General features: G+C 72.3%; 428 protein-coding genes, 2 pseudogenes and 1 riboswitch (2 of these 431 running past the window's edge). Of the genes and pseudogenes, 175 read left to right on the plus strand and 255 right to left on the minus strand.

Going from position 1 to position 456,413, the window contains the following annotated elements; genetic code table 11:
• The 3 genes in view from F9C41_RS13470 to F9C41_RS13480 are tightly spaced (at most 56 nt apart) and all read right to left on the minus strand, a layout consistent with a single transcriptional unit that may run on beyond the window.
• A protein-coding gene (locus F9C41_RS13470; protein ID WP_155387124.1) for an ABC transporter substrate-binding protein crosses the window boundary here: on the minus strand, nt 1-311 show its 5' end (the start). It extends 1,324 nt beyond the left edge of the window; only the first 311 of its 1,635 coding nucleotides appear in the window; it begins with the start codon at nt 309-311; its stop codon lies off the left edge, out of view.
• 56 nt (nt 312-367) lie between these two features.
• Entirely contained in the window at nt 368-1,300 is a 933-nt protein-coding gene (locus F9C41_RS13475) for a carbohydrate ABC transporter permease (protein WP_230689563.1), read from the minus strand.
• Nucleotides 1,297-2,289 (minus strand): ABC transporter permease, encoded by a 993-nt coding sequence (locus F9C41_RS13480; RefSeq protein ID WP_155387126.1) that lies wholly within the window; start codon nt 2,287-2,289, stop codon nt 1,297-1,299. The genes F9C41_RS13475 and F9C41_RS13480 overlap by 4 nt, the downstream gene beginning before the upstream one ends.
• A gap of 313 nt (nt 2,290-2,602) precedes the next feature.
• Between F9C41_RS13480 and F9C41_RS13485 the strand changes: the two genes are divergently transcribed.
• A complete protein-coding gene (locus F9C41_RS13485; protein WP_155387127.1) occupies nt 2,603-3,652 on the plus strand; it encodes a LacI family DNA-binding transcriptional regulator in 1,050 nt (349 codons plus the stop codon).
• Between the two features lie 6 nt (nt 3,653-3,658).
• Complete coding sequence (locus F9C41_RS13490) at nt 3,659-4,675, plus strand: acetylxylan esterase (protein WP_155387128.1); 1,017 nt, start codon at nt 3,659-3,661, stop codon at nt 4,673-4,675.
• 125 nt (nt 4,676-4,800) lie between these two features.
• On the opposite strand, the gene F9C41_RS13495 is transcribed toward F9C41_RS13490, so the two are convergent.
• From F9C41_RS13495 to F9C41_RS13510, 4 genes are all read right to left on the minus strand, one after another.
• Entirely contained in the window at nt 4,801-5,250 is a 450-nt protein-coding gene (locus F9C41_RS13495; RefSeq protein WP_230689564.1) for a hypothetical protein, read from the minus strand.
• Nucleotides 5,247-5,768 carry an RNA polymerase sigma factor gene (locus F9C41_RS13500; protein WP_155387129.1) on the minus strand — a complete coding sequence of 174 codons (522 nt, stop codon included), beginning with the start codon at nt 5,766-5,768 and terminating at the stop codon, nt 5,247-5,249. The genes F9C41_RS13495 and F9C41_RS13500 overlap by 4 nt, the downstream gene beginning before the upstream one ends.
• 163 nt (nt 5,769-5,931) lie before the next feature.
• Nucleotides 5,932-6,513 carry a DUF305 domain-containing protein gene (locus F9C41_RS13505; RefSeq protein ID WP_230689565.1) on the minus strand — a complete coding sequence of 194 codons (582 nt, stop codon included), beginning with the start codon at nt 6,511-6,513 and terminating at the stop codon, nt 5,932-5,934.
• A 158-nt stretch (nt 6,514-6,671) separates the two neighbouring features.
• The gene (locus F9C41_RS13510) at nt 6,672-7,466 is read right to left on the minus strand and encodes a lytic polysaccharide monooxygenase (RefSeq protein ID WP_155387130.1); all 795 of its coding nucleotides are present in this window, start codon (nt 7,464-7,466) and stop codon (nt 6,672-6,674) included.
• Between the two features lie 269 nt (nt 7,467-7,735).
• On the opposite strand from F9C41_RS13510, the gene F9C41_RS13515 reads away from it, so the two are divergent.
• Nucleotides 7,736-9,151 carry a serine/threonine-protein kinase gene (locus tag F9C41_RS13515; RefSeq protein WP_155387131.1) on the plus strand — a complete coding sequence of 472 codons (1,416 nt, stop codon included), beginning with the start codon at nt 7,736-7,738 and terminating at the stop codon, nt 9,149-9,151.
• Between the two features lie 115 nt (nt 9,152-9,266).
• Here F9C41_RS13515 and F9C41_RS13520 read toward each other — a convergent pair whose 3' ends face one another.
• Nucleotides 9,267-10,184: a LysR family transcriptional regulator gene (locus tag F9C41_RS13520; protein WP_155387132.1), complete on the minus strand. Its 918-nt coding sequence runs from the start codon at nt 10,182-10,184 to the stop codon at nt 9,267-9,269.
• A 72-nt stretch (nt 10,185-10,256) separates the two neighbouring features.
• Here F9C41_RS13520 and F9C41_RS13525 point away from each other — a divergent pair, with 72 nt between their 5' ends.
• Nucleotides 10,257-11,165 carry a cyclase family protein gene (locus F9C41_RS13525; protein WP_155387133.1) on the plus strand — a complete coding sequence of 303 codons (909 nt, stop codon included), beginning with the start codon at nt 10,257-10,259 and terminating at the stop codon, nt 11,163-11,165.
• A 22-nt stretch (nt 11,166-11,187) separates the two neighbouring features.
• The gene (locus tag F9C41_RS13530; protein WP_196279750.1) at nt 11,188-11,487 is read left to right on the plus strand and encodes a CBU_0592 family membrane protein; all 300 of its coding nucleotides are present in this window, start codon (nt 11,188-11,190) and stop codon (nt 11,485-11,487) included.
• A gap of 30 nt (nt 11,488-11,517) precedes the next feature.
• On the opposite strand, the gene F9C41_RS13535 is transcribed toward F9C41_RS13530, so the two are convergent.
• The 4 genes from F9C41_RS13535 to F9C41_RS40650 form a co-directional block, all read right to left on the minus strand.
• A complete protein-coding gene (locus tag F9C41_RS13535) occupies nt 11,518-12,768 on the minus strand; it encodes an RNA polymerase sigma factor (RefSeq protein WP_155387134.1) in 1,251 nt (416 codons plus the stop codon).
• Nucleotides 12,765-13,130 (minus strand): YciI family protein, encoded by a 366-nt coding sequence (locus tag F9C41_RS13540; RefSeq protein WP_155387135.1) that lies wholly within the window; start codon nt 13,128-13,130, stop codon nt 12,765-12,767. The genes F9C41_RS13535 and F9C41_RS13540 overlap by 4 nt, the downstream gene beginning before the upstream one ends.
• Before the next feature lie 124 nt (nt 13,131-13,254).
• Nucleotides 13,255-13,758: a GNAT family N-acetyltransferase gene (locus tag F9C41_RS13545; protein WP_155387136.1), complete on the minus strand. Its 504-nt coding sequence runs from the start codon at nt 13,756-13,758 to the stop codon at nt 13,255-13,257.
• A gap of 33 nt (nt 13,759-13,791) precedes the next feature.
• Entirely contained in the window at nt 13,792-14,520 is a 729-nt protein-coding gene (locus F9C41_RS40650) for a sulfite exporter TauE/SafE family protein (RefSeq protein WP_196279751.1), read from the minus strand.
• A 138-nt stretch (nt 14,521-14,658) separates the two neighbouring features.
• Between F9C41_RS40650 and F9C41_RS40655 the strand changes: the two genes are divergently transcribed.
• The gene (locus tag F9C41_RS40655; protein ID WP_196279752.1) at nt 14,659-14,877 is read left to right on the plus strand and encodes a hypothetical protein; all 219 of its coding nucleotides are present in this window, start codon (nt 14,659-14,661) and stop codon (nt 14,875-14,877) included.
• 128 nt (nt 14,878-15,005) lie between these two features.
• Here F9C41_RS40655 and F9C41_RS13555 read toward each other — a convergent pair whose 3' ends face one another.
• From F9C41_RS13555 to F9C41_RS13580, 6 genes are all read right to left on the minus strand, one after another.
• Nucleotides 15,006-16,127, minus strand: coding sequence for a hypothetical protein (locus F9C41_RS13555; RefSeq protein WP_155387138.1), 1,122 nt, complete (start codon nt 16,125-16,127; stop codon nt 15,006-15,008).
• 242 nt (nt 16,128-16,369) lie between these two features.
• Nucleotides 16,370-18,133, minus strand: a complete 1,764-nt coding sequence (locus F9C41_RS13560; protein WP_155387139.1) for an aldehyde ferredoxin oxidoreductase C-terminal domain-containing protein — start codon at nt 18,131-18,133, stop codon at nt 16,370-16,372.
• Nucleotides 18,130-19,125 carry an aldo/keto reductase gene (locus F9C41_RS13565; RefSeq protein WP_155387140.1) on the minus strand — a complete coding sequence of 332 codons (996 nt, stop codon included), beginning with the start codon at nt 19,123-19,125 and terminating at the stop codon, nt 18,130-18,132. The genes F9C41_RS13560 and F9C41_RS13565 overlap by 4 nt, the downstream gene beginning before the upstream one ends.
• A gap of 23 nt (nt 19,126-19,148) precedes the next feature.
• Nucleotides 19,149-19,667: a LutC/YkgG family protein gene (locus tag F9C41_RS13570; protein ID WP_155387141.1), complete on the minus strand. Its 519-nt coding sequence runs from the start codon at nt 19,665-19,667 to the stop codon at nt 19,149-19,151.
• Nucleotides 19,654-21,087 (minus strand): lactate utilization protein B, encoded by a 1,434-nt coding sequence (locus F9C41_RS13575; protein WP_155387142.1) that lies wholly within the window; start codon nt 21,085-21,087, stop codon nt 19,654-19,656. Before F9C41_RS13575 ends, F9C41_RS13570 begins: the two co-directional genes overlap by 14 nt.
• Nucleotides 21,084-21,764: a (Fe-S)-binding protein gene (locus F9C41_RS13580; RefSeq protein ID WP_155387143.1), complete on the minus strand. Its 681-nt coding sequence runs from the start codon at nt 21,762-21,764 to the stop codon at nt 21,084-21,086. Before F9C41_RS13580 ends, F9C41_RS13575 begins: the two co-directional genes overlap by 4 nt.
• A 124-nt stretch (nt 21,765-21,888) precedes the next feature.
• On the opposite strand from F9C41_RS13580, the gene F9C41_RS13585 reads away from it, so the two are divergent.
• Entirely contained in the window at nt 21,889-23,199 is a 1,311-nt protein-coding gene (locus F9C41_RS13585) for an enolase C-terminal domain-like protein (protein WP_155387144.1), read from the plus strand.
• Complete coding sequence (locus tag F9C41_RS13590; RefSeq protein WP_155387145.1) at nt 23,192-23,926, plus strand: SDR family NAD(P)-dependent oxidoreductase; 735 nt, start codon at nt 23,192-23,194, stop codon at nt 23,924-23,926. Before F9C41_RS13585 ends, F9C41_RS13590 begins: the two co-directional genes overlap by 8 nt.
• 135 nt (nt 23,927-24,061) lie before the next feature.
• On the opposite strand, the gene F9C41_RS13595 is transcribed toward F9C41_RS13590, so the two are convergent.
• Together F9C41_RS13595 and F9C41_RS13600 are read right to left on the minus strand one after the other, a co-directional pair.
• The gene (locus F9C41_RS13595) at nt 24,062-24,895 is read right to left on the minus strand and encodes a fumarylacetoacetate hydrolase family protein (RefSeq protein WP_456236815.1); all 834 of its coding nucleotides are present in this window, start codon (nt 24,893-24,895) and stop codon (nt 24,062-24,064) included.
• A 5-nt stretch (nt 24,896-24,900) separates the two neighbouring features.
• Nucleotides 24,901-25,761, minus strand: coding sequence for an amidohydrolase family protein (locus F9C41_RS13600; protein ID WP_230689566.1), 861 nt, complete (start codon nt 25,759-25,761; stop codon nt 24,901-24,903).
• A gap of 83 nt (nt 25,762-25,844) precedes the next feature.
• Between F9C41_RS13600 and F9C41_RS13605 the strand changes: the two genes are divergently transcribed.
• Entirely contained in the window at nt 25,845-26,528 is a 684-nt protein-coding gene (locus tag F9C41_RS13605) for a GntR family transcriptional regulator (protein WP_230689567.1), read from the plus strand.
• A gap of 12 nt (nt 26,529-26,540) precedes the next feature.
• On the opposite strand, the gene F9C41_RS13610 is transcribed toward F9C41_RS13605, so the two are convergent.
• Together F9C41_RS13610 and F9C41_RS13615 are read right to left on the minus strand one after the other, a co-directional pair.
• On the minus strand, nt 26,541-27,404 hold the full coding sequence (locus F9C41_RS13610; protein ID WP_155387148.1) for a hypothetical protein: 864 nt from the start codon (nt 27,402-27,404) through the stop codon (nt 26,541-26,543).
• A 62-nt stretch (nt 27,405-27,466) separates the two neighbouring features.
• On the minus strand, nt 27,467-28,021 hold the full coding sequence (locus tag F9C41_RS13615; protein WP_155387149.1) for an NADAR family protein: 555 nt from the start codon (nt 28,019-28,021) through the stop codon (nt 27,467-27,469).
• An 85-nt stretch (nt 28,022-28,106) separates the two neighbouring features.
• Here F9C41_RS13615 and F9C41_RS13620 point away from each other — a divergent pair, with 85 nt between their 5' ends.
• A complete protein-coding gene (locus F9C41_RS13620; protein WP_155387150.1) occupies nt 28,107-28,580 on the plus strand; it encodes a macro domain-containing protein in 474 nt (157 codons plus the stop codon).
• Here F9C41_RS13620 and F9C41_RS13625 read toward each other — a convergent pair.
• On the minus strand, nt 28,577-28,855 hold the full coding sequence (locus tag F9C41_RS13625) for a hypothetical protein (RefSeq protein WP_155387151.1): 279 nt from the start codon (nt 28,853-28,855) through the stop codon (nt 28,577-28,579). The two genes, F9C41_RS13620 and F9C41_RS13625, sit on opposite strands and share 4 nt — an antisense overlap.
• Before the next feature lie 38 nt (nt 28,856-28,893).
• The gene (locus F9C41_RS13630; protein ID WP_155387152.1) at nt 28,894-29,469 is read right to left on the minus strand and encodes a DUF4291 domain-containing protein; all 576 of its coding nucleotides are present in this window, start codon (nt 29,467-29,469) and stop codon (nt 28,894-28,896) included.
• 211 nt (nt 29,470-29,680) lie between these two features.
• Between F9C41_RS13630 and F9C41_RS13635 the strand changes: the two genes are divergently transcribed.
• Nucleotides 29,681-30,373, plus strand: a complete 693-nt coding sequence (locus F9C41_RS13635; protein ID WP_230689568.1) for a nucleotidyltransferase domain-containing protein — start codon at nt 29,681-29,683, stop codon at nt 30,371-30,373.
• A 123-nt stretch (nt 30,374-30,496) separates the two neighbouring features.
• On the opposite strand, the gene ssuE is transcribed toward F9C41_RS13635, so the two are convergent.
• Nucleotides 30,497-31,030 carry an NADPH-dependent FMN reductase gene (ssuE, locus tag F9C41_RS13640; protein WP_155387154.1) on the minus strand — a complete coding sequence of 178 codons (534 nt, stop codon included), beginning with the start codon at nt 31,028-31,030 and terminating at the stop codon, nt 30,497-30,499.
• 124 nt (nt 31,031-31,154) lie between these two features.
• Here ssuE and F9C41_RS13645 point away from each other — a divergent pair, with 124 nt between their 5' ends.
• From F9C41_RS13645 to F9C41_RS13660, 4 genes are read left to right on the plus strand one after another with little or no spacing between them, the layout of a single operon-like run.
• On the plus strand, nt 31,155-31,733 hold the full coding sequence (locus F9C41_RS13645) for a helix-turn-helix domain-containing protein (protein ID WP_155387155.1): 579 nt from the start codon (nt 31,155-31,157) through the stop codon (nt 31,731-31,733).
• Nucleotides 31,730-33,067, plus strand: coding sequence for an MFS transporter (locus F9C41_RS13650; protein ID WP_230689569.1), 1,338 nt, complete (start codon nt 31,730-31,732; stop codon nt 33,065-33,067). Before F9C41_RS13645 ends, F9C41_RS13650 begins: the two co-directional genes overlap by 4 nt.
• Nucleotides 33,006-33,737, plus strand: a complete 732-nt coding sequence (locus F9C41_RS13655) for a lysophospholipid acyltransferase family protein (protein ID WP_155387156.1) — start codon at nt 33,006-33,008, stop codon at nt 33,735-33,737. The genes F9C41_RS13650 and F9C41_RS13655 overlap by 62 nt, the downstream gene beginning before the upstream one ends.
• Nucleotides 33,738-33,793: 56 nt before the next feature.
• Nucleotides 33,794-34,735 (plus strand): acyl-ACP desaturase, encoded by a 942-nt coding sequence (locus tag F9C41_RS13660; protein ID WP_230689570.1) that lies wholly within the window; start codon nt 33,794-33,796, stop codon nt 34,733-34,735.
• A gap of 169 nt (nt 34,736-34,904) precedes the next feature.
• On the opposite strand, the gene F9C41_RS13665 is transcribed toward F9C41_RS13660, so the two are convergent.
• Nucleotides 34,905-35,864 carry a DMT family transporter gene (locus F9C41_RS13665; RefSeq protein WP_155387157.1) on the minus strand — a complete coding sequence of 320 codons (960 nt, stop codon included), beginning with the start codon at nt 35,862-35,864 and terminating at the stop codon, nt 34,905-34,907.
• A gap of 70 nt (nt 35,865-35,934) precedes the next feature.
• On the opposite strand from F9C41_RS13665, the gene F9C41_RS13670 reads away from it, so the two are divergent.
• Nucleotides 35,935-36,846: a LysR family transcriptional regulator gene (locus tag F9C41_RS13670; RefSeq protein WP_155387158.1), complete on the plus strand. Its 912-nt coding sequence runs from the start codon at nt 35,935-35,937 to the stop codon at nt 36,844-36,846.
• 126 nt (nt 36,847-36,972) lie between these two features.
• Here F9C41_RS13670 and F9C41_RS13675 read toward each other — a convergent pair whose 3' ends face one another.
• From F9C41_RS13675 to F9C41_RS41230, 4 genes and pseudogenes are all read right to left on the minus strand, one after another.
• Entirely contained in the window at nt 36,973-39,693 is a 2,721-nt protein-coding gene (locus F9C41_RS13675; protein ID WP_196279754.1) for a PQQ-dependent sugar dehydrogenase, read from the minus strand.
• 245 nt (nt 39,694-39,938) lie between these two features.
• Nucleotides 39,939-41,825 carry a cellulase family glycosylhydrolase gene (locus F9C41_RS13680; RefSeq protein ID WP_155387160.1) on the minus strand — a complete coding sequence of 629 codons (1,887 nt, stop codon included), beginning with the start codon at nt 41,823-41,825 and terminating at the stop codon, nt 39,939-39,941.
• 194 nt (nt 41,826-42,019) lie between these two features.
• A complete protein-coding gene (locus F9C41_RS41225; RefSeq protein WP_230689629.1) occupies nt 42,020-43,180 on the minus strand; it encodes a saccharopine dehydrogenase family protein in 1,161 nt (386 codons plus the stop codon).
• Between the two features lie 501 nt (nt 43,181-43,681).
• Nucleotides 43,682-44,068: pseudogene (locus tag F9C41_RS41230) on the minus strand (metallophosphoesterase); the annotation flags it as partial.
• A gap of 162 nt (nt 44,069-44,230) precedes the next feature.
• On the opposite strand from F9C41_RS41230, the gene F9C41_RS13690 reads away from it, so the two are divergent.
• Nucleotides 44,231-47,068 carry an ATP-binding protein gene (locus F9C41_RS13690; RefSeq protein ID WP_196279755.1) on the plus strand — a complete coding sequence of 946 codons (2,838 nt, stop codon included), beginning with the start codon at nt 44,231-44,233 and terminating at the stop codon, nt 47,066-47,068.
• Nucleotides 47,069-47,556: 488 nt separating this feature from the next.
• On the opposite strand, the gene F9C41_RS13695 is transcribed toward F9C41_RS13690, so the two are convergent.
• From F9C41_RS13695 to F9C41_RS13710, 4 genes are all read right to left on the minus strand, one after another.
• The gene (locus F9C41_RS13695) at nt 47,557-48,414 is read right to left on the minus strand and encodes an AbfB domain-containing protein (protein ID WP_230689571.1); all 858 of its coding nucleotides are present in this window, start codon (nt 48,412-48,414) and stop codon (nt 47,557-47,559) included.
• A 53-nt stretch (nt 48,415-48,467) separates the two neighbouring features.
• Entirely contained in the window at nt 48,468-49,205 is a 738-nt protein-coding gene (gene yidC / locus F9C41_RS13700; RefSeq protein WP_155387163.1) for a membrane protein insertase YidC, read from the minus strand.
• A gap of 95 nt (nt 49,206-49,300) precedes the next feature.
• Entirely contained in the window at nt 49,301-49,603 is a 303-nt protein-coding gene (locus F9C41_RS13705) for a DUF6412 domain-containing protein (protein ID WP_230689572.1), read from the minus strand.
• A gap of 167 nt (nt 49,604-49,770) precedes the next feature.
• On the minus strand, nt 49,771-49,911 hold the full coding sequence (locus tag F9C41_RS13710) for a hypothetical protein (protein WP_155387164.1): 141 nt from the start codon (nt 49,909-49,911) through the stop codon (nt 49,771-49,773).
• 195 nt (nt 49,912-50,106) lie between these two features.
• Here F9C41_RS13710 and F9C41_RS13715 point away from each other — a divergent pair, with 195 nt between their 5' ends.
• Complete coding sequence (locus tag F9C41_RS13715) at nt 50,107-50,322, plus strand: GntR family transcriptional regulator (RefSeq protein ID WP_230689573.1); 216 nt, start codon at nt 50,107-50,109, stop codon at nt 50,320-50,322.
• 46 nt (nt 50,323-50,368) lie between these two features.
• On the opposite strand, the gene F9C41_RS13720 is transcribed toward F9C41_RS13715, so the two are convergent.
• From F9C41_RS13720 to F9C41_RS13790, 15 genes are read right to left on the minus strand one after another with little or no spacing between them, the layout of a single operon-like run.
• Nucleotides 50,369-51,136, minus strand: a complete 768-nt coding sequence (locus F9C41_RS13720) for a putative protein N(5)-glutamine methyltransferase (RefSeq protein ID WP_407924698.1) — start codon at nt 51,134-51,136, stop codon at nt 50,369-50,371.
• Between the two features lie 54 nt (nt 51,137-51,190).
• Entirely contained in the window at nt 51,191-51,520 is a 330-nt protein-coding gene (locus F9C41_RS13725) for an SET domain-containing protein (protein WP_155387167.1), read from the minus strand.
• Between the two features lie 2 nt (nt 51,521-51,522).
• A complete protein-coding gene (locus F9C41_RS13730) occupies nt 51,523-52,473 on the minus strand; it encodes a S41 family peptidase (RefSeq protein WP_269058914.1) in 951 nt (316 codons plus the stop codon).
• 33 nt (nt 52,474-52,506) lie between these two features.
• Nucleotides 52,507-54,648 (minus strand): LysM peptidoglycan-binding domain-containing protein, encoded by a 2,142-nt coding sequence (locus F9C41_RS13735; protein WP_155387169.1) that lies wholly within the window; start codon nt 54,646-54,648, stop codon nt 52,507-52,509.
• Between the two features lie 41 nt (nt 54,649-54,689).
• Nucleotides 54,690-55,100, minus strand: coding sequence for a hypothetical protein (locus F9C41_RS13740; RefSeq protein ID WP_155387170.1), 411 nt, complete (start codon nt 55,098-55,100; stop codon nt 54,690-54,692).
• Entirely contained in the window at nt 55,097-55,534 is a 438-nt protein-coding gene (locus tag F9C41_RS13745; RefSeq protein ID WP_155387171.1) for a TadE family protein, read from the minus strand. The genes F9C41_RS13740 and F9C41_RS13745 overlap by 4 nt, the downstream gene beginning before the upstream one ends.
• Entirely contained in the window at nt 55,531-55,956 is a 426-nt protein-coding gene (locus tag F9C41_RS13750; protein ID WP_196279756.1) for a TadE/TadG family type IV pilus assembly protein, read from the minus strand. The genes F9C41_RS13745 and F9C41_RS13750 overlap by 4 nt, the downstream gene beginning before the upstream one ends.
• Nucleotides 55,956-56,189, minus strand: a complete 234-nt coding sequence (locus tag F9C41_RS13755) for a hypothetical protein (protein WP_155387173.1) — start codon at nt 56,187-56,189, stop codon at nt 55,956-55,958. The genes F9C41_RS13750 and F9C41_RS13755 overlap by 1 nt, the downstream gene beginning before the upstream one ends.
• 14 nt (nt 56,190-56,203) lie before the next feature.
• Entirely contained in the window at nt 56,204-57,082 is an 879-nt protein-coding gene (locus F9C41_RS13760) for a type II secretion system F family protein (protein WP_155387174.1), read from the minus strand.
• Nucleotides 57,079-57,984 (minus strand): type II secretion system F family protein, encoded by a 906-nt coding sequence (locus tag F9C41_RS13765; RefSeq protein WP_155387175.1) that lies wholly within the window; start codon nt 57,982-57,984, stop codon nt 57,079-57,081. The genes F9C41_RS13760 and F9C41_RS13765 overlap by 4 nt, the downstream gene beginning before the upstream one ends.
• Nucleotides 57,981-59,480: a CpaF family protein gene (locus F9C41_RS13770; protein ID WP_230689574.1), complete on the minus strand. Its 1,500-nt coding sequence runs from the start codon at nt 59,478-59,480 to the stop codon at nt 57,981-57,983. Before F9C41_RS13770 ends, F9C41_RS13765 begins: the two co-directional genes overlap by 4 nt.
• Nucleotides 59,477-60,274: a ParA family protein gene (locus tag F9C41_RS13775; RefSeq protein WP_155387176.1), complete on the minus strand. Its 798-nt coding sequence runs from the start codon at nt 60,272-60,274 to the stop codon at nt 59,477-59,479. The genes F9C41_RS13770 and F9C41_RS13775 overlap by 4 nt, the downstream gene beginning before the upstream one ends.
• Nucleotides 60,275-60,284: 10 nt before the next feature.
• Complete coding sequence (locus tag F9C41_RS13780; protein WP_155387177.1) at nt 60,285-60,950, minus strand: SAF domain-containing protein; 666 nt, start codon at nt 60,948-60,950, stop codon at nt 60,285-60,287.
• A gap of 34 nt (nt 60,951-60,984) precedes the next feature.
• Nucleotides 60,985-61,956, minus strand: a complete 972-nt coding sequence (locus F9C41_RS13785) for a hypothetical protein (RefSeq protein WP_155387178.1) — start codon at nt 61,954-61,956, stop codon at nt 60,985-60,987.
• Nucleotides 61,950-62,543 carry a hypothetical protein gene (locus F9C41_RS13790; protein WP_155387179.1) on the minus strand — a complete coding sequence of 198 codons (594 nt, stop codon included), beginning with the start codon at nt 62,541-62,543 and terminating at the stop codon, nt 61,950-61,952. The genes F9C41_RS13785 and F9C41_RS13790 overlap by 7 nt, the downstream gene beginning before the upstream one ends.
• 427 nt (nt 62,544-62,970) lie before the next feature.
• On the opposite strand from F9C41_RS13790, the gene F9C41_RS13795 reads away from it, so the two are divergent.
• Nucleotides 62,971-64,182 carry a cytochrome P450 gene (locus F9C41_RS13795; RefSeq protein WP_155387180.1) on the plus strand — a complete coding sequence of 404 codons (1,212 nt, stop codon included), beginning with the start codon at nt 62,971-62,973 and terminating at the stop codon, nt 64,180-64,182.
• Between the two features lie 5 nt (nt 64,183-64,187).
• Here F9C41_RS13795 and F9C41_RS13800 read toward each other — a convergent pair whose 3' ends face one another.
• The 3 genes from F9C41_RS13800 to F9C41_RS13810 form a co-directional block, all read right to left on the minus strand.
• Nucleotides 64,188-66,998 carry a helix-turn-helix transcriptional regulator gene (locus F9C41_RS13800; protein WP_155387181.1) on the minus strand — a complete coding sequence of 937 codons (2,811 nt, stop codon included), beginning with the start codon at nt 66,996-66,998 and terminating at the stop codon, nt 64,188-64,190.
• Nucleotides 66,999-67,130: 132 nt separating this feature from the next.
• Nucleotides 67,131-67,334: a hypothetical protein gene (locus F9C41_RS13805; RefSeq protein WP_155387182.1), complete on the minus strand. Its 204-nt coding sequence runs from the start codon at nt 67,332-67,334 to the stop codon at nt 67,131-67,133.
• 242 nt (nt 67,335-67,576) lie between these two features.
• Nucleotides 67,577-67,837, minus strand: a complete 261-nt coding sequence (locus F9C41_RS13810; RefSeq protein WP_120318848.1) for a Prokaryotic metallothionein — start codon at nt 67,835-67,837, stop codon at nt 67,577-67,579.
• 168 nt (nt 67,838-68,005) lie between these two features.
• Here F9C41_RS13810 and F9C41_RS13815 point away from each other — a divergent pair, with 168 nt between their 5' ends.
• The 4 genes from F9C41_RS13815 to F9C41_RS13830 all read left to right on the plus strand — a co-directional run bounded on the left by F9C41_RS13815 (nt 68,006) and on the right by F9C41_RS13830 (nt 72,461).
• The gene (locus F9C41_RS13815) at nt 68,006-69,313 is read left to right on the plus strand and encodes a sensor histidine kinase (RefSeq protein ID WP_155387183.1); all 1,308 of its coding nucleotides are present in this window, start codon (nt 68,006-68,008) and stop codon (nt 69,311-69,313) included.
• On the plus strand, nt 69,310-69,963 hold the full coding sequence (locus F9C41_RS13820) for a response regulator (protein ID WP_155387184.1): 654 nt from the start codon (nt 69,310-69,312) through the stop codon (nt 69,961-69,963). Before F9C41_RS13815 ends, F9C41_RS13820 begins: the two co-directional genes overlap by 4 nt.
• Before the next feature lie 123 nt (nt 69,964-70,086).
• On the plus strand, nt 70,087-72,141 hold the full coding sequence (locus F9C41_RS13825; protein WP_155387185.1) for an MMPL family transporter: 2,055 nt from the start codon (nt 70,087-70,089) through the stop codon (nt 72,139-72,141).
• Nucleotides 72,142-72,224: 83 nt separating this feature from the next.
• Nucleotides 72,225-72,461, plus strand: a complete 237-nt coding sequence (locus tag F9C41_RS13830) for a PIN domain-containing protein (RefSeq protein WP_330164762.1) — start codon at nt 72,225-72,227, stop codon at nt 72,459-72,461.
• Here F9C41_RS13830 and F9C41_RS13835 read toward each other — a convergent pair.
• The gene (locus tag F9C41_RS13835) at nt 72,458-73,564 is read right to left on the minus strand and encodes a sulfite oxidase (protein ID WP_155387187.1); all 1,107 of its coding nucleotides are present in this window, start codon (nt 73,562-73,564) and stop codon (nt 72,458-72,460) included. The two genes, F9C41_RS13830 and F9C41_RS13835, sit on opposite strands and share 4 nt — an antisense overlap.
• A gap of 144 nt (nt 73,565-73,708) precedes the next feature.
• Here F9C41_RS13835 and F9C41_RS13840 point away from each other — a divergent pair, with 144 nt between their 5' ends.
• Both F9C41_RS13840 and F9C41_RS13845 read left to right on the plus strand, forming a co-directional pair.
• Nucleotides 73,709-75,085 carry a hypothetical protein gene (locus F9C41_RS13840; protein WP_155387188.1) on the plus strand — a complete coding sequence of 459 codons (1,377 nt, stop codon included), beginning with the start codon at nt 73,709-73,711 and terminating at the stop codon, nt 75,083-75,085.
• Between the two features lie 51 nt (nt 75,086-75,136).
• Nucleotides 75,137-76,033: an ADP-ribosylglycohydrolase family protein gene (locus tag F9C41_RS13845; protein ID WP_155387189.1), complete on the plus strand. Its 897-nt coding sequence runs from the start codon at nt 75,137-75,139 to the stop codon at nt 76,031-76,033.
• 31 nt (nt 76,034-76,064) lie between these two features.
• Here the strand turns inward: F9C41_RS13845 and F9C41_RS13850 are convergent, their stop codons facing one another.
• Nucleotides 76,065-76,856: a hypothetical protein gene (locus F9C41_RS13850; RefSeq protein WP_155387190.1), complete on the minus strand. Its 792-nt coding sequence runs from the start codon at nt 76,854-76,856 to the stop codon at nt 76,065-76,067.
• A gap of 199 nt (nt 76,857-77,055) precedes the next feature.
• Between F9C41_RS13850 and F9C41_RS13855 the strand changes: the two genes are divergently transcribed.
• The 5 genes from F9C41_RS13855 (at nt 77,056) to F9C41_RS13875 (ending at nt 84,865) form a co-directional block, all read left to right on the plus strand.
• Nucleotides 77,056-78,798 (plus strand): VWA domain-containing protein, encoded by a 1,743-nt coding sequence (locus F9C41_RS13855; protein WP_196279757.1) that lies wholly within the window; start codon nt 77,056-77,058, stop codon nt 78,796-78,798.
• A gap of 214 nt (nt 78,799-79,012) precedes the next feature.
• Nucleotides 79,013-79,501: a hypothetical protein gene (locus F9C41_RS13860; RefSeq protein WP_155387191.1), complete on the plus strand. Its 489-nt coding sequence runs from the start codon at nt 79,013-79,015 to the stop codon at nt 79,499-79,501.
• A gap of 52 nt (nt 79,502-79,553) precedes the next feature.
• Nucleotides 79,554-81,239: an aspartate-alanine antiporter gene (gene aspT / locus F9C41_RS13865; protein ID WP_230689575.1), complete on the plus strand. Its 1,686-nt coding sequence runs from the start codon at nt 79,554-79,556 to the stop codon at nt 81,237-81,239.
• A gap of 102 nt (nt 81,240-81,341) precedes the next feature.
• The gene (locus F9C41_RS13870; protein WP_155387192.1) at nt 81,342-82,574 is read left to right on the plus strand and encodes an FIST signal transduction protein; all 1,233 of its coding nucleotides are present in this window, start codon (nt 81,342-81,344) and stop codon (nt 82,572-82,574) included.
• Nucleotides 82,571-84,865, plus strand: a complete 2,295-nt coding sequence (locus F9C41_RS13875; protein ID WP_155387193.1) for a putative bifunctional diguanylate cyclase/phosphodiesterase — start codon at nt 82,571-82,573, stop codon at nt 84,863-84,865. Before F9C41_RS13870 ends, F9C41_RS13875 begins: the two co-directional genes overlap by 4 nt.
• A 7-nt stretch (nt 84,866-84,872) precedes the next feature.
• On the opposite strand, the gene F9C41_RS13880 is transcribed toward F9C41_RS13875, so the two are convergent.
• The gene (locus tag F9C41_RS13880) at nt 84,873-85,223 is read right to left on the minus strand and encodes a DUF2203 domain-containing protein (protein WP_155387194.1); all 351 of its coding nucleotides are present in this window, start codon (nt 85,221-85,223) and stop codon (nt 84,873-84,875) included.
• 237 nt (nt 85,224-85,460) lie between these two features.
• Between F9C41_RS13880 and F9C41_RS13885 the strand changes: the two genes are divergently transcribed.
• Complete coding sequence (locus tag F9C41_RS13885; protein ID WP_155387195.1) at nt 85,461-85,958, plus strand: DUF6232 family protein; 498 nt, start codon at nt 85,461-85,463, stop codon at nt 85,956-85,958.
• A gap of 92 nt (nt 85,959-86,050) precedes the next feature.
• Here the strand turns inward: F9C41_RS13885 and F9C41_RS13890 are convergent, their stop codons facing one another.
• From F9C41_RS13890 to F9C41_RS13925, 8 genes are all read right to left on the minus strand, one after another.
• Nucleotides 86,051-88,747, minus strand: a complete 2,697-nt coding sequence (locus F9C41_RS13890; protein ID WP_155387196.1) for a PEP/pyruvate-binding domain-containing protein — start codon at nt 88,745-88,747, stop codon at nt 86,051-86,053.
• 81 nt (nt 88,748-88,828) lie between these two features.
• Nucleotides 88,829-89,305: a MarR family winged helix-turn-helix transcriptional regulator gene (locus F9C41_RS13895; protein WP_155387197.1), complete on the minus strand. Its 477-nt coding sequence runs from the start codon at nt 89,303-89,305 to the stop codon at nt 88,829-88,831.
• 106 nt (nt 89,306-89,411) lie between these two features.
• Nucleotides 89,412-90,053 carry a response regulator gene (locus tag F9C41_RS13900; protein WP_230689576.1) on the minus strand — a complete coding sequence of 214 codons (642 nt, stop codon included), beginning with the start codon at nt 90,051-90,053 and terminating at the stop codon, nt 89,412-89,414.
• Nucleotides 90,054-90,061: 8 nt separating this feature from the next.
• Nucleotides 90,062-91,303, minus strand: a complete 1,242-nt coding sequence (locus F9C41_RS13905) for a sensor histidine kinase (protein ID WP_196279758.1) — start codon at nt 91,301-91,303, stop codon at nt 90,062-90,064.
• 45 nt (nt 91,304-91,348) lie between these two features.
• A complete protein-coding gene (gene egtD, locus F9C41_RS13910; protein ID WP_155387200.1) occupies nt 91,349-92,314 on the minus strand; it encodes an L-histidine N(alpha)-methyltransferase in 966 nt (321 codons plus the stop codon).
• A complete protein-coding gene (egtC, locus tag F9C41_RS13915) occupies nt 92,311-93,045 on the minus strand; it encodes an ergothioneine biosynthesis protein EgtC (RefSeq protein WP_155387201.1) in 735 nt (244 codons plus the stop codon). Before egtC ends, egtD begins: the two co-directional genes overlap by 4 nt.
• Nucleotides 93,045-94,346, minus strand: coding sequence for an ergothioneine biosynthesis protein EgtB (gene egtB, locus F9C41_RS13920; protein WP_155387202.1), 1,302 nt, complete (start codon nt 94,344-94,346; stop codon nt 93,045-93,047). Before egtB ends, egtC begins: the two co-directional genes overlap by 1 nt.
• A complete protein-coding gene (locus F9C41_RS13925; protein ID WP_407924700.1) occupies nt 94,343-95,545 on the minus strand; it encodes a glutamate-cysteine ligase family protein in 1,203 nt (400 codons plus the stop codon). Before F9C41_RS13925 ends, egtB begins: the two co-directional genes overlap by 4 nt.
• Before the next feature lie 264 nt (nt 95,546-95,809).
• Between F9C41_RS13925 and F9C41_RS13930 the strand changes: the two genes are divergently transcribed.
• On the plus strand, nt 95,810-95,998 hold the full coding sequence (locus F9C41_RS13930) for a hypothetical protein (RefSeq protein ID WP_155387203.1): 189 nt from the start codon (nt 95,810-95,812) through the stop codon (nt 95,996-95,998).
• 170 nt (nt 95,999-96,168) lie between these two features.
• Here F9C41_RS13930 and F9C41_RS13935 read toward each other — a convergent pair whose 3' ends face one another.
• Together F9C41_RS13935 and F9C41_RS13940 are read right to left on the minus strand one after the other, a co-directional pair.
• Nucleotides 96,169-98,469: a glycoside hydrolase family 18 protein gene (locus tag F9C41_RS13935; RefSeq protein ID WP_230689578.1), complete on the minus strand. Its 2,301-nt coding sequence runs from the start codon at nt 98,467-98,469 to the stop codon at nt 96,169-96,171.
• Between the two features lie 87 nt (nt 98,470-98,556).
• Nucleotides 98,557-99,534, minus strand: coding sequence for a nickel/cobalt transporter (locus F9C41_RS13940; protein ID WP_155387204.1), 978 nt, complete (start codon nt 99,532-99,534; stop codon nt 98,557-98,559).
• A 207-nt stretch (nt 99,535-99,741) separates the two neighbouring features.
• Here F9C41_RS13940 and F9C41_RS40660 point away from each other — a divergent pair, with 207 nt between their 5' ends.
• Together F9C41_RS40660 and arfA are read left to right on the plus strand one after the other, a co-directional pair.
• Complete coding sequence (locus tag F9C41_RS40660) at nt 99,742-100,278, plus strand: hypothetical protein (RefSeq protein WP_196279759.1); 537 nt, start codon at nt 99,742-99,744, stop codon at nt 100,276-100,278.
• 186 nt (nt 100,279-100,464) lie between these two features.
• On the plus strand, nt 100,465-101,982 hold the full coding sequence (arfA, locus tag F9C41_RS13950) for an arabinosylfuranosidase ArfA (RefSeq protein WP_155387205.1): 1,518 nt from the start codon (nt 100,465-100,467) through the stop codon (nt 101,980-101,982).
• Nucleotides 101,983-102,084: 102 nt separating this feature from the next.
• Here the strand turns inward: arfA and F9C41_RS13955 are convergent, their stop codons facing one another.
• From F9C41_RS13955 to F9C41_RS13970, 4 genes are read right to left on the minus strand one after another with little or no spacing between them, the layout of a single operon-like run.
• A complete protein-coding gene (locus F9C41_RS13955) occupies nt 102,085-103,071 on the minus strand; it encodes an aldo/keto reductase (protein ID WP_155387206.1) in 987 nt (328 codons plus the stop codon).
• 59 nt (nt 103,072-103,130) lie between these two features.
• Nucleotides 103,131-103,691 (minus strand): GNAT family N-acetyltransferase, encoded by a 561-nt coding sequence (locus F9C41_RS13960; RefSeq protein WP_155387207.1) that lies wholly within the window; start codon nt 103,689-103,691, stop codon nt 103,131-103,133.
• A 25-nt stretch (nt 103,692-103,716) separates the two neighbouring features.
• Nucleotides 103,717-103,902, minus strand: a complete 186-nt coding sequence (locus F9C41_RS13965; protein WP_155387208.1) for a hypothetical protein — start codon at nt 103,900-103,902, stop codon at nt 103,717-103,719.
• A 26-nt stretch (nt 103,903-103,928) separates the two neighbouring features.
• The gene (locus F9C41_RS13970; RefSeq protein ID WP_230689579.1) at nt 103,929-104,666 is read right to left on the minus strand and encodes a CBS domain-containing protein; all 738 of its coding nucleotides are present in this window, start codon (nt 104,664-104,666) and stop codon (nt 103,929-103,931) included.
• 148 nt (nt 104,667-104,814) lie between these two features.
• On the opposite strand from F9C41_RS13970, the gene F9C41_RS13975 reads away from it, so the two are divergent.
• Complete coding sequence (locus F9C41_RS13975; protein ID WP_230689580.1) at nt 104,815-105,045, plus strand: DUF6158 family protein; 231 nt, start codon at nt 104,815-104,817, stop codon at nt 105,043-105,045.
• Nucleotides 105,046-105,128: 83 nt separating this feature from the next.
• Here F9C41_RS13975 and F9C41_RS13980 read toward each other — a convergent pair whose 3' ends face one another.
• Nucleotides 105,129-105,320 carry a hypothetical protein gene (locus F9C41_RS13980; protein WP_155387209.1) on the minus strand — a complete coding sequence of 64 codons (192 nt, stop codon included), beginning with the start codon at nt 105,318-105,320 and terminating at the stop codon, nt 105,129-105,131.
• A gap of 165 nt (nt 105,321-105,485) precedes the next feature.
• Between F9C41_RS13980 and F9C41_RS13985 the strand changes: the two genes are divergently transcribed.
• Entirely contained in the window at nt 105,486-106,274 is a 789-nt protein-coding gene (locus F9C41_RS13985) for a hypothetical protein (RefSeq protein ID WP_155387210.1), read from the plus strand.
• Between the two features lie 241 nt (nt 106,275-106,515).
• Here F9C41_RS13985 and F9C41_RS41235 read toward each other — a convergent pair whose 3' ends face one another.
• The 4 genes from F9C41_RS41235 to F9C41_RS14000 form a co-directional block, all read right to left on the minus strand.
• Nucleotides 106,516-106,710 (minus strand): GNAT family N-acetyltransferase, encoded by a 195-nt coding sequence (locus F9C41_RS41235; protein ID WP_230689581.1) that lies wholly within the window; start codon nt 106,708-106,710, stop codon nt 106,516-106,518.
• A 3-nt stretch (nt 106,711-106,713) separates the two neighbouring features.
• Complete coding sequence (locus F9C41_RS41240; protein ID WP_230689582.1) at nt 106,714-106,995, minus strand: hypothetical protein; 282 nt, start codon at nt 106,993-106,995, stop codon at nt 106,714-106,716.
• 65 nt (nt 106,996-107,060) lie between these two features.
• The gene (locus tag F9C41_RS13995; RefSeq protein ID WP_155387211.1) at nt 107,061-107,306 is read right to left on the minus strand and encodes a DUF5522 domain-containing protein; all 246 of its coding nucleotides are present in this window, start codon (nt 107,304-107,306) and stop codon (nt 107,061-107,063) included.
• A 167-nt stretch (nt 107,307-107,473) separates the two neighbouring features.
• Nucleotides 107,474-108,040, minus strand: coding sequence for a GNAT family N-acetyltransferase (locus tag F9C41_RS14000; protein ID WP_155387212.1), 567 nt, complete (start codon nt 108,038-108,040; stop codon nt 107,474-107,476).
• 143 nt (nt 108,041-108,183) lie between these two features.
• Between F9C41_RS14000 and F9C41_RS14005 the strand changes: the two genes are divergently transcribed.
• On the plus strand, nt 108,184-108,675 hold the full coding sequence (locus tag F9C41_RS14005) for a helix-turn-helix domain-containing protein (RefSeq protein WP_155387213.1): 492 nt from the start codon (nt 108,184-108,186) through the stop codon (nt 108,673-108,675).
• A 9-nt stretch (nt 108,676-108,684) separates the two neighbouring features.
• Nucleotides 108,685-109,125, plus strand: coding sequence for a VOC family protein (locus F9C41_RS14010; RefSeq protein ID WP_155387214.1), 441 nt, complete (start codon nt 108,685-108,687; stop codon nt 109,123-109,125).
• 76 nt (nt 109,126-109,201) lie between these two features.
• Here F9C41_RS14010 and F9C41_RS14015 read toward each other — a convergent pair whose 3' ends face one another.
• The gene (locus F9C41_RS14015) at nt 109,202-109,525 is read right to left on the minus strand and encodes a hypothetical protein (RefSeq protein ID WP_155387215.1); all 324 of its coding nucleotides are present in this window, start codon (nt 109,523-109,525) and stop codon (nt 109,202-109,204) included.
• Nucleotides 109,526-109,753: 228 nt separating this feature from the next.
• Between F9C41_RS14015 and F9C41_RS14020 the strand changes: the two genes are divergently transcribed.
• On the plus strand, nt 109,754-110,512 hold the full coding sequence (locus F9C41_RS14020; protein WP_155387216.1) for an AfsR/SARP family transcriptional regulator: 759 nt from the start codon (nt 109,754-109,756) through the stop codon (nt 110,510-110,512).
• Between the two features lie 128 nt (nt 110,513-110,640).
• Here the strand turns inward: F9C41_RS14020 and F9C41_RS14025 are convergent, their stop codons facing one another.
• The 3 genes from F9C41_RS14025 to F9C41_RS14035 form a co-directional block, all read right to left on the minus strand.
• Nucleotides 110,641-111,252 carry a histidine phosphatase family protein gene (locus F9C41_RS14025; RefSeq protein ID WP_155387217.1) on the minus strand — a complete coding sequence of 204 codons (612 nt, stop codon included), beginning with the start codon at nt 111,250-111,252 and terminating at the stop codon, nt 110,641-110,643.
• Between the two features lie 78 nt (nt 111,253-111,330).
• Entirely contained in the window at nt 111,331-112,602 is a 1,272-nt protein-coding gene (locus tag F9C41_RS14030) for an NAD(P)/FAD-dependent oxidoreductase (RefSeq protein ID WP_155387218.1), read from the minus strand.
• A 144-nt stretch (nt 112,603-112,746) separates the two neighbouring features.
• Nucleotides 112,747-113,997: a chymotrypsin family serine protease gene (locus tag F9C41_RS14035; protein WP_155387219.1), complete on the minus strand. Its 1,251-nt coding sequence runs from the start codon at nt 113,995-113,997 to the stop codon at nt 112,747-112,749.
• A gap of 260 nt (nt 113,998-114,257) precedes the next feature.
• Between F9C41_RS14035 and F9C41_RS14040 the strand changes: the two genes are divergently transcribed.
• From F9C41_RS14040 to F9C41_RS14065, 6 genes are all read left to right on the plus strand, one after another.
• Entirely contained in the window at nt 114,258-114,842 is a 585-nt protein-coding gene (locus F9C41_RS14040; protein ID WP_155387220.1) for a hypothetical protein, read from the plus strand.
• Entirely contained in the window at nt 114,839-116,017 is a 1,179-nt protein-coding gene (locus F9C41_RS14045; RefSeq protein ID WP_155387221.1) for a sensor histidine kinase, read from the plus strand. Before F9C41_RS14040 ends, F9C41_RS14045 begins: the two co-directional genes overlap by 4 nt.
• A 37-nt stretch (nt 116,018-116,054) precedes the next feature.
• Nucleotides 116,055-116,744: a response regulator gene (locus F9C41_RS14050; protein WP_155387222.1), complete on the plus strand. Its 690-nt coding sequence runs from the start codon at nt 116,055-116,057 to the stop codon at nt 116,742-116,744.
• Between the two features lie 95 nt (nt 116,745-116,839).
• Nucleotides 116,840-117,415: an RNA polymerase sigma factor gene (locus F9C41_RS14055; protein ID WP_155387223.1), complete on the plus strand. Its 576-nt coding sequence runs from the start codon at nt 116,840-116,842 to the stop codon at nt 117,413-117,415.
• Nucleotides 117,412-118,485: a hypothetical protein gene (locus F9C41_RS14060; protein ID WP_155387224.1), complete on the plus strand. Its 1,074-nt coding sequence runs from the start codon at nt 117,412-117,414 to the stop codon at nt 118,483-118,485. Before F9C41_RS14055 ends, F9C41_RS14060 begins: the two co-directional genes overlap by 4 nt.
• Before the next feature lie 221 nt (nt 118,486-118,706).
• Entirely contained in the window at nt 118,707-119,606 is a 900-nt protein-coding gene (locus F9C41_RS14065; RefSeq protein ID WP_155387225.1) for a dienelactone hydrolase family protein, read from the plus strand.
• 13 nt (nt 119,607-119,619) lie between these two features.
• Here F9C41_RS14065 and polX read toward each other — a convergent pair whose 3' ends face one another.
• Nucleotides 119,620-121,347 carry a DNA polymerase/3'-5' exonuclease PolX gene (gene polX, locus F9C41_RS14070; RefSeq protein WP_155387226.1) on the minus strand — a complete coding sequence of 576 codons (1,728 nt, stop codon included), beginning with the start codon at nt 121,345-121,347 and terminating at the stop codon, nt 119,620-119,622.
• Nucleotides 121,348-121,370: 23 nt separating this feature from the next.
• Here polX and F9C41_RS14075 point away from each other — a divergent pair, with 23 nt between their 5' ends.
• From F9C41_RS14075 to F9C41_RS14090, 4 genes are all read left to right on the plus strand, one after another.
• Nucleotides 121,371-121,646: an acylphosphatase gene (locus tag F9C41_RS14075; protein WP_196279760.1), complete on the plus strand. Its 276-nt coding sequence runs from the start codon at nt 121,371-121,373 to the stop codon at nt 121,644-121,646.
• Between the two features lie 172 nt (nt 121,647-121,818).
• On the plus strand, nt 121,819-122,484 hold the full coding sequence (locus F9C41_RS14080; RefSeq protein ID WP_155387227.1) for a DUF3105 domain-containing protein: 666 nt from the start codon (nt 121,819-121,821) through the stop codon (nt 122,482-122,484).
• Nucleotides 122,481-123,017 carry a peptide deformylase gene (gene def / locus F9C41_RS14085; RefSeq protein ID WP_155387228.1) on the plus strand — a complete coding sequence of 179 codons (537 nt, stop codon included), beginning with the start codon at nt 122,481-122,483 and terminating at the stop codon, nt 123,015-123,017. The genes F9C41_RS14080 and def overlap by 4 nt, the downstream gene beginning before the upstream one ends.
• A gap of 122 nt (nt 123,018-123,139) precedes the next feature.
• Nucleotides 123,140-124,003 carry a sulfotransferase family protein gene (locus tag F9C41_RS14090; protein ID WP_155387229.1) on the plus strand — a complete coding sequence of 288 codons (864 nt, stop codon included), beginning with the start codon at nt 123,140-123,142 and terminating at the stop codon, nt 124,001-124,003.
• A 74-nt stretch (nt 124,004-124,077) separates the two neighbouring features.
• On the opposite strand, the gene F9C41_RS14095 is transcribed toward F9C41_RS14090, so the two are convergent.
• Nucleotides 124,078-125,328 (minus strand): ATP-grasp domain-containing protein, encoded by a 1,251-nt coding sequence (locus F9C41_RS14095; protein ID WP_155387230.1) that lies wholly within the window; start codon nt 125,326-125,328, stop codon nt 124,078-124,080.
• Nucleotides 125,329-125,571: 243 nt separating this feature from the next.
• Here F9C41_RS14095 and F9C41_RS14100 point away from each other — a divergent pair, with 243 nt between their 5' ends.
• Nucleotides 125,572-126,147 carry a TIGR03086 family metal-binding protein gene (locus tag F9C41_RS14100; protein ID WP_196279761.1) on the plus strand — a complete coding sequence of 192 codons (576 nt, stop codon included), beginning with the start codon at nt 125,572-125,574 and terminating at the stop codon, nt 126,145-126,147.
• Here the strand turns inward: F9C41_RS14100 and F9C41_RS14105 are convergent.
• Nucleotides 126,108-127,709 carry an MFS transporter gene (locus tag F9C41_RS14105; protein ID WP_196279762.1) on the minus strand — a complete coding sequence of 534 codons (1,602 nt, stop codon included), beginning with the start codon at nt 127,707-127,709 and terminating at the stop codon, nt 126,108-126,110. The two genes, F9C41_RS14100 and F9C41_RS14105, sit on opposite strands and share 40 nt — an antisense overlap.
• A 171-nt stretch (nt 127,710-127,880) precedes the next feature.
• Between F9C41_RS14105 and F9C41_RS14110 the strand changes: the two genes are divergently transcribed.
• Nucleotides 127,881-128,840 carry a LysR family transcriptional regulator gene (locus tag F9C41_RS14110; RefSeq protein ID WP_155387233.1) on the plus strand — a complete coding sequence of 320 codons (960 nt, stop codon included), beginning with the start codon at nt 127,881-127,883 and terminating at the stop codon, nt 128,838-128,840.
• Nucleotides 128,841-128,975: 135 nt separating this feature from the next.
• Entirely contained in the window at nt 128,976-129,503 is a 528-nt protein-coding gene (locus tag F9C41_RS14115; protein WP_155387234.1) for a hypothetical protein, read from the plus strand.
• A gap of 61 nt (nt 129,504-129,564) precedes the next feature.
• Here the strand turns inward: F9C41_RS14115 and F9C41_RS14120 are convergent, their stop codons facing one another.
• Together F9C41_RS14120 and F9C41_RS14125 are read right to left on the minus strand one after the other, a co-directional pair.
• Nucleotides 129,565-130,374: an ATP-grasp domain-containing protein gene (locus tag F9C41_RS14120; protein WP_230689583.1), complete on the minus strand. Its 810-nt coding sequence runs from the start codon at nt 130,372-130,374 to the stop codon at nt 129,565-129,567.
• Nucleotides 130,375-130,587: 213 nt separating this feature from the next.
• Nucleotides 130,588-131,073 (minus strand): winged helix-turn-helix transcriptional regulator, encoded by a 486-nt coding sequence (locus tag F9C41_RS14125; RefSeq protein ID WP_155387235.1) that lies wholly within the window; start codon nt 131,071-131,073, stop codon nt 130,588-130,590.
• Nucleotides 131,074-131,128: 55 nt separating this feature from the next.
• On the opposite strand from F9C41_RS14125, the gene F9C41_RS14130 reads away from it, so the two are divergent.
• Nucleotides 131,129-131,656, plus strand: a complete 528-nt coding sequence (locus tag F9C41_RS14130; protein ID WP_155387236.1) for a PaaI family thioesterase — start codon at nt 131,129-131,131, stop codon at nt 131,654-131,656.
• 93 nt (nt 131,657-131,749) lie between these two features.
• Here F9C41_RS14130 and F9C41_RS14135 read toward each other — a convergent pair whose 3' ends face one another.
• The 4 genes from F9C41_RS14135 to F9C41_RS14150 form a co-directional block, all read right to left on the minus strand.
• Nucleotides 131,750-133,141, minus strand: coding sequence for a GH1 family beta-glucosidase (locus tag F9C41_RS14135; protein WP_196279763.1), 1,392 nt, complete (start codon nt 133,139-133,141; stop codon nt 131,750-131,752).
• On the minus strand, nt 133,138-133,950 hold the full coding sequence (locus tag F9C41_RS14140) for a carbohydrate ABC transporter permease (RefSeq protein WP_155387237.1): 813 nt from the start codon (nt 133,948-133,950) through the stop codon (nt 133,138-133,140). Before F9C41_RS14140 ends, F9C41_RS14135 begins: the two co-directional genes overlap by 4 nt.
• On the minus strand, nt 133,947-134,858 hold the full coding sequence (locus F9C41_RS14145; RefSeq protein ID WP_230689584.1) for a carbohydrate ABC transporter permease: 912 nt from the start codon (nt 134,856-134,858) through the stop codon (nt 133,947-133,949). Before F9C41_RS14145 ends, F9C41_RS14140 begins: the two co-directional genes overlap by 4 nt.
• Nucleotides 134,859-134,979: 121 nt before the next feature.
• Nucleotides 134,980-136,248 carry an ABC transporter substrate-binding protein gene (locus F9C41_RS14150; RefSeq protein ID WP_155387238.1) on the minus strand — a complete coding sequence of 423 codons (1,269 nt, stop codon included), beginning with the start codon at nt 136,246-136,248 and terminating at the stop codon, nt 134,980-134,982.
• 285 nt (nt 136,249-136,533) lie between these two features.
• Between F9C41_RS14150 and F9C41_RS14155 the strand changes: the two genes are divergently transcribed.
• The 3 genes from F9C41_RS14155 (at nt 136,534) to F9C41_RS14165 (ending at nt 139,406) form a co-directional block, all read left to right on the plus strand.
• Nucleotides 136,534-137,544 carry a LacI family DNA-binding transcriptional regulator gene (locus F9C41_RS14155; protein ID WP_155387239.1) on the plus strand — a complete coding sequence of 337 codons (1,011 nt, stop codon included), beginning with the start codon at nt 136,534-136,536 and terminating at the stop codon, nt 137,542-137,544.
• Between the two features lie 23 nt (nt 137,545-137,567).
• Nucleotides 137,568-138,917, plus strand: coding sequence for a dihydrolipoyl dehydrogenase family protein (locus tag F9C41_RS14160; protein WP_155387240.1), 1,350 nt, complete (start codon nt 137,568-137,570; stop codon nt 138,915-138,917).
• 84 nt (nt 138,918-139,001) lie between these two features.
• Nucleotides 139,002-139,406 carry a hypothetical protein gene (locus tag F9C41_RS14165; RefSeq protein ID WP_155387241.1) on the plus strand — a complete coding sequence of 135 codons (405 nt, stop codon included), beginning with the start codon at nt 139,002-139,004 and terminating at the stop codon, nt 139,404-139,406.
• Nucleotides 139,407-139,412: 6 nt separating this feature from the next.
• Here F9C41_RS14165 and F9C41_RS14170 read toward each other — a convergent pair whose 3' ends face one another.
• From F9C41_RS14170 to F9C41_RS14190, 5 genes are all read right to left on the minus strand, one after another.
• Nucleotides 139,413-141,179 carry an ABC transporter ATP-binding protein gene (locus F9C41_RS14170; RefSeq protein ID WP_155387242.1) on the minus strand — a complete coding sequence of 589 codons (1,767 nt, stop codon included), beginning with the start codon at nt 141,177-141,179 and terminating at the stop codon, nt 139,413-139,415.
• A 235-nt stretch (nt 141,180-141,414) separates the two neighbouring features.
• Nucleotides 141,415-141,888: a peroxiredoxin gene (locus tag F9C41_RS14175; protein ID WP_155387243.1), complete on the minus strand. Its 474-nt coding sequence runs from the start codon at nt 141,886-141,888 to the stop codon at nt 141,415-141,417.
• A 174-nt stretch (nt 141,889-142,062) separates the two neighbouring features.
• Nucleotides 142,063-143,550, minus strand: a complete 1,488-nt coding sequence (locus F9C41_RS42010) for a glycoside hydrolase family 6 protein (protein ID WP_330164763.1) — start codon at nt 143,548-143,550, stop codon at nt 142,063-142,065.
• Nucleotides 143,551-143,829: 279 nt separating this feature from the next.
• On the minus strand, nt 143,830-144,813 hold the full coding sequence (locus tag F9C41_RS14185; protein ID WP_155387244.1) for an AEC family transporter: 984 nt from the start codon (nt 144,811-144,813) through the stop codon (nt 143,830-143,832).
• 222 nt (nt 144,814-145,035) lie between these two features.
• Nucleotides 145,036-146,589, minus strand: a complete 1,554-nt coding sequence (locus tag F9C41_RS14190; RefSeq protein ID WP_230689585.1) for an AMP-binding protein — start codon at nt 146,587-146,589, stop codon at nt 145,036-145,038.
• A gap of 231 nt (nt 146,590-146,820) precedes the next feature.
• Between F9C41_RS14190 and F9C41_RS14195 the strand changes: the two genes are divergently transcribed.
• Nucleotides 146,821-148,086, plus strand: coding sequence for an RCC1 domain-containing protein (locus F9C41_RS14195; protein ID WP_196279764.1), 1,266 nt, complete (start codon nt 146,821-146,823; stop codon nt 148,084-148,086).
• 70 nt (nt 148,087-148,156) lie between these two features.
• Here the strand turns inward: F9C41_RS14195 and F9C41_RS14200 are convergent, their stop codons facing one another.
• From F9C41_RS14200 to F9C41_RS14210, 3 genes are all read right to left on the minus strand, one after another.
• Complete coding sequence (locus F9C41_RS14200; protein WP_155387246.1) at nt 148,157-149,692, minus strand: hypothetical protein; 1,536 nt, start codon at nt 149,690-149,692, stop codon at nt 148,157-148,159.
• A 63-nt stretch (nt 149,693-149,755) separates the two neighbouring features.
• Complete coding sequence (locus F9C41_RS14205) at nt 149,756-150,667, minus strand: proteasome assembly chaperone family protein (protein WP_155387247.1); 912 nt, start codon at nt 150,665-150,667, stop codon at nt 149,756-149,758.
• Nucleotides 150,668-150,831: 164 nt separating this feature from the next.
• Nucleotides 150,832-151,851: a hypothetical protein gene (locus F9C41_RS14210; protein ID WP_155387248.1), complete on the minus strand. Its 1,020-nt coding sequence runs from the start codon at nt 151,849-151,851 to the stop codon at nt 150,832-150,834.
• Between the two features lie 98 nt (nt 151,852-151,949).
• Between F9C41_RS14210 and F9C41_RS14215 the strand changes: the two genes are divergently transcribed.
• The 4 genes from F9C41_RS14215 to F9C41_RS14230 all read left to right on the plus strand — a co-directional run bounded on the left by F9C41_RS14215 (nt 151,950) and on the right by F9C41_RS14230 (nt 156,813).
• Nucleotides 151,950-152,552 carry a TetR/AcrR family transcriptional regulator gene (locus tag F9C41_RS14215; RefSeq protein WP_155387249.1) on the plus strand — a complete coding sequence of 201 codons (603 nt, stop codon included), beginning with the start codon at nt 151,950-151,952 and terminating at the stop codon, nt 152,550-152,552.
• Between the two features lie 111 nt (nt 152,553-152,663).
• On the plus strand, nt 152,664-154,634 hold the full coding sequence (locus F9C41_RS14220) for a CocE/NonD family hydrolase (protein WP_155387250.1): 1,971 nt from the start codon (nt 152,664-152,666) through the stop codon (nt 154,632-154,634).
• Between the two features lie 58 nt (nt 154,635-154,692).
• Nucleotides 154,693-156,012 (plus strand): MFS transporter, encoded by a 1,320-nt coding sequence (locus F9C41_RS14225; RefSeq protein WP_155387251.1) that lies wholly within the window; start codon nt 154,693-154,695, stop codon nt 156,010-156,012.
• 198 nt (nt 156,013-156,210) lie between these two features.
• Nucleotides 156,211-156,813 carry a TetR/AcrR family transcriptional regulator gene (locus tag F9C41_RS14230; protein WP_120318766.1) on the plus strand — a complete coding sequence of 201 codons (603 nt, stop codon included), beginning with the start codon at nt 156,211-156,213 and terminating at the stop codon, nt 156,811-156,813.
• A gap of 18 nt (nt 156,814-156,831) precedes the next feature.
• Here the strand turns inward: F9C41_RS14230 and F9C41_RS14235 are convergent, their stop codons facing one another.
• Complete coding sequence (locus tag F9C41_RS14235; RefSeq protein WP_230689586.1) at nt 156,832-157,641, minus strand: DUF6807 domain-containing protein; 810 nt, start codon at nt 157,639-157,641, stop codon at nt 156,832-156,834.
• Nucleotides 157,642-157,685: 44 nt separating this feature from the next.
• Nucleotides 157,686-158,750, minus strand: a complete 1,065-nt coding sequence (locus F9C41_RS14240; RefSeq protein ID WP_155387252.1) for a histone deacetylase family protein — start codon at nt 158,748-158,750, stop codon at nt 157,686-157,688.
• A 74-nt stretch (nt 158,751-158,824) separates the two neighbouring features.
• Between F9C41_RS14240 and F9C41_RS14245 the strand changes: the two genes are divergently transcribed.
• The 6 genes from F9C41_RS14245 (at nt 158,825) to F9C41_RS14270 (ending at nt 165,410) form a co-directional block, all read left to right on the plus strand.
• A complete protein-coding gene (locus F9C41_RS14245; RefSeq protein WP_155387253.1) occupies nt 158,825-159,928 on the plus strand; it encodes a P1 family peptidase in 1,104 nt (367 codons plus the stop codon).
• Nucleotides 159,929-160,128: 200 nt separating this feature from the next.
• Entirely contained in the window at nt 160,129-161,748 is a 1,620-nt protein-coding gene (locus tag F9C41_RS14250; RefSeq protein WP_155387254.1) for a glycoside hydrolase family 13 protein, read from the plus strand.
• 87 nt (nt 161,749-161,835) lie between these two features.
• Nucleotides 161,836-162,789, plus strand: coding sequence for an alkaline phosphatase family protein (locus tag F9C41_RS14255; RefSeq protein WP_155387255.1), 954 nt, complete (start codon nt 161,836-161,838; stop codon nt 162,787-162,789).
• 1 nt (nt 162,790) lies between these two features.
• A complete protein-coding gene (locus F9C41_RS14260; RefSeq protein WP_155387256.1) occupies nt 162,791-163,654 on the plus strand; it encodes a DMT family transporter in 864 nt (287 codons plus the stop codon).
• A gap of 133 nt (nt 163,655-163,787) precedes the next feature.
• Nucleotides 163,788-164,813, plus strand: a complete 1,026-nt coding sequence (locus F9C41_RS14265) for an aspartate-semialdehyde dehydrogenase (protein ID WP_155387257.1) — start codon at nt 163,788-163,790, stop codon at nt 164,811-164,813.
• Nucleotides 164,814-164,960: 147 nt separating this feature from the next.
• Nucleotides 164,961-165,410, plus strand: a complete 450-nt coding sequence (locus tag F9C41_RS14270; RefSeq protein ID WP_155387258.1) for a hypothetical protein — start codon at nt 164,961-164,963, stop codon at nt 165,408-165,410.
• Nucleotides 165,411-165,436: 26 nt separating this feature from the next.
• Here F9C41_RS14270 and F9C41_RS14275 read toward each other — a convergent pair whose 3' ends face one another.
• The 7 genes from F9C41_RS14275 to F9C41_RS14305 form a co-directional block, all read right to left on the minus strand.
• Nucleotides 165,437-165,889: an HAD domain-containing protein gene (locus F9C41_RS14275; RefSeq protein ID WP_155387259.1), complete on the minus strand. Its 453-nt coding sequence runs from the start codon at nt 165,887-165,889 to the stop codon at nt 165,437-165,439.
• Nucleotides 165,886-166,374, minus strand: coding sequence for a GNAT family N-acetyltransferase (locus tag F9C41_RS14280; protein ID WP_155387260.1), 489 nt, complete (start codon nt 166,372-166,374; stop codon nt 165,886-165,888). Before F9C41_RS14280 ends, F9C41_RS14275 begins: the two co-directional genes overlap by 4 nt.
• Before the next feature lie 157 nt (nt 166,375-166,531).
• Entirely contained in the window at nt 166,532-167,572 is a 1,041-nt protein-coding gene (locus F9C41_RS14285) for an ABC transporter ATP-binding protein (protein ID WP_155387261.1), read from the minus strand.
• Complete coding sequence (locus F9C41_RS14290; protein WP_155387262.1) at nt 167,569-168,579, minus strand: ABC transporter ATP-binding protein; 1,011 nt, start codon at nt 168,577-168,579, stop codon at nt 167,569-167,571. Before F9C41_RS14290 ends, F9C41_RS14285 begins: the two co-directional genes overlap by 4 nt.
• The gene (locus tag F9C41_RS14295) at nt 168,576-169,493 is read right to left on the minus strand and encodes an ABC transporter permease (protein ID WP_155387263.1); all 918 of its coding nucleotides are present in this window, start codon (nt 169,491-169,493) and stop codon (nt 168,576-168,578) included. Before F9C41_RS14295 ends, F9C41_RS14290 begins: the two co-directional genes overlap by 4 nt.
• Nucleotides 169,490-170,443, minus strand: coding sequence for an ABC transporter permease (locus tag F9C41_RS14300; protein ID WP_230689587.1), 954 nt, complete (start codon nt 170,441-170,443; stop codon nt 169,490-169,492). The genes F9C41_RS14295 and F9C41_RS14300 overlap by 4 nt, the downstream gene beginning before the upstream one ends.
• Before the next feature lie 65 nt (nt 170,444-170,508).
• Entirely contained in the window at nt 170,509-172,380 is a 1,872-nt protein-coding gene (locus tag F9C41_RS14305) for an ABC transporter substrate-binding protein (protein WP_230689630.1), read from the minus strand.
• Nucleotides 172,381-172,497: 117 nt separating this feature from the next.
• On the opposite strand from F9C41_RS14305, the gene F9C41_RS14310 reads away from it, so the two are divergent.
• Entirely contained in the window at nt 172,498-174,561 is a 2,064-nt protein-coding gene (locus F9C41_RS14310; RefSeq protein WP_155387266.1) for a S9 family peptidase, read from the plus strand.
• Between the two features lie 192 nt (nt 174,562-174,753).
• Here F9C41_RS14310 and F9C41_RS14315 read toward each other — a convergent pair whose 3' ends face one another.
• A complete protein-coding gene (locus tag F9C41_RS14315) occupies nt 174,754-175,758 on the minus strand; it encodes a hydroxyacid dehydrogenase (protein WP_230689588.1) in 1,005 nt (334 codons plus the stop codon).
• Between the two features lie 271 nt (nt 175,759-176,029).
• On the opposite strand from F9C41_RS14315, the gene F9C41_RS14320 reads away from it, so the two are divergent.
• The 3 genes from F9C41_RS14320 (at nt 176,030) to F9C41_RS14330 (ending at nt 179,239) form a co-directional block, all read left to right on the plus strand.
• Nucleotides 176,030-177,334 (plus strand): ABC transporter substrate-binding protein, encoded by a 1,305-nt coding sequence (locus tag F9C41_RS14320; protein WP_155387267.1) that lies wholly within the window; start codon nt 176,030-176,032, stop codon nt 177,332-177,334.
• A 76-nt stretch (nt 177,335-177,410) separates the two neighbouring features.
• A complete protein-coding gene (locus tag F9C41_RS14325; protein ID WP_155387268.1) occupies nt 177,411-178,316 on the plus strand; it encodes a carbohydrate ABC transporter permease in 906 nt (301 codons plus the stop codon).
• The gene (locus F9C41_RS14330; protein WP_155387269.1) at nt 178,313-179,239 is read left to right on the plus strand and encodes a carbohydrate ABC transporter permease; all 927 of its coding nucleotides are present in this window, start codon (nt 178,313-178,315) and stop codon (nt 179,237-179,239) included. The genes F9C41_RS14325 and F9C41_RS14330 overlap by 4 nt, the downstream gene beginning before the upstream one ends.
• Before the next feature lie 178 nt (nt 179,240-179,417).
• On the opposite strand, the gene F9C41_RS14335 is transcribed toward F9C41_RS14330, so the two are convergent.
• Together F9C41_RS14335 and F9C41_RS14340 are read right to left on the minus strand one after the other, a co-directional pair.
• Nucleotides 179,418-180,452 carry a LacI family DNA-binding transcriptional regulator gene (locus F9C41_RS14335; protein ID WP_155387270.1) on the minus strand — a complete coding sequence of 345 codons (1,035 nt, stop codon included), beginning with the start codon at nt 180,450-180,452 and terminating at the stop codon, nt 179,418-179,420.
• Nucleotides 180,453-180,573: 121 nt separating this feature from the next.
• Nucleotides 180,574-183,456, minus strand: coding sequence for a polysaccharide lyase family 8 super-sandwich domain-containing protein (locus F9C41_RS14340; protein ID WP_155387271.1), 2,883 nt, complete (start codon nt 183,454-183,456; stop codon nt 180,574-180,576).
• Nucleotides 183,457-183,723: 267 nt separating this feature from the next.
• On the opposite strand from F9C41_RS14340, the gene F9C41_RS14345 reads away from it, so the two are divergent.
• The 5 genes from F9C41_RS14345 to F9C41_RS14365 all read left to right on the plus strand — a co-directional run bounded on the left by F9C41_RS14345 (nt 183,724) and on the right by F9C41_RS14365 (nt 189,602).
• Nucleotides 183,724-185,244 (plus strand): beta-N-acetylhexosaminidase, encoded by a 1,521-nt coding sequence (locus F9C41_RS14345; protein ID WP_196279766.1) that lies wholly within the window; start codon nt 183,724-183,726, stop codon nt 185,242-185,244.
• A 150-nt stretch (nt 185,245-185,394) separates the two neighbouring features.
• Complete coding sequence (locus tag F9C41_RS14350; RefSeq protein WP_155387273.1) at nt 185,395-186,435, plus strand: zinc-dependent alcohol dehydrogenase family protein; 1,041 nt, start codon at nt 185,395-185,397, stop codon at nt 186,433-186,435.
• A gap of 33 nt (nt 186,436-186,468) precedes the next feature.
• On the plus strand, nt 186,469-187,647 hold the full coding sequence (locus tag F9C41_RS14355; protein ID WP_155387274.1) for a cytochrome P450: 1,179 nt from the start codon (nt 186,469-186,471) through the stop codon (nt 187,645-187,647).
• 157 nt (nt 187,648-187,804) lie between these two features.
• On the plus strand, nt 187,805-188,209 hold the full coding sequence (locus F9C41_RS14360) for a hypothetical protein (protein ID WP_155387275.1): 405 nt from the start codon (nt 187,805-187,807) through the stop codon (nt 188,207-188,209).
• Nucleotides 188,210-188,417: 208 nt separating this feature from the next.
• A complete protein-coding gene (locus tag F9C41_RS14365; RefSeq protein WP_155387276.1) occupies nt 188,418-189,602 on the plus strand; it encodes an alpha/beta hydrolase in 1,185 nt (394 codons plus the stop codon).
• 108 nt (nt 189,603-189,710) lie between these two features.
• Here the strand turns inward: F9C41_RS14365 and bioD are convergent, their stop codons facing one another.
• Together bioD and F9C41_RS14375 are read right to left on the minus strand one after the other, a co-directional pair.
• Nucleotides 189,711-190,424, minus strand: coding sequence for a dethiobiotin synthase (gene bioD / locus F9C41_RS14370; protein ID WP_155387510.1), 714 nt, complete (start codon nt 190,422-190,424; stop codon nt 189,711-189,713).
• Nucleotides 190,425-190,441: 17 nt separating this feature from the next.
• On the minus strand, nt 190,442-191,578 hold the full coding sequence (locus tag F9C41_RS14375) for an 8-amino-7-oxononanoate synthase (protein WP_155387277.1): 1,137 nt from the start codon (nt 191,576-191,578) through the stop codon (nt 190,442-190,444).
• Between the two features lie 72 nt (nt 191,579-191,650).
• On the opposite strand from F9C41_RS14375, the gene bioB reads away from it, so the two are divergent.
• Both bioB and bsaP read left to right on the plus strand, forming a co-directional pair.
• Nucleotides 191,651-192,658 carry a biotin synthase BioB gene (gene bioB, locus F9C41_RS14380; RefSeq protein ID WP_155387278.1) on the plus strand — a complete coding sequence of 336 codons (1,008 nt, stop codon included), beginning with the start codon at nt 191,651-191,653 and terminating at the stop codon, nt 192,656-192,658.
• A gap of 8 nt (nt 192,659-192,666) precedes the next feature.
• On the plus strand, nt 192,667-192,855 hold the full coding sequence (bsaP, locus tag F9C41_RS14385) for a biotin synthase auxiliary protein BsaP (protein ID WP_155387279.1): 189 nt from the start codon (nt 192,667-192,669) through the stop codon (nt 192,853-192,855).
• Nucleotides 192,856-192,890: 35 nt separating this feature from the next.
• On the opposite strand, the gene F9C41_RS14390 is transcribed toward bsaP, so the two are convergent.
• The 9 genes from F9C41_RS14390 to F9C41_RS14430 form a co-directional block, all read right to left on the minus strand.
• On the minus strand, nt 192,891-193,829 hold the full coding sequence (locus F9C41_RS14390) for a polysaccharide deacetylase family protein (protein WP_230689589.1): 939 nt from the start codon (nt 193,827-193,829) through the stop codon (nt 192,891-192,893).
• 205 nt (nt 193,830-194,034) lie between these two features.
• Nucleotides 194,035-195,501, minus strand: a complete 1,467-nt coding sequence (locus tag F9C41_RS14395; protein ID WP_230689590.1) for a nitric oxide synthase oxygenase — start codon at nt 195,499-195,501, stop codon at nt 194,035-194,037.
• A gap of 132 nt (nt 195,502-195,633) precedes the next feature.
• On the minus strand, nt 195,634-196,578 hold the full coding sequence (locus tag F9C41_RS14400; protein ID WP_330164765.1) for a GNAT family N-acetyltransferase: 945 nt from the start codon (nt 196,576-196,578) through the stop codon (nt 195,634-195,636).
• A gap of 273 nt (nt 196,579-196,851) precedes the next feature.
• Nucleotides 196,852-197,643 (minus strand): ACT domain-containing protein, encoded by a 792-nt coding sequence (locus tag F9C41_RS14405; RefSeq protein ID WP_155387281.1) that lies wholly within the window; start codon nt 197,641-197,643, stop codon nt 196,852-196,854.
• Nucleotides 197,644-198,190: 547 nt separating this feature from the next.
• The gene (locus tag F9C41_RS14410) at nt 198,191-199,213 is read right to left on the minus strand and encodes a LacI family DNA-binding transcriptional regulator (protein WP_120318735.1); all 1,023 of its coding nucleotides are present in this window, start codon (nt 199,211-199,213) and stop codon (nt 198,191-198,193) included.
• A gap of 63 nt (nt 199,214-199,276) precedes the next feature.
• Nucleotides 199,277-200,695: a GH1 family beta-glucosidase gene (locus F9C41_RS14415; protein ID WP_155387282.1), complete on the minus strand. Its 1,419-nt coding sequence runs from the start codon at nt 200,693-200,695 to the stop codon at nt 199,277-199,279.
• Nucleotides 200,692-201,603 carry a carbohydrate ABC transporter permease gene (locus F9C41_RS14420; RefSeq protein WP_155387283.1) on the minus strand — a complete coding sequence of 304 codons (912 nt, stop codon included), beginning with the start codon at nt 201,601-201,603 and terminating at the stop codon, nt 200,692-200,694. Before F9C41_RS14420 ends, F9C41_RS14415 begins: the two co-directional genes overlap by 4 nt.
• Entirely contained in the window at nt 201,600-202,625 is a 1,026-nt protein-coding gene (locus tag F9C41_RS14425) for a carbohydrate ABC transporter permease (protein ID WP_155387284.1), read from the minus strand. Before F9C41_RS14425 ends, F9C41_RS14420 begins: the two co-directional genes overlap by 4 nt.
• 309 nt (nt 202,626-202,934) lie before the next feature.
• Entirely contained in the window at nt 202,935-204,239 is a 1,305-nt protein-coding gene (locus F9C41_RS14430; RefSeq protein WP_155387285.1) for an ABC transporter substrate-binding protein, read from the minus strand.
• Between the two features lie 280 nt (nt 204,240-204,519).
• Between F9C41_RS14430 and F9C41_RS14435 the strand changes: the two genes are divergently transcribed.
• The 10 genes from F9C41_RS14435 (at nt 204,520) to F9C41_RS14480 (ending at nt 216,795) form a co-directional block, all read left to right on the plus strand.
• Nucleotides 204,520-205,590 carry a potassium channel family protein gene (locus F9C41_RS14435; RefSeq protein ID WP_155387286.1) on the plus strand — a complete coding sequence of 357 codons (1,071 nt, stop codon included), beginning with the start codon at nt 204,520-204,522 and terminating at the stop codon, nt 205,588-205,590.
• A gap of 147 nt (nt 205,591-205,737) precedes the next feature.
• Nucleotides 205,738-206,457: a pyrimidine reductase family protein gene (locus F9C41_RS14440; protein ID WP_407924701.1), complete on the plus strand. Its 720-nt coding sequence runs from the start codon at nt 205,738-205,740 to the stop codon at nt 206,455-206,457.
• Between the two features lie 168 nt (nt 206,458-206,625).
• On the plus strand, nt 206,626-207,120 hold the full coding sequence (locus F9C41_RS14445; RefSeq protein ID WP_155387288.1) for a SigE family RNA polymerase sigma factor: 495 nt from the start codon (nt 206,626-206,628) through the stop codon (nt 207,118-207,120).
• On the plus strand, nt 207,117-208,187 hold the full coding sequence (locus F9C41_RS14450) for a hypothetical protein (RefSeq protein ID WP_155387289.1): 1,071 nt from the start codon (nt 207,117-207,119) through the stop codon (nt 208,185-208,187). The genes F9C41_RS14445 and F9C41_RS14450 overlap by 4 nt, the downstream gene beginning before the upstream one ends.
• A gap of 186 nt (nt 208,188-208,373) precedes the next feature.
• The gene (locus F9C41_RS14455) at nt 208,374-210,131 is read left to right on the plus strand and encodes an ATP-binding protein (protein WP_230689633.1); all 1,758 of its coding nucleotides are present in this window, start codon (nt 208,374-208,376) and stop codon (nt 210,129-210,131) included.
• 31 nt (nt 210,132-210,162) lie between these two features.
• Complete coding sequence (locus F9C41_RS14460) at nt 210,163-211,326, plus strand: exonuclease SbcCD subunit D (protein ID WP_155387291.1); 1,164 nt, start codon at nt 210,163-210,165, stop codon at nt 211,324-211,326.
• Nucleotides 211,327-211,393: 67 nt separating this feature from the next.
• Nucleotides 211,394-213,871 (plus strand): AAA family ATPase, encoded by a 2,478-nt coding sequence (locus F9C41_RS14465; RefSeq protein ID WP_155387292.1) that lies wholly within the window; start codon nt 211,394-211,396, stop codon nt 213,869-213,871.
• Nucleotides 213,872-213,894: 23 nt separating this feature from the next.
• On the plus strand, nt 213,895-214,854 hold the full coding sequence (locus F9C41_RS14470; protein ID WP_155387293.1) for a hypothetical protein: 960 nt from the start codon (nt 213,895-213,897) through the stop codon (nt 214,852-214,854).
• 98 nt (nt 214,855-214,952) lie between these two features.
• Nucleotides 214,953-215,876, plus strand: a complete 924-nt coding sequence (locus F9C41_RS14475; RefSeq protein WP_230689592.1) for a lytic polysaccharide monooxygenase auxiliary activity family 9 protein — start codon at nt 214,953-214,955, stop codon at nt 215,874-215,876.
• Between the two features lie 19 nt (nt 215,877-215,895).
• Complete coding sequence (locus tag F9C41_RS14480) at nt 215,896-216,795, plus strand: DNA-3-methyladenine glycosylase family protein (protein WP_155387294.1); 900 nt, start codon at nt 215,896-215,898, stop codon at nt 216,793-216,795.
• A gap of 115 nt (nt 216,796-216,910) precedes the next feature.
• On the opposite strand, the gene F9C41_RS14485 is transcribed toward F9C41_RS14480, so the two are convergent.
• Nucleotides 216,911-218,704, minus strand: a complete 1,794-nt coding sequence (locus F9C41_RS14485; protein ID WP_230689593.1) for an MOSC and FAD-binding oxidoreductase domain-containing protein — start codon at nt 218,702-218,704, stop codon at nt 216,911-216,913.
• 100 nt (nt 218,705-218,804) lie between these two features.
• Here F9C41_RS14485 and F9C41_RS14490 point away from each other — a divergent pair, with 100 nt between their 5' ends.
• The gene (locus tag F9C41_RS14490) at nt 218,805-219,431 is read left to right on the plus strand and encodes a CG0192-related protein (protein ID WP_155387296.1); all 627 of its coding nucleotides are present in this window, start codon (nt 218,805-218,807) and stop codon (nt 219,429-219,431) included.
• A gap of 67 nt (nt 219,432-219,498) precedes the next feature.
• Complete coding sequence (locus tag F9C41_RS14495; RefSeq protein WP_155387297.1) at nt 219,499-220,050, plus strand: hypothetical protein; 552 nt, start codon at nt 219,499-219,501, stop codon at nt 220,048-220,050.
• Nucleotides 220,051-220,178: 128 nt separating this feature from the next.
• On the opposite strand, the gene F9C41_RS14500 is transcribed toward F9C41_RS14495, so the two are convergent.
• Both F9C41_RS14500 and F9C41_RS14505 read right to left on the minus strand, forming a co-directional pair.
• Nucleotides 220,179-221,837, minus strand: coding sequence for a pectate lyase family protein (locus F9C41_RS14500; RefSeq protein WP_155387298.1), 1,659 nt, complete (start codon nt 221,835-221,837; stop codon nt 220,179-220,181).
• 11 nt (nt 221,838-221,848) lie between these two features.
• Nucleotides 221,849-223,537 (minus strand): pectate lyase family protein, encoded by a 1,689-nt coding sequence (locus tag F9C41_RS14505; protein WP_155387299.1) that lies wholly within the window; start codon nt 223,535-223,537, stop codon nt 221,849-221,851.
• Between the two features lie 269 nt (nt 223,538-223,806).
• Here F9C41_RS14505 and F9C41_RS14510 point away from each other — a divergent pair, with 269 nt between their 5' ends.
• Nucleotides 223,807-224,535, plus strand: a complete 729-nt coding sequence (locus tag F9C41_RS14510; RefSeq protein WP_155387300.1) for an SDR family oxidoreductase — start codon at nt 223,807-223,809, stop codon at nt 224,533-224,535.
• A gap of 97 nt (nt 224,536-224,632) precedes the next feature.
• On the opposite strand, the gene F9C41_RS14515 is transcribed toward F9C41_RS14510, so the two are convergent.
• On the minus strand, nt 224,633-225,319 hold the full coding sequence (locus F9C41_RS14515; RefSeq protein WP_155387301.1) for a hypothetical protein: 687 nt from the start codon (nt 225,317-225,319) through the stop codon (nt 224,633-224,635).
• On the minus strand, nt 225,316-225,825 hold the full coding sequence (locus F9C41_RS14520) for a SigE family RNA polymerase sigma factor (protein WP_155387302.1): 510 nt from the start codon (nt 225,823-225,825) through the stop codon (nt 225,316-225,318). The genes F9C41_RS14515 and F9C41_RS14520 overlap by 4 nt, the downstream gene beginning before the upstream one ends.
• Before the next feature lie 264 nt (nt 225,826-226,089).
• Here F9C41_RS14520 and F9C41_RS14525 point away from each other — a divergent pair, with 264 nt between their 5' ends.
• Both F9C41_RS14525 and F9C41_RS14530 read left to right on the plus strand, forming a co-directional pair.
• Nucleotides 226,090-227,154 carry an ATP-dependent DNA ligase gene (locus tag F9C41_RS14525; RefSeq protein WP_155387303.1) on the plus strand — a complete coding sequence of 355 codons (1,065 nt, stop codon included), beginning with the start codon at nt 226,090-226,092 and terminating at the stop codon, nt 227,152-227,154.
• A 38-nt stretch (nt 227,155-227,192) separates the two neighbouring features.
• The gene (locus F9C41_RS14530) at nt 227,193-228,728 is read left to right on the plus strand and encodes an alpha/beta hydrolase (RefSeq protein WP_155387304.1); all 1,536 of its coding nucleotides are present in this window, start codon (nt 227,193-227,195) and stop codon (nt 228,726-228,728) included.
• Between the two features lie 91 nt (nt 228,729-228,819).
• On the opposite strand, the gene F9C41_RS14535 is transcribed toward F9C41_RS14530, so the two are convergent.
• On the minus strand, nt 228,820-229,662 hold the full coding sequence (locus tag F9C41_RS14535; RefSeq protein ID WP_155387305.1) for an aldo/keto reductase: 843 nt from the start codon (nt 229,660-229,662) through the stop codon (nt 228,820-228,822).
• 66 nt (nt 229,663-229,728) lie between these two features.
• On the opposite strand from F9C41_RS14535, the gene F9C41_RS14540 reads away from it, so the two are divergent.
• Complete coding sequence (locus tag F9C41_RS14540) at nt 229,729-230,394, plus strand: helix-turn-helix domain-containing protein (RefSeq protein WP_155387306.1); 666 nt, start codon at nt 229,729-229,731, stop codon at nt 230,392-230,394.
• A gap of 13 nt (nt 230,395-230,407) precedes the next feature.
• Here F9C41_RS14540 and ligD read toward each other — a convergent pair whose 3' ends face one another.
• Entirely contained in the window at nt 230,408-231,442 is a 1,035-nt protein-coding gene (gene ligD, locus F9C41_RS14545) for a non-homologous end-joining DNA ligase (protein WP_155387307.1), read from the minus strand.
• Between the two features lie 29 nt (nt 231,443-231,471).
• On the opposite strand from ligD, the gene msrB reads away from it, so the two are divergent.
• The 8 genes from msrB (at nt 231,472) to F9C41_RS14585 (ending at nt 237,963) form a co-directional block, all read left to right on the plus strand.
• A complete protein-coding gene (gene msrB / locus F9C41_RS14550; protein ID WP_155387308.1) occupies nt 231,472-231,876 on the plus strand; it encodes a peptide-methionine (R)-S-oxide reductase MsrB in 405 nt (134 codons plus the stop codon).
• Between the two features lie 139 nt (nt 231,877-232,015).
• Entirely contained in the window at nt 232,016-232,447 is a 432-nt protein-coding gene (locus F9C41_RS14555) for a response regulator transcription factor (RefSeq protein ID WP_155387309.1), read from the plus strand.
• A 53-nt stretch (nt 232,448-232,500) separates the two neighbouring features.
• A complete protein-coding gene (locus tag F9C41_RS14560) occupies nt 232,501-233,601 on the plus strand; it encodes a sensor histidine kinase (RefSeq protein ID WP_230689594.1) in 1,101 nt (366 codons plus the stop codon).
• 213 nt (nt 233,602-233,814) lie between these two features.
• The gene (locus F9C41_RS14565; RefSeq protein WP_155387311.1) at nt 233,815-234,396 is read left to right on the plus strand and encodes a hypothetical protein; all 582 of its coding nucleotides are present in this window, start codon (nt 233,815-233,817) and stop codon (nt 234,394-234,396) included.
• A complete protein-coding gene (locus tag F9C41_RS14570) occupies nt 234,393-235,445 on the plus strand; it encodes a peptidoglycan-binding protein (RefSeq protein ID WP_155387312.1) in 1,053 nt (350 codons plus the stop codon). Before F9C41_RS14565 ends, F9C41_RS14570 begins: the two co-directional genes overlap by 4 nt.
• A 2-nt stretch (nt 235,446-235,447) precedes the next feature.
• On the plus strand, nt 235,448-236,155 hold the full coding sequence (locus tag F9C41_RS14575; protein ID WP_155387513.1) for an ABC transporter ATP-binding protein: 708 nt from the start codon (nt 235,448-235,450) through the stop codon (nt 236,153-236,155).
• Nucleotides 236,152-237,354 (plus strand): ABC transporter permease, encoded by a 1,203-nt coding sequence (locus F9C41_RS14580; protein ID WP_230689595.1) that lies wholly within the window; start codon nt 236,152-236,154, stop codon nt 237,352-237,354. The genes F9C41_RS14575 and F9C41_RS14580 overlap by 4 nt, the downstream gene beginning before the upstream one ends.
• Before the next feature lie 129 nt (nt 237,355-237,483).
• Nucleotides 237,484-237,963 carry a DUF4231 domain-containing protein gene (locus F9C41_RS14585; RefSeq protein WP_155387313.1) on the plus strand — a complete coding sequence of 160 codons (480 nt, stop codon included), beginning with the start codon at nt 237,484-237,486 and terminating at the stop codon, nt 237,961-237,963.
• Here F9C41_RS14585 and F9C41_RS14590 read toward each other — a convergent pair.
• Together F9C41_RS14590 and F9C41_RS14595 are read right to left on the minus strand one after the other, a co-directional pair.
• Entirely contained in the window at nt 237,956-238,309 is a 354-nt protein-coding gene (locus F9C41_RS14590; protein ID WP_155387314.1) for a hypothetical protein, read from the minus strand. The genes F9C41_RS14585 and F9C41_RS14590 overlap by 8 nt on opposite strands.
• Before the next feature lie 49 nt (nt 238,310-238,358).
• Nucleotides 238,359-239,723, minus strand: a complete 1,365-nt coding sequence (locus F9C41_RS14595) for a DNA-3-methyladenine glycosylase 2 family protein (protein ID WP_155387315.1) — start codon at nt 239,721-239,723, stop codon at nt 238,359-238,361.
• A 121-nt stretch (nt 239,724-239,844) separates the two neighbouring features.
• On the opposite strand from F9C41_RS14595, the gene F9C41_RS14600 reads away from it, so the two are divergent.
• The gene (locus F9C41_RS14600) at nt 239,845-240,642 is read left to right on the plus strand and encodes an isocitrate lyase/PEP mutase family protein (RefSeq protein ID WP_155387316.1); all 798 of its coding nucleotides are present in this window, start codon (nt 239,845-239,847) and stop codon (nt 240,640-240,642) included.
• A 1-nt stretch (nt 240,643) separates the two neighbouring features.
• Here F9C41_RS14600 and F9C41_RS14605 read toward each other — a convergent pair whose 3' ends face one another.
• Both F9C41_RS14605 and F9C41_RS14610 read right to left on the minus strand, forming a co-directional pair.
• Complete coding sequence (locus tag F9C41_RS14605; RefSeq protein WP_155387317.1) at nt 240,644-241,867, minus strand: ArsB/NhaD family transporter; 1,224 nt, start codon at nt 241,865-241,867, stop codon at nt 240,644-240,646.
• A 1-nt stretch (nt 241,868) separates the two neighbouring features.
• Nucleotides 241,869-242,258, minus strand: a complete 390-nt coding sequence (locus F9C41_RS14610) for an ArsC/Spx/MgsR family protein (protein WP_230689596.1) — start codon at nt 242,256-242,258, stop codon at nt 241,869-241,871.
• Nucleotides 242,259-242,345: 87 nt separating this feature from the next.
• On the opposite strand from F9C41_RS14610, the gene F9C41_RS14615 reads away from it, so the two are divergent.
• The 5 genes from F9C41_RS14615 to F9C41_RS14635 all read left to right on the plus strand — a co-directional run bounded on the left by F9C41_RS14615 (nt 242,346) and on the right by F9C41_RS14635 (nt 248,947).
• Complete coding sequence (locus F9C41_RS14615) at nt 242,346-243,827, plus strand: SigE family RNA polymerase sigma factor (RefSeq protein WP_155387318.1); 1,482 nt, start codon at nt 242,346-242,348, stop codon at nt 243,825-243,827.
• 96 nt (nt 243,828-243,923) lie between these two features.
• Nucleotides 243,924-245,327, plus strand: coding sequence for a SigE family RNA polymerase sigma factor (locus F9C41_RS41245; RefSeq protein WP_230689597.1), 1,404 nt, complete (start codon nt 243,924-243,926; stop codon nt 245,325-245,327).
• A gap of 95 nt (nt 245,328-245,422) precedes the next feature.
• The gene (locus F9C41_RS14625; RefSeq protein WP_155387319.1) at nt 245,423-246,862 is read left to right on the plus strand and encodes a SigE family RNA polymerase sigma factor; all 1,440 of its coding nucleotides are present in this window, start codon (nt 245,423-245,425) and stop codon (nt 246,860-246,862) included.
• Nucleotides 246,863-246,954: 92 nt separating this feature from the next.
• Nucleotides 246,955-248,397, plus strand: a complete 1,443-nt coding sequence (locus tag F9C41_RS14630; RefSeq protein ID WP_155387320.1) for a SigE family RNA polymerase sigma factor — start codon at nt 246,955-246,957, stop codon at nt 248,395-248,397.
• Nucleotides 248,398-248,518: 121 nt separating this feature from the next.
• Nucleotides 248,519-248,947 carry a hypothetical protein gene (locus F9C41_RS14635; protein WP_155387321.1) on the plus strand — a complete coding sequence of 143 codons (429 nt, stop codon included), beginning with the start codon at nt 248,519-248,521 and terminating at the stop codon, nt 248,945-248,947.
• Here F9C41_RS14635 and F9C41_RS14640 read toward each other — a convergent pair.
• Entirely contained in the window at nt 248,944-249,714 is a 771-nt protein-coding gene (locus F9C41_RS14640) for a hypothetical protein (RefSeq protein ID WP_155387322.1), read from the minus strand. The genes F9C41_RS14635 and F9C41_RS14640 overlap by 4 nt on opposite strands.
• Before the next feature lie 122 nt (nt 249,715-249,836).
• Between F9C41_RS14640 and F9C41_RS14645 the strand changes: the two genes are divergently transcribed.
• A complete protein-coding gene (locus F9C41_RS14645; RefSeq protein ID WP_155387323.1) occupies nt 249,837-250,610 on the plus strand; it encodes a class I SAM-dependent methyltransferase in 774 nt (257 codons plus the stop codon).
• Between the two features lie 14 nt (nt 250,611-250,624).
• Here F9C41_RS14645 and F9C41_RS14650 read toward each other — a convergent pair whose 3' ends face one another.
• The 6 genes from F9C41_RS14650 to F9C41_RS14675 form a co-directional block, all read right to left on the minus strand.
• Nucleotides 250,625-250,888 (minus strand): hypothetical protein, encoded by a 264-nt coding sequence (locus F9C41_RS14650; protein WP_155387324.1) that lies wholly within the window; start codon nt 250,886-250,888, stop codon nt 250,625-250,627.
• A gap of 234 nt (nt 250,889-251,122) precedes the next feature.
• The gene (locus F9C41_RS14655; protein ID WP_196279767.1) at nt 251,123-252,532 is read right to left on the minus strand and encodes a DEAD/DEAH box helicase; all 1,410 of its coding nucleotides are present in this window, start codon (nt 252,530-252,532) and stop codon (nt 251,123-251,125) included.
• A gap of 177 nt (nt 252,533-252,709) precedes the next feature.
• A complete protein-coding gene (locus tag F9C41_RS14660) occupies nt 252,710-252,913 on the minus strand; it encodes a cold-shock protein (RefSeq protein ID WP_120318694.1) in 204 nt (67 codons plus the stop codon).
• 212 nt (nt 252,914-253,125) lie between these two features.
• Nucleotides 253,126-253,398, minus strand: a complete 273-nt coding sequence (locus tag F9C41_RS14665) for a hypothetical protein (protein WP_155387325.1) — start codon at nt 253,396-253,398, stop codon at nt 253,126-253,128.
• Between the two features lie 49 nt (nt 253,399-253,447).
• Entirely contained in the window at nt 253,448-254,020 is a 573-nt protein-coding gene (locus tag F9C41_RS14670) for a dihydrofolate reductase family protein (RefSeq protein ID WP_155387326.1), read from the minus strand.
• A gap of 89 nt (nt 254,021-254,109) precedes the next feature.
• Nucleotides 254,110-254,628 (minus strand): PadR family transcriptional regulator, encoded by a 519-nt coding sequence (locus tag F9C41_RS14675; protein ID WP_155387327.1) that lies wholly within the window; start codon nt 254,626-254,628, stop codon nt 254,110-254,112.
• A gap of 93 nt (nt 254,629-254,721) precedes the next feature.
• Here F9C41_RS14675 and F9C41_RS14680 point away from each other — a divergent pair, with 93 nt between their 5' ends.
• Nucleotides 254,722-255,477, plus strand: coding sequence for an ABC transporter ATP-binding protein (locus F9C41_RS14680; RefSeq protein WP_155387328.1), 756 nt, complete (start codon nt 254,722-254,724; stop codon nt 255,475-255,477).
• A 5-nt stretch (nt 255,478-255,482) separates the two neighbouring features.
• Nucleotides 255,483-258,257, plus strand: coding sequence for an FtsX-like permease family protein (locus F9C41_RS14685; RefSeq protein ID WP_330164768.1), 2,775 nt, complete (start codon nt 255,483-255,485; stop codon nt 258,255-258,257).
• Between the two features lie 3 nt (nt 258,258-258,260).
• On the opposite strand, the gene F9C41_RS14690 is transcribed toward F9C41_RS14685, so the two are convergent.
• On the minus strand, nt 258,261-258,467 hold the full coding sequence (locus F9C41_RS14690; protein ID WP_155387330.1) for a hypothetical protein: 207 nt from the start codon (nt 258,465-258,467) through the stop codon (nt 258,261-258,263).
• A gap of 191 nt (nt 258,468-258,658) precedes the next feature.
• On the opposite strand from F9C41_RS14690, the gene F9C41_RS14695 reads away from it, so the two are divergent.
• The 3 genes from F9C41_RS14695 to F9C41_RS14705 all read left to right on the plus strand — a co-directional run bounded on the left by F9C41_RS14695 (nt 258,659) and on the right by F9C41_RS14705 (nt 261,176).
• Nucleotides 258,659-259,006: a YciI family protein gene (locus tag F9C41_RS14695; RefSeq protein WP_155387331.1), complete on the plus strand. Its 348-nt coding sequence runs from the start codon at nt 258,659-258,661 to the stop codon at nt 259,004-259,006.
• A gap of 1 nt (nt 259,007) precedes the next feature.
• Entirely contained in the window at nt 259,008-260,213 is a 1,206-nt protein-coding gene (locus F9C41_RS14700) for an RNA polymerase sigma factor (RefSeq protein WP_155387332.1), read from the plus strand.
• Nucleotides 260,214-260,351: 138 nt separating this feature from the next.
• Nucleotides 260,352-261,176 carry a hypothetical protein gene (locus tag F9C41_RS14705; RefSeq protein WP_155387333.1) on the plus strand — a complete coding sequence of 275 codons (825 nt, stop codon included), beginning with the start codon at nt 260,352-260,354 and terminating at the stop codon, nt 261,174-261,176.
• A gap of 18 nt (nt 261,177-261,194) precedes the next feature.
• Here the strand turns inward: F9C41_RS14705 and F9C41_RS14710 are convergent, their stop codons facing one another.
• Nucleotides 261,195-261,848, minus strand: coding sequence for an MBL fold metallo-hydrolase (locus tag F9C41_RS14710; RefSeq protein ID WP_155387334.1), 654 nt, complete (start codon nt 261,846-261,848; stop codon nt 261,195-261,197).
• A gap of 46 nt (nt 261,849-261,894) precedes the next feature.
• Entirely contained in the window at nt 261,895-262,557 is a 663-nt protein-coding gene (locus tag F9C41_RS14715) for a GntR family transcriptional regulator (protein WP_196279768.1), read from the minus strand.
• Nucleotides 262,558-262,935: 378 nt separating this feature from the next.
• Between F9C41_RS14715 and F9C41_RS14720 the strand changes: the two genes are divergently transcribed.
• Both F9C41_RS14720 and F9C41_RS14725 read left to right on the plus strand, forming a co-directional pair.
• Nucleotides 262,936-263,994: a 3-deoxy-7-phosphoheptulonate synthase gene (locus F9C41_RS14720; protein ID WP_155387336.1), complete on the plus strand. Its 1,059-nt coding sequence runs from the start codon at nt 262,936-262,938 to the stop codon at nt 263,992-263,994.
• Between the two features lie 161 nt (nt 263,995-264,155).
• Nucleotides 264,156-264,524, plus strand: coding sequence for a VOC family protein (locus F9C41_RS14725; protein ID WP_155387337.1), 369 nt, complete (start codon nt 264,156-264,158; stop codon nt 264,522-264,524).
• Here F9C41_RS14725 and F9C41_RS14730 read toward each other — a convergent pair whose 3' ends face one another.
• A complete protein-coding gene (locus F9C41_RS14730) occupies nt 264,525-264,773 on the minus strand; it encodes an SCO4848 family membrane protein (protein WP_155387338.1) in 249 nt (82 codons plus the stop codon).
• 18 nt (nt 264,774-264,791) lie between these two features.
• Entirely contained in the window at nt 264,792-265,250 is a 459-nt protein-coding gene (locus F9C41_RS14735) for an Lrp/AsnC family transcriptional regulator (RefSeq protein WP_155387339.1), read from the minus strand.
• A 93-nt stretch (nt 265,251-265,343) separates the two neighbouring features.
• Between F9C41_RS14735 and F9C41_RS14740 the strand changes: the two genes are divergently transcribed.
• Complete coding sequence (locus F9C41_RS14740; RefSeq protein ID WP_230689635.1) at nt 265,344-266,255, plus strand: SMP-30/gluconolactonase/LRE family protein; 912 nt, start codon at nt 265,344-265,346, stop codon at nt 266,253-266,255.
• Nucleotides 266,256-266,261: 6 nt separating this feature from the next.
• On the opposite strand, the gene F9C41_RS14745 is transcribed toward F9C41_RS14740, so the two are convergent.
• From F9C41_RS14745 to F9C41_RS14755, 3 genes are all read right to left on the minus strand, one after another.
• Entirely contained in the window at nt 266,262-266,864 is a 603-nt protein-coding gene (locus F9C41_RS14745; protein WP_155387341.1) for a TetR/AcrR family transcriptional regulator, read from the minus strand.
• 155 nt (nt 266,865-267,019) lie between these two features.
• On the minus strand, nt 267,020-269,167 hold the full coding sequence (locus F9C41_RS14750; RefSeq protein WP_230689598.1) for a YhgE/Pip family protein: 2,148 nt from the start codon (nt 269,165-269,167) through the stop codon (nt 267,020-267,022).
• Nucleotides 269,164-269,727, minus strand: coding sequence for an ATP-binding cassette domain-containing protein (locus tag F9C41_RS14755; protein ID WP_196279769.1), 564 nt, complete (start codon nt 269,725-269,727; stop codon nt 269,164-269,166). The genes F9C41_RS14750 and F9C41_RS14755 overlap by 4 nt, the downstream gene beginning before the upstream one ends.
• Nucleotides 269,728-269,850: 123 nt before the next feature.
• On the opposite strand from F9C41_RS14755, the gene F9C41_RS14760 reads away from it, so the two are divergent.
• Nucleotides 269,851-270,288, plus strand: coding sequence for a GNAT family N-acetyltransferase (locus tag F9C41_RS14760; protein WP_155387518.1), 438 nt, complete (start codon nt 269,851-269,853; stop codon nt 270,286-270,288).
• A 19-nt stretch (nt 270,289-270,307) separates the two neighbouring features.
• Here F9C41_RS14760 and F9C41_RS14765 read toward each other — a convergent pair whose 3' ends face one another.
• The 10 genes from F9C41_RS14765 to hemE form a co-directional block, all read right to left on the minus strand.
• Nucleotides 270,308-271,306, minus strand: coding sequence for a LacI family DNA-binding transcriptional regulator (locus F9C41_RS14765; RefSeq protein ID WP_155387343.1), 999 nt, complete (start codon nt 271,304-271,306; stop codon nt 270,308-270,310).
• A gap of 196 nt (nt 271,307-271,502) precedes the next feature.
• Nucleotides 271,503-274,964 (minus strand): galactose-binding domain-containing protein, encoded by a 3,462-nt coding sequence (locus F9C41_RS14770; protein WP_230689599.1) that lies wholly within the window; start codon nt 274,962-274,964, stop codon nt 271,503-271,505.
• Between the two features lie 129 nt (nt 274,965-275,093).
• Nucleotides 275,094-276,743, minus strand: coding sequence for a glycoside hydrolase family 13 protein (locus F9C41_RS14775; protein WP_230689600.1), 1,650 nt, complete (start codon nt 276,741-276,743; stop codon nt 275,094-275,096).
• A 103-nt stretch (nt 276,744-276,846) separates the two neighbouring features.
• On the minus strand, nt 276,847-277,734 hold the full coding sequence (locus F9C41_RS14780; RefSeq protein WP_155387344.1) for a carbohydrate ABC transporter permease: 888 nt from the start codon (nt 277,732-277,734) through the stop codon (nt 276,847-276,849).
• An 11-nt stretch (nt 277,735-277,745) separates the two neighbouring features.
• A complete protein-coding gene (locus F9C41_RS14785) occupies nt 277,746-278,699 on the minus strand; it encodes a carbohydrate ABC transporter permease (RefSeq protein WP_155387345.1) in 954 nt (317 codons plus the stop codon).
• A gap of 83 nt (nt 278,700-278,782) precedes the next feature.
• Nucleotides 278,783-280,162 carry an ABC transporter substrate-binding protein gene (locus F9C41_RS14790; protein ID WP_155387346.1) on the minus strand — a complete coding sequence of 460 codons (1,380 nt, stop codon included), beginning with the start codon at nt 280,160-280,162 and terminating at the stop codon, nt 278,783-278,785.
• Between the two features lie 702 nt (nt 280,163-280,864).
• A complete protein-coding gene (locus F9C41_RS14795; protein WP_155387347.1) occupies nt 280,865-281,884 on the minus strand; it encodes a LacI family DNA-binding transcriptional regulator in 1,020 nt (339 codons plus the stop codon).
• 122 nt (nt 281,885-282,006) lie between these two features.
• Entirely contained in the window at nt 282,007-282,708 is a 702-nt protein-coding gene (gene hemQ / locus F9C41_RS14800) for a hydrogen peroxide-dependent heme synthase (protein ID WP_155387348.1), read from the minus strand.
• Nucleotides 282,709-282,712: 4 nt separating this feature from the next.
• Nucleotides 282,713-284,116: a protoporphyrinogen oxidase gene (gene hemG / locus F9C41_RS14805; RefSeq protein ID WP_230689601.1), complete on the minus strand. Its 1,404-nt coding sequence runs from the start codon at nt 284,114-284,116 to the stop codon at nt 282,713-282,715.
• Nucleotides 284,113-285,183, minus strand: a complete 1,071-nt coding sequence (gene hemE, locus F9C41_RS14810; protein WP_155387349.1) for a uroporphyrinogen decarboxylase — start codon at nt 285,181-285,183, stop codon at nt 284,113-284,115. The genes hemG and hemE overlap by 4 nt, the downstream gene beginning before the upstream one ends.
• 104 nt (nt 285,184-285,287) lie before the next feature.
• On the opposite strand from hemE, the gene F9C41_RS14815 reads away from it, so the two are divergent.
• Nucleotides 285,288-285,860 carry a DUF3000 domain-containing protein gene (locus tag F9C41_RS14815; protein ID WP_120318666.1) on the plus strand — a complete coding sequence of 191 codons (573 nt, stop codon included), beginning with the start codon at nt 285,288-285,290 and terminating at the stop codon, nt 285,858-285,860.
• A 148-nt stretch (nt 285,861-286,008) separates the two neighbouring features.
• Here the strand turns inward: F9C41_RS14815 and F9C41_RS14820 are convergent, their stop codons facing one another.
• Together F9C41_RS14820 and F9C41_RS14825 are read right to left on the minus strand one after the other, a co-directional pair.
• Entirely contained in the window at nt 286,009-286,881 is an 873-nt protein-coding gene (locus F9C41_RS14820) for a hypothetical protein (RefSeq protein ID WP_155387350.1), read from the minus strand.
• Between the two features lie 49 nt (nt 286,882-286,930).
• Entirely contained in the window at nt 286,931-288,214 is a 1,284-nt protein-coding gene (locus tag F9C41_RS14825; protein ID WP_230689603.1) for a S1C family serine protease, read from the minus strand.
• A gap of 195 nt (nt 288,215-288,409) precedes the next feature.
• Between F9C41_RS14825 and F9C41_RS14830 the strand changes: the two genes are divergently transcribed.
• The 3 genes from F9C41_RS14830 (at nt 288,410) to F9C41_RS14840 (ending at nt 293,217) form a co-directional block, all read left to right on the plus strand.
• Nucleotides 288,410-289,771, plus strand: a complete 1,362-nt coding sequence (locus F9C41_RS14830; protein WP_155387351.1) for a ribonuclease D — start codon at nt 288,410-288,412, stop codon at nt 289,769-289,771.
• A 225-nt stretch (nt 289,772-289,996) separates the two neighbouring features.
• The gene (locus F9C41_RS14835) at nt 289,997-291,193 is read left to right on the plus strand and encodes a thiolase family protein (RefSeq protein ID WP_155387352.1); all 1,197 of its coding nucleotides are present in this window, start codon (nt 289,997-289,999) and stop codon (nt 291,191-291,193) included.
• Nucleotides 291,190-293,217 carry a 3-hydroxyacyl-CoA dehydrogenase NAD-binding domain-containing protein gene (locus tag F9C41_RS14840; protein ID WP_155387353.1) on the plus strand — a complete coding sequence of 676 codons (2,028 nt, stop codon included), beginning with the start codon at nt 291,190-291,192 and terminating at the stop codon, nt 293,215-293,217. Before F9C41_RS14835 ends, F9C41_RS14840 begins: the two co-directional genes overlap by 4 nt.
• A gap of 101 nt (nt 293,218-293,318) precedes the next feature.
• On the opposite strand, the gene F9C41_RS40665 is transcribed toward F9C41_RS14840, so the two are convergent.
• The 3 genes from F9C41_RS40665 to F9C41_RS14855 are packed head-to-tail and all read right to left on the minus strand — an operon-like array spanning nt 293,319 to nt 295,542.
• Nucleotides 293,319-293,708 carry a VOC family protein gene (locus F9C41_RS40665; protein WP_186315533.1) on the minus strand — a complete coding sequence of 130 codons (390 nt, stop codon included), beginning with the start codon at nt 293,706-293,708 and terminating at the stop codon, nt 293,319-293,321.
• Nucleotides 293,705-294,865, minus strand: coding sequence for a sensor histidine kinase (locus tag F9C41_RS14850; RefSeq protein WP_230689604.1), 1,161 nt, complete (start codon nt 294,863-294,865; stop codon nt 293,705-293,707). The genes F9C41_RS40665 and F9C41_RS14850 overlap by 4 nt, the downstream gene beginning before the upstream one ends.
• Nucleotides 294,862-295,542 carry a response regulator transcription factor gene (locus F9C41_RS14855; protein WP_120318659.1) on the minus strand — a complete coding sequence of 227 codons (681 nt, stop codon included), beginning with the start codon at nt 295,540-295,542 and terminating at the stop codon, nt 294,862-294,864. The genes F9C41_RS14850 and F9C41_RS14855 overlap by 4 nt, the downstream gene beginning before the upstream one ends.
• Nucleotides 295,543-295,703: 161 nt before the next feature.
• Between F9C41_RS14855 and F9C41_RS14860 the strand changes: the two genes are divergently transcribed.
• Nucleotides 295,704-296,948 carry a C39 family peptidase gene (locus F9C41_RS14860; protein WP_155387355.1) on the plus strand — a complete coding sequence of 415 codons (1,245 nt, stop codon included), beginning with the start codon at nt 295,704-295,706 and terminating at the stop codon, nt 296,946-296,948.
• Between the two features lie 52 nt (nt 296,949-297,000).
• On the opposite strand, the gene F9C41_RS14865 is transcribed toward F9C41_RS14860, so the two are convergent.
• From F9C41_RS14865 to F9C41_RS14895, 8 genes are all read right to left on the minus strand, one after another.
• On the minus strand, nt 297,001-298,275 hold the full coding sequence (locus F9C41_RS14865; RefSeq protein ID WP_196279770.1) for an outer membrane protein assembly factor BamB family protein: 1,275 nt from the start codon (nt 298,273-298,275) through the stop codon (nt 297,001-297,003).
• A gap of 22 nt (nt 298,276-298,297) precedes the next feature.
• Nucleotides 298,298-299,584: an outer membrane protein assembly factor BamB family protein gene (locus tag F9C41_RS40670; RefSeq protein WP_196279771.1), complete on the minus strand. Its 1,287-nt coding sequence runs from the start codon at nt 299,582-299,584 to the stop codon at nt 298,298-298,300.
• Complete coding sequence (locus tag F9C41_RS40675) at nt 299,581-300,855, minus strand: PQQ-binding-like beta-propeller repeat protein (RefSeq protein ID WP_196279772.1); 1,275 nt, start codon at nt 300,853-300,855, stop codon at nt 299,581-299,583. The genes F9C41_RS40670 and F9C41_RS40675 overlap by 4 nt, the downstream gene beginning before the upstream one ends.
• Nucleotides 300,856-300,895: 40 nt before the next feature.
• Nucleotides 300,896-302,194, minus strand: a complete 1,299-nt coding sequence (locus F9C41_RS14875; RefSeq protein WP_155387358.1) for a hypothetical protein — start codon at nt 302,192-302,194, stop codon at nt 300,896-300,898.
• Nucleotides 302,195-302,338: 144 nt separating this feature from the next.
• Nucleotides 302,339-304,276 carry a 1-deoxy-D-xylulose-5-phosphate synthase gene (gene dxs, locus F9C41_RS14880; protein WP_155387359.1) on the minus strand — a complete coding sequence of 646 codons (1,938 nt, stop codon included), beginning with the start codon at nt 304,274-304,276 and terminating at the stop codon, nt 302,339-302,341.
• Nucleotides 304,273-304,419: a hypothetical protein gene (locus F9C41_RS14885; protein ID WP_155387360.1), complete on the minus strand. Its 147-nt coding sequence runs from the start codon at nt 304,417-304,419 to the stop codon at nt 304,273-304,275. Before F9C41_RS14885 ends, dxs begins: the two co-directional genes overlap by 4 nt.
• Nucleotides 304,420-304,484: 65 nt before the next feature.
• On the minus strand, nt 304,485-305,693 hold the full coding sequence (locus F9C41_RS14890) for a class I SAM-dependent RNA methyltransferase (protein WP_155387361.1): 1,209 nt from the start codon (nt 305,691-305,693) through the stop codon (nt 304,485-304,487).
• Nucleotides 305,693-307,699 carry an APC family permease gene (locus tag F9C41_RS14895; RefSeq protein WP_155387362.1) on the minus strand — a complete coding sequence of 669 codons (2,007 nt, stop codon included), beginning with the start codon at nt 307,697-307,699 and terminating at the stop codon, nt 305,693-305,695. Before F9C41_RS14895 ends, F9C41_RS14890 begins: the two co-directional genes overlap by 1 nt.
• A gap of 182 nt (nt 307,700-307,881) precedes the next feature.
• Between F9C41_RS14895 and F9C41_RS14900 the strand changes: the two genes are divergently transcribed.
• Together F9C41_RS14900 and F9C41_RS14905 are read left to right on the plus strand one after the other, a co-directional pair.
• Nucleotides 307,882-308,544 carry a potassium channel family protein gene (locus F9C41_RS14900; protein WP_155387363.1) on the plus strand — a complete coding sequence of 221 codons (663 nt, stop codon included), beginning with the start codon at nt 307,882-307,884 and terminating at the stop codon, nt 308,542-308,544.
• 11 nt (nt 308,545-308,555) lie between these two features.
• The gene (locus F9C41_RS14905; RefSeq protein ID WP_155387364.1) at nt 308,556-309,248 is read left to right on the plus strand and encodes a potassium channel family protein; all 693 of its coding nucleotides are present in this window, start codon (nt 308,556-308,558) and stop codon (nt 309,246-309,248) included.
• Nucleotides 309,249-309,315: 67 nt separating this feature from the next.
• Here the strand turns inward: F9C41_RS14905 and F9C41_RS14910 are convergent, their stop codons facing one another.
• The 4 genes and pseudogenes from F9C41_RS14910 to dut form a co-directional block, all read right to left on the minus strand.
• Entirely contained in the window at nt 309,316-310,017 is a 702-nt protein-coding gene (locus F9C41_RS14910) for a DUF3159 domain-containing protein (RefSeq protein WP_155387365.1), read from the minus strand.
• Between the two features lie 31 nt (nt 310,018-310,048).
• On the minus strand, nt 310,049-310,438 hold the full coding sequence (locus F9C41_RS14915) for an OB-fold nucleic acid binding domain-containing protein (protein WP_155387366.1): 390 nt from the start codon (nt 310,436-310,438) through the stop codon (nt 310,049-310,051).
• A 375-nt stretch (nt 310,439-310,813) separates the two neighbouring features.
• Nucleotides 310,814-311,575: pseudogene (locus F9C41_RS14920) on the minus strand (DUF3710 domain-containing protein); the annotation flags it as partial.
• Between the two features lie 9 nt (nt 311,576-311,584).
• A complete protein-coding gene (gene dut / locus F9C41_RS14925) occupies nt 311,585-312,040 on the minus strand; it encodes a dUTP diphosphatase (RefSeq protein ID WP_155387367.1) in 456 nt (151 codons plus the stop codon).
• A 180-nt stretch (nt 312,041-312,220) separates the two neighbouring features.
• On the opposite strand from dut, the gene F9C41_RS41250 reads away from it, so the two are divergent.
• Nucleotides 312,221-312,664 (plus strand): DUF3093 domain-containing protein, encoded by a 444-nt coding sequence (locus tag F9C41_RS41250; RefSeq protein ID WP_230689605.1) that lies wholly within the window; start codon nt 312,221-312,223, stop codon nt 312,662-312,664.
• Here F9C41_RS41250 and F9C41_RS14935 read toward each other — a convergent pair.
• Nucleotides 312,647-313,489 (minus strand): hypothetical protein, encoded by an 843-nt coding sequence (locus F9C41_RS14935; RefSeq protein WP_230689606.1) that lies wholly within the window; start codon nt 313,487-313,489, stop codon nt 312,647-312,649. The two genes, F9C41_RS41250 and F9C41_RS14935, sit on opposite strands and share 18 nt — an antisense overlap.
• A 182-nt stretch (nt 313,490-313,671) precedes the next feature.
• Complete coding sequence (locus F9C41_RS14940; protein ID WP_144118843.1) at nt 313,672-313,968, minus strand: DUF4193 domain-containing protein; 297 nt, start codon at nt 313,966-313,968, stop codon at nt 313,672-313,674.
• 299 nt (nt 313,969-314,267) lie between these two features.
• Here F9C41_RS14940 and F9C41_RS14945 point away from each other — a divergent pair, with 299 nt between their 5' ends.
• The gene (locus F9C41_RS14945; RefSeq protein ID WP_230689607.1) at nt 314,268-314,840 is read left to right on the plus strand and encodes a LytR C-terminal domain-containing protein; all 573 of its coding nucleotides are present in this window, start codon (nt 314,268-314,270) and stop codon (nt 314,838-314,840) included.
• Between the two features lie 90 nt (nt 314,841-314,930).
• Here F9C41_RS14945 and F9C41_RS14950 read toward each other — a convergent pair whose 3' ends face one another.
• Nucleotides 314,931-315,731 (minus strand): inositol monophosphatase family protein, encoded by an 801-nt coding sequence (locus tag F9C41_RS14950; protein WP_230689608.1) that lies wholly within the window; start codon nt 315,729-315,731, stop codon nt 314,931-314,933.
• Nucleotides 315,732-315,967: 236 nt separating this feature from the next.
• Here F9C41_RS14950 and F9C41_RS14955 point away from each other — a divergent pair, with 236 nt between their 5' ends.
• Nucleotides 315,968-317,665, plus strand: coding sequence for an RNA polymerase sigma factor (locus F9C41_RS14955; RefSeq protein ID WP_155387369.1), 1,698 nt, complete (start codon nt 315,968-315,970; stop codon nt 317,663-317,665).
• Nucleotides 317,666-318,046: 381 nt separating this feature from the next.
• Nucleotides 318,047-318,280 (plus strand): DUF7455 domain-containing protein, encoded by a 234-nt coding sequence (locus F9C41_RS14960; protein WP_120321755.1) that lies wholly within the window; start codon nt 318,047-318,049, stop codon nt 318,278-318,280.
• A 203-nt stretch (nt 318,281-318,483) separates the two neighbouring features.
• Here the strand turns inward: F9C41_RS14960 and F9C41_RS14965 are convergent, their stop codons facing one another.
• The 4 genes from F9C41_RS14965 to F9C41_RS14980 form a co-directional block, all read right to left on the minus strand.
• Complete coding sequence (locus F9C41_RS14965; protein ID WP_230689636.1) at nt 318,484-320,139, minus strand: DEAD/DEAH box helicase; 1,656 nt, start codon at nt 320,137-320,139, stop codon at nt 318,484-318,486.
• A 296-nt stretch (nt 320,140-320,435) separates the two neighbouring features.
• Nucleotides 320,436-321,077 (minus strand): trimeric intracellular cation channel family protein, encoded by a 642-nt coding sequence (locus F9C41_RS14970; protein ID WP_155387370.1) that lies wholly within the window; start codon nt 321,075-321,077, stop codon nt 320,436-320,438.
• Nucleotides 321,078-321,161: 84 nt separating this feature from the next.
• Complete coding sequence (locus F9C41_RS14975; RefSeq protein WP_155387371.1) at nt 321,162-322,103, minus strand: ribokinase; 942 nt, start codon at nt 322,101-322,103, stop codon at nt 321,162-321,164.
• An 85-nt stretch (nt 322,104-322,188) separates the two neighbouring features.
• Nucleotides 322,189-322,434, minus strand: coding sequence for a DUF3039 domain-containing protein (locus F9C41_RS14980; RefSeq protein ID WP_120318641.1), 246 nt, complete (start codon nt 322,432-322,434; stop codon nt 322,189-322,191).
• Nucleotides 322,435-322,556: 122 nt separating this feature from the next.
• Here F9C41_RS14980 and F9C41_RS14985 point away from each other — a divergent pair, with 122 nt between their 5' ends.
• From F9C41_RS14985 to F9C41_RS14995, 3 genes are all read left to right on the plus strand, one after another.
• Entirely contained in the window at nt 322,557-323,480 is a 924-nt protein-coding gene (locus tag F9C41_RS14985) for a pseudouridine-5'-phosphate glycosidase (protein ID WP_155387372.1), read from the plus strand.
• Nucleotides 323,477-324,391 (plus strand): carbohydrate kinase family protein, encoded by a 915-nt coding sequence (locus tag F9C41_RS14990; RefSeq protein WP_155387373.1) that lies wholly within the window; start codon nt 323,477-323,479, stop codon nt 324,389-324,391. The genes F9C41_RS14985 and F9C41_RS14990 overlap by 4 nt, the downstream gene beginning before the upstream one ends.
• A gap of 227 nt (nt 324,392-324,618) precedes the next feature.
• Nucleotides 324,619-324,993 carry a DUF3099 domain-containing protein gene (locus F9C41_RS14995; RefSeq protein ID WP_155387374.1) on the plus strand — a complete coding sequence of 125 codons (375 nt, stop codon included), beginning with the start codon at nt 324,619-324,621 and terminating at the stop codon, nt 324,991-324,993.
• Nucleotides 324,994-325,183: 190 nt separating this feature from the next.
• On the opposite strand, the gene F9C41_RS15000 is transcribed toward F9C41_RS14995, so the two are convergent.
• The 3 genes from F9C41_RS15000 to F9C41_RS15010 all read right to left on the minus strand — a co-directional run bounded on the left by F9C41_RS15000 (nt 325,184) and on the right by F9C41_RS15010 (nt 332,669).
• Entirely contained in the window at nt 325,184-325,918 is a 735-nt protein-coding gene (locus F9C41_RS15000) for an alanyl-tRNA editing protein (protein ID WP_155387375.1), read from the minus strand.
• 123 nt (nt 325,919-326,041) lie between these two features.
• Entirely contained in the window at nt 326,042-331,084 is a 5,043-nt protein-coding gene (locus tag F9C41_RS15005; RefSeq protein WP_155387376.1) for a Pls/PosA family non-ribosomal peptide synthetase, read from the minus strand.
• 163 nt (nt 331,085-331,247) lie between these two features.
• Nucleotides 331,248-332,669: an aspartate aminotransferase family protein gene (locus tag F9C41_RS15010; RefSeq protein ID WP_155387377.1), complete on the minus strand. Its 1,422-nt coding sequence runs from the start codon at nt 332,667-332,669 to the stop codon at nt 331,248-331,250.
• A 321-nt stretch (nt 332,670-332,990) separates the two neighbouring features.
• Between F9C41_RS15010 and F9C41_RS15015 the strand changes: the two genes are divergently transcribed.
• Together F9C41_RS15015 and F9C41_RS15020 are read left to right on the plus strand one after the other, a co-directional pair.
• The gene (locus F9C41_RS15015; RefSeq protein WP_155387378.1) at nt 332,991-333,689 is read left to right on the plus strand and encodes an LppX_LprAFG lipoprotein; all 699 of its coding nucleotides are present in this window, start codon (nt 332,991-332,993) and stop codon (nt 333,687-333,689) included.
• Nucleotides 333,679-335,268: an MFS transporter gene (locus F9C41_RS15020; RefSeq protein ID WP_230689609.1), complete on the plus strand. Its 1,590-nt coding sequence runs from the start codon at nt 333,679-333,681 to the stop codon at nt 335,266-335,268. Before F9C41_RS15015 ends, F9C41_RS15020 begins: the two co-directional genes overlap by 11 nt.
• A 247-nt stretch (nt 335,269-335,515) precedes the next feature.
• Here the strand turns inward: F9C41_RS15020 and F9C41_RS15025 are convergent, their stop codons facing one another.
• Nucleotides 335,516-336,097 (minus strand): HhH-GPD-type base excision DNA repair protein, encoded by a 582-nt coding sequence (locus tag F9C41_RS15025; protein ID WP_155387379.1) that lies wholly within the window; start codon nt 336,095-336,097, stop codon nt 335,516-335,518.
• 166 nt (nt 336,098-336,263) lie between these two features.
• On the opposite strand from F9C41_RS15025, the gene F9C41_RS15030 reads away from it, so the two are divergent.
• The gene (locus F9C41_RS15030) at nt 336,264-336,494 is read left to right on the plus strand and encodes a ribbon-helix-helix domain-containing protein (protein ID WP_155387380.1); all 231 of its coding nucleotides are present in this window, start codon (nt 336,264-336,266) and stop codon (nt 336,492-336,494) included.
• Nucleotides 336,469-336,828 (plus strand): type II toxin-antitoxin system PemK/MazF family toxin, encoded by a 360-nt coding sequence (locus F9C41_RS15035; RefSeq protein ID WP_230689610.1) that lies wholly within the window; start codon nt 336,469-336,471, stop codon nt 336,826-336,828. The genes F9C41_RS15030 and F9C41_RS15035 overlap by 26 nt, the downstream gene beginning before the upstream one ends.
• A 3-nt stretch (nt 336,829-336,831) precedes the next feature.
• Here the strand turns inward: F9C41_RS15035 and F9C41_RS15040 are convergent, their stop codons facing one another.
• The gene (locus F9C41_RS15040) at nt 336,832-337,383 is read right to left on the minus strand and encodes a VanZ family protein (RefSeq protein ID WP_155387381.1); all 552 of its coding nucleotides are present in this window, start codon (nt 337,381-337,383) and stop codon (nt 336,832-336,834) included.
• A 28-nt stretch (nt 337,384-337,411) separates the two neighbouring features.
• On the opposite strand from F9C41_RS15040, the gene F9C41_RS15045 reads away from it, so the two are divergent.
• Together F9C41_RS15045 and dtd are read left to right on the plus strand one after the other, a co-directional pair.
• A complete protein-coding gene (locus F9C41_RS15045; RefSeq protein ID WP_230689611.1) occupies nt 337,412-338,875 on the plus strand; it encodes a DUF7782 domain-containing protein in 1,464 nt (487 codons plus the stop codon).
• 84 nt (nt 338,876-338,959) lie between these two features.
• Complete coding sequence (gene dtd, locus F9C41_RS15050; protein WP_155387383.1) at nt 338,960-339,382, plus strand: D-aminoacyl-tRNA deacylase; 423 nt, start codon at nt 338,960-338,962, stop codon at nt 339,380-339,382.
• 106 nt (nt 339,383-339,488) lie between these two features.
• Here dtd and F9C41_RS15055 read toward each other — a convergent pair whose 3' ends face one another.
• Nucleotides 339,489-340,274: a sporulation protein gene (locus F9C41_RS15055; protein WP_155387384.1), complete on the minus strand. Its 786-nt coding sequence runs from the start codon at nt 340,272-340,274 to the stop codon at nt 339,489-339,491.
• A gap of 113 nt (nt 340,275-340,387) precedes the next feature.
• On the opposite strand from F9C41_RS15055, the gene sigB reads away from it, so the two are divergent.
• The 3 genes from sigB to F9C41_RS15070 all read left to right on the plus strand — a co-directional run bounded on the left by sigB (nt 340,388) and on the right by F9C41_RS15070 (nt 343,431).
• Complete coding sequence (gene sigB / locus F9C41_RS15060; RefSeq protein WP_230689612.1) at nt 340,388-341,368, plus strand: RNA polymerase sigma factor SigB; 981 nt, start codon at nt 340,388-340,390, stop codon at nt 341,366-341,368.
• A 130-nt stretch (nt 341,369-341,498) separates the two neighbouring features.
• Nucleotides 341,499-341,999 carry a SigE family RNA polymerase sigma factor gene (locus F9C41_RS15065; RefSeq protein WP_155387385.1) on the plus strand — a complete coding sequence of 167 codons (501 nt, stop codon included), beginning with the start codon at nt 341,499-341,501 and terminating at the stop codon, nt 341,997-341,999.
• A gap of 1 nt (nt 342,000) precedes the next feature.
• A complete protein-coding gene (locus F9C41_RS15070; protein WP_155387386.1) occupies nt 342,001-343,431 on the plus strand; it encodes a hypothetical protein in 1,431 nt (476 codons plus the stop codon).
• Between the two features lie 80 nt (nt 343,432-343,511).
• Here the strand turns inward: F9C41_RS15070 and F9C41_RS15075 are convergent, their stop codons facing one another.
• The 3 genes from F9C41_RS15075 to F9C41_RS15085 all read right to left on the minus strand — a co-directional run bounded on the left by F9C41_RS15075 (nt 343,512) and on the right by F9C41_RS15085 (nt 348,206).
• On the minus strand, nt 343,512-346,085 hold the full coding sequence (locus tag F9C41_RS15075) for a GNAT family N-acetyltransferase (protein ID WP_230689613.1): 2,574 nt from the start codon (nt 346,083-346,085) through the stop codon (nt 343,512-343,514).
• A 3-nt stretch (nt 346,086-346,088) separates the two neighbouring features.
• Nucleotides 346,089-347,219, minus strand: coding sequence for an acetoin utilization protein AcuC (locus F9C41_RS15080; RefSeq protein WP_155387533.1), 1,131 nt, complete (start codon nt 347,217-347,219; stop codon nt 346,089-346,091).
• Between the two features lie 162 nt (nt 347,220-347,381).
• Nucleotides 347,382-348,206 (minus strand): sulfurtransferase, encoded by an 825-nt coding sequence (locus F9C41_RS15085; RefSeq protein WP_155387387.1) that lies wholly within the window; start codon nt 348,204-348,206, stop codon nt 347,382-347,384.
• 63 nt (nt 348,207-348,269) lie between these two features.
• On the opposite strand from F9C41_RS15085, the gene F9C41_RS15090 reads away from it, so the two are divergent.
• Both F9C41_RS15090 and F9C41_RS15095 read left to right on the plus strand, forming a co-directional pair.
• Nucleotides 348,270-348,701, plus strand: coding sequence for a VOC family protein (locus F9C41_RS15090; protein ID WP_155387388.1), 432 nt, complete (start codon nt 348,270-348,272; stop codon nt 348,699-348,701).
• A gap of 99 nt (nt 348,702-348,800) precedes the next feature.
• Nucleotides 348,801-349,517, plus strand: a complete 717-nt coding sequence (locus tag F9C41_RS15095; protein ID WP_155387389.1) for a metal-dependent transcriptional regulator — start codon at nt 348,801-348,803, stop codon at nt 349,515-349,517.
• An 83-nt stretch (nt 349,518-349,600) separates the two neighbouring features.
• Here F9C41_RS15095 and F9C41_RS15100 read toward each other — a convergent pair whose 3' ends face one another.
• Entirely contained in the window at nt 349,601-350,146 is a 546-nt protein-coding gene (locus F9C41_RS15100) for a hypothetical protein (RefSeq protein WP_155387390.1), read from the minus strand.
• 73 nt (nt 350,147-350,219) lie between these two features.
• Here F9C41_RS15100 and F9C41_RS15105 point away from each other — a divergent pair, with 73 nt between their 5' ends.
• Complete coding sequence (locus F9C41_RS15105) at nt 350,220-350,597, plus strand: VOC family protein (protein WP_155387391.1); 378 nt, start codon at nt 350,220-350,222, stop codon at nt 350,595-350,597.
• Nucleotides 350,598-350,634: 37 nt separating this feature from the next.
• Here F9C41_RS15105 and F9C41_RS15110 read toward each other — a convergent pair whose 3' ends face one another.
• Nucleotides 350,635-351,396 (minus strand): hypothetical protein, encoded by a 762-nt coding sequence (locus F9C41_RS15110; RefSeq protein WP_155387392.1) that lies wholly within the window; start codon nt 351,394-351,396, stop codon nt 350,635-350,637.
• A gap of 162 nt (nt 351,397-351,558) precedes the next feature.
• Here F9C41_RS15110 and F9C41_RS15115 point away from each other — a divergent pair, with 162 nt between their 5' ends.
• The gene (locus F9C41_RS15115; RefSeq protein WP_196279773.1) at nt 351,559-352,560 is read left to right on the plus strand and encodes an aldo/keto reductase; all 1,002 of its coding nucleotides are present in this window, start codon (nt 351,559-351,561) and stop codon (nt 352,558-352,560) included.
• Between the two features lie 128 nt (nt 352,561-352,688).
• Here the strand turns inward: F9C41_RS15115 and F9C41_RS15120 are convergent, their stop codons facing one another.
• Nucleotides 352,689-353,615, minus strand: coding sequence for a DMT family transporter (locus tag F9C41_RS15120; protein ID WP_155387393.1), 927 nt, complete (start codon nt 353,613-353,615; stop codon nt 352,689-352,691).
• 192 nt (nt 353,616-353,807) lie between these two features.
• On the opposite strand from F9C41_RS15120, the gene F9C41_RS15125 reads away from it, so the two are divergent.
• Nucleotides 353,808-354,116, plus strand: a complete 309-nt coding sequence (locus F9C41_RS15125) for a tetratricopeptide repeat protein (protein ID WP_120318619.1) — start codon at nt 353,808-353,810, stop codon at nt 354,114-354,116.
• A gap of 79 nt (nt 354,117-354,195) precedes the next feature.
• Here F9C41_RS15125 and F9C41_RS15130 read toward each other — a convergent pair whose 3' ends face one another.
• Complete coding sequence (locus F9C41_RS15130; RefSeq protein ID WP_155387394.1) at nt 354,196-354,693, minus strand: hypothetical protein; 498 nt, start codon at nt 354,691-354,693, stop codon at nt 354,196-354,198.
• Nucleotides 354,690-355,052 (minus strand): DUF6915 family protein, encoded by a 363-nt coding sequence (locus F9C41_RS15135; RefSeq protein WP_155387395.1) that lies wholly within the window; start codon nt 355,050-355,052, stop codon nt 354,690-354,692. The genes F9C41_RS15130 and F9C41_RS15135 overlap by 4 nt, the downstream gene beginning before the upstream one ends.
• A 56-nt stretch (nt 355,053-355,108) precedes the next feature.
• On the opposite strand from F9C41_RS15135, the gene F9C41_RS15140 reads away from it, so the two are divergent.
• Nucleotides 355,109-355,807 (plus strand): N-acyl homoserine lactonase family protein, encoded by a 699-nt coding sequence (locus tag F9C41_RS15140; RefSeq protein WP_155387396.1) that lies wholly within the window; start codon nt 355,109-355,111, stop codon nt 355,805-355,807.
• A 2-nt stretch (nt 355,808-355,809) separates the two neighbouring features.
• Here the strand turns inward: F9C41_RS15140 and F9C41_RS15145 are convergent, their stop codons facing one another.
• The 5 genes from F9C41_RS15145 to nrdR form a co-directional block, all read right to left on the minus strand.
• Nucleotides 355,810-356,235 (minus strand): cytotoxic translational repressor of toxin-antitoxin stability system, encoded by a 426-nt coding sequence (locus F9C41_RS15145; RefSeq protein WP_155387397.1) that lies wholly within the window; start codon nt 356,233-356,235, stop codon nt 355,810-355,812.
• A complete protein-coding gene (locus F9C41_RS15150; protein ID WP_155387398.1) occupies nt 356,232-356,648 on the minus strand; it encodes a type II toxin-antitoxin system HicB family antitoxin in 417 nt (138 codons plus the stop codon). The genes F9C41_RS15145 and F9C41_RS15150 overlap by 4 nt, the downstream gene beginning before the upstream one ends.
• 81 nt (nt 356,649-356,729) lie before the next feature.
• On the minus strand, nt 356,730-357,653 hold the full coding sequence (locus F9C41_RS15155) for a serine hydrolase domain-containing protein (RefSeq protein ID WP_155387399.1): 924 nt from the start codon (nt 357,651-357,653) through the stop codon (nt 356,730-356,732).
• 121 nt (nt 357,654-357,774) lie between these two features.
• On the minus strand, nt 357,775-360,582 hold the full coding sequence (locus F9C41_RS15160; RefSeq protein WP_155387400.1) for a vitamin B12-dependent ribonucleotide reductase: 2,808 nt from the start codon (nt 360,580-360,582) through the stop codon (nt 357,775-357,777).
• Nucleotides 360,583-360,643: 61 nt separating this feature from the next.
• Nucleotides 360,644-361,174: a transcriptional regulator NrdR gene (gene nrdR, locus F9C41_RS15165; protein ID WP_196279774.1), complete on the minus strand. Its 531-nt coding sequence runs from the start codon at nt 361,172-361,174 to the stop codon at nt 360,644-360,646.
• Between the two features lie 402 nt (nt 361,175-361,576).
• On the opposite strand from nrdR, the gene lexA reads away from it, so the two are divergent.
• Complete coding sequence (gene lexA, locus F9C41_RS15170) at nt 361,577-362,317, plus strand: transcriptional repressor LexA (protein WP_155387401.1); 741 nt, start codon at nt 361,577-361,579, stop codon at nt 362,315-362,317.
• Nucleotides 362,318-362,371: 54 nt separating this feature from the next.
• On the opposite strand, the gene F9C41_RS15175 is transcribed toward lexA, so the two are convergent.
• The gene (locus F9C41_RS15175) at nt 362,372-363,940 is read right to left on the minus strand and encodes a hypothetical protein (protein WP_196279775.1); all 1,569 of its coding nucleotides are present in this window, start codon (nt 363,938-363,940) and stop codon (nt 362,372-362,374) included.
• A 72-nt stretch (nt 363,941-364,012) separates the two neighbouring features.
• The gene (gene hflX / locus F9C41_RS15180) at nt 364,013-365,449 is read right to left on the minus strand and encodes a GTPase HflX (RefSeq protein WP_155387403.1); all 1,437 of its coding nucleotides are present in this window, start codon (nt 365,447-365,449) and stop codon (nt 364,013-364,015) included.
• Nucleotides 365,450-365,635: 186 nt separating this feature from the next.
• Here hflX and F9C41_RS15185 point away from each other — a divergent pair, with 186 nt between their 5' ends.
• Nucleotides 365,636-367,078, plus strand: a complete 1,443-nt coding sequence (locus tag F9C41_RS15185; protein ID WP_155387404.1) for an NAD-dependent malic enzyme — start codon at nt 365,636-365,638, stop codon at nt 367,076-367,078.
• 107 nt (nt 367,079-367,185) lie between these two features.
• Here F9C41_RS15185 and dapF read toward each other — a convergent pair whose 3' ends face one another.
• Both dapF and miaA read right to left on the minus strand, forming a co-directional pair.
• Entirely contained in the window at nt 367,186-367,986 is an 801-nt protein-coding gene (gene dapF / locus F9C41_RS15190) for a diaminopimelate epimerase (RefSeq protein WP_155387405.1), read from the minus strand.
• Nucleotides 367,983-368,912 (minus strand): tRNA (adenosine(37)-N6)-dimethylallyltransferase MiaA, encoded by a 930-nt coding sequence (gene miaA / locus F9C41_RS15195; RefSeq protein ID WP_230689614.1) that lies wholly within the window; start codon nt 368,910-368,912, stop codon nt 367,983-367,985. The genes dapF and miaA overlap by 4 nt, the downstream gene beginning before the upstream one ends.
• 234 nt (nt 368,913-369,146) lie before the next feature.
• On the opposite strand from miaA, the gene F9C41_RS15200 reads away from it, so the two are divergent.
• Complete coding sequence (locus tag F9C41_RS15200) at nt 369,147-370,355, plus strand: DUF349 domain-containing protein (RefSeq protein ID WP_155387407.1); 1,209 nt, start codon at nt 369,147-369,149, stop codon at nt 370,353-370,355.
• Nucleotides 370,356-370,497: 142 nt separating this feature from the next.
• Nucleotides 370,498-372,207 carry a cellulase family glycosylhydrolase gene (locus F9C41_RS15205; RefSeq protein WP_155387408.1) on the plus strand — a complete coding sequence of 570 codons (1,710 nt, stop codon included), beginning with the start codon at nt 370,498-370,500 and terminating at the stop codon, nt 372,205-372,207.
• 240 nt (nt 372,208-372,447) lie between these two features.
• On the opposite strand, the gene F9C41_RS15210 is transcribed toward F9C41_RS15205, so the two are convergent.
• The 7 genes from F9C41_RS15210 to miaB form a co-directional block, all read right to left on the minus strand.
• Nucleotides 372,448-373,827, minus strand: coding sequence for an alkaline phosphatase family protein (locus F9C41_RS15210; protein ID WP_155387535.1), 1,380 nt, complete (start codon nt 373,825-373,827; stop codon nt 372,448-372,450).
• Complete coding sequence (gene eboE / locus F9C41_RS15215) at nt 373,824-375,041, minus strand: metabolite traffic protein EboE (RefSeq protein WP_155387409.1); 1,218 nt, start codon at nt 375,039-375,041, stop codon at nt 373,824-373,826. The genes F9C41_RS15210 and eboE overlap by 4 nt, the downstream gene beginning before the upstream one ends.
• Nucleotides 375,041-375,889 (minus strand): TatD family hydrolase, encoded by an 849-nt coding sequence (locus tag F9C41_RS15220; protein WP_155387410.1) that lies wholly within the window; start codon nt 375,887-375,889, stop codon nt 375,041-375,043. The genes eboE and F9C41_RS15220 overlap by 1 nt, the downstream gene beginning before the upstream one ends.
• Nucleotides 375,889-377,397, minus strand: a complete 1,509-nt coding sequence (locus tag F9C41_RS42015; protein WP_155387411.1) for an EboA domain-containing protein — start codon at nt 377,395-377,397, stop codon at nt 375,889-375,891. Before F9C41_RS42015 ends, F9C41_RS15220 begins: the two co-directional genes overlap by 1 nt.
• Nucleotides 377,394-378,248, minus strand: coding sequence for an SCO3242 family prenyltransferase (locus F9C41_RS15230; RefSeq protein WP_155387536.1), 855 nt, complete (start codon nt 378,246-378,248; stop codon nt 377,394-377,396). The genes F9C41_RS42015 and F9C41_RS15230 overlap by 4 nt, the downstream gene beginning before the upstream one ends.
• 161 nt (nt 378,249-378,409) lie before the next feature.
• Nucleotides 378,410-379,543: an inositol-3-phosphate synthase gene (locus tag F9C41_RS15235; protein WP_155387412.1), complete on the minus strand. Its 1,134-nt coding sequence runs from the start codon at nt 379,541-379,543 to the stop codon at nt 378,410-378,412.
• 323 nt (nt 379,544-379,866) lie between these two features.
• Complete coding sequence (gene miaB, locus F9C41_RS15240) at nt 379,867-381,396, minus strand: tRNA (N6-isopentenyl adenosine(37)-C2)-methylthiotransferase MiaB (protein ID WP_155387413.1); 1,530 nt, start codon at nt 381,394-381,396, stop codon at nt 379,867-379,869.
• Nucleotides 381,397-381,542: 146 nt separating this feature from the next.
• On the opposite strand from miaB, the gene F9C41_RS15245 reads away from it, so the two are divergent.
• From F9C41_RS15245 to F9C41_RS15260, 4 genes are all read left to right on the plus strand, one after another.
• Complete coding sequence (locus F9C41_RS15245) at nt 381,543-382,286, plus strand: amino acid ABC transporter ATP-binding protein (RefSeq protein WP_155387414.1); 744 nt, start codon at nt 381,543-381,545, stop codon at nt 382,284-382,286.
• A gap of 84 nt (nt 382,287-382,370) precedes the next feature.
• Nucleotides 382,371-383,231 carry a glutamate ABC transporter substrate-binding protein gene (locus tag F9C41_RS15250; protein WP_155387415.1) on the plus strand — a complete coding sequence of 287 codons (861 nt, stop codon included), beginning with the start codon at nt 382,371-382,373 and terminating at the stop codon, nt 383,229-383,231.
• 71 nt (nt 383,232-383,302) lie between these two features.
• Nucleotides 383,303-383,977, plus strand: coding sequence for an amino acid ABC transporter permease (locus F9C41_RS15255; protein ID WP_155387416.1), 675 nt, complete (start codon nt 383,303-383,305; stop codon nt 383,975-383,977).
• A gap of 37 nt (nt 383,978-384,014) precedes the next feature.
• Nucleotides 384,015-384,926 (plus strand): amino acid ABC transporter permease, encoded by a 912-nt coding sequence (locus F9C41_RS15260; protein WP_155387417.1) that lies wholly within the window; start codon nt 384,015-384,017, stop codon nt 384,924-384,926.
• A 131-nt stretch (nt 384,927-385,057) separates the two neighbouring features.
• Here the strand turns inward: F9C41_RS15260 and rny are convergent, their stop codons facing one another.
• The 6 genes from rny to F9C41_RS15290 all read right to left on the minus strand — a co-directional run bounded on the left by rny (nt 385,058) and on the right by F9C41_RS15290 (nt 391,591).
• The gene (gene rny / locus F9C41_RS15265; protein WP_155387418.1) at nt 385,058-386,914 is read right to left on the minus strand and encodes a ribonuclease Y; all 1,857 of its coding nucleotides are present in this window, start codon (nt 386,912-386,914) and stop codon (nt 385,058-385,060) included.
• 502 nt (nt 386,915-387,416) lie between these two features.
• Nucleotides 387,417-388,112, minus strand: coding sequence for a regulatory protein RecX (locus F9C41_RS15270; protein WP_155387419.1), 696 nt, complete (start codon nt 388,110-388,112; stop codon nt 387,417-387,419).
• Nucleotides 388,113-388,140: 28 nt separating this feature from the next.
• The gene (recA, locus tag F9C41_RS15275; RefSeq protein WP_155387537.1) at nt 388,141-389,190 is read right to left on the minus strand and encodes a recombinase RecA; all 1,050 of its coding nucleotides are present in this window, start codon (nt 389,188-389,190) and stop codon (nt 388,141-388,143) included.
• A gap of 216 nt (nt 389,191-389,406) precedes the next feature.
• Complete coding sequence (locus F9C41_RS15280) at nt 389,407-389,607, minus strand: DUF3046 domain-containing protein (RefSeq protein ID WP_120318595.1); 201 nt, start codon at nt 389,605-389,607, stop codon at nt 389,407-389,409.
• Between the two features lie 4 nt (nt 389,608-389,611).
• Nucleotides 389,612-390,889 carry an MFS transporter gene (locus F9C41_RS15285; RefSeq protein WP_230689616.1) on the minus strand — a complete coding sequence of 426 codons (1,278 nt, stop codon included), beginning with the start codon at nt 390,887-390,889 and terminating at the stop codon, nt 389,612-389,614.
• Nucleotides 390,890-391,084: 195 nt separating this feature from the next.
• On the minus strand, nt 391,085-391,591 hold the full coding sequence (locus tag F9C41_RS15290) for a GNAT family N-acetyltransferase (protein WP_155387420.1): 507 nt from the start codon (nt 391,589-391,591) through the stop codon (nt 391,085-391,087).
• 84 nt (nt 391,592-391,675) lie between these two features.
• Between F9C41_RS15290 and F9C41_RS15295 the strand changes: the two genes are divergently transcribed.
• Complete coding sequence (locus F9C41_RS15295) at nt 391,676-391,981, plus strand: TFIIB-type zinc ribbon-containing protein (protein ID WP_155387421.1); 306 nt, start codon at nt 391,676-391,678, stop codon at nt 391,979-391,981.
• Between the two features lie 85 nt (nt 391,982-392,066).
• On the opposite strand, the gene F9C41_RS15300 is transcribed toward F9C41_RS15295, so the two are convergent.
• Entirely contained in the window at nt 392,067-393,398 is a 1,332-nt protein-coding gene (locus F9C41_RS15300) for an aminotransferase class I/II-fold pyridoxal phosphate-dependent enzyme (RefSeq protein ID WP_155387422.1), read from the minus strand.
• Between the two features lie 88 nt (nt 393,399-393,486).
• Here F9C41_RS15300 and F9C41_RS15305 point away from each other — a divergent pair, with 88 nt between their 5' ends.
• Nucleotides 393,487-394,725: a bifunctional pyridoxamine 5'-phosphate oxidase family protein/GNAT family N-acetyltransferase gene (locus tag F9C41_RS15305; RefSeq protein WP_155387539.1), complete on the plus strand. Its 1,239-nt coding sequence runs from the start codon at nt 393,487-393,489 to the stop codon at nt 394,723-394,725.
• Between the two features lie 117 nt (nt 394,726-394,842).
• On the plus strand, nt 394,843-395,499 hold the full coding sequence (gene leuE, locus F9C41_RS15310) for a leucine efflux protein LeuE (RefSeq protein ID WP_155387423.1): 657 nt from the start codon (nt 394,843-394,845) through the stop codon (nt 395,497-395,499).
• Nucleotides 395,500-395,736: 237 nt separating this feature from the next.
• On the opposite strand, the gene F9C41_RS15315 is transcribed toward leuE, so the two are convergent.
• Nucleotides 395,737-396,111, minus strand: coding sequence for a hypothetical protein (locus F9C41_RS15315; protein WP_120318590.1), 375 nt, complete (start codon nt 396,109-396,111; stop codon nt 395,737-395,739).
• Between the two features lie 217 nt (nt 396,112-396,328).
• On the opposite strand from F9C41_RS15315, the gene F9C41_RS15320 reads away from it, so the two are divergent.
• The 4 genes from F9C41_RS15320 to F9C41_RS15335 all read left to right on the plus strand — a co-directional run bounded on the left by F9C41_RS15320 (nt 396,329) and on the right by F9C41_RS15335 (nt 404,063).
• A complete protein-coding gene (locus F9C41_RS15320) occupies nt 396,329-400,774 on the plus strand; it encodes an ATP-dependent helicase (RefSeq protein WP_155387424.1) in 4,446 nt (1,481 codons plus the stop codon).
• A 96-nt stretch (nt 400,775-400,870) separates the two neighbouring features.
• Nucleotides 400,871-402,154: an acyltransferase family protein gene (locus F9C41_RS15325; protein ID WP_155387425.1), complete on the plus strand. Its 1,284-nt coding sequence runs from the start codon at nt 400,871-400,873 to the stop codon at nt 402,152-402,154.
• A gap of 35 nt (nt 402,155-402,189) precedes the next feature.
• Complete coding sequence (locus F9C41_RS15330) at nt 402,190-402,969, plus strand: SAM hydrolase/SAM-dependent halogenase family protein (RefSeq protein ID WP_155387426.1); 780 nt, start codon at nt 402,190-402,192, stop codon at nt 402,967-402,969.
• A 218-nt stretch (nt 402,970-403,187) separates the two neighbouring features.
• Nucleotides 403,188-404,063: an SCO6745 family protein gene (locus tag F9C41_RS15335; protein WP_155387427.1), complete on the plus strand. Its 876-nt coding sequence runs from the start codon at nt 403,188-403,190 to the stop codon at nt 404,061-404,063.
• 84 nt (nt 404,064-404,147) lie between these two features.
• Here F9C41_RS15335 and F9C41_RS15340 read toward each other — a convergent pair whose 3' ends face one another.
• From F9C41_RS15340 to rimO, 5 genes are all read right to left on the minus strand, one after another.
• Nucleotides 404,148-404,591, minus strand: coding sequence for a helix-turn-helix domain-containing protein (locus tag F9C41_RS15340; protein WP_155387428.1), 444 nt, complete (start codon nt 404,589-404,591; stop codon nt 404,148-404,150).
• A 222-nt stretch (nt 404,592-404,813) separates the two neighbouring features.
• Nucleotides 404,814-405,287: a CinA family protein gene (locus F9C41_RS15345; protein ID WP_155387429.1), complete on the minus strand. Its 474-nt coding sequence runs from the start codon at nt 405,285-405,287 to the stop codon at nt 404,814-404,816.
• Complete coding sequence (locus F9C41_RS15350) at nt 405,284-406,141, minus strand: arylamine N-acetyltransferase family protein (protein ID WP_230689617.1); 858 nt, start codon at nt 406,139-406,141, stop codon at nt 405,284-405,286. Before F9C41_RS15350 ends, F9C41_RS15345 begins: the two co-directional genes overlap by 4 nt.
• Complete coding sequence (gene pgsA, locus F9C41_RS15355) at nt 406,138-406,716, minus strand: CDP-diacylglycerol--glycerol-3-phosphate 3-phosphatidyltransferase (RefSeq protein WP_196279778.1); 579 nt, start codon at nt 406,714-406,716, stop codon at nt 406,138-406,140. Before pgsA ends, F9C41_RS15350 begins: the two co-directional genes overlap by 4 nt.
• A 10-nt stretch (nt 406,717-406,726) precedes the next feature.
• A complete protein-coding gene (gene rimO / locus F9C41_RS15360; RefSeq protein ID WP_155387431.1) occupies nt 406,727-408,208 on the minus strand; it encodes a 30S ribosomal protein S12 methylthiotransferase RimO in 1,482 nt (493 codons plus the stop codon).
• Nucleotides 408,209-408,362: 154 nt separating this feature from the next.
• A riboswitch (guanidine-III (ykkC-III) riboswitch) is annotated at nt 408,363-408,430 on the plus strand.
• 12 nt (nt 408,431-408,442) lie between these two features.
• Between rimO and F9C41_RS15365 the strand changes: the two genes are divergently transcribed.
• Complete coding sequence (locus F9C41_RS15365) at nt 408,443-408,703, plus strand: CBU_0592 family membrane protein (RefSeq protein WP_155387432.1); 261 nt, start codon at nt 408,443-408,445, stop codon at nt 408,701-408,703.
• A gap of 88 nt (nt 408,704-408,791) precedes the next feature.
• Here F9C41_RS15365 and F9C41_RS15370 read toward each other — a convergent pair whose 3' ends face one another.
• The 4 genes from F9C41_RS15370 to thyX all read right to left on the minus strand — a co-directional run bounded on the left by F9C41_RS15370 (nt 408,792) and on the right by thyX (nt 414,954).
• Entirely contained in the window at nt 408,792-411,287 is a 2,496-nt protein-coding gene (locus tag F9C41_RS15370; RefSeq protein ID WP_155387433.1) for a DNA translocase FtsK, read from the minus strand.
• Between the two features lie 176 nt (nt 411,288-411,463).
• Nucleotides 411,464-413,134: a ribonuclease J gene (locus F9C41_RS15375; RefSeq protein WP_155387541.1), complete on the minus strand. Its 1,671-nt coding sequence runs from the start codon at nt 413,132-413,134 to the stop codon at nt 411,464-411,466.
• Between the two features lie 138 nt (nt 413,135-413,272).
• Complete coding sequence (gene dapA / locus F9C41_RS15380; protein WP_155387434.1) at nt 413,273-414,169, minus strand: 4-hydroxy-tetrahydrodipicolinate synthase; 897 nt, start codon at nt 414,167-414,169, stop codon at nt 413,273-413,275.
• Between the two features lie 41 nt (nt 414,170-414,210).
• Nucleotides 414,211-414,954: an FAD-dependent thymidylate synthase gene (thyX, locus tag F9C41_RS15385; protein ID WP_155387542.1), complete on the minus strand. Its 744-nt coding sequence runs from the start codon at nt 414,952-414,954 to the stop codon at nt 414,211-414,213.
• A gap of 259 nt (nt 414,955-415,213) precedes the next feature.
• On the opposite strand from thyX, the gene F9C41_RS15390 reads away from it, so the two are divergent.
• From F9C41_RS15390 to F9C41_RS15400, 3 genes are all read left to right on the plus strand, one after another.
• Nucleotides 415,214-415,699 (plus strand): toxin-antitoxin system HicB family antitoxin, encoded by a 486-nt coding sequence (locus F9C41_RS15390; protein WP_155387435.1) that lies wholly within the window; start codon nt 415,214-415,216, stop codon nt 415,697-415,699.
• Nucleotides 415,700-415,711: 12 nt separating this feature from the next.
• Nucleotides 415,712-416,524, plus strand: a complete 813-nt coding sequence (locus F9C41_RS15395) for a DUF4097 family beta strand repeat-containing protein (protein ID WP_155387436.1) — start codon at nt 415,712-415,714, stop codon at nt 416,522-416,524.
• 142 nt (nt 416,525-416,666) lie between these two features.
• Nucleotides 416,667-417,137: a hypothetical protein gene (locus tag F9C41_RS15400; RefSeq protein WP_155387437.1), complete on the plus strand. Its 471-nt coding sequence runs from the start codon at nt 416,667-416,669 to the stop codon at nt 417,135-417,137.
• Nucleotides 417,138-417,164: 27 nt separating this feature from the next.
• Here the strand turns inward: F9C41_RS15400 and F9C41_RS15405 are convergent, their stop codons facing one another.
• Nucleotides 417,165-417,683, minus strand: a complete 519-nt coding sequence (locus F9C41_RS15405) for a DUF2752 domain-containing protein (protein ID WP_155387438.1) — start codon at nt 417,681-417,683, stop codon at nt 417,165-417,167.
• Complete coding sequence (locus F9C41_RS15410) at nt 417,680-418,870, minus strand: winged helix-turn-helix domain-containing protein (protein ID WP_155387543.1); 1,191 nt, start codon at nt 418,868-418,870, stop codon at nt 417,680-417,682. The genes F9C41_RS15405 and F9C41_RS15410 overlap by 4 nt, the downstream gene beginning before the upstream one ends.
• Before the next feature lie 196 nt (nt 418,871-419,066).
• Between F9C41_RS15410 and F9C41_RS15415 the strand changes: the two genes are divergently transcribed.
• A complete protein-coding gene (locus F9C41_RS15415) occupies nt 419,067-419,597 on the plus strand; it encodes a GNAT family N-acetyltransferase (RefSeq protein WP_155387439.1) in 531 nt (176 codons plus the stop codon).
• Here F9C41_RS15415 and F9C41_RS15420 read toward each other — a convergent pair.
• Nucleotides 419,508-420,764 carry a glycosyltransferase 87 family protein gene (locus F9C41_RS15420; protein ID WP_155387544.1) on the minus strand — a complete coding sequence of 419 codons (1,257 nt, stop codon included), beginning with the start codon at nt 420,762-420,764 and terminating at the stop codon, nt 419,508-419,510. The two genes, F9C41_RS15415 and F9C41_RS15420, sit on opposite strands and share 90 nt — an antisense overlap.
• Nucleotides 420,765-420,796: 32 nt before the next feature.
• Here F9C41_RS15420 and F9C41_RS15425 point away from each other — a divergent pair, with 32 nt between their 5' ends.
• On the plus strand, nt 420,797-421,369 hold the full coding sequence (locus F9C41_RS15425) for a GNAT family N-acetyltransferase (RefSeq protein ID WP_155387440.1): 573 nt from the start codon (nt 420,797-420,799) through the stop codon (nt 421,367-421,369).
• Between the two features lie 217 nt (nt 421,370-421,586).
• On the opposite strand, the gene dapB is transcribed toward F9C41_RS15425, so the two are convergent.
• From dapB to rimP, 18 genes are all read right to left on the minus strand, one after another.
• Nucleotides 421,587-422,342, minus strand: coding sequence for a 4-hydroxy-tetrahydrodipicolinate reductase (dapB, locus tag F9C41_RS15430; RefSeq protein WP_155387441.1), 756 nt, complete (start codon nt 422,340-422,342; stop codon nt 421,587-421,589).
• 158 nt (nt 422,343-422,500) lie between these two features.
• A complete protein-coding gene (locus F9C41_RS15435; protein WP_155387545.1) occupies nt 422,501-423,937 on the minus strand; it encodes a M16 family metallopeptidase in 1,437 nt (478 codons plus the stop codon).
• 147 nt (nt 423,938-424,084) lie between these two features.
• Nucleotides 424,085-426,415: a polyribonucleotide nucleotidyltransferase gene (locus F9C41_RS15440; protein WP_155387442.1), complete on the minus strand. Its 2,331-nt coding sequence runs from the start codon at nt 426,413-426,415 to the stop codon at nt 424,085-424,087.
• Nucleotides 426,416-426,649: 234 nt separating this feature from the next.
• Nucleotides 426,650-426,919, minus strand: coding sequence for a 30S ribosomal protein S15 (gene rpsO / locus F9C41_RS15445; protein ID WP_155387443.1), 270 nt, complete (start codon nt 426,917-426,919; stop codon nt 426,650-426,652).
• Between the two features lie 242 nt (nt 426,920-427,161).
• Nucleotides 427,162-428,097, minus strand: coding sequence for a bifunctional riboflavin kinase/FAD synthetase (locus F9C41_RS15450; RefSeq protein WP_155387444.1), 936 nt, complete (start codon nt 428,095-428,097; stop codon nt 427,162-427,164).
• A complete protein-coding gene (truB, locus tag F9C41_RS15455) occupies nt 428,097-429,026 on the minus strand; it encodes a tRNA pseudouridine(55) synthase TruB (RefSeq protein ID WP_407924699.1) in 930 nt (309 codons plus the stop codon). Before truB ends, F9C41_RS15450 begins: the two co-directional genes overlap by 1 nt.
• A 104-nt stretch (nt 429,027-429,130) precedes the next feature.
• Nucleotides 429,131-430,474, minus strand: coding sequence for an MATE family efflux transporter (locus F9C41_RS15460; protein ID WP_155387445.1), 1,344 nt, complete (start codon nt 430,472-430,474; stop codon nt 429,131-429,133).
• Nucleotides 430,471-431,394, minus strand: coding sequence for a PH domain-containing protein (locus F9C41_RS15465; protein WP_155387446.1), 924 nt, complete (start codon nt 431,392-431,394; stop codon nt 430,471-430,473). Before F9C41_RS15465 ends, F9C41_RS15460 begins: the two co-directional genes overlap by 4 nt.
• Nucleotides 431,395-432,112: 718 nt before the next feature.
• A complete protein-coding gene (locus F9C41_RS15470) occupies nt 432,113-432,331 on the minus strand; it encodes a DUF6186 family protein (RefSeq protein ID WP_196279780.1) in 219 nt (72 codons plus the stop codon).
• Complete coding sequence (locus tag F9C41_RS15475; RefSeq protein WP_155387447.1) at nt 432,328-432,735, minus strand: hypothetical protein; 408 nt, start codon at nt 432,733-432,735, stop codon at nt 432,328-432,330. Before F9C41_RS15475 ends, F9C41_RS15470 begins: the two co-directional genes overlap by 4 nt.
• Before the next feature lie 161 nt (nt 432,736-432,896).
• Nucleotides 432,897-433,931 carry a DHH family phosphoesterase gene (locus F9C41_RS15480; RefSeq protein ID WP_230689619.1) on the minus strand — a complete coding sequence of 345 codons (1,035 nt, stop codon included), beginning with the start codon at nt 433,929-433,931 and terminating at the stop codon, nt 432,897-432,899.
• Nucleotides 433,928-434,416: a 30S ribosome-binding factor RbfA gene (gene rbfA, locus F9C41_RS15485; protein ID WP_155387448.1), complete on the minus strand. Its 489-nt coding sequence runs from the start codon at nt 434,414-434,416 to the stop codon at nt 433,928-433,930. Before rbfA ends, F9C41_RS15480 begins: the two co-directional genes overlap by 4 nt.
• A gap of 310 nt (nt 434,417-434,726) precedes the next feature.
• Nucleotides 434,727-435,020, minus strand: a complete 294-nt coding sequence (locus F9C41_RS15490; protein WP_155387449.1) for a DUF503 domain-containing protein — start codon at nt 435,018-435,020, stop codon at nt 434,727-434,729.
• Between the two features lie 21 nt (nt 435,021-435,041).
• Nucleotides 435,042-436,058 (minus strand): TRM11 family SAM-dependent methyltransferase, encoded by a 1,017-nt coding sequence (locus F9C41_RS15495; RefSeq protein WP_155387450.1) that lies wholly within the window; start codon nt 436,056-436,058, stop codon nt 435,042-435,044.
• Nucleotides 436,059-436,215: 157 nt separating this feature from the next.
• A complete protein-coding gene (gene infB, locus F9C41_RS15500; protein WP_155387451.1) occupies nt 436,216-439,305 on the minus strand; it encodes a translation initiation factor IF-2 in 3,090 nt (1,029 codons plus the stop codon).
• Nucleotides 439,306-439,526: 221 nt separating this feature from the next.
• Nucleotides 439,527-439,793 carry a YlxR family protein gene (locus F9C41_RS15505; protein ID WP_330164767.1) on the minus strand — a complete coding sequence of 89 codons (267 nt, stop codon included), beginning with the start codon at nt 439,791-439,793 and terminating at the stop codon, nt 439,527-439,529.
• Nucleotides 439,794-439,862: 69 nt separating this feature from the next.
• A complete protein-coding gene (nusA, locus tag F9C41_RS15510; RefSeq protein WP_144118932.1) occupies nt 439,863-440,918 on the minus strand; it encodes a transcription termination factor NusA in 1,056 nt (351 codons plus the stop codon).
• Nucleotides 440,915-441,583, minus strand: coding sequence for a ribosome maturation factor RimP (rimP, locus tag F9C41_RS15515; RefSeq protein WP_155387453.1), 669 nt, complete (start codon nt 441,581-441,583; stop codon nt 440,915-440,917). Before rimP ends, nusA begins: the two co-directional genes overlap by 4 nt.
• A 230-nt stretch (nt 441,584-441,813) precedes the next feature.
• Between rimP and F9C41_RS15520 the strand changes: the two genes are divergently transcribed.
• From F9C41_RS15520 to F9C41_RS15545, 6 genes are all read left to right on the plus strand, one after another.
• On the plus strand, nt 441,814-442,254 hold the full coding sequence (locus tag F9C41_RS15520; RefSeq protein WP_155387454.1) for a hypothetical protein: 441 nt from the start codon (nt 441,814-441,816) through the stop codon (nt 442,252-442,254).
• Nucleotides 442,251-442,688 carry a ferritin-like domain-containing protein gene (locus F9C41_RS15525; protein ID WP_155387455.1) on the plus strand — a complete coding sequence of 146 codons (438 nt, stop codon included), beginning with the start codon at nt 442,251-442,253 and terminating at the stop codon, nt 442,686-442,688. Before F9C41_RS15520 ends, F9C41_RS15525 begins: the two co-directional genes overlap by 4 nt.
• Nucleotides 442,689-442,757: 69 nt before the next feature.
• Complete coding sequence (locus F9C41_RS15530) at nt 442,758-443,321, plus strand: PadR family transcriptional regulator (protein WP_155387456.1); 564 nt, start codon at nt 442,758-442,760, stop codon at nt 443,319-443,321.
• Nucleotides 443,318-444,037, plus strand: coding sequence for an ABC transporter ATP-binding protein (locus F9C41_RS15535; protein ID WP_155387457.1), 720 nt, complete (start codon nt 443,318-443,320; stop codon nt 444,035-444,037). Before F9C41_RS15530 ends, F9C41_RS15535 begins: the two co-directional genes overlap by 4 nt.
• On the plus strand, nt 444,034-446,718 hold the full coding sequence (locus F9C41_RS15540; RefSeq protein WP_155387458.1) for an FtsX-like permease family protein: 2,685 nt from the start codon (nt 444,034-444,036) through the stop codon (nt 446,716-446,718). Before F9C41_RS15535 ends, F9C41_RS15540 begins: the two co-directional genes overlap by 4 nt.
• Before the next feature lie 295 nt (nt 446,719-447,013).
• On the plus strand, nt 447,014-447,478 hold the full coding sequence (locus tag F9C41_RS15545; protein WP_155387549.1) for a nitroreductase/quinone reductase family protein: 465 nt from the start codon (nt 447,014-447,016) through the stop codon (nt 447,476-447,478).
• 85 nt (nt 447,479-447,563) lie between these two features.
• On the opposite strand, the gene F9C41_RS15550 is transcribed toward F9C41_RS15545, so the two are convergent.
• From F9C41_RS15550 to F9C41_RS15580, 7 genes are all read right to left on the minus strand, one after another.
• Nucleotides 447,564-448,259 (minus strand): VIT1/CCC1 transporter family protein, encoded by a 696-nt coding sequence (locus F9C41_RS15550; protein WP_155387550.1) that lies wholly within the window; start codon nt 448,257-448,259, stop codon nt 447,564-447,566.
• 95 nt (nt 448,260-448,354) lie between these two features.
• On the minus strand, nt 448,355-449,212 hold the full coding sequence (gene map / locus F9C41_RS15555; protein WP_155387459.1) for a type I methionyl aminopeptidase: 858 nt from the start codon (nt 449,210-449,212) through the stop codon (nt 448,355-448,357).
• Between the two features lie 10 nt (nt 449,213-449,222).
• Nucleotides 449,223-449,780, minus strand: coding sequence for a pyridoxamine 5'-phosphate oxidase family protein (locus tag F9C41_RS15560; protein WP_155387460.1), 558 nt, complete (start codon nt 449,778-449,780; stop codon nt 449,223-449,225).
• A 196-nt stretch (nt 449,781-449,976) separates the two neighbouring features.
• Entirely contained in the window at nt 449,977-450,729 is a 753-nt protein-coding gene (locus F9C41_RS15565) for a gamma-glutamyl-gamma-aminobutyrate hydrolase family protein (RefSeq protein ID WP_155387461.1), read from the minus strand.
• On the minus strand, nt 450,726-451,490 hold the full coding sequence (locus tag F9C41_RS15570) for a 3-oxoacyl-ACP reductase (RefSeq protein ID WP_155387462.1): 765 nt from the start codon (nt 451,488-451,490) through the stop codon (nt 450,726-450,728). Before F9C41_RS15570 ends, F9C41_RS15565 begins: the two co-directional genes overlap by 4 nt.
• A 97-nt stretch (nt 451,491-451,587) precedes the next feature.
• Nucleotides 451,588-452,931, minus strand: a complete 1,344-nt coding sequence (locus tag F9C41_RS15575) for an aldehyde dehydrogenase family protein (RefSeq protein ID WP_407924702.1) — start codon at nt 452,929-452,931, stop codon at nt 451,588-451,590.
• Nucleotides 452,932-452,933: 2 nt separating this feature from the next.
• Nucleotides 452,934-454,277 carry a glutamine synthetase family protein gene (locus F9C41_RS15580; RefSeq protein WP_155387464.1) on the minus strand — a complete coding sequence of 448 codons (1,344 nt, stop codon included), beginning with the start codon at nt 454,275-454,277 and terminating at the stop codon, nt 452,934-452,936.
• A gap of 227 nt (nt 454,278-454,504) precedes the next feature.
• Here F9C41_RS15580 and F9C41_RS15585 point away from each other — a divergent pair, with 227 nt between their 5' ends.
• The gene (locus F9C41_RS15585) at nt 454,505-455,725 is read left to right on the plus strand and encodes an NAD(P)/FAD-dependent oxidoreductase (RefSeq protein ID WP_155387465.1); all 1,221 of its coding nucleotides are present in this window, start codon (nt 454,505-454,507) and stop codon (nt 455,723-455,725) included.
• A 10-nt stretch (nt 455,726-455,735) separates the two neighbouring features.
• Here the strand turns inward: F9C41_RS15585 and F9C41_RS15590 are convergent, their stop codons facing one another.
• Complete coding sequence (locus F9C41_RS15590; RefSeq protein ID WP_155387466.1) at nt 455,736-456,260, minus strand: hypothetical protein; 525 nt, start codon at nt 456,258-456,260, stop codon at nt 455,736-455,738.
• 126 nt (nt 456,261-456,386) lie between these two features.
• Nucleotides 456,387-456,413, minus strand: the end of a protein-coding gene (locus F9C41_RS15595) for a GNAT family N-acetyltransferase (RefSeq protein ID WP_155387467.1). The gene runs 810 nt beyond the window's last position; the window shows 27 of its 837 coding nt (coding positions 811-837); its start codon lies off the right edge, out of view; the stop codon is at nt 456,387-456,389.

Genomic DNA, 456,413 nt, shown 5'->3' on the forward strand with positions numbered 1-456,413 from the left:
CTGCGCTTCTGCTCGTAGTCCGACAGCGGCACCGCGGTCGGCTGCAGCGTGACGCCGGTGCGCTTGGTCAGCTCGGACCAGAACAGCCACTCGTTCTTGATCGGGTAGTTCGGATGGTTGTTGTACAGGATCGAGAAGTTCAGCGCCTCGGTGGCTTTGAACTGGGCGTTCACGCCGTAGTCGGTCATCGCGCCGACGCGGTTGCCCGACAGGTCGTCGGAGACGGGTTCCTCGCCGGTGCACGCGGACAGGGATACGGCCAGCAGCGCGGCGGCGAACGCCGCGACGCGTCTGCGGGAGCGGATTGCCATATGTTTGCGCCTTTCAGGATGAGGAGTGGGAGGTGCGACTTGCGAACAGCGCCGGTTCACCCCTTGACCGCCCCGAGCATCACGCCGGACACGAAGTACCTCTGGACGAAGGGGTAGACCAGCAGGATCGGCACGACGGTGAGCACGATCGTCACGGCCTGGATGTTGGCCGCCGTTTGCAGATCGGCGTCGGCTGCGCCGACGGAGCCCGCCCCCGTCGCCCCGGCGATGAGATTGCGCAGGTAGACGGTGACCGGAAAGAGGTCGGACTGGTCCATGTAGAGGAAGGCCGAGAACCACGAGTTCCAGAAGGCCACCGCGTAGAACAGCACCATCGTCGCGATCATGGCCTTGGACAGCGGCAGCACGATGCGCCACAGGATGCGGTAGGTGTCCAGGCCGTCGACGGCGGCGGCCTCCTCCAGCTCGACCGGCATGCTCTCGAAGAACGCCTTCATGACCAGCAGGTTGAACACGCTGATCGCGTTGGGCAGCGCGATCGCCCACACCGAGTTCTTCAGGCCCAGGCTGGTGATCAGGATGTAGTTCGGGATCAGGCCGCCGGAGAAGAACATGGTGAACACGGCGATGCCGACCAGCGCCGACCGGCCGCGCAGGTGCTTCTTGGACAGCACGTACGCGTAGCAGGTGGTCAGCACGATGGCGACGGCGGTCGCGACGACGGTGTAGAACACGGTGTTGCGGTAGTTGGCCCAGAACATGTCGTCGGCCATGACCAGCTTGTACGTGCTGAGGTTGAACCCGCGCGGCACCAGGTTGACCTGCCCGGCCCGGATGTAGGCCTCCTGGCTGAACGAGCGCGCCACCACGTTGACGAACGGGTACAACGTCACGATCACCACGATGGTCAGCACGACCGCGTTGACGGCCTGGAACACCCGGTAGCCCCGGGTGACCTTCAGCCCGCGCCGCCGCCGCCGCACCGCCGGCAGGGCCGGGGCCGGGGCCGGCTTGTGTTCGACGGTCACCACAGGCTCGTCCCTACTGCGCGGCGGGCGATGAGATTGGCCGACAGCACCAGCGTCAGGCCGATGACGGCCTCGAACAGGCCGATCGCGGCGGCGTAGCTGAAGCTGTTGGACAGCACGCCCATCCGGAACAGGTACGTGGAGATCACGTCGCCGGTGGGGTACGTCAGCGGGTTGTACAGCAGCAGGATCTTCTCGAACCCGACCGCCATGAACGTGCCGATGTTGAGGATCAGCAGGGTCACCATGGTCGGCCGGATGCCGGGCAGGGTGACGTGCCAGGTCTGGCGCCACCGGCTCGCCCCGTCGATGCGGGCCGCCTCGTACAGGTCGGAGTCGATGGTGGTCAGCGCGGCCAGGTAGAGGATCGTGCCCCAGCCGACGGTCTGCCACGCCTCCGAGGAGACGTAGATGGTGCGGAACCACTCCGGCTGCTGCAGGAAAGGGATCGGCTCACCGCCGAACACCCGTACCAGCTGGTTGACCGTGCCGTCGACGCTCAGCAGCTGCATCACCATCGCCGCGATGATCACGACCGACAGGAAGTGCGGCAGGTAGGACACCGACTGCACGAAGCGCTTGAGCCGGCGGCTGCTCAGCTCGTTGAACAGCAGCGCCAGCACGATCGGCAGCGGGAAGCAGACCACCAGCGTCAGCACGCCCAGCACCAGGGTGTTGGTGAAGACGTTCCAGAACGTGGAGTCGTTGAGGAACATCTCCACGTAGCGCAGCCCGACCCAGTACTCCCCGAGCGGGTTGCCGCCGGGCTGGAACTTACGGAACGCGATGACGTTGCCGATCATCGGCAGGTACCGGAAGACCGCGAAGAACAGCAGCGGCAGCAGCGCCAGCGAGTACAGCTGCCAGTCCCGGCGCAACGCCCGCCGCCAGGTCAACCGCCGGGCGCGGACGACCGGCGGGCGCGCGGGCGCCGGCGGGCCCGCCGCCGGTGTGGACCGCGGCGGGTCCAGCGTTCCGGGCACGCTCATCGGAGGACCTCCCCTGTTCAAGCCGAAGCGCATTCCGTACGACCACGGCGCGGTCCGTTACGGACAGCGAGAGCCGACCTCCGCGTTTCACCGAAAGTTTCGGAAATATTGCGTTACCTGTGCCGGGCAACTTAAGCGTCGCATCGGGACGTGTCAAGGGGCGTTGAACTGCTGACGCAAACGATTGCAGTGCGTGACCATCCGGAGAGGACCGTCGATCTCGTCGATCCTGCGAAACATCGCTCTGGCCGAGAATGCCGATCGTGGTGTTAGAGTTCCGTCCGAAACTTCCGAGGCAGCTGGCGAGGCAAATATGACGAAGTCCCGGCCGAGCACCGCGTCCGGCGCGGTGACGATCGCGGCCATCGCCGACGAGGTCGGCGTCTCCACCGCCACCGTCTCCAAAGTCCTCAACGGCCGCCTCGACGTCTCCGCCCTGACCAGAGCCCGCGTCGAGGCCAGCCTCGAACGCAACCGCTACCGCCGCCGCTCCCGGCGGCTGCCCACCGGCCAGATCGACCTCGTCTTCCACGAATACGACTCCGCCTGGGCGATGGAGATCATCCGCGGGATCGAGACGGTGACCGCCCCCGCCAAGGTCGACGTGGTGCTGTCCCAGCTCCACGGCCGCCACCGGCCGCCGCAGGAATGGCTCGACGGGGTGCTCGCCCGCCGGCCCCGCGGCGTCCTGTTCGTCCAGTGCCACCTCACCGAACCCCAGCGGCAGCAACTGCACCGCCGCGCGATCCCGTTCGTCGTCATCGACACCGACAGCGCCACCTCCGCCTCGGTGCCCACCGTCGGCGCCAACAACTGGAGCGGCGGCCTGCTCGCCACCCGCCACCTGCTCGAACTCGGCCACCGCCGGATCGCGGTCATCTCCGGCCCGACCGACGTGCTGTGCAGCCGCGCCCGCACCGCCGGGTTCCGGGCCGCGCACGAGGAGGCCGGCCTGCCCGTCGACCCCGACCTGATCCGGCACGGCCCCTTCTACGTCGCCACCGGCCACGAGCACGCCATGGACCTGCTCACCCGGCCCGACCGGCCCACCGCCATCTTCGCCGGCTCGGACATGCAGGCCATGGGCGTGCTGCGCGCCGCCCGCCAGCTCGGCCTGCACGTGCCCGACGACCTGTCCGTCATCGGCTACGACAACCTGCCCGTCGCCGCCTGGACCGACCCCGCCCTCACCACCATCCACCAGCCGCTGCGCGACATGGCCGGCGCCGCCGCCCAGATGCTGCTCGACCTGGCCAACAAGATCGACCTGGCGACCAGCCGCATCGACCTGGTGACCGAGCTCATCGTCCGCGAGACGACCGCGCCGCCCGCGCACCCGCGCCCGACCCCGAACACCCGGTGAGGACCCATGCCCCTGTTCGACCTACCGCTCGACCAGCTCCGGCACTACGCACCCGACGTCGCCGAACCCGCCGACTTCGACGAGTTCTGGTCCGCGACGCTCAAGGACGCCGCCGCCCGCCCCGTGCTCGGCGACGTCCGGCCGGTGCAGACCGGCCTGCCCCTGCTGCACACCTGGGACGTCACCTTCGCCGGCTTCGGCGGCGACCCCGTCCGCGCCTGGTACACCCGCCCCGCCGGCGTCGACACCCCGCTGCCCGTGGTCGTGGAGTACGTCGGCTACGGCCGCGGCCGAGGACTCCCCCACGAACGCCTGACCTGGCCCGTCGCCGGATACGCGCACCTGCTGATGGACGCCCGCGGCCAGGGCGGCCAGTACGGCAGCGGCGGTGACACCCCCGACCCCCACGGCAGCGCGCTCGGCGGGCCATGGCCGGCGACCCGCGGCATCCTGGACCCGCGCGACTACTACTACCGGCGGCTGATCACCGACGCCGTCCGGGCCGTTGACGCCGCCCGCGCCCTGCCCGGCGTCGACGCCGACCGGATCGTCGCCACCGGCAACAGCCAGGGCGGCGGCCTGGCGCTGGATGTCGCGGGACTCGTGCCCGACCTCGCCGCGCTGATCACCACCGCACCGCTGCTGTGCCACCTGCAACGCGCCATCGAGATCACCGACGCCCCGCCGTACGGCGAAATCGTCAACTTCCTGGCCGTGCACCGCGAGGCCGAGAACGCCGTCCGGCACACCCTGTCCTACGTCGACGGCGTCAACTTCGCCCGCCGCGCCGTCGCACCCGCCCACTTCGGCACCGGCCTACGCGACAACGTCTGCCCGCCCAGCGGCGTGTTCGCCGCCCACAACCACTACGGCGCCGCCAACGGCCGCCCGCAGCGCCCCGCCCGGGAGATCCACGCCTACCCGTTCAACCACCATGAGGGCGGCGAGGCCTACCAGGTGCAGCGGCAGCTGGCCTGGTTGTCCTCGGTGCTGCACGCCGACCGGGGTTCCGCCGTCTACTGATACCGGGCCGACGCTTCTGCGATCCCGCCACCCGACCCGAACGCGATGACCAGGCACTGCCCACACATGACCGAAGCTCCGTTCATGCCGTCGACCCGGCATGAAAGGAGCTTCGGCCCGGAAACTCAGCCGCCCAGCTCGCGCTTACGGCGCAGCAGCGCGCCACGCAGCGCACGGGCCCGGACCAGGATGCCAGCCGCAACCACGACCAGCACCACAACCACGGCGTACGCCACCGGATGCACCCCGCCCCGGGTCACCGCCACCAGCACGGTCAACCCCGCGAGCAGGCCCGTGGCGGCCAGCGCGAGCCAGCCGGCGATCACGCGGTCGAGCGCGAACAGCGGCGTACGCCGCGACAGCACCCAACCGCCGTAACCGGCCCAGCCCAGCCCGATCAGCACCAGCACCCCGAAGGCGAGCTGCGTACGGCCCGGCAGCGCCGGCTCGGTCAGCCACAGCAGCAAGACGAACGCGGCCCCCAGCAGCCCGCCCAGCAGCGCGACCACGGTGAGCACCCGGCGGCGCAACGACAGCGGGCCGGACAGTCGGGAGATCAGTTCATCGGCGTTCACGGGCGGCCTTCCTTCCGGTTCAGTTCCTCGCGCAGCAGCCGCCGCGCACGGGACAGGCGTGACTTGACCGTGCCGACGGGGACGTCGCAGATCACCGCACACGTCTCCAGCGGCAGGTCCTCGAGATGGAAGAGGATCAGCACCTCCCGCTCCCGGGCCGGCAGCGCCGCCAGCCCGGCCAGCAGCTCTGCCCGGTCCACCAGCGCGTCGGCGGGATCGGGAGACACCGCCTCGGCGTCGGTCGCCACCTCGGGGCGGGCGTACTCGGCGCGCAGCCGGTTGGTCACCGCGCGTCGCGCGATGGTGAACAGCCACGGCGTGAACCGCTCCGGCTGCCGCAGCCCCGGCAGGCCGCGCACCACGGCCAGCCACACCTCCTGCGTCACGTCGTCGGCCTCGGCCGGGCCGATCATGCGCCGCACATAACCCCACACCCGCGGATGCCAGACCCGCACCAGCTCCGCGAGCGCGTCCCGCTCACCGAGCCGGCAGCGGACCACCAGCAGCTCATCGCTCATACCTGCCTCCTCGCCCAGCACAGTCGCCGGACAGGCCGTCCAGGTTCACGCCGTCGCCGCGAGAATCGGCCGAGGCTCCGCCCATGCTGTCAGAGCAGCGCGGACGGAGCCTCGGAAACGGCGCCCGGGGACCTTCGGACGCGGGGTCGGCCAGGGCGCGGGGTCAGGCCGCGACGAGGCCCAGCATCTGCTTGATCTGCTCGTTGCGGGACAGCGTGATCCGGTTCGCGAGGTCCTTGACCTGCGGGTTGACGCCGCCGTCGGTCTCCATGCGGGCCATCTCGACGGCGTTGTGCTGGTGACCGATCAGCAGGTTCAGGAACGTCGTCTGGAACTGGGCGGCGCTCGCCTTGCGCAGCGCCGCCATCTCGTCCGCGCCGGTGATCGGCAGGCCGCCGTGCGAGGCGTGCGCGTTCGGGTCGTGGCCGGCCGTGGTCGGCTCGCCCCAGGTGTTCAGCCAGCCCTGCATGACCTCCAGCTCCGTGGTCTGGGTGACCTCGATCGCGCCCGCGAGCATCGCCACCTCCTCGCTGGTCTGGCGCGTGCGGGCGAGCTTGACCATCTCCAGGCCCTGCGTGTGGTGGGTGACCATCATCTGCAGGAACATCACGTCGGTCGTGTTGAACGTCGCGTCCGCCCGGGGCGCGGCGGGCGGCTGGTAGGCCGCCGGCTCGGGCGCGGCGGTGCCACAGCCGGCCAGCAGGGCGAGCGCGGCGGCGGCCAGCGCGATCCGGATCTCTCTCATCGGCATGGTCCTGTTCGGGGACGGCGGTGCGAGCGCCGGGGTGGGGTCTGCGGGAAGGGCGAGGTCACCGCCACGGGCAGGGAGCGCGCGGCGAACAGTGCGTGCCGGGTCGGGTGACGACCGGCGGGCCGCACGGGGGACGGCCCGCCGGAGACTGGTCAGATCGGCAGCCAGAGCGCCAGCGTGTAGTACGAGGGCTCCCAGGTGACGATCGAGGTGTGCGACTGCCGGCAGCGGTAGCGCACGCCCTGGTAGGTCACCTCGTCGCCGGTCCGGTAGGTCGTCCCCGGGGCCCACTGCGCGCCGCCGGGCACGGTGCCCGTCGGGCGGGTCGTCGGCGAGGCGGCCGGGCTCGACGGCCGCACCGTCGGGCGGGCGGTGGGCGACGCGGTGGGCCGGGCCGTCGGGGACGGGGCGGCGGTCGGCGACGGGGCCGGGCCGCCCCCGCCGATCTGCAGGTCGATGCAGTTGTAGAACGCCATCGGGGTGTCGCCGATGTTCCAGATCGCCAGCAGGGTCTGGCGGCCGCTGAACCCGGCCAGGCTCACCTGGTGCGACACGGTCGCGTTCGGCTGGCGGCCCCCGTCCTCGAAGAAGGCGATCCGCCTGCCGCCGAGGTAGTACTCCCAGCTGCTGGTCGAGTGCCGGGCGGTGAGCACCCAGCTGAAGGTGACCGAGGAGCCGACCGAGGTCGCGGGCCAGTTGCGGCTGTTGTCGTTCAGCACGGCGAACTGCGCCAGGCCGCCATGGCAGTTGCGCTGGCCCTTCGGGCCCTCCACGCTCTGCGGCTCGAACTGGATCGGGCCGCAGTCGGCGACCCGGCCGGACGCGCACAGCGCCTGGCGGCTCGGCGGCGACGAGACGTAACCGTGGGCGGACGCGGGCGAGGCGACCGCCAGCGACGCGGTCACGAGACCCAGCGCCACCAGCGGGTAGGCGACCAGTCTTCGCATGGGATGAACTCCGTTCCTGCCGGGGGCGCACGCGGCCGGCAACCCGGCTCGCGGGGCGGCGGCGTGCGGCGGCGACCGCGGTGCACGGCCGATGCCCCGAACGCTACGGAGAAGTCCCTTGTGGAGACCTTAAACGCCCCACAAGATCCGCATAAACCTCGGCCGGGCCGGGTCGCCTTCCCGACCAGCACCGCACTGCGGAGGGCGCGCGGACGGGTGACATCGGCCGCATGCGGTTTGCGGACCGCCGGGGCGGGTAGGTCTGAGTGATGGGCAGACTGCTGGGCGCCCGGTACCGGGTCGACGAGGAGATCGGGCACGGTGGCATGGCCACCGTCTGGAGTGGACGCGACCTGCGCCTGCGCCGCCCGGTCGCAGTCAAGATCCTGGACCCCGCGCGATTCGCCGACACCGCGACACGGCAGCGCTTCTGGCGTGAGGCGCAGGCCGTCGCCGCGCTGCCGCATCCGCACATCGTCGCGGTGTACGACGTCGCCGTCGAAACCGAAGACGCCTACGTGGTGATGGAGCTGGTCGACGGGCCCAGCGTGCACACCCTGCTGCAGGACGGCCCGCTGCACCGCGACCAGGCCGTCGGCATCGCCGTGCAGACGTGCGCCGCGCTGGCCGCCGCGCACTCCGCCGGCATCGTGCACCGGGACGTGACCGCCGCCAACCTGCTGGTCAACTCGGCGGGCGTGGTGAAGGTCTGCGACTTCGGCATCGCGGCTTGGCAGGAGGCGGCCTACCCGTCACTGGTCGCCGGGACCCGCGGCTACACCGCGCCCGAGCAGGCCGCGGGCGGCCCCGTCGACGCGCGCACCGACGTGTTCGGGCTGGGCTGCTCGCTGTACGCGATGCTCACCGGCGCCCCGCCGCCGACCGGACGCGACGGCGACGGCGTGCGCGATGACCTGCTGCGCGCCGGGGTGCCCGCGCCGCTCGCGGAACTCACCGGCCGGCTGACCGCGGCCGACCCCGGGCACCGGCCGGCCAGCGCCGAGCAGGTCGCCGCGCAGCTGCTGACGATCGGCGAGGCGATCGTGCCCGACCCGTACACGACGGCCCAGCTGTCGGACACCCTGCTCGCCGCGCCGGTGTCGCCGTCCGGCGCCCGGCCCGGCACCCTGGTCGGGGTGGCCTCCGTGCCGCCTCCCCTGCCCGTGCGACCCGGTCCCGCGGCCAGGTCCGCCGCCCGCCGCCCCGCGCGGCCCGACCGCTGGCTGCGGCCGGTGCTGTGGGGCACGGCGGCCGTGGTCGCCATCGTGACCGGGCTCATGCTGATCGTGCTCGCCTCGGCCGGATCGCCGCCCGGCAACGCCGCCGTGGCCGGACCGTCGAACGCGACCGTCCCGTCGAACGCGGCGAGCACGACCCGGCCGCCCGCGCCCAAGCCGTCGGCTGCCCGCCCCGCCGATCCGCTGGCGCAGCTGCGGCAGGAGATCGACCGGCTGGCACGGGCGGGCGGTATCGGCGGCAAGGACGCCGCCGAGCTGCGCAAACAGGTCCAGGACATCGAGAAGCGACTGCGCCGCGACGGTGACGGCGAGGCCGCCGGCCAGGCCCGCGAGCTGCTCGCCAAGCTGCGCGACATGCGCGGAGACGGCGACCTCACGGACGGCGCGTTCCAGGTGCTGGAACCGATCGTGGACCGGCTGGCCGGGACCCTGTCCGACGACGCATGACGGCGGCTCGATTTCCGCAGCCAGCAGGGGTCCTGAGGTTGGGAAAGGCACCTTCTGCAACGCATAGCGTCAAGAAGGTGCCTTTCCTTTGCACCGTGCCTGTGCCTAGGGCGTCCTAGGAGGATGGGGCGGTGTCGTGGGCTCGGGTGGTGAGGGCGGCGGCGACGAGGCGGGCGGCGGGGCTGGGTTCGTGGCGGCCGCGGCGGTGCATGAGGTCGAGGCGGCGGGCGCCGACCAGCGGGGTGGTGATGGCGCGGACCCCGGGATGCTCCTCGGGCCGGGCCATCGCGGGGACGACCGCGGCGGCCAGGCCCGCGGCGACCACGGCGAGGGCGGCGGGGAAATCAAGGCACTCATGCCGGCGGTCCAGGGTCAGGCCGTGCTGGGCGCAGACCCGGTCGAGCACGCGGCGCACGGCGGTGTCCGGCGGGCCGTCCACCCAGGGCCGGTCACGCAGCACGTCGAGATCACTGACCGGGCCCCAGCGGCGCGGCACCACGATCCGGTACGGGTCGTCGAACAGGTTCACCATGCGCAACCCCGCCGGGTCGCGGGCGGGGGCGGCCGCGTCGGACTCCGTGATCAGCAGGTCCAACTCGCCCGTCCGCAGCGCGGCGCGCCCCGGCTCGGGCTCGTACTGCCGGATGCGCAGCGCCACCGCGGGCGCGCTGTCCCCCAGCTCGGCGGCCACCGGCACGACCAGGTGCCGGATCGCGGTCGGGAACGCGCCCACGTTGACCGGCCCGGCGACCTGCCCGGTGAACGCGGCCAGCTCGTGTTCCGCGGCGGCGAGCACCTGCCCGAGCTTCGCGGCGTGCCCGGCCAGCATCCGCCCGGCCGCGGTCAGCCCGGCCGCTCGCCGCCCGCCCAGCTGCGAGCGGTCCAGCAGCGTCACCCCGGTCTCCGCCTCCAGCCGCGCGATGTGCTGCGACACCGCCGACGGGGTCAGGTGCAGCACGGATGCCGCGGCGAGCACGCCGCCCGCGTCGGCGACGGCGCGCAGCACGGCGAGGCGGCGCGGGTCGATCTGCATTCAGTCAGGCTACATGCTGCATGAAGAGATCGTCGCTTGTGCTGTATGCCGAGAGCGGCGGATCATGGGACCATGACCGAATACCGGGCGTCGTTCGACGCGGACGTGACCTTCCTCAACGGCGGCGGCATGCAGGCCCAGGGCTTCCGGCTCGACGTGCCCGGCCCGGACGTCACCGCCGACGACCTGGCCGCCCTGTTGGTCCGCCACCTCGGCCTGCTGATGGTCGACCAGGTGCGACTGTCGGGCGTCGAGGTCATCGCCGAGGCGCACAAGGGCTCCCGCGGGGGGCCGTCCGCCGACGCCGCGACCGGGCCGGAGACCCAGCTGGTCGACCTGAGCCACGTCATCGAGGCCGGGATGACCACCTACCCCGGGCTGCCGGGGCCGGAGATCCTGCCGCACCTGACCCGCGCCGACTCGCGCGGCGTCTACGCCGAGGGCACCGAGTTCACCATCGACCGGATCAGCATGGTGAGCAACACCGGCACCTACGTGGACAGCCCGTTCCACCGGTACGCGGGCGGCGTCGACCTGGCGGGCCTGCCCCTGGAGTCGCTGGCCGACCTGCCCGTCGTCGTGGTCCGGGTGACCGGCGCGGCCGAGCGGGCGATCACCGCGCAGACGCTCGCGCCCTACGAAGTCGCCGGCCGGGCGGTGCTGCTGCACACCGGCTGGGACCGGCACTGGCGCACCGACGCGTACGGCGTCGCCGCCCCGTACCTGGCCGAGGATGGCGCGCGGCACCTGGTCGCCGCGGGCGCGCGGCTGGTCGGCATCGACAGCGTCAACATCGACTGCACCGACGGCAAGACCCGGCCCGCGCACTCGATCCTGCTGGGCGCGGGCATCCCGGTGCTGGAACACCTGACCGGCCTCGGCGAGCTGCCCGTGCACGGCGCCCGCCTGCACGCGGTGCCGGCCCCGGTGCGCGACTTCGGCACCTTCCCGGTGCGGGCGTACGCGCTGGTGCCGCGATGAGCGTCGTCGCCGGGACACGGCCGTGAGCAGCGAGCTGCTCGTGGAGGTGGCCGGCTGGCTGGGCGCGACCGCGCTGCTGCTGGCGTACGGGCTGCTGTCCAGCGGGCGGATCGCCGCCGGGACGACGTACCAGCTGCTCAACCTCGTCGGGGCGGTCGCCCTCGCGGTCAACGGCGTCGTGCACCGCGCGCTGCCGTCGGTGGCCGTCAACGTCGTCTGGCTGATCATCGGCCTCGCCGCCCTGCGCGGTCTCGCCGGCCGCCGCCGACACGCCCGACACCGCGCCGAGACGCACGACGAGCGTGCTCAGCCGGGCAGGTGAGATGGAAAGGGCCTTCTATGACGCGGAGCGTCAAGAAGGTGCCCTTCCTTCGTTCTGGGTGGCGCGGGTGGTGAGGTGGCGGCGTTCGGGGAGGTTGGTGGCGAGGGTCGCGGCGGCTCGGTAGGCGGTCGCGGCACCGGCGTGGTTGCCGGCTTGTTCGAGCAGGTGGGCTCGGGTGGCCAGGAGGCGGTGGTGGTTGGCCATGCGGGGGTCGTCGGCGAGGGTGGCCAGGAGGTCCAGGCCGGCCTGGGGGCCGTGGACGTGGCCGACGGCGACAGCGCGGTTGAGGGTCACGGCGGGGCTGGGGGCGACCTGTTCGAGCAGCGTGTACAGGGCGAGGATCTGGGGCCAGTCGGTGTCGGCCATGGTGGGGGCCTCGTCGTGGACCGCGGCGATGGCGGCCTGGAGCTGGTACGGGCCGACCGGGCCGCGCGGCAGGGCCTCACTGATCAGGGCCACGCCCTCCGCGATGCGCGCGGCGTCCCACCGGGTCCGGTCCTGGTCGGCCAGGGGCACCAGGCTGCCGTCGGGCGTGGTGCGGGCCGGGCGGCGGGCGTCGGTGAGCAGCATCAGGGCGAGCAGGCCGCCGCCCTCGGCGTCGTCGGGCAGCAGCCGCCGCAGCCAGCGGGTCAGGCGGATCGCCTCGTCGGACAGCTGCGGGGCGGTGAGGTCGGGGCCGGCAGTGGCGGCGTACCCCTCGTTGAAGATCAGGTAGAGCACCTGGAGCACGGCGCGCAGCCGGACGTCGCGGTCGGCGGTCGCGGGCATCGCGAACGACGCGCCCGCCGCCTTCACACTCGCCTTGGCCCGGCTGATGCGCTGCGCCATGGTCGCCGTCGGCACCAGGAACGCCGTGGCGATCTGCTCGGTGCTCAGGCCGCCGACCGCACGCAGGGTCAGCGCGACCTGGCTCGGCGCGGCCAGGGCCGGGTGGCAGCACAGGAACAGCAGCGTCAGCGAGTCGTCGCGGTCGGGCTCGGCGTCGGCGGGCGCGCCGAGCAGCGCCGACTGCGGCGTGGCCAGGGTGACCGTCTCCTCGCGGCGGCGGCGCGCGGACTCGCTGCGCACCTCGTCCAGCAGCCGGTGCGAGCCGACGGTGATCAGCCAGCCGCGCGGGTTGTCCGGCACCCCGTCGACCGGCCACTTGGCCGCCGCGACCAGCAGCGCCTCCTGCACCGCGTCCTCGCAGGCGTCGAACATGCCGTAGCGGCGCACCAGCGCGCCGAGGACCTGCGGCGCGAGTTCGCGCAGCAGCCCCTCGACGCGCCGGTCGACGATCACAGGTCGTTGCCCGGAGCCTCGTGCAGCACCGGCCACAGCTCGACCGGGTCCTGGTCGGCCCACGGCATGTCCGCCGCGATCTCCTCCGCCCGCTCCTGGCTGGCACAGTCGAGCAGGTAGAAGCTCGCGATGTACTCCTTGGTCTCCAGGTAGGGCCCGTCGGTCACCGCGGGCAGCCCGTCCGCGCGGCGGACCAGCTTCGCCACCGCGGCGTCGGCCAGCCCGTACGCGCCCAGCAGCTCGCCGGTCTCCTTGTACTTCACGTTCCAGGCGTCCTGCTTGGCGATCTCCGCCGGGAAGATCTCGGCCGGGATCGACGCCCACTTCTCCTGGTTGCCGTAGATCAAGAGCAGGTACTTCATCGCGGTCTTCCCTCCGGTCCGGCGGGCCCTGTCGGCCCGCCCTCACCCCATGGACGGAGCCGGCACACCGGTCTCTACATCCGCCGGGAAATTCTTCCAAGATTTTTTGCCAGGCCCCGGCCGATCAGCGTTTCCGCAGGTCGTAGCGCCAGTCGTTGCTGCGCATGAGGCTGCCGGGCGGGTACTCGAAGTCGTACGGCCCGACCAGCTCGAACCCGGCCTTGCGGCAGATCGCGTTCGACGGCAGGTTGTCCACCCCCGGGTACGCGTGCAGCCAGCGGTGCCGCCCGTCGGCCTGCGCGGCCTCGATCAGGGCCCCGGCCGCCCCGACGGCGATGCCCCGGCCCTGGAACTCCGGCAGCACGCTCCAGCCGGTCTCGTAGACCTGCTCGCCCTGCCATTCCCGGTCCCAGTGGCCGATGGTGCCGACCGGCTCCCCGGTCGCCGCCAGCGCGACCCGGAACATGCGGCCATGCGGCAGCGCCAGGTAGCGCTGGTGGCGCGACAGCACCTTCTCCTCGGTCTCCGGGCCGCCGAGGTGCCGCTTCATCTCCGGAGTGTTGATCCGGCGCAGCAGCTCGAGATCGTCGTCGGACCACGGGACGAGACGTACGAGTCGATCAGTCACGCCGTCCACCCTGCCTCAGCCCCGCGACATCGGCTACAGGGCCCCGGACCCCACCTTCACCAGCGCCGCCGCCGAGCTGACCACGAGCGCGCCCAGCACCATCCGGCGGAACGTGCCCGCGTCGAACCGGGCGAACATCCGCTCGCCCACCCAGCCGCCCAGCGCCGCCGCCGGCAGGCCGACCGTGGCGACCAGCACGGCGCGCGTGCTGAGCAGGCCCGCGAGCAGGAAACCGGCCACCGCGACCGGGGACACCGCGGCGAACAGCACCGCCAGTGTGGCCCGGAACACGCGCGGTTCCAGCCGCATCGCCTGCAGCGCCGCCACCAGCGGCGGTCCGTTCGTGGCGGTGGCCGTGGTGAGCACCCCCGACAGCAGGCCCGCGCCGCGCAGGGTCCAGCCGCCCGGCGCGATGTGCCAGCCCCGCCAGACCACGACCGTGCAGCCCAGCGTCACCAGCGCGATCGTGGCGACGAGCGCGCCCGACGGCAGCAGCCGCAGCGCCAGCACGCCCAGCGGCATCCCCGCCAGCACCCACAGCAGCAGCCGCCGCGCCGCGCCGGCGTCGATGTGGCGGCGGTGGCCGTACGCGTTGACGGCGTTGAGGCCGAAGCTCACCATCGTGGCGGCGACCACCGCGGGCTGCGGGTCGACGATCATCGCCAGCAGCGGCACGGCGACCAGGGAGAAGCCGAAGCCCGAGATGGCCTGGGCGAAGGCCGCCACGGTGATCACCAGGAAGGCGAGCAGGTACAGGGTCACGGGCGGCACCGTACCCGCAGCGTCACCCCGCGCCTGCATCCCGTGAACAGAATGTGAACCAGTCCCCACCCGGGCGGCAGCCGGGCGGGCGGCGAAAATCGCGGGACGTCGACCGTGCTCGCTGTTAGCGTCGCCGCCATGACAACGCTGGTTCAGGTCGACCTGAGATCCGGAAACCGGATGCTGACGTGCTGGGTGGAGCCCAAGGTCAGAGTCGGTGACCGGATCACGCTGAAGAGCTCCGAGGAGCCGCGCCGCCACTGGGACGTGCTGCGGGTCGGAGCGCCGCATGCCGCCACCGACATCAGGCGCGGCTGGAACGGCGACCTCAAGCGCGGCTGGCGCGAAGCCCGCTGACCGTTTGATCGCCACTCGCCGCCGCGGGTAGGCGTGGAAGTGATGATCACTGTCCGGTGTCATGATCTGCGGTCTGACCGCAGATCATGACACCGGACGACGATCTCCGCCCGCTCGCGACGGTGTGTTCAGCGGCGCTTGGCGGGCAGGGTGTCCGCGGGGTCAGGGGAGGTGGCGGGCTGCGGGTTGGCCGGGTTGGCGCGCTGGTTGCGGGCGCGCTTGCGGCGGGACTTGTTCGAACCGTTGTGGAACCGCTCCACCGGCTCCTCGATCACCGGGTACTCGTCCTCCAGCACCTCCGGCACCGCATGAGCCGCGGCCTCCAGGTCGTCACGCTGGGCCCCGACCACGATCGGTTCATGATCCGAAGCCGCGACGTCCATCGGTGCGACGCCGGCGGCCCGACCGTCGATCGGCATCGGGCCGGCAGGCCGGGCCATCCCCGGCGCGGGACCCTCGACCCGAGCGCGCACCGGTGCCGGTTCAGTCGTGCGGGCGGCCGCTGGCGCGGGAACAGGTGGCGGCTCGGCCGTGCGGGCGTCAGCCGACGCGGGAACGGATGCCGGTTCGGCCGTGCGGGTGTCCGCCCGCGCGGCAGCAGGCGCGACGGGCTCGATGTCGCGTTCGGCCTCGAGATCCGGCGCGACGTCCAAGTCCGATCCGGCCTCGACCGGCGCTGGAGTCTGCTCGGCGGCGGCTGCGCCGACTGCCGGGCGGCCCTTCTTTGCCGACGCGAACAGCTCGCGCATCCCGACGGTCTCGCGCGGCTCGGCCTCCGGCTCGGGGCTCGCCGCTACTTCGGCCAGGACGGTCGCAAGGAGTTCGTCCTTGTCGTGCTTGCGGCGGTGGGCCAGGGCCAGCTCGTAGTCCCGTTTGGCCTGGTAGGCCTCGTCCTCGGCCTTCTGGCGGACCTCACGCGCCTCCTCGTAGGCGTTTCGCAGCGTCTCGAACGCGGTCCGGCGCAGCGTTTCGGCCTCCCGTTCGGCCATCCGCAGGATCGCCTGCACCCGGGGGCCGACGCCGGCCAGCGGGCGCGCCTCGGCGAGTTCGGAGGTCAGTTTGGAGATCTCGATCCGGGCGGCGCCGAGCTGGTTCTCCGCCACGGACAGCCGCTGGATCTCCGCGGCGAGCCGGCGCATGCGCCTGGCGGTGTCCTCGACGTAGGCGTCCACCTCGTCCATGGAGTATCCCCACAGCGCGGTGGTGAACAAGTCCTCACTGCGCACCTGGTCAGCGGCGGTACGAGCCATGACGTAAGCCTAGGCAACGACCCCCGCTCCCCCGAGCCGAATCCGTTGATTCGCGCATTCCGGTCAGGACCGGTCCAGCTCCGCACCCGACCGTCCCGAAGATCGCCCGACTTGCCTGGCAGACGTGCGTATCTTGGGCTCGCTTTCGCACAGGTGCCAGGCAAGTCGGGCGATCTTGATGGGGTCCCCGCGGCGCGGCGCGGCGCGGCGCGCGGTGGGGTCGCGGTGCGGTGGGTGGTGGGTCAGGGTGTGCGCCATTGGTGGTGGATGGCGTTCACCGCGGCGGTGAAGGCCGTGCGGTCCAGGACCGCGGCGCGGTGCGCGCCAGTGGCCACGGGTTCGTCGAAGAACCGGGCGGGCAGGGTCCCGGCGGGCACGCCCAGCCGGTCGTTGACCTCCTGCTGGGCGCGTAGCCGGTCCCGGCCGAGGGCGAACACCTGCTCCGGCGTGATCGGGCGGCCGGAGGTGGCCCGCACCAGCTCGCAGACGCGGTCGAGGGTGAGCGGGCGGGTGGGCGTGCTGGCGAACGGGCAGATCAGCAGCGCGTCCAGGCCGCTCCACAGGTCCGCCAGGCGCAGCGTGCGGGCGACGTCCAGGGTGGACGCGGGCGCGGGCACGGACAGGCCGATCCGCTCGGCCTCGTCGAAGCAGTGCGGCAGGCCGTACACCGGGTCGAAGTCGAGGTCGTGCTCGACGGCGTCGTAGCGCGGGCCGATCGGCGCGGCCGCGTACATCAGACCCAGGCCGGGCTGGATGCGCGGGTCGAACGGCGGCAGCTCGACGCCGCGGCTGGTCATGGCCAGCTCGGGTGCGCCGATCCGGGCGGCCAGCGCGGCCGCGCCCTCGCCCAGCGGGTGCCCGGGGAGGGCGGCTCGTTCGACCAACTCGACCAGCAGCTCGGCGGCCCCGAACCCGGCTCCCGCAGGCAGCTCGGCGGCCAGCCACGGCGGCAGCACGCCCCGCTCGGCGGCCTCGAACACGCAGGCCAGGGTGCCGCCGAGGGACACCGGATCGAGGCCCAGATCCTGGCAGCGGGCGTTGGCGGCGAGGATCGGGCCGAGGTCGCCGATGCCGAGGTTCGGGCCGAGCATCGCCACGGCCTCCTGGTGCAGCCCGGCGCCCGCGTACCCCTTGACGCAGTCGTTGGGGCAGCCCGGGCAGCCGCCGCCGGACCAGGTCAGGAACTCCGCGTAGCGGTCGGGGTGCAGGCCGAGCCAGGACGCGGGGGCGGTGGCGGTGTCGGCGAAGTTGCGCACCGCGGCCGCGCCGGGTTCGGTCGACGTGCCCGGCCAGGCCCCGAAGCCCGGGGCGGCGAGTTGCCAGCCCGCGAGCGGGTGGTCCGGCATCTCCCTGCGGTACGCGGTGAACAGCGCCTGCGCCGCGAGCACATCGTGCGGCCACGGGGCGCGGCCCTCGCCGCTGCCGGACGGCACGCAGACCACGGCCTTGATCCGGCGTGCCCCGAGCACCGCCCCGAACCCGAGCCGGGACAGCGGGAACGACCGGCAGGTGACCACATCGGCGTATCGCGCCCCGGCCTCCCCGGCGGGCCCGATCACGGCGACGGCGGTGTCGCGCCCGTGCCGGGCCAGCAGCGCGTCGGTGGCCGGCCCGGTCTCCGGGCCCCACAGCTCGCCCGCCGGGAGCACGGTGGCGCGGCCGGCTTCGACGACCACGTAGGACGGCTGATCGGCGGCCCCGGTCAGGCTGAGGCCGGTGATCCCCGCCGCGCGCATGCCCGCCGCGTACGGGCCCTCGGCTCGGGTCTCGGCGACCGCGCCGGACAGCGGCGATACGCCGACGGCGGCGCAGCGGGCAGTGCCGACCGCGCCCAGCCCCGCGACGGTGCTGGTGACCAGCGCGACCGGCAGCCGCGGATCGGCCGGGTCGGCGGGCCCGTCCAGCGCCTTGCGCAACACCGACAGGGCCTGCAACGGCCCGCCCCAGCCGACCGCGGGCTCGCCGTACTGGCCGCCGCTGCCCAGGTCGAGGTGCAGGTAGGTCATGCCGGCGTCGGGGCGTCGGGGCGCAGCAGGCCCTCGTCGACCAGGTCGGCCCACAGCTGGGCGGGCGGGGCCTGCCGAGCGAACCACTCGGCGCTGCGCTCGACGTGCTCGGGTTTGCCCGCGCCGACCACGATCGACGCGACGGCGGGGTGCGCGGCGGCGAACGCGAGCGCCGCCTGCGGCAGGGTCACGCCGTGGCGGCGGCAGGCGGTGGCGATGCCCTGCGCGCGGGCCAGGATGTCGGCCGGGGCGGTGCCGTACTCGTACGGCCGGGTCTCGTCGGGCCACTCCACCGCCAGCAGGCCGCTGTTGAACACGCCGACGTTGAGCACCGAGATGCCGCGCTCGACGCAGGCGGGCAGGATGTCGTCGAGTGCGGGCTGCTCCAGCAGTGTGTACCGCCCGGCGACCATCAGGGCGTCCACATCGGTCTCGGTGGCGAACCGGGCCAGGATCGCGGGGTCCTTGGAGCCGACGCCGATCGCGCCGACGATCCCCTCCCGGCGCAGCCCGTCCAGCATCGGGTATGCCTCCCGCAGCGCCTGCTCCGGCTCCGGGCTCTCGTCCGGGTCGTGCATCAGCACGATGTCGATGCGGTCCTGGCCGAGCCGGGCCAGGCTCTCCTCGATGCTGCGGCGCACCCCGGCGGCGCTGAAGTCCCACACCCGGCGCCGGGTCGCGGGCACCGCGAAGCCGTTGGCCAGGTCGTCGCCCGCGCCGCCGGGTTCGTCGACGAGGATCCGGCCGACCTTGGTCGAGATGACGTACTCCGCGCGCGGGTGCTCGGCCAGGGCCCGGCCCAGCCGCCGCTCGGACAGGCCCAGCCCGTAGTGCGGGGCGGTGTCGAAGTAGCGGATACCCGCCTGCCAGGCCGCGTCGACGGTGGCCGCGGCCTGCTCGTCCGGGACGGCCCGGTAGAGGTTGCCGATGGAGGCCGCGCCGAAGCCGAGCGCGCTGACCGCGACCGTGGAGCTGCCGAGCGGTTTGGTCATGGTGGATCGCCTTTCAGGTGTTCTCAGGGGTGTACGCAGACGATGTCGAGGCGGCGCGGCCCGTGCACGCCCTCGACCCGGTTGAGCTCGATGTCGCTGGTCGCCGACGGCCCGGAGATCATCGTCAGGGGACGGGTCGGATCGGGCAGTGCGGAGATCATGTCGGGCACGTCGGCGACGATCTGCTCGTCGCGTACCACGCAGACGTGGTGGTCCGGGACCAGTGTCAGCAGCCGCCGGCCCTGTCCCGGCCCGGCGTCGAGCACGATCGTGCCGGTCTCCGCGATCGCCACCGCACACCCGGTGAGCACGGACAGCCCGGCTTCGTCGAGTTCGCCCGCGGTCAGCGGCGCCGTGCCGTCCGGCAGGGTCGGGACGCTGAGGCCGGTGAGCCAGGGTTCGGCGATGCCTGCCGGCAGCACCACTCTCGAGGCGCCGGCCAGCAGTCCGGCGAGGACGGCAGGCAGTTCGGCCTCGGTGCAGTGGTGCATCCCGGCCCGGTAGTCGCCGGCCCGCTCGGCGAACAGTTCAGGAAGATTCATGGGTGCGCCTCCACCAGTCACGGAACGACTCGGCCGCGGGCAGCGGCGCGTCGCGGTGCGCGGTCCACGCCGACAGCGGCCATGGCACGCGCCGCAGCGTGCCCCCGTGCCGCCGGGCGATCAGGCGCAGCGGCGCGCTGCCCGAGCGGGCCGCCCGCAGCGCGGCACGCCACCGCCGCCGGTCGCGCATCAGCCAGCTCAGCGTCGACATCGCCGCCCGCTCGGCAGCCGGTTTCGGGCCGGTCTGGCGCAGGTGCACCAGGATCTCCGGGATGTTGATCTTCACCGGGCAGACGTCGTAACAGGCCCCGCACAGCGTCGAGGCATACGGCAGGGTCTTGTTGAAACCCGCGTCCTGCCCCGTGAGCTGCGGCGACAGGATCGCGCCGATCGGCCCGGGGTAGACGGAGCCGTAGGCGTGGCCGCCCGCGCGCTCGTACACCGGGCACACGTTGAGGCAGGCGGAGCAGCGGATGCAGCGCAGCGCCGCCCGGCCGACCGGATCCTGCGCGACCTGCGTGCGGCCGTTGTCCAGCAGCACGATGTGCAACCGCTGCGGCCCGTCGCCGGGCGTCACCCCGGTGAAGATCGAGGTGTACGGGTTCATCCGCTCGCCGGTCGACGAGCGCGGCAGCAGCCGCAGGAAGTCGCCCAGGTCGGCGAAGCGGGGCAGCAGCTTCTCCACGCCGACGACCGCGATCAGCGTCTCGGGCAGGGTCAGGCACATCCGCCCGTTGCCCTCCGACTCGACGATGACCAGCGACCCGGTCTCCGCGATCGCGAAGTTGGCCCCGCACACGGCGACCTTCGCCGCGAGGAACGTACGCCGCAGATACTCCCGCGCCGCCCCGGCCAGCACCGCCGGCTCGTCGGACGTCGCGGTGAACCCCGGCATGCGCCGCGCGAACAGCTCGCGGATCTGGCTGCGGTTGTAGTGGATCGCCGGGACCAGGATGTGCGACGGGGTGTCGTCGGCGAGCTGCACGATCAGCTCGGCGAGGTCGGTCTCGATCGGTGTGACGCCCGCGGCCTCCAGGGCCTCGTTGAGCCCGATCTCCTGCGTCGCCATCGACTTGATCTTCACGACGCTCTCGGCCCGCTGCGCCTTCACCAGCTCGGTCACGATCGCGTTGGCGTGAGCCGCGTCGGTCGCGTGGTGCACCGTCGCCCCGGCCGCCACCGCCGCCGCCTCGAACCGCGCGAGCAGCTCGGCCAGGTTGTCCAGCACCTCGTCCTTGACGGCGGCCGCCCGGTCCCGCATGGGTTCCCAGTCGGCGACCTCGGCCACCACCCGCGCCCGCTTGTCGCGAATGGTGCGCGTGGCCCGGCCCAGATTCGCCCGCAACTGCGCGTCGCCCAGCTCGTGCGCCGCCGCCACCGGGAACGGCGTGATCGCCACGATCGGCAGGTTCCTGCTCATGACGGCGCTCCGGTCGCGGCGAGGATCTCGGCGTAGTGGATCGGTTTGGGGGCGCCGCGGTGGCGGGCCAGGCCGCCGCCGATGTGGGCCAGGCAGGAGTTGTCGGCGGCCGCCAGGTATTCGGCGCCGGTGGCGGCCGCGTTGGCGCACTTGTCGGCGAGCATGGCGCCGGAGACGGCGGCGTTCTTGAGGGCGAAGGTGCCGCCGAAGCCGCAGCACTGCTCCGGCTCGGGCAGGTCGATCAGCTCCAGGCCCTTGACCGCGCGCAGCAGGGTCGCGGGCCGGTCGCCCAGGCGCAGCATCCGCAGGCCGTGGCAGGTCGGGTGATAGGTGACCCGGTGCGGGAAGGTCGCCCCCACGTCGGTCACCCCGAGCACGTCCACCAGCAGTTCGGAGAGTTCGTACGCGGGCAGCCCGGTGTGCGCGCGCAGGTGCGCCACGCAGGAACCCGACGGCGACACGATGACGTCGTGCCCGGCGAACGCGGCCTCGGTGAGGCGCTCCAGCTGCCGGGCGGGCGCGGCGTAGCCGGTGTTGGCGTGCATTTGACCACAGCAGGACTGCGCGGCCGGGAACGCGACCGTGTGGCCGAGCCGTTCCAGCAGCGTCACCGTCGCGATCCCGGCCTGCGGGAACAGCGCGTCGTTAAGACATGTGACGAACAGTGCGATCCGCACGGGGCGGGTCCTCCTTCCTTGACGGTGTCTTGCTCTTGAGGCTAGATCCTATAGGATCCAGGATGTAGCCGGAAGGAGCCAACCACATGCCGACCCACCACTCCCCACCCCGGGGCGCCGCGCGATGAAGCTCATTGATCTGCGCGTTCGCGACATCCGCTTCCCCACCTCCCGCCACCTCGACGGCTCCGATGCGATGAACCCGGACCCGGACTATTCGGCCGCCTACGTCGAGCTGATCACCGACGGCGACGCCGTCGGCCACGGTTTCACCTTCACCATCGGGCGGGGCAACGACATCTGCGCCGCAGCGATCGAAGCGCTTCGACCGTACGTGGTGGGCCAGGATCTGGACACCCTCGACCTCGGCGAGTTCGGCCGCCGGCTCACCCACGACTCGCAGCTGCGCTGGCTCGGCCCGGAGAAGGGCGTCATGCACCTGGCCGCCGGCGCCGTCATCAACGCCGCCTGGGACCTGGCTTCCCGCCGGGCCGGGCTGCCGCTGTGGCGCTACCTGACGGACCTGTCCCCCGACGCGATCGTGGACTGTGTGGACTGGCGCTACCTCACCGACGCGCTGACCCCCGGAGCCGCCCGCGACCTGCTCGCCGAGCGCGCGCCGGGCCGCGCGGCCCGGTCCGAGCAGATCGCCGCCTCCGGCTTTCCGGCGTACACCACCTCGGCGGGCTGGCTCGGCTACGACGACGCGAAGGTGACCCGGCGCGCGCTGCGCGCGGTGGCCGACGGGTTCGCCATGGTGAAGCTGAAGGTCGGCGCGGACCTGCACGACGACCTGCGCCGGTTCACCGCCGCCCGCGAGGCGCTGGGACCGGACTTCCCGATCGGCATCGACGCCAATCAGCGGTGGGGCGTCGGCGAGGCGATCGGCTGGGTGAGCGCCCTGGGCCACCTGAACCCGTACTGGATCGAGGAGCCGACCAGCCCCGACGAGATCCTCGGCCACGCCGCGATCCGCGCCGGGCTGTCCCAGGCCGGCCGCGACGGCACGCCGATCCGGGTGGCCACCGGCGAGCACGTGCACAACCGCATCATGTTCAAGCAGCTGCTGCAGGCCGACGCGGTGGACGTGGTGCAGCTCGACTCCGCCCGGGTCGCCGGTGTCAACGAGAACCTGGCGATCCTGCTGCTGGCCGCGGCGTACGACAAGCCGGTCTGCCCGCACGCGGGCGGCGTCGGCCTGTGTGAGCTGGTGCAGCACCTGTCCTTCTTCGACTACACCTCGGTGGCCGCCTCCCTGGACGGCCGGATGATCGAATATGTGGACCACCTCCACGAGCACTTCGCCGACCCGGTCCGCATCGTGAACGGCAGGTACGCCGCTCCCGAGGCACCCGGCTTCTCGGCCAGAATGCACGAGGAGTCCCTGGTCCGCTACAGCTTCCCCGACGGTCCGGAGTGGAAAGAAGATGTCTGAGTTCGCAGGCCTGGTCGCCGCGGTCACCGGCGGTGCGTCCGGCATCGGTGCGGCGGTCGCCGATCTGCTCGCCGACCGCGGTGCGACGGTGGCCGTGCTTGACCGCACGCCAGCCGAGGGCCGCCATCTGGCCGTCACCGCCGACGTCACCGCGCCGATGGACGAGGCGATGGCCCGGGTGGTGGGCACCCTGGGCAGCCTCGACATCCTCGTCAACTGCGCCGGGATCAGCGCCGTCGGCACGGTCGAGGACGCCGCCGACGACGAATGGCAACGTTGCCTAGACGTCAACGTCGTCGGCATCGCCCGCGCCAGCCGCGCGGCGCTGCCGTTCCTGCGCGGCTCGAAGAGCGGCGTGATCGTCAACATCTCCTCGATCGCCGCCACGGCCGGCCTGGTGAACCGGGCCGTCTACTCGGCGACCAAGGGTGCGGTGCACGCGCTGACCCTGGCCATGGCCGCCGACCTGGTCCGCGAGGGCATCCGGGTGGTCAGTGTCGCCCCCGGCACGGTCGACACGCCCTGGGTGGCCCGGCTGCTGGCCGGCGCCGACGACCCCGCCGAGGAGAAGCGCAAGCTCGCCGCCCGCCAGCCCACCGGCCGCCTGGTCACCGCCGACCAGGTCGCCGAGGCAGTGGCCTACCTCGCCTCCCCGCGCTCCGGCGCGACCACGGGCACCTCCCTCGCCGTCGACGGCGGCATGAGCGGCCTCCGCCTGGTCCGCTGACCAGCCCACCCCAACCCGAACGCGCCCATCCCCACCCCGAATAGACGTTGGCCTATCCAGATGAGAAATTCGCGATCATTCTCATCTTGATAGGCCAACGTCTATGTGAAGCGGGGTGCGGAGGGACGGGCCGGGTCAGGCCTGGCCCATGGTCACGCGCTGGCGGCCCAGGCCGTCGATCTCGACCTCGACAACGTCGCCCTCGGCCAGGTAGGGGAAGCGGCCGGACAGCGCCACGCCCTGCGGGGTGCCCGTGTTCACGACGTCTCCCGGATCCAGCACCGTGTACTGCGACAGGTGCCAGATCAGATACGCCACGTCGAAGATCATGTCCTTGGTGTTCGAGTCCTGCCGGACCTCGCCGTTGACCCACGACCGCAGCCCGAGCCCCTGCACGTCGGCGATCTCGTCGGGCGTGACCAGCCACGGGCCCAGCGGCTGGAACGTCTCGCAGGACTTGCCCTTGGACCACTGCCCGCCCGACTGCTGCAACTGGAAGTCGCGCTCGGACACGTCGTTGGACAGCAGATACCCGGCCACGTGGTCGAGCGCCTGCCCCGGCGACTCCAGGTAGCGGGCCCGCTTCCCGACCACGACGGCCAGCTCCACCTCCCAGTCGGTGGTGGTCGAGCCGCGCGGGATCAGCACCTCGTCGTACGGGCCGACCACGCTGTTCGGGGCCTTGTAGAAGACGATCGGCGTGGTCGGCGGCGTCGCGCCGGACTCGGCGGCGTGCGCCGCATAGTTCTGCCCCACGCACAGCACCACGCCCGGCCGGGCCAGCGGCGCACCGACCCGCAGCCCGGTGACGTCGATCTCGGGCAGGTCCGCCGCGGCCGCGCGGACCCGGTCGACGCCGCCCCCGGCCAGGAACGCGCCGTCGATGTCGGGCGTGATGCCGGACAGGTCGTAGTGCCGGCCGCCGGACAGCAGCACGGGCTTCTCCGCGCCGGGGGCGCCGACCCGCATGAACTTCACTGGTTGATCTCCAAACCGTAGGTGCGAATCGCGGTGCCGCCCGCCACGGCGGCCCGCTCCGAGGGCGACAGCCCCGACAGGCAGGAACCGACCGCGGCCAGCGCGTCGGCGTACGAGGCGACCAGCTCGCAGACGGGCCAGTCCGAGCCGATCAGCAGCCGGTCGGGGCCGAACAACTCCAGCGCGGCCTCCACGAACGGCGCGATCGCCTCGACCGTCCAGTCCGGACCGGCCTCGGTGAGCAGCCCGGACAGTTTGGCGGCGGCGTTGTCACACGCTGCCAGCGGCTCGACCGCGTCCCGCCATTCGCGCAACCCGTCCGGCGTGATCCGGGGTTTGCCCAGGTGGTCCAGCACGAACATGGTGTTCGGCACGGCCGCGACGGCCGCGGCGCAGGCGGGCAGCTGGTCGGCGCGGACCACGAGGTCGAAGGTGAGCCCGGCGGAGCCGATCGCGCGCAGCGCGCCGCGTACGTCGGGACGGGCCAGGTAACCGGGGTCGGTCACCCCCTGAATCTGGTCACGCAGGCCGACGAGCAGGTCGCCGCCGCGCCCGGACAGCAGCGCGGCGATGGTGCCGGGCAGGTCGGGATCGGTCAGCGAGGCCCAGCCCACCACTCCGGCGATCTCGGGCGCGTCCTCGGCGAGCGAAAGAAAGCGCACGGTCTCGTCGAGGTGGCACAGCCCGGCCTCGACCAGCACGGTAGCGTCCACCTTGCCGGTCGGCAGCTCGCGGCGCAGGTCCTCGACGGTGTAGTCGCGGCGCAGCGGCTCCAGGCCGGGTTCGGCCAGCCAGGCGTAGTCGGCGGTCCACAGGTGGTGGTGCGCGTCGATCCGCACGTGTCTGCCCCCTGTCACGTCCTGTTGAATCATAGATCCTATATCATCGTGGTATCGGTAAGGTGTACTCGCTCACGACGGTGACAGTCAAGGGGTGTCCGATGGCCACAACGCCCATGCACGGCCGGGTCCGACCCGCGCAGCGGCTCACGCTGACCGACGACGTCTACGAGTCGTTGAAGACACTCATCATGGAGCATGCCATCGCTCCTGGCGAGCGGGTGAGCATCGACGGGCTTGCCCGTACCCTCGAAGTCTCCCCCACTCCCGTGCGGGAGGCGCTCGCCCGGCTGGAGTCCGACGGTCTGGTGCGCAAGCGGGCCATGTCCGGCTACACCACCACGCCGCTGCTCACCCGCACCGAGTTCGACGAACTGTTCGAGATGCGGCTGCTGCTGGAGACCGCGGCCGCCCGCCGCGCCGCCGCGCACGCCGACGCCGACCAGCGCCGCCGGGTGCGCGAGGAGGCGGCCGCCACCGTCGCCGTCGAGGCCGGTGACGGCTACCGGCGCCACGCCGCGTTCACCGCGCTCGACGCCCGCTTCCACGACCTCGTCGCCGAGGTGTCCGGCAGCGGCCTGCTGCGCGAGTCCATCATCCGGCTGCACTCCCACCTGCACCTGCACCGGCTCTACTTCCCCTCGGCGGGCACCGGCGACACCGTCGGCGAGCACAAGCGCATCGCCGCCGCCGTCGCCAAGGGCGACTCCGACGCCGCCGCCGACGCCATGCACCAGCACCTCACCTCCGCCCGCGACCGCCACCTGCCCGCCTTCCCGGCCTGACCGGGCCGCGGTTCAAGGCCCGACCAGGCGCAGGCTGTCCAACCTGGTCAGGCCCCGGTCGGCGAGGAGGTCGGCGACGTCGATGCCGAAGTCGCCGTTGACCAGCAGGTCCGGGCGGTCGAGTCCGGGCACCGCGCCGACGACGACCCGATCGGGCAGGAACTCGCGCAGCCGGTGCCGAAGGTCGCCCGGCCACTCCACGACCGCGCTGTACGCATGGTCCGGGCTGCGCCCCCAGCCGTCGGCGACGTCCGTCTCGTCCACCCCGAAGATCACCACGTGGTCGCGTTCCACCGGGCTGCCGAACAGCGGCACGCCGCCGGTGTGGCAGTCGATCGCCGGCACCACGATGCGGTCCGGGTCGATCGGCTCGTACCACAGCAGGAGCGGCTTGGCCCGCAGCGTGTCGCGATTGTCGAAGCAGCACAGCACGATCGCGTGGGACGGGAAGGCCAGCGCGTAGAACTCGAACAGCTCCGGGCTCACCGCCGGCCGCCGGTGCGGCGGCACCCGCTCCAGCGCCGCGTACACCGCCATCGGGTCCTCGGCCAGGACCACCGTGTAGACGTCGTGCTCGAAGACGTGCGCCTGCGGGACCGGGCCGTCCATCCACGCCATGCCGTCCGCGGCGGCGGCGCCCTCGACCGCGTCCACCATCCGGTCCAGCACGTCGCGGTGGCGACCGACGTCGATGAAGTTGTCCGGCGTGAGGTTGCGGCCAGGCAGGTGCAGCAGCATCGCATTCGGGCCGGACGCCAGGTTCACCGCGGTGTTCTGGTAGCCGAACACCTCGATCCGCCCGTGCACCGGATGGTGGCGACGTCCCGCATAGACGGTCGTGCCACGGAACTGCGCGTGGGCAGCCGAAACGCACATCGCGCGAGGATACGCCGCCGGCGAGCGTTCCTGGGAGAACCCGCACCCGGCCGCCTGACGTCTCAGCCGGACGCGAGCTGCTCGCGTGCCTCCATCAGCGCGAATCCGAGCAGGTTCAGGCCTCGCCAGCGCTGCGGATACCAGGCGTCGCCGTCGCGGGCCGACAGGCCGATCCCCCAGATCGCGTCGACCGGGCTCGCCTCCACCAGCACCCGCTCACCCGTCGACAGCAGGTATGCCCCCAGCGCCTCGTCCTGGCCGAACTTCGCGACACTGCCCGCCAGCACGATGGCGTACCGCTCGCGCTCCCAGACGGCCTGGCTGAAGCCGCGTACCTCGCGGCCCAGGCCCTTGGCCTGCTGCGGGTGGTCCACCGCGAGAATGCGCTGCGCCACCTCGGCGTCGCCGAACAGCGTCGCCTTGCGCCACATCATGTAGTGCTCGGCGGTCGCGAATTCCACCCCGTCCACCGTGAACGGGGCCTGCCACCACTGGCTCAGGCAGCTCGGGCCGATGCTCCCGTCCGCGGACGGCTGGTGCCCCCAGAACATCAGGTACTTCACCCGCCGCCCGCGCTCGGCGAGGGTGACGAGTTCGGCGACGCTGCGAGGTGACATGCCCGCCAGTGTCGCGCAGGACGGCCCCGCCGCGCGTCACGATTTGGGTCGACCGGCGTCACACCGTGGCGGCACAATGCCCACCGTGACCACGCTGACGATCATCAAGGGCGACGCGACCAGCCCGCAGGCCAAAGGCCCCAAGGTGATCGCGCACGTCTGCAACGACATCGGCGGCTGGGGCAAGGGCTTCGTGCTGGCGATCGCCCGTCGCTGGCCGGAGCCGGAACGCGATTACCGGCGCTGGCACCGCGAGCGGGCCCGCAACGACTTCGGCCTCGGCGCGGTCCGCCTGGTGCAGGTGCTGCCCGACACCTGGGTCGCGAACATGGTCGCCCAGCGCGGCACGAAGACCGGCAGTTCCGGACCGCCGATCCGGTATGAGGCGGTCGAGGCGTGCCTGAGGACGCTGGCCGGGCACGCCACCCGGCTCCGTGCCTCCGTGCACATGCCGCGCATCGGTTGCGGGCTGGCGGGCGGCCGCTGGGAGCGCATCGGCCCGATCGTGCAGGACACGCTGCTCGCCGCGGGCGTGCCCACCACCGTGTACGACTTCTAGAGGCCGCTGCCGCCCGCGGCGTCGCCGTACACGGAGTTCTCCAGGATCGCGCCGCTGTAGCGGTCGCCGGGCCGGTCCCCGTCCTGAAAATGGCCGCGGTCGGGACGGCGCGACGACGATTCCCGGCGCAGGCCTTGCGTGGCCCGCCGGGCCGCGGCGAGCCGCTGCGCTGCGGTCGCCGGCCCCGCCCGCCGCCCGCGCCGCCACAGCAGCAGCGCGGCGACCGCCACGGCCGCGTTGACCAGGACCGCCAGCACCCCGAGATATGGCGGCATGGGCCCACGGTACGACTGGGGATCAACGCGCGTCGGGGCTACGACTCCGGCCCGAGGGCGTACGGCTGCTCGTCGGGCAGCAGGCGTCGTGCCCCGTCCGGGTCACGGGCGATGACGAGCGCGTGGATCTCGTGGGCGAGCGCGGTCACGTCGGCGATGCCGACGGTCCAGTCGTCGACGTATCCGTCGACCGCGGTCCCGGACAGCCCGACCTGGATCGCGCGGTGCGCCAGCGGCCGCAGGTGCAGGTCGCGCTCGGGGTCCCACTGCACGCGCACCGGGGAACGCTTCAGGGCCCGCTGCCATTGCGCCTGGTCGGCGTACACGTCGCGGTCGTGGTGGCTCGGCACGGCCTGGCGCACCGCGGCGTCGAACCCGGCGCGGCGCAGGCGGATCGCGAGCACCCGCTCCTGGCCTTCCTTCGTGGCCCAGCCGCAGCGGTACATCATCCACAGGAAGGACGGCTTGATCCAGGTCATCCGATCGCGGCGGTACCAGTCCGGGAAACGTCCCAGCGCGGCCGCGGCCTCGCCGATCTCCGGCCGGTACGCCTGGTAGACGGTGATCGTCTCGTCGTCGTGCAGCGCCCGGATCTGTCGTGTCGGCACTGTCATGCCCTGGATGATCCATCCTCGGCCCGCGCAGGTCGACCTGGTTTACCGCCGGCCCACGTCAGGTCACGCGTCGCCCGGACCTGCACCGGCTTGGCCGCGTCCAGCGTCGGGCAGGTGGCTGCCGACAGGAGACGTGGCGCGCACCCGCGCGGTAATCCGCTTGTCCGGCCGCGGCGCCACGGGAACCCTGGCAGGGGTGCACGATGATCCCGTGGCCGCCGCGCGGCGCCTCGTCGAGGACCGGTTTCCTGACGCTCGGTGGGCGATGCTCACCGGCAGTGTGCTGACGTCGGCGCGTACGCCCGGATCCGATCTCGACATCCTGGTCTTCTTCGGCGAGGGTGACGGGCTGCCCTTCCGCGAGTGGCAGCGGTGGGACGGGTTCAACGTGGACCTGTTCGCCTACGACCAGGCCGGGCTGGACCACTACCTGGAGCTGGACCTGCGCGACGGGCGGCCCGCGCTGCACCGCATGCTGAGCGGCGGACACCTGCTCACCGGCCCGGACGAGCAGGCGATGCGCTTGCAGGCGCACTGCGCGGGCGTGCTCGCGGCCGGGCCGCGGCCGCTCACCGCCGACCAGCTGAACATGCTGCGCTACGGCCTCGCGGACCTGTCTGACGACCTCGCGCACGCGGCCGAGCCGGTCGAGGCGGCCGCCACCGCGGCGACGCTGTGGCAGGTGATCGCCGACGCGGCCTGCGCGACCGCCCGACCACCGCACTGGCGCGGCACCGGGAAGTGGCGGGCCCGGGAATTACTCGACCTGGACCCGGCGTACGCGTCGCGCTGGCTGGCCGCGCGACACGACCCGCAGGCGTTGCTGGCCATGGCGGCGGAGCAGATCGCGGCGACCGGCGGCCCGCTCGTCGACCGCTTCCGCGTCGGCGGCGAGCGCGGGTGAGGCTGCGGACGCTCATCGACGAGGTGCGGCTCGGGCTGGCGGTCTACCGGGTGCTGCGGCCCTACCGGCCGCTGCCCCGGGCGGCCCTGTTCCCGCCGGGCGGTGAGCCCGGCCGCACATGCGTTACGCGCGCACCTTGGGGGTGAGCGCGGCGGCGAAGGCGGCGACGACGCCGTCGAGCAGGGTGCGGGCCGGTTCGGCGATGACGATGTCGCCGTCGGGGGCGTCGCTGATCAGCTGGTCGTGCACGAAGTAGCCGGGCAGCACGTGGGTCGCGCCCATGGTCGTGAGCACGGGTCGCAGCGCGTAGTCGATGGCCAGCACGTGCGCCACGGTGCCGCCGGTGGCCAGGGGCAGCACCGTCTTGCCCGCGAGGGCGTACTGCGGCAGCAGGTCGAGCAGCGCCTTGAGGATGCCGCTGTAGGCGGCCTTGTAGACCGGCGTCGCGACGATCACGCCGTCGGCGGCCTGGAGGCGCGCGGCGATGTCGAGGATCACCGGATGCGACGGGTCACAGCCGAGGAGCACGTCGGCGGGCAGGTCGCGCACGGCGATGGTGTCGATCTCGGCGTCGAGCGCGCCGGCCACGTTGGCCAGCACGCGCGCGGTGCGCGAGGTCGGTGACGGCGAGCCGCTGATCGCGACCACAACAGCCACGTCCACCTCCCCTGTTCTCACCGGCGCCGCAGCCACCGTATCGCGCCGCTTCCCGTACCGCACCGATGCAGGCGATGCAGAATTTTGTTTGCAAAGAGAATTCTGTATGGGTAGCGTGCGGGTCATGAGTCAGGGTGAGGGTGTACGGCGGGTCGGCGAGGTCGAGGAGTTCAAGGCGCTCGCGCATCCGTTGCGGGCGCGGCTGCTGGGGGCGCTGCGCGAGCACGGGCCGGCCACGGCCACCGAGCTGGCGCGCAGGTTCGCCACCGATACCGGGTCGACCAGCTACCACCTGCGCAAACTCGCGCAGGCCGGGTTCATCGCGGAGGCCGGCGACCCGGGGCACCCGCGCGCCCGGCGCTGGCAGGCCGTCCACCGGGTCAACGAGTGGAGCGCCGTCGACATGGCCGCCACGGCGGAGGGCCGCGAGGCGTCCGCGATCATGCGTCGCCAGCAGGTCGACATCCTGATCAGGGACGTCGAGGCGTACGAGGCCGCGCTGGGCTCATTGCCCGCCGACTGGGTCGACGCGTCCGGCGTCGGCGACCTGCTGGTGAGGCTCACGCCCGAGTCGGTGAACACGCTCTGGGCGCGGTTCTACGCGCACGTCGACGAGCTGGTCGCGCAGGACGCCGCCGACCCGGCCGTCCGCCCGGTCAGCATCGTGGTGGCGGGCCTGCCCCGCCTCGGCGAAGCCTCGTGATCACCGCGGTGTCGGCACGCCGCCGCTACGTGCTGATCATGTTCCTGACCTGGCTGCCTGCCGGGCTCTACACCGCTCCCCTGGTGCTGCTGCTACTTGAGCGCGGGCTCAGCCTGGGCGAGATCGCGGCGATCGGCGCGGTGTACGGGATCTCCGTGATGGCGCTGGAGCTGCCGACCGGCGGGCTGTCCGATGTGCTCGGCCGCCGTCCCGTGCTCGTCGCTTCAGCCGCGGCGGGGCTGGCCGGGCTGGCCGTGCTCGGCCTGGCCGGGGCGGTGTGGCTGCTGGTCGTGTCCGCGGTGCTGCGCGGGGTGGCCCGCGCGCTGTCCTCCGGCCCGGCCGAGGCCTGGTACGTCGACGCGGTGCACACGGCCGAAGGCCGCGACGCCGACCTGGGACCGGGCCTCGCCCGCGGTGGGGTGGCCGCGTCGGCAGCGCTCGGCGTCGGTGTGCTCGCCGGCGGCGTCATCCCGTTCCTGTGGCCCGGCGCGGCGTCGGATGGCGCCGGGCTGGCGGTGCCGGTGCTGCTGGCGGCGGTCGGTGAGCTGGTGCTGCTGCTGGTCGTCGTGTTCGCGATGCCGGAGGCGCGGGGACCGCGGCCGGAGTTCGGGGCGGTGCTGCGCGGCGTGCCGGCGACCGTCACGGCCGGACTGCGGCTGGCCGGACGCGACCAGGTGCTGGTGCGGGTGCTGGGAGTGGCCGCCGCGACGGGCACCGGCCTGGCGGTGATCGAGCTGCTCACGCCTGCCTGGATGGCGGTGCTGTCGGGCGGGCCGGGCCGCGGGGTGCTGGCGTACGCGCTCGTCGCGGCGGTCGGTTTCGCGGCGGACGCGGCCGGCAGCGCACTCGGGGTGCCGCTGACCCGCCTGCTCGGCTCGCCGGGGCGGGCCGCATGTGCGGGCACGGTGCTCGCGGCGCTGGGGCTGGCCGGACTCGCCGGCACGGCCGCGCTTTCCGGGTGGCCTGGCCTGGTCGCGGCCGGTGCGGCGTACCTGCTGATGTTCCTGGGGTTGGGCGCGGCGGTGGCACCGGTGGGCCGGCTGCTGCACGACCGTGTCGAGGCGGCGGAGCGGGCCACCGTGCTGTCGGTGCAGTCGCTGCTGCTGCAGCTCGGCGCGGCCGCGGGCTCCGTCACGCTGGGGGCGCTGGCCGCGGCGTACGGGCCGGGACCTGCGTTCGCGGGATCCGGGTTGCTGCTCGCGGCGGCGGCGCTGACGCTGTGGGGCCTGCCGCGCCGTCGGGACGTCCAGGCGCGGGCTCTACTGTTACGCCATGTCGGACCGCGTATACCCGCCCGTGATCGCCCTCGCGAAGACCGCGTTCCGCGTTCTTGACCTGCGTATCGACGTGCAGGGAGCCGAGCACGTGCCCACCACCGGGGGCGCGGTCATCGCCTGCAACCACATCAGCTACCTGGACTTCATCCTGTGCGGGTTCGCGGCGCACCCCGCCAAGCGGCTGGTCCGGTTCATGGCGAAGCAGGAGATCTTCGCCAACCGGATCGCGGGTCCGCTGATGCGTGGGATGCATCACATCCCGGTGGACCGGGAGGCGGGGCTGTCGTCGTACAAGGCCGCGCTGGAGGCGCTGAAGCGGGGCGAGGTCATCGGCGTCTTCCCGGAGGCGACCATCAGCAGGTCGTTCACGGTCAAGGAGCTCAAGGGCGGCTCGGGGCGGATGGCCGCAGCGGCGGGGGTGCCACTGATCCCGATGGCCCTGTGGGGCCCGCAGCGCCTGTGGACGAAGGGGCGCCCGCGCAGGCTGACCCAGCGGCACGTGGCGGTAACGATCTTGGTCGGCGAGCCGATGTATCCTAGTAAGCGGGATAAGTCGGACGTCGTCACAGTGGAATTGCACCGCCGGATGACGGAGCTGCTGGACCGGGCACAGCAGGAGTATCCGGACAAACCCCAAGGCCCGGAGGACTCCTGGTGGTTGCCCGCCCACCTCGGCGGCACCGCTCCCGCTCCGGACCAGGTCACAGACTCCTCCGACGAGGACTAGTTACGGTGCCGTAGGTTACGGTACCGTAGTTACCAGCCCATCTCAGGAGGACTGCGTTGACGACCGAAACCACCGACACCCTGGTGCTGCTGCGCGAGCTTGAGCCGGTGGTGGAGACCAACCTCAACCGCCACCTGGCCACCGCGAAGGAGTGGTTCCCGCACGAGTACGTGCCGTGGAGCCAGGGCAGCGACTTCGACGGCCCGCTCGGCGGCCAGGCCTGGGAGCCCAGCCAGTCGAAGCTGTCGGAGGTCGCCCGGACCTCGCTGATCGTCAACCTCCTCACCGAGGACAACCTGCCCAGCTACCACCACGAGATCGCGACGCTGTACGGCCGCGACGGCGCGTGGGGCACCTGGGTGCACCGCTGGACCGCGGAAGAGGGCCGGCACGGCGTCGCGATCCGCGACTACCTGCTGACCACGCGCGCCGTCGACCCGATCGCGCTGGAGCGGGCCCGCATGGTGCACATGGAGACCGGCTTCACCGCCGACCACCCCGACGTGCTCGGCTCCCTGTCATACGTCTCCATGCAGGAGCTCGCCACCCGCGTGGCGCACCGCAACACCGGGCGCATCAGCGGCGACCCGATCTGCGACGCGCTGCTGGCCAAGGTCGCCGCGGACGAGAACCTGCACATGCTCTTCTACCGCAACCTGCTGATGGCCTCGTTCGAGCTGGTCCCGAACGCCACCATGGAAGCGATCCTGCGCGTGGTGAAGGCGTTCCAGATGCCCGGCCACACCATCGAGAACTTCGGCCGCAAGTCCGTGCAGATCGCCATGGCCGGCATCTACGACCTGCGCATCCACCACGACGAGGTGGTCATGCCGGTGCTGCGCCAGCTCAAGGTGCTCGAGCGCACCGGCCTGTCCGCCGAGGGCGAGCGCGCCCGCGAGGAGCTGGTCGAGGTCCTGGGCAAGCTGGACGCCGCCGCCACCCGCTTCGAGGACAAGCGCGCCGCCCACCAGGCCCGCGCCGCCGCCCGCGCCGCCTGACCCACCCGCCCCGCGCCGCGTTGATCATGAACTTATGGCACGGTTCGACGGCGTTTCCCCGGCACAACTTCATGATCGATCAGGCCCCTCACCCAACACGGGTGGGGGGCCTGATCGATCATGAGGTTAGGGGCACGCCACGCCGCTCAGCCGTGCCATAAGTTCATGATCAACGCGTCAGGGCGGGCGGGCGCGGAGCCGGGACGGGTTGCGGGGTCGGTGCTGGGGCGGGGGTGGCCGGGTCGGCGGTAGTGGGCTGGGGCTTGGGGGCGGATTTGCGGGTGGAGAGCCAGGAGCCGAGGAGGATCAGGGCGAAGCCGAGGACGGTGGCCGGGGTGAGGGGTTCGGCGAGCAGGAGCACGCCGAGAGCGACGGCGACCGCAGGGCTCGTGTAGGAGACCAGCGCGGCGGAGCCGGCTCCGGCCAGGGCGATGAGCTTGTAGTAGACGAGGAACGCCAGGGCGGTGCTGAGCAGTCCGAGCGCGAGCACCGCGGCGGAGGCGTCCAGACCGGGCAGGGCCGCGGGGGCGGCCAGCAGACCCGCGGGCAGCAGCAGCACGCTGGCGATGCCGGTGGTGCCGACGACCACGCCCAGCGGCGGCACGTCCGACAGCTTCTTCTTCACCAGCGTGGTGGCCCCGGCGTACGACGCGCCGGCCAGCAGGACCAGACCCGCGCCGACCAGTTCCAGGCGGTCGCCGCCGCCCAGGTCGAACCCGACCACCGCGGCCACGCCGATCAGCCCGACGAACAGTCCGAGCAGCTTGCGGCCGCCGGCCCGCTCGGAGGCATCGAAGCGCAGCGCCAGCACCGCGATCAGCAGCGGCTGCGAGGCGAGCAGCAGCGCGGTCAGCGACGAGCTGATGTGCACCTCGCCGTACGTGATGAGCAGTTGCGGCGCGACGACGTGCAGCAGCGACAGCGCCCCGATCGCGGTCCACCTGCCGCGCAGCGCGGCCAGCGCGCCCTTGCGGTAGGCCAGCGGGAGCAGCACCGCCACGGCGATGAGGGTGCGGCCGAGTACGACGACCGGCGGCGACAGCTCCGTCAGCGCGATCTTGATGAACAGGTACGGGATGCCCCAGAGCACCGACATCGCGGCCAGCAGGACCCAGGCTTGACGCTTCATGTGTTCAGCCTCGCGCGCTAGAGTTGTTAGCGGTAGTGATGACTTACTTACGCGGCTTGCAGAGGTTCTAATGATCGACGTACAGCGGCTGCGCATCCTGCGCGAGGTGGCCGAGCACGGCAGTTTCAGCGGCGCGGCGGCGGCGCTGCTGCTCACGCCATCGGCGGTGTCCCAGCAGATCGCCGCGCTGGAGCGCAGCCTCGGCACGCCGGTGGTGGAGCGGACCACCCGCGGCACCACCCTCACCGACCCGGGCCGGGTGCTGGTCGAGTCCGCCGACGTGGTGCTGGCCGAGCTGGTGCACGCGCAGGAGCGCATCAGCCGGCTGGCGCAGGGCCGGGCCGAGCGGCTGGCCGTCGCGACCTTCATCAGCGGCGGGCAGCTGCTGCTCCCACCGGCGCTGACCGGGTTCGCCGCGGCGCACCCGCGGGCCGAGCTGACCGTGCTGGAGAGCGAGACCGACGAGAGCCTGGCGCTGGTCCGCGAGGGCCGCGCGGAGCTGGCGCTGGTGTACCACTTCGACGGCCCGCCGCCAGTGCGGCCGGGCGACCGGTCCGGCCTGGCCTGGACGCCGCTGCTCGACGATCCGATGCGGATCGTGGTGCCCGCCGCGCATCCGATGGCCGGGCGCGGCGAGGTCGACCTCGCGGAGCTGTCGGGGCAGCGGTGGGTGCAGGGCTGCGTCAGCGTCGGCGAGTTGCTCGACGGGTACGCGGCGATCGCCGGGTTCGAGGTCAACGTCTCCTGCAGCACCACCGACTACGGGTTCGCGGTGTCGCTGATCGCCGCCGGGGTCGGCATCGGCCTGATCCCGTCGGTGGCGCTGGCCGGGTCACCGCCCGGGGTGTCGGTGCTGACGCTGCGCGCCCCCGCGCCGACCCGCTACATCGGCCTGGTCACCCGCCGCGGCAAGCAGTCGCCCCTGGTCGAGGAGCTGACCCGCAACCTCCTGGCCGCCCCGGAGGCACTCGGCCTGCACTAACCCCCGCACCACCACCGCCAGCGCCAGCGCCAGCGCCAGCGACTCTTAAAGACTTGTGGCCTCCGCAGGTGCAGGAGGCCACAAGTCTTTAAGAGTTGCCGCAGGAGGGCGGGCGGGTCGGTCAGGTTACTTGGCGATCGCCACCAGGGAGATGTCGTCGTTGAGGTCGGCGCCGACGTACTTGTGGTCGCCCGCGACGTACAGGCGGCACGGATTGATGTCGGCCTCGCCCTTGGCGCTGTCGTGGCGGCACACCACGGCCTCGTGGTCGGCGGACACCTTCAGCGAACTGATCTTGTCGTTGCCGACCGGACCGATCTCCGCCGACTCGTAGATGCCGATGCCGTACTTGTTGGAGACGCCCTTGAAGTCGCGGTCGCGGTAGACCGTCATCCGCGCGCCGTTGCTCGGCCCGGCCAGCACCGCCATCAGGGAGATCTTGTTGTCAAGCAGGCTGCCCTGCAGCGTGTGGTCGCCCGCGCCGAAGGTGCGGCAGGGGCCGAGGTCGCCCTTGTTCGAGAAGTTCTTGCCGTCGTTGCTGCACGCCACGAAGCGGTAGCCCGGCTCCACCCGGAACGACGTGATCGCGTCGTTGCCGACGACGCCCAGCTGCCCCTGCCAGGCCTGGTGGATACCGGGCGCGAACAGCTGGGACTTGCCGGTCAGACCGGTCTCGCTGAAGGCGGTCACCGCCGGGCCGCCCACCGCGATCAGGTGGACGTTGTCCTCGAAGTTCACGCCGAGCGCCGGGTGGTCGCCGGCGGTGAAGAACCGGCACGGGCCGACCTGGCCGCTGTTCACGCCCGCGTCGCGGTCGTGCTGGCAGACGAGCGCCTCGTGGCCGGCGGCCACCTTCATCGAGCTGGTCGCCGTGTCGACGTCGTTCAGCTCGCCCACGCTGGCCTCGAAGCCGCCGACGCCGAGTCCCTGCGAGTCGCCGGAGAAGTTCGTCCCGGTGTACGCGGTGACGCCCTTGCCCTTGGCCGGGCCGGACAGGACGGCGATCAGCGACGCCTGGTCGTTGAGGTCCGCGCCGACGAACGCGTGCTGGCCGGGGCCGTAGTAGCGGCACAGGCCCAGGTTCAGCGCGTTGGTGCGGCCCTTCGAGCTGTCGTCCTGGCACACCACGACGCGGTAGCCGGGGCCGACCTTCAGCGAGCTCATCTTGTCGTTGCCGACCGAGCCCAGTTCAGCCGTGGCGTTGTCGTGCACGCCCGCGCCGAGCGCCTGGAAGGAGCCCTTGAAGTCGCGGTCGCCGTAGATCATGACCGGCGACGCGGCCTGCCCCGGCGCGTACCGCACCCGGTAGATCTTCGCGCCGGCCTTGGTGGGGTCGCCGCTGTCCGGGTACAGGCCGGTGAAGTAGAGCCCGTCCTGGCCGACGGCGAGGCCGGCGATCGAGGTCTTGCCGCCGCCGTTGTACTCCACCAGCGTCTTCGGGGCGGTGACGGAGCCGTCGCCGTTGAATCCGAACTCGACGATCCGCTTGCCCTTCTCCTGCGGGCCGGTGGCATAGGTCGGGCCGCTCTCGGAGACGAACGCGTGGCCCCACTTGTCCTCGGGGAACCCGCCCGCGTGGTGGTCGCTCTGCTCGGTGAAGGCGATGTTCACCGGCGCGTGCGTGTGCTCCCAGGAGTAGAGGGCGTTCTTCTTCATGTCGGTGACGCTGCCGCCCCAGCCGTAATCGGTGCCCTTGGTGATGCGGGCGAGCCGGTCGTTGGCGCCGGGGCCGTTCTCGACGGAGTAGTGCTGGCCGTCCGTGGCGCGCCAGCCGCCGCCGAACGGGTTGCGCAGGCCGTACGCGAAGATCATGTCGCGGGCGCTGATGCCGTCGTCGTCGTTGTAGAACGGGTTGTCGCTGGGCACCGACCCGTCCAGGTTCAGCCGCAGCACCTTGCCCCGGGCCGAGTCCTTGTCCTGCGCGGTGTCGGGCTCGAAGCCGTCGCCCAGGTGCACGTAGAGCTTGCCGTCCGGGCCGATGCTCAGGTTGGAGATCTGGTGCGAGGCGCTCTGCGGCTCGTCGTCGAGGTCCAGGATCGTCTTCTTCGACGCGGCCGTCTTGCCGCCGTCGGTGCTGTGGAACCGGACGACCTTCGGGTAGTAGTTGTTGCCGTCCTTGTAGACCATGGACGCGAACAGGTCGCCGGACGCCGGGTCCATCACCAGACCGGCCAGGCCCATCTCACCGCTGCCGGGGAAGACCTTGGACGGGTCGTAGTTGAGCAGGTCGTCGGCGTAGGTGGCCACCGAGTAGTCGGCCTTGACCACCTTGATCTTGCCGTACAGCTCCGTCACGTAGAACATCGGCTTGGCCGGGTCGGCGACGTGGCCGGGCACCATGGCGATGTTGACCGGCAGCGAGAAACCGCCGGCCACCTCCTCGACCTTGTAGCCCTCCTGCTTGACCACCCACTCCGGCGCGTCGGGCCGCGGCTTGAGCTCCTTGGCGGTGCGGAACGGGCGCTCGGTCCAGACGCTCCACTCGGTGCCCGGGTCGCCGCTGTTGTCCTTGAACCGGACCCGCAGCTCGTAGTCCTTGTCGGGGATGAGGTCGGAACGACCGGCGTGCGAGTTCTCGAACACGCCGTCGCCCATGTGGATGTGGTTGCGCAGCACGCCGCCGGTGCAGCCGCTGGCCCAGACCCGCTCGCTCCCGGTGCTGATCTCCCACTCGCTGCACAGGTGCGCGTCGCCGTCCGGGTCGCTGAACGGGGCGGCCTCCATGTGCACGTCGGCGGCGCTGACCAGCGAGTTGTCGGCACCAGGCTCGGTGATGGTGGGCGCGACCGGCGGCGACGCGGCGTGCGCGGCCGGGCCTGGCATGGCGATCGACAGGATTCCTGACATCAGCGCCGCACCGACGGGCAGCGATCTCCGATGACCCATAGCGTGAAAGCCCTCCATCTCGTGTGGTGTCCGCTGACAGTGCGCCAGGCTAACGAGCGGAATGCATAATTCAGCCTCTTACACGCTGGTGAATCCAAATAAGCCCTAATTTCCCCAATACGCTTGTACAAGATATTTTTCGGCAACAACACCGCCGCCCCCGCCCGGGGGGTCGGGGGCGGGCGCGACTGTTCGCAAAGCGGGTGTCAGCTACGCGCGCAGGTCAACGCGGGCACCGCGTTGACCGAGTTGTTCCAGGTCGCGTTGAACCCGAACGACGTGGACGCGTTCGGGCCCAGGTTGCCGTTATAGCTCATGTTCCGCGCCGTGTGGCTCGCGCCGCTGGCGGTGTCCTGCGCGCTCCAGATCTGCGTGATGGTCTGCCCGTTGGCGAACGTCCAGGTCACGGCCCAGCTGGTGCTGGCGGTGGAGCCGTTGGTCACGGTCACGTTTGCCCCGAAGCCGCCGGGCCACTGATTGGTGATCGTGTACGTCGCAGTGCAGCCGCCCGTGCCGCCGCCCGTCTGCGTGGTCACGCTGACCGTGGACGAGCGCGACGAGCGGTTGCCCGCGGCGTCCTTGGCGTACACGGCGAGGGTGTACTGGGTGGCGGCGGTCAGGCCGGTCAGCGACGCCGAGTTGCCGCTCGGCGAGGCGAGCACCGTCTCGGTCGAGCCGGACACCCGCACCACGTCGTAGCCGGTCACGCCGACGTTGTCGGTCGAGGCGGTCCACGACAGGCTCAGCGACGACGAGGTCACGTTCGACGCCGACGGGGTGCCCGGCGTGGACGGGGCCTGCGTGTCGCCGCCGGTGCCCGACGTGGTCACGTTCACCGTGGCCGAACGGGTCGAGCGGTTGCCCGCCGCGTCCTTGGCATACACGGCCAGGGTGTACTGCGTGCCCGCGGACAGGCCGGTCAGCGACGCCGAGTTGCCGCTCGGCGAGGCGAGCACCGTCTCGGTCGAACCCGACACCCGCACCACGTCATACCCGGTCACGCCGACGTTGTCCGTCGACGCGGTCCACGACAGGCTCAACGACGACGAGGTCACGTTCGACGCCGACGGGGTGCCCGGGGTCGTCGGGGCCTGCGTGTCGCCGCCGGTGTTGTAGATGGTCGCCTGGGTCGAGGTGGTGGACAGGCCGTTCGCGCCGGTGATGTAGCGGTTGCCCCAACTGCTGCGCTGGGCGGGGTTGAAGCTCGTCACCATGTCGAGGTATTCGACGCCGCCGCCGTTGCCGCTCCACGACCAGCCCATGTTGCCGATACCGGCAGTCTGGGTCTTGGCCATGATGGTTGCCTCGTCGGGGTTGCCGTCGGAGTGGTTGTCACCGAACTCGCACACGCACAGCGCCAGGTTGCGGCTGGTGAACGAGTCGACATACGCGTTCACCTCGGCGGCGGTGTCGAACACGCCGTACATGTGCACGCTGAAGATGGTGTTGCCGGTGGTGTCGGCGGCCAGCACGCTCGGCGCGTTGTCGCGCATCGTGAACGACCAGTCCTGGCCCCAGTTCGGCGCGTCCACCATGATGGTGTGCTGGAACCCGGCGCTGCGCAGCCGCTGGATGGCGCTCCTGGTGGCGTCGGTCCAGTTCGGGGTGACCGCGTTGTTGCCGAACGGCTCGTTGCCGATGTTGAGGATGACGTAGTTCTCCTGGCCGGTCAGGGCGCTCTGGATGCTGATCCAGTAGTTCACCGCCGCGTCGAGGCTGACCGAGCCGCTCTGCTCACCGAAGCCGGTGGTGTCGTGGTTCTCCAGCACGCAGATCAGCTTGTTGGTCTTGCACAGCGAGATGACGTTGGCGACGTCGCTGGCGGTGTTGGTGGTCCAGCGCCCGCCGGACAGCACCACCCGCACGGAGTTGGCCCCGGCCGCCTTGATGTCGGCGAAGGAGCTGGTCTGGGTGGCATACCAGGCGTGCGGGTGGTTGATGCCGCGCAGTTTCAGGGCGGTGCCGTTGGCCTCGACGAGCCGGCCGTTGGAGACGCGGATGCCGGTGGCGGCCTGGGCCGGCTGGCTGAAGGCAACCACGGCGGCGGCCAGCGTCAGTATGGACGCAGCCGCGAGCGCGATCTTTCTTTTCATGTTCACCTCGGAGGGAGCAGCCCCGCCGGCAGCGCCGACACGGGGGGACGGACACGAGGACTCGGGTTGACGCAGCCCGACGGCTCCCTACAAGCGTCGGCATCAGCATAGGTTGATGCCCCGATGCGCGCAACCGGTTAAGGTGCCTTCCCCGGCTCCCCCAGCACCGGCAGTGGTCCCGACACTGAACCGGTTCAGACCGACTCGACCTCGAACCGCAGGCCCGCCGCGACCAGCCGCGCCGTCAGCGCGTCACCCATCGCCACAGCGGTGGTGACCTGGCCCGACGTCTGCGGCAACGAATCGAAGGCCAGGCACAGCGCCGACTCGGCGAGCATCTTCGCGGTCTCGCCGTAGCCGGGGTCGCCGCCCGCCACCTCGGTGACCACCCGCCGCCCGCCGCCCTCGCCGACGAACCGGACGCTGAACCAGTTCCGCTCCCGCTGCTGCGGGCTCGGGCCCTGTCCGCCGGGCAGCCGCCGCATCAGCCACCGCCGCACCGGACCGAACTGGGCCAGCACGAACAGCACCGCCGCACCGGCGAGCGCGGCCAGCGCGACCGGCAGCCGCCGCACCACCGCGCTGTGGGTGTAGGCGAAGTCCGGGCCGTAGCGCGCCAGCGCCGCCGCGGACCGCCCCACGATCTGCGGATCGACCGTCGGCAGCGGCACCGCCCAGCCCCGCAGACCGCTCTCCGGGCGCACCCGGCGCAGGCCGCCGAGCGGGGTCCGGATGCGCCGGTCCGCCGGTCGGGGATCGAGCGCGCGGCGCTCACCGGCGGCGCGGGCGGTCTGCCGCCGCCGGGAGAACGCCAGCAGCGCCGAGGCGAGCGTGCCGCCGGACACCGAGCCCTGCGCCCGCACGTGGCCGTCGACCCGGATGGGCCCGTCGGACGGCAGCCGCCCGACCGTCGAGTACACGCCGAGGTCGTGCGGCACCGAGTCGAACCCGCACGCGTGGACCAGCCGGGCCCCGCTGGCCACCGCGGCGACGTGGTGGCGCACGTACATGTCGTCGACGAACTCGGGCTCGCCGGTCAGGTCCACGTAGTCGGTGCCGGCCGCCGCGCACGCGGCCACCAGCGGCTCGCCGTGCAGCACGTACGGGCCCACCGTGCTGATCACCACGCGGGCCGCGGCGGCCAGCGCGGCCAGCGACGCCGGGTCGGCGCTGTCGGCGTGCAGCAGCGGCAGGTCCGCGCAGCCGGGCGCCGATGCGGCCAGCCGGTCCCGCACCGCCGCCAGCCGGTCCGCGTCACGCCCGGCGAGCGCCCACCGGCACCCGGCCGGCACGTGCCGCGCGAGATGTTCGGCGGTCAGCCCACCGGTGAACCCGGTCGCTCCGAACAGCACGATGTCGTACGGCCGGTCCGCACCACGCCCTGCCTGCGACCCGGTGCCCGGTCGAGTAGAGCCGTCGGGGAGGTGGCCGGCGGAGAGCACCGTGGCGCCGTCGAGTTCGAGGGGCCGCCACGAGGGCGCGCCGCTGCGGCCGTGCTTGGGGTCGACGCCGATGAACACCCGGCCGCCCGCGCGCAGCCGCACGTGCCGGGCCGCCCAGTCGACGGTGGCCCGCTGCCGGATCCGGCCGGTGACGCGCCAGCTGCGGTCGCGGAAGCCCACGATCTGCGAGTGCCCGTGGATCTGCCCGAACGGCACGAAGCCGCCGGTGGCGTGGAAACTCAGCCATTCGCCGTACAGCTCGGACCCGGCTTCGGCCCACAGTGGCCCGGACTTGCCGTCGGCGTCGGTGTAGAAACCGCGCCACAGCAGCGGCTCGGGGCGCTCGTCCAGCAGCCGGGCGGCGGCCGCGGCGGTCGCCGGCTCACCCAGTTCCTGCCAGCACGCGACCGTCAGCCCGGCATGGCTGAGCAGGTAGTCGTCGTCCGCGGTGCGCACCGCCGCGGCGACGCGCAGCCGGCCGTCGTCCCACCAGTCGCGCAGCAGGCGCGCGTCGGCTTTGGACAGGCGCTCCGGGAAGAAGTGGTCGCCGCCGGGCAGGTACTGCGACTCGTGGTTGCCCAGCAGCTGGATCCACTGCTCCGGCTGGTCGTCGAGGCGGCCGGCGACGATGCGCAGCACGCCGGAGCTGTCCGGGCCGCGGTCGACCAGGTCCCCGACCTGGATCACGGTCAGATCGGCGGGCAGCCGCAGGTCCTTCTTGCGCGCCCCGGCCGCGATCAGCGCCGCGCGGAGCTGATCAGGGAAGCCGCCGACGTCCCCGATGACGATGACCCGGCCCATCCGCCCTCCTCCGTCTCGCGCCGCAACACTACCCACGGCCGGCCCGGGGCGGTTCGGCCGACCGGACGTCGGCCGCCCGCACGAAGCCTGCCCGGCAGTCGTGTTCCGTTCACGGCGCGGGATGACTTGGCGTCGATGCCCGACAACGGCGAAGATACGGACGTGCAGACAGACCGCGTGTTCGTCGGGCGCAACGAGACTCTGCAACGCTTCCTGCACGCTGTGGCGCCGCCGCCCGCGGTGCTGTTCGTCGCGGGCGAGGCGGGCAGCGGCAAGACCAGGCTGATCAACGAGTGGCGACGGCAGGCGGCCGGAACGGTGCTCGCCGCCGCCTGCCCGCCCATCCGGCCGCCGCTGCCGCTGGCCGCGGCGACCGGGCTGCTGCTGTCCGCCGAACCGCACCTGCCCCCGGCGTCCACGTTGAACCCCCTGCTCGGCGTCCTGCGCCCGCTGCTGCCCGAACTCGCCGACCGGATGCCGCCGGGCCTGCCGGGCCTGGCCGACCCCGCCGAGGACCGGCACCGGATGCTGCGGGCGATCCGCGTGCTGCTGGGCTCGCTGGGGCGGGTCACGCTGGTCGTCGAAGATCTGCAGTGGATCGACCCCGACTCGCGGGACCTGCTGTCGCTGCTGCTGTCCGCCCCGCTGCCCGAGGTCTGCCTGGTGCTGTCGTACCGGCCCGAGGAGCTGGCGGTCCCCGGGTTGCCGCTCGGCGTCGCCGCCGCGTACGCGCCGCAGATGCGCTCGGCCACCGTGCGCGTGCACCCGCTGCAGGCCGACGACGTGCGCCGCCTGGTCCGCCAGGTCCGTCGGCAGGACCCCCCGGCCGACTTCACCGCCCGGCTGACCGCGGTCACCGGCGGCGTGCCCCGCGTCATCGAGGACGTGCTCGAACAGCTGCGCCAGCCCGGCGAGGAGAACGACGGCTTCGGCTTCGGCCGCTTCGCCCCGCCCGCGCGGCTGCGCGAGCTGACCAACGCCCGCGTCGCCGCGCTGTCCACGGCCGGGCGGCGCATCGCCGAGGCCGCCGCCGTGCTCGACGAGCCCGTCGCCGAGGAGCTGCTCACCGAGGTGTCCGGGATGGACGCCGGAGAGGGCCGCGACGCCCTCGTGGAGGTGCTGGCCGGGGCGGTGCTCGCCGAGGCCGAGGACGGCCGCTACGGGTACCGGATCCCGCTGGCCGCGCGCGCCGTGTACGAGGTGATGCCCGGCCCGTGGCGGCGCGAGCTGCACAGCCGCGCCGCCCTCGCCCTCGCGCACGGCAACGCGGCCCCGCAGCTGGCCAGGCTGGCCCACCACCACCGCCGCTCGGGCCAGCACAAGGCCTGGATGCGCCACGCCGAGGCGGCCGCCGAGCGCTACATCGCCGACGGCGACAACGAATCCGCGATCGCCACCCTGGAGGAGGTGCTGGCCGACCAGACCGTGCCGCGCAACGTGCGCACCCGGCTGACCATCCGGCTGGCGCAGACCGCCGAGGTCGGCCGCCGCTCGGACCAGACCGTCGCCCTGCTGCGGCGCATCATCGCCGACGACCGGCTGCCCGTCGCCGCGCGCGGGGAGCTGCGGCTCAAGCTCGGCCTGGTGCTGATGAACCAGGCCGGCGAGTACGTCGAGGGCGCCGCCGAGGTGGAACAGGCCGTCGACGAGCTGCACGAGCGCCCGGCGCTGGCGGCGCGCGCCATGGCCGTGCTCTCCTGGCCGGTGCTGCACTTCTCCTCCTTCAGCAACGACCTCGGCTGGCTGGAGCGCGCCGAGGAGGCCGCCGCCGCATGCGACGACGACGCCATCAAGATGGCCGTGCTCGCCAACCGGGCCACCCTGCTGATGAACTGCGGCGACCCGGCCGCCTGGACGGTCGCGCAGCGGCTGATCACCGTGAGCGACTCGAACCTGGCCGTACGCCAGCAGGTCGCCCGCGGCCTGCAGAACCTGGCCGACGCGACGATCCTGCTGGGCCGCCACCGCGCCGCCGGGGACTTCCTGCGCCAGGCCACGGACCTCGCCGACCAGGTCGGCGCGTCGGTCACCAGCACCACCGCCCGGTGCACCATGCTGCGCCTGGACTGGGCGATGGGCCGGTGGCCGGGGCTGGCCGACCGGGCCGCCGAGTTCACCGGGCCGGACGGACCCACCACCGAGGTCGAGGGGCATCTGGTGACCGGGCAGCTGGCGATGGCCCGCGGCGACTGGGACACCGCGGAGTCCTCCCTGGCCGCCGCGGGCGTCGCCGCCCCGCACACGAGCACGGTGCCGGTGGTCGCCGCGGCGTCCGGAGCCCACATCCGGGTGCTGGCCGCCCGCGGGCAGCTCGACGAGGCCGTCGCCGAGACCCGCCGGGCCGTGGCCCGGGTGCGTGCCAAGGCCATCTGGAACTGGGCCGCCGAGCTGGCCCCGTACGCGGTGCACGTGCTGGGCCAGGCCGGGCTGACCGGGGAGGCGCGCGACCTGGCCGAGGAGTTCGCCGACGGCATGCGCGGGCTGGAGTCGCCGCTGGCCGAAGCGGCCCTGGAGCTGTGCCGGGGACACCTGCTCGCCGCCGAGGACAGCCACGCCGAAGCGGTGGCCCACTTCGCCGGGGCGGCCAAGGGCTTCGCGGCGCAGCCACGCCCGTACGAGGCGGCGCAGGCCGAGGAGGGCCGGGCCCGCAGCGAGCTGGCGCTACGACCGGGCGACGCCGACGCGCTGGCCACGCTGGCCGCGGCGGGCACCGCGTTCACCGCGCTGGGCGCGGGCTGGGACGCGGCCCGCTGCCAGCACACGCTGCGCGAACACGGAGTGGTGGCACGCGGCGGGCGGCCGGGCTACGGCGGCGGCCTCACCCCCCGGGAACGGGAGGTGGCCCGGCTGGCCGCGCAGGGGCGCACCAACCGCGAGATCGCCCAGATGCTGTTCCTGTCACCGCGCACCGTCGAGCAGCACGTGGCCCGCTCGCTGCACAAGCTGGGCGTCCACTCCCGAGCCGAGCTGGCCGGGGTGGAGCTGGACCTGCCTGGTTGAGCCGGCCCGACCAGGTCAGAACGTGAGCGGCCCCCGGAGCCGTTGCCGGCGCCGGAGGCCACCTCCTCCCCAGGCCCCGTCGGCGGCCCTGGCACTGGCCGGACGACGGTGGATCGAGCCTGTCGTTCGTGCTGGTGGTGAGGGAGCGACGATCGGCCGCTCCCCCACCTCAGGGTCGTACGCCGTCAGCTCTGGATGACGACGCATCTCCCTGCCACACCGCTCAGCGAGCGCACTGGTTCCGACCGGCGGTGACCGGTCGTCACCCCAAACCGTTCGGGAACCCCCGACGGGGGTGCGAATCCACCCAGCGGCACGGAGACGAAGTCACGTGCCGCTGGGGAGTCGCTCGGCGGTTCCCAGGTGGTCCACCCATGTCCTCAACGATCGCCGAGCGGCCCTGTGGCGACAATCCGTAGAGCGCTACGTAGCCATACGCAAGTAACCGTGAATACCTACGGATGGCCGCGGAACATGCAAATTGCAGGTCAGCCCCAGGGCGCGGTGACCGTGAAGGCGCACTCGCGCCCGAAGCGGTCGTCCCACCCGCGCCACCGGTCGATCCACAGCTCGTCGCCGCGCAGGTGGATGTAGTAGCCGCGGTAGTTGTGGGATTCCAGGTAGACCGTGTCGGGCTTGGCACCCGGCCGGACGCAGAACGTCGCATCGGCCCGGAACAGCGCGGACCCGTCGTTCTTCTCGTGACGGATGCGCGAGTCGCGGTGGCGCAGGTAGCTGCCGTCGACGCCCACGAACGAGAAGCAGTTCACGTCGGCCAGCCCTTTCGCCACCGTGAACGTGACCGCCTGCCGCACCCCGCCGGGGCTGGCCGGCGTGACACTGACCAGCGAGGCGAGGCCGCCGCTCTGCCGCACGAACCGGTCGGGCCGCTCGGCCGCCCGCAGCGACCGCTGGCTGTCGGCGACCAGCTCCGACGCGGCCAGCGGCTGGCCCGGCGACGCCGGCGCGGCCGACGGCGACCCGGTTGCCGACGGCCGCGCCGACGGCTGCGCCGAGGGCCGTGCCGCAGGGCTGCGCGGCCACGACCGCGACGGCGCCTCCGCCGACGCGCTGACCTCACCGAAACCGTCGACGAACCCGCGCGATCCCGCGGTGGCCAGCGCAGCCGGCGGCGACAGCGGCTGGTCCGCGGGTTGGGCCAGCGCCCAGCCCGTCGCCGCGGTGGTGAGCACGGTCGTGACCGCGGCGACGATCACGACCGGCCGCCGGGACCGCCTCGCCTCGGGCTCGCGCTCCTGCGCCGCGAGCTCCTCGACGGTCGCCGGCAGGCTCAACCTGGGCATGATCGTGGTCGCGTCGTCCTCGTTGAGCCGATGCTTGGTCACGCCAGGACGCTACCCACGCCCCGCGATGACCGCGATCGGCTGTCCGACCGAAGTCAGGCCACCGCACCACCCGAGGTCGGCAGCACCGTTGCGGCACGAGCCGGGTAGCCGCGCCGCAGCAGCGCGTTCTCGGCGACCGTCCACGCGGTCGAGGTCGCCAGGTAGAGCACCGCTGCCAGCGGCAACACCACGGCACTGACCAAGATGGCGTACGGCAGCAGTCGCGGCAGCGCCGCCAGCAGACCCGTCGGCGGCGTCTCCTGCAGCGCCGCCAGCCGCACGGCCCGCTGTGACGAGACCCACGCCAGCGCCGTCAGCACCGCCACCACGCCGCCGAACACGGCCAGATGCGGCAGCCACGCGGCCGCCGGGGCGAGAAGGTGCGCGCTCAGCGGCACCCCGAACAGCGTGCTGTCGAGCAGCACGTTGGCCTGACCGGCCACGGTGGCGCTGGCGAACAGCTGGTAGAGCACGATGAAGACCGGCGCCTGGAGCAGCATCGGCGCGAACCCGGCCAGCGGCGACACGCCCGCCTCGCGGTGCAGGTCGGTCATGGCCTGGGCGAGGGCGGCGGTGTCCTTGCCGTGCTTCTTGCGCAGGGCGGCCAGCTGCGGCGCGAGCGCGGCACGCGCCCGCTCCCCGCGTACGGCGGCCCGGGTCAGCGGGTGCACCAGCAGGCGGACCAGCATCGTCACGGCGACGACGGCCGCGGCCGTGCCGCCGACGGGCGCGAGCACCGTGGACAGGTGGATGACGGCGGTGTGGGCGGCGTGGAACAGCGAATCGAACATGGAAGAAGAACCCCTCTGCGGGTACGGTCGCCCGGCCGGGCATGGGCCGGCGGGCATGGACGAGGACCGTGCGGCCGCGACCGGCGGATGCCGGATCAGCAGGCCAGAGGGGTGAATCCCGGTGCTCGGGGGCGGGGACGGCCCGCCGCGTCAGGGTCGCGCTGGCGCATTACGCCCGTGTGCCGGGACAGCTCGCGCAGCGCGAGGTCGATCGCGGCCCGGCCGGCAGGGCGACAAGCCAGGCCGTGCGCTGCGGCCGCGGCCAGGGCGGTGACGAGCAGCAGGGCCGCCGCACCGGCGAGCATCGCGCCCAAGCTGGGCTGATCCGCCGCGGCCCCGGTGCACAGCACGGCCACCCACAGGGTCAAAGCCCAGCTGGAAGCGGCGGCGATCGGCACGCGGCCACGCTACTCCGCCCGCGCAACACCCCGCGCCAGCCCGGTCGGATTGCACGACACGCGCACCCGCGAAGGGTCGAGCTATTCCGTGACACGGCGACAGGACAGTTCGGTGGGAATGGCAGGAAGCCCCCCGTCATCGCTGATGATCGGGTTGTTTCCTGGCGTCAGTCGCGGTGCGCGGCTTCGACCAGGAGGTCAGAGAGCCTCGCCATCAGGAGAAGGATCTCTTCAAGTGGCCCTACGACGTTGGGTGCCGCTTCGGTGATCGTGTCGTACACCTTGTCGAACGCTTCTTGCGGCGTCATCGTCTCCTCCTGGACTGCCGAAGTTGCGCACCTCGCCGCACGGAGGCGGTCTCTCGTACGGCGAGGGCACTGACGGGCGACCGGTGCGGGGGCCGCCTGCCATTCGCAGGCTATATCAGCTATATCAGCGATATCAACACTACCTGGTAGAGCGACACCTGATCATGGTTCAGTGATGGGGCTATGCCTATTCCGATGACTGCCGCCCAGATCACGGCGGACCTCACCGACCGGATCGCCCGCAACGAGCAGGGCTACCAGGTCGACGACCAGCTGCCCTCGTACCAGGAGTTGGCGTCGATCTACTCGACCTCGGTAGCCACCGCGTCCAGGGTCGTCCGCACATTGCGCGAGGCCGGGCTTGTCGTCGGCGTACCCGGCAAAGGAACGTACGTCGCACGCCGCAACTGATGAGCGACCACGGAACAATGTGAGGCCTACCCGCGTTGCCGCGCTCTCAGTCGCGCCGACCGACGACCGCGACCGCGCCGCGGTCGTCGCAACGGGCGACGCGGGGGCTCAGTCCGGCGACGACGAACAGTTCGCCGGTCCTGGCGAGCTGTTCGTCGCTGGTCTCCAGCAGCAGGTGGCCGTACGGGGCAAGCCAGTCCCCCGCGCCTGCCAGCATCCGCCGGGCGATGTCCAGCCCGTCGGGGCCACCGTCCAGGGCGACCGCAGGCTCAAAGAGGCGTGCCTCCGGCGGCATCAGCGCGATCGCATCGGTCGGCACGTACGGCACGTTCACCACGAGCACGTCGACCCGGCCACGTAGGGATTCCGGCAGGGGCTCGTAGAGGTCGCCCTCGTAGACGTGGCCGCCGAGCGGTTCCAGGTTGCGCCGTGCGCAGGCCACGGCGGCGGGCTCGATGTCGGCGGCGTGCACCTCGTAGTCGCCGTACCCGGCCAGCACGGTCGCGGCCGCACCGGACCCGCAGCACAGGTCCAGCACCACGGCCCCCGGCCGCAGCAGCTTCGCGGCCTCCTCGACCAGCAGCTCGGTACGCCGACGCGGCACGAACACACCAGGGTCGACGGCGATGCGCCGCCCGCAGAACTCGGCGAACCCGAGGATGTGCTCCAGCGGCAGCCCGGCGACCCGGCGCGCGACCATCTCGTCCAGCTCGTCCGGACCGGCCGCCGCCGAGATCAGCAGATCGGCCTCGTCCTCGGCGAACACGCAGCCCGCCGCCCGCAATGTGGTGATCACGTCTGCCCGCACAGGCAACCCTCCCCCGACCTGGGCCAGGCTACGCGGCGGCAGCCGACGCGGTCCATTCCACTACGGGATCTGCACCAACCCGTATTCACAGACGTCTTCGAGGATCCTGCCGCCGTACCGGCGGAACACCTCCGCCGCCGGCAGCGAGACCCCTCCGGTTCCCGAGTCCCTGAGCCGGAGGTATCCGTCACTGAGCCACAGGACGAGGCTGCTGGCTTCCAGCACATGCGCACATGCCTCGTCCGGAAGCTCCTGATCGAGCTGGTCGCGCGTCAGCTCAGCCGCCCGTCGAGCCCAGTCCAGGTGGACGGCCCACTCGGCGCGGTCACCGAGACGGTCGACGATGTACGGTTCCGAGCGGCAGACCGAGACCAGTTCCCAGAGCTTCATGTTCAGCTCAGCCCGGCCATGGCCTCGCGGGCCTCGTCGCGTACCGCCGGGGAGGTCGAGGTGGTCAGCACGTGCTCCAGCGCCAGCCGGTATGCCGCCGTGTGCGCCTGCTCCGCCGGAACGGCGATGTCCGGCACGACGCCGGTGCCCTCCCAGTTGGTGCCGGTCACCGGGTTGATGGAGCGGGCCACCGGGACGGTGATCTCCAGGGTGGGGGTGATCGGGAAGCGGTCGGTGGGGTGTGCGCCGCCGCGGGTGGTCTCGCCGATCAGGGTGGCCCGGCCCTGCGTCTGCAGGTTGTACGAGAGCTCCTCGCCCGCGGAGAAGGTGAACCCGCTGGTCAGCACGTACACGGGACGGTCGAGGTAGCGCTCGCCGGGCAGGTAGGCGATGCTCCAGTACTGGCGGAGCGAGCTGCCCGCGCCGGATTCGATGCTGTTGAGGTGGGTCTCGCCGTCGGGGAAGAAGTAGCTGGTCCAGAAGATCGCGCCGTCGGGTGAGCCGCCGCGGTTGCGGCGCAGGTCGATGATCAGCGCGTCGGTCTGCGAGACCAGCTCCATCGCCGCCGCGATCGCACGGCCACCGAGTCCCGCCGCGGTGACGCCGCGCAGATCGAGGCAGCCCACGTTGCCGTCGAGGCGTTCCACCCGGGCGATGCCGTGGTTGGTGACCCGCAGGTGCTCCCGGTAGACCGCGTCGGCCTCGGCGGGGTCGACGGTGGCGTGCAGGCGGGCGTCGCGGGCGCGTACGCGCAGATGCTTGTCGGCGCAGTGCTCGGCCAGCGTCAGGGTGAGGGCGTCGGCGAGCGCCGCCTCGTCCATGCCGTCGTACTCCCCCTCGGTCAGGCGGCGGCGCACGTCGGCGGCGGCCGGGACGGCGCGCTCGGGGAACACGTAGTTGGCGCACATGAGTTCCATGGCGCGTTCGACCAGAATCTTCGGCATGGCCGACACCGTAGCGACCTCGGCTGACAGGTCGCCACGGTGTCAGCGCAGGCGGTGGCGCGGCCCGCTCGTCGCCTGCACCGGCACCCTGGCCACCTGGGCCAGCCCGGCCACGTGCGCGGCCAGCCGGGCGCTGGTCAGCTCGCAGGCGGTGATGTCGGTGACGGCGAGCCAGGACATGTGCACGCCGCCGTCGGCGGAGATGCTCGCCGACCAGCGGGTGCCGGTGGGGTGTGTGGCGATGACGGCGACGCCGACCCGGCCCAGGTCGGCCAGCAGCGCGTCCAGGTCGCGGAGCTGCTCGGTGTGCTCGCCCCACGGGTCGGCGACGAACAGCAGCTGGATGCCCCAGGCGTCGCCGGTGACGTTGTTGACGCGGGCGGTGGGCATGTCCGCGGTCTGCGAGTCGTGCAGCACGGCGGCGTTGGCCGCGGCCCGGCGGCCGATGCGCGCGATGGCGTCGCTGACCGACGAGCTGGTGCGCACCCGGTCGCTGAGCGCGCCGAGCGCGCGCATGTCGGAGCTGCTCAGCCCGGCGACGGTGACCGCCGCGCCGTCGGCCCAGGTCGCCGTGGCGGCCTCGGCGACCAGGTAGCGCAGCAGGTCGTCGCAGCGCTGCGGGTCGCCGAGCAGCGTCAGCAGGCCGGTGCGCTCGCCGTCGACGAACAGTTCGCCGCCCTGCGGCCAGGAGCCGATCTTCAGCAGGCCGGGCAGCAGCGACGGCGTGTCGACGCGGTCGGGCAACCAGGACGACGCCGACAGCGACCACGTGTTGGGCCACTGCACGTCGAACGGCTCCGGCGCGTCCGCGCACGGGGCGGCGAGGATGATGGCGAGGTCGCCGCCGTGTTCCCAGGCCGCGGCGATGTCCGGCATCTCCCACGGTGCGCGGCCGCGCAGCCCGGCGGTGAGCTGGCGCAGCCCGGCGTCGAGGCGCGCGGTGGCGAGGTGCCGCGGCGGCATCTCGCGCGCCCGGTAGCCCAGCGGGCTGCGCACGCCGCCGACGCCGCGGCGGCGGCCGACCCGCATCCGGTGCAGGCGGCGGATCCGGCGGCGCACCACGACGTGCCCGGCGAGCACCCCGGCCAGCGCCAGCCCGGCGCCGGCGGCGAGCACCCTGGTGCGGCCGGTGCCGGGGTCGGTCTCGTCCAGCGGGGCGTGCGGCCGGGTGGCCGGGGCGGGCACCGCGGACGTGGACGGGGCCGCGGCCGACGGCGTCGCGGCAGGTGTCGCGGCGGTCGACGGCGCGGGTGACGCCGGGGGCGGGCTTGCCGGAGTTGACGGCGTGACCGGGGCCGGGGTGGCGGGCGGTGGCGGGGTGGCGGGCTGCTGCGGGGCGGGCGTCTCGACGGCGGGCAGCAGCAGGCGGCCGGTCGCGTGGCGGATCGCGCCGCGGTCGTGCGCATCGGCGGGCAGCACGATCCGCCAGCCCGGCTCGATGTGGTTCGGGTTGCGGATCAGCTGCGGGTTCAGTGCCGCGAGCTGCTGGTAGCGGTCGAAGTCGCCGGTGAAGCGCTGCGCGATACAGCCGAGGTAGTCGCCCTTCTTGACGACGTACACCGGGCGCTCGACGCGCTGGCGCGGCGGTGGGGCCTGGTGCTGCACCATCGACGCGGCCGCGGGCGCGGCGGCGGCGACCGGTGCGGCCTGGACCGGGGCCGGTGCGGCGTACGCCAGGGCGGGTGCGGCACGGGGCAGCGCCTGCGCGGCCATGGGCCTCCCGGCGTACGGCGCCGCCGCGACGGAGGCCGTCACGCGGGCGGCGCTGGGCACGGGCAGGGCGGGCAGCGCCGCGGTCGCCACGCTCGCGCCGGCGAACACCGCGATGAGCGCGCCCACCAGCACTGCCGCGACCCGCTGCTGCAGGCCGAGGCCGGGCAGCCGGGTCGCGCGGCGGCCGGTGATCCGCGCCCCGAGTTCCACCAGGATGCCGAGTGTGAAGGTGGCCCAGGCGATCCAGCCGGCCAGCGTGAGCACGCGCAGGAACAGGTCGCCGTTGTCGGCGGTGGTCAGCAGGGCGGTGATCTCGTCGAGCGAGGGCACGTGCCGGGGCAGCGGGTTGCCCGCGAGCTCCACCAGCAGCACGGGCACGCCCGCGGCGATCGCCACGATCCCGGACAGCGCTGCCAGGCCGGCGAGCAGGCGCAGCGTCCAGTGGGGCCGGTTACGCCGGACTGGTGCCATGATTGCGCCCTTTCGTGTGGCTGCTCGACCGGCGAGCAGATCTATCCGATGAGGAGTGTCGCGGTGGCTTCGCCGGTGGCGGTCCAGGTCGCCCCGCCGAGGAAGGCCAGGCCGGAGGGGTTCTGGTAGGTGATCGTGGCGCGTACGGTGACCGAGGCGCCGTCGGGCGCGACGGTGACCGTGCCTTCGGCGCCGACGCTGTCCAGGTAGGCCAGCGCGGCCGCGCTCGCCAGCGTCCCGTCGATGACCCTGGCGTCGCCCTGGATGGCCTGGGCCGGGTCTAGGGCCTGTCCGGCGCTGCGTGCGGCCTCGGCGGCGACGTTGTCGGCGCGCTGGTAGGCACGCAGCCGCCCGCCGCCGACGACGACCAGGCCGAACATGAAGACCCAGGCCTGCGCCATGATCACCACGAACACGGTCGCCTTGCCCGCGTCACCGCGCCACCTGGTCATCCGCGGCTCCGGTAGGTGTCGAGCGGGCTGGTGAACGTCGACTCGATCCGGAAGCTGCCCGGCACGCCCGGCATCGAGATGTCCTCGAATTGGACCTCGCAGACGACCAGCACGGTGACCGTGGCGGCCACGCCCACGGGCTCCTGGAAACCGGTGGGGTCGACGAGCCGCGCGTCCAGCGGGTCGCAGGTCAGGCCCGCGGCCTGGTAGGCGTTGAGCGCGGCGGTGCGCGCCTCGGTGCGGGCGGTGGCCTCGGTGCGGGCCAGGCTGGCGGTGCGCGCCGCGTCGTAGGCGGCCGCCTCGCCGGCCTGGCGGGCCAGGCTGTACCGGCCGGCGACCATGACGGCGGCGAAGAACAGCAGCACCGAGGGCACCAGGATGGCCAGCTCGACGGCGGCCGAGCCGCGGTCCCCGCGCCGCATCGCCGTTCTCACGGCACCCACCTCTCCACCGGTCCGTGCGCCTGCTGCGAGATCTCGAACGGGTTCAGGAACGGGATCAGGCTGACCGCCCGCCCGGTGACGACCACGGTGACCTCGGTGTTGGTCGCGTTGCGGTCCACGGTGACCGCGGGGCTCTGCAGACCCGGCCCGATCACGCCCAGGAAGTCGTTCGCGTTGGCCCTCGCCGTGGCGTCGGTGCTGCCCTGCTGGCGTCCCGCGTTGGCGCCCTGGGTCGCCGCGGCGAGCGCGATCGAGCGGGCGTAGAAGACCAGGGCAGTCTGCAGGACCATCATGGACACCAGCAGCAGCGGCGCGGCGATGATGGCGAACTCGACGGCGCCGCCGCCGCGATCCGGGCACGCCCGTGACCGGCTCCGTCGCCGGAGCCGGTCACGGATCAGGTGCCAGCGCACTAGTCGCCTCCGTCGCCACCGTCGCCGCCCGGGCCGGCCGGAGCGTCCGTCGGGACCTGCTGCATCCAGCCGTCGGCGATCTCCCACACCGCGGCGGCGATGGCGGCCGCGGCGAGCGCCATGATGGCGACCAGCACGATGTGCGGCACCGGGCCCTCGCCACGGTCACGGACCGCCGGGGACAGCAGGGTGCGCAAGCGGACCTCGATCGCCGCGCATAACGTCGTGAACATGTCGCTCCTACTCCTCATCGTTGGTTGAACAGACTCACCATCAGCGGATATCCGACCAGGATCAGCAAGATCATGATCATCATCGTGGATGGAATGTCCAGCTTGGAGGTGCGTGTCTTGGCTGTTTCCAGAGCGCGGACCCGGATCTGGTCCCGCAGTGATGCCGCCTGGGCGCGCAGCGTCTGGTACACCTGAGCGCCGTCGTTGCCGGCGCTGCGCATGATGTCGGCGAAGCTGGTCAGCTCGACCACGCCGATGGTGGTGGCGAGCCCCTTCAGCTCGTCCCAGGGCGCGCGCATCTGCAGTTGGGCACTGAGCAGGGCGGTCCGCAGCCGCACGTACGGCCAGCCGTCGCAGATGCGCGCCGAGCGCTCCATCGCCTCGACCGCGCCGTGCCCCGAGCGCACCTGGTGCGCGGTCAGCGTCGCGTAGGTGCACAGGGCCCGGACGAACTCGGCCCGCGCGGACTTCGCCTTGGCCAGCATGTCGTAGTGCGCGAGCGCGCTCATGGCCAGCGCCAGCACCAGGGTCAGCGCCACCGGCACGACCACCGGCAGCGAGCGGCCCGTCGCGACCAGCACCACCGTCACCACCACCGGCAGCGCCAGGCCGAGCAGGCCCGACACCATCACGCTGGTCACGTGCCGCTCCGGCGTCTTGTCGAGGATCGCCAGGTCGGCCATGGGCAACCGCAACCTCGACAGCCAGTCGCCGGCGACGGGAAGGTCGGCCGGCGGGGCGTAGTGCGGGTCCACGCCCGGGTGCAGCCGCCGCAGCGCCGGTCCGAGCGCGGGCGTGGCCGGAACGAACTGCCTGATCAGCAGGTACACCCCGAACCCGGTCAGCGCGCCGCCGGTGATGCCCAGCGCCAGCCACAGGTTGCCGCCGATCATGACACCACCTCCGCCGGAGCCGGGGCTCCGGACTCCGAGCGCAGCAGCCGTGGCAGGCGCTCCGGCAGCGACAGCCCGCGGATCCACATCATCAGCCCCACGTACAGGGCCGCCAGCAGGGCGAGGATCAGCTGACCCAGGCCGGTGCGATACGGCGCGGCGTAGCCGGGGTTCAGCGCGCCGAACAGCACCATGACCACGGTCACCCCGGTCAGGAAGCGCACCGTGAACCGGGCCGACGAGCGTTCGCTGTCCACCGTGGCCCTGGCCACGATCTCCTCGCCCAGCCCACCGGCGATGTCCAGCAGGGCCAGGTGCAGGCCCTCGCCGCCGTCCGCCGACTGCAGGATGAGCGGGGCCACCACCTCGTCACAGCTGGGGTCGTCGAGTTCGTCGGCGAACGCGCGCAGCGCGGTGGGCAGGTCGGTGCCCGCCTGCAGGCGCGCGGCCAGCGTGCGCACCTCGGTCGCGAGCAGCGGCGGGGCGGTACGCGCCGTGGCCACGATGGCGGCATGCAGGCCGATGCCGTTGCGCACGTAGTCGCTGACCCGCCGGGTCCACGCCTCCAGCGCGGCCAGCCGGGTCAACGCCTTCTTCTCGGCGGTGGCCGCGGAGAACAGCCACGGCACCCCCGGCACCGCCAGCGCGACGATGATCCCGCCCACCGGCCAGCCGGTGACCAGCCAGGCCGCCGCCCCCGCGCACACCGCGAAGATCAACACACCCTGGTGCGTACGGCGCTGGACGGCGGTGCGCCCCGGCCCGCGCCAGAACCCGCGCAGCCACAGCCGGGTCGGCGAGGCGGGGCCGGGCGGGCGGCGTGTGCCGATCATGAACAGCACCGCCAGCACGATGCCGGTGCCGGCCGTGAGCACGGACAGCGCCGCGAGAATCTGGATCATTGCCGCACCCGCTTGATGTGCAGCTCCCTGGTCCAGGAGCCCCGGTTGTGCGGGCCGGCCTCGATGTAGGGCACCAGCTCGCGCGGGTCGTAGCCGACGTCCATCAGGTCGTCGCGGATGCGCTCCGGCAGGTGCCGCGGCACCGCCCGGCCGTCCGGGCCCGGCCCGAACACGGTCGTGGTGACCACGCGGTCCTCGCGCATGCCGCCGACCTCGATGACGTGCGAGACGAAGCGGTGCTCGCCGCCGCCGATGGCGCGCTCGTCGACCACCGCGGTGTACACGATCAGGTCGATGCCCTGCGCGGCCATGCGCAGCGCCTGCTCCGCGCCGATGTCGTTGCCGTACGAGCAGGCCAGCTGGACGATCGAGTCCATCACCTCGCGGGCCTGCCGGGCGTGGATGGTGCACATCGCGCCCCGGCTGACCGTCATCGCGCGCAGCATCGGCACGATCTCGCGGCCGCGGGTCTCGCCGACGATCACCCGCCGCACGCCGAGCCGCTGGGTGATCGGCATCATGTCGTGCAGGGTCTTCTCGCCACGGCGCTTGCCGTTGTTGTCGTACTCGCCGTGGCCCTGCAGGGCTTCGAGGCTGATCACCCAGTTCTCGTCCGACGGGTACAGGGACTCGTGCAGGCCCAGCTCCCGCGACTCCTCCAGGGTGATGTAGGGCTCCCCCGACGGGATGGTGCGGCCCAGCGCCCGCAGCAGGGTGGTCTTCCCGGACGCGGCCAGCCCCGCGATCATGATGTTGGCGCCGGACTCCAGCGCCTTGATCAGGAACCGGTACAGCAGCAGGTCGATCATGCCCCAGCGGTCGCGCAGCTCCTCCAGCGTCGCCGTGAACAGGCTGTGCTTGCGGATGTAGACGATCGGCCGCGGCGACACCTTGTACAGCACCGTCATCCGGGAGCCGTCGGGCAGCTGCATGTCCAGCTCGGGATTGGACTCCGACAGCTGGCGCTCGGTGGCCGCCACCCGCATCGCCAGCACCTGCAGCATGCCGATGAGCTCGTCGTCGGTGTCGGCGACCGGCTCCCCCCGGCTGCGGCTGCCGTCGGCGTGGTGCAGCAGCACCTGGTCGCAGCCCATGATGTGCACGTTGGTGATCTTCGGGTCGTCCAGCAGCCGCTGCAGCCGGCCGGCCCCGAACATGCCCGCCACCACCGCGTCGAGCAGCGCCTGCTCGTAGGCGGGGCTCACCGGCTGGCCGGCGTGTGCCATCGCCACCCCGTAGTCGGCGATCACCTCGCGGCCGATCCGCGACGCCGTCTCCCGCCGGTATGCCGCGGTGACATTGGCCGAGTCGGCGAGCAGCCGGGTCAGCGTCTCGGTGACCCTGCCCTGCAGCTGGCGCACCACCGCGTAGTCCACCGGCGTCGGGGGTGCGGCGTGCGCGCCGGGAGGCTGCGCGGTGGGCACGCGGGCGTGGCCGTTGACCCTGGGCGCGGCCGTCGCCTCCGGCGGGATCGGGATGAAGCGCGGGGTCGTCACGGCAGCACCGGCGTCAGCGGCTCGGTGTCGCGCCGGGACAGCGCGCTGTCCATGCGGCGCGCGGCGATCAGCGCGGTGATGCTCTCGTACGCCGCGGCGGACTTGCGCATCAGCGGGGCCCGGCGGCGGCCCCGGCCGTCACCGCACAGCGCGCCCGCGGTCGAGGTGTCCCAGGGCAGCGACGCCACCACGGGCACGCCCAGGTGCCGGGAGACCTCCCGCCCCCCGATCCCGCCCCCGATGAGTAGCAGGCCGAGGCTGTTCTCCACGAAACCGGCCGGCAGCTGGCGGCGCATCGCGGTCACCGCCGACACCGCCGGCGACACCGTGCGCAGCGAGTGCGGCCGCAGCGCCAGCAGCACCAGGTCGGCCTTCGCCAGCAGCGCCCACGGCGGGTGCGCCACCGACAGCCGCCCGCAGTCGGCGATCACCACCTGCGCCGCCATCCGGGCGAAGAACTCACCGAGGCTGGTCCAGGCCAGGTCCAGGGTGGCGCTCTGGGCGGGCTCGGTCAGGCCCGGCAGCGCCATCCGCTGCTGGCGCGGCGCGTCCAGGTCGATGAGGTTGCCGGCGAGCTCGGCCTCGGCCGTGCCGCGCAGCGCCGCCGAGGCCAGCGGCAGCACCCCGCGGTTGGCGGGCAGCTCGTAGCGGGCCAGGTAGCCGGCCAGCAGGTCGCCGCCGGCCGGGTCGCACTCGGCCAGCAGCACCGGCGACGGCCAGGTCAGCGTGAACGCCAGCGCGGCGGTGGAGGCCCCCGGGGAGCCCTTGGCGGAGACGATCGCGATCAGAGTCATCGGCGGCCGCTCACGATCCGTCGAGGACGAGCACGATGCGGTCGCCGGCGGCGAGCGCGGCCACCGTGGGCGCGTCGACCGTGGCCACCTCCACGTTGATCACCCACTGGCCGGACCTGCTGCCGGCGGCCAGCTGGACGATCGTGGCGGTGATGGTGCGCGGCGGGACCAGGTCCGGGCCGTCCGTGTTGCTGCGTACGGGCACGACCACGAGCAGCACCTGCGCCCCGACGGCCAGCCGGGACGCCGAGGGCATCTTGTCCTCGCCGAGGGCGATGCCGATCAGCTGGTGGCCGGGGGCCGGCACGGGCGTCTCGGTGACCTGGTCCAGGGTCAGCAGTGTGCCCGGGACCAGCGCCATGACGGCGCGCTTGCCGATCACCTGCGCGGCGTTCGCGGCGGGGATCGGGCGCAGGCCGACCGCCTGGTTGACCCGGACCACGACGAGGTCGTCGTGCTTGATCTGCGCGCCCTTGCCGACCGGCCGGGCCATCGCCAGGTAGTCGTGCGTGCCGCCGATGCGCTGCGCGACGTACCCCGCGGTCAGCGCACCGACGATGATCAGGAGCACGGCGAGCGCGCCCTGTGCCACCGACCGCCGTCGGGGAGCGGTGCGGGGCACCGGGATCGGCGCCGCGGGCAGCGCCCGCGCCGGTGCACTGGTGTTGACGGTCATACGGCCTTGCCTCGTTTCTCGACGCTCCGACCGGTCAGCTGACGGCCGGTGAGTTCACTACCTGCATCTCGTCGATCCGGACCTCGGTGTTGGACGACCGCTCGATGTCGATCACGCCGGACTCGCCGCCGCCGGACCACACCACATGCCAGGTCGTGACGCCCTCGATGTCGTAGGTGCCGTCCCGCTGGCCACGGGAGGGTGCGGTGTAGCGGTGTCCGCAGTTCGGTGACGGCGCGTTGCCCACCGCGGCCGTGTACGGCGTGCCGACGAAGTGGTCGGGCCCCCTCGCGACGACTTGCGAGCAGGGGACCGGGGTCGTGCCGTCGCCCATGTTCCAGCGGATCACCATGGCGGTGGCGGTGGCCGTGACCGTCAGCCCCGGCACGGACGCCTGCCGGGTGACCGAGCCCCAGGTGCTCTCGGTCACCGGGGTCCACATCCAGACCGGCAGGCCGACCAGGCCCGCGCCGTTCGGACGCGGCGCCATGTGGATGTCCGGCCCGGCGATGGGCATGAGCCTGATCGCCCGCACGGCCAGCGCCATCGGCGAGGGCATCGCCCCGTATCCCGGCGGCGGGTCGGTCAGGTACTCGTCGGTGCCCTGCTGCCAGCCGGCCGACAGGCCGCCCCAGCACCAGACGGCGTACATGAAGCCGTCGTCCGGGTCGTTGCCGCCCCAGAGCGGGTCGTCGGCCGTCAGCTCCAGGCGGTTGTAGTAGCAGGTGTCGGTGTGGTTGAACCAGCCCATGCTCAGGTCGTGGCAGGGGATGGGGTCGACGAAGTCCTCGTGCTCGCAGTCGATGCCGTCGCCGCCCCCGCCGCCACTGCCGCCTCCGCCGCTGCCTCCCCCGCCGCCACCGGTGACGATGAGGACGCAGGGGCCGTTGTTGGGCGGGCAGTGGATGTAGTCGGCATACGCCGGGCTCTGCGTCACGACCAGGGTCAGCGCTACCGTGAGCGCGGTCGTGGCGAGCGCGGCCAGCGCGCGGACCCGGGTCAGCACGACGACGCCCGGTCGGTGTGCGAGTCCACCCAGCGCCAGAGGTTGTCCGGGTAGAGCCCGGCGCGCAGGGTCACCGGGTAGCGCTTGTTCTGCCCGGGCGCGGCGACGGATTTGCGGGTCTTCTTGTTGACGGTGTCCGTGCCGGCGTCGTCCACGCAGGCCTCCACGACGATCGAGGTGGCGCTGACCGAGACGACCCGGCGCAGCGTGACTGTGGGTTTTCCGGTGCGCACCAGCCCCTGCTCGGACAGCAGCCCGAGGTCGCGTTCGAGCTGGGCCATGTAGCGGCCGCCCGCGTACTTGTAGAGGGGGCGCCGGGTGGGGTCCTTGGTCCAGTCGTACTTGCCGGTCTGGCCGGCCGTGAGGTAGATGCCGTTCAACTGCTGGAAGGCCGTCCACGCCGCGTCGACCGTGCGCTGCTGGTCGTCGCTGAGCGCCGGGCCGGGCGACTGCCGCACCGCGGCGGTCGTCGGCAGCGCCGCGGTGTCCGGCACCTCGGCCGAGCACCCGGCGAACACCAGACAAGAGGCAGCGGCGAGCAGGGTCGCGGCAGCGACCGACCGTCCTCTTCGGCTGTACGGAATCATGCGCCCCCCTCGTCCCCGACGAGCCTCGCTGAGTCCTTCACCTGCCAGAAGTTGTTGCCGTGTAAGCGGATCCCCCCGCATCAGACGGCCGATCGTACGATGAACTCCGCCGATATAACAAGGGGTGAGGAATAGCCACACGGACAGTGTTTGGCATCGGATCTTCCATTTACGACTCACGATCATTCTGTTCTGGAACGCACGGCCGGCACAGACAATCTCCCTGACGGCAGGCCGCCATCCATCGATCATGACAAATGGTAAGCGGGGCGCCCCGAGTCATGAATGCGACGGCTCAGGGCGAGTGGCGCACCGGTCCGCCGCCACCGGAAACCGTGATCAGACAGGACCAACTGGCACGGTTCGCCGATTCCGGCAAATCACCTCTGATCCCCCGCTAAGATGACAAAGTTATCGACGGGGAGTGATGGCTGTGGTGACGGTCGACAAGAGCACAGGCTTCGCCGCGGTGCCCGCGCAGTTGGACGACGTGCTGGGCTGGTTTGCGCGGATGCGGGAGGGCGACCCGGTCAGCTGGGACGAGCACTACGGCGCGTACCACATCTTCCGGTATGCCGACATCGAGAAGGTGCTCTCCGATCCGGCGACCTTCTCCTCCGACCTGACCGGGCTGGTCCCGCCGCAGGAGGAGATCGAGCTGTTCAGCCGGGGCAACTTCGTGCGCATGGACCCGCCCCGGCACACCAAGATGCGCCGCATCGTGAGCAAGGCGTTCACCCCGCGGGTCGTCGCCGGGCTGGCCCCGCGCATCGAGACGATCACGAACGAGCTGCTCGACCAGGTGGCCGGGCGCGAGCGCGTCGACCTGGTGCAGGCGCTGGCATACCCGTTGCCGGTGACCGTGATCGCCGAACTCATCGGGGTGCCCGGCAGTGACCGTGAAACCTTCCGGCGCTGGGCCGACGAGCTGCTCAACGCGCAGGTGCCGGACACCGTGATCCCGGACGAGAAGACGATGCAGCAGGCCGGCGCCCGGCTGCGCGGCATGATCGACTACCTGCTGGCGCACATCCGGCACCGGCGCGCAAACCCCGCCGACGACCTCACCAACGCCCTGATCGACGCCGAGGTCGACGGCGAACGCCTCACCGACGAGGAGATCGTCGGTTTCCTCGGCGTGCTGCTGATCGCCGGGCACATCACCACCACGACGCTGCTCACCAACACCGTGCTGTCCCTGGACGCGAACCCCGACGCCGCCGCCGCGCTGCGCGCCGACCCGTTACGCATCCCGGCCGCGCTGGAGGAGGTGCTGCGCTACCGCTCGCCGTTCCCGCGGCTGGCCCGGCTCACCACCGCCGCCGCCACGGTCGGCGACCGCCAGGTGCCCGCGGGCAAGGTGCTGATGCTGTGGGTGGCCTCGGCCAACCGGGACGCCGCACAGTTCGTCGAGCCGGACACCTTCGACATCACGCGTACGCCGAACCCGCACCTGAGCTTCGGCCACGGCATCCACTTCTGCATCGGCGCGCCGCTGGCCCGCCTGGAGGGCCGGATCGCCATGGAGGTGCTGCTGCGGCGCTGCGCCGACCTGGCCGTCGACGACGGCGTGCAGCTCTACGACCCGCGCATGATGACCGGCGCCCGGGTGCTGCCGCTACGTGTGCGCTGGTCCTGACCCGGTCAGGCCGAGGCCGCGCGCTGGTGGGCACTGACCGCCAGCTCCACGCGGGAATGCACGCCCAGCTTGGCGAGGATGCTCGACACGTGTGACTGGACGGTGCGCCGGGACAGGAACAGCTGCGCCGCGATCTCGGGATTGGACATGCCCGCGGCGACCAGCGCCGCGACCCGGTGCTCGGTCTGCGTGAGCGCCTCCCAGCCGTGCTTGGGGCGTTTGCGCGGGCCCTGCCGGCCGCGGCGCACCCCGAGCCGGCGCAACCGCGCGTCGGCGCGGAAGATGTCCCGGCTGGCGTCCATCGCGGTGTAGAGGTCCAGCGCCCGGGCCAGCGCGGCCCGCGCCGGGTCGAGGTCGCCCCGCGCCGCCAGCGCCACCGCGGCGTCCTCGGCGGCCTGCGCCTCGTACAGCCGCCAGCCGCAGGCGCGGTAGGACTCCACGGCGGCCAGCAGCAGGTCCGCGTCGCCCTCGGCGAGGCCCCGGCACAGCAGCGCGGTCGCGGTCAGGCTCACCGCGGGCTGCGCGCCGGCCAGCTCCTCCGTCTTGGCGACCAGCGCGGCGGCCCGGTCCCGGTCGCCCGCCGCGGCCGCCAGCCGGGCCAGGTCGGGGCAGATGTGGTACATCACCCGGTGCGGCAGGTGCTCCAGCGCGGAGGCGTGCTCCCAGAACGGGTAGAACAGGTCGAGGCAGTGCGCCGCCCGCGCGGGCTCCTCCAGCAGCACCCGCGCCCAGGTGTCCAGGTAGACGTACTGCGCCTCGGCCGCGCCGCCCTGGCTCTGCGCCACGATCGTGGCCTCGGGCACCGGCTCGCCGCGGTGGATCGCGATGAGCCTGCCCAGACCGCGCAGCCACGGCTCGTCGCCCAGCGGATCCGGATACTCCAGCCCCGCCTCGATCTCGACGAGCGCGTCGTCCCAGGCCCCGGTGAGGAAGCGCGCCTGCGCCCGGAGCGCGTGGATCAGCGTCAGGTAGGGCCCGCCGTAGCGCTGGTTGCTCTCCAGCGCGTCGGCCAGCACCTGCTCCGCCTCGTCCAGCCGGTCCAGTTCCAGCAGGCAGTAGCCGCGCAGCACGCTCTGGCCCGCGGGCATGTCGGGCAGCACGCCCTGGCCGATGTCGGCGACGGCCTGCTCGCTCAGGGCCAGGCCCTGCCCGACGTCGCCCTCGATGAACCGCAGCCCCGCCTGCACCAGCCTGCCCAGCCCCACCGCGTACCCGTCGCCGGCCCGCGCGCCGTGCTCGATCGCCAGCGCGGCGGCGGACGCGGCGGCCTCGTGCTGGCGCAGGAAGAACCGGCACTTGGCGCAGAACCCGTGGAAGCGGCCGGCGTCGGCCGCGGGCAGGTCGTCGGCCGCCAGCGCGACCGTCGCGACCTGCACCGCCTCGGCCTGCCGGCCCTGCCGGAACAGCGCGTCCATCAGCAGCCAGTAGAGCGCGCTGCGCCGGTGCGGGTCCGGGTCGCGGGCGATCGCCTCCCGGGCCTCCTGCTCGGCCTCGCGCAGGCTGCTCTCCCAGATCAGCGCCCGCACCAGGTGGAAACGCAGCTCGCCGGCACGTTCCTCGGACACCTCGGCCAGCGCCCGGCGCAGCAGCCGCACCGCCGCGCCGGGCGCTTTGGTGATCAGCTCGTCGGCGGAGGCCACCATCCAGTCCAGCGTCGCGGCGTCGAGGGCGGTCCCGGCGACCAGGTGTTCGGCGACCCGCTCCACGGAAGCCCCGGACGAGGTCAGCACCTGCCCGGCCCGCAGGTGCAGCGCGGTGCGCATCTGCTCGGGGACACGCTCGCCGAGCGCCTCGCGGATCAGCGCGTGCCGGAACTCCAGGTACGGCCCGGCGTCGACGACCACGCCGGCGTCCAGCGCCGCGAACATGATCTCCGACAGCGCCATCACCGGCATCTCCAGCACCGCCGCCAGCTCCGCCACGTCGATGGCGCGGCCCAGCACGGCGGCCTGCTGCAGCGTCTCGCGCTCCTTGCGAGGCAGGAAGGCCAGCCGACGCAGGATCATGTCGACCAGCGAGCGCGGCATACCCGCCTCGGCGGCGTCGGCGGTCAGCTCGGCGCTGCCGTGGTCCACCCGGATCCAGCCCTCACGCGTCAGCGCGGCCAGCAGCTCGGTGAGGTAGAACGGGTGGCCGCCCGCGCCGGCGACCAGGCGGGCCAGCCGCGGGCCGGGCGGCGCGCCCAGCCGGTCGGTGACCAGGGCGGTCACTGCGGCGTCCGGCAGCGCGGCCAGCTCGACCAGGTCCGCGCCGCGTGCCTGCAGGCTGCGCACCAGTGCCGCGGCCTCGGCGCGGGTGGCGGCCCGGGCGGCGACGACGACCAGCAGCGGGTACTCCTCGATGCCGCGGCCCATCCGGTGCAGCACCACCAAGCTGGCCGGGTCGGCCCACTGCACGTCGTCGACGAGCACCGCCATCGGGCCGGCCGCACACCAGGTGTCGACCAGATCGAGGATCGCCTCGGTGACCGCGAGCTGGTGGTTGGCCGCCGCCGTGCTCAACGCCAGCGCGTCCTCGCCACGCAACAGGCGCGCCACCCGGGCCTGGGCCGGGTCGTCGGTGACGACCAGCAGGCCGAGGCACGCGCCGATGGCGGAGAAGGGCAGCTGCTGTTCGAGGTCCTCGGCCGCGCCGCGCCGCACCCGCATGCCCAGCCGCTCGCATTCCGCGGCGGCCGTATCGAGCAGGGTGGTCTTGCCGATGCCGGGTTCGCCCTCGACGAGGACGGCGGCACCGGTTCCCGCGGCCGCCGCCCGGGCCAGCGCGCGCAGGCGCTCGACCTCGGGATCGCGGCCCACGAACACAGGCGCCGCCATGGAACAAGCCTAGTCGTCAGGCATGTCCCAGGCGGCGCCATGGGGCCGAACGTGGGGTGTCCCTGAGTTCCCGCGGGGGCGGGCCGAGGGACACACCGTGTCCGGGGTGGGGTGGGATGGGTGCGAGGAACGTCAGTGGTCCGCGCGTCCGGCGTACATCTCGTTGACGACGGCGAGCACGTCATGGATGGAGGTGCGGGCACGGGTGGCGATGTGCTCGACGGGCGCGTTGCTGGCGAACGCCTCCCGGATCGCCGAGCGCAGCGAGCCGGCGTCGTGGCCGATGGCGACGGCCTGGTCGATCAGGCACAGCGCGTGATCCGCGGTGACGTACATGCTCATCTCCCAGCTGCCGGCTCGTCGTCATGATCGGGTGCGGGGCACCGCCTGCTTCCGCTCGACCCGCTGACGCGGCCGTAGAGGCGCCGGTGCTTCCGTGACATCCACGATCCGGCACCCGGCAGAACGAAACATCCGCCACCCGGCGGTACTGCATGCCCGACTCATCACCTTTTTATAGGAAAAGCTCCGTTCATGACGTTGGTTCGGCAGGAACGGAGCCCCGATCACGAGCCGGCTCAGCCCGGATGCACTCCCACCGCGTCCCGGATCTTGAAGCCCTCCCGCGCGTCGGCCGAGCGGGCGCAGTGCGCGCAGCAGTAGAAGTGGCCGGACACCTCGACCCCATGTCCGATGATCTTGCAGGCGCAGTGCTCGCACACCGGCGCCAGCATGTGCACCGCACACTCGAACGAGTCGAAGACGTGCACCGCGCCACCCGCGGTGTGCACCTCGAACGACAGCCAGTAGTCGTTCTTGCAGACCTCACACGTGCCCACAGACAATCCCTCCCATCGGCGTATCCATGAACAGTGTCGGGTGCGTCACCGCCGAGCAGCGGCAAAACGACCCATTTGCCCAGGCCCGGGCGTGATCAGCGCGTACGCAGCCCGACGTACGCCCCCGCGCGGATGCGCCCGGGCGGGCGGACTCCGTAACCTCGCCCTGTGCACCTGCTCCATCGCCTGGCCGCCCGCCCCCAGCGCTACGACGCCATGTTCGCGCTGGTCATCGGCGTGCTGGTGATCGGCTGCTCGTGGCCGACGCAGAGCGAGCAGCCCGATCGGATCCGCCTGGACGCCGCGGCGTTCGCGCTGCTGTCCCTCGGCGCCCTCGCCCTGGTCGTACGCCGCCGCTGGGCGGTGCCTGCCTGCCTGACCACGTTCGCGGTGGTCACCGTGTTCATCGGCGCCGGCTACCCCTACGGACCGGTCTTCGCCTACGTCATGATCGCCGTGTACTCGCTGGCGGCCTGGCGGGACCCGCGCTGGTCCGTCCCCGTGACGACGGTGCTCATCGTGCTCTACCTCTGGCTGAGCGGATGGGTGGAGAAGGAGCCCGACGGGCTGCTGTTCAACCTGGTCACCACGACGTTCTGGCTGGCGACGCCGCTGGTCACCGGCATCGCGGTGCGCATGCGGCGGGTGTCGATGGAGCAGTCGGCGGTCGAGGAGCGGCGGCGGCACGCGTACGAGGAGCGGCTGCGCATGGCCCAGGAGGTGCACGACGTCGTCGGGCACAGCCTCGCCGTGATCAGCATGAACGCCGGCGCGGCGCTGCACGTGCTCAGCCGCCGCCCGGACACCGCCCCGCAGGTCGAGGAGTCGCTGCGGGCCATCCGCCAGACGAGCACCGCCGCACTGGACGAGCTGCGGGTCACCCTGTCCGCGTTCACCGGCGCGTGCCCCGCCCCCGACCGCCCCGCGGCCGGGCTGGGCCTGCTGCCCGAACTGGTCGCCGCGACCACGTCCGAGCGGCTCACGGTCCGGCTGACCGTGCACGGCCCGACCCGGCCCGTCCGGCACTCGGTCGACCTGGCCGGATACCGCATCGTGCAGGAGGCGCTCACCAACGTGCTGCGCCACGCCGCGGCCCGGCAGGCGACGGTCGAGGTGGCGTACGGCCCGCACGGGGTGGCGCTGACCGTCGCCGACGACGGCCGCGGCGGCGCCCCGCAGCCCGGCGGCTCCGGGCTGGACAGCATGCGCGAGCGCGCCCGCGCCCTGCACGGCGTCCTCGACGCGGGCCCGCTGCCCGGCGGCGGCTTCCGCGTGCACGCCGCCCTCCCCTACGGCGACTCCACCGACCCGGACCCGCTGCCCGCCGACCCCCGGTCGCGCATCGTGCCCGCTCCCGCAGGACCCGCAGACGCTGCACCGCTGTCCGGCGTGGCCGCTCCCGCCGGACCCGCGGACGCCGAACCGCCGTCCGGCGAGCGTCCGACCACCCGCCCGGTCGTGGGCGGGGTCGCATGATCCGGGTCGCGCTCGCCGACGACCAGGCGCTGTTGCGGCTGGCCATGCGCACCCTGCTCAGCTGCGAACCCGACCTCGAACTCGTCGGCGAGGCCGAGGACGGGATCGGCGCGCTGGACCTCGTCGCCGCCCACCGGCCGGACGTGCTGCTGCTCGACATCCGCATGCCGCGGATGGACGGGCTGGAGGTGCTGCGCCGCCTCGACGGGCCGACCCGCGTGATCATGTTGACCACGTTCGAGCTGGACGAGTACGTCTTCGAAGCGCTGCGGGCCGGGGCGTCGGGCTTCCTCACCAAGGACGCCGAGCCGGCCGAGCTGCTGCGCGCGGTGCGGGTGGTCGCCGCCGGGGACTCGCTGCTGTCGCCCACGGTGACCCGCCGGGTCATCGAGCGGTTCGGCGCGACGCCGGGCGCGGCCCCGCCGAAACGCGTACACCCTGGCCTGCATCTGCTCACCGAGCGGGAGCGGGAGATCGTGGGCTGGGTGGCGACCGGACTGTCCAACGACGAGATCGCGGCCGGCCTCGTGGTCAGCCCCGCCACCGTGCGCACCCACGTCAGCCGCGCCCTGATCAAACTCCACGCCCGCGACCGCGCCCAACTCGTCGTCATCGCCTACCAGTCGGGCCTCCCGATCCCCCACCCCTGACCCTCCTGGCGCCGCGGGCCGCGCGGGGACGTAGGCGGGGATACGTGCTCGGGCTGATGTGCGCGACGGGGGCGGGCGGGGAGCCTGGCCGGGTTCTTGTGACCCGAACAGGAAGGCCCGCCCATGTCCTCCGCCTGGCAGCGGATCGCCACCGCCCCCGCCGGCCGCCGCACCGCGTGGTCCGTGCTGACCGCCTGGCTGCTCATCGCCGTCGCCGCCACCATGTTCGCCAAGACCGGCGACGTGGAGACCAACGACCTCAGTTCCTGGCTGCCCGCCTCGGCCGAGTCGACCCGAGCGCTCGAACTGTCCGCCCGCGAGTTCCCCGCCGCCGAGCCGGAGCAGCTGCTGCTGGTGTATGCCCGCGACGGCGGCCTGACCACCGCCGACCGCGAGGCGGCCGCGGCCGACGCCACCGCGCTGGCGGCGCTGGCCGCGGGCCCGGTGCCCCCGCCGATCCCGTCTCAGGACGGGGCGGCCCTGCTGGTCACCGTGCCGCTCAGCCCGGCGCAGACCGCCGAGGAGGCCGTCGGACCGGTGCTGGACCAGGCCAGATCGGTGCTGGCCGAGGGCCTGCCCGCGGGCCTGGGCGCGTGGATGACCGGCGGACCGGCGGCCGGGGCCGACTTCGACGCCGCATTCGACTCCCTGGACACCACGCTGCTCGGGGTCACCGTCGGCGTCGTCGCGCTGCTGCTCCTGCTCACCTACCGCAGCCCGGTGCTGCTGCTGGTGCCGCTGTTCACCGTCGGCGTCGCCAGCCAGCTCGCGAGCGCGCTGGTCTACCTCGGCGCGAAGTATCTCGGCCTGGTCGTCAACGGGGCCAGCGCGGGCATCCTCACCGTGCTGGTGTTCGGCGCGGGCACCGACTACGCGCTGCTGCTGATCTCCCGGTACCGCGAGGAGCTGACCCGCCACGCCGACCACCGGCAGGCGATGCGCCTGGCGCTGCGGCACAGCCTGCCCGCGATCATCGCGTCCGCCGGCACCGTGATCCTGGCGCTGCTCACCCTGCTCGCCGCGGGCCTGAACTCCACCCGCGGGCTGGGCCCGGTCGCCGCGCTCGGCATCGTCTCGGCGCTGCTGGCGATGACCACTCTGCTGCCCGCCCTGCTGGTGATGTGCGGGCGGCGGGTGTTCTGGCCGCTGGTCCCCGCGGTGCGCGACGCCGCCGAGCCCGCCCGCGGACCGGGCCTGTGGGCGCGCACCGCCGGATTCGTGTCCCGGCATGCCCGCCCGATCTGGATCGTCACCGCGCTCGGGCTGGCCGCGCTGAGCCTCGGCGCGACCACCCTCGACACCGGGCTGCGCCAGTCGGAGGCCTTCGTGACCAAACCCGACTCGGTACGCGGCTTCGAGGTGCTCGCGACGCACTTCCCCGCCGGTTCCGGCGACCCCACGGAGGTGTACCTCGACACCACCGCCGCGGACCGGGTCACCGGCACGCTGCGCGCCCTGCCCGGCGTCGCCGAGGTCGGCGCGGCGGAGCCGTCGCTCGCGGGCGGCTGGACCCGGCTGCGCATCGTGCTCGCCGACGCGCCCTCCAGCGACCGCGCGGAGCAGACCGTGCTGCGGCTGCGCGACGCCGTGCACGCCGTCGACTCGTCAGCCCTGGTCGGCGGCGCGACCGCGCAGGAACTCGACGAGAACACCACCATGGACGCCGACCTGCGCCTGCTCATCCCGCTGATCCTGGCGGTGGTGCTGGGCGTGCTGATCGTGCTGCTGCGCTCGCTGGTCGCGCCGCTGCTCCTGCTGGGCAGCGTGCTGCTGTCCTTCGGCGCGGCGCTGGGCGCGGCCGCGCTGGTCTACCACGCGATCGGCTTCCCCGCGATCGACCGCTCCGTGCTGCTGCACGGCTTCCTGTTCCTGGTCGCGCTGGGGGTCGACTACACCATCTTCCTGATGACCCGGGCCCGCGAGGAGGTCGCGACACATGGCCACGCCGAAGGAGTCACCCGCGCGCTGGCCGTCACCGGCAGCGTCATCACCAGCGCCGGCGTGGTGCTGGCCGCGACGTTCTCGGTGCTCTCCCTCATGCCCGTCGTCTTCATGATGCAGGTCGGCATCCTCGTCGGCATCGGCGTCCTGCTGGACACCTTCGTCGTCCGCACCCTCCTCGTGCCCGCCCTCGTCCACCACGTAGGCCCCCGCACCTGGTGGCCGCGCCACCCGTGAAAGGAAGGGCACCTTCACATCGCTATGCGTTGTAGAAGGTGCCCTTCTTAACCGTCGATCGCATACCGGGTCCTGCCGAGGCCATGCTGAGCCAGCGCTGGTTCGACGTGACCACCGCGGCGATGGACCGGGCCATGGAGGTCCACCTGAGCCTGGCCGCGAGCAGCCAGCACCGGCACTTCCGGCTCCCCGACCTGATCATCGCCGCCACGGCCGAGCAGCACGGGGCGACCGTGCTGCACTACGACGCCGACTACGACCGCATCGCGGCCGTCACGGGGCAACCCGTCGAGTGGATCGCCCCGCGCGGGAGCCTCTAGTCCAAGCAGGCCACCGGGACCTGCTGCACCGCGTTGTTGGCGAAGCCGCCGCGGTTCCAGGCTTGCTCGACCGGCTGCACCCCGCCCAGCGCGTCGACGGCGCGGGCGGTCAGCAGATGCCGGCCCGGCACCGCGTCCCACGCGTACGTGAAGCGACGCCATGCCCACCGGTGACCGTTCTCCGGTTCCAGTTCGGCCGCCGACCAGGTCTCGCCACCGTCGATGCTGACCTCCACCGAGGTCACCGGTGCCCGACCGGACCAGGCCCGCCCCTGCACCGACACCGGTCCCGGACGCACCACCCGGGTGCGGGACATGAAATCGGGGAAGCCGGGCGGGGCCAGCAGCGCCCGCGGCGCGATCCGGGTCACCGGCACGCCCGGGTCGGCGGCGTCGCGGCGCACCCGGTATGCCACGGCCTGCTGGAAACCCTCGAACGGCCGGTCGACCAGCGTGATCTCGCGCAGCCACTTCACGTGCGCCATGCCGTACCAGCCGGGCACCACCAGCCGCACCGGGAAACCGTGCTGCGGCAGCAGCGGCGAGCCGTTCATCTCGTACGCCAGCAGCACGTCCTCACCGAGCGCCTCCGCCACCGGCAGGCTGCGCTGGTAGTCCTGCTCGATCCCGCGCTCCACCCCGTGATCCGCACCGGTGAACACCACCTCGACCGCGGACGGGTCCACCCCGGCCGCCGCCAGCACGTCGCGCAGCGGCACACCGGTCCACTCCGCGGTGCCGACCGCCTCCACCAGCCATGGCTGGCTGACCGGGCGGGGCAGCAAACGGGCCCGCCCGTTGCCCGCGCACTCCATGGTCACCCGCACCGTGCGCGCCGGCATCGCCCGCAGCGCCGCCAGATCCAGCGTCGCCGGCCGCCCGACCAGCCCACCCACGCTGATCTGCCAGGACGCCTCCTCGGCGTACGGGATGTCGTAGTGGATCAGCAGGTAGTGCAGCCCGGCCGGAGTCACGTCGTAGCGCAGCGCCTCCAGCGGCATGCCGTGGTTGCGGGCGGCCAGCGCGAGCTCCTCGGCGCTGATGCCCTCGTCCGGCTCGGCCAGGCGGCCGGGGCGGCTGACGTCGTTCAGGGTCGTGTCCACCCCACCAGCATCACCCCTCACCCCGGCGACACGGAACCCGGCCCGCCCGGCTACTGCCGATCAACCGACGCACGGGGCGGCGCGGCGCGGCGGGCTGTGGCACGATCACCCGTCATGAACGGGGAATCAGATCGTCGTACGTCTATGTTGACCGTCGCCGTGGCCGCGCTGGCCGCCTGCGCCGCCGGGATCGTGCTGGCCCGCTGGGGCCTGATCGCGGTCCCGCGGCGGCTGTTCGCCGGCTATCCGAACGCGGAGCTCGCCGTCGGCGCGTTCGAGCCGGGCGTGACCGCGCTGGCGGCGGCGCTGACCGTGCTCGCCGCCGGGTTGGCCCCCGCGCTCTCCCGGCTCAGCGGCTGGGCGGTCAGCGCGGCCGGGGTGCTGCTGACCTTGGCGGGCCTCCAGTTCGCCACCGCCGGCGTGCCGGACCAGGGAATCGTCTCGGCGGCTCTCGTCGCCGCGGGGCTCGGCGTCATGTGCGGCGGGCTGCTGGTCGCGGCCGGACAGCAGCAGCTCGCGGGCCGGCTCGCCACAGCGGGCGGGTTCGCCGCCGGGCTCGGGCTGGCCTCGCCGATCCTCCTGCTGCTCGCCCCGCGGGACTACGATCCCGACGCGCTGGGCCCGGACGTCTATCTGCCCGGGATCGCGCTCGCGCTCGTGGTGGCCGCGGCGGTCGCCGCGATGACCCGCCCCGTTCCCGCCACGCCGAAGACCGCGAGAGTGTGGGGGCCCGCGGTCGCGACCGCCGTCGCCGCCGCTGTGCTGTACGCGGGCGACGCCGCGCTCGCCGCCACCGTCGACGCGCTGCGGCTCAGCCGCGACGGTCTCGCCTCCCAGCAGCGCATCGACTTCGTGCAGGACCTCGCCCGCTACGGCATGCTCACCATCGCGGTGGCGGTCGGCCTCGTGCTGACCGGGTACGCCTACCGCCGCGGCCGCGCGGACCTGGCCCGCTGGACGCTGCTCTGCCTCGCGCTCGCCGCGCCCCTGCACATGGGCCTGGTCCGGGCGCTGTACCTGCCGTCGGCGCCGTACGTGATGGTGCTGGCGGCAGCCGCCGCGGCGGCTCTCGGCGTCGCCGCGACGGCCTACGCCGACCGCTGGCTGCCCGCGGACGCGCTGGGCGTCTGCCTGGCCGGCGTGGGGATCGCGGTCAGCGCCGCCGCCTACCGGATGGGCCCGTCCTGGGGTTACGCGGCGGGGGTGCTCGTCGCGACCGGCACCGGGTTCGCGCTCGCCGCCGGGCTGGCGCGGGTGCTGCGCACCGCCCATGGCACTCCGGTCGACGTCGCCGGTTCAGCGGTGCTCGGCCTCGCCACGGTGCTGCTCGCCGGGCAGGCCCTCGGACCGCTGATCGTGGAGGCCGCGACCTCCACCGGCTACGGCGGCGACCTCCCGCTGACCCTGCCCGGCCTGGCCGGCGCGTCGGCCGTGGCGTTGCTGCTGCTGTTCGGGATGTCCCGCGCCGTCGACCGGATCCGCCGCGACATCCAGGACGAGGCCCGCCGCGCGGTGTCCTGACGGGACCGCCGGTCGGCGCAATCCGGTTGCGGCGCACGAGATCATCGAAGGATGACCCCGAACCGCGCCGCGGCGCTGCGCTCGCTGCGCGGGCTGGCCCTGGGCGACGCCTTCGGCGAGACCTGGTTCTTCCAGCCTGCCGACAAGTTCGAGTGGCTGGTGTCCGAGCGGCAGGCCCGCTCCGGACCCTGGCCGTGGACCGATGACACCGCGATGGCGCTGTCCCTGCTCCGCGTGCTGACCGAGCACGGCGAGGTGGACCAGGACGCGCTGGCCGCGGCGTTCGCGAACGCGTACGACGCCGACCCGTACCGCAACTACGGGCCGTCGATGCACGGCGTGCTGCGCGCGGTGTACGAGGGCGAGCACTGGCGCGAGGCCACCGGGCGCCAGTTCGGCGGCCAGGGGTCGTGGGGCAACGGCGCGGCGATGCGGGTCGCGCCGCTCGGCGCCTGGTTCTCCGGCGACCTCGACCGGGTCGTCGCGCAGGCCCACGCCTCGGCCGAGGTCACCCACGCCCACCCGGAGGCGGCGGCGGGCGCGGTGGCGGTCGCCGTGGCCGCGGCCCTGGCGACCGCCGGAATCGCCGCCGACGAGCTGATCGGGGGCGTGCTCGCCCGCACCCCGGACGGCGAGGTGGCCGCCGGGCTGCGCCGGGTGGCCCGGCTGCCGTTCGACCGGCATCCGACCTGGGTGGCCGGCGAGGTCGGCTGCGGTGCGCGCATCTCCGCGCCGGACACGGTGCCGTACGCCGTGTGGTGCGCCGCGCGGCACCTCGACGACCTGCCCGAGGCGCTCTGGGCGACCGCCTCGGCGGGCGGCGACATCGACACGACGTGCGCCATCGTGGGCGGCATCGTGGCCGCCCGCACCGGCCTCGACGCGGTCCCCGCCACCTGGCTCGACGCCTGCGAGCCGCTACCCGCCTGGGTCGCCGCGGCCACCTGACCGCCACGCGCCACAGCCGGGCCGGGCGGTGTCAGGGGCGCAGGGTGCCGGTGGGTGGGAGGCCGGCGGAGGCGGTGACGTGGACGGCGGTGGTCCACCAGCCGCTGTCGAGGCGGCCCGCGGACGTCCAGTCGATGACCCAGTCGAGCATGCACAGCGGCGGCTCGTCGTAGGCCTCGGGCATCGGTAGCAGGGTGATGCCACCGTCGGGTTCGACGTAGCCGTCCAGCGGCAGTTGCCGGGGCATCGCCAGCCGGGAGGGCAGCAGCTTCCACGCCCGGTGGGACGGATAGCTGTGGTCGGTGGCCCAGGTGTCGATGATCCCCGCCCGGACCAGCGGCCGCAGCAGCGACGCGGTGTCGGTGCACAACCGGTCCCGCTTGGGCTGGTACGGCGTGAAGCTGAGCAGCCGCGCCCGGGTCAGCTCGACGCCCGCCGGCCGCCCTGCCTCGTCCCGCGACCGCCCGTCCCACCCTTCGGCGTCGGGTTCGGCGTGCGGCCAGGACCCGCCGTCCGACCGCCCGTCGAAGGCCCCGGCGCCCGGGTGCTCGACCGCGCCGACGCGGTCGTCCCACTGCTCGGCGGCGTCGGGTTCGATGTCGTCCGGTTCGGCGTACGCGCGCCGCCGCCGTCCACTGCGCACCTGCCGGTCGTAGGACTCGGCGAGTGCCGTCTCCTCCTCCGGGCCGAGGTCAGTCCCGTGCCGGGCGCGGTGCGTCGCGTCCCCGGCGTACGGGAGCTCCTCGACGGCGAGCCCGCCCGACCCGGGCACGGGGTCGTCCTCGCGCCGCGCGGTCGAAGCTCGCTGTCGTGACGCCCACATCGGCGCACCTCCTGGGGTCCCGGGGAATGGGACGGGACGGGATGAGTTCCTGTCCGCCAGAAGGAGTAACGGGTGATCTTTCCGCCGGGTTAGCGGTGATCAGGCAGTACAGAAGGCCGGTGTGACATGTTTCTCTCCGGTAACATTCGTCCGAACGTATGTGGCGAGACGCCTTCATGTTGACGAAACATAGCTTCTTGTGCCGGGCCGCCATCGCAACGTACGCCGTTTCCACCCCGTCACCAGCGCCATTGCCGCGGTCTTCGCGGTCGCGCTGGTCGTCTCGGGTGCCTTTCTCGTCTATCGACAGCTCGCCGAGCCGGGCTGCTCCGGGGAGGCGCCGCTGACCGTGGCCGCGCCCGCGGAGATAGCGCCGGCACTGCAGGAGACCGCCGCCGCGCTCACCGCGCAGAAGGCCGAGGTCGACGGTGCCTGCATCGCCGTGCAGGTGAAGGCGGCCGACCCCGCCGACGTCGCGGCCGCGGTCGCCGCGCTGCGCGGGCTCTCACTGACCGGCGTCGGCCAGCCCAGCGGCAGCACCGAGGTGCCCGACGTGTGGATCCCGGACTCCGCGACCTGGCTGGCCCGGGTGAGCGCCGCCGCGCCCAACACCGCGGTCCAGGAGTCGCCATCGATCGCGCGCAGCCCGATCGTGGTGGCCATGCCGGAGCCGATCGCCACCGGCCTCGGCTGGCCGGCGGCGAAGCTGACCTGGCCGGCGCTGCTCCAGCAGATGACCGCCGGCACCAAGCTGCACGTCGGCATCGTCGAGCCGACCCGCGACTCCGCCGGCCTGTCCGGCCTGCTGGCCATGGCATCGGCGGCGAGCACCTCGCCCAACGCCCAGGCCGCCACGACCGGCGCGCTGCGCTCCCTGGCCGCGGGCCGCTCCGCGCTGCGCCAGGACGTGCTGGCGCGCTTCCCGCGCGCCGGCGACCCCGCCGCGATCGCCTCCGGGCTGAGCGCGGCCCCGCTGTCCGAGCAGGCCGTCATCGCGTACAACGCGGCGAAGCCGCCGGTGCCGCTGGCCGGGCTCTACCTGGAGCCCGCGCCGATCGCCCTGGACTACCCGTACGCCGTCATGCCCGGCATCGAGCCGGAGCGCCAGGCCACCGCCTCCCGCCTGCTGGAGGCACTGCAGACGCCCTCGTTCCGCGACCGGCTCGCCAAGATCGGCCTGCGCGGGCCGGACGGCGGCTTCGGCGCGGGCGCGACGACCCCGCGCGGCGCGCCGGAGGTGATGGGCGCCCCGGCGCCCGCCGCCTCGCCCACCGCGGCCACCACCACGGCCGCCGTCGAGCGGATCCTGTCCACCTGGGTGGCCGTGACACTGCCGGCGCGCATGCTCGCCGTGATCGACGTGTCCGGCTCGATGCTCCAGCAGGTCGCCACCGCAGGCGGCGCGACCCGTGCCCAGGTGACCCTGGAGGCGGCACGGCGCGGGCTGGGCCTGTTCGACGATTCGTGGGCGGTCGGCCTGTGGACCTTCTCCACCGAGCTGGACGGCAGCAAGGATTACAAGCAGCTGATGCCGATCGGGCCGCTGTCGTCGAACCGGACGAAGATGCTGTCGACCCTGGCCGCCATCCAGCCCAAGCCGACCGGTGACACCGGCCTCTACGACACGATCCTGGCCGCGTACCAGACCGTGCAGAAGGACTGGGATCCCGGCCGCGTCAATTCCGTGGTGCTGATGACCGACGGCGACAACGACGACAACAACGGCATCTCGCACGACGCGCTGCTGAACAAGCTGAAGGAGATCGCCGACCCGGCTCGGCCGATCCAGGTCGTCATCCTCACCATCGGCGACGTCAGCACCGACCCGCTCAACAAGATCACCAAGGTGACCGGCGGCGGCGTCTTCTCCGCCAAGGACCCCGCCAAGATCGGCGAGATCTTCCTCAAGGCCATCTCCCTGCGCTCCACCCAGCCCAGCTGACCCGCCACGGGCAGCTCGGCCGGGCGGGCCGGGCGGCCCCCGGCTTTCCATAGACGTTGGCCTATCTAGATGAGTTCGATCGTCGATTTCTCATCTGGATAGGCCAACGTCTATCTGAAGCACGGCACAGCGCGGGGCGCGGGGGTGGGGTGCGGGTCGGCGAGGGCGGGCGGGGTGGTCGGAGCGAGTCGGTGGGGCGTGGGAGTATCCGGGGATGCTGAGTCAGGAGCTGCGGCGGTTGCCGGGGGTGGCACGGGGGATCGCCGAGGGGGCGGTCGACGCGGTGGACGCGGCGCGGGCGCGCGACGCCGAGGGGCTGCGCGAGGCGGCGGACCGGCTGGCGGCGGCCGACTCGGAGCACGTCGGGCTGGTGCTCGGCAGCGTCGTCCGCTCGCTGCTGGAGGACCTGCACCCGGACGGGCTGGCCGGCGAGGACATCCAGGACGTGCTGGAGCAGTGCGTGCGCGAGACCCTGGCGTGGACCGCCGAGCTGGACGTCGACACCCTGGTCGTGGTGCTGACCGGGGCGCTGGGCGTGCACCAGCAGGAGGACGGGGCACCCCGGCCCGACCCCCGGCTGCTGGCCTGGCATGCGCCGGTGCTGCTGGCATACCTGCTGACGGTCTCGGGCCGGCGGCTGGACCCCTACCTGTCGGCCGCCTTCGCGGAGATCATGCGGGCCGAGACGGTGGAGATGCCGTAGCCCTCATCACCCTTTGTCCTAATATGAGGGAACTCATGGGCGGGGGTGCGGGGTGCTCGACTGGCTGGGCGACCTGCTGCGCAGCATCCCCGGGCTGGCCCTGTTCGGCTGCCTGGCGGCCGGTTTCACGCTCGGCCGGGTGCACTTCTGGAAGATCACGCTCGGCGGGGTGGCCGGCACGCTGCTGGTCGCGCTCGCCGTCGGCATGCTGGACGTCACCCTGAGCCCGGAGCTGCGCAACGTCGCGTTCGCCCTGTTCATCTTCACGCTGGGTTACCTGGCCGGACCGTCGTTCTTCGCGAGCCTCAACCGCAAGGCGCTGCGGTATGCCGTCTTCACCGTGATCCAGGTGGTGACGCTGGTCGCGCTGGTCTGCGCGGCGACCGTGGCGCTGCGGCTGGACCAGGGCACCGCGGCCGGGCTGCTGGCCGGCGGGACGACGTCGTCGTCGGTGCTCGGCACCGCCGGGGAGGCGATCGGCGCGCTGCCCGTCGGCCCCGCGCGGGTCCACGAGCTGCAGTCCAACCTGGCCACGGCGTACTCGATCGCGTACATCTTCAGCCTGGTCACGCTCATTCTGTTCACCAGCCAGTTCGTGCCCATGCTGATGCGCGTCGACCTGCGCGAGCAGGCCGGCGTGCTGTGGCGCGCACTCGGCGGCGAGCCCGAGCGGTCGGACAGCACGACCCGGGCGGTGCCCGGCATCGTGGGGCGGGTGTACGAGGTCACGGCAGCGCACGGGCGCACTCTCACCCAGTTGGCGGAGGCGCTGGGCCCGGACGCGGCGGTGGAGCGGCTGCGTCGCGGTGGCGAGATCACGCCGGTCGAGCCCGGCATGGTGCTGCGGACCGGCGACCGGCTCGTGGTGGTCGGCAGGCGGGAGGCGCTGCTGCAGGCGGAGCAGCTGATCGGGCCGGAGACGCTCGGCACCGGAGGCGACCCGCTGAGCCTGGACGTGGCGGAGGTCGTCATCACCGATCCGCGCTTTCGCGGCTGGACGCTGGAACGGCTGCACCAGCAGGTCCCACCGCGCGGCGTGTTCGTCACCGGCCTGTCCCGGATGGAGCACGAACTGCCGATCAAGCCGTACACCGACATCACCACCGGCGACACGGTGCGACTCACCGGCGCGGCGCACGACCTCGACGCGTACACGCCGCTGCTGGGGGTGCGGATCGACCCGGCGGTCAAGGCGGATCTGAGCTTCATCGCGCTCGGCGTCGTGGTGGGCATGCTGGTCGGACAGCTGTCCGTGCCGATGGGCGGGGTGCCGCTGTCGCTCGGCATCGGCGGGGGCTGCCTGTTCAGCGGCCTGTTCTTCGGCTGGCTGCGGGCCCGGCACCCCACCTACGGGCAGTACCATCCCGCCGCCGCCCAGGTGATCCAGCAGTTCGGGCTGGCCACGTTCGTCTGCGCGGTCGGGCTCAGCGCGGGCCCGGCCGCGATCACGCTGCTCGAGCGGTACGGGGTGCTGCTGCCGGTGATCGCGGTGCTGGTCACCGTGATCCCGGCGCTGTTGAGCCTGTGGGTGGGCGGCCGGTTGATGAAGCTGCCCGCGCCGCTGGTCGCCGGGGCCATCGCGGGCCAGCAGTGCAGCACGCCCGCGGTCGACGCGGTGCGCAAGGCCGCGGGCAACACCACACCCCTGCTGGCGTACACCATCGTCTATGCCTTCTCCGCGGTGCTGCTGCCGCTGCTCGGACCGTTGATCGTGGCACTGGCGGGGGCGCTGCGATGAGCGTGATCTTTGGCAGCCTGCCCGGTTAGCGCGTTATGGTCGCTTTGTGAAGTACCAGGTCAGGCGACCCGTCCAGGTCCGCGCCGCGTTTCGGGAGGGATCATGACTGTCGACGATCCCGCGGGCCGGACCGAGCGGAGCGCGGCCACCACGGCCACGGCCGAGAAGCTGCGCGTCGGGGTGGGCTACAGCGACGCCGCCGACGCGGTCGAGGCCGGGCGCGCCGCCTCCGCCGACGCCCTGGCCGGCCTGCACGGCGCCACCCCGGCACTGATCGTCATGTACGCCTCCGTCTCCTACGACCTGATCGCGCTGCTGCACGCGGTGCGCCGGGCCACCGGCAAGGCGCCCCTGGTCGGCGCCACGACCAGCGGGCAGTTCCACGACGGCCGGCTGATCAACCCCGGCCTCGGGGTGTCCGTGCTCGCGCTGTCGGCGGGTCCGTACCGCTTCGGCGTCGCCTCGGTCACCGGCGTCACCGAGGACGGCGACGCCGCCGGGCAGCGCCTGGCCCGGGCCGCCCGCGCCGCCGCCGGACCCGAACCGGCCGCGCACGCCGCCCTGCTCCTGCTCACCACCGGACTGGCCGGGCACCAGCAGGAGCTGCTCAACGGGGTGCACAAGGTGCTCGGCGCACCGGTGCCCGTGGTCGGCGGCAGCGCCGGCGACGACCGCCTGCTCATCCGCACCTGCGTGTTCGAGAACGACAACGTGCTCACCGACGGCGGGGCCACCGGCGTCTGGATCGCCGCGCCGACGCCGCTGTCGGTCGTCGCCGAGCACGGCTGGCACGACGTCGGCCTGCCGCTGCTGGTCACCAAGTCCGACGGCCTGGAGATCCAGGAGATCGCCGGCCGCCCCGCCGTCGAGGTGTTCCAGGAGCACTTCCACGACGACGTCAACTTCGAACGACCCGGCCTGGTCAAACCCGCGCCCGGTTACCTGTCGGCGTACGCCTTCGGGCTCATCCAGCCCGACGGAAGCAAGCTGATCCGCGGCGCGTACATCGACGACGAGGGCCTGCTCAAGACGTTCAGCCCGCTGCCGCTGTACGCCCCGGTCCAGATCGTGTCCTGCCGCGCCGAGGACCTGCTGCGGGTCACCGGCGACGTGGTCCGCCGGAGCCTGGCCGGCCGCGACGCGGCGGTGCTGCTGGCGTTCAGCTGTGTCGCCCGCCTCGACGTGCTGGCCGAGCAGGGAGCCGAGGAGGCGGCCCTGATCCAGGACGCCGCGGGCGACGTGGCGACCTTCGGCTTCTACACCTACGGCGAGTTCGCCCGGACCACCCGCGTCGCCGGATACCACAACGCGACCCTGACCGCGATCGCGCTGTGACCGCCGCCGTGCCTGCCGACAGCGAGATCGAGCAGCTCAGACAGCAGCTTGCCGAGGCCGTCGACGCTGCCCGGGACGCCTACCGCGACACCACCCGGCTCATCCAGCTGCTGGATCTGCTCGGTCGCCCGGCCGGCTCGGCGGAGCTGATGGGCGACATGCTGAACGTGCTCTCCGACGCCTTCTTCGCCGACGTCGTCTGCATGGCCCGGGTGACCGGCGACCGGCTCATCGTGTCCGGGTCGTGCGGGCTTCCCGAGGACGACCCGGCATACACCGAGGGCTGGCCGGTGGGCGAGGCCGCGCGCCGCACCCTGGCCACCACCGAGCCGACCGCCCTGCACGGCGACGTGCCCGGCGAGGACGCCCCGGGTTCGGTGGCGGGCCTGGGCATCCGGTCCGCCGCCTGGATCCCGCTGTCGGCCGAGCCGTACGCCGACACCCTGCTCGTCCTGTTCCGCAGCCTCGACCAGCCGTTCGCGGTCGCCGACCTGCGCATGCTGACCTCGGTCGCGGCGCGCCTGCACATGGCGCTGGAGGAGCGCGAGCGCCACGCGATCATCGAGCAGCTGGCCCACTACGGCCACCTGCTGGCCCGCCACCTGGAGGTGGAACCACTGCTCGATGAGGCCGCCGACCTGCTGCGCCGGCTCACCGGCGCGGACCGGGCCTGGGTGGTCACCGTCGAGGGCGGCGAGGGCCGGCTGCGCGCGCACCGCGGCATGCCGCCCGAGCTCACCGCGGCCTGGCCCGTCTCCGCGAAGAGCCTCGACGACCTGCCCGCCTGCGACGCCGGGCTGCCCGAGACGCTCAAGGTCGCCGTCGCCCGGGAGAACGGCGCGACCACGCTGCTGTGCGCCGGACGCGAGCGCCGCCGGCCGTTCGCCCAGGGCACCCTCGAGATCATGACGATCTTCGCGAACTACCTCGGCGTCGCGCTCACCAACGCCGAGCTGTATCGCGCGCTCGCCGACCGGGCGACCCGCGACCCGCTCACCGGACTGGCCAACCGCAGCGCGCTGGTGTCGCACCTGGACACGCTGCTGGCCGCCGACGAAGCGACCCGGGTCGGCGTGCTCTTCTGCGACCTCGACGGGTTCAAGGCCGTCAACGACCTGCTCGGCCACGAGGCCGGCGACGAGCTGCTGATGCAGGTCGCCGACCGGCTGCGCAGCAGCGTACGCCCCGACGACCTGCTCGCCCGGTTCGGCGGCGACGAGTTCGTCATCGTGCTCGACGGGGTCAAGCAGCTGTCCGAGGTGGCCGAGATCGGGGCCCGGGTCTGCGCCGACCTGGACGACCGGCTCGTGGTCAGCGGCGAGCAGGTGCACGTGTCCGCCAGCATCGGCGGCGTGCTCGGCATCCGCGGCCAGGCCACCCCGAGCACCATGCTGCGCGACGCCGACGCGGCCATGTACGTGGCCAAGGCCCGCGGCAGCGGCCAGGTCGAGGTGTTCGACGAGGACGCCTCGCACCGCTCCCGCGACCGGCTGGACCTGCGTTCCGAGCTGCTGCTCGCGCTCACCCGCGGCCAGCTGCACCTGGCGTACCAGCCGATCTTCGCGCTGGACACCCGCGCCATCGTCGCCTTCGAGGCGCTGCTGCGCTGGACCCACCCGCACCATGGCACGGTGCCGCCGGACGTGTTCATCCCGCTGGCCGAGGAGACCGGGGCCATCGTCGAGATCGGCCAGTGGGTGCTGGCCCAGGCCTGCCGCCAGCTCGCCCAGTGGCACCGCCTGCCCGAGGGCCGCGGCCTGGGCATGAGCGTCAACCTCTCCCCCGTGCAGCTGCACCAGGCCCGCGCCGCCGAGCGCACGCTGGACGTCATCCGGGCCGCCGGGCTGCACCCCGCCGACATCTGGCTGGAGATCACCGAACACAGCTACCTGCGCCACGAGGTCACCGAGTACGCCGGCGCGCTCGGCGCGGCGGGGGTGCACCTGGTGCTCGACGACTTCGGCACGGCGTACTCGAACCTGAGCTACCTCAAGCGGCTGCCGGTCGAGATCCTGAAGATCGACAAGTCCTTCGTCAGCGGGGTGACCGGCGCGGGCGGCGGCCACCTCGACCTGAGCATCGTGCGGGCCATCCTGGCCATCGCCGACTCGCTCGGGCTGGTCGCCATCGCCGAGGGCATCGAGACCGAGGACCAGCGCGCGGCACTGCGGGCCCTGGGCTGCCGCCTCGGGCAGGGCTACCTGCTGTCCCGGCCACTGCCGGCCGCCCAGGCGGGGCTGCTGCTGCGCCCCCAGGAGCAGCTGCCCGCCCGCGTCCAGCGCGGCGCCTGACCCGCCTTCAGCAGGGGCGGCGGCCCGCGAAGCCGGTGTCGCTGCGGTGGTACCAGTCGATGCCGTCGTCGCCTTCCAGCCAGCACCAGCGCACCGCACGGCCGTCGAGCTCGCCGGGGAAGTCCAGCAGCAGTGGGGCGAAGCCCTTGACCTCGATGTCGGCGTCGGCGATCTCCTCCAGCCCGGCATAGAGCCGTGCTTCGAGGGCCTTGGCCTCGGCCAGCCCGCCCAGCTCGCTGTGCCCGCCGGTGTCCAGATCGGCGCGCAGTTCGGCGAGGTCGGCGCGTACGCCGATGAGCTCTTCGAGCTGCGGCATCAGCGCGGCGAGCCGGGTGCGCGCTTCGTCCAGGGTGAACATCATCCCAGTATGTCGACCCCGCGCCAGCTCACCGCGCCAGGGGCGAACCCCACCCCGCCGCCGCGCCCCGCCCCGCCGGGCAAGATCGCTCGACTTGCCAGGCAGGTGGGCGGAAGCGTGACCAAGATACGCACAGGGGCCAGGCAAGTCCGGTGATCGAGGCCGGGGCGGATTCACTCACGGTCGACTTGGTCACTCTGCGCGATCCTAAGACAACGCTGAAGCGTCGGAGGGGTCGTGATCACCTACTATCGTGATGAGACGGTGGCGGTGACCTCGACGTACATACAGGTCGAGGACCGCCGGTTCCGCCTCTCCGAGCTGCGCTACGTCTGGCACCGCCAGGAGCGCCCGGACTGGCAGGTGCGCCGCCGCACGGCCGGGCGCGGGATCCTCAACCTGTTGATGATCCTGTCCGCCTTCGCCGGGTTCGTCGCGCTGGTCGGGCTGATCGCATCCGCCTACGGCGAGTCCCGCGTCGCCGCCGCCCTCGGCAGGCTGCCGTTCCCGCGCGACACCCTGTTGCTGGTGGCGGTGCTGCTGCTGGTGCTCGGCCTGGTGCCGCTGCTCTGGGAGTGGGCCCTGCACCGTGTCGACGACAGCTACGACCGCGGCAACGCCATCTACGAGGCCTGGGCCGAGACCCAGGGCACCCAGGTCCTCCTGCTGCGCATCGACGACGCCGCCCGCTTCGGCAAGATCTACCGAGCCCTGCAACGCGCCCTCGGCCAGTGACCGACCCCGCCCACCGGGCGGCCCGGCGACGGGGGGTTGTACGGGGCGGGCGGCCCGTGGGGGTGGCGGGCCGCCCGGGTGGGGATGGGTGGTCAGGTGAGGGTGACGGTGCCGGCGGCGCCGTCGACGGTGATCTGCTGGCCGGTGGTGATGCGGGCGGTGGCGTCGGGGACACCGACGACCGCGGGGATGCCGTACTCGCGGGCGACCACTGCCCCGTGCGAGTTCGCCCCGCCCATCTCCATGACCAGGCCGCCCGCGGTGAGGAACAGCGGGGTCCAGCCGGGGTCGGTGGACGGCGCGACGAGGATCTCGCCGGGCTCCAGGTGCGCGCCGACCGGGTCGAGGATCACCCTGGCGGTGCCAGTCACCACCCCGGCCGAGGCGGGCGTGCCCGTCAGCGCCCCGTCGGCGCTGCCCGCGGCCGCCTTCGCCGCGGGTTCGGTGCCGTCGGACAGCAGCACCCGCGGGATGTGGCGGCGGCGCAGCTCCTCGTCGTACGCCCGGCGGCGCGCCTCGACCAGCTCCCGCTGGTCCGTTCCGGACAGTGCCGCACGGGCCTCCGCGAGATCGAGGAAGAACACGTCGTCGGCCTCGGTGAGCCGCCCCTGCTTGGCCAGCTCGGCCCCGATCAGGGCGACCTGCTGCCGGCAGGCCGCGATGATCCGCACCATGTAGTACTTGGGCAGCTCGCGTACCCCGGCCAGCTGCCGGGCCCGGCCGAGCATGGCGCGCACCAGCCTGCCGCGCAGGCGGCTGCGCCTGGCGGCCCGGCCGGCGAGTGTGTCCACCATCGCCTCGGCCGCGGCCGCGCCCTGCGCGAACAGCCGGTCGGGCGTCAGCGCGGAGCCGTCGGCCGGGTCCGTCCGCAGGTAGTTGGCCAGCACGCCGAGGAGGTAGCGCGGGTCGTCGGACCAGCGCGGCATGCCCATGTCGATCTCCGCGACGGCGCGGTGGCCGTACCGCGCGAGGAACTCGGCGATCCCGGCCTGGGCCGCCGCGGGCATGGTGCCGGCGGTGTACCGGTGCGCGAGCTCGTCCACCTTCGCCGTGCCGAACAGCCGGGCCGTGGCGTCCTCGGCGCGCAGCCGGACCGCCAGGTGCCACAGCTCCAGGTCCATGTCGGTGGTGACGTTGTGCGGGATGCCGCGCAGCACGGCCTGCACGTCGCCGACCGCGGCGTCGGCCCCGAGCAGCCGGTCGGCGATGCCGAGGGCGGCGAAGCCCGCCGCGGCCACCGGCATGACCCGTGGCAGCAGCGGGATGACCTCTTCGCCGAGCACGTGCTCGACGAAGTCCAGCCGCTCGGCGGCGGTGGCCCCCTCCGGCACGGTGAGCCGGCTCTCCAGCTCGGCCCCGACCCGGTCCACCGCGGCCAGCCCGCGCTGCGGTTTGGCCAGCGCCTGCACCAGCCGGACCGGCACCCGGTGCCGCACGGCCGTCCGGCCGACCCGGCGCACGAAGGGCAGGCGCGAGCGGCGGGTCACCGTGAACCGCGGGTCCTCGAACAGCTCCAGGAAGATCGCCGCAGAGCGGGCCTCCATGACCCCGAGGATCTTCGGGATCAGGGTGCGGCCCATGGTGCTGCGCACGGCGGTGGTGACGTCGATGAACAGGCGCTGCCCGGCGGGGGCGAATACGGCGGGACCGGCGAGCGGGTCGGCGACGCCGAAGCCGAACAGCCGCGCGGCCGACGAGGCCAGCACCCGGAACGCGGCCATGCCCATCGGCGTGATCGGACGGTACAGGCCCTGGGCCACGCTGAAACAGAAGTAGGCCCGGGTGTCCGCACCGGCCGGCGGGGCGTGCTCCGGCAGCGGGAACAGTGTCGTGACGGGACGGGCCTGGGTCAGCCACAGCGCGCCGTCGCCGTCGATGGCCCACTCGGTGTCCTGCGGCGCGCCGTAGTGCGCCTCGACCCGGTCGCCGAGCGCGGCCAGCGCGAGCACCTGCGCGTCGGTGACGCAGGCGGTGTCGCCGCCCGCGGGCAGCGTGACGTGCTCGGTGCCGCCGCCGGGCAGCGACCGGATGGCCAGCCGCTTGTCGCCCAGCCGCCGGTCGAGGATCACCCCGGCTGCGGTGTCCACCACGAAGTGGTCGGGGTTGACCGCCCCGGAGACGACGGCCTCGCCGAGCCCGGGGCTGGCGTCGACGACGGCCTGGCGGCGACGCCCGGTCACCGGGTTCGCGGTGAACAGCACCCCGGCCACGGCGGAGTCGACCATCCGCTGAACGACCACGGCCAGGCGCACCGTGCGGTTGTCGATGGCGTGCGTGGCCCGGTAGACCACCGCCCGGTCGGTCCACAGCGACGCCCAGCAGCGGCGTACGGCGTCGACCACGGCGTCCTCGCCGACGATGTTGAGGTAGGTGTCCTGCTGCCCGGCGAAGCTGGCGAACGGCAGGTCCTCGGCGGTGGCCGAGGAGCGCACCGCCACCGGCACGCCGTCGCCGAGCCGGGCGTATCCGGCGGCGACCGCGGCGGCGATGTCCGCCGGGATCGGGGCGGCCAGCAGCGCCGCCCGCGCCCGTCCGGCCAGCGCGGTGAGCGCGGGCACGTCGGTCGGCGCGGTGCGCGCCAGCTCCTCGTGGATCTCGTCGAGCTGCGCGGTGTCGGCGACCACCCGGTATGCCTCGGTGGTCAGGCACAGCCCGGGCGGCACCGGCAGCCCGGCCCGGGTCAGCACGCCCAGGTTGCCGGCCTTGCCGCCGACCACGGGCAGCATCCCGGCGTCGATGTCGGCGAAGTCGAGGACGAGGTCGGTGGCGGGGGTCAAGGTGGCGCTCATGCCCTCGCCTCGCCGCGCTCGGCTCCGACATGAGTCACCGTGGTCATGATTCGCTCGCTGCGCTCGCCCGCGACCCGGGTCTCAGGCCACATGATCCGCTCCCTGCGCTCGCTCATCGAGATGTCTCCTTGAGGCCTTGCCGAGCAGCGCCATGGCCTCGCTCACCTGGCGCTGCTCGTCGTCGGTCAGGTACGCCATCAGCTGCCGTTGCGCCTGCGCCCGTACGCGCTCGAAGGCGCGCAGGTAGTCGCGCCCGGCCGGGGTGATCCGCAGCCGCTTGGCCCGCCGGTCGGCGGGGTCCTCCGCGCGCTCGACCCAGCCGCGCCGCACCAGCTGGTCGATCAGCCTGCTGGTCACCGACATCGACCGGCCGACCTGCTCAGCGAGGTCCCGGACCGTGGGGTGCGGTCCGGCGTCCAGGGCGTAGAGGCTGGCCATCTGCAGCAGGTTGGGCTCCTCGTCGCCCATCCGGCGGAGCAGGCCGAGCAGGAAGTCCGGGATGAGCGCGCGCCGGAACAGCCCGATGTCCTCGGCGAGCTGGTCGCGCTGCGTCTCCACGGCACCTGCCTTTGCTTGCGACTTCGCAACTAATGCGTTAACACAAGCTTAACGCGATGCCATGGCATCAAGTCAACACCTGATGAAATATTCGCGGCCGCCCGTCTCACCGGCTGTCCAGGCCCGCCCGGTAGGCCACCCGGGCGGCCTGGACCCGGTTGTCCGCGGCCAGCTTGGCGAGGATCGCGCTGACGTAGCCCTTCACCGTGCCCTCGGTCATGAACAGCTCCGCGCCGATGTCGGCGTTGGACAGTCCCCGCCCGATCAGCCGCAGCACGTCGACCTCCCGCGGGGTCAGCGACTCCAGCTGCGCCTTCTCCTGCGGGGTGAGCCGCGGCGCCTGCTCGACGATGGCGTCGATGACCTGCCGGGTGACCACCGGGTCGAGCATCGCGTGGCCCTCGTGCACCGCCCGCAGCGCCCGCAGCAGTTCCTCGGGCGGCGAGTCCTTCAGCAGGAAACCCGCCGCCCCCGACCGGATCGCCTCGTCGACGTACTCGTCGGTGTTGAACGTCGTCAGGATGATCACGTGGGGCGGTGTGTCCAGCTCCAGCAGTTGGCGGGTGGCGGTCAGCCCGTCCATGCCCGGCATGCGGATGTCCACCAGCGCGATGTCCGGCCTGGCCCGCCGGGCCGCCTCGATCGCGCTGCGCCCGTCGCCCGCATCGGCCACCACCTGCAGGTCGTCCGCGGCGTCGATGATGGTGCGCAGGCCGCGCCGGATGATGTCGTTGTCGTCGACGATCATTATCTTGATCATGAGTTGCCCTCTCCCGCGCTGACCTGCGGCTGCGCCGCAGCACCGCCGTCCGGCGGGACGGCCCTGGGCTGCCCGGCGGGTGGGATGAGCGCGGTCACCCGGAACCCGCCACCGGGCAGCGGCAACGCTGCGAACTGCCCGCCGAGCAGGTCGACCCGCTCGCTCAACCCGATCAGCCCGTGGCCGGAGCTGGGCAGACCCGCCCCGCGCCCGCCGGGCGGCCGGTCGTTCTCCACCGTGACGTGCACCCCGTCGGCGGCGCAGCGCACCCCGACCCGCACCGGCGCGCCCGGCGCGTGCTTGACGACGTTGGTCAGCGACTCCTGGACCAGCCGGTACACCGCCCGCTGGGTCTGGTCGGCCAGCAGCTCGGGGAAGCCGGTGACGTCCAGCTCGACCGGCATCCGACCCACCCCGCGCATGCGCTCCACGAGAGCGGGCAGGTCACGCGCGGTGGGCTGCGGGGCCAGCGGGGCCCGGTCACCGGCTGCGCCGCGCGCGTTCAGCAGACCGAGCAGGCCGCGCAGTTCGGTCAGCGCCTCGCGGCCCTCGGCGCGGATGCGGTCCACCTCCGGGCGCACCGCGGGCGCCTGCGCCTCCGGGACGCTCTGCAGCGCGGTGGCCGTGACGACCATGTTGCTGACCCGGTGCGCCACCACGTCGTGCATCTCCCGGGCGATCCGGGCGCGCTCGGCCCGGCGCGCGGTCTGCGCCATCATGTCCCGTTCCCGCTCCAGGTCACCGGCGCGGGCGCGCAGGCTCACCACCAGGTCCTGGCGCACCCCGGCGGCATAACCCAGCAGCAGTGGACCGAGGGCGAAGGACAGGGTGTACGCCCACGCGCGCACGTCGGGGGCCAGCCCTTCGGCGGCCGACAGCGCCTGCACGCCTACCCCGAACACGGACAGCACGCCCAGTTGCCACCACTGCCGGGTGAGGACACCCATCGTGTACATCATCACCGCGAACGCGAACGGGGTGAACGCCAGCAGATGGCAGACCGCCACGAACAGCGTGGTGAGCAGCGGCCAGCGCCGCCGGGCCAGCAGCGACAGCCCGCCGGCGATGGTGAGCAGCTCGGCCGGGACGGTGTGCCCGAGCAGCCTCGGCGCGCTGGCACCGACCAGCTCGTCGACCTGTCCGACGATCAGCGCGATGGCAGTGACGACGAAGTCGAACCAGGTCAGCCGGGGCTTCTCGGCGGCGTCGCCGGGCAGGCGCGGCCGCAGATCCCCCATACCCGACATCTCACCACCAACGCCGTGGCGCAGGAGCCGAACCGGCTACTCCACGGCCCGCGCCAGCGTCACCGCGAAGCGGCCCTGCGGGTCGGTCCACCAGCGCGCCGCCTTGAACCCGGCCCGGGCCAGCTCGGCCTCCACCCGCACCCGGTCGAACTTCGCCGAGACCTCGGTGCGCAGCTCCTCGCCGGCCTTGAAGTCCACGTCCAGGTCGAGCGCGGGCACCTCCACCCGCATGTCGCGGGTCGCCCGCAGCCGCATCTCGATCCAGTTGTGCTTCGGGTCCCACAGCGCCACATGCTCGAACGCGGTGAGGTCGAAGTCGGCGCCCAGGTTGCGGTTGAGCACCCGCAGCACGTTCAGGTTGAACTCCGCGGTCACCCCCGCCGCGTCGTCGTACGCCGCGACCAGCGTCTGCGGGTCCTTGACCAGGTCCGTGCCGAGCAGCAGCCACTCGCCCTCGTGCAGCACGTCGCGCAGCTCCTCCAGGAACGCGGCCCGCTCCACCGGGGGCAGGTTGCCGATCGTGCCGCCCAGGAACACCACCATCCGGCGCCCGCCCTCCGGGATGCGGTGCAGGTCGTGGCTGAAGTCGCCGACGATGCCGTGCACCTCCAGGTCCGGGTAGTCGCCGTCGATCGCCTTCGCGGCCGAGCGCAGCGCCGTCTCCGACACGTCCAGCGGCACGAACTGGGCCAGCGTGCCCGTGTCGTGCATGGCGTCGAGCAGCAGCCGGGTCTTGTCCGACGACCCGGAACCCAGCTCCACCAGCGTCTTCACGCCGGTCTCCTGGGCGATGTCGGCGGCGTGCTCGGCCAGCACGGCGCGCTCGGCCCGGGTCGGGTAGTACTCGGGCAGTTGCGTGATGCGTTCGAACAGGTCGCTGCCGTACGCGTCGTAGAACCACTTCGGCGGCAGCCACTTCGGAGAGGAGGTCAGGCCCTCACGGGCGTCCTCGCGCAGCTGCTCACTCAGGTCGTCGGGTGTGAGGTACACGTCGAGCTTCATAATTCCTCCACGGTGTACGTGGCCGGGTGCGCCACCACCAGTCGGCGGTCGGGCACCTGCACCCAGCCGGGGTCGTCGTCGAAGGGCTCGGAGGCGACCACCACCCGCCCGGGCGAGTGGTGCACCGCCAGCGCGTGCCCGTAGGTAGTCGCGTACGCCTTGTCGCCGTCGGTGAGCAGCAGGTTCAGCCGGGAGCCGTGCGCGGTGGCGCTCACCTCCGCCACCGTCGCGTGCAGCGCCTCGGCCGGGCCGTAGCCGGCGCGCAGCCGGTTGCGCACCAGCGTCCACACGAACGCCGCGTCCGTGGGCGCGTCCATCGTCAGCAGATCCGTCACCGGCAGCCGCTCGGCCAGCTTCGCGACCGTGTCCGGCCAGCCCGCGACGAACCCGTTGTGGCTGAAGAACCAGCCGTCCCCGCTGAACGGGGCACACGCGTCGTCGGTCACGGTCAGGCCCGGCGTCGCCGAGCGCACCGCCGCCAGCAGCGCGCCGGTGACCGTGACCCGGGCCAGCGCGGCGAAGTTGCGGTCCGTCCAGATCGGCACCGCCCGCCGGTAGCGCACCGGGCCGGCCGGGGTGTACCAGCCCGCCCCGAAACCGTCCACGTTGATCGTCCCGCCGCCGCGCATGTCGCGGGGCGCCCAGGACTGGTGCTGCAGCCCGTAGGGCGGCTCCACCAGCAGCGCCGCCAGCGGCACCGGCGGACCGAGATAGACCAGGTGGCGGCACATCAGTCGGCCAGCTCCCCCGGACGCGGGTCGCGGGCGCAGCGGAAGCCGCTGAAGATCTGCCGCCGGATCGGGTAGTCCCAGTTGCGGAACGTGCCCCGGCAGGCCGCCGCGTCGGTGCCGAACGAGCCGCCGCGCAGGACGCGGTAGTCGTCACCGAAGAAGACCTCGGAGTACTCGCGGTACGGGAACGCCCGGAAGCCCGGGTAGCCGTACAACGGCGAGCTGGTCCACTCCCACACGTCGCCGATCAGCTGGTGCACACCCGCGGGTGAGGTGCCCGCGGGGTAGGCGCCGACCGGCGCCGGCGACAGGTGCCGCTGGCCCAGATTGGCGTGCTCGGGCGTCGGATCCTCGTCGCCCCACGGGTAACGCCGCGAGCGCCCGGTCGCCGGGTCGAAGCGGGCCGCCTTCTCCCACTCGGCCTCGGTGGGCAGCCGCCGCCCGGCCCAGGCCGCGTAGGCGGCGGCCTCGTGCCAGCTCACGTGCACCACGGGCTCGTCGCCGACGATCGGCTCTCGCCGCCCGAACCGGGTGTACGTGCCGTCGCCGTGCCAGTGCCCCGGGCCGGTCAGCCCGGCCTCCTGCCGGTGCGCCCAGCCCTGCGGGCTCCACCAGCGCGGATCGTCGTACCCGCCCGCGTCGACGAACGCCTGGTACATAACATTGGTGACCGGCGCGCGGTCGATGAAGAACGGCGGCACGTCGACCAGGTGCGCGGGCCGCTCGTTGTCCAGCGCCCACGCCTCCAGCGAGGTGCCCATCTCGAAGGGGCCGCCGGGGATCAGCGCCTCGCCCGCCACGATCGCCTGCGACGGCGGGGGTGGCACGGCGACCAGCACCGGGTCACCGGTGCGCAGCTGGTGGGTGGCCAGCATGGTCTCGTCGTGCTGCTGCTCGTGCTGGATGATCATGCCGAACGCGAAACCCTGCTCCACCAGCGGCCGGCCCTCCAGCTGCACCGTGTCGAGCAGGTCCAGCACCTTCTCGCGCACGGTGCGCACGTACGCCCGCGCCTGCGCCGGCCCCAGCAGCGGCAGTTGCGGCCGGGCGCCGCGCGGGTGCTTGAACGCGTCGTAGAGCTGGTCGATGTCGGCTCGGACCGGCTCGCCGCCGCCCACGTCGCGCACCAGCCACAGCTCCTCCTGGTTGCCGATGTGCGCCAGGTCCCACACCAGCGGCGACATCAGCCGGGAGTGCTGGCGGACCAGATCGTCGTCGTCCACCGCGTCGGTCAGCCCGACGCTGCGCTGCCGGGTCCGGGCCAGTTCCGCGGCGGCCCGCTCCCGCAGTCCGGTGCTCATCTGACGCCTCCCTCGCGTAGTCGCCGTCCCACCACGTCCCTCACCGCCTTGGCAGTCGCGGCGGGCAGGTCGGTGTGGTCCAGCGCGGCGCAGGCCAGGTCGAGCAGAGGCGGGGTCACCGCGGCGATCGCCGGGTCGGCCAGGCCGTGCCGGGCCGCCTGCACCCAGCGCCCCGCCGCAGGAGCGGCCAGCGCCGCCGCCGCGTCGACGGTCTCCTCCCGGGCGAACAGCGCGACCAGCACCGCGACCGGGGCCACCCAGTCCATCCCCGACTGCATGTCCAGGTAGCGCACCTCGAAGTAGCCGCGCGCCCGTACCGGCGGGAACAGCGTGCTCAGGTGGTAGTCGAGGTCCGCATAGGTCGGGCCCGGGGGGATCGCGCCGTCGATCCAGTCCGCGAACGTGACTCCCGACGGCGCCTCCCATGAGCCGTCCCGGCGTACGCACAGCAGCGGTGTGTCCAGCACCCGCCGCGCCCAGCCGGCCACCGGATCGGCGTCGTCGGCGGGCGGCCCGTTGCGCATCGGGTCGGCGGCCAGGCAGGCCCGCATCCGCGCCGACGCCCAGCCGGTGTCCACACCGGCGTGCCGGGACGAGTTGGCGAACGCGGCGACCAGCGCCGGGCCCACCGCGTGCAGGGCCCGCCAGCGCGGCGCGACCCGCTCGGGCAGCCCCACGTCGAGGCACACCTGCACGCTGGCCGTCCCGCACATCCACTGCCTGCCGTACGGGCCGAAGCGGTCGAAGACGCGCTCCATCGTCGCGTACCGCGGAGTGTCCAGGATGCGGCCCGGCCGGCGGTGGGCGTCGCAGCCCCGCCCATCCAGTGCCAGGCCCGCGTGTTCGAGGAGGCCGGTCAGCTGCCGAAGGTCCGCCGTGGTGGCGTCGAGCAGCTCGGCGAGAGAGTCGCTGGTTTCGGTGGAGATCTCCACCTGCCCGCCCGGTTCGAGGGTGACCCGGCCGCCGTACGGCAGCGGGGTCTGCGGGCTGTCCGGCACCAGGCTGCGGGGGGCATGCTCGCCCAGCGCCGAGCCGAGTGCTCCCGGATCGACCGGCCGCGCCGGATCGTCCAGGTGGTGCGTGGTCCACTCGAGTTCGATGCCCACCCGCCCGGGCGGCCCGGTCTTGAAGCACACCTTGGCCACATAACCTTCGGCCTCGGCCCGGTCCGCGATCCGCACCCCCGCGTCCCGCACCATCTCCCGCTGCACCACCACATTCACCCCCGCCCATCACCACCGGTACGTGAGACCGCCCAACATACTCCCCCAACTCCACCCCCACCCCATGATTCCCCCTCACTCACCCACCCCCCTTCCCCGTTGATCATGAACTTATGGCACGGCTCGACGGCGTGTCGTGGCCCTAACTTCATGATCGATGCTGGGTGGGTTCGATGGGGCTGCCCGTGGGATTCCCCGATCAGGCGATCTCGAACCATCGGGCGGGCGGACAATGGCCACATGCAGCCCGAACCCCGCGAATCGCCGAGCTTGGACGAGGTGCTCGCCGAGGAGGCCGACTTCGCCAGCGAGCATTCGCGCACCAGTACCAGCGAGGCCGTCAGCGCCGGCGAGGACCTGCACTCAGGCTCGGACATACCACACGGCCTGGGCGGCATGGACATGAAACGCCTCCGCCTCCTCGACTGACCACCGCCCACCGCCCACCGCCCACCGCCCACCGCCCACCGCCCACCGGGTTGATCATGAAGTTATGGCAGTGACACGCCGTCGAGCCGTGCCATAAGTTCATGATCAACGCGGAGAACCGGTGAGCCCCGCCAGGCCGAGGGCCGGGCGGGGCTCGGTGGTGCGGGGGGTTACGGGAGGGCGTTGAGGAAGGGTTCGTGGGAGTTGCTGAACTCCCAGTTGTAGTAGCGGTCCCAGTTGATGGACCAGGTCATCAGGCCGCGGAAGTCGGGGCTGGTGCCGCCGCGCAGGGTGTAGCCGCCGCAGTTCTGGTTTTTGACCAGGCAGTTGACGGCCTGTTGGACCTGGGCGGGGGTGGTGTATCCGCCGCCCGCGCTGACCGCGGCCGGCACGCCGAACGCGATCTGGTCCTCCCGCAGCGCGGGGAACGTGACGCCCGTGTTGGCCACGGTGAAGCCTGCGGCCAGCATGTCGGTCATGGCGATGTGGAAGTCCGCCGCGCCCATGTTGTGGTACTGGTTGTCCAGCCCCATGATCGGGCCGGAGTTGTAGTCCTGCACGTGCAGCACCGTGATGTCGTTGCGCAGCGCGTAGATCACCGGCAGGTACGAACCGGCCCGGTTGTCGCAGCCGCTGCAGGTGCCGCCGTAGAACTGGTACCCGAGCTGCACGAAGAACGTCTCCGGCGCCATGGTCAGGATGAAGCCCGAGCCGTAGCGCGCCTTCAGCGTGCGCAGCGCGGAGATCAGGTTGACGATGACCGGGGTGGTGGGGTTCCGGATGTCGCCGTCACCGGCGTTCAGGAACAGCGAGTGGCCCTCGAAGTCGATGTCGAGGCCGTTCAGGCCGTACTTGTCGATGATGGCGCTGACCGAGTTGACGAACGTGTCCCGCGCCGCCGTGCTGGTGAGCTGGACCTGCCCGTTCGCGCCGCCGATGGAGATCAGCACCTTCTTGCCCTGGGCCTGCTTGGCCCGGATGGCGGCGATGAAGTCGGCCTCGCTCTCCACATTGGGGCACTCGGCGACCGGGCACTGCCGGAACCGGATGTCACCCGAGGTCACCGAGGTCGGCTCACCGAAGGCCAGGTTGATGATGTCCCACGAGGACGGCACGTCGGCCATCCGCAGGTACCCGGACCCGTTGGCGAAGCTGGCGTGCAGGTAGCCGATGAGCGCATGCTTGGGCAGCCCGGTGTTGACGCAGCCCGTGGTGGTCGCGCTGACCGCCCCGCTCTTGGCCGACTCGCCGGAGGCGTTGTACGCGGCGACGGTGTAGGCGTGCGCCGAGCAGGTGGCCAGGCCGCTGACCGTCGTCGAGGTGCCGGTCACGGTGGCCCGCACCGTCGTGCCCTCGTACACCCGGTAGCCGGTCGCGCCCGAGGACGCGGACCAGGACAGCGACACCGAGGTGTTGGTCGTGCCGGTGACCGTCAGGCCGGTCGGCGTCGGCGGCACCGTGGTGCAGCCCGTGGTGGTGGCACTGACGCCACCGCTCTTGGCGGACTCGCCGGAGGCGTTGTACGCGGCGACCGTGTAGGTGTGCGCCGAGCACGCCGCCAGACCGGTGATCGTCGTCGAGGTGCCGGTCACGGTGGCCCGCACCGTCGTGCCCTCGTACACCCGGTAGCCGGTCGCGCCGGAGGAGGCGTTCCAGGACAGCGCGATCGACGTGTTCGTGATCGTGCCGACGGTCAGGCCGCCCGGGGTCGGCGGCACCGAGGTGCAGCCGGTGGTGGTGGCGCTCGCCGCGGAGGTCTTGGCCGACTCACCGGTCGAGTTGTACGCCGCGACCGTGTAGCTGTGCGCCGAGCACGTCGCCAGGCCGGTGATCGTCGTCGAGGTGCCGGTCACGGTGGCCCGCACCGTCGTGCCCTCGTACACCCGGTAGCCGGTGACCGTGCCGCTCGACGCGCCCCACGACAGGGCGATCGAGGTGTTGGTGACGGTGCCGACGGACGGGTTGCCCGGCACGCCGGGCACGCCGGTGCCGCCGGGGCCGTCGAGGCTGATGTCGTCGGCGAAGTAGGTGCCCTGGCCGTACCAGCCGTGCGTGTACACGACCACGCTGGTCTGCGACGCGCCGGTGGTGAAGTTGACGGTGAGCTGCGTGAACGCGGCCGCACCGGGGGTCCAGGTGGACGCGCCGCCGTCGATGCCGAGGTACACGTAGTTGCCGCGCACCCAGCCGGTCAGCGAGTACGCCGTGTTCGGCTGCACCGCGACGGTCTGCGAGCACTTGGCGTTGTCCGATGCCGACGCCGCACCCTGCAGCGCCTTGGTGCCGGTGCGCACCGGGCTGCTCACTACAGAGCCGAGGCCGCCGGTGCAGCTCCACGGGGACAGTGTGCCGGTCTCGAAACCGGGGTTGGCCAGCAGGTTGGCCGCCGACGCCGGGGTGGCGACGGCGAGGACGCCGACCGCGACCAGCAGCGACAGGGCGGCGGCGAGTGAGAGTGGTCTTCTGGTCACGGGCCCTCCTCTTAATGGATGGCCCTGATTATTAACTCTCTTAACTGTTAATGTCCATGCCAGATTGATGAAGCTCCATTGTGGATCTCAGGCCAGCAGCGCCGTGGTCGCCACCCCGACCCCGACCACGATCACCGCGGACGAGGTGACCAGCGGCAGCAGCCGCCAGGCGCGGTGCGACATCCAGGCGCGCGGCGCCCGTTCCAGCCGGTCGCGCATCCGGGTCAGCAGCAGGCCGATCCCCAGCAACGACGCCGCCATCCCCGCCCCGTACGCCGCCACCAGCAGCACGCCGTACCAGGCCCGGCCCAGCGCCACCGCGCCCAGCAGCACCACCACGGCCGACGGGCTCGGCATCAGACCACCCGCGAGCCCCATCGCCACGACCCCCCGGCCACCGGGCCGCCGCGCGCCGTGCCCGGCGCAGCCGTCGTGCCCGGCGACACCGTGCGTGCCATGTCCGCCGTGCGCCTCATGCGCGCCGTGTCCGCCGTAGCCGCCCGCGGGTGCGTGGGCACCTTGCCCGTGCCCGCCGGCCCGGTCCCGCCAGGCCCGGCGGAGCAGCGACAGCCCCACGGTGACCACCAGGGCTCCACTCAGCACGGTGAGCAGCGTGTACACCCGGTGCGGCACGAAATGCAGCCCGCCGGCCAACACCACTCCCAGGACCAGCACCCCGGCGGTATGGGTGAGCGCGACCGTGCCCGCCACCGAGACCGCCTGCCGCAGCGAACCGCGCTCGTTCACCAGGTACGTCGCCATCAGCAGCTTGCCGTGCCCGGGGGCCAGCGCGTGGCCCGCGCCGAGCGCCAGCGCCACCCCCATCGCCAGCAGGGCGAACCCCGGCGTCAGCTCCTGCCGGCCGACCAGCCCCGCGAACTCGGCCGTCAGCCGCCCCAGCAGCAGACCGTGCTCGTGGCCGTCCTCGGCCAGGCCCGCGGACCCGCCGCCGGTGTCCCCGGTCGCCCACCACACGGCCAGCCCCACGCCGACCAGCCCGGCGACAGCCGCCAGGACCGGCGCGGCACGCAGGCTCCGCCCCGCCGACCGCACTGCATCCGCCATCGCCCGCCCCCTCGCTCTGCGGGCTCAACTCGGGACATATCGGGATAGAAACGGCTACCGATCGGTGGTATCACGCGCGCCCGTTTTATGGAGTCTCATCCGTGATAGCACGTATCCAGGGCAGAAGATCCGCGTTGACCAGGTGTGCAGCAGCCCGGCCAGCCCTCCTACCCGCCGTCCGCCCGGACGGCCAGAGAAGGACGACCCATGCGTATGACCCGAGAGCAGTCCCGTCTGGCCTGCCTCGCCGCTCTCGCGACCGCGCTCACCGCGATGGTGGTCGCCTCCGTGATGTTCCTGTTCGTCGCGCCCGGCACCGCCGGCCCCGACGACCGGACCAAGCACCGCGGCTACGGCTCGCACAGCCCCTCCGCCCGCCCGAGCGACAGCCCGTCCGAGTGGCCCTCGGAAGGCCCCTCCGAGTCGGCGACGCCGTCGACCGGAGTCTCCGGCACCCACCACGACGACGGCGGGGATGACGACGACGATGACGATGGCGACGGTGGCGACCACAACGGCGATGGCGGTGGCGGCGGCGATGACGAGCTGCCGCGGACCGGCGTCTCGGGTCCGTCGACGTCGACCATCCTGCTCACCGGACTGACCGTGCTGCTGCTCGGCGCGGGCGCGCTGTGGCTGGCCGCCGCGATGTCCCGCCGCCTGGAGGGGACCCGCCTGAAGGCGCAGGCCGCCGGGGCCGTCGCCGCCCTGCGCCGTCGCCCGAGCCCCCGCCCTCGCGACTGAGCCCGACCCACACCGACCGTTTTTTATAGACGGTGGCCTATCCAGATGACTTCGATCGCCGAGGATTCATCTGGATAGGCCACCGTCTATCAGAGGACGGGTGTGCCCGCGCTGTTCCCGGGGTTCGGTGGAGCGATATTTTCGCGGCTGTGGACGGGGCGCGCCGGGTGCGCGAAGCTGGCCGTCATGCCCGCACCCCGTACCGCCGAGATCTTCCTCGACCCGCACTTCACCACCGGTGAGGTGGACCCGCTGCTGTTCGGCTCGTTCGTCGAGCACCTCGGCCGGTGCGTGTACACCGGACTGTTCGAACCCGGCCACCCCGCCGCCGACGCCGCCGGCCTGCGCACCGACGTGCTGGCGCTGATCCGCGAGCTGGGCGTGACCATGGTCCGCTACCCGGGCGGCAACTTCGTGTCCGCATACCGCTGGGAGGACGGGGTCGGTCCGGCGGACCTGCGGCCGCGGCGGCTGGACCCGGCCTGGCGCACGATCGAGACCAACCGGTTCGGCCTCGGCGAGTTCACGGCCTTCACCCGCGCCGCCGGGCTGGAGCCGATGATGGCGGTCAACCTCGGCACCCGGGGCATCACCGAGGCCGGCGACCTGCTGGAGTACTGCAACCATCCGAGCGGCACCACCCTGTCTGACCTGCGGGGCGCGCACGGCGCGCCGGAGCCCTACGGCATCCGGCTGTGGTGCCTGGGCAACGAGATGGACGGGCCGTGGCAGGTCGGGCACAAGACCGCCGACGAGTACGGCCGCCTGGCCGCCGAGACCGCCCGGCTCATGCGGATGGTCGACCCGTCGGTGCGGCTGATCGCCTGCGGCAGCTCCGGATCGGGCATGCCGACGTTCGGCGACTGGGAGTCGACCGTGCTCTCGCACGCGTACGACCAGGTCGACTACCTGTCCCTGCACGCCTACTACGACCCCGACGCCACCGACCAGGGCTCCTACCTGGCCAGCGCGCAGGACATGGAACGGTTCATCACCGACGTGATCGCGCTGTGCGACGCGGCCCGCGCCCGCCACCGCTCGACCAAGCGGCTGTCACTGGCGTTCGACGAGTGGAACATCTGGTACATGTCCCGGCAGCGGCCCGGCCAGGGCGAGTGGCCGCGCGCGCCGCGGCTGCTGGAGGACGTGTACACGGTCGCCGACGCGGTGGTGCTGGGCAGCCTGCTGATCACGCTGCTGCGCCACTGCGACCGGGTCACCGCCGCATGTCTGGCGCAGCTGGTCAACGTCATCGCGCCGATCATGACCGAGCCGGGCGGGCCCGCCTGGCGGCAGACCACGTTCCACCCGTTCGCCCAGGCCGCCCGGTATGCCCGCGGCCAGGTGCTGCGACTGCACATCACGTCGCCGACTTACGAGACCCCGAAGTACGGCGACGTACCGCTGCTGCACGCCACGGCGGTGCACGGCGAGGACGGCGTGCTGACCGTCTTCGCGGTCAACCGCGACCCGGCCGCGAGCCTGCCGCTGACCGTGCACCTCGGCGGATTCCGCACCGCCGGGCCGGTGAGCCACTCCGTGCTGGCCGACGCCGACCCCACCGCCGTGAACACGATGGCCGAGCCGGACCGGGTGACCCCGCGGGACGAGCCCGCACCCGCGGTCGAGAAGGGACGCCTCACCCTCGCGCTGCCCCCGCTGTCCTGGAACGTGATCCGCCTGCCGCTTACGGCGGCGCACTGACGCCGCCCGAGCGCCGCCCCGTCACCGCAGGCAGCCGCCGTCGGAGGTTAGGAAGGGCACCTTCTTATACGCGGAGCGATAAGAAGGTGCCCTTCCTTCGAGCTACCAGCGGTGGTGGATCTGGGGGCGGATCAGGTCGTCGTAGACCTCGGTGACGACGCGGAGCTGGTCGGGCAGGAGTGCGGGCAGGTCGGCGGCGGCGGCGTTGGCGCGGGCCTGCTCCGGGTTGCGGGCGCCGGGGATGACCACGCTGACGCCGGGCTGGTCGATGATCCAGCGCAGCGCGAACTGGGCCATGGTCGCGCCGGCGGGCACCGCCGGAGCCAGGCGGCGCACCGCGGCCAGGCCGGTGGCGAAGTCGACGCCGGAGAAGGTCTCGCCGACGTCGAACGCCTCGCCGTGGCGGTTGTAGGTGCGGTGGTCGTCGGCCGAGAACGTGGTGTGCTCGTCGTAGCGCCCCGACAGCAGGCCGCTGGCCAGCGGGACCCGGGCGATGATGCCCACGCCGGCGGCCGCGGCGGCGGGCAGCACCCGCTCCAGCGGCTTGAGCCGCAGCGCATTGAAGATGATCTGGACGGACGCCACGTTCGGCCGGGCGATCGCGGTCAGCGCCTGGTCGCAGGTCTCCACGCTGACGCCGTACGCCGCGATGCGCTTCTCCTGCACCAGCGTGTCCAGCGCGTCGTAGACGGCCTCGTCGGAGTAGACCTCGGTCGGCGGGCAGTGCAGCTGGACCAGGTCCAGCGTGTCCACGCCCAGGTTGGCCCGGGACCGGTCGTTCCAGGCCCGGAAGTTGTCCATGCGGTAGTTGGCCGGTTCCTGGGCGACCCGGCGACCCATCTTGGTGGCCACGGTGATGCCGTGGCCGGGGCCGCGCTCGCGCAGGAACCTGCCGATCAGGGTCTCGCTACGGCCGTCGCCGTACACGTCGGCGGTGTCGATGAAGTTCACGCCCGCGTCGACCGCGGTCGCGAGCACGGCCAGGGCATCGTCCTCACTGACGCTGCCCCAGTCCGCGCCGAGCTGCCATGCGCCGAGCCCGACCACGCTCACGTTCCGGCCTGTCCGGCCGAGGATTCGCTGCTGCACCTCGACAGCCTACGGCGACCGGCGGCGGCCGCCCCCGGCGCGCCACCGCGGCGGCCGCGTCACAGGTCCCGGTGCATCACGATGCAGTCGCGCCCGGCCTGGAGGTCCGGGCGGCGGTCGATCTCGGTGTAGCCGAGCCGGGTCCAGAACGCGAGCGCGGCCGGGTTGTTCACCAGCACGGCCAGCCGCACCCCGCGCCGGCCCGCCCGGCGCAGCCGGTCGTGGACCTCCTCCGCCACCGCGCGGCCCAGCCCGCGACCCGTGCGCCGGGCGTCGACCATCAGCAGCCCGATCCACGGAAACCCGTCGACCGGGTGCGCGTCCAACAGCGCCACCACACCGGCGAGCGGCGCGCCCGCGTCACCTCCGGCGGCATCCGCCTCGTCCCGGCGGGTCGGACCGCCGGAGCCGGGCACGCGGGCGAGGAACACCCCGACGCCGGGCATCGCCAGTTCCTCGGTCAACGCGCCGGCGACCTCGGTCGGGCTCACCGACTCCGGTTCCGGGCCGAAATCGCCGCTGAGGCGGTGGAAGGCGGCATTGCCGGCGTAGAGCTCCGCGAGCTCGGCCAGCACGGGCGAGCCCGGAGCGATGTCGCCGGGCAGCAGCGGGATCAACACCGACCGAGGGTACGCCCGTGGCTGGTCAGCCCTGGTCGTGGCGGTTGCGCCGCGCCGGGTTGTTCGCCTTCTCGATGGCGCGCACCAGCTCGACCTTGGTCATCTGCCAGCGCCCGGTGATGTTCAGCTTCTTCGCCATGCCGAGCAGCTGGTCCTTGGTCTGGTTCGACTGGTATCGCAGCTTGCTGCGCATCTCCCGTTGGATCGGCATCGGGCCTCCCGCTAGTTCGATCCTGCCTACTCGATCCCCAGCGTGCCGTCGCGGGGACGCTCGGGTCCGTCCACCTCGGCGTTGAACTCGTAGCGCCGGTTGAGGTGGCCGGTGTCGTCGTACTCGAAGGTCAGCGAGTTGACCACGTCGATCACGCCCGGCACGCCGCGCACCAGGCGCTCGGCGATCTGGGCCGAGCTGCGCCGGCCGGTGCCGCCGGTCAGCGTGACCACGCCCTCGTCGACGGTCGCGTCGATCTCGGGCGGTTGCACGAAGAGCATGCCCTGGATGATGTCGTGCACCACGTCGTGCCGGATGGCCTCGTCCGAGCGGCGGTACGTGCGCAGCAGGTCGCGCCGCGACACGATGCCCACCAGCATGCCCTCGGCGTCCACCACCGGCAGCCGCTTGAGGTGCTCGTCCTCCATGATCCGGGCGGCCGCGACGACGGAGGCGCCGGGCGCGACGGTGATCACCGGGCTGGTCATCAGATCCTCGGCCTGGTCGCCCTCGGCCTTGGCCCGCACCACGGCGCGCCGCCGGCGCTCGAACAGGTGCCGCTGCGGCTCCTCGCCGGACAGGGCCAGCTTGTGCAGCAGGTCGGCCTCGGAGACGATGCCGACCACCACGCCGCCGGGGTCGAGCACGGGCACGGAGCTGATCCCGTGCTCGGCCAGCCGGTCGATGATCTCCTTGTACGGCGTCGCGGTGCCCACACTGATCACCGGTGCGGACATCACCTCCCGCACGGTCCGCACCGTCATCGGCGTACCCCCTCGTTCGGCCGGTGTGACCCACCCGCGCAGGCCAGACTGGAGAGGTAGCCACCGCGGCCGGTGGGTATGTGCCCACTGTGATCGTACCGAGCCGGACGTGCCCGTCCGGCCCGGTTGACCCACCCGGAGGTGCATGATGAGGTCCGACGTGGCCGACCGCAGCGGCATACCGGCCGCCGCGCTGAGCAACCACGAGCTGTCCCGCGAGCTGGCGTCGCTGCACCGTACGCGGCACGACACGTTCGTGCACGGTTCGGACAGCGCGCTGGCCAACCATGATCAGCGCAGCCGCGAGCTGGAGCTGGAGTACCTGCGGCGGTTCCCCGAACGCGATCCCGATCCGCGGCGGCTGCGCCCCGTCGGCTGACGACGGCGGGCCCGGCCGGCCACGCTCATCACCGAAACGGACGAATCCGTCTCTTTCGGATGACGGATGAGTGTCCGATCAGGTCAGTGGCCGGTGAAGAGCACCTTCACCCGGTGCTGGCCGTGCTGCACCCCGGCCCCGGCGGTCAGCCGACCGGCGAGGGTGTCGGCGGCGTCACGCGAATCGGCGGTGTGCTCGGCATCGCGCTGCTCCGGCCAGCGCAGCTCGTCGCGTCCACCACCATTCGGGTCAAGCGGACGAACGCGGCTGACCACGACAATCCACTTGCCTGCGGCCGCCTTTCGCCTCCTCCACCAGAACATCTCTGCCTCCGTATCCCGCGTGCGCCGAGTGCCCACCGTACCGTGGCGCGTTTAACGGAACAGCCCTCGGTTGCGGGGTACGTTTGAAGAACGACCGACCTCACTGGGGAGGGCAAGGTGACAGGCCTTTTCGCTTCGATAGGCGTCGACCTCGCCCGGGAAGACCTGCGGCAGTTCACGATGTCGATCGTCACCGCGGGCGTCGCGGTGACCCTGTCCCGCCGTTTCTGCGACCACATATGGACCGACGCCTCCGGAGCCCGGGTGGTCGCCCGTGCCCGCTGGGGCCGCATCCACCACATGCAGCCCTCACTGGCCGGCGGCGCAGTGGCGGTGGCCTGCGAGAACATCCGGCTCATCGACGACCGCACCGCGGTCATGGACCTGCTCGACGAGACCGACGGCGGCCTCGTCTGCCCGGTGGCCGTGCACCTGGAGGACCACACCGCGCTGCACGTCGCCGGCGGCGGGCTCGCCCGTGGCCAGGTAACCCTGTCCGCCCTGGCCGAGACCGTCGAGCTGCCGCCCGGTGACGAAGCCGCCCCGGCCGCCACCTGCGGCCTGGTCTGCGACGACCTGGTCCGCCCCGGCCTGGCCGAACCCGGCTGGACGCCCACCGCCCGGGCCCGCCTGCACGGCACGGTCCGCCTGGCCGAACTGCGCACCAACACCCTCACCGGCGAGCCGTTCCACTGGCTGCGCCTGCGCGTGCACCCCCACATCGACATCGACGTCGCGGCCCCCGCCTCGACCCTGCCCGCCAGCCCCTCCCCCGGCGCCCCCCTCCGCGCCACCGCCACCCTCACCGGCCGCCTTGACCTGCAACCCGACACCTTGAAGAAAGGAAGGGCCTCATCGGCTCGTGGCAGCGAGACGAGCGACAGCTCCACACATCGCTCCGCGTAGCGGAAAAACGCCTTCCACCGGCTGACCCTCCGGGGCCCCGGCGTACACAGTCCGGGACCTGTCTCACCATGCAGAGACAGGTCCCGCCTGACGCCTGAAGGTCGTGCCCAGCGTGGTTGCGCACGTCCGGGGACCTCGTGGGACCCGGGCGCGGCGCGGCTGAGATCTGGCGCCATCATCACACCCGGCGGTTACCGGCGCGTCCCCCGTCCGACCATGTGCGGACCGGCTTCGGGCCAGGTCACCGCCGCCCGGCGGCCCATCGCAGCGCGGTGTGCGAGACCGGCGCGAAGCCCAGCTCCCGGTAGAGCGGCTCGCCGTCGGCCGTCGCCCGCAGATCGACCGTCGACACCCCGCGCTCGGCGAACCAGTCCAGCACCGCGGTCATGCAGGCCCGGGAGAAACCCCTGCGGCGGTACGCCGCGTCCGTCACCACGTTCTACACGTACCCGGTCCGCCCCGACGGGTTCGCCGGACCGCCCAGCCGCAGGTCGACGGCGCCCACCGCACACGCGGCCAGGCCCACCCCGTCCGGCGCGTCCACCACGTACGCCGCCATCGTCGGCTCCGGCTCCGCCAGCCGCGCCCGCAACATCGCCAGCGCCTCCTGCTGCCAAGGCCCCGGCTCGACCGGTTGCCCCGCCATCGCGCCGAGCATCACCGCCCGCAGCCTGACCAGCTCCGCCGCGTCCCCCGCCACCGCTCGCCGCGTCTCGATCACGACCCGCAGGCTAGCCGAGATGTCGTACCGTGTCCGTCCCCGCCCATTCGGCCCTGCCCGCCGGATCAGGTCACGTACGGGCAGTGGCGGCAGCCCCGGGTGCAGCAGAACCCACGCTTGGCGAGGAACCCGGCGCTGAGCACGAACAGGCCGGAGGACGGGTCGAGGTAGCCCGGGGTGCCGTCGCGCAGCGCCTCGGCGTGCCGGGCCAGGATCTCGGCACGGTCCGGGTGGTCCTCGCCGAGCCGGGACGGATGCGGTTCGTCCAGCTCACGCGGTGCCAGCGGCCATCGTTGCCGGGGTTCGGACATCCGGCGACGATATCGTGCGGCACGCGGCGCATCGACGCTTGGTGACGTCGCCGACACCATGACCGTCATCGGCGCTCGCGGCCAGGCTCAGCGCGCAGGCGACGAACCCGCGGTCAGGCACGGGCCGCCGGTCAGGCACGGGCCGCCGGTCAGGCACGGGCCGCCGGTCAGGGCGCGGCCGGGCCCGGTTCGTCGGCGGCCAGGCGGGCGAACAGCAGCATGTCGCGGCGAATCCCGCCCAGCTCCATCCAGCTGCGCAGCAGGCCCTCCCGCCGGAACCCGGCGCGCTCGGCGGTGCGCACCGAGGCGGTGTTCCACGGCTCGATGTGCAGGTGCACCCGCGGAATCGCGAGGTCGGTCAGCGCAAAGCAGGCCACTGCCGCCAGCGCGTGCCCGGCCGCGCCGCGTCCGCGGCCCGAGGGCGCGATCCAGTAGCCCGTTGCGGCCCGGCCCTCGGCCAGCTCGGTGACCCACAGCCCGATCTGGCCGACTGCCCGGTCCTCGGCACGGTCGACGATCGCCAGGGAGTATCCGACGCCCTCCCGCGCCCGGTCGTGCTGGCGCTGCACGAACGCCAGCCCGTCGGCCTCGCTGTACGGCACCGGCACCGAGCTGATCACCGGGATGTACGGATCCGCGGCGGCCTCCTCGATGAGCGGCAGGTCGCCGGCCCCGAACGGGCGCAGCAGGAACGGTCCCGCGTCGAGTTCGGGGATCACCAGTCCGTCGGTCATCGCGCGAGTCTGCCACTTTCACCGGTCCGCCGCGGAGCACCCGGACCGCGCCCTGCGACCGCCGGCTGTTCGGCGGAGGGACCGGTCGGCCGGCCGGGTGATCGGACCCGGATTCGTCGGTGGGCGGGCCTAGGCTCGGATGCATGGCGAGGGTGTCCCGGCCGGTGGCGGTGGAGCTGCTGCCCCACCTGCGGCGGGCGCGCGATCACATCGACCGCCACTACGCCGAGGCGGTCGACCTGGACCGGCTGGCCCGGGTGGCAGGTGTGTCCAAGTTCCACTTCGTGCGCAGCTTCGAGGCGACGTACGGGGAGACGCCGATCCGCTACCTCACCCGGCGACGCATCGAGCGGGCCCAGGACCTGTTGCGCCTGGCCAACCTGACCGTGACCGAAGTGTGCATGATCGTCGGCTTCGCCAGCCTCGGCTCGTTCTCCACCCGGTTCAGGGCGCTGACCGGCGAGACGCCGACGGCATACCGCGATCGCTGGGCGGCCCGGGGCGGCCCGCACGTGCCCGGCTGCTTCCTGTTCATGCGCGGCGTGCTCGACCTCGGCGGCACCACCGGGCACCCCAAGGCGGGTGCCGCAGAGCGCGCAATCTCGGAGAAGCCGCAGCTCAGCACCGAGTCCTAGGCTGGAGACATGATCACAAACATCTCGCTGGTCACCGTGTACTGCCTCGACCAGGACAAGGCCCGCGACTTCTACGTGGACGGGCTCGGCTTCGAGGCCGGGGCCGACATCACCATGGGCGAGGGTTTCCGCTGGGTGACCGTCCGGCACCCGAGCCAGCCCGAACTGCAGGTCACCCTGATGACGCCCGGCCCGCCGCTGGACGCCGACGCCGCCGACTTCATCCGCCGCCAGCTGGAGAAGGGTGCGATGGGCGGCCTCGGTCTGAGCGTCGACGACTGCCGCAAGACGTTCGAGGAGCTCAGCGCCAAGGGCGTGGTGTTCCTGCAGGAGCCGGCCGACCGCCCGTACGGCGTCGAGGCGGTCATGCGCGACAACTCCGGCAACTGGCTGGTCCTCGTCGAGGAGAAGCAGTGGACCCCGGAGGACTTCGACTACCCCCGCGACTGACCCTCGGTCCGCCGGACACGAAGGATGCCCTGCCCACCCGGGAGGGCATCCTTCCACTTTCTCGACAGGCCCGGTCCTAGCAGTACCGGGCCACGCCGGCCTCCCACCCCTCACCGAAGCCCGCCTCATAACCCTGGGCGAACTTCCAATTGTCGAACTGGCGGCTGGCGTAGGAGCGCTGGCAGTCTTCCTTCGCGTCCTTGAAGCCGTCGCGGTAGCCCTGCCGGTAGCCGTCGCGCCACGGATCGGCGACCGGCTGGTCCTGCGTCGCCACCGTGGTAGACGGTGCCGCGGACACCGGTCCGGAGGACGCCTGCGCGGCGGTGGCCGGCGCGGACACCGCCAGGGCGGCCACTATCGCGGCGGTGCCGAACAGAACTGACACCTTTCGGGTACGCATGGGGTCTTCCTCCCTCGGTCGGTGATCATCTGTGCGATCGATTCATTCTGTGGCGGGCACCGTCACCCGGACGTGACGCCGGCGTGACGAGCCGCCCGGACAGATCGGGCATCCGGCCTGCACCGGCATGGTCCGGACCGTAGGCTGCTCGTGGGTGATAACGACACCCCGTTCCTTTCCCGAGGCTGTGCGGTGGGCGCCGCAGCCGGGCCGGCGAGACGAGTGGTGATGTCCCTTCCTCGGGCGCAGGATCGCGGTGCGGCACCCGCGGCACATCTCTCGCTGCTCGGTGGTTTCGAGCTGACCGTGCACGGCGACCCCGTGCCGGTGTCGGGCGGGTCGGCGCGCCTGCTGGCGTTCGTGGCGATGCGCTGCCGTGCCGCGGTGCCGCGTGCCCTGGTGGCGCAGACCCTGTGGCCCGCCGCGCCGGAACGGTGCGCCTACGCGAACCTGCGTTCGGCGCTGTCCCGGCTGCCCCGGGCCTCCCGGGACGCGCTCGACGTCCATCCCGACGAGATCCACCTGGCCAGGCACGTCAGCGTGGATCTGCACCGCGCCCGGCGGACGGCATACCGCGCGCTCGACCCGGCCGTGGCCGTGCACGACGTCGGGCTGGATCCGGAGACCATGAAGGACCTCTCGACCGATCTCCTGCCCGGCTGGTACGACGACTGGGTCCTGCTGGAGGCCGACAACTGGCGGCAACTGCGGCTGGGCGCGCTGGAGGCGGTGGCGGTCGGGCTCATCGAGGTGGGACGGTTCGCCGAGGCGCAGGTGGCCGCACTGACCGCGGTCCGCGACGACCCGCTCCGGGAGACGGGCCACTCCATCCTGATCCGAGCCCACCTGGCCGCGGGCAACCGCGGCGAGGCACTGCGCGATCTGGACCGGTACGAGCGGCACCTGCACAACGATCTCGGGCTGGAGCCGACGCCCGAGCTCCGACGGCTCGTCGCCGAGCTGGTGCGCGCCGTCACGCCGCGGTGAACCGCCACCGCGAGGACGCCGGCACCGGCAGGGGTTAAAGACTTGCGGCCTCGACTGCCCTGGACGGCCGCAACTCTTTAAGAGTTGCGAACAGGGGTGGGGCGCGGCGGCCGGACCCTCGCCGTGGGTCAGGCGCTGAAGCGGTGCAGGGTCCAGCGGGTGGGTGGCGAGGTGGCCGGGTCTCCGTCAGCGGTCCACTCGGTGACCGAACCCGGGGCGACCACCGTGTCGAAGGCCCGCAGCAGCGGCTGCATCCCCAGCACGTGGAACGAGCTGTTGACGGTCTCACTGTGGCCGACCAGCACCACCGTCTGGCCCGCGTGCCGGTACGCGATGTCCATGATCGCCCGCCCGGTCCGCACCACCAGCTCCGCCCAGCTCTCGTTCTCCCGCTGGAACGGCCGGTGCACACCCCCGCCGGGCAGCTCCGCGGTCTTGAGCACGGCGAGCGGCCGCCCATCGGCGTACGCCGGATAGTGCCAGGTGCACAGCCCGCAGTCGGTTTCCGCGTCGACGCCCAGCGCCGTCGCGATCGGAGCCGCCGTCTGGATCGCCCGCCGCAGCACCGACGAGTACACCGCGACCGGCCCCGACACCTCCGCCGCCAGCCGCCACGCGACCGCCGCCGCCTGCTCCTGTCCCAGCGCCGTGAGCCCCCGGCACCCCGCCCGCCCGCCGACGAACCTCTCGACCGAGTGCACCGACTCCCCATGCCGCACGAAGATCAGCCGCGTCCGCATCGGACCGATGCTACGTCCACCCATCGATCATGAAGTTGTGCCCACGACACGCCGCCCACCCGTGCCATAAGTTCATGATCAACCAGCGAGGGTCTCGGACAGGGGGACGGCGGGGTCGGTGAGGCGGGCGGGGTCGGCGGGGGTGCCGGCGAAGCCGGCTTTGACCAGGGCGTTGAGGTCGTCCTGGACGTCCCAGATGTTGATGTTCATCGCGGCCACGACGCGGTCGTCGTCGGTTAGCCAGAAGGCGATGACCTCGGGGGCCTTGCCGTCGCGGACGGTGGGGTCGCCACGGAAGACGACGCGGGCGTAGTCGCCCGGACCCGCCCAGCCGCAGTACTCCATGCCCAGGTCGTACTGGTCGGTGAAGAAGTACGGCACCTGCGCGTACGACACCTCCTGCCCGAGCATCGCCTTGCCCGCCGCCTTGCCGCCGGCCCGCGCGTTGGCCCAGTGCTCGGTGCGCAGGTGCTTGCCTACCAGCGGGTTCATGGTCGAGGCCACGTCCCCGCAGGCGTAGATGTGCGGATCCGAGGTGCGCAGGCCCGCGTCGGTGACGACGCCGTCGTCGACGTCCAGTCCCGCCTGCTCGGCCAGCTCGGTGGCGGGCCGGATGCCGACCCCGACCGCCACCAGGTCGGCGGCCAGCTCGGTGCCGTCGTCCAGCAGCGCGCTGCGCACCGCCCCGTCCAGATCGCCGAACGAGCGCACCCCGGACTCGAACCGGAACTCGACCCCGTTCGCCTCGTGCAGCGCCCGGAACAGCGCGGCCAGCTCGTCGCCGAGCACATGCCGCAGCGGGGCACGCTCGTTCGACACGACGGTGACGGAGCAGCCGTAGCCCCGGGCCGCGGCCGCGATCTCCAGACCGATCCACCCCGAGCCGACGACCAGGACCTGGGGCCGCGAATCGGTGGTCAGCGCCTGCCGCAGCGCCGCCGAGTCGGGGTAGGCGCGCAGGTAGCGGATCCCGCTCGCGTCGGCGCCGGGCACGTCGAGGGTACGCACGACCGAACCCGTGGCCAGGAGCAGTTTGTCGTACGCGAACTGCTCGTCTCCGTCCAGCGTCACCGTGCGGGCCTCCGGGTGCACCGCCACCACGCGGCGGCCGAGCATCAGCTCGATGTCCTGCTCGGCATACCACTCGCGCGGGTGCACGTACGCCTTCTCGCGCGGGTCCTTGCCCTGCAGGAAGCCCTTGGACAGCGGAGGGCGCTCGTAGGGCACCTCGTCCTCCTGCCCGATCAGCAGCACGCGGCCGGTGAAGCCCTCGGCCCGCAGCGCCTCGGCGGCCCTGGCCCCGGCCAGCGACGCACCGACGATGACGAATACCTGCTCGTCCGCACTCATGCCGTCCAGCCTTGCGCATCGAGGCCTGCCGGTCCACGGAAACGCCGCAGTCGTCCGGAAAACGCCCGGCGGGCGGGCGCACCAGCCGCCCGCCCGTTGGTGAAGCCCGGCGCCGCACGGGGGTGGCGGCGCCGGGCGGTCAGGTCACGACGTGACCAGGCTCGCCTGCTGGGCGATGAGCACCCAGCTGATGTCCACCCAGGCCACCACGTTGCCGCAGCCCGTGCCGAACGAGCCGCAGGGCACCGGAGTCGTGCCGCCCACGATCTGACCCGCGGCGCGGACCTTGGAGAAATCGGCCGTGAGCGTGAACACCGGGCCGCCGCTGTCACCGGGGCCGGCCGCGGCCCGCCCGGAGACCTCGTTGCCCAGCGAGACCACGTCCACGAAGGCGAACCCGGCCAGCACCAGCTGGTTGATCCGGTTGGTGCGGATGTTGCAGTGCACGCCGGTGAACCCGCCCGAGGTGCAGACGAACTGCCCCGGGAAGTTGCTGACCGCGCCGACCACCGGCTTGGAGAACTCCCCCACACCGACACCGCCGTCGTAGATGCGCGCACCGGATCTGGTGCGGATGAACAGCGAGTCGCTGAGCCGCCGCGCGGGCGCGGGCTCCGAGAGGCCGATGAGCTCCCCGGTCGGGTCCGTGAAGTTCAGCCCGCCGCCGGGCATGCAGTGCTCGGCGGTGAGGATGCCGCGGGCCGTCTCCCACCACAGGAAGTAGCGCGCCACCGCGAAGCCGGTGCTGCACCCGCCCGCGCCGGCGAACTGCCCGCGCAGCTGCGCCCCACCCCACCACGGCGCGAAGTCGTTCGCCCGGCTGTACGGCTGGATCTGCTCCTCGTCCTTGACGACGGTGGCCGCCACGGCGAACTCGTACTTGCCGGCCGCCTCGGGGTTGCTGGTCGCCACCTCCAGACCGCTGCCGTCGGGCAGCGGCCCGACCCGGGTCAGCCCCGGGTACGCCTCCGCCCGCTCTATCACCGCCGCGGCGGACTCGACGAGCTCGCGCTGCGTGTACTTCGACTCGCCGAGGGCGATCCGGATGCCGAGTTCGGACTCCGCGCGGGCGATCTCCTCGCGGACCTCGGCCGGCGCCTCGCCCTTCCACCACAGCTCCAGGGTCCGCTCCTCGACCTGCAGCCGCACCCCGCCCAGACCCGGGAACTTCGCGTCCAGGTCGGTGAAGCGCTGCGCCGCCTCGACCAGCGGCAGCTGCGCAGCCATGATCTCGGCGGCGGCGTTCGACCCGTCCTTCGGGTCCTCGCTGGTCCAGGCCGGCTTGTCCTCCTCGTACGCGGCCGCGGCGGGTGTTGCCGCGACCACCCCCCACACCGCCACCAGTGCCAGCACACCCAGTGCCGTGCGGCGTCTCCGCTGCCCGCTGCTGCGCATCGTTTCCTCCCTCGTGTCCGCCGCCGGTGCTCGGCGACTCACTCAGGCTGCGGTAATCCGGGTCGCACGGCGTCGGCCGAGGATCGGAACCAGGTCGTACGCCTACAGTCGTACCCGGACGGTCCGATCCCACCCGAGGTGGACCCGCGCCGCCCGCCGGAACGCGGAAAGGCGACAGCCGAACCGATCGACCTGCGCAGACACCGGGGCTACTCTGCTGACACCCTTCCGCAGGCACCCTCCCTCCCCAGGAGCAGACCATGTGCATCGGCACCTCCGTCCACGCCGACATCCGGGTGTCCGTCCAGGACAGATCCGCGCCCGACCGGGTCTCCGGCCACCTCGCCGCGGGCATCCTGGTCGACGCGGACGCCGTGCTCGTGCCCCGCCCATCCCCCGAACTGCTCGACCCGTCGCGCGACCTGGAGATCGTCGTGTTCCCGACGGACCTCGCCGAGCACACCCCGGTCGACGTGCTGACCGGCTGGAAGTGGAGCCGCTTCGCCCTGCGCGGGCAGGAGAAGCAGCCCACCGCCGCCGTCGCCAAGCTGGCCCACCACGCCACCTACGGCGCGCAGATCGGCGAGGTGGACAGTGGCGAGCTGGCCCGGCTCACCGCCGAGCTGGACGGCGACCTGTGGGCGGCGCTGACCCGGCTGGAGGCGGTGCCGCCCGGCATCGGCGAGATCGACCCGGCGCTGCTGGCCCGGCTCGGCGAGGTCGAGCGCGCGCAGCGGGTGCCACGCCGGGCCGAGCACACGTTCGACTCGTACGAGGCGATGACCGACGGGTTCTGCATCTTCTTCTGCTTCTGCCACCCCCACCACCCGCGGAGCAAGCCGTGACGTGGTGGCGACGGGCGCAGGACACGGCGCTGGCCCTGGCCGTGTGGCTGCTCGACACGGCCCTGTTCTCCACGGCCGGGGCCGATCTCGGCGCGGCCCGCGGCGGCCGGTCCGCGCTGCTCATCGCCGGATACGTCGCGCTGGGCGCGGTGGCGCTGATCTGGCGGCGGCGCGCCCCGGTCGCGGTGTTCGCCTGGCTCTGGCTGCACGCCGTGGTCGGCAGCGTGTTCGTCGCCGGTTACCTGCCGACGCTGCCGCTGATGGTGGCCGTGTACACGGTCGGGGCCCACCTGTCCCGCCGCCAGGCCTGGCTGATCGCCCCGGCGCTGGTGCCGTACGGCGTGCTCGCCGCCAACGGCGCGTGGCTCGAACCGCCGTCGCGCCAGGCGGCCACCTTCGTCGGGCTGCTGCTGGCGTTCAGCCTGCTGGTGGGCGGCGTGTGGGCGCTGGGCCGGTGGGCCGGCGCCAGCCGGCGGCGGCTGGCCGCGGCCGAGCAGCAGCGGGTCGCCTCAGCCCACGCGGCGGTCGCCGCCGAGCGGGCGCGCATCTCGCGCGAGCTGCACGACATCGTCGCGCACACGGTGACGGTGATGATGCTGCAGGCGAGCGGGGCCGGCCGGATCATGGCCACCCGTCCCGAGCAGGCCCGCACCGCGCTCAGCCAGATCGAGGAGCTGGGCGGGCAGGCGATGGCGGAACTGCGCCGGATGCTGGCCGTGCTGGCGGCGGACGGCGCCGCCGAGCCCGCCGCGCAGCCCGGCCTCGGCGACCTGGACGAGCTGCTGGTGCGGATGCGGTCCGCCGGCATGCCGGTGGACCTGGTGGTGGAGGGCGAGCCGCGGCAGCTGGATCCGTCCGTGGGACTGGCCGCCTACCGCACCGTGCAGGAGGCGCTGACGAACATCGCCAAGCACAAGGGCGGCGACGTGCCCGCCGTGGTGCGCCTGGTCTGGGCCGACGAACTGCTGGTCAAGGTCACCGACACGGGCGCGGCCGAGCTGCCGCGTTCCCCGCTGTCCACCGGGCACGGCCTGCTGGGCCTGCGGGAACGGGTCGCCGTCGCGGGCGGCAGGCTGGACGCCGGGCCCACCGGCGACGGTGGCTTCGAGGTCTCGGCGGCGCTGCCGGCCCAGGCGACCCGGGGCGGCCGACTTCCGGTCGGCGGGGCGCGATGAGCACGTCGGGCCGGCGACCGCGGACGGGTGGGCGGCGATGACCTTGCGAGTGCTGCTCGTCGACGACCAGCCGCTGGTCCGTGCCGGGATCGCGATGCTGCTGGCGGCCGAGCCGGACGTGGAGGTCGTCGGCGAGTGCGGCGACGGCGCCGACGCGGTGGCCCAGGCCTTGGCGCTGCGGCCGGACGTGGTGCTGATGGACGTGCGCATGGCCGGCATGGACGGGGTGGAGGCGACCCGGCGCATCACCGCCGACGGCTTCACGGGCGACCCGGACCGGCCGGTCAAGGTCGTCATCCTGACCACCTACCACGTCGACGAGACGGTGTACGCGGCCCTGCGCGCGGGCGCGTCCGGCTTCCTGCTCAAGGACGCGGTGCCCGCCGAGCTGACGCTCGCGGTGCGGGCGGTGGCGGCCGGGGAGGCCTGGCTCGACCCGGCGGTGGCCCGGGCCCTGCTGGACGAGTTCACCGCCCGGCCCGGACAGCAGGCACCCACCCCGGCCCGGATGCGCGGGCTGACCGACCGCGAGCGCGAGGTCCTGGTGCTCGCGGCGTACGGGCTGTCCAACACGGAGATCGCGGCGTCGCTGGTCATCGGCGAGGCCACGGTGAAGACGCACCTGGGCAGGGTGCTGATGAAACTCGGCGTGCGCGACCGCACCCAGGCCGTGGTCGCCGCCTACCAGCACGGTCTGGTCGAACCCGGCTCCCGCACCCGCTCCTGAATCGGGCCCGGGACGGCGCGGATCCGTACTCTCGGCGTACCCGCCACCGCGAGAGGAGCCGGGAACATGGGCGGTGCCTGCGGGCAAGTACTGGCATGACCGTGACGACCCAGCACGACCCACCGGCCGGAGCCGACCCACCGGCTGCCGAGCCGCCGCCGGACCCAGCCGACCTCGGCGCGATGTTCGACGCGTACGCCCGCGACCTGCTGCGCTACGCCGGTCAGCGGGTCGGCGAGCAGGTCGCCGAGGACGTCGTGGCGCAGACCTTCCTGATCGCGTACGAGCAGCGCCACCGCTACGACGGCACCCGCGGCGCGATGCTGCCCTGGCTGTACGGCATCTGCGGCAACCTGCTGCGCCGCCACCACCGCACCGAGGTCCGGGCGCTGCGCGCCGTGGCCGCGACCCACGCCGCTGACGAGGTCGCGCCGGACGCCCGCTCCGCGGAGCGCGTCGACGCGCAGCGCGCCGTGGCCCGCGTCGCGACCGCGCTGGCCAAGCTGCCCCGCCGCCAGCGCGAGGTGCTGCTGCTGTTCGCCGTCGCCGAGCTGGAGTACGCCGAGATCGCGCTGGCGCTCGGGATCCCACTGGGCTCCGTGCAGTCGGCTCTGCACCGCGCCCGTACGAAGATCAAATCTGCGCTCTCCGCCACCGGAGGTTCCCGATGACCCGCACCGACCCCGACCTCACCGCGGTACGTGACCTGCCCGCCGGCTCACCCGGCCCGTCCGACGAGTCCGTCGCCCGCACCTGGTACCTGCTCAACGCCCGCCAAGCCGCGGCGCGGGGCCGCGCTCCCCGCAGGCTGGCCCGCTGGCTCGTCCCGGTCGCCGCGAGTCTGACGGTGACGGTCGTCGCGCTCGGCGCGGTGACGGTCGGCGGCGTCGGCGGCCACCGGTTCGCCACCCCGAGCATCGCCCTGGTGAAGGCCTCCCACCAGCCACTGCCCGCCGTACGCGGCACGGACCCCGCACTGTCACGGACGACTCCGGAGGCGGTCGCGGCGCTGGACGAGCTCGCCCGCACCGCCGCGCACGCCCGGGCCGTCGACCTGCGTCCCGGCCAGCTGGTGCACGTGCTCACCGAGGGCTGGGCCGCCGACCTCACCGGCGGCTGGACCGGGACGCTGGAGTTCCAGCCCCGTGAGTCGTGGCTGGACCCGCAGGGCATGATCCCGCTGAAGCTGCTCAACGGTGACGAGAACATGTTCGAGAGCATGTTCGCCGACCACGAGGGCAACCTGGAGCACGCCCGCGCCTTCCTGCGCGACAACGGTCCGAGCATCGTGTCGCCGACCCCGCAATGGCTGGCCCAGCTGCCGACCGACCCGCCGGCACTGCTGGCCCTGCTGCGCGCCGACCTGGACGACGGCGGGGCGTGGACTGCGGACCACCAGCTCTGGGACGCCATGGCCCAGCTCTACATGAGCTGCGACATCCTGCTCAGCCCGCAGCTGCGGGCCGCGCTGCTGCGCTCGTTCCAGGGCATGGACGGGCTGACCGCCGGCACGGTCATGATCGACGACATCGAGCTGGTGGCGATCCGCCAGACCGACGGCGTCTCGGCGGACGAGATCCTGTTCGATCCGGTCACGGCTTGGGCCGTCGGCCGGCGCAGCGTGAACCTCGACGACCGGCTGCGGCTGACCCCGCCCAAGGTCGGGCCGAAGTTCGATCCGCTGGTCAGCTACCACGCCACCTGGCGGCAGAGCATCGTCGGCAGCGTCGACGAACGCTGATCCTTCGACACGGCGAGGCCCGGTCCCGAGGCGCGACACCGCCCGGACCGGGCCTCTCGCCGCACTCGGCGGCCCCGGTCCTGGATGCCGCCGGGGCCGGGCCTGTCCCGTCATGGCAACGCCCCGGCCGCTGGTCGGCGACCACCGTCGCCGGCCGGTGGGCATGTACCGGTCGTGCCCGGCTCCCGCGCCCTCGCCGGTCGAGGGAGTATGAATGAGACATGTCTGAGTTGGGCGAGTACCTGTCGAGTGAGGTCGTCGTCGACTACGCCGACGGCCTGATCTCCCGCCGCGAGGCGTTGCGCCGCCTGGGCCTGCTCGGCGTCGGCGCGGCGGTGGCGGCTCCCTTGCTGGCCGCGTGCGACGCGCAGCGCGACACCGCCACGCCCCCGCAGGCCGCGCCGACCCCCGCGATCACCGGCCCGGCGGGCCCGAGCCCGCTGCCCACCGAGCCGATCACGTTCCCCGGCCCCAGCGGGCAGCTGCAGGGCCGCTGGGCCGCCGCGGCCACACCGAAAGGCTCCGTGCTCGTCGTCCACGAGAACAAGGGCCTGACCGACCACATCGCCTCGATCGCCGGGCGGCTGGCCGCCGCGGGCTGGTCCGCACTCGCGATCGACCTGCTCTCCGAGGAGGGCGGCACGGCGAAGTTCACCGACCCCGCCCAGGCCACCGCCGCGCTGAACGCCGCTCCGCCCGCGCGGTTCATCGCCGACATGAAGGCCGGCATCGACGAGCTGCTGCGGCGCAACCCCGGGCACACCGTCGGCGCGATGGGCTTCTGCTTCGGCGGCGGCATGGTCTGGTCCCTGCTGGCCGCGGGCGAACCACGCCTGCACGCCGCGGCGCCGTTCTACGGACCGTTCCCCGCGAACGCGTCGCTGGCGGGCTCTCCCGACGCCGCGGTGCTGGGCGTGTACGCCCAACTCGACGACCGGGTCAACGCCACGCGCGACGCCGCCCGCGAGGCCCTGAGCAAGGCCGGCCTGACCTTCGAGATCGTCACCTACCCCGATGTCAACCACGCGTTCTTCAACGACACCGGCGCCCGCTACAACGCCCCCGCCGCCGCCCAGGCCTGGACCAAACTCACCACCTGGTTCACCCAACACCTGACCTGACCCCGCCAGGCGGTCACGCCGCGCGGCGCTTGGCGGCGACGAACGCCTTCAGCCTGGTCAGCGTCCAGGTGTTGATCACGTCGGCCGGGGTCAGCCAGCCGCGCTGGGCGATCGCGATGCCGAAGCGCAGCATGTCCAGGTGCACCGTGGAGTGCGAGTCCGTGTTGATCGCGAACTTCACCCCCCGCTCGCGCGCCCGCATGATCAGCTCGTCCGGCAGGTCGAGCCGGTCCGGGAACGCGTTCACCTCCATCGCGGTGCCGGTCCCGGCAGCCGCGTCGAACACCGCGTCCCAGTCCGGCTCGACCGGCTTGCGCCGCCCGATCAGCCGCGTCGTCGGATGCCCGATGATGTTGACGTACGGGTTCTCGCACGCCTTCACGAACCGGTTCGTCAACTCCGCCGGAGTCTGCGTGAAGTGCGAGTGGACCGACGCGACGCAGATGTCGAACCCGGCCAGGAAGTCGGCGTCCCAGTCCACCCCGCCGTCGGGGTCGATGTTCAGCTCGCTGCCGTGCAGCAGCGCCATCTTCCCGTCACCGGCCAGTGCCCGCAGCTTCTTGCGCTGGGCGAGCATCTTCGCGTCGGTCATCCGCTGCATCGGCATGTCCTTGGCGTGGTCGGTGACCGCGTAGTAGCGGTAGCCGCGGGCCCGCGCGGCGGCCAGCATCTCCTCCAGCGTGGACACGCCGTCGGTGAGGTTGGTGTGGGTGTGCAGGTCACCGCGGATGTCGGCCTCGGTGACGAGCTGCGGCAGGGTCCCGTTGCGGGCGGCGGCCACCTCGCCCCGGTCCTCGCGCAGGGTCGGCGCGATCCAGGGCAGGCCGAGCCGCTCGTACACCTCCTCCTCGGTCTCCGACACCAGCAACGTGTCGTCCTCGGCGCGGAACAGCCCGTACTCGGAAAGCTTGAGGCCCTTGCGCACGGCGATCTCGCGGACCCGGATGTTGTGCTCCTTGGAGCCGGTGAAGTACTGCAGCGCCGCGCCCCACGACTCCGGCGGCACCACCCGCAGGTCGACCTGGAGCCCGCCGGTGGTGCGGATCGAAGTCTTCGCCGGGCCGCCCGCGATGACCTCGCCGACCAGCGGCAGCTCCGCGAACGCCGCCATGATCGGCTTGGACTCGCGGGAGGCGACCAGGATGTCCACGTCGCCGACGCTGTCCCGGCCGCGCCGCAGCGACCCGGCGTACGTGCACTTCTCGGAGCCGGGCAGCGCCGACAGGGCCGCGATCACCTCGTCGGCGACCTCCAGCGCCGTGGAGACCAGCACCCGGCCGCCGCTGTGCCGCAGCACCTCGATGCCGTGCAGGATGTTCGCCGCGGTCTTCGCGCCGAACCCGCGCAGCCCCGCCAGCCGCCCCGCCTCGATCGCGTGGACCAGCTCGTCCATCGAGGAGATGCCCAGCTCGCGGTGCAGGGTCATGGCCTTGGCCGGGCCCAGGCCGGGGATCGCGATCAGCTCGCGCACCCCGGCGGGCACCTTGGCCCGCAGCTGCTCCAGCGCCTCCATCCGGCCGGAGGACAGGAACTCGACGATCTTCTCGGCGGTGGACTTGCCGACACCGGGGATCTGCTCCAGACCCTTCAGGTCGAGCGTCGCCACGTCGGTGGCGTGACCGGCCACGCCGCGGGCCGCCTTCTCGTAGGTGCGGGCCCGGAAGGCGTCACCGCCGGTGATCGAGATGAGATCGGCGTACTCCTGCAGTGCCGCCGCGACGACCTCGTTTGGCCGGGCCATGCCGTCCAGTCTACGGTTGTCGCATGATCCGCAGGCGCGTTGTGGTCTCCGGCGAGGTGCAGGGCGTCTATTACCGCGACTCGTGCCGGCAGCAGGCACAGGCCGCCGGTGTCGCCGGGTGGGTGCGCAACCGGCCCGACCGCACGGTCGAGGCTGTCTTCGAGGGCACGCCCGACGGCGTGGACCGCCTCGTCTCCTGGACCAAGCACGGCCCCGAGCTCGCCATCGTCGACGGCGTCGCGGTCTTCGAGGAGACCCCCGAGGGCCTGTCCGGCTTCGACATCCGCTCCACCGCCTGACCTGCACAACCCGCACCGCGAGGTGAGGAAGGTGCCCTTCCGCTACCTATGGCGACAAGAAGGTGCCCTTCCCATCGCACAGGGCGGTGACGGCATGCGTACGGGCTGTCGGCGGGCTGTCGGGCGTCGATAGGATCACCCCGGCGAATCGAGTTCCTGGGGAGGCCACGCCATGGTGGATTACACGAGCACGCCGCCGCGCAAGCCGGGCGTGCCGGTCTGGGTGTGGATCGCGGGTGGCCTGGCGCTGCTGCTCTGCTGCTGCCTGGGGCTGGGCGGCGCGCTGTACTACTACCTGCACCCCGGCGCCGCGGAACCGGTCGCGGTCGCGCCGACGGGGACCTGGCAGCAGCAGCTCGCGGGGATCGACGGCGTGCGCAACTACCTGGCCGACGGCCCGCTGAGCCAGGACCACGCCCAGGGCGGGGTGGCCTACCCGCAGCAGCCCCCGATCGGCGGGCAGCACAACGGCACCTGGCAGAACTGCTCCGGCGCCGTGTACGACGAGCCGATCGCCAGCGAGCGGGCCGTGCACAGCCTCGAACACGGCGCGGTGTGGATCACCTACCGCCCCGGCATCGCCGACGACGAGGTCCGGGCGCTGGCGGCGAAGGTGTCCGGACGTGACTACCTGATGCTGAGCCCGTTCACCGGCCAGGATGCGCCGATCTCGCTGCAGGCCTGGGGATACCAGCTCAAGGTCGAGAGCGCCGACGACCCGCGCATCGACTTCTTCGTCAACGCCGCTCGCCAGAACGCCGGGCCCGAGATCGGCGCACCCTGCTCGGGCGGCACCCGCCAGACCGGAGAGCTGCCCCCCGCGGGAACCGCGGCATGAGCGAGCGGGCCGTCCGGGCCGGGGTCGCCCGGGACATCACGCTGTACGGCACACCGGTGCTGCACCGGCCGACGGCTCCGGTCACCGATTTCGGGCCGGACCTGCACAAGCTGGTCGCCGACATGTTCGCCAGCATGTACGCCGCCAACGGGGTGGGCCTGGCCGCCAACCAGATCGGCGTAGGCCTGCGCGTGTTCGTGATGGACTGCCCCGATCCGGGCAACGGCGCCAACGTGGTGGCCCACGTGGTCAACCCGGTCCTGGAACTCCCTGCGCCGCCGCGCGAGCTGGAGGTCTCCGGTGAGGGCTGCCTGTCCGTGCCAGGACAGCGCGGCGACGTGGCGCGCACCGCGGTCGCCGTGGTGACCGGGGTGGACATGCACGGCGAGCCGGTGCGTATCGAGGGCGCCGGGCTGGTCGCGCGCTGCCTGCAGCACGAGACCGACCACCTGGACGGCATGGTCTACGTGGACCGGCTCACCGCCAAGGAGCGCAAGAGGATCCTGAACGCCGCCGGGCTGCCGCTCGACTGATCGACGGCGCATCCACGTTCTTGACAGTGCTGGCCCTTCCTGAATAGATGTATTTATTGTTAACGCAGCGATCAAGCCGCGTCGACACAACGTCTCATCAGGACTTTGTCAGGAGTGAACCGGTGCTTCGTGCGTATTTCGCGCGCCACAAATCAGCGTCGACCTGGGCCAGATCCATCCTGCACGAGGCGGCGTTCGCGCTGGACCTCAAGGTCGCCACGATCCACGTGCCGGAGCAGTGGGCGCCGCACGACACCCTCGGCGACTATGTGCGCGCCACCCGCCCCGACCTCCTGATCATGACGAACGCGAAGCCGGAATGGGTGGACACGCTGCCCGAGCACCGGGGGTTCCACCTCATCCGCGACCCCCGCGACATCGTGGTCTCCGGCTACTTCAGCCACCTCAACAGCCACCCCGAGGTGGTCGGCGGGGTGCCCTGGCCCGAGCTGGTCGCGCACCGGCGCAACCTGCGCACCCTCGACGAGGCCGGCGGGCTGCTGGCCGAGGTCGAGTTCAGCGCCATGTTCCTGGACCCGATGGCGCAGTGGGACTACACCCGGCCCGGCGTGCTCGAGGTGCGCATGGAGGACGCCATCACCGACCCGGTGAAGTCCTGGACCGCCATCCTCGGCCACCTGGACCTGCTCACCCCCGACGGCTCCGGGCCGGAGCAGGCGCGTATGGCCGCGGTGCGCTGGAACGTCGCCGCCCGCCGGGGCACCCCGCGCTGGCTGGCCTATCCGCGCCATGTGCTGCCCCGGCTGCCGCTGCGCCGGCTGCCCGGCGCGTACGTGACCAGCGCCTGCGAGCGGTTCTCGTTCAGCCGCCTGGCCAAGGGCCGCGAGCGCGGGCAGGAGGACGTGCACAGCCACTACCGTCGCGGGGTCGCCGGCGACTGGCGCAACCACTTCACCGACGCGCACCTCACGGCGTTCCGGACCCGCTACGGCGACCTCGTGGAGCGCCTCGGCTACGAATGGTGACGCTCGTGTCCCGGGCCGGGCGTCTGCTGCCCGCCCCGGGGCGGTGAGCTTGCCGCACTGCGTCCGCGGCGACGTCAGCCGTGGTCGGCCGGCGGGAGGCCGTTGATGCGCAGGGCGGCGCCCGCGGCGTCGAGCGCCCGCTCGCACTCGCGCGGCGTCGCGGCCACCGCGGTGGCGTACGCGACCCGGCCGTTGACCGTGCCCGCCGGCGGCGGCGAGCGCCGGTCGCCGGGCTCGGCCAGCAGGGCCAGCTCGTCCACGGCCGACGGCAACCCGGCCCGGTCGAAGTCCAGCGTCTCGACGACGGTGTCGGGCTGCGCCGGGTAGAAGAAGCGCACCGCCGCCACCAGCTTGCGGTCCGGCGCGACGACCGGCGGGCGACCGCAGGCCACCGCGGCGGCGGCCAGCGCGACGTCGACGCCGGTGGCACGCAGCCCCAGGTAGGGGATCATGTCGCCGCCGAGCCGCCCGTTCACCTCGATGATCCGTGGCCCGCGCGAGGACAGCTTGATCTCGGTATGGGTGACCCCGTCCCGGAAGCCGAGCGCCGTGTGCGCGTCCTGCAGCAGCCGCACCAGCTGCGGATCATGCAGCAGCGGGTCGTCGCCGTGCACGTAGTGCCCGATCTCGATGCAGTACGGCGGGTGCCCGATCTCCTTGCGGGCCAGGCACAGCGGGGTGACCTCGCCGTGGTGCACCGCCGCGTCGACGCTGATCTCCTCGCCGTCGACGTACTCCTCGAGCAGCACCTGGGGCCGCCACTCGGGCAGCGCGCCGTGGCGCACCGCGCTGGTGAACTCGTATGCCGCGGCCAGCTCCTCGGGCCCCGCCACCTTGATCACGCCGACGCTGAGCGCCAGGTCGCTGGGCTTGAGGATCACCGGGTAGCCGATCCGGGCGGCCTCGGCGAACGCCTGCGACAGCGAGCCCACCGGCACCGACGCGGGCTGGGCCACCTGGGCAGCGGCCAGCGCCCGGCGGGTCAGCAGCTTGTCCCGGCAGCGGGCGGTCACGGCGGGGTCGCCGGGCAGCCCCAGCGCCACGGCCAGCTCCGCGGTCTGCGGCGTGCGCGCCTCGTCCCAGGTGAACACGCCCGCGACCGGCCCGTCGGGCAGCCGCAGCGCGGCCTCGGTCATCGCCTTCACATCGAGCAGGCCACCGAGCTCGGTGGCGCCCGCGACGTACGCCAGCTCCCAGGTGGGCGCGACCCCGGTGAACAGGTGCACCCGGTAGGCCGGAGCCAGCGAACGCAGCAGGTATTCCCGGAACTCGCGCTTGCCGGTGCGGACCATCAGCAGCAGCGGCCGGTCGTCGTGGACGGTCATGCTCTCCCTCTCGACCCCGTTGCCATGTGTCCGACATGCGGGATCGGCACGAACAGCCTCACGCGCCGATCCCGCCATGTCAACACCCGTGCATATGTCTATCTGATCGGCGGTTCAGGACACCAGCCACAGCGGGACGGAGTCGGCCATGGCCTGATATCCGGTTTGGACTGTCCGGACAGGTTTCCCACCTGGCGGCGTCACCGGTGGAGCACACCGAGCTGCGGCACTATGGTGCGAGACATGGACCTTCGTGACCTCGACCGGCGTGCGCTCGCCGCGGCCGCAGCGGCCGTGAACCGCGTCAAGCGCGCCGATCTCGCCCGGCCCTCACCGTGCGGCGACTGGACCCTCGGCCAGTTGCTCGGGCACATGATCGGGCACAACCGCGGTTTCGCCGCCGCGGCGGCGGGCAAGCCGACCGACCCGTCCGTGTGGGACGACCTGACCCCGCCGACCGACCCCCGCCGGGCGTTCGCCGACTCCGTCACCCTGGTCACCAAGGCGTTCAGCGCGAAGACGCTGCTGGACCGCAAGATCGAGGTGTACGGCTACGGCACCTTCACCGCGCCGACGGTGCTCGGCATGCACTTCGTCGACTTCCTGGTGCACGCCTGGGACGTGGCGAAGTCGACCGGCGCGGACGCCACGCTCGACCCTGACCTGAGCGCGTCGGCCATGAAGATCGCACTGCGCTGGCCCACCGGCCGGCCCAGCAAGGCTTTCGGCGTCATGGTCGAGCCGGCCGACGACGCCCCGCCCGGCGACCGGCTGGTCGCCTACCTCGGCCGCTCGCCCGGCTGGCCGGACGGCCACTGAGCGGACGCCGCCCGCAGCTCGGTCAGCGTCGACTCGAGCGCTCGCAGGTTGGCCCGCACCGCCGCCGCCTGCTGCTCGGCGGCCCGGCGGCGGGCCAGGTGCACCTGCTCCACCGTGTCGTACACGTCGGGCAGCTCCAGGGCGGCGACCTGCTGGAGTGCCGCGGCGGACGAGACGGCGTACGGCCGTGCCAGCCGCCGCCTGCCGTGCCGCGCCGTCACCGTCCAGCCGCCCTCGGCATAGGCCAGCGTGACCGACACCGGCACGGCCGGACCGGTGTCCACCAGGCCCATCCGGCGGCCCAGCTCGGACACGTACTCCTGCCACAGCGGGGCGGCCGGGGCGGCCTTGCCCTTGATGTCGTTGATCTGCTGCCACAGCCGCCACCCGAACACGGGTGTCAGCGTGGCCGCGAAGTACGCCGCCCCGGCCAGCCACAGCCCACCGGACAGGCCGAGCGTCTCCACCAACCACGCGCCGACCATGCCGCCGAGCGGGATGCCGCCGAACGTGATCGCCCCGGTCAGCCCGAACACCCGGGTCTGCATGGCCCGCGGCACCCGCTCGAACATCAGCAGGCCGTACGTGGGGTTCACCGAGGACATGGCAACCCCGGACACGAACGACACGGCCAGCGCCACCCGCAGGTCGTCGCTCAGGGCCAGCACCAGGAACCGGGGGGCGCCGCCGATGAAGTATCCGATGACGAGGGTCGCGTACCGCGGCAGTCGGGTCACCAGGGCGGCGAAGGCGGCCCCGCCCGCGATCGCGCCGAGCGCGAAGGCGCCGCCGATCCAGCCCAGGGCCACCGGCGAGCCGAGGTGCTCGCGTACCCACATCGGGATGAAGACGACCGCGCTGGCCTGGTTGAACAGGTTCGTCACGAACATCATGCCGACCAGGCTGCGCAGCAGCCGCTCGCGCCGCACGAAGCCGAACCCGGTACGCAGCCCCTGCCAGTAGGACTCCTGCACGCCGCGGGCCGGGTGGTTCTGCTCGCGGGTGATGCGCACCAGCACCACCACCACGCCCGCGCAGGCCGCGAAGGTCGCCGCGTCGGCCCAGATCGCGCCGACCGGTCCGAGCCAGGCGATCAGCACGCCGGCCACCGCGGCGCCGATCACCATCGCCATCCGGTTGAGCGCGGAGAAGACCGCGGTGACCCGCGCCATCGGCGTGCCCGACGCCTCGACCACCGGCGGCAGCAGCACCCGCTTCGACTTGTCGCCGACCCCGCGCAGCGCGCCCAGCGTCGCGATGAGCACGACCAGCACCGTGAAGTCGCCGCTGCCGAAGGCCGCGATCGCGCCCACCACCAGCGCGCTGCCCAGGTCGGTGCCGATGGAGACCTCGCGCACGCCGAACCGGTCCGCCAGCGGCGTGCCGAAGATCCCGGCCAGGATGTACGGCAGCGCCTCGGCGAACGCGACCACGCCGACCTTCGTCGGGTCATCGGTGGTGACCAGGACCAGCCACGGGATGGCCAGGAACGACATCCGCGAGCCGACGGTCGAGACCAGCTCGGCGCCGAGCAGCCCGATCAGCGCCGCTCTGCGCTGCATCGCCACCTCCTGGTACACGTCACCGCGCCGCGAACCCGCCGCCGCCCCGCGTTGCCGTCGCGTCGGGTCCACCGACCCTACCGACGGATTTCGATCTCCGTCCATACCGTCCGGCGGGGTGATCGGACGCGACACCTTCACGCGCCGCCGGTGCGGCCATAACATCAGCGGGTGAGGTTGGAGCTGCGGCACCTGCGGGTGGTCTGCGCGATAGCCGACGCCGGCAGCGTCACCAAGGCGGCGGCCGTGCTCGGCCTGGCCGCGCCCGCCCTCACCACCCAGCTGCAGCGCATCGAGCGCGCCTTCGGCGGGCAGCTGTTCGTGCGCGACCGGCGCGGCGCCCGCGCCACCCCGCTGGGCGAGTTGGTGCTGGCCCGGGCCCGGGTGCTGCTGCCCGCGGTGCAGGGCCTGGAGGACGAGGCGACCCGGTTCGCCGGGCTGGCCCGGGACTCCGGCGGTGACGGGCTGCCCGGCTACCGCATCGGGGCGGTGAACGGCCCGCTCATCGGCGGGGTGGTGCACCGGCTCGCCGCCGCGCAGCCCAGCGCCCAGCTGAGCACGTACCCGTCGTGGTCGTCGGCGGAGCTGGCGGCGATGCTGCTGGACGCCCGGCTCGACTTCGCGCTCATCGGCACCTGCGGTGAGGCCACCCCGCCCGATGACGGCCGGCTGGTCTGGCACACCGTGGCGACCGCGCCGGTCTTCGTGCTGCTGCCCGCCTCCCACCCGTACGCCGCCGCCGACGAGGTGGAGCTGGCCGACCTGGCCGGCTCCCGGTGGGCGGCCACCCCCGGCGACGGCTGCTTCGCCGACTGCTTCGCCGCCGCGTGCGCGCGGGCCGGGTTCACCCCCAGCCCGATCCACGAGAGCGACCTCGGCGGCTGTGCCGACCTGGTCCGCGGCGGCAGCGTGGTGGCCCTGTGCCAGCCCACCTTCCGGGAGATCACCGGCGTACGCGCCGTCCCCCTGGCCGCCACCCCCCTGCGCTGGCGCCACCTCATCGGCTGGCACCCCGACTCCCCCGCCGCCCGCGTCGCCCCCCGCCTCGTCGACTACGCCGAACAGTCCTATGCCGACGCCATCCGCCTCAGCCCCAACTACACCCGCTGGCTGACCCGCCACCCCACCTGACCAGTTGATCATGAACTTATGGACCTGTTCGACGGCGTGTCGCCACCATAACTTCATGATCGACTAGTTGTTGCGGCGCGAGATGAGTCGACGTGCCGATCCCACGAACGCCGTTAGCCTGACTAAGCTCTGACGGTGATCAGATTCCGTGCGTCGGCGACGGCGGTAGTCGCGGTGGTGACCATGCTCAGCCTGCAGGGCTGCATCGGGGTGGGCGACTCGTGGACCCGCGACCAGGCTGCGCCGACCGTCGCCACCTCGCCGGCGGCCGCCCGGCCCAGCACGAGCGCCCCGGCCGGCTCGACGAGTGCCGCCCTCGCCACCATCAGCCGCGTCGAGTCCAATGTGGCCGCCGTCGGCAACCCGACCTGCGGCGGCAGCGCGCCCCAGACCGTCACGGTGACGGCGGAGATCGACGACGGCGGCACGCCGGTGACCGCCAAGGCGCGCTACGCGATGACCGGAGGCAACTACACCGGCGAGGTCACCCTGACCCGTGACGCCACCATGGCCCGCTACACGGCGACCCTGCCCAAGCTGGAGAAGAAGCACTTCACCAGCGCCGCGACGAACATCTTCGTCACCGTGACCGTCCCGGGCTCCACCGCCGGCCAGCAGGGCTTCACCTCCGTCACCGTCTCCCCGTGCGGCGGCAGGGCCTGAACCGGACCGGCGGGCCACCGCGTCGAGCCCCGCGAGCCGCACGGGTTCCGGCCGGAGCGGGTCAGCGCGACACGGTCGGCAGCCCGCGCAGGAAACGCCGGTCCGCCGGCGCGACCTCGGCCACCGGACGGCTCGCCGACAGCACCACGTCGAGCGCCTCGTCCGGGTCGGCCGCGTAGTGGCCGCTCGCCCAGGCCGCGTTCGCCTCGATCACCGCCCACTCCGGACGGCCGGTCGCGGCATCTGCGAGCAGGCCGACGTCGACCACCACCGCGCTCGGCAGCGCCGGCAGCCCCGGGCCGAGCAGCCCCGCCGCGAAGGCGGCCGCGTCCGCGCACCGTGCGTCCTCCGCGGGACCGGCTAGATCCAGCTCGCCGTCCACGGCATACCGGCTCACGGCCCGGACCCGGCCCGCGCCGAGGAAGAGCCGGAACTCCACCCGAAACGTCACCACGTCGCTGACCAGCACCGGGGTGTCGTCCGCCAGGACCTCCGGCCCGGGCAGGGCCGCCCCGGACGGGTACACCCGGGCGGGGAAGCTCTTGTCGTCCGGTGGCTTCACGAACGCGGGCCGGTCCAGCGCCCGCGCTTGCGCCAGCGTGGTGAAGGCGACATCGCGACGCGTCCACTCGCGCGGCAACCGGGCGAGCCAGTCCTGGTCGGGCTCCAGCAGCCCGACACCGAGTTCCGCGCCGACCGCGTCGGCGAACAGCGGCCCGGCGTACAGGTGCGCTCCGGCGTGCCCGGCCAGGTGCTCCGGCAGCCGCCAGGTGCGCATCGTCTCGACCCGCATGCCGCGCCGCCGCGCGGCGTCGGCGAAGGCCAGCCCGGTCTCGGTCACCCGCGGCGGCAGTATCAGCACTCGGTCCACGCCGCGCCATGCTGCCAGCCCGCGCGGCACGGAACCACTCCCTTTTCCCCGACGGCCCGCTCACTCCCCAGGCAGCCGACTCACCGCGGGCTCGCCGCCCCCCGCGGTGATCATGAAGTTATGGCAGCGACACGCCGCCGAACCTGCCCATAAGTTCATGATCACCGCGGGAGAGAGGGGCCGCGGTGCGGTGGTTCGCTGCAGGGTCGCGGCTCAGGCGGCGGCGGGCGTACGCCGGACCGCCCCCGCCCCCGGCCGCGTGGCCACCTCCCGGGGCGAGCCCACCTCGTGCCCCTCGTCGCAGCTCAGGTGCGTGCGCACGGGCGACCCGCAGTCGCGGTGGACCATGTCGACGGGCGGCCCGGCCGGGTCCGCCAGATACCGGTCGCCCCACTCGCGTACGGCGACCAGCACCGGATACAGGTCGAAGCCCTTCTCGGTGAGCCGGTACTCGTGGCGTTCGCGCTCGCCGGGCTCCCGGTAGGGCACCCGGTGCAGCACGCCCTGCGCGACGAGCATGTTCAGCCGGTTGGTCAGCACCTGCCGGGGTATGCCGCTGTGCTCGCGCATGTCCTCGAAGCGGCGGATGCCGTTGAAGACCTCGCGCAGCACCACCAGCGTCCAGCGTTCGCCGAGCACGGCCATGGCGCGGGCGACGGTGCAGTTCTCTGCCGACCAGTCGAGTGCGGTAGGTCTCACTCCCCCAGGCTAAGTCTCGTTGACAGACTCAGCAACCGCCTGCCAGGCTGAGTCCATGACGCAGACCCAGACCGAGCCGACCGCCGGCCTCGCGACCCCGGAGCGCACCCGCACCTTCTCCTGGTCCGACCCCCGCCGCAACGCCGCCGAGCTGGGTCGGCTCAGCGGCCTGGAGCTGCTGCACGCGATGGCCCGCGGCGAGCTGCCCGCCCCACCCGTGATGCACCTGCTCGGCATGGACAGCGTGCAGGCCGAGGAGGGCCGCGTCGTGGTGACCATGCGCGCCCAGGAGTTCCACTACAACCCGCTCGGCGGCGTGCACGGCGGCATCCTGGCCACCCTGCTCGACACCGCCGCCGCCTGCGCCGTGCACAGCACCCTGCCCGCCGGCGTCGGCTACACCTCCCTGGACCTGACCACCAAGTTCCTGCGCCCGGTCAGCGTCGACTCCGGCCTGCTCCGCTGCGAAGGCACCGTCCTCTCCCGCGGCCGCCGCACCGCCCTCGCCCAGGCCCAACTCACCGACGACCGCGGCCGCCTCCTAGCCCACGCCACCTCGTCCTGCCTCATCTTCGACCTGTAACCGCCACCCAAGATCGTGACGATCTTGCGTGAACTGTTGCCGATATGCCTGTTTAAGGCGTGTCGTACCCACAGTCCACGCAAGATCGTCGCGTTAGAGGGCGTTGGCGCGGGTCACGTCGCGGAACCACAGGGCCGAGTCCTTGGGGTAGCGGCGTTGGGTTTCGTAGTCGACGTAGACGAGGCCGAAGCGCTTGTCGTAGCCGAAGGCCCACTCGAAGTTGTCCAGTAGGGACCAGGCCAGGTAGCCGCGGACGTCGGCGCCGCCGGACAGGGCCGCGTGCACGGCGCGCAGGTGGCCGTCGAGGTAGGCGATCCGGTCCGGGTCGGCCACCCGGTCGCCGGCCAGCGCGTCGGCGTACGCCGCACCGTTCTCGGTCACCATCAGCGGCGTGTCCGGATACTCCCGGGACAGCCGTAGCAGCAGGTCGGACAGGCCGCTCGGGTCGACCGTCCAGCCCATGTCGGTGACCGGGCCTGGCTGCGGCAGGAACGCGACCCCCTCGCTGCCCGGGTACATCGGGTGCGCCGCCGCGCCGACCTGCGCCCGTACCAGGGCGGGTTGGTAGTAGTTGATGCCCAGCAGGTCGATCGGGGCGGAGATCACCGTCAGGTCCCCGTCGACGATCGCGTCCGCCGCGCCGAACCGCTCGAAGAGCCCCAGCATGTCCAGCGGATACCGGCCGCGCAGCACCGGGTCCAGGAAGATCCGGTTGAGCACGCCGTCGACGCGCCACGCCGCCGCCACGTCGTGCGGGTCGCCCGGGTCGTCGGGGCTGACCCGGGCCAGGTTCAGGGTGAGCGACAGCTCGCGTACGCCCGCCGCGCGCAGCGCCTGCGCCGCCAGCCCGTGCCCGAGCAGCAGGTGGTGCGCGGCCCGGAAGGCAGCCCGGTTGTCGGTGTGCCCCGGCGCGTGGTCTCCGCTGGCGTAGCCGAGAAACGCCGCGACCCACGGCTCGTTGAGCGTGGTCCAGGTGCCGACGCGGTCCGCGAGCCGGGACGCGGTCACCGCGGCGTACTCGGCGAAGCACGCCGCGGTGTCCCGGTCCCCCCAGCCGCCCCGCCCGTGGGACTGCAGCGCGAGCGGCAGGTCCCAGTGGTAGAGCGTCACCATCGGCTCGATCCCGTGCGCCAGCAGCTCGTCCACCAGCCGGTCGTAGAAGTCCAGGCCGCGCACGTTGACCGGCCCGGTCCCGTCGGGCTTGACCCGCGGCCAGGCGATGGAGAAGCGGTACGTGCCGACGCCCAGCTCGGCCATCAGCGCGACGTCCTCGCGGTAGCGCCGATAGTGGTCGCACGCGACGTCCCCGGTGTGTCCGGCGAAGACTCGGCCGTCCTTGCGCGCGAACGTGTCCCAGATGGACGGTCCCCGCCCGTCCTCGGCCGCGGCCCCCTCGATCTGGTACGCCGCCGTGGCGGCCCCCCACCGGAACCCCTCCGGGAACCGCAACATCTCCGCCGATGCCTCTACCTGCACTGTGCTCATCCCTTCACCGCTCCCTGCATGATGCCGCCGATCAGCTGCTTGCCGAGCAGGCCGAACACGATGAGCAGCGGCAGTGTGGCCAGCATCGTCCCGGTCAGCGCCAGCGAGTAGTCCTGCACGTAGCCGGCCCGCAGCTGGGACAGCGCGACCTGGACCGTCTGGTTCTCCGGCGAGGCCAGCACGACCAGCGGCCAGAGGTAGTCGTTCCAGACGTTGAGGAAGGTCAGCATGCCGAGCACGGCCGCGGCCGGACGGGCGACCGGCAGCACCACGTGCCAGAACAGCCGATGGGTGCCCGCGCCGTCGATGCGCCCGGCCTCCAGCAGCTCGGTGGGCAGCGCCTCGGACAGGTACTGCGTCATGAAGAACACCCCGAACGCGTTGACCAGGGCCGGCACCGTCACCGCCAGCAGCGTGTCGTGCCACTCCAGCTTGGTGATCAGCATGAACAGCGGGATGATGCCCAGCTGCATCGGCACCATCATGGTGCCGACGACGGCCAGCAGCAGCGCGGTGCGCCCCTTGAACCTCAGTTTGGCGAAGGCGAACCCGGCCAGCGTCGAGAACAGCACCACGGACGCGGTGTTGATGCCCGACACGATCAGCGAGTTGAGCAGCGCCTGGTCGAACGGCACGGTGTCGAAGACCCGCTTGATGTTCTCGATCAGGTTCGCGCCCGGCAGCACCGGCGGCGGCACGTGCGAGAGCGCGGAGTTGTCCTGGCTGGCCACCACCACGCTGAAGTACAGCGGGAACGCGGTCAGCATCAGCACCCCGGTCAGCGTCAGGTAGACGAGTCTGCGTGTCATCGGGAGCTCCGGATCCGGCGCGTGATCAGGTAGTTGACGGCGGCGGCGAGCACGATCAGCCCGAACATCACCCAGGCGGTGGCCGAGGCGTAGCCGAACTCGAAGCCGCGGTTGAAGCCGTGCTCGTACATGTAGAGGGTCAGGGTCTGGAACTGCCGGTCCGGGCCGCCGATGATGCCGTTGGGCCCGCCCCCGGCGAACAGCTGCGGCTCGGCGAAGACCTGCAGGCCGTAGATGGTCGACACGATGACCACGAAGATGACGGTGGGCCGGATCGACGGGATGGTGATCTTCCGGAGCTGCTGGCCCGCGGTGGCGCCGTCGAGCGTCGCCGACTCGTACAGCTCTTTCGGCACCGCCTGCATCGCGGCCAGGAAGATCAGCGCGTTGTAGCCGGTCCAGCGCCAGGTGATCATCGCGGCGATGGCGACGTGCGAGGACGCGACACCAGCCTGCCAGTCGATACGGCCCAGGCCGAAGCTCTCCAGCAGCCAGTTGATCAGGCCGAAGTCGCGCCCGAACAGCTGGCTGAAGATGACCACGACCGCGACCACGCTGGTGACGTTCGGCAGCAGCAAACCCAGCCGCCACAGCGTCTTGGCCCGCAGCGGCCGGTTCACCAGGTGCGCCAGGATCAGCGCCAGGATCAGCTGCGGGATGGTGGACAGCGCCAGGATGGACAGGGTGTTGCGCAGGGCGTTCCAGAAGTACGGGTCGGCCAGCAGTGCGGAGTAGTTGCCCAGGCCGACGAAGCTGTGCTCGTCGGCCAGCAGGCTCCAGTCGTGCAGCGACACCCAGGCGGTGTAGCCGAGCGGGAACAGGCCGAAGACCGCGAAGAGGATGAAGAACGGCGAGATGTAGACGTACGGGGACAGAGACGTGTCCGCCTTGTAGAGCCAGGTGCGCACGGAGCGCTCCCCTTCCCTGAAGGGCCCGGTGACCGGGCGGGCAACGGTGTGCGCCGCCCGGCCTCCGGAAGTCGGTGGAACACCGGGCCGACCGATCGCGCCGGCCGGCCCGGTGGGAGCGTCAGCCGAGTTTGGCCACGTCGGACAGGACCTGCTTCCAGGCGTCGTCCGGGGACTGCTTGTTCTGCTCGATGCGGCCCAGCCCGGCGCCGATCGTGTTGAACACGTCGCCCTGCTTCGGGCCCTGGTGCTGCGGCTGGACCGCCTGCGCCGAGGCCGTGAAGATCTTGCCGAGCGGCGCGTTGTTGAAGAACGGCTTGCTGAACCCGGTCAGGTCCGGGTCGGTGTACAGCGACGGGGCCGACGGGAAGTTCCCGGTCGCCTTGAAGATCTTCTTCTGCTGCTCCGGCGCGGTCAGCCACTTGATCAGGTCGTACGCCGCCTGCGCGTTCTTGCCCTGCTTGGGCAGCGCGAGGTGCGAGCCGCCCATGCTGCCCGCGCCACCGGGCACCGCGGCGATGTCCCACTTGCCGGCCGCGTCCTTGGCGTTGGTCTCGATGTACGCCGTCATCCACGCCGGGCACACGATGGTCGCGAAGGTGCCCTTGCCGAACGCCGCGCTCCACTCCGGCGTCCAGGCCGCCAGCTTCGCGGACTGGCCGGAGGCGATCGCGTCGACGGTGAGGTCCCAGGCCTTCCTCACGGACGCGTTGCTGTCCACGATGAGCTTGTCCGCGTCGTCGTACACGCCGGTCGGGGCCTGCTCGACCATGGCCCGGAACATGTTGCCCGAGGCCTCCATGAAGTACGACTTCGGCGCGGCGGCCTTGTACTTCTTGCCGGTGGCGACGTACTCGTCCCAGGTCGGCCACAGCTTGGACACCACGTCACGGTCGGTGGGCAGGCCCGCCGCCTTGAACAGGTCGGTGCGGTAGCACATGGCCATGCCGCCGACGTCGGTGCCGAGGCCGATCAGCGTCTTCTTGTCGGTCGACAGGCCCTGCTGCCATTTCCACGGCAGCCACTGGCTCTCCAGCGACCCGGCGCCCAGGTCGAGCAGGTTGTGGAAGCGGTTCGGGGTGGCCGTGAAGCTGGACAGGTAGCCGATCTCCACGGCCTCGATGTCGGCCGCGCCGCTGCCGGTGGCCAGGTGCGAGATCAGGCTCTGGTGGTGCGCGGCGTAGTCGGAGATCCGCTCCTTGACGGTGATGTTCGGGTGCGCCTTGGAGTACTCCTCGTAGAGCGGCTTGAAGCCGAAGTCGCCGAAGAGCGCGACGTTCAAAGTGATCTTCTCGTTGCCGGTGGGCTGTTCGTCCGAACCGCATGCAGCGGTCGCCAGCAGTCCGGTCACCATGATCGGGACCAGCAGGCGGCGCGTCCAGGCACGCATGACGACCCTCCTTGGGGGTGTCAGTAGGAACCCGGCCGCTCATCAGGGCAATTCGCGGCCGGGTTGAGAGAGCGCTCTCACAGCAGAGAATGAAGTCGGACCCCTGCGCTGTCAAGGGTCTATGACCGGCTCGTTTCTGAGCTGTGCAAACGCTCTCATCCTGAAAGCGCTCTCACGTGCGGCTTCGTGCCGTAACGCGAAAGGGGTAAGGTCACCTTCGCCGGAGTGTGGTCCGGCACAGGTCGGCGGCACCTACGCCGGCGAGGCGCGCAGCGAGGAGTCCGCATGAGCCAGGCACACGAGCGGCCGACGCTGGAGGCCGTGGCGCGCCTTGCCGGAGTCTCCCGCGCCACCGTGTCGCGGGTGGTCAACGGCTCGCCCAAGGTCGCCGAGCCGATCCGCAGCGCGGTGCGCCGCGCCGTCGAGGAGCTGGGCTACATCCCCAACGCCGCCGCCCGCAGCCTGGTCACCCAGCGCACCGACTCGATCGCGCTGGTCCTGCCGGAGAGCGCCAGCCGCGTCTTCTCCGACGACCCGTTCTTCCCGAGCATCATCCACGGCGTCAGCCAGGAACTCGACGCGGCCGACAAACAGCTCGTGCTGATGATGACCAACACCGTCGCGGGGTACGAGCGCGTCGAGCGCTACACCACCGCCCGCCACGTGGACGGGGTGCTGTTCGCCTCGACGCACGGCGTCGACCCGCTGCCCGGCCAGCTCGCCCGGCTCGGCGTCCCGGTCGTGGTCACCGGCCGCCCGCTGGGCCGCTCCGCGGTCCCCTACGTCGACGTCGACCACGTCGGCGGGGTGCGCGCCGCGGTGCGGCACCTGCTGGAGACCGGCCACTCCCGCATCGCCACCATCGCCGGGCCGCAGGACATGGTCGCCGGCATCGACCGGCTCGCCGGATACCGGGCCGAGCTGCGCGGGTCGGACCGGCGCTCGATCGTGGCGGTCGGCGACTTCACCCGCGAGTCCGGCGCGACCGCGATGCGCCAGCTGCTGGAGGACGATCCGCTGCTCGACGCGGTCTTCGTGGCCTCGGACCTGATGGCGCACGGGGCCATCACCACGCTGCGCGAGCTGGGCCGGCGCATCCCCGAGGACGTCGCCGTGGTCGGCTTCGACGACTTCGACATCTCCCGCTACACCGACCCGCCGCTGACCACCGTCCGGCAGCCGATCCTGGAGCTGGGCCGGGAGCTGGCCCGCCAGCTGCTGCGGGTCATCGCGGGCGAGGAGGTCCCGGCGGCCGTGGTCCTGCCGACCGAACTCGTGGTACGCGCATCAGCCTGACCGGATTCGGATATACAGGACTCATGGCTGAAGAAGTGGACGTCATCGTTCTCGGCATGGGCGTCGGCGGCGAGGAGGTCGGCGGCCGGCTGGCCGACGCCGGGCTGAGCGTGGTCGGCATCGAGAACCGGCTCGTCGGCGGCGAGTGCCCGTACTGGGGCTGCGTCCCGAGCAAGATGATGATCCGGGGGGCCGACCTGCTCGCCGAGGGCCGCCGGATCAACGGCATGGCGGGCTCCGCCGAGGTCTTCCCCGACTGGGCGCCCATCGCCAAGCGCATCCGCGAGGAGGCCACCGACTTCTGGGACGACAAGGTCGCCGTCGACCGGTTCGTCAAGCGCGGCGGCCGGTTCGTCCGCGGCACCGGCCGGCTGGCCGGCCCGAAGACGGTCGAGGTCGACGGGCAGACGTACACCGCGCGCAAGGGTGTGGTGCTCGGGACCGGGACCAAGGCCGCGATCCCGCCGATCCCCGGGCTGGCCGAGACCGACTTCTGGACCAACAAGGAGGCCATCGAGGTCGAGGAGCTGCCCGCGTCGCTGACCGTGCTCGGCGGCGGCGCGATCGGCCTGGAACTGGCCCAGATGTTCCAGCGCTTCGGGGTGCGGGTCACCGTCGTGGAGGCGATGGACCGGCTGATGTCGTTCGAGGAACCCGAGTCGTCCGAGCTGATCACCGAGGTGTTCCGGCGCGAGGGCGTCACCGTGCACACCGGGTGCCGGGCCGACCGGATCGACGGCATGACCGTACACCTCGCCGACGGCCGGGAGTTCACCTCGGAGAAGCTGCTCGTCGCCACCGGGCGCACCGCCGACCTGCACAAGCTCGGCCTGGACACGGTCGGCCTGGACCCGGCCGCGAAGGCGATCGCCGTGGACGGCCGCATGCGGGCCGCCGACGGGCTGTGGGCCGTCGGCGACTGCACCGGCCACGGCGCGTTCACGCACATCGCGATGTACCAGGCGGCCATCGCGATCCGCGACATCCTCGGGCAGGAGGGGCCGCCCGCCGACTACCGGGCGCACCCCCGGGTCACCTTCACCGACCCCGAGATCGGCTCGGTCGGCCTGACCGAGGAGGCTGCCCGGCACCAGGGCATCCACGTGCAGACGGCGTACACGAAGCTGCCCGAGGCGACCCGCGGCTGGATCCACAAGGCGGGCAACGACGGGTTCATCAAACTCGTCGCCGACCGGGACCGGGACGTGCTGGTCGGCGCGACCTCGGCCGGGCCGACCGGCGGCGAGGTGCTCAGCGCACTGGTCGTCGCGGTGCACGCGCAGGTCCCGGTGCACATGCTGCAGCACATGATCTACGCGTACCCGACCTTCCACCGCGCCATCGAGGCGGCCGTGCAGCAGCTCGAGGTCTAGGGCAGACTGCGGCACGAGCGAGCGCCGGCGAGCGAATCATGGACCCAGCGGACATGACTGCGACGAGCGAAGCGAGGAGCAGGCATGCGACAGCTGGTCGTCCGGATCGGACTGGCGGGCGCGGCGGTGGTGCACCTGTGGTGGGGCCTGTGGGCGTACGCCGCCCCGCTGAACTTCTTCAGCACGTTCCCCGGCTTCGGGCAGCGCTGGACGGCCGGCTACCCGCCGTACAACGAGCACCTCGTGGTGGACCTCGGGGCGACCTTCCTCACCCTCGGCGTGCTGCTGGCGGTGCCCGCGGTGCGCTACCGCAGGGCCGTCGCCCGGCTGGCGCTGGCCGGCGCGACCATCTTCGGCACGCTGCACCTGGCGTTCCACGCCGGCCACCGCGGCGTCCTCAGCGGCCCGGACTGGACCGCCGGCCTCGTCCCGCTCGTGGTGGGCGTGCTGCTGCCGGTGGCGCTGTGGGTCGCCGCCCCGCCGGACTGAGCCGGTTCAGGCGAGCTGGGCGGACTGCAGGCGGGCGTACGCGCCGCGGCGGTCGAGCAGCTCGTCGTGCGGACCGATCTCCTCGATGCGGCCGTCGCGCATCACGATGATGCGGTCGGCGTTGCGGATCGTGGAGAGCCGGTGCGCGACGACGAAGACGGTGCGCCCGGTGACCAGCCGCTCCATCGCCTGCTGGATCAGCGCCTCGGAGTGGGTGTCCAGCGCGGAGGTGGCCTCGTCGAGGATCAGCACGCGCGGGTCGCGGATCAGCGCCCGCGCGATGGCCAGCCGCTGGCGCTGACCGCCGGACAGCCGCGCGCCCCGCTCCCCCACCACCGTGTCCAGGCCGTCGGTGAGCTGGTCCACGAAGTCCAGCGCGTTCGCGTCGGCCAGCGCCCGGCGCACCCGCTCCAGCGGCACGTCGGCCATGCCGTACGTGACGTTGTCGAAGATGCTGCCCTCGAACAGGATCGGCTCCTGCGGCACCACCGACACGAAGCGCCGGAAGGTGCGCAGGTCCAGCGTCTCCATGTCGCGGCCGTCGAGCAGGATGCGGCCCGAGGTCGGCCGCAGGAAGCCGATGACCAGGTTCAGGATGGTGGACTTGCCCGCGCCCGACGGGCCGACCAGCGCGATGCGCTCACCCGGCGCGACGTCGAGGTCGAAGTCGCGCACGGCGCTGCCTGCCGCGCCGTCGTACGCGAAACCCACGCCCTCGAACCGCACCCCGCCGCGCACCTCGTCGACCCGCTGCTTGCCCGCGTTGACCTCCAGGTCGGGGGCCTGCAGCAGTTCGCCCGCGGAGCGCACCGACTCCAGCCCCTTGACGAAGATCGGCCCGAGGCTCATCAGCGTCATCACCGAACCGGTCAGCGTGGTGAAGTACGCGCTGAGCATCACCACGTCGCCCTCGGTGATCGGGACCCAGCCGTAGTACGCGACCAGCGCCGAACCGGCCAGGCAGGCCACGCTCAGCACCTGCATCTGGGTCCACGCCAGCGCGCCGAAGCGGCCGTTGAGCAGGTCCAGTCGCAGGCCCGCGCGCAGTACGCGGTCCAGCGAGCCGTCGACGCGGCGCAGCGCGTCGCGCTCCAGGCCGTGTGCCCGGGTGATCGGGATCAGCGTGGTCATCTCGGCGACCCGCGACGACAGCCGCTCGACCTCGCGGCGGAACGACTCGTTGTCGGTGCGCATCCGGTTGCGCAGCTTCATCACCAGGAACGCCGCGCAGGGCACCAGCACCAGGAACACCGGCAGGAACAGCGGGACCCGCAGCGCGATCACGACGGCCCCGCCGAGCAGCATCATCAGCGCGCCCACGCCGACGTCGCCGGCCTGCTGCACCATCTGCTCGATGGCCTCGACGTCGCGGATCACCTTCGACTGCAGCACCGCGGCCGACGAGCGGGAGTGGTAGCCGATGGACAGCTCCTGCATGCGGCGGCACAGGGCCGAACGCAGGCGGGTGCCCATGCGGCGGACGGAGCCGCTGTGGTTGCGTACGAACAGGACGTGGAACGGGTAGTTGAGGCTCAGGCAGGCGACCATCAGGCCCGCGTTCCACCACAGCTGCTCGACGGGCTTGTGCCGCACCACGACGTCGATGACGTTCGCGGTGACCAGGGGCAGCAGCCAGGTCGGGCTGTGCTTGACGGCGAACGCCAGCACCCCGACCAGCAGCCGCCATCGGTCCTCGCGCAGCAGGTAGGCGACGGTGCGCACCGGGTGCTCGCCGTGGTAGCGGTGGTCAAGGGGGTGCTGCGCCAGCGCCATGTCGTTTCCTGCCTCGCCGGGCGGCCCGCGTGCGAGGGGGTCCGTCGGCACGGCGCGCAGCCCTTCGCCGTCGAAGTCCAGGCCCGAGCCTAGGCGAGATCACCCGGCCGGGCCAAGACGGCCTGCGTCACGCCGCCCGCCGCCCGCCGCGCGCCTGCCCTGCTGAGCCACCATGGCGCGTCAATAAGGGCACCTTCTACAACGCATAGCGATGTGAAGGTGCCCTTCCTTGTGTTCAGGCGGTGGCGAGGGACTGGACTACCTCGAGGGCGCCGGAGACGTGCTTGCCGATGTTGGCCTGGGAGGAGAAGACGTGGCGGACCACGCCCTCACGGTCGATGACGTAGGTGACCCGGCCGGGCAGGATGCCGAAGGTGGCGGGCACGTCGTACGCCTTGCGGACCTCGCCGCCGGCGTCGGCCAGCAGGACGAACGGCAGCTTGTAGCGCTGGGCGAAGCCGTCGTGCGACTCGACGGAGTCCGAGCTGACGCCGATGACCTGCGCGCCGGCCTCGGTGAAGACCTCGTAGCTGTCCCGGAAGGAGCACGCCTCCGCGGTGCAGCCGGAGGTGTTGTCCTTGGGGTAGAAGTACAGGACCACCGTCTGCTTGCCCCGGAAGTCGCTGAGCCGCACCGTCTCGCCGCCCTGCGACGGCAGCTCGAAGTCGGGCGCCACCTCGCCCACCTGCGGTCCACGTGCCTTCGCCATGCCTGCCTCCACTGTCACCGGATCATCCGCCGTCGGACCCGAATCGTATTCGTGTCCGTTCGGCCGAACGCACACCCGGTGCCGGTTGTTCCGCCTTGTCGACCTTAAGCCCGACGGCCCGTGCCGGTACGCGGAAAGGCCGGCGCGAGTTCCGCGCCGGCCTTTCCGCAGCCGTCAGCTGCAGGTGACGTTGTTCAGCTTGAACGCGGTCGGGTTGGTGTTGGTCCCGCTGTACGACGCCTGGAAGCCGAAGCTCGCCGTGCCGCCGGTGCCGATGCTGCCGTTGTGCCCGGCGTTGCGGGCCGTGACGTTCGCCCCGCTGGCCGTGACCGTGGCGTTCCAGGCGTTGGTGACCGCCTGGTTGCCGGCATAGGTCCAGGTCAGCGTCCACGAACTGAGGGCCGGGCCGCGGTTGGTGATGACCACCGAGGCGACGAAGCCGTTGCCCCACTGGCTGTCCACCCGGTAGCTCACCGAGCAGGAACCCGTGCCCTGACTGGGCGACGGCGACGGCGACGGCGGGGCGGACGGCGAGGCCGAGGGGGACGGCGAGGCCGAGGGGGACGGCGGCGTCGACGGCGAAGCCGAGGGCGACGGCGGACGCGACGGGGACACCGACGGCGACGGCACCGTGGACGGGCTCGGCGGCGGGCTGGTCACGATGCCGTTCTGCGCCAGCGAGTACGCCAGGTCCGGCACGAACTGCCCGGCACCCGCGGCGCAGCCGTCCGCCTCGCCCGGCGGCTTGATCCAGACGAAGGCGTCGACGGTCGCCTCGTTGGTGGCGGTCGTCGGCGCCTGGCCCGTGCCCCGGCCCGCCGGATCGCACCACTCGCTGCCCAGCGGGCCCTTGCCGTTGCGGGCGGTGTCGACGACCTGGTGCAGGTTGCTGTTGCCCAGGGCATTGAGCACGTTGCGGCCGAAGTTGACCTCGTCGGCGGTCCAGCGGAAGTTGGACGCGTTGGAGTAGAAGCCGGCCGCGTTGGACACGCCCGCCGCCTGCAGCCGCGACGCGGTGTCGGCGGCGCTGTTCCAGGCCGAGTGCCCCGCGTCGAGGTACACCTTCACGCTCGGGTTGACCTGCTTGAACTTCGTCACCGCGTAGCTGATCGCGGAGTTGCGGTCGGCCTTCTCGGTCGCGGACAGGCAGGTCTGCAGGGCCAGCGAGTCCGGCTCCAGGATGATCACGGCGGTGCGCGTGCCGAGGCCCGCCGCGAAGCTGTCGATCCAGGTCCGATAGGCGGTGATGGTCGGCGCGCCGCCCGCGCTCGCCCCGCCGCAGTCGCGGTTGGGCAGCGCGTACGGCACCAGCACCGGGATCTGGTTCACGCTGTTCGCGGCGTTCACGTACGCCGTGACCTGGGACTGGATGGTGCTCTGGTTGTACGACGAGAACCAGCGCGCCTGCGGCTGGCTGCCGATGCGCTGGCTGATCAGCGACGCTCGGGAGTCGTTCGGGTTGGCCGCGAGCCACTGGTTCACGCTGGACGTGGGATCGCGGTAAAAGCTGCCGGTCAGCGTGCCGGCCGAGGCTTCGGTGGTGGCCAGCAGCACGCCGGCCAGCGCGGTGGCGGCGGTCATCGCGGCGGCCGCGCCGAGCGCGACCAGGCGGCTGTCACGGCGGCGACGATGGCGCGGCGATGACGTGGGATCGGGGGTCAACGCGTCTCCTCAGGGACGTCTGTGCATGGTCAACGTGCAGCTATCTGCCCGGACCCGGCTACGACAGACGTCACGGCCTGCGCTACCCGTACGAACCGAATGGTTCTGCCCTTCGCACGGCAACGCCTCGACTCCGCCCCCATCATCGCCCGCCCCCGCGAGGAAAGGAAGGGCATCGTCGGCTCGCGTCAGCGAGACGAGCAGCAGCTCTGCACATCGCTATATGCAGGGGAAGGGCACCTTCTTGACGCCGGACCGCGCGTGAGCAGGCAGGACGCGTCAGGCAGGGCCGAGCAGCCAGAGGATCAGCGTGAGGGTGCCCATCGACAGCAGGCTGGAGAACAGGATCGCGTCGCGGCTCAGCGCGGTCGACGCGCGGAACTCCGACGCGTACACGAAGGTGTTCTGCGCCGTCGGCAGGCCCGCGACCAGGGTGACCGCGAGCAGCGCCGCACCGTCGAGGTCGAGCAGGTAGCGCCCGATCAGGTACGCCGCCACCGGCTGCGCGACCACCTTCAGCAGCACCGCCACGGTCACCTCCCGACCCGGCAGCCGCCACGACGACGCGTCGGTCTGGTGCAGCGACATGCCCAGCGCGAACAGCGCCGCCGGCACCGCCGCCCCGCCCAGCAGCTCCAGCGGCCGCATCAGCCACTCCGGCGGCAGCCACCCGGCCGCGCTCGCGGTCACCCCGGCCATCGATCCCAGGATCACGGGGGTACGCAGCGGCAGCATCGCCAGCCGCCGCCAGCGCGACGACGCGGCGGGCCTCGCCGGGTCCTCCGCGTCGTCGGCGGTCTCAGCCGCGAGCCGGTCCACGTCGGCGCGGTGCGCCGAGGCGTCCAGGCGGCCGACGATCAGCGGGGTCAGCAGCATGGTCTGGAAGACCAGCACCGCCATGATCAGCGAAACGTCGTCGAGGACGTACACCGCGACCGGCACGCCCAGGTTGCCGGCGTTGAGGTAGGCCGCCGCCATCGCCGCGATGACCCGGTTGCCGTCGGGGCCGGGCATCAGGCGACGCGCCACGAAGTACACCGACAGCCCGATCAGCAGCGTGCTCGCCGCGATCGCCGCCAGCGGACGCAGTGGCAGGTCCCCGAGCGGCACCTTGACCAGCGAGGTGAACAGCACGCACGGGATGGCGATGACGAAGGTGAAGTTCGCCAGCGCCTGCTGGGTGGCCCGGGTCAGCACCCCGAACCGCATGGTGCCCCAGCCCAGGGCGGTGATCATCCAGATCGGAGCGAACGCGGCGAACACCTGGTCACGCTAGTCCCACACCTCGGGTGGCCGCGCAGCCGGGATACCCCTGTGTCCGATAGATGAAGATCTGGTGGTGCACCGTCGGTGAATTCCACCCGAACCGATCCGCCCTGGTCATGCCCCATGCCGCGCCAAGAAGGGCACCTTCGACGACGCGGAGCGTACTGAACTACTGCTCGTCACGCTCCGCGTGCCGACGAAGGTGCCCTTCCTTTGTTCTCAGAGCTGGGCGCGGAGGTCCTTGCGGAGGATTTTGCCGGAGGCGCTCTTGGGGATGGCGTCGACGAAGGTGACGGCACGGACCCGCTTGTAGGGGGCGACGCGTTCGGCGACGTAGTCCTTGACATCCTGGGCCGTCAGGTCGGCGCCGGGGGCAGCGGCGACGAAGGCGTGCGGGATCTCCTCGCCGTCGGCGTCGTGGCCGGCGACCACCGCCGCGTCGGCGATCTGCGGGTGGCCCAGCAGCACCGCCTCCAGCTCGGCCGGCGGCACCTGGTAACCCTTGTACTTGATCAGCTCCTTGACCCGGTCGACGATGAACCAGTCGCCCTCGGCGTCGACGAGGCCGACGTCGCCGGTGTGCAGCCAGCCGTCGGCGTCGACGGTGGCGTCGGTGTCGGCGCGGCGGCCCAGGTAGCCCTGCATCACCTGGGGGCCCTTGATCCACAGTTCGCCGGGTTCGCCGACACCGAGGTCGTCGCCGGTGGCCACGTCCACCACCCGGGCCAGCGTGTTCGGGATCAGCGGGCCGACCGTGCCGGGCTTGACCCGGGTGTCGCCGTGCGCCTGCGCATGCGAGACCGGCGACAGCTCGGTCATGCCGTAGCCCTGCTGCACCAGGCAGCCCAGCCGGGCCGCGCAGGCCTGCGCCAGGTCGCCGTCGAGCGGGGCCGCGCCGGAGAACACGACCTGCAGCGCGGACAGGTCGTACTGGTCGACCAGCGGGTGCTTGGCCAGCGCCAGCACGATCGGCGGCGCGACGAACGCCCGGCTGACCCGCTGGTCAGCCATCGCGGTCAGGAACTCGACCAGGTCGAAGCGCGGCAGCACGACCAGGGTCGCGCCCTCGGACAGCGCCATGTTCATCAGCACGGTCAGGCCGTAGATGTGGAAGAACGGTAGCACCGCCAGCACCCGGTCGGCCGGGTCGTACTTGACCACCTGCTGGGTCTGCGCGATGTTGGCGACCAGGTTGCGGTGGGTGAGCATGACGCCCTTGGCCACACCGGTGGTGCCGCTGGAGTACGGCAGCACGGCCAGCGCCGTGGCCGGGTCGAGCTCGACCGCCGGCGCGGGCTCGCTCGTCGCCATCAACTCCTGGACCGAGCGGTATCCCTCCGCGGTGTCGCAGACGAAGATCTCCTGCACCAGCGCAGCCGCGGTCGTGGCACGGTCGAGGAACGGCGACACGGTGACGAGCAGTTTCGCGCCGGAGTCGCTGAGCTGGGTGGTCAGGTCCTTCGGGGTGGCCAGCGCGTTGACGGTGGTGACCGTGGCTCCCGCGGCCAGCGCGGCGTGGAAGACCACCGGGTAGAGCAGCGTGTTGGGGCTGAACAGGGCCAGCACGTCACCGGGTCGCAACCCCGCTCCGGCCAGCCCGGCGGCGAGCCGGTCCACCATGTGCGCCAGCTGCGCGTACGTCAGCGTCTGCCCGGTGCGGCCGTCGATCAGCGCGGGATGGTCGCCCCGCGCCGCCGCCGGTCCGATGACGAGCTGGGGGACGGAGACCTCGGGGATCTCGACGTCGGCCAGGGGGCTGGAAAAGGGCATCATCGCCTCACTCTCGTACGCGGTGCACGTCGAAGTTCCGTCATCATGCGTGCACGTTCACGGTTCGGCAATACCCCGGCAACCTCCGGCGGCGATCCGGTCGCCGACGGCCGCTGCGCGTCGCGACGGTCGCCGGTCCACCCTGCGATACAACTAGCACGAGGCCGTGAGCTGCGCATTCATCGCGCGCTCGGACAGGGCCGACTCATGTCGCAACCATGCGGGGGAACGTACATGCGACCTATCACGACAGGACTGCGCGCCCTTGGGGTCGTCGCGGTCACCACCATGATCGCCCTGGCGGCGCCACACGCCGCCGGAGCGGTCGAGGGCAAGGGCGGTGGCAACCACGGCGGTGGCGGCCACGGCAAGCCGAAGCCGAAGCCCCAGCCGGAGGTGCCCGTCGCGGGCGTCGAGTCCTGGGGTTACAACGACTCCGGCCAGCTCGGCGACGGCACGCTGATCACCCGGCCGAGCGCGGTCAGCGCCAACGTTCCGGACGAGGTCCGCGACGTCGAGGGCGGCGGCCGGTTCAGCCTGGCGCTGCTGCACAACGGCTCCGTGAAGGCCTGGGGCGACAACAGCGACGGCCAGCTCGGCGACGGCACCACCATCGACCGGCCGATCCCCGGCTCCGTGCCCGGCGTGACCGGCGTCAAGGCGCTCGCGGCCGGCGGGTCGCACAGCCTCGCCCTGCTCACCAACGGCACCGTGCTCGCCTGGGGCGACAACGCGCGCGGCCAGCTCGGCGACGGCACCGTCGACGACAGCGCCACTCCGGTCGCGGTCACCGGGCTGACCGGCCGGGTCGTGGCCATCGCGGCCGGCTCGCAGTTCAGCCTCGCGCTGCTGGCCGACGGCACGCTGCGGGCCTGGGGCGACAACCGCTCCGGTCAGCTGGGCACCGGTGCCGAGAGCCCCGACCCGCAGACCACCCCGGTGGCCGTCACCGGCCTGACGGGCGTCCGGGTCAAGCACGTCGACGCGGGTGACAGCCACGCGCTGGCCGTGCTCGGCAACGGGACCGTGCGCGGCTGGGGCGAGAACTCGCGCGGTCAGGTCGGCAACGGCGTGGCCAGCCTCACCCCGGTGCCGACCCCGACGCCGGTGGTCGGCCTCACCGGCGCGAAGATCGTCAACGCGGGCGGCTTCGCCAGCCTCGCGATCCTGACCAGCGGCCGGGTGAAGGGCTGGGGCGCCAACGGCGACGGCCAGCTCGGCGACGGCACGACGGTGACGCCGCGGCTGAGCCCCGTCGACGCGGTCGGCCTCACCGGCGTCATCGACATCTCCACCGCGGGCTCCGGCGCGACCCTCGACGGCGGCTTCACCGTCGCCATCAGCAACGGCGTCATCAAGGCTTGGGGCGACAACAGCTCCGGGCAGGTCGGCATCGGGTTCACCGGCTTCGACCCGGTCCTCACCCCGGCCACCGTGGTGACCGGGCTCGACAAGCCGAAGGACGTGTCGACCGGCTTCCAGTTCGCGCTGGCCACCTGAGCAGGCACAGCGAGAGGGGCGGCACGCGTGACGTGCCGCCCCTCTCGTCATCCCTCGACCCGTCCCGCGTTCACGGCACGAACGGTTCACCCCGCGGCAGCCGGGCCCGCCCGGCGGCGACGCCCAGCCCGGCCGCGACCAGCGCCACCAGGCACACCACCAGCCCGGCCCAGTACTGCGTCAGCCCGTACCGGCCGAGCACGATGCCGTCCCCGAGGATCGCGGCCCGCGACAACTCCGCCACCAGGGCGCCGACGGCACCGACCGCTGACACCGCGGCGACCTGGCGGCCGGACAGGTGCCCGGCGCGCCGCAACCGGGCGGTCAACCCGCCCAGTGCCACCGCCGCCAGCGCGCCGCAGACCAGCGCCGACAGCGCCCAGCCGGAGCCGAGCGAGATGCCCGCGGCCACCGCGGCCACCATGCAGGTGATGGTGGCCGCAGCGGCGACCAGTCCGGCAAGGACCAGCTGAACCGTCGCCGTCACCCGCCGGCCGGCCGCGGCGGCGATCGCGCCGGCCGTCAGCACCAGCAGCAGCACGCCGAACGCGGTGAACCCCGCACTCCGGGCCCGGTCGGCCGGGGCGGGCCGCCAGACCTCGGCAAGCGCCGGAGCGGGTCTCATCGTGCCGTGCCACCACGTGCCGAGCCGGGTCCAGCTGCCGTCGACGGCGCGCCGCAGCAGCCCGTCCCGCCCGTTGGCGACCAGCACCACGTGCCCGCCGTCGCGCTCGAGCACGACCAGCGATCGCGAGGACAGGTCCCCGGCGGGCGTGCCCAGGATCCCGAACACACCGTCGTCCTCGTACTCGTCCGTCAGCACGGCGAGCTGCTCACCGCTGACCTCCCAGGCGGTGTGCCAGGTCGCGCCTCCGTCCTGGCTGGACTCGACGAGCAGCCGCCCGGCCACCGCCCGGTAGCAGACGTCGCCTGCGCAGTTCCGCGACGTTTCGGTGAGGGGCGGCGGTTGTTCGACGGGGCGCCAGGTCCGACCGTCGTCGGCACTGACCGCGTACTCCTGCCCGTTCTGATCCAGGACCACCAGGACGGCCTGCCCGTCCACCTCACCGACGACGCCCATCTCCGGCCAATCCGGCGGGGAGGTGGCCACGGTGGCGAACAGAGCGACCGGCACCAGCACCGCCCCACGGACGAGCCGCGCGATGCCCCGGCCCGGGGCGGGACGCCTGAGCGAGCGCCGCCACGCCCACCAGCACACGCCCAGTGCGGGCAGCGCCAGCAGGTCGGTCGGATCGGCCCGCAGCACGGACGGCCCGAAGACGGCCGACCATGCCTGGGCGGCGAGTGACGCGCCATCCGCCGTGGCTTTCGCGAACGCGAACCCGGCGCCGGTGACGGCCAGCGCCGCCGGTGCGAGCACGCGGACCGGCACCCGCGGGGCCACCAGCGCGACGAGCACCGCCAGCAGTGGCGGGAACATCAGCATCCCGGCGGCGTCGCTCAGCTTCCCGGTGACCGGGCCGGGCTGCCACGCCTTCAGCACATGATCGTTGACCAGTAGCAGGAGCAGGCCGGCCACGCTGACCGGGTGGCCGAGCCACCCGAGCGCACGCCGCAACGCGTCCCGCTGTTCCCCGTTCTCCATGCGGCACAGGGTGACAGCGGCGCATCACGATCAGGCGACGCGGACGGCTCGGCCGTGCGGCTTTCAGCCCTCGCTCTTGTCGCCCTTGCTGTGCTCGGCCAGGAAGCGCTCCAGCTCGGCGCCCAGCTCCTCGGCGGTGGGCAGCGGCGCGGGCTCGGTCAGCAGGTTGCTGCCACGGCCGCGCATGAACGCGTCGTACTGCTCCTCCAGCGCCTTGACCACGGCCGCGGCCTGGTGGTTGTCGGTCAGCTGGCGCTCGATCTCGGCGCGCACCCGGTCTCCGGCCTCGCGCAGGTCCTCGGTGGGCAGCAGCAGGCCGGTGGCCCGCGACACCGAGGTCAGCAGCAGCTCCGCGGCCTGCGGGTACTCGCTGTCGGCGAGGTAGTGCGGCACGTGCGCGGCGAAGCCCATGGCGTCGTGGCCGGACTGGCCCAGCCGGTACTCCAGCAGGTTGGTCATGCTCGCCGGGACCTGCACGTCGGCGATCCACGGCTCGTGCCCCACCACCAGCTCGGGCCGGGTGCCGTGGGCGGTGACGCCGGCGGGGCGGGTGTGCGGCACGGACATCGGGATCGCGTGGATGCCGATGGTCAGCCGGACCTGGAGCTGCTCGATCAGCCCGGTCGTCGCGGCGACGAACCGCTCCCACTGGAAGTCCGGCTCGGGGCCGGTCATCAGCAGGAACGGGGTGTCGTCGTGGTCGCGCAGAGCGTGCAACTCCAGCTTGGGCTGGTCGTACGCCTCCCAGTGGTCGGCCGAGAAGTGCATCAGCGGCCGGCGGGAGCGGTAGTCGTAGAGCTGGTCGAGGTCGAACTCGGCCACCACGGTCGAGTCGAGCGAGTCGAGCAGGTGCTCGCGGGCGAGCTTGCCGGCCGACCCGGCGTCGACGAACCCCGAGAGCGCGTGCAGCAGGACCGGACGGCCCAGCTCGGGCAGTTCGTCGCTCAGCTGGTAGAGCTTCTGTGGGTCGAGCACGTCGTTCGCCTCCTGCAGATGGTCGTTCCACCGGAGCCAACAACGCGTGCGGGGAGCGCATTCCTGTTCCGGAACACGATCGTCTCGGATTCCCGCACCGCGCCGTACGGGCCCGCAGGGGAATACGCCGGGCGCGCAGGCGGGCGCGCCCGGCGTACGTCAGCTCAGGCAGCCACCGTAGCGCCGAGGCGGCGGGCCGCCTCATGGGCCTCCGCGTCGTCCGGTGCGGCCTGCTCCTTGCGCCCTAGTCGGCCGACCCCGACCAGGGCCAGGCCGAGCAGCGCCCACGAGGCCAGCACCCAGGCCGCCGTGCCGCCGCCCGCGCCGCCGAACCAGGCGGCCGAGCGCAGCAGGGTCGCCCCGGCGCCGATGGGCAGCCACTGGCCGACCTCGCCCCACGGCTGCGGCAGCAGCTCCGGGGCCGCGCCGACCGCGCCCAGCGCGTTGCCGACCAGCAGGATGAGCACCACGCCCACGGCGATGCCGCGCGGGCCAGCGACACTGGCCAGGCCGTGCACGGTGGCGCTGATGGCCAGGGTGATCAACGCGATGGCACCGGCCACCGGCAGCCAGTCACCGCCGACCACGCCGAGCCAGCTCTGCAGCACGGTCGCGCCGGACACCCCGGCCAGCGCGGCGAAGGTGAACAAACCGACCACCCGGGCGGCGAAGCCCGGCACGGCGAAGTACAGCGCGATCGCGGCCAGCAGCGCGGTGATCACCAGGGGGAAGAAGCCCGCCGCGAAGCCGCCGCCGTGCGCGTCGTCCGCGCTCAGCGGAGCCAGGTCCGCGACCGTCACCTGCATCCCGGTGCCCGCGCCGAGCTGCGCGGCGGCGGCGCTGAACAGGTTCGCGACCGGCGGCGCGGCGGCCGTCGCGGTGTGCAGGGTGACCCCGGTGGGGCTGAGGATGAAGGCGGCGTACGCCTGGCGGTCGAGCACCGCCGCGTCGGCCGCGGCGGCGTCGGCGACCGCGGTGACCTCGAACGCCCCCGGACTCATCGACTCGATCTTGGAGGTGAACGCCGCGACGGCCGGAGCCGGGCCGGCGACGACCACCGGCAGGTCACGGGGTGCCACGTTGGCGGCGGGACCGGCGAACAGGGGCAGGAGCAGGGCCTGCAGGGTCATCACCGCAACGGCGACGACCACCGCCAGGACCGCTGGAGGCGGGGTGCGGCGCATGGGGGATCTCCTTAAAACGAATGTTCGTTCTCTTAGGTAAACGATGGCCTCGTCACCTCCACCTGTCAAGAACGATCGTTCGTTTTACGATGAGAGCCATGCCACGCGTCTCGGAAGCCCACCTCGCCGCCCGCCGCCAGCAGATCCTCGACGCCGCCCGGGCCTGCTTCGCGCGCAACGGCTTCCACGCCACCTCGATGCAGGACGTGATCTCCGAGGCCGGGCTGTCGGTCGGCGCGTTCTACCGCTACTTCAAGAGCAAGGAGGAACTCGTCACCGCCATCGCCGAGCAGGTGATCGGCGGGGTCAGCAACCTGCTCGACGAGGTCCGCGCGATGGATCCCCCGCCGCCGATCGAGGACGTGATGCGCCGCCTGCTGCGAACCGTCGACCCGCAGTTCGGCCCGGACGGGGTCTTCCCGATGGCGCTGCAGGTCTGGGCGGAGTCGCTGCGCAATCCGCAGCTGGCCGAGTTCGTGCGCGAGGTCTACGGCAGGATCCGCGGCCATTTCGACGACATCGCCCGCGACCAGCAGGCAGCCGGGCGCCTGCCGGCCGACGCCGATCCCGAGGCGGTCGGCGCGGTGCTGTTCAGCATGGTGCCGGGATACGCGTTGCAGCGGGTGCTGCTGGGACGGCCCGATCCGGACACCTTCCTCGCCGGCATCAAGGCACTGCTGCACACTCCTGACCAGAGCTGAGGCCCGGCCATACGGCTGTGACCTGGGTGACCGCTGCGGTTCATGCGAGCTTTGTTGACTGACGACTCAGTCAGCAAGTAGCCTTGCTGGGGAACCGGGAGGGGTGTCGGGATGGCCACGCGGGCCGCAGGGCGCAGCGAGCAGGTCTGGATCACCATGGACGACGGTGTCCGCCTTGCCGCGACGCTCCAGCTGCCCGCCACGGACACCCCGCAGCCCTGCCTGCTGGAGGCGCTGCCCTACCGCAAGGACGACGTCACCTCCTCGTACACCGAGGAGTACGAGCGCCTGCGCGACGACTTCTCATACGCCGTATGCCGGGTCGACCTGCGCGGCACCGGCTCCAGCGAGGGCATCGCCGTGGACGAGTACCCGCTGCGCGAGCAGGACGACCTCGTCGCCGTCATCGCCTGGCTGGCCGCACAGTCCTGGTGCGACGGCAGCATCGGCATGTACGGCACGTCCTACTCCGGGTTCAACGCGATCCAGGTCGCCATGCGCCGCCCGCTGGCGCTGAAGGCGATCGCGCCGATCTACGCGACCGACGACCGGTACACCGACGACGTGCACTACATGGGCGGCTCGCTGCGGCTGCTCGACGTCGTCGACTACCCGACCTACATGATCGCGATGAACGCGCTCCCGCCGGTGCCGTCGATCGCGGGGCCGGACTGGCGCGAGCGGTGGCAGGACCGGCTCGACCGCACCGAGCCGTGGCTGCTGCGCTGGCTGGAGGAGGCCGTCGACGGGCCGTACTGGCGGCACGGCTCGCTGCGTGATCCCTCACTGGACACCGACGCGGACTACGGCAACGACTACGCCCGCATCGCCGTGCCCACGATGGTCGTCGCGGGCTGGGCCGACGGCTACCGCAACAACAGCTTCCGCACGGTCGCGCAACTGCGCGACGCGGGCACCCCGGCGCGGCTGCTGGCCGGGCCGTGGAGCCACATGTCCGCCGAGTCGGCGCTGCCCGGCCCGCACGTCGACCTCGTCGCCGAACTGGCCCGCTGGTTCGACCGCTGGCTGCGCGGAGTCGACAACGGCGTGGACGCCGAACCGCCGTACACCTTCTTCCTGCGCGAATCCGGCGGCACCCCGGAGCCGGACGCGGCGCAGGTGGCCGGGTCCTGGCGCAGCATGCCGGACTGGCCGAACACGACCTGGCGATGCCCGCTGTCCTGGGTGATCGGCGGGGGCACCCGGGTGCTCGCGGTGCGCCCCGACACCGGCACCGCCGCCTGGAACAGCTGTGCCGGACGGCTGCCCTGGGGCCAGCCCACCGACCAGCGTTTCGACGATGCCGCCTCACTGACCTGGGACTTCCCCGTCGAGCAGGACATGACGCTCATCGGGCCGGGCCGGGTACGCCTGCGCGTCGCGGCCGACCAGCCGGTGGCGAGCGTGTCCGTGAAGCTGTGCGACGTCGCCGACGACGGCACCTCGACACTGATCACCCGCGGATTCCTCAACCTGACCCACCGCGACGGGCACACCGATCCCGTGCCGCTGGTGCCCGGCGAGTTCGTCGACGCCGAGGTCGAGCTGGAGACCTGCGCCTACACGCTGCTGCCCGGACGGCGGCTGCGGCTGTCGGTGACCGGGGCGGACTGGCCCAACACCATCGCGCCGCCGCGCCCGGTGACGCTCGCCGTGGACGGCGACCGGAGCACGATGCACCTGCCCGCGCCGCAGCACACCGACCCCGCGCCCCGCTACGACCAGGGGCAGCGCGCGGTCGAGGGCGACCCGGTGGGGTGGCGGATCAGCGACGACGTGGTCGACCGGGTCACCACGGCGACCGTGGAGCACGGCTCCACCTGGGACATCACCGGCGGCACCTGCACCGACCGGTACACCGGGTCGGTCAGCGTCGACCGGCGCACCTGGCGGCAGACGTCGACGTCGACCGCCCGTTTCACGCTCACCTGGGGCGATACCAGCGTGAGCACCGAATGCGCGGTCGAGCTGACCGCCGACGCCGACCACCTGACGGTCGCGATCACGCTGCAGGCGTATGACGGCGACGCCGTCGTGAGCAAGCGCTGCTGGAACCACCAGGCGGCCCGCCGCTTCGGTTGACGTCGCCCACCGCGCCGACGTCGACCATCCTTTACTTCCTCCTTGGGGAGACCTTTCCATGTCCGGCCTCGCGGTCGTCACCGCTGCCCGCCGTTACCGTGCCCTCATCGCCAGCCCGGGTGTCGCCCGGGTGGCGGTGCCGTCCCTGATCGGCCGCCTGCCCTACGGCATGGCGACCCTCGTGTTCATCCTCGCCGTCCAGCACGGCACCGGCTCGTACGCCGTGGCCGGCATCGCCACCGGCGCGCACTCGGCGATCACCGCGTTCACCTCGCCCTGGCTGGGCCGGCTGTGCGACCGCGGGCACGCCGTCGCGGTGCTGCGGGTCACCGGCGTGCTCTACGCGCTGCTGCTGTCCGGCATGGTGGCCGCGCTGTGGACGCACCAGCCCGTGGCGCTGATCATCGGCCTGGCCGCGCTGGCCGGGGCCGCGAACCCGCCCGTCGGCGCGGTCACCCGGGTGGTGCTGCCCGGCCTCGCCCCGGCGCACGTGCAGACGGCGTACGCCTTCGACGCCATCACCGTCGAGCTCACCTACGTGCTCGGCCCGATGCTCATCGCGCTGGTCACCGCGGCCACCAACCCGTACATCGCGGTGATCGTCACCGCCCTGCTGGCCACCGCCGGCTCGCTGGGCCTGGCCGCCGCACCCGGGCTGACCGCCCGCTACCGCGAGGTGCGCACCTCCGCGCTCGCCCGCGCGGCGTCCGCCTCGAACGGTGTCACCGTCAGCGCAGCAGCCCTGAAGCGCGCGCTGCGGGCCAACCGGTTGATGCGGCTGAGCATGGTCGTCGTGCTGGTCGTCGGCGCGCTGGAGGCCGCCGCGTACGGCGTGATGGAGGTGGCGATCCCGAAGTACGCCGCCGACCTGGGCGCGCCGCAGGCCGCCGGTGCGGTGGTGGCCGCCTGGAGCGCGGGCTCGATCGTCGGCGGCGTCTGGTTCTCCGGCCTGAACCCCAAGCTGAGCCAGGCGAAGCTGTTCGCGCTGCTGCTCTGCCTGAACACGGTCGGCTTCGGCGCGATGCTGCTGGCCTTCGGCCTGCCCAGCCTGGCGCTGATCCTGTTCCTGGGCGGCATGGTCATCTCCCCGACCACCGCGGTCGAATGCGCGCTGGTCACCCGGATCGCCCCCGCCGGGCGCAGCACCGAGGCGTTCACCTGGGTCGGCACCGGCATCTACGTCGGCTTCGCGGCCGGCTCGTCCATCTCCGGCCTGATCATCAACCAGGGCACCAGCCTCAGCGTCGTCATCCTGATCGCCACCGCCATGGTCGCCACCGGCGCCCTGCTCGCCCTCACCGCCAGTCGCCGCATCGCCGCCGACGCCGCCGCCAACCCCGACCCCGCCGCCCTGCCCGCTCCCGCCGCCGCCCACTGACCCAGGCCGGACCCACGCCGGCCGCCCCGGCCCGAGCGGGGTCGGTTGATCGTCCGACTTGCCTGGCACCTGTGCGTATCTTGACCCCGCATTCGCCCATCTGCCAGGCAAGTCGGACGGTCTCGCGCCCCGGCGGCGGGCTTGATCGGCGAGTTGGCGGATGGTGGGGCATGGACAGGCGTGCGTTAGGGTTCATCCGTGGCTCGACGAACTGCTGAAGTGCGCCTGGACTCGCTGCTGCGCACCGCGGTGGACGTGATCGTCGAACGTGGCTTCGCCAACACCCGCACCGCCGATGTCGCCAAGGCGGCCGGGGTCAGCCAGGCCCTGGTCTTCTACCACTTCACCAGCAAGGACGCGCTGCTCGCGCAGGCGTTCGCGTACGCCGCCGAGCAGGACATGGCCCGGCTGCACGCGGTGATCGACTCCAACGCGTCGTCCGTCGAGAAGCTGAAGAAGCTGGTGAAGCTGCTCGCCCCGACCGGCCGGTCCAAGTCTTGGATGATGTGGATCGACGGCTGGTCGGAGGCGCTGCGCACGCCGGAGCTGGAGAAGGTCTCGCGCCGCATGGACCTGCGCTGGAAGGAGGGCCTCACCGAGGTCATCGCCAACGGGGTCGCCGACGGCTCGTTCACCTGCGACGACCCGGCCGGGGCGGCGTGGCGCATCAACGCCATCATCGACGGGCTCGCGGTGCAGCTCACCGTGCACGAGAAGGCGATCTCCCGCAAGCAGGCCTTCGACTGGATGCGCATGGTCGCCGCCCGCGAGGTCGGCCTGGACCCGTCCGACCTGGCCTGACCGGCACCCTGGCGCGGTTCAGTCGCTGATCACCACGCGCAGCCTGCCGTGCCAGGTCTCGTGCGCCTCGATCAGCCGCGGATGGTCGTAGGCCCATGCGGCGCAGACTCCCGGATAACCGGTCGATCCTTCGCTGGTACGCACGAACCACCGGTCGCCGCTGCCCAGCCCCGAGAACCGCAGGGTGTACGCCGCGCCGCCCGACTCGCCCCGCCAGACCAGCTCGGCCTCCGCGCTCCCGTTGACCTGCTCCTCGCCGACCAGCTCACCCGCGGTCAGGGCGAGGTTCGCCCCCGGCGCGATCCGCCAGAAGCACCCGCCGTACCCCGCCCCGCCTGGCCGCCCGTTGGTCGCCGGGCTGCCCAGCACGACGGTCTGCGTCGCGGTCAGCCACCATCCCAGCTCGAGCATCCACGACCGTTCGTCGAGGTACGTCGCCGTCATCGTGCGCCGCTCCGCCAGCAGCACCTTGCCGTCCGCGCCCCGCCATGCCAGCCGCTGCGCGAACCCGCCCGAGCCCACCTCGTCGAACCCCTCACCGGTGATCGACCCGTGGTCGTCGAGCCAGGTGTAGCCCTGGTCCCGCACGTAGGTCCGGCCGCCCCACAGGTTGTTCCGGTTGACGTCCTGCATGGCCAGCGACAGCCCCAGGTGCCAGCGGTGGTCGTCGGGCATCGCATCCGTGACGAGCGTGCCCGCGAGCGTCCGGATCGGATGCAGGTATGGCCGCGGCCCCAGCGTCGGTTCGACCTCCGCCCCCGAGCGGTACTCCGCCACCACCCGACCCGCCACCATGAACTCCACGCGACCCGCCGCCTCTCCAGCCATGCCCGCCGCGGGGATGATGCGGAAAGCGCTTACCGCCGTTGAGGTTAGCGGGTTCCGGTGATCCCCGCCAGGGTTGCGACGGTGAGGGGGCCGAGGGTGGGCAGGTGGTAGCCGCCCTCATGCACGGCGACTACGGGCAGCCCCAGCTCGCGAACCAGTTCGCCGGTGCGGGCGTAGCCGTCCTCGGTGACCTGCAGCGGACTCTCCGGGTCGTCCTTGGCCGCGTCGACGCCCAGGGAGAGCACCACCGCGTCGGCGCGGTCGCCGATGAACTCGACCAGCTGCCGCACACCGGCCAGCCAGCCCTCGTCACCGGTGCCCGGCGCCAGGGGCACGTTGCGGTTCGCCCCTTCGCCCGCGCCGGTGCCCGTCTCGTCGGCGAAGCCCGCGTAGTGCGGGAACCAGCCCTCGCCCGGGTCCACGTGCACCGAGGTGTAGAGCACCTCCGCGCGGTCGTAGAAGATCGACTGGGTGCCGTTGCCGTGGTGGGCGTCCACATCGACCACCGCGACCCGGCCCACCCCCGCGCGCTGCAACGCGAGCACCGCGACCGCGGCGTTGTTGAGGTAGCACGAGCCGCCGAAGCCGCCGCGGGTCGCGTGGTGGCCGGGCGGGCGGCAGATGGCGTACGCGGCCCGCTCCCCCGCGGCGACCAGGTCGGCCGCGGTCGCGGCGGCATGTGCGGCCGCCCGCGCCGCGGGCCAGGTGCCCGGCCCGACCAGGGTCATCGTGTCGTAGCAGAACTGCCCCGCCCGCGCGTGCGTCGCCGTGGGCCGGCGCATCGGCAGCCCTTCCAGCATCGCCGCGGTCGGGAACACGTACGGCACCACCCGGTCCTGGTACTCCAGGTAGCCGCCGTCGACCCACTGGCCGTATACGCCCTCCAGGTGTGCCAGCAGCTCAGGCGTGTGGGCCTGGGCGAGCAGCTCGTCACCCAGCGGACGGGCCTCGACCAGGCGGGCTCCGGCGCGCACCAGCGCCGAGCGCAGCACGGTGGCCCGCTCGGGCAGCTCGGTGCCGGGCGTGCGCACACCGATCCAGATCTCGGCTTCCGGCACGTGCCGCAGCACGTCGTCGCTCCACACCACGGGCAGGTCCAGCTTCGCCATCCCGGCATGATGCCAGCACGGAGGGCCGGGCGGCAGGGATCGTTACTGAGTCGAGACTCAGTTAGGCTGCGCCCATGCCTCGTGTGACCGAACTCGGCATCACCATCGGTGAGCTGCCCAGCGGCCCCAGCCGCTCCATCCTCGACGTGCCCGGCGTGGGCGTCGGGCACGTCACCGTGTGGCGCGACGAGGACCAGCCGCCGGTCGGCCGTGGCGTCGCCCGCACCGGCGTCACCGTCGTCGACCCGGGAGGCAACGCGTTCCGCGAGCCGATCCCCGCGGGCGGGGCGATCCTCAACGGCGCGGGCGAGTGCACCGGCTTCATGTCCGCGCAGGAGTGGGGCCTGGCCGAGACGCCGATCTTCCTGACCTCGACGATGCAGCTGGGCCGGGTCTACGACGCCGCCTGCGAGCTGCTGATGGAGTCCGAGCCCGGCATCGGCGACGACGACGTGGTCATCCCGGTGGTGGCCGAGTGCGACGACAGCTTCCTGTCCGAGTCCCGCCGGATGCAGGTGACCCGCGACGACGTGGCTGCCGCGCTGGACGCCGCGCGGGCGAGCGCCGGCGCGGCCGCCGCCGACCGCGCGGCCGACCGTCCCGTCACGCCGCCCGCCGAGGGCGCGGTCGGTTCCGGAACCGGCATGAGCTGCCTGGGCTTCAAGGGCGGCATCGGCACCGCGTCGCGGGTGGTGCCGTCCGGCCATACCGTCGGCGTGCTCGTCATGACGAACTTCGGCGAGCGCGGTCGCCTGACGGTGGCCGGCGTCCCGGTGGGACAGCTGCTGCCGCCCGCGCCCGCGCCGACCGCGCCCCCGGCGGGCTCCTGCATCGTCGTCGTGATCACCGACGCGCCGATCGACCCTGCGGGCTGCCAGCGGCTGGCCCGCCGCGCCGGGCTGGGCCTGGCCCGCACCGGCTCGACCGCGCACCACGCGAGCGGCGAGATCTTCCTGGCCCTGGCCACCGGCCTGCGCGCGCCCCGCGGCACGGTCTCGCCGGTCACCCCGCTGCAGGGCCGCCAGCTGGACCCGTTCTTCGCCGCGGTGGTCGAGGCGACCGAGGAGAGCGTGCTCAACAGCCTGCTCAACGCCCCGACCGTGGTCGGCCGCAACGGCAACTCCTCGGAAGGCCTGCCCGTCGACCGCGTCGCCGCCCTGCTCGCCCTGCACTCGTAGACCGGTCTTCATGATCCGTTTTTGTGGACACTGGACGCTGCTGTAGCAACGTCGGGCGTCCGCAAAAACGGATCATCGGCCGGAAGACCGGCCGTTGACCGTGAGAGAAACACCCCGGTAGGGTGGGCGACCGCGATGGAAAGCGTTTTCCATCTTGTTACTATCGGACTACCCCACCCCACTCCCCCACGGAGCCGGACATGTCCTCACGACACGAACACCCCTGGTGGCGTGACGCCGTCATCTACCAGGTGTACCCGCGCAGCTTCGCCGACGGGAACGGCGACGGTCTCGGCGACCTCGCCGGCCTGCGGGAGCGCCTGCCCTACCTGCGCGACCTCGGTGTCGACGCGATCTGGCTGAGCCCCTGGTACGTCTCCCCGATGGCCGACGCCGGCTACGACGTGGCCGACTACCGCGACATCGACCCGGTCTTCGGCACCCTGGCCGAGGCCGAGCTGTTCATCACCGAGGCGCACCAGCACCGGCTGCGCGTGATCGTCGACATCGTGCCCAACCACTGCTCCGACCGGCACCCGCGGTTCCAGGCGGCGCTCGCGGCGGGCCCCGGCTCGCCCGAGCGGGAGCTGTTCTGGTTCCGTCCCGGCCGGGGCGAGCACGGCGAGCTGCCGCCCACCGACTGGGGCTCGCACTTCGGCGGCCCGGCCTGGACGCGGGTCCCCGACGGCGAGTGGTACCTGCACATGTTCGCCCCCGAGCAGCCCGACTGGAACTGGGACCACCCTGCCGTACGCGAGGACTTCCAGACCACGCTGCGCTTCTGGCTGGACCGCGGCGTCGACGGGTTCCGCATCGACGTCGCCGACCACCTGGTCAAGGACCCGACGCTGCCCGACCTGGCCGGGCTCGGCCCGGACGTCATCCGGCCCTGGCGCGATCAGGAGGGCGTGCACGAGATCTACCGCGACTGGCGCAAGATCGCCGACTCGTACCCGCAGCGCGGGGTGTTCGTCGGTGAGCTGTGGGACGACGACCCCGACCGGTTCACCCGCTACCTGCGCCCGGACGAGCTGCACACCGGCTTCAACTTCCCGTTCCTGTCCTGCCCCTGGGACGCCGCCGCGTTCCGCGACGTCATCGACACGACGCTGGCCACCCACGCCATGGTCGGCGCGCCCGCGACGTGGGTGCTGTCCAACCACGACGTGGTACGGCACGCCACCCGCTACGGCCGGGCGCACACCGCGCACTCGTTCGACGACGCGAAGCACGTCGAGCCCAGCGACCTGGTGCTCGGCACCCGCCGCGCCCGCGCCGCCGCGCTGCTCACCCTGGCCCTGCCCGGCTCCGCCTACGTCTACCAGGGCGAGGAGCTGGGCTTGCCCGAGGTCGAGGACATCCCCGCCGAGCTGCTGCAGGACCCGCGCTGGCCGCGGTCCGGGTTCACCGACCGGGGCCGCGACGGCTGCCGGGTGCCGCTGCCCTGGTCGGGACAGACGAAGCCGTACGGCTTCAGCCCCGACCAGGCGGTCGCCGACCCGTGGCTGCCGCAGCCCGCGAGCTGGGCCGCGCTGTCCGCCGCCGCGCAGACCGGCGATCGGCGCTCCATGCTCGAGCTGTACCGCCGCGCCCTGCACGTGCGCCGCACCGAACCGGACCTCGGCGACGGACCGCTGAAGTGGCTGCCCGCACCCGACGGCGTGCTGCACTTCCAGCGCGGCAACGGCTTCGCCTGCCTGGTCAACCTCGGCGACACGCCCGCCGACCTGCCGCCCTACGAGTACCTGCTGCTCACCAGCGATCCGTTGGAGGAGCTGAAGGTCGCCCCGAACAGCGCCGTCTGGCTGCGCACCGCATGAACATCGTCGGAGTCTTCGCATGAGCGAGCGCAGCGAGCGAATCACGAGCGGTCACGATGCCGCCGACGAGCGCAGCTAGGAGAAGGCATGAGCGCACACATCCTGGTCGTCGGCATCGACGGCGTCCGGCTGGACACCGCCCGCGCCGCGCACACGCCGCACCTGGACGCCGTCGAGCGCGAGGGGTGGCTGGCCGAGTTCGAGCTGAGCACCGACGCGCCCACCCTGTCCGGGCCGACCTGGGCGTCGGTGGCGACCGGGCTGTGGCCGCGGGTGCACGGCATCTACGGCAACGTGTTCTCCGGCCACCGCCTCGACGCGTTCCCCGACGTGTTCACCACGGCCAAGCGCCGCGGCTTCACCACGTTCGTCGGAGCGAGTTGGGCGCCGCTGGTCACCACGGCGTACGGCGGCCCGATGTTCACCTCGCCCAGCCTGCTCACCTTCGCCGACGGGCACACCCTCGGCCACGACGTCGCCGACCAGCACGTCGCCGACGCCGCGGCACACGCCCTGGGTGGGGGCGCCTTCCACGCCTCCTTCGTCTACCTGGGCGAACCCGACGAGGTCGCGCACGAGCTGGGCACGGGGTCGGAGTACACGGCGGCGATCGAGCGCGCCGACCGCCGTCTAGGTCAGGTCCTCGACGCCGTGCAGGCCCGCCCCCGGTACGCGCAGGAGAGCTGGACGGTGCTCGTCGTCACCGACCACGGGCACCGCGATGAGGGCGGCCACGGCGGCCGCAGCCGCTGGGAGCGCACCGCCTGGCTGGCCGCCTGTGGTGCGGGCATCGGCACGACACCGCCCGCCGACGTCAGCCACGTCTCGGTCGCCCCGACCGTGCTCGCCGTGCTGGGGCAGCCACTGATCGGCGAGAGCCACCTCGCCGGGACCTCGCTGATCCCCGAGCGGTCGAGCAACCGACCGGCCGCCGATCGGGACCCCACCGCCACTGGGCCGGCTCACGAAGCCGCGGCGGCCGCCGCGCAGAGTCCGGCCGCCGCAGCCGCGCCCGCCGTCGAGTCCGCCGTGACGGCCTGACGTGTCGCTCACGGCGTTCGCGCTGGTCGGCGCTTCGGTGCTGTGCCACGCGACCTGGAACCTGCTGTCCAAGCGGGCCGCGGTCGCGGGCACGGCGTTCGTCGCCGTCTGGTCGGTGGTCGCCGCGCTGATCTGGGCCCCGTTCGGCATCTGGGCGCTGGTCACCGGCTGGGACGCGCTCGGCTGGGGCAGCCTGGTGCTGCTCGGCGGCGCGGCGCTGCTGCACACCGGCTACTACCTGCTGCTGCAACGCGGCTACGCGGTCGGCGACCTGTCGGTCGTCTACCCCGTCGCCCGAGGGCTGGGCCCGGTGCTGATCTGCGCGGTCGCGGTGCCGTTCTTCGACGAGGACCCCGGCCTGCTCGGCTGGGCCGGCACCCTGGCGCTGTCGGTCAGCGTCGCCCTCATCGGCAAGCCCTCCCCCGACGCCCTCAAACGCAGGGCCCCCATCCTGTACGCGCTCGCGACGGGCGTGTTCATCGCCGCGTACACCCTCTGGGACCGCAACGCGGTCGCGGTCGCGGCACTGTCGCCGATCCTGGTCAACTGGGGCGGTGACACCGGCCGGGCGCTGCTGCTGGCCCCGTGGCTGATCCGGCACCGGGCGAGGGCGAAGCAGGTGTGGTGCGAGCACCGTCGCGAGGTGTTCGGCACCGCGATCTGCTCGCCCGGGGCGTACATGCTGGCCCTGACCGCCATGACGATGGCCCCGGTGACCGTGGTCGCCCCGCTGCGCGAGGTCAGCGTGCTGCTGGTGGTGTTCCTCGGCGCGCGGCTGCTCGGCGAGCGCGACATGTGGCGGCGGCTGGTCGCCGCGCTCGGCGTGGTCGTCGGCGCGGTCGGCGTGACCCTGGGCCGCGGCTGATCTCGCGCCCGGCCGCGATCACACCCGCGGCCGGGCGCGAACCCCCGCTGACGTGCCGCTCGTCACGGGCCGACACAGCCCGGATGACGGGACGGCGACCCTGGTAGATCAACCGATTGAGTAACCTGTGCGTATGAGAATCGGCATTGTCGGAGCCACGGGCCAGGTCGGCGGCGTCATGCGCCGGGTGCTCGCGGAGCGCAAGTTCCCCGTCGGCGAGCTGCGGCTGTTCGCCTCGTCCCGGTCCGCCGGGCGCACCCTGCCCTGGGCCGACGGCGAGATCACCGTCGAGGACGCGGCCACCGCCGACTACACGGGGCTCGACATCGTGCTGTTCTCCGCCGGCAAGACCACCTCGCTGGCGCTCGCGCCGCAGGTCGCCGCGGCCGGCGCGGTCGTCATCGACAACTCCTCCGGCTGGCGGCTCGACCCCGACGTGCCGCTGGTCGTCGCCGAGGTCAACCCGCAGGCGGCCAAGCTGCGCCCCAAGGGCATCATCGCCAACCCGAACTGCACCACCATGGCCGCGATGCCGGTGCTGCGCCCGCTGCACGACGAGGCGACGCTGACCGGCCTGATCGCCAGCACCTACCAGGCCGTCTCCGGCACCGGCCTGACCGGCGTCGACGAGCTGCACGAGCAGGCCAGCGCCGTGGTCGCCGAGGCCCGGGCGCTCGCCCACGACGGCCGCGCGGTCGACTACCCGGAGCCGAAGGTGTACGCGCACCCGATCGCCTTCAACGTGCTCCCGCTCGCCGGGTCCGTGGTCGGCGACGGCTCCAACGAGACCGACGAGGAGCAGAAGCTCCGCAACGAGACCCGCAAGATCCTCGACATCCCGGGGCTGCCGGTCTCCGGCACGTGTGTCCGGGTGCCCGTCTTCACCGGACACTCGCTGCAGCTCAACGCCCGCTTCGCGAACCCGATCAGCCCCGAGCGCGCCCGCGAGCTGCTCTCGCACGCCCCCGGCGTGCTCCTGGCCGAGGTGCCCACCCCGCTGCAGGCCGCCGGCCAGGACCCGACCTACGTCGGCCGCATCCGCCGCGACGAGACCGCCCCCAACGGCCTGGCCCTGTTCTGCTCCAGCGACAACCTCCGCAAGGGCGCCGCCCTCAACGCCGTCCAAATCGCCGAACTCGTCCTGGCCGAACTCTCCTGACCAAAGGAAGGGCACCTTCTTAACGCTCCGCGTTGCAGAAGGTGCCCTTCTTAACGCCCGCTGCGGGTTTCCGCAGGTGTGTGGGGATGGTGTGAAGAGATCGTGCGGTCAGCCGCCGCCCGGCCGCCCGGCTGGTGCAATGAAGGGGTGACCCCCAACCCCTACCGGGCACCCCTGCTGACGGTCCCGCCGCTCGCTGCCGCGGCCACCTTCCAACGCCGCGACCGCGCCATCGTCGCGATGTCCGAGCCGGTGCCGGTGCCGACGGCGGTGGCGGTGCCGCCGGCCGATGAGCGCCGCAGACAGCGGGTGCGGCGGGTGCGCTCCGGCATCTGGACCGCGCTGGCCGGGCACGGCCTCGCCCTGACGCTCCCCCTGCTCCCGGCAGCACTGGCCGGCGCATCGGGCACGGTCTACACCGCATGCATCGTCGTGGCCCAGTTGCTGCTCGCGGCCACCGTCGTCGGGCTGGGCATCGCTCGCACGGTACGCCGCGACGGGGCCAACAGCGTCGGCCTGGCCATCGGCTGGATCGCGGGCGTCCCCGTCGCCGCGGTGGCCGGGATCGCCATCATGATCGCGCTGGCCGCCTCCTGAGCCGCCCCGCCCTGCACCTCGGCGATTCACGGCAGCAGCGCCTGCTCGATGTGGTCGCCGGTCAGGCCCGCGATCGGGTCGACGTGGATCAGCCGGGTCAGGGCGGTCCGGCTCGCGGCCCACTCGTGGGCGGCCGCGCTGTGCAGGTCGTCGAACCACACCAGGGGGCGGTCGGCGACCCAGGGGGCGATCCCGAGCAGCTTGTCCTGGTGGCTGCCGGGCGGCCCAGCGCAGTGGATCACCGGCAACCGCGGCAGCCCCAGCAGCGGGGCGAGCAGCCGGTTCGCCTCGTGCTCCCAGTAGGTGGCCCAGACCAGCTCGTAGCGGGTGGACAGCCGCAGCAGCAGCGGGCCGTGCTCGCGCCGCACCCGCACCAGCTCCCCGGGGAACAGCTCGTGCTCGGTGTAGCCGGGCGGGCAGGCGGCCGTGCCGTGCGGGTTGAGCACGCCGTCGACGTCGATCAGCGCCAGGGCCTTCACAGCGACCTGCGCATCGCGATCCGAGTGCCGAGATCGTCCAGGCCGAGCGCCGCCTCATGGCGGCGGATCTCCCGCAGGCCGGGGCCGAGATCGGTGACCGGGGTGAAGCCGCGACCCGCATAGAACGGGCCGTTCCAGGCGATGTCGGCGAACGTGGTCAGCGTGACCTCCCGGTGGCCCGACCGCGCCGCCCAGTCGCAGGCGGCTTCGAGCAGCGCCGTGCCGACACCCCGGCCGCCGTGGTCGGGATGGACGGACAGCTGCTCCAGGTGGGCCTGACCGTCGACCCGGCCCAGCCGGGCGAACCCCACCGGCGGATCCCCGACGACGAACACGCACGCCGCGGCGGCGAGCTCTTCGACGCTGCCGGGCGGCGGCAGCGGACCTATCCCGATCGCATCGAACACCCGGTCGGCGGCCAGTTCCACCGCCACCAGCGCCGGCAGCTCCGCCGTACGCGCCGGACGCACCTGGTGAGCGCTCATCCCGCCTCCCGAACCCCGCCGAAGAGCCGACACTATGGCAGCGGCGCGCGAACGTCTCGCGGTTATCGTCGACGCCGCCCGCCAGGACCACGGCCGCCACCGGGGGAACTCCCCCGCCGCCGGATCGGGTAGCGGGTGGAGTTCCTCCTCGTCGGGTTCAGGACGCCGTGACGCCGGTCGGCACACCGCCCGCGGCGCCCGCGATGCCGTCGCCGACGTGCCCGGGCAGCAGGCAGGCGGCTGCGTGGGCGCGGTGCAGCGGCAGCATCTGCAGCGGTTCGCCGACACACCGGTCGGCGACGCCCGCGCGCTGGGCCCGGCCGTCGGTCAGTGCGGGGCATCGCGGGTGGAACCGGCAGCCGTCCGGGATGTGCCGCGGATCGGGCGCCTCACCGGTGAGGATGACGGGCTCGCGGTGCCGGGTCTCCGGCAGCACGGAGAGCAGCGCCTCGGTGTACGGGTGCTTCGGTGCGGCCAGCACCTGCTCGGTGCGCCCGATCTCGACGATGCGGCCCAGATACATCACCGCGAGCTGGTCGGCGATGTTCCAGGCCAGCCCCAGGTCGTGCGTCACGACCAGGACGGTCAGGCCGAGCTCGTCGCGCAGGGACATCAGCAGGGCCAGGATCTCGCCGCGCACCGACGCGTCCAGCGAGCTGACGGGCTCGTCGGCGACGATGACCTCCGGGTTGAGGACGAGCGCCCCGGCGATCACCACCCGCTGGCGCTGGCCGCCCGACAGCTCATGCGGGTAGCGGCCGAAGAAGTTCTCCGCGGGCCGCAGCCCCGCCAGCGACAGCGCCTGCGCGACCTTCGCCCGCTCGTCCCCGGGCACCCGGTGGATGCGCAGGCCCTCGGCGACCGCCTCGTACACGGTTCGCCGCGGGTTCAGCGCGCCCGTCGGGTCCTGCAGCACCAGCTGCACCTTGCGCCGGTACGCCTTCAGCGCGGAGTTGCGGTAGTCCAGCGGCGTCCCGTGGTAGAGCACCTGCCCCCGCCACGGCTGCGCCAGCCCCAGCAGCGTGCGGGCCAGCGTGGTCTTGCCGCAGCCGGACTCCCCGGCCAACGCGATGATCTGGCCGCGTTCGGCGGTGAGCTCGACCCCGTCGACGGCCCGCACCTCGGGCACGCCGCCCTTGCGGGGGCCGAACCCGACGTGCAGGTCACGAACTTCCAGTACCGGGTGGACGCTGGTCATCGAAGGTTCTCCAGGGCCGTGGCGGATTCGGACGCGACGCCGACGTGTACGCAGGCCGCAGCCCGCCCGGGTGCCGCCGGCCGCAGCCGCACGTCCTCCGTGGCGCACTGCTCGATCGCCACCGCGCAGCGCGGGTGGAACGGGCAGCCGCCCGGCAGGTCCAGCGGGTACGGGGGATCGCCCGGCAGGCCGCGGGGAGCGCGGCGCGAGGCCATGTCCCCGATCACGGGGAACGCCCCCGCCAGCGCCTTGGCGTAGGGGTGGCACGCGTCGGTGAACAGGGTGCCGGCCGGCCCCTCCTCGACGATCCGACCGGCGTACATGACGGCGACCCGGTCGCAGACGTGGCTGAGCACCGACAGGTCGTGGCTGATCAGCATCATGCCGACGCCGCGTTCGGTGACCAGCGATTTGAGCAGCGCCATCACCTGTGCCTGCACCATCACGTCCAGCGCGGTGGTGGGCTCGTCCGCGATGATCAGGTCGGGCTCGCAGGCCAGTGCCATCGCGATCATCACGCGCTGGCGCTGCCCGCCGGACAGCTCGTGCGGGTAGCTCTGCGCCCGCCAGGCCGGCACGCCCACGCTCTCCAGCAGCTCGCCGACCTTGCCCGCGAGTGCCTTGCGACCCGCCTTGCGCTGCGCCGGGGTGCCGTGCAGCAGGATCGGCTCGGCGATCTGATCACCGATCCGGTGCACCGGGTTGAGGCCCGACATGGCGCCCTGGAACACGATCGACGCCGCCGACCAGCGGACCGCCCGCAACCTGCCCCAGGACATGCCCAGCACGTCCTCGCCGTGCAGGCTGATCCGGCCGCGCACCGCAGTGCTCGCCGGGAGCAGCCGCAGCACCGCACCGGCCAGGGTCGACTTGCCGCACCCGGACTCCCCGGCCACGCCGAGGATCTGTCCCTTGCCGACCGTGAGGTCGACACCGCGGACCGCGGGCAGGAGGCCACCGGCGATCCTGTAGTCGACGTGCAGGTCCTGGATCTCCAAGAGTGTCATGCCCGCTCCCGCAGCCTCGGGTCGAGGATTCGCTCCGTCGCTCGACCGCACATGTTGAACGCCCGCACCACCACGACCACGCTGAGACCCGGGAAGATCACCCACCACCAGGCGCCGTTGCTGATCGCGGCCTGCGCGTACGCGTCGTGCAGCACGGTGCCCCAGGACGCGTGCAGCGGGTCGCCGAGGCCGAGGAACGACAGGGTCGTCTCGGCCAGGATCGAGATCGACACGGTCAGCGTCGTGTTTGCCAGCACCAGCGGCATCACGTTGGGCAGCACATGGTGGCTGACCTGGTGCCAATGTCCCGCCCCCAGTGCCTTGGCCCGCTCCAGGTACGGCCGCGCCTCGACGGTGAGCGCCTGAGCCCGGACGAGCCGGGCCGTGCCCGACCACGAGGTGATGCCGATGACGATGATCACCGCCAGCAGTTTCGGAAGCCCGTGGAACAGCTGTGCCAGCGCGATCGCCAGCGGCAGGAACGGGATCACCAGGAACCAGTCGGTGAGCTTGTTGAACACCCCGCCCCGCCAGCCGGTGAAGTGCCCGGCCAGCACCCCGACGAGGGTGCCGATGACCATCGAGATCACTGTCGCGGCGAACCCGACGATCAGGGAGATCCGGCTGCCCCAGATGATGAGCGTCATGATCGGGCGCCCGTTGAAGTCGGTGCCCATCCAGAACGTTCCGGACGGCGGCTCGATCGGCCTGCCCGGCGCGTGCGTCACCGACAGCCCGGTCTCGGCGGCCAGCAGCGGCGCCGCGACCGCCACCGCGGCGATCAGCACCAGGAGGATCAGCCCGGTGAGCCCCTCACGGTCCCGCCGGTACTGCCGCCAGAAACCCGCCAGGGCGGCGCGCCGGCGCGCCCAGGCGACGCTGCCGCGCGTCACGTCCACGGTCGTCGTCGTCATGCCGCACGCACCCTGGGGTCGATCAGCGGGTAGATGAGGTCCGCGATCAGGTTCATCACGATGACCGCGGCCGAGAAGACCAGGAAGACCCCTTCCAGCAGCGGGTAGTCGGGGCCGCTCAGCGCCTGCTCGGAGAGCAGGCCCAGGCCCGGCCAGCTGAAGACGGTCTCGATGGTGATCGCGCCGGAGACGACGAAGCCGAGGCTGAGGAACAGCTGGGTCATCGACGGCAGCAGCGCGTTGCGCAGCGCGTGCCGGTTGCGCACCTGGTCGTCGCGCAGGCCCTTGGCCCGTGCGGCGGCGAGGTAGTCCGCGTACCGCTCGTCGATGATCGAGGACCGCATGACGAGCGTGTACTGGGCGATGTAGACGACGGTCAGCGCGGTCACCGGCAGCACCATGTGGTGGGCCACGTCCAGCCAGTACGGCAGGTCCGACCGGGGGTCGCTCATGCCGGAGACCGGGAAGAGCCCGAGACCGCTCTTCGACGCGAAGACGATGATCAGGATCAGGCCCAGCCACCACTCCGGCACCGAGTACCAGGTGAGCGAGGTGGCACTGGTGGCCCGGTCGAACCGGGAGCCGTGCCGCCACCCGGCCCGCGCGCCGAGCCACATACCGATCACCGCCGCGAGCACGAGCGCGGTGCCGGACAGCAGCACCGTCGGCCAGAAGCGCTCGGCGATGGCGTCGACCACCGGCTGGTGCTGCGAGTACGAGTGCTCCAGCTCGCCGTGCGCCAGGTTGTCCAGATACAGCAGGAACTTCTCCCACCAGGGCTTGCCCTGGCCCATGCGCTCCCGCATGGCCTGCAGCGCGGCCGGGTCGTCGTTGCGCCCGCGCGGGGCGAACGTCTTGGCCGGGTCGCCGGGCATGACACGAAAGAGGAAGTAGTTGAAGATCGTCACGAACAGCAGCAGGACGGCCGCGCCGACCACCTTGGAGGCCACGTACCGGGGGGTGAGCGCCCGGAGGCGGCGCCGTGCGGCGCCGCCTCCGGTTCGTTGAGCCGTGCTCATTCGCGCTCGTCCGCTGTCGAGCGGCGCCTCATGGCGAAGACGGCGCCGCCGACCACCAGCAGGAGCACGACCGCACCCGCGATGATCAGGACGGTCCGGCTGCCGCCGGAGTCCTCCGGGGCCGCGGCCGGCGCGGTGTACGGCTTGATCGCCCGGTAGGACCAGGTGCCGATCTGGGCGACCATGGAGCCGCCCGAGGCGGGCTGCGGGACGAAGCCGGTGAACCGGTCGTTGCGGTACGCCTGCAGGGTCTGGTCGTAGTACAGCGTCGCGTAGACCGCGTTGACGTACAGGTTCTCCAGCGCCTTGTCGACGATCACCTTGCGCTTGGCCGGGTCCATCTCGACGACGTGCTGCTTGTACAGGTTCTCGAACTCGGGGTTGCAGTAGAAGCTGTCCGACCAGCCGCCGGAGATGGCGTCACCGTCCATGGTCGAGCGCTGCGAGCAGGTGAACACCGACAGCAGGCCCTCCGGGTCCGGGCCCCACCACCAGTCCCACAGGAACATGTCGAACTTGCCCTTGCCGATGAGATCGGTCAGCGCGTCGTTGGAGACGACCTGCACGTCGGCCTTGATGCCGATCTCCTTCAGCCACTCCTGGATGTACCGCGCCTGGTCCTGCGACTCGGTGGCCTCGCTGCGCGCGAACAGCCGGAAGGTGAGCGGCTTGCCGTCGGGGCCGACCCGCACGCCGTCCGCGCCCGCCTTGTAGCCGGCCTCGTCGAGCAGCTGCTTGGCCTTGTCCGGCGCGAAGGTGCGCTTCATCGCGGCCGGCGGGTCCCAGTACCACGCGCTGTTGAGCGGGCTGTTCTCGCCGTAGGCGACCTTGGCGGTGCCCAGCAGGGTCTTGTCGACCAGCGTCTGCTTGTCGATCGCGTACTCGATGGCCTGGCGGACCTTGACGTTCTTGAGGGCCGGGTGCCCGTCACCGATCGGGGTGTTGTCCACCGTCGCCGCGCCGGTGTTCAAGCCGAGCTCGTACACGTACTGGCTGGGGCCCTGGTTCAGGGTGATGGTCGGGTCGCTCTTGGTCTTCAGCGCGTTGAAGGCCTTCGCCGTCAGCGCCGAGATGAAGTCGATCTCCCCCTTCTCCAGCGCCTGCACCATGGTCTCCTCGTTCTGGAAGAAGACCATCGTCAGCTCGCTGATGTGCGGGGCGCCGTTCCAGTAGCCCGGGTTCGCCTTGAACCGGTAGTACTGCCCCTTCTTCGCCTCGACCAGCTGGAACGGGCCGCTGCCGACGACCGGCTTGCCGTCGCTGCCGTCGTTCGCATATGACCCGACGTCCTTGATGTTCTCCCAGATGTGCTTGGGCACCACCGGCACACCGCCGGCCATGGTCGCGGCGAGCAGCGAGGCGTTCGGCTCCGACGTGTGGATCACGAAGGTGTCGGCGTCGGGCGCCTCGACCTTGGTGACGTTGCTGAACGAGCTGCCGTACTGGCCGTTCTCCGTGGAGTCGGGCACCAGCACCCGCTCGTAGGAGAACTTGACGTCGGCGGAGGTGAGGTCCTTGCCGTCGGACCACTTCACGCCCTTGCGGAGATGGAAGGTCCAGGTCAGACCGTCCGCCGAAGTCTCCCACTTCTCGGCCAGCGAGGGCACGGGGGACATGTCCTGCGGCGAGCCGTCGGTGAGGTAGTCGTACATCAGCGCATACGCGTCGAAGGCCGGCACGAGCAGGCCGACGTACGGGTTCAGCGAGTCGATGTCCGCCTTGATGCCCATGACGAAGGCGTCCTTCGCGTGGGACTGGGCCGGGGCCGATGCGCTCACCGCGGTGCCGGGCGACGGGGTCCCGTCCGCGGCAGCTGGTGCCGCGACACCGCCGAGCGCGGTCAGTGCCACGGCGGCCACCAGTGCCATCCGCACGCGCAGATTCTTTACTGACTGATTGGTCAACCAGGATCTCGGAGCAGGAGGGGTGCTGCTCATCGGCTCTCTCCTTGGTGCCCGGGGGCGTGGCGGGTAGGGTGCCCGGTCATGCCGCACGATCTCGACAACATCGCCGTCCCGCCGGTCGCCCCGCGCGAGCCCCACGAGCACGAGCTGCACGGACGCCGGTGGACCGACGATTACGGGTGGATGCGCGACCACTCCGACCCGCGGTTTCTCGCCTACCTGCGCGCTGAGCGCGGGTACTACGATGCCGCCGCGAACCGGCTGGAGGGCCTCCAGACCGAGGTCTTTCACGAGGTGGAGCGACGACTCCTTCCGACTGATGACTCAGTCAGTTGGAGACATGGTTCACGTTTCTACTACACCCGGACCGTCGCGGGAAGTGAGTACGAGCAGTTCTTACAAGCTGGTCATGACGGCGACTCCGACCGGGTGCTGCTCGACGGGGCCCGGCTGGCGGGTCCCGACGGGTTCGCCGAGATCGGGTTGCGGGAGTTGAGCCCCGACAACACGCTCCTGGCGTATTCAGTGGATACCACCGGCGACGAGGTCTATCGATTGAAGTTCCTCCAGTTGGCGACGTTGACTGACCTTTCGGAGGAGCTGCCGCGTACGTACTACACCGGCGCGTGGAGCGCGGACTCGGGCACGTTCTTCTACACCGTGCACGACGACCTGTTCCGCCCCCACCAGGTCTGGCGGCACGTCATCGGCACCTCACCGGACGCCGACGTGCTGGTCCTGCAGGAGGACGACGCCCGGTTCGAGCTCACCGTGCAGGCCACCCGCGACCTGCGGTGGATCATGATCGAGGCGCGCAGCCGGGACACCGCCGAGTGGCGGCTGATCCCCGCCGACACCCCGCAGGCCACGCCGGTGCTCGTCGCGCCGCGGCGCAAGGGCGTCGACTACACCGTCGACCACGCCGACGGGCGGCTCGTCATCGTCACCGACGACGGCGCGCCCGAGTTCCGGGTGATGTCCGCGCCGGTGGAGACCCCCGGCCCGGAGCACTGGACCGAGCTGCTCGCGCCGCGGCCGGGTGAGCGGATCACCGCCTGCCACGCGCTGCGTCGGCACTGGCTGGTCGAGCTGCGCCGCGACGGCTTCCCGCTGCTGCGCGCCGTGGACCGGGCGACCGGGACGGTCGTCGAGATCGGCGCGGAGATCGACGCCGGCCACGTCCGCCTGACCACCCCGGTGGAGTACGGCGACACCACCGTCACGATCGTCGTCGAATCCCTGACCGAACCGCCCGCCTGGCACTCCGTCGACCTCTGCACGGGCGAGCGCGAGCTGCGCAAACGCCGCGAGGTGCCGGGCTACGACCCGTCGGCGTACCGGACCGCACGACGGCACGCGATCGCCCCGGACGGCACCGCCGTGCCGGTGACGCTGGCCTGGCGCGCGGACACCCCGCTCGACGGCACCGCCCCCGCCCTGCTCTACGGGTACGGCGCCTACGAGTCCGTGCTGGACCCCGAGTTCGATCCGGTGCTGCCCAGCCTGCTCGACCGCGGCGTGGTGTACGCGCTGACCCACCCGCGCGGCGGTGGCGAGAACGGCCGCGGCTGGTGGCATGACGGGCATCTCGCCGCGAAGGCCAACACCTTCACCGACCATCTCGCCGTCGCCGACTGGCTGGCCGACGGCATCGCCGACGGGTCGCGCCTGGCCACCCGCGGGCTGTCGGCGGGCGGCCTGCTGCAGGGCGCGGTCTACACGTCTCGCCCCGGACGCTGGGCCGCCGTCGTCGCGGAGGTGCCGTTCGTGGACGTCGTCACGACCATGCTGGACCCCGACATCCCGCTGACCGTCACCGAATGGGACGAGTGGGGCGACCCCCGCAAGCCCGACGAGTTCGACTGGATGTGGGCGTACTCCCCGTACCATCACCTGCCGTCCGGTCCGCGCCCGGCGCTGCTGGCCACCGGCGCGCTGCACGACCCGCGGGTCATGGTGCACGAGCCCGCCAAGTGGGTGGCGCGCCTGCGCGCCACCGCCACCCCGGACGACGGCCCCCTCTACCTGCGCCCCGAACTCGGCTCAGGCGCGCACACCGGTCCCGCCGGCCGCTATGCCCACGCCCACTACGAAGCCGAGATCGCCGCCTTCGTCCTGTCCCACCTCCGGACCACCGCCCCCTAGATCGCCCGACTTGCCTGGCACCCGTGCGTATCTTGGGCGGCCTTTCGCACACATGCCAGGCAAGTCGAACGACCTTGGTGAGGCCGCCGCCCGGTCCGGCATCGTGGTCGATGCGGACCGCGCGGGGCCCGGGCCGCGCTGTGGCCGAGGGCGGGACGGGCGTCCCGCGCGGACCGCAGGGCACCGGGCGGGTCAGGCGAGGACGGCGAGCTGGTCGGCGCGGATCTCGCCGGACAGGGGGCGGCCGGCGAGGAACTGCTCGACCTCGGCGACGGCGTACGCGCCCAGGCGGCGGGCCTCGGTGCCCTGGACGCCCGCGAGGTGCGGGGTGATCCACACGTTGGGCATGGCGAACAGCGGGTGCCCGGCGGGCAGCGGCTCGGGGCTGGTGACGTCGAGCAGCGCGTCGATCCGGCCGCCCGCGCAGGCACGGGTGAGCGCGTCGGTGTCGATGAGCGCGCCACGCGCGGTGTTGATGACGATCGCGCCGTCGGGCAGCATGGCCAGCCGCCGCTCGTCGATCATGTGCACGGTCTCGGGCAGCTCCGGTGCGTGCAGGGTCAGCACGTCGCTGCGGCGGCACAGCTCGTCGAGCCCGACCGGCTCCGCGCCCAGCGCGGCGGCGTCGAGCGGGTCCAGGTGCGGGTCGCTGACGAGCACCCGGAACCCGGCCGCACGCAGCCGCACGATGACGCGGCGGCCGATGCGGGACGCGCCGACCACGCCGACGACCCGGCCGTCGTTGCCGGCGCGCTCGTTGATCGCGAAGGTCGGCTGGCGGCCTTCGGCATAGCGGCGGGCGAAGGCGAAGGCGCGCTTGCCCGCCAGCAGCAGCACCGCGAGGGTGAAGTCCACGACCGGTTCGGCGTTGGCGTCGGCGGCCGAGGAGACCGCGATGCCGCGGGCGAAGACCTCCTGGCCTACGTGCAGCTTCACCGAACCCGCCGCGTGCACGACCGCGCGCAGCCGGGGCATCGCGTCGAGCACGTGGTCGTCGAGCGGGGGGCAGCCCCACCCGGTCAGCAGGATCTCCACCTCGGACAGCACCCCGGCCACAGCGTCGAACCCGCCTACCGGATCGGGCGCGAGCAGTCGCAACGAGCCGTCGAGCCGGGTCAGCAGATCGCCGGGGAACACCGCGCCTGCCGCCGACGGCGACATCACGATGAGCCCGGCAGGGCGGTCCGGCTGGCTCACGGCTTCTCCCGAGCGATCTTTAGTAAACGGTTGCTGTACGGTTCCAGGACCGTAGCCGCATCCGTTTACGAGGTCAACACTGGGTTCCCGCGTCGTTTGCAACGAGATGGAAACGACGACTTGACGCCGTGATAGAAACCGGTTTAGTTTCGGTCTCCGCCAGGGACGGTGATCTGAGCCACTCCCCCGGCATCACTCCCGGGCCCCAGGGCCGGGGCTCTGAACTGCGAAAACCTCCGCTACGATCCATTCCCCCCGCAAAGGAGCGGTCATGAAGACCCGATCGATGAAGGCAGCCGCGACGCTCGCCGGCGCCATGGTTTCCATGGCTCTGGTCGCGACCGGCTGCGGCAAGGGTGCCGACACCCCCGCCGACACCCCCGCCGTCACCGAGGTCACCTTCTGGTCCTGGCTGCGCGCCTCGCAGGAGGTCACGGACGCGTTCAACAAGACCCACACCGACGTGCAGGTCAAGTTCGAGCAGATCCCGGGCGGCGCCGAGGGTTACGGCAAGCTCACCAACGCGGTCAAGGCGGGCAACGCGCCGGACGTGGCCACGGTCGAGTACGCGATGCTCCCGGACATGCTGGCGCAGGGCAACCTGGCCGATGTCTCCGGCGACATCACCGACCTGGTGAAGTCGAAGTACCCGGCCCCGATCCAGGAGCTGGTGACGCTGGGGGGCAAGACCTGGACCGTGCCGCTGGACGCGGGCGCGATGGTCATGTTCTACCGCAAGGACCTCTTCGAGCAGCACAAGATCGCCGTGCCGAAGACCTGGGACGAGTTCAAGGCCGCGGCCGAGGCCGTGAAGAAGGCCGACCCGAAGGCACGCATCACCGACTGGAACCAGACCGACTCGGCGAACTTCGTGTCGCTGAACTGGCAGGCCGGCGCGAAGTGGTTCGGCATCCAGGGCGACTCCTGGAAGGTCACGCTGGACTCCCCCGAGTCGCAGAAGGTCGCCGGCTACTGGCAGGACCTGATCACCAAGGACCTGGTGACCAACGTCCCGGCTGAGGAAGTGCAGAAGCGCAAGGCCGCCGGCCAGGTGTGGACCCAGCTCGGCGGCGCGTGGGCCGCGGGCGGCCTCAAGGCCGGCCTGCCGGACCAGGCCGGCAAGTGGGCCTCGGCCCCGCTGCCCTCGTGGGACGCCGCCCCGGCGTCGGCCATGGTCGGCGGCTCGTCCTTCGGCGTGAGCAAGACCAGCAAGAAGAAGGAAGCCGCGCTCAAGTTCATCACCTGGATGACCACCACCCCGGAGGGTATCCAGGCCCGCCTGGCCAGCGGCGCCAGCTCGACGCTGCCCGCCATCCCGGAGCTCGCCGACGTGGCGGCGAAGAACTTCGACACCAAGTTCTTCGGCGGCCAGGACATCTACGGCGTGGCCAAGGCCGCACTGCCGACCATCAAGACCGGTTGGGTGTGGGGTCCGGGCATGCGCGGCGTGTTCGACGGCATCGGCGAGCAGTTCAAGCTCGTGCAGACGGGCAAGCAGCAGCTCCCGGCCGTGTACGGCCCGGTGCAGGCCAAGACCATCTCGGACCTGAAGAGCCGCGGCATCAACGCGTCCTGACGACCGCAGGGGCGGGCGGCGCTGTCACCAGGCAGCGGCGCCCGCCCCACTCTCGCTGCTGAAAGGAGGTGCGCTCATGCCCCCCACCCGCTCCGGCCTGGCCCGCCGCCAGTACGGCGTCGCCGCGCTCTTCACCGCCCCGTTCTTCCTGCTGTTCTTCACCTTCACCCTCGCGCCGATCGGGTACGGCGGCTGGCTGAGCCTGCACCGCGAGCAGACGTCGGGCCTCGGCCTCGGCGGGGAGCCCGAGCAGGTCTTCGTCGGCCTCGACAACTTCACCAGGGCGCTGACCGACGCGCAGTTCCTCGGCAGCTTCGTGACGGTCGGCGTCTACTGCATGGTCTACATCCCCGTCATGATCGGCATCGCGCTGGTGCTGGCCCTGCTGCTGGACTCCGCGTACGCCCGCGCCAAACGCGCCTTCCAGCTCGCTCTGTACCTGCCCAACATCGTGCCCGGCCTGATCGCCGCGATGATCTGGACGTATCTGTACACCCCGGGCCTGTCCCCGATCATCGACGCACTGGACAAGGTCGACATCCCGTTCAACCTCGGCTCGGACGCCGGGGCCGTCGGCGCGGTGGCCAACCTGACCACCTGGATGCACACGGGCTACAACGTCATCATCTTCTTCGCCGCGCTGCAGGCCGTGCCGCGTGAGGTCATCGAGGCCTCCACCGTCGACGGCGCCGGGCAGATCCGCATCGCGTGGTCGGTCAAGGCGCCGATGATCCGCGGCGCGGTGGTGCTCGCGGTCCTGTTCACCGTCATCGGCGCGATGCAGCTGTTCACCGAGCCGTTCATCGTGCGCGACGCGGCCACCACCATCGACCAGGCGTGGACCCCGAGCCTGTACATCTACCAGCTCACCAAGGCGTACGACATGGGTGGCGCGGCCGCGGCCTCGCTGATCCTGACCGTGGTGCTGGCCGTGGCGTCGTTCCTGGTCACCCGATTCTCGAAGAAGGGCGCGACGCTATGAGCCCCTCGCCGACGCTGACCCGCCCCGACCAGGCGGTCTCCCCCGACCGAACGTCCCGGCCCGCCGAGCGGCGCACGCGGTCCGCCTCCCCGCTGCTGAGCAAAGGCGTCGTCAACGGCGTGCTCATCGCCGCCATGCTGTGGACCGTGCTGCCGCTGACCTGGCTGGTCATCGCGGCGACCAAGGGCTACGCCGACCTGTACTCCACCGGCGGGTTCGAGTTCGCCCGGGTGCAGCTGTGGGAGAACCTGGTCAAGCTGTTCACCTTCAGCGACGGGCTGTTCCTGCGCTGGCTGCTCAACAGCTTCCTCTACGCCGGCGTCGGCGCACTGGTCAGCTCGATGATCTCGATCCTGGCCGGGTACGCCTTCGACAAGTTCCGCTTCCCGGGCAAGGAGCGCTGGTTCGGGCTGGTGCTGCTGGGCGTGCTGGTGCCCGCCGCGGTGACCACGGTGCCGCTCTACCTGATGGCCTCGGACCTGGGGCTGACGAACAGCTTCTGGGGCGTGTTCCTGCCCGGCCTGGCCAGCCCGTTCGGGGTGTACCTGGGAAGGGTGTTCAGCCAGGCGTACGTGCCGGACGAACTGCTGGAGGCCACCCGGGTCGACGGCGCGGGCGAGCTGCGCACCTTCTGGCAGATCGCGTTCCCGCTGCTGCGCCCGGCGTTCGCGACGCTGTTCCTGTTCGGCTTCACCGGCGGCTGGAACGCGTTCTTCATGCCGCTGCTGATGCTGTCCGACCACGAGCTGTACCCGGTCGGCCTGGGCCTGTTCATGTGGCGGCAGATGATCGGCACCGACCAGGACCTGTACTACCCGCTGCTGATGACCGGTTCGCTGGTGGCGATCCTGCCGCTGGTCGTCGCCTTCTTCAGCCTTCAGCGCTACTGGAAGGCCGGCCTCACCGCCGGCGCGGTGAAGTAACCGCCCCCACCGTCCGCCCTGGCCGACCGTCGGCCACGATGATCGCCGTTTCGGGTCAGAACCTCGGGTCCAACCGCAGCTTCCGACCCGATACGGCGATCACGCTCTGCCAAGCACGAAGGAAGGGCACCTTCTACAACGCATAGCCGCGTTAAGAAGGTGCCCTTCCTTCGTCGCGTCAGATGAGAGGGCGGACGGAGTCGCGCATGGCGATGTGGGTGCCGAGCATGACGTGCTGGCGGGTGGAGCCTTCGCCGCGCTGGAGGGCGAGTTTGACGGCGGTGCGTCCCAGTTCCTCGTGCGGGAGGTGCACGCTGGTCAGGGCCGGCGTGAGTTCGGGGGCGAAGGGGGTGTCGTCGTAGCCGATGACGGAGACGTCGTCGGGGACGCTCTTGCCGGCCGCGCGCAGCGCCCGCATCGCCCCCGCGGCGACGAAGTCGTTGGCGGCGAAGATGGCGGTGAACTCCACGCCGTCGGCCAGCAGGCGCTGGACCTGGCGGAAGCCGGAGTCCTGGCTCATGTCGCCGTGGGTGATCAGCGCGGGGTCGACGGACACGCGGAAGGCCTCCAGAGCCCGGCGGTAGCCGTCGAGGCGGGCGTCGAAGGTGGTGTTGCCGATCGGGCCGCCCAGCATCGCGATCCGGCGGTGGCCCGAGGAGAGCAGGTGGCTGGTGGCCGAGAAGGCGCCGCCGGCGTTGTCGTACTCGACGGTGATGGCCGGGAAGTCCGGGCCGAGCGAGGGGCGGCCGCACAGCACCAGGCGGCTGCCCGCGTCCTCCAGGCCCTTGGCATAGCGGTACATGCGCTCGCGGTAGTCGTCGGTCATGTTCACGCCGCCGACCAGGATGACCGCGTCGGCGTGCTGCTCGCGCATCAGCTTGACGATCTCCAGCTCGCGGTCCGGGTCGCCGTGCGTGGTGCACACCAGGCACAGCCGGTCGGACTCGGTGGCCTGGTATTCCACGCCCGAGGCGATGAACGCGAAGAACGGGGTGACCACGTCGTACATGACCAGCGCCACGACGTTGGAGGTGGAGCCGGACAGCGCCCGCGCGTGGGCGTTGACGACGTAGTCCAGCTCGCGCACGGCCCGCTGGACCTTGGTGCGGGTGGCGTTGGCGACGGGGTAGTCGCCGGAGAGCACCCGGGACACGGTCGCCACCGACACCCCGGCCATCGCCGCGACGTCGCGGATGGTGGGCCGCTTGTTCATAGGAACCCCAGAAGGATGAGGAGAGCAGGGGAAACGATTCTAGAAAGCGTTTACCCTACGCGTCCTCATCCTTTCTGTCCACGCTGGCCGACAGGCGGACCGTTCCGCGCGAAGGACTCCGTCAGCCGGTGACGACCTGCAGGAATGCGGGCCGGGTGGCGTTGCTGCGGCTGTTGAGCACCGTCGCCCGGCCGGGCGCCGCCTGCCACAGCCCGATGGTCGCGGTCTTGTCCCCCGCGTACTCGGCCTGCACGAACGGCGTGACGTCGAGCGGAATCCAGTCGGCGACCTGGCACAGGGGCGCCGTGGACAGCTGGGCGCCCAGCGCCGGCGCGGTGTTCCAGGTGATCCCGGACTCGGTCCAGCTGTCGGCGCTGACGGCGTACGCGCTGATGCTGGTGTGGGTGCCGACGGAGTCGGCGGTGTTGCCGCTGACCCAGAGCACCGCCCGCTTCGGCGCGGCGCTCAGCGAGGTGAGGTCGAACTTGAGGAACGCCTTGCGGGCGTAGCCGACGCCGTCGTTCTTCACCTCCAGGGTGGCGCCGTTGTAGTTGGTGGTGGCGTAGCTGCCGTCGCGGGTGTGCGCGTCGGCGGTCGGTGCCAGGGTGAAGTGCTGGCCGCCGGTCACGGTGCCGCCGGTGCCGAAGGTGATGGTCCGGGAGCCGCCGAGCGCGCCGCCGACCTCGACCACCAGCTTGATCGGGTTGAGGCCGGTGACGGTGATGCGCCCGTCGCCGGAGGCGGTGCCGTAGCCGCTGCGGGCGATGGTGACGGTGATCGTGGTGGCGTTGCGGGTGGGGTCGGCCACGGTGACCTTGAGCTGGCCGCCGGACTCGCGCATCAGCACCGAGCAGGGTGCGCTGACCGTGATCGTCCCGGCGGTGCCCGCGGCGAAGAAGTTCGCGGCCGTCACGCCGGTGGCGGTGTCGCTGATCGCCTGCGCGTTCGCCGTGTTGGCGAGCACGGTCACGGTGGGCGAGGCGGCGCGGGCGGCGGTCGTGGCGGTGTCCGCGCCGGGCAGCAGGTGGTAGCTGTACGAGCCGGCGGTCGGGTTGACACCGTGGTCGACGTAGAGCGTGAGGTATTTGCGGGTCAGCACCTCGGTGGTGCCGCCGGTGTTGATCTGCGACCAGCTGCCGGACCGCGATTCGCGCAGCGCCCTGACCGTCGCGCCGCCGGGGAACACGATCCCGGCGAAGGAGTTGTGTGCCCAGTTCACGCCGGTGAAGGTGGCTGAGCCAAGGGATGCGAGCTGCGCGGTCCCGTTGACGGTCAGCGGCTGGTTGCCGGTGCCGCCGCCGAGGTTGCGGTTGTCCACGATGGTCTCGACCGCGACGCCGTCGGTGCTGCTGATGCCCGCGCCCAGGCAGACGATGCCGTCGTCGAGGCAGAACCACGACTTCTTCGCCTGCAGCGTCGACTCCAGGCCGCGGGTGTCCTGGCCCAGCGCGGCGAAGGTCCCGTCGGTCGCGCCGCCGACCCAGCTGGTGCCGGGGTCGGGCGCGCCCCACGTGCCGCCCGCGCCGTCGGCGAGCGCCTTCTTCGACACCGTCGTGCCGGGCAGCCGGTACGGGTCCACGGTCGGCCAGAACGCGTCCGAGTACTGCCCGTTGCCCCAGGTCGAGCCCCAGTACGACAGCATGCCGTTGTTGGTGTGCCAGCCCTTGAGGTGCTCGCCGTTGCCGGTCTCGTAGTAGGTGGTGCGCTTGGAGCACATGGCGATGGACGCGGCCCAACCGGCGCGGCGGTGCACCGCCTGGTCCTGGGCGGCGAGCAGGCGGTGGTTGACGGGCTCGGCGACGGCGGTGACCGACGCGCTGTCGCGGGTCGCGAGGCAGGCGGCCAGGGTCGGCACGCTCAGCGTCTGGTCGTCGGCGAGGTTGCCCCAGTATTCGCGCTGGATCCAGCCCTTGACCATGCCCCGCCACAGCGCCGCCTCGGCCGGGGACGCGGCGTCGGCCATGCGCACGAAGCTCGCCACGATGCCATGGCCGCGCACATGGTCGTCGCCCTGGATGCCCAGGGTGTCCTGCACGGACAGGCCGCGGCTGACACCCCGGCCGCTGACGCAGTCCATGACGAGGCCGTTGTAGACGAACGGGGCCCAGGACCGGGTCATCGCGTCGAACGCGATCTGCCGGTTCGGGTCGCTCACCGCCCAGGTCGAGCCGGCCAGCAGGCCGAACAGGCTCGCCAGCCCGGACAGCAGCACCGCGCCGTAGGTGCCCTGGTAGGGCACCACGCCGTGCTGGATGAAGGAGCCGTCCTCGTAGTAGCCGTCGCCGGTGCGCGAATACGTGAAGATCGACGAGAGGCCGTCCCGCCCTGCGATGATCTTCGCGGCGTTCTTGCCGAGGATGCCGCGCCGCACCACCACGATGCATACGTCGGACCGGTTCGCGCCGGTGCTCGCCCCGCCGTTGAGCAGCGGCGACACCGAAGGGGTGAAGGTGTCGACGGCGGCCAGCCAGTTGGTGATCTGGGTGGCGGTGAGGTGGTCGTAGACCAGCGCCATGATGTCGAGCAGCGCCTGCGGGGTGCCGATGTTCCAGTCCCACCAGTTGCCGAACCAGCTGGTCGACGGCTTGAAGATCTTCGTGTGCAGGTGGTCGAGGCCGGTGACGATCTGGCCGAGCAGGGTCGCGTCGCCGGTGAGGCCGGTGCCGGGCTGCGCCCAGGCCAGCGCCATGCCGCGCAGGCGGGAGTAGCTGTTGGTGACCGACGACGAGACGTCGAGCGGCAGGTCCGGCCACAGCGCGGCGCCACCGGGGGTCATCGCGGCCCGCCGCTGGTTCGCGACCTCGCCGATCACGGTCAGGCGCGAGGCATAGGGTTCCACCGCCGGGTTGAAGCCGGTGCCGGTGATGCTGTCGCGGTGGCGCAGGCGCAGCGTGTCGTACTCGTCGGCGGCGTACGCCGGGCCGGCCGGGAGCAGGGGCAGGGTCAGCGCGCCCAGTGCGGAGGCGCTGCCTGCCCGCAGCAGGTGACGGCGGGACAGGTGCATAATCCATCCTCTTTACGTCAGTACTACAGCGGACTTACGTAACCGTTTCCCCCATCGATGACGCAGAAGATAGGGCATGTGCTCTGCGCCACACAAGAGAAATCGGAAAACGTTCTCTCCCATCGCTGGGGCGCACCGCCGCTGACCATTGCCTGACACCGGGGACACGACAGTTGTGGATCTTGACTACTGTTAAGAAGCTGTACTACCGTCGCAACTGCTGTTCCCGAAATCGTTTTCTAGGTGTCGTTACCCGGAGGAGCCGCCGTGCTGATCCCGCAACCCCTCTCGTACGCGCCGGCCCCGGGACAGCGGACGCTCACCCCGCAGACCACGGTCGGCGCCCCCGCCGAGATCGCCGACCTGCTCCGGGAACTGCTCGGCCCGGCCACCGGCCTGCCGCTGGCCGACGGCGGTGACGACGCCGAACTGGTCTTCACCCTGGACGGCACGGCCGACCTCGGCGGCGAAGGCTACCGGCTCACCGTCGACGGCACGGGCGTGCGCGCCGTCGCGGGCACCCTCGCCGGGCTGCGCTGGGCCGTGCAGGCGCTGCGCCAGCTGCTGCCCCCGCAGGCGTACGCGGCCACGCCCGTGACCGGGCTCGCGTGGACCCTGCCGTACGCGCAGATCGAGGACCGGCCCCGGTATCCGTGGCGCGGCATCATGATCGACGTCGGCCGCTGGTACCAGCCGGTGTCCTGGCTGCGCACAGTGGTCGACCTGCTCGCGATGCACCGGATGAACACGCTGCACCTGCACCTGACCGAGGACCAGGGCTGGCGCTTCGAGGTGAAGCGCTACCCGCGGCTGACCGAGGTCGGCGCGTGGCGGCGGGAGTCGCCGATCGGCCACGAGAACATCAAGCAGGCCGACCGCACCCCGCACGGCGGCCACTACACCCAGGACGAGCTGCGCGAGCTGGTCGCGTACGCGGCCCGGCGCGGTGTGACCGTCGTGCCGGAGATCGACCTGCCCGGCCACACCACCGCGGCCATCGCCGCCTACCCGGAGCTCGGCAACAACCCCGGCACGCAGCTGGCCACCGGCACCCGGTGGGGCATCTACGACACGGTGCTCAACTGCGACGACGCCACCGTGCAGTTCATGAAGAACGTGCTGGACGAGCTGGTCGACGTGTTCCCGTCGACGCTGATCCACCTCGGCGGCGACGAGGTGCCGCCCGCGGAATGGTCGGGCAACCCGGGTGCGCAGGCGCGGATGAAGGAGCTCGGGCTGACCGACCCCGAGCACCTGCTCGGCTGGTGGATCTCCGAACTGGCCGGTCACCTGCGCGAGCACGGCCGCCGGGTGGTGGTCTGGGACGAGCTGGTCGGCCGGGGCGCGCCCGCCGAAGCCGTGATCATGGCGTGGCGGAACCAGGAATACGTCACCGCGGCGCTCCAGGCCGGGCATGACGTCGTCGCCTCCCCCTGCGAACACGTCTACCTCGACTACTACGAGTCCGACGCGCCCGGCGAGCCGGTGAGCATCGGCGGCCTGCTGCCGCTGGAGAAGGTGTACGCCTACCAGCCCGAACCCGACGAGCCGCCGGCCGGCGACAACCGGGTCCTCGGCGTGCAGGGCAACCTGTGGGGCGAGTACCTGCCGACGGTCGGCCGGGCGGCGTACAACCTGCTGCCGCGGATGTCCGCGGTGGCCGAGGCGGGCTGGGGCACCCGCACCGCGCTGGGCGACTTCCGGCAGCGGCTCGACGTGATGCTGGCGCGCTTCGACGCGCTCGGCGTCGCGTACCGCCGCCCGGAGCCCTACCCGGCGGCCGAGTAGCGACGGCTGTTCAGGGCTCCGTCCCGCGCCTGACCGGGACGCACACCATGATCCACGTGCGTCCCGGGCCTACCTGCGCCCCGTTTCGCGACGTAATGTGCTGGGCATCGCGGCCGGAGCACCGGCCGCGGCCCGGTGGGAGGGGAACACGTGCGCGCGGTCGCCTATGACGGTTTCGGACAGCAGCCCGACGTGCGTGAGCTGCCCGAACCGACCGCACCGCCGCACGGTTGCGTGATCAAGGTCGAGGCGACCGGGCTGTGCCGCAGCGACTGGCACGGCTGGATGGGCCACGACCCCGACATCGCGACGTTCCCGCACGTGCCGGGCCACGAGCTGGCCGGCACCGTGCACGCCGTCGGCGCGGACGTCACCGGCTGGCGGGTCGGCGACCGGGTCACCGTGCCGTTCGTCTGCGGCTGCGGCGGCTGCGAGCCGTGCCGCCGCGGCGCGCCGCAGGTCTGCGAGCACCAGACCCAGCCCGGGTTCACCCACCGCGGCTCGTTCGCCGAATTCGTCGCGATCGACCACGCCGACCTCAACCTGGTCGGCCTGCCCGAGCAGCTGTCGTACGCCGCCGCGGCCGCGCTGGGCTGCCGGTTCGCCACCGCGTACCGCGCGGTGGTGGCGCAGGGGCGGGTCGCCGCGGGGCAGTGGGTCGCCGTCTACGGCTGCGGCGGCGTCGGGCTGTCGGCCGTGATGATCGCCGCCGCGTACGGCGCGCGGGTCGTCGCCGTCGACGTCTCCCCCGGCGCGCTCGACCTCGCCCGCCAACACGGCGCCGTGGCCTGCGTGAACAGCCGCGAGACCGACCCGGTCACAGCGGTCCGCGAGCTGACCGGCGGAGCGCACCTGACCATTGACGCCCTGGGCAGCCCCGCCGTCTGCACCGCGGCCATCCTGAGCCTGCGCCGCAGCGGCCGCCACGTGCAGGTCGGCCTGCTCCCGCAGGGCGCACCCGAGCTGCCCATGGGCCGGGTCATCGGCTGGGAGCTGGAGATCCTGGGCAGCCACGGCATGGCCGCCGCCGACTACGGCCCGATGCTCGACCTCGTCGTGTCCGGGCGGCTGCGCCCCGACGCGCTGGTCACCCGCACCATCGGCCTCGACGAGGTGCCCGCGGCGCTGACCGCGATGGGCGAGCTGCCCCCGACCGGCATCACCGTCATCACCCCGCGAGCCCTTGCCTGAACGGTCGCTCACCCCGCCTAGTACGGTGTCGGAGTGCTGTTCCGTACCTGGGACCAGCCTTTCGACAACGACGGGCGGGCCGAAGCGACCGTCGAGGTGACCGACCACGTCGGCGTCACCCACGTCGTCGTCAGCGAGCACCGGCTCGTCAAGCAGGTGCTCGCCGACCCGGACACCTTCCGGCCCGACAACGCCCTCGACGCGATCAGCCCGATGCCGGTCAGCGCACTGCGCGTGCTCGCCTCGTACGGCTTCAAGCTGCCCGCCACGCTGGCCAACAACGGCGGCGTGTCCCATCCGGCGATCCGCGAGATCACCGCGCAGGCCCTGCACCCGGCCCGGGTCGAGGCGCTACGCCCATGGCTGACCGGGGTGGTGCGCCGCCGCCTCGCCACGCTGGCCGCGCGGCTGCGCGCGGGCGAGCCCGTCGACCTGTACGCCGACCTCGCCGCCGACCTGCCCCTGTTGGTGCTGGCGAAACTCGTCGAGCTGCCCGACGCCGAGGCGGCCGTCGTCAAGGAGTTCTCCCGGGCCGCGCTGGAGCTGTTCTGGGCCCCGCTCGACGCGCCCCGGCAGCTCGCACTGGCCGAGACCGTCGGCCGGTTCCACACCGTGCTGCGCGACTTCGCCCGGACCGCCGGCGGCATGGTCGGCGAACTGCGCGCGTACACCGCGGAGGCCGGGCTGCCCCGGGACACCCCCGTCGGAGCGTTGTTCTTCCTGCTCGTGGCCGGTCAGGAGACCACGTCGCAGTTCCTCACCCTGCTGCTGCACCGGCTGTCCGGCGAGCCCGCCGTGCTCGACGGCCTGGCCCGGGGCACCGTGCGCGTGGACGACGTGGTCGAGGAGGGGCTGCGGCTCGTGCCGCCGATCCCCACCTGGCGGCGGGTGGCCGCTCGGGACACCGAACTCGACGGCTTCCCGGTGCGCAAAGGCGCGAGCGTCGTGCTCTGGCTGGCCCGGGCCGGGCTCGCGGTCGCCGAGCATCCGCACGACTTCGTGCCCGGCCAGCGCGGCTCCCGCCGCCACCTGGCCTTCGGCGCAGGCGCCCACCGCTGCGTCGGCGCGCAGCTGTCCCGGATGGAAGCCGCCGTCGTCGTCGCCGAGACCGCGCCGCTGCTCCGCGACGTCGAGGTTGTCCGCGCCCCCTGGTGCCCCGACAACCTCAGCTTCCGGATGCCCGACACCTTCACCGTCCACCGCCCCCACTGACGCCGCTTACCTGGCGCAACACCGGTGAGTGGATCCAAGGGTCGCGTCAGGGCGGTGTCAGGGCGGTGTCAGCCGTGGCGCCGATGGTGGACGCATCGCAGAAGACAGCGCTGCCCCACCTGAGCGCAGTCGCCACCCCAGGTTCAAGGAGTGCACCATGTCCGTCACCCTTTCCGACCAGGACAAGACCACCCTGCGGATCGCCGCCTACGGCGCCGTCACGCTGCTGTCCGCTGCCGGTGCCGCCAGCGGTTCACCCCACAAGATCGCCACCAACGGCAGCATCGCGCTGGGCTCGGCCACCGGCCTGGTCGGACACGTGCTCGCCGACTACCCCAAGGGCAAGGACCTGAACGGCAGGTCCGTGGCCGAGATCGCCGACCGCGTGCTGCCGGCCCTGACGGCAGCCATGAGCCTGCTCAAGAAGCAGGCTCCGGAAGAGGCCGGCAACTTCCGCAGCACCGTCGTCACCGCGATCGCATCCGCCACCCACCAGAGCCAGCCCGGCCCCGTCGTGGCAGACATGATCCACAAGATCACCAACGCCCTCGACGCCGCCTGACGGGAGGCCAACCCGCGCCGTTGTGCCGCAGGGTCCTTTCCGGATCCTGCGGCACGCGGTCGTGGGTGATGCGGCAGAGCGAGGTTCATGAGCGCCACGCCAGGACAACTCGCACAGATCGAACTTTGCACGTGAGGAGATCAACGATGGGACATGGCAACAGCGCCTTCTCCGAAGTAAATCTGGAGAATTCGACAGGGGCACGACCATGACCGTGCCGATGGGATACGTGGGGACGACGGCGGTCTTCGCCTGGTGCACCTTCTTCGCCGTTGTCGCGCCGCGCCGGCCCCGACCGCTGGCGAGCATGAGCTTCTGGTTCGGCCTGGGCCTCAACGAGGTGCCGTTCGTGGGCCTCTACCTGTTGGTGGGCTCCACGGCACTGGCCGCCGCCGAGGGCGATCTGCGGTCACCGGGTGCCAAGGCGACGGCCGCGGTCGCCGCTGTCGCCGCCGCCGGGCTGGCTGTCTCCGCCTGGCGGGGCCTGCGGACGGACCGGGCGGTCGAGCGGGCCCTTCAGCACGGACTGGGGACCGACTGGCGGGATCGGGTGCGCGTATCCCTGCGCCGCCACCGGCCCTGGGCTCGCATCCTGCTGCTACCGGGCCTCATGTGGCGGCGGGATGTGGAGCGGATCCCCAACATCCGCTACGCGGACGCCGGGCGCCGGAATCTGCTCGACGTCTACCGCCGCCGCGACGCGCCGCAAGGCGGGCCGGTCCTGATCTACTTCCACGGCGGCGGCTACACCGGCGGAGCGAAGAACCGCGAGGCCCGGCCCCTGCTGTACCGGCTCGCCAGCCAGGGATGGGTATGCCTCAGTGCCAACTACCGGCTGCGGCCGGAGACCTCCTTCCCCGGCCACCAGATCGATGCCAAGAAGGTCATCGCCTGGGCCCGCGAGCACGCCGCCGCCTACGGTGCCGATCCGTCGAGGCTGTTCGTGGCGGGCAGCTCCGCCGGCTCCAACCTGGCGGGCCTGTGTGCGCTCACGCCGAACGACCCGGCGTTCCAGCCCGGCTTCGAATCCGCCGACACCTCGGTCACCGCCGCGATCTGTCTCTACGGTTACTACGGCCACTACTTCGGTGAGGAGCCCGACGAGACGCCATCCCCGTACCAGCCACAGGGATACATCCACCCCGGTGCGCCGCCGATCCTCGTCGTCCACGGGACGAAGGACGCGCTGGCGCCCGTCGAGGGCGCCCGGAACTTCGTGGCCCGACTGCGCCGCGTCTCGGACAACACCGTGGTCTACGCCGAGCTGCCCGGCGGGCAGCACGCGTTCGACGTTTTCCACTCCCCGCGCTTCGAGGCGGTCGTGGACGGCGTTGAAGCCTTCGCCTCCTGGGTCCTGTCTGCTCCGAAGCGCACTCCCGAGTCGGCCCGCTAGCCGGCGGGCAGGCGTTCGACCCACCGCGGCCGCTGACAACGCCCAGGTGCTGTGCGGCGTCGCACAGCGCCCCAGGCACATCGGGTGATCATGGTGCTGGGACCAGGGTCAGTCCTCGTCGAGGTCGGCGAGGGTGCGGGGGTCGTCGCAGTCGCCGTGCAGGGCGGGGCTGAGCCAGCCGGGAGCGCTACGGCGGAAGACGCCGGGCTCGATGGCGCCCGCGCCCTCGGGGAGCAGGCCGTCGAGGTCTTCGGGCAGGTCGGCGAGGTTGGCGAAGTGCACCAGTTCGGGGCGGCTGGGCCACGAGCCCAGCACGACCCGGCCGGCGATGTTGCGGCGGGCCATCGCCTCCAGCGTCAGCGCGGTGTGGTTGAGCGTGCCCAGCCCGGCCCGGGCGACCACGACCGCGGGCGCGGACAGCGCCACCGCGAGGTCGGCGAGCGACCACATCGCGCCGCCGGGGTGCAGGCCCATCGGCACCAGCAGCCCGCCCGCGCCCTCGACCAGGGTCAGCTCGTGCTCGGCCGCGATGTTCTTGACCTGGTCGATGATCGCGAACATGTCCAGCGGCGGCAGGCCCGCCACCCGGGCGGCCGCGGTCGGCGCGAGCGGATCCGGATACTCCGCGAGGGTGACCGTGGTGGCGGGGCCGGCCAGCCGGGCCACGACCGCCATGTCGGGCACCTCGCCGTAGGAGGGGTCGATGCCGGTCTGGGCGGGTTTGACCACCGCGGTGCGTACCCCCGAAGCGGTCGCCGCGGCCGCGATCGCCGCCGTCGTGATGGTCTTGCCCACCCCGGTGTCCGTGCCCGTGACCAGCACGATCCCCGTCAGCCCCGTCACGGCCGCACCTCCACGATGATCTCCATAGCCCGGGCGAAGTCCGCGGCGGGCACGCCTGCGTTGACCGTCAGCCGCAGCCGTGAACGACTGTCCGGAATGGACGGCGGGCGGAAGCACCCTACCGCCACGCCCTTGTCCCGGCAGGCTCCGGCCCAGGCCCAGGCCTGCTCGGCCGACGGGGCTTCGACGGACACCACGCCGCCCGCCGGGTCGGTGACGGCCAGGCCCGCCGCCCGGAATGTGTCGCGGATCGCGGCCGCGCGTTCGCGCAACACCGCGCGCAGCGGCGCACCGTCGCGGGCGAGGTCGAGCGCGACGCCCACCCCGGCGGCGATCGCGGGCGGCAGCGCGGTGTCGAAGATGAAGGTGCGACCGGTGTCGACCAGGTGCCGGATCAGCGCGGCGGGTCCGGCGACCACGCCGCCCGCGCCGCCCAGCGCCTTGGACAGGGTCGCCGTGACGATCACGTCGGGCTCACCCGCGAGACCGGCCGCGACCACGCCGCCGGCCCCGGACGGGCCGATCACGCCGAGCCCGTGCGCGTCGTCGACCAGCAGCAGCGCCCCGTGCGCGCGGGCGGCCGCGTGCAACTCGGCCAGCGGGGCGAGGTCGCCGTCGACGGAGAACACGGACTCGGTGAGCACCACCGCGGGCCGCCCGGCGTTCGCCGCGAGCACGCGGGCCGCGTCGGCCGGGTCGCCGTGGACGTACGTCGCGGTCTGCGCCCCGGCCAGCCGGCAGCCGTCGATCAGCGAGGCGTGGTTGTGCGCGTCCGAGACCAGCAGCGTGTTCGGGCCGCACAGGGCCCGGATCGCGCCCAGGTTGGCCAGGTATCCGCTGGAGTAGACCAGCGCCTGCTCGGCCCCCAGCCACGAGGCGAGCGCGTGCTCCAGTGCGGTGTGCACGTCGGTGCTGCCGCGCACCAGCCGGGAGCCGGTCGCGCCGAGGCCGTACTCGTCCAGCGCGGCCGCCGCGGCGGCCCGCACCCGCGGGTGGCGGGACAGGCCGAGGTAGTCGTTGCCGGCGAGGTCGACGAGAGCGTCGTCACCGGCGCGCGGACGCAGTTCCCGGCGCAACCCGGCGCGTTCGCGCAGGTCGGCCTTGCGTCGCAGTGTCGCCAGCCAGTCGCCCATGGTTCAACCCATCCATACCTCAGTCACTCGGCCTTTGGCCGACCCGAACAGGCCGCGTTGTAGGGTACGCCCATGTCGACCAGCTCAGTATCGGTACTCGACCGCGCCCGCACCCGTGTCCTCGCCGAGGGACAAGGCCTCGAGGAAGCCGACATCCTCGAAGTGCTCCGGCTGCCCGACTCCGACATCCCCGCCGCGCTCCAGTTGGCCCACGAGGTCCGCATGCGCTGGTGCGGTCCCGAGGTCGAGGTCGAGGGCATCGTCTCGCTGAAGACCGGCGGCTGCCCCGAGGACTGCCACTTCTGCTCGCAGTCCGGGCTGTTCTCCTCGCCTGTACGCTCGGTGTGGCTGGACATCCCGTCGCTGGTGAAGGCCGCCCAGCAGACCGCGGCCACGGGGGCGAGCGAGTTCTGCATCGTCGCCGCCGTACGCGGCCCGGACGCCAAACTCATGCAGCAGATGCGCAACGGCGTCAAGGCGATCAAGGAGGCCGTCGACATCAACGTGGCGGCCAGCCTCGGCATGCTGAGCCAGGAGCAGGTCGACGACCTGGTGGACATGGGCGTGCACCGCTACAACCACAACCTGGAGACCTGCCGGTCCTACTTCCCCAACGTGGTCACCACGCACTCGTGGGAGGAGCGCTGGGGCACCCTGAAGATGGTGCGCGACTCCGGCATGGAGGTCTGCTGCGGCGGCATCATCGGCCTCGGCGAGACCCTCGAACAGCGCGCCGAGTTCGCCGCGCAGCTCGCCGAGCTGCAGCCCGACGAGGTGCCGCTGAACTTCCTCAACCCCCGGCCGGGCACGCCGCTGGGCGACCAGCCGGTGATGGACCCCAAGGACGCGCTGCGGGCCATCGCCGCGTTCCGGCTCGCGCTGCCGCGCACCATCCTGCGGTACGCGGGCGGCCGCGAGCTCACCCTCGGCGACCTGGGCACCCGCGAGGGCCTGCTGGGCGGCATCAACGCGGTGATCGTCGGCAACTACCTGACCACCCTGGGACGCCCGGCGACCTCCGACCTCGACCTGCTGGCCGAGCTGAAGATGCCGGTCAAGGCCCTGTCCGCGACGCTGTGAGGCCGGCCGTGGAGACGACCTACTGCGACCGCTGCGGCGAACCGGCCGACGGCGCGCCGCACCAGGGCTGCCGGGCGGCCCGCGAGCTGGAGCCGCCGCGCTTCTGTGCGCGCTGCCGTCGCCGGATGAAGGTCCAGGTCGTGCCCACCGGCTGGACCGCGACCTGCGTCGAGCACGGCACCCTGTCGGACCGCTGAACGCCGCCGCCTCTCGGCACGGCCGAGAGGCGGCGTCAGGGCAGTGGTGCCCCCGGAGCCGGGGACGGCGGCGCGTCGGGCAGCGCGATGAGCGTGTAGCGGGCCTTCAGCCAGGGCAGCAGCGTCCGGTACGCGACGATGGTGTCGGGTTTGCCGTTGTCGTGCGAGAGCACGATCGAGCCGGGGCGCACGTCCCGCTCCACCGCCGCGATGATGTGGTTCACCATCACGGTGCCCTTGCCGAACTTGGCGCTCTCCCAGTCGCGTGGGTCCACGTGCCAGTAGATCGAATTCATGCCCAGCTCGGACGCGATCTTCACCAGCTTGGTGGTGAAGTTGCCGCCGGGGGCGCGGAAGTACGCGACCCGGGCGCCGGGTGCGGCCCGCAGGATCATCTTGTTGGTGTTCTCCAGGTCCTTGCGGATGTACGCGTCATCCCGCTTGGCCAGGTCGAACAGGTGCTGCCAGGAGTGGTTGCACAGGGTGTGGCCCTCGGCGGCGATCCGGGTGATCATCTCCGGGTTGTCCCGTGCCCGGAAGCCGACGACGCAGAAGGTGGCCTTCACCCCGCACTGCTTCAGCTCGTCGAGGATCTTGGGGGTGTTGATCGGGTCCGGCCCGTCGTCGAAGGTCAGCGCCACCGCGGGCGAGCCGGTCGACACCAGCGAACCGCCGGGGCCGGTGCCGCTCGCGACCGGCCTCGTCTGCGCGATCTCGCCCGTGCAGCTGATCGGCTTCGTCGAGGCCGCCGGCGGGGCCGGCTTGGGGGCCGGCGGCGCCGGGGCCACCGTCGGCGAGACGCTCGGCACCGACATCGACATCGACGGCGACGGGGCCGCGGTGGGCGTCACCGCCGGGGCGGGCGACGAGGTCGGGGTGGGGGTGGTGCCACCGGCCGAGGGCTTCGAGGCGGAGGCGCAGGCCGCAAGCGCGATCATGACGAACACAGCGACAACCGCGATGCGTCGTTGCATGCGAACTCCTGGGGGGAGGGGGTTCAGCGTGCACCGACCATAGTCCATCCCCGGGCCTGATCGCAGCCTTGCTCAAGATCGATACCGGGCCGTCTCGGCCTGGCGGTCCGCCGGGGCGGCGGGGTCGGCGCTGCACGGCCGACCCACGCTCACCGCGGCGGAGATGATTGTCACGAGTTCTGGGACAACCCCAGGTCAGCGGCTGTCAGCCCAGGAGGCGGCGCAGGCCGCGTTTGCGGGCCGGCACCGGCTCGGCGGGGATCGGGGCGGGCGCGGCACCGGCCGGAACGGTCTCGGGCGCCGGTGGGCGGCCCACCCCGTCCACGAGCTGCGGGTCGTGACCGTCGAACGAGAGACCGTCCAGGTCGAAGTCCAGGTCGTCCTGGCCGAGGCCGTCCGCCGTGGAGTCGAGTCCGCGGTCGGCGGCGAACTCCGCCGCCGGTGCGGTCGCGAACTGGCCGGTGATCGGGCAGCGGACCGGTTCGCCCGCCACGGGGGTGCGCGGTTCCGGTGCGGTGCGCTGGGCCGGCACCGTCACCGCGGGCGTCGCGGTCAGCGAAAGGTGCTGGGCGGACCGGTCGAGGTAGAAGTTCGGCCGCTGGTCGGCTTCGGTGTAGTAGCGGTGGAACACCGGGGTGAGGCCGCCCGAGATCGGCGGCACGATCCAGGTCCAGTCCGCCGGGGTGTCCCGGCCCGCCCGGCGCTCGCGCTCGACGTGGGTCAGAAACAGGCGCGACTCGCTGTGGTGGTCGGTGACGCGGACCCCGGCGCGCTCGAAGGACCACAGCACCGCGCGGTTCAGCTCCACCAGCGCCCGGTCCCGCCACAGCGTGGACTCGCTGCTGGTGTCCAGGCCCAGGCGCGCGGCGATCACCGGGATCTGGTTGTACCGGTGGCCGTCGGCGAGGTTGCGGGCGCCGATCTCGGTGCCCATGTACCACCCCGAGAACGGCGCGAGCGGGTAGTCGACCCCGCCGATCGACAGCCGCATGTTGGCGATCGCGGGCACGGCGTGCCAGCGCAGGCCGAGCTCGGCGAACCAGCCGTACTCCGGGTGGGCCAGCGGCACCTCCAGCACGGCCGACTCGGGCAGTTCGTAGAGCCGGGGCTCGCCGTCGCCGGTCTGCAGCACCAGTGGCAGCAGGTCGAACGCGCTGCCCTTGCCGGTCCAGCCGAGTCTGGTGACGGCCGAGGTGAAGTGCTCGTACTGCGGGTCGCCGGTCATGTCGTCCCCGCTGCGGTAGCCGGCGTACCGGATGAGCTGGTCGTTCCACAGCCGGGTGACCGGGCGGCCCGGCACCGCCTGCCCGAAGATCGAGATGACCGCCCGCAGCTTGCCCCGGTTGTGCCCCTCGCCCGTGGCCGTGTGCAGGTGGCTGACGAGGTCGTCGAAGATCTGGTCGGGCACGCGGTGCTGACGGCGGTCGAGCACCGTGAGGCTGCGCCAGTACACCCGGCCGATGCAACGGCTGGCGTTGCGCCAGGCCATCCGGGCGCCGTGGACCAGCTCGGTGTGGGTGTGGGTGTAGGTCCCCAGCGCGGCGATCTGTTCGCGCACCACGGCGAGCCGCGGCTCGACCGGGCCGAGCTTCGGCAGCTCGGCGTAGCAGGCACGCAGGAACTCCTCGGCCTCGGCGAAGTCGACCGGCCGGTCCGGGTGCCAGTCGGTCAACGGAGCGTCACGGTATCCCGTAAGAGGTGTGTGAGGGGCGGTCATGAGTGAAATGGTGTGACGACCGCAAGTATGGCCATCGCACAATGTGTGCGACCGCCTACCAACGGTCGTTCACCTCACCCACCCAGGTCACACGGCCGCACGCAGCTCGGACACCGCTATCGTGGCGCTGATGAGGGTGCCGTCCCGATCCGTCCGGGCCGGATGTGGCAGCCGTTTCATCGTCCGCAGCATCGCATCGTTGTCGCAGTGCGTGTGCAGGGTGACCGACCGGAAGCCGGCCGGACCCGCCAGCGACAGCAGGCGGCGCAGCAGCGCCGTGCCGATGCCTCGCCGCTGCCAACCGTCCTCGACCAGCAGCGCCACCTCGGCGGTCTCGCCCTCGCCGATCAGGTTCGCCACGGCCACGACACGGCTGCCCGCGGTGCCCGGGACCGTCGTCTCGGCGATCAGCGTGCAGCCGCGGGCGGGGGTCAGCAGCCGGGACAGCCGGCCACGGCTCGGGCCGCGGGTCCCGGCGAGGTAGCGCATGAACAGGCTGCGGTCGCCGCAGCGCCCGTGCATGTCGTCCACCGCGGACACGTCCGCCGAGCCCGCCGGGCGGAACGCGACCTCGGTGCCGTCGGGCAGCAGCGCGACCGCACTGGCCAACCGCCGGGTCAGCGCCGCACGGGCGACCTCGACCAGCGCCTGCGCGCGGGCGAACTCGGCCGGCGTGAAGGCCGGGGCGAGCCGGGTCACCACCAGCACGCCGTTGTCGACGAACGGGTCCGCCAGGCGCATCGTGGTGTCGGCGTGGCCGGTGACGGTCGCGCCACCCTGCTCCCGCCGCACCAGGCTGCCGCCGAGCAGGCCGGACAGCGCCCCGTGCAGGCCGTCGGGGTCGGCGGCGAGCCGCGCGGCCAGGCCCAGCGCCTGGGTCGGGGGATCGATCAGCCCGTACACGTCGGTGCGGCTGACCCAGGCGTCGCGCCCGCGGCCGCGTTCGATCGCGGCGACCAGCTCGTCCTCGGACAGCGCGTCAGGCGCGTCAACCAGGAAGTCGTCGACGGCGCCGGCCTCGGTGGTGTGCACCTGGACCGCGAGTATGTTGACCGATCGAAGGGCGAGACTCGCCGTCAGCACCGCCAGGAACCCAGGACGATCATCGACGGTCGCCCTCACTCGCCACAACGCCATGACCTGCTCCGTTTCTTGCGGCGGTACTGCCTGTCGATGGACGCTCCTCCATGATGAGGGCGGCCACCGACAGGATTCAGGGTGCGCCTGGCGTGTTTCGGCTCGGTTACGCGGCCTTGTCAAGATCTCGCTATGCCCGAGCTCACACGGTAGAAACGATTGTGCAGGTCAGACCGCCGATGCCGGTGCTTCCGCCGAGCGCTCGGGCTCCCGCGGGGCGGGTGCCTTCGCCGCGTCCAGCCGGTCGCCGACGATCGCCGCGGCGGCCCGCACCAGCTGCGCCACCCGGTCGACCTCGGTCGCGTGGAACGCCGCCACCGGCAGCTCCGCGTCGGCCGAGCGGGCCACCACCAGCACCAGCCCCGCCCGCCCGAAGGGCGCGAGCGCGTAGCGGGTGCCGTCGGCACCGGTGATCGCGCGCGCTCGCAGCGGCGTGACCTCGGGCAGCTGGAGCTGTTCCGGGGCGCGCCAGCTCGAATACACCACCGGCGGCACCGGGCGCTTGCGCACCGCGCCCAGCACGGCCATGTCGTCCGCGCCGTGGCGCGCATCGATGCCCACGGAGCCGCGGGCGGCCCAGTCGGCAGGCACCCGCAGCGCCATCGCCCAGTCCGCGGCCAGCAGCGCGGGCACCGTGTCCACCAGCGTGGCCAGTCCCTCGTTCGGGTTCGAGGCCACCTGCGTCAGCAGCTCGGCGTCGAACGCACCGGCCACCGGCGCGCCGATCGCCCGCCAGATCCCGTCGACCCGCACCCCCGGCATCGCGCCCAGCCCCGCACGCAGCCGCTCGACTCCGGCTCCACCGGGCCACACCACGGTGAAGTCGTCGATGGCCCGCCCGCCGAGGCGTTCGAGCACCACCACCTGGACGATGTCCGCGCCGGCCACGCCCAGAGTCCGGGCCACCTGCCCCAGCGAGCCGGGACGATCGGGCAGGGCGACTCTGACCCTCAGCAGCATGGCGGCTCCTCTCCACGACGGCACGCGGGCTTGTGCCGGAACTCTGCCCGACCTTGCCCTATTACCGTTTCGTACGCATTGCGACGCCGTATCCGCGGGAAACAATCTCCACCGCATCCCCGCAGGTCAGCGCCGTCCTCACCGGTCCGGCGCCGCCATTGCCGCCACCCGGGACCTACCCATGATCGCTGATCACAGGCAAATGGTGCGGTAACACCACACCATCGTCACGCAAACAACGATCATATTAAATGAATCACACCGCCCGACATGGGGCGGACTCATATCCTCCCCGCCCGCCCGCGCACCCGTCAACGCGTGTCCATCCACCGGACGACGAATGAATTCTCCGCCACCCACCCACCACCCGCCAGCTCGGCTCCGGCATCGAACTCAGGCCCCTTGATAGACGTTGGCCTATCTGGATGAGAATTTGTAGATCAAACTCATCCAGATAGGCCAACGTCTATGAAAAACAGGGCGAGCCGCGGCGAGCGCTGATTGGCGAGCCGCCGGACCACCGGAGGGTGGAGGCTGGGGATGCTGGTTACGCGGAGTTGCGGTGGACCAGGTGGGTGTCCAGGAGGACGTGGGTGGGCTGGTCCTCGCCGCGGATGCGGCTGAGCAGCAGCCGGACCATGTGCCGGCCCATGTCCTCGACCGGCTGGTAGACGGTGGTGAGCGGCGGGTCGGTCTGCCGGGCGACGGGCGAGTCCTCGAACCCGATCACGGCGACGTCCTCGGGGATGCGGCGGCCGTTGTCGCGCAGGGCGCGCACCGCACCGGCGGCCATCAGGTCGGAGGCGACGAAGACGGCGTCGAGGTCGGGGCGGCGGGCCAGCAGCCGGCGCATGGCGTCGACGCCGCTGTACTCGCTGAAGTCGCCGAACTCGATCAGCGGCTCGACGGCGGCGTTCTGCACGGCGGCGCGGTAGCCGACGAGGCGGTCGACGCCGACGCCGAGATCCTGCGGGCCGGCGATGGTGGCGACCCGCTTGCGACCGGAGGCCAGCAGGTATTCGACCGCGGCGCGGGCCCCGTTGACGTTGTCCATGTCGACGTACGAGATCTGCGGGTCGACGTTGACGGGGCGGCCGCCGAGCACGGTGGGCAGGCCGCGCTGGCGCAGCAGCTGCGGCAGCGGGTCGGACTCGTGCAGCATGACGAGCAGCACGCCGTCGACGTGCTGGCTGGTGAGGTGGTTCTCGATGCGCTGGCGCTCGCCCTGGGTCTGCGCCATGGCCAGCCACAGCTGCAGGGACGTGTCGGCCAGGGCGGAGCTGATGCCGCGCACGATGCCGGCGAAGAACGGCTCGGTGAAGACGCGTTCCTGCGACTCGGACACGACCAGGGCGACGGAGTCGGTGCGCTGGGTGACCAGGGCCCGGGCCGCGCGGTTGGGCACGTAGCCCAGCTCCTTGATCGCCTCCTGGACGGCCGAGCGGGCCTCCGGGCTGACCTGGGGTGAGCCGTTGACGACCCGCGACACGGTGCCCCGGCCCACGCCGGCGAGCGCGGCCACCTCATCCAGCGTGGGCCGCCCCGCAGACCTGGTGCGCTGCGTCGTCATCGATGCTCCTCGTTCTGGGCAGGTCCGGGGCCGGCCGGTGGCCGGCCCCGGGTTGCTGTGCCGTCAGGCGGCGAGCCCGCCGCGCCGGATCACGTCCGCGTACCAGTGTGCACTGGTCTTGGGCGTGCGAACCTGGGTGTCATAGTCGACATGGACGATGCCGAACCGCCGCGAGTAGCCCCAGGCCCACTCGAAGTTGTCCAGCAGCGACCACGCGAAGTATCCCCGCAAAGGCACCCCGGACGCCATCGCCTCATGGCACGCCTTCAGGTGGGCGTCCAGGTAGGCGACCCGGTCCGGATCCGGCACCGAGCCGTCGGGGGCGACCTTGTCGTCGTACGCCGCGCCGTTCTCGGTGATGTACATCGGGATCGGGCCGTAGTTCTCGTGCGTGCGCTTGAGCAGGTCGACGAGCCCGTCGGGGTCGACCTCCCAGCCCATCTCGGTCACCGGGAGCTCCCGGGTCAGGAAGCGGACCTGCCCGCTGCCCGGCCACGCCGACGGGGCCCGCCAGTGCGACTGCGGCGCGCCGTCGTCGGACGGACCGGCCACGACCTGCCGGGTGTAGTAGTTGACACCGAGCATGTCCAGCGGCTGGTTGATGATCGCCAGGTCGCCGGGCTGCACGAAGGACCAGTCGGTCAGCTCGGCGGTGTCCGCCAGCAGATCGGCCGGGTACTCCCCGCGGAAGACCGGGTCCAGGAAGATCCGGTTGCCGACACCGTCGATGCGGCGCACCGCGTCGAGGTCCTCGGGGGCGTCCGTGGCCGCCTGCAGCGAGTGCAGGTTGAGCGTGATGCCCATCTGGCGGTCCGGCACCGCGGCCCGGATGGCCTGCACCGCCAGGCCGTGGCCCAGGTTGAGGTGGTGGGCGGCGGCCAGCGCCTTCGCGCCGTCGGTCACGCCGGGCGCGTGCACACCCGAGCCGTAGCCGAGGAACGCGCTGCACCAGGGCTCGTTGTGGGTGGTCCAGAACTTCACCCGGTCACCGAGGGCGTCGTGGACGAGCCCCGCGTACTCGGCGAACCGGTAGGCGGTGTCCCGCTCCGGCCAGCCGCCGGCGTCCTCGAGCTCCTGCGGCAGGTCCCAGTGGTAGAGCGTCAGCCAGGGCTCGATGCCCTTGCCGAGCAGGTCGTCCACCAGGCCCCGGTAGAAGTCGAGGCCCTTCTGATTGGCCGGGCCGCGGCCGCCGGGCTGCACCCGGGGCCACGCGACGGAGAAGCGGTAGGACTGGAGCCCGAGCTCGGCCATGAGGGCGACGTCGTCGGCCCTGCGGTGGTAGTGGTCGCAGGCGACGTCGCCGGAGTCCGCATTGAGCACCTTGCCGGGGGTACGGGCGAAGGTGTCCCAGATGGACGGAGTGCGCCCGTCCTCGAACGCGCCGCCCTCGATCTGGTAGGAGGCGGTGGCCGCACCCCAGAGGAAGTCCTGGGGGAAGGACACGGTCGGCGTGGCGAGCTGAGGGTGTTGCTGAGTGGTCACGCTTTTACAGCACCTTCCATGATGCCGCCGATGATCTGACGACCGAAGATAATGAAGATCACGAGCAACGGCACGACACTGAGCAGCGTACCCGCGAACACCTGGGAGTAATCGTTGTAGTAACCCTGCGAGAGGCGCTGCAGGGACAGCTGAACGGTCGGGTTCGTCGGGTCACCGAGCGCGATCTGCGGCCAGAGGAACGAGTTCCACTGCTCCATGAAGGTGAACAGGCCCAGCACCGCGATGGCGGGACGCAGCCCCGGCAGCACCACGTTCCAGTAGGTGCGGAACGTGCTGCAACCGTCCATGCGGGCCGCCTCGATGAGCTCGTCCGGCACGGCCTGGCTCGCGTACTGGCGCATCATGAACACGCCGAAGCCACTGACCAGGAACGGCAGGATGATCGAGGGCAGCTTGTTGTGCAGGTCCCACTCGTACATCATCTGGTAGAGCGGCACGATGCCGAGCTGCGTCGGGACCATCATCGTGATCAGGATCGCCAGCATCATGCCGTTGCGGCCCTTGAACTGCAGTTTCGCGAAGGCGAAGCCGGCCAGCGACGAGAAGAACACCACGAACACGGTGACGACGGTCGCGACGACGGCGGAGTTCACCAGGCCGGTCATGAACGCGGCGCTGTCGTTGGACAGCAGGCGGTCGACGTTGCCGCCGATCTCGCCGCCCGGGGTCACCGGGGGCGGGGTCTGTCCGATCGCGTCGTTGGTGCGGGTCGCGATGACGAACATGTAGTACAGCGGGAAGATCGACAGCGCCACCGCCGCCAGCAGGGTGACGTACGTCAGCGGGCTGGCCTGCCAGAGCCGCTCCGCGGCGCCCCCGCCCTTGCGGCGGCGGCGCTTCGGCGCAGGCGCGGGCGTGGTACCGGTCCGGACTGCGGTGGCGGTCATCGCGTCACCTTCCTCTGCTTGGCCTTCCCGTCCGCCGACCGGAGGCTCCGAGTGAACAGGAAGTTGATGATGCTGAAGATCATGATCAGGATGAAGAGCAGCCAGGCGACCGTGGCGGCCCGACCCAGCTCGAACTTCATGTAGAACTGCTCCATCAGGAACATCGTCACCGTCTGCGACTGACGGTCCGAGCCGCCCAGCAGCGGGTTGCCGCCGCCGGTGAACAGCAGCGGCTCACCGTAGAGCTGCAGGCCGCCGATGGTCGAGATGATGGTCACGAAGATGATGGTGGGCCGCAGCATGGGCACGGTCATGGTCCAGAACTGCCGCCAGCCCGACGCGCCGTCGATCGACGCCGACTCGTAGATGTCGCGCGGGATGGACTGCATCGCGGCCAGGAAGATCAGCGCGTTGTAGCCGGTCCAGCGCCAGTCGACCATCGAGGAGATGGCTACCCACGACGACCAGCTGCGCGCCGTCCAGTCGATCGGCTCGACGCCGACGAAGCCGAGCACCCAGTTGATCAGACCGAAGTCGCGGTTGTAGAGCTGGGTGAAGACGATGGAGACCGCGGCCACCGAGGTGATGTTCGGGATCAGCACGCCCATCCGCAGCAGCGTGCGGCCGCGCAGGCGCTTGTTGAGCGCGTTCGCCAGGATCAGCGCGAGGATCAGCTGCGGGATCGTGGACATCAGGAACATCGCGATGGTGTTGACGACCGAGTTCCAGAAGTCGGTGTCGCCGAGGAACATCGCGAAGTTGTCGAACCCGACGAACTTCGCGGTCTCGACGGTGGAGCCGAGATCCCAGTCGTAGAGCGACATCCGCAGCGTGTAGATCAGCGGCCAGAGGCCGAAGATGCCGAACACCACGAAGAACGGCGCGATGTAGAGGTACGGGGAGTATTTGATGTCGATCCGCCCGAGCACTCCCCTGCTCCGCTGCGATTCCATGGGCGGCTTCGACCCACCCCTGCGATGCCCCGGCGCGACCTCAGGTCGCGTGGAGGATTGCACTGTCATGACCACTCCTGTGCTTGCCGGCCGGCGGAGTCCGCGATGCCGTCCGTTCGGTGGCCCCCGCGCGGAACGGAGAGGCACTGCCGATCAAGGGACTGCGGTAGCGGGCGACCCAGATGGTTGCGACTGCCATGACCGGGGTGGGGGGGGGGGGGGGCCCCCCCCCCCCCCCCCCGCGGGGGGGGGGGGGGGGGGGGGGGGCGGGGGGGGGGGGGCGGGGGGGGCGGGGGCGGGCCCCCTGGGTGGTCCCCCCCCCCCCCGGGGGGGGGGGGGGCCCCCCCCCCCCCCCACCCCGGCTTCATCGGGCGTTACTTACTGGGCGGCCTTCTTGCCGTCGGTGACGGCGGCGGTCCAGGCGTCGGCAGACTTCTTGGTGCCCTGCTCCACCGTGCGAAGCGCGTTCTCGACCGCGGTGCGCACCGGGGCGTTCTTCGCACCCAGGTAGACCGGCTTGAGGTCCAGCGCGCCCTTGGCGAAGATGTCGCCGGTCGGAGCGCTGCTGAAGTACTCGTTCACGGCGGCCTTGACGGCCGCGTCGGCCAGCGCCTGCGGCGACGAGGGCAGGTTGCCCTTCGACTTGAAGGCGGCGGTCTGACCGGCCGGGTTGGTCAGGAACTTGACCAGCTCGGCGGCCTCCTTGGCGTGCTTGGACTGCTTCGGCACGGCGAGGAACGAGCCGCCCCAGTTGCCGCCGCCACCGGGCGCGGCAGCGATGTCCCACTTGCCCTTGCCGTCGGCGCCGTTCTGCTCGGTGATGTAACCGGTCATCCACGCCGGGCAGGCGATGGTGGCGAACTGCGCCTGCTTGAAGCCGTTGTTCCACTCCTGGGTCCAGGCCTGCAGCTTGGCCGACAGGCCCGCGTCCAGGATCTTGACCGCGAGGTCGTACGAGTCCTTGACCGCCGGGTTGGTGTCGATCGTCATCGCGCCGGACTTGTCGAAGTACGTGTAGCCCGCGCCCTGACCGGCCTTCTGCATCAGGATCGTGTTGTACGTGTTGGTCACCGCATCGATGAAGCCCGCGTCCTTGACCTTGCTCTTGAAGGTCTGGCCGGTCTTGATGTAGTCGTCCCAGGTCGGCCACAGGGCCGAGACCGCGGCACGGTCGGTCGGCAGGCCGGCCTTCTTGAACAGGTCGGTGCGGTAGCACATGGCCATCGAGCCCACGTCGGTGCCGAGGCCCAGGATCTTGCCGTCGGCGGTGGTGCCCTGCTGGAACTTCCACGGGATGAAGTTGCCCGCGAGGTCCTTGGCACCGTACTCACCGAGGTCGGTGAACAGGTTGGCCTTGTCCAGGTAGGAGATGATCACGCCCTCTTCGAGCGCGACGACGTCACCCGCGCCGGCACCGGCGGCAAGCCGCTGGGTCAGCTGCTGGTTGTGCGCGTCCAGCTGGGAGCCGGTGCCACGCTCAACGATCTTCACGTTGGGGTGCTCCGCCATGTACTGCTTGTAAAGCTCTTCGTAACCGAAGTTGCCGAAGACATCCACATTCAGGGTGATCTGCTCGGTGGTGCCGGTGCCCGGCTCCTCCGACGAGCAGGCCGCTGCGCCGAGCGTGACGGCGGCAGCGAGTGCGATCGCCGCGAAGGAACGGCGCCGCAGATTCGTGCTCATCCTGACCCCTCTCAGGTCGTCGATGTGCGGTGGGGGTGAAAACTAGGGATCGGTCTCCCTGTGGCGTGGACCACATGGTCGGGAGCGCTCCCATGAGATTGCCGTGAGGTTACGTGGGTGTCAAGGGACGTGATGGGAGCGTTCCCATTCTGTTACCTACGTCACTGGATGATCGAGAGAGCCCCACCAGGAAGGACGCGGCGGTTGTTGGCCGTTCGACGATTATTAATTCGTTCATACGGTCAGGGTTGGACAGCTGATCGTCGGATACTCTCCGAGCATGGCCGGGCTCAAGACCAAGAACGCCGCCGCTGTCGAGCGCGGGCAGATCAAGCTGCCCGAGCGCGAGATCGAGCCGGTCCGCCAGATCGGCCGGCGCGTCCTCTACGGCCTGGGCATCCTGGCCGCGGTCGTGTGCGTGGTGATGGCCGACAGCACCGGCTACAAGGACGGCGCCGACGGGCACATGAGCTGGCTGGACGCGCTCTACTACGCCACGGTGACGCTGTCGACGACCGGCTACGGCGACATCGTGCCGGTCAGCCCCACCGCCCGGCTGGTGAACGTCCTGGTCATCACCCCGCTGCGGATCGCGTTCCTGGCCATCCTGGTCGGCACCGCGTTCCAGGTGCTCACCAAGAACTACCGCGACCAAGTGCGGCGCGACCGCTGGAGGAAGACCTTGCGAGGGCACACCGTCGTCATCGGATACGGCACCAAGGGCGCCAACGCGATCCGCCAACTGCAGGCCTCCGGCACATCCCCGGAGCAGGTGGTGGTGGTCGACAACCGGCAGGAGTACATCGACGAGGCCAACCGCGACGGGTACGCCGCCGTGCTCGGCGACGCCACCCGGGCCGTGGTGCTGCGCCAGGCCTCGGTGCACACCGCCGCCCGCGTCATCATCGCCACCAACCGCGACGACACCGCGGTGCTGTCCACCCTCACGGTCCGCCAGCTCAACCCGAAGTGCCTGGTCGCCGTCGCGATCAGGGAGGCCGAGAACGAGCCGCTGCTGCTGCGCTCCGGCGCCGACGCGGTGATCACCTCGTCCGCGGCGGCCGGCCGGCTGCTCGGCGTCGCCGCCAAGTCGCCCCTGGTCAGTCAGGTTTTCTCCGACCTGCTGGTGCACGGCGACGGCCTGGAACTCGTCGAGCGCCCGGTGCGGCCGGAGGAGATCGGCCGGACGCCGCGCGAATGCCCCGAGCCGGTGGTCGCCGTGCTGCGCAGCGGCAAGGCCCTGCCCTGGCAGGAGGTCGCCACGCTGGAGTCCGGCGACAGCCTGGTTGTCGTCGGCTGCCGCCCCCGCGCCCGTGACGGCGGCGTCACCTCGGTCATCGGCACGCCCTGACCGGGGCGCGGCCGGCGGATAAAGTAGTCACATGATCTGCCAGGCGTGCCGGGAGCGGCGGCACCGCGAGTGCAAGGGCCGGTCGTGGTGCGACTGCCAGCACCGGCCGCAGCAGCCCACTCCCCCGGCCACCGGGGCGGCAGGCGAGTGATCGCCGGGAACCTGGCCGCGCTGGACGACGACGACCTGGCGCGGCTGTATCCCCGCGCCGACGTCCCCTGGCTGCGGGCGAACTTCGTGTCGAGCCTGGACGGGGCGGTCGCCGTGGACGGGCTGTCCACCGGGCTCTCCGGCGACGACGACAAGCGCGTCTTCCGGCTGCTGCGCAAGCTCTGCGACGGGCTGCTCGTCGGCGCGGGCACGCTGCGCGACGAGCGCTACCGCCCGCTCACCCTGGACCCGGCCCGGCGGACCTGGCGGGGCGAGCACGGGCTGCCCGCGTACCCCCGGCTGGTCGTCGTCTCGGGCACGCTGCGCCTCGACCCCGCCGCACCGGCCCTGGCCGACGCACCCGTGCGGCCCTTGGTCCTCACCGGCCCCGCCGCCGACCCCGCCGCCCGGCGCGCCCTGGCCACGGTCGCCGACGTCGCCGACGTCCCCGACCTGGCAAGCGGCCTGCGCCTGCTGCACGAGCGGGGCCTGACCCAGCTGCTCTGCGAGGGCGGCCCGACGCTGCTCGGCTCGCTCGGCGACGAGGACCTGGTCGACGAACTCTGCCTCACCCTCTCCCCGCTGCTGGCCGGCCCCGGCTCCGGCCGCATCACCGCCGGCCCGCCCCACCCGCCCCGCCCCATGACCACCGCCCACGTCCTCACCACCGACGAGGGCTTCCTCCTCACCCGCAATGTAAGGAAGGGCACCTTCTGATCGCTATCCGTAGGGGAAGGGCACCTTCTTAACCCTCTATGAGGGCTGACCTGCGGAAGAAGAGATGCCGCGGGTAGTTTCACGGGACCTGCGGGCAGCTCCGGGGCAGCAGGCAACCCCCTCGGTCGGCCGAGTGGTAGTACCGGCGACCGACACCCTGGAGGACCGGTGACGCACAGCGACACCTTCGCGGAGTTCGTGGCGACCCGCTCGCCACGGCTGCTCCGCACCGCCTACCTGCTCACCCACGACTGGGGACAGGCGGAGGACCTGCTGCAGACCAGCCTGGTCAAGGCATGGAGCGCGTGGCGGCGCATCGACGCCGACCCCGAGCCGTACGTGCGCCGCATCCTCGTCAACACGTATGCCACCTGGTGGCGGCGGCGCTGGCGGGGTGAACAGCCCACGGAGGTGCTGCCGGAACCGGCGGGCAGCGATCCGCACCTGGGCGTCGACGCTCGCGACGAGGTGTGGCGGGCGCTGGGTCGGCTGCCCCGCCGCCAGCGGGCCGTGCTGGTGCTGCGGTATTTCGAGGACCTCAGCGAGGCGCAGATCGCCGAGGCGATGGGGGTGTCCGTCGGCACCGTGAAGAGCCAGGCCGCCAAGGCGCTGGCCCGCCTGCGCCTGGACGAGTCGCTCACGATCGAGGGGGCCTTCGCATGATCGACCTGAAGGAGCTGCTGGACGACCGGTCCGGCCCGCCCGCCGGGCTCGACCAGCACCTGCGGCTGGACGAGGTGCAGGGCCGGATCGCGACGCGCCGCCGCCGCCGGATGACCGTCGGCGGCGCGCTCGCCGCGGTGGTCGCGCTGGTCCTCATCGGGTACGGCGTGACGCCCGCCCTGCGCAGCGCGCCCCAGCCCGCGGTCACACCGAGCCCACTGCCCCGCCTCATCGAGGGCTTCCCCGAGTACGCCAACGGCGCCCGTGTCGTGGCCGCCGCGACGTCCGCCCCCGAGGCGACCTCGGTGACGATCACCTTCACCCCCACCACGACGGACCTGCGGATCTTCGAGCGGTGCGGCCCGGCCACGACCGATGGGGCACTGGAGTACAAACTCACCATCAACGGACACGATTACGGCGGCGGCACCTGCAACGGGTCCAGCAGCCTCTACTGGCCGGATCATCCGGACGCAGCGGCAAGACTCGGCATCGAGGTCGGCAGACCCGTCACCGTCACGATGACCGCGAAGGCCATGGTGATCTGGGGTGACGGGGCGGGCCGCAAGACGGAGAGCCGCCCGGTGCCCCCGACCGCCTGGCTGAGCGTCGCCGCCGGCGAGCACCTGCCGTTCGCCGACTATCCGCTGCCCCCGCGACCTGCCACCCTCAGCCCGGTCGAGTTCACCGACAGTCTGTCTATGGGCGGAGTGGAGCATGCGCCCGACGAGGAGCACCTGTGGCTGCGCAGCGACCCCGCCGACCCGCTGCGCCCGATGAGCGTCACCATCGTCTGGCAGGACCGCTACGACCTGCGGCTGCGGTCGCAGACCCCGGGAACGCTGCGCCTCGCGCTCAACGGCGTCGAGGTGGACTCCAGGTCGTGGTGGGACTTCGAAGCCAACGTGATCAACACCTACTGGCAGACCGGGACGTTCCGGCCGTACTCCTGGGTGACCGGCTTCACGACCCCCGCCCCAGGCTCGCTGGTCACGCTCACCGTCACCCCGCACGACGTCACCGGAGCCTGGGTCATCCGGGTCATCCCCGGCAAGGAGACCGCCTGACCGACGCCATGATCGCTGTTCCGTGTCGAAAATCGAGGTCTGACCACACCTTTCGACACGAGACAGCGATCATGAACGGGGTGGGCGGTGGCCAGGCCCCGGTGTCGGGGTGGTGACACGGGGAGGGGGGCTGGTCACTGTGGGGACGTTGGAACGGTGGGTTTGTCGTTGGGGACCGCTAGGGTTCTGCGGGTGAGCGAGGAGCAGCCGGGAACCCCGGTCGGGCGGGTGCTGGGCACCGAGGACGCGAGTCCGCTGACCTTCTGGGTCGCGGTCGCCGAGGGGTCATACCTGCAGCTGGACGATGTGGTGGTGACCCAGCGGCCACTGCCGGACATCGGCATGGTCACCATCGCCGGGGTGGTGACCAGCGTGCGGGCCCGCCACGAGGGCGCGAGCTTCGACTCCGACGTGTTCGCCATCGCCGAGGGCATGCTGCCCGCGCAGGTGCAGGAGGCGGCCGAGGTCACCGTCACCCGGGTCGAGCCGGAGGTGTACGTGCCGCCGCTGCCCGGCGCGGTCGCATTCCGGGCCCAGGGCGCGTCGCGCGACAGCGCGCTGTCCTTCGACCGCATGCACCGCCGCCTGCCGATCGGCACCGGCCGCGACGGCCAGCCGGTCTACCTCAACGCCGACTTCCTCGACGGCAGCCGGGGCGCGCACGTGTCCATCTCGGGCATCTCGGGCGTGGCGACGAAGACCAGCTTCGCGACCTTCCTGCTCTACTCCGTGTTCCGGTCCGGGGTGTTCGGCGGCGACGCGGTCAACACCAAGGCGCTCATCTTCAACGTCAAGGGCGAGGACCTGCTGTTCCTCGACCACCAGAACACCCGCCTGGATGAGCGCACCCGCGCGCAGTATCACAAGCTCGGCCTGGAGGCCGCGCCGTTCCCGCAGGTCAGCGTGTTCGCCCCGGCACGGGCCGGGGACCCGACCGGCAGCCCCGACGTGGCCAGCCGGCTCACCGGCGTCGACCCGTTCTACTGGACGCTGGCGCAGTTCTGCACCGACCGGCTGCTGCCGTACGTGTTCGCCGACGCCGACGACGAACGCCAGCAGTACACGATGGTGGTGCACTCGGTCACCGCGCAGCTGGCCAAGCACGCGGTGCCCACCGACGGCGGCATCACCCTCGACGGCTTCCGCATCAACAGCTACGAGCAGCTCGTCGACCACCTGGTGGAGCAGCTCAACGACGAGGACACCCGGGGCGTGTGGTCCGGCAGCTCGGTCGGCATCGGCACGATCAACGCGTTCGCCCGCCGGCTCATCAACAGCAAGCGCGACCTGGCCCGGCTGATCCGCGGCGACCTGCCCGAGCGCCGCGCGCACAGCATCTCCACCGCCGAGAGCGCCCAGGTCACCGTGGTCGACCTGCACAATCTCCCGGACCGCGCGCAGCGCTTCGTGGTCGGCGTGACGCTGAAGACCGAGTTCGAGCGCAAGGAGAAGGCCGGCAGCCCCAAGCCGTTGCTGTTCGTGGTGCTCGACGAGCTGAACAAGTACGCCCCGCGTGACGGCTCCAGCCCGATCAAGGACGTGCTGCTCGACATCGCCGAGCGGGGCCGTTCGCTGGGCGTGGTGCTGATCGGCGCGCAGCAGACCGCGTCGGAGGTGGAGCGGCGCATCGTCGCCAACTCGGCGATCCGGGTCGTCGGCCGACTCGATCCGGCCGAGGCGGGCCGCCCGGAGTACGGCTTCCTGCCGCCCGCCCAGCGCCAGCGGGTGCTGCTGGCCAAACCCGGCACCATGTTCGTCGGCCAGCCGGAGATCCCGGTGCCGCTGGCGGTGGAGTTCCCGTTCCCGGCCTGGGCGACCCGGCCCAGCGAGGCGGGTCCCGCGCCGCGGGCGACGCTGGCCAGCATGGTCAGCGCCACCGACCCGTTCGCGGTGGTCGGCTCCGGCGCGCGCAACGGCATGGCCGACGACGAGATCCCCTTCTGAGTCCCCCGAGCAGCGAGTTTAAGGACTGACGATGCGGATTCTGCACACCTCCGACTGGCACGTCGGCAAGGTGCTCAAGGGCCGCTCCCGCACCGGGGAGCAGATCGCCGCACTGCACGCGGTGGTCCAGATCGCCCAGGCCGAGCAGCCCGACCTGATCATCGTCGCCGGCGACCTGTTCGACGTGGCCGCTCCCTCGCCGGAGGCCACGAAGATCGTGACCCGGGCGCTGAGCGCGCTGCGCGCCACCGGGGCCGAGGTCCTCGCGATCGCGGGCAACCACGACAACGGCGCGGCGCTGGACGCGCTGCGCTCCTGGGCCGACGCGGCGGGCATCATCCTGCGCGGCCGGATCAGCGACAACCCGGCCGACCACATCGTCTCGGGCACCACGAAGGGCGGCGAGGCCTGGCGCTGTGTCGCGCTGCCGTTCCTGTCCCAGCGCTATGCCGTACGCGCGCTGGAGATGTTCGACCTGACCGAGGCGGAGGCGCAGGCGACGTACGCCGATCACCTGGCGCGGCTGATGTCGCGGCTGGCCGAGCAGGCGTTCGGCGACCCGAAGACGGTCAACCTGCTCACCGCGCACCTGACCGTGGTCGGCGGGACGATGGGCGGCGGCGAGCGCGACGCCCACTGCATCCTCGGCTATGCGGTGCCGTCGTCGGTGTTCCCGTCGAACGCGCACTACGTGGCGCTGGGACACCTGCACCGGGCGCAGCTGCTGCCCGGCGCGTGCCCGATCCGCTACAGCGGCTCCCCGATCGCGGTCGACTTCGGTGAGCAGGAGAACCGCCCCAGCGTGACCATGGTCGAGGTGACCGCGCAGACCTCCGCGCAGGCCCGCACCGTGGAACTGCCGACCGTCACCCCGCTGCGCACCCTGCGCGGCACCCTGGAGGAGCTGACCGCCCAGGCCGGGACCCAGGCCGAGGACGACGCCTGGCTGCGGGTCTACGTCGCCGAGCCGCCCCGGGCCGGCCTGCGAGAGCAGGTGCAGGAGCTGTATCCGCGGGCGCTGGAGATCCGGGTGGACTCGTCGATGCTGCCCGACGCGGCGACCCGCAGCGCCCGGCCGCAGCGCTCGGGCCGCAGCGCGCCGGAGCTGTTCGCCGACTACCTGACCCACCGCGGGCACGCCGACACCGCGACGAAGTCCCTGTTCGATCGCCTCTTCACCGAGGTGGCCGGATGAGCGGGCAGCTCGCCTCGGCCGGCACTGTGGCGCGACGGCACGAGGACACGACGAGGGAGGCCCGGCGATGAGGCCGTTGCGACTCGATCTGCGCGGGTTCACGGTGTTCCGGGAGCCGACCACGGTCGACCTGACCGACTGCGACTTCTTCGCGCTCGTCGGGCCGACCGGCTCGGGCAAGTCGACGCTGCTCGACGCGATCTGCTTCGCCCTCTACGGCACCGCGCCGCGCTGGGGCGGCGGCCGCAGCGTCGCGCACGCGCTCGCGCCGTCGGCGACCGAGGCCGCGGTGCGGCTCATCTTCGAGGCCGGCGGCACCCGGTACGCGGCGACGCGGGTGGTGCGCCGGGACGGCAAGGGCCGCGCCGCGACCCGGGCCGCCGGACTGCAGGCGCTCACCCCGGGCTTCGACGCGTCCACGCTGGACGGCGACGACCTGCTCGACGAGCTGGGTGAGGCGCTGGCGGGCACGCCGAGCGAGCTGGACCACGCCGTCGCGGACGTGGTCGGGCTGCCGTACGACCAGTTCATCAAGTGTGTGGTGCTGCCACAGGGCGAGTTCGCGGCGTTCCTGCACGCCCGGCCCGCGGAGCGGCAGGAGATCCTGGTCCGCCTGCTGGGCCTGGACGTGTACGAGAAGATCCGGGAGAAGGCCGCCGCGCTGGTGGCCGAGGCCAACGCGAAGCTGGCCGCGACCGAGCCGGTGCTCAACGAGCTGACCGCCGCCGCCTCCGACGAGGCCGTCGAGGCCGCCGAGCGGCGGGTCGAGCAGGCCCGCGCGCTGGCCGCCGACGTCGACGCCGCGCTGCCGGAGCTGGTCGAGGCGCAGCGCCGGGTGGAGCAGGTCAGCACGGAGGCGACCGTCGCCGAGCAGCGGTTGCGCGTGCTCACCGCGGTCGCCGCACCCGCCGGGGTGACCACCCTGGCCGAGGCGGCCCGCACCGCCGCGGCCGCCGCGCAGGACGCCGCCATCGCGGTCGGCACCGCCGAGGAGTCCGAGGAGAAGGTGCGCGCCCAGCTGGAGGCCGCCGCCGACCCGACGGTGCTGCGCGGCCTGCTCGAAGCGCACGCCGAGTCGTCGCGGCTGGGCACCCAGCTGTCCGAGCTGGACGCGGCCGCGTCGCAGGCGCAGCAGTTGCACGACTCCGCGCTCGGCGCGCAGCAGGCGGCGGTGGGCCGGCTGGCACAGGCCGAGACCGCGCTGACCGAGGCGCAGCAGGCCCTGCAGGCGGCGCAGACCGCCGACCGGGCCGCCTGGCTGCGCCGGGACCTCCGGGCGGGCCACGAGTGCCCGGTCTGCACGCAGCACGTGACGACCGTGCCGGCCATGCCGGACCAGCCCGCGATGACCGCGGCGAAGAGGGTCGTCGAGCAGGCCGAGCAGGCCGTGTCCACCGCCCGGACCGGGCGCGAGCAGCTCGACCGCAAGGTCAACGAGGCGAGCGTGCGGCACGCGAAGGCCTCCGCGCAGCGCGAGCAGCTCGCGGTGCGCGCCGCCGAGGTCGCCCGATTGCTGCAGGGCGCCGCACCGGTGCCGAAGTTGCGGGAGCAGCTGACCGCGGCCGAGGCGCTGCGGCGCGAACTGACCGCGGCCACCGCCGCGCTGCGCACCGCGCGGGAGGCGCAGCGGCGCGCCGCCGCCGCCGCGCAGCAGGCCCAGGACCGGCTGAGCGCCGGTTGGCGTTCGTTCGACACGGCCCGCGACACGGTCGCCGCGCTGGCCCCGCCCGCCGCGGACCGCGACGACCTCGCCGCCGCCTGGCGCGCCCTGGACGGCTGGGCCCGCGAGCAGGCGAGCACGGCCCAGGCCGAGCGGGACGGCGAGCGTGCCCGCCTGACGCAGGCCCGCGAGCACGCGGCCGCGCTGGTGCACCGGCTCGACGAGCTGTTCGCCGCGGCCCAGCTGCCCCGGCCCGGGGTCGGGGAGCACCAGCGGGCCGCCGCGGTGACCGTGGAACGCATGGCCGCCGCCCGGGACACGCTGCTGGCGCGGCGGGCCCAGGCCGAGGCGCTGCGGGCGCAGCGGGCCGTGATCGAGACCGACCGGCAGGTGGCCGCCGCGCTCGCCACCCACCTGCGGGCCAACAACTTCGAGGCCTGGCTGCTGCAGGAGGCGCTCGACGCCCTCGTGGACGGGGCGTCGGCGATCCTGCGCGAGCTGTCCTCGGGGCAGTACGACCTGATCCACGAGGACCGCGAGTTCTTCGTGGTCGACCACCACGACGCCGGGCTGCGGCGCACCGTGCGGACGCTGTCGGGCGGGGAGACCTTCCAGGCCTCGCTGGCGCTCGCGCTGGCGCTGGCCGACCAGCTCGGCGGGCTGTCCCCCACGGCGAGCCTGGAGTCCATCATGCTCGACGAGGGCTTCGGCACCCTGGACGCGTCCACTCTGGACACCGTCGCGGCTACGCTGGAAAACCTTGCCGCGACCGGTGACCGCATGGTCGGCGTGGTCACGCACGTCCAGGCGCTGGCAGAGCGCATTCCGGTCCGCTTCGAGATCAGCAAGGACGCCCGCACCGCCCGCGTGGAGCGGGTCGGATAGACGAGAGCTGGTAGACAGATCTCATGAAGTTCCATGTGGACGCCTGGGATCCCGGCTTCGGCGCCAGTCTCGACGGCGCGGACCGGGGGCCCGCCGAGGCCAGCAGCGCCAAGCTCGACGCCGAGATCGAGCTGCCGGCGGCGGCCTGGCAACCCCTGGACACCCCGCCGGGCGTACGCGCACCCGACGTGGTGCTGCTCGTCGACGGCGTACGCCGCACCGACGCCCGGCTCTGGATCGAGGACCACGACGGAGTGACCCGCCCCGGCCTGGCCTGCTCATACGCGGCGGGGGTGGTGCGTTGCGAGCGCTCGTCCGGGGCCAGCGTCACCGGCGTGAAGGTCGAGCGCACCCTGTTCACCGCCGCCGAACGTCCCTCCGACGTGGACGCCGGGCAGGCCGCCCGCTACCGCGCGGAGACCATCGTCGGCGCGGACGAGGGCGACCTGTCCAACGGCGTGCAGCGGGCGCTGACCGAGCTGGAGATCGAGGTGTCCCGCCAGCTGCGCGAGGACGGCGATCTGCTGATCGTGGACGGGCCGCTGCGCAGCCGCGACGCGCTGCCGCGCACCCTGGGCTACATCAAGACCCAGCAGAAGCAGTACCTGCCCGACCGCCTGATCAGCGTGGTCGCCGCGCTCCAGCCCGCGCAGCGCACCCCGGTCTTCCGGATCGCCGGTGTGTACGAGCGGCTCACCTGGTATCTGCGCCTGCCGCACGGCGGCAGCTCGCCCTGGGCGGGCATCGTGCGGGTGGAGTGCTCGGCCGAGGTGCCCGAGCACCAGGCCGTCGCGCTGGCCGAGCTGTCCACGGCGACGATCCCCCGCTTCGCGTCGCTGCCCTACAAGGACCCCCGCGCCCCGCAGAACCTGGTGCCCATCGCCGGCCTGGAGAAGAAGCTGCGCCACCTGCTCGGCGACGGCAAACTCCTGCACCGCTCCCTGGCGCTGGCCGCCCAGCGGGGCACCACGGTGGCCGGGTAACAGTCTGGGCTCAGCCCATTGATCAGTATGGACGTGAGGCGTAAATTCATCTCTTAGTTAAGTTTCCTTATTGGAACTTCCACAGAGAGGTGGAACGCATGCGCGCCGCTTCCCGCGCTGCCCTCGCCACGACCCTGCTGGCCCTCGCCCCGACCCTCGCCGTGATCGCCCTGACCGGGCCCGCGTCGAGCCACGGCACCATGACCACGCCCGCCAGCCGGGTCTACACGTGCTACCTGGAGGGTCCGGAGTCCCCGGACACGCCCGCCTGCCAGGCCGTCGTCGCCCTCGGCGGCACCCAGCCGCTCTACGACTGGAACGAGGTGAACATCGCCAACGCCGCCGGGCAGCACCGCAGCATCATCCCCGACGGCAAGCTGTGCAGCGCCAACCGCACCAAGTACGCCGGGCTCGACCTGGGCCGCAGCGACTGGAAGACCACCACGCTGCCCGCGTCCGGGGCGTACACCTTCCGCATCCGCGCCACCGCCCCCCACCTGGGCAGCTGGCAGCTCTACATCACCCGGCCCGGCTACAACCCGGCCACCCCGCTGCGCTGGGGCGACCTGGAGGCCAGCCCGTTCCTGACCGTCACCAACCCGGCGGTCGTCGACGGCTACTACAGCCTCTCCGGGACGATCCCGTCCGGGCACCCCGGCCGCCACCTGATCTACATGATCTGGCAGCGCTCGGACAGCCCGGAGGCGTTCTACTCCTGCGCCGACGTGGTGATCGGCGGCACCGTCCCGTCGCCGTCGGTGTCGCCCTCCGCGTCGCCGCGGCCGAGCACGTCCCCGTCGGCCAGCGCCTCACCGTCGCCGAGCGTTTCGCCGTCGAAGTCACCGAGCACCAGCCCGTCGGCCAGCCCGACCGGGTCGTATCCGGCGTGGGCGCCCGGCGTCAGCTATGCCACCGGCACCCGGGTGACCTACCAGGGCGTCGTCTACTCCTGCCGCCAGGCGCACACGTCGCTCACCGGCTGGGAGCCCGCCACCACCCCCGCACTGTGGCTCGCCGTCTGAGCGTGGCAGATTCGATGCCGTGACCGAGCGACACGAGCTGCCTGAGCGATACGACATCGCCGGTACGCTCGGGCAGCTCAGCCTCGGCCGGCACGACCCGTGCGCACGCTGGGTCGACGGCGTCTACTGGCTGGCTGCCCGGACCCCGCAAGGTCCGGGCAGCCTGGCGCTGCGCTCCGCGGGCCGGTTCCTGCACGTCGAGGCGTACGGCGAGGGAGCGGGCTGGCTGGCCGAGCAGGCCGACGCCATCGCCGGGCTGCGCGACGACGTCACCGGGTTCGCCGCGCTGTCGAAGGCGCACCCGCTGGTCGCCCGGCTGGCCCGCGAGCACGCCGGGCTGCGCCTGCCGGCGACCCGCCTGGCGTTCCCCCGCCTGCTGCGGGCGGTGTGCGAGCAGAAGGTCACCGGCACCGAGGCGTACCGCGCGTACGCGGCGATCGTCCGCAAGCTCAGCGCCAAGGCCCCGGGGCCGGTGGACAACCTGTGGCTGCCGCCCGACCCGGACGTCGTCGCCGCCACCCCGTACTACGAGTTCCACCCGCTGGGCCTGGAGCAGCGCCGGGCCGACACGCTGCGGCGGGTCGCCGCCCAGGCCGGACGGCTGGAACGCCGCCCCGACAGCGCGGCGCTGACCGCGCACCTGCTCACCATCCGCGGCATCGGCCCGTGGACCGCCGCCGAGACCGCGGCCGTCGTGTTCGGCGACCCCGACGCGGTCAGCGTCGGCGACTTCCACCTGCCGAACTTCGTCTGCTACGCGCTGGCCGGGGAGCCCCGCGGCACCGACGCCAGGATGCTGGAGCTGCTCGCCCCATTCGCCGGGCAGCGCGGCCGGGTCTGCCACCTCATCGAGGTCTCCGGCATCGGCGCACCGAAATACGGCCCCCGCATGCCGATCCGCAACTTCAAGACGTTCTGACGTGGCCAGGCAAGATCGCCGTCGCTAGGCAAGATCGCTGTTTCGTGCCATGATCTGCGCCCCGACCGCAGCTTCTGACACCAGACACACCGATCCTCGGCCGCCCGGCGATACGTCACAGGTCGAGGGCCAGTTCGGAGGTCGGTTCGGAGCAGCAGATCAGCAGGTTGCCGTCGCCGGGCTCCTCGACGGGCTCGGGCGAGTACGCCACCTGCCCGGACAGCAGGCCGCTCACGCAGGTGTGGCACACCCCGGTCCGGCAGGACCAGCGCACCGGCACGTCGCACGCCTCGGCGAACTCCAGCAGGCTGGCATAGGCCGGGCTCCACGGCACGGTCAGCCCGCTGCGGACGAACGACACCGCCGGACCCGGTCCGGGCGCGCCGTCCGGCGGATGCGGCGGCGGAGCGGGCGCGGCGGCGATGCCGGGGGTCAGGCCGCCCTGCGCGCCGAACAGCTCGCTGTGCACCTGCGCGGGGCCCAGCCCCAGCTCACCGAGAGCGGCGGTGATCTCTCCCATGAACTCCGTCGGGCCGCACAGGTAGGCGGCCGTGTCCGGGGGCAGGTTCAGCCCGCGCAGCACCTCCGGAGTGATCCGTCCGGCGGTGGTGTAGTCGCGGTCCTCCGGGCCTGGTCGGCTGTAGCAGATGTACGCGTGCGCGTGCGGCAGCCGTCCCAGCAGCTCACGGCTCTCCGCCGCGAAGGCGTGCTCGGCGCCGTCCCGCGCGCCGTGCACCCACCACACCGCCCGGTCCGGCTGCGTCACGGCGAGAGCGTGCAGCATGGCCATCACCGGCGTCGCCCCGATCCCCGCCGACAGCAGCAGCACGGGCTGATCGCCGGGATCCAGGGTGAACGAGCCCCGCGGCGCGGCCGCCTCCACGGTCAGACCGGGCCGGGCGTTGGCGCGCAGGTATGTCCCGGCCGCGCCGTGCGGCTCCTGCTTCACGCTGATCCGGTACACCGCGTCCCCGGGCGTGCCCGACAGCGAATAGCTGCGGATGAGCGGCCCGGCCTCGCCGGGCAGCCGCAGCGTCAGGAACTGGCCGGGCAGCGCCGCGGGCAGCGGGGTCCCGTCGGCGGCGGCCAGGTGCAGCGAGAAGACGTCGCGGGTCTCCTCGTCGAGCGCGGTGACGGTCAGCGGGCGAAACCCGGCCCAGGCGGGCGGGGCCGCGGCCGTCTCCAGGCCCGCATTGCCCTCCTGCCCGTCGGCCTGGTCCAGCAGCCCCTGCATCGAGGCCTGCCAGCCCGGGCTGAGCGCGGGGATCCGCAGCGCCCGCGCGGCGTCGTCGCGGGCGTGGCCCGGCAGGTAGAGCAGGGCGTCGAGTTCGGCGACGGTCATCGCCTCGGGTCCGGTGGACAGCTTCACGATCTCGTCACCGGCCCGCACCAGGCCCTCGGTCAGCACCCGCAGGTAGAAGCCGGGCCGGTGGTGGGCGACCATCAGCGCCGCCATGCTCGGCTCGTTGAGCCGCATCCCCACCCGGTAGCAGGTCACCCGCGGCTGCGTGACCTCCACGACGGCCTCGCCCACGCGGTAGCGGTCGCCGATGCACACCTCGTCGTCGGGCAGCCCGTCGACGGTGAAGTTCTCGCCGAACTGGCCCGGCACGAAGTCGTCGCGGCTCAGCACCTGCTGCCAGTAGCGGTAGGAATCCTGCTGGTACACCAGCACCGCGCGCTGCTCGCCGCCGTGCCCGCCGAGGTCGCCCTGGCCGTCGCCGTCGAGGTTGAGGCGGCGCAGCATCACCGGGCCGTCCACCGGCTGTTTCCACACCCCGGTGTGCACCGTCCGCCCGCGCCAGTCGACGTCCTTGGGCAGGCCTACGCTCACCGCCAGTAGGGTGGCCACCCGTCCGAAACTACGCGCGACGGATACGCCCGGCAGTGCTTTGCCGATCTCGGTCATGCCGCCGCACCGGCCGCCCGCCGCGTTTCGCCGGTGGCGTGCGCTACTGCCCGGACGCGGCCCCGTTGGGCGTTCCGGCCGGGCGTTTACGATGCCGACCATGGCACTTCTGTACCGCGCGGACATCCGGCCGACCAAGCTCGAACTGATCGACTCGTGGCTGCCCACCCGTTCCTGGTACCAGGGACCGGCGGAGCCCGGCGTGCACCGGGTGGCCGCGTGCCGCTTCGACGACCCCGACGGCGCGGTCGGCGTCGAGACGATCCTGGTCCAGGCCGGCGACGGCCCGCTGCTGCACGTTCCGCTCACCTACCGCGGCGCACCGCTGCCCGGTGGGGAGCCGTGGCTCGTCGGCACGACCGAGCACTCCGTGCTCGGCAAGCGCTGGGTGTACGACGCCACCGGCGACCCGGTCTACCTCCAGGCGCTCGCCACCGCGATCCTCACCGGCGGCGGCGAGGCCGAGGAGTTCGTCGACGTCGACGGTCGCCAGGAGAAGCGGGCCCCGGCCATGTCGCTGCGCGGCGGCGGCACCCCGGGCACCGCGATCCCCGTCGTCGGCGCGATCGAGCAGACCACCGACGCCGACCCGACCCGCATCGTCACCACCACTGTCGAACTGACCGTGCACCGCGTGCTCGGCTCCGCCGGCGGCGGTGCGCTCGTGCTGAGCGGCACCTGGGGCGGCGGCTCGCCGTCAGTCCTGGCCCAGGCGGCGCTGCGCTGACCCGATCCTCCGGATTCATCGCACGCGGGCGATGGCGCGTATCGCCCGCGTGCGGTATCCACAAGGGATGACCGCGCCGGAGAACAAACCGTCCAAGCGCCCCTGGCGCGCCGCCCAGTGGACCTTCCTGGGGGTCGTGCTGGCCGCCCTCATCGGCGTGACCTTGGCGCTGCTCGGCCGGCCGTCGCCCGACGACTCCCCCGCCGCCACCGGCTCCGCGCCGCCACCACCGACCGTCGCCTCGTCCGCGTCACCGTCGCCGTCCCCGGTCGGCTTTCAGTTGACCAGCGCCGCCGCCGTGCCGCAGTGCGCGGATCTCACCGGGCGCGGCAGCAAGCCGCCGGGCCGAGAGGTCGGGCTGTTCATCCAGCACCCGGGCGACCCGAAGTTCTACTGGGCGAAGCTCCTGACGTTCGCCGGGGACACGTGGCGGGCCGAGCGGGTGGTGATCGGCGCACCCGGCGACGCCGGCAAGGACTTCAACCTGGTCCTGGTGCCGATGTCGGTGCAGGCCGTGGTGGAGTTCAGCAAGCACGACGGCACCACGTACGCCGTCGAAAACCCACCCGTCGCCCCCCTCACCACCTTCCGCGTCACCCGCACCCCCGCCCCCTGCTGACCCTCCTCCCCGCGTTGATCATGAACCTATGGCACGGTTCGACGGCGCGTCGCGTCCACAAGTTCATGATCAACGCGGGGGGTGGCCCCGGCCGGTGGGGCGGGCGGGATGCCGCCCCACCGCCACCGTCAGATCCGTCCCACGCCGGCGCCCGCGGTCACGGCCGCGGGCACGGTGCCCGGGGCCGCCACGGTGTAGGCGTAGGACGTGCCGGGGTCGGCCACCGTGCCGGAGACCTCGCAGGTCCCGGAGCCGACGAACACGTTGTTGCGCTGGACGAGCCGGCCCGGGCCGCTGTCGGCGTAGCCGCCGGCCGAGAAGCAGGGGAACGGCACGTCCTGGAAGTAGTTGCCCTCCAGCAGCACGCCGCCGTCCTGGGTGGACGCGACGCCGTACAGCTCGTTGGCCAGGAAGTAGTTGTTGTAGACGTGGACCGGGTCGCCCCAGCGCACCCGCGGGTGGCGCTGGCGGCTGTGGTCGAAGAAGTTGTGGTGGATGGTCACCTTGAGGTGGCCGACGTCCTCGCTCGCGCTGCCGTCGGAGTGGCCGATCAGCATCGACTTGTCGGTGTGGTCGAAGTGGTTCCAGGACACGGTGACGTACTCCGCGCCGCGGACGATGTCGATCGAGCCGTCGACGGGGGCCACGAAGCGGTTGTGGTCGATCCAGACGTGGTGCGAGTTCTGGCCCACGTTGACCGCGTCGTCCTCGGCGTTGGTGAAGGTCAAATTCCTGACGATCACGTTGTACGAGCGGTAGAAGTCGAACCCGCCCCCGCTGATGACGGCGTTGGAGCCGAGCCCGACGATCGTCTTGTGCGGGCGTACTCCCCGCTTGCTGTCGATGGTGATCGTGCCCTGCACCTGGATGACCATCGGCCCGATCGTGTCGATGGCGGCCAGCAGCTCGGCGGTGGTGTCGACGACGACCGTCGGCCCGCCGACCCCGCCGTAGGTGCCGTTCTGGCCGAGCGCGTTCACGCTCGCGAAGCCGTCGGCCTGGTTCGGCGGCACCGGCCCCGGGCTGGTGCTGGGCGACGGGCTCGGCGGGCGGGACGGCGACGTGCTCGGGCTCGGGTTGCTGGGGCTCGGTGACGCGCTCGGGCTGCTGCTCGGGCTCGGTGACGCGCTCGGGCTCGCCGAGGGCGACGGCCCAGGGCTGGCGCTCGGGCTCGGCGGTGTGCCGGTGCCGGACTCCACGGTGACGTCGTCGAACAGTGCGCTCGTGTACGACGCCACCAGGCCGATCCGACCCGTGGCGAACGTCGTGTCGCTGGCGCTGACCAGCGCGGTCCCATTGACCGACCCGGTCAGCTGTGACCCGGACACCCGCAGCGCGAGTGTGTACCAAGTGCCGGTGGACACGCTCACCGGCGCGCTCGCCAGCGTGGTGGTGCCGCCGCCGGAGACCCGGCGCAGCTGCGCCGTGCCGGAACCGGCCAGCACCAGCGCGTAGAAGCTGGTCATGTTCTGGGCGCGGGCGGTGATCCCCGCCGCGCGGGTGCTGTTGCCGAAGGCCACCGGCTGCACCCGTGCCTGCACCGTGTAGTCGGTCCACGAGGCCGTGCCGACCTGCGCTTTCGCGTCCGCGCCGGTGCTCGACTGGCGGTAGTTCTGGCCGGAGACCGACCAGCTGCCACCGGAGGTCGACCAGCCGCTCGCGTTGCCGTCGTTGAAGTCGTCGCTGAACAGGCTGGCGGCGTCGGCCCGGCTGACCGCGACGGCGCTGACCGCCACCGTCGTAGCGAGCACCGCCGTGGCGACCCACGCCCGGTGTGCTGTCCTCATCGCGTACCCCCTCAGATCTTTCCGACGCCCGCGCCCGCCGGGACGATCGTCGGCACGGCGGCCGGGTCGTCCACGGTGTACGGGTAGAAGGTCGCCGGGTCGGTGACGGTGCCGCGCACCTCGATGGGGTGGTTGCACTCGACGAGGATGTTGTTGCGCTCGACCATCCGCCCCAGCGGGCCGCTGAACTCGACCCGGCCCGGGTTGTTCACGCTGAAGAAGTAGTTGCCCTCCACGAACAGGCCGGACTCGTTGGTCGACGCGATGCCGTAGCTGTTGTCGAAGTAGTAGTTGTTGTAGACGTGGACCAGCGGGGAGAAGCGCACGCGCGGGTTGCGCTGGTCGGAGCGGTCGAAGAAGTTGTGGTGGTAGGTCACCCGCAGCCGGCCGGTGTCCTGCGCGCCGTTGGCGTCGTCGTGGCCGACCAGGGTCGTCTTGTCGTGGTCGTGGAACCTGTTCCAGGACACCGTGAGCAGGTCGGAGCCGCGCTTGATGTCGAGCGCGCCGTCGCCGCCGTCGGACAGGTCGTTGTGGTCGATCCAGATGTGGTGCGAGAACATCTGCACGTTGATCAGGTCGTCGGTGGCGCCGCTGATCGACAGGTTGCGGATGATGACGTTGTGCACGGCGTTCGCGGGCGGCGAGGTCACCGCGTCGCTGACCGGCAGGCCGATGTTCAGGCCCCCACCGACCAGGCGCGCGGTCGAGCCGAGGCCGACGATCGTCTTGTCGGAGCTGACGTTGTGCATGCCGTCGGTGGTGCCGGTCGGCAGCGTGATCGTGCCCGACACCTGGATCGTGTACGGCCCGGTGCGCGCGATGTAGTCCAGGAACTCCTCGGTGGTGTCTACGGTGACGACCGGCCCGCCGGCCCCGCCCGTGGTGGTGGCCTGGCCGTATCCGGCAACGGTCGCGAACCCGTCCGGCTGCCCCGGCCCTGGCGGGTTCGGCGGCGGGCCGCTCGGGCTCGGACTGGGGCTTGTGCTCGGACTGGGGCTCGCGCTCGGGCTGGGGCTGCTGCTCGGCCGCGGGCTGGCGCTCGGGCTGCTGCTCGGGCTCGCCGACGGGCCGGTGCTCGGGCTCGGCGACGGGCCGACCGCGTCGGCGACGAGCACGTCGTCGAAGTTCGCGGCGGCGTTGTAGGTGGCCACGCCGATCTGGCCGGTGGCGAACTGACCGTCCGTCGCGGACACCGTGACGCCGCCGTCGACGGCGCCCTGCAGGCTGCTGCCGCTGACCTTGAGGCTCAACGTGTACCAGGCGCCGGTGGTCACCGTGACCGCCGCGCTGGCCAGGGTCGTGGACGAACCGCCGACCAGCTTCTTCAGCTCGACCGTGTTGTTGGTGCGCAGAGCCAGGTAGTAATAGCTGGTGTTGGACTGAGCCCTGGCCAGCAGCGCGGCGAACCGGTTCGTGCCGTTGACCGCGGTCAGCTTCACTCGCGCGGTGACGGTGTAGTTCGCCCAGGCAGTCGAGCCCGCCCGGGCGCGGGCGTCGGAGCTGGTGCCCGCCTGCCGCAGCACGGACGTGCCGTCGGCGCTGACGGACCAGGTCCCGCCGGACGTGGTCCAGCCGGACGAGTTGCCGTCGTTGAAGTCGTCGTTGAACAGCGTGGCGGCGTTGGCGGTGCCCGCGTACAGCATCGCCGCGGCCACCGTGGCCGCCACCGCGGCGGTGGCGAGCCGGGAACGTACCTTCATGCGCCTTCCTTCCGCGAGACCGGGTCGTCGAGCGTTCGAAACATCGACGAAACTCGACGTGGTCTCCGAGCATAGGAAAGCGCTTTCCATGCATGCAAGGTTATCGATGTGCAGGTTTGTTGCAGCCCACCGGTCGCCCACCGGTCGCACACTTTGATGATCATGAACTTATGGGCAGGTTCGGCGGCGTGTCGTCGGCCCAACCTCATGATCATCGGAGGCGGGTGGCCGATTGACCTCAAGTGCGGTGGAGGTGGTGGAATCTCGGCATGATCTTCGAGGGACTGCGGGTGGCGGTCACCGGCGCGGGGCGGGACACCGGGCGGCTGCTCGCCGCCGACTTCGCGGCCCGAGGCGCGCACGTGTACCTGTCCGCCCGAGACGCCGGTGCTGCTACTGCCACCGCGGACCTGATCAACAGAGACGGGCCCGACCGCGCCGAGGCGTTCCCGTGCGACCTGTCCGACCCCGACGCGGTACGCGGGTTCGCCGCGGCGCTCGCCAAGCGGACCGGCCACCTCGACGTGCTCGTCAACAACGCAGCCGCGTACGCAAAGGGGCCAGGTCTGGAGGACGCCCCCGACGACGTCATCGTGTCGATGATCAGCGGGGCGGCGACCGGGACGACGCTGCTGATCAAGCACCTGTTGCCACTGCTGCGGGCATCGGCCCGACCTGACGTCGTCAACCTGATCTCCGGTTGCGGCGAGACCGGCCACCACCGCTCGACCGCCCATCCGGCCTTCTACGCCGCCAAACACGCGCAGGCGGGGCTGGCCGGCATCCTGTCGCACCGGCTGCGCCCCGAGGGCATCCGGGTGATCTCGCTGTACCCGCCGGACTTCGTGCAGGACGGGCCGCGTACCGCCGGGGCGATGCTCACGGCGCGCTCGGTCGCCGACTGCGTGCTGTTCGCGGTGGGCCAGCCACGGGACTGCTTCATCCGCGAGTTCCGGTTCGAGCAGGAGCAGGCCGCTCCCGGCCCGGCCACCGTGTGACACGACGGCGGCGAAGCACCGACCAGCCTGTGTCGGCCGCGGCACGACGGGCGCGCCCCGGTCCCATCGCCGGTGGCGCGCCCGTCGTGGGCGGGGCTCAGCCGACCAGTGACCAGCCCGGCAGTTGGGCCAGGGTCAGCAGCTGCTCCACGGTGAAAGCCGTCCCGCCGGTGGCGGTGACCATCACCGCGGTGTCGTCGAGCCGGTAGTTCTCCGCCTGGCGGGACGGCGCCGCCCCGGCGCCCTCCGTGACGACGTAGTTGACCGAGCCGTCGGCGCCCTCGGTGCGCTCGCAGGACATGTCCGGGCCGTTCTTGGCGCAGCCGTCCTCCTGCGGGATGAGCGCCCGCCGCACGATGATCGCCAACTGGACGCCGCCGGAGGACCAGCGGGCCACGTACCAGTAGCCGTCCGACGCGGCGCCCCACTCGCCCCGCTCGACGGCGAACACCGTGCCGGCGGGGACCCCGAACTCCGGACCGAGCTCCCGCAGTTGCACAGTGAGGCGCGCGGCCATCAACTCCTGCCGCGGATCGGCGGAGGCCGGCGGTCGGGGCACGAGTTGGGTCGCGCCGTTCTCGGGCCGGTGCCGAGCGCCGTCGTCCAGCGTGGTCAGGCCGGCGGCGGCGACCGCCACGGTCACCGCGAGTCCGAGACCGCCGACGCCCACGGCCCAGCGCGTCGACACCTGCCTGCGGCGTACCCGCTGGGTCAGGTCGTCGAGGTCGATGTCCGACGGCGGCGGGTCGGCCACGGCGGTCTTCAGCATCTCCTGCAGGTTCATCGCGCTGCCTCCTCGGCGGTCTCCGGAACGTGGACGAGCGCCGCGCGCAGGGTGTCCAATGCGCGCGACGTCTGGCTCTTGACCGTGCCCGTGCTGCAGCCCAGCACCGCAGCGGTCTCCTCGACCGACAGGTCGTCGTAGAAGCGCAGCACGATGACCGCCCGGCGCCGGGCGGGCAGCGCGGCGAGGTGGCCCATGATGGCGAGGCGCTCGTCCACCACCCGGTCGGCCGCGGCGACGGCCCGCACCGGCAGCACTGCCGTCGCCCACTCCCGCCGCCACGGGCGACGCCGCTCGTCCAGCCAGGTCCGCAGCAGCACCTGGCGGGCGTACGAATCGACGTTCTCCAGCTCACGGATGCGCCGCCAGTGCCGCATGAGCTTCATGATCGCGGTCGACGTGACGTCGTCCGCGGCGTGCCAGTCCCCGCACAGCAGGTATGCCGTCCGGCGCAACTGGTCGAGCCGGGCCGTCACGTACTCGCGGAAATCGGAGTCATCCGGCATCGCCTCACCCCTCTCGGTCGCCGTCAAAACGGCGGCTTCGGGCGGGCAGGTTGCTCGGCCGGACCAACCAGTTCACCGGCGGCCCGGCCCAGCCCAGCCCAGCCCAGCCCAGCCCAGCCCAGCCCAGCCCGACGATCATGAAGTTGTGGACGCGACACGCCGACGAGCCGTGCCATAAGTTCATGATCAACGGGAAAGGTGAGAAGGGGCTGGGAAAACGGGGGGATTGGCGCGGGGTGGGCGGTTTGCTGGTTGACTGGTGGCATGGATCTGCCGGTGAACCCCCCTGTGGAACCGATGCTGGCCAAGCCGGTGTCGAAGATTCCCGATGCGCCGGGTATGACGTTCGAGCCCAAGTGGGACGGCTACCGCTGCATCATCTTCCGTGACGGCGACGAGGTCGAGCTGGCCAGTCGCGGCGGCAAGACGCTGACCCGATACTTCCCCGAGGTGGTGACCCTGGCGCTCAAGCAGTTCCCGGCCCGGTCGGTGATCGACTGCGAGCTGGTCTGCATCCGCCGCGACGCCGACCGCATCCCCCGCCTCGACTTCGACATGCTCAACCAGCGCATCCACCCGGCGGCCTCCCGGGTGAACAAGCTGTCCGTGGAGACCCCCGCCGACGTCATCGCGTTCGACCTGCTGGCGCTGGGCGACCGGTCGCTGATGGACCAGCCGTACGCCCAGCGCCGTGCGCTGCTGGCGCAGGCCCTGGCCCACGTCGAGCCGCCGGTGCACCTGACCCCGGTCACCACCGACGCCGACACCGCCCGGGAGTGGTTCACCGCGTTCGAGGGCGCGGGGCTCGACGGGCTCATCGCGAAACCGGCCGACATGCCCTACTCCCCCGGCAAGCGGCTGATGTTCAAGATCAAACACGCGCGCACCGCGGACGTGGTGGTGGCCGGATTCCGGTACCACACCTCCGGGCCGGTGGTCGGTTCGCTGCTGCTCGGCCTTTATGACGAGCACGGCGTCCTGCACCACGTCGGCGCGAGTTCGGCGTTCACCGCGGCACGCCGGGCCGAACTGCTGGACGAGCTGGCGCCCTACCGCAACCCCGGCGAGCACACGTGGGGGTCGGCAACGGAGGGTCAGCGGGTGCCGGGTGCGCCGAGCCGATGGAGTGGGGGGAAGGACCTTGGCTTCGAACCGCTACGCCCCGAGCTCGTGGTCGAGGTCGGCTACGACGCGATGGAGGGCGACCGCTTCCGGCATACCGCCCAGTTCAAGCGCTGGCGGCCCGACCGCGACCCCCGGTCCTGCACCTATGACCAGCTCGACCGTCCTATCAGCCTCAACGTCGACGAGGTACTGCGTACCCCGTAGGCTCGGGCGGATCCGTTCCGGGGGGAGTGAACACGCTCGTGCGACTCAGGCTTGACAAGAAGGTGGTGCGCGCCGTCGTCGCGCTGGCGGCCTCGGCACTGACCACCACCGGGTGCATACTCCCGCTACCTGACTTCGGCCGCCGTCCCGAGGCCGCCGCCGTCAGCCCCGAACCGGGCTGGCGGCTGTGCCCTGAGATCGCCGCTGACCTGCTCGGCAAGGCGCCGTCCGGCTACACCTTCGAATGCAAGATCGTGAAGGTGCCGCAGAACTGGCACAAGCCCGACGACGGCCAGACCTTCGACATCGAGGTCATGCGCGCCCGGGCCACCGACCAGCGCGACCGCATCGGCGCGCTCATGGTCAACCCGGGCGGTCCGGGCGCGTCCGGCGTCGACCTCGCGGCATACCTCACGCTGGGCCTGCCCGCGGAGATCACCCGGCGCTTCGACATCGTCGGCTTCGACCCGCGCGGCGTCGGCCGCTCCACCCCGGTCGACTGCTACACCGACGCCGACCTCGACGCCACCTTCGCCAGCGAGCCCGATCCGGTGACGCAGGAGGAGTTCGACGAGGTCCTGGCGCTCACCAAGAAGATGGCCGACGGCTGCAAGGCCAAGTACGGCGACCGGCTGGGCCTGTTCGCCACCGAGCAGGCCGCGCGGGACATGGAGGCCATCCGGCTGTCGCTGGGCGAGGGCAAGATGAACTACCTCGGCTACTCCTACGGGACACTGCTCGGCGCGGTGTACGCGCAGCTGTACCCGAAGGAGATCCGGGCCATGGTCCTCGACGGCGCGGTCGACCCGTTGCAGAGCTCGATCCAGTCGTCGGAGAGCCAGGCGATGGGCTTCGAGCGCGCGTTCGACAACTTCTCGGCCTGGTGCGCGAAGAACAAGACGCAGTGCCCGATCGACGGCGACGCCCGCGCGGTCGTGGAGAAGCTGATGCAGGAGGCCGACACCAACCCGGTCGGCAACCCCGACGGCCGCAAGGCCACCGCCGGCTGGATCTTCTGGGGCGTGGTGTCGTCGCTGTACACCCAGGCTCGCTGGCCGGATCTGGGCCAGGCCCTGGCGGATCTGCAGGACGGCAAGTCCGAGGCGATCTTCGCGCTGGCCGACTCCTACGCCGACCGCGACGCCAACGGCCAGTACACCAACCTGTTCGACGCGAACGCCGCGGTGAACTGCGCCGACGACGGCAAGCCGGCGACCGTGGAGGACATCCGCCGGCTGCAGTCGGAGTGGCGGGTGAAGTACCCGCTGTTCGGCGCGCCGCTGGCGGTGGGCATGCTCACCTGCTCGGTCTGGCCCGCCCAGCGCGACCCGTACCCGACCGGCAAGGCCGAAGGGGCGCCGCCGATCCTGGTGGTGGGCACCAAGGGCGACCCGGCCACGCCGTACGAGCAGACCCAGAAGCTCGCCGACATGCTCGGCGTGGGCGTCGTGCTCACCTGGGACGGCGAGGGCCACACCGCCTACCCGGAGACGCGCTGCATCAACAAGCACGTCAACGACTTCCTGATCAACCTGGTGGTGCCGCCGCCTGGCACGGTGTGCCCACCGCAGTGAGCCCGTCCTGACACGACGATGCCCCGCCACCCACTCGGTGGCGGGGCATCTCGGTCACCGGCTCCCCCGCCCCGGGCCCGAAGTCGGCCGATCAGCCTCGCAGATCGACCAGGTCCTGGTCGGTGAGGTCGAGGTTGCCCGCCGCGAGGTTCTCCTCCAGGTGATCGAGTGAACCGGTGCCCGGGATGGCCAGCACCGACGGCGAGGCCGCCAGCAGCGCCGCGATCGCGACCTGGGCCGCGGTGGCGCCAAGGCGGGCCGCGACGACGCCCAGCCGGTCGGCGTCGAGCCGCTGGGCGCCGCCGCCGAGCGGGAAGTACGGCACGTACGCGATGCCCGCCTGCTCGCACTCCGCCAGCAGCCCCCGGTCACCGCTGTGCCGGTTCTGCACCGCCGCGACAGGTGCGATCCCCCGAGCCTCCGCGAGCTGTGCCCCGTCGACGTTGCTCACCCCGAGGTGCCGGATCAGCCCTTGCGAGCGAAGCTCGGCCAGCGCCGCGAACCGGTCGGCGATCGACTCGCCGCCCGGCCCGGCCATCCCGCCGACCCGCAGGTAGACCAGGTCGAGCCGGTCCAGCCCGAGCGCCCGCAGGTCTGCCTCGACCAGACCACGCAGCTGCCCGGGCGTCGCCTGCTCGCTCGGCGCGCCGGTCGGCCCCGGCAGCGGCCCGACCTTCGTGGCGATCACCAGGTCGTCCCGGTACGGGGCCAGCGCCGTACGGATCAGGTCGTTCGCCCGCACCTCTCCCCGGCCGTAGAACCCGGCCGTGTCGATGTGGTTCACGCCCAGCTCGACTGCCCTTCGGAGCACCGCGATGCCGCTCTCCGCGGGTCGGGACGGGCCGTCGAAGGTGCCCATCGCCAGCCGCATCGCGCCGAAACCGAGCCGCCTGACGGGCAGGTCCCCGCCGAGCGAGAAGTTCGTGATCGTCATGCACCCATGGTGTCCGGCCCCCCGGGGGTCGGCGAGCTCCTGGCCACTTGCTGCCACACTGGCAGGATGCGCAGCGAACAGGTGGTCTCGATCCAGGGGGACGCGGAGCTGATCGCGCGGGCCGGCCATCTCTTCGAGTCCGCCCGGACCGAGTTCGTGTGCGCCGCCCGGGACATGCGGACCTGGTCGCAGCCGGAGGCCATGGCCGCCATCCGCAACCGGGTGCGCGCCGCGGCTTCGTCCGGCTTCACCTGTCGCAAGCTGCTCAGCCCGGTTGCGCTCGCCGACGAGCAGGCCCGGGTGCACCTGCGCGAGGTGCAGCGCAACGGCACCCTCGTCCGGATCAGCAGCTCGCCGCTCCCGCACGAGACCATCGTCATCGACCAGCGGGTGATGATCCTCGCCGGCCGGGAGACCCCGGGTGGCCGCGAGTACACCGTGACGACCTCGCAGGTTCTGGTCGACGGCGTCCACTCGCTGTTCCGGGCCGTCTGGGACAGCGCCGTCGAGCTCGACGCCTACCTGCGCGACGACGTCCCCCACCTCGACGCCGACAGCCGCATGATCCTCCAAGCGCTCGGTTCAGGCGCCACCGACGAGTCGGCGGCCAGGCGGCTCGGCGTCTCGCTGCGCACCTATCGGCGTCGCGTGGCCGAACTGATGACCAAGCTTGAGGCCGATTCGCGGTTCCAGGCGGGGATGCGCGCAGCCGAGCTGGGCCTACCCGCTTGAGTACCGCGCCGGGTCAGCCGTCGGCTTGCTCGACGGGGTCCTTGGCGCGGCTGGGCTGCACCCGCATCGGTTCACCGGGCATCTTCGGATAGTCCGGCGGGTACGGCATCTCGCCGAGCTTGCGGTCGCGCTCGTCGCGGTCCCACCACTCCAGCAGCGTGCCGAGGTCGTGCCGCACGTCGTCCATGCCCGCGTAGAGGTCGCCGACCTCGGCCAGCCGCGGCGGCACGGTGCGCAGGTCGAAGTCGTTCGGCTCGACCTGGGTCAGCTCCTCCCAGGTGACCGGGGTGCTGACGGTGGCGCGGGGGTTGGCGCGCAGGGAGTACGGCGCGGCGATGGTGCGGTCGCGGGCCATCTGGTTGTAGTCGATGAAGACCTGCTCGCCGCGCTCCTCCTTCCACCACGCCGTGGTGATCAGCTTGGGGTCGCGCCGCTCCAGCTCCCGGGCGAACGCGATCGCCGCCCGGCGCGCCTCGACGAACGTCCAGTCGGGCTTGATCCGCACGTAGATGTGGATGCCCCGGCCGCCGGAGGTCTTCGGGAAGCCGACCAGGCCCGCGTCGTCGAGCACCGTGCGGGCCAGGCCCGCCACCTTCACCGCGTCGGCGAAGTCGGTGCCGGGCTGGGGGTCGAGGTCGATGCGCAGCTCGTCGGGGTTCTCGGTGGCGGGGGCGCGCACCGGCCACGGGTGGTACACGACGGTGCCCATCTGGGCTGCCCAGAGCAGGGCACCGGGCTCCTTCGGACACAGCTCGTCGGCTTTGCGCCCGCTCGGGAACTTGATCTCCGCGGTGGTGATCCAGTCGGGCACGCCGCGGGCCGGCACCCGCTTCTGAAAGAACATCTCCCCGCCGATGCCGTCGGGGAAGCGCTGCAGCATGGTGGGCCGGTCGCGCATGTACCGCAGCATGGGCTCGGACACGGCCAGGTAGTACTCGAAGACGTCCTGTTTCGTGAAACCGCGCTCCGGGAAGTAGATCTTGTCCGGGCTGCTGAGTCTTACGGATCGGTTACCGACCTCGTACTCGAGCGCTGGGGCCTTGGGCATGGCCCGACGCTACCGCGTACGGTCGAGGCATGGAGCAGAACGTGAGCCAGCTGAGCGAGCAGGAATGGCGCGTGCGCCTCAACCCCGAGGAGTTCCGGGTGCTCCGCCAGGCGGGCACCGAGGCCCCGTGGAGCGGCAAGTACGTCGAGACCAAGACCCCGGGCACCTACCGTTGCCGGGCCTGTGGCGTGGCACTGTTCGACAGCGTGACGAAGTTCGACAGCCACTGCGGGTGGCCGTCGTTCGACGAGGCCATCCCGGGGACCATCAGGTACATCGAGGACCGGTCGATGGGCATGCTGCGCGTCGAGGTGCGGTGCGCCAGTTGCGACTCGCACCTGGGGCACCGGTTCGACGGTGAGGGCTTCACGCCCAAGGACGCCCGCTACTGCATCAACAGCGTCTGCCTCGACCTCGAAGAGCAGCCGAAGTAGCCCACCGCGGCGAAGCATCCGTGACAGTCCGGCCTTGGCGCGGCTTCCGGCGCGTTAGCGGCGTGTGAGCGGAATCGTTCACCGCCTGCTAACGCGACCTCCGGATACTTGCCCAGGTCAGTCTGGCGAGGAGGGTGTAATGCGGGTGCTCGTGGTGGACGACGAGGAACTGATGGCCGCGGCCATTGCCGAGGGTCTGCGGCAGGAGGCGTTCGCGGTGGACGTCGCGCACGACGGGGCCGAGGCGCTGGAACGGCTCGCCGTCGACGGATACGACGTGTTGATCCTGGGTCTGCCCCGGGTGCGCGGCGGCGAGGTCTGCCGCCGGATCGTGGCCGCGGGCACCGGCGTGCGCGTGCTGATGTTGAGCGTCTTCGTCTCCGATGCCGACCGGGTTGCCGGGCTGACCGTGGGGGCCGACGACCACCTGGCCAAGCCGTTCGCGTTCGCCGAGCTGGTGGCCCGGGTGCGGGCGCTGGGGGGCCGGTCCGGCGTGTCGGCGTCCACGGGCGTCCACGGGCGGCCGCAGCTCGTCGAGCCGGTGCACGCCTCGGGGCACCACCTGCCATGAGGGGTTCGTGGCACGGCAGCCTGCGGGTGCGCCATACGCTCATGTTCGGGCTGATGTTCCTGTTGGCGGGTAGCGCGGTGCTCGGCGGCGTGATGATTTTGGTCCAGAACACCATGGACTACAGCCTGTCGGTGGCACTCACCAGCAAGTTCGAGAAGTACCCGGGTGAAGACCCCCAGGTGGCCAACCTGATCACCACCCAAGAAGTCTCCAAACAGATCATCATGGACTCGATGCGGGACAACCTCCTGACCAAAGGAGGGTCGACCGTGCTGGCGGTATGCCTGGTGGCGACCGCGGCGGCCTGGTGGCTGTCCGGGCGGCTGCTACGCCCGCTCAACATGATCACCGACACGGCGCACCGGATCGCCGGACGCACCCTGCACAAGCGAATCGAATTGGATGGTCCGCCGAGCGAGGTGAAGAGCCTGGCCGACTCGTTCGACAGCATGCTCGACCGGCTCGACGAGGCGTTCGCCGGGCAGGGCAGGTTCATCGCCAACGCCGCCCACGAACTGAAGACCCCGATCGCGCTGAACCGCACCCTGCTCGATGTGGCGATGGCCCGTCCGGACAGCCCGCCGCAGATGCTGCGACTCGGCGAGAACCTGCTCGCGGTCAACCTGCGCCACGAACGGCTGATCGACTCGCTGCTCACCCTCGCCAGGGCGGAGGACGCGGTCACCGATCGGCGGCCGGTCGACCTGGCACAGCTGGCGGGGTATGCCCTCGACGTCACCGCGAAGGCGGCCGCGGAACAGCGCGTGCAGGTCCAGGCGGGACTCGCGGCGGCACCGGTGGTCGGCGACCCGGTCCTGCTGGAGCAGCTGATCCGCAACCTGGTCGACAACGCGGTCCGCTACAACCACCCGCACGGCTTCGTGTGGGTGCAGACCCTGGCCGAGGTCGGGCAGGCCGAGATCATCGTGACCAACACGGGCGCGCTGATCTCGCCGCACGAGGTGCCCGTGCTGTTCGAGCCGTTCCGCCGGCTCACCGACCGGGTGGGTTCGGCCCGGGGCAGCGGGCTGGGCCTGTCCATCGTGCGTGCGGTCGCCCAGGCGCACGGCGGCGACGCGCTGGCCATCCCGCGTCCCGACGGCGGCCTGTCCGTGCGCGTGATCCTGCCCCGCGGCGACGCCCCCCGGTCCTGAACCCGCGCCCGCCCCAAGAGTCCGCTATCGATCCACTTCGGATGATGTTAGCGGAATGTAGAAAATTTCATTAACTGCCGGTTAACAACTCATTTGGTGGACTGTGTGCCGAGACGGCGGGGAACCCCTCGCCGTCCAGGACAGGCACGCGGCGACGTTCCGGAACGGACACGTCGTACGCGATGCGAAACCCAGCCCCCGAAGGAGAAGTAGATGCCGATCGACGGCAGACGTGTGGGCCGCCGTTCAAGGCGTGGCATCCGGTACGCGGCACTGGCGGCATGCGGGCCGCTGCTGGTGGCGGTGTTGACGGCCTGCGGGCCGGACAAGTCGGAGACGACCACGGGCGCGGCGTCGGACACCGGCACCGCCGGCCTGTGGGACGCCTACGACAGGCAGAAGGAGAACCTTGCGACGTGCCTGAACGAGACGGGCCTACAGGTCCGCTACCTCGGGCACGACAAGCTGGCGGACTTCTCGGGCATGCCGGAGGGCGATTTCACCCCCGAGATGATCGGATGCTTCGAGAAGTGGCCCGCGCTGGACGCTCCGGTGATGGACACCCCCGCCAAGCCGTCCGAGGAGCAGCTGCGCGAGGGCCGGGAGGTCGCGAAGTGCATGCGCGCGAACGGCGTGCCCGACTGGCCCGACCCTGATCCCGACCCCGCACCGGTCGACGGGGCCACCCTGCGCCGCCTGAAGGACGAGCACAAGGCCAAGATGCAGCAGCCCGCGGTCAAGGCCGCGGCGAAGATCTGCATGCCCGACACCAGCGACCTGACGGGTGTCGGATGAGCGGCCGGTGGCGCCGGGTGCTGTTCGGCGTCGTCGCCGCCGCGGTGGTCGCCACCGCGGCGGCGATGTCCGCCGGGGTCTTCACCGGCGGCGGGAACGACAGGCCCGTCGGCGCTCCGACGGTCGACACGGTCAAGGTGACGCGGACCACGATCACAGCGGCCAAGGTCGTCGAAGGCGAGATCGGCTACGGCCGGCCGTCGGCGGTCACCTCCAAGGCAGTCGGCACCCTGACCTGGCTCGCCGCGGTCGGCAGCACGGTGGCGCGGGGACAACCGCTGCTGCGGGCGGACAACAACCCGGTCGTGCTGCTCTACGGCGAGCTGCCGTTCTACCGGCTGCTCGCCGACGGGGTCAAGGGTCCGGACGTCGCCCAGCTCGAAGCGAACCTGACCGCGCTGAAGTACACCGGTTTCGAGACCGACACCGCCTACTCCGCGTCGACCGCGGCCGCGGTGAAGCGGTGGCAGAAGGATCTGGGGCTGCCCGTCACGGGCACCGTGGCGCCGACGGACGTGATCGTCGCGCCCGGTCCGCTGCGGATCGCCGCCCATTCGGCCCGGCTCGGGGCACCGGCCGCCGGTGACGTCGTCACCGCCGGTCCGACCACCCTGGTCGTCACGGCGAAGGTGCCGGCCGCCGAACCCGACCTGGCCAAGAAGGGCGCCAAGGCCACCGTGACGCTGCCCGACGGCGCACCGGCGGAGGCGACCGTGCTCGGCGTGGTGACACCCACCGACGGGGCGCCCGCCGGCCAGACGCCCGAGCAGGGCGCGCCGACGGTCACCGTACAGCTGGTCCTGAAGGCCGGAACCGAGCCGGAGCCCGGGCCGGTACGGGTCCGGTTCGTCACCGCCGAGCACGCCGACGTGCTCGTCGTGCCGATCCAGGCCCTGGTCGCCGTCGGCGAGCGCGGCTACGGCGTGGAGGTGCGCGACGGCGCGACCAGCCGGATCGTGCCTGTGCAGACGGGGCTGTTCGCGGGCGGCAAGGTCGAGATCAGCGGCGACGGCATCGCCGAGGGCGTCACCGTGGGGGTGGCGCAGTGAACGTGGTCGAGCTGACGGACGTCACCAAGGCCTACCCCGGCGGGGTACGGGCCGTACGCGGGGTCAGCCTCGACATCGGATACGGCGAGGCGGTCGCCGTCGTCGGGCGGTCCGGATCGGGCAAGTCCAGCCTCCTCAACCTGATCGGCACCCTGGACCGCCCCACCAGCGGCCAGGTCCGCATCGGCGGGCACGACGTGGCGGCGCTGTCCGACCGGCAGCTGTCCGGGCTGCGGGCCGCCACGATCGGCTTCGTCTTCCAGCAGTTCCACCTGACCCCGGGCGTCGCGGTGCGGGCGGCGGTGGCCGACGGCCTGCTCTACGCGAGCGTGGCCGCCCGGGAGCGGCTGCGGCGGGCCGACGCCGCGCTGGCGCGGGTCGGCCTGGGCCACCGGCTGCACCACCGTCCGCACGAGCTGTCCGGCGGTGAGCGGCAGCGGGTGGCGATCGCCCGGGCGCTGATCGGCGATCCGCCGCTGCTGCTGGCCGACGAGCCCACCGGCAACCTCGACTCCGCCTCCGGCGAGACCGTGCTGCGCCTGCTGACGGAACTGAACACGGCCGGCACCACCGTCGTGGTCATCACCCACGACCGGGAGCTGTCCGCACGGCTGCCGCGGCGGGTCGAGGTCTCCGACGGGCTCATCGTGCGCGACGAGCGCGAGCCCGGCGTGGTGCCGTTCGCCGCCCGGATCGGGGCGGCGCGGTGAGCGCCCCACCCCGCCCCGGGCGGCTGTCGCCGGGTGACGTGCTGCGCGTCGGCGCGGCCGGGCTGCGCTCACGCCGACTGCGGGTGTTCCTGTCCGCGCTCGGCATCGCGATCGGCATCGCCGCGATGATCGCCGTGGTCGGCATCTCCAGCTCCAGCCAGGCCGAACTGGACCGGCAGCTGGACGAGCTGGGCACCAACCTGCTGGCGGTCGAGGCGGGCAGAACGCAGGACGACAAGCCGACGCAGCTGCCGAACGAGGCGATCGGCATGATCGCGAGGATCGCGTCGGTGGAGGCGGTGTCGGCGGTCGGGCGGCTGCCCGACGTGCACGCGTACCGCAACGAGCACGTCCACCCCGCGCAGACGGGCAGCCTCACCGTGTACGCGGGCCGCCTGGACCTGCCGGAGACGGTCGGGCTCAGCCCGGTCAGCGGGCGCTGGCTGAGCCTGCCCACCGCCGACTTCCCGACGGCCGTGCTGGGCTGGACCGCGGCGCAGCGGCTCGGCGTCGACGACGCCACGGCACAGCCACAGATCGTCGTCGGCAGCCACCGCTTCACCGTGGTGGGCGTGCTGCGGCCGGTGCCGCTGGCCGAGGACCTGGACCGAGCGGTGTTCGTCGGCTGGTCGGCCGCGGCGGCCTACCTCGGCTTCGACGGGCACCCGACGACCGTCTACACGCGTACGGCTGAGGACTCGGTGGTCCAGGTGCGCAGAGCCCTGCCTCGCACGGTGAAGCCGGGGGCGCCCAGCGAGGTGCTGGTCTCGCAACCGTCCGACGCGCTGGCCGCCAAGTCGATCACCGAGCACACGTTCGGCGGCCTGCTACTGGGTCTCGGCGCGGTGGCGCTGCTGGTCGGCGGGATCGGCGTCACGAACACGATGGTCATCTCCGTGCTCGAACGGCGGTCGGAGATCGGCCTGCGCCGGGCGCTCGGGGCCACTCGCGGCCAGATCCTGCTGCAGTTCCTGGTGGAGTCGCTGCTGCTGTCCGCGCTCGGCGGCCTCGGCGGCCTCCTGATCGGCACCGTCGTGACCGGCGGGTACGCGGCCACCCAGGACTGGCCCGCCGTGGTGCCGCTGTGGGCGACGGCGGGCGGGTTCGCCGCGACGCTGCTGATCGGCGCGGTGGCGGGGCTCTACCCCGCCGTGCGGGCCGCCCGGCTCACGCCGACGGAAGCGCTGGCGGGCGTCTGAGCCGCCTGGCCGGCGGCGACCCGCTCGGGGTCGCCGCCGGCCGCAGGCGGCTTCTGTCGGCTAACTCCATCGCCGCTGGCCCAGGAACCCGTTGCGTGCCACCATCATCGGGACTTCCAGGAGGACGCGATGGCGGACGGCACGGCGCAGGGCATCTGGTGGCAGCGGCTCACCTCACCGGGCGGCGCGCAGCTGCCGATGAGCGTGCAGGAACGGCTGCTGTGGTACTCGAAGCAGGTGCGCCGCCAGCGGATCGCCAACTACACGGTGGAGGGCGTGACCGTCGTGATCGCCGCGAGTATCCCGGCCGCGGCCGCGCTCGGCGCGTCCACCGCCGTCACCGCGGTGCTCGGCGCACTGGTCGCCGTGCTGGCCGGGCTGCGGCAGCTGGTCCGGCCGGGTGAGAGCTGGATCCGGGCCAGCGCGACGCTGGTCGCGATGCAGCGCGAGGCGGTCGTGTGGAGCGCGGGCGCGGTCCCCTACGACGGCGAGCGCGCCGACACCCTGCTCGTGGAGAACGTGGAGAGCCTGGTCGCCGCGGAGACGTCGCAGTGGGCCGAGCAGCGCACGGTGCGCCGCTCGGAGCCCGAGCAGCAGCCGGTCAGCTGACGTACCAGTCGAACAGCTCCCAGCCGGGCGGGGTGGCCATCACCAGCAGCATCAGCACGGCGGCCACCCCGGCGACGGCCAGCAGCCGGCGGGTGAACGCGTCGGCGCGCACCTGCGGCGAGCGCCACGCTCCCCAGGCGAGCACCAGCAGGACCGCCGCGGGCACGAAGCCGAACATGGTCACCAGCACGGCCGGCCAGGACCAGCCGGGCGGGGACTGCTCGGGGAAGTACGACGCGTCGCTGACGAGGTAGGCGACGGCCCCGTAAAGGTAGGCCAGCACCAGGAACAGCAGTGCCGCGCTGAGCGATCCGGCAGTGCCGCGACTGATCGACGTCTCTCGCATCGCCGCACCGTAACCCGGACCGCCGCGTCCCGCCAAGACGCCGTTCCGGTCACCCGGCCAGGTGTCCGAAGGCGTACGCGCGCCAGGGCCGCCACCGCTCGGCCGGCTCGCCGTGCGGCCCGGTCCCCGGCCAGGCGTCGGGATCGCCGAGGGCGCGCATCGCGATGAACTCCACGGTGGACTCGTCCAGTCCGGGCAGTTCCCGCAGCCGCTGCCGGGCCACCGCCCAGTCGGCGCCGACACCGAGGTCCAGCGCATCCGCGACGACCGCCGCGACGAGCGCGAGGAACGCCTTCTCGGCCCGCTCCGGGACCTCCAGCACCGCGGGGTCGGCTGCGGCCAGTGCGGACACGTCGGGGAACACCTGGGTCAGGCCGCCGTCCGGGTCGTCGATCGGTTCGCCGTACGCCGTCACGAGCCGTGCCGCCGCGTCCGGCCCCAGCACCGCGCGCACCGCCAGCTCGACCCCGTCCACGGCCCGCGGCACCCGCCGCCCTGGCACGGCCGCGACCAGCGGCGCGAGCAGCGGGTCGGCGGCCAGCGCCGCGTCCACGGCGACCGGGTCGGCGTCCAGGTCGAGCAGCCACCGGCAGCGGTTCACGGCGCTGCCGAGGTCGCGCAGGTCGGCCAGGGACAGCCGGCACTCGACGTGCCCGGCGGCGGGACGCAGCGCGACGACGCCGGTGCCGTGAGGCAGTCGCAGGGTGCGCCGCAGCGCCCCGTCGCGCCACTCCTCCACCCCGGGCAGCGCGTCCGCGGACAGCTGCGCGAACAGCTCGTCGGCGGCCAGCGGCGCCCGGTACGGCAGGCGGACCGTGACGGTGCCCGGCGCGGCCTGTGCCCGCGCCCCGCGACCGGCCCGTTCGCGCAGCTCGCCGGGGGTCAGCCCGAACACCTCGCGGACGGTGTCGTTGAAGGTGCGGATGCTGCCGAACCCCGCCGCGAACGCGATGTCGCCCATGGGCAGGGTGCTGGTCTCGATCAGGGTGCGGGCCGCCTGGGCGCGCTGCGCGCGGGCGACCGCCAGCGGGCCCGCGCCCAGTTCGGCGAGCACGTGCCGCTGCACCTGCCGGGTGCTGTAGCCGAGCCGGTGGGCCAGGCCGGGCACGCCCTCCCGGTCGACGACCCCGTCGGCGATGAGCCGGACCGCGCGGCCCACCAGGTCGGCGCGCGCGTTCCACTGCGGCGAGCCGGGGCTGGCGTCGGGGCGGCACCGTTTGCAGGCCCGGAACCCGGCCTGCTGGGCCGCGGCGGCGCTGGGCAGGAAGGTCATGTGCCGCACCTGCGGCGGCGGCACCGGGCAGCTGGGCCGGCAGTAGATGCGCGTACTGGTCACGGCCGTGAAGAACCAGCCGTCGAAGCGGGCGTCGCGGGAGTGCACCGCTCGGACGCAGCGTTCGAAGTCCTCGTACATGCCCCCACCGTAGCCAGGGCGGGGACCCGGTTACTCGCGAGAAAGCGACATCGCGGTCGCCGGTGACGCCGGCGTCGTTTTCCTGCCAGCCGCTGTCAGCAGCCCGTGGTGGACTGGGCCCATGACGATCGACAAGTACGCCGCCTTTCGCGCCCTGCACCAGCCGGGCACCCCGCTCCTGCTCGCCAACGCCTGGGACGTGGCCAGCGCCCGGCTCGCCGAGCAGGCGGGCTCGGCGGCGGTCGCGACGACCAGCGCCGGGGTGGCCTGGAGCCTGGGCGCGGCCGACGGCGACGTGCTGGACCGTGACCGCGCGGTCGACCTGGTGGCCCGGGTCGCGGGCGCGGTGGCGGTGCCCGTGACCGCCGACATCGAGGGCGGGTTCGCCACCGACGCGGCCGGGGTCGCCGAGACGGTCCGGCTGGTGGTCGCGGCCGGTGCGGCGGGCGTCAACCTGGAGGACAGCGACCGCGTCGGCCCCGCGCCGCTGCTGCCGGTGGACGAGGCCGCCCGGCGGATCGCCGCCGCCCGCGCCGCCGCCGGGGCGGGCCTGTTCATCAACGCCCGGGTCGACACGTTCCTGCGCGGCGGTGACGTCGCGGACGTGCTCACCCGGGCCCGGGCCTATGTCGCGGCGGGCGCGGACGGCGTCTTCGTGCCCGGCACGGCCGACCCCGCGGTGATCGCCGAGCTGGTCGCCGGGGTGGGCGCGCCGCTGAACATCCTGGCCGGACCGGGCTCCCCGACCGTCGCCGAGCTGGCCGCGCTCGGGGTGGCTCGGGTGAGCCTCGGCTCGTCGGTGGCCGAGGCGGCGTACGCGGTGATGCGCCGGGCGACCGAGGAGCTGCTGGCCAAGGGCACCTACGACGCACTGGCCGGCGCGGTGAGCTACGGCGAGCTGAACAAGCTGCTGGCCTGAGTCACCGCGCCAGCAGCAGGGTGGCGGTCCCGGCGGCCAGCGCGGCGGCCCCGGTGACCGCCCCCGTCGCCGCGAACCTGCCCCAGCCGATGCGCACCCCGGCGGCCTGGCAGCGCTGCGCCCACAGCAGCGTGGCCAGCGACGCCCACGCGGTGACCAGCGGGGCGACGTTCGCCCCGAGCAGCAGGCCGAGCAGCTGGTCGCGGTGTCCGGCGGCGACCACGGCCTCGCCCGCCACGTACGCGGGCAGATTGTTGACGGCGTTGGCGAGCAGCCCGCTGGTGACGGCCGCCCGCACGACGCCCACCGCGCCGGGGTCGACGCCGATCATGGCACTCATCAGGTCGGCCAGGCCTAGCCGCCCGACCGCCTCGACGGTCAGGAACAGGCCGGTGACCAGCACGAGCAGCCGCCACGGCAGCAGGCTCCAGCGCAGCGCGGCCCGGTCCCAGCGGGCGTACGCGGCGACCAGGACCAGCGCGCAGACCGCCGACACCAGTTCCAGCCGCTCGCCCCACAGCACGCCGACCAGGAACACCGTGCAGGCGGCGGCCGCGGCCAGCAGCAGCCGGCGGTCGCGCGGCCGCATCGGCGCGGGCGGGGTGTACCGGGCCGGGTTGCCACGCCAGTAGAAGATCCACAGGCAGCCGCCGACCGCGACCAGCACCGCCGCCTGCGGCAGGACCATCGCCCCGGCGAACCCGCCCACCGACAGCCCGATCCGGTCCGCGGCCAGCAGGTTCGTCAGGTTCGACACCGGCAGCAGCAGGCTCGCGCCGTTGGCCAGCCAGATCGTCGTCATCGCCAGGGGCAGCGGCGGCACGCCGGCCCTCGCCGCCATGGCCAGCATCACCGGGGTGAGCAGCACCGCCGTCGTGTCGAGGTTGAGCAGCACGGTGGTCGCCGCGGCGAAGGCGAAGCACAGCGCGAACAGCGCGACGTTGCGCCCGCGCGCCCAGCCGGTCAGCCGCGTGGCGATCACGTCGAACAGCTCGGCCCGCGCGGCGAGCTCCGCCAGCACGATCACCGTGCCCAGGAAGATCAGGATGGGCAGGATGCGGCGGCCGCTCGCCAGCGCGCCGGCGGGCGGCACCAGCCGGGTCGCCACCGCGAGCAGCCCCGCGCCGAGCAGCGCGAACGCGAGCAGGTCGAGCCCGCTGAACCTGTTCCGGGCACGCGTGGGCCCGGTCCCGGCGGCCTCCGCCGGGACGACTGCCTGTGCCATGTCAGTCGGTGGTCGGGGTGGAGAGGGCCTGCGCCAGTGCCTCGGGGGTGCGCGCCACGATCGCGGTTCCGTCGTCGAGCAGCAGGATCGGGCGCTGGATGAGCTGCGGATAAGCCACCATCGCCGCGATCCAGCGGGGGCGGTCGACCGCGTCCCGGCTCCAGTCCGCCAATCCCAGCTCGGCGGCGGCCGGCTCGCCCAGCCGGCAGATCTCCCACGGCTGCGCGCCAAGCCGGTCGAGCACGTCGGCCAGCTCGGCGGCGGTCGGCGGCGCGTCCAGATACGGCCGCAGCGTCACCGGCACCTGGTTGAGCTCGAACGTCTCCCGGGCGGTGGCGCACTTCGAGCACGAGGGGTTGTTCCACATCTCCACCCCGCTATCCTCACCCATCCCCGGATCTGCTCGGACATCGGTTCAACCTGACCCGCCGGTCAGGCGGTACCAGTTGCTGACCGGGACGATCAGGAGGCGACGGGGATGGCCGAGACGGCGACGTTCGACGAGTTCGTGGTGACGCGGTCGCGGCACCTGCTGCGGGTGGCGTTCCTGCTCACCGGTGACCACGCGCTGGCCGAGGACCTGCTGCAGACCGCCCTGGCCCGCTCCTGGCCGGCCTGGCGGCGGATCGACGGCGACCCCGAGCCGTACGTACGCCGGGTGCTGGCCAACACGTACAACTCCTGGTGGCGGCGGCGGTGGCACGGCGAGCGCCCCACCGAGACGCTGCCCGAGCACCCCGCGCCCTCGGCGCACACCGCCGTCGACGACCGCGACCAGCTCCGCCGAGCCCTGGCCAGGCTCCCCCGGCAGCAGAAGGTCGTCCTGGTCCTGCGCTACTTCGAGGATCTCAGCGAGGCGGAGATCGCCCGGACCCTCGGCATCTCCGCGGGCTCGGTGAAGACGCACGCATCGAAGGGGCTGGCGAAGCTGCGGCTGGACCCGAGCCTGCGGGAGCTGCCGCAGCCCGACGACGACGGGCCGGTGGGCAACGACCGGCTGTCCGCGGTGCGCACCCGGATCGCCGGGAACCGCCGCCGAAGCGTCGCCGGGGTCGCGACGGCCTGCCTGGTCGCGCTGGCACTGATCGCCGCGTACGCGCTGCTGCCGCACCTGCGCGCACGGGCGCTGCCGGAGCCCGCGTTCCCGATCGAGGTGCCGCAGTTCGCACAGAGCAGCCCGGCGTTCGCCGACGTCGACTACTACCGCCTGACCGCCTCCGCCCAGCACGGCTACACGCCCCACCTGGACCCCGCGCTCACCTGGACACCCAGCGGCCGCCCGGAGGCGCTGTTCATCGGCTGCCGGCACCTGGGGGAGCACAAAGTGCTCACCGCACGCGTCAGCGTGAACGGGTGGCGGCCGGCGGGCACGGGCATGGACACCTGCACCGGCGACACCGACATGGGCTTCGACGGCTTCTTCACCGCGCTGGACCCGGCGGCACTGGGCCTGGTGGCGGGCCGTCCCGCCACCGTGACGTTGGACCTCGAATTCGGGCAGAACGGTGACGATCCGCTGCCTGAGGGCACCGTCGCCGTCGCGATCGGTGAACCCGCGTCCTACGCGGAGCTCCCCTGGCCGGGCACGGCCCCGTCCCGCGCGCCGCTGGATCGGACGCCGCAGGACGCCGTCGACCCGGCCACGGTGACCATGCTGGAGTCCGGGGGCGCGCACAGCACCACGCTCACGTGGACCGGTCCGCTGGTGTTGTCGGCGAACGCGCAGACACCCGGCCGGTTGCGCATCCTCGTCGACGGCGCGCTGGCGACCAACCTGGACTTCGGCACGCCCTTCCTGCAGCTGGAACACGGCAGCCGCGCCGTGCTCGACCCCGCGGGCCGCTACGGCTACGGCTTCCGCTTCGCGCCGCGCCCCGGCTCGAAGATCACGATCACGGTCGTGCCCGAACGCCTGGTCGGCGACTGGTACGTGGCGATCTATCCCCAGCAGCACAGCTGACCGCGGCACGCCAGAATCTTGCGCATCGCGCGCAACCCCGGCGGCGGCCCAGGTCGTACAGGATCTCGACACCGCAGACGGAAAGGCACGGGGAGTATGGCCGACACGGCGACGTTCGACGAGTTCGTGACGGTGCGCTCGCGCCACCTGCTGCGCATCGCGTACCTGCTCTCGGGCGATCACATCCTCGCCGAGGACCTGCTGCAGACCGCGCTGGCCAAGTCGTGGACGGCGTGGAAGCGGATCCAGGGCGACCCCGAGCCGTACGTGCGCCGCGTGCTGGTCAACACGTACAACTCATGGTGGCGGCGGCGCTGGCACGGCGAGCGGCCCACCGAGACGCTGCCCGAGCACGCCGGGCCGTCGCCGCACAGCGCGGTCGACGAGCGCGACCAGCTGTGGCGCGCACTGGACCGGCTGCCCCGCCAGCAGCGCGTGGTGCTCGTGCTGCGGTACTTCGAGGACCTCACCGAGGCGGAGATCGCGCGGACCATGGACATCTCAGCGGGCGCGGTGAAGGCGTACGCCTCCCGGGGCCTGGCCACCCTGCGCCTGGACCCCTCGCTGCGCGCACTGCCGCAGCCCGACGACGACGCGCCGGTGGGCAACGAGCGGCTGGTCGCGGTCCAGCGGCGGATCATCCAGCGCCGCCGCACCCGGCTGTCCGCGGCGGCCGCGGCCTGCCTGATCGTCATCGCCGCGATCTCGGGTTACGCGCTCGCGCCCGGCCCGGATCGCGGCGACGTCGCCGACCTGCCCGAGCTCTACCGCGGGCACCGCATCGTGGCCCGGCTGCAGGCGAACTTCTCCCAGGGCACGGCGGAGCTGGTGTGGACACCGGGCAGCACCGACGTGACCCTGTTCCCGGCCTGCGCCACCGGCCTGCTGCCCGCCGAGGTCGAGCTGAGCGTCAACGGCGCCTACATCGCGACGGTCACCTGCGGCACCCGGATGGAGTTCACCCTGGCCCGCACCATGAACGCGCGCACCGCGGCGGCCCGCAACCTGCGCGTCGGCGAGCCTGCCCGGATCACGCTGAGCGCCGTCGGCGCGGCGGTCGACACCCGGCAGCGGACCGCCGACGACGGCGTGATGGCGGTCGCCGTCGCCGAGCGGCTGCCGTTCGACGAGTACCCGCTGCCGTCGCGACCGGCGAGCCTGGACCCGCTGCCGAGTCCCGACGCGAAACCGGGACGGATCCGGCTCTACGGCCCCGAGGCCCAGGTCACCACGGTGGAGTGGCGCGGCTCGCTGACGTTGCGGGCCCGGGCGCAGACCCCGGGCAGCCTGCTCGTCTCCGTCAACGGCATCGCGGTGGAGAACTTCGGGTGGTGGGACTACCAGCAGGACAACCGGGCCGGTTTCCTGGACGTCGACACGACCGACGCGGCGCGGCTGGGACTGCCCGCCCTCGTCACCGGCCAGACCGTGGTCATCACCGTGGAGCCCGAGTTCATGACGGGCGACTGGTGGCTCACCGTCGACCAGCCCGGCACGTAACCTACGGACGAGATTTTCTCGCGACACCACCCCACCGACGCCGCCGTCCAACCGGTACGTGTTGCTGACGGCGGCGATCAGGAGGCTTGCGGAGCATGGCCGGCACGGCGGAGTTCGACGAGTTCGTGATGGCGCGATCGCGGCACCTGCTGCGTATCGCGTACCTGCTCACCGGCGACCACGCGCTGGCCGAGGACCTGCTGCAGACCGCGTTGGTCAAGTCGTGGGCGGCGTGGCGGCGCATCCACGGCGACCCGGAACCGTACGTGCGGCAGGTGTTGCTCAACACGTACCGCTCCTGGTGGCGCCGCCGGTGGAACGGCGAGCGCCCCGCCGAGTCGCTGCCCGAGCAGCCGATCGCGGCGCCGCAGGCGGCCGTCGACGAGCGCGACGAGGTGTGGCGGGCCCTCGGCCGGCTGTCCCGCCAGCAGCGGGTCGTGCTGGTGCTGCGCTACTTCGAGGACCTCAGCGAGGCCGAGATCGCCAAGGCGCTGGACATCTCGCCGGGCTCGGTGAAGAGCTACGCCGCCAAGGGATTGGCCCGGCTGCGGCTCGACCCCGACCTGCAGCCGATGCCCGCGATCGACGAGGACGCCCCGGCCGGCAACGAGCGCCTGGCGGGCGTACGCCGGCGCATCGTGCAGCAGCGCCGCGGCCGGCTCGCCTCCGCCGCGGCGGCGCTCGCGGTGGTCCTGGCCGGCATCACCGGTTACGTCATCGCGCCCGGCCGCGAGACCGACGGGCTGGCCGGCGTGCCCGACTTCCACCAGGGCTACCGCATCACCGAACGCGCGCAGGCCACCTTCGCCGAGGAGACCGGCGAGATCACGTTCACCCCGTCCACTCTCGACCTGGCGTTCTTCCCCGCCTGCACGCACTCCGGGTACGAGGTGCCGCTCGAGGTCAGGGTGTGGGTCGGCGGCAACTCGCTCGGTGCGGTGGACTGCCAGACCGGCGGCCTGTCCTTCGACAGCCGGGTCACCGCCGCCGCGGACACCCTGCGCGCCGCCGGCGTCGAGGTGGGCAAGCCGGTCACGGTCACCTTCGCACTGGACGTGGCGTACGTCTATACGGGTTCCTCGACCCCGCTCACCGAACCGAAGTCCGAGGTGCCCGCGGACGGTGTGCTCGCGCTCCTCGTCGGCGAGTCGGCCGGGTTCGACACCGTCGACCTGCCCGAGCGGCCGGCGACCCTCACGCCGCTGGACCGGCCCGCGTACGCGACGGGCACCAGCGTGCTGCTCACCGCGGACGGCCCGCGCACCGCCACGCTCGACTGGCGCAGCGGCGCGGTGCGCATCATGGCCCGCTCGCAGACGCCGGGCGTGCTGCGGTTGCGCATCAACGGCGTGCTCGTCGACGTCAAGACCTGGTGGGACTACGACCAGCAGACGTGGCAGTCGGAGTTCGCGCCCGCCGGTGACGACGCGAAGGCGCGCGGGCTGAGCGCCCAGTATCCGGATCAGCTCACCATCACCGTCGAGCCCGAACACCTGACCGGCGACTGGTGGCTGGCGGTGATGCCCGCGGGCTGACCTCGGGCAGAATCACTGCGCCATCGTGTCAACCGGCGCGCCGGCCCGCCCGGTAGGAGTAGCCGACCGGGACGATCAGGAGGCGCACGGGGATGGCCGGCACGGCGGAGTTCGACGAGTTCGTCACCATGCGATCGCGGCACCTGCTGCGTATCGCGTACCTGCTCACCGGCGACCACGCGCTGGCCGAGGACCTGCTGCAGACCGCGCTGGCCCGGTCCTGGTCGGCGTGGCGGCGCATCCACGGCAACCCGGAGCCGTACGTGCGGCGGGTGCTGGCCAACACGTACAACTCCTGGTGGCGCCGCCGCTGGCACGGCGAGCGACCCACCGAGACACTGCCCGAGCGCCCTGCGCCCTCGCCGCACACCGCCGTCGACGACCGCGACGAGGTCTGGCGGGCCCTGTCGAAGCTGCCCCGGCAGCAGAAACTGGTGCTGGTGCTGCGCTATTTCGAGGACCTCAGCGAAGCCGAGATCGCGCAGACCCTGGGCATCTCCCCCGGCTCGGTGAAGACGCACACCTCCCGTGCGCTGGCCAGCCTGCGCCTGGACCCGGGGCTGCGCACCCTGCCGCTGCCCGCGGACGACGACGTGCCCGCGGGCAACGAGCGGCTCACCGCGGTCCGGGGGCGCATCACGCAGCGCCGCCGCAACCGGATCGCGGCCGCGTTCCTGGCGCTCGCCTCCGCCACCGCCGGGTACCTGCTGGCCGCGCCGGCCGTGCCCTACGACGTGGCCGACTTCCCCGAATTCGATGACGGTCAGCACATCGTCCTGCGGGGGCAGGCGACCTTCGGCGACGCCCCGGCCGGTTTCCGGTGGACTCCGACGAAGCTCGACGGCAAGGTCCAGGTGGCCTGCGCGCATACGGAGAAGGAGCTAAGCCTTTACGTCTCCGTCTTGATCAACGGCAAAAAGATCTACGGAACCGGCTGCGACACCGACGGCGAGATCGGGTTCTCGGGCAGCGCCCGGCTCACCGAGACCTCGCTGCGCAGCGCCGGAGTCTCGATCGGCAGGCCGGCCACCGTCACGCTGATCGTCGAGGAACCGTCGACCTTCCTGGAGGACCCCGCTCCGAGCGGCCCGTACGCCGCCCCGGGCGGCACCGTGCCCGCCGACGGCGTCATGGTGGTCGTGCTCGGCGAGTCGGTGCCGTTCGACGAGTACCCGCTGCCCGCCCGGCCGGACGAGCTGGAGACGCTGTCCCGCCCCAGTTCGGCCTGGCTCGTCGGCTCGGTGCTGGTCGAAGCCGCCGGCCCGCACACCGTCACCATGCCGTGGCGCGGCGGGCCGCTGCAGGTGGCCGGCCTGTCGCAGACACCTGGGATCATGCGCATCAAGGTCAACGGCCGGCTGGTCGACACGAAGACCTGGTGGAACTACACGCTGGTGGAGCGGATCGCCGAGGTGAGCGCGGAGAGCCTGGCGGAGCTGGGAGTGGACCCCCTGCTCAACGAACCGGTCACCATCACGGTGGAGACGGAGCACATGACCGGCGACTGGTGGCTGCGCGTCTCCCCACCGAGCTGACCGGGCCGGCCCGGTCAGTCGACCGGGTCGGCGTGTGGCAGCAGCAGGTCCGTGGGGGCCGAACATGGACAGGGTGGAGATCCGGCGCAGGCGGGCGGGACGGGCCGGTTAGGGTCGGGCTGTGGCGGAGCAGTCGGACTGGCGCGCGCAGCGCGATCATGCGGTGGCGCAGCATGCGCTGGCCGAGCAGCGCCGCCGGGCGGCCGAGACGGCGCAGGCGATGGAGCTGGTGACCCGGTTCGCCCGCGAGGCGGCCGCGCGCGGCCTGCGCACCACGGCGCTGACGGCGTTCGCCTACGACGGCGGCGGCCGCTACCGCACCGACCTGCGCGGCTGGTACGTGCACCGCAACCACACCCTCGCGATCACCGAGGACGGCCGCTACTACGTGCTCGGCGTGCCGTCGTCGCTGCGGGCGCGCCTGCGCGGCGCGCAGGTGCCGCCCGCCGACCCGCCGCTGATCGTCGGCCGGGGCGCGCGCGACGGTGAGTCGATGCCGCTGGCGACGCTGCTGCAGCGCCGCCTGGACGCGGGCGACGACTGGCCCTAGCCCGCCTGCTCGGCCAGGGCGAACTCCAGCTGTTCCACGGCCATCCGCACCCCGTCGTCGAGGGCATCCCGGTATTGGTGCTCCAACGACCAGGGCACGGCCTGGTGCGGTCGGTGGCCGAGCAGGGTGAGGCGCAGCGGCCCGACCCGTTCCTCGTGCTTGTCCAGGGCGGCGTGCGCGGCCGCGACCGCGAGGTCGGGAATCCGCGCCAGGTCCGCCGCATCCAGCCGGGGTGCGTTGACGCCGGCGGCAAAATCCTCGGCGAGCACGACGGCCCGCTCGGCGGCGGGCGTGACCTCGACGAAGACCTCGGCGTCCGTGACGCCGACCTCGGGGTCGACCGGGTTGGCCAGCCGCACCACGGGACCGGCCGGAGTGAACGTGACCCAGTCGCACACCATGCGGTGCGGGAGCTGGTCGATCGCGGCCCGCACCGCCCGGGACGCGGCTGCCTGCACGGCCCCGTAGCCGGAGTCGACGATGTGCAGGTAGTGCTTGACCAGCACCACGCGCAGCGGCCCGGTGCGGTACTCGTACCGCATGAGCGCCGAGCGCACGCCCCGCAGCGCGCCGGTGGTCAGCTCCGCCACCCACTGCTCGTTGGCGAGTTCCTCGCGCATGTACTCGTCGTCGCGGTCGCGGTCACGCAGGTCGATGAAATCGTCGGCGACGTGGATGCTGCGCTCGGCGGCCGGTTCGACGTCGAGCGTGACCTTCACCCCGGCGAAGCAGCTGCCGGTCATGGTCCTGTTCGTCACCCGCACCATGGCCGGCAGCGTAGCAACGCGCGGCGCGCGCCTTCACTCCGTTTCGGAGCGCCCATGATCGGCCGACGTGGATCATTTCCCCCGAGTGTCGCGGCGACCGCGATGGCACTACGCTCTCGCGAATGAGTGACGCGCGCACCCAGGGCCTCATGTTCGGCGAGATCGCCGAGGAGTTCGACCGGATCCGCCCCGGTTACCCGGAAGGGCTCGTCGACGACGTGCTCGCGTACACCGGGATCGGGGTGCAGGCGCTGGAGGTGGGCGCGGGCACCGGCAAGGCCACCACCGCGTTCGCGGCGCGCGGCCTGCAGATCACCGCGATCGAGCCGGACCCGAAGATGGCCGCGCTGCTCTCGGAGCGGCTGTCCGGGCAGTCCTCGGTGCGCATCGTGGTCGCGCTGTGGGAGCAGTACGAGCCCGACCTCGCCTTCAACCTGCTGTTCTGCGCGCAGGCGTGGCAGTGGACCGACGGCTCGCAGCGCTGGCGGCGGGCCGCGGCGGCGCTGGCCCCCGGCGGCACGATCGCGCTGTTCTGGAACTTCGACCGCATCGCCGACGACGACCTGCGCGCACTCGTCCGCGAGGTGCACGCCGGCCACGCCCCGCACGCGATGATCGACGAGGAGCCCGCGGACGGCGCCGACCTGTCGGCGTACTGGCCCGGGCCGGACCTGGCCGCGCTGCCCGAGTTCGGCGAGCTCGCCGAGCGGCTCTACACCTGGGAGCGCACGCTGTCGGCCGACGACTACGTCTCCTACCTGTCGACCCAGCCGACGTATCGCATCCTGCCGGAGGCGACCCGCGAGGCGCTGTTCACGGCGCTGTTGCAGCGGCTGCCCGAGAAGGTGACGCTGGCCGTGGAGACGCTGCTCTACCTCGGCCGTCGCACGGCCTGAGCCGGGGCCGTCGCTCAGGCGATCCGGCGGCGCAGCGAGTAGGTGCAGGCGTGCAGGCGGTAGGGCTCGGTGTGCAGGAACACCGAGTCCCGGTCGTACGCCTGCCAGCCCGACTCACCGGCCCGGTTGAGGTGGCGCAGGTCGTCGAACCGCTCGTCGGTGCCCCACCGCTCGACGCCGTCGGGGCCGTGGAAGACCGCGTCCCAGTCCATGAAGCGATCCGCGCCCAGGGTGCCCGCCGATCGGTATTCGAGCCGTGCGTACTGCCAGCGCGTCATGCGGCCATTGTGCCGCAGGGGCGAGCGGCCTGTCCAAACGCGACCACGCACCGTCGCCACACCCACGACCACGCGCAACCGAACACCGCCGACCCGCACGTCCGGCCACGCCTGCCCCGTCGCGCCCGCCGCTCCGCGCCCACACAACGACGCTGGCCTATCTGATCGAGTTCGATCTACGAAAACTCGATCAGATAGGCCAGCGTCTATGAAAATCGGGGTCGGGCAGCGCGGTCAGCGCGACCGGCGGCCCCGCCGGGAACGGCTGGAGCGGCGGGCGGCCTGCCCGTCCTCCGAGGTGGCTGCCGCGGGCGGAGCCGGCAGCACGGCCGGGGTGCCCGACGGCGTGCGTGCCCCGGTGATCCGGGCCAGCTCCTGGTCGTGCGGGCGGACCGCGGTGGTCCGGGCGGCGACGCCCGCGGCGGCGACCAGCCGCGCGGTCTCCCGGCGCTCCTCGGCCACCACCAGGGTGACGACCGTGCCGGTGCGCCCGGCGCGGGCGGTGCGGCCGCCGCGGTGCAGGTAGTCCTTGGCGTCGTTCGGCGGGTCGTAGTTCACGACCAGGTCGAGGTCGTCGATGTGGATGCCCCGCGCCGCGAGGTCGGTGGCGATCAGCGCGTTGACCGCGCCCGACTTGAACTGGTCGAGGATGCGGGTGCGCTGCGGCTGCGACTTGCCGCCGTGCAGCGCGGCCGCGGTGACCCCGCTGGCCAGCAGCCGCCGGGCGACCCGGTCCGCGCGGTGCTTGGTCTTCACGAACATGATCACCCGACCGTCGCGCGCCCCGATGTGCGCCGTGGCGGTGTCCTTGTCTGCCGCGTCGACGTGCAGCAGGTGGTGCTCCATGGTGGTGACCGCGCCGGCCGGCGGGTCCACCGAGTGCCGGGCCGGGTTGCTCAGGAAGCGCCGGACCAGCCGGTCGACGTCGCCGTCGAGGGTGGCCGAGAAGAGCATGCGCTGCCCGCCCGGCGCGGTGGCCGTCAGCAGCGAGGTGACCTGGGGCAGGAAGCCCATGTCGGCCATCTGGTCGGCCTCGTCGAGCACCGTGATGTCGACCTGGTCGAGCCTGCAGTCGCCGCGGTCCAGCAGGTCGTTGAGGCGGCCCGGGGTGGCGATGACGATCTCCGCACCGGCGCGCACCTGGTCGGCCTGGCGGCCCAGGGACAGCCCGCCGACGACGGTCACGGTACGCAGGTTCAGTGCGGTGGCGTACGGGGTCAGCGCGGCGGCGACCTGGGCGGCGAGTTCCCGGGTGGGGACCAGCACCAGGGCCAGCGGCTGGCGGGAGCGGGCGCGGCGGCCCGCCAGGCGGGTCAGCATCGGCAGCCCGAAGGCGAGCGTCTTGCCCGAGCCGGTGCGGGCGCGGCCGAGCACGTCGCGACCGGCGACGGCGTCGGCGATGGTGCGCGCCTGGATCGGCGACGGCACGGTCAGACCCTGCTTGGCCAGCACGCCGGCCAGCGAGAGGTGGAGCGGAAGTTCGGTGAAGCTCGTCGCCACCGGGCCGGTGAACTCCGGCTCCGCCGTCACCGGCGTGGGGGTGGGGGTCGCCTTGGCGACGGCCTGCTGGCCGGTCTGCGTGGGGCGGCGACGGGGACGACGGCGCACGGGGTGGGCCGACGAATGGTGTACTGCGGCGGTCAAATTGGAGCCTCTCGCTGTCGGCACGCCGCGCGAAGGCTCTCGAACCCGGTGATGCCGGGGAGAGTCGACAGGTAACGAACCGAATGGTGGGGTTGTTGCACCCGGTTCCGCGGCGTCGCCGCCACGGAACCGGACAATCAAGCATGCCGCGCCACGCTCAGGGGCGTGGCGAGGGGGTCAGACGAGGCGTACGGCCTCAGCCTGCGGGCCCTTCGGGCCCTGCACGATCTCGAACTCGACGCGCTCGTTCTCGCGCAGCTCGCGGAAGCCGTCGAGCTGGATGACCGAGTGGTGGACGAAGACGTCCGCGCCACCGCCGTCAACGGTGATGAAGCCGAAACCCTTGTCGGCGTTGAACCACTTCACGACACCAGAAGCCATTGTGTTCTCCTCTACGGATGGGCCACGCTCGCTGCGAGGCCCGGATGGGCCGTCTCGAGCAGCGGTAAACCCACGGTGATCCGGAAGGAGAACCGATCCCGGTGTACTGAAACCAGGCAGGTGAAGCAACCACAAACAAGAAACTGTCTCTCCACCATACACGTCGTGACGCCCCCGGACGGGTGTCCGGGGTCCGCGTCGGTGTGTCCTGGCTAACCCAGCTCCATCGCGACGAGCAGGAATACGGCCAGGCCGGTGATCATCCCGAGGCCCATGGCCAGCGGCAGGCCGGCCCCGAAGAAGGTGGCGACGAAGGTGGCCAGGCCGCCCGGCACGGCGAAGAAGCCGACCGCCTGCGGGGGTTTGCGCCGCGCGTAGGACACCGCGGCCTTGCCCACGAACTTCGCCACGATGCCGACGAAGGCCAGGACGGCCAGCGCGGCCAGCCCGAGCAGCACCCAGAGCACGACCTCACCGGCAGACATGCGACCGAAGGTAGCCGCTGCGCGGCGCTGGGGCCAGTGACGGGCGTGGCTATTTCACGACGCGGTATCGCAGGTGCGTGACGTGCGGCGACGGCGCGACGTCGAGCTGTTCGAGTTCGATGTGGTCGGTCCCGAGGTGGTCGAACAACCGCCGGCCGCCGCCCAGCAGCACCGGCGCGAGCTGCAGGTGGATCTCGTCGAGCAGCCCGGCCCGCAGCACCTGCTGGACGACGTCCGCGCCCATCAGCGTCACCGCCCGCTCCCCCGCCGCCGCGACGGCCAGGTCCAGCGCGTCGGACAGGCCGGTGTGCACGAACGTGAACGTGCCGCTGCGCTCGGTCCGGTCCGGCGCCGGGTGATGGGTCAGCACGAAGCACGGCACCGCGTACGGGGTGTCGCCCCACTGGCCCACCCCGACGTCGAAGGTGCGCCGGCCCAGCAGGACCGCCCCGGTCAGCGCGAACTGCCGCCGCACCGCCGCGGAGTCCACCTCGCTCGACCCATCGAAGATCCATTGGTGCAGCCGCTCGCCGCCGCGGCCCATCGGGTGTGCCACGCCCACGTCGGGCCCGGCCATGAAGCCGTCGAGCGACATCGTCACGTGCGCGATCACCGGTGCCATCGCCATCCCTGTCATCGAGAGCCGTTCATACCGCCTTCATGCTGCCACGATCCACAGCAGACGGCGCGGCTCGGTTCCGGGGATCGGGCTCAGGCGAGCAGTTCGGCCTCGACGTCCTCCAGGAAGGTCAGGTCGGCGGTGACGTGCCGGGCGGCGGCGGCCAGCAGCAGGCGCACCACCGTCTCGCGGGCGGGGTCGCGGCGCAGCGTCTCCAGGTTGCGCAGCTCGCGCAGCAGGTGGGCACGCTGCGCGGCGAGCACATCGGACACCGTGCCGGGGTCGCCGGTGCGGGTCGCGGCGACCACCTTGAGGAACAGGTCGTCGCGGAAGCCGGCGGTGCGCGGGCTGGGCGAGGTCATCCAGTCGCCGAGTTCGCGCTGCCCGGCGTCGGTCATCCGGTACACCACGCGGTCGGGTTTGACCTCCTGCGCCAGCCGGCTGGAGTCGACGAACCCGTCGCGGGACAGGCGGTCGAGCACCTGGTAGAGGTGCCCGATGTTGAGCGCGCCCCACTGCGGTCCGACCGCGGACTCGAACGCGCTCTTCAGCTCATACCCGTGGCTCGGCCCTTCACGCAGCAGGGCCAGCACTGCATGCTGGATCGGCATGGCACACCACCCTCCCCTCTCGACATCACAGCTGTGTCACAACCGCCCGAACGGTCCTTGCATTGTGACAATGTAACACCGACAGTGGCCACCATGACCGATAGCACGACGGGGGCCGGCGCCACGGTGCGCGTGGCCGAACTGGCCAAGCACTACCAAAGCGGCGACGTGCGGATACCCGCTGTAGCCGGGGTGTCGCTGGAGTTCGCTCCGGGCACCATGACCGCGATCACCGGCCCCAGCGGGTCCGGCAAGTCCACCCTCCTTCACCTCGTCGGCGCGATCGAGGCGCCCGATGCGGGCACCATCACGGTCGACGACGTCGAGATCACCTCGGTGAAGCGCCGCCACCTCACCGCATACCGCCGCCGGGTCGGCTTCGTCTTCCAGCGCTACCACCTGCTGCCCGCGCTCACCGCGCTCGACAACGTCATCGCGCCCGTGGTGCCGTACCGGGTGAAGTTCGACAAGGCCGCCCGCGGCCGGGAACTGCTCGCCGCCGTGGGGCTCGCGGGTCGCGAGAACGCGCTGCCCTCGCAGCTGTCCGGCGGGCAGCAGCAGCGCGTCGCCATCGCCCGCGCGCTGGTCGGCGCGCCCAGCCTGCTGCTGGCCGACGAGCCCACCGGCAACCTCGACTCCCGCACCGGCACCGAGATCCTGGATCTGCTGGCCGCGCTGCGCGCCGAGCACCCCATGACGGTGCTGGTAGCCACGCACGAGCAGCACGTCGCCGCGGCCTGCGACCGGCTCATCCGGCTGCGCGACGGCGAGGTCGTGCAGGACGTGTCGCTGGCCGGAGGCGAGGAGCCCGAGCAGACCCTGAGCAGGCTGGGCGGTTCCCGTCTGTGATCACCATGATCTGGTCGCAGCTGCGCCGCCGGCTGTGGCGCAGCAGCGCGCTGTTCGCCGCGATCCTGCTGGCCACGACCGGCTTCACCGTGCTCACCGGCACCGTCAACACCTCACGGCTGCAGGTCACCGGCGAGGTGAACGCGAACTTCCGCGGCGCGTACGACATCCTCGTCCGCCCCAAGGGAGCGCGCACCGCGACCGAGGGCGAACGCGAGCTCGTCGCGCCGAACCAGCTCTCCGGCACGTACGGCGGTATCACCCTCGACCAGTACCGGGCCATCCAGGAGATCCAGGACGTCGAGGTCGCCGCGCCGATCGCCACCCTGGGCACCACGATCGTCGTCGACTGGGCGCCGGTGGACATCACCGATCTGGTGGACCGGTCGAAGACCCGGCAGCTGATCCGGCTCGACCCGGCCTTCCTGGCTGACCGCGGACTGTCCCGCTCGACCCGGGTCAGCCACTACGTGTACATCACTCAGCGCCCGCTCATCGCGATGGAGTCCGCAGACGGCGGCGGCGTGCGATTCCGCGACGGCACGGTGCTCAAGGACGAGGCGCACTGCGGCCTCTACCCGATCGAGGTGGCCGAGGACGGGACGAAGCGTCGCCTGTGCGGCGCAGGCCTGCCCCACACCGGGGGCAGTCAGATCACCGACGACAAGGCACCGGAGTTCACCGTCTTCCGCCTCCTGCCTGACGGCCGGTTCCTGCAGGCCGCGCACACCGGCGGTGGCGGCCTGCACACCCAGGACTTCCCGGCGCAGGACCGGCTGCTGGTGGGCATGTTGTGGCCGACCACCGCAGGGGTGGCCGCGATCGACCCGGAGCCGGAGGCGCGGCTGCTCGGCCTGGACGGGGCCGTCGTATCGGGTCGCTATCTGCGTCCCGGCGACACCTCCTCGGCCAAGGCCGGCCAGCTGCTGGTGCCCGCGCTGACCGCCCGGCAGCCACAGATCGACGAGACGCTCTCCGTCGCCGCTTCCGTGGTCGACGACGCCCTCACCAGCGGGCTGCCGGGGACCACTGCCGACATCCTGTATCACCGCCTCGGGTCGGCCCGACGAGCCGGACTCGGCACCGTCCGGGTCGACGCGCAGCCGCTGCAGCCGGACGTCGTCAACGGCGTCCGCGGCATCGCGACCGCCGTGCTGGTGCACAACGCGCCGCCGCGGTACGAGCGCTCGCCGGACGGCGCACTGCGTCCGGCCGCCTCGGCGCCGCAGCCCGACCAGTGGACGAACGACTTCCGCTTCGGCAGGGGCGTGTGGTCCGGCTTCATCCACGACACGGCGTTCCGCGCGGCGACGCCGGCGAACGCCGGGGAGACGAGGCTGCTGATCGACCCGGTCGGCGTCTTCGATCCGCAGCGGCTCGCCGAGTTCTCGCAGCTCAGTCGAGTGCCACTGGAGACGTATCAGGCACCCGGGGCAGCCGGGGCAGACGCCGCGAGCCGCGAACTGCTCGACGACCGTCCGCTCGCCCCGTCCAGCAACCCGCAGGGTTACCTGGCACCTAGCCCGCAGATCCTCACCACGCTGGACGCACTGCCCGGCATCATCGGCCCGCAGCGGGCCCGCGACGCGATCTCCGCGGTGCGGGTGCGGGTCGGCAACGTGCACACCCTGGACGAGCTGACCCGCGAGCGCATCCGGCGCATCGCCGAGGAGATCAGCACCACCACCGGCCTCGACGTCGACATCACCGTCGGCTCGTCCCTGCAACCGCAGACCGTCGAGCTGGCCGCCGGCACGCTCGGGCGGCCCGAGCTGCGGCTGACCGAGCTGTGGACCCGCAAGGGCGTGGCAGTGGCGATCATGGAGGCGATCGACCGCAAGAGCGTGCTGCTGTTCGGCCTGATCCTGGTCGTGTGCGTGCTCTTCCTGGCCAACGCGACCACGGCGGCGGTCCGCGACCGCAGACGCGAACTCGCCGTGCTCGCCTGCGTCGGCTGGCCACGGCACCGCCTGGCCGCGCTGGTCTCCGGGGAGGTCGCGCTGGTCGGCCTGGCCGCCGGGCTGGTCTCGGCGGGACTCGCGCTGCCGCTGAGCCGGGCGGTGGACGTCCCGGCGGGAACGGCGCAGGCGCTGGCGGCGGTGCCGCTGGCCCTGCTGCTGGCCGTCGTGTCGGCGGTCGTCCCGGCGATCCAGGCGGCCCGCGCCCACCCGGGCACCGCGCTGGCTCCGCTGGTCTCCCCCGTACGCCGGGCGCGGCGCTCGCGGACCGGGCACACCGTGCTGTCCGCCGCGCTGCGCAACACCCGGCGCAGGCCGGGCCGCACGCTGCTGGCCGCCGCCGCGGTCGCGCTCGGGGTCGGCGCGTTCACCACGCTGCTGACACTGACCTGGGTGTTCCACGGCAACGTCACCGGCACCCTGCTCGGCGACGCGGTCTCGCTGCGGGTCCGCGCCGTGGACACCGTCGCGGTCGCGGCCACGCTGCTACTGGCCGTGCTGGCGCTGGCCGACGTGCTCTACCTCAACGTGCGGGAGCGTTCGGCCGAGCTGGCGACACTGCAGGCGGCCGGATGGAGCGACGGGGCGCTCACCCGCCTCATCGCGTACGAGGGAGTGCTCATCGGCGCCGCGGGCGCGCTGCTCGGAGCGGGTGTCGGGCTGTTCTTCGTCGACCGGTTCGCTGCCGCCGTGCCCGCGACGGCCGTGGCGGTCACCGCCGCCGCGGCACTGGCCGGGGTGGCCCTGTCCGGGCTCGCCGCGGTGCTGCCCGCCCTGTCCGTACGCCGACTGCGCCTGTCGACGCTGCTCGCCCAGGAGTAGCGCTCAGCCGCGACAGAACGGGTAGACGTCGCCCTCGACCCGGCGCGTCTGCCCGTTCGGCGACTGCACGAAGAAGGCGCTGCCCTGCACCCAGGTGCGCTGCCCCGGGCGGACCATCACCGTCTCGGACAGCTCCATCACGTATTCGCCGATGGTCAGCACGCTGACCAGCAGTAACCGGTCGGCGACGACGGGCTCGGTGGCAGGCATGGAACTCTCCGGGGGGCGGGGGAGCGCCCACGTTACCGCCGCACCCGCAGCCGCGGGAAGGGGCGCTGATCGATACGTGCGCCACACCACCGTCCTTCTTTCGTGCCGAGGGTGTCGATTCGGGCGGACGCTGTACGTATAGAGGGTGAGAGGCCGCGACGCCGGCGGCCGTGAAGACGAGGAGCGCCGCCATGAAGCAGTACCTGCTCAGCATCTACCAGCCCGACGGCGGGTCACCGCCGCCCGAGGTGCTGGACCCGGTGCTGCGGGCCCTCGCCACGCTGAACGCCGAGCTCGACGCGGCCGGCGTGACCGTGTTCAAGGACGGGCTGCAGCCGCCGGAGACCGCCACGGTGGTTCGCGCCAAGGGTGACGACATCCTGCTCACCGACGGGCCGTACGTCGAGGGCAAGGAGCACATCGGCGGGTTCTGGATCATCAAGGCGCCAGACCTCGACGCGGCGCTCGAATGGGCGGCCAAGGCAGCCCGCGCGGTCACCCTGCCGATCGAGGTGCGCCCCCTGTACTCCGAGGCCTGAGTTGGCCGACGTCGACGGTGTCTTCCGGGCGGAGTACGGCCGCGCGGTCGCCGTGCTGGTGCGCGCCTTCGGCGACATCGACCTCGCCGAGGAGGCCGTCCAGGACGCGTTCGCCGAGGCGGTGCGGCGCTGGCCGGACGACGGTGTGCCGCCGAGCCCGGCCGGCTGGATCATCACCACGGCCCGCAACCGCGCCGTGGACCGGCTGCGGCGCGAGGCCACCCGCGGCGACCGGCACGCGCAGGCCGTGCTGCTGCTCGCCCCGGACCCGCCGGCCGAGGAGGGACCCGTGTCCGACGACCGGCTCCGCCTGATCTTCACCTGCTGCCACCCCGCGCTCGCGGTCACCGCCCAGGTGGCGCTGACGCTGCGGCTGCTCGGCGGCCTCAGCACCGCCGAGATCGCGCACGCGTTCCTGGTGCCCGAGGCCACGATGGCGCAGCGCCTGGTCCGGGCCAAGAACAAGATCAAGGGCGCGGGCATCCCGTACCGTGTCCCGCGCGACGCGGACCTGCCCGCCCGCCTGCGGTCCGTGCTCGCCGTGGTCTACCTGGTCTTCAACGAGGGCTACACGGCCAGTTCCGGGGACGCGCTGGTGCGGGCCGACCTGTGCCAGGAGGCGGTGCGCCTGGGACGGCTGCTCGCCGAGCTGATGCCCGACGAGCCGGAGGCGCTGGGCCTGCTCGCCCTGATGCTGCTCACCGAAGCCCGCCGGGCGGCCCGCACCACCGCGACCGGGCAGCTTGTGCCACTGCCCGAACAGGACCGCGGCCGCTGGGACCGGGCGCTGATCGCCGAGGGGCTGACCCTGGTCGGCCGGTGCCTGCGGCGGCGGCAGCTGGGTCCGTACCAGCTCCAGGCGGCGATCAGCGCGGTGCACGCCGCCGCGCCCGACGCCGCGGCCACCGACTGGCCGCGCGTGCTGGCCCTCTACGACCGCCTCCTGGCACTGGCGCCCAGCCCGGTCGTGGCACTGCACCGCGCGGTCGCGGTGGCCGAAGTGGACGGCCCCGGCCAGGCCCTGGCCCTGCTGGACACGCTCGACCTGGACGGCCACCACGTGTACCACGCGGTGCGCGCGGACCTGCTGCACCGCCTGGGCCGCGACGCGGAGGCCGCAGCCGCCTACGAGACGGCCGCTGCCCGCACCGACAACACGGCCGAACAGGAGTTCCTGCGCCGCCGCCAGCAGGCTTTGCCCGCTTGAGGCCAGCCCGCGCACACCACCGGCCAGAAGCTGGTCCCAGCGCAGGCCCCTGGCGATCGAGTCCACTGCCGAGCGCGGGCGGACCTTCCGCCGGAAATCAGGCCGACAACAGGCGGTGGTGATCGTTAAGGTCGCCGGATGGCATCGAACCTGGAATGTGTCGGCCTGGGCGTCTCAGACGGCGACGGGCTGTCCGCACTGATCGGCGAAGCGCTGGAGCGGGCCGAACTGCTCGGCGAGGTCGCGGGGACGTCCGTGCACGCGTGGCAGGACCCGAGCGGCGCCCGGCTCGTCGTGTCCACCCAGGAACGCACGGTCAAGGACCTGCTTCCCTCGTACGCCGGCACGCCCGGCGCGCGCCTGGCGGGACTCCACGCGGTCAACGACGAGGTCGCCGTGGCGCACGTGGTCGACGCGGACGGCGAGACCCTGACAATGCTGGCCGTCGAGGTGGAGCAGCGCCGCCTGCTGTCCGCGAGCAAGCAGCCCGTGGACGCCGAGGCGGCCGTGGTCGCGCTCGGGGTCGACGTCACGGTGCATGCCGACGAGGCGGCGTTCGCGGCCTCGGACGCCAGCCTGCTCAGCCCCGGCAAGGAGCCCGGTGAACCGCCGGCCCACATCGTCGAGCAGGGCATGCCGTGGCCGCCACGGATGGGCCCCGAGTCGTTCATCTCGTACGGCGTGTTCGGACCGCCCGAGCAGGCTGAGGCGTACGCCCGGCTGCACGGCACCGTGCTCTCCGCGCAGCGGCGCACGGTCGCCCTGACCGGCGGATCCTTCGTGGTCGCCCGGGTACGCACGGTCGGCTTCGAGGTCGACCTGTGCCTGGCCGCGGCCGACACCCCCGAGCTGCCCCGGCCGGGCAACGTCATCGGGGGCACGGTGTTCCTGGTCGCCTCCGTGCCCGCACTGGCCGCCGCCGCATCCGCACGACGCTCCTCGCTGCCCTGGCGCAAGGGCTGACATCCGCGGCGGCCCGGATCACCAGCCGCGGGTGCGCCACTCCGGCAGGGACGGCCGTTCGCGGCCGAGCGTGCTGTCCTTGCCGTGGCCCGGGTAGAACCAGGTGTCGTCGGGCAACCGGGCGAAAAGCTTCGTCTCGACGTCGTGCAGCAGCGAGGCGAACGCCTGCGGGTCACCCCAGGTGTTGCCGACCCCGCCCGGGAAAAGCGAGTCGCCGGTGAACAGGTGCGGGTGCCCGTGCGGGTCGCGGTAGAGCAGCGCGATCGAGCCCGGGGTGTGCCCGACGAGGTGAATGACCTCCAGCTCGGCCTGACCGACGCGGACGGTCTGTCCCTCCGCGACGGTCTGCGCCTTGACCGGCAGCTCGTCGGCGTCGTCGGGGTGCGCGAGCGGCGTCGCGCCGGTGGCCGCCACGACCTCGGCGAGCGCCTGCCAGTGGTCGCCGTGTCGGTGCGTGGTCACCACGGTGGCCAGACCGGAGTCACCGGCCAGCGCGAGCAGGGTGTCGGCGTCGTTGGCGGCGTCGATCAGCAGCTGCTCGCCGGTGTGGCGGCAGCGCAGCAGGTAGGCGTTGTTGTCGTGCGGGCCGACGGACACCTTGCTGATGACGAGGTCGTCGAGTTCGCGTACGTCGGCGGCCGCGCCGCGGCTCACGTCTCCGGTGTAGGGCACTCCCGCAGACTAGCGCCGGGTGCGGGGCCGCGCCGGGCGGAGCGGGTCAGAACAGGCGGGCCAGGATCAGTTCGAGGGCTTCCTCGGCGTGGCGGCGGGACAGCTCGGCCGCGCGGTCCGCGTCGCGTTTGCGCAGCGCCTCGACCAGGTCCTGGTGTTCGGCCTGGGAGGCAATGATCTCGTCGGGGCGGTAGCGGGCGGCGACCTGGTCGTTGAAGTAGTACAGGTGGTTCTGCTCGATGACGCGGGCCAGGCGGGGGTTGTGGGCGGCCTCGACGATCAGGTGGTGGAAGCGGTCGTTGAAGACCACGAACTCGTCGGGTGGGCCGCCGGCGGACCAGCTGTCGCAGTGGGCGGCGATCGCGGTGAGTTCGGCATCGGTGGCGCGCTGGCAGGCGAATCGGGCCGCGAACGACTCCAGCGCCATCCGCACCTCGTAGATGGCCACGATCTCGTCTCGGCCGTGCTGGCGCACGATCCAGCGGCGGCGGTGGGACACGATCAGCCCGTCGGCGGCCAGCCGCTGCAGGCTCTCCCGGATGGGCGTACGGCTGACCTGGAGCTTCTCCGCGATCACGGCCTCGACCAGCGGCTCGTTAGGGCCGATCTTGCCCAGCACGATCTGGTCGCGCAGCCAGCGGTAGACGTTGTCCGACAGGGTGCGGGTGGCGTGCATCGGTTCGGCGGGCAGATCCTCCGCAGTGGGCATCTGGCCGCCTCCTCGTCGTGTCCGTCTCGAGCGCCCACAGTAAACGCATCGACGAGCGGCGGCCATGAGTCCATCACCACAACCGCGCTCGGCTCAGTTGGTCGACGCGGAGGTCTGCCCCCTGCTGTCCGGTTCGGCGCGACAGCAGTCTGGATCGATGCGGTCACATGGGGTACGCTTCGCTCCGTGGTTCGCATGTATTGGCGCTTTACGCTGGCTCTGGGTGGAGCCGGCGGTTCTATGCGCTGACCGCGATTCCACCCAGAGCCAGCAGGGCGAAGACGTCTCGTCTTCGCCCTTTGCCATGTCATGGACGGGCTGGCCTGGGACATTCCGAGGTGCGGGGCCCGTCCCCCCACGGAACCGGGAGACGCTCCGATGACCCAGACCAACGACGTCCACGTCCTGTCCTTCGAGCCGCTGCGGCCGCCGCGCGAGCTGCTCACGGAGCTGCCGCTCGGTGATCATCGCGCCGCGCTGGTGGAACGGTCCCGCCAGGAGGTGCGCGACGTGCTCACCGGTCGCGACGACCGGCTGCTCGTGGTGGTCGGCCCGTGTTCGGTGCACGACACCGAGGCGGCCATGGACTACGCCCGCCGGCTGGCCGAGGCCGCCAAGCAGCACTCCCGTGAGCTGTGTGTGGTGATGCGCGTCTACTTCGAGAAGCCGCGCACCACGATCGGCTGGAAGGGCCTCATCAACGACCCGGGGCTGGACGGCACCTACGACGTGCACCGCGGGCTGCGCACCGCGCGGGCGCTGCTGCTCGACATCCTCGACCTGGGCGTGCCGGTGGGCTGCGAGTTCCTCGACCCGACCAGCCCGCAGTACATCGCCGACGCGGTGACCTGGGGCGCGATCGGCGCCCGGACCATCGAGAGCCAGGTGCACCGCCAGCTGGCGTCCGGCCTGTCCATGCCGGTCGGGTTCAAGAACACCACCGACGGCGGCGTGCAGGGCGCGATCGACGCCTGCGAGGTGGGCCGCAACAGCCACGTCTTCTTCGGGGTGGACACCGACGGCCGGGCCGCGATCGTCACCACCACCGGCAACGAGGACTGCCACGTGATCCTGCGCGGCGGCCGCAGCGGCCCGAACTACGGCCCCGAGTCGGTGGCCGCGACGCTGGCCATGACCGAGAAGGCCGGCCTGAAGCACCGCCTGGTCATCGACGCGAGCCACGGCAACAGCGGCAAGAGCCACGAGCGCCAGGCCGTCGTCTCCGACGAGATCGCGGCGCAGATCGCCGGCGGCCAGGCCGGCATCGCGGGCGTGATGCTGGAGAGTTTCATCGTCGCGGGCCGCCAGGACCTCGACTCCGGCCAGCCCCTGACCTACGGCCAGAGCGTCACTGACGCCTGCATGAGCTGGGAGACCACCGAGCAGACCCTGGCCACCCTGGCCCAGGCCGTCACCGCCCGCCGCGCCGCCGCCTGACGTTCCCGCGCCTGCTGCCTGCGCGGCTAGATCGCCGTTTCCGGTCAGGAACTCGGGTGACACCGCAGTTTCTGGCCGAAAACGGCGATCTAGCCGCGCGGCGCGGGTGTGTCCCGCCCGGCGTGAGCCCGCCGCGCGCGGCCGCCGATAGATTGGCAGGCATGCTCGATCACCTGTCGATTCAGGTCGCCGACGTCGAAGCGGCCGCCTACTTCTACGACACCGTGCTGGAGCCGCTCGGCGGGCGGCGCATCCTGGAGTTCGGTGACGTCATCGGCTACGGCGTCGACCGGCCGGTGTTCTGGCTCGGCCCGGTCACCACCGAGGGCGTCGCCCGTGAGGCGCACATCGCCTTCGTCGCCGCCGACCGGGCCGCGGTCACCGCGTTCTTCGATGCGGCCGCCGGGACCGGCGCAGAGGTGCTGCACGAGCCGCGGGTGTGGCCGGAGTACCACGAGCACTACTTCGGGGCGTTCGTACGCGACCGCGACGGCAACAACGTCGAGGCGGTCTGCCACCTGCCCGGCTGATCAGTCCTTGCGGCGGGCGGCCAGCATGCCCCTGACGCCGAGCACGCCGACGGTGGTGCCGATGGCCAGCGAGGCGCCGATCAGCAGCGCGTGCACCCACAGGAAGCTGGTCGGCGAGCCGTCGCCGGACACGCCGGTCGACCAGGCCCGCGGGTCGTCCCAGATGGCGAGGGCGAACCGCGGCCAGATCAGCCAGGTCCACACGCCGACCCCGATCAGGAACAGCGACCAGCCCCGCGACAACCTCATAACCGGCGAGTATGCCAGTCAGCGCGGGTACTGCCGCACCGAGACCGGCCGCTCGAAGAACGTCTCCAGCGCCACGATGGTCTGCGTGCCGGTCACCCCCGGCACCGCGAAAATCTCCTTGAGCACGGCCTGCAGTTCCTCGGTCGTCGAGGTCCGGATCTTGGTGAGCACGGACGCGGAGCCCGCGGTGATGTGCGCCTCCTGGATCTGCGGGATCGCGCGCAGGGCGTCGGCGGTCTCCGCGTCGCCCATCCACGCGTTCGCCTCGATCAGCACGAACGCGAGCACGCCGCGCCCCGCCGCGTGCGGGTCGACCTCGACCGTGCTGCGCCGGATGACTCCCCGTTCGCGCAGCTTGCGAACCCGGTCGTGGGCGGCCGCGCCGGACAGGCCCACCGCCTGGCCCAGCGCCGCGTACGCCTGGGTCGCGTCCTCCTGCAGCAGCGCGATCAGCGTGCGGTCGATCTCGTCCATGATCGTTCACTCCCTGGAGCCTTTGACAGAACCATGTTAGGTGATGTTAGCGTTTTGCCGAACAACGTTAAGCATGGGAGGCACATCGTGAGTGCGCTGCTCGCCACCGACACCATCCCCGCCCAGCTCGTGACGCTGGATCCACGCTTCGCCTGCAACGGCGACGAGCGCGTGGAACGGCTCTTCACCGGCGGCCGCTGGCTGGAGGGCCCGGTCTACCACGCGGCCGGGCGATACCTGCTCTGCAGCGACATCCCCAACGACCGGATGCTGCGCTGGGACGAGACCACCGGCACGGTCGGCGTCTTCCGGCAGCCCGCGGGCCACACCAACGGGCACACCCTGGACGGGCAGGGCCGGCTGGTCAGCTGCGAGCAGGGCAACCGCCGGGTCACCCGCACCGAGCACGACGGCAGCATCACCGTGCTGGCCGACAGCTGGCAGGGCAAGCGGCTCAACAGCCCCAACGACGTGGTCGTCCACTCCGGCGGCACGGTCTGGTTCACCGACCCGTCGTACGGCATCGACAGCGACTACGAGGGAAATCGCGCGCCCAGCGAGATCGGCGCCTGCCACGTGTACCGGGTCCGCCCCGGCGGGGCGCCCGAAGCCGTGGTCCAGGACGCCGTACGCCCCAACGGCCTCGCGTTCTCCCCCGACGAGCGCCGGCTCTACCTGGCCGACACGCGCCGCAAGCACATCCGGGTCTTCGGCGTCACCGCCGAGGGCGGCCTGACCGGCGGCGACGTGCTGGCCGAGTGCGACGCGGGCTCGTTCGACGGGCTGCGGGTGGACGACCGCGGCATGATCTGGGCGGCGGCCCACGACGGGGTGCACTGCTACCACCCCGACGGCACCCGGCTCGGCCGGATCCTGCTCCCCGAGATCGTGTCCAACCTGGTCTTCGGCGGCCCGAAACGCAACGTGCTCTTCATGACCGCGAGCACCTCGGTGTACGCGATCAGGCTGACCGTGAACGGCTGCACGCCCCCGTGGGCGCGCGGCTGAGCACGATCAGGGCTGCATGTTGACGGCGGCACGGCTGCGCACGATGGCCAGCACCGCCGCCTCGACCTGCTCGATCGGCTGTTCCGGGGTGAACACCAGCCAGTCCAGCGCCACCACCAGGCACACGCCGAACAGCGCCGAGGCGGACAGTCGTACGTCCAGGTCCGGGGCGAAATCGCCGCTGTCCACGCCCGCCTGCAGCGTCGCGGCGATCACGGTGATCGCCTCCTCGCGCAGCAGGCGCAGCGTCTGCTGCCAGTCACGGTGCGTCCGCCACATCTCGGACAGCAGCAGCTGCGCGAAGGACCGGTAGCGCTGGATGAAGGCGAGCTCCGCCCGGACCAGCGCCTCGACGGCGGCCGTCGGCTCCCGCCCGGCGACCGCGGTCTTGAAGTCGTCGGTGAGCAGGCCCACCCCGTAACGCAGCAGCTCCTCGAACAGCACGCTCTTGGACGCGAAGTTGTAGTAGACGGTCCCCTTGGCCACCCCGGCCCGCTCCGCGATCTGATCCACCGTCGTATCGGAGAACCCCTGCTCCGCGATCAGCGCCATGGTCGCCTCGAACAGCTTCTGCCGCGTCGCATCCCGCCGCGCACTCCGCCCATCCACGCCCACAGCCCCCTCGATAACTCAGCGTCCGCGCCTCCCCGGCTCGCAGTTTCGGGGAAACTGCCGCTACCGGCGCACCGATTCACGCACTTTCCCCGAAACTGCAAGCCGCTGCGGGTATGCCCCCACCGTGCCACATCGGCCCTGCGGGCAGGTCACATGGTGAGGGCGGGGTGGAGTTTGTCGGGGGTGAGGCGGCGGGCTCGGGAGGCGGTGAGGGTGGTGAGGGTCAGGGCCAGGGCGGTCACGGCGAGCAGGACGGTGACGCCGGTGACGACGGTCCTGGTGGAGCCGCCGAGGATGAGGCGGCGCAGGCCGTCGACGACGTAGGTCATCGGCAGGTACGGGTGGATCACCTGGAAGAAGCCGGGGCTGGTGGCCACGGGGTAGGTGCCGCCCGAGCCGGTGAGCTGGAGCATCAGCAGGATCAGGGCGACCAGGCGGCCGGTCGAGCCCAGGGCCGCGCCGAGCAGTTGCAGCACGGCGGTGAAGGCCAGCATCGTGGCCAGCAGGTAGCCGTACATGCCCCAGGGGTGGGCGGGGTCCAGGCCCAGTGCGAGCAGCAGCACCGCGTACAGCACGGTGGCCTGCGCGAAGCCGACCGCGACCGCGGGCCGCCAGCCGGCCAGCGCGACCCGCCAGGCGGGCGCGCCGGTCATCAGGTGCCGCCGGGTCACCGGCCGCAGCAGCATGTACGTCAGCATCGCGCCCACCCACAGCGCCAGCGCCAGGAAGTACGGCGCGAACCCGGCCCCGTAGGCGGCGGCCGCGTGCCACACGTCGCGTTCCAGGGTCACCGGCGCGGCCAGCACCCCGGCCCGCTGCGCCCGGGTGTCCGCGTCGTAGCCGGGCACCTGCGCCGCCCCGTCGGACAGCCCTGCGGCCAGTGTGCGCGCCCCGTCGTCGAGCCGGACGAGCCCGGCGGCGAGCTCCCCCGCCCCGCCGGAGAGCCGGACCAGCCCGCCGTCCAGCTGCCGTGCCCCGGTGGACAGCCGGTACAGGCCGCCGTGCAGCGACTTCGCGCCCGCTGCGGCGTCGGCGACCCCGCCGTGCAGCCGGTCCGCGCCGGTGGACAGCGTGGCCAGTCCCGCGGCCAGCTCGTCGACGCTGCGCCGGGCCGCGGCGACGTCGTCGGCCAGGTGCGGGGCGGCCTTCGCCACCGCGCGGGCGGCTGCCGCGACCTCGGTCAGCTGCGCCTTGACCTGCGGCAGCCCGGCGGTGTCGAGCCGGTGTGCCAGGTCCCGCGCGGTGTCCGCGGCGCTCGTCGCGGCCCGGCGGGCGGCGGTGAAGGCCGGGTCGTCGGCGAGTTCGGGGTGCGCCTTCACGAGCGCGTCCAGCGAGGTGACGACCTCGGCGGTGCGCCGTACGGCCTGGTCGGCGAGCTGAGGCAGCGCGTCCAGGTGGGCGGCGAGCGCATCGGCGGCCGCGGCGACGGCGTCGGCACCGCGCTCGATGGTGCCGGCGTGCTCGCGCAGCACCGGCTCGACCCGGCCGCCGACACCGTCCACCGTGGACGCCAGCTGCGCACCGCCTGCGGCGGCCCGGGCCGCGCCGTCGGCGAGCTGCTCCGCTCCGGCCTCCAGCGTGGCCAGGCCACCGGCCAGCTCGCGGGAGCCGGACTCGGCCCGCGCCAGCCCGTCGGCGAGGGAGCCCGCCCCGGCCTGGACGCTGTGCGCGCCGTCGGCCAGCGCGTCCGCACCGTCGCGCGCGTCGGTCGCGCCGCCGGCAAGGTCGCCCGCGCCGTCGGCCGCGTCGCCCAGCGCCGACTTCACGTCGCTGAAGCCGATCAGCATGCCGTCGAAGTATTTCGCCGCCGCCGACTCGGCCGCCGCCGCCCGGATCTCGGTGAACGCGCTGCGCGCCAGCATCCCGGAGATGTAGTTGACCCCATCGTCACTGACGACGGTGAGCTGCCCGGCCCGTGCCGTCGCCGCCGGGTCCGGCCCGGTGACCAGGGCCGCCGAGAAGTCCGCCGGGATGCGCAGCATCAGCTGGTAGGTGCCGTCCCGCAGCCCGTCCGCCGCCTGCGCCGCGCCCACCCGCCGCCACCCGAAGACCTGCCGCTGCTCCAGCTCGTCGGCCAGGTCCCGCCCCGCGTGCACCTGCCCGCCGTCCGGATCGCTCGCCGCCTCGTCCTCCAGCACCAGCGCCACCGGGATCCGGTTCATGTTGCCGTACGGATCCCAGAACGCCCACAGGTACAGCGCCCCGTACAGCAGCGGCACCAGCGTCAGCACCACCAGCGCGGCCCGCGTCATCCGGTGCCGCCGGAACCGCCGCAACTCCAACCTGCCCAGACTCACCGCCCCACCCCCACCGTCGAAAGGAAGGGGTCGCGGCAGACGGCGATGACCGCGCGGCCGGTCGCGTCGAGGTCGCTGAGCAGGGTCTGCGTCTCGGCGGGGGTCAGGCCCACGTCGATGTCGTCGATGAGCAGCACGTCGGGGTCCTCCAGCAGGGCAAGCTTGATCATCAGGCGGTGCCGGTCGAGTGGGGACAGGTCGCGGACCAGGTCGTCGGACTCGCCCGCGAGCAGGGCGTGCCGGCTGCGGCGGTGCCAGGGCCGGGCCAGGCCGAGCAGGCGCAGCCGCTCCCCGACGTGCTCGGCGACGGTGAGCGCGGGCTCCGGCTCGTTGACGCCGGGGACCAGGCCGAACGCCGTACGCCCGGGGTTTCGCAGCGTGCCGTGCGAGGTGCGGAAGCGGCCGCCGAGCGCGAGCAGCGCGCTGGTCCGCCCGCCGCCCGCGGGGCCGGTCAGCGTCACCAGCTCGCCCGGATGGACCGCCAGGTCGAGATCCCGAAAGACCCATCCCCGGCGGGTACGCAGCCCGAGTCCCTCGGCCCGCAGCAGTGCCGCCTCCAACTCCGCCCCCAAAGTATTTGAACCGACCAGTCAGTTCAAATACTCGCTCACAGCGGGACCCGATCGGAAGTGAGGGTGAGCCGCCTCACCGACTACGATCCAGAGGTGATCTCGGCAGAGCCAATGATCTTCCGTACGGCGAGCTTCCAGGACCTGGACGCCACGACCCTCTACGCCCTGCTCAAGCTGCGCGTGGACGTCTTCGTCGTGGAGCAGTCGTGCCCCTACCCGGAGCTCGACGGCCGCGACGGCGAGCCCGGCACCCGGCACCTGTGGTACGAGGTCGACCGCAGACCCGTGGCCTACCTGCGCATGCTCGAAGACGCGGAGCCGGAAGGCAGGGTGTGCCGCATCGGGCGTGTGGTGACCGCCCCCGAGGCGCGCGGCGACGGCCTGGCCGGGCAGCTGCTCACGGCCGCACTGGCCGCGGTCGGCGAGCGCCCCGCGGTGCTGGACGCGCAGGCGCACCTGGCGAGGTTCTACGCCAAGTACGGCTTCGCCCCCAGCGGCCCGGAGTTCCTGGAGGACGGCATCCCGCACGTGCCCATGCGCAGGGGCTGAGCCCCGGGTCAGGACGCGGTCAGGACGCGGCGGCGACCACCGCGGTCGAGCCGCGCACGACCAGCTCGGGGTCGAACAGGTACTCGTCCGGGGCGACCTCGCCGCCGTCCACCTGCGACACCAGCATGGCCACCGCGGCCGTGCCCATCGCGCCGATGGGCTGGCGCACCGTGGTCAGCGGCGGGTCCGTGCAGGCCATGAAGAGCGAGTCGTCGTATCCGACCACGGAGATGTCCTCCGGCACGCGCAGGCCCATCCGGCGCACCGCGCGCACCGCGCCGAGTGCGAACACGTCGGAGGCGCAGACCAGCCCGGTCACGCCCTCCTTGATCAGCCGCACCGCCGCGGCCTGTGCCGCCTCCATCGAGTAGATGGTGCGCGCGACCGGCGGGTTCTTCTGCCCGGTGCGCTTGCGGAACGCGGCCAGCTTGCGCGCCGACGGCACGTGGTCGACCGGCCCGAGCAGCAGGCCGATCTTCGTGTGCCCGAGCGACGAGAGGTGCCCATAAGCCTGATCGACCGCGACCGCGTCGTCGGCCGCCACGACCGGGAAGCCCAGTCCGTCTATGGCCGCGTTCACCAGCACCACGGGCAGGCCGCGCTGGCGCAGCCGGTGGTAGTGCTCGTGCTCGGCGTCGGCCTGCGCGTACAGGCCGCCCGCGAAGATCACGCCGGAGACCTGCTGCTCCATCATGATGTCGACGTACGCCGACTCGGCCACGCCCTCCTCGGTGCGGGTGCACAGCACCGGGGTGAAGCCCCGCTGCGCCAGCGCCCCCGCCACGATCTCGGCGAACGCCGGGAAGATCGGGTTCTGGAGTTCGGGCAGCACGAGGCCGACCAGGCGGGCCCGCTCGCCGCGCAACTTGGTGGGCCGCTCGTAGCCGAGCACGTCCAGGGCGGTCAGTACGGCGGTGCGGGTCGCTTCGGAGATGCCGGGCTTGCCGTTGAGCACACGGCTCACCGTCGCCTCGCTCACCCCCACGTACTTCGCCACTTCGGCGAGTCTGCGCGTCACGCCGGTCACTGTAACCGGTCCGCCGCGTGACGGTTGCCGGGCGAACCGGTAAACCGGATCACGTTACGGCCTGGGGCGACTGCCCTGCCGGTGTCGAGAAGGGCACCTTCTACAACGCGGAGCGTTGCGAAGGTGCCCTTCTTTCACTCAACCGGTGGAGAGGGCCGCTCACCCTCTCCACCGGGGCTGGGGTGGGTTACGAGGCGTAGACCTCGTACTCCGAGAGCTGGCCGGCGGGCCAGCCCGTGTTTCCGGTGAAGCTCAGGCGCAGGTAGCGCTGGCTGGTCGCCGGGAACGTGATGGTGACGGTGTTGGCCGAGGACGGGTTGAAGACGTAGCCGGCCGAGGCCTTCACGGTGCTGTAGGAGGAGCCGTTGGTGCTGCCGAGGACCGACAGGGTCTGGGTGCGGGTGGCCCAGGCCGAGGCGGGCGGCAGCTTGAGCACGACGCGGGACACCGAGGTCGTCGCGCCGAGGTCGACCGTGATGGTCTGCGGCCAGGCGTTGTTCGGCGACTCCCAGTAGGAGTTGGCGTTGCCGTCGACCGCGTTGCCCGCGCCGTACACGTCGACGTGGCCGCTCTCGGTCACCGGGCGGCCCAGCGCCAGGTTGGTGTTCGCGACGACGCCGTTGCCCGACAGGTTGATCGTGTGCGGGCTGCCCGGCGCGTTGCTGGTGAAGCTGACCGAGCCGGAGCGGGCCCCGGACGCGGTCGGCGTGAACGTCACCGAGATCGTGCAGGACGCGCCCGCCGCCAGCGATGAACCGCAGGTGGTGGTCCGGGCGTAGTCACCGCTGACGGTGACCGCGCCCAGCGTCGCCGACGCCGTGCCGGTGTTGGTCACCGTCACCGACTGCGCGCCGCTGGTGCTGCCGACGGTCTGGTTCGCGAACGACAGGCTCGACGAGGACAGGCCGACGGCCGGGGTCTGCGGCGGCGGGCTGCCGTTGCCGTACACCTCGAACTCGCTGAACTGGCCCGCGGGCCAGCCGGTGTTGCCGGTGACCGTCACCCGGACGTAGCGGCGCGACCCGGCGGTGAAGTTGATCGTCGCGCTGTTGCCGGTGGCCGGGTTGAAGGTGTAGCCGGCCGAACCCGCCAGGCTGCTGAAGTTCGAGCCGTCCGTCGAGCCCAGCACCTGCAGGGTCTCCGTGCGGGTGCCCCACGACGGGGGCAGCTTCAGCACGACCTGGTTGACGGTCGCGCTCGTGCCCAGGTCGACCGTGATCGACTGCGGGAAGGCGTTGTTGTTGCTCTCCCAGTACGTGTTCACGTCGCCGTCGACCGCGTTGCCCGAGCCGTACGACTGGGTGTGGCTGGTCTCGGTGGTCGGGCGGCCCGCGGCGAGGTTGCCGTTGGGGTTGAAGCCCGAGCCGGACAGGTTCACCACGTGCGGGTTGCCCTGCGCGTTGCTGCCCACGGACAGCTGCCCGTTGCGGGTGCCGGTCGCGGTCGGCGTGAACGTCACCGAGGCGGTGCAGCTCGCACCGGGCGCCAGCGTCGTGCCGCAGTTGGTGGTCCGGGCGAAGTCACCGCTGACGGCGACGCCGCTCAGGTTCGCGGTGATGGTGCCCGGGTTGCTGACTGTGACCGTCTGCGCGGCGCTGGTCGTGCCCACGTTCTGCGTGCCGAACACCAGGTTCGACGTGCTCAGGCTCAGCTGCGCCGAGGGCGGCGGGGGGCTGCTGGGCGGCGGCGGGCTGTTGCTCGGCGGCGTGGTCGGGCCGCCGGTCCAGACCGGGGTCGGCCAGATGCCGGTGCAGGCCGGCGGGTTGGCGTACCAGCCGGAGTTGGTGCCGATCTGGGTGATCTGGAACGACGGGCCCACGCAGTTGTGGATCGGGTTGCTCTGCGCGATGCCGGTGGCGGTCACGTTCTCGAACGTGGCCTGGCCCTGCGACTGCACCTGCAGCGCGTACGTGCCCGCGCCGATGATGCGCACGTTCTTGAAGTGGATGCCGCTGGCCCCGCCCTCGATCCAGTGCAGCGCCGCATAGGAGCTGTCCAGGATGTCGGCGTCGGTGACGTTGATGGTCGCCCCGGCGATGGGCTCGTTGAGTCCGGAGAACCAGATCGCGCCGACGCCGAAGTTCCAGTTGTAGTCGGAGTTGCCGGCCCGGATCAGCGTGTTGCGGGCGATGGTGAAGGTGCCCGCCACGGCCGTGCCCTGGCCCGAGTTGACGCCCGGGTAGCGGTTGCCGATGTGGATGCCGCCGCCGTTGGTGATGGTGTCCGCGACCACGTTGTCCGTGATCTTGATGTCGCGGCCGCCGTACGACACGATGTTGTTCGCCAGGATCGTCACGCCGACCGTGTTGAACGAGAACGTGTTGTTGACGTTCGGGATGCGCTCGGGCCACATGGCCAGGCCGTCGTCACCGGTGTTGCGGACGAACGTGTTGGTGACCGTCGAGTTGGTGACGCCGGTGTGGAAGTTCACGCCGTCGGCGGTCTGGTCCAGGATCACGCTGTTGCGGATGGTGAAGTTGTCCATCGGGCCGTCCATCCAGGCGCCGACCTTCGTGTGCTGCATCCACACGTGGTCGACCACCGAGTTGGTCATGGCTCCGCCCATGGCGTTGACCTGGTCGTTGTCCTCGCGCTCGCGGACGTCGCCGATGATGGCGAAGTCCTTGAGGGTCACGTTGCGGCTCGGGCCGCCCGCCTCGTGCGCGCGGATCTCGCCGCCGTAGCCGCCGCCGGACACGTACTTGCCGTAGACGCCCACCGCGCGGTTGCGGTTGGTCGGGTGGCGGCCGGTGAGCACCGAGTGCCACATGCCCGCGCCCTGCAGGGTCACCCCGTCGACCACGATGTGGTCCCAGACGGTGTACGTCCCCGCGGGGATCCAGACGACCCGGCCCTGCGCCCGGCCCGCGTCGACCGCGGCCTGGAACTTCGCCGTGTTGTCGGCGGTGCCGCCGTTCGGGTCGGCGCCGAAGTCGGCCACCACGTCGATCGCGTTGGCGGGCTTGGTCTTCGGGCCACCGACGACCTCGAAGTCGGCCAGGTCGATGGTGAACGTCGGCGACTGCGCGGTCGAGTTCACCTGCAGCCGGATCTTCGTGCCGATCGGGTAGGTGCTGCCGAGCAGGCTGCGCTGCTCGTCGTAGAAGTGGTGCGGGTTGGTGTCGTTCGGGTTGTTGTTGAACGGGTAGCCGCCGTAGTACCAGCCGTACTTGGAGGTCACCGGGACGGCCTTCAGCAGGTTCCCGTTGATCCGCAGGTCGATGGTGGCGTCGCGGCCGGTGCCCGCGCCGTTGTCCGGCAGGCTGTACCGGAAGTTGATGGAGTCGGCGGGTGCGGTGAGGGTGAACTCGACGTACTCGCCGACGGCGTCGAGGACCACGGCCTGGCGGCCGGACGCCTCGGAGGCCAGCTGGCCGTAGTAGCGGGTGTGCGCCAGGATCGTGCCGTTGGTCGGCTGCTCCTCGGCCTCGAACTCCTTGAACGCGACGGTCGCGCCGCGCCCGGCGATCGAGAACGGGGAGATCGACGCGACCTGCTGCAGGTCCGGGCTGGAGGTGCCGAAGGCGGTGACCGCGACCAGCGCCACGCCGGCCAGCATCGAGCTGGCGGCCGCGGCGGCCAGCCCGGTGCGGCGGCGGGGCGCTGACGCGCGGCCCGTCGGTGCGGGTGGGGTGCTGAGCTCGTTCATTGGCTGTGCTGCCTTCCGGTGGGGACGGGTGACCGGAGCGGAGTGAGGCGGCGCGATTCGGGGGTGCGCGCCGCCACGGCCGTGGCGATGCTGAGCTACGGGCTCCTTTCCAGCCCGCGTGCGAAGAGGTCAGGCGGGGCGGATCCAGACCGCGGTGTCCGCGGGCAGGCGGTCGCCGTCCAGCGGGCCGCTGGCGACGAGGACCTGCGCGTACGCCGGCAGGTCGACGGCGTGGTCGGCGAGGTTGACCACGCAGACCAGGTCGAGGCCGTCCGGGGCGGGACGGCGGAACGACAGCACCTGCGCGGAGTTGTCCAGCCACGACATCGGGCCGTCGCCGAGCGCGGGCTCGCTGTGGCGCAGGCTCAGGCAGCGGCGGTACAGCTCCAGCATCGAACCCGGGTCACCGGTCTGCGACTCGGCGGTGTACGCCTTCCAGGCCGCCGGCTGGGGCAGCCACGGCTTGGCCGTCGCGGCGTCCGGGCTGAACCCGAACGGCGCCTGGGCACCCGACCAGGGCAGCGGCACCCGGCAACCGTCGCGGCCCGGGTCGGCGCCCGCGGTGCGGTGCCACATCGGGTCCTGCATCAACTCGGCCGGGATGTCCTCGACCTCCCAGAGGCCGAGCTCCTCGCCCTGGTACAGGTAGGCCGAGCCGGGCAGCGCCAGCGCCAGCATGATCGCGGCGCGGGCGCGGCGGGTGCCGAGCTCCAGGTCGACCGGGGTGTCGTGGGTGCGGCCCTTGAAGCTGAACGAGGTGTCGGCCCGGCCGTACCGGCTGACGTGGCGGGTCACGTCGTGGTTGGACAGCACCCAGGTCGCCGGGGCGTCCACCGGCGCGTGCGACTGCAGGGTGTCGTCGATGACGTCGCGCAGCAGCGCGGCGTCCCAGGGCGAGCACAGGAAGTTCATGTTGAACGCGGTGTGCATCTCGTCCGGGCGCAGGTAGTTGGTGAACCGCTGCACGTCGGGCATCCACACCTCGCCGATCAGGGCGCGGCCGCCGTACTCGTCGGCGATGCGCCGCCAGGCGCGGTACACGTCGTGCACCTCGTCCAGGTCCTCGAACGGGTGCCGCTCGGTGGTGCCGACCTCGGGCAGGGTCGGGTCCTTGACGAGCAGTCCGGCCGAGTCGATCCGGATGCCGTCGGCGCCCCGGTCGAACCAGAACCGCAGCACGTTCTCGTGCTCCTCCCGCACCGCGGGGTGGTCCCAGTTCCAGTCGGGCTGCGCGCCGTCGAACAGGTGCAGGTACCACTCGCCGTCGGGCACCCGGGTCCAGGTGCCGCCGCCGAAGTTCGAGGTCCACTCGGTCGGCGGCAGCTCGCCGTGCTCGCCCTTGCCGGGGCGGAACCAGAACAGCTCGCGCTCCGGCGAGCCGGGGCCGGCCGCCAGCGCCGCCTGGAACCAGGGGTGCTGGTCGGAGCAGTGGTTGGGGACCACGTCGACGATGACGCGGATGCCCAGCTCGTGGGCCTCCCGGATCATCTGCTCGCACTCGGCCAGGTCACCGAAGATCGGGTCGATGTTGCGGTAGTCGCTCACGTCGTACCCGCCGTCCGCCTGGGGCGAGACGTAGAAGGGGTTGAACCAGATGGCGTCGATGCCCAGGTCCCTCAGGTACTGCAGATGCGCCCGGACACCGGCCAGGTCGCCGACGCCGTCGCCGTTGCCGTCGGCGAAGCTGCGGACGTACACCTGGTAGATGGCGGCATCGCGCCACCAGGCGTCAGTCGCCGAGCGCACCCCCTGCGGCAAGGGGGCTCCGATGTCAACCACGAGATACCTGCTTCCTGTTACGGAACACGAACTGGACGTGGGGCACGGCGGGCGGGGCCCCCCGGGGGGGGGGGGGGGGGGGGGGGCGGGCCCCCGCGGCCGGCTACTCCTTGAGACCGCCGGCGGTCAGGCCGGACATGATGCTGCGCTGGAAGATGAGGAAGAACACGATGGTCGGGATCGCGGCGATGACGGCCGCGGCGACGACCACGTTCTGCGGCGTACCGCCGGAGAAGGCGTAGATGCCGACGCTGATGGTGCGGGTCTCCGGCGAGGGCATGACCAGCTTGGGCCAGAGGAAGTCCTTCCACACCGCGGTCACCGCGAAGATGGAGACCACGCCGAGGATCGGCCGGGAGATCGGCAGCACGATCGACCAGAGCGTGCGCATCGAGCCCGCGCCGTCCATCCGCGCCGCCGACATCAGGTCCTCGGGGATGGAGTCGAAGAACCGCTTCAGCAAGAAGATGTTGAACGCGTTGGCCACCGCCGGCAGCCAGATCGAGAACGGCGAGTCGATCAGGCTGATGTGCAGGATCGGCAGGTCGATCACCGTCACGTACTGCGGGATGATCAGCACCATCGCCGGGATCATCAGCGTCGCCAGCATCATGCCGAGGATCAGGTTGCCCAGCTTCGGCCGCAGCTTCGACAGCGCGTACGCCGCCGCCGTGTCCAGCACGAGCTGGAACGCCAGCGCGCCGACCGCGTAGTAGAAGGTGTTGAACAGCAGCTTGGCCAGGTCCAGCCGGTTCCACGCGTCGGAGTAGTTCTCCGGCTGCGGGTCGGCCGGCCACAGCGTCGGCGGGGTCTGCGCCAGCTCGGGGCTGGACTTCAGCGCGCCGGTGATCATCCAGTACAGCGGCCCGATGAAGACGAGCGTGAACAGGATGACCACGACGGTGAGGAGGGTCCAGTAGATCACCTTGCCGCGGCCCCGCTGGAGCTGCGCGAAGGAGACCAGTGACCGCGTCTCGGATTGCTGCGCCATGACTCGTTCCCCTAGTCCTGTTTCGCGTTCAGCCGGGCGTAGACGGCGGAGAAGCCGATCAGCGCCACGAGCATGATCACGCCGAGCGCCGCCGCGCCGTTGAGGTCGTTCTGGAAGAAGCCGTGCTGGTAGATGAGGTAGACGACCGACGTGGCCGAATCCTCCGAGCCCGCGCCGTTGGCCAGGATCAGCGGCTCGATGAACAGCTGCATGGTCGCCACGACCTGGAGCATGGCCATCAGCGACAGGATCAGCCTGGTCTGCGGGATGGTCACGTTGGTGATGCGCCGCCACAGGCCGGCGCCGTCGAGCTCAGCGGCCTCGTACAGCTCGCCCGGGATGTTCTGCAGCGCGGCCAGGTAGATCAGCACCGCGCCGCCCATGTTCATCCAGGTCGAGGCGATGACCATGGCCGGCATCGTCATGTCCGTCGACTGCATCCACTGCGAGGTCGGCAGCCCGAGCCCCTTGAGGATCGAGTTGAACAGGCCGGCGTCGCTGGGGTCGTAGGCCAGGTACTTGAACAGGAACAGCGCCGAGGCCGGGGGCAGCATCACCGGCAGGTAGATCAGGATGCGCAGGTAGCCCTTGGCGTGCCGGAACTCGTTGAGCAGCACCGCCAGGAAGAAGGGGACCGCGTAGCCGAGGACCAGCGCGAGCACCGTGAAGTACAGGGTGTTCTGCCAGGCCGTCCAGAAGCTCGGGTCGTTGATGATCCGGTCGTAGTTGTCCCAGCCCACCCAGGTGGTCTCGCCGGCGCGGGTGCGCTGGAAGCTCATGACCACGCCGCGGATCATCGGGTACCACGAGAAGAACGCGAAGCAGATGACCGCGCCGATCAGGAACGCGTAGCCGGTCAGGTTGTCCTTGAGCCGGCGGTTGCGCCGGGCGCGACGCGGATCGACGGGTGCTGGCGCTTGGCTGCCGACGTCGATGCCGGCGCCAGGAACGGTGGCGATCGCCATGTCATCACTCCTGAAGGAAGGTGCGGGGTCAGGTCCGCGCGAGGACGGGGAGCCGGCGTGGTGCCCGGCTCCCCGTCCCTACATCACTTGGCGGCCTGGGTGAGGAGCTGGTTGACCCGCTCCTCGGCCTTCTTGAGCTCCGCGTCGACGTTCGCGTTCGGGTTGGTCAGGATCGCCGACATCGCACCGTCGAGGATCGCGTAGATGCCCTGCGCGTTCGGCGGCTCGAACTTGATCGTGACCGGGTTGTTCTCGAAGGCGCTGAAGTCGTCCGGCGCGATGTTGCCGTTCGTCTTGCGCAGGTCGAACTCCGCCTTCTGCGACGGGCTGCCCGGGGTGAACAGCTGCGGCTGCGGCAGACCGACCTGCTCGCCCAGGGTCTTGGCGCGGGCGTAGTCGAACTGGCCCTTGCCCGGGGTGAGCTTCTCGAAGGCGAGCCACTTCAGACCGGCCTTGACCTGGTCGTCGGTCAGGCCCTTCTTGAAGAAGTAACCCTCACCGCCACCGAGGGTGCCCTTGGCGGCGCCGTCCTGGCCGGGCATGGCGCCCATCGCCCAGTCCTCGTACTTGCCCTGGAACTGGGTGACGATCGCGGTGGTCGCGTCGGGCGCGCCAACGAACATGCCGACCTTGCCGGCGCCCGCGATGGTCAGCAGGTCGCCCCAGCCGAGCAGCTGGCGGGCGCCCATGCTGTTGTCGCCGTAACGCATGTCCTTGAGGTTCTGCAGAACCTTCTTGCCCATGTCGTTGTTGAAGTCGGCCTTCTTGTTGTCGGCCGTCACCAGGGCGCCGCCCTGGGCGTACAGCTCGGCGGTGAAGTGCCAGCCGCCGGTGTTGCCGGAGCTGTACTCGCCGAAGCCGGCGACGCCGTCACCGAGCGCCGAGATCTTCTTGGCGGCCTCGCGAACCTCGGCCCAGGTCTTCGGCGGGCTCTTCGGGTCGAGACCGGCCTTGCTGAACAGGGTCTTGTTGTAGACCAGGCCCATCGAGTAGTTCTTGGTCGGGACGCCCCAGACCTTGCCGTCCTTGGTGAACGTGCTCTTCGCGTCGCCGAGCACGTCGTCCCAGGTCGGGATGTTGTCCTTGTTGACGAAGGCGCTGATGTCCATCGCCTGGCCGGAGTCGATGACCTGCTGGACGTCGGTCATGTAGCCGTAGAACACGTCGGTCATCGAGCCGCCCTGCAGGCGGGCGGTGAAGTCCGGCGGGTTGGCGCACTGGGTGCCGACCGAAACGCTCTTAATCTTGATGGTCGGGTTGGCCGCCTCGAACGCCTTGACGTCGTCGTTCCACGCCTGCAGCAGGTTCTTCTGCGCACCGACCGGCTGGCAGTCGACCGTGATGATCGTCTTGCCGGCAGCATCCGTGTCATCGTCGCTCTTGGTGGAGCAGGCCGCGAGGCCCAGTCCCAGGCCGGTCGCGAGCGCGATCGCCGCGACCTTCCGGAAGTGCGGTACGGACATCTGTCCATCCCTTCGGGAAACAGTTCTTGATCTACGGAGCCGCGAGGACGGATCGCCGCGGCGGCCTCTTGGTGTTGCGCTGACTTCCGTGTGACCTGCCTCGCATTTTCCAAGGTCAGGCTTAGGTGAAGTCACTGTAGCGTTGGCGACTCATGTCCGCAAGGTGTCGAGATAGTTACGCAATTTTTCGACCGAACCCTGTCGCACGCGAGCCAGTGTCTGCGCTGCAAGGGATACGTGTGGTCTGGTTCACACGGCATGTGTCGATACCGTTTCGCAATCTGGTTTGCACACGGTCGGGTCTTTGCGGTGCGGTGTGCGCGATGATCGGTACGAAGTCATGAACGTGCAGCTCATGGCCGCAAACCCGGCAGCGGCGACGCGGGCGCGGGCGACCAGGGGCGCAAGGAGAGCGGCCCGCGGCGGGCAGGTATCGACCACGGCCGACGGCGGTCACGTTTACGCAACGTTTCAGCGCCCCGCGGGACCGCACCACACCGCACCCCGCCGCGGCTCGGATCACGCGGTGGGTGACCCGGGTCGGCTGCGGGCGGTGATCGTCGTTTCGGGTCGGAAAGTGGAGCTGGACCGCAGATCAAGGCACGAGACGGCGACATCACCGGCCCGCGCCCGCCGGGGAACGCGAAACGGCTCCGTGCACACCGTTTGCACGGGGTGGACGGAGCCGTTGCGGAGTGAAGGTCAGCCGGTGGCGCGGGCCTGGGCGGGGACGAGGCGGGCGCTCGCGGGGACAGCGGCGGTCGAGCCGCGTACCACGAGCTCGGTCTCGAACAGCAGCTCGTCGGCCGGGACCACGTTGCCGGCGATCTCGCTGACCAGCAGCGCCACCGCGGCCTGGCCCATCGCCTCGATCGGCTGGCGCACCGTGGTCAGCGGCGGGTCGGTGCAGGTCATCACGGCCGAGTCGTCGTAGCCGACCAGCGACACGTCACCGGGTACGTTCAGGCCGAGGCGGCGCGCACCGCGCACCGCGCCCAGCGCCAGCACGTCGGAGGCGCAGATCAGGCCGGTCACCCCGCGCGAGATCAGCCGCGCCGCGGCGGCGTGGCCGCCCTCCATGGAAAAGATGGTGCGCTCGACCATGTCGTCCGCCCCCGGGAACGCCTGGCGCTTGCGCGAGGAGGGCATGTGGTCGGGCGGGCCCAGGATGAGTCCGATCCGGTCGTGGCCCAGCGACACCAGGTGGTTGTACGCCTGCTCGGTGGCCACCGCGTCGTCGGCCGACACCCGGGGGAAGCCCAGGTCGTCGATGCCGGCGTTGACCAGTATCGCGGGCAGTCCCCGGTCGAGCAGCCGCCGGTAGTGCTCGTGGTCGGCATCGGCCTGGGCGTAGTTGCCGCCCGCGAAGATCACGCCGGACACCTGCTGCTCCAGCAGCATATCCACGTAGTCGGACTCGGCGACGCCGTCGGCGGTGCGGGTGCACAGCACCGGGGTGAACCCGCGCTTGGCCAGGGCTCCGGCCACGACCTCGGCGAACGCCGGGAAGATCGGGTTCTGCAACTCGGGCAGCACGAGGCCGACCAGCCGGGCCCGTTCGCCGCGCAGCTTGGTGGGCCGCTCGTAGCCGAGCACGTCCAGCGCGGTGAGCACGGCCGTTCGGGTGGCCTCGGAGATGCCGGGGCGACCGTTGAGCACCCTGCTCACGGTCGCCGTGCTCACTCCCACGTACTTCGCCACTTCGGCGAGTCTGCGCGTCATGGTACGCAAGTGTAGGGCACGATCGTGCAAATCAGTTGCATGGGTTGCCCTACAGTTTGCAGAACTTCGCTCGAGCCCTGATGACGGGACGTAACGCCCCGTCGGGCGCCGGGAGCGCTCCCCTACGGCAGGGCGGCGACGAGGTCCTCCACCGAGCGGCGGCGGCCCGTGTAGAACGGGACCTCCTCTCGCACGTGCCGACGGGCGGACGAGGCGCGCAGGTCGCGCATCAGGTCCACGATCCGGTGCAGCTCGTCGGCCTCGAACGCCAGCATCCACTCGTAGTCGCCCAGCGCGAACGAGGCGACCGTGTTGGCCCGCACGTCCGGGTAGCCGCGCGCCATCTTGCCGTGCTCGGCCAGCATCTCCCGCCGCTGTTCGTCGGGCAGCAGGTACCACTCGTAGGAGCGCACGAACGGGTACACGCAGATGTACCGGCGGGCCTCCTCGCCGGCCAGGAACGCCGGGATGTGGCTCTTGTTGAACTCGGCCGGGCGGTGCAGCGCCGCCTGCGACCACACCGGGGTCAGGCACTTGCCGAGCGCGGTCCGCCGGAACAGCCCGTACGCGTCCTGCAGCGCGTCGGAGGAGCCGGAGTGCCACCAGATCATCACGTCCGCGTCGGCCCGCAGTCCCGCCACGTCGTAGACGCCGCGCACCGTGACGTCCTTCTCGGCGAGCTGGGCGAACAGCGCCTCGACCTCGCCCGACACCTCGGAGCGGATCGACGGCAGCGGGCCCTTGACCCGGAACACCGACCACATCGTGTACCGGATGGTGTCGTTGAGCTCCCGCAGCCGGGCCGCGTTGGTCTGTTCGGTCATGCTCTCATCCTTCCAGAATCCGGTCTGCGGCCTGCTCCGCGGAGGTGACACAGGCGGGGATGCCGACCCCGTCGAAGGCCGCGCCCGCCAAAGCCAGTGGCAGGCCGGCCAGCAGCATGCGGGCCTGCCCGACCCGGTCCACGTGGCCGGGGGCGTACTGCGGCAGGCCGCCGCCCCAGCGGGTCACCTCCGCCGCGACGGGTGCGGGCAGGGCCGTGCCGAGCACCGTGCCCAGGTCGGCCAGCACCGTGCGCACCAGCTCCGCGTCCGGGCGCTGCAGCGCCGCCTGCTCGCCGTACCGGCCTACGCTGGCGCGCAGCAGCACGCGGCCGTCGGAGCGGGCATGGTGGGCCCACTTGGTGCTGAAGAAGGTGGCCGCCTTGATGGTCAGCCCCTGGTCGGCGGGGACCAGGAAGCCGGTCAGCGCGGGCAGCTCGACGCCCGCCAGCTCCAGCGTCACCAGCCCGACGCTGGCGTAGTCGAGTGCGCCGACCAGCGCCGCCGCGTCCGGCGACACGTCGTGCAGCAGCCGCGACGCCGGGCGCGCGGGGCAGGCCAGCACCACCGCGTCGCACTCGACGCGCTGCGCGCGCACGCTCTCCGGGGCGTCCGGCGCGGCCGCGCCCACCGACAGCACCCAGCCCGCGCCGTGGCGCTCCAGCCGCCGCACCGGCACCCCGGTCAGCAGGCGCACCCCGCGGCGGGCCAGCTCCGCGGCGGCGGCGTCGATCAGAGCGCCCAGGCCGCCGCGCAGGGTGCCGAACACGGGACTGCCCGGCTGGTGGGCCCGGCTCGCGGCCGCGGTCAGCGCCACCGCTCCGCGCAACGTGTGCTCGGTGCCGAGCAGCCGGTGCAGGGCCGGCACCGTGGCCGCCAACGACAGGCCGTCGGCGCTGCCCGCGTACACCCCGCCGAGCAGCGGGTCGACCAGGTGCGTGACCACCTCGCCGCCGAGCCGCTCGCGCACCAGCGCACCGACGGACCGGTCCTCGCCCGCGGGCAGCACCGGGACGCCGCGGTCCGCGTCGTGGTCGTCGAGGGTGGCGATGCCGTCGAGCGCCGCCTGCGGGCCGGGCACGCCCATCACGGTGCCGCCGGGCAGCGGCCGCAGCCGCCCGTCCAGCCACAGCCCGGCCCCGGCGATCGCCGGATGGACCAGCCGGTCCCCCAACGCCAGCTCGTCGACCAGGCGCTTGGCGCCGCTCGGGCCACCGGCCGGGTCGCGCATCAGGAACTGCTCGGCGCCGGTGTCCACGCCGTCGGGCCGGGTGCTGATCCGGCCGCCCAGCCGGGCGGACTGCTCCACCAGGGTCACCCGGCCGCCCGCACCGGACAGCCGCAGCGCGGCCGCCAGCCCGGCGATCCCGCCCCCGACGACGACCGTGTGCGTCATGCTGAGCTCGCTCATCGGGCGCTGAGCGTGTGCACCAGCTCTACGATGCGGGTGAGCACGGTGGGGTCGGTCTCGGGCAGCACGCCGTGGCCGAGGTTGAACACGTGGCCGGGGGCGGTGCGGCCCTCGGCGAGCACCCGGCGCACCTCGCGTTCGACGACCTCCCACGGCGCGAACAGCACCGCCGGGTCGAGGTTGCCCTGCACCGGATGCCCCGGCACCTGCTTGGCCGCCTGGTCCAGCGGGGTGCGCCAGTCGACGCCGACGACGTCCGCGCCCGCCTGGGCCATCGCGGGCAGCAGCAGGCCGGTGCCGACACCGAAGTGGATGCGCGGCAGCCCGGCGTCGGCCAGGCCGTCCAGCACCTTGCGCGAGTGCGGCTGCACGTACTCGCGGTAGTCCGCTTCGGACAGCGCGCCGACCCAGGAGTCGAACAGCTGCACCGCGCTGACGCCCGCGCCGATCTGCACCCGGAGGAAGGTCAGCGTGATGTCGGCCAGCCGGTCCAGCAGCGCGTGCCAGAGCTGCGGGTCGCCGTACATCAGGGCCTTGGTCTGGGTGTGGTTGCGCGACGGGCCGCCCTCGACCAGGTAGCTGGCGAGCGTGAACGGCGCGCCCGCGAAGCCGATCAGCGGCGTCGCGCCCAGCTCCGCGGTCAGCATCCGCACGGCCTCGTCCACGTAGGACACCGCGGCCGGGTCCAGCGGGCGCACCCGGTCCAGGTCCGCGAGCGTGCGCACGGGCTCCGCGACGACCGGGCCGGTGCCGGCCACGATGTCCAGGTCGACCCCGGCCGCGTCCAGCGGCACCATGATGTCGCTGAACAGGATGGCCGCGTCCACGCCGTGGCGGCGTACCGGCTGCAGGGTTATCTCGGTGACCAGGTCGGGCCGCCGGCACGACTCCAGCATGCGCACCCCGGCCCGCAGCGCGCGGTACTCCGGCAGGGAGCGGCCCGCCTGCCGCATGAACCACACGGGGGTGAACGGGACGGACTCGCCCCGACACGCGCGGACGAAAGCGGAGCCCGCCGTCGGGCGGTCCGCGGGACTGGTCTGCTCTGCGCTGCTCATCACGGCCATCGTGCCACCGGTCAGATAACGATCTCCGAACGGGTGGCGTTGATGTGAGCCGTATCGGCGCGCCGAACCACGACAACGGTCCCGAAGCGCCCTAGGGTACGGCTATGGCGCTCACGACGGCACTGCCCGAGACGTTCACGCGCGCCGTCGCCGCGCTGCGTGCCGCCGACCCCCGGAGCGAGATAGCGCTGGAGGAGGTGCCTGCCCCGAGCCGGCTCGCCCCGCACGCCTTCGCCCTCGGCGCGACCGTGCTGCGCCGCGGCGAGGAGGTCACCACCGGGCGGCTCATCCTCCTGCACGACCCGGCGGGCCACGAGGCGTGGGAGGGCGACACCCGGCTAGTCACCTACGTCACCGCGGAACTGGAGCCCGAGCTGGCCACCGACCCGCTGCTGCCCCAGGTGGGCTGGAGCTGGCTGGTGGACGCGCTCGACGCGCACAGCTCCGGATACGCCGCCATCGGCGGCACGGTGACGCAGACCATCTCCAGCCGCTTCGGCGCGCTGGCCGCCGACGGGCCGCCCACCACCGACCTGGAGCTGCGCGCGTCCTGGACCCCGCTGGACCTGAACCTGGAAGGCCACGTCGCGGCCTGGTGCGCGCTGCTCGCCTCGACCGCGGGCCTGCCGCCGGTCGGCGTGTCCGCGCTGCCGCTGCGGCGCTTCGAACAGCGCTGAACCGGCACCGCCCGACGGAGGCCGGCCGCGCCGGCGGTGGGGTGTCCCGACTCACGGCGACGACGAAGGGCGGCCGGAACACCGGCCGCCCCTGTCAGCGGTTCACGCGGTCACCTGCCGCACGGACCGTCCGGCCCGCGGCTGCGCATCAGAGATAGGCCTTGCAGGCCTTGTCCATGGCGGTCGCCCGGGCCTCGGACGGCGCGCTGAAGAACGCGTCTAGCTTGTCGAGGCAGGCCACCAACGCCTTGTTCTCGTTCTGCACGCCCTCGAGGTCCTGCTTGGACTTCGCCAGCTCGTCCTTCGTGGTCTCCAGCTGCGACTTGCCCGAGGAGATCTCGCCGTCCTTGGACTTGATGGCCTTGTCGCGCTCGTCGACCTGCTGGGTCAGCGTCGACCTGGTGTCGGCGAGCTCGCCCGACTTGAGCACGAACAGCGTGGTCATCACACCGGTGGTCAGCACGAGCACACCCGTCGCGATCGCCAGCAGCAGCGTGGCCGTGGACTTCCTGACCGGCGCCGGGGCGGCGGCCGGGTAGCCGTAGCCCGAGGTCGGGTATGCCGACACCGGCACGGCCGACACCGGGTAGCCCTCAGGCTGCGCCGGGATGGCCGCGTAACCCGCCGGGTAACCGGCCTGCGCGGGGTAACCGGCCTGCGCGGGTACCGGCTGCGTGGGGACCGGGTAACCGGGCTGCGCGGGCACCGCCTGCGCGGGCACCGGGTAGCCGGCCGGCTGGGCGGCGGGCTGGGCAGCCGTGGCCGGGTACGCGGCGACCGGCTGCGGCGCAGTGGCCGGATACGCGGCTACCGGCTGTGCCGCGGTGGCGAACGCATCCGCGGGCTGCGCCGCAGCGGCGGCGTACGCGGTGGCCACCGGGGCGGGTGCGACCGCCACCGGCTCCGTGGCGGGTGCGACCGCTACGGGCTCCGTGGCGGGAGCGGTCTCCGGAAGAGCGGGCGCCTGCGCGGGCACTGCCGGCGCGGGAGCCTCGTCGGCCGGGGACGCGGGATGGGTCATGGCTGTTTCCTCCGTGAAGGTGGTGCGCGCTGAGCCGAAGGGGTTCCGGTCAGCAGACGGTGAAGAGCTTGCAGGCGTCCGCGATCGGGATCGCCAGGCCGAGGCCTTCGGCGTTGAGGTATCCGGCGACGGTGATGCCGACCACCTGCTGCTGGCCGTTGATCACCGGGCCGCCGGAGTTGCCGGGGTTGATCGCGGCGTCGAACTGGACCATCGGGCCCTCTTCGTAGCCGGATTCCCGGATCGCGCTGATGACGCCGCTGGTGACGGTGTCGGTGAGGCCCAGCGGTGCGCCCACCGCGATGATCTGCTGACCGGGCTTCGCGGGCGTCGTGGCGACCGTGAGACCGGCGAACTTCGCCGTGGTGTGCAGCTGGGCCACGTCCCGCAGCTTGTTGACGCCGACGATCTTCGCATCGAACCGCTGTCCGTCACGCGTGATTTTCACGGTGCGGCCGCCGTCCTGATACAGCTCCTCGACCACGTGGTAGTTCGTGAACAGGTTGGTGCCGCCGTCAGCGGCATTGGGCCCCACCGCGAACGCGGTGCCGATGGAGCGACCGGCCTCCACGCGGAAGACGCTCGGCAGCACGGCCGCGGCCAGCTTCTCCACGTTGAAGGCCCCGCCGACCTCCTTCTCCAGCGCGCCGAGCCGGGTCTCGGCCTCCTTCAGCCGCTCGCCGTCCTTCTGCTGCAGCTCCGTGAGCCGCCGGTCGGCGCCGTCCAGGGCCGCGCTCAGCTCCCCGATCCGCACGTTCTGCCAGGCCACCAGGCCGATCAGCAGGGCCGACAGCACGACCAGCACCGTGTTGAAGCCCAGCAGGCGACGCAGCCGGCCACGGGATGCGGGCGGGCGGGGCACGACGGGCGCGGGGTGCGGGGGCAGCGCGTACGCCATCGGGACGGGCTGCGGCGGCCACGGCTGCTGGGGGTGGCCCGCGGGGGCGGGCGGGAACGGGCCCGGCAGGTGACCGGCCGGAACCGGCGGATAGGAACCCGCCGGCAGGGCTGGCGCACCGGGCACGGGACCGGCCGGAACACCGTGGCCTGCCGGAACCGGCGGGTACGGCCCGGCGACGTGGGCCTGCCCCGGCTGAGCCGGGATCGGCTGGACCGGGATCGGCTGGACCGGGATCGGCTGGACCGGGATCGGCTGGACCGGGATCGGCTGGACCGGGATCGGCTGGACCGGGATCGGCTGGGCAGGGATCGGCTGGGCAGGGATCGGCTGGGCAGGGATCGGCTGGGCAGGGATCGGGGCACCGGCCGGCGGTGCGGGCACGCCCTGCGGAGCGGCGCCCTGCGACGTGTCGGGCTGAGGGCCCGTGCTCATGTGTTCCTCCCCGTGCGGCTGATCATGTGCGATCGGCTGGCACACCATACTGGGAGCCGTCGACTCGCATCGCCCCGTTTCCGGGGCCTCTTCGCACGCCGTTCACCGGTCCGTCACACCTGTCCCACCGGTCACCGACGCGCCATACCCGGGGTGCTGCCGTCCTCGCCGACCGGCTGGCCGTACGGTGTGACCATGACCGACGAGGACGCACCACTGCGCCGTCGGACCCGCCATCGCACGCCGACAGGCGACGGCGCGCCGGACGCGACACCGAACGGCGGTGGGCCGACACTGCTGACCGAACCTGCCGACGGCACCCCCGAACCGGTGGTCACCTCGGCGGAGTTCGCCGACGTCGTGGCCAGGTTCGCCGCGGGCACCGGCCCGGTCGCCGTGGACGCAGAACGGGCCTCCGGCTTCCGCTACAGCCAGCGGGCATACCTGGTCCAGCTGCGGCGCCGGGGTGCCGGCACCGCGCTCATCGATCCGGTGCCGCTGGGCGATCTGTCCGCCTTGGACGAGGCGCTGGCCGACACCGAGTGGGTGCTCCACGCGGCGAGCCAGGACCTCCCGTGCCTGGCCGAGGTGGGCCTGCGGCCGCGCCGCTTGTTCGACACGGAACTGGCCGCCCGCCTGGCCGACTTCGAGCGGGTCGGCCTGGCCGCACTGACCGAACAGCTACTCGGACGCACCCTGGAGAAGCACCACTCCGCGGCGGACTGGTCCACCCGTCCACTCCCCCATGACTGGCTGACCTACGCGGCGCTGGACGTCGAGCTGCTCGTGGAGCTGCGCGACGCGCTCGCCGAGGAGCTCGACCGCCAGGGCAAGTCCGCCTGGGCCGCGCAGGAGTTCGCCGCGCTGGTCGCCGGCGGCGCCCGCCCGCCCAAGCAGCGGACGGACCCGTGGCGGCGCACCTCCGGCATGCACCGGGTGCGCGGGGCGCGTGCCCAGTCGCGGGTGCGCGCGCTGTGGTACGCCCGGGACACCATCGCGATTCGCCGCGACACCGCGCCCGGCCGGGTGCTGCCCGACGCCGCGATCGTCGCGGCGGCCGAGATGAACCCCAAGACCGAGCGCGAGCTGCTGCTGCTGCCGGGCTTCGGCGGCCGGTCGGTGCGCCGGCTGGCGACGACCTGGCTGGAGGCGCTCGACGAGGCCCGCGCCCTGCCCGACGACGCCCTGCCCACCACTCCGGTGTTCGAGGGGCCGCCACCGCCGCACCGCTGGGCCGACAAGGACCCGGAGGCCGCCGCGCGGCTGGTCCGCTGCCGCGAGGTGGTCACCAAGACCGCCGAGCAGCACCACCTGCCGCCGGAGAACCTGATCACGCCGGAGTTCATCCGCCGGCTGGCCTGGGAGCCGCCCGCCGACCCCGACACGGCCGCGGTCACCAAGGTGCTCAGCGACCTCGGGGCCCGGCAGTGGCAGTGCGGGCTGCTGGCCGAGGAGCTGGCGCATGCACTGGTCGCCGTCCCGGCGGAGCCCGAGCCGGACAGTTCGGTCCCGGAACCGTCCGGGCCGGACCCGACACCGGACGGCGCGCCCGCCTGAGCCGAGCGCGCCGCGGGTGCCATGATCGCCCGATTTGCCAGGCAGATGTTGGTATGCGTGCGCAAGATGCGCACAGCTGCCAGGCAAGTCCGGCGATCTTGGCCACGCGGCCGGGTCGACGGCCTCGGCTGCGCTGTGTGAGTCAAGCCACAGCGGTTCCCTTCACCGGACTAGTTACTCACGAGTAGCATCCGGGGCAGCTCCCTAACTGCAAGGAGGCAGACCGTGCCCCGTGAAGTCCGCGACGTCGTCTTCGTCGACGGCGTGCGCACCCCGTTCGGCAAGGCGAACGGAGGCATCTACGCGAACACCCGCGCCGACGATCTCGTCGTGCGCTGCATCCGCGAGCTGCTGCGCCGCAACCCGCAGCTGCCGCCGGAGCGCGTCGACGAGGTGGCCATCGCCGCCACCACCCAGATCGGCGACCAGGGCCTGACCATCGGCCGCACCGCCGCCCTGCTGGCCGGCCTGCCCAAGACCGTGCCCGGGTACGCGATCGACCGCATGTGCGCGGGCGCGATGACGGCGGTCACGACCGTCGCCTCCGGCATCGCGATCGGCGCGTACGACGTCGCGATCGCGGGCGGGGTCGAGCACATGGGCCACCACCCGATGGGCGAGGGCGTCGACCCGAACCCGCGCTTCCTCGCCGAGAAGATCGTCGACCCGTCCGCGCTCGTCATGGGCGCGACCGCGGAGAACCTGCACGACCGGCTCCCCCACCTGACCAAGCAGCGGGCCGACGCGTTCGGCCTGGCCAGCCAGCAGAAGACCGCCGCGGCGTACGCCGCCGGCAAGCTGCAGGGCGACCTGGTCACCGTGGCCACCCGCGACCCGGAGACCGGCTGGGGCCTGGCCACCGCCGACGAGGCGCCGCGCGAGACCACGCTGGAGAAGCTGGCCGGGCTGAAGACCCCGTTCCGCCCGCACGGCAAGGTCACCGCGGGCAACGCGGCGGGCCTCAACGACGGCGCGACCAGCTGCCTGCTGGCCGCCGAGGACACCGCCCGCGAGCTGGGCCTGCCCATCGCGATGCGGCTGGTCTCCTACGGCTTCGTGGGCGTGGAGCCCGAGGTGATGGGCGTCGGCCCGATCCCGTCGACCGAGCGGGCACTGCGCCTGGGCGGCCTGACCATCGACGACATCGGCCTGTTCGAGCTGAACGAGGCGTTCGCGGTGCAGGTGCTGGCCTTCCTCGACCACTTCGGCATCGCCGACGACGACCCGCGGGTCAACCCGTGGGGCGGCGCGATCGCCGTGGGCCACCCGCTGGCCTCCTCCGGCGTACGGCTGATGACCCAGCTGGCACGCCAGTTCGCCGAGCACCCCGAGGTGCGCTACGGCCTGACCGCCATGTGCATCGGCATCGGCATGGGCGGCACCGTTATCTGGGAGAACCCGAACTGGGAGGGCGCCAAGTGAGCGAGATCGTCACCCACGCGAAGCTGCGGCTGATCGCCGTACCCGGGCTCGACCGGCCCGCCGCGCTGATCACCCTGGACAACGGGCTGGACCACACCAAGCCGAACACGTTCGGCCCCGGCGGGCTCACCTCGCTGTCGCAGGCGATCGACGAGGCGCACGCCGCGAACCCGTCGTTCATCGCGGTCACCGGCAAGCCGTACATCTTCTGCGTCGGCGCGGACCTCACCGGCTTCTCCGCGATGACCTCGCGCGAGCAGGTCGTGCAGATCGGACGGCTGGGCCACGCCACCTTCGCCAAGCTGCGCGAGAGCACCGTGCCCACGTTCGCGTTCGTCAACGGCGCGGCCATGGGCGGCGGCCTGGAGGTGGCGCTGCACTGCCACTACCGGACCCTGTCCTCGGGTGCGGCCGCCCTCGCCCTGCCCGAGGTCTCGCTGGGCCTCATCCCCGGCTGGGGCGGCTCGCAGGTGCTGCCGAACCTGATCGGCATCGTGCCGGCGGCGCAGGTCGTGGTGCAGAACCCGCTGATGATGAACAAGATGCTCAAGCCGCAGCAGGCGGCCGAGATGGGTGTCGCCGATGTGCTGCTGGAGCCGGCCGACTTCCTGGAGCGCTCGCTGGAGTGGGCCGCGGGCGTCGTCAACGGCACGGTCACGGTGAACCGGGCCGAGGTGGACCGCTCCGAGATGTGGGACGCGGTCGTCGGCTTTGCCCGGGGCGAGCTGGACAAGCGTCTGCACGGTGCGGTCCCGGCCGCCTCGAAGGCACTGGACCTGCTGCTGCTGGCCAAGAACGGCGTCACCGCCGAGGGCATCGAGACCGAGATCCAGGCCCTGGCCGACCTCGCGGTCACCCCGGAGCTGCGCAGCGGCCTGTACGCCTTCGATCTGGTGCAGCGCCGGGCCAAGCGCCCCGCGGGCGCGCCGGACAAGTCCCTCGCTCGCAAGATCACCAAGGTCGGCGTCGTCGGCGCGGGCCTGATGGCCTCGCAGCTGGCCCTGCTGTTCGCCAAGCGGCTCGAGGTGCCGGTCGTGCTGACCGACCTCGACCAGGCGCGGGTCGACAAGGGCGTGGTTTACGTGCACGCCGAGATCGACAAGGCCGTGAGCAAGGGCCGCATGTCCGTGGGCACCGCGGCCAAGCTGCGCGGCCTGGTCAGCGGCTCGGTCGACAAGTCCGTGTTCGCCGACGCCGACCTCGTCATCGAGGCCGTGTTCGAGGAGCTGTCGGTCAAGAAGGCGGTCTGGGCCGAGCTGGAGCAGATCGTCAAGCCGGAGACGGTGCTGGCCACCAACACCTCCTCGCTGTCGGTCACCGCGATGGCCGCCGACCTGGCGCACCCGGAGCGGGTGGTGGGCTTCCACTTCTTCAACCCGGTCGCGATGATGCCGCTGCTGGAGATCGTCCGGGGCGAGGCCACCGACGACGCCACGCTGGCCACCGCGTTCGCCGTCGGCAGGCAGCTGAAGAAGAGCTGCGTGCTGGTCAAGGACGCACCGGCGTTCGTGGTGAACCGGATCCTGACCCGCTTCCTGGGCGAGATCTGGAACGCCGTCGACGCGGGCACCCCGCTCAAGACCGCCGACCGCGCGCTGGACCCGCTGGGCCTGCCGATGCGCCCGATGGCGCTGCTGGCGCTCGTCGGTCCGGCGGTGGCCGCGCACGTGGGCGGCACGCTGCACGGGGCGTTCCCGGACCGCTTCTCGGCCAGCCCCAACCTGGCCGCGATCGCGAAGTCGGGCCTGCCGCTGCTGGTCGACGAGCGGCTCAACCCGGAGGTGGAGGCGCTGCTCGTGCAGGGCGACGCCCCGCTGACCGGCGAGCAGGTCCGCGAGCAAGCGCTGGCGGCGCTGGCGCAGGAGATCCGGCTGATGCTGGACGAGGGCGTGGTGGCCGAGGCCGCCGACATCGACCTGTGCATGATCCTCGGCGCGGGCTGGCCGTTCCACCTCGGCGGCATCACGCCGTACCTGGACCGCGCCGGCGTCTCCCAGTCCGTCACCGGCCGCCGCTTCGCCTGACCGGCTCGCAGGGCCGTTTGATGATCGCTGTTTCGTGTCAGATAGTGGGGTCCGACCCGACTTTCTGACACGAAACAGCGATCATCGCTGCCACGGCGGCTTCAGACGGCGGCGGTGGCGCGTTCGGCGGCGGAGCGTTCTACGCAGAATTCGTTGCCCTCGGGGTCGGCCATGACCGCCCAGCCCGTGCCGTCCGGGTTGCGCAGGTCGTTGACCAGCGTCGCGCCGACGGCGAGCAGCCGCTCGATCTCCTCGTCGCGGCTGCGGTCGGTCGGCTGCAGGTCGAAGTGCACCCGGTTCTTCACGGCCTTGCCCTCCGGCACCGCGATGAACAGCAGCCCGGGCCCGTCGTCGGGCGACATCAGCAGCGCGGCCGGGTCCTCGGGCTTGTCGTCGGGGTCACGGGGGTAGCCGGTGACCTCGCTCCAGAAGCCCGCCAGCGCGTAGGGATCGGTGCAGTCCACGGTCAGGTGCCGGATGAGGGAGGTCATCTCTCCGATGCTAGGGGTAGTGCGATGGTGACCTCCATACCTCCACCGGGCAGTGCGACCGCGCCGACCGTGCCGCCGTGGGCCACGCACACCGCGCGCACGATGGACAGGCCCAGGCCGGAGCCCCGCGCGCCGGTGCGCTCACGACCGCCGCGGCGGAAGGGCTCGAACAGTCCGGGCACGTCGGCCTGGTCGACCTTGAACCCGGTGTTGCCGACCATCAGCCGGGCGTACTCGCCGTCGTGGCGGCTCTCCACCCAGATCTGCCCGCCCAGGTGGTTGTAGCGGACCGCGTTCTCGATGAGGTTGCCCGCCAGCCGGTCCAGCAGGCTCGGGTCGCCGATGACCGGGGCCGGGTGCAGCTGCGTGTCGACCGCGATCTTGATGCGTCGCACCTCGTGCTCCATCGCCGACAGCGCCCCCAGCACGCCCGCGCCGAGGTCGACCGGCTCGTTGCGCAGGCCGGTGCGGCCCTCGCTGCGGGCCAGCATCAGCAGCGCGTCGACCAGGGCGTTGGCGCGTTCGGAGGCGTCGCGCACCACGGTCGCCATGCGCCGCAGCTCGGCGGTGTCGACCGCGGGGTCGGACAGCGTCACGTCGATCTCGGTGCGCATCACCGCCAGCGGGGTGCGCAGCTCGTGCGAGGCGTTGGCGACGAAACGCTGCTGGGCGGTGAAGGCCGCGCCGAGCCGGTCGAGCATCGCGTCGAAGGTGTCGGCCAGCTCGGCCACCTCGTCGTCCGCGCCGGTGTAGCGGATGCGCTGGTCGAGGGTCTCCCCGCCGAGCTTGCGGGCGGTGGCGGTGACGTGGTGCAGCGGGCGCAGGGCGCGGCCGACCACGGCGTACGCCCCGAGGATGCCGACCACGCTGATCGCCAGCACGGCGACGATGCCCTTGGCGGTCAGCTCGGTCTGCGCGGCGGACAGCACCGACTCCTGCCACTGGCGCGCGTCCAGCTGCTGGCCGTCGGCGAGGCGGACCATGGTGCCCGCGGCCAGCTCGTCGGCGGGATGCAGCACCGCGTTCACCACCAGCCAGGCGACCAGCATCACGAGGATGCCCGCGCCGACCAGCAGCACCCCGTTGAGCAGGGTGAGCCGCAGGCGCAGGGTGGGCCGCAGCCCGCGGCGGGGCACCCGCACGGGTCGTGCGATCACGCGGCACCGTCCTGCGCCGCGGACGGAATGCGGTAGCCGGCGCCGACCAGCGTCTCGATGAGCGCGGGCTGACCGATCTTCATGCGCAGCGTGCGCATGGTGACCCGCACTATGGTCGTGAACGGGTCGGTGTTGGCGTCCCAGACCCGCTCCAGCAGCTCCTCGGTGGAGACCACGCCGCCGCGGGCCCGCAACAGCTCCTCCAGTACGCCGAACTCCTTGTTGGTCAGGTCGATCAGCACGCCGCCCCGGGTCACCGAGCGCTTGGCGGGGTCGAGTTCGAGGTCGCCGGCGCGCAGCACGGGCGGGGTGACCGGGGTGGCCCGGCGGCCCAGCGCCTGCACCCGCGCCACCAGCTCGTCGAAGGCGAACGGCTTGGGCAGGTAGTCGTCCGCACCCAGGCGCAGGCCCTCGACCCGCTCGGCGACGCTGCCGCTGGCGGTCAGCATCAGCACCCGGGTCAGCGCGCCGGAGCCGACGAGCGCGGCGCACAGCTGGTCGCCGTGCATGCCGGGCAGGTCCCGGTCCAGCACCACCACGTCGTACCGGGTGACGAAGGCCATCTCGTGGCCGACGCTGCCGTCGTAGGCCACGTCCACGGCCAGCCCGTGCCGGCGCAGCCCTCGGGCGATCGCATCGGCCAAGTGCCGTTCGTCCTCCACCACCAGCACCCGCACGTTTCCGCCTCTCTCCCGACCGCCTGACATCGCCCGCGGTGTCCGCCGGCGAGGGTGTCTGCCACGAAGATAGAGCCCCCAGGCCATTGCAAAAAATCTTCGCGTATAGAAATCTCGTCGCAGAGATTCGCCATCGGTCGGGCGACGCACGGGAGGCACCGATGAATCAGCGCGAAACGCTGCCCGCGTCCGCCGACCTGCCGGCTGCCGAAGCCGTCAGGCAGCCGTCCGCCGGGCGCGACATCGCCTTCCGGCGGTGGGACTCACCACAGCGCTGGGCCGAGGGCACGGGCAGCGGCGTCTTCGCCGGCACCGGCGGCCTCACCTTCACCACCGCGACCGGGACGCTGTCGCACACCGACCCCCACACCGGGCTGACCGCCGACTACGAGACCGCCACCTGGACCGGCCCGGAGACGGCTGTCGGCTTCGCCGCCACCGAGCTGATCCCGTCCTGGACCGCCGACACCCCCGGCGGCAGCTTCCTGCGGGTCGAGGTGAGCGGCACGACCACGGCGGGCACCGTCACGAAATGGTTCAACCTCGGCGACTGGGCCGCCGACGACACCGCCTTCCGGCGCACCTCACAGCGCGGCCAGGGCGACCCGGACGGCGACGTGAGCGCCGACACCTACCTCGCCGCCGAAGGGCGCGCGCTGGCCTCCTGGCGGCTGCAGGCGACCCTGCTGCGCCCGGCCGGCAGCACGGACACGCCGGTGCTGCGCACCCTCGGCGCGGCCGCCTCCGCGCTGCCCGCGCCCGGCGCCCTCACCCCGAGCAGCCCGCTCGCGGCGCAGGGCCTGGTGCTCGACGTGCCGCCCTACTCCCAGCAGATCCACCGGGGCGAGCACCCGCAGTGGGACAACGGCGGCGAGGCGTGGTGCAGCCCGACCTCCACCTCGATGGTGCTGGCCTACTGGGGCGTCGGCCCGACCCCGGCCGACCATGCCTGGGTCGAGCCCGGCCACCCCGACCCGTGGGTCGACTTCGCCGCCCGGCACACCTACGACCACACGTTCGCCGGCTGTGGCAACTGGCCGTTCAACACCGCGTACGCCGGCCGGTTCGGGATGCGTGCCTTCGTCACCCGGCTGCGCTCGCTGAACGAGGCCGAACGTTTCATCGCCGCCGGAATCCCGCTGATCGCGTCGGCGTCGTACCGCAAGGGCCAGGTCCCCGGCCTGGACTACGACACCAAGGGCCACCTGGTGGCGCTGGTCGGCTTCACCGAAGCGGGCGACCCGGTGCTCAACGACCCGAACTCGCCGACGAACGCGCAGGTGCGCAAGCCCGTCGGCCGGGCCGAGTGGGAGTCGGCCTGGCTCGACAGCAGCCGCGGCCTGGTCTACGTGATCCATCCCGCGTCGGTGCCGCTGCCGACCCCGCCGGGCCAGGCCAACTGGTGACGACCAGCCGGCCCGCGACAGCTCGGCCTCCGTCGGCGGCACCTGCGGCCGGTCAGTCCGCGAGGCGGTAGACGTCCAGGCCGACCAGGGACTGGCAGACCAGTGCCGCGCCGCCCAGCCAGCAGCGGTCCAGGGTGATCCCACCCACACCGACCAGCCGGATCCGGGCCGGACGGGCCAGGTCCACCACGCCGAACCAGGTCCGGTCGCCGCTCGTCCGGGTCAGCACCAGCCTGCGGCCGTCGGTCCCGGCCGACGTCCAGCCGTCCAGCCGCAGCAGCAGGTCGCCGGTCGTGGTGTCGCGGAGCACGCCCGCCTGCGGGCGCTCGTCCGTGCCGGTCAGCACCCGGCCCGGCCCGAGCGGCGCGAACCCGTCGACCCGGCCCTGCCAGCGCACCGCGCCGTCGGCGGGGTCGAGCAGCCAGACCTCGTCGGCCGCGCTGGCGCAGACCAGCGGTGCGCACTCGGTCAGGTAGACGTGGCGGCTGTCGAACGCGGGCGCGACGTCCCACGCGGTCTCCAGCGCGGGCAGCCGCAGCGCCGTGACCCGGCGTCGCCCGTCCCGCTCGTAGGCGGCCACCACCAGGCCGCCGACCACCTGCACGGCGGACGTCTGCGCGGGCAGCTCGTGCACGGCGCCCGGCACGCCGTCGACGCCCACGAGCCGCACCCGGTCGCGCCCGTCGTCCTCGACCAGGACCAGCCCGTCGAGCCGCCCGTCGGCCAGGAACGGTGCCAGCCGGTACGACGTGTCGAGCGTGTGCCGCCACAGTGGACGCCCGGTCGGCACGTCCCAGCCGCCGTACCAGTCGACCGGGGCGGACATGCCCGCCAGCACGACCGTCCGGGACGCGACGCCCATCACGTAGGCCCGCTCCTGCCACCGCCGCCGGCCGGTCCCCGCATCCAGCGCGTACGTGCTCCACGGTTCGTCCGCGGCCGCGGTGTCGAGCACCGTGACCAGCAGCAACCCGTCGACCTGCCGGGCCTCGTGCACCTCGGGCGAGCGGCCGTCCAGCGGCGCACGCCAGCGCACCGCGCCGTCGGCGTCCCCGACGGCCACCAGGTCCCGTGCGGTCTCGCCGCGATCCACCACCAGCACCAGGCCGCCCGCGAACACGACAGGCGCGGCGAGCGGCGGCGCGAGCTCGGCGATCCGGCGCAGCGGCATGGCGGCGGCCGGGGCCGATCCGGCACAGGCCAGCAGCCCGGCGAGCGCGACGGCCAGCAGCGCCACCACCCGCCGTCCGGTCCGGGTCAGGCGCGGCCCGCCGTCCGGCTCCTCGGCGTCGCCGCGGGGGTCGCCGAGGTCGATGAGCACGGTCACCCTGCCTCCCGCTTCACCGGATTCAGTCGGGGAGCCGCCAGAGGGTCGCCTGGTTCCCGTCGTGCAAGCAGAGCAGGGTCGGCTGCTCGAACGCACACCGTCGCACATCACCCGGCAGCTGCGCCAGGATCTCCGGACCGTCCGGGCCGAGTCGGGCGACCTGCAGCACCGCCCCGTCCTCGACGAGCCGCACGAGCACCGAGACCGGCGACTGCTCCCACAGCACCTCCCAGCCCGTGACGTCGGTCTCCCGGCCGGTGCCGAGATCGAGCACCGTGTTCGGGCGGGGGCCGAGCTCGCCGTCCATGTTGCGGTCCCGGTCGAAGACGAGCAGGTGAGAGTCCCTGACCAGGTACTGCTCCGTGAGCAGGCGGCGCACCACCGCCCCGGTCGCACGGTCGACCACCTCGAGCCCGCCCGCCGGGTCGGACAGTGGGACGCACCGGAACACCGCGCCGCAGTAGACGCCCCACCCGTCCGGCGCGGTGGCCGGGATCGCCGCCAGCGTCGTCCCGTCGAACCAGGCCAGTTGGGATCCTGTCCCGCCGGAGTACTGGACGGCGAGTTCTCCCTTGTCGGCGAACGCCGTTTCGACCGTGGCGGGCACCTGCACCGTGCCGGTGTGCAGCACCCGGCCGTCGTGCACGTCGTATGCCGTCACGAGACCGGTCGGGCTCACCGTCCAGGCCGTGTCGCCCTCGCCGTCGAACACGGGATTCACCGCGTCCGGCATCGTCCAGAGCCGGGCCCCGGTCCGCAGGTCGGCGACATGCACGGCAGGCGCCCCGTTCGCACCGTAGACCGAGTCCATCGTGCGGACGACGTCGCCGACCGGCACCATCAGGTCGCCGCTCCGCCACCGTACGGCCCCGGTCGCGAGGTCGAGTCCGACGCTGAGTTCCTCGTCGCCGTTCCCGTCGACCTGCGCGACCACGACGATCCCCGGCACCGCGGGCGAGACCACGATGTTGCTCATCTGCGGCCGCTCGGGCAGCTCCACACTCCAGCGCGGCGCGCCGTCGCTCAGCTCGTACGCCGTGAGCCGGCCCTGCCCCCGCAGCAGGAACACGTCACCCGCGAAGACCGGGCCGCTGGCGCGCGCGTCGGCCACCGGCACCCGCACGAGCTCGATCAGGCCTGACCGCGGTGCCCCCGCGCCACCGAGCGTCAGCAGCAGCCCCACGCCGAGTGCCGCCGCGGCCGCGCGCACGACGCGACGCGGCTCGCCGGGCTCGGGCAGCGGCTCCCGCCAGCCGCCGCCCAGCTCGATCACGGCTGCGCCGTCCGGTCCCCCCGCGGTGATGTTCACGGTCTCTCCTCCCCGATCCGCCAGATGACGACCTCGCCGGCCTTGGTCGTGCAGGCCACCGCCCGCGGCACCGACGCGCACTGCACCAGTCCGTGCGGCTCCCGGCCGAGCGGCCGCAGCCCGTCGGCGGTCAGCTCGGCGACGTGGGTGGCGAACGGGTCCCCGTCCTCGTGCCCGAGGATCCGGGCCACCTGTCCGGTCATGGACATGACGCGCCAGCCCGCCACGTCGGTGCGCGGTCGGTGGCCGGTCGGCTCCAGCCGGGCGCGGACCACGCTCCCGGGCTCGCCGCCGTCGTCGAACAGCAGCAGCCCGGCCGGACTGCCCACGTGCGACGAGCCCTCCAGCGGCCGGATCGGGGCGCCGGTGGCGCTGTCGATCAGGTACGGCGGTCCTTCGTCGTACGGGTAGGCGCAGGACGTCCCGGCGCCGCAGTCGGCCTCCCAGGGCCACCGGTTCTCCGCACCCGCGGCGGCCAGGCGGGCGCGGTCGTACCACAGCACCCCGGTACGTCCCTCGACCCCGTTCGCGTCGAACCGGTAGCCGACGATCCCGATCGCGTCGCGGCTGGCCAACACGGCCACCCGGGTCCCGGCCGGCAACCGCACCCGCGCGCTGCGGCGCACCGCGCCCGTGGCCAGATCGTGCTCGACCAGCCCGCCGTCGGCGGCCAGCTCCCACAGGGCCGATCCCCAGCGGTCCACGACGAACGACCGGGCCGCAGCCACGCGCCAGCGCAGCGCGAACGTCGCCGGATCGTGCAGCTCGACCACCGGCTGCTCGGGATGCCCGGAGAAGCTGACCAGCGTGCCCGCGACCTGCTCCAGATAGGCCGCCGCCCGCCAGCGCACCTGCCCGGTCCGCCGGTCGACGGCCACCGCGTCGGCGAGCGCCAACTGCGGCTGCGCCGACGTGCTCTCCGGCCGGGAGAATCCCAGCACGAGGACATCGCCGACGTCGTGCACCCACTCGGTCGAGCCGGGCAGCCGCCAGCGCCGCCGGCCGTCGGCCGCGTCGTATGCCGCGACCTCGGCCGGGGTGTGGACCAGGACGGTGTCGACGCCGGCCGCGGCAACCATGAGCGCCTGCGGCTCGGCCCAGCGGGCCAGCTCCGTCAACCGGGGCTCCGGCGCGGGCGCGGCGGCGGTCATGGTGCAGGCGAGCAGCACACCGCACACCGCCGTGGCGGCGAGCACGGTCGATCCGCGGCGCGGCCCGGTCGGCGGGGCAGGCTCGGCGGCCCAGTCGGCACCGAGGTCGATGACCGTCATCCGCGCAGCCGCCAGAACGTCAGCTGGTTGCCGTCCGCCGTCACCGCTCCTCCTCGATCCGCAGCACGACGATGTCACCGGCCATGGTGGCGCAGACCAGGGACCGTCCCGCCATCGTGCACTCGCGCAGCAGGTACGGCACGGCGTCGAGCCGCACCGCCTCCCGCGCCGTCAGCTCGGCCAGGTAGGTGAGGTTGTGCGGCAGGTCGTAGTGGGCGAGCACCCGCACGATGCTGTCGTCCATGCCGAGCACCCGCCAGCCCTTCAGGCCGGTCTGCCGATCGCCGGTCAGCGGGTCCAGCACGGCCCCCACGGTCGGCAGGCTGAAGGCGGCATCGACCTCCTGGGGGCCGAGCACCAGCACCCCCAGCGGGCTGCCGAGCACCGAGCCGTCGGCCACGGACCGGATCACGGCGCCGGTGGCCGGGTCGACCAGGAGCACCTGGTCACCTTCGGCGGAGTACGCGCAGAACAGACCGCGGCCGCACTCCTGCTCCCAGGCCCACTGGCCGGCTCCGCTGACCCCGGTCAGGTCGGCGGCGTCGTACCAGAGCGTCGGGGCGTCCCGCTGCCAGCCGCCTTCACCGAAGGCGATGATGCCCACTGCTGCACGGCTGATCCTCAGGTTCAGGCTCCGGCTCGACTTGGGCAGCGGCACGCGCGCGCTGCGCCGCACGACTCCCGTACGCAGATCGTGTTCGACCAGCGTGCCGTCGGGGGTGAGCCGCCAGAGCGCCGCATGCCGCTCGTCAGGCGCCCACGTCTGCGAGTCCGGCAGCCGCCAGCGCAACTCGTTGCTGCGGGAGTCACGGAACTCCACCACCTGCCCGACGCCGACGGGCAGGTGGGAGACCATGACGTCGCCGTACAGCTCGACCTGCCGGTCACTGCTCCAGCGCTGCTGCCCGGTCGCCCGGTCCACGGCGCGAACCCACTCGGGCTTCTCCCCCGTCGGCTCGTTCATCGCGTCGCCGCGGAACAGCACCACCAGGTCCTGGTACGCGACCGCATGGGCGAACGCGGCACCCGGCACGGACCACAGCTCCCGCCAGCCGTCCGGGTCGTACGCGACCGCACGCTGGTTCTCGAACACCATGACCAGCCCGGCGTCGACCACCCGGGCGACTCCTGTCGACGACGGCAGGAAGGCCAGCGTGGACAACCGGTGCCGCGGCAGCGGCGCGGCGGCGTTGACGCCGATCAGCACGGCCACCACGGCGAGTCCCGCCACCAGCCGGCGTAGCCACCGCGAGGCGCCGCCGGGCGCCGCGGGCTCGTCCGGCTCGTCGGCCGGCAGCACACCGAGGTCGATGACGGTGTCGACCGGCTCACGCACCACGCCCGCACCACCTCACGCATCGTTGCGCGGGCCCGCCGCACCGCCGGCGGCGGTCGGCCGGCGCACCCGCGGGCTCCGCGTGCTCAGACGCGCCGGAGCCGCCGACGGGTTGTCGTCGGCGGCTCCGGTCGTGCGCTGTGGTTGCTAGCCGCGCACCGAGGTCGCGAGCGGCGACGGGGCAGCCGGGGTCACCGCGGCGGCCCACTTGGTGACCCGCTCGGTGATCTCCGGGACGGTGAGCCCGATCTCGGCGAGGATCTCGGCACGGGTGCCGTGCTCGATCCACGTCGACGGCACGCCGAGGTCGCGCAGCGGCACGTCCACCTCGTTGTCACGCAGCAGCTTGGAGACCGCGTCACCGACGCCGCCGGCCCGTACGCCGTCCTCCAGCGTCACCACCAGCTTGTGCTCGCGGGCCAGCGCCACCAGGTCCACCGGCGCCGGGCGCACCCAGCGCGGGTCGACCACGGTCACCCCGTAGCCGCGCTCGGCCAGCTTCGCGGCGACCTGCATCGACAGGTGCGCGAACGCGCCGACCGACACCAGCAGCACGTCCTTGCGCTCGGCCTCGGCCAGCACGTCCATGCCGCCCAGGCCGTCCGAGCCGCCGACGCGGCGGAGCGCGGGCAGCGCCGCGGGCACCGAGCCGGTCGGGAACCGCACGATGGTCGGCCCGTCCTCGATGCCGATCGCCTCGCGCAGCTCCTCGCGCAGCGTCTCGGCGTCGCGCGGGGCGGCCACCCGCAGGCCGGGCACCACGCCGAACACCGACATGTCCCAGATGCCGTAGTGGCTCGGGCCGTCGGGGCCGGTGATGCCGGCCCGGTCCAGCACGAACGTCACCGGCAGCCGGTGCAGCGCGACGTCCAGCAGGACCTGGTCGAAGGCCCGGTTGAGGAAGGTCGCGTACACGGCGACCACGGGGTGCAGGCCGGCCAGCGCCAGGCCCGCCGCCGAGGTGGTCGCGTGCTGCTCGGCGATGCCGACGTCGTACGCCCGGTCGGGGTACGCCGCGGCGAGCTTGTCGATGCCGGTGGACTCGGGCATCGCGGCGGTGATGCCGACGACGTCGGGCCGCTCGCCGGCGATCTCCACCAGCTCCTCGGCGAACACGTTGGTCCACTTCAGGCTCGGGGCGGCCAGCAGCCGGCCGGTCTCCGGGTCGAACGCGCTGGGCGCGTGGAACCGGTCGGCCTCGTCGTTGAGGGCCGGCTGGTAGCCGTAGCCCTTCGCGGTGACCGCGTGCACGATCACCGGGCCGCCGAAGCGGCGCGCGCGGCCCAGCGCCGACTCCAGGGCGACCTGGTCGTGCCCGTCGACCGGCCCGATGTACTTCAGGCCGAGGTCCTCGAACATCGCCTGCGGGGCGACCGCGTCCTTGATGCCCTTCTTGACCGCGTGCAGCGCGTCGAACAGCGGCTTGCCGACCAGCGGGGTCTTCTCCAGCGCGTCCTTGACCAGGTCCAGGACCTTCTCGTAGCCGGGGTTCAGGCGCAGCGTGGCGAGGTGGTCGGCGAGCCCGCCGATGGTCGGCGCGTACGAGCGCCCGTTGTCGTTGACGATGATCACCAGCGGGTTGTCCGTGGCGGCGATGTTGTTCAGCGCCTCCCAGCACATGCCGCCGGTCAGCGCGCCGTCCCCGACGACCGCGACCACGTGGCGCTTCTCACCGCGCAGCGCGTAGCCCTTGGCCATGCCGTCGGCGTAGGACAGCGCCGTCGAGGCGTGGCAGTTCTCGACCAGGTCGTGCTCACTCTCGGCCTGGTTCGGGTAGCCGGTGAGGCCGCCGCGCTGGCGCAGCTGGTCGAAGCCGTCCATCCGGCCGGTGACCATCTTGTGCACGTACGCCTGGTGGCCCGTGTCGAAGATGAAGCGGTCGGCCGGCGAGTCGAAGACCCGGTGCATCGCCAGGGTGAGCTCCACCACACCGAGGTTCGGGCCGATGTGCCCGCCGGTGCGCGCGACCTTGGCGATCAGGAAGTCGCGGATCTCGGCCGCCAGGCCGGTCAGCTGCTCCGGGGACAGGGTCTTGAGGTCCTGCGGCCCCTTCACCGACCCCAACAGGGTCCCACCCTCGTTCATGCCTTCTCCTCGCTGCGCTCGTCGGCCTCGCTGTGCTCGTCGGCGGCATGAACCGCGTTCAGCCCGCTCATGCCCTCGCCACGCGCTCGCCGCCGTTCCCGTACGGCACTCCGGTGGGGGTGCCCTACGTTCCGCTTACCCATGCCGGGGAAGTCTATCGGCAGCACGCACGGCCGTTCACCGCCTCGCCCACCCCTTCACGGGACCTTCACCCGCGTCCCGGTGTCAACAGCGCGACGCACTCCACGTGATGGGTCTGCGGGAAGCAGTCGAAGGCCCGCAGCGCCCGCAACTCCCAGCCGTGCTCACGGAAGGTGCGCACGTCCCGGCCCAGTGCCGCCGGATCGCAGGCCACGTATGCCACGGCGCGCGGGTGGGCCGCCGTGATCGCCCGGACCACCGCGGCCCCGGCCCCGGTGCGCGGCGGGTCCAGCACCACCACGTCGGGCTGCGGCAGCCGCTCCTTGGGCCGCCGGTCGCGGTGCAGCGCCCGCTCGACCGTCGCCTCCACCACGCGCACCGGCAGCGCGGCCAGGTTGCCCCGGGCCGCCGCGACGCCGTCGCGGGCCGACTCGACCATGGTCACCGCGCCGGTCACCCCGACCCGGTCGGCCAGCGCCGCGGCGAACAGCCCGGCCCCGCCGTACAGGTCCCAGGCGTGCTCGCCCGGCCGCGGGTCCAGCAACTCCAGCACCGTCTGCACCAGCGTGTCCGCCGAGGCGGGGTGCACCTGCCAGAAGCCGCCCGCGGAGATCGTGAAGTCGTGCCCGGCGGCCCGCTCCACGATCTGCTGCGGCGGGTCCTGGACCAGCTGCGCCGGGCCGGTGGACGGCTTGACCACGTCGATCAGGTCGGTGTCCGGCCAGCGCCGCTCCAGCACGTCGAGCTGCTGGATCTCCGGGTGCGCGATGGCGCAGCGGCCGATCGCCACCACCTCGTTCGAGCGGTGCTTGAGCAGGCCCGGCCGGCCCAGCGCGTCCGCGCGGTAGCGGACCCGGGTGCGCCAGCCCTCGTCGCCGCCGGGCAGCGCGTCGACCGTTACGCCCAGCGCCTGCACCTCGGACTCGTTCAGCTTGCCCAGGCGGACCAGCTGCTCGCGCACCACGGCCGCCTTCCACTCCCGCTGCGCCGGGGACGCGACATGCTGCAGGTCGCAGCCGCCACAACCATTGGCATGGGCGTACGGGCAGCGCGGGGTGATCCGGTCGGCGGACGCCGCCAGCACCTCGACGCAGTCGCCGCGCAGGTAGGCCTTGTGCAGCTCGGTGATCTCCACGACCACCCGCTCCCCGGGCAGCGCGTGCCGCACGAAGATCACTTGACCCTCGTGCCTGGCCACGCAGTGCCCGCCGTGCGCGATCGGCCCGACGGTCACCTCGACCTTGTCGCCCTCGTACAGTTCCGTCACGGCGGCCATCAGGAGTCCTCCCCCGCGCGCGGGCCGCGGGCCGGGCTGCGCACCAGGTCCCGGTCCAGCCGGTCCAGGTCGGTGCTGTTGGTCGAGGCCAGCTGCCAGGGCACGCTGGTGACCATGACGCCCGGCTCGTACAGCAGCCGGCCCTTGATCCGCAGCGCGGACTGGTTGTGCAGGATGTGCTCCCACCAGCGGCCCACCACGTACTCCGGGATGTAGACCGTCACCACGTCGCGCGGCGAGGCCCGGCGCAGCGACTTCACGTACTCGATGATGGGCCGGCTGATCTCCCGGTAGGGCGAGTCGACCACGGTCAGCGGGGTGTTGATGCCCCGGCGCTCCCACTCGGCCTGGATGGCCCGGGTGTCGGCGACGTCCACGTTGACGGTGAGCGCGGTCAGCGTGTCCGGCCGGGTGGCCTTCGCGTACGCCAGCGCCCGCATGGTCGGCAGGTGCAGCTTGCTGACCAGCACGATGGCGTGGTTGCGGGCCGGCAGCACCGGCCGCTCCTCCGACGGCACCAGCTCCCGGGCGACCGTGTCGTAGTGCTTGCGGATGCCCACCATGATCGCGTAGATCACCGCCATCGCCGCGATCGAGATCCATGCGCCGTGGGTGAACTTCGTCAGCAGCACCAGGATCAGCACGAAGCCGGTCAGCACCGCACCGAAGCCGTTGATCACCCGAGCCCGTTTCATCCGGCGGCGGGCCGACACGTCGCGCTCGGTGCGCAGCAGCCGGTTCCAGTGCCGCAGCATGCCGATCTGCGACAGCGTGAACGACACGAAGACGCCGACGATGTAGAGCTGGATCAGCCGCGTGGTCTCCGCCTGGAACGCGACGACCAGGACCGCCGCGAAGACGGCCAGCAGCAGGATGCCGTTGGAGAAGGCCAGCCGGTCGCCGCGGGTGTGCAGCTGGCGGGGCAGGTAGCGGTCCTGCGCCAGGATCGAGCCCAGCACCGGGAAGCCGTTGAACGCGGTGTTCGCGGCCAGCACCAGGATGAGCGCGGTCACCGCGATGACCAGATAGAACCCGAGCCCGAAGTGGTCGAAGATGGTCGACGCGAGCTGCGCGATGACGGTCGGCTGCTCGTAGTTCGGTCCGGCCCCGACGATCTGCTGGGCCGGGTCCTCGACGTACTGCAGGCCGGTCTTGAGGCTCAGCGCCACGATCGAGACCAGCATGATGATCGACAGCAGGCCGAGCATGAGCAGGGTGGTGGCGGCGTTCTTGCTCTTGGGCGGCTTGAACGCGGGCACGCCGTTGGAGATGGCCTCGACGCCGGTCAGCGCCGCACAACCCGAGGAGAACGCGCGTACCAACAGGAAGGCGAAGGCGAAGCTCGTGCCGACCTGCAGCCCGTGCTCGGGCAGGATGGTCAGGGCCGCGCTCGGGGCCTTCAGGTCCTCGCCCAGCACGAAGATCCGGATCACGCCCCAGCCGATCAGGCCGAGCATGGAAAGCATGAACAGGTAGGTCGGGATGGCGAACATGAAGCCCGACTCGCGCAGACCGCGCAGGTTCACCGCGGCCAGCAGCGCGATCAGCAGCACCGCGGTGATCACCTCGTGCCGGCCGATCAGCGGGATCGCCGCCCCCAGGTTCTCCACGCCCGACGAGATCGACACCGCCACCGTGAGCACGTAGTCCACCAGCAGCGCGCTGCCCACGGCGAGACCGGACTTGGAGCCCAGGTTGACCGTGGCGACCTCGTAGTCGCCGCCGCCGGACGGGTAGGCGTGCACGTTCTGCCGGTAACTGGCGACGACGGTCAGCATCACCACCACGACCGCCAGCGCCACCCACGGGGAGTAGGCGTAGGCGGCGGCGCCCGCGATCGACAGGGTCAGCAGGATCTCGTTCGGCGCGTAGGCGACGCTGGACAGCGCGTCCGAGGCGAAGATCGGTAGTGCGATGCGCTTGGGCAGCAGGGTGTGCTGCAGTCGGTCGGAACGGAACGGCCTGCCGAGCAGGAGGCGCTTCAGCAGGGAGGTAGGTCTCGCCACATGTGGGAGCCTACGACGCCCGGGCGTGAAGCCACGTGGCACTCTGATGTCGCGCGCCGTGGGCGCGCATGGCAGGCTGGGCGAAGGTGGGGCGTCCCTTGGTGCGCCGCTTGTGTGGCGGCACGCCGGGACGAGCCGCTTTCACGGTGGCCGGGACGACGGCATTGTCGGGAGGCGTTGACGTGCACGTTGTGATCATGGGGTGCGGCCGGGTCGGCTCGACGCTCGCGCACAGCCTGGAGGCGCGCGGGCACTCCGTCTCGATCATCGACCAGGACGCCGACGCGTTCCGGCGGCTCTCCCCCGATTTCGCGGGCACCACGGTCACCGGCGTCGGCTTCGACCGCGAGGTCCTCATCCAGGCCGGCGTCGAGCGCGCCGACGCCTTCGCCGCGGTGTCCAGCGGCGACAACTCCAACATCATCTCCGCGCGGCTGGCCCGCGAGACATTCGGCGTGCAGCGGGTCGTGGCCCGCATCTACGACCAGCGCCGCGCCGAGGTGTACGAGCGGCTGGGCATCCCCACCGTGGCGACCGTGCGCTGGACCGCCGACCGCATCGTGCGGCACCTGGTGCCCGAGGGCGCCACTGAGCTCTACCGCGACCCCACCAGCACCGTCGCCATCATCGAGATCCCGGTGAACCCCGCCTGGATCGGCCACCCGCTGCACACGCTGGAAGAGGCGACCGGCACCCGGACCGCCTTCCTCATGCGCTTCGGCCTCGGCACGCTGACCACCGCGTCCACCGTGCTGCAGGACGGCGACCAGGTGTTCATGCTGGTCACGGACGACATCGCGGAAACCGTCACGAAGATCGCCGCCGCGCCGCCGGCCACGGTCTAGGAGGAGTCACCATGCGGGTCGCCATCGCCGGGGCGGGCAACGTCGGGCGCTCCATCGCCCAGGAGCTCATCGAGAACGGCCACCAGGTCATGCTGCTGGAACGCCAGCCGCGCATGCTGCGCCCCGAGCGGGTGCCCGCCGCCGACTGGGTGCTCGCCGACGCCTGCGAGCTGTCCAGCCTCCAGGAGATCAACCTCGCCGCCTGCGACGTGGTCGTCGCCGCCACCGGCGACGACAAGGTCAACCTCGTGGTGTCGCTGCTGGCCAAGACCGAGTTCGCGGTGCCGCGGGTGGTCGCCCGGGTCAACCGCGCCGAGAACGAGTGGCTGTTCACCGAGCAGTGGGGCGTGGACGTCTCCGTGTCCAAGCCGCGCGTCATGGCGGCGCTGGTCGAGGAGGCGGTCACGGTCGGCGACCTGGTCCGGCTGATGACCTTCCGACACGGCGAGGCCAACCTCGTCGAGATCACCCTGCCCGAGGACGCGCCGCACGTCGGCCTGCCGATCCGCTCCATCCCGCTGCCGCCCGACAGCGCCCTGGTCGCCATCGTGCGCGGCCGCCGCGTGCTCACGCCGACCCCCGACGACCCGGTGGAGGTCGGCGACGAGCTGGTCTTCGTCTGCACCGTCGAGGTCGAGGAGCAGGTCCGCTCGGTCATGCTCGGCGCCGACAGCGTCGAGAAGACCCGCGCCCGCCGCCGCTGACCCCGCGGACAGCCGCGCCGCGCGGACCTGGCGGTCGGCGCGGCGCGGTGGTGAGGAAAGGGGCCGGTCAGGCCGGTTGGGGCTCTTCGCGGCGGACGCGGCGGACGACGCCGAAGCTGATCACGACGAGCAGCGCGAACAGCGGCGTGCCCATCACGATGCGGGCGATGCCGAGCGCGGTGCCCTGCTCGGTCATCCACAGCCCGCCCTGGACCATCACCTTGATCGCGAACACCACCGCCCACAGCGCGGTCAGCTGCGAGAAGACCCGCACCAGCCGGGCGTCCTCACGCCAGTCGTTGCGGCCGCCGTTGGCGATCACCGACCAGAACCAGCCCACCATCGGGTGGCGCAGTGCGATCGAGCCCAGCAGCACCACGATCTGGCCCATGGTGATCCAGATGCCCGGCAGGTAGAAGTCGACCTCCTTGCCGGAGTCCCAGGCCATCCACGCGCCCAGGCCGATGCCGAACAGGCCGTTCAGCGCGAAGCGCACCGGCCGCTTCTGCGCCAGCCGCACGATCGCGACCACGATCGCCACCGCCGCCGACGCGCCGATGGCGGACTGCAGCGCGATGCGCGATTCCTCCGCCGGGAACCAGAAGCCCAGCACGATGTTGGTCAGCACGAACACGATGACCGGGACGGCCGCCTCGGTCATCCCGCGCCAGCCGCCCAGCTGCTGCGCCACCTGCTCCGCGAACGGCGGGAGCTGGTCGGGATCCTCGTCCGTCAAGGCCCGATTACGGTCAGTGACAGGCTCGCTCATGACTGCTCCTCGCTGCGTGCGGATCGCTCGCTCACGCGGCCGCTTCCAGCTCGTAGTAAGGGTTGTAGATGACCTTGCGACCGTCCCGCACGGCGACCCTGCCGCGCACGTGCAGCCCGCGTCCCGGCTCGATGCCGTTGATGTGGCGGCGGCCCAGGAACACCAGGGTGATCAGGTCGGTGCCGTCGTAGAGGTCGGCTTCCAGCGTCGGCAGGTTGGTGCGCGGCGTGTAGACGACCGTACGCAGCCGGCCGCTGACGTTGACGAGGTCGCCGCGGTGCACGGTGTCCGCGCAGACGCAGCCCGCGAGTTCGGTGTCCCGGCGCAGTTCCTCCGACTCGAGCTCGGATTCGGTGGCGGTGAGCCGGTGGAGCATGCCACGCAGCCCCTTGTGCCGTGGTCGGGCGTCGTCGGTCGACATGACCTGCTTCATCCTTCCCCGCCGGGGCGAGGTCCCCGGGCGGCGCGTAACAGCCAGCCTACTGCGGGGCGCCCCGGCTGGGGACACCCCGGGGCGCAACGTCTCGAAGTCTTCCGGCGCGCCCCGGTAACGGCGGCGCGCCGGATCGAGCCCTGTTCGCCGAGGTCAGTCGCGGCGCGGTCGCGGGGAGGGCTTGCGGCGCGGGACGTCGCCAGCAGCGGGGGCCGCGGCGCCGTAGCCACCGGCCGGCGCGATCGAGCCGAACGGCGTCGGCGCGGGCGGCGGCGGCACCCGGCCGGGCACCAGCTGGTTGCCGGAACCGCCGTACGGGTCGCCGCCGTAGGCGCCCTCGCCGTATTGCGGCTGGCGGGGCTGCTCGACGGGGGGCTCAGGCTGCGCCTGCGCCGCCTGCCGGGCCGCGGCCTCCTCGGCCATGTTCGCCGGCAGGCGCAGCGGCAGCGCCTCGCGGACCGGGCGGGCGGTGTCGTCGCGGCGCACCGCCAGACCGGTCAGGCACAGCGTCAGCGGGCCGGCCTCGGTCACGTCGATCGCGGCCGGGCCCTGGAACACCGCACGGACCATCCAGCGCGGCCCGTCGACGCCGATGAAGCGCAGGTCGTTGAAGCCCTCGGGGGTGCGGATCCGGGCCCGCAGCTCGATGCCCCAGCGCCCGGTCACCTCCTCGGCGCCCACGCCGTCGGCGAACAGCGACTTGCGGATCTCCTCGCGCACCTCGTCCCAGATGCCCTCGGTCCGCGGTGCCGCGAAAACGCCCAGCTGGAGCGCGTTCGGGCCGTGCACCAGCGCGATCTGCTGGATCAGGCCCTGGTCGCCGGCCTGCACCCGGATCTCGACCCCGTCGACCGCGGGCAGCAGCAGGCTGCCCAGGTCCAGCCGGGGCGCGTCGGGCGCGTCCTCGGCGTCGTACGGGCCGTCGTCGCCGAAGATCGAGGATTCGGGGAGGTAGGAGCCGTTCGTGCCGTTGGCGGCCTGGGCGGCGGGCGCGTCAGCCTCCTCGGGCTGCCAGTCCTCGCCGAGGAGCGCGGCGCGCCGAGCGGCGCGGGCGTCCACGAACTTCGGCTCCTCGGCCTTGGCGTGCCGGCCGCCGGCGGCCGCACGTCGTCGCGAGAAGATCACTGTTCCTCCTCATTTCCCCGTCGAGCCGTGCCCACCGGTGCCCCGTACGGACTCCGGCAGTTCGGCGACGTCGTGGAAGTGTGCCCGCTCCACCCGCTGCACGACAAGTTGCGCGATGCGGTCGCCGCGAGAGATCTTGGCGGTGTTCGCCCGGTCGTGGTTGATCAGCTGAACCAGGATCTCGCCCCGGTAGCCCGCGTCCACGGTGCCGGGAGCGTTGAGCACGGTCACCCCCATTTTCGCGGCCAGACCGGACCGCGGGTGGACCAATCCCACGAACCCGTCCGGCAGGGCGATCGCCACACCGGTGGGCACGAGCCGGTGCTCGCCCGGGGCGAGCACGACGTCGGAGGCGGCGTACAGGTCGGCGCCCGCGTCGCCCGGATGGGCGTACGACGGCGGGGGCAGGTCCGGGTCGAGCCGGCGGATCGGCACCACGACGGGTGGGGTCGCAGGGGGATACAACGGTCAAACCTCCGGGGGGAAGTGCCTGACGCGCGCCCGCGACGGGAGCTGCGTCTCCTTGCCTCTATCCTGCCGCGCCTGTGGGACCCGGCGGGCCCTACCCTCGATGCTGTGACACATCCAGGCAGCGGCACGGCATCCTCAGGCACAACGGCGACAGGGGTCGGTGCGGCACGGCCTGTGTGCAGTCACACCGAGCGCCTGTCCGTGCCGTGGTGGCTGTGGGTGCCGTCCTTGCTGGTCGGAGCCGTGTTGGCGGCTCAGGTCGGATTGGGCGCGGCCGGCCCGCGCGGCTGGGTGGCCTACCCCGTCGTGCTGACCGGAGTCGTGGTGGGCCTGTGGCGGCTGGGCCGGATCCGGATCAGCGTGACCGAGGACGAGTTCAGAGTCGACGACGCCCGGCTGCCGCTGCGCCACGTGGCGCAGGCGATCCCGCTGGACGCCGCCACCAAGCGCGAGCTGCTCGGCGTGCACGCCGACCCGATGGCCTTCGTCGTGCAGCGGCCCTGGGTCTCCGGCGCCGTGCAGGTGGTGCTCGACGACCCCGACGACGTCACACCGTACTGGGTGATCAGCAGCCGCCGGCCCGAGGACCTGGCCCGCGCGCTACGCCGCGTCGGCTGACCCCGGCGGCAGCGCCGGACGGCCGCGCTTGACCCGCAGGTCGCGACGGATGTCGTCGCCCAGCCGGCGGGTGGCCTTGCGGTTGAGGTAGCTGGCGATGGCCGCGCCGGTCAGCAGCGGGCCCAGCGTGGTCAGGTTGCGCCCGAACCGCTTGAGGACCATGTCGCGCAGCTGCTTGCGGGTGGCCGTGCCGAGCACGGTGGCCGCGGCCGCACCGGGCAGCATCGGGCTGATGCCCCGGTGGCTGGCCCAGGCCTGCATCAGGCTGATCGCCCGCTGGGACGGCGTGCCGAGCACCGGCTGGCCGTACACCTCGTGCAGCTCGCCGATGAGTTTGAGCTCGATGCCGACCACGCCGACCGTCTCGGTCGCCAGCAGCACCGGCGTCGACAGCAGGGTGGGCGGCGCGACCCACTCGATCGAGGCCACCCCGCCGCCGACCGCGCCGACGCCTGCCGCGGCGCGGGCCGCGTTGCGGATCAGCCGCTCGGCGAGCGCCTCGTCGTCGAGGCCCGGGTAGTGCCGCCGCAGCGTCTCCAGGTTGCGCACCGGCACGTGCGGGGCCAGGTCGGAGACCGCCTCGGTGATCCAGTTGATCGCCTTGCGGGGCATGAAGACTTCTTTGACCCCGCGCTCGCGCAGGCCCACCAGCATCCGCCCGAGCAGTTTGCGCCGTCCGGCCCTGTCGAGGTCCTCGTCGGCGAGCCCCGCCACCGCCAACGCCAGTTCGTCGGGCCTACCGGCGCCGGTGCCGGGTGCGGCAGTGCCCGACGCGCCTGTCGCTGACGCAGCGTCGCCGGGCACCTCTTCGGGACTGGTGGTCATGACTGGCTCCTGTCGGCTGAGACGGCATCTGGTCCACGACGTTCGTCGGGGCCGCCCTGGACCCGGTCCCCGTGTGGCACGCCGCGTCCGTTGCGGCGTGCCTCGATCCGTGTACCCAGATGTTCTGCGCCATCTCACCCCATCGCGTCAAGCCCCGGAAACCGTCCGGTGGGCGCACGCGGTCAGGCGCACTCGCGGCAGATCGGCTCGCCGTTGCGCTCGCCTGCCAGCTGGCTGCGGTGATGCACCAGGAAGCAGCGCGAGCAGCGGAACTCGTCGGCCTGCATCGGCACGACCTTCACCGTCAGCTCCTCATCCGACAGGTCACCGCCGGGCAGCTCGAAGTTCTCGGCGATGTCGGTCTCGTCCACGTCCACGCTGCCCGACTGTGTGTCGACACGCCGGGCCTTCAGCTCCTCGAGGCTGTCCTCACCGAGGTCGGCCTCGTCACGGCGCGGGGCGTCGTAGTCGGTGGCCACGATTGTCACACTCCCAATTTGTGTCTTGTCCGTCATGCGTACGCACGTTGTCACTCTTGACGAGCGCGGTACTTTAGCGCGCCCGTGTGGGAGTTGTACGCTCCAGCACGGGAAGTTGTTCCCGATGTGACTGAGCCGACAGCGTTATGGGGCCGTCGGGTCAGGCGAGACCAAGGTAGGGGCAGCCGCCCGCCGATCACGGTCGGCGCGCCGGGAACGTCCGGCCAATTCCGGCCGTCTGTCGGGTCGCGGCCCCCGGCGGGCCGGTCAACCGATAACCTCTGGCCCATGCCGTCAAAGTGGCGGCAGCGGACCTCTGGCTCACGGGGAGCGGCACCGAGATGCAACTAGCACGAATTCGGGCGATCGCCATCATCAGCACCCTGGCGATCATCGGTATCACCCTGGCCGTGATCACGCTCAATCGTGACACGCAGAGTGACGCTCCCGTGGCCCAGAGCTGTCCGGCGGGCTTCGTACCCGTCGACAACACGCTGCCTGACTCCGAGAGCGAAGTTAAGATCAACGTCTACAACGCCACGACCACGGTGGATCTCGCCCGTAACGTGGCCGCGGACTTCACCAACCGCAAGTTCAAGGTGGAGAAGACGGGCAACGAGAAGAAGGCCCAGCCCGACATCGTCGCCGAGCTGCGCTACGGCCCCAAGACGGTCGGCGCGGCCCAGCTGCTGAAAGCGTACTTCCTCAACGACGTCGAGCCCGTGTTCGACATCAAGCGCGACAACGACACCATCGACGTGATCATCGGCGGGCAGTTCAAGCAGCTCGCCACGCCCACCGAGATGCGCCAGGCGGTCGCCGCCCTGGGTCGTCCGGTGCTGCCCGAGGGCACCTGCGCCGAGAAGCCCTGACCGAGCGCACCACGGGTCCCCCCGCCCTGAGCCGAAGGCCCCGTCCGGCCGCTGTACGCCGCCGGACGGGGCCTTCGATCGTGTGCGGGGTCACGGGCCGCCGTCGGCGACCAGCTCGGTGAGCAGGGCGTCGAGCGGGGCGTGCAGGGCCGGCGGCGCCGCCAGCACCATGTCCCCGCCGGCCGGACGCCCCGACAGGCCGGTGACCAGCAGCCCGGCCTCCCGCGCGATCAGGCCGCCCGCGGCCAGGTCCCACTCCGCGAGGCCCTTCTCGTAGTACGCGTCCAGCATCCCCTCGGCCGCCGCGCACAGGTCCAGCGCCGCCGCGCCCATCCGCCGGATGTCGCGCACCAGCGGCAGCACCTGCGCCACCACCGCCGCCTGGTGGACGCGACGCTCCCGGGCGTAGCCGAAGCCCGTGCCGACCAGCGACAGGGCCAGCTCGGTGGCGCGTGAGCCGGTCAGCCGCCGCCCGTCCCGCCACGCGCCGTGGCCCCGCGCGGCCGTCCAGGTCTGCCCTGTGGCCGCGTTGCGCACCACCCCGGCCACCACCTCCCCGTCCACCTCCGCGGCGATCGACACGGCGTACTGGGCCAGCCCGTAGAGGTAGTTCACGGTCCCGTCGATCGGATCCACGATCCAGCGGACCCCGCCGTCACCGGCAATTCCCGCGCCGCCGAACTCCTCGCCGAGTACCGTGTCACCCGGGCGCCGCGCCGCCAACGCGGCGATCACCTGTTGCTCGACCGCGCGATCCGCGGCCGTCACGACGTCCGTGGCGGTGGATTTCGTGCCGACATCGTTGATCGCCTCGTTACGCATACGGCGGGCGGTGTCGGCCGCGTCAGCGGCCACCTGTACCGCGATATCCAGCAGTTCCAGCTCGTTCACGACCGTCCTCCTCGTCACCTGGTGCCATCCTGCCAAGGCCCCGGAGCCCGCTCGCGGACCTCCTGCGGCGTGCGCGCCGAGATGATCGCCGAGTACGGCGCTACAATTCACGCCTGCCACGTGCCGAAGGTGCGGGGCGCATCCACACATCACACTGGCTGACTCACCGCGACGCGCCATGCGACGCGGCCGAAGCTGCAGATTCTTGTTTGATACTCGCCTCCGGAAGGTCGTCCGTGACTGAAGCCCGCCAGATCAGCGCCGACGTTCGCACGCTCACCGACATGCTGATCGCCCAAGCCGCAGGCGCCGGCGGCCGGCTCACGCCTGCGGATGTGGCGCGCACCGTGGAGGCTGCCGACGTCACCCCCGCCCAGGCCAAGAAGATGCTGCGAGCACTGCTCGAGGCGGGCGTGACGGTCGAGGTCGACGACTCCGCCAACGGCCGCCGCAAGGTGGCCGCCGCGCGGGCCGCGACCCCGGCCTCGAAGGCCACCACCGCGAAGGCGGCCCCGCCCGCCGCGTCGAAGACCGCCAAGCCCGCCGCACCCAAGCAGGCCACGCCCACCGAGAGCGGCGCCGAGACGCCCGCTCCGGTGAAGCTGGCTCCCAAGGCCGTCCCGGCCAAGGCCGCCCCGGCCGCCAAGCCCGTGAAGGCCGCCGCCAAGGCCGCCCCCGCCAAGGCGGAGGACGGCGCCGACGAGGCCTCGAAGGCCGCCGCCAAGGCACCGGCCAAGAAGGCCGCCGCCAAGAAGGCTGTCGAGAAGAAGACAGGCGACAAGGCCGCGCCCGCCAAGGCTGCCAAGAAGGGCGAGCCGGGCGAGGACGGCGAGCCCGACGGCGCCGACCTCACCATCGAGGAGCTGGCCGCCGACCTCGAGGACGTCGTCGTCGACGAGCCGGTCGAGGTGGCCCAGGCCGCCGAGGCCGACGCCGCCGCCTCCGACGACTTCGAGTGGGACGCCGAGGAGTCCGAGGCGCTCAAGCAGGCCCGCAAGGACGCCGAGCTGACCGCGTCGGCCGACTCCGTCCGCGCCTACCTCAAGCAGATCGGCAAGGTGCCGCTGCTCAACGCGGAGCAGGAGGTCGAGCTCGCCAAGCGCATCGAGGCCGGCCTGTACGCCGCCGAGCGGCTGCGCCAGGCCGAGGAGGAGGGCCTGTCCCTCACCCGCGACATGCAGCGCGACCTGCTGTGGGTCTCCCGCGACGGGGAGCGCGCCAAGAACCACCTGCTGGAGGCCAACCTCCGCCTGGTGGTGTCGCTGGCCAAGCGCTACACCGGCCGCGGCATGGCGTTCCTGGACCTGATCCAGGAGGGCAACCTCGGACTCATCCGCGCCGTCGAGAAGTTCGACTACACCAAGGGCTACAAGTTCTCCACGTACGCCACCTGGTGGATCCGCCAGGCGATCACCCGCGCCATGGCCGACCAGGCCCGCACCATCCGCATCCCGGTGCACATGGTGGAAGTGATCAACAAGCTCGGCCGCATACAGCGTGAGCTGCTCCAGGACCTGGGCCGCGAGCCCACCCCGGAAGAGCTGGCCAAGGAGATGGACATCACCCCGGAGAAGGTGCTGGAGATCCAGCAGTACGCCCGGGAGCCCATCTCGCTGGACCAGACCATCGGCGACGAGGGCGACAGCCAGCTCGGCGACTTCATCGAGGACTCCGAGGCGGTCGTGGCCGTCGACGCGGTCTCCTTCTCGCTGCTGCAGGACCAGCTCCAGCAGGTGCTGCAGACGCTGTCCGAGCGGGAGGCGGGCGTGGTGCGCCTGCGGTTCGGCCTCACCGACGGCCAGCCGCGGACTTTAGACGAGATCGGCCAGGTGTACGGGGTCACGCGTGAGCGGATCCGGCAGATCGAGTCCAAGACCATGTCCAAGCTGCGGCACCCGTCGCGCTCGCAGGTCCTGCGCGACTACCTCGACTAACACCGGCAGGTCAAGTCGACATTCACCGCGAATCGGGCATTTGCTATCCACCGAACGTACGGACTTAGTCACCGTGCGTACATAGACGGGTAGGCGCTCTGTTTCTGTTCGACGCGGGATCGTTGACGTGGCACTCTGGTGGAACGGCACACTGTCCATGACGGGTCATCTCCCCGATAGCCCGTCTGACCAGGTAGGCTCGATCGTTCACCGGCTGTGACCCCGGTCCCCCCGAGGCCCCATCCGGGAAGCCCTCCGGCACGGCCGGTGTTGGAGGCTTACATGGGCAACGAGCTGAATGACAATGGCGGGTTCGGCGCTGCTGGACTCGGCGGATCGACGATGGATATCAGCATCGGTGACGACCAGAGGAGGAAGGCGATGACCCAGACCCTCACGCCGCCGCCGGAAACGGTGGCTGCCCCAGCCGCCGATGAACGGTGCGACCGCTGTAACGCGGCGGGCAAATTGCGTGTGAAGCTGGCCGGTGGGGGCGAGCTGGTGTTCTGCGGACACCACGCCAACAAGTACGCCGACGACCTTGTCAAGATTGCCGTGGAAGTGGCGGCGGACCCCGAGTTCACGTGGCGGGGCGCCGACATGATGGCCAAGTAACACCACAAGCCTGACCCGAAGGGGCACCGCAACCAGCGGTGCCCCTTCGGCGTGCTGTGCTGCTGGCAGCCGCCTCCGGCGGCTGCGGCGTCCGGCCTCTCAGCCGGCGTCACGCCCCAGTCGTCGGCTTCGCTTCGCTTACCTCCTTGGTGGCGCGTGACGCCGGCGGCCGAACGCGGCGGTGGGCCGGGATCACTCAGACCTCAGAAGCTCTGGATCGTGGCGATGCGTTCTTCGAGTTGTTCGATCGTCGCCTGGGCGCTGGGGGGACCGCCGCATTTCGAGCGCAGCTCGGCGTGGATCTTGCCGTGGGGCAGGTTGGTGCGGTGGTGGTGGGCGGCGACCAGGGCGTTGAGCTGGCGCCGCAGGTGGATGCGGCGCTCGGTGGCCGACATGTCGCGGGCGACCGGCTCGCGCTGAGCGGGGGTCTGCTCGGCCCGGTTGCGGCGTACGGCGGCAGCCTGCTCGGCCTGGCGCTTGGTCAGCAGCGCGGACACCTGGTCGGCGCTGAGCAGGCCGGGCAGACCCAGGAAGTCCTCCTCCTCGGGCGTGCCGGCCTGGGCAGGCAGGCCGAAGGTGGCACCGTCGAAGATCACCTGGTCGAGCTCGGCGGTGGCCGACAGCGCCTCGAACGACTTGGTCAGCTCACCGCTGGCGTTCTCGGACTGCTGCGCCCGCTCCAGCAGCTCGTCGTCGAGCCCGTCCTTGGCCTTGGGGCCGCCGAGCACGTGGTCGCGCTCCAGCTCCATCTCGCTGGCCAGTCCGAGCAGCGTGGGCACGCTGGGCACGAAGACGCTGGCCGTCTCCCCCGGGCGGCGGGCCCGCACGAAGCGGCCGATGGCCTGGGCGAAGTACAGCGGGGTGGAGGCGCTGGTGGCATACACGCCGACGGCCAGCCGCGGAATGTCGACTCCCTCGGACACCATGCGCACCGCGACCATCCAGCGCTGCTGGGAACCCGCGAACTCGGCGATCCTGGCCGACGCCCCGGTGTCGTCGGAGAGCACCACGACGGCCTTCTCGCCGCAGATGGTCTCGATCAGCTTGGCGTACGCCCGGGCGGTCTGCTGGTCTGAGGCGATGATCAGGCCTCCGGCGTCCGGGATGCCACCGGCGCGCAGCACCTGCAGCCGCGCGTCGGCGGCCCGCAGCACCTGCGGCATCCAGTCGCCCTTGGGATCCAGCGCGGTGCGCCAGGCGTGCGCGATCAGGTCCTGGGTGAGCGGCTCCCCGAGGCGCACCGCCAGCTCGTCGCCGGCGCTGGTGCGCCACCGCGTCTCCCCCGAATAGGCGAGGAAGATCACAGGCCGGACGACGCCGTCGGCGAGCGCGTCGGCGTAGCCGTACACCGAGTCGGCGCGCGAGCGCTGCACCTCGCCCACCCGCTCGTAGGTGACGAACGGGATCGGGTTCTCGTCGGACCGGAACGGGGTCCCGGTGAGCATCAGCCGCCGCACGGCGGGCTCGAAGGCCGCCTTCACGCCGTCGCCCCAGCTGCGCGAGTCGCCCGCGTGGTGGATCTCGTCCAGGATCACCAGCGTCCGGCGGGTCAGCGTGCGCCGCAGGTGCACCTGCGGCGCCATGCCGACCTGCGCGTACGTCACCACCGCGCCGTGGAAGTCGGCACTGGTGTGCACGTCGGCGTTGCGGAACATGGCGTCGAGCTGGATGCCCACCCGGGCCGCCGCCTGCGCCCACTGCAGCTTCAGGTGCTCGGTCGGGGCGACCACGGTGACCGCGTCCACGCTGCCGTCGGCCAGCAGCTCGGCCGCGATGCGCAGGGCGAACGTCGTCTTGCCCGCGCCGGGCGTGGCGACCGCCAGGAAGTCGGGGGAGCGCCGGCGGAGGTATTCGACCATTGCCTTGCGCTGCCAGGCGCGCAGCGCCGGGAACGACTCGGGGACGGGGCGGGCCAGCGCCACGCGGCAGCCTCCTGCTCTTCGAGGGATTCGCACGAAAGAGCCCTCGGGTCGGCGGACCTCGAAGGCGGGGCCTTGAGTCTATCGGCTCGTCAGGACAGGTCCGCGCGACCGCCAGGTGGAAATCGGTGAGTCGCTTTGCACACCACCCGATCCGGGTGCCGCACGTCCAGCCGGATTCGGCCGGTCGCGCCCGCGTTCCGTCGCGGCGATGGCGCCGACCACCGGCGGCACGCCTAGCCGGACTCGGGCGTGGCACCCCCGCCGAGCCGCGGCCGCGGCGCTGACCAGTGGCGGTAGAGGGCGGTGATACGCACCACGAACACCAGCAGCGCCGCGCAGGTGAAGGTGAGCACGCTCCCCCAGCCGAGCCGCACCAGGACCGCCACCGCGATCGCGCCGAGCAGCGACGCCACCGCGTAGATCTCCCGGCGCAGCACCACCGGGATCTCGGTGAGCAGCAGGTCGCGGACCAGTCCCCCGCCGATACCGGTGAGCATGCCGAGCAGGCACGCACCGACGGCGGGCACCCCGGCGTCGAACGCCTTGAGCGTGCTGGTGACCGTGAACAGGCCCAGCCCGGCCGCGTCCAGGCCGAGCACGGTGCGTCGCAGCCTGTCCAGGTGCGGATGCAGCCAGAACACGGCCAGCGAGGCGACGGTCGCGGTGGCCGGATACCGCCAGTCGGCGAAGGCCAGCGGCGGCACCTGGTTGATCACCAGGTCGCGCAGGATGCCGCCGCCCAGCGAGGCGACGAAGCCCACGAAGACCACGCCGAACAGGTCGAGCCGCTTGCCGACCGCGGCGGAGCCGCCTGACGCGGCGAAGACGGCGACCCCGGTGAGGTCCCCGATCAGCAGGGCCGACGAACTGTCCACCGGCGCAGGCTACGACGCGGCACGGCGTACGCCCGCGCCGCCTCGCCGCCTACCGCCCGCCGGAACCCGCCCGGGGTGGCCGGGTCAGGTCTGGGGCTGGTAGGCGCGCTCGTAGAGCGCGTCGATGTCGGCCTGCAGGGGCAGCGAGGTCGAGGCGCCCCACTGCTGGGCGCAGGCCGCGCCCGCCGCGCACGCCCAGCGCAGCGCCTCCTCGATGGGGCGGCCCTGCGCCCAGGCCACGGCCAGCGCACCGGTGAAGGCGTCCCCGGCGGCCGTGGTGTCCACGGCGGCCACGGGCGGCGCGCCCACCTCCAGCCGCGTCCCGTCGCGGTCGGCGTAAGCGGCCCCGGCCGCGCCGAGCGTCAGCACCACCCGCGGCACGGCTGCCAGCAGATTCGACAGCAGTTCCGGCACGTTGTCGGCCCGGGCGGCGTCGCGGCCGCCATCGAGCCCGGCCAGCACCGCGGCCTCGGTCTGGTTCACCACCAGCACGTCCACCAGGGCCAGCAACTCGTCCGACAGCGCCCGGGCGGGAGCGGCGTTGAGGATGAAGACCGCCTGCCCGGCGCGCGCCGCGGCGGCGGCCTGCGCAACCGTCTCCAGCGGGATCTCCAGCTGGCAGAGCAGCACGTCGCAGCTCGCGATGAGCTCCCGGTCGACCGCGTCCAGCTCGGTGAGCTGCGCGTTCGCGCCGGGAGCGACGACGATGAGGTTCTCGGCGGCCGCGTCGACGGCGATCAGCGCCACCCCGGAGGGGCCGGCCACCCGGCGCAGCCCGTCCAGCTCGACCCCGGCCGCGGCCAGGCAACCCTTGAGCTCGTCACCGAAGGCGTCCAGCCCGACCGCGCCCAGGAAGTGGCACCGGGCTCCGGCTCGGGCGGCGGCGACGGCCTGGTTGGCCCCCTTGCCGCCGGGAACGGTCGAGAAGTCCTGCCCGAGCACGGTCTCGCCGGGGCGGGGCAGGGTGGGCGTCGCCACCACCAGATCCATGTTCGCGCTGCCCACGACGACCACGCTCGCGGTCATGCCTACTCCTGGAGGAGAGTCCGGGGCGCGCCGAGACCCCCGTGCCGCGCGGCCTTGACAGCCGTGCGTCGGCGCGCAAGCCGGATCATTCGGAGAGGTTCTCGTAGATCTCCTTGCACTCCGGGCACACCGGGAAGCGGTTGGGGTCGCGGGTGGGCACCCAGACTTTGCCGCACAGGGCGCGCACCGGCGTACCCTCGATCATCGCTTCGAGCAGTTTGTCCTTGGGAGCGTAGTGCGACAAGCGCTCGTGGTCGCCCTCGTCGAGGCGATAGTCCGTGGCCGTGCGCTCTTCAACGATGGTGCTGGGGTTCGTCACTGGTGTGGTCACCCGAACATTGTCTCAGGTCACCGGCTACCAGCCCAGTCTGATATCCCGCCACGCTGGTAGGAGGCCCGGCCACGGCCGAATGCCCGCGCCCGCACGGCGGGCCTCGACCGCACAGTACTCTCATGATCGTGACTGATGTGAGCATCCACCTCGGTGCCGAGGTCAAGGCGGCGCTGGCGACCGGGCAGCCGGTGGTGGCGCTGGAGAGCACGATCGTCTCGCACGGGCTGCCCCGCCCGGACAATCTGCGGGTGGCCCGCGAGATCGAGCAGGTCGTACGCGACAACGGCGCGGTCCCGGCGACGATCGGCATGGTCGGCGGCAGGCTGGTGGCCGGGCTGGACGACGAGGCGCTGACCCGCCTGGCAGTCGGCGAGAACGTGGCCAAACTCTCGGTCCGCGACCTGGCCGTCGCGTCGGCGCTCGGCGTCGACGGCGCGACCACGGTCGCCAGCACCTCGGCGATCGCCGCCGCAGCCGGCATCGGCGTGTTCGCCACCGGCGGTCTGGGCGGCGTGCACCGCGAGGCCTCGCAGACCTTCGACGAGTCCGCCGACCTGACCACGCTGTCGCAGACGCCGATCGTGGTGGTCTGCGCCGGGGTCAAGTCGATCCTCGACGTGGGCGCGACCCTGGAGCGGCTGGAGACGTTGGGCGTCGCGGTGGCCGGCTACCAGACGGACCGCTTTCCGGGCTTCTTCATCCGAGACAGCGGGTTCGGCGTGGACTGGCGGCTGGACAACCCCGAGCAGATCGCCGCGGCCATGCGGGCGCAGCGCGACCAGGGCGTGCACCGCGGCGCGCTGGTGGTGGCCAACCCGCTGCCGCAGGACGAGCAGCTCGACCAGGACCTGCACGACCGCACGCTGGCCGAGGGCCTGGCGATCGTGGAGCGCGACGGGGTGACCGGCAAGCGGGTGACGCCGGTGCTGCTGTCGCACTTCCACGCGGCCACGCAGGGGCGGAGCCTGGCCGTCAACGTACGCATCATCCTGCGCAACGCGGCGCTGGCCGCGCAGATCGCCGTCGCGGCCGGCGACCAGTGATCCTCTCCGTCGGAGACCTGGTCACCGACGTGCTGGCGGTGCTGCGAGCGCCGCTCGCGCAGGGCTCGGACACCCCGGCGACGGTGCACGTCGCCGGGGGCGGCCAGGCGGCGAACACCGCCGCGTGGCTGGCGGCGCTGGGCGCGCCGGTGACCTTCGTGGGCGCGGTCGGCGACGACCAGGCCGGCCGCGACCGGCTGGCCGAGCTGCACCAGGCGGGGGTACGCACCCAGGTGAGCGTGCGCCCCGGGGCCAGCACCGGCAGCATCGTGGTGCTGACGCACGGCGGCGAGCGCACGATGATCAGCGATCGGGGCGCGAACCTGCTGCTGGCCTCCAGCGACGTGGACGCCGCGATCGCCCAGGGCGCGTCGCTGCTGCACCTGTCCGGATACACCCTGCTGGACCAGCCCTCCCGGCCCACCGGGCGGTACGCGCTCGCCTCGGCCCGCGCCGCCGGCCTGCGCACCTGCGTCGACGCCGCCTCGGCCGCCCCGCTGTACGCGGTCACCACGGAGCTGATCGAGGACGGGGTCACCGGGCACCCGTTCCTGGACTGGGTGCGCGGGGTGGACCTGCTGCTGGCCAACGCCGACGAGGCGAGCGCGCTGGCCGGGCCCGGGGAGCCCGCCGACCAGGCACTGCGGCTGTCGTACGCGATCGGCGGCGACGTGGTGGTGAAGCTCGGCGCGCACGGGGCGCTGTGGGCCGGCCCGGTCGGCGTGGTGCACGTCACCGGCGACCCGGTGCCGATCGTGGACGCCACCGGCGCGGGCGACGCCTTCGCCGCGGGCCTGCTGGCAGCCTGGGCCGCCGGGGCCGGGCAGCACGACGCGCTGCTGGCGGGCTGCCGGCTGGGCGCCCGCGCGGTGGGCATCGTCGGCGCCCGCCCGCCCCTGCCGTCGCCCTGACCACACCGCCCACCGCCCGCGCGCCCGCCCGGCCGCCCGGCCGCCCGGCCGCCCATGATCGTCCGACTTGCCTGGCACGTGTGCGTATCTTGAACCCGCTTTCGCCCATGTGCCGGACAAGTCGAGCGATCTTGGCCGCGGTCGGACCGACGCAGGCGCGGCCCGCCGTCGGCACCGCGCGCGGATGGGGGCAGGATGGAAGAGTTCCCCGGCGATCAGGAGGCATCGTGAAACGGCAGGCGGACCGGCCGGCGCTGATCACCGATGCGGCGGAGAGCCCAGAGGTGGAACTGCGGCGGCGCGAGCGGCGCTACATCGCGATGATGCTGCTGCGCGCGGCGTGCCTGATCCTTGCCTCGGCGCTGGCCATGCTCCAGGTGCCGCTGCTGTGGCTGTGGCTGCCGCTGTGCGGCCTGGGCATGGTGCTGCTGCCCTGGCTGGCCGTGATCCTGGCGAACGACCGCCCACCCAAGGACGAGCACCGCTTCAAGCGCCACCGCCGGCAGACGCTGCCCGCCAACGCCCTGCCCGCCCAGCCCGCCGGCCCGGTCTACGAGGGCACCATCGACGACGCCCCCGGCACCCCCGACCGCCCCGCCTAGCCCCACCCCCGGCCCCGCCTCGCGCCAGGCCGCCTCGGCCGACTCGTCGCGCAGTCGGGCCCCCTCAAGATCGCCGACTTGCCGGGCACATGGGCGAAAGTGGGCTCAAGATACGCACAGGTGCCAGGCAAGTCGAACGATCAAGGGCCGCCCGCGACGCCCACGGCGCGGGCCGCGCGGGTGGGCGCGGTCAGCTCAGGCGGACCCGGACGCGGCGGTTGGCCTTGCCCTTGGACTCGACCTTGACGACCTGGAGTTTGCCGATCTGCGAGGTCGAGGCGACGTGGGTGCCGCCGTCGGCCTGCACGTCCAGACCGACGATGTCGACGATGCGGATCTCCTGCTCGTCGGCCGGGATCAGGTTGGACTGGGTACGGATGATGTCGGGCAGCGCCAGCGCCTCGTCTCGGCCCAGCACCCGGGTGACGACCTGGCGGTCCGCGCCGACCTCGGTGTTGACCAGCTCCTCCAGCCGCGCCTTGAAGTCGGCGGGCACCTCGGGCAGGTTGAAGTCCATCCGCGCCTCGCCCGGCTCCATGTTGCCGCCGGTGACCAGCGCGCCGAAGTCGCGGAACACCACGCCGCACAGCACGTGCAGCCCGGAGTGGGTGCGCATGAGCAGCGTGCGCCGGGTGTCCTCGACCGCGCCGGCGACCTGCGTGCCCACGGGCGTCAGCGGGTCACCCTCGGCCGGGATCAGCCACAGGTCGTCACCCTTGCGGGTGCCGGTGATCCGGGTCTGCACGCCCTGCCAGAGCAGCACGCCGTGGTCCGGCGGCTGGCCGCCGCCGCCCGGGTAGAAGGCCGAGCGGTCGAGCACGATGCCCTGTTCGGCATCGGCGGCCAGCACCGTGCAGGTCCAGTCGCGCAGGGTCGGGTCGGCTAGGTCCAGGCGCTCGGTGCGCCCGTGGTGTGTGACGCCCATGACCGGGAGTCTAGGCGTCACCGGCCGACGCGCGTTCGGCGACGCGACCGGCGACGTTCATGACCGTAGGGCCAGGCGTCACCGGCCGACGCCGCGCCCGGTGACGCTCATGACCGTGAGGACTTAGGCGTCCCCGCCGGAGGCGTTGTTCGGCGATGCGACGGTGCGGGCGGTGACCCGGCCGCCGGCCAGGATCTGCATCATCACGTCCTGGCTCGCGCCGGAGCGGGTGGCGGGACGCGGCGTGCGGCCCACCGACTTGGCGACCGCGGGACGGACGCCGCGCCCGGCGGGCCTGCGCCCGCGCCGCCCCGTGGGCCGCCGCCGCACCGCGACGGTCACCCAGTGCTGCTCGGCGTCGGCGCCCCACTGCTCCTGGTGGAACCAGTAGCGCTGGCGCCCGCTCGGCGCGGTGCCGACCACCTGCAGCGGTTCCAGCACGGTGTCCAGCTGTTCGAAGCTGACCTCGCCGTCGTCACCGGCGCAGCGGGTGAAGGCCTCCTTCAGCGTCCACATCCGCAGCAGCTGCTCACCCTGGTCGTCGGCCTCCATCAGGCGGGCGTGCTCGGCGGCCGACAGCACGGTCCAGGGCAGCGACGCGCCCTCCCGGCCGGCCGGTTCCAGATCCACCCCGATGTCGTATGCGTCCGAAACCGCCACCGCGATCGCCGAGTCGGTCTGCGACACGCTCACGTCGATGCCGAGCAGCGGCCCGGAGACGGTGAGCTTGCCGAATCCTCCGTAGTGCAGGCTCCAGTTGCGCGGCGCGACCTCGCCGTGCCACTCGATCGACAGGATCATGCGGACCAGTGCCCGGGTGACGATGAAGGAGCTGCGGCGCTCGCTCGAGCGCATGCTCTCGGCCTCGGCGCGCTCGGCCGCGCTGAGGAACTGCGCCAGGTCCTTCTCCCGGCGCCGGCACGCGGCCAGCGCGAACAGCGAGACCGCCACGCCCGCCGGCCGCCGCCGCCGCGGTGCGGGGGTGGCTCGCAGCTCGGTGAGCAGGGCCCGGGCCGCGGCCCGGGAACCGGCCCGGGGACCGGACGCGCAGGGCGTGGGCCGGGTCCGGCGCGGTGCCGCGGGCAGCGGCTCGCACACCTGCCGGGCCGGGTTGCCGGTCCAGTCCTCGCCGTCGGGGATCTGCTCGCCCTTCATCAGGAACGAGTGCGCGCCGACCACCGCGTCCTCGCCGACGGTGACGCCGTAGTGCACGAACGCCTTGACGCCGAGAGTGGCGCCGGAGCCGATGACGGTCGGCTCGGACCGGAACATGCCGTCCTCCTGGGAGTGGCACTGGATCACCACGCCGGAGTTGAGGCAGGCGTCGTCGCCGATGGTCATCATGGTCCGTTCGGACATGTAGGCGCCGTCGTCGTACACCCGCTTGCCCATCTTGACGCCCAGCAGCCGCCACATGATCGGCCGGAACGGGGTGCCCGCGAACGGGACCGGCGCCTCCAGCTTCCACAGCCGCTCGTGCCACCAGTAGTACGGGTCGTAGATGGAGCAGCGTCGTGGGCGCAGCCGCCGGAATCCGCCGACCAGCCGCTCCACCAGCACGCTGTAGCACAGCTGGAACACCAGCATGACCACCATCGCGGCCGGGATGACCAGCACGCTCCACTCGGAGTAGTTGTCCAGCGCGGCGGCGAGCACCACCAGGCCGACGGCCGCCGACAGCCAGCTCACGAACAGGAACCAGGCCATCGAGCGCAGGTTGTACCGGTTCTTCATGGTCAGCGCGCGGCGCAGCGCGTCACCGGTGGGCGCCTCGCAGCCGGCCTCCCGGGCCACGACCCGGGCGATCGGGAACGACGGCGAGCCGAGCAGGCCGCTGTCGTAGCGGATCGGGCCGTCGGTGGGCACCGTCGCCTTGGTCGCGTAGAGCACGTTCTGGCCGACGGCGTGGTCGGCCGGGAAGGTGACGTCGTTGCCGACGAAGGAGCGTGCGCCGATGGCGACCCGCGACATCTTGAACGAGGTGGGCGAGTAGTCGGCGTTCACCATGGACAGGCCGTCGGACACCATGGTGCCGGTGCCGATGGTGCACAGGAACGGCGAGTCGAACCGGAACTCGATGCCGAAGTTGGACCCGGTCTGCACGACCTGCTGCAGGTCGACGCCGATCCAGCGCAGGTAGTTCACGACGTACGAGCTGTCGCCGAACAGGCGCATGAACAGCGCGGAGTTGGTCATGCCGGAGATCGTCGAGGCGAGCCAGTACCGGAAGCTGTAGAGCGGGTAGACCGTGTCCGGCTTCCAGAGCAGGTTGAGCAGGCGCGGGATGACCACGATGGAGGCCAGGCCGGTCAGCAGCGCGATCACGAAGAGCACCGCCGAGGCCAGCACCAGGTCCAGGTAGATCATGCTGCTGATGGTGAACGGCTTGCGGTCGACCAGGCCGCGCAGCATCGGCACCTGGGTGACCAGCGCGACCAGCGCGCCGAACACCAGCGGGCCGCGGGTGAGCACCTGGTTGGCGATCTTGACGCCGGAGTAGACCGTCTTGCGCAGCCAGCCGCAGCTGCGGGCGGGGACCGCCGGCAGTCCGGGGTGGCCGGGCTGGGCGGGCATGCCCTGCCAGCTCTCCCCGGCCGGCACCACGTAGCCGGGGGGCAAGGTCGAGGAGTGCCCGAGCCGCGCGCCGTCGCCGATGGTGGAGTTGATGTCCAGCGCGGTGTGCTCGCCGACGATCACGTCGCTGCCGATGGTGATCCGGCCGGTCTGGATGTAGCCGGACTGGGCGCGGTAGCCCATGAAGTAGCAGTCCTTGCGGATGACGGTGTTGTCGCCGATCGTCAGCAGGTCGGTGCAGATCGGCATGACCGGCGACAGGATCACCACGTTGCGGCCGATCCTCGCACCGAGCAGGCGCAGGTACCACGGGTACAGCGGGGTGCCGTAGAACATCAGCAGGCGGCTGGCGCCCATGCACATGCGCACGTACCAGAAGCGCAGGTATTTCAGCCCCCACAGGGGTATCTCCTGCTCCTTCCACCGCCCGATGAGCAGCCATTTCATCGCGATCGGGTAGATGGTCAGGATCAGGAAGCCGGTGATGCTGAACGCCGCCGAGCGCAGGTACAGGTCGAGGTAGCCGTTGGCGGCGGCCATGAAGCGGAACGCGAAGATGAGCAGGAAGCCGCCCATCACCGCGGAGCCCAGCCCCATCAGCAGCTGCGCGGCTCCGCACGCCCAGTACTGCAGCGAGCTCGCCCGGCGGGCCACCCGGCCCGGGACGGGCGCGGTGCGCGGGCGCACCTCCTCGGCGACCGGGGCGACCGCGGCGGCCAGCGCCCGTACCGTCGGGTACACGTACACGTCGCGCATGGACACCGAGGGCAGGTCGGCGCGCTGCCGCACCCGGGCGCAGAACCGTGCCATGAGCAGCGAGTCCGCGCCCACCTCCTCGAAGAAGTGGCTCTCCACGCCGACCCGGTCCACCCGGACGATCTCGGCCAGCACCTCGGCGTACCCCTGCTCGACCGGGGTGGCGGCTTCGGCCTCGGTGGGCGGGGCGGCCAGCCGGCGGTTGCTCGGCGGCGGCAGGCTCTTGCGGTCGGCCTTGTCGCTGGGCAGCATCGGGATCGCGTCGAGCTGCTCCAGGTACGACGGGATCATGTATCCCGGCAGCCGTTCGCGCAGCCACGCGTAGATCTGCTGGCGGTCCAGCGCGACGGTGTCGTTGCGCAGGCTGTAGTAGCCGACCAGCTCGGTCACGCCCGGTTCGGGGCTGTGCGTGTCGACGACGGCCTGGGCGATGCCGGGCACCTGCAGCAGCACCGACTCGATCTCGGTCAGCTCGATGCGGTAGCCGCGGATCTTCACCTGGGTGTCGATGCGACCGAGGTATTCGATCTCGCCGGCTTCGTTGACCCGGCCCAGGTCACCGGTGCGGTAGATACGCCCGGACGGGTTGTTGGCGATGTTCAGGAAGTCGGGGATGAAGGCGCGTTCGGTCTGGTCGTCGCGGTTGACGTAGCCGACGGCCAGGCCGACGCCCGCGATGCCGATCTCACCCAGCTCGCCCGGGGGCAGGGCGCGGGGGGAGTCGGGGTCGAGGATGACCGTGGCGTACGTCGGCAGCGGCAGGCCCAGCGTGATCGGCTTGTCCGGGTGCACCGGCGTCCAGGTCGCGGTGACGGTCGCCTCGGTGGGCCCGTACACGTTGAGGAAGCGGCGGTTCGGGCGGTGCCAGCGGGTGACCAGGTCCTGCGGGCAGGCCTCGCCGGAGACCAGCAGGAAGCGCAGCTCGGGCAGGTCCTCGTCGAGTGTGGCCAGCAGCGTCGGCACGCAGCACATCGCGGTGACCTCACGCGCGGTGAGGAACTCCCACAGGTCCCGGCCGAGCAGGCCGGCCCCGCCGGGTTTGGGCACCAGGGTCGCGCCGACCATCCAGGACACCCAGATCTCCTCGACCGAGAAGTCGAAGGCGATGGTCATGCCCTGGTACATCCGGTCCTCCGGGCGCACCCCGTAGAGCTCGGCGGCGACCCGGACGAAGTTCACGATGGCGGCGTGCTCGACGGCGACGCCCTTGGGCCGGCCGGTGGACCCGGAGGTGTAGATGATGTACGCCAGCTCGTCGACGGGCTCGCCGCGTTCCTCGACGGCCAGCCGGTCCTCGGCGGCGGCCGCCAGCTCCGCGGTGATCTCGTCGAGGCAGAGCACCTCGGCCTCGGTGATCTCGGCCAGGTGCGCGCGCAGGTGCGACATCGACAGCACCAGCCGCGCCCCGGAGTCGCCGACGATGTAGGCCAGCCGGTCGGCGGGGAAGCCGGTGTCCAGCGGCACGTACGCGGCGTGGATCTTCCCGATGGCGAGCATGCCGACGTACGACTGCACGGGCTGGTCGAACAGCAGCGCGATGCGATCGCCGGGCCGGGCCCCGCGGCTGATCAGGTGCCGGGCGAGCTGGTTGGCGCGCGCGTCGACCTGGTCGTAGGTGAGCGCTTCCTCCCCGGTGTCCACGGCGAGCTGCTCGCCCCGGCCGTACCGGCGCAACCGGTCGCACTGCTGCTCGAACAGCTGCGGCAACCGCTCCCCCGGCTGCCAGCGCGGCTCGTGCGCGTAGCCAGGGCAGGTCAGCACCAGACCGCCGTTGCGACCGGGTTCGACGTCAGGGAACTCGGGAAGATCATTGACATCGAGGACGCGTGTGCTCATGGGCTTCTCCCTCCGCGGACGACATGGACGGCTGAGTGAACGGGTGGCCCGCCAGGGGCGGGAGGACCGCGTTCGGTGAAGGCGGCTGCTGATCCGGCGCGCCGTGGCAGGCGGCGCGCCGGTCAGCCGCATTCGGTCGGGGCGCCTCTCGGCGCGCCGGTGCTCAGCCCATGCCGTCCGCTCCCGCGCGTGCGCTCGCCGGCTCGTCCGCCTCGGCGCCCGGGCGGCACGACTCCTCGATGGCGTCGATGACGATGCCGCAGGCGATGTCGACGACCTCGGCGGTCACGTTCAGCGGCGGCAGGATCCGGATGACGCAGTCGTCGCGCCCGCCGAGTTCGACGATCAGACCGCGGCGCAGGGCACGGGCCTGCACCTGACGGGCCAGCTGCCCGGCCGAGCGCCCGTCGCCGGGGTCGGCCAGCTCCACGCCCCACATCAGGCCTCGGCCGCGCACCTCGCGCACCACCGGGTGGCCTTGCAGTTCGGCGAAGCGGTCGGCCACCTGCGCCCCGCGCTCGCGCACGTTGGCCAGGATCTGGTCGCGGTGCAGGATCCGGACCGCCTCCGCCCCCGCGGCGAAGGCGAGCTGGTTGCCCCGGAAGGTGCCGGTGTGCGCGCCGGGCTGCCAGACGTCCAGCCGCTCGTCGTACATGATCAGCGCGACGGGCGTGCCGATGCCGGACAGCGCCTTCGACGCGACGATCACGTCGGGCTCGATGTCGTACTGCTCGAACGCGAACCAGGTGCCGGTGCGGCCGCACCCGGTCTGCACCTCGTCGACGATCAGCGGGATGTCCAGCGACCGGGTCAGCGCCCGCACCCGCCGGACGAAGTCACGCGTGGCCGGGATGACCCCGCCCTCGCCCTGCACCAGCTCCAGGATGACCGCGGCGGGACGCGCGACGCCGCCGTTCGGGTCGAGCAGCGACTTCTCCAGCAGCCCGGCGCAGTTGGTCTCGCAGCTGTCCGGTCGCAGACCCAGCGGGCAGCGGCCGCAGTACGAGTACGGGAAGAAGTGCACGCCCGGCATGCCGTTGGCGATCGGGCGCTTCTGCGAGACCAGCCCGGACATGGCCATCGCGGCGGAGCTGCCGCCGTGGTAGCCGCCCTGGAACGAGACGATGTCGCCGCGGCCGGTGGCGGTCTTGCACAGCTTGATCGCGGCCTCGATGGCGTTGGCTCCGGTCGGGCCGCAGAAGTGCACGCGCATGCGTTCACGCAGGCCAGGGGCCAACATTGACAGCTGGGCCTCGATGAACTCGTCCTTGGCGGGGGTCGGGAAGTCCAGCGCGTGGGTCAGCCGGCCCAGCTGGGACGTGACCACCCGCACCAGCTCGGGGTGGTTGTGGCCGAGTGACAGCACGCCCGCGCCGGTCAGGAAGTCGATGAACACATTGCCGTCGACATCGCGCACGAAGCTGCCGGAACCCTCGGCGATGGCGATCGGGATGTTGCGGGGATAGGTACGCGCGTTGGACTCGCGGCGCTGCTGGCGCTCCAGCAGCTCGGCCGAACGTGGTCCGGGCAGGTCGCAGTGGACGGACGGCCCGGTCAATGCGTCAGGCTCGCTGAGCATCGTCATTGGTTCTCCTCAGGCGGGACACGGTGGCGCCGGGAGGCATCCACCTGGACGAGCGGCCCACACACTCCGCCTGGATGGAGGAGCGCGGTGCCATAACGATTACCAAATGAAATCGTTAGCTCACCCTCCGTGATGCTACCGATCGGCTGATCGCTTGCTCCGGATTTCAGAAGGTTCGTCCGGTCTGCTATGGACCGAACGACGGAATCCGGTCCGGACGCCTGCGCGAGGCTGCGCGAAACTGGTATACGAATAGGCAGGTCAACAGGCCTGCAAGCGGCGTGTCGGGCCCGGCGTGGCGGACCCCACTAACATGCGCGTATGTCCCGCACCTCGTACGCGCTCGCCGCGCTCGCCGCAACGGCCCTCACCCTCACCGGGTGCACCTCCACAGCGGACGACAAGACGCCGCCCGCCGACCTGCCCGCCGCGCAGACCCTGCTGGTCGACGGGGCCAAGGCGATGGCCGAGGTCAAGTCCGCGCACTTCGTCATCGACGTCAACGGCAAGATCAGCGGTCTCAGCCTCAAGCGCGCCGAGGGCGACCTCACCCAGGCGGGCTCCGCACAGGGCACCGCCTCCATCGAGCAGTTCGGCCAGGCGATCGAGGCGCAGTTCGTCATCGTCGGCTCCGACCTCTGGCTGAAGGCCGCCACCGGCGGCTTCCAGAAGTTGCCGCTCGCCGCCGCGGCCACCGTGTACGACCCCTCGGCCATCCTCGACCCGAACCGCGGCGTCGCGAAGCTGCTCAGCAGCGTCAAGACGGCCACCACCCAGGCCAAGGAGACGGTGGACGGCAAGGAGACGTACAAAATCCAGGTCGAGCCGGACCCGGTCGCGCTGGCCGCGCTGATCCCCGGCGTCGGCACCGGCGTCACCGGGCACGTCTGGCTCGACGCCACCAGCAAGCAGCTGGTCAAGGGCGAGTTCAACATCCCCGCCAAGGGCAGCGACCCGGCCGGCACGGTCACCGTGACCTTCACCAAGTACAACGACCCGGTGACGATCAGTGCGCCCTGATCACGACGCCACGGGCGGCGGGGCGGCCCTCGGCAAGCACCGCCTCGCCGTCGGCATGGGCGGCCTCGCGGTGCTGCTCGGCGCGCTCGACGCGTACGTGCTGGTCTCGGTGCTGATCGACATCGTCAACGACCTCGGCATCCCGATCAACCACCTGGAACGGGCCACCCCGCTGGTCACCGGCTACCTGCTCGGCTACGTCGCGGCGATGCCGCTGCTGGGCAGCCTGTCCGACCGGTACGGCCGCCGGGTCCTGATCCTCGCCTGCCTGGCCGCGTTCGCGGTCGGCTCCGTGGTCACCGCCACCGCGACCGACCTGGTCCCGCTGGTCGCCGGGCGGGCGCTACAGGGCATGGCCGGCGGCGCGCTGCTGCCGGTGACCATGGCGCTGATCGCCGACCTGTTCCCGCCCGCCACCCGGCCCGCCGCCCTCGGCTGGGTCGGCGCGGCACAGGAGCTGGGCGCGGTGCTCGGCCCGCTGTTCGGCGCGGGTGTGGCGCTCTGGATCGGCTGGCGCGGCATCTTCTGGATCAACATCCCGCTGGCCGTGCTCATCGGCGTCGCGGTCTGGCTGCTGGTGCCGCCGCACCGCCCCGACCCCACCGCTCCCCCGCGCCGCGTCGACGTCGTCGGCGGGCTGCTGCTCGCCCTCGTCCTCGGCCTGTGCGTCATCGGCCTGTACAACCCCGACCCGGCGCACGCCGTGCTGCCGAGCTGGGGACCCGCGGTGCTCGGCGCGGCCGCCGTCGCCTTGGTCGCGTTCGTCGGCTGGGAGTGGCGCGCGCGCACCCGCCTGCTCGACCCGGCCGGCGTCGCCATGGGACCGCTGCTGGCCACCCTGGCCGCCAGCGCCTGCGCGGGGGCCGCGCTCATGGTCACCCTGGTGAACGTGGAGCTGGTCGGGCACACCCTGCTCCGGCTGGACAGCCTGGACAGCACGCTGCTGCTGACCCGGTTCCTGGTCGCGCTGCCGGTCGGCGCGGTGCTCGGCGGGCTGCTGCTGCGCCGCCTCAGCGAACGCCTGCTCACCGTCGTCGGCCTGGCCGGCTCCGCCGGGGCGTACCTGCTGATCGCCGGCTGGCCCGCCGACCTGGTCGCCGCCCGGCACGAACTCGGCCCGGTCAGCCTGCCCCGGCTCGACACCGACCTGGTGCTGGCCGGACTCGGGCTCGGCCTGGTCATCGCCCCGCTGTCGGCACTCGTGCTGCGCATCGTGCCGGCCGTCCAGCACGGCGTCGCCTCCGCCGCGGTGGTGGTCGCCCGGATGATGGGCATGCTGCTCGGCGTCGCCGCGCTGACCGCCTGGGGCCTGCACCGCTTCCAGGAGTTCACCAAGGACCTGCCCACGCCGCTGCCGTTCGGCATGACCGAGGACGAGTTCCGGCGCGCGCTGGCGGCCTACCAGACCGCCCTCGATGGCGCGCTGCGCGCCGAGTACCGCGAGATCTTCCTCGGCACCGCCGCGATCTGCCTGCTCGGCGCCCTCGCCGCCCTCGGCATGCGCACCCGCCGCGACCCGGCCACACCCCCCACCGACCCCGCCCCCGCCCCAGCCGAGCCAGCCCTCAACAAAGCGTGACCCCCACGCTCACCGTCCCCCCGCACGCCGCACGCCCCGCTCCGCGCTCCCCGCGCTGCATGCGAAGGAAGGGCACCTTCTTAACGCTTAGCGTTAAGAAGGTGCCCTTCCTAACTCCCGTGGGCCCGCGTCGCGGCGGAGATCGCCGTTTGGTGTCAGAAACCGAGGTCTGACCGTAAGTTTCGACACCGAACAGCGATCTCGCGCATCCGACGGCAGGCGCGGCGCGGCTCAGTGGGTGCCCGGGTCAGGGCTTGGCGGCCTTGGCGTCGGCCTTCATCTGCTTCTTGAACTCGCGGACCTTGGCCAGCGACGCGGCGTCGCGGATGTCGGCGACCGAGCGCAGCGAGCCGTCCTCGCCGTACACCCCGGCGGCCTCGCGCCACCCCTCGGGCTGCACGTCGAACTGCTTGCCCAGCAGCGCGATGAAGATCTGCGCCTTCATCTTGCCGAAGCCGGGCAGCGCCGACAGGCGCTTGAACAGGTCCTTGCCGTCCTTCGCCCCGGTCCAGATCGTGGCGGCGTCGCCGTCGTAGTCGTCGACGATGGCGCGGGCGAGCTTCTGCGTGCGCTCGGCCATCGAACCGGGGAAGCGGTGGATCGCGAGCGGCATCGCGAACAACTCGGCGAACGCGGCCGGGTCGTAGTCGGCGATCTGTGTCGCGTCGAGCCGCTGCACGCCCATCCGCTCGGCAAGCCGGTACGGCCCCACGAACGCCTTCTCCAGCGGGATCTGCTGGTCCAATAGCATGCCGACCACCCGAGCAAGTGGGTCATCAAGAAGGAGTTCATCCGCCGCAGCGTCCTGCGCCAACCACAACTTCGCCATGGTCACAGGATCTCAGAAGGACTGTCTTGTCCAGGGACCACCCACGAGAACCGCGTGTGCGATCGGGTCGTGTCGCAGCGTCTCGTCAGCGGCGTATCCACCGCTGTCGCACCCCGGGTAGTACTACGAGTAGCATAGGAATAGTCCTTCGGGTAGCATTTCATCCATGAAACTGAGCGTCAGCCTGCCGGAGGAAGACATCGACTTCATCGATGACTACGCCGGCCGGCGTGGCAGTGCTTCTCGGTCCGCGGTTCTTCATCGCGCCATCGACCTGCTGCGCGCGAGTGAACTCGAAGACGCCTACGCGGCGGCCTTCGACGAGTGGGACGCCAGCGAAGATGGCGAGCTCTGGAGCGCCACCGCCGCCGATGGGCTGGCTGATGCAGCGCGGTGACGTTTATCTGGTCGACCTCGACCCGGCCCAGGGAGCTGAGTCCGACAAGGTCCGACCGGCGGTTCTCGTGGGCAACACCGTGGCCAACCGCACCGCCGAACGAAACGGCCGCGGGGTCGTCACGCTCGTCCCGGTGACCTCCAACGTCGAACGGATCTATCCGTTCCAGGCCTTGATCTCAGCGGGTGAAGGCGGGCTGGCCCGCGATTCGAAGGCACAGGCGGAACAGGTCAGGTCTGTCGACTGTGCGCGCCTGCGCAAACGGCTGGGCAGCCTGCGTCCCGACACGCTCCGCAGACTGGACGCCGCGTTACGCGTACACCTAGATCTTTAGGGGTCATGCCGGGCGGGGAACCGCGGTGCGTGACCACCAGGGGTGGGTGGCCAGGCCGCCGAGCAGGCAGCCGATCGCGTTGACCAGGACGTCGTCCACGCTGAACACGCGGTTCGTGACGAACAGCAGCTGGGTCACCTCGATCGCCAGCGAGCACGCCGCCCCGAGCAGCAGCAGCCGGGCAGGCGAGGCGAGGGCGGCGAACCGCACCGGTGCCCCCACCCCCAGCGCGAAGAACACCAGCAGGTTGCCGCCCACCTGCGCGATCACCCACGGCAGCGGCCGGGTGAAATAGGAGCCCAGGTCACTCAGCGGCACCAGGTACACCATGGTCGTGCCGGGCGGCACCTGCTGCGGGGTCAGGGTCATCCACAACCAGGGCAGCGTGCCCAGCACCATCACGCCCTCGGCCAGCGACCACCGCCACGCGCGGGCCCGCGACACGCCCGCCCGGGACCGGCGCCGGACCATCCCGGCGACGACCAGCAGGGCCAGGGGCACCAAAGCCGCTGTGGTGATCCATACGGTGTGCCAGAGCTCCCATACCTGCGCCATGCGCCGGAGGGTAGTGCACGATGTTGTGGTGCAGACGCTGCTGGAGACCGCTGACATCGATCATCTGCGGGACGCGCTGACCCGGGCCGGGTTCACCGCCTCGGGCATCGCGGCGCGGCTGGGGCCGCAGGCGGCCGCCGACGCGGGCCGCAGCGACTTTCGCGCCGCGCTGCGGATCACCGATTCGGGTGCTCCGCTGGACACCCTGATCAGGCTGTTCATCTGCGGGCAGACCGAGCCGGAGGCGGCGGTGGCCGCCGCGCTGGCCCCGCTGCCGGTCGCCGCGGCCCGCGCGGCCGGGCTCCTGGTGCAGGGCGACGGCGGGCTCGCGGCGGGCGTCGATCTGGAGCCGTACGGCGACTGGTGGGTCCTGTCCGATCTGCCCGCCCAGCCTGGCCGCCAGCTGCCCGCCGACCATGTGCTCGGGGTCGGCGGCGCGTCCACGACGCTGGCCGGCGCGACGGTGCGCACGCCCGTCGGCACCGCGCTCGACCTGGGCACCGGCTGCGGTGTGCAGGCGCTGCACCTGAGCACGCACGCGCGCGCGGTCACCGCCACCGACCTGTCGCCGCGTGCGCTGCGCTTCGCCGCGACGACGGCCGCGCTCAACGGCCTGAGCTGGGAGCTGCTGCAGGGCGACATGCTGGCGCCGGTCGCGGACCGCCGGTTCGACCTCGTGGTCAGCAACCCGCCGTTCGTGGTCGGGCCCGGCCTGGCCACGCACGTCTACCGCGACTCCGGCCGCGCCGGCGACGGCGTCTGCGCCGAGCTCGCCGGGGCCGCGCCGACGTTGCTGGCCGAGGGCGGCACGCTGCAGTTCCTGGCGAACTGGGTGCATGTGAAGGGCGAGGACTGGGAGGACCGTGTCGCGGGCTGGTTCGCGGGCACCGGCATGGACCTGTGGGCGATCCAGCGTGAGGTCAGCGACCCGCTGGACTACGTACGCCTGTGGCTGGCCGACGCGAGCGAGAAGCACGACGCGCAGCGGGCGGCGCAGTGGCTGGACTGGTTCGCCGCGCACGGCGTCGAGGCGATCGGCTTCGGCCTGGTCACGGCACGCAACAACGGCAAGGCCGACCCGTCGGTGGTCTGCGAGGACCTGCGCCAGCAGGTGCAGGCCCCGCTCGGCGACCGCGTCGCGGAATGGTTCACCCGCCGCGACTGGCTCGACGCCCACGACCGCGAGCAGCTGCTGGCCGCCCGCTACCGCCGCGTCGACGGCCTCCAGCTGCGCCAGGAGGCCACCATGGGCGACGACGGCTGGATGGTCGACCGCCAGCTCCTGGCCATGCCCGAAGGCCTGCGCTGGGTCGAGGAGATCGACCCCCTCATCCTCGCCCTGGTCAGCGGCTCCAACGGCGACCTCCCCCTCCGCGACCAGATCGCCCTCCTCGCCACCGCCCACGAAGCCCCCCTCGACGCCCTCTCCGAAGCCCTCCTCCCCGTCATCGACCACCTCGTCGAACGCGGCCTCCTCCTCCCCACCTCCTGACCGGTTGATCATGAACTTATGGCAAGGTTCGACGGTGTGTCGCCGACCTAACTTCATGATCGACGCAGGGAGAGGGGTGCGCCGGTGCGCGCGGTAGTGCAGACGGTCAGCCGGGCGAGTGTGACGGTCGACGGCGAGGTGGTCGGGGAGATCAAGGACGGGCTGCTGGTGCTGCTGGGGGTGACGCACGACGACACCCAGGCCACCGTCGAGACGATGGCCCGCAAGGTGTACGAGGTGCGCCTGCTCGACGGCGAACGCAGCGCCTCCGACGTCGGCGCGCCACTGCTGGTGGTCAGCCAGTTCACCCTCTACGGCGACGCCCGCAAGGGCCGCCGCCCCACCTGGCAGGCCGCCGCCCCCGCCGAGGTCGCCGAGCCGATGGTCACCGCCTTCGTCGCGGCCCTGCGCGCCCGCGGCGCCACCGTCGAAACGGGACGCTTCCGCACCCACATGCTGGTCGAATCCGTGAACGTCGGCCCCAACACCCTGATCCTCGACCTCTGACCCCACCCCGCCCGGCCACCGGCCAGGGCTAGTTGATCATGAACTTATGGCGGCGACACGCCGTCGAGCCGTGCCATAAGTTCATGATCAACCCGGCGAAGTGCGGTCAGAACAGGGGGCCTTTGCGGGCGGTGGATTGGGCTAGCCAGTCGGTGAGGAGGCCGCGCCAGTCGGTGTCGGCGATGGTGGCGGGGTCGACCGTGAATCGGCCGAAGATGTCGCGGTCGGCCAGCGGGCCGACTTTTCTGTCCAGTTCCATCACGACGTGGAGCTTGCGGTCGGTGGCGACGAAGGTGACCTCGAGGTTGCGCAGCTGGGCGGCGTACGCCGTGCCGGGCAGGAACTCGATCTCCTGGTAGAACGGCAGCGTCTGCGGCAGCCCGCGCAGGCGGCCCCGTTCGACGTCGGCCTTCACGAACTGGAAGCCGAGCTTCACCAGTGCGTCGAGGATGTGCTGCTGGGCGGCCGTCGGATCGATCTCGACCGGATCCAGGTCGGTGCGGTCGACCTCGCGCGCGACCTCCAGCTCGGTGCGCAGCCCGACGTTCATCCCGGCCAGCGGCTGCCCGAAGGCACGGGTCAGCGGGGTCTCCAGCGGCACGTCACAGGTGATGTCGAATATCCGACGCTCCCGCGCGGCCAGCGTGAAACCCTCCACCACCTTCTGCCGGCTGATCTCTCCCGTGGACTGGTCACCGAGCAGGCCGCCCTGCACACCGACGTCGGTGACCAGCGCCAACGCGATGTATCCGATGGACACCTGGTGATCCCCGCCGGTGACCTCGACCGTGCCGCTGAGTTTGCCGCCGGGCTTGGCCCGCGACACCTTCAACTCCGTACGCACCGACGGTCCGCCGACCCCGAACATGCGCATCAGGCGCTTCACGACCACACGTCCCTCCCCTGTCCGCCCCATGGTGGCAGATTCACGAAATCGTCTCACCGCCGTCTCACGCGCCATACACCAAGCTGTCCAGTACACAAGGCGACACGGGGAGGACAGCGATGAGCGACGAGAGCATGAACGCAGTGGCCGTACTGGACAGCGCGCCCGCCGATCTGGACGAGACCGACGAGCGGGGCGTCTCGACCGACCTCGTCCGCGCGTACCTCAACCTGATCGGCCGGACGAAGCTGCTGACCGCCGAGCAGGAGGTCTCGCTGGCGCGCCGGATCGAGGCCGGCCTGATGGCCGAGTACGTGATGGAGCGCGACGGCATCGAGCACGACCGGGACCTGGAGACCGTGATCCGTGAGGGCCACGCCGCCAAGGACCACCTGCTGGAGGCGAACCTGCGCCTGGTGGTCAGCATCGCCAAGCGCTACACCGGCCGCGGCATGGCGTTCCTGGACCTGATCCAGGAGGGCAACCTCGGACTCATCCGCGCCGTCGAGAAGTTCGACTACACCAAGGGCTACAAGTTCTCCACGTACGCCACCTGGTGGATCCGCCAGGCGATCACCCGCGCCATGGCCGACCAGGCCCGCACCATCCGCATCCCGGTGCACATGGTGGAGCAGGTCAACCGCATGGTCCGGGTGCGCCGCGACCTGGCCAGCGCGGTCGGTCGCGAGCCGTCCATCGCGCAGATCGCGGTCGCGCTGGAGATCCCGGAATACCAGGTCATCGAGCTGATCTCGTACGACCGCGAGCCGGTCAGCCTGGACCAGGCCGTCGGCGAGGACGGCGAGAGCGCGCTGGGCGACTTCGTCGCCGCGGTCGACCCGCGCGGTGACGCCGCCGACGCGCTGGCCCAGGGTCAGTTGCGCGACGAGGTCGAGATCGTGCTGTCCACCCTGTCGCAGCGCGAGCAGGCCGTGATCCGGCTGCGCTTCGGCCTGGACGACGGCCGCCAGCGCACCCTGGACGAGGTCGGCAAGGAGTTCGGCCTGTCCCGCGAGCGCATCCGCCAGATCGAGAAGACCACGCTGCTGAAGCTGCGCAGCGGCGAGCGCGCCGAGCGCCTGTCGGTGTACGCCGCCTGACGTCTTCCCAGCTGAACCGCACGGCCCCGGTCGCCTGACCGGGGCCGTGCGCCGTTACCCTCCCCGTCGCTCAACCTTTCCGGCTGCTCGCGTGTTCGGTGAGGTGAACACACGAGGGGAGAGCGATCCGATGCCCGACGACGACTTCCAGGCGTTCGTGGAGCAGCGCTACACCGCGCTGTTACGCACGGCGTACCTGCTGTGCGGATCTCGCGACCGCGCCGAGGACGTGCTGCAGAACGCGCTCGCCGCCGCGCTGCCCAAATGGCGGCGCATGGAGCACCCGGAGGCGTACCTGCGCCGGGTGATGGTCAACCAGCTCGCCAACGACTGGCGGCGGCCGATCCGCGAGATCGTCACCGCGGCCCTGCCGGACCGGGCGCGCCACACCGGCGACGCCGTCGAGGAGCGCGACGAGCTGTGGAGCGCGCTGCGCCGCCTGCCCGTGCGCATGCGCGCCGTGCTGGTGCTGCGCTACTGGGAGGACCGGTCGGAGCAGGAGACCGCGCAGATCCTCGGGGTGACCGTGGGCACCGTCAAGAGCCACTCCTCGCGCGGCCTGGCCCGGCTGCGCGAGCTGATCGAGCCGGGCACGTCGGCCGCTCTCACCACCGCGAACGGGGGTAACTGACATGATCGAGGAACTTCGGGCGACTTTGGACCGGCACGCCGCAGAGGTGACACCGCAGCCCGACCCGTACCCCCGGGTGGTCAGCCGGCACCGCCGGCAGCGCCGCCGCGTCACCGCCGCGATCGCGGCCCTCGCCATGCTGCTGGTCGTCGCACCGGGCGCCTGGCTGCTCGGTCGGCCGCAGCCCTACCTGCCGGTCGCCGGACCGCCGCCGGCTGCGCTGCTGCCGCTGCTGAACTCCCCCACCCGCGGCAGCCTCGCCGCGGACAACGCCTACATCGAGTCGCTGCGGCAGCTGGTGGCGGAGGACGACACGAACAGCGACGGCGGATCGCGGCTGCCCGACGATCCGGGCCGGATCAAGGTGCTCTTCGCCGGGGACATCGGTGCGCGGCGCATCGCGGTGGTCGCCGGTGTGGACGGCAAGCCGCTGGTGGCGGCGTACCAGGGCAAGCCTGGAGACGATGCCGACGAGCTGTCGCCCACCATGCTCGCCGTGCTGGAACCGGCGCTGGGCACGGGCTTCGCCATGGACAACGGCAACGCCGAGCGGACCTACCTGCTGCTCGGGCCCGTCGGTGCGGTCTACGAGACGGCGGAGACCCGCTACACCGGCACCGGGATCCAGCGGAACTGGACGCGCCTCGACGCGCCCGACGGTTACGTCGGCATCGCCGACCTGGTCCGGCAGCAGCGCTTCCGGGTGCTCACCGGCGGCACCGTGCTCTACGAGACCGAGGGCGGCGCGGCGGCCGCGCCCGGAAGGACGGTCACGGTGGACCCGCAGCCGGCGGGTGGCCGGGGCAGCCCGATGCCCGCCGCCGCCACGCAGATCGCCAACAGCCTGGCCACAATGACCAGGCTGACCGGGCCGGACGTGACGTACCGGGTGCTGTGGAGTGATGAGATCGACATGCCGGGCACCAGCACCGGTCGGGCCGCCGTCGTCACCGTGCAGGCGGTCACCGCGGACGGCGGCGGTCCGTACAGCACCGGCACGATCGACACCGGGGAGGGCTATTACCGCGACCATCCTTCGGGTTACGGCATCGCCGGCGACGTGGAGCACAGCCTGCTGGCCATGCGGCTGCCGTGGTACCAGGTGGAGAGCGACCGGCTGCAGATCATCGCCCCGCCCGCCGCGGTGCGGGCCGAGGTGGTCCGCGACGGGCAGACGGCCGAGGCCACGCTCGTCAAGGGCGTGGGCGGGCTGGCGGTGCCACTGAACTCGCAGCTCACCATCCGGGTGTACGACGCCACCGGCGCGCTGCTGGCGACGAAGGACTACGCGGACCGCAACGAGTTCGGCTGCGACCGGTTCGACCCGGCCGCCTGCGCGACCGGGTCGCCGACCCCGTCCGCGACGGCGACCCCGTGGCCGGCGAACCCGGGCTTCGACGCCACGGTAGGACCTGTCGGCAATCGAGAGTGATGGCTGTCGCCCGGAATGCCCGGCCATGGCGCGAGTCATGGCCGGGCACTTCTGCCTAGGAGCTGGGTAAGGGAGTGTCCTCACCTGAGCTGGCGGGGGCCGGTGTCGGGGCGGGGGGTGGCTTCGGTCAGCTCGCCGCGCGCGTGCAGGACGGAGACGCCCGCGGAGTGCACCAGGACCGGGTTCAGCACCAGGTGGCGCAGGCGCGCGGTGTCGGCGGCCAGCCGGCCGAGGCGGACCAGCAGCTGTGCCAGGGCCGACGCGTCGGCGGCGGCCAGCAGCGGGGCCGCCTTCGGCGCGCGGACCAGCGCGGCCGCGTCGGTGTCGGTGAGCGGCGCGGCCCGCCAGGCCCGGTCGCCGACCAGCTCGGGCACCGGCCCGGCCAGCCCGAATCCGACCACCGGCCCGAACGCCGGGTCGTCGACGATCTCGACCACGCAGGCCACGCCGGGCGACACCATCGGCTGCACCAGCACCTCCACGCCCACCCCGAACAGGCCCTCCAGATCGGCATAGGCGCGCCGGGCCTCCTCGGGCCCGCCGAGGTTGAGTCGCACTGCGCCCAGGTCGATCCGGTTCGGCCGGTCCGCGACCTTCAGCGCCACCGGGGCCGCGTACGCCGCCGTCGCCGCCGCGACGTCGTCCCCGCCGGCCGCCCGGGTGCTCGGCACGACGGTGACGCCGTACGCGTCGAGCAGGGCGTCGACCGTGGGCGCGAGCGGATCGGCACCGGGCGGCGCGGGCGGCAGCGTGCCAGGCGGCTCGCGCAGCCAGGCGGCGCGGCGGGTCACCTGGGCGAGCGCCCGCACCGCCTCCTCGATCGAGCGGTAGGACGGCACCCCGGCCGGCCCGCGCCCGGCGAGGAAACTGGCCAGCACCGGCTTGTCCGCCTCGTGCACCGCCTTGGCCAGCGCGTCGGCGTACGGGGCCAGCAGCGCCGTCTCCGCGCTCTGGTCGGCGGCGAGCGGGCCGGTGGGCAGCGGCGGCGCGACCACCACGATCACCGCGTCGGTGTCGTCGCTGTGCAGCGCGGCGTGCACCGCGGCGGCGAACTCGTCCGGCCCGGCGGCGGGGCCGACCGCGCCCGACCGGCCGACGCGCAGCCCGGCGGCCCGGATCTCGGCCGCGGCCAGCGCCGACAGCGCGAACGCGTTGCTCACGACGCCGATCCGGTCGCCGGTCGGCAACGGCTGGGCTGCCAGCAGCGTCGTCACGTCGAACAGCTCGCCGACGGTGCCGACCTCGATCACGCCCGAGTGCGCCCGCAGCGCCTGCATCGCGGCGTCGTCCAGGGCGGAGCCGCCATGGCCGGTGTGCCCGGCCAGCATCACGATCGGCCTGTGCCGCCCCGCGGTGCGCACGATGCGGGCGAACTTGCGCGGGTTGCCGAACGACTCCAGATACATCGCGACGACGTCGGTGTGCGGGTCCTCGGCCCAGAACTGCAGCAGATCGTTGCCGGACACGTCGGCGCGGCGGCCCGCGCTGACGAAGCCGCTCATGCCCAGCCCGCGGCGTTCGGCCTCGGCCAGCAGCAGCAGGCCCAGCGTGCCGGAGTGGCAGAACAGGCTCACCCGTCCCGGTCCGGGCAGCCGCGGCACGAGCGTGGCGTTGAGCCGTACCGCGTGGTCGGCGATGCCGAGGCTGCCGGGGCCGATCACCCGCATACCGGCGACCCGCGCAGCTCGCACCAGCTCCCGGCGCTGCGCGGGGTCCATCTCGGTGAGCACGAGCAGCCCGTGCACCCCGGCCGCGGCCGCGTCGGCCAGCACGTCCGGCAGCGCCGCGGACGGCGTGGCCACCACCGCGAGATCGATCGCGGATCCGGCCTCCTCCTCGCCACGATGTGCCAGCCCGGATCCCGGCGGACCGGCTGCGGCAGCCGCCCCCGCACCGTCGCCGCCGTCGGTGGGCGACGCCGTCACGGACGGAGCCAGGTCGGCGAGCGAGCGCAGTGGCCCGTCCGGGTGCACGTGGTGGATCGGCCCGGTGAAGCCTGAGGCACGCAGGTGGGCCAGCACGGCCGCGCCGACGCCGTGACCGGACGCGCTCGCACCGTAGACGGCCACGGCGCGCGGGCGCAGCAGCCGGGCCACCGAACGGGCCTCGGTGCGCTGCTCGCGGTCGGCCTGCACGGCGCGGGAGCGTTCGGTGGGCGCGACCGGGAAGGTCAGCGTCACCACACCGTCGGCGTAGCGCCGGGTCACCTCGTACCCGGCGTCGGTGAAGACCCGCAGCATGGCGCCGTTCTCTGGGAGCACCTCGGCGACGAAGCGGGTGATGCCCACCTGCGCGGCGGCCGCGGACAGGTGCTCCAGCAGCACCGAGCCCACGCCGCGGCCCTGGTAGGCGTCCTCGACCACGAATGCGACCTCGGCCTCGTGCGACTGCGCGCCGAGCCGCTCGTACCGGCCGACCGCGACCAGCCGCTCGCCCGCGGCGACCACGAACGCCTCCCGGTCGAGGTGGTCGACGTTGACGAACCGGTGCAGGTCGCGGGCGGGAATCCGGGGGTACGGGGAGAAGTAGCGCAGGTAGCGGGTGCGCTCGGAGAAGCGCGAGTGCATCGCCACCACCGCGTCGGCGTCCAGCGGCGTGATCTGTCGCAGGTGGACCGTAGTGCCGTCGGACAGCAGCACATCCGCGCCGGCCACGGCTCAGTCCCGCGGGTCGTGCGGGTCGAGCCCGTGCAGCGGGAAGACCGCGCGCCGCGCCGCCATGATCGCGCGGTCCAGCCGGTCGCCGTCCGACTCGGGCTGCCAGGGGGTGAACGTGACGTCTCCGCCGTCGGTGAGCGTGGTCGGGACGTCCCTGCCGGGCACGCGCGCGGCGGCGAACGCCCGCCACGACTCCGGCAGCGGGGTGGCCGGGTCCAGCGGCTCGCCGGTGACCATCGCCAGCAGGTGGGTCCAGGCCCGCGGCACCACCTCGACCAGGGCGTATCCGCCCCCGCCGGTGGCCACCAGCCGTCCTTCGCACAGCTCGTCGGCCAGCGCGCGCACGGCCAGCTGGGCCGCCCGCTGCCCGTCCACGGTCAGCCGCAGGTTCGCCAGCGGGTCCAGCCGGTGCGTGTCCGCCCCGGCCTGCAGCACGATGAGCTGCGGCCGGAACGCGCGCACCACCGACGGCACCACCGCGTGGAAAGCGCGCAGCCAGCCCGAATCGCCGGTGCCCGGCGGCAGCGGCACGTTCACCGCGCTGCCCTCGGCCTTCGGCCCGCCGGTCTCCTCGACGTACCCGGTGCCGGGGAACAGCGTCAGCGGGCCCTCGTGCAGGCTCACCGTGAGCACGCGCGGATCGTCGTAGAAGATCTCCTGCACGCCGTCGCCGTGGTGCACGTCGACGTCGACGTACGCGATCCGCTCCGCGCCCTGGGCGAGCAGGTCGGCGATGGCGACGGCCGGGTCGTCGTAGACGCAGAACCCGGCCGCGCGGGCCGGCATGGCGTGGTGCAGGCCGCCCGCCACGTTCACCGCGCGCTGCGCCCGGCCCGACCACACGGCCCGGGCCGCGGCCAGCGTCGCGCCGCAGACCAGCGCCGACGCCTCGTGCATGTGATCGAAGACCGGGTTGTCCGGGGTGTTGAGGCCGTACCCGCGGAAGAACGGGTCGTCCGGCGCGGCCCGCACCGCGTCCAGATAGTCCCGGCGGTGCACCCGCAGCAGCTCGGCCTCGGTGGCCGGCTCCGGCACGACCAGCTCCACCCCCGGCCGGTCGAGCACGCCCAGCTCGCGGGCCAGCGCCATGGTCAGCTCGACCCGCACCGGGTTCAGCGGATGGTCGCCCATGTCGTAGGCGAGCAGCGCATCGGTCCACACCACGGTCGCCGTCACGCCGCCTCCTCGCCGCGCCTGTCAGCGACACGGCGACCGGTCGGCACGGTTCGCCCGCTCATGCCCTCTCCTCGCTCCGCTCGTCGGCGGCATCGAAGATGTTCAAGATTCGCCCGCTCATGCGCGGCCGACCGGCCGGGACGGGTCGGTGATCCAGTGGCTCCAGGAGCCGACGTAGAGCGCGGCGTCGGTACGGCCCGCGGCGTGCAGGGCCAGCACGGTGTGCGCGGCGGTGACGCCGGAGCCGCAGTATGCCCCGACCCGCCCGTCGCCGAGGTCGGCGAACACGGCGGCGAGGTCGGCGCGCAGCGTGCCGTCGGCGGCGACCAGCTCGCCGTAGGGCAGGTTGCGGGCGCCCGGGATGTGCCCGGCCACCGCGTCGATCGGCTCGGTCTCACCCCGGAACCGTGGCGCGACGCGCGCGTCCAGCAGGACCCCGTCGGCGGCGAGCGCGGCCGCGCCGGCGGCGTCGAGCACCGGCATACCCCCCGGCACCACGGTCACGTCGCCCCGGATGACGTCGGTCGGCTTGTCGGTCACCTCACCACCGGCGGCGGTCCAGGCGGCGAAACCACCGTCGAGCACGCGCACGTCGGCGTGCCCGGCCCAGCGCAGCGTCCACCAGGCGCGGGCCGCGGCCATGCCGTCACCGGCGTCGTAGACGACGACCGGCCTGCCCTCGCGTACGCCCGCGGCGCGCAGCGCGCCCTCCAGCGCCTCCGGGTGCGGCAGCGGGTGGCGGCCACCCGCCCCGGGCGGCCCGCACAGGTCGCGGTCCAGGTCGACGAAGACCGCGTCCGGCAGGTGGCCGGCGTAGTAGTCGTCGCGGCCGGGCGGGCCGGACAGCCGCCACCGCACGTCCAGCACGGTCGTGGGCTGCCCGGAGCGGAGCCGGTCGGCCAGCTCCGCCACAGTGATCAGTGGAGTACGCACATTCGCCAGTCAACACCATCGGCGTCCGGGTGTCGTGGCGCACTGTCCCACCCTGCTGCGAGACTTCCGGCCATGACTTTCGCCGGTCGCATCAGCATGGTGACCTTGGGCGTCACCGACCTGTCCCGCTCCACCGCCTTCTACCAGAGGCTGGGCTGGCCGCTGTCCGCCCGCTCGCAGGACGGCATCAGCTTCTTCCGCACCGCGGGCGCTCTGCTGGCGCTGTATCCCAGCAGCGAGCTGGCCGCCGACGCGCTGCTGCCGGCGCAGGAGCCGGCCGGGTTCCGCAACGTCACCTGTGCCGTGAATCTGGCCACTGAGGCGGAGGTGGACGAGGCGCTCGCGACAGCCGTGACGGCCGGTGCGACACTGCTGAAACCCGCCCAGAAGGTGGAGTGGGGCGGCTATTCGGGCTACTTCGCCGATCCGGACGGACATGCCTGGGAGGTGGCATACAACCCGTTCTGGCCGCTCAACGACGCAGGCCTGCCCGAACTGCCATGAGCGGTGCGGCCACAGGTTGATCAACCGACATACGCCGACGGGTGTCGCTGCGGTGACACGCAATAGAATCGCAGCCAGCGACTTGGAGAGGACCCGTTCATGTCCGACCTCATTGACACCACCGAGATGTATCTGCGCACCATCCTCGAGCTCGAGGAGGAGGGCGTGCCGCCGCTGCGCGCCCGCATCGCCGAGCGCCTGCACCAGAGCGGCCCGACGGTCAGCCAGACCGTGGCCCGCATGGAGCGCGACGGTCTGCTGACCGTCGTGGAGACCGACCGCCATCTGCAGCTGTCCGAGGCCGGCCGGGCGCACGCCGTCGCCGTCATGCGCAAGCACCGCCTCGCCGAGCTGCTGCTGGTCAACGTCATCGGCATGCCCTACGAGGAGGCCCACGAAGAGGCCTGCCGGTGGGAGCACGTGATGAGCGACGCCGTGGAGAAGCGCGTCTACGACCTGCTCAACCGGCCGACCCGGTCGCCGTACGGCAACCCCATCCCCGGCCTGGACGCCCTCGACATCAAGCCCCGCGACACCGACGGCGGCGACACCCCCGAGCGCAACCTCGCCTTCCCCGGGCTCACCGGCCAGGTCGTGGTCCGCCGGATCTGTGAGAGCGTGCAGACCGACTCCGAGGTGCTGCGCCAGCTGCACGCCGCCGGCGTCGACCCGGGCGCGACGGTCACCGTCGCCCAGGAGCGCGACGGCGTCTCGATCGACCACGGCGGCGAGCCCGTCCGCCTGCCCCGCGAGGTGGCCTCGCGGGTGTTCGTCACTGCGACATTGGCGCCCGCCTCCGCGGGCGCGGCTGTTTAGCCGCGGGTGGGTCGAGCAGTCGTTCGTCAACCAGGTCCCGTCTGCGCTGCCGCGCGACGGGGCCTGGTCTGTTTCACCGCCGGTCAGACTCCGGCGCGGTCGATGTCCTTGGCCAGCTCGACGACGTCGGGCAGCAGGGCAGCCCCGTCGCCGCCCTCCGGCAGGGTGACCTTCAGCACCAGCAGGCGGGCGTTGCCGGCGAGCCAGCCGACCTCCACGTACGGCCCACGGCCCGTGGCGGCCGGTTTGAGCTGCGAGTAGGCCACCTTGCCCAGCGCCGGCACGGCTTTCGCGCCGTCGGGCAGCATCTTGTCCTTGAACACGGCGACGTCGGACTTGGTCGGGGTCACCGACACGCTCAGCTCCGGCAGCGCCGCCTCGGTCGGCCGGGCCACACACGTGCTGGTCTTCTCGTGGTTCGCCGCGCCGGCCACCGCCATCCGCACGTGCAGCCGCTGCTCGATGCCGGGGAAGTCCAGCAGCAGGCAGGCACCGGTCGGCGCGGGCGGGCTGGGCGACACGACCCGCGGCGACGCCTGCTCGGGCGGCTCGTGCGCGGACGCTCCGGCACCCGAGCAGCCTGCCAGCAGCGTTCCGCTCGCCACCAAGGCCATCACTGTCGTCCGCACCGGACCAAACTAGTCGCTGTCCGGGTACGCCGAAAGTCCGCTCACGTTCGAGTGCGGTGCCTAGCCTGATGCCATGACGGGAAAAGTGGTGCATTTCGAGCTCCCGGCCGACGACGTCGAACGGGCCCGGGCGTTCTACACCGACGCCTTCGGCTGGCAGCTCGACGCCATGCCGGAGTTCGACTACATCTGGGTGCGCACCGTCGCCACGGACGACCGCGGCAACCCGACCGAACCCGGCGCCATCAACGGCGGCATGACCCGGCGCGAGGCACCGGTGACCGGGCCGGTCATCACGGTCGAGGTCGAGGACATCGACACGGCGCTCGCCAAGATCGTCTCGTGTGGCGGCCGGGTGGTCCAGGAGCGCCGATCGGTCGGCACGATGGGTTTCACCGCGTACATCGCCGACAGCGAGGGCAACACGGTCGGGCTCTGGCAGAACGCGTGACGGGGGCGGGAGCGCCCGTCCCCGTCACGCGGCCGGGTCAGCCCACCTGCTCGATCTGGCCGCGGATCTGGACGAACTCGGCCTTGACCTCGTTCACGGTCTTGAAGTACCAGACCACCATGCCCAGGCTGCCCTTGTCGGCCCAGGCGCAGACGACGAGCGGCACCGCCTCGGCCTTGGCGCTGCCGCACTTCGCCTCGCCGCCGAGCGGGCCCGCGTCGACCGGGGCGATCCCGGTCGCGACGACACCCGAGGTGCCCATGCCGGCGAACGCGGCGTCCAGCTCCCGGCTGGGACTCGTGATGGGCGCCGCCGCGGCGAAGACCATCACGAGGTCCTGCTTGGCCTGGTCGCCGTAGAACGCCGCCACGGCGTTCGTCGACGACGGCAGCATCGTCTCGAAGCTGCCCTTCATGGTGTCCGTCAGCGCCTCGAGCTGCGGATCGGTGGACTTGGGCCGTCCGGCGAGCGACGCGGGGGCGACCACGGTGATGTCCTTGGCCGCGGCCTGCGCGCTGGCCGAGGCGAGCACGTCTCCGACGGTCTGCTCGAGCTGGTCGGCGGTGTCCTTGAGCAGGAACCAGCCGCCGATGCCGCCGCCGCAGCAGAGCAGCAGCACACCGAGCCCGATGCCGATCCAGAGGCCGGCCCGGGACTTCTTCGGGGCCGGCGGCACGGGCTGTCCCGGGTAGCCGGGCTGGGCGGGATACCCCGGCTGGGCGGGATATCCGGGCTGGGCGGGGTAACCGGGCTGCTGCGGGGGGCCGGGCTGCTCCGAGGGCGGGGGTGGATACGTCATGAAGGGCTCCTGGCGTTCGGGGTCAGCGCATCGTATCGGCGGACCCCGTCATCCGGGACCCTCGGTGTCCGGCTCCGGACGCCGAGTGGCGGGTGGCGGGCGCCGCGGGGCGGGAACCGGCTCCCCGGGCGCGCCCACCCCGTGCGGGGAGAAGATGGAGGCATGACCGCTATGCGACGCATCGGCAGCAACGGCCCCGAGGTCAGCGCCATCGGCCTCGGGTGCATGGGAATGAGCTTCGCCTACGGGCAGCGCGACGACGAGGGGTCGGCCGCGACGCTGCGGCGTGCCCTGGACATCGGGGTGACCCATTTCGACACCGCCGACATGTACGGCTTCGGCCACAACGAGGAGCTGATCGGCCGCACCATCGGCGACCGGCGCGACGAGTACGTGCTGGCCACCAAGTTCGCCAACCGCGGCGAGACCGACGCGCAGGGCAACCTGGTCCGGCGCTGGATCGACTCCTCGCCGCAGTGGGCCCGCCAGGCGGTGGAGGACTCGCTGCGCCGCCTGCGCACCGACCACATCGACCTGTACTACATGCACCGGCGCAGCCCGGACGTGCCGATCGAGGACACCGTCGCGGCCATGGCCGACTTCGTCAAGCAGGGCAAGGTCCGCTACCTGGGCCTGTCCGAGGTCAGCCCCGCGACGCTGCGGGCCGCCCACGCCGTGCACCCGATCTCCGCGGTGCAGATGGAGTACTCCCTGTTCACCCGCTTCGTCGAGGACGAGATGCTGGCGACCTGCCGCGAGCTCGGGGTGGGGCTGGTGGCGTACTCCCCGGTGGGTCGCGGCTGGCTCACCGGCAAGATCACCTCACCGGCGGATCTGGCCGACGACGACTTCCGTCGCTCCGTGCCGCGCTTCGCCGAGGAGAACTTCGCCCACAACATGGCCCTGGTGCAGGCCGTCCGCGAGGTCGCCGACGAGGTCGGCGTGACACCCGCCCAGGCCGCCCTGGCCTGGCTCCTGGCCCAGGGCGACGACGTCCTCCCGATCCCCGGCACCAAGCGCGTGCCCTACCTCGAGGAGAACATGGCCGCCGCCGATGTCGTGCTCACCGCCGACCAACTCCGCCGCCTCACCGAAGCGGTCCCACCCGGCGCCGTAGCCGGCGAACGCTACGCCCCCTCCGGCATGTCCACCGTCAACCTGTAGCGGCGAGCCTGGTGATCGCTGTCTCGTGTCAGGATCCGCAGCCTGACCCGACTTTCCGGCACGAAACAGCGATCACCGCCCGCCAACCGCCCGGCGACCTCGACCGCCGGGGGTGAACGGCGCGGCGGTCAGCCGGTGCGGGCCAGGCCCGCGACCGCCGCCAGCATCAGCACCACCCCGGCGGCCGCCGCCAAGGTGATCCGCTCGCCCAGCAGCCCGACCGCGATCAGCACGCCCGCCACCGGCTCCACCAGGGTCACCACTGCCGTCACCGTCGCCGGGACGACCGCCACCCCCGCGAAGAACAGCCGGTAGGCCAACGCCGTCGGCACCGCCCCGAGGTACAGCAGCCAGCCGATCGTGCCCGCGAGCCCGCCCGCCGACAGCGCGGCCGGACCGCCCACCGACGGCAGCAGCCCCTCCGCCACCGCGATCGGCAGCAGGCAGCCCGCCGCCATCGCGAAGGAGGCGACCGTGGCCCCGGACAGGTCGCCCCCGACGCGCCGCGAGTAGATCGTCACCACCGCGTACCCGGCCGCCGACAGCAGCCCGAACGCCACCCCGAGCACCGGCGCGGACCCGGCCTGCCCGCCGCCGCCCACCAGCAGCACCAGCCCCGCCAACCCCACCGCCACCGCGACAACCCGGCCCGCGGTCAGCGCCTCGCCGAGCACCCGACGAGCCGCGAGCGCGATCACCACGGGGCACGCGCCGAGCGTGACCACGGTGCCGACGGCCAGCCCGGCGTACGCGATCGAGCCGTAGTAGGCCGTCTGGTACACCGCCAGCCCGGCCCCGAGCACCAGCGCGTCACGCCATCGCGCGCCGAACCGCTCGCCGACGGCCAGGTGCAGGCCGGCCAGCATGGCGATGCCGACCACCAGCCGCCAGAAGGACACCGCCACCGGGCCCAGGCCACTGGTGCGGTAGAGGACCGCGGCGACCGCGCCGCCGGTGCCCCAGGCGGCCGCCGCGACCGCCACGTAGAACATGCCGCGCCCGTACGACGCGGACCGGCCCGCGCACGACGGCGCGAGCCCTGAAACGGACTCCATCTTCCCTTGTCTCCACTGCTCGATGGCCGACGATTCCGCGTACGCGGACGGGCCACCGGACGCGCGGCCGAGCCGTCACGTCAGTGGTGCTGCGCCGTCCGCCTCAGGCGACCGGCGGGGAGATGATCGAGTGAGCCATGGCCGCGATGCTAGCCGGGGAATTCGCGGGCCATCCAGCGAGTTGTCCGATGCGTGGGAATCCTGGAGGAGTACGAGCGCGGAAGGCTGTTCTTCGACTACGGCGACTACATCACGGCTGCCCAGATCCTGGGACCCGTGGTGGACGAGGCACCCGACGACGTGGCGCCCCGGCTGCTGCTGGCGCGCGCCTACTACCACTCGGCCCAGCTGCACAAGGCCGAGGAGCAGCTGCGCCGGGTGCTCGACCACGACCCTGCCGAGCACTACGCCCACCTCATGCTGGGCCGCTGCCTGCAGCGGCAGAGCCGCCACGACGAGGCCCGCCCGCACCTGCGCATCGCCGACGCGATGGGGGCCTGAGCCCCACGGACACGCGGCACCGGGGCTGGACGCCGTTGCCCTGTCCAGCCCGGGTGCCGCGGCCGAATCGTCGGCCGGGTCACTCGTGGTCGTAGAACTCGACCGTGATGCCGGTGCGCCGGACGGTCACCGTGGCATGGTCACCGAACGCCTCCAGCAGCACGTCATCGAACTCGCCGTCCCAGACGCCGTCCGCCAGCGCCCGGATTCGCTCATAGCGCTCCTGCTCATCGCCTTCGTACGGCAATTCGGCACGCGGGTACGTGCCTCGATTCGACAGGCACCGGCCGCCCAGGGTCGGATGCCGGCCGGAGTACTTGCCGACCCCCAGCACGCGCCAGTCGTCGCGCGCGGCATCCGAGGTCGTACGCGCCCAGAACGAGTGCGCGCCGAACACACACGTGTCGCCGTCGTTGAAGTACGGCGTGTACTGCTGCCAGCCGAACTCCACGACCGCGTCGTCGTCCAGCACCGCCGTCAGCAGCGGTCTCAGCTCCGACAGCGGGCGCTGCGGCACCCGGTCGCTCCTGGTGATCTCACCCTCGACCGGGATGCCCAGAAAACTGGTGTGGCTCAACGGTGGTCCTCTCCCAACAGCGTCGACAACGGCACCTCTTTGCGCTGCGCGCCCGACATCCACGGCTTGATCGCCATCCCGGCGATGTAATCGGCGGGCGAGGGCAGCCAGCCCAGGTCCTCCAGGACGTGCCGCTCCGCGATCAGCCGCACCGGGATGCGCTTGCGCCCGACCTGCAGCGTGTCGCCGAAAATGCGCTGGCACAGGTAGACGCCCGCGGTGTGGTGGTACATCGAGCGGTGCCGGACATCGCCGATGATCTGCTTCGAGGAGTCGATGAACTCCTCGATGGCCAGGTAGTCCTCCGGCTCGCCGCCCCACTTGCGGGCGGCCGACAGCGCGTGGTGCCACGAATTCATGGCGCGAAGGTTAGGCAGCTCCCCCGACAATTCTTGATCGATGTCAGGATGTCCTGATGGCGGGCGACAACGCGGTGCGCAGACTGGATCTCGGCTACTTCATCCGGCCCGCCGAGGAGGCCGGAGGTCCACATCCGAGGGTCGAGGCGGTCCTGGCGTACCTGGTGGACGGCGCGGACGGGCTCATTCTGTTCGACACCGGCCTGGGCCGGGGCGACGACGAGACCGAGGCCCACTACCGGCCGTTTCGCCGCCCGCTGCCGCAGGCGCTGGCCGACCATGGCGTACGCCTCGACGACATCGCCCTGGTCGTCAACTGCCACCTGCACTTCGACCACTGCGGCGGCAACCCGCTGCTGCCCGGCCGCCCCGTGTTCACCCAGCGCATCGAGCTGGCGACCGCGCGGGCCGGCGACTACACCTTCGACCACCTGGTCGACTTCCCCGGCGTCGACTACCAGGAACTCGACGGTGAGGCCGAGATCAGCCCCGGCGTGTGGATCGTCCCGACGCCCGGCCACACCGCCGGGCATCAAAGCCTGGTCGTACGCAGCCCCGACGGCGTGACGACGATCCTGGCCGGGCAGGCCTACGACCTCGCCACCGACTTCAGCTGCGCACACCTCGCCCGCCAGGCGGTGGCCGACGGTGCCGCCGCGCCACTCCCGCCCTACCACCCGTGGCTGGACCGCCTCGCCACCCTCGACCCGCAGCGTGTCCTGTTCGCGCACGACGCCGCGGCCTGGCTCGCCTGATCTCAGGATCCTTCGGCCCAGTATCGGTTCAGCCGCGCCACGGCCTCGTCCTTTGTCATCGCCGCAACCGCGGCCCCGGCCAGCCCGACGCGATGGATCAGCAGGTAGACGAGGTCCGCGGGCAGGGCTTCGGCCGGGACCTCGGGCTCGCCGCGATCGGGCTTGATGCCGTCCTGAACGCAGGTCCAGAACTCGATCTCGGTGACGTCGAGCTGGTCGCGGAGGATGTGGCTCCAAATGCCCGGCCCGTAGCTGGTCCGGTCGACGGGGTGGGAGATCCTGGTCCGGAGGATCCGGCCGTCCTTGAGGTGGAGTTCGTAGGTGACGTGGTGGGTGCCCGTCCGCCCACGGGCGTCGCGCACCCGGTCCCACTTCTCCACGTGGCAGAAACTCTCGTGCGCCTGCCTGGTCGGCTGCGGCCAGGTCATCGTCCGGCCCCGACGAGCCAATCGCGCAGCTGGCCGTCGTCACTGAGGCTCACCAGCTGCACCAGCCCCCAGTTGCCCGCGTGATTGGGCGCGTCGAGCAGGTGGTCCTGCCAGTCCTCGGCGTACTCGCGCAGGGCGAGGACCATCTCGTCCAGCGCCTCGTCGAACGTCGCTCCATCGGCCGCCACCGGCAGGCCGGGGATGAAGACCGACCAGCCGCCGTTCTCGGCGACGACCTGTGCCCGCGAAGGGCTGACCACGGCGAGGAAGTGCCGCAGGCGTTCGCGGTCGACGAATGCCGTCGTCCGGCTGTCCCGCCGCACCGTGGCGACCCGCCCCCGATCGGCGGCGTCGAGCAGATCCTTCAGATGTGTACGAGCGTCCGTGTAGCTGTCGTAGTGAACGGCCGACATGCCACCCTCCCTGTTCTCTGGTCCCAAGGTTGCCGGACACGGCCAAGTACGTCAAGTACTTAACGTACTTATGCCGGGCCTTCAGGTGAGAGCGACCGCCAGGACGTCGTTCAGGAGGGCCGCCGTGGTCGTCTCGGAGTTGCTGAGGATCACGACGCGGTGGTTCGAGGCCGGTACGCAGGCGGCGTAGGTGCGGAAGCCGCCGTTGCCGCCGGAGTGGTGGAACCAGGCCCGCCCGTCGACGGTCCCCACGACCCAGCCGTAGCCGTATCCGCTGGCCTCCGGGCGGCCACCGGTCGGGGCCTGCTCGGACAGCATCAGCCCGAGGTGGTGCTCGTCGAGCAGCCGCCCGGCCCGCAGCTCGTCGATCCAGCGGACCACGTCGCCGGTGGTGGACCAGAGGTCACCCGCGCCCATGCCGACGACGTCCAGCTCGTACGACGGCGTCGGCAGGCCGTCCTCGCCGAGGCCGCCGGCGAGGTCCGTTCGGTCTCCCGGCTCGCCCGCGAAGGTGTCCGCAAGCCCGAGCGGCGTGAAGATCTCCCGCTCCAGCAACTCCCGGTACGGCGTGTCCGCGGCCCGCTCCGCCACGTGCGCCAGCAGCACGTACCCGGGGCTGCTGTAGTGCCAGCCGCCACCGGGCGCGAACAGCGGCGGCACCTCGTGGAACGTCTTGAGCAGGTCGTCCAGCGGCACCCACCGGAACAGGTCGATCATCGGGTACTCGTCCCAGTGCCCCAGCCCTGACGAGTGCGCCAGCAGGTGGTGCAGCGTGATGTCCTGCCACGACGGCGGGCAGCCGCCGATCCACCGCCCGACGGGGTCGTCCAGGCGCAGCACACCGCGCTGGGCCTGTAGCAGCACGGCCGCGGCCGTGAACTGCTTGCTCACCGAGGCGAGCTGGAAACGGGTGCGCGCGCTGACGCCAGGGCTGGTGACGTCGGCGATCACGTCGTCGCCCTTCATGATCAGCACCGCGCCGGGGATCTCGGGGAGGGTCGGCATCCACCGACCCTACGACCGGCCGCCCATCCCGGCCGTCCCGGAAAACGGGGAACGGGACCGGGCCCAGGGCCCGATCCCGTTCTCTCGTCACGTCACCGGCGGCTTGCACCGCCGTGGGTGCTCAGCTGCAGCCGCTGGTGGAGCCGCAGCCCTCGCAGACGTAGCAGCTGCCCGCGGGGCGCATCTTGGTGCCGCAGGTGTAGCACAGCGGCGCGTCCGACGCCTTGCCCGTGATGGACTCCAGCACCTCGGTCGAGGAGCCGACCCGCACCGGGGCGGCCGGGACCACGGCCGACGAGACGACCGGGGCGGCCTGCGGCACCCACTCCACGCCCTCCTCCTCGGCCCGCAGCCGCGCGGCGCGCTCGGCGGCGGTGAAGACGCCCAGCTCGGCCCGCTGCTCGTAGGGCAGGAAGTCGAGCGCCAGGCGGCGGAAGATGTAGTCCATCACCGAGTTCGACAGGCGGATGTCCGGGTCGTCGGTCATGCCGGCGGGCTCGAACTTCATGTTCATGAACTTCTCGACGTACGTCTGCAGCGGCACGCCGTACTGCAGCGCGACGGAGACGGCGATCGAGAACGCGTCCATGACACCGGCCAGGGTCGAGCCCTGCTTGCCCAGCTTCAGGAAGACCTCACCGAGGCCGTCGTCGGGGTACGACGACGCGGTCAGGTAGCCCTCGGCCTCGCCGACCGTGAAGGACACCGTCTGCGACGGGCGCTTCTTCGGCAGGCGCTTGCGCACCGGGCGGTACTCGATGACCTTCTCCACGACGGGGGCGGACACCGGGGCGACGGCCGCGGCGGGCTCCTTCTCCTTCTTGGAGACCGACAGCGGCTGGCCGACCTTGCAGTTGTCCCGGTAGATGGCCAGGGCCTTGAGGCCCAGGCGCCAGCCGTCGAAGTACATCTGCTCGACCTCTTCGACCGTCGCCGACTCCGGCATGTTGACGGTCTTGCTGATCGCGCCGGAGATGAACGGCTGCACCGCGGCCATCATCAGCACGTGGCCCATGGGCGCGATCGAGCGCTCGCCCATCGCGCAGTCGAAGACGGCGTAGTGCTCCGGCTTGAGGCCGGGGGCGTCGACGACGTGGCCGTGCTCGGCGATGAACTCGGTGATCGCCTCGACCTGCTCCTCCTGGTAGCCCAGGTTGCGCAGGGCGCGCGGCACGGTCTGGTTGACGATCTGCATCGAGCCGCCGCCGACCAGCTTCTTGAACTTGACCAGCGCCAGGTCCGGCTCGACGCCGGTGGTGTCGCAGTCCATCATGAAGCCGATGGTGCCGGTGGGGGCGAGCACGCTGGCCTGGGAGTTGCGCCAGCCCTGCTTCTCACCGAGGGCGTTGCCGGCCTTCCACTGCTTCTGCGCCTCCTTGGCCACCAGGGTCGCGACGGCGCCCTGCGGCTTGAGGGCTTCCGCGGCGGCGGCGTGCTTGCGCATGACCCGCTGGTGCGGGGTGGCGTTGCGGGCGTAGCCGTCGTACGCGCCGACGACGCCGGCGAGCTCGGCCGAGCGCCGGTAGGCGACGCCGGTCATCAGCGCGGTGATCGCGCCGGACAGCTGGCGGCCGCCTTCGGAGTCGTACGGCAGGCCCGAGGCCATGAGCAGCGCGCCCAGGTTGGCGTAGCCGATGCCGAGCTGCCGGTAGGCCCGGGTGTTCTCGGTGATCTTCTGGGTCGGGAAGTCCGCGAAGCAGATGGAGATGTCCATCGCGGTGATCACGAACTCGACCGACTTCGAGAACCGCGCCACGTCGAACGAGCCGTCCGTGCCGAGGAACTTGAGCAGGTTCAGCGACGCCAGGTTGCAGGACGTGTCGTCCAGGTGCAGGTACTCCGAGCACGGGTTGCTGGCCGTGATGCGGCCGGTCTCCGAGCAGGTGTGCCAGTCGTTGATGGTGTCGTCGTACTGGATGCCGGGGTCGGCGCAGGCCCAGGCGGCCTCGGCCAGCTTGCGGAACAGGCCCTTGGCGTCGACGGTGTCGATGACCCGGCCGTCGAGGCGGCCCAGCAGGTCGAAGCTCTTGCCCTCCTCGACCGCGGACATGAACTCGTCGGACACGCGCACCGAGTTGTTGGCGTTCTGGTACTGCACGCTGACGATGTCGCGGCCGCCCAGGTCCATGTCGAAGCCCGCGTCCCGCAGCGCGCGGATCTTGTCCTCCTCGCGCGCCTTGGTCGCGATGAACTCCTCGATGTCCGGGTGGTCCACGTCGAGGATGACCATCTTGGCCGCGCGGCGGGTCGCGCCACCGGACTTGATGGTGCCGGCCGAGGCGTCGGCGCCGCGCATGAAGCTGACCGGGCCGGAGGCGGTGCCGCCGGAGGACAGCAGCTCCTTGCTGGCGCGGATGCGGGAGAGGTTGACGCCGGAACCGGAGCCGCCCTTGAAGATCAGGCCCTCTTCCTTGTACCAGTCCATGATGGAGTCGACCGAGTCGTCCACGGACAGGATGAAGCAGGCGCTGACCTGCTGCGGGCTGGCGGTGCCCACGTTGAACCAGACCGGCGAGTTGAAGCTGAACACCTGGTGCACCAGCATCCAGACCAGCTCGTGCTCGAACAGCTCGGCGTCGGCGGCGGTGGCGAAGTAGCCGTGCTTCTCACCGGCGGCCCGGTAGGTCTTGGCGACCCGGTCCACCAGCTGCTTCAGGCTCCACTCCCGCTCGGGGGTGTCCACCGCGCCGCGGAAGTACTTGGTCGTCACGATGTTGGTCGCGTTGACGCTCCAGAAGTCGGGGAACTCGACCCCCCGCTGCTCGAAGTTGATCGAGCCGTCGCGCCAGTTCGTCATCACGACGTCCCGGCGCTCCCAGGCGATCTCGTCGTACGGGTGGACGCCCTCGGTCGTCCACACCCGCTCGATCTTCAGACCTCCGGCGTTCGCCCGCGTGCGCTTCGCGCTCGCCGTGGCGTTCTCCCCCATCGTCAGCCCCCTCAGGTTTCTCTCTGAAACAACAATCAACTGCACGTTCTGATGCCGAGACTCAGCTCACGACGTGACCGGCGGGCATCGACCCGTCGGCCGCTTCCGCGGGGAGTTCGGCTGGCTCTTGCCCAGTCGCACGGGTTTTAACCGCGGCACGCAGTGCCTCGATCTCCCGGATGAAGTCCTCGGCGGACTGGAAGTCCTGGTACACGCTGGCGAAGCGCAGGTAGGCCACCTCGTCCAGGTCGCGCAGCGGCCCGAGGATGGCCAGCCCGACCTCCCCGCTGGGCACCTCCGCCGCCCCCCGCGCGCGGACCGCCTCCTCCACCCGCTGCGCCAGCAGCGCGATGGCGTCCTCGTCGACCGGGCGGCCCTGGCAGGCCTTGCGCACGCCGCCCATGATCTTCAAGCGGCTGAACGGCTCGGTCACCCCGCTCCGCTTGACCACGGCCAGCACCGACTCCTCGACCGTGGTGAACCGCTTGCCACATTCGGGGCAGTGCCGGCGGCGGCGGATGAGCTGGCCGTCGTCGGCCTCCCGGGAGTCCACCACGCGGGAGTCCGGGTGCCGGCAGTACGGGCATCGCATCGCTGTCACCTCCCACGTCCTCTGTCGTCTCGGGCGGCGTCCCGACCCGCATTCCGGGCACGGCACCGCCGGCGTCCGCGTCGTCGCGGGCGCCCGGGGGTGGGTGCGGATGCGGGGGTACGGCCATACCCCCAGATCGGGCTCTTACCCCAATCTATGGGTGGTCGGCTCGGTGCCACCACAAGATGTTGGGGTTGAACCTATGCCCCAACCGACGCGTAGGCAAGTTGAAACGCCCTTGCGAGTGGCGTGTCGCGGACAACAACACGCACCGTCACCCACTCGTGAAACATGCGTGACACCGTCGACAGAGTCGTACAGATGTTTGAAACTGACATCATGTCGCATTAGTGTGTCCGGTGAGAGTCGCTGTTCACTGTCACTATCCACCGGAGGTCCGACATGTCCCCCACTGAGCGAGCGTCCCGGCCCGGCCGGCCGCCCGCGGCGCCTGCCGGCGCGGGGCCTGTGCGCGCGGTCTCCGCGACCAGCGCCTCCCCCGCCGACCTTCAGTCAACCGACCTGAGCAGCCGCCAGAAGCGCATCCTCGCGGTCATCCGCGAGTGGGTGGAGCAGCACGGCTACCCGCCGACCGTGCGCGAGATCGGCGAGGCCGTCGGCCTGGTCTCCCCGTCCTCGGTCGCTTACCAGCTCAAGGAGCTGGAGCGGAAGGGCTTCCTGCGCCGCGACCCGTCGCGCCCGCGCGCGGTGGACGTGCGCACCCCGGTCGACCCCGACGAGGAGGCTGCCGCCCTGCTGGCCCGGCCCACCCCGGTATACGTGCCACTGCTCGGCCGCATCGCCGCCGGTGGGCCGATCCTGGCCGAGGAGTCGATCGAGGAGGTGCTGCCGCTGCCGCGCGAGCTGGTCGGGCAGGGCACGCTCTTCTCGCTCCAGGTCAAGGGCGACTCGATGATCGAGGCCGCGATCTGCGACGGCGACCTGGTCGTGGTGCGCCAGCAGCCCAACGCCGAGAACGGCGACATCGTCGCCGCGATGATCGACGGCGAGGCCACGGTCAAGGTCTACCGGCTGCGCGAGGGCCACGTCCTGCTGATGCCGCGCAACCCGGCATACGACCCGATCCCCGGCGACGCCGCGGTCATCCTCGGCAAGGTCGTCTTCGTGATGCGCCGCGTCTGAGCCACACGGCAGCGGCCCGCCCCCGACCGGGGACGGGCCGCTTTCCGCATGCGATCAGCGGTACTGCTGGTAGCCCTGCTGGTTCGGCTGTCCGCCGTCGGGGTGGTAGTAGGTCGGCTCGGGCTGGTAGCCGCCGTCACCGGGCACCTGGGCGCCGTACTGCTGGCCCTGGTACTGCTGGGGGCCGCCGTACTGCTGGCCGTAGCCGGGCTGGCCGTAGCCGGGGTCGTAGCCCTGCTGGCCGCCCTCGTAGCCGTTGCCCGCGTACACCTGCTGGCCGCCGTAGCCGGGGTCGTAGCCGCCCGGCTGGCCGCCGTACTGCTGACCGTGGCCCGGGTCGTAGCCGCCGCCCTGCTCGGCGTAGTAGCCGGACTGGTAGCCGCCCCCGCCGACGCCGACCGGCGCCAGCATCGTGGTGGCCGAGTTGTCGGCCGACTCCGGACCGTCCTCGCCGTCATCGCCCTTGCGGCCCCTGCGCTTGCGGCCCTTGACCACGCCGACCACGCCGAGCACCACCAGCAGCACGCCGACCACGCCGACCCCGGCCAGCGCCGTGTAGAGCTGGTCGATGTCGCTGAAGAGGCTGAGGTACCAGGCCTTGCCGGCCTTTTCGGGTCCCTTCGCCGGGGCCTGCTCGACGAACTCCTTCACCGACGGGGTGTAGCTCAGCAGCGTCGGCTTCTGCGGGTCCGCGATCGCGGTGCGGGTCTGCTCGGTCTCCGAGACGGTGAGGAACTTGCCGTCGGGCCCGTAGGCGATGGCCTCGCCGAACGGCTCCTCCGGCAGGTGCGTGACCCGCGGCTTGTCCTTGGTCAGCGCACCGACGATGTCGTCGCCCGTGATGTCCCACTCGAACGCGTCGGCGTAGGTGCGCAGCACGACCTTGGTGCCGTCGTCGTTCTTGGCGGCGCCGGTCACCTGGCGGCGGCCCAGGCCGCCCATCGGGTTGGCCGTCTCCGTGCGCGGCAGGGTGAGCGAGCCCAGCTCCTTCATCGGCGTCGGCTCACCGGCCTCGACCAGCGGGCCGGTGGGCGCGAAGAGGTAGGTCTTGCCCTCGGCCGCGGTGAAGTCCCAGTCCTTGGTGACCAGGATCGGCTCGCCCTTGCTGTCGATGATCAGCGCTTCGGAGTCGAACTTCTTGGCGGGGTAGGACAGCCGGTACGGGCCGCTCGGCTTCCCGTTGACGAACTTCCACAGCGCGACCCGCGGGCGCTCGTGGGTGACGGTGAAGTTCTCCTGGTTGATGTGCGAGTCGCCGGTGTCGGCGACCCAGATCGCACCGTCCGGACCGACCGCGACGTCCTCGGGGTCGAGCGCGCCGTCACCCTTGTACTTGTACGAATTCGTCACCTTGCAGGCGGCATTGAGCTTGAACAGCTTCATGTTCGCCTTGACGTCGTTGCTGTCGTTGATCGCGTAGTAGCCGGTGCCCACCGCGACCAGGCCCGAGAGTTCGGTCAGGCCGGGGGTGTTCGCCGTCGGGCCCGTGACGGTGCAGACCTTCGTGCCCGGCACGGCGTTCTGGGCCGCACCGCTCGGAGCCGGGCTGGGCGCGGCCCCCGCGGGGGCGCCGAGCAGCCCGACTCCGAGCGCGGCCGCGAAAAAGGCCGCACCTGTCTTCACCAGGAATCCCGTAAACCGCATCCGGACAGTTTGCCACGAGAGGGCTCTGTCACGTGTAACACGATTAATACGTCACGATGCGTCGGTAACCCAGTCACCATCTGTGATGGCATAAACGCCCAGCTCAGCGGCCAGCTCCCGATCCACACGGGCCCGGAGCTGGGTCCCGGCGGCGGTGTGTCCCGACGCCAGCACCTCACCCCTGCGGTGGACCTTCGCCACCAGATCGCCCCGGTCGTACGGGACGCAGGCGACCACCTCCACCGCAGGCACCGGCAGCCGCGACTCGATGATCTCGCGCAGCTCCTCGATGCCCTCACCGGTGCGGGCCGACACGAACACCGCGTCGGGCCACTCCCGCTTGAGCCGCAGCAGCATCTCCTGCGGCGCGGCGTCGGCCTTGTTGACCACCAGCAGCTCGGGCAGCCGGTCCGCGCCGACCTCGGCCAGCACCTCGCGCACCGCCCGCACCTGCTCCTCGGGGTCCGGGTGGGCCCCGTCGACCACGTGCACCACCAGGTCGGCGTAGCCGACCTCCTCCAGCGTGGAGCGGAACGCCTCGACCAGCTGGTGCGGCAGGTGCCGCACGAAACCGACCGTGTCCGACAGGGTGTACACCCGGCCGTCGCGCGCCTCGGTGCGGCGGGTCGCCGTGTCCAGGGTCGCGAACAGCGCGTCCTCGACCAGCACTCCGGCTCCGGTGAGCCGGTTGAGCAGGCTGGACTTGCCCGCGTTGGTGTACCCGGCGATGGCCACCGACGGCACCGTGTTGCGACGCCTTCCGGCCCGCTTGGTGTCGCGGATGACCCCCATCGCGGTGATCTCCCGCTTGAGCTTGGCGATCCGGGTGCGGATACGCCTGCGGTCGGTCTCCAGCTTCGTCTCACCGGGACCGCGCAGACCCACGCCGCCGCCCGCGCCGCCGCCGCGACCGGAACCACCGGTCTGCCGCGACAGGGCCTCGCCCCAGCCTCGCAGGCGCGGCACCAGGTACTGCAGCTGCGCCAGCTCGACCTGGGCCTTGCCCTCCTTGCTCTTGGCATGCTGGGCGAAGATGTCCAGGATCAGCGCGGTCCGGTCGACCACCTTGACCTTGATCTTCTGCTCCAGGTTGCGCAGCTGGCTCGGGGACAGTTCGCCGTCGCAGATCACGGTGTCCGCGCCGGTCGACTCCACCGCCGCCTTCAGCTCGTCCACCTTGCCGCGGCCGATGAATGTCGCGGCGTCAGGCTGGCTGCGCCGCTGGATCAGGCCTTCGAGCACCTGTGAGCCGGCGGTCTCCGCGAGCGCGGCGAGCTCCGCGAGGGAGTTCTCCGCGTCCACGACGGTGCCGGAGGTCCAGACGCCCACCAGCACCACCCGTTCCAGCCGCAGCTGCCGGTATTCGACCTCGGTGACGTCGGCGAGCTCGGTGGAGAGCCCGGCCACCCGGCGCAGCGAATGCCGCTCCGAGAGTTCAAGGTCACCGGTGGTCTCTTCGGCCACCAGGGTGTCGGGGAAAGTAGGCAAATCTGCTCCTTCGTCTCTCGATCCGTCGGCTTCAAGGTTGGCACGGAAGTACCCGGAGCGCACCTGTGTTACCCCATGCAGCGCGGCGAACGTTGTCAGAGTTACCGGGTGGTTCAGCAGGCGGTGGCGGAGCCTTGCCCACGGAGTGGGAAAATGAAACCGACTGACCTCATGAAAGGCGACAACGTGCCCACTACGCGTCTGCCCAGCGCCGGATACTCCATCACCGTACGCGTGGCGGTGATCGCCGACTCGTCGGCGATCGGCCGGCTAACCACCGCCGTCGGCGAGGCGGGCGCCATCGTCACCGCGGTCGACGTGGTCGACTCCGACCACCTGCGCGTCGTCGCCGACGTGACCTGCGACACCGCCGACAGCGCTCACGCCGACCAGGTCGTCAAGACCCTGGAGGCGATGGAGGGCGTCGAGGTCCGCAAGGTCTCCGACCGCACCTTCCTGCTCCACCTCGGCGGCAAGATCGAGGTCACCTCCAAGGTCAACCTGAAGACCCGTGACGAGCTGTCCCGGGCGTACACCCCCGGAGTGGCCCGGGTCTGCCAGGCCATCGCCGACAACCCCGAGGACGCCCGGCGGCTGACCATCAAGCGCAACACCGTCGCAGTGGTCACCGACGGCTCGGCCGTGCTCGGCCTGGGCAACCTCGGCCCGGCCGCCGCACTGCCGGTCATGGAGGGCAAGGCGGCCCTGTTCAAGCGCTTCGGCGGGGTCGACGCCTGGCCGGTCTGCCTGGACACCCAGGACACCGAGGAGATCATCAAGATCGTCAAGGCGATCGCCCCGGTCTACGGCGGCATCAACCTGGAGGACATCGCCGCGCCGCGCTGCTTCGAGATCGAGGCCCGGCTGCGGGAGATGCTCGACATCCCGGTCTTCCACGACGACCAGCACGGCACCGCGATCTGCGTGCTGGCCGCGCTGACCAACGCGCTGCGCGTGGTCGGCAAGAAGCTCGCCGACGTCAAGGTCGTCGTCTCCGGCGCGGGCGCCGCCGGGACCGCGATCATGAAGCTGCTGCTGCGGCAGGGCGTCGGCGACGTCATCGCGTACGACCGCCGCGGCGCACTGCACCGCGACATGGCCGGCCTCGGCCCGGACTGGCAGTGGCTGGTCGACAACACCAACAAGGAGAACTACTCCGGCGACCTGCCCGGCGCGATCGTCGGCGCCGACGTCTTCATCGGGGTCAGCGCGCCCAACCTGCTGGTCGGCGACGACATCGCCCGGATGGCCCCGAACGCGATCGTGTTCGCGCTGGCCAACCCCGACCCTGAGGTCGACCCGCGGGAGGCCCGCAAGCACGCCGCGGTGGTCGCCACCGGCCGCTCCGACCAGCCCAACCAGATCAACAATGTGCTGGCCTTCCCCGGTGTGTTCCGCGGCATGCTCGACGCGCAGGCCAAGGAGTTCACCGAGGAGATGGCGCTGGCCGCCGCCATGGCGATCGCCGACGTCGTCGGCGAGGAGAAGCTCAACCCGAGCGTCATCGTGCCCAGCGTCTTCGACGTCCGCGTCGCCCCCGCGGTCGCCGCGGCCGTCCGCGCCGTCGCCCAGCAGTCGACCACGTCGTCGGTCCTCGACTCCGACCCCGCCCCCATCCCGGAGGCGTGACCGCCTACATCCGCAACTCTTAAAGACGCGCGGCCTCCGAGACGATCGGAGGCCGCGCGTCTTAAGAGTTGCGGCAGGTGGGGCGGTCGGGTCGGCGGCGCGGCGCGTCAGGGGCGGGGGGCGAGGGCGGTGGGGTCGAGTTCGCCGGTGAAGGTGAGCACGGCGGGGCCGGCCAGCCAGGAGGTGCGGGCGTCGCGGGTGACCTCCAGGCGGCCGCCGGGCACGTCGACGGTCACCGTGCCGGTGTCGCGGCCACTGGTGTGCAGGGCGGCCACGCCGACGGCGGTCGCGCCGGTGCCGCAGGACATGGTCTCGCCGGAGCCGCGCTCGTAAACCCGCATGCGCCGGTGGTCCTCGGCGAGCTTGACCGAGAACTCCACGTTGACCCCGGCCGGGAACAGCGCCGGGTCGGTCTGCGGGGCGCGGGACAGGTCGACGGCCGCGGCCACGTCGGCGGGCACGTCGCAGACCAGGTGCGGGTTGCCCATGGAGATCGCCAGCCCGGGGTAGCTCACCCCGTCGATGACCGCGGTGGACGTGCCGAGCAGCGCGGGCGGGGCCATGTCGACCCGGACCAGGTCGCCCTCGACGTACGCGGTGCGCAGGCCGCCCCGGGTGGACAGCGGGATCTCGTCGCCCGCCAGCCCGGTGGTGTGCAGGTAGCGGGCGAAGACGCGGACACCGTTGCCGCACATCTCCGACAGCGAGCCGTCGGAGTTCCAGTAGTCCATGAAGTAGCGCGCGGCCGGATCGGTCGAGGGCTGTACCCGCAGCACGCCGTCGCCGCCGATGCCGAAGCGCCGGTCGCACAGGGCCGCGACGAGGGCGGGCGTCAGCTCGACGGTCCCTTCGAGGTCCTCGATGATCACGAAGTCGTTGCCGGTGCCGTGCCCCTTGGTGAACTTCACGGCGTCTCCCTCACCATCCGCAGCGCCTGGGCCACCAGGTCGGGGGCCGCGCCGTCGAGCCAGCGTACCGAGGGGTCGCGGCGCAGCCACGAGCGCTGGCGCCGGACGAAGCGCCGTGTCCCGGTGACGGTGTCGTCGTGGGCCTGCTGCTCGGTGCACCTACCGTCAAGGTACGCCAGGACCTGCTGGTAGCCGAGCGCCCGCGACGCTGTCAGGCTGCCCGCCAGTCCGTGCGGCAGCAGGCCCCGCACCTCGTCGACCAGCCCGTCGGCCCACATCTTGCCCACCCGCTGCTCGACCCGCACGTCCAGGTCCGCGCGGTCCACCGCGAGCTGGCGCACCGGGTACACCGGCACCGGGTCGGGCAGCGAGGCGGTGAACGGCTGCCCGGTGAGCTCGATCACCTCCAGCGCCCGTACGATCCGGCGGCCGTTGCTGGGCAGGATCTTGTCGGCCGCGACCGGGTCGGCCGCGCGCAGCCGCTCGTGCAGCGGGCCGGGGCCCACCTCGGCCAGTTCCGCCTCCAGCCGGGCGCGCACGTCGGGGTCCGTGCCCGGGAAGGAGAAGTCCTCCAGCACCGCCCGCTGGTAGAGCCCGGACCCGCCGACCAGCAGTGCCACCCGGCCACGGCGCTGGATGTCGTCGATCGCCGCGCGGGCCAGGCGCTGGTACTCCGCGACGCTGGCGGGCTCGGTGACCGGCCAGATGTCGAGCAGGTGGTGCGGCACGCCCTCGCGCTCGGCGACGGTGAGCTTGGCGGTGCCGATGTCCATGCCGCGGTAGAACTGCATGGAGTCGCAATTGACGACCTCACCGCCTAGGGTGTGGGCCAGGGCGAGGGACAGCGCCGACTTTCCCGCGGCGGTGGGACCGACTACCGCGATCACCGTTGCGTCCGTTTTCGCACCTGTCTCGTTCACCCGCACGGGACAACCGTAATCGGATCGTGCCCTGCACTGCGGGGCGGAGCAGGTGCGGTGTCGGCGCGGACCCCGTAAGGTCACCTTGTCCTGGGCGCGCGCCGCGCGTCCAGCCGGACCTGTGACAATGCTGAAGGAGAGACGAACTACTCTCCCCGGTACAACGGGTCAACTGCGCTGTGGCGGCGACCTCGCACGTGATGGCGAGGTTCGGTCGGGAAGAACGAGGATGGGCACATCATGAGCGACTGGGCATCGTATGGCCGGGTGGACGCGGACGGCACGGTCTGGGTGAAGTCGGCCGCGGGCGAGCGCGCCGTCGGATCATGGCAGGCCGGCACCCCTGAAGAGGGGCTGGCGCACTTCGTCCGCCGGTACGAGGATCTCGTCACCGAGGTCGACCTGATCGAGACCCGCCTCAAGTCCGGGGCCGCGGACGCCTCGCAGACCCTGACCACCGTCAAGCGGCTGCGTGCCGGCCTGGACGAGGCACACGTCGTCGGCGACATCGACGGCCTGGCCGCCCGGCTGGACCGCCTGACCACCCTGGCCGAGGAGAAGGCGGGCGAGGCCAAGGCCGCCCGCGACGCCGCCCGGGTCGAGGCCGTGGCCCGCAAGACCGCCCTGGTCGACGAGGCGGAGAAGCTCGCCGCCGAGTCCACCAGCTGGAAGGCGACCGGCGACCGGTTCAAGGAGATCCTCGACGAGTGGAAGACCATTCGCGGGGTCGACAAGAAGACCGACGGTGACCTGTGGAAGCGGTTCTCGGTCGCCCGCGACAGCTTCACCCGCCGTCGCGGCGGCCACTTCGCCACCCTCGACGCCGCCCGCAAGCAGGCCCAGACCGCCAAGGACGACCTCGTCGCCGAGGCCGAGACGCTGGCCGACTCGACCGACTGGGCGGCCACCGCGGCCCGGCTCAAGGAGCTCATGGCCGACTGGAAGGCCGCACCGCGTGCCTCCAAGGAGGCCGAGCAGAAGCTGTGGGACCGGTTCCGCGCCGCGCAGGACGCGTTCTTCACGCGCCGCAGCGAGGTCTTCTCGGCCCGCGACAACGAGCAGAAGGCCGCGCTGACCCGCCGCCAGGAGCTGCTGACCCAGGCCGAGGCCCTCGACGTGGACGCCGACCCGAAGGCCGCGCAGAACCTGCTGCGCGAGATCCAGGGCCAGTGGCACGACACCGGCCGCGTCCCCCGCGAGAACGTGGCGGGCCTGGACCGCCGCATGCGCGCGGTCGAGGACAAGGTCCGCGACGCGATGGACGCCGCCTGGCGGCGCACCGAGCCGTCGGCGAACCCGCTGCTCAAGCAGATGCGCGAGCAGGTCGCCGAGGCCGAGGCACGGCTGGAGCGGGCGCAGGCCGCCGGCGACGCCAAGCGCATCAAGGAGGCCGAGCAGGCCCTGGCCGGCAAGCGCAACTTCCTGGCCCTGGCGGAGAAGTCGAGCTGATCTACAGCTGAACCGAGGGGGCGGTCGCGCGAGCGGCCGCCCCCTTGCTGTGTACGCCATCGGCGGTGCACGATGTACCCGGAGCCAGGGCAGGCACGCATTTCCCGATCACGCACGTCCGTTGTGGATGGAGCAATCCGAAATGCGTTGGAAGACTCGTACGACCGCGTTCACTGCGGCCCTGGCCGCCGCGCTCGCCGCCGCGGCCACCGCCCTCGTGGCGATCACGTTCTCCGCCGGACCGGCCAGCGCCGACACCGGCACCGGCTACCTGCGCACCAGCGGCCGCAACATCGTCGACAGCACCGGCCGCACGGTGCGCCTGACCGGCATCAACTGGTTCGGCATGGAGACCGACAACAAGACCTTCCACGGCCTGTGGGCCAACGCCCCCGCCACCTGGAAGGGCCAGCTCGACCGGATGGCGTCGCTGGGCTTCAACACCCTGCGCGTGCCGTACTCCGGCGACGCGCTCAAGGCCGGGGCGGTCGCCACCGGCATCAACGACTTCACCAACCCCGACCTGGTCGGCAACTCGCCGCTGCAGATCCTCGACAAGGTGGTCGCCTACGCGGGCACCAAGGGCATGCGGGTCATCCTGGACCGGCACCGGCCGACCGCGGCCGGGCAGACCCCGCTCTGGTACACCGCGTCGGTCTCCGAGGCCAGCATGATCGCCGACTGGGTGATGCTGGCCCAGCGCTACGCCGGCAACCCGACGGTGATCGGGGCCGACCTGTTCAACGAGCCGCACGCCGAGGGCACCGAGCCCAACGCGACCGGCGCCTGCTGGGGCTGTGACGTGCAGGCCCGGGACTGGCGGCTGGCCGCGGAGCGCATCGGCAACGCGGTCCTGGCGGCCAACTCCAACTGGCTGATCTTCGTCGAGGGCGTGAGCTGCCTGTCCGGCGGCGTCGCCAACGAGTGGGACAACATCCCCGACGACCCGATGGCCTGCGACTGGTGGGGCGGCAACCTGTCCGCCGCGATCGACAAGCCGGTACGCCTGAACGTCGCCAACCGGCTCGTCTACTCCCCGCACGAGTACGGCATCTCGGTGTTCGACCGGCAGAAGTGGTTCAACGACCCCAACTTCCCGAACAACATGCCCGCGGTCTGGGACTTCTTCTGGGGCAAGCTCGCCAAGCAGAACGTCGCCCCGATCCTGGTCGGCGAGTTCGGGAGCACGCTGGCCAACCCGCTGGACACGCAGTGGCTGACCAAGCTGATGGGCTACATCGGCGAGAACGGGCTGTCGTTCACGTACTGGTCGTGGAACCCGAACTCCGGTGACACCGGCGGCATCGCGCTGGACGACTGGTACTCGATCAACCAGACGAAGTACAACATCCTCCAGCCGTACCTGAACCCGCCGTCGGGCAACCCGACCACGCCGGGCCCGTCGCCGTCGATCTCACCCTCCCGGCCGCCGTCGCCGTCAGCATCCCCCTCGCGACCCCCGTCGCCGTCGGCCTCCGCCTCGCGGCCGCCGTCGCCCTCCCCGTCGGTCTCGCCGTCCACGCCGCCGAGCCCCGGCACCGGGGCGTGCACGAAGGTCGTCGTGATCACGAACTCGTGGCAGGGCGGCTACCAGGCCGAGGTCCGGGTGACCAACACCGGGACCGGCGCCGTCAACCCGTGGACGGTGACCTGGACCGTGCCGAGCGGGGTCACCCTGACCAACGGCTGGAACGCGACGGTCACCCAGAGCGGCACCACGTTCACGGCCGCCGCGCCGAGCTGGAACACGTCGCTGGCCCCGGGCGCCACAGCGACGATCGGCTTCACCGCGACCGGCCCGTCCTCGCCCGCCCCGAGCAACGTCCGCCTCAACGGCGCGGCCTGCGCCTAACCGACACCTACCACCGGCCCCGCGCGTCCATCTGTTTAGGACAATGGGCGCGCGGGGCACATGGTCACCTGGCGCCCTGCATCGATCCCACCGGCGACAGCCGGGATGGGCGCCAGGTCTCGCCGGCCCGACTGCGACCGCCGCACCGGGCCGGCGAGGTCCTCCCACCAGGTGATTTCCTCCCCGCGCGTTAAGAAGGTGCCCTTCCTCCACCTATGGCGATGTGAACGTGCCCTTCCTTCAGGACAGGCCGGCCAGGCGGAGGAGGAGGGGTTTTACTTCGGTGGCGGTGAAGGCTTCACGTCGGGCGGTGGGGTCGGAGCAGATCAGGAGGGGGCCGTCGGCGGGGTCGGCGGGCAGGCGGCCGTGGGAGCCGCGGACGGCGCGGGCTCCGGCGTCGAGGCCGACCACGTTCATCAGGTAGCGCATGCCGGCCTTCTTGCGGAGCAGGGCGGCGGCGGCGCGGCGCTTGGCGGCGGCGGGGGCGGCGGGGTCGAAGAACAGCTCGGCGGGGTCGTAGCCGGGCTTGCGATGGATCTCGACCAGGCGGGCGAAGTCGGGGGCCTTGGCGTCGTCGAGCCAGTAGTAGTACGTGAACCAGGCGTCCGGTTCGGCGACCAGCACGAGTTCGCCGGAGCGCGGGTGGTCGAGCCCGTGGGCGGCCTTGCCCGCGTCGTCGAGCACCTGGGCCACCCCGGGCAGGTTCGCGCAGATCTTGGCGACGACGGCCCGGTCGGCCGGGTCGGCCACGTAGACGTGGGCGATCTGGTGGTCGGCGACGGCGAAGGCCCGCGAGGTCCACGGATCGAGGTATTCCATGCCGGCCTGGGTGTGCACGCGCAGCAGGCCCTCGGCGCGCAGCGCCCGGTTGACGTCCACGGGCCGGCGCACCGGCGTGATGGCGTACTCCGACAGTGCCACCACCGTCGCCCCGCGCGCGTCGGCAGCGTCGAGCAGCGGGCCGAGCACGTCGTCGAGTTCCCGCGCGGCGACGGCGGCCTCGGGGCCGTACGGGCCGAAGCGCTGCAGGTCGTAGTCGAGGTGCGGCAGGTAGACCAGGGTGAGGTCCGGGGAGTGCGCGGACATGATGTGCCTGGCGGCGGCCGCGATCCAGCGCGTCGAGGCGATGCCCGCCCCCGGCCCCCAGAACTGGAACAGCGGGAACGTGCCCAGCTCGGCGGTTAGCGCGTCGTGCAACTGCGGCGGGTCGGTGTAGCAGTCGGGCTCCTTGCGCCCGTCGGCGCGATACACCGGCCGCGGCGTGACGGTCCAGTCGACGTCCGCGCCCATGGCGTACCACCAGCAGACGTTGGCGACCGTGTAGCCGGGGCGGGCCTTGCGCGCGGCCTGCCACACCTTCTCGCCGCCGACCAGCGCGTGGTGCTGCCGCCACAGCAGCACCTCGCCGAGATCGCGGAAGTACCAGCCGTTGCCGACGATCCCGTGCTGGGCCGGCAGCACTCCGGTGAGCAGGGTCGACTGGGCTGAGCAGGTGACCGCGGGCAGCACCGTGCCCAGCGGGGCGGCGAAACCGGCGTCGGCGACGGCCCGCAGCCGGGGCATGTGCTCCAGCAGGCAGGGGGTCAGCCCGACGACGTCGAGCACGACCACCGGGGTCACGGTGTCCACGGGCGGACCTCCTGCAGTTCCATCGTGCTCAGCGGTGCGGCGGGACCGCTCGGTGTCATCCCGAGCGCGATCAGCTCGTCGCGGGCGAAGGCCAACTCCGCCGCGATGCCCGAGGCCAGCTGCGCGGGCGTGACCGGCCGCTGCGCCTGGGGCAGCACGTTCCAGGTGTACGTCTCCACGTCGACGTGGTCGCAGCCCGCGGTCGGCCCGCCGAACAGCTCCTTGAGCGCCACTCGCAGCTCGGGCAGGGTGCTGCCGAGTGGCGCGGCCGGTTCGGCGTGCAGCGGCACGTGGTAGTGCACCCGCCACGGCTGCGGGGTGCGGCGCGGGCGCGGCAGCAGCCGGTCCAGGGCCTCGCCGAGGTCGTCGGCGGCCTCGCCGCGCGAACCGCGGGTCTGGTGCAGGAAGCGGGGCTCGTCGTAGCCGCGCAGCACGGCCTGTGCGGCGACCGGGTCGTCGGCGGTCAGCGCCGCGGAGACCTGCACCTTCATCACCGGCAGCCCGGCCCGGGCGAGCCGGGCCAGCGCCGCGGCGGGCTCCTCCCAGGCACAGGCCAGGTGCGCGAGGTCGAGGCATACGCCCAGCCAGTCGCCGTCCATGCCGGACCACAGCCGGGCGGCCTGCTCGGTGGTCTCGACCACGCAGCCGGGTTCGGGCTCGAAACCGACCTGCACGGTGCGCCCGGTGCGACCGGCGATGGCCGCCAGGCCGTCGGCCAGCTCGTCCAGCACCCGACCGGCGGTCCCGGCGCGTTCGGTGTCCCAAGGCTCGCGCCAGGCGAGCGGAAGCGTGGAGATCGAGCCACGCACCGCGTCGTCGGGCAGCAGGTCGGCCAGCACCACGGCCAGGTCCAGGGTGTAGCGCAGCCGCTCCGGGGTGGTCCAGTCCGGGTGGTACACCGCGTGCTTGACGACCTCGGCCTGGAACGACTGGTACGGGAAGCCGTTGAGGGTGACCACCTCCAGCCCACGGAAGTCCAGCTCACGCCGCAGCCGGCGGCGCAGGTGCGGCTCGGCGGCCAGCGCGGACGCCGCGGGCGCGGCCAGCCACAGGCCCAGCCCCAGCACCTCGGCGTCCAGCTCGCGCCGGATGGCCGTGCCGTACGTGTCGAGCTGCGCCACGATGCCGTCGAGGTCCTCGGCCGGGTGCACGTTGGTGCAGTAGCTCAGGTGCACCGTCTGCCCGTCGGCATGCGCCAGCCGCATCAGGCGCCACCCCGCTTGATCGAATTCCCGGCGAAGTCGGCGGGCGAGTCGGCGTCCGACAGGTCCAGCCGCCCGGACTGGCCGTAGAACTCGACCGGGTTGCGCCACAGCACCCGGTCCACGTCGTCCGCGCCGAACCCGGCCGCGAGCATCGCCTCGCCGGTGCGCCGGGTCAGCAGCGGGTCGGAGCGGCCCCAGTCGGCCGCGGAGTTGACCAGCATGCGCTCGGTGCCGTGGCGGCGCAGCAGCTCGACCATGCGCGGCGGCGACATCTTGGTGTCCGGGTAGATCGAGAAGCCCAGCCAGCAGCCGGTGTCGCGGACCAGCTCCACGGTCACCTCGTTGAGGTGGTCGATCACCACCCGGCCCGGGTCGATCCCGGACTCCTTCACCACGTCCAGGCTGCGCTGCGTGCCGCGGACCTTGTCCCGGTGCGGCGTGTGCACGAGCGCCGGCAGGTCGAACTCGACCGCCAGTGCGAGCTGCGCCGCGAAGGCGATGTCCTCCAGCGGGGTCATCGAGTCGTACCCGATCTCGCCGACCGCGACCACCGCGTCCTTGTCCAGGTAACGCGGGACCAGTTCGAGCACCTCGCGGCAGCGCGGGTCGTTGGCCTCCTTCGGGTTCAGCGCGATGGTGGCGTGGTGGCGGATGCCGAACTGCCCGGCCCGGAACGGCTCCCAGCCGATCAGCGCGTCGAAGTAGTCGGCGAACGAACCGGGGCTGGTGCGCGGTTGGCCGAGCCAGAACGCCGGCTCGACCACGGCGCGCACCCCGGCGGCCGCCATCGCCTCGTAGTCGTCGGTGGTGCGTGAGGTCATGTGCACGTGCGGGTCGAAGATGCGCATCAGATCCCCTTCTCTGCTTTGAGGCGGGCCAGCAGCGCCGCCGCGTCGGCCGGCAGCTCGCGCCCGGCGGCGTGGCGCTCGTCGGCGACCCCGGCCAGCATCGCGGCGAGCTCGCTGTCGGCCCGGTGGTCGAGGTCGTCCACGCAGGACAGCGCGATGCCCATGAACACGCACTTGACCACCGCCTGCCGCCAGGCGGCCGCGTCCAGGTGCGCGGCGTACGGCCCCAGCGCCGCGGCGACGAGCCGGGTGTCGTTGGTGCGGATCGCGTCGTGCAGCAGCTCCACCGCGCTCGCGCCGACCGGCAGCAGCGGCAGCGCGCGCAGCACGGCCCGCTTCTCGGCCGCGTCGCCGTGCCGGTAGAGCGCGCGGGCCTGCACCGCCGCGCGTTCGGCGGGCAGCATGGCCAGCAGCACCGCACGGGCCGCCTCGTCTGCGGTCCAGCCGGGCAGGACCTCGGCGCGCCCGCAGCGGCGGGCCGCGGCCGGGAACAGTCGGCTGATCACGGACGGGTCGGCGGCCACCCGGCGCAGCGCCTCGTCCAGCCACCCGCCGTCGTCCACGCCGGCCAGCGCGGCACGCAGCACCTCGGGCGCGGGCACCGCCCCGGCCGGGCGGCGCTGCCCCGGGGCACGCATGCCCGGCGCGGCGGCGGACCGGTCGGTCGCGGTGCCGGACTGCCCCGCCGCGGCGCGCAGGAAGGTGAGCGAGCGGCGCGCCACGTCCGGCGCCGCGTGCGAGTGCCGGGGCAGCTCCACCCCGACCAGGCCGCGGTATCCGGCGTCGGCCAGCGCCCGCAGCACCGGCGGGAAGTCGATCTCGCCTTCGCCGAACTCCAGGTGCTCGTGCACCCCCCGGCGCATGTCCTCGATCTGCACGTTGACCAGCCACGGCGCGGCCGCCACGACGCAGTCGGCGACCGGCTCCGGCTCCAGGCAGCGGCAGTGCCCGAGGTCGAGGGTCAGCCCGAACGCGCGCGGCATGCCCAGCGCCCGGTGCAGCGTCCGCCAGCCGGACAGGTCCTGCACGAACATGCCCGGCTCCGGCTCGAAGCCGACCGGCACGCCCGCCTTGGACGCCGCCTCGGTCAGCCGGGCGCAGCCGTCGACCAGCCGGTCCCAGGCCAGCTGCGCGTCGACCGCCGGCGGGCGCACCCCCGACCAGCACGACACGGCCTCCGCGCCCAGGTCGGACGCGATCGACACGGCGCGCAGCAGGAAGTCCAGCCGCACCTCGCGCTCGTCGTGCAGCAGCGTGGGCGCGTGCTTGCGGCGCGGGTCGAGCAGGTAGCGCGCGCCCGTCTCGACCACCACGGACAGGCCCAGTTCCATCAGCCGGGTGGCCAGGCCGGAGACCCGGCGGGCCAGGCCCGGGGCGTACGGGTCGAGGTGGTGGTGGTCGAGGGTGAGCGCGACGCCGTCGTAGCCGAGGTCGGCGAGCACGGCCAGCGCGTCACTGAGGCGGTGGTTGGCGAAGCCGTTGGTGCCGTACCCGAAGCGCAGGTTCATGTGGCCGAGATCCTCCGGACCAGGCACCGGGCCAGCGGCGCGAGAGCGGCGAGGGCGAGCCCGGTGAGCCCGGCCCCGGTGCGGGCGGCCAGTGTGCCCTGCAACGTGGGCAGGCAGGTGATGCCCGAGCCGACGGCGGCGCGGACCCGGGCCGCGTCAGGCTGCGCGGCGGCACGGGCCTGCGTCCGGCCGTAGTGGGTGAGATACCAGCCCGCCAGCGCCACGGGCAGCACGGCCCGCCAGCCCTTGGCGCGGGTTGCCCCGGCCGCCGTCGCGGCGACGGCGACCGTGCCGGCCAGCGTGGCCACCGGAAGCTTCGCGTCCGCGCCGGACACCTCGCGTCGCGACAGCGCCGTGACGGTGTACGTGTGCGCGGCGACGGTCAGCGCCGCGGGCACCGCCTTCGCGGCCCGTCCGGTCGACGCGCCGAGCAGCACGTCCAGGCCCCGGCAGGCGGCCATCACGGCGGGACCGGCCGCGGTGTTCTTGGCCTTCACGTCGTACGCCCACACCGTGGCGGCCAGCGGCACCGCCGTGGCCAGGCCGCGGCGGCCGCCCGCCCACGCGGCCAGGCCCACCCCGGCGGCGGTGAGCCCGGCGGCCAGGCCGAGCGCGGTCCGGGGCGACACCCGCCCGCTGGGGATCGGCCGCTCCGGCCGCTCGACGGCGTCGAGCTCCCGGTCGGCCCAGTCGTTGGCCGCCATGCCCGCCCAGTACAGGCACACCGACGCCGCCGCGAGCCCCGGCGTGCGCCGGTTCAGCGTTCCCGCGGCGGCCGCCCCCGCGATCACGTCCCCGGGCACCGACAGCGCCGCAGGAGCACGCACCAGCTCCGCGAGGTCACCCAGCACAGCCGGCCACGGGCGGCGGCCATGTCCCGCGACCACGGGGAGCCGCCCGGTGTCCGCCTGGCGCGGGACAACCCGCCGGGCGGTGACGCGGCGGCCCTGGGCGGCGCGCAGGGCGCGGGCGGCGGGCAGCGCCGCGGCGCGCTGCGCCTCGGTCAGCGCGGTCACGCCATTCCCTCGACCATCCGGACCAGCGCGTCGAACTGGGCGGTCAGCCCGTGCTCGACGTCGCCGAGCGGGTCCTTGAAGAAGAACGCCAGCTCCGACAGCGGGCCGCTGCGCCCGGCGCGGTGCGCGGCGGCGGTGAGCCGGACGAGGTCCAGCACCAGCGGGGCGGCCAGCGCCGAGTCGCAGCCGTGCCAGCTGAACTCCATCCGCATCGCGGTGCCGAGGAACCCGCGGAAGGTGATCAGGTCCCAGGCGGTCTTGAACTCGCCCAGGTCCTCGACGTACTCGATGCGGGTCTCACCCTGCGGCGTGTAGCCCAGCGTCTCGGCCAGCACCCGCTGCTTGCTGGCCGCCTTGGCGGCGTTCGGCGCGGGCTGCGACAGGTTGGCCCCGTCACCGCCGCCGAGCAGGTTGGCGCCCGACCAGCTGCGCACGTCGAGCGCCCGCATCGCGAACATGGGCGCGAGCACCGACTTGACCAGGGTCTCCCCCGTCTTGCCGTCGTGCCCGGCGTACGGCACGCCGCGCTCGTACGCCAGCTGCGACAGCGCCGGCAGCCGGGCTCCGGTGGACGGGGTGAAGTCGACGAACGAGCACCCGGCGGTGAACGCCGCGTACGCGTACAGCGAGCTGGGCGGCAGCACCGGCACCGGCCCCCGCAGGGCCTCCCGCAGCACGTCGAGGGCGGCATGCGCCTCGTGCGGCTCGGCGGCGGGCTCCGTGGACGACACGTTGACGACCACCACCCGGCCGAGTTCGTGGCGCCGGCGGAAGTCGTCGACGTCGGCGGCGATGAGCGCGGCGGTCTCCGCCTGGGTCGCCCCACGTGGCGCGGGGCGCACCTCGGCGTCGAGCTCGGCGAGTTCCGACTGCAGGGCGGTCACCAGGCGGCCGGGCAGCACGCCCGCGGCCGCGAGTGCGTCCGCCTTCTTGAGGATCGGGGTGGCGATCACGTCGTGCCCGCCGAACACCAGGTCGGCCAGGCTCGGCAGCTGCGGGCCGCGCAGTTGCGGCAGTTCCGTGACACAGCCGGTGGGCTCGGCGAGCCCCGCGCGCAGCGCGACGGCTCCGACCATGCTCGTGACGGCGACCGACCCCCGCCCGCCGACCAGCCAAACACCTGTTCGCATGCGGTCTCCCGGGGAGATGGAGGAGAAACCAAGACAGATTACTTGATTTCGCCGAGACTACCCGGATTCGGACTTACGGGCGTTTCGCGAAACATCGTCGCAGCTCACCCCCGCGTGTCTCACGAAAGAAGGGCACCTTCCCATCGCAAAGCGATGTACAAGGTGCCCTTCTTAACGTGCGTCTGCGCTCCGGCGCTCCGGTTGTGGGCGGAGATCGCCGTTTCGTGTCAAGATCTGCAGTCGGACCACGGGCCGGCCGCGCGGACCGAGCTAGCCGTGTTCGCACGGAGAGCCGGCCGCAGCGACGGAGGCGGCGGGCGGTTTCAGCTTGCGGCGCAGGCGGAGGCGGCCGGGGTGGGCTGGGTGGGGGGCTTGCCGATGGTGGGCAGGCCGAGCATGACGCCGGCGGTGCGGGCCACGCGGCCCGCCTCATAGGCGTCGCCGGCGCGGGTGCGCCGGTGCGAGACCAGGGGGCCGTCACAGTTCAGGTGGTGCGGGGCGGCGTAGTCGACCGTGGTGTGCACGATGTCGCCGGGCCGCACCAGCGGAACCTGCTCCGGGGCCACCGCGAAGTGCACCAGCCGGCCGTCGCGGGCGCGGCCCGACATACGCCCGGTGGCCTGGTCCTTACGGCCCTCGCCGACCGCGACCAGCACCTCGACCTCGCGCCCGACCAGCTTCTTGTTCTCCGCCCAGGTGATCTCCTCCAGGGTGGCCACGAGCCGTTCGTAGCGCTCCTGCACCACCGCCTTGGGCACCTGGTTGTCCATGGTCGCCGCGGGCGTGCCGGGCCGGATCGAGTACTGGAACGTGAACGCGCTGGAGAACCGCGACTCCCGCACGACCCGCAGGGTCTCCTGGAAGTCCTCCTCGGTCTCCCCTGGGAAGCCCACGATGATGTCGGTGGTGATCGCCGCGTCCGGCATCGCCGCACGCACCTTCTCGATGATCGACAGGTACCGGTCGGACCGGTACGAGCGCTTCATCGCCTTGAGCACCGCGTCGGACCCCGACTGCAGCGGCATGTGCAGCGAGTGGCAGACGTTGTCCGTCTCGGCCATCGCCTCGATCACGTCGTCGGTGAACGCGGCCGGGTGCGGGCTGGTGAAACGCACCCGCTCCAGGCCCTTGTCCCGTAGCTGCCCGGTGGCCCGCAGCAGCTTGCCGAAGGCGAGCCGGTCGCCGAACTCGACGCCGTACGTGTTCACGTTCTGGCCGAGCAGGGTCACCTCGAGCACGCCCTCGGCGACCAGCGCCTCGACCTCGGCGAGCACGTCGCCGGGGCGGCGGTCCTTCTCCTTCCCGCGCAGGCTGGGCACGATACAGAAGGTGCAGGTGTTGTTGCAGCCGACCGAGATCGACACCCAGCCGGAGTACGTCGACTCGCGCCGGGTCGGCAGCGTCGACGGGAACACCTCCAGCGACTCCAGCAGCTCGACCTGTGCCTGCTCGTTGTGGCGGGCCCGCTCCAGCAGCACCGGCAGCGAGCCGATGTTGTGGGTGCCGAACACGACGTCGACCCAGGGCGCCTTCTTGACGATCTCGCCCTGGTCCTTCTGCGCGAGGCAGCCGCCGACGGCGATCTGCATGCCCGGGTGCTTGTCCTTGACCGGGCGCAGGTGGCCGAGGTTGCCGTAGAGGCGGTTGTCGGCGTTCTCGCGCACCGCACAGGTGTTGAACACGACGACGTCCGGCGTGCGGCCGGGTTCGGCGGCCGGGTCCAGCCGCACGTATCCGGCACCGTCGAGCAGGCCCGAGATGCGCTCGGAGTCGTGCACGTTCATCTGGCACCCGTACGTACGCACCTCGTAGGTGCGGGCGGGCGCGCTCTGGGTTTCAGGCTGACTGGTCATCTCAATCGACCAGGGTATCCGGTCGCGGGCACGGGCAGGGAATCCGGGGAAGTTACCCGGCTGTGACCATCCAGCGCCGTTGCCGTCACCCCGGCGGCCCTAAGGTCGGTGGGACGACGATGTACGCACCCCGAAAGGACGGTGGCATGTCCCACGAACCGCTCATTGTGCTGGACGCGGTGAACAAGTGGTTCGGAGACCTGCACGTGCTCCGCGATGTGAGCCTCACGGTGGACCGCGGTGAGGTGGTCGTGGTGATCGGCCCGTCCGGCTCGGGCAAGTCGACGCTGTGCCGTGCCGTCAACCGGCTGGAGACGATCAACTCGGGCTCCATCCGCTTCGACGGCAAGGAACTGCCGGCCGAGGGCCGCGCGCTGGCGAAGCTGCGCAGCGAGGTCGGCATGGTCTTCCAGTCGTTCAACCTCTTCGCCCACATGAGCATCCTCGACAACGTCATGCTCGGGCCGCTGAAGGTGCGCGGCGAGAGCAAGGCGGTCGCCCGCGAGCGCGCCCTGGCGCTGCTCGACCGGGTCGGCATCGCCAGCCAGGCCGACAAGCTGCCGGTGCAGCTGTCCGGCGGTCAGCAGCAGCGGGCCGCGATCGCCCGCGCGCTGGCCATGCAGCCCAAGGCGATGCTGTTCGACGAGCCCACCAGCGCGCTGGACCCGGAGATGGTCGGCGAGGTGCTGGAGGTCATGACCTCGCTGGCCAAGGAGGGCATGACCATGATCGTGGTGACCCACGAGATGGGCTTCGCCCGGGCCGCCGCCGACCGGGTCGCCTTCATGGCGGACGGGCAGCTGGTCGAGCAGGCGCCGCCCGCCGAGTTCTTCGGCAACCCGAAGAGCGAGCGGGCGCGCGACTTCCTGTCCAAGGTCCTGCAGCACTGAACAGACTCCGCCGCCTCACCAGGCGGCGGCATGGAACGCCTGACGTCGCGCACGCGGCGCGCGGGCTCATAGGGAGGGACACCAATGCGCATCAAGCGTCTTGCCGCCATCGCGGCCGTCGCCGTGCTCGCGCTCGGGGCCGCCGCCTGCGGCAGCGACAGCGACACGCCGAGCACCCCGTCCGGCGAGAGCCCGCTGGTCGCGAAGGCGAAGGCCGGCCAGCTCAAGTTCGGCGTCAAGGCCGACCAGCCGGGCCTCGGCCTGCAGGCCGGCAGCGCGTACGAGGGCTTCGACATCGAGATCGCGAAGATCATCGCGAAGGGCCTGGGTGGCGACGCCGCCAAGAACACCTACGTGACCACCGTGTCGGCCAACCGTGAGCCCTTCATCCAGACGGGCCAGGTGGACATCGTCGTGGCGACGTACACCATCAACGACGACCGCAAGAAGAAGGTCAACTTCGCCGGTCCGTACTTCACCGCCGGCCAGGACCTGCTGGTCCCGACGGCCTCCACGATCACCGGCCCCGAGGGCCTGGACGGCAAGAAGGTCTGCTCGGTGACGGGCTCGACGCCGGCCAAGCGGATCAAGGAGAAGTACCCGAAGGTGCAGCTGCAGGAGTTCGACGCCTACTCCAAGTGCATCGAGGCGCTGAACACCGGCACCGTCGACGCGGTGACCACCGACGACATCATCCTCGCGGGCTACGCGGCGCAGTCGCAGTACGCGGGCAAGTTCAAGCTGGTCGGCAAGCCGTTCTCCAGCGAGCCCTACGGCATCGGCCTCAAGCTCGAGGACAAGGCCGGCTGCACCAAGATCAACGACATCCTGAAGGCGTCGGTCACCGACGGCTCGTACAAGGCGGCCTGGGACGCCACGCTCGGCAAGAGCGGCACCCCGGCGCCGACCCTGGACGTCTCCAAGCTGACCAACTGCCCCGCGTGATTTTTCCCGGGTGGGACGGGCACACGCCCGTCCCACCCGTTTCATAAGTCCGATCTTTCTGGAGGAGCGGGATGGACGTCTTCCTCGATCCGGCGAACCGGCAGGCGTACCTCGACGGCTTCCTGATGGTCCTGAAGCTGACCGGCGCGTCGGCGCTGCTGGCGCTCGTGCTCGGCATGCTGCTGGCGGCCTGCCGGGTGTCGCCGGTGCCGGTGCTGCGCGCGCTGGGCGCGGGCTGGGTGCACCTGTTCCGCAACACCCCGCTGACGCTGATCATCCTGTTCTGCTTCTTCGGCCTCTACAGCGCGGTCGGCGTGGAGTTCTCCGAGGACCTCCACGTCAACAACTACTGGCTGGCGGTGACCGGCCTGTCGGCGTACACGGCCGCGTTCGTCTGCGAGGCGATCCGCTCCGGCATCAACACCGTGCCCGTCGGCCAGGCCGAGGCCGCCCGCGCGCTCGGCCTGTCGTTCAGCCAGAACCTGCGCCTGATCATCCTGCCGCAGGCCATGCGCTCGGTGGTCGCGCCGCTGGGCAGCGTTCTGATCGCGCTCACCAAGAACGTCACCATCGCCGGGGTCATCGGCGTCGCCGAGGCGTCCAGCGCGATGAAGGGGCTCATCGAGAGCAACGGCGACCAGACCATCGCGATCTTCGCGGTGTTCGCGCTGACCTTCGTAGCCCTGCTGGTGCCGGTCGGCTACGGCTTCAGCGCCCTGGCCAACCGCCTGGTGGTGCGCCGATGAGCCGCACCCCGTCCCGCCACGACGTTTCCCAGGAGGCGTGATGAGCGCGAGCGTGCTCTACGACCACCCCGGCCCGCGCGCCCGGACGCGCAACCGCGTGCTCAGCGTGGTGTTCGGCCTGCTGCTGCTCGCCGGGCTGTACGGCATCTACCGCGCGTTCGACAGCACCGAGCAGTGGACCTGGCAGAAGTGGCAGCCGTTCTTCGAGACGGTCACCGTCAACGGCCAGACCGCCAACTTCTGGACCGACTACGCCCTGCCCGGCCTGCTCGCCACGCTGCAGGCCGCGGCCATCGCGATGCTGCTGGCCCTCGCTTTCGGCCTGGTGTTCAGCGTCGCGCGGCTGTCGGAGCACCGCTGGATCCGGGTGCCTGCGGGCGTGGTGGTGGAGTTCTTCCGCGCCGTGCCCGTGCTGCTGATGATCTTCTTCTTGTCGTACGGCGGCTTCTGGGTCTTCGGCACGCTGATCCCGCCGTTCTGGTCGGTCGTCATCGGCCTGACCCTCTACAACGGGTCGGTGCTGGCCGAGGCATTCCGGGCCGGCATCCGGGCCGTGCCCAAGGGGCAGTCGGAGGCGGCGTACAGCCTCGGCCTGACCAAGGGCCAGGTCATGCGCATGATCCTGATCCCACAGGCGGCCCGCAGCATGCTGCCGGTGATCGTCAGCCAGCTCGTCGTCGTGCTCAAGGACACCGCGCTCGGCTTCATCATCTCCTACCCCGAGCTGATGCTCGAGGGCAGCAGCAAGAGCTCCGCGGTATTCGCCAACCCGGTGCCGACGTTCATGGTGCTGGCGCTGATCTACATCGTGATCAACGCGACGCTGACCCTCATCGCCCACCTGCTGGAGCGCCGCGCCAACCGCCTCGGCGTCACGAACACCGCGACCAAGGCCACCGCCGCCACGACGGCTGCCAGCGGCCTGGGCGGCGGAGCCCTCGGAGCCTGACCGGCCCCTCCCCAACGCGAAGATCGCTGTCTCGCGTCGAAACCTGAGGTCTGACCTGAGGTTCTGACGCGAGACAGCGATCTTCGCGTTGAGCAACCCGGAGCCGCCGGGTGGCCCGGCGGCGGGGGCGGTCAGCGGGCGATCTCGGTGGTACGCGACTCGCGGACCACGGTGATGCGGATCTGGCCGGGGTAGGTCAGTTCTTCCTCGATCTGCTTGGCCACGTCGCGGGCCAGCACGGCCGCGCCGATCTCGTCGACCTCCTCGGGGCGGACCATGACCCGGATCTCCCGGCCGGCCTGCATCGCGAACACCTTGTCCACGCCGCTCTTGGCCCCGGCGATCTCCTCGATGCGCTCCAGCCGCTTGACGTACGCCTCCAGCGACTCGCGCCGCGCCCCCGGCCGCCCGCCCGAGCAGGCATCCGACGCCTGGGTGAGCACGGCCTCGACGGTCTGCGGCTGCACCTCGTTGTGGTGCGCCTCGATCGCGTGCACCACCTCGTCGCTCTCCCCGAAGCGCCGGGCCACGTCCGCGCCGATCAGCGCGTGCGAGCCCTCCACCTCGTGGGTGAGCGCCTTGCCGATGTCGTGCAGGAACGCCGACCGCTTGATCAGCTCGGGGTCCAGCTTCAGCTCCGAGGCCATGATCCCGGCGATGTGCGCCGTCTCGACCAGGTGCTTGAGCACGTTCTGCCCGTACGACGTCCGGTAGCGCAGCCGCCCCAGCAGGGTCACCAGCTCCGGGTGGATGTCGGTGATGCCGACCTCGACCAGTGCGTCCTCCGCAGCGCGCTGGCACATCCGCTCGACCTCGAACCGGGCGACGTCGTACACCTCCTCGATGCGGTGCGGATGGATCCGCCCGTCGAGGACCAACTTCTCCAGGGTGAGCCGGCCGACCTCCCGGCGCACCGGGTCGAAGCAGGACAGCAGCACCGCCTCGGGGGTGTCGTCGATGATCAGGTTGACCCCGGTGACGGTCTCGAAGGCCCGGATGTTGCGGCCCTCCCGGCCGATGATCCGGCCCTTCATCTCGTCGCTGGGCAGGTGCAGCACGCTGACCACGCTCTCGGCGGTCTGCTCGCTGGCCACCCGCTGGATCGCGTCGACCACGATGTGGCGGGCCCGGGACTCGCCGGTGGACCTGGCGTCGGCCTCGATGTCGCGCACCAGCAGCGCGGCCTCGCGCTTGGCCTGGTTCTCGATCGTCTCCACCAGCTCGCTCTTGGCCGCGTCGGCGGTCAGCCCGGCGACCCGCTCCAGCTCCTTGCGCCGCTGCTCCTGCGCCTGGGCCAGCTCCTGCTCCTTGCCCTGCAGGCCCAGCTCCCACTTGGCCAGCTCAGTCTCGGCGGCGGCGATGCGGCGGTCGCGCTCGGCGAGGCGCTCGGCCTCCTCCACGTTCTGGCGCTCCCGCTCGGCCAGCCGCTCGGCCTCGGCCGCGTGCAACCGCTCCCGCTCGTCGAGGCGCTGCAGCCGCCGCTCGGCCTCGGCGGCCTGGTCCTTGGCGGTGGAGGTGAGCATCGCGATCTCGCGCTCGCCGGTGCGCCGCGCGGTCGACCGGACCTGCTCGGCGTCCTCCTCGGCCTGGCGGTGCGCCCGCTGCAGCACGGTGTCGGCCTCGGCGTGGGCCGCGTCCAGCACCCGCTGCGCCTCGGCGCGCGACGTGGTCACCTCGGCCTTCGCGGCGGCGTTCTCGGCACGTACGGCGGTGGCCTCGGCGCGGGCGGCGGCCACGGACCGGCGCTCGGTCTCCAGTGCGGTCTGCGCGTCGGAGACGGAGTTCTGCAGCTCGACCAGGGTCTGCCGCTGGCGCTCGCGCTCGGCCACGGCCTCCGGGTCGTCCACGACCACGCTCAGCGGCTGACCGGTCGGGGCGGTGGGGGCAGCCAGCCGGCGCACCAGGCGCACGCCGACCGCCAGCATCCCCGCCACCATCAGCGCGAGGAGGACGATCGCCGCCAGCAGCAGCCCTTCCATCGTGGTCATGCCACTCGCCCGTCGTACTCGGTCATGGCCCGCCTCCTGACGTTCCGGTCCGCCGACACGGTGGTGACGGCGCGGAGGCAACCCGACCAGATGTGCGGACCCGCCACGCGACGCGCACGGCACGGCCCGGCGACACCCGCCGGTTCGGCGGGCGCGACCGACGCGCCATAGCCCTCGAACCGCTACAACGGCCCTGAGCTGCGACTACATGTATGCAGCCGCAGGGGTACGGCGGCTGCGCGTGTCCTCACCAGGCAAAACTGTTGTCGTACTGTTACGCGTTCTATGTTGTGTGGTTTAACACGAACTGGTTGGTGATACCTCTCCTGCGAGGCTAGGTTGCCGATGGCGGTCCGGTCAAGAACTCATGATCGGACACCAAGACGGACGCATCGCCCATTGTGTCCGGTTGTCAGGCAGGTGGTCGATGCCGAACCGTGACCTGACCGGCGAACCGACGCCCCGTCCGGCGTGTCGCGAACCTGACCGAAGGCCGAGAAAATCACTGCTCCGGCGTGTCGAACAGATCGGGGTCGAGCAGGTCCGCCAGCTCCGCGTCCTCGGCACTGCGCGCGGCCAGGGCGTCCTTCACGGCACGCACCGCTACCCCGCCCGGGTAGCCCTTGCGCGCCAGCGCGCCCACCACGCGGCGGAACACCGCGTCCGGCTCGCCCCGCGTCGTGCGCAGCTTGCGCACCGCCAGCTCGTACGCCGTCTGCGCCTGGGTCTCGTCGTCCAGCTCCGCCAGCGCCTCGGTGACGACTTCGGAGTCGACCCCGCGCCGCCGCAGCTCCTGGCCCAGCGCGCGGGAGGCCAGTCCCTTGCCGTGGTGGCGGCTGGACACCCAGGCCCGCGCGAACGCCGCATCGTCGATCATGCCGACCTCGTCGTAGCGGTCGAGCACCGCCTCGGCGACCTCGTCGGCCACGTCCTTGGCCCGCATCGCGGCGGCCAGCTCCGCCCGGGTGCGCGGACGCACCGCGAGCTGGCGCAGGCAGATCTCCCGCGCCAGCTCATGTGGATCACGTTGTGCCTGCCGGCGCGCCGCCCGCTCCGCCCGGGGCGAGGCGTCCTCGGCCGGGCCGTCAGCCTCGGGCGCGGCCGAGCCGTCGTCGCCGGGGCGCGCTGGCCGGGCCGGGGCGGACGGCTTCGCGTCCCATCCCCGGCCGGTGCGCGCACCGCGACGGCGTCCCACCATGACGATCTGTCAGCTGCTCAGGCGTCGATCAGAAGTCGACCGGCGGCAGGGCCGGGCCGCCTGCGGCGTCCGACACGCTCGACTGGCCGACGCCCAGCTTCTCCAGGATCTTCTTCTCGATCTCGGCCGCGACGTCCGGGTTCTCCTTCAGGAACTCGCGCGCCTTCTCCTTGCCCTGGCCCAGCTGGTCGCCCTCGTACGTGTACCAGGCGCCGGCCTTGCGGATGATGTTCTGCTCGACGCCGACGTCGATCAGCGAACCCTCACGCGAGATGCCCTTGCCGTACATGATGTCGAACTCGGCCTGCTTGAACGGCGAGGCGACCTTGTTCTTGACCACCTTGACCCGGGTGCGGTTACCCACGACCTCGGTGCCGTCCTTCAGGCTCTCGATGCGGCGGATGTCCAGGCGCACCGAGGCGTAGAACTTCAGCGCCTTGCCACCGGTGGTGGTCTCCGGGCTGCCGAACATGACGCCGATCTTCTCGCGCAGCTGGTTGATGAAGATCGCGGTGGTGTTGGAGCCGTGCAGGCCACCGGTCATCTTGCGCAGCGCCTGGCTCATCAGGCGGGCCTGCAGACCGACGTGGCTGTCGCCCATCTCGCCCTCGATCTCGGCGCGGGGCACCAGCGCCGCCACCGAGTCGATCACGATGAGGTCCAGCGCGCCGGAGCGCACCAGCATGTCCGCGATCTCCAGCGCCTGCTCACCGGTGTCGGGCTGGGAGACCAGCAGGGCGTCGGTGTCGACGCCGAGGTTCTTCGCGTACTCCGGGTCGAGCGCGTGCTCGGCGTCGATGATCGCCGCGATGCCGCCGGCGCGCTGCACGTTCGCGATCGCGTGCAGGGCCAGCGAGGTCTTGCCGCTGGACTCCGGGCCGTAGATCTCGACGATGCGCCCGCGCGGCAGGCCGCCGATGCCCAGCGCCACGTCCAGCGCGATGGAGCCGGTGGGGATGATCGCCATCTGCACGTGCGGGCGATCGCCGAGACGCATCACCGAGCCCTTGCCGAACTGCTTATCGATCTGGGCGAGCGCCAGGTCGAGAGCCTTGCTCTTATCGGGATTAGCCGCCATCTTCGTCGCCACCTCTTTTAGGGCACTGTCAGTCGCCGACTTCGCAGCCTTCTTCGTCACGCCGACACGCTAGGCGCTGGGTCCGACAAAGGCGATACGGGCACGCCGGGCCTGTGGACAACCGCGGCATGCTTTAGCACTGGTTGTGGACGATAGCCGAACACGTGTACGAGCGCCATCCTGCCACGCCGTAGGTGTGCTCGCACACGCAAACGGTCAGCGGAGCCGGCCGGGCACCCGTTCGGCGTACTGGTCGCACACGGCACGCCAGATGACGTGCACCTCCTCGCCGTCGGCCAGGGCGGTGTCGATCGTCCGCCCGCCCAGCTGCGGCAGCACCTGGTCGGCGGCGACGCTGGCGGCGTAGGCCGGGCCGAAGACCTCGGTCAGCCGCTCGTAGAAGTCGGTCCGTCGCATCGGGCTAGTCTGCCACCTTCACCGCGGCGAGCGTGGACGGCCGCAGCGCCAGCGCGATCAGCGGGATCGTGGCCAGCCCGGCGAGCAGGGCCAGCACGGCGTACCCGGACAGCTCGACGACGATCCCCGACAGCACCCCGGCACTCGCCCCGGACAGGCCGGTGACCAGGTCGGACAGGCCCTGCGCGCGGGCCTTGACCGCGGTCGGCAGCGATTCGGTGAACAGCGTCGACCCGGCGACCATGGTGCCGGACCAGCCCAGCCCCAGCATCAGCAGCGCGGTGGTCAGCAACGCCGTGTCGTGGCCGGCGGCGGCGGCGACCGCACACGCGGCGATCAGCAGCGCGACCCCGCCCAGGATCACCGGCACCCGGCCCGCCCGGTCGGTGAGCCACCCCACCACCGGCGACAGCCCGTACATCCCGGCCACGTGCACGCTCAGCACGAACCCGACGATGCGCAGCGTGTCCGGGGCGCTGTGCGTCTCCCCGATGTGCACCGGCGTCATCGCCATCACCGCGACCATGACCAGGTGGCCCAGCGCCATCGCGGCCATGCCGAGCCGGGCGGCGGGCGAGGCCAGCACCGCCCGCGCCGCCGAGCCCAGCGTCTGCGGTCGTGCCGCGTCGACCACGGCGGCGGGCGCGGCGTCCGCGACCGCCAGGGTCTGGGCCGTCAGCAGCGGGTCGGGGCGCAGGAACACGGTGAGCAGTAGCGCGCTGAGCAGGAACGACGCCGCCGCGAAGGCGAACGGGCCGGCCAGCTCCGGGATGCCGAACCGCGACAGCGACCCGCCCAGCGGGGAGGCCAGGTTCGGGCCGATCACCGCGCCGAGCGTGGTGGACCACACCACCAGCGACAGCTGGCGACCGCGGCGGTGCGGCTCGGCCAGGTCGGTCGCGGCGTACCGGGACTGCAGCTTCGCGGTGCTGCCCGCGCCGAACAGGAAGAAGCCGACGAACAGCAGCGGGATCGAGTCGAGTAGCGCCGAGGCCAGCACCGCCACCCCGCCCACCGCGCCGGTGAGGTAGCACAGGGCCAGGCCGGGGCGCCTGCCGTACCGGCTCATCAGCGCCGCGGCGGGCACGGCCAGCACGCCGCCGCCGACGACCGCCGCGCTCTGCGCCGCCCCGGACAGGGCGGTGCCCGCCATCGCCCGGGTGAGCAGCGCGCCGACCGAGATCCCCATGGCCACGCCCAGGCCGCTGACGACCTCGACGACCATGAGTAGGCGGACGGTCCTGACCTGCACCGCGCTGCGCACGGCGACAGCAGACGTCATGAGGGGGCTCCCGGGGGCGTAAGGGGTGTGGGCGCTTGCCCTACCTTGCCCGATCCCCCGGGCCCGCGTCGCCCCGGGTTCCGGCGAAGATCGCTGTCCGGTGCCGGAATCTCAGGTCAAGCCGCAGTTCTCGACACGAAACAGCGATCTCCCCCGCAGCCGACCAACGGCCCCCGGCCACCGACGACGGCCGGTTTAGCGGAGGTCCTCGGGGAGCAGGTCCATCAGGAGGCCGTCGTGCCAGGAGCCGTCGGAGCCGAGTTCGTAGCGGCGCATCACGCCCACCGGCTGGAAGCCGACCTTGGCGTAGCAGGCGATGGCCGCGGTGTTGTCCGCGGCCGGGTCGATGACGAGCCGGTGGTGGCCCAGCTCCTGGATCAGGTGCCGGGACAGCGTGCGTACGGCGTCCGAGCCCAGGCCGCGGCCGTGCACCACGGGGTCGAGGTACAGGTCCATGCCCGCGTGGCGGTACATGGCGTCGGTCTCCTCGTGCCACTGGATGGCGCCGACGACCCGGCCCTCGTGCTCGATGGCGAGCAGTTCGAGATCGGGATCGGCCAGGTCGTCCTTGATCTCCGCGACGAGGTCGTCGCCCTGCCACCGGACGCGGACCTCCGGCGTGGCCCGGATCGCGGCGAGGCCGTCCACGTCCTGCGGGCCGGCCGGCCGTAGCGTGACCCGCTCGCCCTGCAACGTCGTCATGCCGTCACCGTACGGCCCGCTCCGCCTCCCGGCCCGCGGATTACCCATGATCGACTATGGACGCGAGTGGGTACGCTCTGCCGCATGCAGATGACATGCCCGAAATGCCATGGACAGATGCGGCAGTACGAGCGCAACGGCGTCACCGTCGACCAGTGCAGCGAGTGCCGCGGCATCTTCCTCGACCGCGGTGAGCTGGAGCGACTGACCGCGGCCGAGAACGCCTGGCACGGCAACCAGCAGCATGCCGCCCCGCCGCCCCCGCCGCCGCAGCAGCACGGCTACCAGGACCCCTCGTACCCCCGGCACGACCAGCACCGTTACGACGACCACGGCCACCACAAGAAGCACAAGAAGCAGGAGTCCTTCTTCGAGGACCTCTTCGGCTGACCGATCCTATAGACGCTGGCCTATCCGAATGACTTCGATCGCGAATTACTCATCCAGATAGGCCAGCGTCTATTTAAAACCCTCGTCAGCGCAGCACCGCGCCCGGGGGCGGGAGCACGGCCGCGGCCACCGCCGCGGCCAGGGGCTCGATCTCCTCGGCCCGCAGGCTCGCGATGGTGATCCGGATCCCCGGCCCGGTCGCGGTGCGGTAGACGTGCCCGGGGACCACCGCATACCCGGCGTCGCGCAGCGAGGTCACCGCGCCCGTCTCGTCGGCCACCGGCACCCACACGTTGATCCCGGTGCGCCCGCTCGCGGCGACTCCCCGCCGCCGTAACGCGTCGACCAGGCCGTCGCGGCGTTCGTCGTACACCCGCCCGGCCTGCGCCACCGCCCGCTCCGCCGCCGGGTCCTGCCACAGCCCCAGCAGGGTGCGCTGGAGCAGCCCGGACACCCAGCCCGGCCCGAGCCGCAGCCGCCCCGCGACCCGCGACACCGTCTCCGGGTCCCCCGCGATCACCGCGCAGCGCAGGTCGGGGCCGTAGGGCTTGCTGGCACTGCGTACGAACGCCCAGTGCGCCCCGCCCGCGACCGGGTACGACGGCACCGCCGCCAGCTCACCGGCGTGGTCGTCCTCGATCACGAACACGTCGCGCAGCAGCGGCCGCAGCTCCCGTGCCCGCGCCGCACTCACCGCCGCACCGGTCGGGTTCTGCGCCCGGGTCGTGATCACCGCGGCGCGGGCACCGGCGGCGACCGCGGCCCGCACCCCGTCGGGCACCGGCCCCTGGTCGTCGACCGGCATGGAGACCGGAACCAGGCCCAGCGCCGCGATCAGATTCAGCAGCGCGCCCCAGCCCGGATCCTCGACCGCCACCCGGTCACCGGCCCGCAACCGGGCGCCGAGCAGCCGGTCGATGCCGTCCAGCGCCCCGCCGACCACGGTGTACGCCGCACCCTCCGGCAGCACGGGCAGCCGGGTGCGGGCGCGGTCGAGCAGTTCGGGCAGCGGCCCGGCATCGGCGTAGCGCAGCGGGGCGGCACCGCCGGCGATCGAGTCGGCCACGCGGCGCAGCACCGGGGCGAGGTCGGGCAGCAGCGCCGGGGCCGGTTCACCGTCGGTCAGGTCGCGCACGCCCGCGGGCAGCGGCACGGCGCGGGCCGTCCCGGCGGTCGCGATCGGCGTCACCGGGCGCACCCGGGTGCCGTGGCGGCCCGCGGTCACCACGATCCCCCGGTCACGCAGCCGCTGGTAGGCGGCCGCGACGGTGGCCGGGCTGACGGACAGCTCCTCGGCCAGCGCCCGCACGCTGGGCAGCGCGTCGCCGGGGGCGAGCGCGCCGCGGCGCACGCCCTCCTCCACACAGGACGCGATAGCCGTTGCCGTGCCTCCCGTGATCGGATATCGTACTGTCACAAACAAAAGTATGTACTAGTACATTTCTCGAGTCAAGGAGGCGGGCGTGACCACCTACCCGCAGACCCCGCGCACCACCGCACTGCGGATGCGCGAGCGCATGTCCTACGAGCGCAGCGCCGCGCACGCGATCCTCGACGAAGCCTGGCACTGCACCCTCTCCTTCGTGCTCGACGGCGCGCCTCGCGCCCTGCCCACCCTGCACATACGCGTCGACGACACGCTCTACCTGCACGGCTCCAGCGGCGGCCGGATGGGCCTGGAAGCCCGCGCCGGGCTGCGGGTCGCCGCCTGCGTCACCCACCTGGACGGCCTGGTGCTGGCCCGCTCCCAGTTCCACCACAGCGCCAACTACCGCTCGGTCATCGCCCACGGCACCGCCACCCTGGTCACCGACGAGCAGGAGAAGCTGCGCGTGTTCACCGCGCTCGCCGAGAAGATCGGCGAGGGCCACGCCGCCCGCACCCGCCCGCCGTCGGCCAAGGAACTGGCCCAGACCGCGCTGCTGGCACTGCCGCTGGACGAGGTCTCCGTGCGCGCCCGCACCGGCACCGCCGGCGACGACGAGGAAGACCTGGCCCTGCCGTACTGGGCGGGCGTGCTGCCGCTCAAGGTCACCGCCGGTCCGGCCGAACCCGCCCCCGGCGTCACCGTGCCCACCCCCGCCTACCTGCGCGCCGACCGCGGCCCGTGGCACGAGCCCGTGGTGCTGCGCGGCTCCGTGGTGACCCTGGAGCCGCTCGACATGTCCCACGTCGACGGCCTTTACGCCGCGGCCGGAAACGACGACGAGGTGTGGCGCTGGCTGTACAAGCCCGCCCCGCGCAGCCGGGAGGAGATGGCCGTCGTCGTCTCCGACGCGCTGGCCGGGCACGCACGCGGCGGGCGGGTCCCCTGGGTGCAGCTGTCCACCGCCACCGGCGAGGTCCTCGGCACCACCTCGTACTACGCCATCGACACCGAGCAGCGGCAGCTCGGCATCGGCCACACCTTCCTGGGCCGCAAGGCCTGGCGCACCGGCGTCAACACCGAGTCCAAGCTGCTCCTGCTGGAACGCGCCTTCGACGTCCTCGGGGCCGAACGCGTCGAGTGGCACACCCACCACAACAACCAGCGCTCCCAGGCGGCCATCGCCCGCCTCGGCGCGGTCCGCGAAGGCACCCTGCGCCACCACCGCATGCACCACGACGGCCAGTGGCGCGACACCGTCACCTTCTCCATGCTCGCCGCCGACTGGCCCACCGCCCGCACCCGCCTGACCGAAGGAAGGGCGCCGTCGGCTCGCGTCAGCGAGACGAGTAGCAGCTCTGCCCATCGCTCCGCGTAGCGGAGGGGCACCTCGCGGCGGCTCGGCCGTGGGGTCACGGGCGGGTGACGCAGGGCACGTCCGGGATGGCCTATCGGCCGAGGTAACGATGCGGCCACTCGCGAGAAGATGTAAGGCATGCTCGGCATTACGGACCTGTACACCTACGTGCTCGGCACGATCGCGATCGTCCTGCTGCCCGGCCCGAACTCGCTGTACGTGCTGGCCGTCGCGGCCCGGCGCGGGGTGCGGCAGGGCTACCGCGGCGCGATGGGCGTCTTCTGCGGCGACGGCGTGCTCATGCTGGTGTCCGCGGCCGGCATGGCGTCCCTGCTGCGCGCCGTGCCCGCCCTGTTCATGGTCGTCAAGTACGCCGGCGCCGCCTACCTCGGCTTCGTCGGGGTCAAGATGCTGGTCGGCGCGATCCGCAGCTGGCGGGACCGGTCGGCGGGCCGGGTCGCGGCGAGCACGCCCGAGCCCGAGCCCAAGGCGGAGAACCCGTTCCGGCGGGCGTTCACGATCAGCCTGATGAACCCGAAGGCGATCCTGTTCTTCATCTCGTTCTTCATCCAGTTCGTCGACCCGGGATACGCGTACCCGGCGTTGTCGTTCCTGCTGCTGGCGATCATCGTGCAGATCTGCAGCGCCCTCTACCTCAGCGTGCTGATCTTCAGCGGCAACCGGCTGGCCGCCGCGTTCCGCAGCCGCCGCCGGCTGGCCGCGGCCGGCACCAGCGCCATCGGCGCGCTGTTCGTCGGCTTCGGCGTCAAGCTCGCCACCTCATCCCTGAGCTGACCACCACACCCCGTCGCACCGCACCCGTGTCGCCCCGGCAACCCGCGACCCGTCAGGCCCGCCCGTGCCGGAGCGCGCCAGGCGCGTACCCACAAAAAGACGTTGGCCTATCCGGATGACAATTCGACGATCGAACTCATCCAGATAGGCCAACGTCTATGACAAGACGGGGCCGCAGGCCATAAAAAACGGCGGTCGGCGCTGGGCCGGTCGCACGTGCGGCAGGTCAGACGGGGCTCAGGCGACGGCCGGCTCCGGGATCAGCAGGTCATGGCGACCGAGGTCGCGGATGATGTCGTTGACCACCCACACGTCGACGTGCGCGGGGCGGGCGTGCGTGTGCGGGTGCCGGGCATCGCGGTTGCGCACCACGAAGTAGTGCACGGCTGCGCGCACGCGGGCCCGGTCGACGGCGCTGGCACGCACCGTGTCGCGGATCAGCTGGCGCAGGTGCGCGGCGATGCGCTCGGCCAGGGCCAGTTCGTGGCCGGAGTGCTGGGACTGGCCTGCCTGCAGCCGGGCGAGGTGCCCGTCGAGCTGGCGCAGCAGGACGTCCGATTCGTGGCGGCTGTTCTTCCTGTCGACGGCCGGTGTGGTCTGTCGTTCGGTCATGCTCACCCTCCGCACACCGTGTTCGATGGACTACTCATCGTGAGCAAGACGGTACGTGATTCGGGCGCATCCGGGCAAGACTCCCAACGAAACCGTCTCATCCACTGGGCCTACCCCTGCGGGGAGTGTGGCTAACGCCTCACCTGCGGCATCACCCGTTGGAGACCGGGCCCGAGCGCCGGGCGATTGTCGGTGGCGGGGGGCAGGATGGTCGGTGATGAATACGCCCGCCGCCCCGTTCGGCCCTGCCACGCAGGCCTGGTTCGATGCGGCCTTCGCCGCGCCCACCCCGGCCCAGGCGGGCGCGTGGAAGGCCGTCAGCGCCGGCGACCACGCCCTGGTGGTGGCCCCGACGGGCTCGGGCAAGACGCTCGCGGCGTTCCTGTGGGCGCTGGACCGGCTCGCCCACGAGCCGCTGCCCGAGGATCCGACCCGCCGCTGCCGGGTGCTCTACGTCAGCCCCCTGAAGGCCCTGGCCGTCGACGTCGAGCGCAACCTGCGCACCCCGCTCACCGGCATCCGGCACGCCGCGGCCCGCCTCGGGCTGAAGGAACCGGACATCACGGTCGGCATGCGTACGGGCGACACTCCCGCGGACGAACGCCGCACCTTCCACCGACGCCCGCCCGACATCCTGATCACCACGCCGGAGTCGCTGTTCCTGCTGCTCACTTCGCAGGCGCGGGAGTCGCTGCGGGGCGTGGAAACCGTGATCATCGACGAGGTGCACGCGGTCACCGGCACCAAGCGCGGCGCGCACCTGGCCCTGTCCCTGGAGCGCCTCGATGCGCTGCTGGCCAAGCCCGCGCAGCGGATCGGCCTGTCGGCGACGGTCGAGCCGGTCGAGGCGGCGGCGCAGTTCCTGGGCGGGGCCGCGCCGGTGCACGTGGTGCAGCCGAAGTCCGCCAAGACCATCGAGGTCAGCGTCGAGGTGCCGGTCGAGGACATGACCTCGCTCGACGAGGGCCGGGCCGACGACGAGGGCCCGCGCCGGGCCTCCATCTGGCCCGCGGTCGAGGAGCGGGTGTTCGAGCTGATCGGGCAGCATCGCAGCACCATCGTCTTCACCAACTCCCGCCGCGGGGCCGAGCGCCTCTGCGCCCGGCTCAACGAGCTGGCGGCCGAGCACCTGGTCACGGCCGTGCCGCCACCCGCGCAGATCATGGCCCAGTCCGGCGCCGGGTACGGCGCACCGCCGCAGATCGCCCGCGCGCACCACGGCTCGGTCTCCAAGGAGGAGCGCAAGCAGATCGAGGAGGAGCTCAAGTCCGGGCGGCTGCCCGCCGTGGTGGCCACCTCCAGCCTCGAACTCGGCATCGACATGGGCGCGGTCGACCTGGTCGTTCAGGTCGGCGCGCCGCCCAGTGTGGCGGCGGGGCTGCAGCGGGTGGGCCGGGCCGGGCACCAGGTCGGCGCGGTCTCGCGCGGGGTGGTTTTCCCGACGCACCGCGGCGACCTGCTGTCCTGTGCCGTGGTGGCGAACCGGATGACCGCGGGCCGGCTGGAGCCGCTGGCCTTCCCGCACAGCCCGCTGGACGTGCTGGCGCAGCACATCGTGGCGATGACGGCGCTGGACGAGTGGACCGTCGCCGAGCTGGCCGCGCTGGTGCGCCGGGCCGCGCCGTTCGCCGCGCTGCCCGAGTCGGCGCTGCACGCGGTGCTCGACATGCTCGCCGGGCGCTACCCGTCGACGGCCTTCGCCGAGCTGCGCCCGCGCATCGTCTGGGACCGCGCCGCCGACCGGCTCACCGGCCGCCCCGGCAACCAGCGCCTGGCCGTCACCTCCGGCGGCACCATCCCCGACCGCGGCCTGTTCGGCGTCTTCCTCGCCGGGTCGGAGAAGGCGTCGCGGGTCGGCGAGCTGGACGAGGAGATGGTGTACGAATCCCGCGTCGGCGACGTGTTCGCGCTGGGCACCAGCTCCTGGCGGATCGAGGACATCACGCCCGACCGGGTGCTGGTCTCCCCCGCCCCGGGCCAGCCCGCGCGGCTGCCGTTCTGGAAGGGCGACCAGGCCGGACGGCCGGTGGCGCTGGGCAAGGCGCTGGGCGAGTTCTTGCGCAATCCGGCCCACATGGAAAGTCTCGACCCGTCCGCGGTGGGCAACCTGACCGCATACCTGGAGGAGCAGCGCGCGGCGACCCGGCACCTGCCGGACGACCGGACCGTGCTGGTCGAGCGCTTCCGCGACGAGCTGGGCGACTGGCGCATCGTGCTGCACAACGTGCTCGGCGCGCCGGTCAACGCGCCGTGGGCACTGGCCATCGGGCAGCGGCTGCGCGAGCGCTACGGCGTGGACGCGCAGGTGCACGCGGCCGACGACGGCATCGTGATCCGGCTGCCGGAGACCGCGGAGGAGCCGCCGGGCGCGGACCTGTTCGCCTTCGACGCCGACGAGATCGAGCCGCTGGTCGCCGAGACGGTCGGCGGTTCGGCGCTGTTCGCGTCCCGGTTCCGCGAGTGCGCGGCCCGCTCGCTGCTGCTGCCGCGGCGCGACCCGGGCCGGCGCCAGCCGCTGTGGCAGCAGCGCCAGCGCGCCGCCCAGTTGCTCGACGTCGCGCGGGAGTATCCGGACTTCCCGGTGACCCTGGAAGCCGCCCGGGAGTGCCTGCGCGACGTGTTCGACCTGCCGTCGCTGGCCGCGATGATGCGCGACATCGCCTCACGGAAGATCCGCATGATCGAGGTGTCCACCCCGCAGCCGTCCCCGTTCGCTCGCTCGCTGCTGTTCGGCTACGTCGGCGCGTTCCTGTACGGCGAGGACACGCCGCTGGCCGAGCGCCGGGCGGCCGCGCTCTCCCTGGACCCGACGCTGCTCGGCGAGCTGCTGGGCCGGGTGGAGCTGCGCGAGCTGCTCGACCCGGCGGTCATCGAGGCGACCGCGCTGCGGCTGCGCTGGGTAGACCGGCGGGTGCGCGACGCCGAGGACACCGTGGAGATGCTGCGCCAGCTCGGCGACCTGTCCCCCGGCGAGCTGGCCGAGCGCGGCGTGGAAGGCGGCTGGCTCGACGAGCTGGCCCGCACCGGCCGCATCCTGGCGGTCCGGGTCGCCGGACAGGAGCGCTTCATCATCGCCGAGGACGCCGGACGCTACCGGGACGCGCTCGGGGTGGCCCTGCCGCCCGGCCTGCCCGCCGCGTACACCGCCGCGGTCGCCGATCCGCTGCTGGACCTGATGAGCCGGTATGCGCGCACGCACGGCCCGTTCCGCGCCGACGACTGCGCGATCCGGTTCGGGCTCGGCGTGGCGGTGGTCGAGCACACGCTGCGGCGGCTGTCCGCCTCGGGGCGGCTGGTGCAGGGCGAGTTCACCGCATCGTCGGACGGCGGGTTCGTCGAGTGGTGCGACGCGGAGGTGCTGCGTACGCTGCGCCGGCGCAGCCTGGCCGCGCTGCGCAAGGAGATCGAGCCGGTGCCGCCGGAGGTGCTGGGCCGCTTCCTACCCGCCTGGCAGCACATCGGGCGGCGCAGCGAGGGCATCGACGCGGTCGCCGCCGCCATCGACCAGATCCAGGGCGTGCCGGTGCCCGCCTCGGCCCTGGAACGTCTCGTGCTGCCCGCCCGGGTCGCCGACTACCGGCCCTCCTACCTGGACGAACTGTGCGCCACCGGCGAGGTGGTCTGGGCCGGCGCCGGGCCGATCGGCGGCAGCGACGGCTGGATCGTGCTGGCCTTCGCCGACGCCGCCCCGCTGCTGCTGCCCCCGCCCGCCGAACTGGCCCTGACCGGCGTGCACGAGGCGCTGCTGTCCGCCCTGGGCGGCGGAGCCCTGTTCTTCCGGCAGCTCGCCGACCAGGTCGAAGCCGAGCACGACGAACTGCTGGCCGCGCTGTGGGACCTGGTCTGGGCCGGGCTGGTCGGCAACGACACCCTCGCCCCGGTGCGGGCGCGGCTGTCCGGTGGCGGCGCGCACCGGGCCAAGCCCACCCCGGGCCGGGCCCGTTACCGACGGCCCAGCCTGACCGGGGGCCGCTCGCTCGCCGCCGCCCGGGGCCCGGCACACCTGCCCGCGGCGGCCGGCCGTTGGCACGCGCTCGGCGAGCGGGACACCGACCCCACCGCACGGGCGGCGGCCCTCGCCGATGCGCTGCTGGAGCGATACGGCGTGGTGATCCGCGGCGCGGTCGCCGCCGAGAACCAGCCCGGCGGGTTCGCCGCGGTCTACCCCGTGCTGGCCGCCCTGGAGGACCGGGGCGCGGCCCGGCGCGGCTACTTCGTCGAGGGGCTCGGCGCGGCGCAGTTCGCGCTGCCGGGGGCGGTGGACCGGCTGCGGTCGTACGCCGACACCCGCGACGGCGCACCCCGGGCGCTCGTGCTGGCCGCCACCGACCCCGCCAACCCCTACGGCGCGGCGCTGCCCTGGCCGCACAACACCGAGGGCCACCGCCCCGGCCGCAAGGCGGGCGCGCTGGTCGTCCTCGTCGCCGGAGCGCTCGCGCTGTACGTCGAACGCGGCGGCCGTACCCTGCTCTCCTTCAGTGACGACGAGGCGGTCATGGCGGCCGCCGCGGCGTCGCTCACCGAGGCGGTGACCAGCGGGGCGCTGGGGCCGCTGACCGTGGAGCGGGCCGACGGCGAGTCCGTCACCGGCAGCCCGCTGGGCGCGGCGCTGGAGGCGGCCGGGTTCCGGATCACTCCTCGTGGGCTGCGGCTACGCGGCTGAGGGCGGTCCCCGAGGCGGCCATCAGGGAAAGACCGGGGAAACCCGTGTCGGATTCGCGCTGGCGGGTCGCGCCGCGCCGGTGGCATGCTGCGGTTCATGACCATCGCCGCCGCCCCCGCGCGCCGAGACACCTATGTGGACTTCCTCCGGGCGTTGAGCCTGATCGTGGTCGTGGTCTGGCATTGGGCGTTCACGATCCTCGACTGGCGCGCCGACGGCCCGCACGCCACCAGCCCGCTCGGCTTCACCCGCGGGCTGTGGCTGGCCACCTGGCTGTTCCAGGTCATGCCCCTGTTCTTCTTCATCGGCGGCTTCGTGCACATCCGCAGCTGGGAGCGGGCCCAGGCGCGCGGGGTCAGCATGGGCGCGTTCGTCTGGCGGCGCATGCGCCAGCTGCTCATCCCGGCCGGCATCGTGCTGCTGGTATGGATCGCGCTCGGCGGCCTGATCGGCAGCTACTTCAACCTCACCGGCGTCGGCCGGGCGGTGAAGCTCGTGGTCAGCCCGCTGTGGTTCCTCGGGGTCTACCTGATGCTGATCGCCCTGCTGCCGGTCGGCCTGTGGCTGCACCGCAAGGCGGGACTGCTGGCCCTGGTGTGGCTGGCGGGCGCGGCGATGGTGGTCGACGTGGCCCGCTTCGGCAAGGGCATGGAGGACATCGGCTGGCTCAACATGGTGCTGGTGTGGGGCCTGGCCCACCAGGCCGGCTTCTTCTACCAGAACGTCGTCGACTCACCCCGCCGCAACGACTGGGCGCTGCTCTGGGCCGGGCTGTTCGGCCTGACCGGGCTCGTCGGATCGGGACTCTATCCGGGCTCCATGGTCGGCGTGCCGGGCGAGCGCTTCTCGAACATGGCCCCGCCCACCTTCGTCATCGTGGCGCTGCTGCTGTTCCAGATCGGCTTCGCCGAGCTGATGCGGCCACGGATGCAGATCCTGCTGGAACGCCCGCGCTGGAAGCGCCTCAACGAGCTGATCAACGAGTTCTCGCTGCCGCTCTACCTGGTGCACACCACCGGCATGGCGCTGTTCCTGTTCCTGACCTGGCTGTGGCTGCGCTACGACATGGACAAGCCCGCCGACGTCGACCTGGGCTGGTGGCTGACCCGGCCGCTGGCCATCATCGGCCCGCTGATCTGCACCATCCCGGTGCTGCTGCTGTTCCGCAGGATCCAGCGCCGTGGCGCGGCGAACCGGGCGGCCACCGCCCAGGCCGCCGTCCCCGCCCAGCGCGGGCAGGCGCTCGACGGTTCCGGTGGGGGCAGCCCGGCGACCACGGGCGGGGCCGCCGGGCCCGGCCAGGCGTCGCCGGACGGCGCGGACGCCGAGCGGGCCGGCGCGGACACGTCGGAGGAGATCGGCTCGCCGCGGCGGCCATAGTGGACAACGGGCCGGATCGGTCTACCTTCATAGGCATGCCCGGATACGACTACATCTCGTTCACGACCGACTACGGGCTGTCGGACGGTTTCGTCGCCGCCTGCCGCGGCACGATCGCCCGTTTCGCTCCGGCCGCCCGCGTCATCGACGTCACGCACCTGATCGCGCCCGGCGACGTCACCCGTGGCGCGGCGGTCCTGGCGCAGACGGTGCCGTACCTGCCCGACGCGGTCCACCTCGCGGTCGTCGACCCGGGCGTCGGCACCCCGCGCCGGGCAGTCGTCGTGCAGACCCCGCGCGGGCTGCTCGTCGGCCCCGACAACGGTTTGCTCGTCTGGGCCGCACAGGCGCTCGGCGGCCCATCGGCGGCGTACGAGCTGGCCAGCGAGGACTGGTTCGCCCCGAGCGTGTCGCGCACCTTCCACGGCCGCGACGTCTTCGCCCCGGTGGCGGCCCGGCTGGCCCGCGGCGCGGACCCGGCCGACGCGGGCCCGGCGGTCGCGCCGGACAGCCTGGTCCAGCTGCCCGAGCCGGTGGTGGCCTGGGGCGACGGCTGGCTGGAGGCCGAGGTGCTGACCGTCGACCGCTTCGGCAACGTGCAGCTCGCCGCCGCCGGCTCGACCCTCGAACTGCTCCCCGACCGGCTCACCGTCGGCGGCTGCCGGGCGATCCGCGGCACCACCTTCGCCGACGCCCCTTCCGGCGGCCTGGTCGTCTTCGCCGACTCCGCCGACCGCGTCGCCATCGCCGTCAACGGCGGCCGCGCCGCCGTCATGCTCGCCGTAACCCCCGGCGACCTCGTCCGCATCACCTGACCCACCCTCCCCCGCCCCGCCTCGCGTTGATCATGAACTTATGGGCAGGTTCGACGGCGTGTCGCTCCCCTAACTTCATGATCGATCCGCAGGGCGCCCACTACGGGCGGTGAGTGGCATGCGCCGATGATCTAGGCGTTGACAAGATAGGTGGGTCGTGGAAATCTTGTCGACGTCAAGATGCATTCTGGGTGTCACGAGATGAGGGAGGGACGGCGATGTCCGAGATGGTGCCCCCGGCGCTGGTGCGTCAGATGTGGCAGGTGCTGGAACCGGTGCACGCGGCGATCTACTTCGCGCCCCAGGCCGACGAGGAGGCCGCGGCGCTGGGTTACGACACCGGGAGCCGCTGGTCGAGCTACTTCGCGTGGCGGTCCGCGCCGCTCGGCGCGGCCGGTCCTGAGCTGGTCGCCGCGACCTACTACAGCTTCAGCCCCGCCATGATCCGCACCTACGTCCCCGCGATCTGGGAGACGGCCACGCCGGACAAGGTGCTGGCCGCACGGCTCCGGGCCGTCGACCGCACCCTGCGTGCACTGCTCCCGGACTTCGTCGACAGCCCGGAACTGGCCGAGGCCGCCGTGCTCGCCCGCCGCGCCGCGCAGGCCGCCGTCACCGCGGGCCGCCCGCTGGCCGCCGCCAACGCCGACCTGCCGTGGCCGGACGAGCCGCACGTGGCGCTCTGGCACGCCGCGTCGGTGCTGCGCGAGCACCGCGGCGACGGGCACCTCGCGGCGCTGCTCACGGCCGGGCTGGACCCGTGCGAGGCACTGGTGTCGTTCGCGGCGGTGGGCGCGGCGCCGGTCGAGGTCTTCGCCAGCCGGGGCTGGACGGTCGGCGAGTGGCGGGCCGCGCAGCAGCGACTGACCGCACGGGGCTGGCTCGACGCGGAAGGACAGGCCACCGACGCGGGACAGGCCGGGCGGGCCGAGGTCGAGCGCATCACTGATGAACTGGCCGCCGGTCCGTGGCGGGCCCTGGGCCCGGCGGGTGCCGGCAGGCTCGCTCAGCTGGTCGGGCCGGCCGCGGTCACCCTGGCCCGCTCGGGGATCTTCCCCCGGCAGAGCACGCTGGGCCTCGGCGCACGGCGCTGACGCTCCCCGAAGTGAGGCAGCGGGCGGCCGGTGGCCGCCCGCTCAGGAGCACATGGAGCTGGGAGCACCGCCGCAACGGGCTCCTCAGACGCCGACGACCTCGCGGCCGCGCGCGTTGCCGGTGTTGCCCGGACGCATGTTGCGGGTCGTCCGCAGCGTGGTGCGCAGCGGGTTGTCCCGGCGGACCGTGACCGAGACCTGGCCGTCGGTGGCCACCTCGGTCCGCGGCCGGTGCGTGATCTCAGCCACCTGCTTGTCACCGCGCGGCAGCGGCGTGAGCACGCCCTCGACCTGCTCGGCGACGGCCATGGTGTCGCTGACCTCGCGCAGGACCTCGGACAGGCGCGCGCCCAGCGCATCGCAGATCGAGGTCAGCAGCTCGCTGGACGCCTCCTTCTGCCCCCGCTCGATCTCGGACAGGTAGCCGAGACTCACGTTGGCAGCCGTGGAGACCTCACGCAGGGTGCGGTGCTGGCCCTGCCGGCGGGCACGGAGGGCATCACCGATCACTCGACGCAGAAGCACCATGTTCGCACCCCCTGAACTGTTCCCCGTCACGACGCTGTCGGCTGATATGCCGTCAGCCGCCGGTTGTCACCGACGGCTGAGAAGAACCGTACTCTCTTCATGCCAGTTCGACATCCCGCCCCGCCGGGGCGGATCGGCGAACTCACTCGGCGGCCGACGCCACTTTCATACACACTACGACAGTCCGGCCAAACCCCGCACAGGTCACGAAGAGATCACGTCTTACGAATCGATCACGGCGGTGTCGAGCAGGCCCAGCGCGGTGGCCACCGCGGCATCCCGTACGTGCTGGCGCTCGCCGTCGACGTGCAGCTCACGGACCTCGGCCTGACCATCCGGACCGGCCAGCGCGACGTACACGGTCCCGGCGGGCACGCCGTCCTGCGGCCCCGGTCCGGCCACCCCGGTCGTGGACAGGCCCCAGTCCGCGCCGCAGCGCTCACGCGCGCCCCGGGCCAGCGCGAGCGCCACGTCCGGATCGACCGGCCCGCGCTCGGCCAGCAGCCCGGCGTCCACCCCGGCCAGACTGTGCTTGAGGTCGGTGGCATAGACCACCAGCCCGCCCCGCAGCACCCGGCTCACCCCGGGCACTGTGACCAGGGTCGCGGTGAGCAGCCCGCCGGTCAGTGACTCCGCCGCCGCGACGGTCTGCCCCCGCGCGGCCAGCCTGCCGACCAGCTCAGGAACATCGATCATGCGGCGGGCACGCCCTCGTCGGCCGTGGCGCGTCGGCGGGCCGTCCACTCCTCGTGTGCGGCCAGCGCGCCGGGCCACAGCGCGTCGAGGTCGTCGCCGGTCAGGCCGAAGAGCTCGGCGAGCGCCTCCCGCCAGCGCTCCCGGCTGGCCAGATGCTCCTCGCGCCGCCCGGCGGCGTCGATGCCGAGCAGCGTGCAGCCGCGCAGGATGTCCATCCCCGCCGCGGTACGGCGCTGCGCCGTGAGGAACCTGGTGAACGGCGACTCGGCCGAGGTCGACAGGCGCTCGTGCGCCTCGGCGAAGTCGCCGAGCACGGCCGGAGCGGCGACGATGTCGCATGCCGCGAAGGACCCCGCCGGGTCGTGCCGCAGCCGCCAGCCGGCCTCCGGCCGCGGCGAGACCGTCAGGGCATACGCGAAAGGACCCTGCTCGTAATCGCCGTCGACCAGCGGCAACGGGTCGAACAGCGCGTCGCCGAGCCCGGCGTCGGCCAGCCACCGCCCACCCGGGTTCGACGGGTCCGGCAGATCGTGCACCTGCAGGGCCAGGTGGTTCAGCTCGGCGTCCACCTCGTCGAGGGCGGCCACCACGTAGCCGCGGTGCAGGGTGACGGTGAAGCCCAGCGCCCGCAGCAGTTCGCTGAAGGCAGCGTTCAGGTGGAAGCAGTAGCCGCCGAGCCCAGCGGTGACCCGGCGCAGCGCCTCGTCGGGCGTGACCGTGCCGGGCCGGCCCAGCATGATCTCTCCGTTGGTGTACGGCACCCGGGCCACGTGTGCGCGGTGCAGTTCGCGCAGGTACCCGGCCGAGGGCGCCCGGCGCGGCACCCCGAGCAGGTCCAGGTATGCCTCGATCACGAGACGGGCGTGCCGCGCCGCAGCCGGATCGCCGCCACCACGTAGTCGACGCCGGTCACCACGGTCACCAGCAGCGCCGCGCCCATCAGCCACGGGCCGACCGCCGACCACGGGGCCGGGAACGGCCACAGGTACCAGGCGATCGCGGCGATCTGCAGCACCGTCTTGAGCTTGCCGCCGCGGCTGGCCGCGATCACGCCGTACCGGATGACCCAGAAGCGCATCAGCGTGATGCCCCACTCCCGGACCAGGATCACCACGGTGACCCACCACGGCAGCAGGTCGTACCAGCTCAGCAGGACCAGCGCCGAGCCGGTCAGCGCCTTGTCCGCGATCGGGTCGGCGACCTTGCCGAACGAGGTGACCAGCTCGAAGCGCCGGGCGATCCAGCCGTCGACGTAGTCGGTGAACGACGCGACGCCGAACGTGATCGCGGCCGCGATCCGCCAGCGGTTGTCGGTCATCCCAGAAACGATCACCAGTGCCACGAAGACCGGCACCAGCACGATGCGCACGACCGTGAGGACGTTGGCGGCGTTGAGCAGCGGTGGCACCCGGCGTGAACGTTCCTGCACGGCAGACACGCTAACCAGCCACCACGGCCAGTGCGGGCCGACCTGCGGGAGCCGCGTCGATCATTTCGACCGGTACGGCCACCAGGTCCACGCCCTCGGTCCCGGTCACCCGGGCCCGCACCAGGTCACCCGGGTGCAGCGCGCCCAGGTCGACCCCGTCGGCCCCGGCGACCAGCATGGTCGAGCCGTCCACCTCCGGCGCCTGGTGCGCCGCGCGCCCCTCGACGCCGTTGCCATCCACCGTGTCCACCAGCACGTCCACGAAGCTGCCCAGACGCTCCTCGGCCCGCTGGCCGCACAGCTCCTCGACCAGGCTCAGCATCTTGTCGTACCGGCTGCGAACCGTCTTCGCGCCGACCTTGCCGTCCATGGTCGCGGCCTCGGTGCCGTCCTCGTCGCTGTAGTCGAACACGCCGATCGCGTCGAGCCGCGCCTCGCTGACGAAGCGCACCAGCTCCTCGTAGTCGGCGCGGGTCTCGCCCGGGAAGCCGACGATGAAGTTGCTCCGCGCGCCCGCCTCCGGGGCGAGCTTGCGGGCGCTGTCCAGCAGTTCCAGGAAGCGCTCGGTGGAGCCGAAACGGCGCATCCGGCGCAGCACCGGCTCGGAGGAGTGCTGGAACGACAGGTCGAAGTACGGCGCGACGCCCGGCGTGGTGGCGATCGCCTCGACCAATCCCGGACGGGTCTCGGCGGGCTGCAGGTAGCTGACCCGCACCCGGACCAGGCCCCGGATCGCGGCCAGCTGCGGCAGCAGCTTCTCCAGCGCCCGCGGGTCGCCCAGGTCCTTGCCGTACGACGTGGAGTTCTCGCTGACCAGCACCAGCTCGCGTACGCCCGTGCCGGCCAGCCACTCGGCCTCGGCCAGCAGCTCGTCAGGGGTGCGGCTGACGAACGAGCCGCGGAACGCGGGGATGGCGCAGAACGAGCACCGGCGGTCGCAGCCGCTGGCGAGCTTCAGCGAGGCCACGGGGCTGCTGTCGAGCCGGTGCCGCAGCACGGGCCGCAGGTGCGCCGGGGTGTGCTCGTCGTTGGTGAACGCCGCGTGGCCCGGCACGATCACGCCGGTGTCGCGGCGCTTGGCCGGGGCGATCGGCAGCAGCTCACGACGGTCGCGCGGGGTGTGCGCGGCGTGCTTGTCGCCGCGTAGCACCGAGCCGAGCGCGGCGGAGATCGACGGGTAGTCGTCGAAGCCGAGCACCGCGTCGGCCTCGGGCAGGCTCTCGGCGAGCTGGTTGCCGTAGCGCTCGGCCATGCAGCCCGCCGCCACCACCTTCGCGCCGGTGTCGGCGGCGGCCAGCAGCGTGTCGATCGAGTCCTGCTTGGCCTTCTCGACGAAGCCGCAGGTGTTGACGAGGACCACGTCCGCGCCCTCGCCGTCGGTGCTGACCTGCCAGCCGTCGGCCGCCAGGCGGGCGGCCAGCTCCTCCGAGTCGACCTCGTTGCGGGCGCAGCCCAGGGTCAGCAGCGCGACCCGCCGCCCACTCTCGGGCACGGGAAGGTCATGAGAAGAGTCAACTGGCACCCGACCAGGCTACCGTTCCCAGCCGACATACCGAGTACTGCCTTCCATGTAAGGAAGGGCACCTTCTTATCGCTATACGTAGTAAAAGGTGCCCTTCTTAACTCCTTCGAGCTAGCCTTGGCGGCGGCCGCGCCCTCCGGCGCCCGCCCCGGACGACCGCTCGCCGTACCCGGAACGACAAGACGGCGCGTAGAACTCACGATCATGAACCATGACGTCCTGCAGATCATGGGCGCACTGACGGTGCTGGCCGGGTACGTGGCCGGACAGCTCGGCTGGACCACGCCCCGCTCGGTCGGCTATCTGACCGCGAACACCCTCGGCGCCGGCGTACTCGCCTGGCTCGCCTGGACCAGCCAGGACTGGGGCTTCCTCCTGCTGGAAGGCGTCTGGTCCGCCGTCAGCGCGGTGGCCCTGATCTCCGTCCTGCGCACCCGCCACACCCCCGACCCCACCCCCTCCTGACGGCCCGGACCCCGCCGAGCGGCGTTGATCATGAGGTTATGGCGGCGACACACCGTCGACCCGTTCCATAAGTTCATGATCAACGCGACTAGTCGTCGACGCCGAGGGCGGACAGGACCTCGGCCAACTCGTCCGGCTTGACGAGGACCTCGCGGGCTTTGGAGCCCTCGGAGGGGCCGACTATGCCGCGGGTCTCCATGAGGTCCATCAGGCGGCCTGCCTTGGCGAAGCCGACGCGGAGTTTGCGCTGGAGCATGCTGGTCGAGCCGAGTTGGGAGACCACGACCAGCTCGATCGCCTGGATGAGCAGCGTCAGGTCGTCGCCGATCTCCTCGTCGACCTTTTTCTTGGTCTCCTGCACCGGGGCCAGCACCTCGGGGCGGAACTCGGGCTCGCGCTGGCGCTTGCAGAACGCCACGATGTCGTTCATCTCGGTCTCGCTGACCCAGGAGCCCTGGATGCGCTGCGGCTTGCTGGCGCCCATGGGCAGGAACAGCGCGTCGCCACGGCCGATCAGCTTCTCCGCGCCGGGCTGGTCCAGGATGACCCGGGAGTCGGCCAGCGAGCTGGTCGCGAACGCCAGCCGGGACGGCACGTTCGCCTTGATCAGACCGGTCACCACGTCCACCGACGGGCGCTGGGTGGCCAGCACCAGGTGGATGCCGGCCGCGCGGGCCAGCTGCGTGATGCGCACGATCGAGTCCTCGACGTCGCGCGGCGCGACCATCATCAGGTCGGCCAGCTCGTCGACGACCACCAGCAGGTACGGGTAGGGCGTGAGCACCCGCTCGGAGCCGGGGGGCGGCTTGATCTGCCCGGCCCGCAGCTTGCGGTTGTAGTCGTCGACGTGGCGCACCCCGGCGGCCGCGAGGTCGTCGTAGCGCATGTCCATCTCGCGGACGACCCACTCGAGGGCGTCGGCGGCCTTCTTCGGGTTCGTCACGATCGGGGTGACCAGGTGCGGGATGCCCTCGTAGTTGGTCATCTCGACGCGCTTGGGGTCGATCAGCAGCAGCCGCACCTGGTCCGGCGTGGCCCGCGCCAGGATCGACACCAGCAGCGAGTTGAGGCAGGACGACTTGCCCGCGCCGGTCGCGCCGGCGATGAGGATGTGCGGCATCTTGGCGAGGTTGGCCACCACGTAGCCGCCCTCGATGTCCTTGCCGAGCGCCACCACCATCGGATGCGTCTCGGAGGTGGCCACCCGGGAGCGCAGCACGTCGCCGAGCGCCACGTCCTCCCGGTCGGTGTTGGGGATCTCCACGCCGACCGCGCTCTTGCCCGGGATCGGGCTGAGGATGCGCACGTCGGGGCTCTTCACCGCGTACGCGATGTTGCGCGACAGGGCGGTGATGCGCTCCACCTTCACCCCGAGCCCGAGCTCGACCTCGTAGCGGGTGACCGTCGGGCCGCGGGTGAACCCGGTGACCGCGGCGTCCACGTCGAACTGGTCGAACACGTGCGCGAGCGCGGCGATGACCTCGTCGTTGGCCTTGGACCGGGTCTTGGCGACCTCGCCGGGCTTGAGCAGGTTGGCGGGCGGCAGGGTGTAGTCGCCGCCGAGGCTGGGCAGCAGCAGCTGCTCGGTCTTGGTGGGCGGCGGCGTGTGCTGCGGCGGGTCCGGCTTGCGCCGGGGCGGCTTGGGTGTCCGGTCGATGACGACGGTCTCCTGCGCGGCGAGCCGCTCCAGCTCCTCGTCGTCGAAGTCGTCGTCGGGGTCCGGCGGGCTGAACGCCGCGGGCGGGGTGAGCCGCTTGCGCCGGCGCGGCGCGGGGACGTCCTGCTCCTCGTCCGTGTCGTCCGCGGTGCGTTCCGGCGTGGCCACGCCCAGGAAGCTGTCGCGCAGGTTGGCCAACCGCTCCGGGATCTTGTTGATCGGGGTCGCGGTGATGACGAGCACGCCGAAGGTGAGCAGCAGGATGAACAGCAGCGTGGCGACGAAGTTCGACAGGAACGCGCCGAGTCCGCCCCCGACGAGCTTGCCGAGCAGGCCGCCGGCCTGCTCCAGTTGCTGCACGTCGACGGGCGAGAGCGCGATGTGCAGCAGCGCGGTCGAGGCGAGGGTGAGCGCCGTCCAGCCGACGATGCCGCGGCCGCGCTGGGCGGGGTCCGGTTCGGCGCGCATGGCCCGGATCCCGCTGACGGCCAGCAGCAGCGGCAGCGCGGCGGCGGTGGCGCCGATGAAGAAGCGGGTGGTGTCGGCCAGCCAGGTGCCGAACTTGCCACCGCTGCCCTGGCCGGAGCCCCAGATGGCGACGCCGAACAGGATGGCCAGGGCCATCAGCAGCAGGCCCAGGCCGTCGCGGCGGTGCTCGGGGTCGAGGTCGCGGGCCTTGGCGGCCTGCGAGCCGACGGCGCGCACCATCCAGCCCAGACCGTGCGCGATGGCCATCCAGATGCCGCCGACCAGGCGGCCGAGCAGCGCTGCCGGATTGATCGTGACGCGACTGCGGCGACGCGCGGCTGGCCGTCGGGTCGGGGCACGGCGGGCGGGCGTACGCCCCGTCTGTCGGGTACGCGCGGCCGTGGCCTTCGTCGGCGTGGCAGCTCGACGACGGCTCGATGAGGAAGTACGGCCCGCCATGTCCCACACCGTAACCCCTCCACGTTGATCATGAACTTATGGAACGGTTCGACGGCGTGTCGAACGCCAGTGGATCGTCGCGGTGCTCCGCCTGAAACGGCGGAACACCATTGACTCACCACCGGCGGCCCTAAGTTCATGATCAACGCGGAGGGATCCACGGCGGACAGTCGGGGTCAGACCTCCAGGACGTTCGGGACGATCATCGGGCGGCGGCGGTAGGCCTCGTTGACCCAGCGGCCGACGACCCGGCGGACGATCTGCTGGAGCTGGTGCGAGTCGGTCACGCCGTCCAGCGCCGCGCGGTCGAGGGCCTCGGTGACCAGCGGCAGCGCCGGGTCGAACGCGGTCGGGTCCTCGGAGAAGCCCTTCGCCGACAGCAGCGGGCCGCCGACCACCTTGCCGGTGACCGAGTCGACCACCACGGTCACCGCGATGAAGCCGCCGTCGCCCAGCACCCGGCGCTCGGTGAGCAGGCTCTCGCCGACGTCACCGATGGCCAGACCGTCCACATAGACATACCGGCTCTTCACGTGGCCGACCACCTTGGCGTGGCCCTCGACGAGGTCGACCACGTCGCCGTCCTCGCAGAGCACCACCCGCGCCGGGTCCACCCCGGAGTCGACGCCGAGCTGGGCGTGCGCGCGCAGGTGCCGCCACTCGCCGTGCACCGGCATCAGGTTGCTCGGCTTCACGACGTTGAGCAGGTAGAGCAGCTCGCCCGCGGGCGCGTGGCCGCTGACGTGCACCTTGGCCACGTCCTTGTGGATGACGTTGGCACCGAGCCGGGCCAGCTGGTTGATCACCCGGTACACGCTGGTCTCGTTGCCGGGGACCAGCGAGCTCGCCAGCACCACGGTGTCGTTGGGCCCGACCACGATGTGGCGGTGGTCGCCGTTGGCCATCCGGCCCAGCGCGCTCATCGGTTCGCCCTGTGATCCGGTCGACATCAGCACGATCTCGTTCGGCGGCAGGCTCGCCGCCTCCTCCATGTTCACGATCAGGCCGGCCTTGACCTTCAGCAGGCCGAGGTCGCGGGCGATGCCCATGTTGCGGACCATGGACCGGCCGATCAGGGCGACCTTGCGGCCGTGCTCCTCGGCGGCGTCGAACACCTGCTGCACCCGGTGCACGTGCGAGGCGAACGAGGCCACGATGATGCGCCCGGTCGCCTTGCCGAAGATCGACCCGAGCACCGGGCCGATCTGCTTCTCCGGCGAGACGAAACCGGGGATCTCCGCGTTGGTGGAGTCCGACAGCAGCAGGTCGACGCCCTCCATACCGAGCCGGGCGAAGCCGGCCAGGTCGGTGATGCGCCCGTCCAGCGGCAGCTGGTCCATCTTGAAGTCGCCGGTGTGCAGCACCAGGCCCGCGTCGGTGCGAATGGCCACCGCCAGCGCATCCGGGATCGAATGGTTGACCGCGAAGAACTCCAGCTCGAACGGCCCGAGCCGCTCGCGCTGCCCCTCGGCGACGGTCAGCGTGTACGGCGTGATGCGCCGCTCGGCCAGCTTCGCCTCGATCAGCGCCAGCGTGAACTGCGAGCCGACCAGCGGGATGTCGTTCTTGTGGGCCAGCAGGTACGGCACGGCGCCGATGTGGTCCTCGTGGCCGTGCGTGAGCACGATGGCCTGGACGTCGCCGAGGCGGTCCAGGATGGGTGCGAAGTCCGGCAGGATCAGGTCCACGCCGGGTTGGTCGGCGGTGTCCGGGAACAGCACGCCGCAGTCGACGATCAGCAGCTTGCCGCCGAACTCGAACACGGTCATGTTGCGGCCGATGGCCCCCAGCCCGCCCAGCGGGATGATCCGCAGGCCGCCCTCGGGCAGCGGCGGGGGCGCGCCCAGATTGGCGCTACGCCCGGTCTCCAGTTGTGGCCCGGTCAATGAACATCACTCCTTATGTTCTCCGGCGCGGGTGCCGCCGTTTCAGGGCAGCGGCACGCGGCGCGCCGTTCGTGCTGGGGCTTCGCGCCCCTTTGGCGTCTAGAGCGGCAGGCCGGCGTCCGCGCAGTCGATGCGCAGTTGCGCCAGCTCGGCCTCGGTCGCGTCGACCAGTGGCGGGCGGACCGGCCCGGCGGGCAGGCCACGGGCGTTCAGGCCCGCCTTGACCAGGATGGTGCCCTGGGTGCGGAAGATTCCGGTGTACAGCGGGAGCAGCGCCTCGTGCAGGCGCCGGGCCTCGGCGACGTCTCCGCGCTCGTACGCCTCGATCATGTCTTTGGTGCCGACCCCGGTGAAGTGGGTCGAGGTGCCGACGACGCCGACGCCCCCGATCGCCAGCAGCGGGAGGGTCGCCGCGTCGTCACCGCTGTAGTAGGCGAACTCGGCCCGCCGCTTGACCCAGGACGCGGCGGCCAGGTCGCCCTTGGCGTCCTTCACGCCCACGATGCGCGGGTGCCCGGCCAGGGTGACCATGGTGTCGGTGGAGATCGCGACGCCGGTGCGGTGCGGGATGTCGTAGAGCAGGACCGGCAGGTCGACCGCGTCGGCGACCGTGGTGAAGTGCTTGACCAGCCCGGCCTGCGGCGGCTTGTTGTAGTAGGGCGACACGACGAGCAGTCCGTGCGCGCCCGCCTTCTCGGCCGAGCGGGCCAGCTCGACGGTGTGGTGGGTGCTGAACGTGCCCACCCCGGCCACCACCCGGGCCCGGTCGCCGACAGCCTCGACGACGGCCCTGATCACGGCCTCTTTCTCGGCGTCGGTCGTGGTGGGCGATTCACCGGTGGTGCCGTTGACGACCAACGCATCGTTGCGCTGCTCGTCCACGAGGTGCACCGCGAGGCGGGCGGCACCGTCGGCATCGACGGCCCCGTCGGCACCGAACGGTGTGACCATCGCGGTGAGCAGGCGGCCGAATGGCCTTTGAGCATTGTTCGTCATGCACACAACCTAGCGGAATACGGCGGGCGCCATCGTGGCCCTCAGGACTCCCAGGTGTAGACGCTGGAGGCGATCTCCGAGCCGTCCGGAAGGGCGCTGATCGAGAAGTCGTCGAACACGCTCGGTGCAAGTTTCTGCAGCTCGCGAAGGGTGGCCACGGCCAGCTCACGGATCTCCACGTCGGCGTGCTCGGTCGCCCGCATCGCGATGAAGTGCCGCCAGGCGCGGTAGTTGCCGGTGACCACGATCCGGGTCTCGGTGGCGTTCGGCAGCACGGCACGGGCCGCCTGACGGGCCTGCTTGCGGCGCAGCGTGGCGTTGGGCACATCGGCGAAGGTGGCCTCCAGGCCCTCCAGCAGCTCGTTGTACGCCCGCACCGCGGCCTCGCTGGCCTCGACGAACTTCTTGTGCAGCTCCGGGTTGGCCGCGATCACCTCGGGCTCGACCATGGCCGCGTCGCGCTCGGGAACGTAGCGCTGGGACAGCTGGGAGTACGAGAAGTGCCGGTGGCGGATCAGTTCGTGCGTGAAAGAACGTGAGACGCCCGTGAAGTAGAACGTCGCGCTCCCGTGCTCCAGCACCGACAGGTGGCCCACCTCGAGGATGTGGCGCAGGTAGTCGGCGTTGGTCGCGGTCGCCGGGTTCGGCTTGGACCAGGACTGGTAGCAGGCCCGGCCGGCGAACTCCGCCAGCGCCTGGCCGCCCTCGGCGTCGGTGTCCCACGGCACGTCGGCCGGGGCCCGGAAGTTCGTCCAGGCGATCAGCTGCACAGAGGGCTTCACCATCTCAGTCACACGCGCCAGCTTAGCGGCCCGGTGAGGCCAGGCTGCTGGTGGGATATAGGAGCCATTGTCCGGTTGGCGACGCAGGTGTCGCCGGGCGGCGGGAGTGATCGCTGTTTCGTGTCCAAAGTTGGGCTCCCGCCGCACTTTCCGACCCCAATCGGCGATCTACCAGGCACGCCGTCACGGTGACGTCATCGAGCGTGAGAGAGACGTCAGGATGACACTTGCGTGACGTCAGTTGTGACGTCATAGTGGTGTCATGGACCTGTCCCCGTACCTCGAGTCGCTGCGGCGGGATCTCGCCGCCGCGGCCGCGCCCGCCGGCGACGACGTCGCCCGCACCGCCGAACTGCTGACCCTCGCCCTCGACGCGTCGGCCCGGCTCTGCCTCATCGAGGTGCTGGCCGACGCGAGCGCCGAGATCACCACCAAGCTCGACGGCCCGACCGTCGAGGTGCGCATCCGCGGACGCGAGGCCGACCTGGTCGTCAGCACGCCGGTCGCCCCGGTCCACGAGGCCGCGCCCGCGCCGACCGTCCCGCCGCTCACCGAGGGCGGTGACCAGGCACGGCTCACGCTGCGCCTGCCCGAGCAGCTCAAGGAGGCGGCCGAGCGCGCCGCCTCGGCCGAGGGCATCTCGGTCAACGCCTGGCTGGTCCGCGCCACCGCGAACGCGCTGCGCCCGGTCACCCCGCCCCCCACCTCCCACCTCGGCCGCCGGATCACCGGCTACGCCCAGGCCTGACAGGAGCCGGACATGAACCAGACCTTCCCCTGCAACGGCACCATCCGCGCCGACCTGCGCGTCGCCGCCGGGCGCCTCGAGGTCGTCGCCACCGAGCGCGACACCGTCAACGTCAGCGTGGTCGCCATGGACTCCTCCGAGGCCAGCGCCGAAGCCGTGCGCGAGACGAAGATCGACTTCAAGGAGGGCCGGCACCTGCTGGTCCAGGCCCCCGAGCACGGCGGCTGGCGGCTGTTCCGGCGCGCCCGGCTCCTCGTCCGTGTCGAGCTGCCCACCGGCAGCGCGCTGTCGGTGAAGGTCGCCTCCGCCGACACGGTGTGCGAGGGCTCCTACCACGACGCGGTGATCCACACCGCCAGCGGCGAGGTGATCCTCGGGCCGGTGACCGGCGACGTCAGCGTCCACACCGCCAGCGGCAACGTGCGCCTCGGCCCGGTCGGCGGGCAGCTGCGCGTCACCAGCGCCTCCGGCCACGTGCGCACCGGGCACATCGGCGGCGCCGTCACCGCCAACACCGCCAGCGGTGACGTCGAGCTGGGCGGCATCGAGGCCGACACCAGGGTCCTCACCGCCTCTGGTGACATCGCCATCGGCGTGGCCCGCGGCGGCGAGGCCAAGCTCAACACGGCCAGCGGCGACATCAAGGTCGGCGTCGCCGCGGGCACGGGCGTCTGGCTCGACCTGAGCACCGCGGCCGGCCGTACCACCAGCGACCTGCACATGACCGGCGCCACCCCACCCGCCGAGGCCACCCCCGCCACACTCACCCTCAAGGTCCGCACGGCCTCCGGCGACATCGCCCTGCGCCGCGTCACGCCCGCCTGACCCACGGCCGCCCCGCTCTGCACTGACCTTGCGCGGGTGTCCCCCATGACACGTCCGAATCGGGCGGCCGGGGGTCACCCGCGCAGGTTCGTCGCCGCGACGGGGCGGCTGCGTGTGGGCCGGGTCCCGTAGGGTCCTCGGGATGTCGTCAGTGCAGCCCGAAGAGTCCATGCCCGCGGCCGGGGAGTCAGTGCCCGAGGAGGTCGTGCCCGCGGCCGGGGAGTTGGCGCCCGAGGAGGGCACGGGGATGGCCCGTGGCGGTCGGCCGAGCAGGGGGTCGGTCGTCGCACGGGGGTTCGGGATCATCGCCGCGGCGGCGGCGCTGCTGGCGTGTGGGGTCCTGGCGTGGATCACGACGCTGCCGGGCACCAAGACCGACGGCTCGTGTGACGGCATCGGTTTCGGGTGTACGCCGAACCAGCGCGACGGCATGGCGATCCTGGCCATGATCATGGGCCTGCCCGCGCTGGCCGTCCTCGTCGCCGTGCAGCTGGTCGTGCTGACCGTGCTGGCGTTCGCCGGGGCGAGGTCGGGCGTGCGCGCGGGCATCGCCGCCGTGCTGACCGGATGGATCCTGCTCGCCGCGGTGCTCGCGGCCATGGCGACGCGCTGACCGGCCGCCGCGACGGCCGGGGAGCGGTCAGACGAAGAAGTACGTGAACGGGGCCCAGGGCAGGTTGCGCAGCACCATGAACACGCCCCACGCGCCCAGGAAGAACGCGATGTGCTTGGGACCGATCTTCAGCTGGGGCAGCTTCCATTTGAAGGTGGTGTTGCCCGCCCAGGCCACGTACATGTAGATCAGGAACGGCACCGCGAAGACGAACATCAGGTGGTGGCGTGCCGCGGCCGGCAGGTCGCCCTGCATCAGGTACCACGCGGCGCGGGTGCCGCCGCAGCCCGGGCAGTCGAACCCGGTGAGCATCTTGACCAGGCAGGTGGGCGTGGCGTCTGCGCCGACGTTGGCCGGGTCGGCCAGCTGGGTGTAGGTCAGCGCGCCGCCGATGCAGGCCAGCGCCGCCAGCGGCCCCGCCCAGACCGGCGTGTGCGCGCGCAGCCAGTCGGTGAACCGGGTGATCCGATCGGCCGGCGGGGGCGTGAAGGGGTCGCCCGCGAACTGCGGGCCGTGCGGGGTCACGGTGGCGGAGGCCTCGGTCACAGCTCTGAACTTACACTGCCGCGCATACCCGCGTCGGCGAGCGCGGCAGCGAGATCACCCCGCTCGGGAGCGGCCACCTCGCCCAGGCCCAGCCAGGCCGCGAGGCGGCGCAACTCGACCGCCAGGGCCTCGGCCGTGGCGTGCTCGTCCACTCCCGGCTCGGCCCACACGGCGGGCACCCGCAGCACCCCGGCCCGGCGGTCGGCCTTCAGATCGACGCGGGCCGCGAACCGGTCGCCGTGCAGGAAGGGCAGCACGTAGTAGCCGTGCACCCGCTGCTCCTGCGGCACGTAGATCTCGATCCGGTAGCGCAGGTCGAACAGCCGCTCGGTGCGCGAGCGCTCCCAGATCAGCGGGTCGAACGGGCTGACCAGCGTCGACACGGCAACCTTGCGCGGCAGCGCGGCGTCGCGGTGCCGCCAGGTCGGCCGCGTCCAGCCCTTGATCTGTGTGGGGATCAGCACGCCCGCCTCAACCAGCTCGGCGACAGCGGTGCGGGCCCCGGCCAGCGGCAACCGGAAGTAGTCCCGCAGCTCCGGCTCGGCGGCCACCCCCAGCGCGCGGGCCGCGATCTCGACCAGCGCCCGGTACGCCGCCGCGGGCTCCGGGGTCGGCGTGCTCATCACGGCCGCCGGCAGCACCCGCTCGGTGAGGTCGTACAGCCGGGCGAACTGGCTGGTCCGTCCCGCCGAGGTGATCTCGCCGGAGTAGAAGAGCCACTCCAGGGCCTTCTTCGCGTCCGACCAGTTCCAGCCCCAGTTGTCCTTGGGCTTTGGCACGTCCTGCTCGATCACGGCGGCGGTCACCGGCCCCCGGTCGCGCACCTCCTGCAGCACCCACGCCACCAGGTCGGGCCGCTGCGCCGCGATGTTGCGGGGCCCGCCCCACACGCCCTGCGCGGTCGCCATCCGCCACCGCATCAGTGGCTGCAGCTCGACCGGCAGCAGGGACGCCTCGTGCCCCCAGTACTCGAACAGCCAGCGCGGCCGCCGCGCGCTCGCCCCGTCCAGCACCGCCGGGTCGTACGCCCCGATCCGGCTGTAAGCAGGCAGGTAATGCGCCCGCTGCAGCACGTTCACCGAGTCGATCTGCAGCAGCCCCGTGCGCCCGACCACCTTGCGCAGGTGCCGTGCCCCCACCGGCCCCTTCGGCGCCCGATCCGCGAACCCCTGCGCCGCCAGCGCCATCCTCCGCGCCTGCGCCACCGTCACCGTCTCCACGCCGCCCGACGCTACCCCCCACCCCCGACGTCCTGAGGAAAGGAAGGGCACCTGCACATCGCTTTGGGTGAGGAAGGGCACCTTCCCATCACTTCACGCCGTGTGGGCAGGGCGTTCGTAACCTCTTTGCCCGCTTGGGCGAGTCTTCGTAGGCTCTGCGGGCATGGGGATCATCGTTCGGGCGGAGACGCCCGCCGACTGTGCGGCCGTCGCCGCGGTACACGTGCGGGCCTGGCAGGTGGCGTACGCCGGAATCGTGCCCGACGACGTCCTGGCCGCACTCGACGTCCCTGCCCGAACAGCCTGGCGGCTCGACCGGCTGGCCGACCCGGACAGCCTCTTCCACAACCTCGTCGCCCTCGACGGCGCCATGGTCAGCGGTTTCGTCTGCCACGGCCCCTATCGCGCCCAGGAGCTGGACGGCGGCCCCCTGCAACCGGAGGTCGGCGAGATCCTCGCCATCTACGTGCACCCCGACCACTGGGGCACCGGCACGGGCGACGCTCTGCTGCTGGCCGCGCTCGACGCGCTACCGCAGTCTGAGGTGCGCCTCTGGGCGCTCGCGGACAACCATCGAGCGCTGCGCTTCTACGCCCGGCACGGGCTACACCCGGACGGACTTCGCGCCACGTACCGGCCGCACGGCAGCGACGTCGACATCCCCGAGCTGCGCTGCACCCTCCGGCGAGGCTGACCCGGCGGGCCGGGCCGCCAGCGGTGTGCAGCACAGCAGCGCCAGGCACACCCAGACGTACAGGTTCGAGCCGAGCAGCGTGCCGACCCCGCCGACCTCGCCTTCCCACAGCCAGACCACGCGGCTGGACAGGATCACGTACGACACCCCGGCCAGGCCCAGCAGCGCCCAGCGCCGCCTGCTACCCGGAGCGGACTCCAGACCGCGTTCGACCAGCAGCACCAGCGCCGGGATCAGCCACACCAGGTGGTGCACCCAGGTCACCGGACTGATCAGCACCCCGATGATGCCGGTGAAGGCGAGCCCGGCGACCTCGTCACCGCGCGCCACCGCCGCCCGGGAACGGACGAACCACACCGCCAGCACGGCCACCACCAGCACCGCCCACAGCGCCTTGCTCGGGTGCCCCGCCGTCAGCCGGGCGACGACGCCCTGCAGGGACTGGTTCGAGATGAACGACAGCACGCCGACCCGGTCGGTGTCCCACAGCGCGCTGGTCCAGAACTCGCGCGTGGCGTCCGGCGCGACCACGCCCGCGGCCAGCGTCGCCGCCGCGGCCGTGCCGCTGGCCATCGCCGCCGCCCGCCAGCGCTTGGTGATCAGCAGGTACACGATGAAGATGCCCGGGGTCAGCTTGATCGCCGTGGCCAGGCCGATGCCCACCCCGCCCCACTTGCTGCCCTTGCGCGTGAACAGCAGCAGGTCCGCCGCGACCAGCCCGAGCAGCAGCATGTTGACCTGCCCGAACAGGAAGGTCTCGCGCATCGGCTCGTACACCGCGACCAGGCACAGCGCCACGGCCACCGCGAACCACGGCGTCCAGCGCTGGGCCGCGATCACGGGGCCGAGCAGCAGCCGCAGCAGCCACCAGGTCACCAGCGCCGTCGCGGCCGAACTCACCACGATCGCCGCGGGCCAGGACAGCACCGCCATCGGCAGCATGGTCAGCGCCGCGAACGGCGGGTACGTGAAGCCGTACGTGCTGTTCGGCCGGACGAAGTCGTAGATCTCGCCACCATCGGTCCAGAACCGGACGGCGCCGTAGTAGACGTTCAGGTCGAAGAAACCGTGCCGCTGCGCGAAAAGCGCGACGAATACCAGCGCCGCGACGGCCAGTGCCGACACGGTCGCGATCTGCCGTCCACGGCTCAAGCTCGACCTCCTGATCAGTGCCCGGGCGGGCTCGGTACGCTTCGGGCGTGGCAGTCGGGTTCGTCCGACCGGCGCGTCCCGACGACGCCGGCGAGATCGCACGTATCCAATTGGCGACCTGGCGGGTCGCCTATCGCCGGGTGCTGCCCAAACACGTCCTGGACGAGATCGACGAGGCGTTCCTGGCGTTGCGCTGGGCCGACGCGGTAAACGCGCCCCCCACCGCCCGCCACCGGGTCCTCGTCGCCGTCGAGCAGAACGCGGTCGAGCAGGCCGTCCAAGAATACGTGGTGGGTTTCGCGGCCTCCGGTCCCTTCGACGACGGGGCGCTGGCCGCCGATGAGGATCACACCCCGGAGCGCGAGAACGTGGCGGCCGTCACGGACATGCTGGTCGAGCCCCGCTGGGGCCGGCGCGGCCACGGCAGCCGGCTGCTGGCCGCCAGCGTCGACCTGTGGCGCGGCGACGGCTTCGACAGCGCCGTGTGCTGGGCCTTCGACGCCGACGCCGCGACCCGCAAGTTCCTCACCTCGGCCGGCTGGGCCCCCGACGGCGCCACCCGCGCCCTCGACGTCGACGACCTCCTGGTCCCCCAACTCCGCCTCCACACCACCCTCTGACCGCCACCCGGCGCCACGGCGCCGCGTTGATCATGAACTTATGGCACGGCTCGACGGTGTGTCCCAGCCACAACTTCATGATCACCACCCGACCCGACCCGCGCGCATGATCGCGACGATCTTGCGCGAACTGTTGCCGATACGCCCGGATTGAGCGTGTCATACCCACAGTTCAAGCAAGATCGTCGCGGGCGGGCGGGTGGGTGGGTGAGGTGGGTTACAGGAGGGGGGCCAGGCCTAGGGTCAGGCCGGGGCGTTTGACGACCTCGCGGATGGCGAGGAGGACGCCGGGCATGAAGGAGGCGCGGTCGAAGGAGTCGTGGCGGATCGTCAGGGTCTCGCCGGTGGCGCCGAAGAGGACTTCCTGGTGGGCGACCAGGCCTGCGGCGCGCACGCTGTGGATGCGTACGCCCCCGACCTCGGTGCCGCGGGCACCGGCCATCTCGTCCGTGGTCGCGTCGGGCATCGCGGGCTTGCCGGCGGCCTTGCGGGCCTGCTCGATGAGCCGGGCGGTATGCAGGGCGGTGCCGCTGGGCGCGTCGACCTTCTTCGGATGGTGCTGCTCGATGATCTCCACCGAGTCGAAGTAGCGGGCCGCCCGCTCGGCGAACTCCATCATCAGCACCGCGCCGATGCCGAAGTTGGGTGCGATCACCACGCCGACCTCGGGCTTGGCCGCGAGCCAGCCTCTGACCTGCTCCAGCCGCGCGTCGGTGAAGCCGCTGGTGCCGACGACCACATTGATCCCCTGGTCGATGCACCACTGCAGGTTGTCCATGACCACGTCCGGCGTGGTGAAGTCCACCACGACCTGGGCGGAGGCGTCGGAGGCGTTGAACAGCCAGTCACCCTGGTCGACCATCGCCACGAGGTCGAGGTCCCCGGCCTGGTCGACGGCCCGGCACACCTCGATGCCCATGCGGCCGCGGGCACCCAGCACGCCGACCCGCAGCGGCTCTACTTCATCAGTCACGCGCCCAACCTAGCCGATCAGACCGCCCTCAGCGCGACGACCACGCACTTTTGGGAACACACCGCGCAGCCTGCCCCGACCGCCTAAACGATCATGAAGTTGTGGCCACGACACGCCGTCGAACCGTGCCATAAGTTCATGATCAACCCACAAAGGGGTCAGAGCTGGAAGGCGGAATCGTCGAAGGGGCCTACTACGGCTAGGGACATGGGGGCGGTGAGGACCTTGGCGGCGATGTGGTTGACCTCGTCGAGGGTGACGGACTCGATGCGGCGGAGGAGTTCGTCGACGGACATGAGGTCGCCGTGCAGGAGTTCGCCCTTGCCGAGGCGGCTCATCCGGGAGCCGGTGTCCTCCAGGCCGAGCACGAGGGAGCCCTTGAGCATGCCCTTGCCGCGGCGCAGTTCCTCGGCGGTGATGCCGTGTGCGGCGGTGTCGGACAGCTCCTGGCGGATCAGGGCGAGGACCTCGTCGGCCTTGGCGGGGGCGCAGCCGGCGTACACCGCGAAGCTGCCGGTCTCGGCGTACTGCGAGGTGTAGGAGTAGACCGAGTACGCCAGCCCGCGCTTCTCGCGGACCTGCTGGAACAGGCGGCTGGACATGCCGCCGCCGAGCACGTTGTTGAGCACCCCGAGCGCGAACCGGCGCTCGTCGTGGCGGTGCAGGGCCGGGCCGCCGAGCACCAGGTGGGCCTGCTCGGTGTCGTCGGGGCGCACCAGCGTGGCCGGCGGGCGGTGCTTGACCCGCGAGTGCGGCGAGCGGGTGGGCTCGGGCGAGGCAGGCAGGGCGTCACCGAGCGGGGTGCCCGCGAACGCCTCGCGTACCTGCTTGACCACGGTCGCGTGGTCGAGGTTGCCCGCGGCGGCGATCACGATGACCGGCGGGGTGTACCGCCGCCGGTAGAAGCTGTTGATCTGCTTGCGGGTCATCGGCGTGATGGTCTCGACGGTGCCCGAGATCAGCCGGCCCAGCGGGTGGTCGCCGTAGAGGACCTCGGCGTGCAGGTCGTGCACCTCGTCGCCGGGCTCGTCGGCGTGCATGGCGATCTCTTCGAGGATCACCCCGCGCTCGGTCTCGACGTCGGCCTCGGCCAGCACCGAGTCGGCGACCGCGTCGCACATGACGTCGATGGCCAGCGGCAGGTCCTCGTCGAGCACCCGCGCGTAGTAGCAGGTGTACTCCTTGGCGGTGTACGCGTTGGTCTCCCCGCCGACGGCCTCGATCTGCGCGGAGATGTCCAGCGCGGACCGCTTGCGGGTGCCCTTGAACAGCAGGTGCTCCAGGAAGTGCGAAGCCCCGCCGAGCTGCGGCGCCTCGTCGCGCGAGCCCACCCCGACCCAGATGCCGAAGGTCACGCTGCGCATCGCGGGCACAGCCTCGGTCAGGATCCGCATGCCGTTGGGCAGCACGGTACGCCGCACCGTCCCGCCGAGCGGGTCGCTGTCGAGAACCCGGGTCGTCGCCCGCGCACCGTTCCCGGGACGGACCGCGGGTGCGGCGGAGGCGGCACGCGCTCGGCTGCTCCCCTGGCCGCTCGTCGGGCCGGAGGCGGCACCGGCCTGCTCGGCGCGGCGGGCTCCGGTGGGCTGCGGCATGGACTCGCCGCCGGTGGTGGATGCAGCAGACATGGGCGGCACGGTTCCTCAGCGCGGGTAATCGCGGGTAATGGGCACAGCCCGCGCGGAAGGAGGTCCTTCCCCGCGGGCTGTGTTCTAGCTGTTCTGGCTGGTCACCGACGGGTGTCAGTCGCGGCGCTGGGTGCGCCGGCGCTCGCCGCCGCCCTCACCGCTGCGGGCCGGCCGGTCGCCGCCCTCGCGGCGCGGGCCGCGGTCGCCGCCGCGGTCGCCACCCCGGTCACCCTCGCGGGGGGCCGGCTTGTCGCTGACGATCGGGTTGCCGTCGGGGCCGATCTTGTCCAGGTAGACCTTGCCGCGCGCGTCGATGTCGGCGATGACGACCTCGACCTTGTCGCCGACGTTGAGGAAGTCCTCGACGCGGTCGACCCGCTTGCCGTCGCCCACCTTGGAGATGTGCAGCAGGCCGTCGCGGCCCGGGGTCAGCGAGACGAAGGCGCCGAACGCCGCCGTCTTCACCACGGTGCCCAGGAAGCGGTCGCCCACCTTCGGCATGGTCGGGTTCGCGATGGCGTTGATCCGGTCCACGGCGGCCTGCGCCGACGGGCCGTTGGTCGCGCCGACGTAGATCGTGCCGTCGTCCTCGATGGAGATCTCGGCGCCGGTCTCGTCCTGGATCGCGTTGATGGTCTGGCCCTTGGGCCCGATCACCATGCCGATCTTGTCGACGGGGATCTTGACCGAGGTCACCCGCGGGGCGTACTCGCTCATCTCACCCGGGGCGGCGATGGCCGCGGCCATCACACCCAGGATGGTCTGGCGCGCCTCGTGGGCCTGCTGCAGCGCGGCGGCCAGCACGTCCGACGGGATGCCGTCGAGCTTGGTGTCCAGCTGCAGGGCGGTCACGAAGTCCGGCGTGCCGGCGACCTTGAAGTCCATGTCGCCGAACGCGTCCTCGGCACCGAGGATGTCGGTCAGCGTCACGTACTGGGTCTTGCCGTCCACCTCGTCGGAGATGAGGCCCATGGCGATACCGGCGACGGGGGCCTTCAGCGGCACACCGGCGCTCAGCAGCGACATGGTCGACGCGCAGACCGAACCCATCGAGGTCGAGCCGTTGGAGCTCAGCGCCTCCGACACCTGCCGGATGGCGTACGGGAACTCCTCGCGCGCCGGCAGCACCGGGATGAGGGCCCGCTCCGCCAGCGCGCCGTGGCCGATCTCGCGGCGCTTCGGCGAGCCGACCCGGCCGGTCTCACCGGTCGAGTACGGCGGGAAGTTGTAGTTGTGCATGTAGCGCTTGGTCTTCTCCGGCGAGAGAGTGTCCAGCGCCTGCTCCATGCGCAGCATGTTCAGCGTGGTGACGCCGAGGATCTGGGTCTCGCCCCGCTCGAACAGCGCCGAGCCGTGCACCCGCGGCAGCACCTGCACCTCGGCGGTGAGCTGGCGGATGTCCCGCAGCCCACGGCCGTCCATGCGGACGCCGTCACGCAGCACGCGGTTGCGCACCTCGGACTTGGTCACCGACCGGAAAGCGGCCGAGACCTCCTTCTCGCGCCCCTCGAACTGCGGCGCGACCTGGCCGACGACCTTCTCCTTGACCAGGTCGAGGGCCTCTTCGCGATCGGCCTTACCGGCGATCTTGAGAGCCTCGCTGAGCTCGGTGCCCGCCGCCGCCTTCACGGCCGCGTACACGTCGTCCTGGTAGTCCAGGAACACCGGGAACTCGGTCACCGGCTTCGCGGCGACCGCGGCCAGCTCGCTCTGCGCGCGGCACAGCTCGCGGATGGCGACCTTGGCGGCCTCCAGGCCACCGGCCACGATCTCCTCGGTCGGCGCCTGCGCGCCGTCCGCGACCAGCTTGAGGGTGTTCGCGGTGGCCTCGGCCTCGACCATCATGACGGCGACGTCGCCGTCCTCCAGAGCACGACCGGCCACCACCATGTCGAAGGTGGCTCGCGCGAGCTCGGAGTGGGTCGGGAACGCCACCCACTGGCCGTCGATGTGCGCCACGCGGGTGGCGCCGATCGGGCCGCTGAACGGCAGGCCGGACAGCTTGGTCGACATGCTGGCCGCGTTGATCGCGACCACGTCGTACGGGTGCTCCGGGTCGAGCGCGAGGACCGTCTCGACGACCTGGACCTCGTTGCGCAGGCCCTTCACGAACGACGGCCGCAGCGGCCGGTCGATGAGACGGCAGGTGAGGATGGCGTCCTCGCTGGGACGTCCCTCACGGCGGAAGAACGAACCCGGGATGCGGCCGGTGGCGTACATCCGCTCTTCGACGTCCACCGTCAGCGGGAAGAAGTCGAACTGGTCCTTGGGCTGCTTGCCCGCGGTGGTCGCGGAGAGGACCACCGTGTCGCCCAGCTGGGCAGTGACGGAGCCGGCGGCCTGTCGGGCCAGCCGTCCGGTCGAGAAGACGACCTCACGGGTACCGAAGGACCCGTTGTCGATCACTGCTTTGCTGGTCTGTTCGCCGAGATTGTGCTCGGTCATGAAGCTGTGTGCTCCTTCTGTCGCGGCACGTGCCGCCCGTTGCCGGGTAGGACAGTCGGTCTTCGATCGAAGCGCCCGGAGCTCGCTCCGGACACCACTACCGAGGACCGACCCAAACCGGCTGGCCTGGGTGTGTTGCTTGCGCCAGGCCCGGTGTTTCTTCCCGACGGCGGGTGCGTGCCAAAGTGTGGTTCAAACATCGGGGGAGCGACTGGCGCCGCTCCCCCGTCAGAACTATCGGCGCAGGCCGAGGCGCTCGATGAGCGCACGGTAGCGGGCGATGTCCGACTTCTGCAGGTAGGCCAGCAGCCGCTTGCGGCGGCCGACCAGCAGCAGCAGACCACGACGGCTGTGGTGGTCGTGCTTGTGCACCTTCAGGTGCTCGGTCAGGTCCTGGATCCGCTTGGTGAGCACCGCCACCTGGACCTCCGGCGAACCGGTGTCACCTTCGACGACGGCGTAATCCGCCATGATCTGGGTCTTGACTTCAGCGTCGAGCGCCATGGTCTCCCTAACTGGTGAGTCTTTGCCACCCGATATCCCGCGGCGTCGTGCAGGCATACCGGGCCGACACCGGTGACCCGGTGTCCCTTCCAGGCTACCAGCCGGTGAGATACCACCCCGCCGGGATACGCAAACTACGCGTACCCCGCGCCGTCGCCCCCGCGCCCAAGATCGATGCTTGGTGTCACGATCTGCGGTCCGACCGGCAAACCGACACCAACCGCCGATCATGAAGCTCGGCCCTACGGCTTCGGCACGCCCAGCACGGCTCGCGTGCGGGCCACGTCGTCCTCGATGGCCTCGACCAAGGACGCGATCCCGTCGAACTTGAGGGTCGGACGCAGGTGGCTGACGAAGTCCAGGGCCAGGCGCTCGCCGTAGAGGTCGCCGGAGAAGTCGAGCACGTACGCCTCGACCCGCCGGTCCTGTCCCGCGAACGTGGGGTTCGTCCCGATCGACACCGCCGCGGGCAGCCGCTCGTTGCCGCGGACCAGCCAGGCGGCGTACACCCCGTCGGCGGGCACCGCCGCGTACTTGGCCACCATCAGGTTGGCGGTCGGGAAGCCGATCTCCCGGCCGCGCTGGTCGCCGCGCACGACGACGCCTTCGAGCCGGTGCGGGCGGCCCAGCACCGCCGCGGCCGCCTCCACCTCACCGGCGTCCACGCAGGCCCGCACGTACGTCGAGGAGTAGACGGTGCCGTCGCCGGTGACCAGCGGGGCGGACTCGACCGCGAAGCCGAACGTTCGGCCCAGCTTCGCCAGCAGCTCCACGTCGCCGGCGGCCCGGTGCCCGAACCGGAAGTTCTCCCCCACCACGACCAGCGCCGCGTGCAGGTGCTCGACGAGCACGTCGTGCACGAACCGGTCGGCGTCGAGCTTGGAGAAGTCGAGCGTGAACGGCTGCACGCACAGCACGTCGACGCCCAGCCCTTCCAGCAGTTCGGCCTTGCGCTGCGGGGAGGTGAGCATCGCCGGGTGCGAGCCGGGGCGCACCACCTCGGACGGGTGCGGGTCGAAGGTCAGCACCACGGCGGGCAGGCCCAGCTCGCGGGCGCGCTTCACGGCGTGACCGATGGTCTGCTGGTGGCCGGTGTGCACCCCGTCGAAGACGCCGATGGTGACGACCGCGCGGCCCCAGCCGCCCGGCGCCGCGTCGTACCCCCGCCAACGCTGCATCACTGCTCGCCTCCCACCAGGACGATCTCCGCCTTGGCCCGGCCGCCGCGCTCGGACATGACGGCCAGCGCGGCCCCGTCCGGGCCCACCACACCGTACGGCCCGGCCTGGCCGACCGCGGGCAGCGGCCCGCCGTGCGACACGATCTTCGCGGCGTCCGCGTCGACCGCGCGCACCGGCATGGCGCGGCCCAGGGCCTGCGCCAGCGGCAGCGCCACCGGGTCGGCGAGCTCCGCGAGCTGTTCCAGGGTGTACGCCTCGGCGAGGGTGAACCCGCCCACGGCGGTGCGCCGCAGCGCGGTGAGGTGACCGCCGACACCGAACCCGGCGCCCAGATCACGGGCGATGGCCCGGATGTAGGTGCCCGACGAGCAGGCCACTTCCACGGCGACGTCGACCACGTCGTCGGTCCGGGTGATCTCGGACACGTCGATCCGGGAGATCGTCACCCGGCGCGCGGGCAGCTCGACCTGCTCGCCCTGGCGCACCCGGTGGTAGGAGCGCACCCCGTTCACCTTGATCGCGCTGACCGCGGACGGCACCTGGTCGACCTCGCCGGTCATCCCGGCCAGCCCGGCCCGGATCTGCTCGTCGGTGACGTGCCCGGCGGGCGTGGTGGCGGTGACGTCGCCCTCGGCGTCGTCGGTGACCGTGACCTGGCCCAGCCGGATGACCCCGCGGTAGACCTTGGCCGTGCCCACGACGTACGTGAGCAGCCGGGTGGCCCGCCCGACGCCGAGCACGAGCACCCCGGTCGCCATCGGGTCCAGCGTGCCGCCGTGGCCCACCTTGCGGGTGCCCGCGATCCGGCGCACCCGGGCCACGACGTCGTGCGATGTCATGCCGCCGGCCTTGTCGACCACGATGAGCCCGTCGGTCACCGGGTGCTCGTTCTTCCTGCTGCTCACGCTTCTCCTCGTTGCGCTCACCGTCGCGAGGGCCCGGCCGCGCCGGGCGCGCCGACGGGCCGCGACCCGCGCCGGTCCGGCTGCGCCGATGTGCGGCGCGTCCGCACCTGATCGGCCCGTCCAGCCTAGGGTGCGGCGGGGACCGGTCCCGGGCTGGGCACGGCCCAGCCGCCGGTGCGCATCCGCAGCACCAGCGCCACGAAACGCACCACCATGAACATGGTCAGCCCGGCCCACACCCCGGCCAGGCCGAGCTGGAGGTAGTACGCCAGCCAGGTCAGCGGCAGGAAACCGGCCACCGCGGCGAGGATGGTCAGGTTGCGCAGGTATGCCACGTCGCCCGCGCCGATCAGCACCCCGTCGAGCGCGAACACGATCCCGCCCAGTGGCAGCAGCACGAGGAACCACGGCCAGATCAGCGCGGTCTGTGCCCATACCGCGGGATCGTCGACGAACAGCGCGGGCAGCACCGCCACGCCCGCGCCGAGCACGACGGCGAACGCGACCCCGCACCAGCCGCCGAGCCAGGTGATGCGGCGCGCGGTGCGCTTCGCCGCCGGCGCGTCACCGGCGCCCAACTCCGCGCCGACCAGCGACTGTGCCGCGATCGCCACCGAGTCCAGCACGAGCGCGCTGAAGAACCACAGCTGCAGCGCGATCTGGTGCGCGGCCAGCGCCGCCGCGCCGAACCGGGCCGCCACCGCCGCCGCGGACAGGAAGCACGCCTGGAACGCCGCACCCCGCACGATCAGGTTGCTGTTGACCGACAGCTGGCGGCGCAGCACGTCCCAGCGCGGCGCGAGCGGCACCCGCTCCACGGCCAGCGCGCGCAGGAACAGCCCGCCGGAGGCGGCCTGCGCGACCACGTTGGCCCAGGCCGAGCCGACCATGCCCCAGCCCAGCCCGTACACCAGCAGCGGGCACAGCACCGCCGAGGCGAGGTTCGCGCCGAGCACGTAGCGCAGCGGGCGGCGGGTGTCCTGCACCCCGCGCATCCAGCCGTTGCCGGCCATCGCCAGCAGAATGAACGGCGCACCGATGCTCGCCACCCGCAGCCACGACTCGGCCTGCGCGGCGACCTCAGCGGACTCCGGGCCGTTGCCCGACAGCGCCCGGGTCAGCGGCCCCGCGAAGACCTGCGCCGCCACCACCAGCGCGAGCCCGGCGAGCACAGCCAGCCAGGACGCCTGCACGCCTTCAGCGACCGCGCCGGCCCGGTCACCGGCCCCGAAGCGGCGCGCGGCCCGGCCCGTGGTGCCGTACGCCAGCACGTTGCCGAGCCAGACGGCCAGCCCGAGCACCGTGCCAGCCATGCCCAGCGCGGCCAGCGGCACCCGGCCCAGGTGGCCTACGACAGCGGTGTCGACCAGCACGTACAACGGTTCGGCGGCCAGCACGACCAGGGCGGGCAGGGCCAAGGCGGCGATCCGGCGGTACTCCGTCGCGCCCGTGCTGCGCACGCTGGTCACGGCAGTGCCGGAGCGGGCTGCGCACCCGGATCGGCGCCCGGGTCGATCACGTCGACGACCTGCTCGACCAGGCGCACGGCTTGCGCCGGGACAACGACCTGCTCGACCAGGCGCGCAGCCTGCGTCGGAATGACGACCGGCGCGACGACGTCGGCGGCAGCCTCGCCGGGATCCACCCTGAGTGCAGCGGCGGGAGCGGCGGCCGCGGCCCGGTGGGCCGTGCGGCGGCGGCCCAGTTCGGTGGGTGCGCCGATCGCCGTGCGGTCCTCCGGCACGGCGCGGTAGTGGGTCAGCAGGGACGCGAGGAAGGCCCGGTCCACGTCCAGCGGGCCGAGCGCGACCCGGACCGTGCCGGTCGTCGAGCCGGGCCGGTCGACGGTGAGGACCAGCCGGTCGATGCCGTGGGCGGCCGTCACCCGGACGTCGGCGAGCTGCGCCCAAGCCACCCGCCGCGATCGTACGGAGCGGACCGTCAGGCCGCCGGGCGTCACCACGATCCGCACCGGCCACAGGCCGAGCACCACCGCGAGCAGCACGGCCGTGATCGCCACAGCGGTCGCGCCCGCGCCCCAGGCGAAGCCGGCGGCGGCCAGCACGAACACCACCCGCGCGTAGCCGACCGGCGAGGCGGCCGTCGTGAAGCCGACAGGCAGACCGATGGGCAGGAGGGCCTGCGCGCGGCGCAGCCGCCACAGCGGCAGGACCGCGACCAGGTAGACGAGAGTCGCGGCCGGCGCCGTCATCGCGGACACCGTGCGCCACATCCAGGTCTCGCCGGCAACGCCCGCGAGCACCGCGGCGCCGAGCAGACCGGCACCGCCGACGACCCAGGCCGTGATGCGCAGCCGGCGGGTCTGCCGTGCCAGGTCCGCGAGCACTTCGTCGATGGCGGGGGCCGCAGGCACGGCTGTCGAGGACATCACGACAGCGTAGACGCCGCGATCACCCCGCCGTGTCCCCGTCGTTTGCCGGGCGGACTACTGCCGGGTGTCCATGGAGGTCTGCAGGGCGCGCCGGGCCTGCTCGCGCTCGCGCTCTTCCTCGGTGGGCTGCGGCTGGGGCTTCTTGGACGTAGGCATCGGACGGTCCTTTCACAGAACAACAACGGGTCAACTTCGTCGCGCGGTCGTGTCAGGGACGCGCCGTGCTCTTCTGTAGTCCGCCGCCGCTCTCGGGATCGCCGAGCTGTATCGCCGGTGTGACTGCCGCGGGGCCGCAGGTCGTCGTGGACCGCGGGCGGCCGCCGCTGCAGACAAAACTATCGTTCAGTTCCACATCCTGCACAGTCGTTCCCACATCACGGAACGTCGGCGATACGACAACGCTGCTGGGCGTTGCCTTAACGCACGACCAGTCGGATATGTCCGATTGCTGATTCGTCACACCTTTGCCGCGCGGGCGGCGGGCGGCGGGCGGCGGGCGGCGGGCGGCGGGCGGCGGGCGGCGGGCGGCGGGCGGCATGATCGTCCGACTTGCCTGGCACTCGTGCGCATCTTGAGCACGCTTTCGCACACCCGCCCGGCAAGTCCGACGATCATGAGGGGGCGGCGCGACGGACGCGAGGGACCGACGGAGCCGAGGGACTCGAGGGACGGGACGCGGGCGCGCGCTGCCGGAGGCGTGGGGGACGTGGGCGCGTCAGCGGGCGAGGAAATGCCAGCCGAGCCAGAACCAGAAGCTCAGGATGGCCAGGCGGCCCACCGGGATGCCGCCGACGTCGTACCGCATGACCAGCGCGGACACGTCGCCGAGGGTCGGGATGCGGGAACTCGGCCGGCGGGCGGCCCACTCGACGGCGAGCACCGCGAGCACGGCCAGGACGAACCCGGCGATGGCCAGCAGACGGGTCAGGCTCATCGGCGCACCAGCCCCCAGAATCCGGCCAGCCAGCCGAAGTACGCCATGCTGCGTACCAGGTAACCGTCGAGCAGCGGGTCGGCCAGCAGGGACAGGGTCGGGTAGTCGTGGGTGGAACCCATGCCGAAGGTGATCACCTCGACCACCACGAACACGGCCACCGGCACCAGCCACCAGGCGACGCCGGGCAGCAGGGTCACCGGCGCGGCCCGCCGCGGCAGCCGCGAGGACATGCCCGCGAGCAGCAGACCCCCGCCCAGGGCCAGCACGTACAGGTTCGCGGCCAGCGAGAACGACGGGAGCAGCCCGCCGAGCAGCGCGAAGGGGACGAACACCGGCAGCATGACCTGCGCGCGCGCCCAGGGCGACACCGGCTCGACGGTGAGCTCAGGACGCTGTTCCATGACCTGATTGTGCTCCGTTGACCGGTCTTCCGGGAGATCTTTCCTGCCGGAAGACCGGCGGCCCGCATGATCGCCGCGTTGTGTCAGAAGACGCGGTCAGGCCACAGATCACGGCACGAACCAGCGATCTTCGTCGCCGCTCCGGGGACCGGCCGGGGCGGTCAGGCCTGGGAGGCCAGCTGGTCGCGTACCGCCGCGATGATCTGCTCGGCGCTGCCGCGGCCGGTGAAACCGGCTGCCAGCCGGTGCCCGCCGCCGCCCAGGGCGACCGCGACCCGGCTCACGTCCGCACCGCCCTTGCTGCGCATGGAGACCGCCCATTCGGTGGGCGCCACCTGCTTGAGCAGCAACGCGACGTCGGCCTCGGACACGCAGCGCACCGAGTCGATCAGCGCCTCCAGCACGTACGGCGGCTGGTGGTGCTTGGCCAGGTCGTCGAGCGTGGCCACGGCGTACACCAGGCCGCGCCCGCCCGCCGACTCCGGCTCCAGCTGCGCCCGGCCCATCACCTCGCCGAACATGCGGACCGCGCCGAACGGGCGGCTGTCGAAGATGCGGCGCGAGATCGCCCCGACGTCGATGCCGGTGGCCACCAGCCGGGCCGCCAGCTCGTGCACCTCGGGCGTGGTCAGGTCGAACTTGAACGAGCCGGTGTCGGTGACCAGGGCGATGTACAGGCACTCGGCCATGTCCCGGTCCAGCGGCACGTCCAGGCGGCGCAGCAGCTCCGCGGCGACCACCGAGGTGGCGGCGGCGCACGGGTCGACCAGCGACACCTTGCCGAAGCCCGTGTTGGAGGCGTGGTGGTCCAGCACCAGGCTGACCGTCGCGGTCTCCAGCCGGTCCACCAGCGCGCCCAGCCGCGACTCGCTGGCCGCGTCGAAGGTCACCAGCAGGTCCGGAGCCGGGTCGGCCTCGCCCTCGGGGATCAGCAGGTCCATCGCGGGCATGTGCAGCGGCTCCGGCACGCTCAGCGGGCCGGGGAAGGTGCACTGCAGCGAGGTCACCCCGAGCCGGCGGAGCCCCTGGGCGAAGCCCAGCATGCTGCCCAGCGCGTCACCGTCGGGGTTGACGTGGCACACCAGCAGCACCCGGGCGCCCGGCCGCAGCCCGGACCGCACCGCGTCGACCGCGGCGGCCCAGTCCTGCTCGGTCGGGCGGCCCAGGGTGCCCGCCTCCAGCGTCGTGGGCTTCACCGCTGGACTGCCGCGCGCAGCGCAGGCTCTTCCTCGTCATCGTCGTCGGCCGCGCCCTCGTCGTCGTCCTCGTCGACCTTGTAGGGCTGCGCCTCGCCGGCGTACGCCGCACCCGCGGCCAGCTGCTGCACGACCTCGTCGCGCTGCTTGGCCTCGGCGAGCAGGTCGTCGATGTGCTTCACGTGCTCCTGCACGTCGTCGGAGACGAACGCCAGCGACGGCGAGTGGCGCAGGCCCAGGGCCCGGCCCACCACGCCGCGCAGCATGCCCTTGGCGCTCTCCAGCGCCGCGGCGGTGCCCGCCTGCTCCTCGGCGTCGCCGAGCACGGTGTAGAAGACGGTCGCCTCGCGCAGGTCAGCGGTGATCCGCGCGTCGGTGATCGTGATCATCCCCAGCCTCGGGTCCTTGATCTGGGTACGAACCACCGATGCGACGAGTTCACGCACTCGCTCCGCATGCTTGCGAACCTTGGCTGGATCAGCCATCACGTCACCTCCGCGACCGACGACCACGACGCGCCCGCGCCGACTCATGCCGGCCGCGGTGACGAGCCAGGGTCGAAACCAACACCATGACACTACCCGCCGGGCCCGACTGTCACTCGCGGGAGCTGAGCGCTTCCGCCCTCCCAGCTCAGCCCTGTGACCACGGATACACCGGCGTCTGGGGCGGCCGCTCGGGCGCGCCCCGGCCCGCCATCGATAGACGTTGGCCTATCTGGATGAGTTCGATCGCCGAAAAGTCATCCAGATAGGCCAACGTCTATGAAAAACGGGTCAGTCTATGAAAAACGGGTCAGTCGTCGTCGCCGTACCAGCGGCGCTTCACGGAGAGGACCTCGACCTCGGGGCGGCCGACCACCAGGCGCTCGCAGTGGTCCAGCACCTCGTTGACGTGGGCCGGGTCGGCGGCGACGACGGCCACCCCGATCTCGGCGCGCCCGTGCAGGTCCATGGCGCCCACCTCGGCGACGGCCACCTCGTACTTCTTCAGCGCCGCGATGATCGGACGGACGTAGGAGCGCTTCTCCTTCAGCGACCGGGAGTCACCGGGCAGGAGCAGGTCGAAAACGGATGTTCCGGTATGCACGAGCGATGACAGTACGCCAGGTCACACCTTGCGGGCCACCAGAATGTCCCGGGTGATGGCCTGGTCGACGCGGTGCTCGAAGCCCTCGTAGTCGACGGCCTCCAGTCCGTGCTCCTCGAGCAGGTCCAGCGCGTCCTCGCGTGGGGCGACGTGGGTGTTCCAGGACATGCCCAGCGCGCCGCCGGGACGCAGCAGCGACGACCAGCCCGGCAGCGCCTCCTCCAGCAGCTCCTGCGGGCCGCGGGCGAGGCCCTTGGCGCTGCGGCTGCCGTGGACCACGCCGTACGGCAGGTCGGCGACGATCATGTCGACCGAGTTGCCCTTCAGCAGCGCCCGGGACTGGATCGTGTCCGCCTCGAACACGGACAGGTGCTGGGGGCTCTCCCGGACGTCGCCGATGCGCGCGTCGAAGCGGCGACCGAGGCGCTTGCCCTCGCGGCGCAGCGGCGTCATCTCGGTGGTGTGCTTGATCCGCTTGTTCTTGAGCCAGGTCTTGAGGAACCCGCTGTACGCCTCGACGTCCTTGCCGTCGAGCTCGATGCCGACCGCGTCCCAGCCGTACATCAGCGCCTGGTTGAGCGTGGTGCCCCGGCCGGCGACCGGGTCGAGCACGGTGAAGCGCTTGGTGAGCAGCTGCTCGGCCCAGGAGGTGGCCAGCACGGTGACGTTGAGCAGCAGCTTGGTGAAGTGCTCATTGGTCTTGCCGGCGTACTTCTGGATGGTGATCAGATCGTCGTCGTAGCGGTCGAGCGACGGCTCGCCGAGCGGCCGCAGCAGCCCGCCGTCGACCATCTCGAACAGGGCGTACGCCGACGACAGGTTGGCCAGCACCCGCAGCTCCTCGGTGCCGAGCGTGCCGTCCTCGACCTCGAAGGACAGGTACGGCCGCCCGGCGAACTCCACGATCTCGGCCGGCTCGATCCGCCCGCCCAGCGCCCGCTCGGAGAAGACGGCCAGCTCGGCCGCCATCAACTCCGGGGCCGACTGCGTGTAGACCCGGTTCGCCGACGGCGCCACCAGAAGCCCGTACCTAGCCACCTGTGCCACTCCTTCCGCCGCTTTCTCAACGACGATCCAGCAAGAACTGTTGCCCGCATGACCTGCGCCTGAACTGTCGCCCGCTCATCCGCCGGGCACGGAGCGGGGCGGGACTCCGGTGCAGTTTCGCACCGGGGCCCCGCCCCGCGTCACGGGATCACACCCGCGGCTTCTCGCGCATCTCGAAGGTCTCGATGATGTCGCCCACCTGCAGGTTGTTGTAGCCACCCAGGGTCAGACCACACTCGAAGCCCTCGCGGACCTCGGTCGCGTCGTCCTTGAACCGCTTGAGCGAGCTGATCGAGGCGGACTCCGCCACGACCGCGCCGTCGCGGACGACCCGTGCCTTGCCGTTGCGGCGCAGCAGACCCGACCGGACGATACAGCCGGCGATGAGACCCACCTTGGACGAACGGAAGACCTCGCGGACCTCCGCCGAACCCAGGGCGACCTCTTCGTACTCCGGCTTGAGCATGCCCTTGAGGGCCGCCTCGATCTCCTCGATGGCCTGGTAGATGACCGTGTAGTACCGGATCTCCACGCCGTTGCGGTCGGCCAGGTCGCGTGCCTGGTCCATCGGCCGCACGTTGAAGCCGATGATGATCGCGGTCGAGTTCGACGAGGCCGACGCCAGGTTGACGTCGTTCTCCGTGATCGCACCGACGCCGCGGTGGATGATCCGAAGCTGGATCTCCTCCGGGATCGGCAGCGCGACCAGCGCGTCCTCCAGTGCCTCGACGGAACCGGACACGTCGCCCTTGATGATCAGGTCCAGCGAGGTGCGCTCGCCTTCCTTGATCTTCTCCAGCAGCGTCTCCAGCGTCGCCCGGCCGCGCAGGTTCGCCTGCTCGGCAGCCCGCTTACGGGCCTGCCGCTGCTCGGCGATCTGGCGAACGGTCCGGTCGTCGTCGGCGGCCAGGAAGGTGTCACCCGCACCCGGCACCGCGGTCAGACCGAGCACCATCACCGGACGGGCGGGACCCGCCTCGGCCAGCGGGGTGCCGTTCTCGTCGAGCATGGCGCGGACGCGACCGTAGGCGTTGCCCGCCACGATCGAGTCGCCCACGCGCAGCGTGCCCTTCTGCACCAGGACCGTCGCCACCGGACCGCGGCCCTTGTCGAGCCGGGCCTCGATGGCCAGACCCTGGGCGTGGCCGTCGATCGGAGCCAGCATCTCCAGCGACGCGTCGGCGGTCAGCAGGACCGCCTCCAGCAGGCCGTCGATGTTGAGACGGCTCTTCGCGGAGATGTCCACGAACATCGTCTCGCCGCCGTACTCCTCGGCGACCAGGCCGTACTCGGTCAGCTGCTGACGCACCTTGCCCGGGTTGGCCTCCGGCTTGTCGACCTTGTTCACCGCGACCACGATCGGCACGTCGGCCGCCTTGGCGTGGTTGAGCGCCTCGATCGTCTGCGGCATGACGCCGTCATCGGCCGCCACGACCAGCACGACGATGTCGGTGGCCTGGGCGCCACGGGCACGCATGGCGGTGAACGCCTCGTGACCCGGGGTGTCGATGAAGGTGATGGCCCGCTCTTCGCCCTCGTGCTCGACGTGCACCTGGTACGCGCCGATGTGCTGGGTGATGCCGCCGGCCTCGCCCTCGACCACGTTCGCCGACCGGATCGCGTCCAGCAGCTTGGTCTTACCGTGGTCGACGTGACCCATGACGGTCACCACCGGCGGCCGGCTGACCAGACGCTCCTCGTCGACGTCGGCGTCGAGGTCGATGTTGAAGCGGGCCAGCAGCTCGCGGTCCTCGTCCTCGGGGCTGACAATCTGCACATCGAAGCCGAGGTGCTCGCCGAGCAGCTGCAGCGTCTCGTCCGTGCAGGACTGCGTCGCCGTCACCATCTCGCCCAGGTTGAACATCTCCTGGACGAGCGAGCCCGGGTTGGCGTTGATGCGGTCGGCGAAGTCCGACAGCGAGGCGCCGCGCGGCAGCCGGATCTCCTGACCCTGACCACGCGGTGCGCCCGAGCTCATCGTGGGCGCGGACAGGTTGTCGAACTCTTGACGCCGCTGCTTCTTGGACTTGCGGCCGCGCGACTTGCCGCCGCCACGACCGAACGCACCGGCAGCGCCGCCACCACGGCCACGACCACCGGCACCGCCACCCGGACGGCCTGCGCCACCCGCCGGCGGGCCACCGGTGCCACCACCGGGACCACCGCGGTAACCGCCGCCGCCACCGGGCGCACCGCCACCGGGACGGAAGCCCGTGCCGGCGCCAGCGCCGCCACCGGGACCGCCTCGGAAGCCGCCGCCACCGGCGCCGCCGCCAGGGCCGCCGCGGAAACCGCCGCCGCCACCGGGACCACCGGGACGGCCTGCGCCGCCACCGGGACCACCGGGACGACCTGCGCCGCCACCCGGACGGGCGGGACGCTGGCTGGGCATCGACGCCGGGTTCGGCCGCGGCGGCATGGAAGCCGGGCTGGGCCGAGGCGGCATGGAAGCCGGGTTGGGTCGGGGCATGCCCGCCGGGGACGGACGCGACGGGGCGCCGCCCTGCGAGATGCCGAACGGGTTGTTGCCGCCGCTGCGCGGCGGGCGAGCGCCGCCGGGTGCGGCGGGACGGCCCTCACGGGCGCCGCCCTCCGGACGCGGACCGGCCGGACGGCCGTCGCGGCCGCCGCCCTCGGGACGCGGACCGCCGGGACGTGCGTCACGACGCTCGCCACCGGGCGCGCCGGGACGGCCGCTCGGAGCGGCTGCCGGACGGGCCGCGCTGGAACCGGGCCGGGGCGGCATGAAGCTGGGCTTCGGGCCGTCACCGCGGGGCTGGTCCTCACGCTGCTTGGCAGCCTGCTGAGCCGCCCGGACGGAGGCCTCCTGCTCGGCCTTGAGCGCCGAGGCGCGGGCCTCGGCTGCGGCGACCTCGATGTCATGGGCGCTGGCCGGCTTCGTCACCGGGGTGGGCGGAACCATGGAGGTCGGTGCCTTCGGCTTCATGGGCGCTGCCGCCGAGGGCTTCTTGGGGGGTGCCGGCCGTGCCGTCACCCGGGGTTCGTTCGCGGTCGCCGCCGTGGTCGCTGCCGCCGCGGGCGCCGACGGCGCACTCGGGGCGCTGGGCGCTCCCGAGCCGGCCGCGAAGGCGTCCTTCAGCCGACGGGCGACGGGAGCCTCTACGGTGCTCGACGCGGACTTGACGAACTCGCCCATCTCTTTGAGTTTGGCGAGAACGTTCTTGCTCTCGACGCCGAGCTCCTTAGCAAGCTCGTGTACGCGGGCCTTGCCTGCCACTGCACTCCTCACTCCGAGGTCGCACGGGCAGTGACCCGCTACGACCTCACTTGTGCACTTGAAGCCTGATCATTTTTGCGACTTCATCGTGTGCCCATGCCGGTAGTCCTACCTTGCTTGATCCTCAGACGGGGCTGATGAGGCCGCCGCCTACGGTGGGTCCGCCACCCCGTGACTGGTCTGACGGTGATCCTTCGGATCGGTTCGTGACCCTCGGGCCGTCACGGTCCGTGGATCGCCTCGGCCAGCTCGCCGGTGTCGATGACCCCGGTGATCCGCAGCGCGCGCCCGAAGGCACGACGCCGCAGCGCCAGCTCGAGACAGGCCGCTGTCGGGTGCACGTGGGCACCCCGGCCGGTCAATCTGCGTCGCGGGTCGGGTCGGAGACTGAACTGGTCAGCTCCCGACGCCACCGCCACGACGCGGAGCAGTTCGGTAGCGCACGCCCGCTGCCTGCATCCGACGCACGTGCGCACCGGAGGCGGCACAGGCGTGACTGATGAGGCCGCCACAAGCGGTGCGGGCCGCGAGCGTCGTACCACCTGATGAGTCTACCCCTACGCGGAGACGGGGGTGCCGCCCGGCTCCGTCTCGTGATCAGCCGCGGAGCGCGGTCCACGCGGTTGCGCGGCCCCAGAGTCGGCCGCGTCGGAGCGGATGTCGATCCGCCAACCGGTCAGACGGGCAGCCAACCTGGCATTCTGCCCTTCCCGACCGATGGCCAGGGAGAGCTGGTAGTCAGGGACGGTGACGCGCGCCGCACGCGTTGCGAGATCCACCACTTCGACCTTCAGCGCCTTCGCCGGGGAGAGCGCGTTGCCCACGAACTCCGCCGGGTCGTCCGACCAGTCGATGATGTCGATCTTCTCGCCGTGCAGTTCACTCATGACCGCGCGCACCCGCTGGCCCATCGGGCCGATGCAGGCGCCCTTCGGGTTGACTCCCTGCACGTTGGACCGCACCGCGATCTTGGTGCGGTGGCCGGCCTCGCGCGCGATCGCGGCGATCTCGACGGTGCCGTCGGCGATCTCCGGGACCTCCAGCGCGAACAGCTTCTTCACCAGCGCCGGGTGCGAGCGGGACAGGGTCACCTGCGGCCCGCGGAAGCTCTTGGCGACGTGCACCACCACGCAGCGGATGCGCTGACCGTGCGGGTACGTCTCGCCGGGGACCTGCTCCGACTGCGGCAGCACGGCCTCGACCTTGCCCAGGTCGACCGAGACGATGCCCTTCTCGGTACGGCTCTCGTGCGCCTGGATCACGCCGGTGACCAGGTCACCGTCGCGGTTGACGTACTCGCCGAAGTGCACCTCGTCGGTCGCCTCGCGCAGGCGCTGCAGGATGACCTGCTTGGCCGTCATCGCCGCGATCCGGCCGAAGTCGTGCGGGGTGTCGTCCCACTCCCGCAGCAGCTCGTTCTCGCCGCCGTACTCCTGCGCGTACACCACGGCCGCGCCGGACTGGCGGTTGATCTCCACGCGCGCGTGCGACTGCGCGCCCTCGGTGTGCCGGTATGCGGTGAGCAGCGCAGACTCGATTGCCTGCAGGATGGTCTCCTCGGAGATCTCCTTATCACGTGCCAGCGCACGGAGCGCCGCAAGATCGATGTTCACCGCTCTTCTCCTTCATCGTCCCGCTCGTCGTCCAGTTCGTCGTCACCGAGCTCCTCGTCGTCGGACGAGTCGTCGTCGAACTCCGCGAGCTCCTCATCGGAGATCTCATTCATGCGCTTGAACTCGACCTGGACGTGTCCGGGGCCCAGCGCGTCGTAGCCGAGCGCGTGCTCCTTGCCGTCCACGTCGAGGGTGATCCCGTCGGCGTCGGCGGCGAGCACGCGGCCGGTCAGCGTCTTGTCCCCCGCCTTGACCTTCACCAGCCGGCCCGCGTTGCGGGCCCAGTGGCGCGGCAGGGTCAGCGGCCGGTCCACCCCGGGCGAGGAGACCTCCAACTGGTACTCGCCCATGATCAGATCTGTGCCGGACTCCTCGGCCTCGTCCAGCGCTCGCGACACGGCGCGGGAGACGTCGGCGATGGCGTCCAGGCCCACGCCGCCGTCGCCGTCGATCATCACCCGGACCAGGTGCCGGCGGCCGACCTGCTTGACCGACAGCTCCTCAAGGTCGTAGCCGGTGCCGGCCACCACGGGATCGATCACGGCCTGCAACCGGGCGCGGCGCGCCGCCAGTTCGGCTGGAGAGGTCCTGGCTGGAGCCGGTGCCGCCGCCCGGGCGGGCGTACGGCCCGCCTGACGTCCTGTGGCACGGCCACGCTGAGCCATCTGGGGCACCCCTCTCGGTGATTCATCGACTGCGCAGAGCGTAACCCGCGAGCACGCGGCAGCTACCAGCGGCGCGCTGCGGTCGCGGCGCGCGGCGTTCGACACGTGATCAAGGAGTGGCAGCCGCGGCCGCCATAAGGGAGACTGGCGCGGTGCGTACGCGGGGAAATGATCATAGCTGGTCGGGGGGCTCCCGGCCGAATCGACGGCAGCTGCTGCGGGCCGGTGCGATGACGGCGACGGCCGCCGCGACCGTGACCGCCCTGGCCGGTTGCGACCTGCTCGACCCCACCCCGGATGCACCACCGCCGCCGGACGCGCTGATGGGCCTGCTGGCCGGCACCCACGCACTGGTCTCCGCGTACGACGCCGCACTGGCTGCCGACACCACGCTCACCACGCTGCTGACCCCGTTGCGCGAGACGCACCGCGCGCACGCCGCCGCCCTGGACGCGATCATGAGCCCCCGGCCCTCACCGAGCGCCTTCACCGCCGCCACCGCCGCCCCGGTCACCGGCGACCGCAAGGCGATCCTCAAGAGCCTGCGCACCGCCGAGGTGTCCGCCGCCAAGCAGGCAGTCGAGGCCTGCGTGGCCACCACCGCGGTCCGCGCGGTGCTCGTGGGCGAGATCGCCGCCGCCCGCGCCACCCACGTGGAGGTGCTGGCATGAGCGAGCGGTTGGTGGAGCGCCTGCAGGCCGCGCTGAGCGCGGAGCACAGTGCGATCTTCGCGTACGCCCGGTTCGGGGTGCTGCTGGACAAGACCGGGCAGAAGGAGGCGCGGACCGGCGAGGAGACGCACCGGACCCGGCGCGACGCGCTACTGGTGCAGCTCGCCGACCTGAAGGCGACCGCGCCCGTCGCACAGGCGGGTTACGCGCTGCCGTTCCCGGTGGCCACTCCGGCCGACGCGCTGAAGCTCGCGGCCTATGTCGAGGACGGCGTGGCGGCGACCTGGCGGGCCGCGCTGGCCGACGCCGAGGGCGAGGTGCGGCGCCAGATCCTGCTGGCCTACACCGACGCCGCGGTACGCGGCACGCGCTGGCGCAAGCTCGCCGCCGTCATCCCCGCCACCGTGCAGTATCCGGGCCGCAAGACCCAGTAGCAGGCGATGCCCGCCAGTTCACGGCACAGGTCTTGCTAACCGCATACCGGGTATGCATACTCAGTAGCCATGTCCATCCGGCATGGTTTGCTCGCCCTGCTCGAACGCGGTCCCCGCTACGGCTACCAGCTCCGGGCCGAGTTCGAGGACTCGACCGGCTCCACCTGGCCGCTCAACATCGGCCAGGTCTACACCACCCTCAACCGCCTCGACCGCGACGGCCTCGTACGTGCGCTGCCGGAGAACGACGGGGGGCAGCGCCCCTACGAGATCACCGGGGAGGGGCGCGCCGAACTCGCGCTCTGGTTCGCCACCCCGATCGCCCGCGCGGACCGGCCCCGCGACGAGCTGGCCATCAAGCTCGCGCTCGCCATCACCACGCCCGGTATCGACGTGCAGGCCGTGGTGCAGACCCAGCGCAGCGCGACGATGCGCGCGCTGCAGGAGTACACCCGGCTCAAGCGCACCGACGCCGAACTGCCCTGGCGGCTCGTGCTCGAGGCGATGATCTTCCAGTCCGAGGCCGAGCTGCGCTGGCTCGACCACTGCGAGACGGCCCTGGTGCGCTACGAGAGACCTGCCGCCGCCCCGCTGCCCGCGCACGACGACACCCCTCGGGAGGCCCGGCGATGACCGCCGTCCTGCAACTGCGCGACGTGCACCGCACCCACGGCACGGGCCAGGCGGCCGTGCACGCCCTGGCCGGAATCACCCTCGACGTGCTCGCCGGGGAGCTGGTGGCCGTGATGGGCCCGTCCGGTTCCGGCAAGTCGACGCTGCTCAACCTCGCGGGCGGGCTCGACGGGCCGGACGCGGGCGAGGTGCTGGTCGAAGGCATCGCGCTGTCCACGCTGCGCCGCCGGGAGCTGGCCGGTCTGCGCCGACGCAGCGTCGGATACGTGTTCCAGGCCCTCAACCTGCTCCCCAGCCTCACCGCCGTGGAGAACGTGGCGCTGCCGCTGGAGCTGGAGGGCGTCGCCGCCCGCAAGGCCCGGCCGCTGGCCGAGGCTGCGCTGGCCGAGGTGGAGCTCGACGGGTATGCCGACCGCTTCCCCGACGAGATGTCCGGCGGCCAGCAGCAGCGCGTGGCCATCGCCCGCGCCCTGGTCGGGCAGCGCCGGCTGGTGCTGGCCGACGAGCCCACCGGCGCGCTGGACTCGGTGACCGGCGAGGCGGTGCTGCGCCTGCTACGCGCCCGGGTCGACGCCGGAGCGGCCGCGGTGCTGGTCACCCACGAAGCCCGGCACGCCGCCTGGGCCGATCGGGTCGTCTTCCTGCGCGACGGCCGGATCGTCGACGCGTCCGGCCCGCTGACCCAGCCCGAGCAGCTGCTGGAGCCCGCGTCATGAGGTGGCTGCGGGCCTGGGCTCCCGCGCTGCGCATGGCGCGCCGGGAGGCGCTGCGCTCCCGTGGCCGCTCCGCCCTGGTCATCGCCATGATCGGATTGCCGGTGGCGATGATGTCGTTCGTCGCGGCCACCTACGACATGCACCGGCTCACGCCCGACGAGGAGCTGACCCGCCAGATCGGGCAGCACGACGCGCAGGTCGAGTGGGTCGCCGACGGGCCGGTCACGCAGCCCCCCTTGGGCAACGGCTACTCCACCACGGGTGGGATGCGCAGCACACCGCCGACTGCGGTCGAGCTGCTGGCGGTGCTGCCCGCCGGCTCGACGGTCAGCCAGGTCGCCGAGGGCGGCGTCGACGTGTTCACCCCGGACGGCATCGGCGGCGTGAGCGCCCGCGGGGTCGACCTCGCCGACCGGCGGCTGGGCGGCTTCGTGGAGCTGCTGTCGGGCGTCGCGCCCGCCCGCGCCGACGAGGTCGCCCTCAACGAGGGTTTGGCCGACCGGCTGGGAGTGGGCGTCGGCGGGCAGATCCGCACGGCGAACCCCGAGTACACGTACACCGTCACCGCGATCGTGGAGTTCCCGTCCTCGCTGCGGGAGACCGTCGTCTTCCGGCCGGGTGTCCTGCCGCCGCCGGCGGGCTGGCTGGTCGACACGCCGTCGCCCGTGCTGTGGGCCGACGTGCAGAAGCTCAACGAGTACGGCCTCGTCATCCGGAGCCGTGCCGTCGCACTCGACCCGCCGGCCGTCCCGGTGGAGTCCCCCATGGGGTCCAGCGAGGTCGAGGAGGTCGCCGTCGGCGCGATCATGGTCGTACTGATCATGCTGGAGGTCGTGCTGCTGGCCGGTCCGGCCTTCGCCGTCGGAGCGCGGCGGCGCAGCCGCGACCTCGCGCTGGTCGCCGCCGCCGGTGGAACCCCTGCCCACCTGCGGCGCATCGTGCTGGCCGACGGCGTGGTGCTGGGCCTGGGCGCGGCCGTCGCCGCCGTCGCGCTCGGTATCACCACAGCCGTGCTCACCCTGCCGCTGTTCGAGCAGTACCTGGTCTACGCCCGGGCCGGGGGCCTGCGGATCTTCCCGGCCGCCCAGCTCGGCGTCGTGCTGCTCGCGGTCGGCGCGGGTCTGGCGGCCGCGATGGTGCCCGCGTTCACCGCCGCGCGGCAGAGCGTGGTCACCGTGCTCGCCGGCCGCCGGGGCGTCACCCGGTCCCGCAAACGCTGGATCACCCTCGGCACGGTGCTCGCGGCGGGCGGTGCGGTGATCGCCGTCGCGGGCGCCGGGCTCGGCGGGACCACCGCCATCATGGCCGGCCTGGTGCTCGGCGAACTCGGCCTGGTGCTGCTCACTCCTTCGCTGGTCGGTCTCATCGCCCGGACCGGACGGTGGCTGCCGCTCGCGCCGCGGATCGCGCTGCGTGACACCGCCCGCAACCGCGGCTCAGCCGCGCCGGCGATCTCGGCCGTGATGGCCGCGGTCGCCGGAGCGGTCGCCATCGGGGCGTTCGTCGGCAGCGACGAGCAGCAGCGGTTCGACAGCTACGACCCGCGGATGCCGGTCGGCAACGTGCTGGTGCGGCAGAACGCGCCCGACACCGCTGCGCCGCCGGACGTGGTCCGGGTGCAGGAGGCGGTGCGCCAGGCGCTGCCCGACGCGCGGACGTACGCGCTGCAGTCTCCCGTCTGCGTGGACCCGGCCGAGGGGCGCGGCTGCTCGCTGCGCCTTGACATGCCGCCCGCGGCCCGCTGTCCGGCCTCTTCCGACCCCGCCATCACCAACGAGCAGCGGGATCAGGCCGCACTCGAGGACGCGCGCTGCGCGTGGGAGCGGGGCATCGGCTCGATCCAGTTCGCGGTCGTCGACGATGCGGCGGCGCTGGAGGCGATCAGCAGCGCGCCCGCGGCCGACCTGGCCCAGGCCCGGCAGACGCTGGCGGCGGGCGGCCTGGTGGTCGCCGATCCCCGCTACATCAGCGGCGGCATGGTGTCGGTCATCGTGACCGAGTGGCAGGAGCAGACCGCGCAGCAGAAGCAGCAGGATCCGTTCGACCGGCCGCCGGTGGCGGTGCCCGCCGCGGTGCTGCCGAGCGGTACGCAGACCGCCGCGTTCGCCGTGGCCACACCCGCCCTGATCCAGCGGCTCGGGCTCGGCGTGCGCCGGGACATGGTGATCGCCGCCGTCGGGCACGTGGCCTCCGCCGAGGAGACCGAGCGGCTCAACGCGGCCGTGCATGCCGTGGCCGGAAACCTCGGCGTGGAGGTCGAGCAGGGGGCCCGGTACCGCGAGGACCCGATCGTCTGGATCCTCGGCCTGGTCGCGGCGCTCATCGCGCTGGGCGCCGCGGGCATCGCCACCGGCCTGGCCGCCGCGGACGGCCGTGCCGACCTGGCCACCCTCGGCGCCGTCGGGGCCAGCCCGCGGCTGCGCCGTCTGCTGTCGCTGAGCCAGTCCGGGGTGATCTCCGGCTTGGGCGCCGTGCTCGGAGTGCTCGCCGGCCTGGGCACCACGGCCGTGCTGATCGCCGCGCTCAACGCGGGCGGCGACCACATCCGGTTCGGCGACGCCCCGATGCACCTGTTCCTGCCCTGGGAGACCATCGCCATCGTGCTGGCCGTCCCCCTGGTCGCCATGACCGGCGCGGGCCTCCTGACCCGCTCCCGCCTCCCCATCGAACGCCGCATGTAGGAAAGGAAGGGCACCTTCACATCGCTATACGTAGCGGAAGGTGCCCTTCCTAACATAAATCGGCCGTGACCTGGGCTGATGCGGAGGTTGCGGTGCGACCGCCGACGTCCGGACGCCTACGGCCGGTCGGGCCGACGTTGCTGTTTCGGGGAGACTGCGGCTTCGGCCTCGGCCATTGCTGCACTTTCCGTGAAACTGTGCGACGGGGTGACGACCTGCCCGGCTTGGCGGAGAGGTCGGTGCGGGCCGGGTTGAAGGTCGCGGTCTTTCGTACCTCGGTCGGTTGCGGCACACTGTGCCGATGCTGCCCCGCCTCGCCCGTTACCTGGGCCATCGCCGTTGGTTCGCCCGCATGGGCAGGTTCCTCGTCCCGGCCGACCGCGCGGTCGCCAAGCTGACCAAGGGGCGGGTCGTGGCGCTGGGCCTGCTGCCCACGCTCATTCTCACCACCACCGGCCGCAAGTCCGGCCAGCCGCGCACGCAACCGCTGCTGTACGTACGCGACGGCGAGAACTTCGTGGTGACCGGCTCGAACTGGGGCCAGCAGGGCCACCCGGCCTGGTCGGTGAACCTGCTCGCCACGCCGGACGCGGTGGTCACCCTCGGCGGACGCGAGCTCCCGGTGCGCGGCGTGCTCGCCGACGGAGCCGAGCGCGAGCGCCTGTGGCAACTGCTGCTGACGGTGTGGCCCGCCTACCAGACCTACCAGGAGCGCGCCTCGAACCGCGTGATCCGGATCTTCAGCCTCGTCCCCCGCTGACCCGCTGCCGCCCAGCTCAGGGCCTCGGACCGTCAACAAGGGCACCTTCCGCTACGTATAGCGATGTGAAGGTGCCCTTCCTTTCTCAAGCGGTGTTGACGCCGATGGCGGAGCCGATGAGGTAGGTGGCGCCGGCGGCGGCCGCACCGAGGAGAAGCTGGCGCAGGCCGGCGGCCCACCAGTGGCGGCGGGTGAAGCGGGCGGTGAGCGCCCCGACGACGAACAGGCCGAGGCCGCCGATGCCGAGGGCCAGCCACAGCGACTCGCTGCCGAACAGGTAGCTGAGCAGCGGGATCAGCGCGCCGACCGAGAAGCAGACGAACGACGAGATCGCCGCTGTCCAGGGGCTCGGTTTGCTGTCGGGGTCGATGCCGAGTTCTTCGCGTACGTGCATGCGCAGGGCCTCGTCGGGCTGGGTGCGCAGGTCTTCGGCGAGCTGCCGGGCCAGTTCGGGCGAGATGCCCCGGTCGATCCAGCGCTGGGCCAGCTCGGCGGCCTCCGCGGCCGGGTTGTGCCGCAGTTCCCGGCGCTCCTTGGCGACCTCGGCCTCGATCTGCTCGTTGGCGGTGCGCACGCTGGCGTACTCGCCCAGCCCCATCGAGATGGCCCCGGCGACCAGGCCGGCGACGCCGGTGAGCACGACGGTGTGCGCGCTCACCCCGGCGCCGCCCACACCGGCGATCAGGCCGATGTTGGTGACCAGCCCGTCCATCGCGCCGAAGGTGGCCGCGCGCAGCCAGCCGCCGGAGACGTCCGCGTGCTCGTGGTCGATCGGCGCCACCGCCCCGGCCGGACGCGCGCCGATGTCGGCCGGCACGGGCCCGACCGGGCGCGCGCCGCTCTCGGCGGTCACGGCGGGGTCGGGCTTGTCGGGGTTCACGGCAGGGTCAGGATGTCCGCGCCGGACTCGGTGACCACCAGCGTGTGCTCGAACTGGGCGGTCCAGAGACGGTCCTTGGTGACCACCGTCCACGAGTCGCGCCAGGTCTCGTACGCGATGGAGCCGAGTGTGATCATGGGCTCGATGGTGAACGTCATGCCCGGCACCATGATGGTGTCGGCGTTCGGGTTGTCGTAGTGCGGGACGAACAGTCCGCTGTGGAAGGACTGGCCGATGCCGTGCCCGCCGAAGTCGCGCACCACGCCGTAGCCGAAGCGCTTGGCGTACGACTCGATGACCCGGCCGATCACGTTGATCGGGCGCCCCGGCGCGACCGCCTTGATGCCCCGCATCATGGCCTCGTGGGTGCGCTCGACCAGCAGCCGGGCCTCCTCGGCGACCTCCCCGACGCAGAACGTGGCATCGGTGTCACCGTGCACGCCGTCCTTGAACGCGGTCACGTCGACGTTGATGATGTCGCCGTCCTCGATCACCGTCGAGTCCGGGATGCCGTGGCAGATGACCTCGTTCAGGCTGGTGCAGCAGGACTTGGGGAAGCCCTTGTAGCCCAGCGTCGACGGGTATGCGTCGTGGTCGAGCAGGAACTCGTGCACGAGCCGGTCGAGCTCGTCGGTGGTGACACCCGGCTTGCAGTGCTCCCCGGCGAGCTGCACGGCCTGCGCCGCGATCCGCCCCGCGACCCGCATCTTCTCGATGGACTCGGCGTCCTGGGTGAGCGGGCCGTCCCAGCGCTTCGGCTGCTTGCGGCCGACGTACTCGGGACGGGGGATGTGGGCGGGCACCTCCCGCCACGGGGAGAGCTTGCCTGGGGTCAGCGTCGCGCGGCCGTTCATGCCCTGAACTCTAGCGCTCGGCGAAGACCGGGGCTCCGTCGATGCTGTGCGCGTTGCGGGTGGCCCGGTAGTGCTCGCGCTGTTCGGGCGTCTTGTGGTCCCAGAACTGGACGAGCAGGTCGCGGTCGCCGTCGTACGACATCAGGGGCACGCCGTAGCCGCAGGAGTCCGACACGCGGGTGACGTCGATCACGACGATGCTGCGCAGGCCGACGTGCGGCGGGGCCGGGAAGTGCTTGATCAGCTCGGCGGCCCGCGGGTCCTCGGCGAGCACCGACTCCCCGTGCCCGTGCAGGCGGTAGATCTTGGGCGGGCCGTCGAACGCGCAGACCATCAGCACGATGCGGTTGTTGTCGCGCAGGTGCGCCATGGTCTCGATGCCCGAGCCGCCGTACTCGTAGTACGCCACCTGATGGGGGCTGAGCACCGCGAAGGAGTCGGTCAGGCCCTTGGGCGAGAGGTTGACGTGGCCGTCCGGGTCGGACGGCGCGGTGGCCACGAAGAAGACCCGCTGCGCCATCAGGAAGTCACGGATCCGGTCGTCGATCTGCTCGTACACCTTGCCCATGCCCGCGACGCTACCCCCGCACCCGCCCCCTCACCGCCCCCACTCCCATGACCTGGGACACCCGCCCCGACGGGGCGTCGGGCACAGCGGCCCAGAAATACACGTTGGCCTATCTGGATGAGAAATTCGCGATCGAACTCATCCAGATAGGCCAACGTCTATGAAAAGCGGGATGCCGCGCCGGGGGCGCGAACGGTCAGACCGTGGCGAAGAACTCGGCGCGGTTGGCGCGGGCGTGGCGGACCTGGGTGGCCGCGCTCACCAGGGCCTGGAACAGGGCGTTGGTGGCCATGTCCTCCGGGTGCCACTGCACACCGACCGCGAACGGGTGGTCCGGGTGCTCGACCGCCTCGATCATGTCGTCGGTGGTGCACCAGCCCGTCGGCACCAGCCGGCCCGGATCCTTGACGGCCTGGTGGTGGTACGAGTTCACGACCGCCTCCGCACCGTACAGCTCGCGCAGGCGGGAGCCGGTGGCGAAGCGCACCGGGTGCTCGGCGTACACCTTCACCGGCCCGTGCGTGGTGTGCTCGCCGCTGCCGGGTACGTCGGGCAGGTGCTGGTGCAGCCGCCCGCCGGAGGCCACCGTCATCACCTGCATGCCCCGGCAGACGCCGAGCAGCGGCAGGCCGGTCTTCAGCGCGATGCGTACCAGCGGCAGCTCGCCCGCGTCGCGCAGCGGGCTGGTGTAGACCTTCGGGTGCGGCGTCTCGCCGTAGCGGGCCGGCTCGACGTCGGCGCCGCCCGCGACGATCAGCCCGTCGAGGCCGTCGAGGACCTCGACGCCGCCGTCGGCCATCGGGGGCACGAGCACCGGCCGGCCGCCCGCCTTGGCCACCTGTTCCGTGTAGGCCCAGGGCACGACCGCGGCGCGGGTGTCGTGCACGAGGAATCGGGTCGTTTCCACATAGGTGGTGATACCGATCAACGGTCTGGTCACATCGCTCACAACGGCGTCACGTAGGCCCCGGTAATGCCCCCGTCCACGACGAACTGGGAGGCGGTGATGAATGAGGAGTCGTCACTGGCGAGAAACGCTACCGCCGCGGCGATCTCTTCGGGCTCGGCGAACCGGCCCATCGGCACATGGACGAGTCGGCGAGCCGCCCGCTCCGGATCCTTCGCGAACAGCTCCATCAGCAGCGGCGTGGCCACCGGGCCGGGGCACAGCGCGTTGACGCGCACCCCCTGCCGGGCGAACTGCACGCCCAGCTCGCGGCTCATCGCGAGCACGCCGCCCTTGCTGGCGGTGTAAGCGATCTGACTGGTCGCCGCGCCCATCAGGGCGACGAAACTGGCCGTGTTGATGATCGAGCCCTTGCCCGCGGCGAGCATGTGCGGCAGGGCGTACTTGCAACACAGGTAGACGCTGGTGGTGTTGACCCGCAGCACCCGCTCCCAGGCGTCGAGCCCGGTGTCGAGGATCGAGTCGTCGTCGGGCGGGGAGATCCCCGCGTTGTTGAACGCGATGTCCACGCGCCCGCGCCGGGCCGCGACGCCGTCGAACAGCTCGCGCACCTGGTCTTCGTCGGAGACGTCGCACTGCACGAACTCCCCGCCGACCTCTTCGGCGATCTTCTTGCCGGCTTCCTCCGCGAGGTCGACGGCGACGACGTACGCGCCCTCGGCCGCGAACCGCCGCGCCGTGGCCGCGCCGATGCCGCTGGCCGCTCCGCTGATGACCGCCACCCGGTCCTGCAACCGCCCCATGCCCTGCCTCTGCCTGCCCTTCGCTGTTCCGATGACCGGTGGCGCCCGCGACCCGTGCTTACAGCGTGCGGGACGCGGACGGGGCACCGCTGGAGTTTCACTCGGTGGAGATGAAGACGTTCTTGGTCTCGGTGAACGCCAGCGGGGCGTCCGGGCCCAGCTCGCGGCCCAGTCCGGACTGCTTGGCCCCGCCGAACGGGGTCCAGTAGCGCACCGAGGAGTGCGAGTTGACGCTCAGCACGCCCGCCTCGACGCCGCGGGCCAGCCGCAGCGCACGGCCCACGTCCCGGGTCCAGATCGAACCGGACAGGCCGTACTCGGTGTCGTTGGCCAGCCGCAGCGCCTCGTCCTCGCCGTCGAAGGCCAGTACGGACAGCACCGGCCCGAACACCTCCTCGCGCCAGTGCCGCTCGCCCCGGTCGCGCGCGGCCAGCACCGTCGCCGGGTGCCAGAAACCGGCCCCGGCGGGTGCGTCGCCGCGCATCAGTACGTCCGCGCCGGCCACGTAGCCCGCGACCCGGGTGCGCTGCTCCGCGGTGATGAGCGGGCCCATACCGGTGGCCGGGTCCATCGGGTCGCCGCAGCGCCAGGCCGTGACGTGGGGCTCCAGCAGGGCGAGGAAGTCGTCGTACACCTCGCGCTGGACGAGCAGGCGGGACCGGGCGCAGCAGTCCTGTCCGGCATTGTCGAACACGGCCCCGGGCAGCGCGGCGGCGGCCTTGTCCAGATCGGCGTCGGCGAACAGCAGCGTGGAGTTCTTGCCGCCCAGTTCCAGGGTCACCCGGGTCAGGTCGGCGGCGCAGGCGGCCATGATCTGGCGGCCCACCTCCGCGGACCCGGTGAAGCAGATCTTGCGTACGCCCGGATGGGTCACCAGCGCGTGCCCGGTGACCTCGCCGTGGCCCGGCAGCACAGTCAGCACTCCCGGCGGCAGCCCGGCTTCGAGGGCCAGCTCGGCCAGGCGCAGCGCGGTCAGCGGCGTGGTCTCGGCCGGTTTCACGATGACCGTGTTGCCCGCGGCCAGCGCAGGGGCGAAGCCCCACGCGGCGATCGGCATCGGGAAGTTCCAGGGCACGATCACGCCGACCACGCCCAGCGGCTCGTGGAACGTCACGTCCACGCCGCCCGCGACCGGGATCTGCCGCCCACACAGCCGCTCCGGCGCACCGGAGTAGTAGTCGAGCAGGTCGCGGACGTTGCCGGCCTCCCAGCGCGCGTTGCCGACGGTGTGCCCGGCGTTGCGCACCTCCAGCAGCGCCAGCTCCTCGACGTGCGCGTCGACCACGGCCGCGAAGCGCCGCAGCAGCCTGGCCCGGTCGCCCGGGGACACGTTGCGCCAGCTCTCGAAGGCCTTCGCGGCGGCCCGCACGGCCGCGTCGACGCCGGCCGCGTCGACCGGTTCCACCGAGGTGATCAGCTCCTCGGTGACCGGGTTGATGATCTTCACAGCCGCTCGAACCCCCGCACCAGTTCCCAGTCCGTCACCGCGGCGTCGTACGCGGCCAGCTCCACCTGCGCGGCGTGCCCGTAGTGCTCGACCACGGCGTCGCCGAACGCCTCCCGGGCCACCGCGCTCGACTCCCACCGCAGCAGCGCGTCGCGCAGCGTGGCGGGCATCCGGGCGGCCGCGGGGTCCTCGTACGCGTTGCCGGTGAACACCGGTTCCAGCGGCAGCTCGTTGTCCAGGCCGTGCAGCGCCCCGGCGACCAGCGCCGCGATCGCCAGGTACGGGTTGACGTCGCCGCCCGGCGAGCGGTGCTCCACCCGCAGCGAGTGGTCGTGGCCGACCAGGCGCAGCGCGCAGGTGCGGTTGTCGCGCCCCCAGCGCAGCGCCGTCGGCGCGAACGAGCCCGCCTGGTATCGCTTGTACGAGTTGATGTTCGGCGCGTACAGCACGCTCAGCTCGGCCGTCGTCGCGAGCAGCCCGGCCAGCACCTGCTCGCCCAGCGGGCTCAGCCGGTCGTGCTCGGCCATCACCGGCCGTCCCTCCTCGTCACGCAGCGAGAAGTGGATGTGGCACGAGTTGCCCTCGCGCTGGTTCGGCTTGGCCATGAAGGTCAGCGACATGCCCTGCGCGGCGGCGATCTCCTTGGCCCCGTGCTTGTAGATCGAGTGCTGGTCGGCCGTCTTCAGCGCCTCGGCATACCGGAAGGCGATCTCGTGCTGGCCCAGGTTGCACTCGCCCTTGGCGCTCTCCGGGGCCAGCCCCGCCCCGGCCATGCCCAGCCGGATCGCCCGCAGCAGCGGCTCCACCCGCGACGTGCCCAGCAGCGAGTAGTCCACGTTGTAGCCGTTGGCCGGGGTCAGCCCCTGGTAGCGCTTCGCGGCCGCCTGCTCGTACGTGTCGGCGTAGACCACGAACTCCAGCTCCGTGCCGATGTACGCGGTCAGGCCCCGCTCGGCGAGGCGGTCCAGCTGCCGGCGCAGGATCTGCCGCGGCGACTGCACCACCGGCGAGCCGTCGTGCCACAGCACATCGGACATCACCAGAACCGTGCCGGGCAGCCACGGGACCGGGCGCAGCGTGTCCAGATCGGGCCGCAGCACGAAGTCGCCGTAGCCCTGCGACCAGCCGGAGACGGCATAGCCGTCGACCGGGGTCATCTCCACGTCCACCGCGAGCAGGTAGTTGCACGCCTCGCTGCCGTGTCCCACCACCTCGTCCAGGAAGTACGCCGCGTGCAGCCGCTTGCCCTGCAGGCGGCCCTGCATGTCCGTCATGGCCAGCAACACCGTGTCGATGTCGCCCGCCTCCACCATCGCGCGCAGGCGCTCCACCGACCACATGCCCACAAGGTCTACCGCCCCCACCCACCCACGTCAACAAACCCGAATACATCGCTGATCGTGGCGCACCGCCGCCCACCTCCTGCCGCAACTCTTGAAGACTTGCCGGATCCGCCACGTGTTGAGGCCGCGAGTCTTCAAGAGTGGCGACCGAGGGGGCGGGCGGGACGCGCAAAGTTGTGACCGAGGGCTTCCGTTCGGGGGTTGTAGCGGGTACCACTGACCAGATGGGAGCGAGTGCACGGGCGGTGATCATCGGGGGCGGCGTGGTCGGCTGCTCCCTGGCCTACCACCTCGGCCGGGCCGGGTGGCGCGACACGGTGCTGCTGGAGCAGCACGAGCTCACCGACGGCAGCACCTGGCACACCGCCGGGTTCGTCACCTCCATGCGCGGCCCGGACGGCCCCGGCTGGCACGCCCGGCTGGCCGGATACCTGCCCGCGCTGGCGGCCATGCTGCGCGCCGAGACCGGACACGACCCCGGCTGGCGTCCCGTCGGCGGGCTGCGGCTCGCGCTCAGCCACACCCACGTCGACGAGCTGCGGCGGCTGGCCCGCCGCGCCGACGAGCTGGGCGTGCCCCTCGAGCTGCGCGGCGCGTCGGCGACCATGAACCTGGTCCCCCGGCTCGACCTGTCCGACGTGCAGGCCGCGGCCTGGCTGCCGGGCGAGGGCTTCGTACGCCCGAAGGACTTCGTGAACGCGCTGGTCGCGGGGGCCGTCGCGCACGGGGTGAGCATCCGCACCGGAGTCCGGGTCACCGACATCGACACCACCGGCGGGCAGGTCCGGGCGGTGCACACCAGCGACGGCATCATCGAGACCCCGCTCGTGATCAACGCGGCGGGGGCGGCGGCGGGCGCCGTCGGAGCGATGGCCGGCGTCGTGGTCCCGGTCGTGCCGATCCTGCACCAGTACGGCGTCAGCGAGGTGCTGCACCCTGCGCTCGACCCGGACACCACCCCCACCTGCCGGATCCCCGAGCAGTCGCTCTACCTGCGGGCCGCCAACGGCTGCGTCATCGTCGGCGGCGGCCGGCCCGACCCGGTGCCCGCCTGGCCGGCCGGCGACGCCGAACCCCTGGCCAAGGCCCGCGAGCTGGCCGCGCCCGACGAGGAGGCGTTCGCCCCGCTGTGGCAGCTGGCCGGTGAGCGCATGCCTGAGCTGCGCCGCAGCAAGCTCGCGAAGATCATGCACGGGGTGGAGGCGTTCACTCCCGACGGCGCCCCGCTGGCGGGCCGCTCCGCCCTGCCGGGCCTGTGGATCGCGGCCGGGTTCGGCCTGCACGGCATGGGTCTGTCCGGCGGCATCGGCCGCCACCTCGCCGAATGGATCACCTCAGGCACCGCCAGTTGGGAGCTCGACGCACTGCTCCCCGAACGTTTCGGCGCCCCCGCCGCCAACCGCGACTGGACCACCTCCCGCGCCCTCGACACCCTCCGCCGCTGACCCGCCTGGGTCACTCGGTGGAAGGTTTGGCGGCGGGAGCGGCGGGAGCGGCGGCGGGGCCGGGGCTGGTGACGGTGCTGGCCAGCTGTTCCCAGATCATGCCGGTCTGGTGGGCGAGCGCGCCGACCACGGCGGGCACCACGGGCAGCAGCCAGTCGGCGACCCAGCCGTGGTGGGCCAGGTTGAGCACGACGATCGCGGCCACCGCGCCGCCGACCCCGTGCGCGCTCGCCCGCCAGGCGGCCCGGCCGGAGTGGGAGATCGCGGCGCGGCGGGCGGCCTTGTCGCTGAGGTTGGGGAAGCCGGACAGCGCCTTGGCGTCCCGGCGTCCGAAGTTGAAACCCGACACGGCGAGGGTGACCGCGCAACCGGTCACCACGGCCGCCAGGGTGTTACGGGTCAGCATCATCAGCAGCGCGGCGGACGCGCCGCCGGTGCCGACGGCGACCACGGCACGGATCCACTCCTGCTTCTCTCCGGGATACCAGTAGTACTTGGTGGTGGTGTCAGAGAGCTGTTTAACGATCCGCCCCATAGGGGTAGTCACCTCGCCGGCCGTCACATCTGGTCAGCCACTATCGTTACTTAACGTAGTTAGCTAGGTGCGCAAAGTCACGAAAATGGCCGTGACTGCGGCGTGGCGCGCCATCCGGCCGCACCGTCAGAACAGGACCGTCGCGAACGCACC

The sequence above is a fragment of the Catellatospora paridis genome, assembly GCF_009720365.1.
GTDB classification, from domain to species: domain Bacteria; phylum Actinomycetota; class Actinomycetes; order Mycobacteriales; family Micromonosporaceae; genus Catellatospora; species Catellatospora paridis.

Coding starts and splice junctions, on each gene's coding strand:
- F9C41_RS13480 (WP_155387126.1), bottom strand. CDS start 2,289: ATGAGCGTGCCCGGAACGCTGGACCCGCCGCGGTCCACACCGGCGGCG.
- F9C41_RS13485 (WP_155387127.1), top strand. CDS start 2,603: ATGACGAAGTCCCGGCCGAGCACCGCGTCCGGCGCGGTGACGATCGCG.
- F9C41_RS13490 (WP_155387128.1), top strand. CDS start 3,659: ATGCCCCTGTTCGACCTACCGCTCGACCAGCTCCGGCACTACGCACCC.
- F9C41_RS13500 (WP_155387129.1), bottom strand. CDS start 5,768: ATGAGCGATGAGCTGCTGGTGGTCCGCTGCCGGCTCGGTGAGCGGGAC.
- F9C41_RS13505 (WP_230689565.1), bottom strand. CDS start 6,513: ATGAGAGAGATCCGGATCGCGCTGGCCGCCGCCGCGCTCGCCCTGCTG.
- F9C41_RS13510 (WP_155387130.1), bottom strand. CDS start 7,466: ATGCGAAGACTGGTCGCCTACCCGCTGGTGGCGCTGGGTCTCGTGACC.
- F9C41_RS13515 (WP_155387131.1), top strand. CDS start 7,736: ATGGGCAGACTGCTGGGCGCCCGGTACCGGGTCGACGAGGAGATCGGG.
- F9C41_RS13520 (WP_155387132.1), bottom strand. CDS start 10,184: ATGCAGATCGACCCGCGCCGCCTCGCCGTGCTGCGCGCCGTCGCCGAC.
- F9C41_RS13525 (WP_155387133.1), top strand. CDS start 10,257: ATGACCGAATACCGGGCGTCGTTCGACGCGGACGTGACCTTCCTCAAC.
- F9C41_RS13540 (WP_155387135.1), bottom strand. CDS start 13,130: ATGAAGTACCTGCTCTTGATCTACGGCAACCAGGAGAAGTGGGCGTCG.
- F9C41_RS40655 (WP_196279752.1), top strand. CDS start 14,659: ATGACAACGCTGGTTCAGGTCGACCTGAGATCCGGAAACCGGATGCTG.
- F9C41_RS13555 (WP_155387138.1), bottom strand. CDS start 16,127: ATGGCTCGTACCGCCGCTGACCAGGTGCGCAGTGAGGACTTGTTCACC.
- F9C41_RS13560 (WP_155387139.1), bottom strand. CDS start 18,133: ATGACCTACCTGCACCTCGACCTGGGCAGCGGCGGCCAGTACGGCGAG.
- F9C41_RS13565 (WP_155387140.1), bottom strand. CDS start 19,125: ATGACCAAACCGCTCGGCAGCTCCACGGTCGCGGTCAGCGCGCTCGGC.
- F9C41_RS13570 (WP_155387141.1), bottom strand. CDS start 19,667: ATGAATCTTCCTGAACTGTTCGCCGAGCGGGCCGGCGACTACCGGGCC.
- F9C41_RS13575 (WP_155387142.1), bottom strand. CDS start 21,087: ATGAGCAGGAACCTGCCGATCGTGGCGATCACGCCGTTCCCGGTGGCG.
- F9C41_RS13585 (WP_155387144.1), top strand. CDS start 21,889: ATGAAGCTCATTGATCTGCGCGTTCGCGACATCCGCTTCCCCACCTCC.
- F9C41_RS13590 (WP_155387145.1), top strand. CDS start 23,192: ATGTCTGAGTTCGCAGGCCTGGTCGCCGCGGTCACCGGCGGTGCGTCC.
- F9C41_RS13595 (WP_456236815.1), bottom strand. CDS start 24,895: ATGCGGGTCGGCGCCCCCGGCGCGGAGAAGCCCGTGCTGCTGTCCGGC.
- F9C41_RS13605 (WP_230689567.1), top strand. CDS start 25,845: ATGGCCACAACGCCCATGCACGGCCGGGTCCGACCCGCGCAGCGGCTC.
- F9C41_RS13610 (WP_155387148.1), bottom strand. CDS start 27,404: ATGTGCGTTTCGGCTGCCCACGCGCAGTTCCGTGGCACGACCGTCTAT.
- F9C41_RS13615 (WP_155387149.1), bottom strand. CDS start 28,021: ATGTCACCTCGCAGCGTCGCCGAACTCGTCACCCTCGCCGAGCGCGGG.
- F9C41_RS13625 (WP_155387151.1), bottom strand. CDS start 28,855: ATGCCGCCATATCTCGGGGTGCTGGCGGTCCTGGTCAACGCGGCCGTG.
- F9C41_RS13630 (WP_155387152.1), bottom strand. CDS start 29,469: ATGACAGTGCCGACACGACAGATCCGGGCGCTGCACGACGACGAGACG.
- F9C41_RS13645 (WP_155387155.1), top strand. CDS start 31,155: ATGAGTCAGGGTGAGGGTGTACGGCGGGTCGGCGAGGTCGAGGAGTTC.
- F9C41_RS13655 (WP_155387156.1), top strand. CDS start 33,006: ATGTCGGACCGCGTATACCCGCCCGTGATCGCCCTCGCGAAGACCGCG.
- F9C41_RS13665 (WP_155387157.1), bottom strand. CDS start 35,864: ATGAAGCGTCAAGCCTGGGTCCTGCTGGCCGCGATGTCGGTGCTCTGG.
- F9C41_RS13670 (WP_155387158.1), top strand. CDS start 35,935: ATGATCGACGTACAGCGGCTGCGCATCCTGCGCGAGGTGGCCGAGCAC.
- F9C41_RS13675 (WP_196279754.1), bottom strand. CDS start 39,693: ATGTCAGGAATCCTGTCGATCGCCATGCCAGGCCCGGCCGCGCACGCC.
- F9C41_RS13680 (WP_155387160.1), bottom strand. CDS start 41,825: ATGAAAAGAAAGATCGCGCTCGCGGCTGCGTCCATACTGACGCTGGCC.
- yidC (WP_155387163.1), bottom strand. CDS start 49,205: ATGTTCGATTCGCTGTTCCACGCCGCCCACACCGCCGTCATCCACCTG.
- F9C41_RS13710 (WP_155387164.1), bottom strand. CDS start 49,911: ATGACGCCGCAAGAAGCGTTCGACAAGGTGTACGACACGATCACCGAA.
- F9C41_RS13715 (WP_230689573.1), top strand. CDS start 50,107: ATGACTGCCGCCCAGATCACGGCGGACCTCACCGACCGGATCGCCCGC.
- F9C41_RS13725 (WP_155387167.1), bottom strand. CDS start 51,520: ATGAAGCTCTGGGAACTGGTCTCGGTCTGCCGCTCGGAACCGTACATC.
- F9C41_RS13735 (WP_155387169.1), bottom strand. CDS start 54,648: ATGGCACCAGTCCGGCGTAACCGGCCCCACTGGACGCTGCGCCTGCTC.
- F9C41_RS13740 (WP_155387170.1), bottom strand. CDS start 55,100: ATGACCAGGTGGCGCGGTGACGCGGGCAAGGCGACCGTGTTCGTGGTG.
- F9C41_RS13755 (WP_155387173.1), bottom strand. CDS start 56,189: ATGTTCACGACGTTATGCGCGGCGATCGAGGTCCGCTTGCGCACCCTG.
- F9C41_RS13760 (WP_155387174.1), bottom strand. CDS start 57,082: ATGATCGGCGGCAACCTGTGGCTGGCGCTGGGCATCACCGGCGGCGCG.
- F9C41_RS13765 (WP_155387175.1), bottom strand. CDS start 57,984: ATGATCCAGATTCTCGCGGCGCTGTCCGTGCTCACGGCCGGCACCGGC.
- F9C41_RS13775 (WP_155387176.1), bottom strand. CDS start 60,274: ATGACTCTGATCGCGATCGTCTCCGCCAAGGGCTCCCCGGGGGCCTCC.
- F9C41_RS13780 (WP_155387177.1), bottom strand. CDS start 60,950: ATGACCGTCAACACCAGTGCACCGGCGCGGGCGCTGCCCGCGGCGCCG.
- F9C41_RS13790 (WP_155387179.1), bottom strand. CDS start 62,543: ATGATTCCGTACAGCCGAAGAGGACGGTCGGTCGCTGCCGCGACCCTG.
- F9C41_RS13795 (WP_155387180.1), top strand. CDS start 62,971: ATGGCTGTGGTGACGGTCGACAAGAGCACAGGCTTCGCCGCGGTGCCC.
- F9C41_RS13800 (WP_155387181.1), bottom strand. CDS start 66,998: ATGGCGGCGCCTGTGTTCGTGGGCCGCGATCCCGAGGTCGAGCGCCTG.
- F9C41_RS13805 (WP_155387182.1), bottom strand. CDS start 67,334: ATGTACGTCACCGCGGATCACGCGCTGTGCCTGATCGACCAGGCCGTC.
- F9C41_RS13820 (WP_155387184.1), top strand. CDS start 69,310: ATGATCCGGGTCGCGCTCGCCGACGACCAGGCGCTGTTGCGGCTGGCC.
- F9C41_RS13825 (WP_155387185.1), top strand. CDS start 70,087: ATGTCCTCCGCCTGGCAGCGGATCGCCACCGCCCCCGCCGGCCGCCGC.
- F9C41_RS13830 (WP_330164762.1), top strand. CDS start 72,225: ATGCTGAGCCAGCGCTGGTTCGACGTGACCACCGCGGCGATGGACCGG.
- F9C41_RS13840 (WP_155387188.1), top strand. CDS start 73,709: ATGTTGACCGTCGCCGTGGCCGCGCTGGCCGCCTGCGCCGCCGGGATC.
- F9C41_RS13845 (WP_155387189.1), top strand. CDS start 75,137: ATGACCCCGAACCGCGCCGCGGCGCTGCGCTCGCTGCGCGGGCTGGCC.
- F9C41_RS13850 (WP_155387190.1), bottom strand. CDS start 76,856: ATGTGGGCGTCACGACAGCGAGCTTCGACCGCGCGGCGCGAGGACGAC.
- F9C41_RS13860 (WP_155387191.1), top strand. CDS start 79,013: ATGCTGAGTCAGGAGCTGCGGCGGTTGCCGGGGGTGGCACGGGGGATC.
- F9C41_RS13870 (WP_155387192.1), top strand. CDS start 81,342: ATGACTGTCGACGATCCCGCGGGCCGGACCGAGCGGAGCGCGGCCACC.
- F9C41_RS13880 (WP_155387194.1), bottom strand. CDS start 85,223: ATGTTCACCCTGGACGAAGCGCGCACCCGGCTCGCCGCGCTGATGCCG.
- F9C41_RS13890 (WP_155387196.1), bottom strand. CDS start 88,747: ATGAGCGCCACCTTGACCCCCGCCACCGACCTCGTCCTCGACTTCGCC.
- F9C41_RS13900 (WP_230689576.1), bottom strand. CDS start 90,053: ATGATCGTCGACGACAACGACATCATCCGGCGCGGCCTGCGCACCATC.
- F9C41_RS13905 (WP_196279758.1), bottom strand. CDS start 91,303: ATGGGGGATCTGCGGCCGCGCCTGCCCGGCGACGCCGCCGAGAAGCCC.
- egtD (WP_155387200.1), bottom strand. CDS start 92,314: ATGAAGCTCGACGTGTACCTCACACCCGACGACCTGAGTGAGCAGCTG.
- egtC (WP_155387201.1), bottom strand. CDS start 93,045: ATGTGCCGCCACCTGGTCTATCTCGGTCCGCCGGTGCCGCTGGCGGCG.
- egtB (WP_155387202.1), bottom strand. CDS start 94,346: ATGAGCACCGGACTGCGGGAGCGGGCCGCCGCGGAACTGGCCCGGACC.
- F9C41_RS13925 (WP_407924700.1), bottom strand. CDS start 95,545: ATGGTGCGGGACGCGGGGGTGCGGATCGCGGACCGGGCCGAGGCCGAA.
- F9C41_RS13930 (WP_155387203.1), top strand. CDS start 95,810: ATGCAGCCCGAACCCCGCGAATCGCCGAGCTTGGACGAGGTGCTCGCC.
- F9C41_RS13940 (WP_155387204.1), bottom strand. CDS start 99,534: ATGGCGGATGCAGTGCGGTCGGCGGGGCGGAGCCTGCGTGCCGCGCCG.
- F9C41_RS40660 (WP_196279759.1), top strand. CDS start 99,742: ATGCGTATGACCCGAGAGCAGTCCCGTCTGGCCTGCCTCGCCGCTCTC.
- arfA (WP_155387205.1), top strand. CDS start 100,465: ATGCCCGCACCCCGTACCGCCGAGATCTTCCTCGACCCGCACTTCACC.
- F9C41_RS13965 (WP_155387208.1), bottom strand. CDS start 103,902: ATGCCGATCCAACGGGAGATGCGCAGCAAGCTGCGATACCAGTCGAAC.
- F9C41_RS13970 (WP_230689579.1), bottom strand. CDS start 104,666: ATGACGGTGCGGACCGTGCGGGAGGTGATGTCCGCACCGGTGATCAGT.
- F9C41_RS13975 (WP_230689580.1), top strand. CDS start 104,815: ATGAGGTCCGACGTGGCCGACCGCAGCGGCATACCGGCCGCCGCGCTG.
- F9C41_RS13995 (WP_155387211.1), bottom strand. CDS start 107,306: ATGTCCGAACCCCGGCAACGATGGCCGCTGGCACCGCGTGAGCTGGAC.
- F9C41_RS14000 (WP_155387212.1), bottom strand. CDS start 108,040: ATGACCGACGGACTGGTGATCCCCGAACTCGACGCGGGACCGTTCCTG.
- F9C41_RS14005 (WP_155387213.1), top strand. CDS start 108,184: ATGGCGAGGGTGTCCCGGCCGGTGGCGGTGGAGCTGCTGCCCCACCTG.
- F9C41_RS14010 (WP_155387214.1), top strand. CDS start 108,685: ATGATCACAAACATCTCGCTGGTCACCGTGTACTGCCTCGACCAGGAC.
- F9C41_RS14015 (WP_155387215.1), bottom strand. CDS start 109,525: ATGCGTACCCGAAAGGTGTCAGTTCTGTTCGGCACCGCCGCGATAGTG.
- F9C41_RS14020 (WP_155387216.1), top strand. CDS start 109,754: ATGTCCCTTCCTCGGGCGCAGGATCGCGGTGCGGCACCCGCGGCACAT.
- F9C41_RS14025 (WP_155387217.1), bottom strand. CDS start 111,252: ATGCGGACGCGGCTGATCTTCGTGCGGCATGGGGAGTCGGTGCACTCG.
- F9C41_RS14030 (WP_155387218.1), bottom strand. CDS start 112,602: ATGAGTGCGGACGAGCAGGTATTCGTCATCGTCGGTGCGTCGCTGGCC.
- F9C41_RS14035 (WP_155387219.1), bottom strand. CDS start 113,997: ATGCGCAGCAGCGGGCAGCGGAGACGCCGCACGGCACTGGGTGTGCTG.
- F9C41_RS14040 (WP_155387220.1), top strand. CDS start 114,258: ATGTGCATCGGCACCTCCGTCCACGCCGACATCCGGGTGTCCGTCCAG.
- F9C41_RS14050 (WP_155387222.1), top strand. CDS start 116,055: ATGACCTTGCGAGTGCTGCTCGTCGACGACCAGCCGCTGGTCCGTGCC.
- F9C41_RS14055 (WP_155387223.1), top strand. CDS start 116,840: ATGACCGTGACGACCCAGCACGACCCACCGGCCGGAGCCGACCCACCG.
- F9C41_RS14060 (WP_155387224.1), top strand. CDS start 117,412: ATGACCCGCACCGACCCCGACCTCACCGCGGTACGTGACCTGCCCGCC.
- F9C41_RS14065 (WP_155387225.1), top strand. CDS start 118,707: ATGTCTGAGTTGGGCGAGTACCTGTCGAGTGAGGTCGTCGTCGACTAC.
- polX (WP_155387226.1), bottom strand. CDS start 121,347: ATGGCCCGGCCAAACGAGGTCGTCGCGGCGGCACTGCAGGAGTACGCC.
- F9C41_RS14075 (WP_196279760.1), top strand. CDS start 121,371: ATGATCCGCAGGCGCGTTGTGGTCTCCGGCGAGGTGCAGGGCGTCTAT.
- F9C41_RS14080 (WP_155387227.1), top strand. CDS start 121,819: ATGGTGGATTACACGAGCACGCCGCCGCGCAAGCCGGGCGTGCCGGTC.
- def (WP_155387228.1), top strand. CDS start 122,481: ATGAGCGAGCGGGCCGTCCGGGCCGGGGTCGCCCGGGACATCACGCTG.
- F9C41_RS14095 (WP_155387230.1), bottom strand. CDS start 125,328: ATGACCGTCCACGACGACCGGCCGCTGCTGCTGATGGTCCGCACCGGC.
- F9C41_RS14100 (WP_196279761.1), top strand. CDS start 125,572: ATGGACCTTCGTGACCTCGACCGGCGTGCGCTCGCCGCGGCCGCAGCG.
- F9C41_RS14105 (WP_196279762.1), bottom strand. CDS start 127,709: ATGCAGCGCAGAGCGGCGCTGATCGGGCTGCTCGGCGCCGAGCTGGTC.
- F9C41_RS14130 (WP_155387236.1), top strand. CDS start 131,129: ATGACGCAGACCCAGACCGAGCCGACCGCCGGCCTCGCGACCCCGGAG.
- F9C41_RS14135 (WP_196279763.1), bottom strand. CDS start 133,141: ATGAGCACAGTGCAGGTAGAGGCATCGGCGGAGATGTTGCGGTTCCCG.
- F9C41_RS14140 (WP_155387237.1), bottom strand. CDS start 133,950: ATGACACGCAGACTCGTCTACCTGACGCTGACCGGGGTGCTGATGCTG.
- F9C41_RS14150 (WP_155387238.1), bottom strand. CDS start 136,248: ATGCGTGCCTGGACGCGCCGCCTGCTGGTCCCGATCATGGTGACCGGA.
- F9C41_RS14155 (WP_155387239.1), top strand. CDS start 136,534: ATGAGCCAGGCACACGAGCGGCCGACGCTGGAGGCCGTGGCGCGCCTT.
- F9C41_RS14160 (WP_155387240.1), top strand. CDS start 137,568: ATGGCTGAAGAAGTGGACGTCATCGTTCTCGGCATGGGCGTCGGCGGC.
- F9C41_RS14165 (WP_155387241.1), top strand. CDS start 139,002: ATGCGACAGCTGGTCGTCCGGATCGGACTGGCGGGCGCGGCGGTGGTG.
- F9C41_RS14170 (WP_155387242.1), bottom strand. CDS start 141,179: ATGGCGCTGGCGCAGCACCCCCTTGACCACCGCTACCACGGCGAGCAC.
- F9C41_RS14175 (WP_155387243.1), bottom strand. CDS start 141,888: ATGGCGAAGGCACGTGGACCGCAGGTGGGCGAGGTGGCGCCCGACTTC.
- F9C41_RS14190 (WP_230689585.1), bottom strand. CDS start 146,589: ATGATGCCCTTTTCCAGCCCCCTGGCCGACGTCGAGATCCCCGAGGTC.
- F9C41_RS14195 (WP_196279764.1), top strand. CDS start 146,821: ATGCGACCTATCACGACAGGACTGCGCGCCCTTGGGGTCGTCGCGGTC.
- F9C41_RS14200 (WP_155387246.1), bottom strand. CDS start 149,692: ATGGAGAACGGGGAACAGCGGGACGCGTTGCGGCGTGCGCTCGGGTGG.
- F9C41_RS14210 (WP_155387248.1), bottom strand. CDS start 151,851: ATGCGCCGCACCCCGCCTCCAGCGGTCCTGGCGGTGGTCGTCGCCGTT.
- F9C41_RS14215 (WP_155387249.1), top strand. CDS start 151,950: ATGCCACGCGTCTCGGAAGCCCACCTCGCCGCCCGCCGCCAGCAGATC.
- F9C41_RS14220 (WP_155387250.1), top strand. CDS start 152,664: ATGGCCACGCGGGCCGCAGGGCGCAGCGAGCAGGTCTGGATCACCATG.
- F9C41_RS14225 (WP_155387251.1), top strand. CDS start 154,693: ATGTCCGGCCTCGCGGTCGTCACCGCTGCCCGCCGTTACCGTGCCCTC.
- F9C41_RS14235 (WP_230689586.1), bottom strand. CDS start 157,641: ATGGCTGGAGAGGCGGCGGGTCGCGTGGAGTTCATGGTGGCGGGTCGG.
- F9C41_RS14240 (WP_155387252.1), bottom strand. CDS start 158,750: ATGGCGAAGCTGGACCTGCCCGTGGTGTGGAGCGACGACGTGCTGCGG.
- F9C41_RS14245 (WP_155387253.1), top strand. CDS start 158,825: ATGCCTCGTGTGACCGAACTCGGCATCACCATCGGTGAGCTGCCCAGC.
- F9C41_RS14250 (WP_155387254.1), top strand. CDS start 160,129: ATGTCCTCACGACACGAACACCCCTGGTGGCGTGACGCCGTCATCTAC.
- F9C41_RS14255 (WP_155387255.1), top strand. CDS start 161,836: ATGAGCGCACACATCCTGGTCGTCGGCATCGACGGCGTCCGGCTGGAC.
- F9C41_RS14265 (WP_155387257.1), top strand. CDS start 163,788: ATGAGAATCGGCATTGTCGGAGCCACGGGCCAGGTCGGCGGCGTCATG.
- F9C41_RS14280 (WP_155387260.1), bottom strand. CDS start 166,374: ATGAGCGCTCACCAGGTGCGTCCGGCGCGTACGGCGGAGCTGCCGGCG.
- F9C41_RS14285 (WP_155387261.1), bottom strand. CDS start 167,572: ATGACCAGCGTCCACCCGGTACTGGAAGTTCGTGACCTGCACGTCGGG.
- F9C41_RS14290 (WP_155387262.1), bottom strand. CDS start 168,579: ATGACACTCTTGGAGATCCAGGACCTGCACGTCGACTACAGGATCGCC.
- F9C41_RS14295 (WP_155387263.1), bottom strand. CDS start 169,493: ATGACGACGACGACCGTGGACGTGACGCGCGGCAGCGTCGCCTGGGCG.
- F9C41_RS14305 (WP_230689630.1), bottom strand. CDS start 172,380: ATGGCACTGGTGGCCGCCGTGGCACTGACCGCGCTCGGCGGTGTCGCG.
- F9C41_RS14310 (WP_155387266.1), top strand. CDS start 172,498: ATGCCGCACGATCTCGACAACATCGCCGTCCCGCCGGTCGCCCCGCGC.
- F9C41_RS14320 (WP_155387267.1), top strand. CDS start 176,030: ATGAAGACCCGATCGATGAAGGCAGCCGCGACGCTCGCCGGCGCCATG.
- F9C41_RS14325 (WP_155387268.1), top strand. CDS start 177,411: ATGCCCCCCACCCGCTCCGGCCTGGCCCGCCGCCAGTACGGCGTCGCC.
- F9C41_RS14330 (WP_155387269.1), top strand. CDS start 178,313: ATGAGCCCCTCGCCGACGCTGACCCGCCCCGACCAGGCGGTCTCCCCC.
- F9C41_RS14335 (WP_155387270.1), bottom strand. CDS start 180,452: ATGAACAAGCGGCCCACCATCCGCGACGTCGCGGCGATGGCCGGGGTG.
- F9C41_RS14340 (WP_155387271.1), bottom strand. CDS start 183,456: ATGCACCTGTCCCGCCGTCACCTGCTGCGGGCAGGCAGCGCCTCCGCA.
- F9C41_RS14360 (WP_155387275.1), top strand. CDS start 187,805: ATGTCCGTCACCCTTTCCGACCAGGACAAGACCACCCTGCGGATCGCC.
- F9C41_RS14365 (WP_155387276.1), top strand. CDS start 188,418: ATGACCGTGCCGATGGGATACGTGGGGACGACGGCGGTCTTCGCCTGG.
- F9C41_RS14375 (WP_155387277.1), bottom strand. CDS start 191,578: ATGGGCGACTGGCTGGCGACACTGCGACGCAAGGCCGACCTGCGCGAA.
- bioB (WP_155387278.1), top strand. CDS start 191,651: ATGTCGACCAGCTCAGTATCGGTACTCGACCGCGCCCGCACCCGTGTC.
- F9C41_RS14390 (WP_230689589.1), bottom strand. CDS start 193,829: ATGCAACGACGCATCGCGGTTGTCGCTGTGTTCGTCATGATCGCGCTT.
- F9C41_RS14405 (WP_155387281.1), bottom strand. CDS start 197,643: ATGCTGCTGAGGGTCAGAGTCGCCCTGCCCGATCGTCCCGGCTCGCTG.
- F9C41_RS14410 (WP_120318735.1), bottom strand. CDS start 199,213: ATGACGACGCAGCGCACCAGGTCTGCGGGGCGGCCCACGCTGGATGAG.
- F9C41_RS14420 (WP_155387283.1), bottom strand. CDS start 201,603: ATGACCGCCACCGCAGTCCGGACCGGTACCACGCCCGCGCCTGCGCCG.
- F9C41_RS14425 (WP_155387284.1), bottom strand. CDS start 202,625: ATGACAGTGCAATCCTCCACGCGACCTGAGGTCGCGCCGGGGCATCGC.
- F9C41_RS14430 (WP_155387285.1), bottom strand. CDS start 204,239: ATGAGCACGAATCTGCGGCGCCGTTCCTTCGCGGCGATCGCACTCGCT.
- F9C41_RS14435 (WP_155387286.1), top strand. CDS start 204,520: ATGGCCGGGCTCAAGACCAAGAACGCCGCCGCTGTCGAGCGCGGGCAG.
- F9C41_RS14450 (WP_155387289.1), top strand. CDS start 207,117: ATGATCGACCTGAAGGAGCTGCTGGACGACCGGTCCGGCCCGCCCGCC.
- F9C41_RS14460 (WP_155387291.1), top strand. CDS start 210,163: ATGCGGATTCTGCACACCTCCGACTGGCACGTCGGCAAGGTGCTCAAG.
- F9C41_RS14465 (WP_155387292.1), top strand. CDS start 211,394: ATGAGGCCGTTGCGACTCGATCTGCGCGGGTTCACGGTGTTCCGGGAG.
- F9C41_RS14470 (WP_155387293.1), top strand. CDS start 213,895: ATGAAGTTCCATGTGGACGCCTGGGATCCCGGCTTCGGCGCCAGTCTC.
- F9C41_RS14475 (WP_230689592.1), top strand. CDS start 214,953: ATGCGCGCCGCTTCCCGCGCTGCCCTCGCCACGACCCTGCTGGCCCTC.
- F9C41_RS14485 (WP_230689593.1), bottom strand. CDS start 218,704: ATGACCGAGATCGGCAAAGCACTGCCGGGCGTATCCGTCGCGCGTAGT.
- F9C41_RS14490 (WP_155387296.1), top strand. CDS start 218,805: ATGGCACTTCTGTACCGCGCGGACATCCGGCCGACCAAGCTCGAACTG.
- F9C41_RS14495 (WP_155387297.1), top strand. CDS start 219,499: ATGACCGCGCCGGAGAACAAACCGTCCAAGCGCCCCTGGCGCGCCGCC.
- F9C41_RS14500 (WP_155387298.1), bottom strand. CDS start 221,837: ATGAGGACAGCACACCGGGCGTGGGTCGCCACGGCGGTGCTCGCTACG.
- F9C41_RS14505 (WP_155387299.1), bottom strand. CDS start 223,537: ATGAAGGTACGTTCCCGGCTCGCCACCGCCGCGGTGGCGGCCACGGTG.
- F9C41_RS14510 (WP_155387300.1), top strand. CDS start 223,807: ATGATCTTCGAGGGACTGCGGGTGGCGGTCACCGGCGCGGGGCGGGAC.
- F9C41_RS14515 (WP_155387301.1), bottom strand. CDS start 225,319: ATGAACCTGCAGGAGATGCTGAAGACCGCCGTGGCCGACCCGCCGCCG.
- F9C41_RS14520 (WP_155387302.1), bottom strand. CDS start 225,825: ATGCCGGATGACTCCGATTTCCGCGAGTACGTGACGGCCCGGCTCGAC.
- F9C41_RS14525 (WP_155387303.1), top strand. CDS start 226,090: ATGGATCTGCCGGTGAACCCCCCTGTGGAACCGATGCTGGCCAAGCCG.
- F9C41_RS14535 (WP_155387305.1), bottom strand. CDS start 229,662: ATGACGATCACGAACTTCTCGCTCGGCGGGGACCTGCCCGTCAGGCGG.
- F9C41_RS14540 (WP_155387306.1), top strand. CDS start 229,729: ATGCGCAGCGAACAGGTGGTCTCGATCCAGGGGGACGCGGAGCTGATC.
- ligD (WP_155387307.1), bottom strand. CDS start 231,442: ATGCCCAAGGCCCCAGCGCTCGAGTACGAGGTCGGTAACCGATCCGTA.
- msrB (WP_155387308.1), top strand. CDS start 231,472: ATGGAGCAGAACGTGAGCCAGCTGAGCGAGCAGGAATGGCGCGTGCGC.
- F9C41_RS14555 (WP_155387309.1), top strand. CDS start 232,016: ATGCGGGTGCTCGTGGTGGACGACGAGGAACTGATGGCCGCGGCCATT.
- F9C41_RS14560 (WP_230689594.1), top strand. CDS start 232,501: ATGTTCCTGTTGGCGGGTAGCGCGGTGCTCGGCGGCGTGATGATTTTG.
- F9C41_RS14565 (WP_155387311.1), top strand. CDS start 233,815: ATGCCGATCGACGGCAGACGTGTGGGCCGCCGTTCAAGGCGTGGCATC.
- F9C41_RS14570 (WP_155387312.1), top strand. CDS start 234,393: ATGAGCGGCCGGTGGCGCCGGGTGCTGTTCGGCGTCGTCGCCGCCGCG.
- F9C41_RS14585 (WP_155387313.1), top strand. CDS start 237,484: ATGGCGGACGGCACGGCGCAGGGCATCTGGTGGCAGCGGCTCACCTCA.
- F9C41_RS14590 (WP_155387314.1), bottom strand. CDS start 238,309: ATGCGAGAGACGTCGATCAGTCGCGGCACTGCCGGATCGCTCAGCGCG.
- F9C41_RS14595 (WP_155387315.1), bottom strand. CDS start 239,723: ATGTACGAGGACTTCGAACGCTGCGTCCGAGCGGTGCACTCCCGCGAC.
- F9C41_RS14600 (WP_155387316.1), top strand. CDS start 239,845: ATGACGATCGACAAGTACGCCGCCTTTCGCGCCCTGCACCAGCCGGGC.
- F9C41_RS14605 (WP_155387317.1), bottom strand. CDS start 241,867: ATGGCACAGGCAGTCGTCCCGGCGGAGGCCGCCGGGACCGGGCCCACG.
- F9C41_RS14610 (WP_230689596.1), bottom strand. CDS start 242,258: ATGGGTGAGGATAGCGGGGTGGAGATGTGGAACAACCCCTCGTGCTCG.
- F9C41_RS14615 (WP_155387318.1), top strand. CDS start 242,346: ATGGCCGAGACGGCGACGTTCGACGAGTTCGTGGTGACGCGGTCGCGG.
- F9C41_RS41245 (WP_230689597.1), top strand. CDS start 243,924: ATGGCCGACACGGCGACGTTCGACGAGTTCGTGACGGTGCGCTCGCGC.
- F9C41_RS14625 (WP_155387319.1), top strand. CDS start 245,423: ATGGCCGGCACGGCGGAGTTCGACGAGTTCGTGATGGCGCGATCGCGG.
- F9C41_RS14630 (WP_155387320.1), top strand. CDS start 246,955: ATGGCCGGCACGGCGGAGTTCGACGAGTTCGTCACCATGCGATCGCGG.
- F9C41_RS14640 (WP_155387322.1), bottom strand. CDS start 249,714: ATGGTGCGGGTGACGAACAGGACCATGACCGGCAGCTGCTTCGCCGGG.
- F9C41_RS14645 (WP_155387323.1), top strand. CDS start 249,837: ATGAGTGACGCGCGCACCCAGGGCCTCATGTTCGGCGAGATCGCCGAG.
- F9C41_RS14650 (WP_155387324.1), bottom strand. CDS start 250,888: ATGACGCGCTGGCAGTACGCACGGCTCGAATACCGATCGGCGGGCACC.
- F9C41_RS14660 (WP_120318694.1), bottom strand. CDS start 252,913: ATGGCTTCTGGTGTCGTGAAGTGGTTCAACGCCGACAAGGGTTTCGGC.
- F9C41_RS14665 (WP_155387325.1), bottom strand. CDS start 253,398: ATGTCTGCCGGTGAGGTCGTGCTCTGGGTGCTGCTCGGGCTGGCCGCG.
- F9C41_RS14670 (WP_155387326.1), bottom strand. CDS start 254,020: ATGGCACCGGTGATCGCGCACGTGACGATGTCGCTCGACGGCTTCATG.
- F9C41_RS14675 (WP_155387327.1), bottom strand. CDS start 254,628: ATGCCGATCCAGCATGCAGTGCTGGCCCTGCTGCGTGAAGGGCCGAGC.
- F9C41_RS14680 (WP_155387328.1), top strand. CDS start 254,722: ATGACCGATAGCACGACGGGGGCCGGCGCCACGGTGCGCGTGGCCGAA.
- F9C41_RS14685 (WP_330164768.1), top strand. CDS start 255,483: ATGATCTGGTCGCAGCTGCGCCGCCGGCTGTGGCGCAGCAGCGCGCTG.
- F9C41_RS14690 (WP_155387330.1), bottom strand. CDS start 258,467: ATGCCTGCCACCGAGCCCGTCGTCGCCGACCGGTTACTGCTGGTCAGC.
- F9C41_RS14695 (WP_155387331.1), top strand. CDS start 258,659: ATGAAGCAGTACCTGCTCAGCATCTACCAGCCCGACGGCGGGTCACCG.
- F9C41_RS14705 (WP_155387333.1), top strand. CDS start 260,352: ATGGCATCGAACCTGGAATGTGTCGGCCTGGGCGTCTCAGACGGCGAC.
- F9C41_RS14715 (WP_196279768.1), bottom strand. CDS start 262,557: ATGCCCACTGCGGAGGATCTGCCCGCCGAACCGATGCACGCCACCCGC.
- F9C41_RS14720 (WP_155387336.1), top strand. CDS start 262,936: ATGACCCAGACCAACGACGTCCACGTCCTGTCCTTCGAGCCGCTGCGG.
- F9C41_RS14725 (WP_155387337.1), top strand. CDS start 264,156: ATGCTCGATCACCTGTCGATTCAGGTCGCCGACGTCGAAGCGGCCGCC.
- F9C41_RS14730 (WP_155387338.1), bottom strand. CDS start 264,773: ATGAGGTTGTCGCGGGGCTGGTCGCTGTTCCTGATCGGGGTCGGCGTG.
- F9C41_RS14760 (WP_155387518.1), top strand. CDS start 269,851: ATGATCTTCCGTACGGCGAGCTTCCAGGACCTGGACGCCACGACCCTC.
- F9C41_RS14770 (WP_230689599.1), bottom strand. CDS start 274,964: ATGAACGAGCTCAGCACCCCACCCGCACCGACGGGCCGCGCGTCAGCG.
- F9C41_RS14780 (WP_155387344.1), bottom strand. CDS start 277,734: ATGGCGCAGCAATCCGAGACGCGGTCACTGGTCTCCTTCGCGCAGCTC.
- F9C41_RS14785 (WP_155387345.1), bottom strand. CDS start 278,699: ATGGCGATCGCCACCGTTCCTGGCGCCGGCATCGACGTCGGCAGCCAA.
- F9C41_RS14790 (WP_155387346.1), bottom strand. CDS start 280,162: ATGTCCGTACCGCACTTCCGGAAGGTCGCGGCGATCGCGCTCGCGACC.
- F9C41_RS14795 (WP_155387347.1), bottom strand. CDS start 281,884: ATGACGCGCAGACTCGCCGAAGTGGCGAAGTACGTGGGAGTGAGCACG.
- hemQ (WP_155387348.1), bottom strand. CDS start 282,708: ATGACCGAACAGACCAACGCGGCCCGGCTGCGGGAGCTCAACGACACC.
- hemG (WP_230689601.1), bottom strand. CDS start 284,116: ATGAGCGAGCTCAGCATGACGCACACGGTCGTCGTCGGGGGCGGGATC.
- hemE (WP_155387349.1), bottom strand. CDS start 285,183: ATGGCCGTGATGAGCAGCGCAGAGCAGACCAGTCCCGCGGACCGCCCG.
- F9C41_RS14815 (WP_120318666.1), top strand. CDS start 285,288: ATGGCGCTCACGACGGCACTGCCCGAGACGTTCACGCGCGCCGTCGCC.
- F9C41_RS14820 (WP_155387350.1), bottom strand. CDS start 286,881: ATGACCCATCCCGCGTCCCCGGCCGACGAGGCTCCCGCGCCGGCAGTG.
- F9C41_RS14825 (WP_230689603.1), bottom strand. CDS start 288,214: ATGAGCACGGGCCCTCAGCCCGACACGTCGCAGGGCGCCGCTCCGCAG.
- F9C41_RS14830 (WP_155387351.1), top strand. CDS start 288,410: ATGACCGACGAGGACGCACCACTGCGCCGTCGGACCCGCCATCGCACG.
- F9C41_RS40665 (WP_186315533.1), bottom strand. CDS start 293,708: ATGACCTCCCTCATCCGGCACCTGACCGTGGACTGCACCGATCCCTAC.
- F9C41_RS14860 (WP_155387355.1), top strand. CDS start 295,704: ATGAATCAGCGCGAAACGCTGCCCGCGTCCGCCGACCTGCCGGCTGCC.
- F9C41_RS40675 (WP_196279772.1), bottom strand. CDS start 300,855: ATGACGGTCATCGACCTCGGTGCCGACTGGGCCGCCGAGCCTGCCCCG.
- dxs (WP_155387359.1), bottom strand. CDS start 304,276: ATGAACGAGGGTGGGACCCTGTTGGGGTCGGTGAAGGGGCCGCAGGAC.
- F9C41_RS14885 (WP_155387360.1), bottom strand. CDS start 304,419: ATGGGTAAGCGGAACGTAGGGCACCCCCACCGGAGTGCCGTACGGGAA.
- F9C41_RS14890 (WP_155387361.1), bottom strand. CDS start 305,693: ATGGCCGCCGTGACGGAACTGTACGAGGGCGACAAGGTCGAGGTGACC.
- F9C41_RS14905 (WP_155387364.1), top strand. CDS start 308,556: ATGCGGGTCGCCATCGCCGGGGCGGGCAACGTCGGGCGCTCCATCGCC.
- F9C41_RS14910 (WP_155387365.1), bottom strand. CDS start 310,017: ATGAGCGAGCCTGTCACTGACCGTAATCGGGCCTTGACGGACGAGGAT.
- F9C41_RS14915 (WP_155387366.1), bottom strand. CDS start 310,438: ATGTCGACCGACGACGCCCGACCACGGCACAAGGGGCTGCGTGGCATG.
- F9C41_RS14935 (WP_230689606.1), bottom strand. CDS start 313,489: ATGACCACCAGTCCCGAAGAGGTGCCCGGCGACGCTGCGTCAGCGACA.
- F9C41_RS14960 (WP_120321755.1), top strand. CDS start 318,047: ATGACCCAGACCCTCACGCCGCCGCCGGAAACGGTGGCTGCCCCAGCC.
- F9C41_RS14965 (WP_230689636.1), bottom strand. CDS start 320,139: ATGGTCGAATACCTCCGCCGGCGCTCCCCCGACTTCCTGGCGGTCGCC.
- F9C41_RS14975 (WP_155387371.1), bottom strand. CDS start 322,103: ATGACCGCGAGCGTGGTCGTCGTGGGCAGCGCGAACATGGATCTGGTG.
- F9C41_RS14985 (WP_155387372.1), top strand. CDS start 322,557: ATGATCGTGACTGATGTGAGCATCCACCTCGGTGCCGAGGTCAAGGCG.
- F9C41_RS15000 (WP_155387375.1), bottom strand. CDS start 325,918: ATGGGCGTCACACACCACGGGCGCACCGAGCGCCTGGACCTAGCCGAC.
- F9C41_RS15005 (WP_155387376.1), bottom strand. CDS start 331,084: ATGAGCACACGCGTCCTCGATGTCAATGATCTTCCCGAGTTCCCTGAC.
- F9C41_RS15010 (WP_155387377.1), bottom strand. CDS start 332,669: ATGACGATGCTCAGCGAGCCTGACGCATTGACCGGGCCGTCCGTCCAC.
- F9C41_RS15015 (WP_155387378.1), top strand. CDS start 332,991: ATGTCCCGCACCTCGTACGCGCTCGCCGCGCTCGCCGCAACGGCCCTC.
- F9C41_RS15025 (WP_155387379.1), bottom strand. CDS start 336,097: ATGGCGAAGTTGTGGTTGGCGCAGGACGCTGCGGCGGATGAACTCCTT.
- F9C41_RS15030 (WP_155387380.1), top strand. CDS start 336,264: ATGAAACTGAGCGTCAGCCTGCCGGAGGAAGACATCGACTTCATCGAT.
- F9C41_RS15035 (WP_230689610.1), top strand. CDS start 336,469: ATGGGCTGGCTGATGCAGCGCGGTGACGTTTATCTGGTCGACCTCGAC.
- F9C41_RS15040 (WP_155387381.1), bottom strand. CDS start 337,383: ATGGCGCAGGTATGGGAGCTCTGGCACACCGTATGGATCACCACAGCG.
- sigB (WP_230689612.1), top strand. CDS start 340,388: ATGAGCGACGAGAGCATGAACGCAGTGGCCGTACTGGACAGCGCGCCC.
- F9C41_RS15065 (WP_155387385.1), top strand. CDS start 341,499: ATGCCCGACGACGACTTCCAGGCGTTCGTGGAGCAGCGCTACACCGCG.
- F9C41_RS15070 (WP_155387386.1), top strand. CDS start 342,001: ATGATCGAGGAACTTCGGGCGACTTTGGACCGGCACGCCGCAGAGGTG.
- F9C41_RS15080 (WP_155387533.1), bottom strand. CDS start 347,219: ATGGGCGACCATCCGCTGAACCCGGTGCGGGTCGAGCTGACCATGGCG.
- F9C41_RS15090 (WP_155387388.1), top strand. CDS start 348,270: ATGACTTTCGCCGGTCGCATCAGCATGGTGACCTTGGGCGTCACCGAC.
- F9C41_RS15095 (WP_155387389.1), top strand. CDS start 348,801: ATGTCCGACCTCATTGACACCACCGAGATGTATCTGCGCACCATCCTC.
- F9C41_RS15105 (WP_155387391.1), top strand. CDS start 350,220: ATGACGGGAAAAGTGGTGCATTTCGAGCTCCCGGCCGACGACGTCGAA.
- F9C41_RS15110 (WP_155387392.1), bottom strand. CDS start 351,396: ATGACGTATCCACCCCCGCCCTCGGAGCAGCCCGGCCCCCCGCAGCAG.
- F9C41_RS15115 (WP_196279773.1), top strand. CDS start 351,559: ATGACCGCTATGCGACGCATCGGCAGCAACGGCCCCGAGGTCAGCGCC.
- F9C41_RS15120 (WP_155387393.1), bottom strand. CDS start 353,615: ATGGAGTCCGTTTCAGGGCTCGCGCCGTCGTGCGCGGGCCGGTCCGCG.
- F9C41_RS15135 (WP_155387395.1), bottom strand. CDS start 355,052: ATGAATTCGTGGCACCACGCGCTGTCGGCCGCCCGCAAGTGGGGCGGC.
- F9C41_RS15140 (WP_155387396.1), top strand. CDS start 355,109: ATGGCGGGCGACAACGCGGTGCGCAGACTGGATCTCGGCTACTTCATC.
- F9C41_RS15145 (WP_155387397.1), bottom strand. CDS start 356,235: ATGACCTGGCCGCAGCCGACCAGGCAGGCGCACGAGAGTTTCTGCCAC.
- F9C41_RS15150 (WP_155387398.1), bottom strand. CDS start 356,648: ATGTCGGCCGTTCACTACGACAGCTACACGGACGCTCGTACACATCTG.
- F9C41_RS15155 (WP_155387399.1), bottom strand. CDS start 357,653: ATGCCGACCCTCCCCGAGATCCCCGGCGCGGTGCTGATCATGAAGGGC.
- F9C41_RS15160 (WP_155387400.1), bottom strand. CDS start 360,582: ATGGGGGAGAACGCCACGGCGAGCGCGAAGCGCACGCGGGCGAACGCC.
- nrdR (WP_196279774.1), bottom strand. CDS start 361,174: ATGCGATGCCCGTACTGCCGGCACCCGGACTCCCGCGTGGTGGACTCC.
- lexA (WP_155387401.1), top strand. CDS start 361,577: ATGTCCCCCACTGAGCGAGCGTCCCGGCCCGGCCGGCCGCCCGCGGCG.
- F9C41_RS15200 (WP_155387407.1), top strand. CDS start 369,147: ATGAGCGACTGGGCATCGTATGGCCGGGTGGACGCGGACGGCACGGTC.
- F9C41_RS15205 (WP_155387408.1), top strand. CDS start 370,498: ATGCGTTGGAAGACTCGTACGACCGCGTTCACTGCGGCCCTGGCCGCC.
- eboE (WP_155387409.1), bottom strand. CDS start 375,041: ATGCGGCTGGCGCATGCCGACGGGCAGACGGTGCACCTGAGCTACTGC.
- F9C41_RS15220 (WP_155387410.1), bottom strand. CDS start 375,889: ATGCGCATCTTCGACCCGCACGTGCACATGACCTCACGCACCACCGAC.
- F9C41_RS42015 (WP_155387411.1), bottom strand. CDS start 377,397: ATGAACCTGCGCTTCGGGTACGGCACCAACGGCTTCGCCAACCACCGC.
- F9C41_RS15235 (WP_155387412.1), bottom strand. CDS start 379,543: ATGCGAACAGGTGTTTGGCTGGTCGGCGGGCGGGGGTCGGTCGCCGTC.
- miaB (WP_155387413.1), bottom strand. CDS start 381,396: ATGACCAGTCAGCCTGAAACCCAGAGCGCGCCCGCCCGCACCTACGAG.
- F9C41_RS15245 (WP_155387414.1), top strand. CDS start 381,543: ATGTCCCACGAACCGCTCATTGTGCTGGACGCGGTGAACAAGTGGTTC.
- F9C41_RS15250 (WP_155387415.1), top strand. CDS start 382,371: ATGCGCATCAAGCGTCTTGCCGCCATCGCGGCCGTCGCCGTGCTCGCG.
- F9C41_RS15255 (WP_155387416.1), top strand. CDS start 383,303: ATGGACGTCTTCCTCGATCCGGCGAACCGGCAGGCGTACCTCGACGGC.
- rny (WP_155387418.1), bottom strand. CDS start 386,914: ATGACCACGATGGAAGGGCTGCTGCTGGCGGCGATCGTCCTCCTCGCG.
- F9C41_RS15270 (WP_155387419.1), bottom strand. CDS start 388,112: ATGGTGGGACGCCGTCGCGGTGCGCGCACCGGCCGGGGATGGGACGCG.
- recA (WP_155387537.1), bottom strand. CDS start 389,190: ATGGCGGCTAATCCCGATAAGAGCAAGGCTCTCGACCTGGCGCTCGCC.
- F9C41_RS15280 (WP_120318595.1), bottom strand. CDS start 389,607: ATGCGACGGACCGACTTCTACGAGCGGCTGACCGAGGTCTTCGGCCCG.
- F9C41_RS15285 (WP_230689616.1), bottom strand. CDS start 390,889: ATGACGTCTGCTGTCGCCGTGCGCAGCGCGGTGCAGGTCAGGACCGTC.
- F9C41_RS15290 (WP_155387420.1), bottom strand. CDS start 391,591: ATGACGACGTTGCAGGGCGAGCGGGTCACGCTACGGCCGGCCGGCCCG.
- F9C41_RS15295 (WP_155387421.1), top strand. CDS start 391,676: ATGCAGATGACATGCCCGAAATGCCATGGACAGATGCGGCAGTACGAG.
- F9C41_RS15305 (WP_155387539.1), top strand. CDS start 393,487: ATGCGCGAGCGCATGTCCTACGAGCGCAGCGCCGCGCACGCGATCCTC.
- leuE (WP_155387423.1), top strand. CDS start 394,843: ATGCTCGGCATTACGGACCTGTACACCTACGTGCTCGGCACGATCGCG.
- F9C41_RS15315 (WP_120318590.1), bottom strand. CDS start 396,111: ATGACCGAACGACAGACCACACCGGCCGTCGACAGGAAGAACAGCCGC.
- F9C41_RS15320 (WP_155387424.1), top strand. CDS start 396,329: ATGAATACGCCCGCCGCCCCGTTCGGCCCTGCCACGCAGGCCTGGTTC.
- F9C41_RS15325 (WP_155387425.1), top strand. CDS start 400,871: ATGACCATCGCCGCCGCCCCCGCGCGCCGAGACACCTATGTGGACTTC.
- F9C41_RS15330 (WP_155387426.1), top strand. CDS start 402,190: ATGCCCGGATACGACTACATCTCGTTCACGACCGACTACGGGCTGTCG.
- F9C41_RS15335 (WP_155387427.1), top strand. CDS start 403,188: ATGTCCGAGATGGTGCCCCCGGCGCTGGTGCGTCAGATGTGGCAGGTG.
- F9C41_RS15340 (WP_155387428.1), bottom strand. CDS start 404,591: ATGGTGCTTCTGCGTCGAGTGATCGGTGATGCCCTCCGTGCCCGCCGG.
- F9C41_RS15345 (WP_155387429.1), bottom strand. CDS start 405,287: ATGATCGATGTTCCTGAGCTGGTCGGCAGGCTGGCCGCGCGGGGGCAG.
- F9C41_RS15365 (WP_155387432.1), top strand. CDS start 408,443: ATGAACCATGACGTCCTGCAGATCATGGGCGCACTGACGGTGCTGGCC.
- F9C41_RS15370 (WP_155387433.1), bottom strand. CDS start 411,287: ATGGCGGGCCGTACTTCCTCATCGAGCCGTCGTCGAGCTGCCACGCCG.
- dapA (WP_155387434.1), bottom strand. CDS start 414,169: ATGACGAACAATGCTCAAAGGCCATTCGGCCGCCTGCTCACCGCGATG.
- thyX (WP_155387542.1), bottom strand. CDS start 414,954: ATGGTGAAGCCCTCTGTGCAGCTGATCGCCTGGACGAACTTCCGGGCC.
- F9C41_RS15390 (WP_155387435.1), top strand. CDS start 415,214: ATGGACCTGTCCCCGTACCTCGAGTCGCTGCGGCGGGATCTCGCCGCC.
- F9C41_RS15395 (WP_155387436.1), top strand. CDS start 415,712: ATGAACCAGACCTTCCCCTGCAACGGCACCATCCGCGCCGACCTGCGC.
- F9C41_RS15400 (WP_155387437.1), top strand. CDS start 416,667: ATGTCGTCAGTGCAGCCCGAAGAGTCCATGCCCGCGGCCGGGGAGTCA.
- F9C41_RS15410 (WP_155387543.1), bottom strand. CDS start 418,870: ATGGCGCTGGCGGCGCAGGGGTTCGCGGATCGGGCGCCGAAGGGGCCG.
- F9C41_RS15415 (WP_155387439.1), top strand. CDS start 419,067: ATGGGGATCATCGTTCGGGCGGAGACGCCCGCCGACTGTGCGGCCGTC.
- F9C41_RS15435 (WP_155387545.1), bottom strand. CDS start 423,937: ATGCCGCAGCCCACCGGAGCCCGCCGCGCCGAGCAGGCCGGTGCCGCC.
- F9C41_RS15440 (WP_155387442.1), bottom strand. CDS start 426,415: ATGACCGAGCACAATCTCGGCGAACAGACCAGCAAAGCAGTGATCGAC.
- rpsO (WP_155387443.1), bottom strand. CDS start 426,919: ATGGCGCTCGACGCTGAAGTCAAGACCCAGATCATGGCGGATTACGCC.
- F9C41_RS15450 (WP_155387444.1), bottom strand. CDS start 428,097: ATGCAGCGTTGGCGGGGGTACGACGCGGCGCCGGGCGGCTGGGGCCGC.
- F9C41_RS15465 (WP_155387446.1), bottom strand. CDS start 431,394: ATGTCCTCGACAGCCGTGCCTGCGGCCCCCGCCATCGACGAAGTGCTC.
- F9C41_RS15470 (WP_196279780.1), bottom strand. CDS start 432,331: ATGAGCCTGACCCGTCTGCTGGCCATCGCCGGGTTCGTCCTGGCCGTG.
- F9C41_RS15475 (WP_155387447.1), bottom strand. CDS start 432,735: ATGGAACAGCGTCCTGAGCTCACCGTCGAGCCGGTGTCGCCCTGGGCG.
- rbfA (WP_155387448.1), bottom strand. CDS start 434,416: ATGGCTGATCCAGCCAAGGTTCGCAAGCATGCGGAGCGAGTGCGTGAA.
- rimP (WP_155387453.1), bottom strand. CDS start 441,583: ATGGCTCAGCGTGGCCGTGCCACAGGACGTCAGGCGGGCCGTACGCCC.
- F9C41_RS15520 (WP_155387454.1), top strand. CDS start 441,814: ATGACGGCGACGGCCGCCGCGACCGTGACCGCCCTGGCCGGTTGCGAC.
- F9C41_RS15525 (WP_155387455.1), top strand. CDS start 442,251: ATGAGCGAGCGGTTGGTGGAGCGCCTGCAGGCCGCGCTGAGCGCGGAG.
- F9C41_RS15530 (WP_155387456.1), top strand. CDS start 442,758: ATGTCCATCCGGCATGGTTTGCTCGCCCTGCTCGAACGCGGTCCCCGC.
- F9C41_RS15535 (WP_155387457.1), top strand. CDS start 443,318: ATGACCGCCGTCCTGCAACTGCGCGACGTGCACCGCACCCACGGCACG.
- F9C41_RS15540 (WP_155387458.1), top strand. CDS start 444,034: ATGAGGTGGCTGCGGGCCTGGGCTCCCGCGCTGCGCATGGCGCGCCGG.
- map (WP_155387459.1), bottom strand. CDS start 449,212: ATGAACGGCCGCGCGACGCTGACCCCAGGCAAGCTCTCCCCGTGGCGG.
- F9C41_RS15560 (WP_155387460.1), bottom strand. CDS start 449,780: ATGGGCAAGGTGTACGAGCAGATCGACGACCGGATCCGTGACTTCCTG.
- F9C41_RS15570 (WP_155387462.1), bottom strand. CDS start 451,490: ATGGGGCGGTTGCAGGACCGGGTGGCGGTCATCAGCGGAGCGGCCAGC.
- F9C41_RS15580 (WP_155387464.1), bottom strand. CDS start 454,277: ATGTGGTCGGTGGAGCGCCTGCGCGCGATGGTGGAGGCGGGCGACATC.
- F9C41_RS15585 (WP_155387465.1), top strand. CDS start 454,505: ATGGGAGCGAGTGCACGGGCGGTGATCATCGGGGGCGGCGTGGTCGGC.
- F9C41_RS15590 (WP_155387466.1), bottom strand. CDS start 456,260: ATGGGGCGGATCGTTAAACAGCTCTCTGACACCACCACCAAGTACTAC.